Here is a 461,373-nt window from a genome sequence, read left to right on the forward strand (position 1 = left end):
GTCATCTGGGGGAGCACCACGAAGGAGGTACGGGATGAGCTGGCACCGGCATGCGCTGGTCGGCTTCGACCTGGAGACGACGGGGACGGAGCCACTGGAGGCCAGGATCGTGACGGCCGCGGTCGTCCGGGTCGAGGGCCCGGAGGGCGATCCGGCGAGCCGGCACACCTGGCTGGCCGATCCGGGGATCCGGATCCCCGCCCAGGCCTCGGCGATCCACGGCATCAGCAGCGAGCGGGCGGCGGCGGAGGGCCGGCCGGTGCGCGAGGTGGCCGACGAGATCGCCGACACCCTGACCGGCTACTGGCGGCGCGGCATCCCGGTCGTCGCGTACAACGCGGCCTTCGACCTCACGCTGCTGACGGCCGAGTTGCACCGACACGGCCTGCCCTCACTGGGCGACCGGCTCGGCGGCACGGGCATCGGGCCGGTGATCGACCCGTACACGATCGACCGGTCCGTCGACCGGTACCGCAAGGGCAAGCGCAACCTCGAAGCGGTCTGCGTCGAGTACGGCGTGGTCCACGGGGGAGCGCACGACGCGGCGGCGGACGCCCTGGCGGCGGTGCGCGTGGCGTACGCGATAGCCGCACGGCACGACTCGGTGGCCGCGCTGACGGCACCGGAACTGCATGAGCGTCAGATCGCCTGGTACGCGGAGTGGGCCGCCGACTTCCAGCGGTTCCTGCGCCGCAAGGGCACGGCGGACGCGGTCATCGACGGCCGCTGGCCGGTGCGGGACCTGGTGCCCGAAGCGACATCGAGCCCGTCCGGCGTCTGAGGGCTGTCCCGCAATTCCTGGTCGGCCGGCGCGCGGCGTCGGATGCGGTGGATCGCGAGGCGGAGAGGTGCCAGCATACCGGGCGTATGCGGGCGTTTCGACGACGCGGCGAGGTGCCGTAGCTGTCGTCGCGCGCCCGCCAGGATGACGGAACAGCCCTGAGGGCGGAACGGTCAGAACGGATACCACCGCACCGCCGCGTCCCCGTCCCGCAGGGACGCGATCCGGCGGCGGAACTCTGCGAGGGCCTTCGGGTTGGCCGGGGCGTGCTGGGCGACCCAGGCGCAGCTCGCCGTCTCCCGCGCCCCGCGCAGCACCGCGCAGCCGTCCCACTCCCGCACGTCCCACCCGTACGCGGAGGTGAAGGCGTCATAGGCCTCGGCCGCCAGCCCGTACCGGTCGCGGGCCAGGGCGAGCACCACCAGGTCGTGCTCGCGCAGATCCGATGAGAAGGTCTCCAGGTCCACCAGGACCGGTCCGTCCGGACCGACATGGACGTTGCGGGCGAGCGCGTCGCCGTGGATCGGGCCCGGGGGCAGATGAGGGACCAGACCGGCGGCCGCTGCCGCGAAGCCGTCGCGACGCTCGCGCAGATACGCGGCGTCGGCCGGATCGATCGCGTCACCGGCCAGGCTCAGCCACCGCTCCACGCCGCCCAGCAGCTCCCGGCGGGGCAGGCCGAAATCCTTCGGGGCGGGCAGCGCGTGCACCGCGCTCAGCAGCGGCGCCAGATCCCGCGGCTCGGCGGGCCGCACCGCGTCCGGCAGCCGGTGCCACAGGGTGACGGGGTGGCCGTCGACCAGTCGCGCGCCGGGCTCGGCCGCCCGCACGGCGGGGACACCGGCCGTGGCGAGCCACCGCGCCACGGCCACCTCGCGCTCCGCCCGGTCCCGCAGCTCCGGGTGCCGCAGGGCGTCCCGGCCGATCTTGACGACCAGGTCGCCCAGGGCGAACACCGCGTTCTCACCCAGCGCGATCAGCTCCGCTTCGCCGGTCAGTCCGGCAGCGGTCAGCACCTCGCGCGCTCGCATCTCGTTCATGGATCAGATTTTCGCATCCGTGCAGGCCACCTTGACGAACCGACGGACCGTCAGCACGATGGCGGAGGCCACCTGAGCGGCCAGAACGGTATCAAGCCGGTCGAATGACGCAAGGGGGTCACCCTTATGACATTGGCGAATGCAACCGTGCAGTCCGGACGGCATGGACCGCCGGGCGCCGAGCGCGACACGCGGCCCGAGGGGAAGAGCCGGAACGCCGGTACCTGGTTCCTGGTCCTCCCCGCCCTGATCCCCATCCTGGTCCTCAGCGTCGGACCCCTCCTCTACGGCGTCTCGCTGGCCTTCACGGACGCCCAGTCGGGCCGCACCCGGTCCACGCAGTGGATCGGCGTACTGAACTTCCAGGACCTGCTCCACGACGGACTGTTCTGGGAGTCCTTCCGGATCGGCCTGCTCTGGGCGGTCGGCGTCACCGCCCCGCAGTTCGTCCTCGCGCTGGGCCTCGCCCTGCTGCTCAACGAGAACCTCCGGATGCGCTGGCTGGCCCGCGCCCTGGCCATCATCCCGTGGGCGATGCCCGAGGTCGTCGTCGGCACCATGTGGCGCCTCGTCTACAACCCCGACGCCGGAATCCTCAACGAGACGATCCGCGACCTGGGGCTCGGCGACGGCCGCGACTGGCTGACCGGCCTCGCCACCGCCCTGCCCGCGGTGATCGTCGTGGGCATCTGGGCCGGGATGCCGCAGACCACGGTGGCGCTGCTGGCCGGGCTGCAGAACACCCCGCACGAACTCCACGAGGCCGCCGCGCTGGACGGCGCGGGCGCCTGGCACCGGTTCCGTACCGTCACCTGGCCCGCGCTGAAACCCGTCGCCCTCTCCATCACCGCCCTCAACTTCATCTGGAACTTCAACGCCTTCGCCCTGGTCTACGTGCTGACCAGCGGGGGCCCCGGCGGCCGCACCCGGCTGCCGATGCTCTTCGCCTACGAAGAGGCTTTCCGGTACGGACAGTTCGGCTACGCCGCCGCGATGGGCTGTGTGATGGTCGCGGTGATCTCCGTGATCCTCGCCGTGTACCTCGCCGGACGGCTGAGGGGAGGCGAGGACCGATGAGTCTGCGCACCAGCAGGTCCGCGCGCGCCGGACAGTACGCCGCGCTGCTCTGCTATCTGGTCTTCCTGGCCTTCCCGTTCCTGTGGCTGATCTCCACCGCCTTCAAGCCCGCGCCCGAACTGGGCTCCCTGCACCCGACCTGGATCCCCGAGCACCCGACGCTGGACAATTTCCGCCAGGCCTTCGACGAGCAGCCGCTGCTCCGGGCCGCCGCCAACTCGCTGACCGCCGCACTCGCCGCCGGGGTCATCGCCGTCGTCATCGCCACCCCGATGGCCTATGTGATGGCCCGCCACCGCACCCGGCTCTCCACGGCCGCCACCGGCTGGGTCGTCGTCAGCCAGGCGTTCCCCTTCGTCCTGCTGATCATCCCCCTCTTCCTGGTCCTCAAGCACCTCCGTCTGATCAACACGCTGTGGGGGCTGATCATGGTGTACGTGGTGTGGGCCCTGCCCTTCGCGCTGTGGATGCTGGTCGGCTACGTACGGGCGGTGCCGTCCGAGCTGGAGGAGGCCGCGGCGGTCGACGGGGCCGGCCGGCTGCGGACGCTGGTCTCGGTCACCGCCCCACTGCTGGCCCCCGGCATCGTCGCGACCGCGCTCTTCGCGTTCATCACCGCCTGGAACGAGTTCTTCTTCGCCCTCGTCCTGCTCAAGACACCGGAGAAACAGACACTGCCGGTGGTGCTGACCCACTTCCTCGGCGCGGAGGGCGCGAGCGACCTCGGCCCCCTGGCCGCCGCCGCGTTCCTGGCCACGCTCCCCTCGCTCGTCCTCTTCGCCGTCATCCAGCGGCGGATCACGGGCGGCATGCTCGCCGGGGCGGTGAAGAGCTGATGCGCGCGGTGATGCGTACGGCAGCGGCGGCGGCCACCGCACTCGCCCTGCTGCTCACCGGGTGCGGTGGCGGCGGCGACGGCCGGCCGGACGGGAGGATCCGGATCCGTTTCCAGTCGCTGGCCTGGCAGAAGGAGTCCGTCGACGTCAACAAGCGCCTGGTGAAGGAGTGGAACGCGAGCCACCCCGACGTCGAGGTCGAGTACGTCCAGGGCAGCTGGGACAGCGTCCATGACCAGCTGCTCACCTCCTTCGAGGGAGGCGAGGCCCCGGACGTCATCCACGACGCCTCCGACGACCTCGCGGACTTCGCGTACGGCGGCTATCTCGCCGATCTCCGGACGCTCCTCCCCGACCGGCTGACCGGCGACATCCCCGCACGGAGCTGGCAGACCGCCACCTTCGGCGACGGGGTCTACGGGGTGCCGTTCCTCCAGGAGCCGCGGGTCCTGATCGCCAACACCAAGATCCTCGAGGAATCCGGGGTCCGCGTCCCGACCCCGGAGAAGCCCTGGAGCTGGCCGGAGTTCCGGCAGGTCACCAAGAAACTGACGCGCAAGGGCCGTTACGGGATCGCGTGGCCGCTGAAGGAGCCGGTCTCCGTCACCCTCAACCTCGGCCTCTCGGCGGGCGGACGACTGTTCCACCGAGGCGCCGACGGCAAGGTGACCGTCGGGATGGACGAGAGCGACCAGGTGGTGCCGCGCACCATCCACGACCAGGTCGACACCGATCACAGCGCCGCCCGCACCGCCCTCGGCATGGGCGGCGGCGACACGCTGCCGGGCCTCTTCGGCGGGAAGTACGCCATGGTGCCGCTCGGCTTCTCCTACCGCCAGCAGGTGGTGGAACAGGCCCCGAAGGGCTTCGAGTGGACGGTGCTGCCCGCCCCGGCCGGCAGCGGAGGTCTGGCCCAGGGGGTGAGCCCGCAGACCCTGTCCGTCGCCGAGGACAGCCCCCACAAGAAGGAGGCCGTGGAGTTCATCGACTTCCTGCTGCGGCCGGCCAACATGGTGCGCCTGGCCAAAGGGGACTGGATGCTGCCCACCGGCACGGCCGCCCTGGCCGACCCCTCGCTGCACACCGCCGACAGGGGCTGGGCGACCGGCGCCGCCCTCGCGACCGCGCTCCGCTCCGCGCCGGCCCAGTCCGTGCGCGGCTACCCCGAGTGGAAGGACAAGGTCGCCACACCCGCGCTCCAGGAGTACTACAGCGGGGCGATCGGCACCGGCGAGCTGAGGCGACGTCTGGTGGAGGACGGGAACCGGGTCCTGGCCCGATATCAGCGATGACTTCGGGCGGGAACGGCCACGCATTACCGACCGGTACGTCTCCTTTTCTGTGCCGAGGCGTGGGCGAGCCGGCCTCGGGGTGGGGCGCGGAGTCACGGCAAGGTGTTCCTGAACGGTGGCGATTCAGACAATCGAAGAGATGAATTAGCCTCTTCACACTCTTGCCAGGACGTGCGGCGACGGATATGGACGGAGGCGGGAGGGCCGCTTCTCCTTGGCCCGCCGGGCAGCGGTTTAAACGGAACGCGCGCGTGCTTTTGACGCTAGGGAGATCATTGACAACGTCAATTGCTCTGCGCTCTACTCCTGTCGGCGGTCGGCGAGGGCACGGAATTCCTGCCGAGACGGGAATTCCGTATCGCAAGCGAGGCCGAGCCGTGCCCTGGAAAGTAAATTCAGAGTAAAAGGTGGAGGTGCTGTTATGAAGTTCCTTTTTCAGCTGAAGGAAAAGATGACGCCGGAGAAGAGCCTGAAGGCGTACGCCTGGTACCACTGGTACTAAACCGGCGAACCGGCATATGAGTCCAGCCGGCTGAGGGCCACGCGCTCTCGGCCGGAGCCCGTGCCCGGCGTGGCCGCACCCGGCCCGTCGGGCACGGACGCCTCCCGCTTCTTGGAGACCACGATGCACATATCCGGTACCGGCAGCCGCGCCCGGGACGTCGTCTTCGCGCCGCGACTCCAGGCGCTTCTGCGAGACCACCGGGGCGAGGAGGCCTTCCGGCTCGCCCCCGGCACCGTCGGCGTCGCCGGGGCCGGCCTGACCGACCGCATCCTCGCCGCCCGGCCGGCCACCGAGGAGGAACGTCCCACGTTCAAACCCCTCCACGGGCGGTCCATTCCCCGTGCCGAGGCCGCCACCGTCATGCAGGCCATCGGGCGCGACGTACGGACGGCCCTGAAGAAGCCCGTTCCGGTCGGCGTCGACCTCCGCGGCGAATGGCCGCACGTGGGCCACGTATATCTGCGGGATCTGATCCTCGGCGCCGATCCCTACCGGCTTCGCGTCCTCATGGACCGGGTCCTGGAGCTGACGCCCAAACTCACCTGGTCGGTCATCGTGGCGGGAGCGGCCCTGCCGGGGCGGCTCAGGCCGGGCGCCCCCGTCTCCGCCATCGCCGGTCTCACCGCGGAGGCCAAGGGCTACGGCAACCGCCGTTACGCCATGGGCCTGTACCGCAGGGGCGCCGCCCCGGTCTGCTTCACCGTCTCGACGCTCGTCGCCAACGCGCTCTGGCTCGGGGCCCCGTTCGATGACTCCACCTCGAACCGGAACATCCTGTACGAGTCCATGCGCCTGCTGCCGCCCTCCTGGAACATCCTGCGCAGGGCGTCACCGGAGTACCCCGCGCTCGACCCCCGGATCGGCGCCCGGGACGACATCCTGCTCCTGCCGCTGCTGAGCCATCGCGACCCCGCGCTCTTTGAGGACCCCGATGTGTTCCGGCCCGAGCGCTGGGACGGCCTCGACCCCGACGACCAGCCCGGCTATCTGCCCTTCGGCCACGAGTCCGAGCGCTGCTGGGGGCGGCACATGGTGATGCCGCTCGCCGAGATGCTGCTCGGCATGGTGCGGGACGGCGGCCTGACGGTCGACCCCGCGCAGACGGCCTCCGACGTGCCCCTCGCCGGGCTGATGGGTGTGACCGGAGTGCGTATCGTCCGGCGCTGAGTCCGCCCGGCGCGCCCGCCCCGTCCGTGAGGAAGTCTCATGGACGGGGCGGAGTGCTGTCCGCCCTCCGTCGCGGCCGGTGCCGGGCGGCCCGTAACGGGCGGCGGTTGTGGCGGACTTGAGGGTGGATGGTCGGTTCCTGTGACGAAAGCGTGACCGGCGGGCCGTGGGCGCCGGGGAGGTCTTGATCTGCGCGCGTCAATCGGTAAGGGTTTCGAGCCAGCCCCCGGAGATCTTCCGGCCGAGGGTCAATCCCCCCACAAAGAATGACGAGGAGACCCCTCTTCATGGCAATTCACAAGCGCGCGCGCCGGTTCAGGCTGACCGCCGCCCTCACCGCGGTGGCGGCCGCAGCCGGAGTCACCTTGATGACCGGCCCCTTCGCCGGAGCGGCACCCGCCCCCGCGACGGGAAAGATCTACGGCGCCGACGCGGCAACCGCCGTCTCCGGCAGCTACATCGTGATGCTGGACCACAAGGCCGACAAGGCCGAGCTCGCCGAGGAGTACGGCGGCAAGCTGAAGCGCTCCTACAGCTCCGCCCTCAACGGCTTCTCCGCGAGCGGCCTTTCGGAGACCGAGGCCCGGCGCCTCGCCGCCGACCCGGCCGTCTCCAAGGTCGTCCAGAACAAGAAGTTCCACGTCGACGCCACCCAGGACAACCCGCCGTCGTGGGGTCTGGACCGCATCGACCAGGCGGAGACCGCGGGCGACCACGCGTACACCTATCCGGACAGCGCGGGCGAGGGCGTCACCGCCTACGTCATCGACACCGGAGTCCGCACCACGCACCAGGAGTTCGAGGGCCGGGCGAGCTCAGGGTTCGACGCCGTGGACAACGACGACAGCGCCGACGACGGCAACGGCCACGGCACCCACGTGGCCGGCACCATAGCCGGGGCGACGTACGGCGTCGCCAAGAAGGCCAAGATCGTCGCCGTCCGCGTCCTCGACGACGCCGGCTCGGGCACCACCGAGCAGGTCGTCGCCGGAATCGACTGGGTCACCGCGAACCACCAGGGCCCGTCCGTCGCCAACATGAGCCTCGGCGGAGGTGCCGACGAGGCGCTCGACGCGGCCGTCAAGAAGGCCATCGCCTCCGGAGTCACCTTCGCGGTCGCCGCGGGCAACGAGTCGGGCGACGCGGGCGAGGGCTCCCCCTCCCGGGTCCCTGAGGCGATCACCGTCGCCTCGTCCACGGTGGACGACGAACAGTCCTCGTTCTCCAACTTCGGCTCCGTCGTGGACCTCTACGCCCCGGGCTCCGACATCACCTCGTCGTGGAACGACAGCGACGACGCGACCAACACCATCTCCGGAACGTCCATGGCGACCCCCCACGTCGTCGGCGCCGCCGCCGTCTACCTGGCAGGGCACCCGGACGCCACCCCGGCGCAGGTCACGACGGCGCTGACCGGGGGAGCCACCCCGGACGCCATCGGCAATGCCACCGAAGGGACGGCGAACAGGCTGCTGAAGATCGTCGAGTAGCACGGCGCGCCACCCGGCCGGGCGGCCACCGCGCCCTCCCCCACGGGGCGCGGCGGCCGCCCGGCTCGGAAGGATCGCCCTCAGGGCCGTCCCGCAATTCCTGCCGGGCGCGCGACGACAGCTACGGCACCTCGCCGCGTTGTCGAAACGCCCGAATGCATCCAGTATGCGGGCGTCTCTCCGCCTTGCGATGCACCGCATCCGACGCCGCGCGCTGACCCGCCAGGAATTGCGGGACAGCCCTTAGGGTGTGCCCATGATGATGTACGCGGCGCCGTCCTCCGCGGCGGCTCCCCACCGGAGGCCCGCCACGGCCGGAGGCGGCGCATGAGCGAGCGGACCCCGGGCGTGGCCGCGGCCGTCGAGGGCGAACTGCGCCTCCTCGACCCGGTGGTCCGGGCCTCCACCGAGCTCCTCGTCCAGGTCCTGCACCCCGACTTCCACGAGGTCGACACCACGGGCCGCCGCTGGGACCGTGCGATGGTCATCACCTCGCTGACCTCGGACGAGGCCCCCCGGCCCGGGCAGCTCACCGCCTCACGGATGCGCGGCATCCAGCTCGCCGACGAGCTCGTCCACGTCACCTTCGACACCGAGGCCAAGGGAGTGCGCGCCCACCGCAGTTCGCTGTGGCGGCTCACCGAGAGGGGATGGCTGCTGTACTACCACCAGGCCACCCCGTTCGTCACCGCGGTGGCCGCCGAGGGGTGAGGCGTCAGCGACGGGCCGCCCGCCGGGCCCGCGCCGTCCACCGTCCCTCCGTGCGGGAGATCCGTACCGGATGGCCGAAGCAGTCACTGACCAGCTCGCCGGTCAGGACGGAGTCGGCAGGCCCCCGGGCCATGCAGCGCCCGCCGCGCAGCAGCATCGCATGCGTCGTCGAGGCCGGCAGCTCCTCCAGATGGTGTGTGACCAGCACCGTCGCCAGCTCCGGGTGCTCTTCGCGCAACGCGTCCAGGCTGTCGAGCAACTGCTCCCGGGCCGCCAGGTCCAGCCCGGTGGCGGGCTCGTCGAGCAGCAGCAGCCGGGGCCGGGGCATCAGCGCGCGGGCGATGAGCGTACGACCGCGCTCACCCTGCGACAGGGCCGGCCAGCGTGACGCCGTCTTCTCGCCCATGCCCATCATCTTCAGCAGCCGATCCGCCCGCTCCCGCTGCTCCGCCCCCGGCGTCCAGCGCGGCAGCGGCTCGATGGAGTTGGTCAGGCCGGTCAGCACCACCTGGCCCACCGTCAGCGGGGAGCGCAGCGGATGGCGCGGATCGACATGACCCAGCAGGGTCCGCAGCTCCCGCAGGTCGACCCGGCCCAGGGTGCGCCCCAGCACCTCCACCGTGCCCCGGGTGGGATGGGTGAGCGCGCCCAGCAGTCCCAGCAGGGTGCTCTTGCCCGCGCCGTTGGCGCCGAGCAGGGCCCAGTGCTCCCCGCTCCGGACGGTCAGCGAGACCGAGTCGAGCAGGACGTTCCCCTCCCGTACGAGGCAGACGTCGTCGGCCCGGATCACCGGTGCCCCGGCGGGCGGGCCTGACTGGACGGGAACAGCGGTCCTGGTCACGTGCGGGTACTCCTTCTTGCGGGTGCGAGCGCCTCCAGACGGCTCATGTCCTCGGTCGTCAGCCGGATCTCACGTGCCCCCAGGTTCTCCGCGAGGTGGGCGGCCGAACCGGTGCCCGGGGTCGGGCACAGCACAGGGGAGCGGTGCAGGAGCCACGCGAGGGCGACCTGTCCGCGGGTGGCGCCGTGGCCGTCCGCGACGTCGTCGAGCGTGGTGCCCGTCTCGCCGGTGAGCGCGCCGTCGGCCAGCGGGAACCAGGGGAGGAAGGCCAGGCCATGGGCCTCGCACACCTTCAGTACCGCCTCCGACGCGCGGTCCAGCAGGTTGAAGCGGTTCTGCACCGAGGCGATCCCGGTTAGGGAGAGCGCCTGCTCCAGCTGGTCGGCGGTGAGGGTGTCCAGTCCGATGTGCCGGATCTTGCCTTCCTGCCGCAGGCCCTCCAGGGCGCCCAGCTGGTCGGCCATCGGCACCCGCGGGTCCAGCCGGTGCAGCTGGTACAGGTCGATCCGGTCGGTCCGCAGCCGGCGCAGACTGGCCTCGCACATCGCCCGCAGCTCCTCGGGCCGCCCAGCGATGTGCCAGGCGCTGTCACTGGTGCGTACGACACCGCCCTTGGTCGCGATGACGAGGTCGTCGCGGTACGGGTGCAGGGCTTCGGCCACCAGTTCCTCGGCCACTCCCGGGCCGTAGTTGTCGGCGGTGTCGATCAGGGTCACGCCCTGCTCGACCGCCGACCGGAGCACCGCCAGAGCGTCCCGGCGGTCCCCGCGCGGGCCCCAGTACCCGGGGCCGGTCAGCTGGGCGGTGCCGTAGCCGAGGCGGCGTACGGGCAGCTCGCCGCCGAGGAGGAACGAGCCGTCGGGGGAGGGAGGTGATGCGGTCATGAGGGAACAGTAGACCGGGCGCGCGGTGCCTCCCCGGGCCGGTGCCTGTCGCCTTTTTTCAAGACGGGGAGCCGTGGCCGTTCCTAAGGTGGCGTGCATGAAGACCGACCACGCACACATGACCGAATGCGCCGCCGAAGCCGCCCGCGTGGCCCGCGGCATCCGCCCCGATCAGCTCGACTCCCCCGTCACTCCCTGCGCCGGCTGGGACGTCCGGGGGCTCGTCAACCACTGGGTGCTCTACACCTCGCACGGCATGGAGCACCGCGCCCTGCGCACGGAGATCCCCGAGGAACTCACGGCCCGCGACTTCACGGCCGACGCCGACTGGGCCGAGCGGTACGCGGCCCAGCTGGACCGCGCCGTCGCCGCCTGGTCGGACCCCGCCGTCTGGGAGGGCACGATCGGCACCGGGGAGGCCGCCACGCCGGCCGCGGACACCGCCGCCATGCTCATCGAGGAGACCGCCCTGCACGGCTGGGACGTCGCCCGGGCCACGGGTCAGGACTTCCGGCTCTCCGACGAGGCGGCCGCCCACGTTCTGGGCATCGTCCAAAAGACGGCCGCGCTCTACCGGCAGTACGAGGGCTTCGCCGACGAGGTCGCCGTCGACGCGGGGGCCGACGACTTCACTCGCGCCCTCGCCCTGAGCGGCCGCGATCCGCAGTGGACCGCCGCATAGAAGTGGCCCAGTCCCACGGGTGCTGAATGGCCCGGGGGAGTGAGCCACCCGCTGGCTAGGCTCACTCCATGACCACTCACCGCAGCCCGGACACGGGCAGGGCCGTCGTCGACTTCTACTTCGACCCGGCCTGCCCGTTCGCCTGGATCACCTCCCGCTGGATGCTGGAGGTGGAACAGCAGCGCGACATCGAGCTCCGCTTCCATGTGATGAGCCTCTACCTGCACAACACCGGCAACGACCTCCCCGACTGGTACCGCACGCTGGTCGACAAGTCGATCGGCCCGGTACGCGTCGCCGCCGCCGCGGCGGAACTGCGCGGCGAGGGCGTGCTGCGCGAGCTGTACACGGCCTACGGAACGCGGATCCACCAGCAGAAGAACGAGGACTTCGACGAGGTGATCGCCCAGGCCCTCGACGAACTCGGCCTGCCCGCCCAACTGGCCGCGGCCGCACACGACCCGGCCTACGACGAGGCGGTGCGCCGCAGCCATGACGCGGGCAGGGACCCGGAGGCGGACGGATACGTCGGCACACCCACCCTCCACGTCGACGGGACCGTCTGGTTCGGCCCCGTGCTGCGGGCGGTGCCACGCGGCGAGGAGGCGGCGCGGCTGTTCGACAGCTTCCGGGTGCTCGCCGGCCACGAGGACTTCTTCGAGCTCAAGCGGACCCGCACGGGCGGCCTGGACCTGGGCTGAGCGAGGGTCGTGTCCCCTCAGGCGCTGGCCCGTGCGCCCCGGGCGGCCCGGACGCGAGCTTCGTCGTACCGGTCCAGCAGCAGGCGCGCCAGTTCCGGCGAGGGGCCGAGCACACCGGCCAGCACATCCGCCCCGGCCTCGGCCGCCCCCGCCGCGATGCGGTCCGGGAGGCGGCCGGGGGCGATCACGTACGGGGCGACCGCCACGCGGCGCACCCCGTCGGCCCGCAGGGCCCGTACCGCGTCCTCGGTACGGGGATGAGATGCGGAGGCGAACGCAGGCCGCACGGAACACCAACCGGTGTGCCGCAGCTCCCGCGCGATTTCAGCGATCACTGCGATCGCCTCCGGGTCCGTGGAGCCCGCCGAGGCCAGGACGAGCCCGGTCGAGCTTCGGTCGCCGGGGCGGACCCCGGCCTCGTACAACCGCCGTTCGAGAGCGGAGTTCAGCAGCGGCGAGGGACCGAGCACCTCGGCCTGCCGCACCCGCAGCCGCGGCAGCCGGGCGCGGGCCTCGCGCAGGACCGCCGGGATGTCGGACTTGGCGTGGAAGGCGCGGGTGAGCAGCAGCGGAAGCGCCACCACCTCACCCGCGCCCTGTGCGTCCAGCCGTTCCAGGACCCGCGGCACCGACGGTGCGTTGAAGTCCAGGAAACCGGTCTCCACCCGCAGCCCGGGCCGCAGCGCCCGAACCCGCGCGGTGAGCGCGTGCACGGTCGCCGCGTGCCGCGGATCGCGGCTGCCGTGGGCGATGACGAGAAGGACCGGAGAGGTCATCAGAGGCTCAGTTCTTGACGAGGAGACCGCGGCTGCGCAGCACCCACCGCTCCAGCGGACTGAAGATGAGCAGATCGATCGCGATGCCGACGAACAGGATCAGGAGGATGGCCAGGAAGATCCCCGGCATGTCCGCGTTGTTGCGGCCGTTCTCCAGCAACTGCCCGAGACCCAGGCCGAGATCCGGCGACGAGGCGATGATCTCGGCCGCCATCAGCGAGCGCCAGGAGAACGCCCAGCCCTGCTTCAGACCGGCCAGGTATCCGGGCAGCGCGGCCGGCATGACGATGAACCAGGTACCCCGCAGACCGGTCGCGCCGAGGGTCCGGCCCGCCCGGAGGAACAGCGGCGGCACCTGGTCGACACCGGACACCAGCCCGTTGGCGATCGACGGCACCGCGCCCAGCAGGATGACCGCGTACATCATCGAGTCGTTCAGGCCGAGCCAGATCACCGCCGGCGCCACCCAGGCCACGGACGGCAGGGACTGCAGCCCGGACAGGATCGGGCCGATCGCGGCCCGGACGAACTTCACCCGGGCCACCAGCAGACCGAGCGGCGTACCGATGGCGACCGAGAGCAGGAAGCCGAGCAGACCACGCGAGACGCTGGTCCACACCACGTCCAGCAGGGTCCCCTGCCGCCACATGTCGCCGGCGCTGTCCCAGACCGCGGCGGGCGCGGGCAGCTTGTAGTCCTCGGTCACCTTCGCCCAGACGAGCACCTGCCACAGCACCACGACCAGGGCCACGGCCAGCACGGGCGGCAGGACCTTGCGGAGCAGCACCTCGCGTACCGGCGTGCGGTGCACCTGCACGGCGTCCAGCGCGTCGAGCCCGGCCTCCAGGCCGGCCAGGTCGTCCCGCTTCCCCGCGCCGGGCCCGATCCCGCCGGACCCCGGTGCGTCCGACTTGATATCAGTGCTGGCCATGACGGCGGATCTCCCCACGCAGTTGTTCGGTGATCTCGACGGACAGTTCCGCCACCGCGGTGTCCTCGATGCGGCGCGGCTGCTCGATGTCGACCGTCCACTCACGGGCGATCCGGCCGGGGCGGGACGAGAGCAGCACCACGCGTTCGGCGAGCCGGACCGCCTCGCGCACGTTGTGTGTGACGAACAGGACGGAGACGTTCGTCTCGCGCCAGATCCGGGTCAGCTCGTCGTGCAGCACGTCGCGGGTGATGGCGTCGAGCGCGGCGAACGGCTCGTCCATCAGCAGCAGCTGACTGTCCTGGGCGAGCGCGCGGGCCATCGCGACCCGCTGCCGCATCCCGCCCGACAGCTCATGCACCCGCTTGCCGTACGCCCCGCCCAGGCGTACCAGCTCCAGCAGCCGCTCCGCCTCCGTGCGGCGTTCCGACTTCGGGACGCCGCGCAGACGCAGCGCCAGTTCGATGTTCTTGCCCGCGGTCAGCCACGGGAAGAGGGCGTGCTCCTGGAACATCAGGGCCGGCCGCCCGCCGGGGGTCTCGATGGTCCCCCCGGTCGGGCGGTCGAGTCCGGCCACCAGGTTGAGCAGCGTCGACTTTCCGCACCCGGAGGCTCCCAGGAGGGTGACGAACTCGCCCGGAGCGACATCGAGCGTGATGTCGTCCAGGACCAGCTGCGTTCCCGTGGGTCCGGCGAAGGACTTCGAGACGTGGGCCAGACGAGCGGCGTGCCCGACCTCGACACGGTCCTCGGCCTTGGTGAGGGTGTTCGCCATGGTCGTCACCTCCTGGGATCTTCGAGCGGCTGGGTTACTTGACGCCGAGACCGGCGTCGGCGACCTCGGGCTTGCCCGCGGCCTTGAGGACCTTGTTCAGCGGCTTCAGGTCGTAGATGCCCTTGAGGTCGGGCTGCTCCAGCAGACCGGCCTTCACCGCGTGCTCGGCCTGCGCGTCGAGCGTGGCGGCCAGCGGGTCATCGGTGATCTGGATCGACTTCCAGGCCGGGTCGATGATCTTGGCCGGCAGTTCCTTGCCGGTGAGCTTCTTCAGTGCGGCGTTCGCGGACGCCTTCGCCTTGTCGGGGTTGGCGTTGATCCACGCGTTCGTGCTCACCGAGCCGCGCAGCACCGCCTCGACGACGTCGGGGTGCTCCTTGAGGAACTTCTGCGACACGATGATGTTCGTGATCACGAACTTGTCGTCGGGCCACAGCGTCGACTCGTTCAGCAGCTCCTTGGCACCCTCGGCGACCAGCTTCGACGCGGTCGGCTCGGGGACCCAGGCGCCGTCGATGGAACCGGACTTGTACGCGTCCGGAGTCACCTTGTTGTCCGTGCGGACGACGGAGACGTCGCCCTTGCCGCTCTGGGCGTCGACCTTCCAGCCCTTCTCGGAGATCCAGTTGAGGAAGGCCACGTCCTGGGTGTTGCCGAGCTGCGGGGTCGCGATCTTCTTGCCCTTGAGGTCGTCGAGGGTCTTGACCTTGTCCGGGTTGACGACCAGCTTCACGCCGCCGGAGGCGGCGCCGCCGATGATCCGCAGGTTCTTGCCGTGGGACTTGGTGTAGCCGTTGATGGACGGCGAGGGGCCGATGAAGCCGATGTCGATCGAGTCGGCGTTCAGCGCCTCGATCTCGGACGGTCCGGCGTTGAACGTCGAGGTCTTGAGCCGGGTGCCGCCGAGCTCCTTCTGGAACAGACCCTCCTGGTCGCCCACGAGCGCGGTGGCGTGCGTGAGGTTCGGGAAGTACCCGATCCGCACGGTGTCGGCGGAGAGCTTCTTTCCGTCGGCGGAGACGTTCGCCTTCTCGGCGTCGTCGTCCTTCGCCTCGGAGCCGTATCCGCAGGCGGTGAGCACCACGGCGAGCAGCGGCAGAGCGGCGGCAGCGGCGATGCTGCGGCGGAGCGTGGGGCGGTGGGCAGGCACGGGAGGTCTTCCTCTCGGAGGCCCGGAGCTCACGCCCCTCGGAAGTACGGGGGCGCGGCCGGGAAGTCGGCAGGTCTTCGTCTGAACGGGCGGTGCGGTTGGTGCTGCCGGGCGCGCAGGCAGTGCGCGTACGTCAACGCGCACATCGCGCAACCCCGCCCTGGCCGCTGCCGAGGGCGCCGCTGCCGACCCGGCCGCCCTCCTTCGCGAAGGTCGAGAAGACGTCACTCATCAGAAGTCCCACTCCGCGTCGTCGTCCGCCGGGGCTTCCGCCTGCGCCACGGCGGCGAAGGAGGCGCCCGCCATGCCGGCGGTCAGCGTGGTGCCGTCCGCCGGGTCGATGAGCAGGAAGGAGCCGGTGCGGCGCGAGTCGGCGTACGCGTCGAGCGCCAGGGGCTCGGCGGTGCGGACGACGACGCGGCCGATGTCGTTGGCGACGAGCTGTCCGGGGGCCGGGTGCTGGGAGAGGTCGTCGAGGGTCAGCCGGGAGGGGATGTCCTTGACGATGGCCTTGACCGTGCGGGTGGTGTGCTTGAGCAGCACCCGCTGGCCCACGGTGAGCGGCTGGTCCGCGACGTGGCAGACGGTCGCCTCGACGTCCTGGGTGACGGCGGGGGAGTCGTTCGCCGGGGCGATCAGGTCGCCGCGCGAGACGTCGATGTCGTCGGCCAGGCGCAGGGTGACCGACTGGGGGGCCCAGGCGATGTCCACGCTGTCGCCGAGCAGGTCGATCCCGGCGATCGTCGACGTACGGCCGGAGGGCAGCACGGTGACGGGCTCGCCGACCCGGAACACACCGGCGGCGATCTGTCCGGCGTATCCGCGGTAGTCCGGGTGCTCGGCGGTCTGCGGCCGGATCACGTACTGGACCGGGAAGCGGGCGTGGCAGGCGGTGAGGTCATGGCTGACCGGGACCGTCTCCAGGTGTTCCAGGACGGTCGGGCCGCCGTACCAGTCCATGTTCGCCGAGGGTTCCACGACGTTGTCGCCGGCCAGGGCCGAGATCGGGATCGCCGTGATCTCAGGAACCCCGAGGGACGCCGCGTAGGCGGTGAACTCCTCGGCTATGGCGGCGAACACCGGCTCCGCGTAGTCCACCAGGTCCATCTTGTTCACGGCCAGCACCACGTGCGGGACGCGCAGCAGCGCCGCGACGGCCGCGTGCCGTCGGGTCTGCTCCACGACGCCGTTGCGGGCGTCGACCAGGACCACGGCCAGCTCGGCCGTGGAGGCGCCCGTCACCATGTTGCGGGTGTACTGCACATGGCCCGGGGTGTCGGCGAGGATGAACCGGCGCCGGGGGGTGGCGAAGTAGCGATAGGCGACATCGATGGTGATGCCCTGCTCACGCTCGGCCCGCAGGCCGTCGGTCAGCAGCGCCAGGTCCGGCGCCTCCTGGCCGCGCTTGCGGGACGCGTCCTCGACCGCCTCCAGCTGGTCGGTGAGAACCGACTTGGAGTCGTGCAGCAGCCGTCCCACGAGGGTGGACTTGCCGTCGTCGACGGACCCCGCGGTGGCGAACCGCAGCAGGGTGGTGGTCGACAACTGCTCGGCCAGCTGGGCAGGTGTGGTCATTTTAGAAGTACCCCTCGCGCTTACGGTCTTCCATCGCGGCCTCGGACATCTTGTCGTCGGCGCGGGTCGCGCCCCGCTCGGTGAGCCGGGAGGCGGCGATCTCGGTGATCACGGCGTCCAGCGTGGTGGCGTCGGAGTCGACGGCGCCGGTGCAGGACATGTCGCCGACCGTGCGGTAGCGCACCTGGCGCGTCTCGGTCTTCTCGTGCTCCTTGGGCCCGCCCCAGTCGCCCGCGGTCAGCCACATGCCGGAACGGTTGAAGACCTCGCGCTCATGGGCGAAGTAGATCTGCGGGAGCTCGATGCCCTCCCGCGCGATGTACTGCCATACGTCGAGCTCGGTCCAGTTGGAGATCGGGAACACCCGGACGTGCTCACCGGCGGCGTGCCGGCCGTTGTAGAGCTGCCACAGCTCGGGGCGCTGGCGGCGCGGGTCCCACTGGGAGAACTCGTCGCGCAGCGAGAAGACCCGCTCCTTGGCGCGCGCCTTCTCCTCGTCGCGGCGGCCGCCGCCGAAGACGGCGTCGAAGCGGTGCTGCTGGATCGCTTCGGTGAGCGGCACGGTCTGCAGCGGGTTGCGGGTGCCGTCGGGGCGCTCGCGGAGCTTCCCGGCGTCGATGTACTCCTGGACGGAGGCGACGTGCAGGCGCAGCCCGTGCTCGGCGACCGTGCGGTCGCGGTACTCCAGGACCTCGGGGAAGTTGTGCCCGGTGTCCACGTGCAGCAGCGTGAACGGCACCGGCGCCGGCGCGAACGCCTTGAGCGCCAGGTGCAGCATCAGGATCGAGTCCTTGCCGCCGGAGAACAGGATCACCGGCCGCTCGAACTCCCCCGCCACCTCACGGAAGATGTGCACCGCCTCGGACTCCAGTGAGTCCAGGTGGCTGAGTGCGTACGGGTTGGCGGTGCCTTCCGACACAGTCGCGACGGTCGTCACGCTGCACCCCTCTCGCTCAGCAGCGCGTACAGCTCCGCCGCGGACTCCTGCACGGTCTGCCGGTGCGACTCGATCCGCAGATCGGGCGACTCGGGCGCCTCGTAGGGGTCGTCCACCCCGGTCAGCCCGCTGATCTCGCCCGCCGCCTGCTTGGCGTAGAGCCCCTTCACATCGCGTACCGAGCACACCTCGACCGGAGTGGCGACGTGCACCTCCAGATACGGGGTGCCCTCGGCCTGGTGCCGCTTGCGGACCGCGTCCCGGCTGTCCGCGTACGGGGCGATGACCGGGACCAGCACCTTCACGCCGTTGGCCGCCAGCAGTTCGGCGACGAAGCCGATCCGCTGGACGTTGGTGTGGCGGTCCTCGCGGGTGAAGCCGAGGCCCGCGGAGAGGAACTCGCGGATCTCGTCACCGTCGAGCACCTCCACCCGGTGGCCTTCGCCGCGCAGCCGCCCGGCGAGTTCGTACGCGATGGTGGTCTTGCCCGCGCTCGGCAGACCGGTCAGCCAGACGGTGGCTCCCGTCTCCGTCACGCTCATCGAAGTCTCCTGATCAGTCGTCATCAGTCGTGCAGCCCGCATTCGGTCTTGCCGCGCCCGGCCCAGCGTCCGGCCCGTGCGTCCTCGCCCTCCAGCACCCGCCGGGTGCAGGGGGCGCAGCCCACGGAGGCGTAACCGTCCATCAGCAGCGGGTTGGTGAGCACCCCGTGCTCGGCGACGTAGGCGTCGACGTCGTCCTGGGTCCAGCGGGCGATCGGCGAGACCTTGACCTTCTGCCGCTTCTGGTCCCAGCCGACCACCGGGGTGTTCGCCCGGGTCGGGGACTCGTCGCGGCGCAGTCCGGTCGCCCAGGCCGCGTACGCGGTCAGGCCCTCCTCCAGCGGCTTGACCTTGCGCAGCTTGCAGCAGAGGTCCGGGTCGCGGTCGTGCAGCTTCGGTCCGTACTCGGCGTCCTGCTCGGCCACGGTCTGCCGCGGGGTCAGCGTGATGACGTTGACGTCCATCACCGCCTCCACCGCGTCCCGGGTGCCGATCGTCTCGGGGAAGTGGTAGCCCGTGTCGAGGAAGACGACGTCCACGCCGGGCAGGGCCCGGGAGGCGAGGTGCGCGACGACCGCGTCCTCCATCGACGAGGTCACACAGAACCGCTTGCCGAAGGTCTCGGTGGCCCACTGGAGGATCTCCAGTGCGGAGGCGTCCTCCAGCTGCCGGCCCGCGCGCTCGGCCAGCTCCTCGAGCTCGGCTGCGGAAAGCTCCCCGGCGTGCAGAGTGTCCGTCATATCCCGTCCCCTTCACCGTCGTTGCGCTGAAGCCCCCGGGTCAGCAGGCCCAGGAACTTCAGCTGGAACGCCCGGTTGCAGGAGGCGCATTCCCAGGCCCCGTGCCCTGCCTCGTGCGGGCGCAGGTCCTCGTCGCCGCAGTAGGGGCAGTGGAACGGCGCGGCGCGTTCGCTCATGACAGCGACTCCGCACTGGCCCTGGCGGCCCAGGTCGCGAAGCGCTCGTCGTCCTCGCGCTCCTTCCGGAAGTTCTGGAGGACCCGCTCGACGTAGTCGGGGAGTTCGGCCGAAGTGACCTTCAGGCCGCGGACCTTGCGGCCGAAGCCGGCCTCCAGGCCGAGCGCTCCGCCCAGGTGCACCTGGTAGCCCTCCACCTGGTTGCCCTCGTCGTCCAGCATCAGCTGGCCCTTGAGGCCGATGTCCGCGGTCTGGATACGGGCGCAGGCGTTGGGGCAGCCGTTGATGTTGATGGTGAGCGGCTCGTCGAACTCCGGGAGGCGGCGCTCCAGTTCGTCGATGAGCGCGGCGCCGCGCGCCTTGGTCTCGACGATCGCCAGCTTGCAGTACTCGATGCCGGTGCAGGCCATCGTGCCCCGGCGGAACGAGGACGGCTTCACCTGGAATCCGAGCGCTTCCAGACCTGCGGACAGGGACTCGACCCGGTCCTGCTCCACATCGAGGATGATCATCTTCTGCTCGACGGTGGTCCGCACCCGGCCGGAGCCGTGCGCCTCCGCGAGGTCGGCGATCTTGGCGAGGGTGGAGCCGTCGACCCGTCCGACGCGGGGCGCGAAGCCCACGTAGAACCGGCCGTCCTGCTGCGCGTGGACGCCGATGTGGTCCCGCCACCGGCTGCTGGGCTCCGCCGGAGCGGGGCCGTCCAGCAGCGGACGCTTGAGGTACTCGTCCTCCAGTACCTGGCGGAACTTGGCGACGCCCCAGTCGGCGACGAGGAACTTCAGCCGCGCGCGGTTGCGGAGCCGGCGGTAGCCGTAGTCGCGGAAGATCCCCACGACCCCGGCCCACACGTCCGCGACCTCGTCCAACGGCACCCATGCGCCCAGGCGTTCGGCCAGTCGCGGGTTGGTGGAGAGGCCGCCGCCGACCCAGAGGTCGAACCCGGGGCCGTGCTCGGGGTGCTCGACGCCGACGAAGGCGATGTCGTTGATCTCGTGCACGACGTCCTGCACCGGGGAGCCGGAGATCGCGGTCTTGAACTTGCGCGGCAGGTTGGAGAATTCGGGGCTGCCGATGTAGCGCTCGTGGATCTCGTCCAGCGCGGGGGTGCCGTCGATGATCTCGTCGGCGGCGATGCCCGCCACCGGGGAGCCGATCATCGTGCGGGGGCAGTCACCGCACGCCTCGGTCGTGGAGAGGCCGACGGCCTCCAGCTTCTCCCAGATCGCCGGGACGTCCTCGATGCGGATCCAGTGCATCTGGACGTTCTGACGGTCGGTGATGTCCGCGCTGCCGCGGGCGTACTCCTCGGAGATCTCGCCGATGACGCGGAGCTGAGCGGTGGTCAGCCTTCCGCCGTCGATGCGGACCCGCATCATGAAGTACTTGTCCTCGAGCTCCTCGGGCTCCAGGACGGCCGTCTTGCCGCCGTCGATGCCGGCCCGCCGCTGCGTGTACAGGCCCCACCAGCGCATGCGTCCGCGAAGGTCGTTGGGGTCGATCGAGTCGAAGCCGCGCTTGGAGTAGATCGTCTCAATGCGTGTCCGCACATTGAGACTGTCGTCGTCCTTCTTGAACTGCTCATTGCCGTTCAGCGGGGTGTAGTGCCCCAGGGCCCACTGACCTTCGCCACGGTGGCGTCCCGCCTTGCGGCGAGGTGCGGCGGGCGCAGGCTGTTCCGGGGTAGCGGCCATGACGGTACGTCCTTCGGGACTGCAGGAGGGCGGCTCTGAACTGCACACTCGCGTCGAGGCGCGGCGGTGCGCAGGGTTTGCAGAGAAAGGGTGAGCGCGGCGGTGCTGGGACTCTCAGCTCGCCGGACAGATGGCGCTGGACATGCGGCCGAGGTCGACGTGGCGTCGACTCACCAAGGCAATTCCAGTTCCAGACATGACGGAAGCGTGTCACGCGGGTCTCGGAGCAGTCCACCACTATCCATGATGTGGACGAGACTGTCCCGAAAGGTGAGACGATGTGGCGCCCGTCACGTGCGGGACGGGCGCGGGCCGACCGGAAAACCGGACAACCATGTGCATTTCTTACGCGGGGCGGCTGAGGGGGCGGCTAAGGGGGGGCGGCTAAGGAAGCAGCGTCCGGCCGGACTCCGGCCAAGGACCCGGGGTGGCGACGTCGGGCTCCAGCTCCGTCCGCGTGTCGAACAGCCGGAAGCCCCGGCGCAGATAGTTGCCCATGGCGTGGGGACCGTCCTTGGAGCAGGTGTGCACCCACACCCGCTTCGTCGCGGGCCGCTCCGGCCACCGCTCCGCCAGGTCCCACGCCCGGGCCACCCCGTACGCGAGCAGGTGCCCCCCGATCCGGCGTCCCCGGAAGGCCGGGAGGAGACCGAAGTACATGATCTCGACCACGCCGTCGTCCTGCGGGTCCAGCTCCACGTATCCGGCCGGCGTCCCGTTGACGTAGGCCACCCAGGTCTCCACGCCCGGCCGGTCCAGCACCTCCTGCCACTGCGCGTACGTCATCGACAGCCGGTCCGTCCACTGGATGTCGCCGCCGACCGCCGTGTAGAGGAACCGGCTGAACTCCGGCAGGGGCACCTCGGACCGGACGATCCGCACGTCCGGTCCCGGCGCCGCCGCGGGCTGCAGGTCGTCGGGGGAGGTCTGCTCCAGGGACCAGACGGTCACCTCGGCGAGGGCGGGATCGGAAGGACGCGCGGGGTTGCTCATGACTGCCAGGGAACCACGCCCCACGGCCCCGGCCCAAGCCGGTCCCGCGGAACGGACGCCCCGGACCTGCGGGAACAGTGCGCTCAGGAGGCGCCGCGGGCCGCCACCACCACCGGCGCCTTCGACCGCGGCAGCAGATCGCCCGGGTGCTCCGGGCCGATCACCTCCACCTCGACGCCCTCACCGAAGCGGTACGGGCGGTGCGCCAGCACCTCCGCGAGATGGCGCCGCAGCCGCGAGATCTCGGCCCGGACCGTCACCGTCCTGGTCGGATCACCGAAGATGTCCTCCGCCAGCTCGGACGCCGTACGCCCCTCGGGGTGCAGGGCCAGCGCGTACAACAGCTCGGCATGACGCGGGGAGAGCCGCTGCGTCCACGTGCCCACCGGGCTCACCACGTTCACCAGGAGACCGCTCTGCAGGCTCAGATCCAGCACGACCCGGCGCGGCGGACTGTCCATCGCGCCGTCCGCCACCTGCACCAGCCAGCCGCCCGGCAGCGGCTCCACCCGGCACATCCCGAGCGAGGGCAGCCACACCCGGCCCGGCTGCACGGACTTCGGCAGCGGCAGCCGCTCCACCGGCGGCATTCCGGTGACCGCGGCGAGCCAGCCGTTGCCGTCCACCGCCAGCGCGCGGCCCCCCAGCCGGCTCAGCATCGGCGCCGCCACCGAACGCAGCCGGTCGATCGACCGCAGGTGCTGGACCCTGATCTCGCTCTCGGCGAGCCGGGCCACCGAACCGACCAGGGCGAGCGTCGTGGGATGGAACGTGCTCGCCGGGCCGCTGATGTCGACGATCCCCATCAGCCGGCCGTCCCGCGGATCGCGTACCGGCGCGGCCGCGCACGTCCACCCGTGCAGACTGCGGACGAAGTGCTCCGCGGAGTGGACCTGCACCGGCGCGCGCGAGGCGAGCGCCGTACCGATCGCGTTGGTGCCGGTGATCTCCTCCGACCAGGCCGCACCCTCGGCCAGACAGATCTCGTCGGCCCGGCGCAGGATCGCGGTATGGCCCTGGCGCCACAGCACCCGGCCCTCCACATCGGTGACCACCATGATCTGCTGCGAGGCGTCCGCGATGCTCACCAGACCATCGCTGAGCAGCGGCATCACCTCGCCGAGCACGGAGCTCCGGCGCCGGTGCTCGATCTCCTCCTGCTCCAGCAGGACGCTCTGGGTGGTCTGCTCCGGGTCGATGCCACTGCGCAGCACCCGGTCCCACGAGGCCCCGATCTCCGCCCGCGGCCGGACCGGCGTCCGCTCACCCGCCATCCGCGCCTCCCGGGCACGGTGGAGCAGGCGCGTGGTGCGGTCGGACTCCTGCCCAGCCGGCCGGATCACATCGACAGGACTTGCCTCCACGTCGGACTCCCCCTCAGGCCTCTCGGTGCCAGTGCCACGGCCGGCGTGTACCAGGACCGTGCCAAGCGCCACAGGGCCATCCTGCCGCTCCCGAGGTCCCGGCGTCGCAACTCCACACAATGGTTGCAACCCTCTGCAACTCTGGCGACGGCCCCCCGGTCGTACAAGAGTGGCGGTACACCGAGCAGCGGGGTTCCGGCTCCGGAGTCCGGTGTGTACAGCATGGGGGGTGGTGCCGTGTCGGCGCAGCACCACCCCCTGTTGCTGGCCCGCCCCGCTCAGCGCTCCACGGGCCGGGCCCGTTCCACGACCGAGGCCAGGTCCAGGGTGTGCGGAAGCGTCCCGAACGCCGCACCCCACTCCCCGCCCAGACGTGACGCGCAGAACGCGTCGGCCACCTCCGGCGGGGCCCAGCGCACCAGCAGCGAACCCTGAAGCACCAGAGCCATCCGTTCCACGAGCCGGCGGGCGCGCGCCTCGACCCCCTGGAGATCGGCGAGCTCGGTCAGCAGGCCCTTGATCGCCCCGTCGAGCCGGTGGTCGGCGCCCCGCGCCCGCCCCACCTCCTGGAGGAACGCGTTCAGCGCCAGCGGCTCGCGCTGCAGGGCGCGCAGCACGTCCAGCGCCTGTACGTTCCCCGAGCCCTCCCAGATCGAGTTGAGCGGCGCCTCGCGCAGCAGCCGGGGCATGCCCGACTCCTCCACGTACCCGTTGCCGCCCAGGCATTCCAGCGCCTCGGCGACCAGCGGCGTGCAGCGCTTCGTCACCCAGTACTTCGCCGTGGGCACCGCGAGGCGCAGGAAGGCCGACTCGCTCGCGGTCCCGGCGTCGTAGGCGGCCGCGAGCCGCATCGCGAGGACCGTCGCGGCCTCCGACTCCAGCGCCAGATCGGCCAGCACGTTGCGCATCAGCGGCTTGTCGACCAGCACCCCGCCGAACGCGCTGCGGTACGTGGTGTGGTGGACGGCCTGCGCGACGGCCTGCCGCATCAGCGCCGCCGAGCCCGTCACACAGTCCAGCCTGGTCGCCGCCACCATGTCGATGATGGTGCGCACCCCGCGCCCCTCCTCACCGATCCGGCGCGCCCACGTCCCGTCGAACTCGACCTCCGCCGAGGCGTTGGACCGGTTGCCGAGCTTGTCCTTGAGCCGCTGGATCGCGAACACGTTGCGCGTGCCGTCCGGGAGCACCCGGGGCAGCAGGAAGCACGTCAGCCCTCCGGGGGCCTGCGCCAGCACCAGGAACCCGTCGGACATCGGAGCCGAGCAGAACCACTTGTGCCCGGTGAGCAGGTACTCGCCCTCGCCGGACAGCGGCTCGGCGCGCGTCGTGTTGGACCGCACGTCCGTGCCGCCCTGCTTCTCCGTCATGGCCATCCCGAGGAGCGCCCCGGCCTTCTGTCCGGCCGGCCGCAGCTCCTCCTCGTACACCCGCGAGGTCAGCAGCGGCTCCCACTCCGCCGCCACCGCCGGCTCGGTCCGCAGCGCGGGCACCGCCGCGTGCGTCATCGAGAGCGGGCAGCCGTGGCCCGCCTCGGCCTGCGTCCACACCAGGAAGCCCGCGGCCCGGCGCACATGCCCGCCGGGCCGGTCCCAGGCATCGGTGAGGCCCGCGGTGACGGCGTGGCCGAGGAGCCGGTGCCAGGCCGGATGGAACTCCACCTCGTCGACGCGGTGCCCGTAGCGGTCGTGGGTCCGCAGCTTCGGCGGGTTCTCGTTGGCCTGCGCTCCCCACTGCGCGGACTGGGCGGAACCGGCGGACCGGCCGAGCTCGGCGAGCCCGGTCCGCGCATCGTCGAGCACGTCCGCCGGAAGGTGCCGTTCGACGGCTTCGGCGAGGGCCAGGTCCGCGCCGAAGACGTCGTAGCCGAGGAGGGGAGGGGCCTGGTTGGACACTGTGTGGGTGGTGGCTGCCATGCCGATACGGTAAGGACGTGCAGGCAGCAAATGAAACACCCGAGCGGTCACCGGGCCGGCTCCACCGGGCCAGAGTGCTCTATCGCAACGTGTCCAAGCGCCAACTGGCCTGGCAGTTGCTGAAGGACACCGTCAATTCGTGCATGGAGTACCGCATTCTGGGACTCGCCGCCGAGGCGGCGTTCTTCACCCTGCTGTCCCTGCCCCCGCTGCTCCTCGGACTGATCGGCCTGCTCGGGTACGTCGACGAGTGGACCAGCACCGCGACGGTCGCCTCCATCGAGCGCAACATCCTGAGCGCCGCCCACACGGTGCTCTCCGAGCGCGGCGTCAAGGACTTCGCCGAGCCGCTCCTGGCGGACGTCACCACCGGGGCCCGGCCCGACGTCATCTCGATCGGCTTCGCGATCGCGCTCTGGTCCGGCTCGCGCGCGGTCAACGTCTTCATCGACACCATCACCGTGATGTACGGGCTCGACGGCCAGCGCGGCATCGTCAAGACGCGGATGCTCGCCTTCCTGCTGTACGTGGTGGCGCTGCTGCTCGGCGCGGTCGTGCTGCCGCTGCTGGTGGTCGGCCCCGACCGGGTCGTGGAGTTCATCCCCTGGGGGACCGAGGTCATAAGCGTCCTGTACTGGCCGCTGGTGATACTGCTGTCCATCGCCTTCCTGACGACGCTCTACCACGTGTCCGTCCCCGTCCGCTCGCCGTGGATCGAGGACATGCCGGGCGCCCTGATGGCGCTCGCGATGTGGGTGATCGGCAGCTTCCTGCTGCGGATCTACCTCACCAGTACGGTCGAGGGGCCGACGATCTACGGGTCCCTGGCAGCCCCCATCGCCGTCCTGCTGTGGATCGGCATCTCCGCGTTCGCGGTGCTGGTGGGCGCCGCGGTCAACGCGGCCATCGACCGGGTGTGGCCGTCGGTGGCGACCGCGGCGGCCCGCGCCGCCAACGACCGGGTGCGCGCGGTGCAGGCGGCCGAGATCGTGGCCCGCGCCCAGGCGGAGAGCCGCTACGGCAGCCAGTACGACGACGAAGGGGACGGCGACGACGGCGACAGCCCGTACATGCCGTCCGAGTTCCCGGAGCGGTGGTCGCGGTTCCTGCCGCCCGACGACGTGAAGTCCCGGCTCCAGCCGAGTCGCGAGAAGGACGCCGACAAGCCCCCGTCCCAGGACGAGTGAGCGCGGGCCGGCCCGTCAGACGGCGGGAGGGGCACCCGGGGCCGCGGGCGCCTCGGCGGACGAGTCCGGCGACCACGACAGCTTGACCGTCAGATGGCCCTCCAGCGCGCTCTTGGCGATGACCGCCCCGGCCTCGGCGGTGATCTTCACCCCGAATTCGAGCTCCACCCCGTCCGGCTTCAGGGACCCGTCCCGGAACACCGCGAGCGCGGACTGAGCCGCCGACCGGATGCCCTGGAGCGCCTCGTCGAAGGTCCGTTCCGCCCGGGCCAGCGCATGCCCGTCGCGCGCGACCAGCTGGGCGCCCGGAGCGTGCCGGTCGACCTCGACCGTCACCGTCTCGCCGCTGTCGGTGGTGAACTGCATCAGTGCCGCCATGACCGCCCCCGGGGTGCGATGGTGCCCGTTCTCCGTCGGGGAACGAGACTAGTGCCATGGGCGACAGGTACGAAGAGCGCGCGTCGCGCGTGGACGGTGCGAAGGTCTGGACGCTGACCGTGCCCACGGGAGCGGTCCATCCGGTGCTGCCCGACGGCTGCATGGACCTGCTCTGGATCGGCGGCAGGCTCCGCGTCGCCGGCCCGGACACCCACGCGGAAACCCCGTCCGGACCGGACGGCGGCAGCTACGCGGGCGTCCGCTTCGCACCCGGCACGGCGCCCGCCCTGCTGGGCGTACCCGCGCACGAACTGCGGGACCGCCGCGTCGCCCTGGCCGACCTGTGGCCCGGGGCCCTGGTCAGGGAGCTCACCGAGCGCGTCGCCGGCGCCGCCGATCCGGCGGCCGCGCTGGAGGACATCGCCGTCCGCCGGGCAGCGGACGCCGGGCCGCCGGACCCGGCGATGCGGTCCGTCGCCGCGCACCTGGACAGCGGCCGCACCGTCGCGCAGACGGCACGGACGGTCGGCCTCGGCGCCCGTCAGCTGCACCGCCGCTCGCTGACCGCCTTCGGGTACGGCCCCAAGACGCTCGCCCGGGTGCTGCGGCTGCAACGGGCGCTGGCGCTCGTACGGTCGGGGACGCCGTACGCCGAGGCCGCGCTCGCGGCGGGCTGCGCCGACCAGGCCCACCTCGCGCGGGAGATGCGAGAACTGGGCGGCACCACCCTGACCGCGTACTTCGCCCCCGAGCTGCCGTCGCTCGCCCGCCAGGAAGTGCGGGACAGCCCTCAGGCGTCGGCGGCGGCGAACAGCGACACCGCGCAGCCGTCCGGGTCGAGGACCACCGCGTAGCGCTGGCCCCACACCGCGTCCCACGGCTTCAGATGGCCCCCGTACCCGGCACCGGTCAGCTCGGCGAAGACGGAGTCGACCTCTGCCGGGCTGTCGCAGAGGAAGGCGAGGCCGAGCCGCTCCCCGCCGTTCGCCGCGGCCCACTCCGGGTCGAAGGAGCGGACCACGTCCTCGGTGTCCCACAGCAGCCGCTGCCCGCCCGGCAGCGTCACTTCGACATGGGGGGCGGATTCCGCGTCGGCGGGGATGTCGAGGCCGAGCCGGCGGTAGAAAGCGAGCGAGGCGCCCAGATCCGCGGTGGTGAGGGAGATCGCGTCGAGTCGTGGAGTCATGGGCCGACCGTAGGCCGGGGGGCGGCCCACGGTCTTGAACGAATCGGTCAGGTCACCCGGTCCCGCTCACACCGCGCCGGCCCCGTCGCCGCCCAGGCAGTCCGCCGGCGAGGTGCCCGGGTCCGTCAGCGCCAGGCCGAGGGCGGCCCGTTCGGTGACCCAGCGAGTCGGGCGATGGCGCGGGTCGCCCGTCGTGGCGTGCAGCGCCCGGTGCAGCTCCAGCATCCGGGCCGCGCCGATCCGGTCGCCCCAGGCCAGCGGGCCCACCGGGTAGCCGAGACCGGCCGCCACCGCCACGTCGATGTCGGCGGGCGTGGCCAGCGCGCGTTCCGCGATCGACGCCGAGACCGACACGATCGACGCCAGCAGCCGCTGCGCGACCGAGCCCGCCGTGTCCCGTACCACCGACACCGCGAACGGCTCGCCGCCGTCCGAGGCCCGCGCCAGCACCGCGCGGGCGTCCCTCGCCGCCGCCGGCTCCGCGGCCGGGGTCACGGCCAGCACCCGGCGGCGTCCGGCCGCGGGCAACGGGTCCACCCCGAAGGTGCGCCCCGCGGGCAGCCCGTGCCCGGCCACGGCCGAGGCGACCGTGGTACCCCATACCGGAACCAGCACCAGCGCCCCTTCGGACGGCCGAGGGCCGGACTCGACCGTGGCGCCGGCCGCCGTCAGCGCGTCGCGGAGCGCGGCGGCGTCCGCGTCCCCGGCCGGGGACGCGGCGACGACGTGCACCGGCCGGCCCGGGTCGCCGGTGACCGGCGCCTCCGGCGTGGGCGCGGCGGCCTCGGAGCCGTACGGGAACCAGCCCTGTCCCGTCTTGCGCCCGTGCAGCCCGGCCGTCACGCGGTTCGGGGTCAGATACGAGGGCCGGAGCCTGTCCTCGTGGCGGAAGCCCTCCCAGATGGAGTCGATGACGGCGGCGGTCACATCCAGGCCGGTGAGGTCCATCAGCTCGAACGGGCCCATCCGCAGCCCCAGCACGTCGCGCGCGACGCGGTCGATGCCCGCCGGGTCGCTGACCCTCTCCTCCAGCAGGGCGAGCGCCTCCGTCACCAGGCCGCGCCCGGCGTGGTTGACGAGGAAGCCGGGGGTGTCGGCGACCGTCACCGCCCGGTGTCCGCAGCTCTCCACGAGCGCGGTCAGCAACGGCGGGATCTCCGGGCGTGTGGCGGCGCCGGGCACGACCTCGACGATCCGCATCAACGGCACGGGGTTGAAGAAGTGCAGCCCGGCCAGCCGCGTCGGATCCTTCAGTCCGGCGGCGATCCGGGTCACCGACAGCGAGGAGGTGTTGGTCGCGAAGACGGCGGAGGCGGGCAGCGCCTGCTCCAGCCTGCCGAATACCTCCGCCTTGGTGTCCGGGTCCTCCCGTACGGCCTCGACGGCCAGCTCGACGTCCGGGCCGTCGGCCCACGGATCGTCCAGCGGAACCAGCCGGTCCAGGGCGCCGGCCGCGTCCTCGGCGGACATCCGGCCCTTCTGCACGGCCCGCTCCAGCATGGACCGCACGAAGCCGACGGCCTCCGTCACCGCCTCCGTCCGCACATCGCAGAGCTCGACGGTGTGGCCGGCCGTGGCCGCCCACTGGGCGATGCCCCGGCCCATGGCTCCGGCGCCGACGATCCTGATACGCATGGTGATCATGGTCCTTTCGATGGGAAGGATGGCGGGCGGGTGGCGGTCAGCGCAGGTACACACGGCCCGGGTCGACATCCTCGCGCAGCAGCCGCAGTTCGTCCTCGGTCGGGGGCGGCACCCTGCCGACCGTGTCGGCGACCCGCAGGTCCCAGCCGGTCGCGGCCCTGACCTGCTCCACGGTGACCCCGGGCTGGACGGCGACGAGCCGCAGCTCCCCGCCCACGCCCGCGCGGGCCATGATGCCCAGCTCGGTGATGACCCGGGTGACGCCGGCGCCCAGCGGGCGGATGCCCTCGGCGAGCGCGCGGTCGGGCCCCGGGGTGGTGCAGAAGTCCAGCTCGTCGGGGAAGGAGCGCGGGTGGTGACGGCGCATCACCACGAAGACCTCCCGGGCGTTGGCCATCACCTCGACGCCGCCGCCCGAACCGGGCAGCCGGACCGTCGGGCTGTCCCAGTCGCCGATGACCGAGGTGTTGAGGTTGCCCCGGCGGTCGATCTGCGCGGCGCCGAGAAAGCCGACGTCGATGCGGCCGCCCTGGAGCACGCAGCCGAAGAGCGTGGGCATCGGGATCACCGCCTCCGCGCCCGTGATCAGGACCGCGTCGGCGATGGTTTCCGGCAGGTGCGACGGGTGGGCGCCGCAGACTCCGGACTCGTACACCACCTCGATGTCCGGGGCGACGGTCAGCCGGGCCAGCTCGGCGGCGAGGGTCGGCAGACCGATCCCGGCGAATACGGCCCGGCGCGCGGCCAGTTCGCGGGAGGCGACGACGGAGAGCAGTTCGGACGCGGTGGCGGCGCCCGGTGCGGTGGTGGTCACGGCCCGTTCCTCCCGGTGTCCCCGTGCGGCGCTGCCTGCGGAGGCGTTCACAGCCGCCGCCCGTAGTTGACCGGCTCGCTCAGAGCCTCGCCGACCGCGAGCCCCGCCCAGAAGTCCTCGCCGAGCTTGTCGACGTACTCCGCGTGGTCCGCCGTGCCGTGCACCCACTCGTCCAGCCAGTCCCGGAGCCGCAGCGGGTCCTTGCTGATGTGGGACCAGGCCCGGTAGAAGGCGTTGTCCCGGTCGTAGTAGCCCTGTGCGAACGAGGGGTGCGCGCCGCGCGGGCAGTGGACCACCGCGTCGACCGCGTGGGCGGGGACCAGGGTGCGGTTGGGGTCCGCGCGGACCACCTCGTCGCCGACGATCTCCTCCACCACGACGATCGCCTTGTCGGCCGCGTACACCGCCTCGGCCTGGATGCCGGTCAGCCCCCATATCTGGGTGTTGCCCCGGCGGTCGGCGCGCTGTGCGTGGATGATCGTGACATCCGGGTTGACGGGCGGTACGACGTAGATCTGCTCGGGCTCGCCGTCCGGGCCGGGGTACGGGGAAGTGACCTTGCGCAGAGCGCTGTTGACGGTCGGCAGATCGCTGCCGCCGTACGAACGCAGCGGGTAGAACGGCAGCCGCTGCGACCCCGCGAGATAGCGGCAGACCATCCCGTAGTGGCTGTACTCCTCGAAGGCGAGGGGCGCCGGATCCGCGTGCTCCACCCGCCGGCGTAGCTCACCGAGCGAGCCCGCCGAGGAGTTGCCCACGAACGAGGAGACCAGCCGGGTCACACAGCCCGCGGCGAGCATCTGGTCCACGACGATGTCCGCCGTCATCCGTACGACGGTCAGGCCGCGGCGGCCCTGCCGGATGATCTCGTGCCCCGCCGCCGTCGGGACGAGATGGGTGAAGCCTTCGAGGCAGACAGTGGTGCCGTCGTGGACGAAGGCGGCGATCGCCGCCTTCATCGACATCGTCTTGTCGGATCGGTTCGGTCGGTCCGTCGGGGCCACGGTGCTCCTCTGCGGGTGCGGGCGCGCGCGTCGCCCCACGGTGCCAGCGGCCATTGATCGCTGTCCAATACCGAATTAAGCTCGGATCAAGACGTCTGATTAATCAATACCGCCTGAGGGGTCACGGGGCGCCGAGGAAGGGACGGGGATGGAGCTGCGTCATCTGTCGGCGTTCATCGCCGTGGCGGAGGAGCTGCACTTCGGCCGGGCCGCCAGGCGGCTCCAGATGGCCCAGCCGCCGCTGAGCCAGCAGATCCGGCAGCTGGAGAAGGAGCTGGGCGTCCAGCTCTTCGAACGCAACACCCGCTCGGTACGGCTGACCAGCGCGGGGGAGTCCTTCCTCCAGCCGGTGCGGACCGTGCTCGACGACCTGGACACCGCGGTACGGGCCGCGAGGGCGGCCGGCCGCGGCGAGTACGGACGGGTCCGCATCGGTTTCGCGGGCGCCTCCAGCCACGAGACGCTGCCCCGGCTGACCCGGGCGGTGCGCGCCGCCCACCCGGCCGTCGAACTCGTCATGACCGGCCAGACGTACGCCAACGTCGCACTCGCCCGGGTCGCGGACGGCTCGCTCGACCTGGGGTTCGTGCGCCTGCCGGTGACGCAGCCGGGCGTGGCCTTCCGGGTCATCGACGAGGAGGAGCTGGTGTGCGCGCTGCCCTCCGATCATCCGCTCGCCGCCCGGGACAGCGTTCCGCTGGAGGTCCTGGCGGGGGAGCCGTTCGTCTCGTTCCCCGCGAACACCGGCTCCACCGTGCGCGACGCGATGGTGGGGGCGTGCGAGGCCGCGGGATTCAACCCGCGGGTGGTGCAGGAGGCCCCCGACTCGTACACGATCCTCGCGCTCGTCGCCGCGGGCGTCGGGGTCACCCTGACCGTCACCTCCGTCCAGCACATCCAGCAGAGCGGCCTCGTCTACCGGCCCCTCGCCGGGCCGCCGATCAGACGGCAGGCGGCGCTGGCCTGGCGGTCCGACAACCCCTCGGCCGCCCTGCGCGCGGTACTCGCCGTCGCCGAGGACGCGCTGCCCACTCCGGAGCACTGACCCGCCCGTCGCCCCGAGCCCCCTCCCGCGCCGGCCCCTGAAGCGTCCGAGCGGAATCCCCGGTCCGGCGCCGGGCCGGGTCACGACGGACGGCGCTCGGGCGCGAGGGCGCCGGCACCCGCGCCCGCCCCGAGGAAGGTGAGCAGACCGACCGCCGCGGGGCGGGCGTCGCCCACGGCGGACCGGTGGAGGTCCCGTACGGTCCGCACGACCGCGCGGGTCACCAGGTCGACACCGGCCTTGTGCTCGAACCAGTGCCAGTCGCCGTGGGCGTTCATCTCGAGGAACACCGCCTCGCCCCGGTCGGAGAGGAAGTCGAACGCCCCGTAGGTGAGGCCGGCCGCCCCGGCGAGGGCGCGTACGGCCGCGGCCACGGCGGCCGGGGGCCGGACGTACCGCACGCGCACCCGGTCCGGGTGGGCCCAGATGTCCCGGGGGTGCGCCTTGGCCACGTCGAAGGCGTGGAGTTCGCCCCCGGCGAAGTAGACCCGGAACTCGGCGTCGTGCTCGACGTACTCCTGGAGCACGACCGGCGTGCCGCGGGGCAGGCCCGGGATGCCGGTGAGCCGAGAGCGGTCCAGCACCTGCGGCAGGTACCAGGCGAGCCGGCCCGGAGCCGGTTCGACGAAGTGCCGGTCGACGACCTTCAGTACGTACCGTCCGGCGGGGAGCAGGCGCGCGGCCTCCGCAGGGTCGGTGGTGACCACGCCCCGCGGGGTGCGCACGCCGAGTGCCCGGGCGTGGCCCCGCTGCACCAGCTGGCCGGGGTCAAAGGCGCCGATGGACGCCGGGGACGCGAGGGCCAGTTGGTGGGCCAGCACCGTCCACGCGTCGCGGTACACCATCCGGCCGCCGACGGGCCCGGCCTGCGGCCCGCCCGGTGCGGCCCGCAGGGAGAAGTGGCGCAGCCAGGTCACGGTGGGGGCGAAGCGGTGTCCGTCCAGGGTCAGCATGCCGTCGGGTTCGCAGGTGGCCTCGACGCCCGCCAGGCCGTCCGCATCGAGGCGGTGGACGGGCACGCCGATCCTGCGCAGCAGGGAGGCCACCTCGGTGGCCTCCCTGTCGCCGCGTCTGCTGAAGATCAGGACGCACCTTTCAGCCATGGGACTTGGCCAGCAGCGACTCCGCCAGTTCGAGGAGCTGGAGGGCTTTGTCGGAACGCCGGCTGGGCTCGGCGGCGCGCAGCCGGGTGAGCATCTCCAGGCCGATGGCGGCCTGGTCGGCCAGCAGGCCGAGGAGTTCGACGTCGGCCATCTCCCTGACGCCTTCGGCCCCGCGGTCCAGCACCTCCAGCACCCCGATGCACTCGTCCTCGCTGAACAGGGGCGCTGCCATGATGCTGTTGGGCACGTACCCGGTGGAGGCGGCCGCCTCGCCGGAGAAGTGCTTCGAGTCGCGCAGGTCGTCGACGAGCATCGACTGGCCGGAGGCGGCGACCCATCCGGCGATGCCCGTCCCCGCGGGGAAGCGGGTTCCGACGAGCTGGTCGTCCCCCTCGCCGGCCACGGCTTCGAAGACCAGGTCACCGGCCTCCGCGTCGACGAGGAAGATGGAGGAGGCCGCCGCGCCGAAGGCGTGGCGCGCGACTTCCACGACGGACTGCAGCAGGCGGCGCTCCGTGGGCGTCGCGGCATCATCAGGCTTTGTCATGCGCACCTCCAAGTCGACCGGTCATGTTCCCGGCGCAGAGGAACAGCACCGTCTTGAGCTGGAACGGGGTGAGCCAGGGATGCTTGCCGAGGATCAGCGCGCACAGGCCCGAGATGTGCGGTGCGGCGAAGCTGTTGCCGGTCGAGCGGATGGTGCCGCCGCCGGGCCACGCCACGGGCACGCGAACGCCGCGGGCGTGGAACTCCACGGGCGGCGAGGGGTTGTAGTAGTAGGTCATCGGGTCGTCCTCGTCGTGGCTCGCGACCGAGACCACCGAGGAGAACGACCAGGGATAGCTGGGCACGGGCCGGTTGTGCGCGGAGACGACGAGCGTGCACCGGCGGAAGTAGGCCCGGTCGACCAGTTCGTGGAGCTGCGCGGCCAGGTCCGGCCGGGTCGTCGCCAGGCTCAGGTTGATGACGTCGAAGTCCTGGTCGATGGCCCAGGACAGTCCGGCGATCAGGGCCGGGCCGCTGCCCGTCTTGCCGTCCGTCAGCACCTGGACGGACGAGACGGAGACCTGCGGGGCGACGGAGCGGATCACTCCCGCGCAGGCGGTTCCGTGCCCGGCTCGGTCGGTGGGGGCGCACGGTTCCATGTCCACCCCGCCCTCGTCGTTCTGGACGGCGGTCACCGAGCGGTCGACCGTGCCGACCAGCGGGTGGCCGCCTTCGACTCCGCTGTCCACGACACACACGCGGACGCCGGAACCGTCGGCGCCGCCCCAGGCCCACTCGGGGGAGACCGAGTCCATCGGTACGGTCGAGAACTCCCTCAGGGTGCGCGCACGGGTGGTGCCCCAGGCCGGCACTCCCGGCGTGCAGGCCCTCGACGTCTGCCTCCAGGGCGGATCGTTCATCGGTTCTCCTTCTCCTTCTCCAGCCCGGCCATCCAGGCGCGTACGGTCCGGGCGGGCAGGACCGCCTCCTTCGCCGTCAGGGCGGCCAGGGCCCGCTCGGCCGCGCGCCGGGCGTGCGCCGGATCACCGGCGGCGTCCAGGACCCGGGCCGCCTCGAACCAGACGTCGCCGATGAGACAGGGGTCGTCGGTGCCGTCCAGGGTGGCGGTGGCGCGCTCCGCGGCCGCGACCGCTTCCCCGAACGCGCCGGCCCGCGCCCGCACCCGTGCCCGCAGGGCCAGGCGGACGGCCTGGGTGCGGGTCTCCGACGGCGTGTCCGCAGGGGGCTCGGCGAGCACGGCCGCGTCGACGCCGTCGCCCGCGCAGAACCGCTCCCGGGCCGCGTACAGGCGCAGGGTCGCCGCGGTTCTGGTCTGGCCGAGTCCGGCGAGTCCGGCCGCCGCCGCCGCGTAGTGGCCGGCGGCCGACAGGTGCGCGCCGGACAGCGACTCGACGAGCCCCGCTGTCTGGTCGGCCGCGATGCCGCCGAGGGTCAGGGCGAGGTCGTCGGAGTGCCGGCGGGCCAGCGCGACGTCCTCGCGGGCGCCGTCGACCCGGCCCGACAGGGCCAGATGACGGGCCCGGGTCAGGAGGATCGGCACCAGCAGGCCGCGGTCGCCGTCGAAGCGCAGGACCAGTTCCTCGCAGAGCGCGATCGCCTGGGTGAGCGGGGTCGGCGACCACTGCGTCAGTTCGCAGATCGACGCGAGGATCCGGTTGCCCTCATAGGTGTCGCCGAGCCCGCGGGCCCGGATGAGCGCCTCGCGCATGGCACTTTCGGCGGCGCCGATCCGGCCCTCGGTGAAACTCCGCAGCGAGGACAGCTGGTGCAGCCTGCACCAGCTCAGGTCGTCCCCCGGCCCGGGCGGGGCGCACGCGGTACCGGGGAGGCGCCCGGTACCCGTGGCGTTCCGATCCCCCGGCGCGTACGGGCCGCCATGGCCGGCCGGGGGCTCCGGTTCGCCCGAGCGCAGCGCGATGAGCTCACGCAGGATGGCGCAGGTGTCGTGCGTCGGGAGGTCCCGTACGTTCCTGCGCTCGGCCTCGGCCACGGCCTGCCGGGCGCTGTCCCAGCGGCCCAGCGCCGCGTACGCGTCGGTGATGCGGGCGGCGAGTACCCGGTGCTGGGGATCGCCGTCCGGTGTCAGGTCGCGGCCGCGTTCCATCAGCGAGACGGCGGCGGGCAGGTCACGGCGGTGCAGCGCCCGGTAACCCGTGGCCACGAGGGCACGCGCCGCGCGGCCGCTCAGGGCGGGCAGCCTCGGGTCGCCCGGGTCCGCCTCGGAGAGGAGCCGGCACGCGGATTCCAGGTGGTGGGCGAGGTCGCCCTCCGCCGCCGGGCCCGGCACGGACGGGCCCAGCGACCGGTTTTCGAGCCGGTCCGCGAGCACGGTGTGCCAGGCCGCGCGCCGGGCCTTGGACGTCATCTCGTACAGCGTGTCCCGGGCGAGCATGCGGGTGAACCTGTACGCGCCGGGCGGCCCGTACAGGTGGATCACCCGGGACCCCCGCAGCCTGCCCAGCGCGTCGTCCAGGACTTCGCCGGACAGCGTGGGCGCGTCCTCGGCGAGCGCGCGCACATCCTCGGCGGTGAACGATCCGCCCACGCCCGCCGCGCGTTCCAGCACGGCGCGGTCGGCGGCCGGCAACCGGTCCAGCCAGGCGGTCAGCAGGACCCGGATCGTGGTGGGGACGCCCGGGGCCACGGACCGGCGGCCGGCCAGGTTCTCCAGCAGCAGCTCCGCGAACAGGGGGTTGCCGTCGCATTCCCGGACCACCCCGGCCAGCGCCTCGTCGGTGGGGACCGCCTCCTGCGCGGCGATCTCCAGCCGGTCCGCGAGGAGGCCGACGAGCCGTTCGGTCTGATCGAGGGGGAGGGGGTCGAGGCACACCATGAGGCCCTCGCCCGGCGTCCGCGCCGCAGCGGCGGACACGGCGCGCGGCACGTCAGGCAGTACGGGTGACGGCCCGCCCGGCGGTGCGGCCGTCTCGGCACGGGCCACGCAGACGACCAGCAGTGCGGCGTCGCAGGCCCCGCCGGACAGGTCGGCGATCATGTCGATGAGGGTCGGTTGCGCCCACTGGAAGTCCTCCAGGACCAGGACCACGTCGCTGCGCCGCCCCAGAGCCTCCAGCAGCCGCCGGACCGCCCACCCGATCTCGTCCACGCTCACCGGGAGCCCGCACTCGGTGCGGACGCCCAGGGCGACGGCGAGGGCGGTGACGGCACGGTCGGCGCTCGGGTGCAGCGTCTCCAGCGTGCTCTTCACCTGCTCCCAGCCGCCGGGCAGGGTCCAGACGGCCTCGGCCAGCGGGCGGTACGCGAGCCCGGCGCCGTACGCCTGGCAGCCGGCGCGCAGGACCACGGTGCCCTCGTCGCAGTGGCCGGCCAGGAACTCCCGGACGAGGCGCGACTTCCCGATGCCCGCGGGACCGGTGACCGTGATGAGACGGCTGCGGCGCTCGCGGCGCACCGTGCTGAACTCCTGTTTCAGACCGTTCAGTTCGGCTTGCCGGCCGACGAGCGGGACGAGGTCCTCCTGGCTCGCGCCGTCGAGGAGGCCGAGGACTCGGCAGGCGGGGACGGGGTCCCGCTTGCCCTTCACCCGCAGGGGCGTGACGGTCTCCAGGCGGACCCTGTTGCCCACCAGGCGGGCCGTTTCGCCGCCGATGAGGATCTCGTGCGGCTCGGCGTGGGACTGGAGGCGGGCGGCGGTGTGCACGACGTCGCCGACCACCCGGGCGGCGCCGCCGAGAGCCCCTGCCACCACGGCTTCTCCCGACGCGATCCCACAGTGGGTGTCGAGTCGCACCCCTCCGCCGGAGCCGGAGCCGGACGCGGGCCCGGTGCCGATGGCCGACACGGCCTCGCGTACGGCGCAGGCCGCCCGGACCGCGTGCAGGGCGTCGTCCTCATGGCTGACGAACGCCCCGAAGATGGCCATCACGGCGTCGCCGATGAACTTCTCGACGACTCCGCCGTGTTCGGTGACGGCCGTGGTGCACGCCGTGTAGTACTGGTCCATCGTGCGTCGCAGGGCCTCGGGGTCGAGGGTCTCGGCGAGCACGGTGGAACCGACGAGGTCGATGAAGACCGCCGTGACGATCCTGCGACTGTCCGAGGAGGGCGCCCCTCCGGTGAGCGGGGTGCCGCACTCCGGGCAGAACCGGGCTCCGGCCGGCACCGCGGTACGGCAACTGCCGCACCGCGCGGCACCGTTCACAGGAGCTTGAGGTCCTGACCCTCCACCTCTCCCGCCACCGCTTCGAGACGCTCCTTGACCGAGTTGAGTACCTGGACCTCGAGCTCGCTGAGCGCGGAAAGGACGGAGCGCTGCTCGACCGCCAGCAGGTCCACCGGGTGGCCGGCCTCACGTAGGGCGTGCAGGGCGTCGAAGGTCATGGCTACCGGTACCTCGTTCCCGTAGTTCGGCCAGTCGAGCGTGACGCCGGCCGGTCCGATGGAGTGCTCCGCGACTGCCGCCGCCGCGAGGACGCCGACGGCCTCCTGCTGCTTCCGCTCCTCCGCGGGCAGGGGCGGCCAGCTTCCCTGAACCAGAACTCCTTGCGCGTACAGTCGCGCGATCATTTCCGTCCGGTTCGACGCGCCCGTTCTCCGAAGCATGTTGCATAAATGGGCCGCCACCGTGTGCGGGCTGATGCAGAGAGCTTTCGCGATATTGCGGTTCGAAGATCCGGCGGCCACGAGCGAAGCGATCAGAATCTCACGCCTGGTCAAACCTCTTACCCCTGATTCGGTATGCGAAGCGTGGGCGTGCAAGCGGCATTCATCACTCACGGGGTCAGAATAGCGGCGGGTCATGTTCCGGACAAGAAGGCGATTTACGCGAACAGTCGATGACGGTTTCAAGTCACCGATCAAGCCACTCGGCCCCTTTGGCGCTTTCCCTATGGCCGGATTCCGCCGGCCGTCGGGGCCGGTCGAGACCGGGCGGTCCCGCCTCGCGCGAGCCGCCCCGGCCGCGGATCCACAGGGGAACGCCGCGGATCCATAGTCGATCGGGGGATAGGAAGCCGGGGGCCACCGGAGCAGCCTTGCCGTTGCACCAGCCAGTGCCCGTCTCCACGAAGGAGTGACACATGTCGCAAGCACCCCTCGAAGCGCTGCGCCGCGCCGGCACCCCGGTCGAGCTGCTGTCCGCGTCCGAGCGTGAGGTCTTCGCCGCCCTGAGCCCCGACGAGGTCGCGGTCCTGGGCTCGATCCAGGACCGGCTGAACGCCGTGTCCGCCGCGGTCGAGGGTCAGCAGTCGGACTCCAACACCAACGTCGTCTGCTGATCCCAGCGCGACGTATGCGGCCGGTCCGGCGGCTTCGGCCGCCGGGCCGGCCGCAGGGACGCGCTCCGCACCGCCGTATGCCCGGACACAGTGGAGGGCTGGGATGGACCAAGTCAGCAAGTACCTGGTGATGAGCGATCACGCATACGCCGACGCCGCGGGCGTGCGCGTGCGGCTCGCGTACAGCACCCGCACCGCGAGCACCATGGCGGTCGACCTCGCCACCGCCCGGGCGCTGGAGACCGGTGAGCCGGCCGCCCTCTCCCCGGCATGGGCCGGCGCACTGCGTGCGGCGGAGGTGCTCGTACCGGCCGGTGAGGACGAGCTGTCCGCCGTACTCGACCGCAACCGGAGTGCCTCGGCGGACCGCTCGGCGGTCCACATCGCCCTGCTGCCGACGTCCTACTGCAACATGGGGTGCGCCTACTGCGGGCAGCAGCACACCCGCGGCGGGCTGTCGCACACCCACCGCAGCCGGGTCCGCGACCGCGTCCTGCGCGCTGTGGCCGCCCCGGAGACCCGCCGGGTGCGCATCGACTGGTTCGGGGCCGAGCCGATGATGGGGTACGCGATCATCCGTGATCTGGCGCCCCGGTTCGTCCGGGCCGCGGCCGAGCGCGGAATCGACTACTCGTCGGTGATCGTCACGAACGGCTCACTGCTCACCCCCGGGAAAATCGACACCCTCATTCGCTCGTGCGGGGTCAGCCATTTCGAGATCACGGTCGACGGGCCACCGGAGATTCACGATGAACACCGGCCGCTGAAAAGTGGCCAGGGCTCCTTCTGGAAAATAGTGCGCACCGTGCGTTCCGTACTCGACGAACCGGATTTACAATCGGCCCATTTCACGTTCCGCACGAACGTGGACGCGCACAACCAGGATGATGTTCCCCGCTATATCGAGCTGATGGCGGAGCTGGGTTTCGCCCACCCCAATGTGTCCTTCTCGATCGTCCCGGTCCACTCGTGGGGGAACGACGTGTCGGCGATCGAGGTGTCTAAGCAGGCCTTCGCGGAGCAGGAGACGCACTGGTTCCGGCTGCTGTCGCAGCACGGCCTCCACGCGCAACTGCTCCCGAACGTGGCGAAGAAGGTCCTCTGCCCCGCCACGACCCTCTCGTCGGAGATCATCAGCAGTACGGGCAACATCTTCTCGTGCAGCGAGTACCCGCTCGTCCCCGAGGCCGAGCAGACCCTCGCGCTGACGCACATCGACCGGGCGGGGCCCGAGCCCGTGCGCCCCGTCGGCCCCTTCGACGGCTGGAACGACGAGATCGAGAAGGGCACGACCTGGTGCAAGGGGTGCGTGTTCATGCCGACCTGCGGCGGGTCCTGCCCGAAGGCGTGGCAGGAAGGCCATCCGCCCTGCCCCGGCTACAAGTTCAACTTCCAGGACCGGCTGGACCTCGTAGCTTCCCAGTGCGGTCTGAACCCCGTGCCCGGTGAGGCCTCCGGGGTCCGGTGATGACGGATTCCCCCGGGGCCGGCGCCCCGCGCCGCCTGCTCTTCGGGGTGTGCGGGTCCGGGAACGTGCTCGCGCTGCCGCAGTACCTCATGGCCCTGCGGACCGGCCTCGGCGTCGACGTCGACATCCGCATGGTCATGACGCGGTCCGCGGCCGCGCTCGTACCGGCCGCGACGATGCGGCTGCTGTGCCCGGAGGTGTACTGCGACGGCGAGGACGAACTGACGACCGGTCATGTCGCCCCGGCCGTATGGGCGGAGCGGTTCGTCGTGCTTCCCGCCACGGCCAACATGCTCGGTCAGGCAGCGCACGGACTCGCCTCCGGGCTGCTCAGCTCGGCGCTGCTGGCCCATGAGCGCCCGGTGCTGTTCTTCCCCAGCATGAACCGCCTGATGTGGGAGCGGCCGGCGGTGCGCCGCAATGTGGCCCAGCTGCGGGCGGACGGGCACGCCGTCGTGGACCCGGTGCCGGCCCCCGCCTGGCAGGTCGCCGCCCAGGACGTCCAGAAGAACCTCGGTCTGCCGCCGCCCGCCACCGTGACCGCGGTGATCAGCGAGTTCCTGCACATGCCCGTCGGGCCGCTCGGCGGCTGAGTGCCGGGAGGGGCGGCGCGGGCAGGGCGGGACAGGACGGGACGCCACCATCAGCGGATGCAGGAGGAGACGTGGCACCAGCCGGACAGAGGATGCGTGCGGTACTGGCGAGCGGACCGATGTCGGTGCGCGGCTTCCGGCTGCTGCTCGCCGGACAGCTCTCGTCGACGGTCGGCGACTACTGCTACGCGGTCGCGCTGCCCTGGCTGATCCTGTCCGGCGACGGCGGCCCGGTCCTGCTCGGCACGGTCCTGGCCTGCTACGGCATCCCCCGGGTCGTCACCATCCCGCTGGGCGGGGTGGTGGCCGACCGGATCGGCGGCCGGCGGGTGATGCTGATCGCCGACCTGGTGCGCGCCGTGGCCGTCGGCATCCTGGCGGTGGTGGCCTCCACGGGGACGCCGACGCTGGCCCAGCTGGCCCCCATCGCGGTGATCCTGGGCGCCTGTTCCGGCATGTTCATCCCCGCGTCCTACACTCTCCTGCCCGCCTTGCTGACCAAGGAGGACCTGGGCCGGGGCAACGCCCTCTCCACGATGGTCAACCAGGTCGGCGGTCTCGTCGGGCCGACCGCCGGCGGCGCCCTGGTGGCGGCCTTCGGGGCAGGTCCGGCGCTCACGGTCGACGCCATGTCCTTCCTGGTGTCGGCGGTGGTGCTCGCCCGGATGAGCACCCGCGCGGACACGGCGGACGAGGAATCGCAGGCGCGGGCCGGGACGACCGGGCAGGACGGCGACGACGGCGGAGACGGCACGGGCGGCACCGGAACGGACACGTCCCGCAAGCCGTCCTTCGTCGAACTCCTGCGTCACGGACGGCTGTTGCACGTCGTCCTCGTGGTGGCCCTGGTATGCAACCTGGCCTTCAGCGGCACGATCGAGGTGGCGCTGCCCGAACTGGCACACCAGGGCATGGGCGCCACCGGCTACGGAGTCCTGCTGACCTGTCTCAGCCTGGGCGGTCTGGCCGGCTCCGTGCTCGCCGCCCGCAGCCGGCCGGTGGACTCGCCCGCCTATCTGTTCGCCGCGCTCGCGGTGGTCATGGGCGTGGCCCTGGGAGCCGTCCCGTACGCCGGAGGCCTGGTCGGCGCCGCGGTGTGCGTCTGTGTCTACTCGATCGCCAGCGGCTGGCAGAACATCGTCGTGGTGACGATGCTTCAGGTGTGGGCCCCGCCGGCGCTGATCGGCCGGGTCATGAGCCTGGTGATGCTGGCCGTGATGGGCACCTTCCCGGTCTCCGTCGCCGTGGCCGGCTTCGGGGTCCGCCACCTCGGGGCGGCGCCGTTCTTCCCGGTGGCGGGCGCGGCCATCGCCCTCGCTGTACTGGGCGCGCTCACGCAGAAGGCGTTCCGCGACCACCGCTCGGGTACCGAGTACGCGCCGCAGGCCCGCCCCGCGTCGCCGGATCCGGCCGAGGGGTCGGTACCCGACGCGCCGGCCGTCCGTTCCACGTATCCACGGCAGGACAACAGTCAGGAGTCACAGCGATGAGCGTGTTCGTTCCGTTGGGCATGCCGTGGTCCGCGCAGGAGGCGGACCGCGCGCGGAAGCCGGGGCGGGGGCGGGAGCCGGGGCGGGCCGCCGGCAACACCGCGTACCTGCTGGTCAATCCACCGGTGACCGACCCGACGACCGCCTACCACTCGATCCCGTACCTCGTAGGCGCCGCCAGGGAGGCCGGCCACACCACGTACGGCTGCGTGGACGCCAACCTCGACGCCTTCGAATACCTCGCCGATCCCGGGCGCTTCGGCGCGTCGCTCGCATCCGCCCGCCGGACCCGCGCCGAGATCGAGGGGAGGTCCGGGGCTCCTCGCCGCCACGACGAGATCCGCTACCGGCAGGCCCTGGCCGCCGAGGGTCTGACCGACACGTCCGCGCGCGACGCGATCGGTGTTTTCAAGGATCCCGAGCTCTTCTACCACCCCCCGACCTACGCCCAGGCGGTGGCGGTGATGAGCCGGTGGTGGAACCTGCTCGCCCTGGAGATGCCGCCCGGCTCGGCGGACGGTTTCTCGATGCGGGTGAAGTCCACCGTCAACCTGTGCAGTACGGCGGACCTGTCGGACCCGGCGGCGGTAGCGGCCGTCGCCCGCCCCTTCGAAGGGTACTTCGCCGACGAGTTCGTCCCGAGGCTGCGGACGCGGCCCTGGGCGATGGTGGGACTCTCGGTCAACTACACCAGCCAACTGCCCGTTGCCCTGCGGATGGCACGCCTGATCAGGACCGTGCTGCCCGACACGGTGATCGTCTTCGGCGGCACCGAGGTCGGTGACGTGGTCAAGTACGCGACGGACCCGGCGGCGCCCTGGCAGGTCTTCCAGGACGCCGACCTGATCGTCCCCGGCGAGGGCGAGTCGGCGCTCGTCGGGATCCTCGACGCGATCGGGGACGGCGCGGTCAGGGGCGGCGCCGGCTTCGACGGCATCGGCGGGGTGATGACACGGTCCCGGCCGGCCCCCGACATCGCGTACGGCAGCGTGGCGGCGCTCGCGACTCCCGCGTACGACGTGTGGGACTGGGAGCGTTACTGGGCGCCCGAGCCGGTGATCCTCTACAGCCCCACCCGGGGCTGCTACTGGAACAAGTGCACCTTCTGCGACTACGGCCTGAACACCGACCGGCCGACCTCCCCCTCACGCGAACGTCCCGTGCCCGCCGTGCTGGAGGACCTCCGGGAAGCCGGCCGCTTCGGCAGGACCCTGTACTTCGCCGTGGACGCCATGTCCCCCCGCTACCTGCGCACACTCGCCGCAGCCCTCGCCGAATCGTCCCTGGACCTCCGGTGGTCCGCGGAGCTCCGTCTGGAGCGCACCTTCCCCGAGCGCGCCGTGGGTGAACTCCTCGCGGCCTCCGGCTGCGTCGCGGTCTCCTTCGGCTACGAGTCCGGCACCCAGCGGGTCCTCGACCTGATCGACAAGGGTGTCAAGATCGACCTGGTGCCGGACGTCCTGGCGGAGCTGGCGCGCAACGGCATCGCGGCGCAGATGATGGGATTCACCGGCTTCCCCACCGAGACCAGGGAGGAGGCGCTGGCGACGTACGAGTTCCTGCAGGACCACGAGAAGCTCTGGACCACCTCGGGCATCGGGGTGTTCTCCCTCACGCCCGGTTCGATCGTGGCCAAGGACCCCGGCAGGTTCGGCGTCGAGCTGATGCCGCCGTCCGCCTCCGACGACATCCGGCGTTACGTGCCCTGGCGGGACGTGTCCTCGGGGGAGGTGCACTGGCCGGTCCCGGAGGACCCCCGGATCCCGCGGGAGTACATCGTGAGCAACCGCAAGGTGAGCTTCGACCGGCCGTTCGTGGGAGGTATCGACTCCGCGCACAGCCTGCTGTACTTCGCGCGCTTCGGCCGGGGGCTGCTGCCGGAGGCGCCGCCGGAGGGGACCCGGCGCGAAGAGGAGCCGCGGGTCCGCCTGGTCCAGGAGCCGGTGGTGAGCATTCCGTTCGCCTCCGTCGACGAACTGACCGGCGTCGACGACCTGATGGCGGAGGTGGGACGCAGGAGCAGGGAGCACCTGGACACGACGTCCGCCGCGTACGGGGACTGGCTGGGCGGCGCCGGCACGGCCCGCCACGGTTCCTGCGGGGTCCTGGTCCTCGCCCACGGAGAGCTCGTCGAGGTGCCCGCCGGTGTGGACTTCGGCGCGGACAACGCCATGACCCGCGCCCTTCGCCTCATGCTCGCGACCCAGGCCCGTATCTGACGGCTTCCGCCCGGCCGAAGACAGCCGTGGGGCCGTTCCGGATTCGTCCGAAGCGGCCCCGAGGGCGCCGGCGCCCTCGGGGCGGGTCCCCCGTTACCTTTTTCGTGGCCCCGAATTGGGGCTTCCGGCCTCCGGGCCCGGCATGACTGTGTCCCCCTGTCGTACGCATGATCCGGGGGGTGGTGTCACCGGGCACCGGAGGCACCGGTAGACCGCTGATTAGGGGCACGACCGCCGACCCGGCGACGGGCACGGCAGGCCTTCGTCACGTGGATGCCGGCATCTGGTGCCGTAGGTGAGGCCGGGGACACGAGCGCGTTAGCGGAGGCTGTTGGTGATCGAGATCGGTGAGGTGGCCGTCTTCCTCGGCCTGTACGTCGGCAAGGGCGAACACCACGGGCGGGGCCTGACCCCGGCCGGCAAGACCGTCTTCGACAAGCGGCTACCCAACAGCGAACCCAAGCTGCGGGCCCTGTTCGACAAGCTGAGCGCGAAGTACGACACCGTGCTGGTGGTCGTCGACCAGCCCGCCAACATCGGCGCTCTGCCGCTGGCTGTCGCCCGCGACGCGGGCTGCCTGGTCGCCTACCTGCCCGGGCTGACCATGCGCCGCATCGCTGACCTCTACTCGGGCTAGGGCGTGTTTCGAAAGTCCCGCCTGCTCGGCGACGTCTGGCACTTCCCCGAGCTCTCGGCTTCGCTCGAGCAGGGGAGACCCCATTGCTCGCCGCGTTGTCGGGGTCGCCCTGATACAGCCAGTATCGGGGCGCCCCTCCTCCTTGCGATCGCACGCACCAGACGCCGCCGAGCCCGCCCTCCGGGCGGACGGCGCTACTTTCGAAACACGCCCTAGGCCAAGACCGACGCCCGCGACGCGTTCATCATCGCCGACGCCGCCCGCACCATGCCCCACACCCTGCGCGCCCTGGCCGCCACCGACGAGACCATCGCCGAGCTCGACATGCGCGCCGGATACGACGACGACCTCGGCGGCGAAGTCACCCGCACCGCCAACCGGCTGCGCGGCCTACTCACCCAGATCCACCCCTCGCTGGAACGGGTCCTGGGCCCGCGCATCCAGCACCCGGCGTACTCACCATCCTGGAGCGATACGGCTCCCCGGCCCTGATCCGCAAGGCCGGACGCCGCCTGATCACCCTGATCCGGCCCGAGGCACCGAGAATGGCCGAGCGGCTGATCGAGGACATCTTCACCGCCCTCGACGAGCAGACCGTCGTCGTCGCGGGCACCGGCGCGGCCGCCACCGCGGACCGGTGCGACCGAGATGTGGAGACGGATCGGTGACACCGCGGTACACGAGGCAGGGACTGTCGCCACCTCGGCCTGCCCGTTCTGTCAGCAGGCGACTTGCTCCGACGTCGCACCAGCGAAGCCTGACGCCGTCAGACTGCCCCCGAACCCTGCCTGCCGCTGCCCGCACCATGGCCGCCAGCAAGCGCTCGCATGCCCCCAGGAGCGCACCACCCCGGCCTCCGCATGGCCGCAGCCCGGGAGCCGGGCGTCCAGGAGCAGCGAGTGCTCCGCACACCATGCAACTTACCGCCTGAAGTTGCTTTAACAGCGCTACGGCAGCGACCGCGTGAGATCGAGTGGACCACCGCCGCATGCGAGAACAGGGCCCCTCCATATCGAGCAGCGCTACCCGTCACCAGCACTACGGCCACCACCGACGAATTTGCGCCGAGGACTGTCGCGGCTTCATTCGAACACCTATCATAGCGTTCGCATTTGCGAAGCTGATGTGGTTCACGGGCTTGGGGGCCGGAAGTGACGTTGGTTATGGCGTGCGCAGCCGTGTGGGGCGTACTGCAGCTGTTCCTCCTGTCGTGGCCGACCCGTTCGGTTCGGCTCTCAACAGTGCTGCTCGCGCTCATGGTCGGGGTGTACGCCTGCGGGGTGGCAACGGCGTTGCTCCAACTCGCGTACACGCGCGTCTACGCGCACCAATCCGGCCACCCGCTGGTGGAGGTGGTGAACTCCACCAGCTACACGGTTGCGCCCTGGGTCGAGGAACTCATCAAGATATCCCCGCTGTTGCTGGTCGGCCTCAGTTTCAAAGCGAGACAGCAATGGGGGCTGACGGACTTCGTGGTGCTGGGCGCAGCACTCGGTGGAGGATTCGGGCTGCTGGAGTCGGTTCTCCGCTTCGGCCTGGACGCGAACCGCGCGATCGCGGGCGCTGATGGCGGCTGGATCATCCCCGACAGCCTCAGCCCACCCTACGTACCTGGTCCGAGCCAGGTTTTCACAGCCTGGCTGCCCGCTCCGTTCGGCCAGTCAACCCTTGTCGGCCCCCCGGCGGCAGAGACCTTCTCACACTTGGTGTGGTCGGCCGTGGCCGGCCTGGGAGTTGGCCTGCTGTGGCGGACACGGGGTTGGGTGCGACTGCTGGCCTTGCTCCCCATCGCAGCCGCCTCGGCCCACCACGCGCTGAACAACTATGTTGCACAGGACTCCACCGGCCAAGCCGGGCAGTGGTTGGAGACACTGGACGCGCGGGTATGGGCTGCGCCCCTGGTATGTCTGGGCATCGCGATGGCCGTCGACCTGCACCACATACACCGCGGCAAACACGCCATGCCCGGCGTGCTGCTGGCCACCGAACGAGCCGACGGCGACGGCATGGCCGCACTGTTGCGCTACGCCGCCTGGAACTTCCCGTGGAGTCTGCTGATCGCGCTGCGCTACGTCAGGCTGCGCCGTTCCCTGCTCTACGCCGGCGCTCTCGCCCCGTCCTCCGAAACCGAACCGTTGCGCCGCGCCGTGGCCGGGATCACCGCGCAGATGGATGTCTCCGATCGTCAAGATGCCTGGCGAGCCGATGCGATACGTGCCCAGCTCGGGGCGGCACGGCGCAACACCGCCCGGCGCAAGTGGCTCATGCTGATCCCCTGGGTACTGATGCTCCCTGCGCTTCTCTTCCTCGGCATCGGTTCGTTCACCTCCACCGCCAAGGTTCAGCACTTCTTCGCCACAGGCCCCGGCCCGAAGATACTCATGAGCTTTGGAGTCGCGGCCCTCGCCTGGATCGCCTGGCAACTGATCGGCCTGATCCGCACCTGGGGGGCTGCGTCGGCTCAGATTCTCGGCGAGTTGCTGATCGTTCACCGTTTCCGTGTAGGCACCGCGCTGGGAACGGCCACCGCGGGCACATTGCTTCTCTCGCGCGGACTGGGCGACGCGGGCCCGGAGGGCAAGGCGATATCCACCTTCCACCTGCTCGACGCACTCGGCACTTTCGCTGTGTACCTGGGCTTCGCGCTCATACTGCTGTCGCTCCTCGCCCTGTTCCCGCCCGGTGGCCTGGCGTTCGCAGCCGGCGGGGCGGCGGCCGGAGTATCGGTCGGCGCGATCACGGCCGAAGCCGCCGTCAACGCCGCCCTTCTCGGCACCGCCGGGATCGCGCTGATGACGGCAGGTGCGGGATTCGAGGGTGGAGAGAGCACCTCCGGCCCCGAGCGGACGCTGCCTGATCGCGCCTCCGAGCCGAATGCCAAGCCGCAGGGGAATCCGGAAGGCATCCCCAAGAACGCGGACGGTGAGACCAGGCGTGCGATCACACGTCAGAACGAGGCGGCCGACAAGTTGGCTCAGAAGGGGTACGACGTCGAGCACGGGCCTCAGATCCCGGGCAGCAGGAACCCTGACTACAAGATCAACGGCAAGGTCTTTGACTGCTATGCACCCAGTGGAGGAAACGCCCGCAACATCGCATCCGAGATGGGGAAGAAGGTCAAAAATGATCAGGCGGACCGTATCGTACTGAACTTGAGCGACAGCGCCGTCGACCTGGCCAAGATGAGAGCCCAGTTGCACGACTGGCCAACCCCGGGGCTGAAGGAAGTCATCTCGATCGACAAGTACGGCAACATCCTGCATCTCTTCCCCTAGCGCTCCGAAAAGGGACCAGCAGCATGAGCATTTCCTACAACCTCGACATGGCGACCGAGCAGACTGCTTCGCAGGTCGCCCATGCACTCTGCGACGTCGCACGAACCGCTGGACTGTTCGACGAGTCCATTGCCCCTGATCTGGTCCTCAATGACGGTGCGTTGACAACGAAGGGCACGTGGATCCGCGTCGGCAAGGAGACACCGCAGCCGTGGAATCCCGTCATCACCGATCTCGGGTTCACCCCCACGGTCGGGGTGCGGTTCCAACTCGGCAGGTCCAGCGACTACCCGGACCAACAGGACGACATGGTCCGCCTGGTCTCCGGACTGCTGGACCGCACGCCGGGCGACGCTGTACTGAACTTCCAGTCCGAAACCATCTGGCTGCTGCGTCGGGGTTCTGATGTGAGCCTCAACGAGCGGGACGAACTGTGGCCACCTCGACGCCTGGCCGCAGTCTCCCAGCCCTACCGGCGCGCGACCTACGAATTCTCTCAGGAATGATCCGCGCGTCGCTGTCGTGTGAAGCCTTCGGCATTCCGCGGTCACCGGCCTGTGCTGCCCCTCCTCCGAAACTACCCACCGGCCTTCGGCACGAGGCGTGGCGGAAGCTCTCTTGGCGGGTTCCCGTACGCGGCATAATCGCGTTCCTGCTCCCGGCACCAGACCTTCAACAGCGCCTCATCGGTCTGCGGAACAGCAAGACCCGCCGCCATGAGGATGTCGCGGAAGAAGGACACCGGCCCCCCCATCCGCCCCCGTCACCAGCGCGGAAAGCAGCGGGACATCTGCCGTGACACCGCGATGAGCCAGTGGCGGGCACCGTGCCCCGTCCCACCCGTGTCCAGCACATGGATCGGAATCGTCCCGCCCCGTACGGCGACGCCCACGAGCTGCTGCGTGATCCGTTCCACAGCGTTCACCTCGACCGGTACGAGCTGCTCAGTCGGCGGATCCGCATGCGCGGCCTTCGTCTTCTGCCGGTCCTGCGCTTCCTTGAGCAGCCGCGCCTCTTCCTTCTTCGCAGCGCGACGCCGCTGTTCCACCTCCCTCATGTCGGCTTGTGCCACGTTCAGCGCGCCCCTGAGGGACCGAACGTGGTAGGCGGCACTCTCGCGCGCCACGTTCCGCCCTTGCGACGGGACACCCGCCGCATCGCGATGGGCGAGCCAGGACTGCGCGTCCCTCACTACCTTCCGGGCCTTCTTCCTGGCCGGGCCGTCCAGACCTGCGAGAACGTCCGTGACCTCTCGTGCGAGCTCACGCAGACGCTTCACGGTCAGGCTGTCGGCCGCGGTCGTCCTGACCACGTACTTGGCCACGGTCTCCGAACGATCGGACGGGCGCCGATCCGCTCCGCGCCACGCCTCGTCCGCCCTTGCCGAGCGGTGCACTACCGGTGCTTCCGGCTTCAACGAGTAGCGCGGAGGCATAGTCCGCGGCGGTGTTCCGTGGGCGGCGAACGCCCGCTGCGACTCGGCGGCGGCCCAGCGTTTGATCTGGGTGGAATCTGCCGCGTACCGCACCCCGAGCCGGGAAAGCACCTTGGACAGGTACGGGAGTGGAGCATCGGCCTCGCGGATGAGGGCGGAAAGAATCGGCACGTCCTCGCGCAGCGGAGCGTCCACCTGGACAAGCAGCTCGCACCTCTCGGCCTCCGAGTGCCGCCGCGGCCTCCGGCCGTACGGTCACCAAGTGCAAGGCAAACCGACCTCTACAAGGAGGAACCTTCCACATGCGGCAGGTGCACTGCGCCGCCCGTCGGATCCGCCTTGCCCAACTCCAACTCCCCGACCTTCTGATCCCCGCTCATCTCTCCGGTCAGCCGGAACCCCAGCCCCAGATAAAACCCCTCGGGGCCGTCCTCGCCCGGGTGCCAGGTGGTGGTCAGGCGGGTGCCGCCGCGGCGGCCAATTTCAGCGGCCACAGACTCGACCGCGAAGCGGCCATAGCCGCGGCCCTGTTCGCCGACCGCGATGTTAAGCCGCCACAGGCCCGAGCGGATGTCGGCGCCCCTGCCGTCGCCCGCGAAGTCGATGTCGAGGAAAGCCATGAGGAAACCGACTGGCCGCTCGCCGTCGAAGATGATGCGGGGCCAAGCGATGCCTGGGTACACGTACGCCTCAGCGAGGGACTTCACGACCGGCGCGACCAGGCGCTCCTGATCAGGGCGAACCTTCAGGCCGATCGCGACATCGAAGTTGGCGGCAGTGACCGTTTCCAGGCGGAGCGTGTTCGTCATGCGAGCACCGTAGGCCAGCGGATCAAGTGGTTTTCTTGGCGTCGCACACCTCCCGCAGACGACGACACCGCCAGCCTCCTCCCGGCTCCATGCCGTGGTCCACGAAGCACGACCACCACGGCGACCGACCCTTGACGAAAGAGATAGGGGCACCCCCCCCGCGACGGAAGCGAGGTCACGGCAGCGGACCGGGGCGCATTGAGACGCCATGCGTCTTGGATCAGGGGGAACTGGATATTGGACCTACTCAGTGGTCGGGTGCGAGGGTCGTGACACACCCTTGTCTCCCCCCGTCCACTCCCGGAAAGGTCCCGCTGTGACCGACCAGAACGACGTCGTGATCTGCGAACCGCTGCGCACCCCCATCGGCCGCTTCGGCGGGGCCTTCGCCGGGCAGACGCCGGCCTCCCTCGCCGCCCGTGTCATCGCCGAGGTCGTCGCCCGTACGGGAATCGACCCCGACCGGGTCGACGAGGTGATCCTCGGGCACGCCTACCCGTCCTCCGACGCCCCCGCCATCGGCCGGGTCGCCGCCCTGGACGCCGGACTCCCGCAGTCCGTCACCGGCCTCCAGACCGACCGCCGCTGCGGCTCCGGGCTCCAGGCCGTCCTCGACGCGGCGATGCAGGTCAGGGCCGGGTTCAGCGAGGTGGTGATCGCCGGAGGCGTCGACGTGATGAGCGCCGCCCCGTACTACACCCACGACGGCCGCTGGGGCATCAAGGGCCCCGGACTCCAGCTCCACGACTCGCTGGCCCGCGGCCGCGTCACCGCGGGCGGCGTCAACCACCCGGTGCCCGGCGGCATGATCGAGACGGCGGAGAACCTCCGCCGCGCGTACGCCATCAGCCGCGCCGACCAGGACGCCCTGGCCCTGCGCTCCCAGCAGCGCGCCGGCCGCGCCATGGCCGAGGGGCGGTACGCGGCGGAGACCGTCCCCGTCACCGTGAAGACCCTCCCCCACTCTCGGCTGCGCTCGAGCGGGGGGACCCCCATGGGCGAGACGGTGGTCACCGCCGACGAACACCCCCGCCCCGACACCACCGCCGAACAGCTCGCCGCGCTCCGCCCGATCCTGGGCAAGTCCGACCCCGAGGCCACGGTCACCGCGGGCAACGCCAGCGGCCAGAACGACGCGGCGGCCGCCTGCCTGGTGACCAGCGCCGCCACCGCGGAGCGCCTCGGGCTCACCCCGCTGGTGCGCCTGGTCTCCTTCGCCCGCGCGGGCGTGCCCGCCGCCACGATGGGCATCGGCCCCGTCCCCGCCACCCGCACCGCGCTCGCCCGCGCCGGGCTCACCCTCGCCGACCTCGACCTGATCGAGCTCAACGAGGCCTTCGCGGCCCAGGTGCTGGCCTGTACCCGCGAACTGGGCCTCGGCGAGCGGGACCACGAGGAGCGGATCAACGTCAACGGCTCCGGCGTCTCCCTCGGCCACCCCGTCGGCGCCACCGGCGCCCGCATCCTCGCCACCCTCACCCGCGAACTGCACCGCCGCGAGGCCCGCTACGGCCTGGAGACCATGTGCATCGGAGGCGGTCAGGGCCTCGCCGCGGTCTTCGAACGCATCGCTGTCTGAGACCCGAAGATGCCGTCGGCCACGGCGCGCCGGGCTCACCGTCCTTCGTGAGGAGCGTTGTGGATTTCCGGCCCGGCGCCGAGACCGGGCGGGCGTGCAACACGGCGCCGGAACCAGGCCGACCTGCTCTCCTGAGCGGCCGTGGATCCGTTACGGCCGGGCCGGTAGCCCCCTACGCGCGTGAGGACGAGGTGTGCGGGGTGACGCGGCACGAAGGCGTCCGTAGCTGTCAACCCTGACGATCGTCGAGGTCCGGTGTTGCCATTCGGCTCGGGTTCTCGGCTCTTCCCGCTTCTACGTTCGGGGTCATGGAACAAGAACCGCGAAGGAAAGTCCGAGCCGGTGGGCTGCTCGGCGCGTTAGCCGTCCTGGGCTCGGGAGCAGGGGTTGTCACTTGGCTGTCCCCCGGCGGGCTGGGTGAGATGAGTGCTGTCGAGGTCACGGGTGGAGCTTCGGCGTCCGCGTACCGGTCGGTGACCGGGGCGGTGGCGGACGCACCGTCATGGCTGGGCCCGCTCCTGGAAGCGGCCGGCGAGGGCACTCTTGTGATTCTCGGAATGTTGCTGGTCTGGATGGGGTGGACGGCAATCCGCCGCGAAGACGCACGGGGGATTGCCGGATCCCTGCTGATCGGCCTCGGCACTGTCGTGGCCTATGCGGTGAGCGAAGCGGTGAAGCTCGTGGTGGACGAGGAGCGTCCATGCCGTGCGTTACGCACAGCCGCCGAACCCGTCGCGGAATGCCCCGGAGTGGGGGACTGGTCGTTCCCGAGCAACCACGCCACCCTGGCCGCCGGGTTGGCCGTCGGTCTCGCCGTGCTGCGGCCCCGCCTCGCCGCGATCACGCTGCCGCTGGCCGGGGCCGCTGCACTGCTGCGCGTGCTGGTGGGGGTCCATTACCCGCACGACGTGCTCGCCGGCGCGACGCTCGGCGGCGCGGTCGTGGCTGCCGTGCTGCTCGCGTTCATGCCCGTTGCCCAGTTGGCTGCATCACGGCTGGGCACAAGGCGGAACGGTCCCGGCCTCGTGGGCTACGACCGCGGCAGCGGCCCGGTTGTCCACGCCCAGCCTCGCCAGGATGGAACTCACGTGGGCTTTGACCGTTCCCTCCACCACATGGAGCCGCCGGGCGATCTGCCCGTTGGACAGGCCGCCTCCGAGAAGGGCCAGGACCTCCCTCTCCCGGGCGGTGAGGGCGGCGACCCGGTCGCGGGCGGCGGAGCGCCGACCGGCCAGGGTGCCCGCGCCCGTCGCGGCGAGGTGGGCGATGACCCGGGCCGCGACTTTCGGTGACAGGTAGGCGGCGCCTTCGGCCACCGCACGGACTCCGGTGATCAGTTCCTCGGGCTCGCCCGACTTGATCAGGAAGCCCGCCGCACCACCGCCGAGCGCCTTGAGGATGTAATCGTCCTCCCCGAAGGTCGTCAGCATGATGATGCTCGTGGTCGGCACCGTGTTGCGGATCTCCGCGGCGGCGTCGATGCCGTTGATCCCCGGCATGCGGATATCGAGTACAGCCACCGCGGGACGATGGCGCCGGACCATCTCCACGGCGTCGTGCCCGTCGACGGCTTCGGCGACGACTTCGATGTCCGCATCCGTGGCGAGAACCGCGCGTACCCCTGCGCGGATCATCGGCTCGTCGTCTGCGATCAGCACCCGGATCATCGGACGCTCACGGCGTGATCGTGTCCAAGGACACCAAGATGTCCTTCCGGAAGCAGAGCCGGTAGGCGTCGCCGGACCGGTCGTCGAACCGGTCGGCCGTCATCGCGTAGTACTCGCACGTTATGCCGTCTCCCGTCGGCTCGGCGGTCAGCGGTCGAGGGTTCGCCTGCCGGTCCGGCAGATGACGCTCCACCTCGGAACGATCTTGCCCTACACGCAGGCGGGCATAGTCGCGTGGGTCCAAAACCGACTGTGACGCCGCCAGCATCTCCCCTCCGATGAGAGCTCCGCTCAGCAGAGCTCCCGTCACAAGGGGCAGCATGACGGCGGCGGCCAGGGTCCGGCCGACCCGGCGCCGAGCACGGCGATGTTCCTGCGGCAGCTCGTCACCGGAGGAGGCGGAGGGCGCGAGCGGCAGGGGTGGCGAGGGTGTGTGCGGGATACGCGCGACGACCGCGTAGCCTCCGTCGCGCGGGCCGTGGCCGAACGAACCGCCGGTCAACCGCATACGTTCTTCGAGACCGATCAGGCCACGTCCTCCACTCCCGGGCCGGGGCCGCTGGTTGGCCGCAGACGAGGGCGGACCGTTCTCCACCACGACCCTTGTCTCCGCTGCCGTATGCGTCACATGGACCGTCACGGCCGCACCGGACGCGTGCTTGGCAACGTTGGTCAGAGCTTCCTGTACGACCCGGTGAGCCGTCTGTCTGACCACGGGCGGCGGGTCGTCCGCCTCACCGTCGATGCGCAGCTCCACCTTGAGACCGGCCGCGGAAGCCTCGGAGCTCAGGGTCGCAAGGCTGGAGTCGTTGGCATCCATGGGCGTTGTACCGGTCTCCTCACGCAGAACACCGATCACCTCCCCGAGACGCTCCACCGCGGCTGCGGCTCTGGCTCGGATGTCTCCCGCGGCGTTTCGGTGGTGTTCTTCGAGGCCCGGTGCGAGTTTGAGCGCGCCGGCCGACAGGGCGATCAGGCTGAGGTCATGGCCGAGCACGTCATGCATGTCCTGGGCAATACGCGCCCTCTCGCGCAGCCGGGCTTGATCGGCGATCAGCTGCTGTTCGCGCTGCAGCTGATCGGCACGCTCCCACCCGGCCCGGACAAGCTGCTGATACTGGCACCAGAACCGACCCGCGAACCAGGGCAGCATCATGGCGGCAACGATCACAGTCACCAACCGGCCGGCGAGAGGGAGCCACGCAGGAACGACGGACAGCGCCACCACACCGACCGCGAGAGTCCCGGCCAGGGCCAGCGCCGTCGGCGTGGTCCGCCCAGGCCGTCGCCCTGTCAGGAACGCGGCTATGCCAGTCGGGACGACCCACCACAGGTTCATCACGCTCAGACCCGCAGCCACCGCCGTCGCCGCGGTGAAGATGATCCGAGGATCACATGCCCGCCGTAACACAGCGGTGCCCGTCGCAGGGTCACCGTCGATCATGTCCACGGAGGTGACGGTACGGACATCGGGCGCCCTCCGATACTGCCGAAAGTCCAACTTCTGGGCCAGTGAACGGCGAACGCCGACGCGTCCCCAGCCCTGTACCGTGCGTGCCGGCGCAAGGACCGCTCAGACGTGTGGATTCGGCGGACCGTGTGCGAGACCGTGCTCCCGCGCCGGCCCACGGTGGCTGTGCGCTACGAGGCGCCTGCACTGGTCGCCGCGATCAACGAGGCGCTGTGAGCCTGCGACGTCAGGCCAGGCTGCGGCGTGCCAGGGCGAGAAACTCCGCCTTGAACGGCTCGAGGCGCTCGGACAGGTTCCCCTCGTCACGCTCCTGCCAGACCGCTTGATTGAGGGCGCGGGCGTAGGCGGTCGTCGGTGAGTGAAGGCCAGGAGCACACAGCAACTCGATGCTCTTCTCCGCTATGCGAAGACCGTCCATCGCGGGCCGGGCCGTCAGATACCAGTCATCACCCACCTCCCACCGAGGCGGGCGGGCATGCGCCACGCCCTCGGCCTCCAGCGCGCACCGGATGAACTCCTGCACGGTCCTGATCTGCTCGGTACGACGCTCCTGCGCCCACGCCGCAGCCCGTCTTCGTTCTTCAGCCCGGTCGGCCGTCCGCTGCGTCGTGCGCTGCGTCAGATACGTCAACGCCCCGCCTACAACCACACCGGCCATCGAAATCACTGGGGTCCACAGGTCTCCTGCCACGGCCGACTAGTACCAGGACCTGCCCACCGACCGCTACCGATCTTGCGAGAGAGGCACGCCTGCCCAGGTACCGACCCGCTCCAGGACACGCTTCCGGTACACGCCCTGGCCCGATCACGATTTCGGCGGCAAGATCATGAACGGTGCCGGCATCCCGGGCGGCCTGGCGTTCGTCCGGGAAGACCGGAAGGCGCTGGAGCGCGGCTGCGACGTGTCGTCGTCTCCTGCGGCCCCCGCCGACCGCCTGACCGTCGCGGCCTGCCAAGGTGGGCCGCGAACCGCACGAAACGAACACGCACCGCACCGCACCGCACCGCGCAAAGGAACACCATGGGCAGACAACGCATCACCGTCTGTCTGCCGCCCGTCGGCCCCGATGGGCTGAAGCAGGCGATCGGGCAGGCCATGGCCCCCTTCTGGTACGACCGTGAGGACCGCCCCCACCCGGACTGGGTGGGGGAGTGGAGCTACTGGTTCGTCTCCGGGGCGGGCTGCCTCTTCGACGTGCTGCCCGGTCACGAGGGCGACCCCCGGTTGGTGCGGTACGACGACTGGACCGATACCCCCGAGGACCTGCCGCCCTCCCGATGCCACGGCGGCCCGCGCGCCCTCCTCGACCTGGACACGCCCCGCGCCGCCGAGGCCCGCCGGGCGGGCGCCACGTGGACGGCGTACCACGCCTTCGCCGACCGCTACCCACCCGCGCTGCCCTTCCACCACTTCGCCGAGCGGGCGAGGACCCTGGAGCCCGAACACGCCAGGGAGGCGGCCCTGGCGTCCTTCCGCGCACAGCCCCTGATCCAGGCGATCGAGGCGGACCCCGCCCTGGAGGAGAGGTTCGGCTCCGACCCGGTCCTCCACTTCGACGAGGACCGGGAGACCTACGTGGCCCGCCATGTGGCCGCCGTGCTCCCCACCCCCGCCCTGCTCACCCTGGACGGGCGCTGGGTGGAGGGCGGGGGCCCCGACCACTCACGGATGTTCCACGCCTGTCTGGACGGCCTGCCCGGGGACACCATGGTCGTGCGGGTCCTCTACCACGCGTGACGGACCGGCGCCGGGCCCGTCGCCTTCCGGGATCAGCGCTTCCTCAGGGCGAACACGCCCCATCCCAGGTACTCGCGCTGGTAACGGACGTGCAGCGCGGGTGCGGCGGCCAGCTCCGCGCGCATCTCACCGGCCAGCTCGTCGTCGGGGTTCGCGTCGAGCCAGCGGCGGATGCTGAGCCACTGCGCGGCGACGTACCGGTCCCAGCCCCGCTGGTCGGCGAGCACCATCTCCACCACGTCCCAGCCCAGCTCACCGAAGTGTTCGAGCAGCTCGGGCAGCGCGAAGAAGTCGTCCCGGGCCGTGGCGTGACACGCCTCGACGGCTTTCAGGTCCGGCGGCTCCCGGCGCCAGTACGGCTCACCGATCAGCAGCAGACCGCCCGGCCGCACCGAGCGCTCCAGCAGCCCGACCGTGCCGGCCACGCCGCCGCCGATCCAGGTGGCGCCGAGGCACGCGGCCAGGTCGACGGGTTCCGGCGCGATGTGCCCGGACGCGTCACCGTGCACGAAGGCGACCCGGTCCGCCACGCCCAGCTCCGCCGCCCGTTCACCGGCGGCGGCGAGGAAGACGGTGCTGATGTCGACCCCGGTCCCCGTCGCGCCGTGGTCGCGCGCCCAGGTGCAGAGCAACTCGCCGCTGCCGCAGGCGAGATCGAGAATCCGGGTCCCCGGAGCCAGGCGCAGGGCCCGGCCCAGGGCGGCCAGGTCCTCTTCGGTGAACGGGTTGTGTACGCGATGGCCGCTCTCGCGAATGGTGAAGGCACGGGGAAGGTCCACGCGGGGAAGCTAGGCCGCCCCGGCACCGCTGTCCACCGAATTACCTGCCCTTCCGGCGGGACGCACCGGCCGACCGGCCACGGCCCCTCTCGTCGTCACCGCTCCGCACCCCCGTACAGATAGCTCGCCGCGCCGTCCAGCGTGGCCCGGCTCCACTCCGCCACCTCGACGGGGCCCATAGCCGCCCAGTCCGGGGTCCGTTCGACCATCGCCTGCCCCAGTCTGCGGCCCAGGGCGACCAACCGGGCGCCCTCGTCCGACCGCTCGTCGGCGTACCGGCGCAGCGCCTCGGCCGCGGACGACGAGGCGCGCAGGGCCCGCTCCAGACAGAGCGCGTCCTGGAGCGCCTTGGTCGCGCCGCTCGCGGTGTGCGGGCGGGTGATGCTCGCCGCGTCGCCGGCCAGCAGGAAGGGCGGCTCCGCGACCCGGGGCACATGGAAGTCGGCGACGTCGTGGCACGCCAGGGAGGTGTGCACGCCCCGGCCGACGACGTCGGCCCAGTCCGCGGGGAAATGCTCCTCGGCGACGCGCCGCACGTACTCCTCGCGCCCGGCGGTCCACGACGGCGGCGGAGGCGGGCCGTAGAGGGCGTAGGCCAGCAGCCGGGACCCCTCGACGGCCCCCGGGATCAGGTAGAAGACGCCGTGCCCGCCCTGGAACCCCAGGGTGATCCAGGCAGTCCGCACCAGTTCCCCCAGGTGCGGGTGGGCCGCGAGCACGTCGAGCGGGAGAGTGCCGCGCCACACCACGTACCGTGCCGGAACCGGTCGCACCTGTGGCGCGACGGCCGCCCGGGTGACGGACCGCGGCCCGTCCGCCCCGACGACGATGTCGTACCGCGCCTCCGACTCCGCCGTCCGGATCACCGCGCCGCCCGACGGATGGCGCAGCACTTCCGTGACGGGGCGGCCCCGGTGGTACGTCACGCCGTCGGCGCGGGCACGCAGCGTGCGCCACAGCAGCCCCCAATGACAGGGCGTCACCGCGGCTGGCTGCCGTGCCAGTTCGCGTGCGGTGCGCTGCCCCGGCTCCCCGGTGAGCCAGACCCGTGACGGGACCGGCGCCGTCGGCATGCCGGCGTCCAGATAGCCGGCCCCGACCAGCTCCGCGTGGAGCGGAGGCGGGACGACGATGCCGAAGCCCCGGTCCTCCAGCGCCCCGTCGCTTCGTTCGTACACCGTGACGTCGGCCCCGGACCTGACCGCCGCGATCGCCAGGGCGCAGCCGGCGACGCTCCCGCCGACCACCCCGACGCGAAGTCCCGCTCCCGTCACGTCCGCCACCGCCTTCTCCGGTTGGTGCCCGGCAACCATCTTGACGTCCGGCACGGGCACCGGCCTGCGAAACCATGAAGGTCCGGCCGGACAGCTGCTCGCTGTCCGGCCGGACCTCATCGTGAACGGGGCTACATCACTTCTGCGAGGCGCGGCTGCGGCGCATCAGCAGACCGCCACCGAGCACCAGGGCGGCGCTGGCGCCACCCGCGATGCCCAGGTTGTCGTTGGTACCGGTGTGCGCCATCTGCGGCGGCTTGTGGTGCTTGGACGGCGTGTGGTGCCAGGTGTGCGTCGGCGGGTGGTGCGGGTGCCAGGTGTGGGTCGGCGGGTTGTGCGTGGGCGGGTTGTGGTGCGGGGGGTGCGTGGGCGGGTTGTGGTGCGGCGGGTGGTGCGGGGGGTGGGACGGCGGGTTGTGCGGGGGGTGGGTCGGCGGGTTGTGGTGGTGGCTGGGCGGGCAGTTGTGGTCGTGGTGGTGCTTCGGCGGCTTCGGCGGCTTGTGCGGCTTCGGCGGGTGGTGGGGGTGCCCGGGCTGGCAGGCGCAGTCGTGGTCGTGGTGGTGCTTCGGCGGCTTGTGGTGGTGCGGGGGCTTCGGGGGCTCGACCGCACCCGACTCGTTCTCGCACTCGTTGCCGGCCGCGGGGTTCAGCGCGCCGATCACGTTCACCGTGTTGCCGCAGACGTTGACCGGAACGTCGACCGGGACCTGGACCAGGTTGCCCGAGAGCACGCCGGGGGAGTTGGCGGCGACACCGTGGGCGTCCGCGCCCTGGGCGTGACCGGCCTCCGAGCCGCCGCCCTCGTTCTCGCACTCGTTGCCGAACGCGGGGTTCAGCGCGCCGACCACGTTCACCGTGTTGCCGCACACGTTGACCGGGACGTGCACAGGCACCTGCACGGCGTTGCCCGAACCGACACCGGGCGAGCCGATCGCGGCACCGTCGGCCGCGGCGTCGGCGAACGCGTAACCGCCGGAGGCGGTCAGGATGCCTGACGCCGCCGCCATGACGAGCACGCTTTTACTCAAGGCTTTTCGCATGGTTGCCCCTTCTTAGGACATTCGCGCGGGCGGTATGGACCCGCAATTCATTCATCAGCCGGTGCGGAACCGGCGGGCCTGCCGGTTCAGCTGGGTGGGCGTCCCGTCGGGCGAGCCTGACGACACCCCTAACGACGCCGAAGCGAGGGAGAAACGTGGAACCAGTGAAAATCCTGTGATCACTCGGACGGGCTACGCGTATGTGTTCGCCCGGATGCGGGCGATCGATATACGCGTATGCGTGCACCTACGGTTCTGTCCCCATGGTGCTCGACCGCCTTTCGTACGGGCGTCCGCACACTCCCGGCATTCGAGTGAATAGTGATAACCAAACGTCCGGAAGCCAGTTGGTCAGTGCGCTCCGGTACGGGGCATCCAGTACGAGAAGGGTTCATCGTGATCAAGAAGGTCCTGGCTACGGGAGCCGTCGCCGCCTCCATCCTCGGTCTCGGCGCTACGCAGGCGATGGCCATCGGCGACGCCGGCGGCACGACCTCCATCAACGGCAACGGTGCCTCTCAGTCCTTCGGCAACGCCGAGACGCACGGCGACGGCAGCCCGCAGTTCGGCCTGGTCCAGGGTTCGCTGAACAAGCCCTGCGTCGGCCTGCCGCTCAAGGCCAACGTCGGTTCGCTGATCGGCCTCATCCCGATCGCGGTCCAGGACGTCAACGTCCTGTCGTCGCCGCAGAACCAGCAGTGCACCGAGAACTCCACGCAGGCCAAGGGCGACGAGCCGCTGTCGCACATCCTGTCCGGCATCCCGGTTCTCTCCGGCAACGGCGCCGGCAACAGCTGATCGAGTTGCCCACAGGCCCGGGCCGTCGGCGTTTCCCGTCCGGCGGCCCGGGCCTGCTGCTGCCTTCCCCGGTTCTCCCGAGCGACAAGAAGCGACGGACGACCGCGACGGTGACAGTCCGTGACCGCGACTGCGTCATTCGGGCGGATTCCGAAGAATCTTCCTGATAAGGAGTTTCGCTTACCGTCTGAAATCGTTACGAATCACAGCGGCGGAGTTACGAGTGATCAGGACTGCGCTCGTGCGGCACGAAATTCGTGGCCGCTCCGGACTCCGTCGAAGAAAGGGATGAAAGTGAAGTACACCAAGATCGCCGCCGTCGCCGCCGGAACCCTCATGGCGATGGGTGCTGCCGCCCCGGCCTTCGCCGACTCCGGCGCCGAGGGTGCGGCCGTGCACTCCCCGGGCGTCCTGTCCGGCAACGTCGTCCAGGTCCCGATCCACATCCCGGTGAACCTCTGTGGCAACACCGTGAACGTCATCGGGCTGCTGAACCCGGCCTTCGGCAACACCTGCGCCAACGTCTGATCCACGTGCGCCGAATTCGTTCGGCGCCGGACGGCCCCGGATCGCATGCTCTGCGATCCGGGGCTTTCCTCTTTTCTGCGTCCGTCCCGGGAGTGCGCGGCCCTCCTCGATGCGGCGGAACGGCCGAAGCGATTCCACCGGCCCGGGGCGCGGTGCGCCGGCGGCTGGGGGCGGACATCCGGGCGGGCGCGCGGGACGGATTACCCACAGTGCATCACCGAATGGCGTCCGGTGTCCTCCCCCGTACCCGAATCAGTGATTAGTCATGCAATCTGCAGAGACCTCGGGGAGGGGGAAAGCGGTCCGGAGAAAAACGGGACCACCCAGTTGCCCGGCCGCAATCGGATCGTTACCCAGAGAGAAAGCGGCAGAAGTCACAGCTAAAGAAGGCTGGTGCGGCGCGGGGACGCGACCGAAACGGATGCCGCTGCAGAAGGGAACCCGAAAGTGAAGTACGCGAAGACAGCTGCGTTCGTCGCCGGTTCCGTGGTTGCTCTCGGAACGGCTGCTCCCGCCTTCGCCGTTACCAACGCCACGGCCCCCACCTTCAGCCTCGACGGCGGTGTCAACCAGGTGGTGGCCGCGGCCCCGCAGGCCGTCGACCCGGTCGTCGACACCGTGGGCGGCGCCGCCGAATCGCTGCAGAAGGACGGCACCGTCACCAAGGTCGCCGACCAGGCCACCGGCGCGGTGAAGGGCGCAGCCCCGCTCATGGGCGGCCTCCCGGTCGGCGGCTGATCCGTCCCCACGACGGCGGTTCCCGCCTCTCTCCGAGGCGCGCGCCTCGCTCCGGTGACGCGTACTTCGTGACCGCACGGACCGCGGAAACACCGTTCGAGTGAAGCGCCACAACCATTTCCGCCACCGCGAGTTGATCAGGTCGCTCCGGACAGGCGGGCAACAGAAAACCCCAGAAGGGCTATTTCATGATCAAGAAGATTATGGCCTCGGCGGCCGTCGCCGCTTCGATCGTCGGCGTCTCCGCCGCGGTCGCGCCGTCGGCGATGGCCATCGGCGACGCCGGCGGCACCACGTCGGTCAACGGCAACGGCGCGGTCCAGTCCTACGGCAACTCCGCCACCCACGGTGACTGGAGCCCGCAGTTCGCGCTCATCCAGGGCTCGCTCAACAAGCCCTGCATCGCCCTGCCGGCCAAGGCCAACGTCGGTTCGCTGATCGGTGCCATCCCGATCGCGGTCCAGGACATCAACGTCCTGTCGTCGCCGCAGAACCAGCAGTGCACCGAGAACTCCACCCAGGCCAAGGGTGACGAGGCGCTGTCGCACATCCTGTCCGGCATCCCCATCCTGTCCGGCAACGGCGTCGCCAACGACTAGTCGTTCCCGAGGCGCCTTCCGAGGCGCCGCGGTTCCTGGACCACGCGTGGGGCCGACCCGTCCTCGTGGCAGCCGGACTTCCGGCCGCCCGGACGAGTCGGCCCCACGTCGTGTGCCCGGCGTGCGGCCGGATGCTGCCCCGAAAGGACGGGGCGCTGGGCCGGTTGCCGTAGTGGTGGCGGACGCGCATCGCCGTACCGGGTAAGGGCCCTTCATGGACCAGTACGACAGTCAGCGACGGCGGGACCCGCACCGGTACCCGCAGGACGGCACACCGATCTACGACCGCCTCCTCGCCGAGTGGCAGGCGGCGGCGCGCCGCGAAGCCGCTCCGCCGGATGGTGCGGAGCCCGGAACGCCGTGCGTGGGCGGCCTCCTCCCCGGGGCGCGCGTCTCCGGTGAGGGTGCACGGGGTTGACGCCGGGACGTCGAACTTATTCCGGATGCAACCCATTTGAGTGGAACCGCGGAACCGAAGCCTCCGTAAGAGGTTGATCAGTACGTTCCAGAACGGAACGCTCCGAAAGGTGAAGCGTGATGAAGAAGATGATGGCCGGCGCGGCAGTGGCCGTGTCCCTGGTCGGCCTGTCGGCCGCCGCGGCCCCCACGGCCATGGCGATCGGTAACGAAGGGGGCACCACGTCGGTCAACGGCAACGGCGCCGTCGACTCGTTCGGCAACAGCGTGACCCGGGGTGACGGCAGCCCGCAGTTCCAGCTCGTGCAGGGCACGCTGAACAAGCTCTGCGTCGGAGCGCCGGTCAAGGCCAACGTGGGTTCCCTCGTGGGCCTCCTCGTGCCCGTGGCGGTCCAGGACATCAACGTCCTGTCCTCCCCGCAGAACCAGCAGTGCGCCGACAACTCCACCCAGGCGAAGGGCGACGAGGCCCTCTCGCACCTGGTGGACGGCATCCCGGTCCTCTCGGGGAACGGCGTCGCCAACCACTGAGTCCGGACACACACCGCGGGCGGCCCGGGAGATCCGGGCCGCCCGCGGCGTGTGGTGAGGCGCCTGAGCGCGTGGACGCCCACCGCCCCACGGGGAGCGGTGGGCGTCCGCGCGCGGGACGCGGACGGCGCGGTCCGCGCGCCGGGTGCGGTCAGCGCAGGCCGCGTACCGGAAGCACGCAGTGGGCGGAGGTCGCGATGACCTCCGGGTCGCCCGCGAACAGGCGCAGTTCCTCCTCGCCCACCGGGAGCCCCGGGGCGCCCTGCGGCCACGGGCGGGTCGCGAACATCGCGTGCACCTCGCCCTGTTCGGTGGCGGCGGCCAGCCACTGGGGCGGCACGGGGTACTGGGCCTTGAAGTGAGGCAGCGTCAGGACCGCCTGGCCCGCCTGGACGAGGAGCTTCACGGGGAGGCCCGGCGTCTCGTCGGCGCGCACCGGTCCGCCGCCGACCGGGAGTCCGCAGCGGTCCAGCGCGGCGCGCATCGCGGCCTCGCCGACGGCCGGCCCTTCCGATCCGTCGCCCAGCGAGTAGGCGAGCAGGAAGGCGACATCGTGCCCGGTGTGGTGGTGCTCGCCGCTCCAGCCGATCAGGGTGAGCGTGCCCAACTGGGCCTGGGTGAACGAGCCGGAGGCTGTCTGGGGGGAGGTCATGTCCGGCACCCTAACCGTCCGCGACCGGTCGATCTCCATGCGTATCACCCGATCGAGGGAGAGTGCGTCATATTCCGTCCGCAGCCGCAGCCGCAGCCGCGCCGGCCCTGCTTCGGCGCATCTGCCCGCCGGCCCACCCGAACGATGTGCCGCCGTAAATACGTTGGCGCCACCGGGCCGCGGCGGACTATCGTGTGCAGCGTTACGGACCGCGGGGAAGACCGCTGGTTCCGGGTCGTGCGTGAAACCGGAGGTGAGGACATTGATGACTGTCGCTGCGATGGGCGCTGCCCACAAGCCGAAGAGCATCGTTCCCACCCCCGTGGCCGCCGGCTGACCTGCACCGAGCACGTCCGCGCCGCAGTGCGCGTTGCCGGGGCCACCCTGTGAAGGGTTTCCCTTGTCTTTCCCGTCTTCTTCTCCTTCCTCCTCCCTCTCCACTCTTCAGAGCTCGTCTCCGTCGCACCCCCTGTCCGCCTACGGCTGGGACGACGGCTGGGAGGCCGAGTTCGCCCCGTACGCCGCACAGGGGCTGCTGCCCGGACGCGTGGTGCGCGTCGACCGCGGGCAGTGCGACATCGTCACCGCGCAGGGCGCGATCCGCGCGGACACCGCGTTCGTCGTGCCCCGTGACCCGATGCGGATCGTCTGCACGGGCGACTGGGCGGCCGTCGACCCCGACGGCGACCCGCAGTTCGTCCGTACGCTGCTGCCGCGGCGCACCGCCTTCGTGCGCTCGACCTCGTCCAAGCGTTCCGAGGGCCAGGTGCTCGCCACCAACGTCGACCACATCGCCATCTGCGTCTCGCTGGCGGTGGAGCTCGACCTGGGCCGGGTGGAGCGGTTCCTCGCCCTGGCCATGTCCAGTACCGACGGTGACGCGCTCCTGCGTGACGTCGCGCCGACGGGGGGCGGGGCGGCCGAACCCCTCGTCGTCCTGACCAAGGCCGACCTCGTACCGGACGCCGCGACCCTGGCCCATCTCGTCCAGGACGTCGAGCGCCTCGCGCCGGGCGTGCAGGTGCTGCCCGTCAGCTCTGCCACCGGCGAGGGCGTCGACGTGTTCTCCGCGATCGTCTCCGGCGGTACGAGCGTGCTGCTCGGCGTCTCCGGCGCGGGCAAGTCCACGCTCGCCAACACGCTGCTCGGGCACGACGCGATGGAGGTGCAGGCCATCCGTGACATCGACGGCAAGGGCCGGCACACCACCACGACCCGCAACCTGCTGGTCCTGCCCTCCGGCGGTGTCCTGATCGACACCCCCGGGCTGCGCGGGGTCGGGCTGTGGGACGCGGAGGCAGGCGTCGGCCAGGTCTTCTCCGAGATCGAGGAGCTGGCCACCCGGTGCCGGTTCCACGACTGCTCCCACGCGGCCGAGCCCGGCTGCGCGGTGCTGGCGGCGATCGAGGACGGGTCGCTGCCCGAACGGCGCTACGACAGCTACCGCAAGCTGCTGCGGGAGAACCAGCGCATCGTCGCCAAGACCGATGCCCGGGTCCGCGCGGAGATCCGGCGCGACTGGAAGCGCAAGGGGGCCGAGGGCCGCGCCGCCATGGAGGCCAAGCGCGGCGGCCGCGTGCGGTAGCCGGAGCCCCCTGGTCGACGTCCGAAAACCGCGAGTGCGACGGTCTCCGAGGCCGCACACTGGACGGTGTGATGGACGAAGAGACCAGGTACGAGGCGGTGAGCAGCCGCGACGCGCGTTTCGACGGGGAGTTCTTCTTCGCCGTCGAGACGACCGGCATCTACTGCCGGCCGAGCTGCCCCGCCGTCACCCCCAAGCGCAAGAACGTCCGCTTCTACCCGACCGCGGCCGCCGCCCAGGGCAACGGCTTCCGGGCGTGTCGGCGCTGCCGCCCGGACGCCGTCCCCGGCTCCGCGGACTGGAACGTCCGGGCGGACGTGGTCGGCCGCGCCATGCGGATGATCGGCGACGGTGTGGTGGACCGGGAAGGCGTCCCCGGTCTCGCCCACCGGCTCGGCTACAGCGCGCGGCAGGTCCAGCGGCAGCTCAACGCCGAGCTCGGCGCCGGGCCCGTCGCCCTCGCCCGTGCCCAGCGCGCGCACACCGCACGGGTCCTGCTCCAGACCACCGCGCTGCCCGTCACCGAGATCGCCTTCGCGGCCGGTTTCGCCAGCGTGCGCCAGTTCAACGACACCGTCCGGCAGATCTACGCCCGCACCCCGAGCGAACTGCGCTCCGAGGCCGGCACCGGGCTCGGAGCCGCGGTCCGCCAGGCGCGCACCACCGGCATCCCCCTCCGGCTCGCGCACCGCGGCCCGTACGCGGCCCGTGAGGTCTTCGATCTGCTGGCCGCCGAGACGGTCGCCCGGATCGAGGAGGTCAGCGGCGAGCCGGGTTCCCGCACCTATCGTCGTACCCTGCGCCTGCCGCACGGCACCGGCATCGCGGCCGTGGACGAGCGGTCCGCGGGCCCCTGGCTGGAGGCCCGCATCCACCTCACGGACCTGCGCGACCTGACCACCGCGGTGCAGCGGCTGCGCCGCCTGTTCGACCTGGACGCCGATCCGTACGCCGTGGACGAGCTGCTCGGCGCCGACCCGGTGCTCGCGACCGGGGTGGCCGCCCGCCCGGGGGTGCGCTCGCCGGGCACGGCGGACCCGGAGGAGTTCGCCGTGCGGGCGCTGCTGGGCCCGGCGGCCGCCGGGGAGCTGGTCGCGGTGTACGGAAAGGTCCTGGACGTGCCCTGCGGCGGGCTCACCCACGTCTTCCCCGAACCGGGCCTGCTGGCCGGTGCGTCCCACCCCGCCCTGCGGGCGCTCGCCGCCGCCCTCGCCGACGGTGAGGTGCGGCTCGACGCCGGCGCCGACCGGGACGAGGCCGAACGGGCGCTGCTGCGGCTGCCGGGCATCGAGCCGGCCACCGCCGCGCTGATCCGGATGCGCGGCCTGGGCGACCCGGACGTGGACCCGTACGGGACGCCGGGCGCGGACCGGTGGCGGCCCTGGCGCTCCTACGGCGTACGACGCGCGGGGGCCGGGGCCGTCCGCACGCGTGAGGAGGCTCGGGCCGGCAGCGGGCCTCAGCCCCAGATCACCGCGCCGAGCCACGCCCCCGCCACCAGCAGGCACGCGAACAGCTCCGCGAGCACGGAGTAGCCGGTCGCCCGCATCACCGAGCGGACCGACGCCCAGCCGGCCCCGCGGCTGCCCAGCCGCAGCCGTTCCGCCCCGTAGATCACGCCCACGTACCCGGCGACCGCTCCGACCACCGGGACGACGAAGAACCCGATGATCCCGCCGATCCCGCCGAGCATCAGCGTCCGGCGTGGCGCCCCGGACTCACGGGGGCGGCGCGGGGGCAGCAGGGGTTTGAGCGCCTGGTTCAGCAGCAGCAGCGCCGTGGCCCCGATCAGGACCCCCCAGGCGGCCGGCGTCCTGTCCGTCAGCGCCCACCACAGGACGGCGGCCCAGACGATCGCCTGACCGGGCACACCGGGCACCAGTACACCGATCAGGCCGAGCAGCATGACCAGGGCGACGGCGACGAGCTGCCACACACTCATCTGACCAGCCTGCCGGAGTCCGGCCGGTCCCGCCCGTCGTCGATCCCCGCCCCGGGCTCGTAGGCGCAGCTCAGAGGCGGGGCGACGGGAGCGCCGGCCCGCTCAGGGGCGCGGCTCGCGGGCCACCCAGCCCCGCTCGTACGCGTGCCAGCCCAGCTGCAGCCGGGTCGACACCCCGGTGAGCTCCATCAGGCCCTTGACCCGGCGCTGCACCGTCCGCAGCCCCAGGTCCAGCTGCTTCGCCACGCTGGCATCGGTCAGACCGGCCAGCAGCAGCGACAGGATCTCCAGATCCGTCGGATCGGGACCCGTCAGCTCCTCGCCGACCCGTCCGCTCTCGCCGAGCCGCAGCGGCATCGCCTCGCGCCACACCGCCTCGAAGAGCCCCGTCAGCGACTCCAGCAGCCCGGAGGCGTGCACCACCAGAGCGGCGGGTTCCGCCCCGCGGCCGGTCAGCGGCACCATCGCCAGCGCCCCGTCCGCGATGACGAGTTTCGTCGGAACCCGGTCCACGACGCGGCACTGCTCGTTGCGGCTCAGCGCCGCCGAGAGCTCCACGATGCCCGACGGGAGCCCGAGCACCTCACGTTCGACCACCACCCGGAACGACACCCCGCGCGTCGCGGCCTGCTCCTCGGACTCGTTGTCGAGCCCGCTGACCGCGATCGGGTTCCCGGTGACCAGGGCGCACACCTCGCTCGCCGCCCCCAGCTGCAGCTGATGGAAACGGTGCGCCACCGCGCTCGCCCCGGTGACCACCTCGACCAGGTCGTGCACGGCCGGCTCGTCGGCGTCCGCCCGGTACTCCTCGGCCAGGAGCGCCGCCGCCAGCTCCGCCTGCTCCAGCTCGTGACGCTGCTGCGTCAGCAGTGCTCCCAGCGCGACGCCGGGCGGCGCCGCCACCCACCGCCCCGTACGGGCCGAGGACTGGGCCGCCAGTCCGTGCTGCTCCAGCCGCCGCAGTGCCCGCTCGGTGTCCCGTTCGGGCAGCGCGAGCCGGTGCGAGAGATCCGAGACCTCCGCGGCCCCCACCGCCACGAGCGCGCGGTAGGCCGACTCCTGTGTCTCGTCGAGACCTATGGCTCCCAGCATCCCCGGACCCCTCCGACCGTGTCGCGTCCCGCTGTTCGGCGACCGGCCGTGGCGGAAAGCGGCCACGGCGTAAACCCGCCGGGGCACATCATCCCCGTACCGCCCGTCACTCTGCCAATGTGGCGCCACCGCAGCACCAACAACCTCCGGAATGGGGTCCTTTGGGTCTGTCCGTTCCGGTTTTACTTGGGGAGAGCGATGCGTCCGATATCGCGTACGGCACTGGGGGCGGCCACCGCCGCCGTCCTCGCCGTCACGGTGATCGCGCCGTCCGTGGCAGCGCCACAGGGCGACGCGGGCACGAAGAGACCGCTGACCGGCAGCGCGGCCGCCACGGCCCAGCGGGACAAGCCCGTCACGGTCACCCTGGTCACCGGCGACAAGGTGCTGGTGAGCACCGACGGCTCGGGCAACGCCTCGGCCGTGGCGCTGCCCCGCGAGGACGGCACCGTCCCCCTCGTCCAGACCCGCCGCTCGGGCAAGGACCTGTACGTCTACCCGGACACCGCGGTGAAGGCGCTCGCCGGGGGCACCGTCGACGAGGAGCTCTTCAACGTCACCGGGCTCATCCGCCAGGGGTACGACGACGCGCACGCGGACTCCGTACCGCTGATCGCGACCTACTCCCAGAGCCTCGCACGCACCGCGCCCGCCACCCCGCGCGGCGCCGAGCGCGGCCTCGCCCTTCCGGCCATCGACGGTGTGGCGCTCAAGGCAGACAAGAAGCGGACCGCCGGATTCTGGTCGGACATGACCGGAACCAGCCGGTCCCGCTCCGCCGCCGGGCTGAAGAAGCTGTGGCTCGATCGCAAGGTCGAGGCCAGCCTCGACCGCTCGACCAAGCAGATCGGCGCCGACCTCGCCTGGGCCGCCGGTTACGACGGCAAGGGCACCAAGGTCGCGGTCCTGGACACCGGCGCGGACGCCGAGCATCCGGACCTCAAGGGCCGGATCACCGCGTCGGAAAACTTCACCGACTCCGACACCACCGACGACCGCCAGGGCCACGGCACCCACACCCTCTCCACCGTGGGCGGGTCCGGCGCGGCCAGTGACGGGAAGAAGAAGGGCGTCGCCCCCGGCGCCGACCTGCTCGTCGGGAAGGTGCTCAACGACAGCGGCTCCGGCGACTCCTCCTGGATCATCGCGGGCATGCAGTGGGCCGTCGACCAGAAGGCCGACGTCGTCTCCATGAGTCTGGGCAGCCCGGTCCCCACCGACTGCACCGACCCGATGAGCCTGGCCGCCGAGGAACTCGGCAAGAGCAAGGACACCCTGTTCGTCATCGCGGCCGGCAACTCGGGGCCGTCGCTCAACACCGTCTCCTCACCCGGGTGCGCGCCCAGCGTGCTGACCGTCGGCGCGGTCGATCGCGACGACTCCACCGCCTCGTTCTCCAGCCGCGGACCCGCGATCGGCTCGCACACCCTCAAGCCCGAGATCGCCGCCCCGGGCGTCGCGATCTCCGCCGCCGCGGCGGGAGGCCGCGGGATCTACGCCTACCAGTCGATGTCCGGTACGTCGATGGCCACCCCGCATGTCGCGGGCGCCGCCGCCATCGTCGGGCAGCGCCACCCCGACTGGACGGCCCAGCAGGTCAAGGCGGCCCTGGTGTCGTCCGCGAAGAGCGACATCCCCGGTGACGTACGCGAGACCGGCGGTGGCCGGCTCGACGTCAAGGCCGCCATCGACACGACGCTGACCGGCGCGCCCGCAATCCAGGGCGGCACCTTCAACTGGCCGCAGGACAGGACGGACCGCACCACGGTGCAGGTCCCGTACACCAATACCGGCGCCGAGCCGGTGAAGCTGTCGCTCACCGTGCAGGGCGTGACGGGCAACGACGGCTCCGCCGTCCGCTCGTCCGTCGCCGCACTCGGCGCGAAGAGCGTCACCGTGCCCGCCGGAGCGACCGTCGAGGTCCCGCTGAGGCTCGACCCGACCGCGAAGCTCCTGGACCACCAGTACGGCGACGTCACCGGCCGGGTCCTGGCCACCGCCGCCGGCGGCGTCAAGGTCTCCACCCCGTTCTCGCTGTACGTGGGCGCCGAGACCGTCACCCTGCGCGTCAAGCTGATCGACCGCAACGGCAAGCCCGCCGCGGGCTCGTCCTCGCTCGACGTCATCGGCACCGACACCGCCACCGGCGAGCGCCGCTTCAACGACGGCTCCACGGACCAGGTCTACGAGGTGCGCCCCGGCGCCTACTTCGTCTCCAGCTTCATCATCTCGGCCGACCCGGACGACGCCACCGGAAGCCTGCCCCGCTCGGTCGGCTACCTCGCCCGCCCTCAGCTGAACGTCACCAAGGACTCCGTCCTGGTACTGGACGCCCGCAAGGCGCACCCGCTGAAGGTGAGGACCGAGGACCGGACCACCGAGACCCGCAGCGCGACCCTCGCCTTCGGCCGCAGCTGGGACGACGCCTGGCTGCACTCGGGCTCGATCTCCGGGAGCGGAGTCATCAAGGACTACCTGGTCGACATCCAGGGCAAGGCCCGGGACGGCGACTTCGAGTTCAACAGCTTCTGGCGTGCCTACGCCCCGCAGATCGAAAGGCTCGCGGTCGTCGGCGGCGCCACGCTGCACCCCACCCCCGCGTCCTCCGGATCCGTCAACCTCGACGGAACGGGCCAGGCCGCCCTCGTCGACGCCGGCACCGGCACCCCCGACGAGCTGAAGGCCGCCGGTGTCTCCGGCCGGATCGCCCTGGTCCGCGTCGCGGACGACGGCTTCGTGGCCGGCCAGGCACGCAACGCCAAGGCCGCCGGAGCGGTGGCGGTCATCGCCCACCGCCCGTCCCCCGGCCCGTGGAAGCCGTCCGTCGGATACGGCGCGGCGCCCCTGCCCACGCTCGGCATCCAGGCGGACGAGGCGGCCGGCCTGAGCGCCGCCCTGGCCGCCGGACCGGTGAAGCTGAGCTGGAAGGCCACCGCGGTCAGCCCGTTCGTCTACAACCTGGCCTTCCCCGAGACGGGAACCGTCACCTCCGACCGCACGTACAAGGTCAGGGACCGGTCCCTCGGCACGGTCGAGTCCGCATACGAGTCCATGGGCGTCGCCGCCGACTACGTGGACACCCTTCTCGCTACCCGTCCCCACGGCGCCACGTACGGCGTCGGCGGGTTCGACACCGTCGCCGCACCCGGGCGGCGTACCGAGTACTACTCGGCGGGCGACGGCTCCTGGCAGCGCTACCTCTCCTCCAGCTTCCCCTGGGGCGAGTCCATGGTCGACAGGACGCGTACGTACCAGGCAGGCTCGCACCGCTCCGAGCACTGGTACGGCGGCATCCTCGTCCCGTCCGCGCCCCGCGACGGCCAGGGCGAGGAGCAGCTCGCCGCCGAGCGCCAGGACAATCTCATCGGCGTCGCCCCGGGCTTCTGGAGCGACAGCGAACACGGAGGACTCCAGGGCTCCTTCGGGGACATGGGCAGCCTGCGCCTCAGCAGCGGCGGCACAGTGATCGATGAACTGGGCTGGCCGTCCGGGGTCTTCACCGTCCCGGCCGGGGACGCCGCGTACGAGCTCACCATGACGACCATGAAGGCGGGCCAGCCCGCCGCCGTGTGGAAGCGGTCGACCATGACCGCGACCACCTGGAAGTTCCGTTCGCACCGGGACGAGAACGCCTATTCGCAGGGCATCCCGCTGCTCTTCCCCGGCTACGGTCTGCCGTCGGACGGCATGAAGACCCTCGCGGCGAAGGACGGCCAGCGGATCGGCCTGAGCGTCACGGGGCACGCCGGCTACACGCCCGGCACGCTCACGGCCGCCAAGGTCTCGTACTCCTATGACGGCGGCGAGACCTGGACCGCGGCCACCACCGCCCGGAACGGCGGCCGTTGGACCGCGACGGTGAACCACGCGGGCGCGGCCGGCAAGGCCGTCACGCTGCGCACCGAACTGACGGACTCCCACGGCAACTCCGTCGTCCAGACCGTGACCAACGCGTACGCCGTGCGCTGACGCCCGGTCACCCGACCGGTCCGCCGGGCGTCCTTCCCGTGGGGGGTGGGGCCGCCCGGCGGACCTTTTCCGAGTGGCCCCTCGGCCAGTTTTTCCGGATGTCCCGTTTTCGCGCGGCCTCGGCGGTGGACAATAAGGGCATGAGTCAGCAGGGGGAGAGGCCCGCCGCCCAAGAGGACGACTGGTGGCGCAGGCTGTACGACGATGCGGCCCCGGACACCGGGGCGAGCCAGGCGGCCGACAGTCTCGACGACCGCTTCGACTCGGCGTCGGACGCGGTGGCACCCGACGGCGGCGATGCGTACGGGTCCGCAAGCGCTGTGCCGGAGAGCGGCGATGCGTACGGAGTCGCTGCCGGGGCGCCGGAGAGCGGCGAGTCGTATGGTTCCGCAGCCGCTGTGCCGGAGAGCGGCGACGCGTACGGGGCGGCCGGCGGGGTGCCGGAGAGCGGCGACGCGTACCGGACCACCGCTGGGGTGCCCGAACCGAGGGTGGCGCCGTCCGGCCTCACCCGGACGGCGGAGGAGTCGCCGGTGCGGCCGCCCGAGGCGCCCGTGCGCGCCCCGTGGGAGCCGCCCGCCGGCCCGCCCCGACCCCGCACCTTCGAGGGACCGCCACCAGCACCTCCCGCCCCCGCGGTTCCGCCCGCGCCGCCGACGCCCGAGCCGGTGCGGGGGCCTGAGCCGTCCTCGCGGGCCGTGGCAGCGGAACCGCCGACGCCCGCCGACCCCCGCATCGCCCAGGGCCTTCCGCCCACGAACGAGGCCGCACCCCCTCCGCCCGCCGCACCGCCGCCGCCCGCCGCACCGCCGCCCGTACCGCCCGCGCCGCCGGCCCCCGCGTGCCCGCCCGCCGAGGCGCCCCCCGTCGTCGCCCCCCGGCCCGAGGCGCAGGACACGGCCGCGCCGCCACTGCCCCGGCGTCCGGTGGTCGAGCGGCCCCACGACCCCGTTCCGCCCGAACCCGCCCCCGAACCGCCCCCCGCTCCCGAGGCGGCGCCACCGCGTCCCCCCGTCGCCCACGTCGGCGCGAGGCCGCCCACGTACGACGCCGAGCCCACCGCGCTGCCTCCGAGCGACCCGCGCACCCTGGACGGCCTCGTCGCCGACACCGTGCTCGATGGTGCCCGGTACGGCACGTACACCCTGCGGGCCGCCTCCGTGCGGGGCGACTCCGCGCGGTTCCGCGGCGAGCCCCGGCGCGACGCGCTGCTCACCGCGCGGTTCGGCGCCGGGGAGGCCGCGCTCGTCCTGGTCGCCGTCGCGGGCGGCGCCCGGTCGTCCGACAGCGCGCACCTGGCCGCGGCCGACGCCTGCCGCTGGATCGCCGAGGCCGTCGGACGCAGCCACGCCCGCCTCTCCGACGACATACGAGCGGGCCGCCGCGGCGACCTCAAGTCCGGGCTGCACCGGCTCACCGACCGCAGTTACGGCAAGCTGCGCGCCCGCGCCGCCGAACTCGGCCGCGAGCCGCACGAGTACACCGCGGGTCTGCGCTGCCTCCTGCTGTCCGCCGACCCCGAGTGCCGCACCCGGGTCTTCTTCGGCGTGGGCGGCGGCGGGCTGTTCCGGCTGCGGGACGGCAGCTGGCACGACCTCGAACCGCTCGTGCCGCCCACCGGCGCGCTCACCGGCGAGCCGGTCGTCGGCTTCGGTTCGGCCGCACCCGAGAGCGGGCCCGAAGGCGACCGGCTGACCATGGACCTGGGGGTCACCACCGCCCCGCCGCCCTACATCGAGGCCCCCGTGCCGCCGCCCGCCGAGCCGTTCCGCTTCCGGGCGTCGGTCGCCCGGCCGGGTGACACCCTGCTGCTGTGCAGCCCGGGCCTCGCCGAGCCGCTGCGCGGCGAACCGGCTCTGGCGGAGGAACTCGCCGAGCGGTGGACACCCGCCGAGGCGCCCGGCCTCGGCGGGTTCCTCGCCGACATCCAACTGCGGGTGAAGGGGTACGCCGACGACCGGACGGCGGTCGGCGTCTGGGAGGCGTAACCGCCCGGGTCATGGGTTGATGGACTCCGGAGAACCCGTCCGGCGGGGGTTTCGCGCCCCAAGATCCGGACAGCCGATCGTGCACGGAGCACAGGCAGAGGGAGTGCGCACCCATGGCCAAGCAGAACGTGTCGGAGCAGTTCGTCGACATCCTCGCCCGGGCGGGCGTCAAACGCCTGTACGGGGTGGTCGGCGACAGCCTCAACCCGGTCGTCGACGCGATCCGCCGCAACCCCGAGATCGACTGGATCCAGGTCAGGCACGAGGAGACGGCCGCCTTCGCCGCCGGCGCCGAAGCGCAGGTGACCGGCGAGCTGGCGGCCTGCGCCGGGTCGTGCGGCCCCGGCAACCTGCACCTCATCAACGGCCTCTACGACGCCCACCGGTCCATGGCCCCCGTGCTCGCCCTCGCCTCGCACATTCCGTCGAGCGAGATCGGACTCGGCTACTTCCAGGAGACCCATCCCGAGCTGCTCTTCCAGGAGTGCAGCCACTACAACGAGATGATCTCCAACCCGCAGCAGATGCCGCGGCTGCTCCAGACGGCCATCCAGCACGCGATCGGCCGGGGCGGTGTCGCCGTCGTCTCCATGCCCGGCGACGTGGCCTCGCAGCCGGCGCCCGAGAAGTCCGTCGAGCACGCCCTGGTGACCTCACGGCCCTCCGTGCGGCCGGGCGACGCGGAGATCGAGAAGCTCTGCCGGATGGTCGACGAGGCCAAGCGGGTGACGCTGTTCTGCGGGAGCGGCACAGCGGGCGCGCACGCCGAGGTCATGGAGTTCGCCGAGCGGGTGAAGGCCCCGGTGGGCCATGCGCTGCGCGGCAAGGAATGGATCCAGTACGACAATCCGTACGACGTCGGCATGAGCGGGCTGCTCGGCTACGGGGCCGCGTACGAGGCGACGAACGAGTGCGATCTGCTGATCCTGCTCGGCACGGACTTCCCGTACAACGCCTTCCTTCCCACCGATGTGAAGATCGTCCAGGTCGACGTGCGCCCCGAACACCTGGGCCGCCGCTCCAAGCTCGACCTGGCGGTCTGGGGCGACGTCCGCGAGACCCTGCGCTGTCTGACGCCGCGGGTGAAGGCCAAGAGCGACCGCAAGTTCCTCGACCGGATGCTCAAGAAGCACGCGGACGCCCTGGAGGGCGTGATCAGCGCGTACACCCGCAAGGTCGACAAGCACGTCCCGATCCACCCGGAGTACGTGGCCTCGGTCTTGGACGAACTGGCAGACGACGACGCCGTGTTCACCGTCGACACCGGCATGTGCAACGTGTGGGCCGCCCGCTATCTGACGCCGAACGGAAAGCGCCGGGTGATCGGTTCGTTCAGCCACGGCTCCATGGCCAACGCGCTGCCGCAGGCCATCGGCGCCCAGTTCACCGACCGGAACCGGCAGGTCGTCTCGATGTCCGGGGACGGCGGGTTCACGATGCTGATGGGGGACTTCCTGACCCTCGTCCAGTACGACCTGCCGGTGAAGGTCGTCCTCTTCAACAACTCCTCGCTGGGCATGGTCGAGCTGGAGATGCTCGTCGGGGGACTGCCGTCGTTCGGCACGACCAACAAGAACCCCGACTTCGCGGCCGTCGCCCGCGCCTCGGGGGCGTACGGCGTCCGTGTCGAGAAGCCCAAGCAGCTGGAGAGCGCGCTCAAGGACGCCTTCAAGCACAAGGGCCCTGCCCTGGTCGACGTCGTGACCGACCCGAACGCGCTCTCCATCCCGCCGAAGATCAGCGCGGACATGGTGACCGGCTTCGCGCTCTCCGCCAGCAAGATCGTGCTGGACGGCGGTGTGGGCCGGATGGTCCAGATGGCCCGGTCCAACCTGCGCAACGTGCCCCGCCCCTGAGGGCGGGGCACTGACTGCGACGTGCCGTCAGGAGCGCCCGCCGAACTGCCAGTTGTGGACCTCGATGCCGGCGTACCGGTCCGGGGTCAGGACGGCGCGGGCCGTGTCCGGGTCGGGCGCCCGGAGCAACGCGGCCGTGCCCAGCCAGGTGGCGCCGTCGTCGGACAGCAGCGGCCCGTAGGCGATCAGTTCGTCCCGGCCGGGCGGCACCGCCAGGTCGGCGGCCTGCCCGGCGCCGAGGCCGAGCACCAGGTACCGGTTGCCGCCGGTCCGGCCGCCGGGGAAGTCCCACATGGTGCGCCCCAGCAGGTTGCGCCACCGGCGCAGCAGCACGTCCCGGTAGGCGCCGGCCTGGTAGTTCGGCTCGTCGAAGGCGAACGCGCGTGCGGCGGCGGGATCCGGCAGGTCCACGATGTGCACGCTTCCCGTGGGCGTTTCGCCGTCGTCGGCGAGGGTCGGGCCCCGGGCGATCAACTCCTTGGCGTACCCGTCCATGAAGGACCAGTGATCCTCCAGTAGTTCGTCGCGCAGCGTGAGGGATCCGGGCCGGTCGCGGTGGTAGCAGAGGAACTCCATGGCCAGAGGATCTCTTCCGGAGGGGGACCGGGTCGAGTGGGTTTCACCGGTCTCAGAGCAGCCGGAGGGCTCCGGTCCCGGTCCGGTCGCGGATGATCTCCACCAGCCGGTCGAAGAGAGTGGGTCCGAGGCCCTGGGCCGCCCGCGCCGACTCGGCGAGCAGGCGTCGCTGGTTGCTCTCGTGGGCCCGGCCGGCCTGCCGGTGCAGGTACCGGGCGGTCTCCTCGTGTCCCAGCGCACGTGCGGACAGGGCGTGGTCCCGCCACTCGATGACGAAGTCGCCGTCGTCGGGCGTGCCCATCCCGCCGCTCAGGCAGTCCGCGAAGGCGTCGAGATTCCGGCCGAAGTAGCCGCCGGGCCCGTTCACCGCCTCGCCGATCACGTCCCAGAAGCGCTCCAGGCCGGTGACCCGGGAGCCGTCGATCACATAGGTCACGGTCATGGGGGGAGCGTACAAGCGCGTCGTTCCGTCGTTCCGTCGTTCCGGTGGTCCGCGCCGCAGGTGGGGGGCTGCGGCGCGGACCGGTCCGGGATGCTTCTCAGCAGCCGTGGTCGACGAGGTCGAAGGTCTCGTAGTGGTCGGCGGTGTAGTAGTCCTCCTGGACCTCCTCGCCCGTGACGATGCGTCGCGCGCCGCGGGTCGAGGAGCCCGGTGTGATCACGGTGTACTCGTGGTAGTAGCCGGTGCTGTGGGCGGGCAGGACGCCTTCACGGTTCTGGAAGACGCTCCCGTCCTGGTCGTACGGGAACGGGCCGCCCGCGTCGATGAGATCGAGGGTGTCGTGGGCCTGGGACGGCAGCGCCGAGTAACAGATGCTGCCGACCGAGGCGGTGGCGGCGGTCGCGGCCGACGTGACGGGTCCGCCGACGAAGAGGACGGACAGGAGGGCGGCGACGCCGCCGAGCGTGGTGATCCGTGGGGGGATTCGCATAGCCACCATGATGACGCGCGTAGACGCCCTCCCGTCAACGCCAACAAGAGTGAATTTTCTGGAAGTTAACCGTGAGGAAGCCGCTCCGCCGTTCTGTGTGCCGGAACGGCGCGTGCGGGGGAGGTTCCGCACGTATTGATGCCGCGGCAAGCGTGACAGCGCGTACGCGGGGCATGCATTGCGTGAGGAAGTCCGAGCGGAGGGGGACGATTCACAGTGTGGGCGGGGGAAACGATGGAGCGTCAGGAACAGGCCCGACTGCATCGCAGAGTCGGCCGTGCCGATGTGGCGGCCGTCGCGGAAGTGCGGGGCGCCGTAAGGGAGTTACTTCGATACCGGTGGAAGGAGGAGCCCGCGCAGGTGGCCGAGCTGCTGCTCAGTGAGCTCGTGACCAACGCGCTGGTCCACACGGATGACGGAGCGGTCGTCGCCGTGAGCGTGGCGCCGCAGGGGCTGCGCGTGGAAGTGCGGGACTTCGTCCCCGGGATGCCCGTGTCACACGTACCGGACGCCGACGACGGTACGCACGGCCGGGGACTGGTCCTGGTGGAGAGCCTCGCGGACTCCTGGGGGATCAGTCCGCACGCCCTGGGCAAGGTGGTCTGGTTCGAGCTCGACGGCGAACGGCCCTGACGTTCCGGGCGGATCGTCAGGGCCGTGTTCCCGCAGGCCGCGCGGGCCGGCGCCTCAGCCGAACTGCTGCTCCAGGTCCTTCAGTTTCTGCTCCAGCGAGTCGAGCCGGGGCAGGGCCTGGGTGTCGTCCTCGGCGGTGAGATCGACCGTTCTCGGATCAGTCGCGCTCAGCTCCGGGACGCCCCCGGAGTTCGGGCCGTTGACGGCTTGCAGGGATGGCCGGGGTCGCAGGGGCAGCTGACCCGGCTCGGATATGGCGGGCTCCGCGACGGACTGCGCGGAGCCCGTCGCGGGGGCGATGGCCTGGACGTCCACCGGGGAGCCGCCCCGGCCGCCCCGTCCCCAGGCCCGGTTCTGCCGGTTCAGGGCTTTGATCTGCGCCCGGTCCAGCTTCTCCTGGTCCCTCCTGCGCAGACGGTTCTGTTCCTTCTCCCGGCGGTCCTCGCGCACCTCGTCGACCGCTTCGTCCAGCGTGCGTACGCCTTCGAGCAGCATCAGCGACCAGGCGCCGAAGGTCTCACGGGGCGCGCGCAGCCACCGTACGATCCGGATCTGCGGCAGCGGACGCGGCACCAGGCCCTGTTCGCGCAGCGCGGCCACGCGGGTCTGCTTCAGCGCCCGGTCGAAGAGCACGGCCGCCGACAGCGACATCCCCGCGAAGAAGTGCGGAGCACCCGCGTGGTTCAGCCCGCGCGGCGCGTGCACCCAGTTGAACCAGGCGGCGGCGCCGGCGAACGTCCACACGAGCAGCCGTGAACCGAGCGCCGCGTCACCGTGGCTGGCCTCGCGCACGGCGAGCACGGAGCAGAACATCGCCGCTCCGTCGAGGCCGAACGGCACCAGGTACTCCCAGCCCCCGGACAGGCCGAGGTTCTGCGTGCCGAAGCCCACGAGCCCGTGGAAGGAGAGCGCGGCGGCGACCGCCGCGCAGCAGAACAGCAGCACGTAGGAAGCGGTGGCGTAGAGCGCTTCCTTGCGTCTGCGCCGTTCCTCGCTGCGTTCCCAGGAGTCCTCGGCCGCGGATGTGTCAGAGGCGCGCTTGCCGCGCGCGACCACCGCCACCGCCGCCATGACCCCCGCCAGCAGCACGGCGGCCGGAAGCAGCCAGTCAAGCGATATGTCGGTCAGTCTCATGCGCGGTCCCTTGTGTCGCGAGAGGGCGTTTCGGCCGCCATCGTGCCGGGGATTGCCGCGCGTTCAGGTGGTTTCGGGGCAAGAGAACGCCAATGGGGTGGCGGAGCCGACCGATATCCGCGTTCTGGTCGAATGTCCGTATGACGCAAAGGAGTTGTGTTCGATTCACGCCACCCTCGCGGGCGGTGTGGGTTGCGGGCCGTCCGCCGGGGCCGGCCGGTGTCAGGGAGCGGGTGTCAGCTTCCGGACCCGGTCCTCGTCACAGGTCCGGGGGCAGGTGACACACGTGTCCTCGGGCCGCACCGTGTAGAACATGCAGCAGCTCGCCCGGTCGCGGGTGGGCAGCGTCCGCCCGTCCGGCCCCGTCAGCTCCCGGAAACCCGCGGTGCCGACGTACGGCTTCGTGGTTCCCGGCAGGAGCGCCTCCAGCTCGGCCATCGCGCGGCGCTCCTCACCGAGGAGATGGGCGATGTACCAGAGGCCCTCGACGATCTCGTCCGTCGCCATGCCCCACAGGGCCCGCTTGCCGCGCCGCATCCGCGGGCCGAAGCCGGCGAGCACCGGGCCGAGGTGTTCGGCGACCGCAGCGAGCACCTCGGCGCGCAGCGCGCCCTCGTCCGCCACCACGCGCGCGCCCGGCAGCTCCGCGGCCGGATCGCCGGGAAGGCAGGCGAATTCCCTCACCCGTACGGTCAGATGGCCCAGCGCCCGCTGGAAGGCGACGTCCTCGACCGGGATCCGGGGCACCCGGCGGTCCAGGAACCACGGCACCGTCACCAGCAGGCAGGCCGGCCAGGCGTACCGGTGGAGTCCGAATCCGGCGACCACGTCGGGCCGGGCCCGTTGCCCGTAGTCCCGCAGTACCTGCGCGTCGTCCCAGGCCAGGAAGGCGTCAAGGCCGCCGCCCCCGGCCGCGAGCTCGTGGGCCCCCACCCAGCCGGCGCCGCCGGGGGCGGGCTCGCCTTCCGTGAGCGCCTCGGCGCGCAGCCCGGGAAAGACCTCGGCCAGACGCGTGTACGCGTCCGTCACCGCCGAGGCCGTCGTGCCCGGAAGCAGAGTGGAGAGGGTCATGCAGGGACCACCGAATCGCGATCGTTTGCAGGTTAGCCTTACCTTACCCGACCTGATCGATGTGTGAACCGCAGCCTCCTCCGCCTATCGTGCACACGAGGCGCCGCGCACGCGAGCCGCGCCCACGACCGGCCGAGGAGGTACCCGTGGAGCAGGGCAGAGCCCGCGAGGACGCGTGGGCACCCCATGCGCCCACCCCTCCCGTGACCGCCTCCTCGTCCCTCCGGGTGCCCGAGCAGGCCCGCGGCGAGCACACCCACGGCGAGTCGCCGGCCCCCCGGGCCACGATCCGGCGGCACTCCGTACGCGGTCAGATCCTGGACGCCCTGCGCGCCGCCCTCGTCGACGGCGAGCTGATCCCCGGGCAGGTCTACTCCGCCCCCGCGCTCGGCGCCCGCTTCGGGGTCTCCGCCACCCCCGTGCGCGAGGCGATGCAGCAGCTGGCGGTGGAAGGGGCCGTCGAGGTCGTGCCGAACCGGGGCTTCCGGGTCGCCGAGCGCGGGCCGGGCGAGCTGGCCGAGCTGGCCGAGGTGCGGGCGCTGCTCGAGGTCCCCGTCATGCTGCGGCTCGCCCGCACCGTGCCGGCGACGAGCTGGTGCGCCCTGCGCCCGCTGGCCGACGCGACCGTCGCGGCGGCGGCCGTCGGCGACCGGGCGGGCTACGCGGAGGCCGACCGGGCCTTCCACGGCGCGGTGCTCGCCCTGGCCGGCAACAGCCAGCTGGTGATGGTGGCCGACGAACTGCACCGCCGCTCCCAGTGGCCCCTGGAGGGCAACCCCGTCACCCGCCGCGCGGACCTGCTGGCGGACGCGTCCGAGCACACGGCCCTGCTGGACGCGCTGATCGCCCAGGACGTGACCGTGGTGCAGTCACTCGTACGAGAACACTTCGCCGGCTCGGGCGGCTGAGGACGGGAGCTCCCGGCCCGGCCCAGCACGGCCCGCCCGGCCCGGCCCGGCCCGGCCCAGCACGGCCCGGGCCGGGAGCGGCTCGGCCCGGGCCCGTCGCACCGGTCGCTCTCAGTTCGCCTCGGCCGTCCGCGGACCCGGCAGGTCCAGGTGCGGCGCCAGCCAGGTCGGCACGCCGCCGAGCAGCCGGAACAGCCGCCCCGCCTCGGCGCGCAGCCGCGTCGCCGCCTCCGGTTCGGGCTCGGCGTCCGCCATCGCGATGAGCGCCGGAGCCGTACCCACCAGATATCCCAGCTCCTCCCTGATCCGCAGGGACTCCGCGAAGCCGTGTCTGGCTTCCGCCAACTCGCCCTCGCGCAGGGCGATCAGGGCCAGATGGCGCCAGGTGGAGGAGAGCAGCAGCGCGTCCCCCTGGGCGGTGGCGCCCGCATGGGCCCTGCGGTACGCGGCGCGGGCGGCCTGCGGCGAGTCGGCGATGTTCTGCGCGATCAGGCCCCGCCGGAAGTCGAGCAGCGGGCGGCCCGGGGCGGCCGGGGCCAGGAGCGCCGCGGCGCGGCTGAGCGCCACCCGCGCCTCGTCGGCCCGGTCCCGTACGCCGAGCAGGGTGGAGGCGTAGGCGAGGTAGCCGCGCTCGCAGGCGGCGGCGCCCCGTTCGGCGTCGTCGTGGGCCATGGCCTCGGCGGTGCGCAGCGCGTCCTCCGCCTCGGTCCAGCCCTCTCCGGTGTAGAGGCAGCGCTCGGTCAGCAGCGCCGTGCGCTGGAGGGCCGCGGCCGGGTCGGTGGCGGCGTCGTGCTCGAGCAGTGCCGCGGCGTCCGTCCAGCAGGCGCGTGACCGCAGCCGCCATACCGCTGTCTGGAGCGGCGGATCGTCATCTGCTGTCGTTCCGGAACCAGACATGGCGGTATCCGCCACATTGCCCTCCCCGAGCGCGCCATCGAGCTTGGAGAACGTCCGGTCGTCGGGGGGCGTCACCCACCCCACGGCCGGACGCTCTGAGTCTGGCCGCATCACAGCACGGAATGGCACGCCGGGCCAAGAGGTCGAGGCAATGTCAGGTGAAACTTTTCACAATCGGCGGGATCCCGTGGGGGGCCGCCGTGTCCCGGGAAGTCAGCTCATGCGCAGGGCGAGGAAGAAATCGAGCTTGTCCTCGAGCCGCGAAAGGTCACGGCCCGTCAACTGCTCGATTCGCCCGACGCGGTAGCGCAACGTGTTGACGTGGAGGTGCAGCCGGGCCGCGCAGCGGGTCCAGGATCCGTCGCAGTCCAGGAACGCTTCCAAGGTCGGGATGAGTTCCGCGCGGTGGCGCCGGTCGTAGTCGCGCAGCGGGTCGAGCAGCCGTGCGGTGAACGCACGCCGGACGTCGTCGGGCACGAACGGCAGCAGCAGTACGTGCGAGGCCAGCTCGTGGTGGCCCGCCGCGCAGACCCGCCCCGGACGGGCCGCCGCCACCCGGCGGGCGTGCCGGGCCTCCTCCAGGGCCCCACGCAGCCCGTCGGGCGAGTGCACCGAGGCGCTGACACCCAGTGTCAGACGGCCGTCGTCCGCGAGGCCCGCGGAGAGCGGGGCGCGCACGGCGGCCAGCAGGGCGTCCGCGTGCAGCGCGGGGTCCTGCGCCGGGAGCTCCGCGCCCTCCCCGGCCGCGGTCCCGTCCGCTTCCGGCCGGACATCGCCGAGAGCGGGCAGCGGGACGAGCGCGATGGCCTCGTCACCCGTGTGGGCGACCGCGATCCGGTCGGCGGAATCCGGCCCGGTGACGGCCGGGTCGACCAGGATCTCCTCCAGCAGCGCCTGGGCGACCGGGCCGCCCGCGATGCCGGACCCGGAGCCGCCGGGCGCGTCCGCCTCGTCCCACTCGACCCGCGCCACCACCACCTGCCAGTGCGGTGCGCTGCCGAGGCCGGGCAGCAGGACCGGGGCGGCCACCCGCAGCCGGGCCGCGATCTCGGCGGGCGCGGCGCCGGCCTGGACCAGCTCCAGGACCTCCTGGGCGAGCCTGCGGCGCACCGTGCGGGCCGCGTCGCGGCGGTCCCGTTCCACCGCGATCAGCTGGGTGACGCCCTGGAGGAGGTCGAGCCGGGCGGCCGGCCAGTCACCGGCGTCGGCCTCGACGGCCAGGAGCCAGTCGGAGAGCACCGATTCCCGCACATCGCGGGAGGCGGGCACGGCGCCCCGGCCGTGGTTGCGGATCGGGAAGAGCGAATACGTCACCCCGTCGACGGTGGCCCGGTGCGGGGCCCGCCTGCCGGAGCGCACCGCGGCCAGGTGCAGCCCGGCGAGCTCCGCGCCGACGGGGCCGGACAGCGGAGCCCCGGCGCCCGCGATCTGCCGGCCGGTGGGGGAGAGCACCCAGGCGTGCAGGTCCAGGTCGGAGCCGAGCAGATCGAGGACCACCTCGGGACCGCCGCCCGTCGGGCCCGAGGTCATCAGCCGGCGGTGCCGGTCCACCACGGCGGCCAGGTCGCCCGCCCGCTCGCCGGACACCTGGCGGACCACGTGCTCGGTGATCGTTGCGAACGCGACGGTCTCATGGACGGCGAAGAGCGGCAGCCGGTGGTGACGGCACGCCTCGACCAGATCGTCCGGGATGGCGCCGAGCTCCGCCTCGCCCGCCGCGAGCCCGGCGACCCCGGCCCCCGACAGGATCCGTACGAACGGCTCCGAGTCCTTCGCGTCCCGGTGCCAGGCCAGACCCGTCAGCACCAGCTCGCCGCCCGTGAGGTAGCGGCTGGGGTCCCGCAGGTCGGTGGTCATCACGCCGCGGACCGACCGGTCCAGCTCCTCGTCGCCGCCGAGCAGCCGCAGGCCCAGCGCGTCGGTCTCCAGCAGTGCGCGCAGCCGCATCTCGTCGCCGCCGATCTCTTTCGTTGGTGCGGGTGAAAACTGGGTATTGCGGTGAGGTCACCGATTCCCGCCATTCGTTCGAATCTACAAGACGAGGGCGGAGACCAGCCAACTCCTTCATGGTTTCGGTGACTGCACCAGGTGGAGCAGGGCTTGTGTACTGAGTCACACACCGCGTGAACAAGACATGAACAAAGTCGAGGGCCGGCCGTCTCCAGCCCCCAGCGAACCACCCGATTGAGAAGAAGAGAGCCACTCATGGACTTCCTTCGCCCCGCCAGCTGGGAGGAGGCGCTCGCCGCCAAGGCCGAGCACCCGACGGCTGTGCCCATCGCGGGCGGCACCGATGTGATGGTCGAGATCAACTTCGACCACCGGCGGCCCGCACACCTCCTGGACCTGAACCGCATCGGTGAGCTGTCCGAGTGGGAGGTGGGCCAGGAGAGCGTACGGCTCGGCGCCTCGGTCCCGTACAGCCAGATCATGGACCACCTGCGGGCCGAGCTGCCCGGCCTCGCGCTCGCCTCGCACACCGTCGCCTCGCCGCAGATCCGCAACCGGGGCGGCGTCGGCGGCAACCTGGGCACCGCATCCCCGGCCGGTGACGCCCATCCCGCCCTGCTCGCCGCGGGCGCCGAGGTGGAGGCCGAATCCGTCCGCGGAACCCGGCTGATCCCCATCGACGAGTTCTACACCGGCGTCAAGCGCAACGCCCTGGAGCCGGACGAGCTGATCCGGGCCGTGCACATCAAGAAGGCCGACGGGCCGCAGCAGTACTCCAAGGTCGGCACCCGCAACGCGATGGTCATCGCCGTCTGCGCCTTCGGCCTGGCCCTGCACCCCGAGACCCGCACGGTCCGCACCGGCATCGGATCCGCCGCCCCGACACCCGTACGGGCGAAGGAGGCGGAGGACTTCCTGAACGCCGCGCTGGAGGAGGGCGGCTTCTGGGAGAGCCGGACCATCATCACCCCCTCCGTCGCCAAGCAGTTCGCCACGCTCGCCGCGGCGGCCTGCAACCCGATCGACGACGTCCGCGGGACCGCGAGCTACCGCCGGCACGCGGTCGGGATCATGGCCCGCCGGACCCTCGGCTGGACCTGGGAGTCGTACCGCGGCAACGGCCGCAGCACCGAAGGAGCCGCCTGATCATGCGTGTCAATTTCACGGTCAACGGCCGCCGTCACGAGGCCGACGACGTCTGGGAGGGCGAGTCCCTCCTGTACGTCCTGCGTGAGCGGATGGGGCTGCCCGGCTCCAAGAACGCCTGCGAGCAGGGTGAGTGCGGTTCCTGCACGGTCCGCCTCGACGGCGTGCCGGTCTGCTCCTGTCTGGTCGCCGCCGGCCAGGTCGAGGGACGCGACGTCGTCACCGTCGAAGGCCTCGCCGACTTCGCCGCCCACCGCGCCGAGGCCCACCCCGGCACCGGCTGCGCGTCCGGCGCCTGCGGCACCGCGCTCGACAAGGCGCGGAGCTGGGAGGCCAGGCCGGCCGGCGACGACACCCGCGACACCGGTGAACTCTCACCCGTCCAGCAGGCGTTCATCGACGCCGGAGCCGTCCAGTGCGGTTTCTGCACCCCCGGCCTGCTGGTCGCCGCCGACGAACTCCTGGAGCGCAACCCGGAGCCGTCCGACGCGGACATCCGCGAGGCGCTCTCCGGCAACCTCTGCCGCTGCACCGGCTACGAGAAGATCCTCGACGCGGTCCGCCTCGCGGCCGCCCGCGCGGAAGAAACGGTCTAGGTCCTGTCCAGAGTCCCACGTCTGCGCCCCGACGCCCGGCACGCACACTCGCCGCACGGGGTCGCAGGACAGGTGACTCCGCCACATGACCTACGACCCCGCACACCGATCGCACGCACCGACCGCCGCTGCGCCCGCGCTCCGCGCGGACGACGCGGGACTCCAGACAGGACCTCACGATGGGCGTTACCGGATCCCCCACCAACATCCACCAGGGCACCCGCACCAAGGGCGGCATCGGCGAGTCGACGCTGCGCCCCGACGGGATCCTGAAGGTCACCGGCGAGTTCGCGTACTCCTCGGACATGTGGCACGAGGACATGCTCTGGGGCCACACCCTGCGCTCCACCGTCGCGCACGCCGAGATCGTCTCGATCGACACCTCCGAGGCGCTCGCCACCTCCGGCGTCTACGCCGTGCTGACGTACGACGACCTGCCCGCCGCGATGAAGAACTACGGTCTGGAGATCCAGGACACCCCGGTCCTGGCCCACGGCAAGGTCCGCCACCACGGCGAGCCGGTGGCGATCGTCGCCGCCGACCACCCGGAGACCGCCCGTCGCGCCGCCGCGAAGATCAGGATCGACTACCGCGAACTGCCGGTCGTCACCGACGAGGCCTCCGCGACCGCCGAGGGCGCACCTCTCATCCACGAGGGCCGCGACGACCACCACATCGGGCACGTCCCGCACCCCAACATCGTGCACCGCCAGCCGATCGTCCGCGGCGACGCGGACGAGGCGGCCAAGAAGGCCGACGTCATCGTCCGGGGCGAGTACACCTTCGGCATGCAGGACCAGGCCTTCCTCGGCCCGGAGTCCGGTCTCGCCGTGCCCGCCGAGGACGGCGGCGTCGACCTGTACGTCGCGACCCAGTGGCTGCACTCGGACCTCAGGCAGATCGCCCCCGTCCTCGGCCTGCCCGAGGACAAGGTCCGTATGACGCTCTCCGGCGTCGGCGGCGCCTTCGGCGGCCGCGAGGACATCTCGATGCAGATCCACGCCTGCCTGCTGGCGCTGCGCACCGGCAAGCCGGTGAAGATCGTCTACAACCGCTTCGAGTCCTTCTTCGGACACGTCCACCGTCACCCCGCCAAGCTCTGGTACGAGCACGGCGCCACCCGTGACGGCAAGCTCACGCACATGAAGTGCCGCATCGTGCTCGACGGCGGCGCCTACGCCTCCGCCTCCCCGGCCGTCGTCGGCAACGCCTCCTCGCTCTCCGTCGGCCCGTACGTGATCGACGACGTCGACATCGAGGCGATCGCCCTCTACACCAACAACCCGCCGTGCGGCGCGATGCGCGGCTTCGGCGCGGTCCAGGCGTGCTTCGCCTACGAGGCGCAGATGGACAAGGTGGCCGCCCGGCTCGGCATGGACCCCGTCGAGTTCAGGCAGCTCAACGCCATGGAGCAGGGCACCCTGCTGCCCACCGGCCAGGTGGTCGACTCGCCCGCCCCGGTCGCCGAACTGCTGCGCCGGGTCAAGGCCAGGCCGCTGCCGCCCGAGCGTCAGTGGGAGAGCGCCGGCGAGCACGCGGACATCCGCGCACTGCCCGGCGGACTGTCCAACACCACGCACGGCGAAGGCGTCGTACGCGGGATCGGCTACGCGGTCGGCCTGAAGAACGTCGGTTTCTCCGAGGGCTTCGACGACTACTCCACCGCCCGGGTGCGGATGGAGGTCATCGGCGGCGAACCCGTCGCGACCGTGCACACCGCCATGGCGGAGGTCGGACAGGGCGGCGTCACCGTGCACGCCCAGATCGCCCGTACCGAACTGGGCGTCTCCCAGGTCACCATCCACCCGGCCGACACCCGTGTCGGCTCGGCCGGTTCCACGTCCGCGTCCCGCCAGACGTACGTCACCGGCGGTGCCGTGAAGAACTCCTGCGAGGCCGTCCGCGAGCAGGTCCTGGAGATCGGCCGCCGCAAGTTCGGTACGTACCACCCCGCCTGGGCCACCGCCGAACTCCTCCTGGAGGGCGGCAAGGTCGTCACGGACGGGGGAGAGGTGCTCGCCGACCTGGCCGACGTGCTGGAGGGCGAGGCCGTCGACGTCGAGCTGGAGTGGCGCCACCGGCCCACCGAGGCCTTCGACCTCCGCACCGGGCAGGGCAACGGGCACGTCCAGTACTCCTTCGCCGCGCACCGCGCGGTCGTCGAGGTCGACACCGAGCTCGGCCTGGTCAAGGTCATCGAACTGGCCTGCGCCCAGGACGTCGGCAAGGCGCTCAACCCGCTCTCCGTCCTCGGGCAGATCCAGGGCGGCACCCTCCAGGGCATGGGCGTCGCCGTCATGGAGGAGATCATCGTCGACCCGAAGACCGCGAAGGTGCGCAACCCCTCCTTCACGGACTACCTCCTGCCCACCATCCTCGACACCCCGACCATCCCGGTCGATGTGCTCGAACTCGCCGACGACCACGCCCCGTACGGGCTGCGCGGCATCGGCGAGGCCCCCACCCTGTCGTCGACCCCGGCCGTCCTCGCGGCGATCCGGAACGCGACCGGGCTGGAGCTGAACCGGACCCCGGTCCGCCCGGAGCACCTCACCGGCACCTGACCGGAAGCCCCAGCTCTCCGGGCGGTGCGCGCCCCAGGGAACGTCACACTTCCCGGCCCGCACCGCCCGGAGGAACCGAGTTCCGCGCCGCTCGCGGTCCTTGCCCCCACGCACCGCATCAGCGGTACCCCGTTCGTCTCGGGCCGTCCCCCGGGTCGTGCAGCCAGAGTATTCATCCCAAATCCCGCATTTCGATTCTTCATCGCGGGTGCCCCTGTGAACCTTGGGAGTCAGGCATCATGACCCAGCAGTCAGTAGAGCCGCAGACCAGTGCGGAGGACGCGGGCCCCGGCTCGCGCGTCCCCGCCGGAAGATCCTGGCTCGACCGGTACTTCCACATATCCGAGCGTGGCTCCACGGTCGCCCGTGAAGTGCGGGGCGGCGTCACGACCTTCATGGCCATGGCGTACATCCTGCTGCTCAACCCGCTGATCCTCGGCGGCAAGGACGTCGACGGGAACCTGCTCAGCCAGCCGGGACTGATCACCGCCACCGCGCTCGCGGCGGCGGCGACCACCCTGCTGATGGGCTTCGTCGGCAAGGTCCCCCTCGCGCTCGCCGCGGGGCTCAGCGTCTCCGGCGTCCTGTCCTCACAGGTCGCCCCGCACATGACCTGGCCGCAGGCGATGGCCATGTGCGTCATGTACGGGCTGGTGATCTGCCTGCTGGTGGTCACCGGTCTGCGCGAGCTGATCATGAACGCGATCCCGCTCCCGCTGAAGCACGGCATCACCATGGGCATCGGGCTGTTCATCGCCCTGATCGGCCTCTACAAGGCCGGCTTCGTGGGCAAGGGCACCGCGACCCCGGTGACCCTCGGCCCGACCGGCGAGCTCGCCGGCTGGCCCGTCCTCGTCTTCGCGGTGACCCTGCTGCTGATCTTCATGCTCCAGGCCCGCAACGTGCCCGGCGCCATCCTCATCGGCATCGTGGTCGGCACCGTCGTCGCCGTGGTGATCAACAAGGCCGCCGACGTCGACCCGAAGATCTGGAGCAGCGGCCCGCCCGAGCTCAAGGGGTCCGCCGTCTCCTCGCCGGACTTCTCGCTCTTCGGGCACGTCGAGTTCGGCGGCTGGGGCGACGTCGGCGCGATGACCGTCGGATTCATCGTCTTCACCCTGGTGCTGGCCGGCTTCTTCGACGCGATGGCGACCATCATCGGCGTCGGTACGGAGGCCGAGCTGGCCGACGACAAGGGCCGGATGCCGGGCCTGTCCAAGGCCCTGTTCATCGACGGCGCGGGCGGTGCGATCGGCGGTGTCGCGGGAGGCTCCGGCCAGACCGTGTTCGTCGAATCGGCGACCGGGGTCGGGGAGGGCGCCCGGACCGGGCTCGCCTCCGTCGTCACCGGCCTCTTCTTCGCCGCCTGCCTCTTCTTCACCCCGCTCACGGCGATCGTGCCGGCCGAGGTGGCGTCCGCCGCCCTGGTCGTCATCGGTGCCATGATGATGCAGAACGCCCGGCACGTGGACTGGAGCGACCGTTCCGTCGCCATCCCGGTCTTCCTGACCGTGGTCCTGATGCCGTTCACGTACACCATCACCACCGGTGTGGCCGCGGGCGTCATCAGCTACGTCGCCATCAAGGCGGCCCAGGGCCGGGCCCGCGAGATCGGGGCCTTCATGTGGGGGATGACGGTGATCTTCGTCGTCTACTTCGCCCTGCACCCCATCGAGAGCTGGCTCGGCGTCAGCTGAGCCGTCCTCCACACATCCGCCAAGGAGACCGAGATGCTGGACATCGCCGAGGAGCTCGACCGGTGGGCCGGGCAGGGACGCGACTTCGCCGTCGCCACCGTCGTGGCCGTCGGCGGCAGCGCGCCCCGGCAGCCGGGCGCCGCACTCGCCGTCGACCGTGACGGCACGGCGATCGGCTCGGTCTCCGGCGGGTGTGTGGAGGGCGCGGTGTACGAGCTGTGCCGGCAGGCCCTCGACGAGGGCACGACCGTCCGCGAGCGGTTCGGCTACAGCGACGAGGACGCCTTCGCGGTCGGTCTGACCTGCGGCGGCGTCATCGACATCCTGGTGACACCGGTCCGGGCGGACGACCCGGCCCGTCCGGTGTTCGCCGCCGCGCTCGCCGCGGCCTCGAGCGGGGAGCCGGCGGCCCTGGCCCGGATCACCGAAGGGCCCGCCGAACTCCTCGGCCGGCCGCTGCTGGTCCATCCCGACGGCGGTTACGAGGGCGGGCTCGGCGGACACCCGGAACTGGACCGCACCGCGGCCGCGGAGACCCGCGCGATGCTGGACGCGGGCCGCACCGGCCCCCTCACCATCGGCGCGGACGGCTCGCGGTGCGGGCAGCCGCTCACGCTGCTCGTCGAATCCAGCGTGCCGCCGCCCCGGATGATCGTGTTCGGGGCCATCGACTTCGCCTCGGCCCTCGTGCGGGCCGGGAAGTTCCTCGGCTACCACGTCACGGTGTGCGACGCCCGCCCCGTCTTCGCCACCCGGGCGCGCTTTCCGGACGCCGACGAACTGGTCGTCGACTGGCCGCACCGCTACCTGGCCGCCACCCCCGTCGACGGCCGTACCGTGCTGTGCGTCCTGACGCACGACGCCAAGTTCGACATCCCGCTCCTGGAGGCCGCGTTGAAGCTTCCGGTGGCCTACGTCGGCGCGATGGGCTCGCGCCGCACCCATCTGGAGCGCAACGAACGGCTGCGCGAGGCCGGTGTCACCGAACGGGAACTCGCCAGGCTGCACTCGCCGATCGGCCTCGACCTCGGAGCCCGCACCCCCGAGGAGACGGCCCTGTCGATCGCCGCCGAGATCGTCGCCGACCGGCGCGGCGGCAGCGGAGTCCCCCTCACCGGAGCCCACACCCCGATCCATCACGGCGGCCCGCTGCCCCCGGCCGGGCGCATCGGTTCCGTGGCCTGAAACCGGCCGCCGGCGCTGTCCGGGAAACGGCGGTTCTCCGCCGCGGCGGCTTTCCGCCAGCGGTAGTCGCTGACGAACCGGTACGACAACCGGTAGATCAGCTGCATGACATCTACGTCCTCCACCGCCGCCGGCCGGGCGAGACCCGCTCGCGCGCGGCGCCGCGCTCTTCTCATAGCGACCTCCGTCGCCCTGGTGAGCGGCGCGCTGCTCCCCGGCACGGCATCCGCGTCCCCCCAGGCCGGCCCCGCACCCACGGCCGGCCGGGCCGCCCCGGTCCACGCGTACGACATCACCCTGGTCACCGGCGACGTCGTCCACTACGCCGACGGCGCCGGCAAGCAGGACACCGTCACCGTGGACCGCCCCGACGGTGCGGTGGGCGGCGTCCACGTCCAGCAGGCCGGCGACGACGTCTACGTCCTGCCCGACGAGGCCGGCGGCCTGATCGCCGCCGGCAGGCTGGACCGCCGCCTCTTCAACGTCACCGCACTCGCCGAGATGGGCTACGACGACGCGCGGAGCGACGGCATCCCGCTGATCGCCACCTATCCGGCGGGCAAGGCCCGTTCGCTGCCCGCGGCCCCGCACGGCAGCAGGACCGTCCGAACGCTCGAGTCCGTCCACGGCGCGGCGCTGAAGGCCGGAAAGAACACCGCGCGGGCGTTCTGGGAGGACATCGCGCGCACCTCCACGGCCCGTTCGCTGGACAACGGCATCGCGAAACTGTGGCTCGACGGCCGCGTCGAGGCCGCGCTCAAGGACTCCGTGCCCCAGATCAACGCCCCGCAGGCGTGGGCCGAAGGGTACGACGGCAAGGGCGTCAAGGTCGCCGTCCTGGACACCGGCATCGACACCGACCACCCCGACGTCAAGGACCGCATCCTGGAGACCAGGAGCTTCGTCCCCGGCGAGGAGGTCGACGACAGGAACGGCCACGGCACGCACGTCGCCTCCACCATCGCCGGTTCGGGCGCCGCCTCCGACGGCGTCAACAAGGGTGTCGCCCCGGAGGCCGGACTGCTCGTCGGCAAGGTGCTGAGCGATGAGGGCTCGGGCGCCGACTCCGGCATCATCGAGGCGATGGAGTGGGCGAAGGCGGAGGGCGCCGACGTCGTCTCCATGAGCCTCGGCTCCAGCATCCCCGACGACGGCACCGACCCGATGTCCCAGGCCGTCAACGCCCTTTCGGTCGACGGCGGTCCGCTCTACGTCATCGCCGCGGGCAACGCCTACGGCGCCGGCACCATCGGTTCGCCCGGCTCGGCCGACAAGGCGCTCACCATCGCCGCCGTCGACAAGCAGGACAACCGCGCGGACTTCTCCTCCATGGGCCCGCTGACACGCTCCTACGGCCTCAAGCCGGACCTCTCCGCACCGGGCGTCGACATCAACGCGGCCGCTTCGCAGTCGGTCCCCGGCATCGAGGGCATGTACCAGTCGATGTCCGGCACGTCGATGGCGACCCCGCACGTCGCGGGAGCCGCCGCCATCGTGAAGGAGCGCCACCCCGACTGGTCCGGCCAGCGCATCAAGGAAGCGCTGATGGCCTCGTCGAAGCTGCTGCCCGCCTACACCCCGTACGAGCAGGGCACCGGCCGGCTCGACGTGAAGGCCGCGATCGACACGACGATCGAGGCCACCGGATCCGTCGAGGTCGCGTCCTACGACTGGCCGCACAGCCCGTCCGACCCGGTCGCCGAGCGGACGATCACGTACCGCAACGGCGGCACCGAGGACGTCACCCTCGACCTGGCGACGGACGGCGACGCGGACGCGTACACGCTGTCGGCGAAGCGGCTGACCGTCCCGGCCGGTTCGACCGCCGAGGCCGTCCTCTCGCTCGACCCGTCGAACGTCGCGGCCGGCACCACGTACTCCGGTCAGGTCCTCGCGAAGGACGCCTCCGGCGCGGTCGTCGCGCACACGGGCTTCGCGCTCAACAAGGAGCAGGAGCTCTACGACCTCACGCTGGAGCTGCGTGACCGCTCGGGCAGGCCGATGGACGGCATCGTCGTCCTCGCCGCCCTCGGCGATCCGAACCTCACCCCGGTGCAGGTGTCCGGCAGCACCACCCTGCGGCTGCCCCCGGACAACTACACCGCGTGGTCCGCGGCGGACGTCAAGGGTGACACCGCCGACTCGAAGGCCCTGGCCTTCCTGGCGGCCCCCGAGGTCGTCCTCGACAAGCCCGTCACCGTCACGCTCGACGCCTCCGAGGCCCACAAGGTCGCCGTGAAGACGCCGAAGGAGACGGAGACCCGTCAGCTGCGCTACGACATGGCACGCACCGCACCCGACGGCACCGTCCAGCGTGACGCGTACCAGATCCCGCTGACCTACGACCAGCTGTGGGCGAGCCCGACCAGGAAGGTCACCGAGGGCAGCTTCAGCTTCCTGACGCGCTGGCGCCGGGGCGAGAAGCAGATCGACCTGTCCGCCGACGGCCGGGACGTCCCGGTGGCCGTGCAGGGAGGTTCGTCCGTCGCCGAGGACAGCCGCAAGCAGCTGAGGAGCGTCTTCGCGGGCGACGGCGCCGCTGCCGACTACCAGGGCCTCGACGTCAAGGGCAAGGCGGTCGTGATCCGCAGCAGTGACGCGGTGGCGCCCGCCGACCGTGCCGCGGCCGCGATCGCCGCCGGCGCGAAGGCGCTCTTCGTCGTCAACAGCGGCGACGGCGTCCTGATGGAGTCCTACGCCGACTACGGCACCACACTGCCCCTCCCGGTCGCCTCCGCCCAGCGCCTCGCCGGCGAGAGCCTGGTGAAGGCAGCCCGGCGCGGCAAGCCGGTGACCGTCGACCAGCGGAAGTACGCGAGCTACGTGTACGACCTGGTCGACCGCCACGACGGCACGATCCCGGACCGCTCGCTCGCCTTCGCCCCGTCCACCCGGCAGCTCGCGAAGGTGGAGAACACCTTCTACGGCCACCGGGACGCCGTCGGCGCCGGCTACCGCTACGACATCCCCGACTACGGTTACGGCATCGGCTTCGCCGAGTACGAGAAGTACCCCGCCGTCCGCACCGAATGGGTCAACCCGCTGCCGGGCGCCTCGTTCTGGTACGAGGACCACTCGGTGCTCAATGAGACGGGCACGGACACCTCGCTGGAGGAGCGCAGCGCCGACCTGGACTACACGGCGGGCCGCACCTACCCCGCCGACTGGTTCGCACCGGTCACCCGGCCGCGCCTGGGCACCGGCTACTGGGGCCCGTTCCGCACCGCGTACGGCGACATCCAGTACAACATCACGCCGTGGACGGACGGGGGCGCCGGCCACGCGGGCGCCATGCCGGACAAGGAGTACGACACCGGGACCGTGGCCGTGTACCAGGGCGACAAGCTGCTCGACGAGTCCGCGGGCCGTGCCGGATACGTCGGCAACCTGGCCGCCGAGAAGCTGCCCTACCGGCTGGTGCTCGACGCCTTGCGCGACGCGGACACCTGGAAGACCTCCGTCCGCACACACTCCGAGTGGACCTTCGTCTCGGGCGCGCTCGACCCCGAGGGCCCGTACCAGGCGGACATCCCGATGCTTCAGCTGGACTACGACGTGGCGACCGACCTGGCCGGTGACGTGAAGGCCGGGACGTGGACGGAGGTCGGTCTGGCCTCCACGACGCAGGAGTGGCTGGAAGGCGCCGTGAAGGCGACGAAGGCCTCGATGTCCGTCAGCTACGACGACGGGAGGACCTGGAGCCCGGTGCAGCTGCGGAAGGAGGCGGCCGGTTCGTGGACCGCCCGGTTCATGACTCCGCACAGGGGCGCCACCGCCGTTTCGCTCAAGGCGCACGCCGAGGCCGGCAACGGTCTCGGCGTGGACCAGGAGGTCATCCGGGCCTTCGGCCTGAAGTGACCTGCTGAGCAACCCGGTTGAGGCGGCCGCGCACCCGTTCACAGGATGCGCGGCCGCCTCTTCTCACAGTCCCGGGCGGGCGACGGCAGGCTGCTGCGACGCCCGTTCACGGCCGGCGGCAACGCCGGAACGGGTCACCGCCGCCGCGCCCACCAGTGCCGGGGCCGCCGCCAGTGCGAAGCACAGGGCGAGCGGCAGCCGGTCCACGAGCACCCCGATCACGGCGCTGCCGCCCGACGCCCCCGCGTTGAACGCGGTGTTGACCCAGGCGCCCGCCTGGGTGCGCCGGGTGGCGTCGACCGACTCGTCGGCGATCAGATACGCGGTCGTGAGTGCCGGGGCGACGAAGAGCCCGGCGACCGCGACGACGGCGACCAGCACATACAGGTGGGGCGACACCCCCGCCACCATCAGCGCCGCACCCAGCGCGGCGGCCACCACCGGCAGCCGCACCCGGCCCGCCGACTTCCACCGGACCGCGCCGTAGGCCAGGCCGCCCACGGCGCTCCCGGCCGAGAGCGCCGCCAGCACCCAGGACACCGCCGCCGGTTGATGAAGCCGTTCGGTGAACGCCACCACCAGCAGATCGAGCGCACCGAGGCACAGCCCCACGGCGGCCGTCACCGCGACCGCGTGCCGCAGGGCGACGATGCCGTGCAGCCGCGGTCGGGGAGCGGCGGGCGTGCCGGCCGGAGGCCGCTCGGCACTCACCCGCTCCCGGGAGACCGCGGGCGACGACACCAGCGCCGCCGCCCCCGTGAGCACGAGCACCGCACCGGCGAGGACACCGGCGGCCGCCTCGGTGACCGTCACCACGATCCCCACCAGCAACGGGCCCGTCACGTACAGCAGTTCCTCGGCGACGCCGTCCAGGCTGTACGCGCGCTGCAGCAATTCCCGGTCGGACACGAGGCTGCTCCACAGCGTCCGCATGACCGGCCCCAGGGGAGGTGTGCAGGCGCCCGCCGCCACGGCGAGCGCACCCAGCACGAGCGGCGGGGCGCCCGGCCGCCAGGTGGCCAGGGCGAGTGCGGCGAGCAGTGCCGCGTACAGCCCGGCCATCGGCGGGAGGGCCCGGCGCGGCCCGTGGCGGTCGATCAGCGCCGCCCGGGCGGGGGAGAGCACGACACTCGCGGCGCCGAACAGAGCCAGGGCGCCACCGGCCACGGAGTACGAGCCGGTGGCGTACTTGATCGCGAGCAGGAGGGAGAGAGGGACGATTCCGTACGAGAGGCGCCCCAGCAGCGCGGCACCGAAGGTCCGTGCGGCATGGGGGGTGCGCAGCACGGTGGCGTACGAAGGCGCGCGCGAGGGCGCGGGAGAAGGCGTGAGCACGATGGCATTCCTCGTGGGGGCAGCGCGCAGACCCGGCGCTGCGGAGGGGCGGGGACACCGGAGTGCCGCACCCGTGATGACGGGTGCGGTCGGAGCGGAGCCCTACGCACGAGGAAGGAACATCCGGGCAAAGTAGCAGAGCGCACGCCGCGACGACAGAGGGTCCCGCCCTATCCGGTGATGTCCGGATGGGCCGCCAGAACGGCCTCCGCGGCCTCGTCCAGCCGGGGAAGGAACCCGAGGACCTTCTCCCGCCGGTCCAGCAGGCCGGCGGTCGAGGTGATCCCGGTGAGCTCCGCCACCGCCGCCCGGAACGCGGGCAGGCGCGCGGAGTGCAGCGCCGGAGCGTCCACGGCCAGCACCGCGTGGCAGCGTGCGAGCGTCGCCACGATCCAGAAGACCGCCTCACGGTGCTCGCCCCGGTCCAGGAGTTCCAGGCTGCCGTCGACGGCGACGGGGCGTGCCCGCGCGGTGAGGTCGCTGCTGAAGAAGAACGGGGTGCGCGCCACCGGGACCGTGGCGTCGAACGTCCGCGTCAGTTCGCCCACGTGACGCCGCACCACGCGCTCGGAGACGTCCGCACAGCCCAGGAGTTCCAGCAGTTCCGGGTAGAGCTCCGGCTGCCCGTACGCGGTGAGCACCTCGCGCACGGCCCGGTAGCGCAGCCGGACGGTGGGGTTGCGCAGGGCGGCGACCAGCAGGACGTGCGTGGTGACCCCGGTGGGGAACATCCAGGCGGGCACCTGCTCGTGGAAGGGGGCGGAGGGGTCGAACGCGGCCAGGCGGCCCTCGACGCGCTGCCGTGCGTCCAGGCACCGGCGGCGGACCCGGCCCCGCTCGGCGAAGCGGGACGACACGTAGGCGCTCAGGGCGCGCAGCTCGCCGGTGGGGTCGTCGATGACGCTGTCGCGGCGGAAGCCGGCCGCCAGATGGTACGAGGCGAGCACGGCCTCCGGGTCGCGCAGTTCGGCCCACGGCACGTAGGTGATCTCCAGCAGAGCCCCGTCGTGGAGGAGTTTGCCGAGCTTGGCGGTCGGCCCTCCGCCCTCCGTGACGACCATGACATCGACGTCGGAGGAGGGGGCGAGCTCCGCTTCGTCCGGCCGTCCGACCGTCGACCCGCTGAAGTACGCCCCGCGGTAACCGGGGGTGGTGTGGGCGTGGGCGGCCACCCAGCGGACCGCGGCGGCGCGTGCCGCTCCCACTCTCATGTACGGACTCCTCGGGATAGGTCCGGCCGGGTGACACAGCAGGAGGCCTCGGGTCCGGCGGAAGGCGCCCGGGACGTCCCGGTGCCGGTGACCGCGAAGGACGGAGGCCCGGCCTTCGTGCCTAGCACGACCACGCGCGCCGTCACGGGCCGGCCTTCCGGCGCCTGACGGCCCCACGGGGCCGGCCCGGGTGTCTCAGGACCGTTCCTGCTTGCGGAGACTGGCGGCGTCCTCCGCGTAGGTGACGAGCAGCCGGGCGAATCGGAGCCGTTCCTCCCCGGGCCAGTCGCGGGTGATGCGCTCGAACGAACGGCGCTGTTCGGTGGCGAAGCGGTCGCGCAGGGCGTCGCCGTCGGGGGTCAGTCTCAGTACGGTGCGCCGGCCGTCCTGCTGGGAGGCCTCCCGCAGCAGGTATCCCTGCTGGATGCAGTCGGACACCATCCGGCTGGCCACCGACTGGTCCGTGCCCAGCTCCTCGGCGACCGCGCCCACGGTCGTCTCGCCCGTGCGCTCGGCGACGACGTTGAGCACCAGGTTGCGGGAGAGGTCCTTGCCGGAGGACGGGGTGCGCCGCCGGAGCCTGGAGAACGCCGGGCCGACGGCGTTGAGCACCGCCTCGTCGTCACGCCCGTCCGCGTTGCCGTTTGTCATGGGGCAACTGTAACGCCACAGGAATATGCTTGGCAGCCAGCAAATGTATGTTTTACTGCATATAAAGCGGCGGGCGGCACCGCCCTGTACGGAAGTGAGCTGCAGCGATGACCACCACCGCCATCACCCATGCGCGCGTCTTCGACGGTGAACGGGTCCGCGAGGAGAGCACCGTCGTCCTCGAAGGCCCGGTCATCAGGTCCGTCGGGGGAGCGGTGCCGGAAGGGGCGGCCGTCGTCGACGCCCGGGGAGGCACCCTCCTGCCGGGGCTGTTCGACGCCCACACCCACACCTCGCAGGAGGCGTTGGCCTTCGCCCTGCGGTTCGGGGTGACCACCGAACTGGAGATGCAGGGTGCCCTGACCCGGACGCGCCGGGCCCACATCGAGCAGAACGACGCGGTCGCCGACGTCCGGTCCGCCGGTTTCGGCCTCACGCCTCCCGGAGGCCATCCCAGCGAGCTGTTCCCCAAGGGCAAGCGTCCGGGGGGCGAGGGCGAGCCGGCGCCCGAACACTCCGGTGGCCTGGTCATGCCCTTCGTCACGACGCCGGACGAGGCGAAGGGGTTCATCCCGAAGCTCGTGGAGTCCGGTTCGGACTACATCAAGTTCATGGTCGACGACGGCACGGTCGAAGGGCATCCCGGCCTGCCGTGCCTGGACCAGGAGACACTCAACGCCGGTGTCGCCGAGGCGCGCCGGCACGGGATGCTCACCGTCGCCCACGCCCTCACCCTCGACGCCGCGCGGATGGCGGTCGAGGCCGGGATCGACGGGCTGGTCCACGTCTTCATGGACCGGCCCCACACCGACGAGATCATCCGGCTCATCGCGGAGTCCGGCACGTTCGTGGTCCCCTGCGTCGTGCTGAACGCCTCCATGATGGGCATCACCGGCGCGGCCCACGCCGACGACGAACGCGTCGCCTCCCGCCTCGACGACCATTGGCTGACCACGCTGCGCGGCAGCTTCGACCGGTATCCGCAGGGGCGGATCGAGGACGTCCTCGCCACCGTCGGGGCACTGCACGAGGCGGGGGTCGACCTTCTGGTGGGCAGCGACGCCTCCGTGCCCGTGCCGTTCCTCGGCGGGGTCGCGCACGGCGCCAGCGTCCACCAGGAGATGGGGTATCTGGTCCGGGCGGGACTGACGCCCGCCGACGCGCTGCGTGCGGCGACGGCGACCCCGGCGCGCCGCTTCTCCCTGGACGACCGCGGGCGCATCGCCGCCGGGTTGCGGGCGGACCTGCTGCTGGTGGACGGAGACCCCACCGCCGACATCGGCCGCACCCTCGACATCCGCGCCGTCTGGCGCCGGGGTACCCGTCTCGCGGCGGGGTGACCCGCGCGACGGGCCCCGCCGCGACGGGCGCGCGGCAGATCCGGACCCCGCGAGCCCGGCGTGATCCAAACGAGAGGCCCTAGGTCCCGCGCCCCTCATCCGCGGCCGGGTAGGGTCGGTTCCGCTTCGCAGACCCGTCCCCGACGCTCCCGGTGAGGTTGCGCGATGAGGAAGATCATCTACTCCATGTCCATGTCCCTCGACGGCTTCATCGAGGGGCCGGGCCGGGACATCAGCTGGAACCGGGTCGACGAGGAACTGCACCGCTACTTCAACGAGCGCATCGCGGAGCTGGGCGGATTCCTCCACGGGCGGGTCGTCCACGAGCTGATGGCGGACTTCTGGCCCACCGCCGACGAGGACCCGGCCAACGCCGGGGCGATGGCCGAGTTCGCCCCCATCTGGCGGAACATGCCGAAGTACGTCTACTCCCGCACCCTGGAGAAGGTGGACTGGGCCACCGCCGTCTTCCACGACGTCGTCCCCGAAGAGGTCAGGGCACTGAAGGAGCAGCCGGGCGGCGACCTGTCCGTCGGCGGCGCCGGCCTCGCCGCGTCCTTCGCGGCGCTCGGCCTGATCGACGAGTACCGGGTCTACGTCCATCCGGTCCTCATCGGCCGCGGCACGCCCATGTTCCCGACGACGGACGCCCTCACCGCGCTGCGGCTCGCGGGGACCCGGACCTTCGGCAACGGGGTCGTGGAACTGCGGTACGAGCGGACCTGAACACACCCGCCGGTGCCGGACCGCGGGGCCGTACGGCCGCGGACCGGCACCGGCGCGGGGTCAGCGGCCCGCCTGGAGCGCCGTCCAGGTCTCCGGACCCGCGATCCCGTCGGCGGACAGCCCGCGACTCGTCTGGTAGCTCCGGACCGCGGTCGCCGTTCCCGGGCCGAAGGTCCCGTCGGCGCCCACCGTCGAGCCGAGCGCCGCGGTCAGCGCGCGCTGGAGCCGTTTCACGGCCTCGCCCGAGGCGCCCTCGGCGAGCGTGGGGGTGGCGCCGGCCGACAGCAGCGCCGTCCAGGTCCTGGCTCCGACGACGCCGTCCGCGTCCAGCCCGCGCGCCGACTGGAACGCCGTCACCGCGCTCTGCGTGGCCGCACCGAAGCTGCCGTCCGCCTCGCCGGCCGGGTAGCCCTGCGCGTTCAGCAGCGTCTGGAGGGCCCTGACCTGTTCGCCCGTCGAACCGTTGCGCTGGGTTCCGTACGACGTGAAGCTCAGACCGTCGGCGCTCGTGGCGGTGCTCCCCGCGACCAGTTCCATGTACCGGGTCCAGTTCCAGTACGGTCCGGGGTCGGTGTGGTCGTTGCCCGGCGCCTCACTGTGCCCGATGATGTGCGCCCGGTCCTTCGGGATGCCGTACCGGTCGCACAGGTACGCGGTCAGGGCCGCGGAGGACCGGTACATCGAGTCCGTGAACCACGACGGGTCGTCGATGAAGCCCTCGTGCTCGATGCCGAGCGCCGAGGCGTTGGCGCTCTTGGCGTGGTACGCGGTGTCCTTGTCGCGCACCATCTGGGTGATCTGGCCGTCCGAGGAGCGGATGACGTAGTGGGCGCTCACCTCGGACACCGGGTCCTGGAACCAGCTGATCGAGCCCGCGTACGAGCCCTGCGTGACATGGATGACCACCTTGTCGATCGCCGCCGAGCGGCCGGTGGCGTAGTTGTTCGGGTCGGCGGGCACCCACAGCGCGGACGGGTAGTCGGTGCTCCGGGTGTCCGGGCCGGGGGAGGCGAGCGGACCCTTCTGAGGGGACACCGGGCGGGCCGTCACCGAGATCCGCTCGCCGTCCGGGACGACGGTGTCGAGCCCGTCCGCGAGGAAGGTGTAGACGGCGTCGGCGTAGAGGGCGGCGGCCGGGCCGTCGGCGCCGCTGTACCGGGCGACGGCCGGGTACCAGGCGCCCAGGTCGTCGCGGTCCCGGGCGTCCAGCCCGAGCTTGTCGGCGTAGCGGCGCAGCACGGCCGCGCCGCCGAGGATGTTGGCCGCGGTGTCGGTGCGGAGCTCGGCCAGGGATTCTCCGGTGAGGCCGGCCGCCTGCTCCAGGGTCCGGTGCGTGGGGTTGCTGACCAGGTGCATCACGCCGAAGCCGTTCGCCTGGCTGGGGCGCCCGGAGTGCCCGTCGAGCCGGGTCTCGCCGTAACCGACGGCGGCGAGCAGATCGCGGGGTACGTCGAACCTCCGGGCTGCCTGCTCGAACGCCCGGTTCATCGGGTGCGCGGCGTCCGTCCCGGCGAGGGCCGGGGCGCCGGTCGCGGCCAGGACGGTGGCGGTGAGGGCCGCCAGCACGGAGGCGCGGGCCTTGGTGTGGGCGGCGGCGCGAGTGGGCATACCTGCTCCTGCTCTGGGGAGGGGGGAGAAGAACGGCCCCCGGCCCGGGTGGGGCGGGCGGAGGGCCGCGAAGCCCGCTCAGGGTATGCACCGCCCCGGGCATGACAAAGAACCGCCCGGTGTGTCGAACTCCCGTTCACCCCAATGGAGTTGACCGACGGCGGGTCGCCGCTCCGGACCGGGCCGTCCGGACCCCGCCGGGGCGGTGCGGGTCCGGACGGCGGGGGCTACCAGCGGTCGCGGTGGATGACGTCGGCCACCGGGCGGCGCCGGACCGGGCCGAAGTTGCCCTGCGGCCATCCGACGGGAATGGCCGCGAAGGTCTGCATGTCCTCGGGGATGCCGAGGGCCTCCTTCCACTCCTGCTCCAGCATCAGGTGCCAGATGGTGATGTTCGCCGCCAGCCCCAGGGCCCGGGCGGCGAGCAGCACGTTCTGGACGCCCGGATACACGCAGGAGCCCTCGGCGAGCGCCTGGAAACGGGTCTGGGTGCTCATCATGTGCTCGACGCCCGCCGGACCGAGCGCCTGCGCGTAGGCGGCCAGCCCCTCCTCCTCGATCCGGGGCTCCGGGAAGCGGTAGCAGGGCACGATCAGCGCCGGCGTGTCGGCGAAGTGGTCACGCTGGTACTCGATCGCGGCGACCATCCGGCCGTACGCGGCGTCGTCCATGCCCTTCGGCGCGTACTTCCCGGTCGTCGCCAGATACGCGTCCACGCACCGCTTCCACAGGGGCGCCAGACGCGCCATCACCTCGCGGTCGGTCACCACCACGTACTCGTAACACTGCATGTTCCCGCCGCTGGGACCCCAGACGGCGGCCTGTATGAGCTGCTCGAGCGTCTCGTCCGGCACCGGCTCCGGCTTGAGGCGGCGCATCGCGCGCATCGTGGACATGGTGGAGAACAGGGCCTCGGCCTCGGCCGTGCCCGCTGCCTGCGTCGTTTCGGTCGTCATGATCGCGGAGTTTACGGGCGAAGCCCGGCTGTGAGGAGGCCCGTTGACCGGCCCACGGCCGGCGTGGTCCCCCGCAGCCGGACCGCGGGGGCGCGTCAGCGGATTCGCACACCTGGACAACCCCCCACCGCACGGGGGAACGCGGACGGGACCCGCCGCCGGCAGGGCGTATAAAAGGTTCCTCCGGACCAGCCGGCGTCCCCCGAAGGCACGCAGACCCCACGCGGCAAGGCGTCACCGCGTACGACAGCGGAGGAGTGCCTCATGAGCACGGCAGACGAGATCAGCACCTTGCTGGTGGCGAACTTCGGAACCGACCCGGTGGCGATCAGCCCGCAGACGCCGCTCCGTCAGCTCAGCCTGGACTCCCTGGCCCTGGAGGAGCTGCGACTCCTCATCGAGGACCGGATGGGCGTCGACCTCGACGACGTCCAGCTGACCTCGCGCGACACCGTCGGCCAGCTGGTCGACGCCGTGCACCGCAAGGCCGCGGCATGACGGCCCCGTACCGCTACCGCCCCGAGCCGTTCGCCGCCGCCGTCACCGGCATCGGCCTGGTCACCGCGGCCGGCATCGGCGCCGCCGCCACCTGGCGCGGCGTGTCCGAGGCGGCCGACGCGCCCTCGGTCCTGCACCGGCCCGAACTCCAGGGCCTGCCCTGCGACTTCATGTACACCATCACCGGCCTCGACACGAGGGCCGTGCTCGGGGTCGCGACCCTGCGGCTCATGGACCGCTTCTCGCAGCTCGCCGTCATCGCCGCCCGCGAGGCCGTGGCCGACGCCGGACTCGACCCCTCGGTCTGGGACAGCGGCCGCGTCGCCGTCGTGATCGGCTCCGCCCATGGCGGACTGCCCTTCTACGACGAGCAGCACACCGCCCTCACCGAGCGCGGCGCCCGCCGCGTGTCGCCGAAACTCGCCCCCCTCACCGTCGTCAACGGCGCCGCCAGCAGCGTCGCCACCGACCTGGGCGCCCACGGCCCGAGCCAGGCCGTCTCCACCGCCTGCTCCTCCGGCACCGTCGCCCTCGGCACCGCCCACCAGATGCTGCGCACCGGCGCCTGTGACATCGTCGTCGCGGGCGGCGCCGAATCCGTCTGCTCCCGGCTGCTGATCTCCAGTGCCTGCCAGTTGAAGGCCGTCTCCACCCGGATCGACGACCCCGAGACGGCCTGCCGGCCCTTCGACACCCACCGCGACGGCTTCGTCGTCGGCGAGGGCGCCGGCCTCCTCGTCCTGGAACGCCCCGAACACGCGGCGGCCCGGGGCGCCACCGTCCGGGCCCGCATCGCCGGTTACGGGGCCTCCAGCGACGCGTACTCCGCCGTCGCACCGGACCCCGACGGGCTCGGCATCGAACGGGCCCTGCGCGCCGCACTCGCGGACGCCGGTGTGGGCGCAGCCGACATCGGCCACGTCAACGCGCACGGCACCTCGACCGTGGCGAACGACCTGATCGAGGCGACGATGCTGCGCCGGGTCCTCGGCGAGCACCCCCTCGTCACCTCGACCAAGGCGATGACCGGCCACACCCTCGGCGCCGCGGGCGGCATCGAGACCGCGCTCACCGTGCTCGCCCTCCAGCACCAGCTCGTGCCGCCCACCGTCAACCTCGACGCCCCCGACCCGGAGATCCCCGTCGACGTGGTGAGCAAGGAGGCCCGGCCGGGCGTGTTCGAGGCGGCGGTGAAGACCTCGCTCGGCTTCGGAGGACACAACGCCGCACTCGTCCTCACCCGGGCCTGAGCGCGCGGCGGACGTAAGGACGAAGGACCGATGACCATGCCCGACGAGATCATCCGGAACCTGTCGGTACACGGGCTGCGCTACAGCTACCGCGTGCTCGCGCAGCCCTCGCCCCGCACCGAACCGGTCGTCGTGATCGGCGGCGCGCTCCAGGGGATGTACGGCTGGCCGCAGATGGACGAGCACCTGGGCCCGCACGGCCCGGTCGTCACCGCCGACCTGCCCGGCATGGGCGGCGCCGATCCGCTGCCGCCCGGCACCGGCGACGAGCTCCTGTACGCCGCCGTCTCCGGCATCATCGACGACCTGGGCGTGGCCCGGGTCAACCTCTTCGGCTTCTCCTACGGCACGGCGCTCGCCTTCGGCTGCGCCCGGCAGGACCCCCGGCGGATCGCCCGGCTGGTCCTCGGCGGCGTACCGGCGCACATCAGCGACGCCCAGCGGAGCCAGTGGGGGCGGGCGGTCGACCGGCTGCGGGCCGGCGACATCGAGGGCCTCGCCACCCTGAGCGCCGAGGCGCTGATGTGCCTGGACCCGGGGCGCCGCGTCCACCGCAGGGAGCTCGCCCGGCGCTATGTCCGGCGCTCGTTCCTGCACGCGCTCACCCACTCCCCGCACGCGGCGCAGTCGCTGCGCCGGGCGCTGGGGCACCGGCCGGACTTCTCCGGCGGGCTGAGCGGGGTGCCCGCGCTCGTCTTCGCGGGCGAGCACGACACCGTGACCTCGCCGGAACGGCAGCGCGCCTTCGCGGCGACGATCGAGGGCAGTCGCTTCGTGACGATCGGCGACTCCGACCACTGGGTCGTCCTGGAACGGCCCGACGACGTGGCGGACCTGGCCGCCCGCTTCTTCACCGACCGCTCCCTGGAGGCGGCGCCCGCCCTGCGGCCGCTCGCGGCACTGCCGCGCCCGAGGACGGGCGCGGCGGGGGCGGCCCTGCCACGGCCGGGCCGCTGAGCGGCCCGGCCGGCGGGATCAGGGGCGGCCGTCGACCTTGATCCGCACGATCTGCGGGTCGTGGTCGCTGGCCTGGTCGGCGAACTCGGCGTTGATGTGCACGACGTCGTAGTCGAACCGCTGGATGCCGGGGCTCGTCAGGATGTGGTCCAGCGTCTGGGAGTTGCCCTCGTACACATAGCTGTACTGCTCGTCCGCGGGCAGCGTGGTGATGAGCGGCTTGAGCGCCTTGCCGGCGGTCAGCGCGGACATCGTCGGCGAGAACGCGAAGTCGTTGAGGTCGCCGAGCGTGACGACCCGCGCCGACTTGTCCGCGGCCAGCAGGGACTTCACGAAGGTGTTGACCTCCGCGGCCTGCTGGACCCGCTTCGTCTCCGAACTGCGCGACGGCTCCTGGTAGCGGCCGTGCAGTGGCTGGTCGCCGCCCTTGGAGGTGAAGTGGTTCCCGATGACGAACACCGGCTTGCCGTGGAAGCGGAATTCGCCGACCAGCGGCTTGCGGCTGTCGGCCCACGCCCCGCTCGCCGGGTCGATGCGGCCGGGGGACACCGACAGGGTGACGCCCTTCTTCGTCGGCACGGCGGCCACCGCCGTGGTCGCGTCGCCGCCCGGACGGTCCACGAAGGAGACCCGGTCCGGGTTGAAGAGGAAGACGTTGCGGATGTTGCCGCCGGGCTCCCCGCCGTCCCGGCCGTCCTGCGGGGCGACATAGCGCCAGTCGTACTGGGGGCCGCCCGCCGCGACGATCGCGTCGGTGAACCGCTTCAGCGTCGCCTCGGAGCCGACCGTGCCGTCGCTGACCGCGCCGTTGTCGTCCTGGATCTCCTCCAGCGAGACGACATCGGGGGAGGAGAGGTTCACCGCGACGCCCTCGGCGAGCGTGTCGAACTTGGTCTGGTCGTCGAGCGCGTCCAGGTTCTCCACGTTGTACGTGGCGACGGCCAGCTCGCTGCCCTTCTGCGGGCGCGTGACCTCGCGCTGCAGGTGGTGGTCGGTGAGGGTGCCGAGCTCCGTCGCCTGGAGGTTGTAGCCGCCGAACGAGGCGTAGTCGATGACACCGGTGGTCGCGCCGGACAGCACGTCGCCGACGTTCCCCACGGGGAACGGGCGCGTGGTGTCGAGCGACATCACCTTGATCCGGCCGGTGTTCTGGTCGGTGTACGAGGAGTACAGCGTGCCGCCGCGCCGGGTCGGGTTCTGCTCCGGGTCGACGGTCACCCAGATCTCGTCGTACGCGGTCGTGGCGCCCGTGACCCGGGTGTCGGAGATCTGGACGCGGGTGCCTTCGAGGGACTCGTAGAGGTCGAGGGCGTACGCCGACGGCTCCAGCGGCAGCGCGTCGATCGAGCCGCCGCCGGCCGAGGGGACGTAGGCGGCGGGCAGCGCGGCCGCGTCGAGCACCACCGGCGCCGGCAGGGCGTTGCCGGACGAGACGACCGTGGTCCGGGGGGCGGTGATCTCGGTGATGGACTGGGTGGTGGCCGACGGGTAGTACTCGTCGACCTTGCCGCTGACGAGCACGGAGTCGCCCACCGCGACCGCGGGGGCGGCGGAGCCCGTGTAGACGAAGACTCCCTCGCCGGTGCGCGCGTCCGCGTCGGGCGCGGTGTCCTGGATCCAGAAGCCGCGCGAACCCGTGGTGCGCACCGCGGTGACGATGCCGGGGACGCCGGTCACCGCCTTGCCGTCGAGCGGGGAGACCCGGGTGGCGCCCTGGATGTCGTGCACGCGCACGGTGCCGGGCTCGGTGGGGTTGCCGGGGTCGCCCGGGCCCGTGCCGCCGCCGGACGTCTGCCCGGCGGCGTTGACGGGGGTAGGGGCGGCGGCGGACAGGTCCGCGCCGTTGTCGTCGGTGTCGGCCAGGGAGGCCGCGCGCGCCACGGAGGCGGTGGCGGAGGCGCCCGTGGCCGGTCCGGCGCCTTCCCGGACGACCGCGGAGCCGTAGCCCACCAGGTCGACGATGCGGGTGTCGGCGGCGCAGTCGGCCGCCGTCTTGCAGGTCAGCGCGGTGGTGCCGGAGACCAGCGCGACGGTGCCGCTGGCGGCGGACATGGCGACGGTGCCGGTGGCGTCGGGGGCGGGCAGGGCGACGGTGCCGCCGGTGCCCGCCGCCTGGGCGACCAGATAGCGGCCGCCGGACGCGACGGAACCGGTCAGCGCCGAGACCTGCCACACGGAGCCCGCGGACGGGGTGCCGGGCAGGTACTGGACGCTGAAGCCGGACAGGTCGTACGCCGTGGAGCCGGCGTTGGCCAGCTCGACGAAGTCGCGGGTGAGCGTGGCTCCGGAGTTCCCGCCGCCGCCGTACACCTCGGAGATCACGGCGGTCGCGGACGGGGCCGCGAAGGCGGCGGGCAGCGCGGTCGCCGAGAGGGTCACGGCGACCGCGCCGGCCAGCAGGACGGAACGGGATCGGGATATGCGCACGGAGACTGCCCCTCAGAGTGTGATGTGGGGCATAAGCTATGCGCGTAGAACTGGCCATGACAAGGGATCAGAGGTTAATTCCAGAAATCGTCCCGGAGAGCTCCGGGCGCGCGGATCGGGACGCGTGCCCGAGGGGGCGGCCGGGGCGTGTGACGCGGAACGCGTGACCCCGGGGGTGGCGACGGGCCGTGTGGCCCGGGGGCGTGAGTCGGGGAAGCGGCCGCCCTTCTGCGGGGCTACCGCGGGTGCCTCGGCTCGCTGACCCTGAAGTCGCTGATCCTGAAGTGGCTCAGCACGGTGCGGAACGCGAAGTGCCCGCCGGTGTAGGGCTCGGGGTCGCGGTAGTCGAAGACCAGCCGTCCGTTGTCCCACCACTGGACTGTCGGCCCGTCGGAGACGATCCGTACGTGGTTGGGTTCGTTGGCGGTCAGGAGCGGTTCGGTGTAGTCGAGCAGCAGGGGGCGGATGCCCGCCTCGCCGACGTAGCGCCGCAGGCGGGTCGTGGTGTTGTAGTTCGCGCCGTAGCCCGAGTAGTACGTCGTGAGCTGGTCGTACTCGGGGAGCGCGCCGCCCCGCCGGGTGGCGAAGAGGTCGCCGGGGGAGCGGACGTCGGTCGCGTTCCAGAAGTTGTTGAGGTCGGAGACCCGGTCGTTGGCCCCGCCCTCGGAGACGGGGGTGGCGGTGTACTCCAGGATGTAGGGACCGCGCAGCGGCTGCCTGAACCAGACCGTGGCGCCGCCGGGCACGTCGATGTCCAGAACGCCGTGCGAGGCGGTGACGCTGCCCCCGCTCTCCAGCTCGGCCGACCACTGACCAAGGCCGTGCCGGAACGAGTCGGAGGCGATGAGCCGTCCCCGCCGGGGGTGGTGCGGGCCCGGTGCCGCGGCGGCGGTGGCCGGGAGCAGGGCCGACAGTGCGGCTGCGGTGGCCAGGGCCCCGAAACCGCGGCGGGTCGTGGGGGTCATGAGGTGAGGACTCCTTGGATGCGGCGGGGAGGGGGTGGACAGGGGAACTCTGACGGTTGAATCGTTTCGACGCCAGTGGTGGGGGAGATCCCGCAACGAAACCGCAATACGGCGACCACGTTTCAACCGGACCCCGCAGCCGCGTTTCTTCCAGGCGCCGCCGGGGAGGCGTCGTGCGACCGCAACACGAGGGCGGCTTGCGCCACTTGGGCGGCTGTCCATGATGCGGGCAGCGGTTTGACCCGGTTACGTCATTCCGGCTACCTTGCGCGACATGCAGCGATCCACGCACCTGACGACACGAGGTCACGTCGACCTCAAGCGTGTGTGCTCCGCCGCGTGTCCTCAGGACTGAGAGCACGGCGCCCACGCGTCCGGCCACCGGGGCATTCCCCGGGTGCGGTTCCCGGATCCCGCAGGGCGTTGCCCACGGGAGAAGCAGAGCGCTGAGCTGATATGCCGTCAGCATGCCTCTGTCACGCCTCCTTCGAGGAGCGCGCACCGCGTCACCCGCTGCCATCGAGGACCTGGAAGACACGTGAAGACCCTGTCCCCGGCCGTTCGCCGCCCCAGCCCGCTGCTTCGCTCCGGCATACCCTCCGCGGGACCCGCCCGCCGGGTCCCGGGCACCGGTTCCGTGCTCGGTGCGATCCTCGACCACGGCCCCGTCGCCCGCTCCACCGTCGCGCGCCTCACCGGCCTCTCGCCCGCCTCGGTCAGCGGGCACGTCGGTCAGCTGCTCGCCCGTGGTCTCGTCCGGGAGAGCGCGGAGACCGTCGGCCCCAAGGGGCTCGGCCGGCCGCACATCCCCGTCGAGATCGACACGGGCCGCTACCTGGTGGCCGGGGCACACGTCGCCGTCGCCCACTCCACCGTGTCCCTGATGGATCTGCGGGGCCGGATCGTGGCCGAGGACCGGCAGCCCCACCGCGCCACGGATCCCCGCCGCCTGCTCGGTGAACTCGCCTCCCGGCTGGCCCGGTTGGCCGAGGAGTGGAGCGACGGACGTACGGTGCTCGCCCTGGGCTTCGCCACCGGCCACTGGGTCGACCCCGTGGCCGGCGTGATCGTGGAGCATCCGCAACTCGGCTGGCGCGATGTGCCGGTCCGCGACATCCTCGGCGCCGCGACCGGCCTGCCGGTCCATGTGGACAGCCACTCCCGGGCGTTGGCACGGGCCGAGCAGCTGTTCGGCGAGACGTCGACCCGGACCAGCACGGTCCTGCTGTTCGTCGGCGCGGTGGTGGACGCGGCCTTCGCCGCCCAAGGGGCCATGCACCTGGGCCCGCGGTCCGGGGCCGGCAGCGTGGCGCATCTGCCGCTCGGCGCCGGCGGGACGGCCGGCGAGGCCCCCTGCTCGTGCGGGCGGACCGGCTGCCTCCAGTCGGAGGTCTCGGAGCATGCGATGGTGCGGCGTGCGGCCGCACGGGGCCCGGCCGTCGGATCGTTCCCGGAGCTGCTGGAACAAGCGCTGGCCGGTGAGCCGCGGGCCGTCGCGCTGTTCCGTCGCCGGGCGCGTCTGGTGGGCCGTGCCGCGGCGCTTCTGCTGGACATGTTCGACCCCGAGGTTCTCGTCGTGGTCGAGCCGGGGGCCGGCCGGATCCCGGAGTGTCTGGATGACCTGCGGGCGGAGGTGGCGGAGCGTTCCTGGGTCTGCGACGACCCGGACCGGGTCGTCGTGCCGAGCAGTTTCACCGGTTCGGTCCTGGCCACGGCAGGGGGCGCGGTGGCGCTCGGTGCGCTGTACGCGGACCCGCTCGGGCCCTGGCCGGCTCTGACGGCCGCGTCCTGACGGCCTTTCCCTTCCGTACGCGACTTAATTCAGGCAGTTGCATTGTTGACCGGGCCCCGGACCGAACGGGATGATGGATTCATGAGCAGCCGACAGCGGAATTCAGGGTACGCGTCCTCGGCGACGCGCATCTTCCGCTCGGCGGCGCCGGCGCCTCTTTCCGCCCGGCCGTCATGTCGCCGCCCCTGTCCGGGGCACCGGTAAACACCTGCTGACTTCCGGCTGAGGCCGTGCTCTGCCATGCGCCGCCCCGTGCTTCGGCCTGCCTTTTTGCGCCCTTCCGCGCATTTCCCGCATTCCCCGGCCTCCTTTCCGTATATCCACCTCGGGAGAGACGTTGACCGTCACCGTGTCCTCATACCTGGCGCCGCCGGCGTCCGCCGCACAAGGAATCGCCCCCGACCGGTTCAAGAAGGCGTTCCGCCGCTATCCCGCCGGAGTCGTCGTCATCACCGCCGACACGGGCCACGGTCCCGTCGGATTCACCGCGACCTCGCTCAGCTCCCTGTCGCTCGACCCGCCGCTGGTGTCGTTCGGCATCGGGACCGGCACCTCGTCCTGGCCGCACATCGAGCGGGCCGGCACCGCCGTCGTGAACTTCCTCGGCGCCGAACAGCAGTCCCTGGCCACCACCTTCGCGACCAGCGGCATCGACCGGTTCGCCGCCCCCACCCGCTGGCACCGCCTGCCCGAGGGGGAGCCGGTGCTCGACGGGGTGACCGGCTGGCTGCGGCTGGAGACCGAGCAGATCGTCCCGGCCGGCGACCACCGCATCGTCATCGCCCGGGTGGTGGACGCCCGGCTCGACGAGGGGCGCAGCCCGCTCCTCTTCCACGACGGCGCCTACCACTCCCTCTGACACCCGCCCGACCCGCAAAGAAAAAGATCGGAATTCACCATGACACACCACGACATACCCAGCGCCCTCGGCCGCAGGTCGTTTCTCGCCCTCGCCGGCGGCACGGTCATCGGCGCTCTCGCCGCGTGCTCACCCCAGGTCAAGACGGCGGCAGGCGCCGAACCTTCCGGGAAACTCCCCTCGGGGGCACCGCCGCCAGGCACGGAACTCTCCATAGCCGTCCACACCACGCAGCTTCAGCTCAAGCCGGCCGGGCTGGAAAAGGACCTCCACTTCACCGTCTCGCAATGGCCCAATCTGGCAGCGGGTCCCGATATCATCCAGGGATTCCGGGCCCGTTCCATCGATCTCGCGGTCAACGCCGGAATTCCGCCGATCCAGGCCCACGCCATCGGCGTCGGGGCGAAGATCGTCGCCGTGCAGGTGCGGAACCACCCCTCGTACGTCTTCGCGACCGCACCCGGATCCGACATCAGGTCCGTGGCCGACTTCCGCGGCAAGAAGATCGGATTCTCCCAGGGCCAGGCACAAGGCGTCGTCGTCCTGCGCGCCCTGAAGAAGGCGGGCATCGCCGACAAGGACGTCGAACTGGTCGCCCTGCCCAGCACCCAGTTCCTCACCGCCCTGCAGTCACGCCAGGTCGATGTGGCGCCGCTGGGCGAACCGACCCTCACCAAGTACCTCGACCAGTACGGGAAGGACGGGGCGCGCGGGGTGACGACCGACGTCGTGGACCTGCTCACGGTCCTCTGGGCGCCCAACGAGGTGCTGAACGATCCGGCCAAGGCCGCCGCCGTACGCGCCTTCATCCCGGTGTGGGCCCGCGGACTGGCCTGGGCCTGGGAGAACGACGACGAGTGGATCGACACGTACTACGTCAAGGACCAGGGCGTCTCCCACGAGGACGGCAAGCGCATCGTCGCCTCGCTCCGCAAGCCGCGGTTCCCGGTCAGCTGGGACAAGGCCATCGCGTGGGAGCAGGAGACCGCCGACCTGATGGCCGACGGCGGCTTCGTACCGAAGATGGACGTCGCCGCACTGTTCGACCGCCGCTTCGAGGGGATCGCGGCCCGGGCCGTGGCCGCACCGTACCGGGAGGCGTCATGACCGAGCTGCTGACGAACACCCGCGCCACACACCGCACGGCCACCGCCGCCGCGCCCGGAAGGGCCGGGACGCCGGACCGGCAGCGCCCGGCGGAGGCGAGGAGCGCCCCGCCCGCGTCGCGTACCACCCGCAGACGCCTCGGCCCCGGCCGCGCCGTCCCCTTCGGACGGCTGATCGGCCCGGTGCTGGTCATCGCCCTGTGGTGGTTCGCCTCGGCCGTCGGATACCTCGACCCCCGCATCCTGTCCGGACCGGGCACGGTCCTGTCCACCGCCTCCGACCTCCTCTCCAGCGGCCGGCTCCAGGACAACGTGCTCATCTCCCTCCAGCGCGCCGGGTCGGGTCTTCTCCTCGGCGTGAGCACCGGGGTCGTCCTCGCCGTCGCCGCCGGACTCAGCCGCACCGGCGAGTACCTCCTCGACGGGCCCCTCCAGATCAAGCGCGCGATCCCGTCGCTGGCCATGCTCCCGCTGCTGATCCTCTGGCTCGGCATCGGCGAACAGATGAAGGTCACCGTGATCGCGCTCGGCGTCGCGGTGAACATGTACATCAACACGTACGCCTCGCTGACCGGCATCGACAGCGCCTACGTGGAACTCGCCGAGAGCCTGGACCTGAGCCGGGCGCAGTTCGTCCGCAAGGTCGTCGTGCCCGGCTCGCTGCCCGGCTTCTTCGTCGGACTCCGCCTCGGTGTCACCGCGTCCTGGCTCGGGCTGATCGTCGTCGAGCAGGTCAACGCCACCAGCGGCATCGGTTACATGATGTTCCAGGCCCAGCAGTACGCCCAGTCCGACGTGATCATCGTGGGCCTGGTGGCCTACGGGATCTTCGGCTTCGCATCGGACGCGGCGGTACGCGCCGTCGAGAGGAAGGTCCTGTCATGGCGACGCACGCTGGCGGGCTGAACCCCGCCCACGGGACCGGCGGCGCCGCGCTCGCGGAGCGCCCCGCCATCCGCACGAGGAAGCTGGTCCGCAGGTTCGGCGATCGCGACATCCTCAAGGAGCTCGATCTCACCGTCGCACCCGGCGAGTTCACCGCACTGCTCGGCCGCAGCGGCTCCGGCAAGTCCACCCTGCTGCGGGCCGTCGCCCGGCTCGACCACGCCGTCGAGGGCTCCGGTGAACTCACCGTCCCCGACCGGGTCTCCCTCTCCTTCCAGGATTCCCGCCTGCTGCCCTGGCTCCGGGTGATCGACAACGTGACCCTCGGGCTGCGCGGGCCCAAGGCGCGCGAACGCGGGCTCACCGCCCTGGCCGAAGCCGGCCTGGACGGCCGCGACCGGTCCTGGCCGCACGAGCTGTCCGGCGGCGAGCAGCAGCGCGCCGCACTCGCCCGGGCCCTGGTCCGCGAACCCGAACTCCTGCTCGCCGACGAGCCGTTCGGCGCACTGGACGCCCTGACCCGGATCCAGATGCACGGCCTGCTGCGCGAACTCTACGAACGCCACCGTCCCGCGGTGCTCCTGGTCACGCACGACGTCGACGAGGCCGTCGAACTCGCCGACCGGGTCCTGGTCCTGGAGGACGGCCGGATCGCCGTCGACCTCGCGGTCGACCTGCCCGCCCCGCGCTCCCGCCGCGACCCCCGCTTCCAGGAGTACCGCGACACCCTGCTCACCGCCCTGGGGGTCGCCCCGCCCCCCACCCTCCCGGACAAGAAGGAAACCCATGCCCGGCACGCCTGACCGCAAGCAGCTGCACCTCAACGCCTTCCTCATGTCCACCGGCCACCACGAGGCGTCCTGGCGGCTCCCGGAGAGTCCCGCCGAGGCCAACGCCGACATCGAGCACTACAAGAACCTCGCCCGGATCGCCGAACGCGGCAGGCTGGACTCGCTGTTCCTCGCCGACAGCCCCGTCCTGATGGGCGACCCCGGGCGGCGGCCCTCCGCGAAGCTGGAGCCGACCGTCCTGCTCACCGCGCTCGCCGGGGCCACCCGCCACATCGGCCTGATCGCCACCGCGTCGACGAGCTACAACGAGCCGTACAACCTGGCCCGCCGCTTCGCCTCGCTCGACCACGTCTCCGCGGGCCGGGCCGGCTGGAACATCGTCACCACCGCGGGCGCCGACGCGGCCCGCAACTTCGGCCTGGACGACACCCCGCTGCACCGCGACCGCTACCGGCGGGCCGGCGAGTTCGTCGAGGTGTCCACCAAGCTGTGGGACAGCTGGGCCGACGACGCCGTGATCGCCGACAAGGAACGCGGTGTCCACGCCCTGGCCGAACGGGTCCGGAAGATCGGCCACCGCGGTGAGTTCTTCCGCGTCGACGGTCCGCTGAACGTGCAACGCCCCCCGCAGGGCTACCCGTTGCTCGTGCAGGCCGGATCGAGCGAGGACGGCAAGGACTTCGCGGCACGGTACGCCGAGGCGGTGTTCACGGCACAGCAGACCCTGGAGGAGGGCGTCGCCTTCTACAAGGACGTCAAGCAGCGCGCCGAGGCCCTCGGCCGTCACCCGGACGGCATCAAGATCCTGCCCGGCATCGTGCCCGTGATCGGTGACACCGAGGCGGAGGCCCTGGCGCTGGACGAGGAACTGGACCGCCTCATCGTCCCGGAGTACGCCAAGCGCCAGCTCGCCCAGGGCCTGAAGATCGCGCCCGACGACCTCGACCTGGACGCGGAACTCCCCGAGGACATCCCCACCGAGGACGAGATCGAGGGGGCCAAGAGCCGCTACACCCTCATCGTGGAACTCGCCAGACGCGAGAGGCTGACGGTCCGCCAGCTCATCGGGCGGCTCGGCGGCGGCCGGGGGCACCGTACCTTCGCCGGAACCGCCGAGCAGGTCGCCGACACCATCGAGCAGTGGTACGACAGCGGGGCCGCCGACGGATTCAACATCATGCCCGCCGTCCTGCCCTCCGGCCTGGAAGTCTTCGTCGACCGGGTGGTGCCGATCCTCCAGGAACGCGGCCTGTTCCGTACGGAGTACACGGCGAGCACCCTGCGCGGACACTACGGACTGCCGCGGCCCGCCAACCGGCTCTTCGAGACCGTCGACCGCAGTGAGGGCCACTTCGGGATCGGCCTGGCGGAGGTCCGCTGACGGACTGGGCGGACCGCTCGCACTGCGCGGACGGGGCGCACGGGGCGGCCGGGAGACACCGGCCGCCCCGTCCGAGGGCCCCGCGGCTCACGCCCCGGGCACGCGGTCCAGGAATCCGCTGACCGAGCTGATCCGCCCGTCGTCGGCCAGGGTGATCACGTCCGAACCGGCGACGGGCGCCGAACCGTCGGCCGCGGCGACCAGTTCCCAGCTGAAGCGGGCCAAAGTGTGGTGCCCGTCCACCGTCCCGGCCGGCCGGAAGGTGAATCCGGGGAACTGCTGCTGGGCGCCGCCGATCGCGGCGGCCAGCTCCTCGTGCCCGCGCACGTCGGCCAGGGGGTCGGTGTACGTGGCGTCCTCCGTGAACGCGGCGGCGACGGCCTTCTCCAGCTCCTCGGGGCCGGCGGCGTTCCAGGCGGCGAAGTAGCGCTGGACGGCCTCGTCGTATGCGGTCATCGTGCGGTCCTCTCCCTCGGCCCCGGCCGCTGGGCCGGGAGCGCTGTGCTGGTGAGGAACACGATGTCCGAGGGGGCCGGAGGCGTCGATTACCTCCGGGGTAAGGGCCGCGGGGACCACAGGGCCGTACGGCCGGATCGGCGAGGGCGCGCTACAGCCGGCCGTCCGGAATCACGTGCATGGCCGCCTCCTCGGCGGACGCCGCCGCGCCGTCGATCCCGACGTCCTCGCCGGCCATGGTGTCCGGTTCGTTGAGGTCCAGGTCACGGGTGAGCCGGCCGGCGCGCGCCTCACCGACCTCCCCGTCCCAGGGCTCCCCGTCCCCGTCGGCCAGGTCGCCCATGTCGTCGCCGGGAGGATCGGCGGGCTCGGGCAGCTCCCGTGCCAGCCGGCCGTCCAGCGGCTCCCCGGTGAGCTGCTCGGACGCGGTGGTCCCCCGGTCCTCCACGGCCCAGGGCCGCTCGGGAGGTGAGTACCCCTGGTCCAGGGCGTCGGCGAGCTGCCGGTTGTGGAGGGTCTCCTCCGTGTCGAGCTGCTCGACGGGGTCGGAGGCGTCCCGCTCCTGGGGCTGGTACACATCGTCGCCGCGAGGGTCGGCACCATCCATGACAATTCCCTTCCCGGTGTCGGGGATCCCGGGTCATGCCTGCCGTACGACGCGGGAGCAAGGGGGCCGTTCCAGCCCGATCGCCGATGAACTTCCCATACCTCTTTCAGGATAGGCAGCCGGGGCCGGGGCCCGCACCGTGCGGCGTGCGCGGGCGGGGACGGCGGGTCTGCGAGACCATGGAGAGTGCAGGCCGGACCGCGGACGCCGCGGAAGGGGAGCGGGGCCAACAGACCGGTCCGGAACAGGCTGCCCGAAGGCCGTCGTGGGAGAGGCCGTCATGGACTATCCGGAGAGTTACCAGCTGGTGTTTCAGTCGGCCGCCGTGGAGGACGACACAGTGATCGTCCGGCGGACCGCGCAGTCGGGGGCGGGCGGATATCCGGTCTACGAGGACGAGACCGGGATCATCCGCGCGGAGATCAGTGAACGCGGAGAGGTGCGCATGATCGCCAGCGGCGGGCACCAGATGCTCGGGACGCCGCTGGTGGTGCCGGAGCAGAACGCCTGATCGCGGCGGCCGTGCCCCCGGAGCCGGCCGGCCCCGGGGGTACCGTGCACCCTCGGGCCCTTTATCACGGGTGCACAGGCACCGACATCCTGCCGACGCAGGACAATTCGTGCCGAGCAGTCCAACACTTGGTCGAAATTTTGCCCCCGGGGGGCTCCGTCCGAGGGGCACCAGGCACACTCGACCTGTAGGAAACTCGCCACGAAGAGGATCACGCATGATCACGTTGAAGAAGGAAGACGGCCCGGCGGATCTGGACGGGGTGACCCACCTGTCCATCGGGGTGTCCTGGGACCCCACCGTCGGCGCCAGTGGCGGGCTGATGGGGAAGCTCCGTCAGAAGAAGGGCACCGACCTCGACCTGATCGCCATCGCGATGCAGGGCTCGGAGCCCGTGCGTCTGGCGGGCCTCGACTCCCTGGACCCGCTGGGCAACCGCTCGCTCGTGCACAGCGGCGACAACCAGACCGGGCACGGTGACGGCGACGACGAGACGGTGACCGTCGACTTCGCCGGCATTCCGGCCAACATCACGTCCATCGTCTTCATCGCCGCCGCGTACAAGAAGCACAGCTCCTTCCAGAGCGCGCGCAACATCAGCTTCAAGGTGTACGACGCGACGGGCGGCAGCACCCAGCAGGTCGCCGACATCTGGCCGAGCCTGCTCAGCAACGACAACGGCTGCGCCGTGGCCAAGGCCATGCGGGTCGGCGGGAGCTGGAAGCTCGAGGTGATCAACGAGACGGGGAAGATCAAGCAGGGCGACGAGCAGGCCCTGATGCGTTTCGCGGTCAGCAAGTAACACCGGCCACCGGCAGGCGGCTCGGCATGAGCCCGCGGCCCCGGTCCCTACGCGATGTTCAGTCGACCCGCCGCGTACGGGCCGGGGTCGCGGCGTTCCCGGCGGCCAGCGGCGAGCGTGCCAGTTCCACGCAGCCCGCCGTGATCAGGCCCAGCGCCAGCAGCTCCGGCAGCAGCCACCAGCCGGTGCGCAGCTCCTCGCCGAAGAGCGCCACCCCGTACAGGATGCTGATCAGGGCGTCGCCCAGGGTCAGACAGGGCTGGACCGCGACCAGTGTGCCCGCCTGGAGCGCGTTCTGCAGGAGGAACAGCGCCCCGACGCCCGCCACGGCGGTGGCGTAGAGCTGCCAGGAGGTGAAGAGCGCCGCCGCCCCGCCGCCGTCGTCGAGCCGGGCCATGGCGTCCTTCATCAGCGCTGCGGTGAGTGCGTACGCACAGGCGGCGGCCAGGCCCAGCAGCGCCGCCCGGGCGTTGCCGCGGGTGGCCAGGGCGCCCACGATCAGGGCCGCCTCGAACAGGGCCGTCAGGATCAGCGCCGGCACCCACGCCAGCCCCCGCACCGTGGCGCTGCCGCCCCCAGGAGCCGCCGACGCCATGCCGAGGGCCAGGCCGCACGTCACGGCGGCCACTCCGAACCACACCGGCCGGGGCACCCGCACCCGCATCACGAAGCCCGCCAGCAGGAGCGTCGCCGGGAGTTCGATCACGAAGATGGGCTGCACCACGGCGATGGGGCCGGTGGCCAGCGCCACCGCCTGGCAGACGGCCGCCACGACGACCAGGCCGATGCCGGCCAGCCACACCTTCTGTCGCAGCAGATGGCCGATCAGCGACAGCCGCATCGCGTCGCCGTCGGGGACGGTGAGGGCGGCGCGGCGCTGGAGGACGGAGGCCGCGCCGTTGCTGAGCGCGGTCAGGACGGCGAACAGGACGCTGATCACCGGTCCATGATGCGGGTGGCCCGGCGCACAGTCCGGTATCCCACCGGGCGGCGGCATGGCGGACGGCCGCCGGCCCGGGCACCCGCACCATCAGGACCGGACCTGACCGCATGGCCGCGTAGCGTGCCGTCCATGCCCGCGAAGAAGAAGCCCTCCGCCGCCCCGGCCGCCGTGCTCTCGCCGCGCGCCCTGGGGCGCGCGACCCTGGAACGCCAACTCCTGCTCCGCCGCACGGCCATGAGCGCACAGGACGCGGTCCGTCATCTCGTCGGACTCCAGGCGCAGAACACCAAGCCCCCGTACTACCAGCTGTTCGCCCGGCTGGAGGGTTTCCGGCCGGCCGAGCTGGCCGCGCTGATGGAGTCGCGTGAGGTCCTGCGTATCGTCACCCTGCGCTCCACCCTCCACACCCACACCGCCGACGACGCACTGACCCTGCGCCCCCTCGTCCAGGAGGCCCGCGACCGGGAGCTGAGGATCTTCCGCAAGGGGCTCGTGGGTGTGGACCTGGCCCGGCTGCGGGACCTTGCCAAGGCGTACGTCGAGGAGGCGCCGCGCACCCCCGGGGAGATCCGCGGGCACCTCCTCGCCGAGTGGCCCGACGCGGATCCGCAGGCGCTCGGCACGGCCGCCCGCTGTCTGCTGCCGCTCGTCCAGGTCACCCCGCGCGGGGTGTGGGGGAAGAGCGGCCAGGTCGCGCTGACCACAGCCGAGCACTGGCTCGGCAGGCCCTCCGCACCGGTCCCCGCGCCCGACGCCACCGTGCTGCGCTACCTCGCCGCCTTCGGGCCCGCTTCGGTCAAGGACATGCAGACGTGGGCCGGGCTGACCCGGCTGCGCGAGGTCTTCGAGCGGCTCCGCCCGCGGCTGGTCACCTTCCGGGACGAGGACGGCGTCGAACTCTTCGACCTCCCCGACGCCCCGCGCCCCGACGAGGACACCCCCGCCCCGCCGCGCTTCCTGCCCGAGTTCGACAACGTCCTGCTCGGCCACGCCGACCGGGCCCGCGTGATCCCGCCGCGGTTCAAGGGGCGCAACGGAGTGGGGAACCAGGCGTACGGCAGCGTGCTGGTCGACGGATTCCTCGCGGCGATCTGGCGGCTGGAGGCCACGCACCCCGACGTGCCGACGACGGTGACCGTGCAGGAGCTGCGCCCGTTCACCGCGGCCGAACGGGACGACGTCACCGACGAGGCAGCGGCGCTGCTCTCCGTGATGACGACGGCGACGACCGACGGCAGGGGGTACGACGTCCGGTTCGCCCCGTTCATCGACTTCGACCGCTGAACGGCCGTTCCCTGACGCGCCTCGGTCCGCGCGGGCCACGGCCTCGCCAGGTCGCGTCGTCAGACTGGCGTCCGCCGCGCGGCGTCCGGCACGCACGTCACGGACGACGGACCCGGTCGGGGACAGCGGCGGCTGTGCCGAGGCGGTGGGGGGTGTCGGCGAAGAGGGTCAAGTCGTTCGGTGTTGCTGCCTTCGAGCTGGTCGGGGACGCGGGAGGTCCGCAGTTCCTTGAGGTCGGGGATGTGGCTGTAGAGCGTGCCGACGGAGATGCCGAGCAGCGCCGCGATCGTCTCGATGCTGTGCTCGGGCAGCATGTCGCGGGCGGCGCGCTACGCGGCGTCCGACAGTTCCAGGCAGTAGAGGCGTTCGGCCTTCAAAGGGCCTCCGAGGGGAAACTCGCCGGTGATGATGAACAGGAGGTTCCCCAAACGGCTTGCTCGCAGAACCATCCGCTTCTCGTCGGGAGTGACGGTCCACCGAGCCTCGCCCGTGGTGAGGTCCAGTGCTCGGAGCGACCTGTTGGTCGGGTCGGTGACGAGCACCTTTCCGTAGGGCGTTCCGTCGAGGTTCTGGATGTTGCCCGAAGGTTTGCGCCAACGGACTGTGCCGTGGTCAAGCCCGATGCCGGCCAGCTCTTCCTCCGCACCCCTGCTGACGGGTGAGACGAGTATGTCTCCCACGAGCTGTGGGTCGTTCCTCGCGGAACGCGGAATGGCCTTCTCGTACAGCTTCTTCCCTGTGTCGAGCGACCGTGCGCGGAGGAGCTCGCCGTCCTTGCTCACGTACACCACCAGGTTGCGCGCCGCCAGGACGGCGTGAGGAGCGGAGGCGTCGGACCAGCGCTCGGCTCCGTCGTCGATGCTGATCGCCAGTGTGGCGGGCGCTGCCTCGCCGGCGCCGGTGTCGGGCGGCGTGACGAAGACGAGCCCGTTACCGATGTGCAGCTCCCCCTGCTCGGTGCGCTTCTGCCAGATGATTCTTTTTGCGTCCACGCTGACCGCGTACAGGTGCAGCATGGCGCGGACCAGCAGCACCCGGCCGACGAGCACCGTGGTGATGGTGGTGTCGTCGAGGGGTACGGTCCACAGTTCGCCGCCGTCGCCCGACGTGACCGCAGCCACTCTCCCTACGTCCGTGACGTAGACGACCCCTTCGGCGAAGGCCAGTGAGGGAGTGCCCGTTGTGACGCCGCCGCCTGGCTTGTAGATCCATTTGGTGCGCCCGGTCGTGGCGTCCCGGGCGACCACCTTGCCGGGCAGGGCGATGTACGCCGTGGTACCCCCCGGGTCGAGGTCGACGCCGAACGGCTCCGGGGCACCATCAGAGTTCCTCACGGAGTTGAAAGTCCACCGGACGTCTCCGCTCCGGACGTCCCGGACCTCGAATCCTACGGAGTCCTTGTCTCCGGCCAGCTCCACCACGACGACCGGCCCCTCGGCGGCCTCGGGCAAGTAGGCCGACGGAGCGAGGGGGATGTCCCAGAGGCGCCGGGGCGGCGAAGACTTCTCGCCTTTGCCGCCACCTCCGCCGCCTGAGCCGCCATCGGCACCCGCCTCGTTGTTGGAGTCCGAGTCCGGCAGCAGGTGCGGCACGACCACCGCCGTCGACGTGACCATCACACCCACGGCGATGACCAGGAAATGACGACGGCTGGGGCGGATCCGCTTGTCTCGTACCTCCGCCGGCGGAACCGGTGGCGATGCCGCGGACGAGACGTTCTCGGGCAGAGACGGCAGCGGCGGCACGGCCTCCGTGGACACCTCGCCGAGGCCCTCCCCTACTCCACCGAGCCGTGCGGCCACGAGGGACGCCGAAAAGGGTCTGTCGTCCGGGGACTTGGCGAGCAGATCGAGAACCAGGCGGTCGAGCTGGGGAGGGATGTGCGTTCGGCTAGGACTTTCGCGGTTGCCGCTCGGGGCGCGAGGTTCCTCCATCACATGGGCGACGAGCTGCGCCAGCGAATCACGGCCGCCGAACGGCGGTGCACCGGTGAGAAGTTCGAAAAGCAAGCAGCCCAGCGAATACAGGTCCGACCGGTGATCGACGGTCTTCCCCTGCGCCTGCTCAGGAGACATCCACGGTGCGCTTCCCATCACGGCATCGCTCCGGCTGAGCCTGCCGAGACCCAGCCCCGGATGAAACCAGGCCAGTCCGAAATCCAGGACCTGGATGACTCCGTCCCGGCCGAAGATGACGTTGGAGGGCTTGATGTCACGGTGCACGACACCGATCGCGTGCGCGGCTTCGAGAGCTACGCACACCTGCCGCGCCCACTCCACGGCACGCTCGGGGCCCGGAAGGCCGTCCTGCGCGAGGACTCTGTCGAGGGTGCGGCCGTCGACGAGTTCCATCACGACGTACGCGCAGTCGCCACCGTCACCCGCGACCTCGTGCCCGAAGTCGTGGACAGTGACGAGGTGCCGGTTCTGGGAGAGTGCCGCCGCCGCGCGCGCCTCTCGCTCCAAGCGGGATACGGACTCTGCGCTGACGCCGGGTCCGGCGATGACCTTGACGGCGACGGTGCGGTGCAGGGTGCGATCATGCGCGCGCCATACGACACCCATGCCGCCGGATCCTACGCGTTCCACCAACTCGTAACGTCGGCCCAGTACTTGGTTCACGTTCGGCTCCCCCTAGCCTTACCCGCACCTCGGCCACCCAGGCTACGACACGAAGGCTCCGACGATGCCTCCATCGGCCTGCATCGGAGCCCCCGGAGCATGGGCCCTACGCGTCAGAGCGGGGCTGCCACCACTGAGCGTTCTGACCGGCAACAACCAGGTTTTTCGTACGATCGCCCTGTGGTACCTGAACTGTGCCGCTGCTGACCGCGACCGCCCTCGCGACCTTCATGACCAACGGGCACTCACTGTTCTTCGTCATCTCCCTGCGGGAGGGCAGATTCTCCTGGCCGGTCCTGGCCGGTCCTGGCCACCGCAGCCACCGTCTTCTCGCTGGCCGCCATGGCCATCGGCCTCCTCGCGGCGCATTCCGCCCGCCGTGCCGCACCATTCCGGAGGCCGAACGCAGACTGAGTTGGCTGCTTGAGCTTCCCGGGTTTCGTAGAGACCGCTGATCTGTTTCAGGACGGTCTGCGAAGTGGGCAGTCGCCACCTTCCTCATGAGGGGGTGAGCCGGAGTGGCATCGTGTACGTGTTGCGCAAGGGTGTGAGCTGGCGGGACGTTCCCGCAGAGCTGGTGGGCTGCAGCGGGGTGACCGCCTGGCGGCGTCTGCGGGACTGCACGGAGGCCGGAGCGTGGCCCCGCCTGCATGAGGTTCTCCTGGCTGAACTGCGTAAAGAGGGCCTGTTGGAGATGGACGACGCCGCGATCGACGGCTCGCACGTCAGGGCTCTCAAAGGGGGCTCACACCGGACCTTCGCCGGTCGACCGGGCCCGCCCCGGCACTTGACTGTCGACCGGCAGGGAACGCCACCCGTCGTCTCCCTGACCAGCGGAAACCGTCACGACGTCACCCAGCTCATGCCTCTGCTGGACGCCATGCCCCGCATCCGCGGCCTGCGCGGCCGGCCACGCCACCGGCCCCGCCGACTGTTCGCCGACCGCGGGTACGACTACGACAAGTACCGGCGTCTCGTCCGCGCCCGTGGGATCACCCCCAAATGCGCCCGCCGAGGGATCCGCACGGATCGGGACTGGGTAAAACACGGTGGGTCGTCGAGCGGGCATTCGCCTGACTCCACCAATTCAAACGACTCCGCATCCGCTACGAGATTCGAGCCGACCTTCACCTCGGACTCCTCTAACTCGCCTGCAGCATCATCTGCTTGAGGCGGCTTGGAATCTCATTCTGAAACGGTCAGTTAGGGCAGCAGCCCCGCCCGCCGGGCCGCGACGACCGCCTCCAGCCGGGTGTGCGCGCCCAGCTTCCGCATCGCGGAGCGGAGATAGCCCTTCACCGTCTCCGGCCGGAGCCCGAGCCGGCCCGCCGTCACCGCGTTCGTGGCGCCCGCCGCGACACAGGCGAGGACGTCCACCTCGCGTGGCGCCAGCTGGAACCCGCGCCCCCTCGGCGCCCGGGCGCCCGCCGCGGTTGCGAGCCGCCCGCACACCGCGAGCAACTCGTCGCGCAGCGCCGGGTCGACGACCTTCGGCGCGAGGGCGCGCAGCTCGCGGTGCGCCTCCCGGACGTCCTCCCACGCCCCGGGAGCGGCCGGCGGGTCGGTGACCTCCTCCCGGGTCACGGCGAGCAGCTGCCGCACCTCGTCCCGGACGGCCAGCGCCTGTTCCACGTCACGGGCCGCCGCCACCGCGGCGTCGAACGTACGGTCCCCGAGCGTGAGCGGCTCACGCAGCGCCCCGTACAGCACTCCCCGCACCTTGCGGCGCACCACGACGGGCACGGCGACCACGGAGCGCAGGCCCTCCGCGGCCACGGCGGTGTCGTACTCGTGGCTGATGTGGCGCGATGAGGCGTAGTCGGTCACCGCGCACGGCCGCGACAGCGCGATCGCCTTCCCGCCGAGACCGCTCCCGGCCGAGATGACGAGCCCGCGCAGGGCCGTGGTCTGCGCCCCGTTCAGCTCCGCGATCCTGGCGTGGCGGGTGTCGGAGAGCAGGCCGCCGAAGGCCACGGGCAGCCCGCTCGTCCGGCGCAGCCGCAGCAGCGCCGCTTGCATCTCGACCGCATCGAACGATTCCGGCACGCTGACGCCTCTCCGCCCGGCCCCGGGGACCCCGCGTCCCCCACACCACCCCCGTTCGGGGGTGGTGAGACCCGGGTCACTGTTTACATGATGTTAAGTGACCGGTCCGGTCCGCAATGAGGAGGGCACATGTCGGCACCCAGTGCGACGGAGACGTTCCGGGCCGCCCGGGACTTTCTGCTGCGGCACCGCGAGGACTACACCGCGGCCTACGAGGGCTTCCGCTGGCCCCGGAGCGACCACTTCAACTGGGCGCTCGACTGGTTCGACGTCATCGCCCGGGACAACGACCGCACCGCCCTGCACATCGTGGAGGAGGACGGCGGACGCACCGAGATGTCCTTCGCCAGGATGTCCGCCCGCTCCAACCAGGCCGCGAACTGGCTGCGGGCCCAGGGCGTGCGGGAGGGCGACCGCATCCTCGTCATGCTCGGCAACCAGACGGAACTCTGGGAGACCGCGCTCGCCGCGATGAAGCTGCGCGCCGTCGTCATCCCCGCGACGCCGCTGCTGGGCCCCGTCGACCTGCGCGACCGGGTCGAGCGCGGCCGGGTCCGGCACGTCCTGGTGCGGGACGCCGACACCGCCAAGTTCGACGAGGTGCCCGGCGACTACACCCGCATCTCCGTCGGCGCCCCCACCGAGGGCTGGATCTCGTACACCGAGGCCGACGAGCAGCCGGAGACGTTCACGGCGGACCGCGAGACCGACGCCGACGAACCGCTGATGCTGTACTTCACCTCCGGCACCACCGCCAGCCCCAAGCTCGTCGAGCACACCCATGTCTCCTACCCCGTCGGCCACTTGTCGACGATGTACTGGATCGGTCTCAAGCCCGGCGACGTCCACCTCAACATCTCCTCGCCCGGGTGGGCGAAGCACGCCTGGTCCAACCTCTTCGCCCCGTGGAGCGCCGAGGCGACCGTCTTCATCTTCAACTACACCCGCTTCGACGCCGGCCGGCTGATGGCCGAGATGGACCGCTCGGGCGTCACCAGCTTCTGCGCCCCGCCCACCGTCTGGCGCATGCTCATCCAGGCCGACCTCTCCCAGCTGAGGACCCCTCCGCGGGAGGTCGTCGCGGCGGGCGAACCGCTGAACCCCGAGGTCATCGAGACGGTCCGGCGGGCGTGGGGCGTCACCATCCGGGACGGTTTCGGCCAGACGGAGACCGCCGTCCAGGTCGCCAACACCCCCGGGCAGGTCCTGAAGGCAGGTTCGATGGGCCGTCCCAGCCCGGGCTTCAAGGTCGTCCTCCTCGACCCGGTCAGCGGCGAGCCCGGGGCCGTCGAGGGCGAGATCTCCCTCGACCTGTCCGGCCACCCGGTCGGCCTGATGACCGGATACCACGGCGACCCCGACCGCACCGCCGAGGCCATGGCGGGCGGCTACTACCGCACCGGCGACATCGGCACCCGCGACGCCGACGGCTACATCACGTACGTGGGAAGGGCCGACGACGTCTTCAAGGCCTCCGACTACAAGATCTCCCCGTTCGAGCTGGAGAGCGCCCTGCTGGAGCACGAGGCCGTCGCCGAGGCCGCCGTCGTACCGGCCCCCGACCCGGTGCGGCTGTCCGTCCCGAAGGCGTACATCGTGCTCGCCGAGGGGTGGGAGCCCGGACCGGACACCGCCAAGGTGCTGTTCGCCCACTCCCGGGCCGTACTCGCCCCGTACAAGCGGATCCGCCGCCTGGAGTTCGCCGAGCTGCCCAAGACCGTCTCGGGGAAGATCCGCCGCATCGAGCTGCGCGAGCGGACCGCCCGGGGCACCGGCACGGAGTACGGCGAGGGGGACCTGACATGACGGAGCCGTCCTACGCCCACGGCACCGGCGCCACGGCCCTGCTCGGCGACACCGTCGGCCGCAACCTCGACCGGGCGATCGAGGCGTTCCCGGACCGCGAGGCGCTGGTCGACGTGCCGTCCGGCCGGCGCTGGACGTACGCCGCATTCGGTGCGGCCGTCGACGAACTGGCCCGGGCGCTGATGGCCTCGGGCGTGGCCCAGGGGGACCGGGTCGGCATCTGGGCGGTCAACTGCCCGGAGTGGGTGCTCGTCCAGTACGCGACCGCGCGCATCGGCGCCGTCATGGTCACCATCAACCCCGCCTACCGTGCGCACGAGCTGGAGTACGTGCTGCGGCAGGCCGGGATCTCCCTGCTGGTCGCCTCACTCGCCCACCGCACCAGCGACTACCGGGCCCTGGTCGACGAGGTCCGGGCCAACTGCCCCGCCCTGCACGCCGTGCACTACATCGGCGACCGCACCTGGGACGAACTGATCGCCTCCGCCGCATCCGTCTCCGCCGGGCAACTCGCCGTACGCGAGGCCGGGCTGTCGTGCGACGACCCGATCAACATCCAGTACACCTCCGGCACCACCGGCTTCCCTAAGGGCGCCACCCTCTCCCACCACAACATCCTGAACAACGGATACTTCGTAGGGGAGTTGGTCGCCTACACCGAACAGGACCGCATCTGTCTGCCGGTGCCGTTCTACCACTGCTTCGGCATGGTGATGGGGAACCTCGGCGCCACCTCGCACGGCGCCTGCATCGTGATCCCGGCCGCCGCGTTCGAGCCCGCCGCCGTCCTCGCCGCCGTGCAGCAGGAGCGCTGCACCTCGCTGTACGGCGTCCCGACGATGTTCATCGCGGAGCTGAACCTCCCCGGCTTCGCCGCGTACGACCTCTCCTCGCTGCGCACCGGCATCATGGCCGGATCACCCTGCCCGGTCGAGGTGATGAAGCGGGTCGTCGCCGAGATGCACATGGACGAGGTGTCCATCTGTTACGGCATGACGGAGACCTCCCCGGTCTCCACCCAGACCCGCCGGGACGACGATCTGGAGCGCCGCACCGGGACCGTCGGCCGGGTGATGCCGCACATCGAGGTCAAGGTCGTCGACCCGGTGACCGGGGTGACCCTGGAGCGCGGCGCCTCGGGCGAACTGTGCACCCGCGGCTACAGCGTGATGCTCGGCTACTGGGAGCAGCCCGAGCGGACCGCCGAGGTGATCGACGCGGGGCGCTGGATGCACACCGGGGACCTCGCGGTGATGCGCGAGGACGGATACGTGCAGATCATCGGCCGGATCAAGGACATGATCATCCGGGGCGGCGAGAACGTCTATCCGCGCGAGGTCGAGGAGTTCCTCTACCGGCACCCGAAGATCGCCGACGTCCAGGTGGTGGGCGTGGCGGACGAGCGCTACGGCGAGGAGATCCTGGCCTGCGTCATCCCCGCGGACCCGGCCGACCCGCCCACCCTGGAGGACGTCAGGACCTTCTGCCACGAGCAGCTGGCCCACTACAAGATCCCGCGGCTGCTCCAGGTCATGGAAGCCTTCCCGATGACGGTCAGCGGGAAGGTCCGGAAGATCGAACTACGGGACGACTACGCCCGGCGGGGGGCGTGACGGGGGGCCGGCGGATTGCGGCGGTCCGCCTCCGGGGCGCTGTCAGGCGGCTTCGATGATGTCGCCGGCGGTGCCCTGGGTCGCGGCCGCCCACTCGATCAGGAGTACCTCGTAGGCCGCGGACTCCATGGGGGACCAGTCCTGGCCGGCGCGCGCGTCCACGAGCGCACGGATCGCCTCGTTCGCCTCGACGGCGGCGGGGTGGGCCGGCTGCGCGGGGGAGGTGCTGTGCGACGGGGCCGCGGATATCGCGGGCGACACGGGAGTCGCGGGAGTCGCCGGTGGAGAATGCCGTGGAGTTAAGGCCATGCGTCCCACTGTAGGGCCCGGCACTGACAACAGACCGAACATCTGTGGCCCCTGGCTCGAACGTGACCGATCGCACTCACTGTGGTGGGACGGTTTCTGTGAGGTACGGCACGTCGCGCCGCGTGCAGACCCGGGGCCGGCGGTCGGGGCCGTGTTCCGCGTCCTCGGCGCGAATCCTGCGGAGCCCGTCGGTGAGGCCGGATTCCGGTTCGTCCGTTGCGCGCTCGATGTCCTGGACGGGCGGGAGATCCGGGCGGCGGGCGGGACGGATGGGCGTGCTCCCGATAGCGCGCGACGCCTGCCGGGCCGTGTCCCGCCGGGCTCAGGGCCCGGTGCTCAGCAGTTCGTCCGCCGGGCTGTTCACCGGCTGCGGAGTCCCCGTGAGGTCCATGACGAACAGCGGGATGCCGAGCCCGTCCGCCCGCTCCCGGGCGTCCGGCGCGTAGCCGGCGAGGGAGAAGAACACGCTCGACACCGAGGCGCTGAGCGCGTTGAGCCAGAGGCATTCGATGTCGCGCAGGGTGGCCGGCCGGGTGGTGGAGTCGACCTGCGCGACCAGACCGGCCGCCCGCAGGTCGATCCGTGAGGCCGGGCGCTCGGCGGCCCCCACGACGTCGCGGTAGCCCAGCCACTTCAGGTACAGCGCGGCGGAGGCGACCGCGTCGCGCGCGGTACGGATCGTCAGCGGCCGGAACGGGGGCCGTGGGGCCGGAGCCGTACGCGGAAGCGGGATGTGCGCCGGCCGCGCCCGCCGCGAGGAGGAGCCGGGCGCCGCCACGGGACGGACCGGGATCCGCAGCACCGCGCCGCACGGGCAGCACAGTTCCGGCTGCGGCCACTGGTCGTGCCGGCCGCAGCCGAGGCAGCGCACGGTCACCCAGTCGTCGTTCCAGGTGCGGTGGGTGATGCGGGTGACGGGGGCGCCGCGCAGCAGGGGCGGGACGGTCGGGGCGCCGCACGGGCACTGGTGGACGGGCCTCGTGTACGCGTGGTCGCGGCGGCAGGCCGGGCACCGTACCGGCACTGATTCCACCTCGGGACTCCTTACGGCAGGGGACCGTGCGGCCGGTGCCCGGACTCCGGGCCGGCTCCGCTCCGTACCTCCATGCTCCACCAAGAGCGAGGCCGCCGTGAGGGACTTGGGGCACTTCGCGGCACCGGTCCGCTTCTCAGGTCCTGTCCGGGGCTCCCGCGTCCGGGGGAGGGCGCCCGCCCTCCGCGCGGACCACGCGGAACCCCGGACAGGGCCCGGGGCCCAGGGCCGCCCTCCCTTGACGGCTGTCCGGACGCGCCTTAGATTTGCTTCCGTATAGCAGAATCAAACTTCCGTAATACGGAATTGGCGCTCTCAGGTGGCGCGACAGAGCCCGACTCCACCCAGGTCCGAGCAGGAGCACTCAATGCCTCGAATGACCGCTGCCCGAGCGGCAGTTGAGATCCTCAAGCGCGAAGGCGTCAGCAACGCGTTCGGTGTGCCGGGCGCGGCGATCAACCCCTTCTACGCGGCCCTCAAGGCCTCCGGCGGGGTTCATCACACGCTCGCCCGCCACGTCGAGGGCGCCTCCCACATGGCGGAGGGGTACACCCGGGCCCGCCCGGGGAACATCGGCGTCTGCATCGGCACGTCGGGACCGGCCGGCACCGACATGATCACCGGCCTCTACTCCGCCATCGCGGACTCGATCCCGATCCTGTGCATCACCGGCCAGGCGCCGACCGCGGTGCTGCACAAGGAGGACTTCCAGGCCGTCGACATCGCCTCGATCGCGAAGCCGGTCACGAAGGCCGCCACCACCGTCCTGGAGGCCGCACAGGTCCCGGGCGTCTTCCAGCAGGCCTTCCACCTGATGCGTACCGGCCGGCCCGGCCCGGTCCTCATCGACCTGCCGATCGACGTCCAGCTCACCGAGATCGAGTTCGACCCCGATCTGTACGAGCCGCTGCCGGTGCACAAGCCGGCCGCGACCCGCAAGCAGATCGAGCGCGCGGTGGAGATGCTGAACGCCTCCGAGCGGCCGCTCCTCGTCGCGGGCGGCGGCATCATCAACGCCGACGCCTCCGAACTCCTCGTGGAATTCGCCGAGCTGACCGGCGTTCCGGTCGTCCCGACCCTGATGGGCTGGGGCATCATCCCCGATGACCACGCGCTCAACGCCGGCATGGTCGGCCTCCAGACCTCGCACCGCTACGGCAACGCGAACTTCCTGGAGTCCGACTTCGTCCTCGGCATCGGCAACCGCTGGGCCAACCGCCACACCGGCAAGCTGGACGTGTACACCCAGGGCCGCACGTTCGTCCACGTCGACATCGAGCCCACCCAGCTGGGCAAGATCTTCGCCCCCGACCTCGGCATCGCCTCCGACGCCAGGGCCGCGCTGGAACTGTTCGTCGAGGTGGCGCGCGAGCTGAAGGCGGCCGGGCGGCTCAAGGACCGCACACAGTGGGCCGCCTCCACGCAGGAGCGCAGGGCGGCCCTCCAGCGGCGCACGCACTTCGACAACGTGCCGCTGAAGCCGCAGCGGGTGTACGAGGAGATGAACCGGGCGTTCGGCCCGGAGACCCGCTACGTCACCACGATCGGCCTCTCCCAGATCGCCGGCGCGCAGATGCTGCACGTCTACCGGCCGCGCCACTGGATCAACTGCGGCCAGGCAGGCCCGCTCGGCTGGACCATCCCGGCGGCGCTCGGCGTCGCGACGGCCGACCCCGAGGGCTCCGTCGTCGCGCTCTCCGGCGACTACGACTTCCAGTTCATGCTGGAGGAGCTCGCGGTCGGCGCGCAGCACCGCATCCCGTACGTGCACGTCCTGGTGAACAACTCCTACCTGGGGCTGATCCGTCAGGCGCAGCGCAACTTCGACATCGACTTCCAGGTCAACCTGGAATTCGAGAACCTCAACTCCCCGGAGCTGGGCGTCTACGGCGTGGACCACGTCAAGGTCGTCGAGGGCCTGGGCTGCAAGGCGATCCGCGTCACCGAGCCGGACCAGCTGCTGCCGGCCTTCGAGGAGGCGAAGAAGCTCGCGGCGGAGTTCCGGGTGCCGGTGGTCGTGGAGGCGATCCTGGAGCGGGTCACGAACATCGCGATGAGCGGTACGGATATCGCTTCGGTGAACGAGTTCGAGGACGTGGCGTCGGAGCCGGGTCACGCGCCGACGGCGATCCGCCCGTACGCATCCGCCTGACCGGTCGGGCCCGCGGCCCCCGCCTCTCCGCTGGACGGAGGGCGGGGGCCGCTTCGTCGTGCCCTCCCACGCCGCACGGGCCGAAGGCATCCCGCCCCACGTTGCGCCTTGCCCAAGCCCGTCCGGCCATCCGGCTCACCCAGCCCGTCCGGCCCACCCAGCCCGTCCGGCGTTTGAGGACGGAACCGTCGCTTTGGGGGCCCGGGGCTGTTCGGCGTGGGGGCCCGCGACGGAACCCCGGGGTCGGCCGGGCGCATCTCCCGGCCCGTGGGGTGGTTCCGGCGCACCTCCCAGCCGTCGGGCGATTCCGGTGCATCTCCCGGCCCGTGGGGTGGTTCCGGGTGCACCTCCCAGCCCGTCCGGCGTTTGAGGACGGAACCGTTCAGGGCAGGGGCCTGGCCCCGCGGAAGGCCCGGAACCGGCGGAACCTCGCGGAGGGGCGCCTCGCGCACGGCGGGCCCCCGGACTCGCGCATGCGAAAGGGCGTGGAGCACGGGACCGTAATCCGTACTCCACGCCCTGGCGCAAGGGAATGACAGGGGCCGCGGCGGGGCGCGAGTGGGCGTAGGGGCCGGCCCCTTCAGGTCAAGGGCCGGAACCACCACCCGCACCACCGCACTGGCATCGCACCGCCGCCGCGGCCCCGGGGGTATCCGCCGGACACCCCCGTCCCGCCCGCACCGCGCTCAACCCCTCATCCGGGTGGGCGCGACGGCGCGGGCAAGGCTGTGCCCGGGGCTCAGTCCTCGCGCAGGGCGCGGACGGCCTCCTCCACGCGCTTGCCGTACTCGGCGTCCGCGGCGTGGAAGTGGGCGAGGTTCTTCTCGATCACGTCGTCGCGCGTGACCTGCGAGAGGCCCCCCGCGATGTTGGCGATCAGCCGGCCCTTCTCGTCGTCCGACATCAGCCGGTACAGCTCACCCGCCTGGAAGAAGTCGTCGTCCTTGGCGTGGGCGGGCGCCTCGTGCGTGCCGGTCCAGCCCTGGACGGGCAGCGGGGCGGAGTACGCCGCGTCCGTCTGGGCGGGGCCCGCGTACGAGTTGGGCTCGTAGTTCTTGTCGTGCCGGGCGCCGTTGCGCGTGGCGTGCAGCCCGTCGCGGCCGTAGTTGTCGACGACGGCGGTGCGCGGCGCGTTCACCGGGAGCTGGGTGTGGTTGACGCCCAGCCGGTAGCGGTGCGCGTCCGCGTACGCGAACAGCCGGCCCTGGAGCATCTTGTCCGGCGACGGACCGATCCCGGGCACGAAGTTGTTCGGGGAGAACGCGGCCTGCTCCACCTCGGCGAAGACGTTGTCCGGGTTGCGGTCCAGCACCAGCCGGCCCACCCGCTGCAACGGGTAGTCCGCGTGCGGCCACACCTTGGTCACGTCGAACGGGTTGAAGCGGTAGTCCGCGGCCTCGGCCGCCGGCATCACCTGCACGTGCAGCGTCCAGGACGGGTTCACACCGCGCTCGATGGCCTGGAGCAGGTCCGTCTGGTGGGAGTTGGCGTCCTTGCCGACGATCTCCGCGGCCTGGTCGGCCGAGAGCGAGCGCACGCCCTGGTTCGTCTTGAAGTGGTACTTGACGAAGAACGCCTCGCCCGCGGCGTTCGTCCACTGGTAGGTGTGGGAACCGAAGCCGTGCATGTGGCGGTACGAGGCGGGGATGCCCCGGTCACCCATCAGCCAGGTGATCTGGTGCGTCGCCTCGGGCGAGTTCGCCCAGAAGTCCCAGACGTTGTCCGGCTCCTGACGGCCCGTGAACGGGTCGCGCTTCTGCGAGTGGATGAAGTCGGGGAACTTGATCGGGTCCTTGATGAAGAACACCGGGGTGTTGTTGCCGACGAGGTCGTAATTGCCCTCGTTCGTATAGAACTTGAGCGCGAAGCCGCGCGGGTCGCGCACCGCGTCGGCGCCGCCGAGCGAGTCGGCGACCGTCGAGAACCGGATGAACGTCTCGGTGCGGCGGCCCACCTCGGAGAGGAAGTCCGCACGGGTGAAGCCGGTGACGTCGTCGGTCACCTCGAAGTAGCCGTACGCGCCGGAGCCCCGGGCGTGCACCACGCGCTCCGGGATGCGCTCCCGGTTGAAGCGGGCGAGCTTCTCCAGGAGGTGACCGTCCTGGAGGAGGATCGGGCCGCCTGCGCCGGCGGTGGCGGAGTTCTGGTTGTCGGCGACCGGGGCGCCGGACTCGGTCGTAAGCACGCGCTGCGTCATGGTGTCGGGGCGACCTTCCGTACGGGCTGCTGAACTGCGACGGCCTGGGGGCTCCAGGAGCGTAAGTACGCTCCGAGCCCGACGTCAACAGTTTGTTGAAATTCGTGGTGGGAGGGGGTGCGAGAGGTGTTCCGGACGGCGCCGGCGCCTGGGCGCGACAGGACAGGTGTCAGCGCAGACGCCGTCCGGAAGTCTGGGGGCCGGGGGGTGCGCACCCGGCGGGGTGGTGCCGGCCGGGCCCGCGAGGGGCCCGGCCGCGTCGGTCAGCTCCGGACGGGCTGACCGGAAAGGCGCTCGACCGAGCGCAACAGCGCCGAGTGGTCCAGTCCGCCGTCGCCCTGCGCGCGCAGGGAGGCGACGAGCTGGGCGACGACGCCGCCGACCGGCAGCGCGGCGCCGACGTTGCGGGCGGCGTCGGTGACGATGCCCATGTCCTTGTGGTGCAGGTCGATCCGGAAGCCCGGAGCGAAGTCCCGGTTCAGGAAGTTGTCCTTCTTGCGGGTGAGCACGGTCGAGCCGGCCAGTCCGCCGTTCAGGACGTCGAGCGCGGCGGCGAGGTCGACCCCGGACTTCTCCAGGAAGACGACGGCCTCGGCGCAGGCCTGGATGTTGACGGCGACGATCAGCTGGTTGGCCGCCTTCACCGTCTGGCCTGAGCCGTGCGGACCGCAGAGCACGATGGTCTTGCCGAGCGCGTCGAGCAGCGGCTTCGCGGCGTCGAAGTCGGCCTGCTCCCCGCCGACCATGATGGAGAGCACGGCCTCGATGGCGCCGGCCTCGCCACCGGAGACGGGGGCGTCCAGGACCCGGATGCCCTTCTCGGCGGCGTTCTTGGCGAGATCCACGGAGGTCTGCGGAGTGATCGAGGACATGTCGATCAGCAGCGCTCCGCGCTTCGCTTTCTCCAGGATGCCCTCGGAGCCGTACGCGATCGCCTCGACCTGCGGGGAGGCGGGCACCATCGTGATGATCACGTCCGCGTCCTTGACCGCCTCGGCGATCGAGGACGCGCCGGTGCCGCCGGCCGCGGCCAGCCGGTCGACCTTGTCCTGCTCCAGGGTGTAACCGGTGACGTCGTAACCGGCCTTGATCAGGTTCTCGGACATGGGCGAGCCCATGATGCCGAGCCCGATCCACGCAACCTTGGGGAGGTTGTTGCTCATGAGGGTGCCTTCCGATCAGCGTGTGTACGAGGGGGAGTCAGCGGGCGGCCCGCGCGGTGGCCGGAAGCCACTCGAAGGACTCGGCGCTCGGCCGGTCGCCCGGCTTGTACTCCAGGCCGACCCAGCCGTCGTAGCCGGCCTTCGTCAGCTCGTCGAGGAGCTGTTCCAGCGGGAGCGAGCCGGTGCCGGGCGCGCCGCGCCCCGGATTGTCGGCGATCTGGACGTGACCGGTCCGGTCGGCGTACGCCGTGATGACCTGGCTGAGGTCCTCGCCGTTCATCGACAGGTGGTACAGGTCCAGCAGGAACTTGGCGTTGCCGAGGCCCGTCGCCGCGTTGATCCGGTCGACGACCTCGATCCCGGCCGGTGCGCTCACCAGCGGGTAGCGCGGCGACTCCGGCTCGTTCAGGGTCTCGATCAGCAGGACGGCCCCGATGCGGTCGGCCGCGCGGGCGGCCAGGACCAGGTTTTCCAGGGCGAGTTCGTCCTGCACGTCGGGGTCGACGCCGTCGACCCGGTTGCCGTAGAGCGCGTTCAGCGCCTTGCAGCCGACCGAGGCGGCGAAGTCCGCCGCCACCTCGATGTTGGCCCGGAAGCGGTCCGACTCCGTGCCGGGCACGGAGAGCGCGCCGCGGTCGGGGCCGGGAAGCTGTCCGGCGTAGAAGTTCAGCCCCACCAGCCGGGTGCCCGCCTCGTCGAGCGCCTTCTTCAGCGCGTCGAGCTCGGCTTGCGGAGGGGTGGGGGTCTCGATCCACGGCCACCACAGCTCGACCGCCGTGAAGCCCGCCCCGGCGGCTGCCGCGGGTCGCTCCAGGAGCGGGAGTTCCGTGAAGAGGATCGAAAGGTTCACATCGAAGCGCTGGTCCGGGTAGCCCATGAGGGTTTCGGCGCTCCTTCCGTATTGCGGAAGTTAGTTTCTGCTTAACGGAAGATTGCCTGGAGGGTGGGGGCGGTGTCAAGGGGGGCCCGGAAATTCGGGCGGTCATCGCGGGGCCAGGACGCACGAAAACGGGGCGGAGGCCCAACGGCCCTCCGCCCCGCCCTCGGCTTCCCTACCGGCTCACCCGGCCGGCACCGTGTCCTGGAAGGTCGTCCCCGCCGCGCGGTACGCGCTCACCCGGGCATTGACCTGCGCCGGCGTGAGCACCTGGTCCTTCACGTGCAGGACGTAGTCCACCTGCTGGTCGTACGAGCGGGGCGTCGTGCTCGTCTGCCCCGCCAGGTCGATCAGCCACTGGTTGAAGTTGATCGACATGCCCCGCTCCGGCAGGTACGCCGCACCGTGCGTGCCGAACAGCCGGCCGTCGATGTAGTACGTGATCGCGCTGTTGTCGATCGTCACGACCAGGTCGTGCCAGCCCGCGTAGCTCTGCCGGGACTCGGTGTGCGCGTTGACCGCCTCCCACGGGTCCGGGCGGTAGGTCTCCCACGAGGTCGTGTAGAGAATGTTGCCGCTCTCGCCCCAGCCGCCGTTCGGCAGGTACTCGAAGTCGTACTCCGCGTAGTCGTCCGCCATCGGCGCCTTGAGGTCGTTGATGGTGAAGAACGTCTGGACGAGATGGTCGCCGTCCGGACCGGACACGGGGGCGTCGTTGAACTTCACCCGGGCCGCATAGGTGCCGTTGCGGAACTTCATCGACTGGGTCAGGATCTCGGTCTGTTTCGTCGACTCACCGCTCCCCGCGGTCGACGTCGCCAGGTTCATCACCGAGTTGCCGCTCTGGGTGGCGAACGTGACGTTCTCCGGCGCCCACGTGGCGCCCGGCACGCCGGGACCGCCGGAGTTCGAGCGCACGCTCCAGCCGTGCGCGGCGATCGCCGGGTCGCTGTGGGAGCTGTAGTTGAAGTCGTCGAACAGCGTGGGCGCGCCCTCCGGCGGATCGGTCGGGTCCGTGGGATCGGTCGGGTCCGTCGGACCGTTCCCTCCCGGGGCCTCGCCCCAGACCGTGGCGCCGCCGAGCTGCGCGGTCACCTTCGACCAGTCGCCGTAGGCGGTCCGGCTCCCGTCGAAGGAGTAGTCGTCGCTCTGCAGCAGGGGCTGCCAGCTCGACCGGTAGAAGCGCAGCTGCATGTCGCCGGTGTCGGCGCCGGGGGCGAGCGAACCCGCACCGGCGGTGAAGCCGATCTCCAGATAGCGGTCGGCGGTGGCGGTCGGGGAGGCCGGCGTGCCGAACGTGCCGGTGATGTTCGCGCAGCCCTTCACCGCCCAGGAGCAGGCGAACCGGTAGGCGTCGCCCGCCGCCTCGCCCTTGAAGTAGTAGCGGACCTTGACGGTGCTGAGCTGCACGGCCGCGCTGCCGGTGTTGCGTACCTTCAGCCAGGGTTCGCTCTGGTCGGCCGTGCTGCCGGACGCACTGGTGCGGTACTGCACGGCCAGCGGACCGCCGGCCGCGCTCGCCGACGACGGGACGACGGCCAGGGCCGTACAGCCCAGGGCCACGGTGGCGGCGGCAGCCGCCGCCGCGCGGATCCGGCTCTTCGCGAGTGACTTCATGAAACCTGTTCCTCTCCGGAACGGTCGTGGGGGAGTGGTTCCTGCGGAGGTGGCGCTGTTCCTGGGGGAGTCCTATCGAGGTGGCGCTGCTCCCGGGGAAGTGGTCTGGAGCGACCGGGGGTTCAGGGGGCGGTAGCCGACGCCGAGGGCGTCGAGCCGTGCCGTGTGCCGGCCCAGCCGGGTCAGGAAGCCGGGCCAGTCGCTGCGCCCGCCCGCCCAGGCGCGGTCCGCGAGGGCGCACAGCCGCGGGTAGGTCAGATACTCGATCCGGTCCGGCGTGCGGACGAACTCGGTCCACAACTGGGCCTGGGTGCCCAGCACCCGGTCCGCGTCCGCGGCCTCCCAGCCCTCCGGCACCGGCCGGTTGCCGTGGACGGCCCGCAGGCCGACGGGCGGTCCCGGCTGCGCGGCCGGTTCGCCGGGGTCCGCGGACTGGGCGTAGTCGAGGTACGTCGTCCGGTGGTGCGCGGTGACCACCTGATGGCCGCGACGGGCGGCGGCCCGTGCGTGGGCCGGGTCGCGCCACGTCATCACCGTGAATTCGAGGGGGAGTTCGGTGCCCGTCTCGGCCCAGCCGACCGGTCGCCTGCCCTGCTCCGCCAGGAAGGACCCGATCCGTCCCATGAACCAGCCGTGCAGCGCCCGGGCGTCGGGCAGCCCCTCGGCGGCCGCTCGCGCCCGTGCCGCCGGGCTGGTCTCCCACTCGGTGGTCGGGCACTCCTCGCCGCCGATGTGGATGTACGGCGACGGGAAGACGTCCATGACCTCCTCCAGCACCGTCCGGCAGAAGTCGAACACCTCCTCGTGGACGCCGAACACCGTGTCGCAGACGCCCCAGCGGGTCCACACGTCCAGCCGCCTCGACGGATCGTTGCCCAGCTCGGGGTGGGCGGCGAGGGCCGCGCGCACATGGCCCGGCATCTCGATCTCGGGCACCACGCGCACCCCGCGCGCCGCCGCGTAACCGACCAGGTCCCGCAGCTCCTGCCGGGTGTACGCGCCCGAGTGCGGGATCCCGTCGTAGCTCTCGTCGCCGTGGCCCGGCGGGCCGGACATCGACTGTCTGCGGTGGCCGCCGATGCCGGTCAGCCGTGGGTAGGCGGGGACGGGCATCCGCCATCCCTGGTCGTCGGTGAGGTGGAGGTGCAGGGTGTTGAGCTTGTGCAGCGCCATCAGGTCCACGTACCGGCGCAGGTAGGACACCGGCTGGAAGTGCCGGGCCACGTCGAGCATCGACCCGCGCCACGGGTACGCGGGCACATCGCTGATCTCGACACAGGGCAGCATCCACGGCGCGTCCCGCTGCGGTGTGCCCGACAGGGCCTCGACGGGCAGCAGTTGACGGATCGTCTGGACGCCGCACAGCAGGCCCGGGAGTCGCGCGGCCCGCAGCAGCAGGGAGTCGGGGCCGATGGTCAGGCCGTATCCCTCCTCACCGAGTCCGCCCAGCTGCGGATCGAGGGCCAGCACGACGCGGCCGGTGGCGGAGGGTGCGAGGGGCAGGCCGGTGGCCGGGGCGAGGAGCGTGCGCAGCAGGTCCGCGGCACCCTCGGCGCCGGGGTAGGCGCGGACGCAGGTGTCCTGGTCGAGGGTGAAGCGGCCGGGGCGGGCCGAGACCTTGCGGGGGCGGGGCACGAGGGACTGTTCCGGGCGTGATGCGGGCACGGGGGCCTCCGGGTTCGGTTCTCGGGCCTCAGCCCTTGACGGCGCCGGCCGCGAAGCCGGAGGTGACATGGCGCTGGAGCAGCAGGAAGACGGCCAGCGCCGGGAGGGCGAAGAGGGTGGAGGCGGCCATGGTGGCGCCCCAGTCGGTGCCGAAGGTGTTCTGGAACGACGACAGCCAGACCGGCAGCGTGCGGCTGTCCTGGTGCTTGATGATCAGGAAGTTGGCGTACGCGAACTCGTTCCACGCGGTGATGAAGCCGAACAGCGAGGTCGCCATCAGCCCCGGTGCGAGCAGCGGCAGCGCCACCCGTCGGAACGCGCCGGTCCGGGTGCACCCGTCGACCTGCGCGGCCTCCTCCAGCTCCGGCGGAATGGTGGCGATGAAGCCGCGCAGCACCACGATCGAGAACGGCAGCGTGACCATGAAGTAGACGAGCGTGAGGGTCGGCAGCCGGTCGAGCATGGCCGTGTCGCGGGAGATGATGTAGACCGGGATGATCAGCGACTCCCAGGGCGCCATCTGGGCGATGAAGACCATGAGCATGAACTGCCGGCGCCCCTTCCATCGCATCCGGGCCACGGCGTACGCCGAGCCGATGGCCACGAGCAGCGCCAGCAGGATCGCACTGAGCGTCACCAGGACGCTGTTGCGCCAGAACAGCTCGAAGCCGTCGGCCTGCACGGCGGTGCGGAAGTGGTCGAGCGTCCAGGTGCGCGGGAAGAGCTTCGGATCAGCGGTCTGGATGTCCCTCGACGGTTTGAACGCGGTCGAGATCATCCAGTAGACGGGGAACAGACAGACCAGGACGGTCAGCACGGCGGCGGCGTTCAGCGGGATCCGCCGGGCTCTCGGGCGCAGCAGGGTCATCAGGACTCGTCCTCCTGTCGGAGCATCTGGCGGAAGTACAGGACGAGCACCCCGGACATCAGGACCACGGTGAGCATCGAGGCGGCCGAGCCCAGGTCGTAGCGCTGCCCCGCGAGTGCCGTCTGCACCGCGTACACGGGCAGGATCGTCGTGGCGTCGCCCGGGCCCCCGCGGGTCATCACCCAGATCTGGACGAACGCCTTGAACGTCCAGATCACTTCGAGCGAGAAGACCAGCAGGAAGATCGGGCGGAGCATCGGGAAGGTGACCGAGCGGAAGATCCGGGAGCCGGACGCCCCGTCCAGCCGGGCCGACTCGTACAGTTCCGCGGGGACCGTGGTGAGCGCCGAGTAGACGGTGATCGCCGCGAACGGCACGGACTGCCAGACGATCAGCAGGACCAGGATCGAGAAGGCGGCGCCGCCGTGCGCGAACCACGGGTACCGGTCGAAGGACGCGAAGCCCGCCTCGGTCAGCAGCCGGTTGACGATGCCGAACTCGGAGTGGAACAGCCACTGGAAGACCGTGGTCGCCGCCACCACGGGCATCGCCCACGCCAGCACCAGCGAACTGAGCACCACGGTCCGGCCGAACCGGCCCAGCCGCTCGGTCATCAGCGCGACCAGGGTCGCGATCACCATGATCAGGACCACGTTGACCGCCATGAACAGGAAGGTGCGCCGCACCACCTCCCAGAACCTCGGGTCGGACAGCAACGTCCGGTAGTTGCGCAGTCCGACGAACTCCGCGTCGCCCACGATGAGCTGGCGCAGCCGGAAGTCCTGGAGCGAGATCAGCACGGCCCGCAGCAGCGGGTAGAGCAGCAGATAGAGCATGCCCCCGACGGCGGGCGCGATCAGGACGTACGGCCACAGGCCGCGCGGCTCCCCGGACCGCCGCCCGCGCGGCGGCCCGGCCGTGCCGGTCGCCGGGCGGCGCAGGTGGCTGGGGGGTGCGGTCCGTTCCCGGATGACCGACACGGCACGCCTCCTCTCGGTGTTCTGGCGGACGGGCGGAAGGATCAGGAAGCGGTGTTCATGGCCCGGGTGATGTCGGCGGAGGCCTTGGCGGCCTCCTTCGCCGGGTCGCCGCCGGTCAGGACGGCGGCCATGTAGTCCTTGATCGGGTTCTCCGCCTCGACGGCCGCCCAGCCGGGGGTGTTGGGCGTCGCGTGCCCGTTCGCCGCGCCGGCCGCCATCGCGGCCGCCCCCGGATCGCCCGCCACCGCCGAGGCGAGGGTCGTCCGGTTCGGTACGTAGCTCATGGCCACGGCCAGCTTCTTCTGCCAGGCGTCACCGGTGAGCTCCTTGACGAAGGTCAGCGCGGCCTCCTGATACCCGGACGCCGTGGGGATCACCAGGTCGGAGCCCCCGGTGAAGACGGCGCCGGGGGTGCTCGCGCTCTTGCCCGGGATCGGGAAGAAGCCGAGCTTCCCCTTCAGCGCCGGGTTCTTCTCCATGACGACGTTGGCGCCGCCCGGGGTCGAGATGACCTGGGCCACCTTCCCCTGGGCCATCACATCGGCCTGCGGCGGGGAGTCCTCGTCGGAGTCCTTCGGACCCTTGCCGAGCGCCTGAAGCCGTTCGTAGAAGGCCATCCCCCGCAGCGCCTCGGGAGTGTCCAGCGTGCCCTTCCACCTGCCGCCGGACTCGGTGGCGAGGTCCCCGCCCTCGTCCCAGACGAAGCCCGCCAGCGCGTACCACATCTGCCCGGGCAGGTAGATGCCCTGCGTACCACCCGTGTTGAGCTTGCCGGTGGCCTTGATCCACTGCTCGCGCGTCCTGATCGCGGACGCGTCGACGCCCGCCTTCTCGAACAGGTCGGTGCGGTAGATGACGACCCGGTTGGCCGCGTAGTACGGGATGCCGTACTGCTTGCCCTCGTACGCCCCGGGTTCGGCGAGCCCCTTGAGCCAGTCCTTGCCGCCCAGCTCGTCGACCTTGTCGCTGAGGTCGAGCAGTCCGCCGCTCTGGGCGAACTGCGCGACCTGCGTGTTGCCGCTCTCGATCACGTCGGGGGCGTCGTTGCTCGCCAGCGCGGCGGTGATCTTCTCGCCGATGCCGTCCCATTCCTGGATCTGGACCTTGACCTTGATCGTGGGGTGCGCGGCCTCGAAGCCCTTCACGAACTCCTTCTGGAACTGTGCGGAAACGCTGTCGCGCATCAGCCACACGTCGATGTCCGTCGGCCCGCCACCGGACTTCCCGGAGGAGCCGGACGACGAGCAGGCACTGAGAACGGCGGCCATCACGAGCGCGGACCCACCGGCAAGCAAGCGGTACTTCACGGTTCACCTCTGGGAGACAGGACCTGACCACCTGACCAGTGAAGTCCACTGGACAGCTCACCTCTTGATGGTGGATGAAGGTGGCATAGACCAATGAGACCGTCAACCCCCTTGGTGCGTAGGGATTTTTGTGATCTCAGGAAAAGGCAAGCCCAGATGATCAACGGGGGACCGGCTACACTTCCCTTGACCAGTAGCCGAGTCGGCCCCACTGGTTGCACAACTGGTAAGTGAGGCACGGGTCAGAAGGGGGCATCGCATGGACGCCGACGCATCGGGGACGGTGCTCAAACGGGAGCGGGCCCGCGACGCCGTACTGGAGCTGATCGAGTCGCGCCGCCCGGGGGACGCCATCCCGTCGGAGCGCACCCTCTGCGCCACGCTCGGCGTCTCCAGGCCCACCCTGCGCGCCGCGATCGACGAGCTGGTGGCCGCCGGGCTCCTGGTGCGCGAGCACGGCCGGGGCATGTTCGTCGCACCCGCGAAGATCACCCAGGAGCTGATCTCGGCCGACCTCGCCCTGTCGGTCCCGCAGGCGGCGGGGACCTGGTCGAGCCGGCTGCTGGAGTTCACCACCCTCCAGGCCGGAGCCCGGGTCGGCCGCAAACTGCGCATGTCGCCCGCGGCCGAGATCGTGTACGTCGCCCGGCTGCGGCTGGTCGACGGCGCCCCCATGGCGATCGAGCACCTGCACATCAGGGCCGAACTGGTCCCGGGCCTGTCCGCCCAGGAGCTGGAGAGCGGCGACCTGTACGAGCACCTGCGCGAGCGCCACGACGTGCACGTCCACGAAGCGGTCCAGGCCATCGAGCCCACCGTGGTCACCCGGGCCGAGGCCCGGCTCCTGGACGTCCCGGAGCTGTCCCCGGCCCTGCTCTTCGAGCGGCTCACCTCGGACACCGCAGGCCGTCCCGTGGAGTACGTGCACTCGCTCTACCGCGGCGACCGCTACCGGATCGTCTCCCGCCTGGCCCTCGGCCCGGCGGCCGCCGTGGAGCCCGTGGAGGGCGGACACCACCCGGGGATCCCGCCGGGGGACTTCGCCCAGGGGGACCCGATCACGTCGTCCACCCGGGGCGACATCCAGTCCGGCGCCTGACCCGGAGGCCGCCCCCGTACCTCCGGCGCCCGCCGCGCGGGGGCGCTAGGGTCGTGCCCGAGCCGTGGGTCACCCCGGACGCGGTGCGACACATGTGGGAGGCACAGTGCGCTTGAGAGTGGAGTTCACCACCGAGCCGTTCGATCTCGACGAGGCGCCGGCCCACGCGGTCGTGGCCCGCGAGGTCATCCAGTCGGCCGAACTGGACGCGGTCGATGTCGGACCCTTCGGCAACACGGCGGAGGGCGGCGCGGACGAGGTGCTCACCGCGGTGGGCTCCCTGCTGCGCAAGGCCCTGGCATCCGGTGCCACCCGGGTCTCGCTCCAGGTCAACGTGATCGGGGAGGACCGGAAGTGACCGGCCCCTCGGAGCGGCCCGTCGCCGGCCCGGGGCCGGCCGCCCCCGCGGACCACCCCGTCGTCGCCGACGGCCATCCCCTCGTCGCCGCCGTCAAGCCGCTCGTCGACGCCATGGGCGCCGAGCTGCTCGGGCCCGAGCAGGCGCAGGCCGACGACGTGGTCCTGGCCTGGGAGGGCGAGGACGTCATAGCCGTCCGGCTGCCCCAGCTCTCCGACTCGCTGGACCACATCCTGGCCGCGATGGAGCGGCGGCACGGCATGCCGCTCGCCGAGCTGGACCGCAGGACCAAGCAGGAGGTCGTCCGGACTCTGGAGGCACGCGGTGCCTTCTCGGTGCGGCACGGCGTCGAGACCGTAGCGGGGGCCCTGGGGGTGTCCCGCTTCACCGTTTACAACTACCTGAACAGGGAAAACGCCGCCAAAGGCGACTAGTTGACCCGCCCAGCAGAGGTAAACGGCACGTGAACGCGCAGGCCGTCGTCCGGATCATCGGGCGACGGCTTTTTACATGAACGGAATTTCAACAAAGTGTTGACGTGGTGTTGTGGAGGGCGTTAGCTATCCGCAGCCCGACCAACGCACAGCGAAAAACAGCCACGGAGGCTCCCGTGACTTCGAGCTCCACGCCGGGCCTCGCCCGGTTCAACACCCTGGCGGACGACGAGGCGGCCACCGCGCTGCACGAGGTCTGTGCCAGTGCGGCCTGGGGAAGAGCGATCCTCTCCCGTCGCCCGTACGCCACCGCAGAAGCCCTGTACTCCGCGAGCGACACCGCAACGGCGGCACTCGGCGCGCAGGACCTGGCCGACGCCATGGCCGGTCACCCGCCGATCGGCCGCCCGAAGCCCGGGGACCCGACCTCCTCCCGCGAACAGCGGGGGATGGCCGGCGCCACCGAGGAGCTCAAGGCCGACATGCTCGCACTCAACCTGGCCTACCAGGAGAGGTTCGGGCATGTCTTCCTGATCTGCGCCACCGGGGCCACCGGTGAGCAGATGCGCGACGCGGTGAAGTCCCGGATCGGGAACTCGCCGGAGCAGGAGCGAGAGATCGTGCGCACCGAACTGGGCAAGATCAACCGCATCCGCCTCAGCCGTCTCGTGTCCGAGGACTCCCAGGAGTCCGCAGAAGAAGGAGAGTGAAGGTCTTGAGCACCTTCGCCACCGCATCGGTGTCCACCCACATCCTGGACACCAGCATCGGCCGCCCCGCCGCGGCCGTCCCCGTCTCGCTCGCCGCCCGCACGGGCGGCGACGCGCAGTGGGTGACGCTCGGCGGATCCGCGACCGATGCGGACGGGCGCTGCAAGGACCTGCCGGCCCTGCCGGAAGGCACCACCCACGTACGGCTCGACTTCGGGACAGAGTCGTACTTCACAGCCAAGAAGCAAGCCGAGGCGCAGCAGGACGCCCCCCGCGTAAGGGACAGCGGCGCGTTCTTCCCGGAGGTGGCGATCACGTTCGCCGTCACCGCGGGCGAGCACTATCACGTACCGCTGCTGCTCAACCCGTTCGGCTACTCCGTATACCGAGGGAGCTAGCAGACACATGCCCACGATTCTCGGCCAGAACCAGTACGGCAAAGCAGAGAACCGCGTCGTCAAGATCACGCGGGACGGCGACACCCACCACATCAAGGACCTGAACGTCTCGGTCGCCCTCTCCGGCGACATGGACGACGTCCACTACTCCGGCTCCAACGCGAACGTCCTGCCCACGGACACCACCAAGAACACGGTGTTCGCGTTCGCCAAGGAGCACGGCATCGAGTCGGCCGAGCAGTTCGGCATTCACCTCGCCCGTCACTTCGTGACGTCGCAGGAGCCGATCAGGACCGCGCGCATCCGGATCGAGGAGTACGCCTGGGAGCGCATCGCCACCTCCGACGGCAACTCGCAGTTCATCGGTTCCGACGAGGTCAAGCACTCCTTCGTCCGCAAGAACCAGGAGATCCGCACCTCCCAGATCACCTACGACGGTGAGAAGTGGCAGGTCGTCTCCGGTCTCAAGGACCTCACCGTGCTGAACTCGACCAGCTCCGAGTTCTGGGGCTACGTCAAGGACAAGTACACGACGCTCAAGGAGGCGTACGACCGCATTCTGGCCACCGACGTCTCCGCCCGCTGGCGCTACAACTGGACCGACGACGAGCAGCGGATGCCGAACTGGGAGAAGTCCTACGAGCAGGCGCGCAAGCACATGCTCCAGGCCTTCGCCGAGACGTACTCCCTCTCGCTCCAGCAGACGCTGTACCAGATGGGTTCGCGCATCATCAACAGCCGGAGCGAGATCGACGAGATCCGCTTCTCGCTGCCGAACAACCACCACTTCCTGGTGGACCTGGAGCCGTTCGGCCTCAAGAACGACAACGAGGTCTACTTCGCGGCCGACCGTCCCTACGGGCTCATCGAAGCCACCGTGCTGCGGGACGGAGTCGAGCCGCAGATCCCGGTCGACATGACCAACCTCTGACACGGCGCCGCGCCGGTTCCCGTCCGTCCACAGCGGACGGGGGCCGGCCGGGCCGGAGGGAATTCCCATGGCACAGCCTGCACTTGGGCCCGCAGAAGCAGAAGGCCCATGTCCCACCCCGCCGGAGCGGGCGGTCCATCCGGTCGACGAGAAGCCCGCCCCGTCGCGGCTCGTCCCCGCCGCACTCCAGCACATCGCCGCCATGTACGCGGGCGTCGTCACCCCACCGCTCATCATCGGCCAGGCCGTCGGCCTCGACCAGGCGGGCATGACCCGGCTGATCGCGGCAAGCCTCCTGATCGCCGGCTGCGCCACCCTCCTCCAGACGCTCGGCATCGGGGGCTTCGCCGGAAACCGGCTGCCGTTCGTCAACGCCGCCTCCTCCGCGGGCATCGCGCCGATGCTCGCCATCGCCGAGACCAGCGCTCCGGGCCGTCAACTGCCCGCCATCTACGGGGCGGTGCTCGTCGCGGGGGTGTTCTGTCTCGCCGTCGGCCCGTTCTTCGGCCGGCTCCTGAGGTTCTTCCCGCCGCTCGTCACCGGCGTCGTCATCACGCTCATCGGCGTCACCCTGATGCCGGTCCCGGTCTCCTGGGCCCAGGGAGGCGACAAGACGGCCGCCGACTTCGGCGCCATGAAGTACCTCGCCCTGGCCGCCTTCACCCTGGTCGTGATCCTGCTCGTCCAGCGCTTCGGACGCGGCTTCCTCCGGCAAGTGGCGCTGCTCATCGGTCTGGTGGCCGGCACGCTGGCCGCCGTGCCCTTCGGGCTCGCCGACTTCTCCGCCATCGGCTCCGCGCCGGTCGCCGCCCTGCCCACGCCCTTCGCCTTCGGCGCACCGGAGTTCCAGCCCGCCGCGATCCTCTCCCTCTGCATCGTGATGCTCGTCCTGATGACGGAGTCCTCCGCCGGCATGCTCGCGCTCGGCGAGATCTGCGACCGGCGCACCGACGGGCGGACCCTCACCCGCGGACTGCGCACCGACGGCATCGCCACCCTCGTCGGACCGGTCTTCGGCGGATTCCCCACCAGTGCCTTCGCGCAGAACGTGGGAGTGGTGTCGCTGACGAAGGTGCGCAGCCGCTATGTCGTCGCGGCCGCCGGCGGCGCCCTGCTGGTCCTCGGCTTCTTCCCCGTCCTCGGCGCGGTCGTCTCGCTCGTCCCCATGCCCGTGCTCGGCGGCGCCGGCATCGTCCTGTTCGGCTCGATCGCGGTCAGCGGCATCCGCACGCTCTCCGAGGCCGGACTCGACGACAGCTCCAACATCATCCTGGTCGCCGTGGCGCTCGGCGCGGGCATCGTCCCGCTCGCCGCGCCCGGCTTCTACGCGGGATTCCCGTCCTGGGCGCAGACCGTCCTCGGCTCCGGCATCAGCGCCGGAGCGCTCGTCGCGGTCCTGCTCAACCTGTTCTTCCACCATCTCGGCACCCACAGCCGCACGGCCGTGGCACTCAAATCCTCCTAGGGTCCTGCCGTGCCCGCATCGCAGATGAGAGAAGGAAGCACCATGGCAGCACCGGCAGCCCCCGACCGAGTGGAACGCATCGTCATCGAGAACTGCTCGATCGCGACCGTCGACGCCGACGACACCGAGTACGCCTCGGGCCATGTCGTCGTCGCGGGCAACCGCATCGAGTCCGTCGGCGCCGGCCGGGCACCGGACGGCCTGGAGAACGTCGTACGCCGCATCGACGGCACCGGGCACCTCGTCACGCCCGGGCTGATCAACACCCACCACCACTTCTACCAGTGGATCACCCGCGGCCTGGCCACCGACCACAACCTCTTCGACTGGCTGGTCGCCCTCTACCCGACCTGGGCGCGCATCGACGAGCCGATGGCCCGCGCCGCCGCGCAGGGCTCGCTCGCCATGATGGCCCGCGGCGGCGTCACGACCGCCATGGACCACCACTACGTGTACCCGAAGGGCTCTGGAGACCTGTCCGGGGCGATCATCGGCGCCGCCCGTGACATGGGCGTACGGTTCACGCTCGCCCGCGGGTCCATGGACCGCAGCGAGAAGGACGGCGGACTGCCGCCGGACTTCGCCGTGGAGAGCCTCGAAGGTGCGCTCGCCGGCACCGAGGCGGCCATCGACGCACACCATGACGCCTCCTTCGACGCGATGACACAGATCGCCGTCGCGCCCTGCTCCCCGTTCTCCGTGTCCACCGAACTGATGCGGGAAGGTGCCGAGTTGGCGCGCCGACGCGGAGTCCGGCTGCACACGCACGGCTCGGAGACCGTGGAGGAGGAGAAGTTCTGCCACGAGCTGTTCGGCATGGGCCCGACCGACTACTTCGAGTCGACCGGCTGGCTCGGCGCCGACGTGTGGATGGCCCACTGCGTCCACATGAACGACTCCGACATCGCCGCGTTCGCCCGCACCGGCACCGGCGTCGCGCACTGCCCGTCCTCCAACGCCCGCCTCGCCGCGGGCATCGCCCGGGTCCCCGACATGCTCGCCGCGGGCGTCCCGGTCGGCCTCGGCGTCGACGGCACCGCGTCCAACGAGTCCGGAGAACTCCACACCGAACTGCGCAACGCCCTCCTCATCAACCGCCTGGGCCCGCACCGCGAACGCGCCCTGAACGCCCGTCAGGCCCTGCGCCTGGGTACGTACGGCGGCGCCCAGGTCCTCGGCAGGGCCGACCAGATCGGCTCCCTGGAGCCCGGCAAGCTCGCCGACCTCGTGCTCTGGAAGCTGGACACCCTCGCCCATGCCTCCATCGCCGACCCGGTGACCGCCCTGGTGTTCGGCGCCGCCGCCCCCGTCACCCTCTCGCTCGTCAACGGCAGGCCCGTCGTCGAGGCGGACCACCTGATCACCGTGGACGAGGACGCCATCGCCCGCGCCACCCGCGACGAGGCCCGCCGCCTCGCGCAGATCGCCGCCGGAGGCTGACGGCCCGCCGTCCCCGGCACCCCCATACCGGCCGGCCGAGGGGGACGGCCCTCGGCCGGCCGCCGCGGACCCGAGCGGGGTCCACGGCAACGGTGCGGGAGGCGCGTGCCCAGACGCACGCGCCTCCCGTCCCGGTGAAACCAGCTGCCCGCACCAGCTGCACGACCTGCCCCACCTGCATCAACGCACCACACGGGGCCCGGTTCTCCCGACCGGCTCCGGCACCACCTCCCTGACACCCACGTCGCCGCAGACGTGTACCCGACCGGAGGAACCGCCGTGGCAGCTACGCCCAGGTTTCGCAACGACGCAAGTGCAGCCCCCGACCCGGAATCGCTTCGCTCCGACCGGAAGCATCCGGTCGACGAGACGCTTCCCCCGCTGAAGATGTTCACCAGCGGCCTCCAGCACGTGGCCGCGATGTACGCGGGCGTGGTGGCCCCGCCCATGATCGTGGGACCCGCAGTGGGCCTCACTCCCAAGGAGACCGCCTTCCTGATGGGGGCGAGCCTGTTCACCGCGGGCATAGCCACCCTGCTCCAGACGCTCGGCTTCTGGCGTATAGGCGCCCGGCTCCCGTTCGTCAACGGCGTCTCGTTCGCCGGCGTGACGCCGATGGTGGCGATCGGCAAGGACCGCGGGCACGACGGGATCGCCGTGATCTTCGGCGCGATCATCGTCGCCAGCCTGCTCGGCTTCGTCCTCGCCCCCTACTTCTGCAAACTGGTCCGCTTCTTCCCGCCCGTCGTCACCGGCACGGTCATCACCCTGATCGGCGTCTCCCTGCTGCCGGTCGCCTTCAACTGGTCCCAGGGCGGCAACGCCACGGCCGACGACTACGGCTCGACGACCAACATCACGATGGCGGCGGTCACCCTGGTGATCGTCCTGGCCCTGCGGAAGCTGCTGCGCGGCTTCCTCCAGCAGATCGCGATCCTGCTCGGACTCGTCGTCGGCACGCTCATCGCGATTCCGGTCGGCATCACGGACTTCGGCGCGATCAAGAACGCCGATGTCGTCGGCTTCCCCACGCCGTTCCACTTCGGGGCGCCGCAGTTCGAGATCGCCGCGATCGTCTCGATGTGCATCGTGATGCTGGTCTGCATGACCGAGTCGACCGCGGACATGCTGGCACTCGGCAAGATCGTCGACCGTCCCGCCGACGAGCGGACCATCGAGGGCGGCCTGCGCGCCGACACCCTGGGCAGCGCCATCAGCCCGCTGTTCAACGGGTTCATGTGCAGTGCCTTCGCCCAGAACATCGGCCTGGTCGCGATGACGAAGGTCCGCAGCCGCTTCGTCGTCGCCGCCGGCGGCGGCATCCTCATCCTGCTCGGCCTGTGTCCGGTGGCAGCCTCCGTCATCGCGCTCGTGCCGCTTCCGGTGCTGGGCGGCGCGGGCATCGTGCTCTTCGGCTCGGTCGCGGCGAGCGGCATCCAGACGCTGGCCGGCGCGGCGCTGGAGAAGGGCGAGAACGCGCTGATCGTGGCCGCCGCCGTGGGGGTCGGGCTGATCCCGATCGCGGCGCCGGAGTTCTACCACGCCTTCCCGAAGGACCTGCTCGTCGTCCTCGACTCGGGGATCTCGACCGGTTGCGTCGTGGCGATCGTGCTCAACCTCGCCTTCAACCACCTGGGCCGGAAGCCGGACGTCGAAACCGGGACCGTCCACGAGCCGGTCAAGGAGCCGCAGGCCGCCGTCCTCTGACGCCCCGCCATGAGCGCTGTGGCGCGTACGGCTCCGCCCCGGGGGCGGCGGTCGTACGCGCCACGGCTCTTCCCGTCCGGGGAGTGTCAGCCGATGTGGTAGCTGTCCCCGTAGACCTTCCAGTCGAGCGGCGGGTCCAGGTTCAGATTGCCCGCGTCCAGGAAGACGCGCTGGGCGGTGTCCACCCGGCTGGTGTCCGAGTGGGCCTCCTCCTGCTTCATGGCCCACACCCGCGCGTCCAGGAAGGCGTTGAGGTAGGTGACCTCGTCGCCGCCCTGGGCCGGCGGCCTCGCCTGCGCGAGGGCGCGCTCGCGGATCGAGCCGAAGCTCGTGCTGTCGCCGCCGTCGCCGTGCATCACGAGGGCGTCGTAGTACGCGAACTGACCCAGTGTGCCCAGCCCGTCGCTCTTGCCCCGGCCGACCGCCGGGTCGAAGTAGACCCGGTCGCGTTCGTCGTTCTGCGCCTGCTGGAACGCCGGATCCTCGGCCGCTGTCTCCCAGGCCTCGCTGAAGCCGGGATCGAGACCGTCGTGCGAATCGGTGCCGTCCACCTCGCGCAGGGCGGGCAGGTACCCGGCGAGCGGGTTGCCCGGCTCCCGCCGGGTGTAGAGCTCCACCAGGTCGAGCATGTCGCCGGTGCCGGAGCAGAATCCGATGATGCCCGCCGTGTAGCCGCGGCCGTCACCGATGTCCTCGATGTAGCCGTACTGCCCCTTCCAGTCCAGCGAGGAGTTCTCCGCGCTGGAGACCAGTTGCATGGCGATGTCCTTCTTCGCCGGATCGTCGAGCCCGTTCGCGGCTGCCTCCTGGTGGTGAACCGCCGTGGGGGCGGGTGCGGTGCCTGCGAAGGCGGTGGCGGGAATCGCCGTGAGGGTCAGACCGAGCGCGACGAGAGCGACGCGTACGGATCGGTTGTTGCGACGTGCGGTGCGCTTGTGGGGAGCGTGCACCAGTCCTCCAAGGGAGTTCGCCGTTCCGATTGTTCTGTTAGGAAGCTTTCCTATCAGGGTGGGGCGGCGGTCGTACACCCCTTCGACGCGGGCGAGTTCGTGCGGTCCGGGCATGCGAAAGCCCCGCACCGGGCGCACGGGCGGTCGGGGCGGGGCCGTGGAGTGCCGGGTCAGCAGTCCAGGGAAGCCACCTGGATCGAGACTCCTGTGGGGCGCCCCCCCGGGTCACCCCTCACCCAGCCGCCTTCGCCGACGCCTCGCGCGCCTGTCGATCACGGGTTCACGAAGCGTCCGGGCCCTTGATCAGATAGCTGTCGCCGTACACCGTCCACCGCAGCGGTGGCTCCAGGCCGAAATTCCCCTCGCGCAAGAAGACCCGCTGCGCCGTCTCGACCCGGCTGGTGTCGCTGTGCGAGGGCTCCTTGCCGATCGCCTCGACGCGCGCGTCGAGGAAGGCGCCGAGGTATGCGCCCTCGTCGCCGCCCTCCGCGGGGGGCCGGTCCTCGGCGCGTGCCTGGCGCCGCATCGTACGGAACCCGACCGTGCCCTCCGTGTCACCGGCCCCGTGCATCACGTAGGCGTCGTAGTAGACGAACTGGCCGAGCGTGCCCAGCCCGTCCTTCTTGGCCTGGGCGACCGCCGGCTCGAAGTACTCCCGGTCCCGCACGGTGTCCTGCGCCGCACGGAACGCCGCGTCACCCGCGGCCTTCGACCACGCCTGCGTGAACGGACGGCCGAGTCCCGTGTGCGCGTCGGTCCCCTTCACCGCGCGCAGCGCGGGCAGGAAACGCTCGAGCGCATTGCCCGGCCGGGCCTTCGCGTACCGCTCGACCACACCCAGCATGTCGCCGGTGGCGGAGCAGAACCCGATGATGCCGGCGGTGTAGCCGCGGCCGTCACCGATGTCCTCGATGTAGTCGTACTGGGCCTTCCAGTCCAGGGTCGAGTTCTCCGCGCTGGAGACCAGCTGCATCGCGATGTCCTTCTTCGCCGGATCGTCCAGCCCGGCGCCCGGGCCCCCCTTGCCTGCTGAACCGCCCGCCCCCGCACAGCCGGACAGCACGGTCAGGGCCAGAACGAGGGCGGCGAGGGAGGCGGCCGGGGAGCGTCGGGTGGGCTTCACCCCGCCCAGCCTGCCAGGTCGTGGGAGTGATCTTCGTTCATTCGGCTGTAGCGTCTGGGGTATGGATGATCAGTCTGTTGTGGATGTCGGCGATGTGCGTCTGGCGTACCGGACCTGGGGAGACCCGTTCGGCTCGCCCGTCGTGCTGCTGCACGGCCTCGGCGATTCCGCCGCGAGCTGGGAGGCGGCCGGGAGTCTGCTCGGTCAGGAATGGCGGGTGTACGCCCTCGACCTGCGGGGCCACGGCGAGAGCGACTGGCCCGACGAGTACGACTTCGAGCTGATGCGGGACGACGTCCTCGGCTTCCTGGACGCGTGCGAGCTCGACCGGGTCGGCCTGGTCGGCCACGACATGGGCGGCGTGGTCGCCCACCTCCTGGCGCAGGAGCACGCGGACCGGGTGGAGCGGCTGGTGCTGGTGGAGACCCCGCCGCCGTTCCCCGGCGCGGCCGGCCCCGCCGTACCGCCCGAAGGGCCGGTCGACTACGACGAGGCCGTGCTCGCGGCCGTACGCACCCAGCTGGACGACCCCGACCCGGCGTGGGCGGAGGGCCTCGGCGAGATCGTCGCGCCGACGCTGATGCTCACCGGCGGCCCGGCGAGCACCATGCCCCAGGGGCGGCTCCAGGACATGGCCTCCCTGATCCCGGACTGTCACCTCATGACGATCGGCGGTGGCCACCGGCCGCACGAGGTCCACGCCGACCAGGTCGCGCACCAGATCACGGAGTTCTTCACCAGCTGACCGCGGCAGCGGGCGGGCTCAGCCCTCCGGCTTCCAGTCCGGCCGCCGCCCGCTGCGGGCGACCGCCCGGTCCAGCAGCGGCGCGTCGTCCGGGACCGGGACGGGCGGTCCGAACGGGGAGGTCGGCGGCGGGTTGTCGCCCAGGTCGGCCAGCAGGGCCAGCGAGGAGCGCAGATGGGCGTCCTCGGCCCGGTACGGCTGGCCGGTCGCCCTCGCCAGGTCCCAGCCGTGCAGCACCAGCTCGTTGAGCGCGACCATGCCGGCCACCTCGCCCGGAAGGTCCACGCTCCCCGCCCGGGTCATGCCCTGCCAGGCCTCCGGGGAGCGCCAGGCGGCCACCATCTCGTCGAGCGCCGCGGGCAGCGTGCTGCGCCACCCGTCGGTCAGTACCCCCGACTCCACCGAGGGGGCCGTGTCGGTCGTGGCGCCCAGGTCCTTGCGCGCGGCGTCCCGGAAGGCCGTGGCAAGCCCCTCGACGTGGGCCAGCATCGCGGCCACCGTGACATCGGGGCACGGCGTCGGTCCGGCCAGCCGGGCGTCGTCGATGGCATCGAGCATTCCGGCGATCTGCCGGGCGGCGGGGCCGAGGTCGAGGAGGGGTGCGGAGTTCGTCTGCGTATCCATACCTGTGCAGACTGCCCGGGCCCCCGGAAGTCATCGCTCGGCGCACGACGTGTGCCCGAGGAGTGATCCGGCAGGGGTGAGCGGGTACCGCCGCATCGGTGGTGTACGCGACGACGCCGGCCGGAGACCGCTCCGCCCGTCCCGGCGCTCCTCGCGTTCCGGCCGCACCACTCCCCGTACGCACGGGATCCGCCGCCCGTACCGCGGGCGCCCGGCGCACACCGGCACATTGCGGAACGTTCCTCTCCGTCCCCTTGTCGAGGGCCCCCGCACCATGCGATACAGGTCTGGACCATTGCCCGTCGGACGGAAGGCACCACCGTGCAACGCCCCCACACAACCGCCGCGTTGGCCTGCTCCGCCGCCCTGCTCCTCGCCGCGTTCACCACCGCCTGCGGCTCGGAGGCCGAGGCGGACACCAGGAAGCCCACCGCGCCGCACGGGGTGACCGCTCAGGCGAGCAGCGCCACCTCCGCGCACGTCATGTGGGAAGCCGCCACCGACGACACGGCCGTCACCGGCTACGAGGTCTACCGGCAGGGCGAGAAGGTCAAGTCCGTCCCCGAGGCCAAGGTGATGACCGACATCGAGGGGCTGACCGCCTCGACCGCGTACACCTTCACCGTCCGCGCCAGGGACGCCGCCGGAAACGTCTCCGCGCCGAGCGCCACCGCGGCCGTCACCACTCCCGCGCCCACCCCCGCCGACCACGAGCCCCCCACCCGGCCGGTGGGACTGCGCGGCAAGGCCGACGGCGGCAGGGCCGCGACGCTGTCCTGGGGCGGCTCCACGGACGACGTCGGCGTCACCGCGTACGACATCTACCAGGAGGGCTCGCGCATCCACAGCGTGCCGGGAACGCGGACCACCGCGCGGCTGACCGGTCTGCGCCCCGGCACCGTCTACACCTTCACCGTCCGCGCCCGCGACGCGGCGGACACCTCGTCGGCGGACAGCAACGCCTTCGACCTCACCACCGCGAGCGCCCCGGGCGCACCCGCCGGCACCGCCCCCACGGACCTGCGGATCACGAGCAGCGCCGCGGGCAAGGAGTACGCCGTCGACCTGGACTGGGAGCAGCCGGAGACCGGCGGGAGGATACCGGCGTACCAGCTGTACGTGGACGGCCGGCTGACCACCACGATCGTCTGGGGCGGCGAGCCGCCCGTCGGCCGGGCGAGCTACCGGCTCACCATGAGCGAGCCGCGCGGCACCCGCCACTCGATGAAGGTCCGCGCGAAGCTGCCCGACGGGAAGTGGGGCGACTTCTCGGCGGCGCGCGGCGTGGTGCTAGGGGACTGACGGCCGTACGCCCCGTTCGGCCGGGGGTGACGCGTACCGTCCCGACGCGTGGAGGCGCGGCAGGGGCCTCCACGCCGATGAGCGCGGCGACGGTCCCGCACGACGGGGACTCGTCCGGCCGGGGGTGAATCCGTCGGTCAGATCTCGGAGGCACCGGGCTCCGGCGGCCGTTCGGGCGGCGTCACAGGATGATGCGGTCCCGTACCCATCGCAGGCAGTCCTCGTCCGAGGCGGGCAGCTCCTCGTCCGCCGGCCAGGGGTGCACGGTCAGGACCAGGTGGGTCAGATAGCCGTACGGGCCGCCGTCCTCGCGAGGGGCGAGCACGACGCCGTGTTCGCCCCGCCGCCATATCCGGCAGCGCAGATGAGGCCCCATGCCGAGCCAGTCGTTGGAGCGCAGGACGCGCAGCGGCGGACCGAGTTCGCCGGTGACGACCTCCGCCGCTCGGTCGAGCACGGCCTCGCACTCCGCTTCGTCCGGTTCCCGGAGAAGGTCCCAGCCCGGCAGTGCGGCCCACTTCCCGACGAGTGCGACGAGCGCGTCATGACCGTACTCCTCGGGATCCGGCGGGTTGACGGGGTACGCCTCGCCGAACGTCAGGATCAGCGTGGAACCGGGGTCGCCGAGCGGGTCGCCCTCGTACCACAGGACGTGGTGGTGCCGGGTGAGGACCGCGTCGCAGACGAGAGAGGTGTACGCCCAGCCCAGCTCCTTCTCGCTGTACTCGTCGAACTCCTCCTCCGGGACGGCCGGCAGGGCGGGCATGGCCAGCAACTCCCGGACCACGGTGGGGGAGAGCGGCGAGTGGGCGAGCGCGTGCACGGGCATGGAGCGCGGGTCTCCTCGGGTCGATGCGTGACGGTGATGGGTGACGGTGCCGGGGCCCCGAGGGCCGGCGCCGGGACGATTCCATCATGGGCGGCCGTGGCCCCCGGGTGGTCATGTGGGGCGGCCGCCCCCCGGACGGTCATGAGCGGCCGCGTCCCGGACGGTCCCTGGACGGCGTCCGCGGCGGCGCTCGCCGCGGACTTCGTCACACCCCGGCAGCCAGTTCGTGCACGGGCGGTAACAAAGCCGGACCGTGGGTGACCCGAGCGACGGGCCACGGTCAGAATCGCCAGTGACGCCGGCCGACAGGCCGGCCACGGGGGAAGAGGAACGCAGCATGAACGCGAAGACAGTCGGCTCCGGTTCCGTACGTAGGGCCCTGCGCGGCACCCTCCTCGGGGCGGCGGTGGCCGCGGCCCTGCTGGGGACCACCGCCTGCCAGCCGTCCGGGGAGGACGACAACGCCGCCGCCCCGACGGGCACCGCCTCGGCGGGGAAGAACCCGTCGAAGAAGAGCGCCTCGCCCTCCGGCGACACGGGCACCGGCGCGAGCAGCACGCCCGACGACGCGACCGGGGACAGCGGCGAAACCGGCGGCGGCAACGGCACCGACCACCCGGACTGCAGGCCGCCGACCTCACCACCGCGGTCGAGCTCCAGGACGCGTCCGGGGAGACGCCCCGGCACTTCCTGCTGACGGTCACCAACGGCAGCAAGTCGCCGTGCGTCCTGAACGACGCACCGCAGGTGCGGCTCGGAGCCGGTGACGACGCTCCGGTCGTCGAGCCGCTCGGAGAACCGGACACCGAGCCCGTCGTCGTCGAGGGAGGCGGCAAGGGGTACGCCGGCCTGTACGTCTTCGGCAACGACGAGGGAGGCGAGGCGGAGTACGACCAGGCCGACCGGTTCACCGCCACCCTGGTCGCCGGCGAGGGCACCGAGCTCAGCGGCACGCTCGTCTTCCACCTGCCGCGCGGTCTGCGCTCCGTCTCCTACGACGACGCGGCGCGGGTGAACGGCTGGGCGGGCACGGAGGGTCTGGCCATGCGCCCGGTCAGCCAGCTCTGACCGCTGGGTACGTCGGCTCGCGCCGGCCGAGCCACCGTCCCCCCGGTGCCAACGGCGCCGGGGGGACGGTCGCACCTGCGCAAGCCGCGTCAGCCGCTCGTACCCGGCGATGAGCGCTGACATTTGATGATGGTCTGCCATGCAAACCGGACGAACTGGGGTCGCTGATCATCACCGTGCCACTGACGACGCCGAGAAGGCGGACCGGCTCCGGGGCGGGGCCTTTGGGTGGGGCTCGGAGAATGCTGTGTCCTCTTCGGCTCGGACCAACTGGCGCAACTTCGCGCGCGTAGCGGGGTCAGTGGAGTACACCACTGTGCCGACCATGCCACGTGTCAACAACACTTTGTATGTGTTGCGAATGAGTCGGTCCACATCTGCGTCAGGCGTGGACTTCTTGAAAGCAGGGTCCTTGGAAGCAGTCCGGTCCGTCACCCAGCGATCCTCGCGCCATACGAGGTCGGGGCCCAGGATCACGCCGCTCCAGTCGTACTCAAACCCTTGAGCGGTGTATACGCATCCCACCTGGCCGAAGCCTGCGGGATCGGTTGCCCAGAGTGCAGCTGGAGGTGCACCCGCGACCGATCTGTCGCCGAAGACGTTCCACGGCCGTTCCCAGCCACCGATGACAACATCTGCAGGCAGAGCCTGCCCGGGCGGAACCTTCTTTGACCACTTCCAGCAGTAGCCCGCCGATATGCGCGCACCGAAACCTTGTTCTCGGCGGCTTTCCAGGAAATCTTCCATCTCCTCTGGGCTGTCCGCGACGATGATTTGCATCCTGTCGTCCGGATCCCACTGCACAGGGCCTCCCGGTTCCAGTCCCAGCAGGCGGACAGTCCATCGGAGGTAGGCATCACTGCCACCACACCTGAACTGTGCATCCAATGGGACCACTTGGCAGCGCAGACCCCGGGCTGCGGCGATGGCCCTGATCTCTGCGACGGTACCCATCTCTCCTGGCCGTACGACCTGGTGCTCATCGAGCAGGAAGACGGGCACCCTTGCCACGTCGATCAGTTCCTCGATCTGCGCCTTGCCGGTGCGTCCCGCTGCCGGGGTGTAGCGGTTCGCCGAGGTTTCCCTCATGCGATGCGCCTCGTCACAGATCAGCACGTCGAGACTGTTTCTCTCGGCGGTCATGAAGCTGTTGAAATACTTGAAGAGGTCCTGCACTTCGCGCTTCCGGGCCCCGGCGACCTTGCGCATGGTCGTGGTGAAGGAGTTCGACCCGGTCGCGTGCAGAGCTGTGGTTCCTTGGCGATACAATTCACCGAGCAAAGAGAGCGCGATGACGCTCTTTCCGGTTCCCGGACCACCGGTGACAACCACGACCTCTTTGTGGTCGGACTGCTTCGCCCGTCGCACCGCGTTGAGCACTGTCCGGTACGCCACCCGCTGCTCGTCCAGCAACACGAACTGTTCCCGTTCGCGCACCTCTTGAGCAGCCACGGCCATCAGTTGACGGGAAGGGCCGATCTTTCCGGTCAGGAACTCATCGGCTGCAGATGCTCCGGATTCCTTCCCCAGCTTCGTACGCAGATAGTCAACGAACTCGCCACGCCTCGCACCGATGAACAGCTGACCAAAAGCGTCCTGCTCGGCCTCGAACAGCCCTCTGACCCCGAATTCAGTCGCGTTGTGCAGATATGCGGCTCCGGAAATCCGGTGAGGGTGCTCCGAGACCGCCCCGTTGAACGAGACCAGATACTGGCAGTAGGCGCGAACCTGGTCGACAGGATTGAGTACGGGCCGGGCGTATGCATCGATGCGGCACAGAGACGGATCTTCGTCGTCCGGCTCGGCGCTGCTCCACTGTTTGAGTTCGACGACGACGTACGACGGCTCTCCTGTCTTGGGATGCACACCAGCCAGCACTGCGTCAGCGCGCTTGCTGTTGAGTGGCAATCCGTACTCCAGTAGCACCTCCACCTGGTCGAGACCGGCTTCGTTGAGTGCGTTGGCCAGCACGGGGATGCTGCGCTCCCAAGAGCGTGCCTCGGAAGGGCTGGGCCTGTAACCGTGCACGTGGACGAATTGCTCAGCCAGTCGGAGGAAGAGAGAGCCGGACAGGCACTCGGCGGCGACCGCGGCGGCGGACTCGCGGAACAGCAACGGATGCTCCCAGGCAGCACGAAGGAACTCGTGCGGGTGGGGGCATGTCCTTCGAGGCTCCGCCGGAGCGGAGCGGAAGCCCGTCGGGCCGCAATGACGATTAGTCGAACTCTATCGTGAGCTGCTGTGCCACGGCTTGTTCGACCTCCGTTACCAGGGGCGGGAGCTTCCGCTTCTTCGGTTTGGCCAAGGGGGAGTCGGCGACTGTGCCTGAGATCAGAGTGCGCAGGGCGTTGCGGGTGTCTTCGTCCTGTGAGTAGATGACGATCCCGGTCCGCGCTCGGGTCAGCAGGACGTGATAGGCGTGCCGAACCAAGCGGTCCACCTGCGCGTCACTCACAGTCTTCTGCTTGAGCTTGCCGTCATGGGTCTTGGCCCGGTCCACAGTGAAGCGTCCGTTCTGCCAGACCAGGTCAGGACCGATGATGACTCCGGTCCAGTCGAACTCGAAGTTCTGCGCTGTGTAGATGCAGCCGATCTGCCCGAAGCCTCGCGGATCCGTCGCCCATTGGCTCGACTCCGGCACACTGTCGAGCTGAACGCCGTCCTTGGCATTCCAGGGCCTGTGCCACCCATCGATCTGGACCTCCACCAGCAGCTGGCCATCGCTGGGTGTCTTCCACTCCCAACAGAAACCTGCCGTCATGCGCGCACGGGCTCCGTCCTTCTCCATGCGTTCCATGAGGAAGGCCTCCATGTCCTCCGGGCTGTCCGCCAACCGGACGTCGATGCGACCGTCCGGCACCCACGCAGGCGCTGTGGTGGCTTTGAGACTGAGAAGCTTCGTCACCCACTCGCGAAAGGCGATACTGCCTTCCGCGCGGAACATTCCGGGCAGCTCGACAACTTCGTAGTCACAGTCGCAAGCCATGGCTCGCTCGACGAGATAGTCGACGGTGCCGACTTCGTCCGGGCGAAGGGACTGCCAGTCATCGAGCAGGAAGACCGGCATCTCAGCGACGCGGATCAGCTCGTCCGCCTGCGGAAGACCTCGTTCCTTGACCCACTTCTTGACGTCCCGGCCGTCCGACTTCTCCCGCACCCGATGCGCCTCGTCGCAGATGAGTACTTCCAGCGAGTTCTCCTCCAGATGACCGAACTGCTGGAAGTACCTGTAGTCCTTGCGGGACTGCTTGTCGGCAGCCCCCCGCTTTCCGTAAGGCGCGGCGTCGACAGCGGCCTTACGCAGGTTCTTGGTGAAGGATCGGGAACCGCTGGCATGTACGACGTGGTGTCCCTCCTGCTTGAGGGAACGCAGGAGTTCGACGGCAACGGCGGTCTTCCCGCTGCCGGGGCCACCCTGGATGATGACGACCTTCTTGCGACCGCTCATCGATCCGCGGGTGCGCACCTTGTGCCGGACCTCCTGAAAGGCGATCTCCTGCTCCTTCTGGAGAGCGAACACAGGGTGCGGACTTCCCACCCGGCTGAAGGCTTCGCTCGACGACGGTGCTTCGTACTGCTGGGCCTGGCACAACACGTCGGCCGCGTGACTTCCTGACCCGCCGGGAGCCAGCCGTGAGGCGATGAAACCTCTGAACGCACCGAGCTGGTCCCTCGTGTACAGGCGGCCATGGTCGCTCTGCGGCAAGTCGAAGAGTGAAGCGACCTCGGCACTGGCGTTGTGGAGCAGGGCGACGCCGGCGATCCGCTGCTGTGAACCGCGCAGCGGTGCGAGGTGCTGCACGAGGTACTCGCAGTAGCGCTGCACCTGGCGCACGGGATGGAGCTTTGGCTTGTCGTAGCCGGCGTCCACAGCGATCGGGTTTGTCGGTGACACCACCGCCTTGTGCCACTGCTTCAGCTCGATGACGACGTAGGAAAGATCCTCGGACATCGGATGCTGCCCGGCGAGGATGACATCGGCGTCACCGGACATTCCGGGTGTGGAGTATTCGATGAGCACCTCGACCGAATCGAGTCCGAGGGCGATGAGTACGTTGATGACTTCCGGCAGGCTGTGATCCCAGGAAGCGATCAAACCTTTATTCGGCTGCTTCTTGTTGGGGTGAGACTGCACGTACTCGTTGATCAACCGCTCGGTGAGAGGAAGATGGTCTCTGCCGACGGGGACGATGAGCGGGCTCAGTTCAGCAGCCGACTTGCGAAGCAGCAAAGGGAGTTCCCCACAGGCACGATGGATCTCGTGCGGGTGGGGGCGTTTCCTGAACGGAAGCCCGTCGGGCCGCAATGACTTCGACGTACCCTAGCCGGGATCAGTCGATCTTGAGCAGCAATCGCGACCCGAAAGTGGCTCTCGCGGCTGCTCTGCGGCAGTACGGGTGATGGCGGGTCCCCGGACCCGCCGCCCCTCGGCTAGCCGAGAAGGTGCGCTGCTGCCTGCACGGCATTCCACACCAGGTCCGAGCCGAGGCCGGAGGCGACGCCGATGAGGATGTCGCGTACCCAGGTGCGGCGTGCGGGCGTGTACTTGGGGAGGGTCATGCGGAGAGCATCTCCTTCGGGAGGCGAGTGGAAGGGAAGGCTCCCAACCGGGAACTCTCCGTACTCACCGAAGTGAGGCCACCGGACCGCCGAAATCTTGTGCAACGCAGGACCGTACCCCGTACACCCTCCGGGGAGGGCGCGCGGCGCACAGCAAAACTATCGCACCGCCGGAGAGGCGAACCAATGCCCCGACAAGGTCTACGGTCGGCCGGACGCTCGCCCGACGGGGACGGGTCAGCAGGTCGGGCCCGAGGTAGGGTCGGGCGGGATTGTGTGTGCGTTCACAGAGCGCGATGGATACCGCGGAGGTCGGACCCGTGACGGCAGCAGGAACGCCTTCGGCCCCGAAGCCGGGCCCCCCGCGCAAGGAGCGTTGGTATCAGTCGCGCCGTTCCACCTTCTCGTGGGAACAGGAAGGGCTCGATCACGTCCGGCAGCTGATGCCGGCTGCCGAGCCGTACCGTGCCTGGGCCACGTTCTCTTTCACCGCTGCGTCCGGCCGCACCAACGAGTGTGACCTCTTCATCGCGGTTCCCGGTGGTCTGTATCTGCTGGAGCTCAAGGGGCATCCCGGCCGAGTCGTCAACCACGGGGACACCTGGCAGTTCCACGATGACCGTGTCCGCACGCTCAAGAACCCGCTGCACCTCACCGATCTGAAGTGCAAGGAGCTCAAGGGCCAGTTGGAGCGAGCCGCACGTTCCATGGGCGTCGATCCACGACGTGTTCCGTTCATCAAGCCTGCGGTGTTCCTCCATGCGCCCGGCCTGGTGAGCGGACTCGACGAGTTCCAGCGCATCAATGTGTACGGCCGCAACGACGGGGCCGGCGGACTGGACAGGATCTGGGACGACCTGCTCGGCAAGCCGCCGGAGCGCGAGAGCTGGCGTGTCACCCCGCAGTCGGCGCAGCTGCTGGAGCAGCTGATGCAGAAGATCGGCATCAGCGACTCCACCGCACACCTCCGGTACGGCGAGGACTGGAAATTGGAACCCGGCGTGCTGGACGCGGGCCCCGGCTGGGAGGACCGTCTGGCTGTCCGTGATGACGGGCTGGTCCAGGAAGGCGGACGCGTCCGGATATACCTCGTGGAGCAGTTGGCCGGGGAGGCGGCCAGGCGGGCCGCGGATCGCGCAGCCCGCCGGGAGTACCAGGTGCTCCAGGGGATCACGCACCGAGGCATCGCGCAGGCTGTGCAGATCCGCCAGCACCAGGGCGGCCCCGCGATTCTTTTCCGCCACCGCCATTCCGACCTGCGGCTCGACGCGTACTTGGATGCCTACGGCGGCCAACTGACCCCGGAGACCAGACTTGACCTGGTGCGTCAGCTCGCCGAGGCACTCCGCTACGCACATAACCGCTCCCTCTACCACCGCGCGCTCGCCGCACGGTCGGTGTATGTCTCGGCCGACGAGGACGGCTCCGATCCCGTGGTCAGGATCACGGACTGGCAGACGGCCGCACGGGATTTCGAGACCACGTCGATGCGCTCCATCGGCGATACCCCGCTCGACGGCACCCTGATCGAAGACGCCGCCCAGGTATTCCTGGCGCCGGAGACCGATCAGGAGTTCGCCGATCCGGTAGACCTGGACCTTTTCGGACTGGGATCGCTCGCGTATCTGCTGCTCACAGGGGAGCCTCCGGCTGACCGGCGCAGCTCGCTGATCGAGCGGCTGTCCACAGAGGGCGGGCTGCACCCCTACGCAGTGGCGGACGGGCTCTCCGACAGCCTCGACGACCTCGTCTATCGAGCCACGCGTGCGGAAGTCGTGGACCGGCTGCCGTCAGCGGAGCGCTTCCTGGACCTGCTGAACGAGGCCGAACAGCAGACCACCGTTCCCGACCAGTCCGCGTCCGTCGAGACCGACCCCCTGACGGCGGTGCCCGGGCAGCCGGTCGATGAGACCTGGACGGTCCGCCGGGTACTCGGAACGGGAGCCACGGCCCGCGCACTGCTGGTCGAGCGGGTGGTGGAAGAGGCCGAAGGACCGGATGGCAGAGCGGTCGTCGAGGAACGCGTCTTCAAGGTCGCGCTCGACCAGGACAAGAGCGCCCGGTTGTACGCGGAAGCCCAGGCACTCAAGGCGGTGGGCGGCGGCAGGATCATCAGGCTCCTCGAAGAACCCCGCGAGATCGCCGGACACACCGTCCTGGAACTCGAATACGCGGGCGAGTCCTCTCTCGGCGCACGGCTGCGCGGCGAGGGCCGTCTGACATACGACCAGTTGGAGCGGTACGGCAACGACCTCTTCATCGCGCTCGACCAACTCGCCGCCAAGGGCACCCGGCACCGCGACATCAAGCCGGACAACCTCGGCCTGCACAAGCGCAACGATGGATCGTGGGAGCTGCTGCTCTTCGACTTCTCCCTCGCGGACGCCTCCGAGCGCGACATCACAGCGGGCACGCGCGGCTACCTCGATCCGTTCCTCGGCAGCACCCGCCGCTCGCTGTACGACGATCATGCCGAGCGTTACGCGGCAGCGGTGACCTTGCACGAGATGGCGTCGGGAGAACGTCCCGTCTGGGGTGACGGCCAGACCGACCCTCGCATGAGTGAGGACGTCGAGCTGTTCGTCGCGGCCGAGCTGTTCGAGCCGGGACTCCGTGACGGTCTCACCGTCTTCTTCCAGCGTGCCCTGCACCGTGACGTCGACCACCGCTTCGACACCTTCAAGCAGATGGAGGACGCGTGGCGGCAGATCTTCCGTACCGCTGACTCGGCGAAGCCGGCGACCACCCCGGCGACCGTCGGGGCGGTGGCCGCCACCACGGAGGAGGCCCGGGAAACCGCTGCCGCCGCCGCTGAATCCGTCACCGCCCTGGAGGCGGCCGGGCTCTCCCCGCGCGCTGTCTCCGTCGCCAACGGCCTGGGTGCGGTGACCGTCGGCGAGCTGCTGGACGTCCCCCCGCACACGATCGCCCGTGCTCGTGGTGCGGGAACGCTCGTACGCAGAGAGCTCAACCGTCGCCACAAGCAGTGGACGGCAATGCTGCGACGGCCGCCCGCGGAGCCCGCCACCAGGGCAGCGACCCCCGTGACGCCGCCCCTGGCCACTGATGCCCAGGCACAGGCGCACCTCGTCGCCGCCGAAACCGTCGACTCGCTCGCCTCACGCCTCACACCGGGACCTGCCCGCAAGGGCAACCTGCGCCCCGATATCATCCGTCTCACTCTCGGCCTGCCGAGCTCGGCCGCCGACGGCGGCGGCCTCTCCCCGCTCGGGGCATGGCCACCGCAGACGGTCATCGCCAAGCACCTCGGCAGCAGTCAGGCCACCGTCTCACGCCATCACGTGGCCGCCATCGAGGAGTGGGCCGCCACCGACTGGATCCCGCAGATCCGAGACGAGCTGGTGCAGATCCTGGCTCAGTCGGGGCGCGTGATGACGGTCCAGGAAGCGGCTGCCGAACTCCGTGTGAGGCACGGCGCGGGGGACGACACCTCTGAGCGCACCCTGGCCAAGGCTCTGGCCGTCGTCCGCGCAGCCGCCGACGCCGAGGCACTTCAGCGCGGCACCGAACACGATCCGCGCCTCGAAGTGCTGCGCCGCGGCTCCCGAGTCCTCCTGGCGCTCGACTCGCTGCCGGGTACGGACGATCCCACCCCTCAGGAGCTGGCCGACTACGCGGCAGCCCTCGGCGCGGAGGCCGACCGGCTGGCCGATGAGGACCCGCTGCCGGGCCGGGCCACTGTCGTGCGCACCCTGCGCGAGGTCGCTGCGCCCAGCGGGATGACTCCGCTCGCCGACACCCGCCTGGTCAGCCTCGCCGCAGTGGTCGCCCGGCATGCCTCCGCGTCCCCACGGCTGGAGATCTACCCCAAGGCCCTCGGGCTGGCCCGTGCTCTGCGTATCTCGCAGGCCGCCGCCGGAGTACGCCGGGAGACAGGCATCTCGATCAGCGAACTCGTAGCCCGCGTGAAGGCACGGTTCCCGACGGTGCCGGTGCCCGACGCGCCCACGCACATCGAGATCGAGGACGCGCTCAAGGAAGCCGGCTTCCCGCTGGAATACGACACCGTTCGCCGGCGCTTCTTCCCTCCGGTGGTCGAGGGAGCACGCTGGTCGAGCTCCACCTTCACCCGGACCAGCGTGCTCGTCGCTGAGGCCCGGACAGCGGCGGCGGCCGGGCGGGACCCACAGGCCGTGCTGCGCACCAGGCTCACCACGTCCGTCGAGCGCGGGGGCTTCCTCGCACTGACCCTCAAGGGCGCCGACCTGCCGGGTGCCGCTGCTGCGGTGGCAGCCGGCTTCGAAGTCGTCCCGGTGGACTTCAACCAGGAGTTCCTGAACATCTTCCGTGCGCTGGCCGACGAGTTGAACACCGACTGGTCCAAGGTGCTGCGCGCGGACTCCGCCTTCACCGGCAGCGGAGAGCTGAAACCGGGCCTGCGCTCGTACGTCCAACGGGTCACCGGGCGGATGTCGGAGCGCCTCGTCGGCATGGCGGAGGAGGCGGGTTCCAAGACGGTGCTGTTCGTCCACAACGCGGGGCTCCTCGCCCGCTACTTCGACGGCGGTGGCCACGACCTGCTGGTGACGCTGCAGCAGGCGGCCCGCCGTCCCGCCCAGATCCCGCACGGACTGTGGTGGCTGTGCCCGATGGAGGACCCGAAGCAGACGCCGTCGCTGGACGGGCGCACGGTGGAGGTGGTGGACCGGGCCACGGAGTGGGCTGTGCTCGACTCGCTCTTCCTGAAGGAGCTCCGGGCGGGAGCCGGTGCAGAGTCAGGGAATGCCTCATCCTGAGCACCCTTTCGCCCCATTCCTTCCACCCTTCACAACAAATACATATCGTGTTGTCCATCCCTGGCGTGTCGGGCCATGTGGGCTGATAAGTAGATACCTCCAGGGGGGACCTGTGAGTGTGGATACCCCTGTGCGCCCTGCTCAGGAGGTACTCGCCACATGCCCCACAAGCCCCAGACGGTTTCTGCCACCACGAGCGATCCGGGTCTCGACCGGCTGAAGGCGGTGCTCGAGGGGTGGCGCAACTCCCTCTTGGACATGGGCGGACGCAACCGGCTGCTGAACTTCCGCCATACCAGGACGTCCACTCTGGAGATCACCTCGCCCGATGCGGGCTCCCTCGTGCCGGAACTCGTCAAGGGCTGGGCGTTCGCGCCAGTGGCGGAAGCCGCAGGGGCGGGCGATGACGAGTACGGCGGAGAGGCCGAACGGCAACCCACCCCCGGGCTGATCACTCAGAAAGCCACCCAGGCGACGCTGGACAGTGCCCTGTACCAACTGCGGCAGAAGTCCGGTCAGATGTTCAACGACTACGGCCTCTGGGTGCTGTGGTTGGGCATCGGCATGCTCGACTGGTGCGAAGACGGTGCACATGAGGGCAGCTCCGCCCCGCTGCTGCTGGTCCCGGTGGAGCTGCGGCGGGACAGCCATCGCCGGTACCGGCTCCACCTGGCCGACGGTCAGGACCGGGCCCACAATCCAGCACTCGCGGTGAAGCTGGATCGATTGGGTGTCGACTGGTCCACGGTCACCCGTACCGACGTCACCGATCTGCCGGCCCTGTTCTCGGCCGCCCGTGCGGTCGCGGCCGGACAGAAGGGCTGGTCCGTCGACGAGCGCGTCGTGCTCGGGCTGTTCGCCTCGCACCGCGAAGCGATGTACCAGGACCTCCAGCAGAACGAGGACCAGATCCTCGCGCATCCGCTGGTCCGTGCCGTCGCCCTCGGTCCGGACGCGGGCCTGCCCGACGACCTCATCGGGTTCGAACCCCCGGAGCTGGACCGCATCGACGACGTCCAGCTGCCCGAGAAGACCCCGCTGGTGCTGGACGCCGACGCCTCGCAGCGCCAGTGCATCGCCGCAGCGCTGGACAACCGGTCCTTCGTGATGAGTGGGCCGCCCGGCACCGGCAAGAGCCAGACCATCACCAACATGATCGCCGCCCTCATGCACGCCGGCCGCAGTGTGCTGTTCGTCAGTGAGAAGGCTGCCGCGCTCGACGTCGTGCGCAACAGGCTGCGCGGCGTGGGCCTCGGCGACTTCGTCATGGCCCTCCACAGCGGTGATACGAGCAAGAAGGCGGTCGCCACCGAGCTCGCCAGGGTGCTGACCACCGAAGCCAGAGTCACCGGAGCCGCCGAGCACGAACTGGAGCGCGCACGCCGTCTGCGCGAAGAGCTGTCCGCGTACGCCGCCGGTATGAACCAGAACCGGGAACCCCTCCAGCGGACGCTCCATGACGTCCTGGGGCGGCTGGTCCAACTGGAGCAGGCGGGTACGCCTCAGCTGGCACTGTCCGCACAGCATGCGAAAACCGTTCGCTCCCTGAGCGCCGGCGCTCTGCAGGAGCTTGCTGCCGCTACGCAGGCCATCAGCAGAGCCTGGCGCCCGGCTGCCGAAGGCGAGATGTTCCCCTGGCGCGGCCTGGTCGGTACCTCCGCGTATCAAGTCGCCACTGAGGCGTCGGATTCCCTGGACGCTCTGCGGACCGCGACGAGTCGCCGCCCCTTCGCCGCGACAGTGAACGATCCCCGATCGGTTCGCGAGCTGCAGCAGATGGTGCGTTCGGTGCGAGGCGGCCTTCCTGACGGCGTGGGTTCACCCGAAGCGTCCCTGCCCGACGACGTCGCCGACCAGCTTGCGCAGCTCGCCGACCTGTTCGGCCTGCCGAAGCCGGAACACATGGACGCGGCCTTCGCTCTGTGTGAGCTCGCGGATCTGACCACTGCCGAACACCGCCCGCCACGCGGATGGTTCGCAAGCCACACCCTGAGCCGCGCACACCAGGCCGCGCAGGAGCTGCGGCAGGCCCTGAACGCAGAGTCCGCTGCGCGCACGGCTGCCGAGGACGTCTTCGGCGAGCAGGTCGTCGATTCGGCGGACTTGCCGGCCCTGGTGGCCCGTTTCGCGGAGCAGCACCAAGGACTGAGGGCCCGGTTCTCGGCCCAGTACAAAGCCGACCGCGAGTCCGTCGCGGCACTCACCCACTCCGGAGCCTGGGCCAAGTCACTGGTCGGCCGCCTGGACCACGCCCTGGCCTGGCACTCGGCCGCCGCCGAGGTGGTACGCCTTGCGGCCGAGCACGCACCCCTCCTGGGCAGCTACACCCCGCGTGATCAGGGAGCGGTGGGCGCGCTCGACACAGCGCTGGCGACCGCCGACCGCATCGCCGAACTGAGTCGTGATGCCGACGGGCGTGACCTGCCGGCCGAGCAGCTGGCCGACGGTGCCGACACGGACCAGCTTCCCCGGCTGCTGGCCGACAACGTACGGCGGTCGCTGGGCGACTGGTGCGCGAGTGCCACCCGCCGGGCCGAACGCTGGAGCGCATCCGTGACCGCGCTCCTCGACCTCTTCGACCCCGCCCGACAAGGGCAGCTCTCCCCGCTCCTGCTGGGCACCTTCGACCAGGCACAGCAGGTCGTCGACGCGCTCCTGGCCGACCCGCACGGCCCCGAGGAGTGGCACGCGTACTGTGACGGGCTGCGCATACTGGCCCGGCACGGCGCCGACGGCCTGGTGGCGAGTGCGGCTGAGCGGGCCGTCGATCCGCAGCACCTTCCACACATCGTGGAGCAGGCGATGCTCCGGTCCTGGGCCGATGACATCCTCGCGACCGACACCCGCCTGCGCACGACCCGTTCGGACGACCTGGACGCACGCGTGGCGGACTACCAGGAAGCCGATCGCCGTCTCATCGCCGCCGCGGGTGGTGCGGTGATCGAGGCGTGCAACAAGCGTCGGCCTCGCAGCTACGGCAGCGGGGGTGGGGCCGTCATCGTCCGTGAGTCGGAGAAGAAGAGCCGGCACATGCCCGTACGTGACCTGCTCGGCCGGACGCGTGAGGTCGTGCAACCGATCAAGCCGTGCTTCATGATGAGCCCTTTGACGGTCAGTCAGTTTTTGCCCTCCGACTACCAATTCGATGTGGTCGTCTTCGACGAGGCCTCGCAGGTTCGGCCCAGCGACGCGATCAACTGCATTTACCGCGGACGCACACTCGTCGTCGCGGGTGACGACAAGCAGCTGCCCCCGACCTCGTTCTTCGACTCCGCGGGTGAGGACGAATCGGACGAGTACGAGGAGGATGTGCCCGACTCCTTCGAATCGCTGCTGCACGCCTGCAAGGCCGGCGCCATGCGGGAACTGGCCCTGCGCTGGCACTACCGCAGCCGCCACGAGAACCTGATCACCTTCAGCAACCACTCGTTCTACCGGAACTCGATGGTGACCTTCCCCGGCGCCCTCGATGAGGGCAATGACGTCGGCGTGGCCTTCCTCAAGGCCGACGGCACCTACGACCGGGGCGGCCGCCGCGACAACCAGGCCGAGGCGGGCTACGTAGCGGACCGCGTCATCCACCACTTCGACACCCGCCCCGACAAGACACTCGGCGTGGTCGCGCTCTCCCAGGCACAGGCATCAGCCATCGACCACGCCGTACAGCAGGCTCGCCTCCTGCGCCCCGACCTCGAGCACTGCTTCACCGAGGGCCGCCTCGACGGCTTCTTCGTCAAGAACCTCGAGTCGGTGCAGGGCGACGAGCGCGACGTGATGATCATGTCGGTCGGCTACGGCCCCGACGAGCACGGCAAGCTCGGGCTGAACTTCGGTCCCATCAACAAGGGAGGCGGCTGGCGGCGCCTCAACGTCGCGGTCACCCGTGCCCGCTACCGCATGGAGGTCGTCGCCTCCTTCCGCGGCGCGAGCCTCGCCGACAGTTCGAACGAGAGCGTCCAGCATCTGAAGCGCTACCTGGAGTACGCGGAGAACGGCCCCGCCATCCTCGCCCGCGACGTCGTCCAGTCCGATGCGGAACCCGACAGCCCCTTCGAGGAGTCCGTACTGGAGGTGCTGAGCGGCTGGGGGTACCGCGTCCAGCCTCAGGTCGGCGTGGCCGGATACCGCATCGACCTCGGACTTCGCCACCCGGAGCTGCCGGGCTCTTATGCCCTCGGCATCGAGTGCGACGGCGCGATGTACCACTCCTCGAAGACGGCCCGGGACCGCGACCGGCTGCGGGAGCAGGTGCTGAACGGCCTGGGGTGGCGGTTGTACCGGATCTGGGGGACCGACTGGTACCGGGGGAGGGCGGCCGCGGAGCTGCGGCTGCGGGAGGCGGTCGAGCAGGCCATCGCCCAGGGCCCGCTGACAGCGTCGGTCCAGGTGCCGCGGCCCCTGGAGCCGGCGGACGAGGCGTCCCAAGATGTGGCCTCCTCGGTCAGCCTGGCGGGCGAGTCCGGTGGACGGGTACTCACCGTTCCTGTCGCTCACCTGCCTGCGCAGGTGACGGCGCCGGTCGAGATCGAGTACGAACGCGTGCCCGTCGCCACCGAAGTGCAGCGTGAATGGAGTGCTCCGTACCGAACCTGTCACATCGCGGTCACCACCGGTCATGAGCTGCACACGCCGGAGGCCAGGCCGGCGCTGAAGAAGGCGCTGATGCAGATCATCGATTCCGAAGGTCCCATCCACGAGGATCTCCTCGTGCAGCGCGCCCGCGAAGCGTGGGGTGTGGGCCGGGCGGGGAGCCGCATTCGGGACAACGTGCGAGCCGTGGCGCAGCAGCTGGTCCGCTCGGGAAGTGTCGCGTCGCAGGGGGCCTTCTACGAAGTGGCCGGTCGAGGCAGTAGCAAGGCCCGGCGGCCCGAGGGCGGAGAGACGGCACGCAAGGTCACGTACATCGCCCCGGCCGAGCGGCAGCTGGCGCTGAGCGAGCTGGCGGCGGAGTGCCCCGGCATGACCCAGGACGAGTTGATCAAGCAGGCGTGCGAGTTCTTCGGATGGCGCAGGATGGGCGCGGACATCCGTACGCGGCTGGAGGCGGACATCGAGGAGCTGCACAGGCAGCGCAGGGTCGAGGGCGGGCCGGGGCGCATCAACGCCATGCGTTGACGGCCCCCCCCGGAGGACGGGCGGGGAGTGGAGGGACACGGCTCCCCGCTCCTGCTCGCTCGCTCCGGGTCGGCCGTCGAGCGCCGGGCGGAGCGAGCGGCGCACCACGTAGGAGTCAGCGGCTGCCGGGCTGCTCGGGATTCTTCCGCTGTCGGGGTGACGGAAGCCGTGCTGTCCGGCTCCGGATGAAGGGTCCGGAGATGGGCGGCGGGGCTGGCAGGATGGATGAGCCGCAGGCATGGGTTTGGGTTACGGAAAGAGGGGCGCCCCGGTGGACAAGGCCGCACTGCTGAAGGATCTGCGCAAGCAGGTCACCGCGCTGGAGGACGACCTCCGGGCTCGTACGGAGTCGGTGGACGAGTACCGAACGGAGCTTGAGCGCGAGTACGCGGCGGCCCGGGAGGCGAGCCGTACGGCGGCGACGTACGGGGCCTGGCGGGACGAGCGTGTGACGCAGGCGGCGGCGGCCTGGGTGCTGGCCACGGTGTTCGTACGCTTCTGTGAGGACAACGGCCTGGTCGACGACCCGTTCATCGCGGGCCCGGGGGAGCGGCTCGCGGACGCGGAGGACCGGCAGGCGGCGTTCTTCCGGGAGAAGCCGGAGCTGAACGACCGGGACTGGCTGGTGGCGGGTTTCGATCACCTCTCGGGCGCGCACAAGGCGGTCGCGGGGCTCTTCGACCGGGGTCACAACGCGCTGTGGGAGCTGAGCCCGTCGTACGAGGCGGCGACGCGGCTGCTGGGCTTCTGGCGCGAGCGGGGCGCGGACGGCGAGATCATCCACGACTTCACGGACGAGGAGCTGGACACCCGTTTCCTGGGCGACCTCTACCAGGACCTGAGCGAGCACGCGCGGAAGACGTACGCGCTCTTGCAGACGCCCGAGTTCGTGGAGGAGTTCATCCTCGACCTGACGCTGGAGCCTGCGGTCGAGGAGTTCGGCCTGGACCCGGCGTGGAAGCACAAGCCGGCGGGCTGGCCGGGCGACGAGCCGGTTGTGCGGGGCCTGCGGTGCATCGACCCGGCGTGCGGGTCCGGTCACTTCCTGCTCGGCATGTTCGAGCGGCTGCTGAAGAAGTGGCGCGAGGCGGAGCCGGGCACGGAGGACTGGGAGCTGGTGCGCCGGTCTCTGGAGTCGGTGCACGGGTGCGACAAGAACCCGTTCGCGGTGGCGATCGCCCGGTTCCGGATGCTGGTGGCGGTGCTGAAGGCGTGCGGGGAGCGGCGGCTGGCGGCGGCGCCGGAGTTCCCGATCAATGTGGCGGTGGGGGACTCGCTGCTGCATGGGCGGGGGGCGGAGACGGTTACGGAGACGCTGTTCTCGGGGATGGGCGAGGACGAGGATCGGGCTTTTGCGTTTCGGACGGAGGACGTGTGGGAGTTCGCGAATCGGGCGGATCTGCTGGGGCGGGGGAGTTACCACGTGGTGGTGGGGAATCCGCCTTATATCACGGTGAAAGACAAGCAAGAGAACGAGAACTACAAGAAGGCGTACGATGCTTGCTATCGGCAGTATGCGCTGTCGGTGCCGTTCGCTCAGAGGATTTTCGAGCTGGCGGTACGGGCTGGTGGTGAGCGGCGTGACGGTGGATTTACCGGGCAGATCACGGCGAACTCTTTCATGAAGCGAGAGTTCGGAAAGAAGCTGATCGAGGAGTTCTTCGGCAAGGTCGACCTGACCCATTTGATTGATACGTCGGGGGCTTATATTCCAGGGCATGGGACACCGACGGTGATTTTGGCTGGACGAAACCGGAACGGGTTGAAGTCGGATCAGGTTCGGGCAGTGCTGGGAGTTCAGGGTGAGCCGGATCAGCCGGAGGACCCAGCGAGAGGGCTGGTTTGGGGTGCTATTGCGGAACAGGTGGCGAATTCTGGGAGCGAGTCAAGGTGGGTGACGGTAGATGATCTTGATCGTTCGACTTTCGCGAGCCACCCATGGTCGCTGGCAGGGGGTGGAGCGTCGGGCGTTTTTGCTGCGTTGACGGCAAATCGAGGCACACTTAAGGATTCAGTCGCGCGGATCGGGTTCTACGGTGATAGTCATGCTGATGAAGCTTTCACGTTGCCCGCGAATGGCTGGCTGAGCAAGCGAGCGTGTGACCTGCTTGCGCGAGTGAGCCACCGGGGTGATCAAAGCCGCGATTGGGGTTTCTCCGCACATGATCTCGCGGTACATCCCTACGCCATTGACAAGTCTCTTCTACCTGTAGAGCAGTTGGGTGATGCGTTCGTTCGCCACTTCTGGTTCCTTCGAACCGAGTTGTGGTTGCGGGGTACCTTCGGTGGCCGCACATATCGGGCGGATGGGCGGGACTGGTGGGAGTGGCACCAGCTCCCTAAAGATGGTGGGACGCATTCATGGGCACTTCCGTTTGCTTTTGTTGCGACGCATAACCACTTTGTCCTTGATCGAAATGGGAAGGTGTTCAACCGTTCCGCTCCAGTGATTAAGTTGGCAGAAGGGGCTTCGGAGGAACGGCATCTGGAGTTGCTCGGCGTGCTCAACTCATCGACGGCCTGCTTCTGGCTAAAGCAGGTGAGTCATAACAAGGGGCGCCCCGGCGCTGAGGCAACGGGGGCTGATGAGCCATGGGAGCACCGATACGAGTTCACCGGCACAAAGCTGCAAGACTTCCCCCTTCCCGTCAACCTTCCCCTCGAACTGGGTCGCGGACTGGATTCGCTTGCTCAGAATCTGGCTGGACACGAGCCTTCTGCCATTGCTGAGCGTGGTGTTCTAACGCGAGCTCGTCTGGACGAGGCTCGCTCCGAGTACGTGCGGGTCAAGGCCCAGATGATTGCTCTCCAGGAGGAACTGGACTGGACTGTCTACGGGGCATACGGCCTTCTGAGTAGGGACGAGGTGGGGCGTACAACCCTCCCCAGGGGCGCTAGCAGCCCCGAAGTGAAGCCGAGCGAGAGAGCGTTCGCCATCGTGCTGGCGCGGGCGGTTGCTGCTGGCGAAACCAACACGTCGTGGTTCGCGCACCACAACCATCAGTTTCCTAAGATTGTTGACCTCCCCTCCCACTGGCCCGACTCGTACAAGGCTGTTGTTGAGGCGCGCATCGAAATCATCAATTCTCGCAAGGACGTGGCTCTCCTCGAGCGGCCCGAGTACAAGCGGCGTTGGGCATCCGAAACTTGGGAAAAGAAGGAGAAGACGGCCCTCCAAGCATGGTTGCTCGACAGATGTGAGGGTGCCAACGTCTGGTACGGCCTGCGCGATGGCATGCGTCAGCCTCGTACGCTCACCGTTTCCCAGCTTGCTGACGCGCTTCGCTCTGACGATGAGGCGAACGCTGTCGCCGAGCTTTACGCTGCTGATCACCTAGGTAAGCGTGACGCGCCCCTCGCGACTGTTCTCACAGACATCATCGTCACGGAGCACGTTCCGTACCTCGCGGCGATGCGTTACAGGGACTCTGGCTTGCGCAAGCGGGCTCAGTGGGAGCAGGTGTGGGACCTTCAGCGCGAAGAGGACAGGACGGGGAATCGGCTCGATATCCCTGTGCCTCCGAAGTACACCTCCACTCCGCCAGACTTCCTTAAAGCGTCCTACTGGATGCAGCGTGGCAAGCTGGACGTGCCCAAGGAGCGGTTCATCTCCTACCCTGACGCATCGCCCGACTCGGACCCGACGCTGTTGCTCGGCTGGGCCGGCTGGGATCAGAAGGATCAGGTGCAGGCTCTGATCAACGTGATCAATGACCGGACCGAGCAAGCTGGTTGGGAGACGCCGCGCCTGACGCCGCTCATCGCCGGTATTCAGGAGCTGATGCCCTGGGTTCACCAGTGGCACGGTGAGTACGACGAAGAGTGGGACGGCACACCCGCTGAGGAGTACCAGGCGTACCTGGACGAGCAGCGTGCCAAGCACGGGCTCTCGGCGGAGGACCTCAAGGCCTGGCGGCCGGAGAAGAAGACTCGCGGCCGGGCCAAGAAGGCTGACTGAGCCCGCGAACGAGTGTGTACAGGAGGATGCCCCGCCGCCGGAACGGCCGGTGGCGGGGCATCGCCGTCCGTCGGGTGATCAGCCCTGCGCGGCGAACTCCACGAAGGCGGCCCAACCGCCGGAGGCGACCGACAGGATGGGCCCCATCTTGTCCTTCGAGTCGCGGACATGGACGGCGCTGGGCGAGGTGGCCACCTCGATGCACTGCCCGCCCTCGCCGCTGCTGTAACTGCTCTTGTACCAAGCGGAATTGGGCAGACGGGGCGCAGGCTCTTCGACGTTCATGTCTCTCCCAGCAGTTTCTCTACGAGGTTCAGCGATTCACGCGGTGTGAGCGCCTGGGCTCTGAGGAGACCGTACTGTTCCTCGAACTCCCGGACCACCCTGCGCTCGGTGTAGAGGCGGCTGTCCTTGTGTACCTCCACGTAGGCGATCCTGCGCTCTTCCTTCGTTTCGATCAAGGTGAAAGGCCCGGACACTCCAGCGTGGTCCTCGCGGGCATTCGGCATCACCTGGATCTCGACGTTGCGCTGCTGTCCGCACAGGAGGAGGTGCTCGAGCTGGCCGCGCATCACGTTCGTCCCACCCAGGGGGCGGCGCAGTACCGACTCTTCGATGACGAAGCTGATGGTGGGCAGAGGCCGCCGCTCGAAGATCTCGTGTCGAGCCATCCGTGCGGTCACACGTTGCTCCACGGTCACTTCGTCCAGCAACGGCCTGCGCATAGTGAACACGGCCCGTGCGTACTCTTCTGTTTGCAGCAGGCCGTTGACCACATGAGTGTCGTACACGTGCAGCTCAACCGCCTCCGCCTCCAACCGCGCCGCATCCCGGAAGAACGCCGGGTACTGCGCCCGAGCGACCTCCTCCTTGCTCGCCTTCAGCACCCCACCCGCGTCCAGCAGGTCGTCCGCCTGGTCGATGAACTTCGGCGGCGGGATCCTCCGTCCCTGCTCGAACGAGGCGATGCTCGACGCCGAGTACCCCGCCATCGCCCCGAACTCCGCCCGCTCCAAGCCAGCCCGCACCCGGAACAGCTTCAAGTGCTGTCCGAAGACGTGCAAGATGCCGGACCCGACCTCGCGCTCATGATCCGCCTGCTGTCGCTGATCGTCCACGCCCTACGCCTCCCGTTACCGTCCCGCTTCGCCCGGCCTGCCCCGAACCGTCCCCACCCGTGAATCGGCCAACGCCGCCCACCCGGGCCGGTCACGCCACGCCCCGCGTACAACCCGCGTGCGGACGCGTACAACAGGGACTCGTCGGGACCTCTCGCCTGGTCAACGGTATGCACGCGTCGAGTTCGTTTACTGCCTGAACCGAGCGGTTCCCCCAGAAGTGCGTGCAGCGAAGAACGTGAGGTGCGCGCCGCTCCGATCCAGGCGGCGTGTTCGAGCTCGTCCCGGATCGCTCGGGAGGTCGTGGCGATGGTGTCCGTTCTAGCAGCCGCAGGCTGCCGATGGTCAGATTCCGCCAAGCGGCGTCGCCCCCTGCGCGACACCAAGTGACTGCGAGCGCGCCTACGCTCACACGGGTAGCGCAGGGAACACGACCACCGAGCCGTCCTTGTCACGGGCGATCTCAATCGCCACGTCCGTCGCGCGACTGTCGGTCATGGCGCCGTCGCTCAGCTGGTGAATCCGGTGTGTCGCGCGCATCAGGCGATCAACTTCACTGGTCGTGAAGACGGGCCGCAAACCGTTCGGGCGGGCCAGCTCCAGCGCTGACAGACGCATCAGGACACCGGCGACGCCCGACTCCAGTTCTTCAAGGCCCTGTTGGTCGCGTCTGAGTACGCGGGTGAAGTTCTCGAACAGGTTGTCGGGGTTCTTCTGGGCATGCTCGACGGCCTGCAGAACGTCGACTCTCCGCTTCAGCGCAGTTGCCAGGGCGGCAAGTTCGAGGTGAGCGCGGAACGTACCACCGTGATCGTCCACGCCCGGAAATGACTCGGTCAGCTTGCCGATCTCGACGGGCTTGCCCTCAGGAAGGGCGTCGAGTGCTCCCTGCCACCGCTGAAGGCGGCTGCGGGCCTTGGACAGCGCCGTATCGATGGCGTGCACTGCCGAGTCCAGTCCCAGTGAGGCGCCGATCTCGCCCTCGTCAAGCAGGATGGCAGTGGCTCTGTCGATGGCGTTGCGGCAGCCGTCAAGGTTGCTGCGCTCGTCATCGAGCTTCTCTTCGTGCAGTTGCTCCAACAGTTCCGTGATGTGCTCGATGGCCTGCTGGCGTTTTTGGTCGGCATGCGCGCTCACCCCCACCGCCACGGCCATGAGAACGAGCGGCGCGGCCACGGTGAGCGCCACGCTGCCGGTGGCCGCGACGCCGGCCGTTGCACCGGCTCCACCGACTGCGCCTGCTGTTGCCGCTCTGCCGACCGGAACAAACGTCGCCTGGGCGGCGATGCCTGTCGAGTCCACGAGTGCACCGTGGATGCCACCCGCCACCGCCTTCGACCGCATCGAGCAAACGAAGCCCTGACCGAACTGGGCGGCAACTTTCGCCGGAACCACCATGCGATACAGGCCTTCGCCGGCAGCGGTCGCCGTCGCCGCCACAGAGGAACTTCGCGCCGACTGCGTGATGAGCTGTGACAGGTGCTGCGCCAACGGGCTCACGGCATCGAGCCGGATACCTCGACTGCGGTCGATCTGGGCGGGCAGCGGATGCGCCTCAAGTGTGGCGATCGGCGCGTTGGCCAGACCGGCCAGCACACCGCGCAGTTCAGCCAAGCGCTCAGCCGTCAACGGCCCGTCGCCGGTCACCGCGGGCACCTGGACGTCACCGGTCGCCAGGGTCCACACCGGCACGGTCGCCTTACGGTAGTCAATCATCGTTTCTCCCCCTTGATTCCCCACAACAGACTACGGCTGACGCGAAACAAGAACGGCACGAATCTTGTGCACGTCCGCCTCATCGAGCCCATTCGTTGTCGGGCAACGGGCGCTGGATCAAAACGGTTGCAAGCTCGCGGAAGGCGTCAGCATTTCTCGGACGAACTCCGTTCCCGACGAGTGTCCGCCTCCCGTCGCCGCTCACGGCACAGCGGACACCGGCCCGACGTCAGATATACGCCAACGCCCCCTCCGCACCGGGCACGGAGCTGACTAGGGTGATCGTTCCTGGCGGACCGGAACGAGGGGGCGGGCCGTATGGCGGCGAGCAGCGAGCGGCGGCGCAGGGCGGACATCGTGCGCTACTGGCGGGCGGTGGAGATGTTCAGCCCGCAGAAGGTGGAGAAGGCCTCGCCGCCGAGAGGCGTGTACCCCGTGGAGTCCGGGCGCCCGCTGCCGTGGGAGGAGGGGCATCCCGTACGGCGGCGGAGTCCAGGCCGGAACATGGTCAGGCAGCACACCGTCTACTGCGGGGTGTACCCGGTTGCGTCCGTCCGGGATGTCCTGCTCGATGTCTTCGGCGGCAGCGAGGAGGACCACGACGGGCGGGTGGACGGCGACAGCGCCCTGTTGGCCTTCGAGGTCACGGACGAAGGGTTGCTGGTCCAGGACTCCATCACCTTCTCCGCGTGTGCCTGGGCGACGGGGCGCAGCCGTAGGCCAGGCCCAGGGGCCCAAGGCTGGCTCGACGGCTTTGAGACAGAAGCCGAGGCGTGCGAAGGCATCGTGCTGGGCGTCGGGGACGGCAAGGTGACGATCGCGGACACGACGCCGGGGCAGCGGCAGCGCCCCTTCGCAGGGTTGCTGTGCGAGATCACGGTCGGCGCGGTCGGCGGCGCCCTGAACGCCGCGCTCGGACCGGTACTCGGCGACCTGGCGGTCGGTGCTGTCAACGGCGTCGTCGATGCCGTGGCCAACCGCGGCGCCCGAGGTTCTGGCGGCAGCCAGGACGACGGTTCAGTGGACGACAGCCCGCTGGACGAAGGCGCAGCCGATACGGGGGGCGACGAGGACGGCCCACCCCGGCTCGGCGAGAAGCCATTGACCGTGCGTGACCTGTCGGCCGTCACCCGCTGGGTCGCTGAGCAGTTCGGCGTCACCGACGACCTGCGGCCGGAGACGATTCGGGTCCAGTGCAAGTCGGTGGCCCGGCGGAAGGCCGGCCGGTCGGGCGGGTCGGACTTCCTCAACAGCTTCATCGCGGCGGACCTCGACCTCGTCGCGGGCAGCCTCGGCAAGGATGAGCCGGGCCCCGCGCTGCGGGACTACCTGACGGCCTCGACCGCGCTGCGCGGCCGTACGCGCGTCGACCTCAAGCACGAACCCGGAGCGGTACTCGCCGGCGTGCGGCCGGCCGACTTCCCGCTCGGGCGCTGGCCCGCGAAGACGGAGCACCCGCTGGTCCTGAGCCAGCAGTTCGCGGTGAACCGCATCGTCGAGCAGCTCGCCGACACAGAAGGGCTGTACGCGGTGAACGGCCCGCCCGGCACCGGCAAGACCACACAGTTGAGGGACCTCATCGCCTCCGTGCTGGTCATGAGAGCGGAGAAGCTGTCCGAACTCCGGCGGCCCGAAGACGCCTTCACCGGTCAGCCGCACCGCTGGAGCACCGGCACCTATCAGCGGTCCGTCGCCTCGCTCAAACCGGAGCTGACGGGGTTCGAGATGGTGATCGCGTCGGCCAACAACGGTGCCGTCGAAAACGTCTCCAAGGAGATCCCGGCACTCGAATCCGTCGCGGCAGAGTGGCGGGAGGCAGCGTCCTTCTTCCCGGAACAGGGTCGCCTTCTCCTCGACGGCGCACCGTCGTGGGGGACTCTCGCCGCGAAGCTCGGCAACAAGGGGAACCGTTCGGATTTCCGTAACAAGTACTGGTTCGGCCCGCCGAAGGAAGAGCGGGCCGAGCGTGGCGAAGGCATGCGCGACGCACTGAGGACGGCCGCTTCGCGTGGCTTCGACCTGATGGAGTGGCGGGAGTACGTCAATCGTTTCCGGGCCGCGCGGCTGGCGGTGCAGGACCTGCGGGACGAGCGTCAGCGAGCGTACGAGGCACTCCTGGACTTCGCCGGCTCGGAGGCGGCCGTCACCACCGCGCAGGAGGCGGTTGTCAGCGCTCAGCGGGATGTCGACGCACTCCGGCAACCGGCTGCGGAGGCCCGTGCGGCTCGCGGCAGAGCACAGACGGACCTCGTCGGCCCTGCGGGCAGGAGGGCGGAGCACCGTCGGCACCGCCCGGGCGTGGCCGCGGGCATCTTCACCCTCGGCTCGGCGCAGCGCGACTGGCAGGTGGAGGACCAGCTGCTGGCCGTAGCGGAGCAGGCAGCCCGGGACGTGTTCGAGGAACGCACACAGACGGCCGCCGCGTACGATCGTGCCGAAGCTGCCCATCGAGGTGTCCTCGACGAAGCCGGGAGGGCGCTCCAATCGGCGGAAGCGCACCACGCGCAACTCCGGGCCACCTTGGAGGCGGCTCTCGATCGCTGGGACACCTTCATTCCGGGCCAGGAAGCGCGCGGTGAGCGGACGGAGGAGGACGCCAGAGAGCTCTCTTCACCCTGGTCCGATCCCGCGTTCACCCAGGCCCGCACCCGGCTCTTTCTCGCCGCGATGGATCTGCACCGTGCGTTCATCAATGGAGCGGCAGACCGGATGCGCAAGAACCTCGACGCCGCGATGGACGTCCTGTGCGGCGACGCTCCCAAGACGCTGAAGCCGGAGGTGGTGCTGGCGGCCTGGCAGAACCTCTTCCTCGCGCTGCCGGTCGTCTCCACCACCTTCGCCTCACTGGACCGGATGTTCGTGGGTCTGGGGCCCCGGTCGCTCGGCTGGATGCTGATCGACGAGGCCGGCCAGGCGACCGCCCAGATGCCGGTAGGTGCTCTGTGGCGGGCGCGCAGGAGCGTCATCGTGGGCGATCCTCTGCAACTGGAGCCGGTGATCACATTGCCGCACACGGGACAGCAGGCACTGCGTCGCACCTTCGGCGTGGCCGACGAGTGGGAGCCGTCCCGCACCTCGGCGCAGCGCGTGGCGGACCGGTTGAACAGCTACGGCACCTGGCTGCCCGCGCCGGACGGCTCGGAGGACGACCGGGTATGGGTGGGGTCGCCTCTGCGCGTGCACCGACGCTGCGACGACCCGATGTTCACGATCAGCAACGAGATCGCGTACGACGGACTCATGGTGCACGGGGTGCACCGGGACGACGACTACGCGGTGGCCCGGCGAGGCGTGTGGTGGCCGGTGAGCGGCGGGCGCGCGTCGCAGGGCAAGTGGTCGCCGGAGGAGGGGGACTGCGCCAACGTCATTGTGCACCGGCTGGTCGATCAGGGTCTCGACCCGGAGCGCGAGCTCTTCGTCATCAGCCCGTTCCGGGATGTCGTGGCCGGACTCCGCCGCAGCCTGTGTCAGGTCGTCCCCCGCGACAGAGTGGGCACTGTGCATACGACCCAGGGGAAGGAAGCCGATGTAGTGCTGCTGGTCCTCGGGGCGGGCGGCGACAAAGCAGGCCCGCGCGTCTGGGCGGCATCCGCCCCGAACCTGTTGAACGTCGCGGTGAGCCGCGCGCGCCGGCGGCTGTTCGTTGTGGGCGACCACGACGCATGGCGGGGGCACCAGCACTTCGACGTACTCGCACGTCAGCTGCCGTGCATGTCGGAGGCCGAGCAGGCGGCCATGCGGGAACTCGCTCCGCCGGTGCTCGCCGAAGGGTGCCGCTGCTGGTAGTCGAGGGAGTGGTCGACCGTGGTGGCGACCGAAGCGGGCAACCTACGCGCACGTCACGCTCTGTTGCGTGTACAGCACGCACTCGTCCGCGCGTCCGCCCTGGTCAGCGGCATGCCGTGGGCGAGAGGGTCGTCGTCATGAGTCGAGCGACCACCTCACAGATGCCGGGCCGGCAACCGGCTGCACGGGTAAGCGAATTCGTCATGCAGTTCACGTTCACTCCACGAGGTGCCCGGCTCGCTCGGCGTCTCGTCTCGCACCGGCTCGACGAGTAGGGCCACCCTACGACTCCACCGCCAACGAGACCTTGGCTCTGATCGCCGCGGAGCTGGCAGCGAACGCCATCCGTCACGGCCACGTACCCGGAAGGGACTTCCACGTGAGGCTCGTCCAACGCACAGTCGGGACAACGACGATGCTCCGCATCGAGGTTGCCGATACCCGTACCGAGCGGCGCCCTTCCCTTGAGACGCCGGCTCCGCCGGCCGCCGAAGAGGAATCGGGCCGAGGCCTGTTGCTCGTCTCGCGGGTCGCCGATCGCTGGGGCGTGGCACCTCGCGTCGGAGCGCCGGGGAAGAGCGTGTGGGCAGCTCTCGAACTCAATTCCCAATAGGCGATGTTGTGTTCGGCGGAAAAAAAAATCTGATTTCCAGCTGCCGCCGTCGCTAACATCATGATTGTCACAGTGGGCCCACCCGGCTCACCCGAACCACATTCCAGGACGACCGTGAAAATCAAGCGCGTGCGCGTTGAGAACTTCTGCTGTCTGCACAAGGTGGACATCGCCTTCGAGGACATTACCTGCTTCATCGGTCCGACCGGTGTCGGCAAGTCCACCGTGCTGCGCGCACTCGACTGGTTCTTCAACGGCGAACGTTCGGTCTCGCTGAGCACGGACGATGTCCATTCGGCGGCCGAGGGTGAGCGCATCTCCGTCGAGGTCGAGTTCGACGGGCTCACCGCTGACGACCGCGACGCTCTCGGCCGGTACGCACCCGAGGGAGCCGAGACCTTCAGTGTCTGGCGGACCTGGGAGGCGGGCGACGACAAGATCACCGGGAAGGCTTTGGCCTATGGCCCCTTCGAGGAGATCAGGCGACATGCCAAGGCGATGGACAAGCGCCGGGCGTACAACGATCTCCGCGAGAGCGACCCAGAGCTCGGACTGCCTTCGGCCGGCAAGGCGGAAGTCGTTGACGAGGCCATGAACCTCTGGGAGCTGGCGAACCGGGAGCGGCTCACCGAAACCGAGATCGAGGGAACACATTTCTTTGGGTTCGCGGGGCAGAGCAAGCTGGCCGAGCTGATCGACTTCGTCTTCATCTCGGCCGACCTCCGTGCCTACGAGGAGGCTGATGACTCCAAGGCGACGGCTCTCGCCCGCATCCTGAACTACTCGGTGGACCGCTCCCAGGCGAACGTGCAGCTGGGTGAGATCGAGGATGCCGCTCACCTTGCACGCCAGAAGGTGCACGCCGACGTCTATGGGGCTGTGCTCGAGGACCTGTCGGCCGCGCTGTCGAGGGAGGTGGCACAGTTCACGACCGGTCGGGACATCGTCGTCACCCCCACGGTGCAGGCGCCCAGGGCCTCCAAGACCGTGTTCGAGGCGAGTGTCATGGATGGGGCCGCCAAGACGTCCGTCTATCGCCAGGGGCACGGCTTCCAGCGCGCACTGATCATCGCGACCTTGAAGTACCTGGCCGAGCAGCGCCGTGCCGACGGAGGGACGCGCACTCTGTGCCTTGCTGTCGAGGAGCCTGAGCTGTACCAGCACCCGCCACAGGCAAGGGTGTTCGCGGAGGTGCTGCGCGGGCTGGTCTCGTCGTCGCCAGACGGTCGGACCCAGGTGATGTACGCGACTCATAGCCCTGTGTTCATCGACCCGGAGGGCTACCACCAGATTCGGCGGCTGAGCCGTGAGGCGGTGGGGGCGCATCCGGTTACCCGGGTCTGGCAGGCATCGGAGGCCGAGTTGTGCGCGTCGCTCACAGGGTTGGTGGGTGAGGACGCGATCAAGCGGCGGACGGGTCCCCGGCTGGCGGGCTCCCTGGCTGAGGGTTTCTTCGCCCATGGGGTGGTGCTTGCCGAGGGCACTACGGATGGAGCCGTGCTCGCCGGGTGTGCGGAGCGGGCCGGCGTGAGCCTTGGCGCTGAGGGGATCACCGTCATCGATGTGACGGGCAGGGACAACATTCTCCTCTGCCATGCGATTCTCAGCTCCCTCGGTGTGCCGTGTCATGTGATCTTCGATGGCGACGCCGGAATGCTGGAGCGTAAGACAGAGTCCGTACAGCACTTGGGGCCTGAGAAGCGGCAGGAGAAGGTACTGGACTTCGAGCGCCAGGCGCGGAAGATCGCAGATAACAATGCGAGCTTGCTCGGATATCTGGGTGCCTCGCGAACGCCCTGGCCCGCGACCGAGCCGTCCGCGACCTACACGGTGTTCGCAGACGTGCTCGAGACGTATCTCTCGGAGCATTGGCCGGCCTGGGATATTCGCCGGCAGGAGCTGATCGACGCGGGGGACGGGGTGCCGGACAAGAATGCGGCTACGTACCGCGAGGCGGCCCGAACAGCGAGGGCCGAGCCGCCGTACGTTCTGCAGGCGGCTCTGGAGAACGTACGGGCTTTGACCAGGTCCTTCTGACTCCCCGGCCTCGTGAGTTGCGTGGAGGGTCACGCACGCCGTGCCCTCCACGCCTGGTCCGGCACAGCCTCAGCCGCAGGCGCTCGTCCCGGCCTGCGTAACGACCACATCCTCAAGCCGGACGGACACCGACTCGTCGCGGCGGGGGTCCCACAGCCATACGCGGTCCCCGGATGTGCCGAAGGTGAGCAGGGGGTGCGTAGTGGCGAGCGGACCGTTGAATACCGGAATCCCCTTCGACACGGGCTTGACGCAGACGAGTCGGCCCTGGGCCCCGTAGTACGACGCAGGAGTCTTGCCGGACGCTGCAGCCGTGCGTGCTCGGTTTGCGGCCGCCTCCGCCCCGACGAGTCCGGCGGTCAGGGAGATTCCGATGACGAAGAAGCCCATGAGCGGGACACCGATCCGGACCATGCCCCGCGCGTACACCCATTGGTGGTAATGGCGCATCCAGCCGGCCATGGCCAGTACTACGGCCGAGAGGCCCAGCGCGATTCCGATGGGCTTGAGTGACGCCGCATAGGTCCAGTACACCGAGACCTGGACGGCGTCGGCGGGGACACCGAATCCGGCCTTGAGATACACCGTGTGCAACAGGCCCCCGAACCAGGGCAGGCTCAGGGCGAGGGCGGGGATGAGCGCGGGCAGGGCCCAGTTGGCGTTGCGGCTGAACCAGGAGTGAACCAGGGCGTATCCCAGCCCGTAGAGGATCAGGGCGCAGAGAACCACCCCGAGCACCGCGTACGCCGTCACAAGCGCCACTTGTGCCGGAGGGCCGGGCATGTAGAAGGTCAGCGCCAGGCCGGCCACCGTTATCGAGGCGACGGCCGCAGTACCCCAGGCCAGGGTGACGGCACGAGGCTGTTCTTCTCTGCGGTTGGTGAGCTCATGGCCTACGGGCCAGACCAGGGCGCATGCCACAACCAGCGGCACCAGGATGAACAGGCCCTCCGCGGCCGCGGCAGCAATTCCGCAAGCGAGCGCCAGGACCAGGCCCGCCAGCACAGGGCCTGCCAGGCGCCAGGTCGACACCGGAGCCGGCGGCGGGGCGTCGGGGTCTCGGCCCTCCATGCCCATAGGGACGCGTAGCTGGAGGTTCTGCGGGTCGTACGGGCGCCCGGTCAGTGTTCCGAGCTCCAGACGCCGTTCGAGCGCTTCGACGGGAGGACGGCCGTTCTGCTTGAGAATGCGGACCGTGGAGATCACGCCGAGCGACGTCCGTAGCGCTGCGATCCTGGCCCGGGGGCTTCGGGAACCCGAAGGGGCGGACGCCTCCGGGAGCCGACGGTGGGCGTGGAACACGGAGCGGTAGTCGTGAGCCAGGTCGTGCTCGATGAGGACCGCGTCCAGCACCCACATGCCCGCCTGGTGCCGGCGAGCCAGGTTCTCGATCTCCGAGACCGCGGCCTGCACCGCGCCGAAGCGCGCACCGTGCAGCCGGACTTCGACCAGCAGCCCCACGCGCCCGGGGCCGAGTGCCGAGGCGTCCGGACTGTCGTCGCGGGGGAGCCACGGACGCACCGACCACCCACGCCCCTCCAGGAGTTGCGCCGCGAGCCCCGTCTCGTCCGGGCTGTCGACGACAGCGACCAAAACCTCGATGCGGCGGTTGAAGGGCTCAACCGGCATGGGCCCCGCCTCCGCACGTTCGTCGGTACCGCCCTGGTCACCCGAGCCGGCGGACCCGGCTCGAGGGCCCGGTACCGTCCTCCCGCCCGATCGGCGGGTGACCGTGCGCACGATGCGTAACAAGCTGCCTTCTCCGTTTCCGCGCTGCTCGCGCATGACGTCAGTGCTCTTGGCCTCGATCGGGTGTAGTTGGCCGAGATAGCTCTCTCGTATCACGGCCGAGCCTGGAACCATGCCCATCACTGCCCCGGGGAGCACGAAGGGGCCAACGAGGGGAAGCACAGAGCACCATGGCGTTCAAGGACGATCCGGCGGAGAGCGGGACCGAGACCGATGCCGGAAGCGGGCCCGGACGAGGGATCTTCGACTGCGACGGAGCCCATCAGAGCCCGCGGAAGAACGACTACGAGCGGGTCTTCCAAAGCGGGATGGTGGTCCTCGACACCAATGTGCTGCTCAATCTCTACCGTTCCAACGCCCGCACCCGGCAGGACACCCTGGCTGTGCTCACCAAGCTCCGGGACCGGCTCTGGGTGCCGCACCAGGTGCTCACCGAGTTCTGGCGGAACCGTGAGCTGAAGTCCGTACGCCATCACCACAGCACCAAGGCCAAGGAGACTTCGGTGGCCTTGGCGCGGGTCCGGCGGTCCGCGAGTGACGCTGTCGACCGTTGGGTGAAGGACGTACGGCTCAAGCATGACGAAGGTGTCACCCAGCAGATCAACGAGCGCCTGTCAGCACTCACCCGGACCGTGGAGGAACTCCAGGGGATCATCGATGCTCAGGCCGAACGCGACGCGCTGGAGGGTACGGCCGAGACCCACAGCGACCCCGTGCTCGTGGAGCTGGAGCCTCTCCTGTCCGGCCGCGTCGGTGAGCCCCTGCCGACCGACGAGTACGACAAGGCCGTCCAGACAGCTCAGAAGCGGGCCGACGAGGAAATCCCTCCCGGGTACGAGGACTTCAAGGACAAGCCTGCCGAGCGGGCCGCCGGGGACTATCTGCTGTGGTTGCAGTTGCTGCAGGAGGCTCGGCGACGTGACTGCGATGTGTTGCTGGTGACGGGTGACGTCAAGAAGGACTGGTGGCAGCAGCGGGACGGTGACATCCCGGCGCGGCCCAGGGCCGAGCTGGTGGTGGAGCTGAAGGAGCAGGCCGGTGTGCGCCTCTACATGCTGACCCCGGCTGAGCTGCTCGTCTGGGCCGAGCAATTGCTGGAAGGTCTGCATGTCGACAAGGATTCGGTGGACGACCTGGAGCAGTTGCGTGGAGTGGACCGGGACGACGACGAGCTGGAAGAAGGCTGGAGTCAGCAGTCGCTGGACGCGTTCATCGGGCAGCTAGTCCTTCGCTACCCGGCACATGCCAAGGTGATCGTGGCCGCCGCCGCGAACGGAGGGTTCGTGGACCGGGAGACGGTGTACGACCTCGCGGGCTACCCGTCGGACCGGCAGCTCAAGGGGTTCACCCGGCCAGTCAGCACGGTGGCACGCGAGCTGGAGGACCTGGGGGTGCTGAGCGGCGAGGAGCCGTTTCTGCTGCACACCATTTACGGATCGCTGACGGAACCCTCCTGGGCCAGCGGATTCCGTATCCCGGACGAGACGGTCCCGCTCCTTCGTGCGTCCTTCGAGGGCGGTCAGCTCTGGCCCGCTGCCTCCAAGGGCGGTACGGAGCCCTCTGAGGAAGACAAGGCATCGGAGCGCGAGGAGCCGTAGGCAACCGGCGTTCTCCGGCCGATTCGCGCCCTTGCCCCTCCCTTCTGCCCATGTCACACAGGTGGGGGAGTGCCGGGAGACAGGGGAGACCATGAACAGTGGCGTGGCGTGGAACGGCAAGGGGACGAGCCCCTCCGCGTGGGCACAGCAGCGCTTCGGAGTGCAGGCGAGCGGTCTCGTCGCGGGCGTACCGAAACGACTGGCGCGTGCACACCAGCGGGCGAGGGCCGTGCATGCTGAGGCGAACCTCAAGAAGCGCGGACCGTACGGACACGTTCTTGCCGAAGCGGTGCGCGAGGAGCTGGCCGATGAAGCCGTTGCGCTCGGCGGCACGGTCCGTGAGCTGCGCGGCTACGCCTACGCGGTCATCAACGGCCACGCCCTGTTTCCGTTCCGGTACGCCGACCGTGCGGCCCCACTGGACCGTGCGCGGTTGCGGGCCGATGTCTCGCCCCAGCGCAGACGCATGTTGACCGCCCACGGGCCCGAGGCGCCGGAGGGCCTCTTTCCGCTGGACGACATTCTCACCACGGATGAGTACGACGAGCTTCACGAGGCTTTCGAGGAGCTCGGGCGCACGACGAAGCTCGTCTCCGTGTTCTTCACCTCGGCGTGGGCGGACGGAATCCACGCCATCCACTGGGGCGATGCGCACCTCGACGGAGACCGGACATTCGCCTGGTCGCACGTCGAGCGGCTGGCTCCGGGGAAGGAGTGACCTGAAGAGCCTCTGCCGATGTTTCCATCACCTGGCTGGTATGCCGTGTGAGCTGGCAAGATAGGGCCGTATGCGCGCAGCGCGGATGATGTGAACCGCCGAGTGAGGGAACGAGAGTCACCGATGCCCACGAATGAGCTCTTCCTGCGGGATGTCATCGACATCAAGGAAGACGTCCATGCCGGCGATTTCAAGGTGGAGCTCACCGGTGGCTTCACCGAGACCGAAGCCCGGGTCGACGAGTACGTGGTCACCGATCAGCTGAAGGCGGCTTTCGGCCAGGCACTCGGGATCGTGCGCGCCGCTACTCGGGGTGGCAACTCGCACGCCGCCTATCTTCACGGTTCGTTCGGTTCGGGTAAGAGCCACTTCCTGACCGTGCTGCACGCGGTGCTGAACAATGTACCGGCTGCCCGTGCCAAGCCGAAGCTCCAGGAAGTCATCGCTGAACACGACGACTGGCTGAAGGGCAAGCGGTTCCTGATGGTGCCGTACCACCTGGTCGGCTCGACCGACCTGGACTCGGCGCTGCTGGGCGGGTACGTCGCGGAGGTGCGGCGGCTGCATCCTGATGCGTCCGTCCCGCCCGTCTACCGGGCGGACTCGATGCTCGCCGATGCCGAGGGGCTTCGCCGGGCGATGGGTGACACGGCCTTCGCGGAGTTGCTGCCGGTGGCAGGTGGCGCGTCCGAAGCGGTTGAGGACGATCTGGACGTGATCGACGGGGCGACCACGCAGTGGACGCCGACCGAGCTTCACCGGGCGTTCTCCGCGCCCGCCGGTGATCCTCTGCGGGACCGGCTCGTCTCCGCACTCCTGACCGGGCCGATGTCCTCGTATGCCGAGGGCGCACGAGGCGACGCGCAGGCGTTCCTGCCGCTGGAGAACGGTCTCGCTGTGATCAGCCGACATGCCCAGTCGCTCGGCTATGACGGCATCATTCTCTTCCTCGATGAGCTGATTCTCTGGTTGCAGGCACACATGTCGAACCGCGAGAAGGTGAACTCCGAGGTCAGTAAGTTGGTCAAGCTGATCGAGTCGGGGGACAGCGCACGGCCGGTCCCGATCGTTTCGCTCATCTCACGGCAGCGCGATCTGTCCCAGCTCGTCGGCGCCGATGTGGTGGGTGCGGATGTGAAGAACCTGGAACAGCAGGTCGAGTATCTCGCCGGGCGTTTCGACGTGATCAGTCTTGAGGACCGCAATCTGCCGGAGATCATCAAGGAGCGCATTCTCAAGCCCAAGGATCAGCTCGCCCGGGCTTCTCTTGATGATGCGTTCGCGACCATCGAGTCGAGCAACTCGCAGGTCAAGGATGTTCTGCTCGATGCCTATGGTGCGACGCACGCAGATTGGGCAGATTTCCGGGCGGTGTACCCCCTGTCGCCGGCACTGCTGAATGTCCTTGTGGCGCTCTCCGGCGCTCTGCAGCGTGAGCGCACGGGTCTCAAGCTGTTGCAGGAGATGCTCCGGCGGCGGCGCGCGGACATCAGGCTGGGCGAACTGATCCCCCTCGGTGATCTGTGGGACGTGCTCTCGGACGGCACCGGGGAGGCGTTCACCGACCGGCTCAAGAGCGAGGCCGAGGCTGCCCACACCTTCCACGCCAAGGTCCGGGCTCACCTCCTGGAGAAGTACGGCTCCGAGCAGAGCGAGAAGTTCATCGCCGACGACCGGTTCGTCAAGACCCTGCTTCTCGCCGCGCTCGCCCCCGACGTCCCGGCGCTCAAGAGGCTCACCGGCGGGCGGATCGCCGCGCTGAACCATGGCTCGATCCGCTCCCGTACCGTTGCTCCCGGGTCGCTCGTGGTGACCCGACTGCGAGAACTGCAGGCCGAGTTCGGTGAAATCCGGGCCGACGGTGACCAGGACCCCGTGTTCACCCTCCACCTGTCCGACCTGGACATCGAGCCGCTGCTCGACATGGTCGTCGACGAGGATAGGACAGGAGCCCGGCGCATCTGGGTCAAGGACCAGCTGTGGAAGGCGCTCGGGCTCAAGGACTCCGGAGCCTTCGTGTGCGAACACGAAGTCGTGTGGCAGGGGACGAAGCGCACCGCAGAGTTCGTCTTCGAAAACGTTCGTGACACCGCACAGCTGTCCGCCGACCAGTTCCGACCGGGCGTGGACGGGCGGGTCCGGTTCATCCTGGATTACCCCTTCGACGACGGTCAGCACTACCCGAACGACGATGCCCAGCGCGTCGAGGCGCTGCGGTCCGAAGGGCTCATGGCTCCGACGCTGGTCTGGCTGCCCTCGTTCTTCTCCGAACAGAAGAGTGCCCAGCTCGGGCGGCTCATCAAGATCAACTATCTGCTGGAGCGGGAGCGTCTCGACGACTATGCGGGGCACCTCCCCTCCGACGACCGGGTGCGGGTGCGCCACCAGCTGGCTGCCCAGCGCGACACCCTCACCTCCCAGCTCACCGCGACGCTCGCCCAGCTGTACGGCATCGCGAAGGTGGACGAGAACAGCGTCTCTGCGGAGGTGAGCGAGGGAAAGCACATCCTGTCGCTGCTGCCCGAGTACGCAAGGCCGCAGTTGCAGGGTGGCAAGTCCTTCCAGGACAACCTGCAGTACCTCGCCGACGGTGTCTTTCGTGCCCTCTATCCCAGGCACCCCGACTTCAGCAGGACCGGCGACCGCAAGGCTGTCAGCCTTGGCGAGCTGAAGACGGCTCTGACGTGGATCACCCGTGCCATGGACGACGGCGGACGCCGCATCGAGGTCGACAGCCACCACCTCAAGACCGTCAAGAGGATCGTCGAACCGCTGGAGCTCGGCCAGGTCCACGACGGCCCTCTGGTTCTGCGTAACGACTGGCGTGCGCGTATCAACCAGGCCGCTCACCAGCACCGCCCCGGGGCTGAGGATCTGACGGCCGAGGAGGTCCGCACCTGGATTGCCGAGGATCTCGGCTGGACCGGCCTCGACAAGAACACCAGCAGCCTGATCATCGCGACCTACGCACTGCTCGACGACCGCGCCTGGACGTACCACGGCAGCCCGCTGCCCCAGCCGCCCGAGCTGGAACGTGTGGGAGCCGGCTTCGGGCTGCGAGCACAGCAGCTGCCGTCCGAGGAGGAGTACGCAGCCGCGAGGGTGCGGGCTGCGAAGCTCTTCGGGCTGTCCGTCCAGCCGGCTCTGTTCGCCCGGAACGTGAACAAGCTTTTCACCGGCGTCGGTGAGAAGGTCGCGGAATACGAGCAGTCGGTCAACGCCTTGCGTACCTCGCTGAACAGGCACGCCGAGGCACTCGGCATGGACCGGGAGACAAGCGAGCGGCTTTCCTCCGCAAAGGACGCGGCGGACTTCCTGGCCCGCCTCGGGCGCCACCGGGACGCGACCGCGCTCGTACGGGAGCTGGCAGGTGCCTCCTACGGCACCAGTGACACTGTCCTCGCCACCGCAATCACCTCGGCAGGCGATGTCCTCCAAGCGCTCGACGATGCGGACTGGGCGCTGTTGGACGGTGTGCGGGGATTTGCTGGACGTCAGGACAGCGTGGGGGAAAGGGCCGAACGGCTGATCACGGAGATCGCCGAGACTGCCGCGACCAGCGAATTCGAGCGCACGCTGGTCCCCGTGCTCGGATCCATCCGGACCAAGGCGGTAGTCCTGGTCCAGGACGCGGCCCGGCTGACGCAGGTGGAGACTCCCGTGGCGCCGCGCCCGGTAGCGATTCCCGAGCCGCCCGCCGCTGACGACGTATCCCTCACCCAGCACGGCACACCGTCCGTTCCCACCACCAGTACCGCTGCCCCCATGGGCACCGGGCCGAACGCAGGTAGCTCCCGTACGGTCAGGCTCCAGCCCAGTCACGTCGAGAACTCGCTGAACAAGGCCATCGACAACCTCTGGGACGAGATCCTGGCCTACTCGGCGGCAAACCCCGGAATGGCCGTAGAGATCACGTGGCAGGTGGTCCCTCCCGAGGGCAGCGCCGCCGGTCCCACCGACGATGAGGCGCAGTCCTGATGGCTCTGCGGCCTCTCATCGACCGGCGGATCGTCGAGGCACTTCTGGAGACCGAGCTGCGCCGTGCCGCGGACCGCAGACTGCTGCTCGTCAACGCGCGGTATGAGAGCACGGCTCCGACGGAGTTCACAGTCCGCATCGAGGGCAGGCAACGGCCGGTCAGGGTCACCGACCAGGACTCCGTTCTCGGGATCGTCGCCGCGTGGCAGGAGCTCCTGGCCGGCCCGGAAACGGATCGGCTGCTCGTCGTCACCAGCGATGTTCCGGCCACCGTTCTGGGCTGGGACGTACGTGCTCACGCGGTGGGGCGCCGTAGCCTCAATGTCGACCGGGCCGAGATCGTCAAGCAGCTCTTCGGCGCGGCCGACCTCGATCCCCGGATGATCAGGGAGACGTGGCTGCTCACGGCGCTGCTGGAGGCCGAACCGGTAAACGGATGGCCTCGCAGCGGCTCGGTTCTCACCCGGGACGTCGCAGTACGGGCGCTGATCGGTGAGCGGCTGGGTCTCGGCCACGGCTCCACGGGCCACCGACTCGAACTCGACACGAATGCCCTGCTCGCCTGGTCTCGGACGACGGCTGGTCCTGCCCGGTTCCAGGAGTTGAAGGAGGAGGAACGGGGCGGTCTGACCGACTGGCTCACCGATACCGTCGGAGCAGCCGCACCCACTCTGCTGTCTCTGGTCGCCGACGGTCGGGGGCAGGATGCGATGGCACTCGGTGTGCTGGGCTCCGTACTGAGTGCACCAGAAGCCCCTCCCGGGACAAGCTTCGCACTCGGGGGGCTCTTCGGCTCCAGCCTGCGCTCGGTGGAGGACCTGCCGAAGTTCACCGCCTCGGTGAGCGGCGCCCTCGCCCGCTGGATCGCCGAGGCCGAGGCCAGTACCCCTGCGGGCGCCGAGGCACACCAGCGCGTGTACGCCGTGCTGGACCGGGCCGACGCACTCGCCTCCGAAGCAGGGCTGGGCGAGGCGCTGCGCGTCGACCCGCTCCTGCCGTCGGGCTTGCGGGCGAGACTGCGGGATCTGGCCGCCGCTCTCCCGCATTCCCCCCAGGGGGCCGAGGCCGCTCTGGATCAGGTACTGGCCCACCAACTGGCGCGTCTGCACCCGGCGAGCTGCGAGGCCGCGCGGATGGCAGTGAGGGTGGTGCGGTGGCTCGACGGTCCGGTCGCGACCGCCGACTCCGTCGGCCAGGCCGTCGGGGAGCAGTTCGCCCAGTGGGGGTGGGCCGACCGGGCACTGCGTGTTCTGGCGGCCGGGGACCCCATGGGCGATCCTGTCGTGGGGCAGGCGTACCACGTGCTCATCGGAAAGGCGCGAGCACGGCGCAGCACCCTTGACGAGCAGTTCGCCGCCCGCCTGGCCGGTTGGACGCGTACCGCCTCCTCCCAGGCACCTGGGGGCGCCCTCCTGATCGAGGACGTACTCGAGACGCTGGCGGTGCCGTTGGCATCCGGAACGAGCCCGCTGGTGCTCGTGCTGGACGGAATGAGCGCCGCGATAGCGGCCCAACTGGGCGACGAGATCGACCGCAGAGTGTGGACCGAGATCGTTCCCGCATCGCCGACTGCCGTTTCTCCGCGACGTCATGCCGCCGTTTCCATGCTGCCCTCCGTCACCACCATCAGCCGCGCATCCCTGCTCTCGGGGGAACCGGTCAGCGGTAAACAAGCCGCGGAGATCAGTGGGTTCGAGGCGTTCTGGAAGCGGCATCGGCGCGTCGGCAGGCTCTTCCACAAGGGGCAGATCGGCGGCGCCGAGGGACACCGGCTCGCTCCCGAACTGCTGGATGCGCTTGCCGGGGAGGACATCGTCGCCATCGTGCTCAACACCATTGACGATGCCCTCGACCACGGGCAGGAAGGCGAGCGAACGAACTGGCGACTGAGGGACATCAGCCACCTGTTGGATCTGCTCAACGCTGCACGCCAATACGGTCGTCCCGTCATGCTCGTATCCGACCACGGACATGTCCTTGATCGTTCGCCGCAAGGGCAGGGGCCCCTGAAAGCGCCCGGGGCACAGAGCGCCCGCTGGCGCACGGGCGAGGCGGGCGAAGGCGAAGTCGAGCTCAGCGGCCCCCGGGTGAGGGAAGGCGGAGGCACCATCGTCGCACCGTGGCGCGAGGACATCCGCTACACGCCGCGCAAGGCCGGGTACCACGGAGGTGCCGCGCTCGCCGAGGTGACCGTGCCCGTGATCATGCTCGTACCGTCACAGGAGCTGCTGCCCTCCGGCTGGATCGTGCTGCCGCATGAGCAGACCGTGCCCACCTGGTGGTGGGCCGACAGCGACGCCGCCGCGACATCGGCTGCGGAGACCGAACAGTCGACGGCGCGCAAGCCCCGTCGCCGCGCGGAGACCCAGGCTGGCGAGGCGCTGTTCGCCGCCGATGAGGTGGCGCCGGTGACGCTCACCCTCGGTGGAAAGGTCGTTGGCTCGCAGCGCTACAAGACACAGCGGAAATTCGTACGGCGCCCGCCGGACGGCAAGGCGGTCGTCGCCGTCATCGACGCGCTGGCCGACGCCGGTGGCAAGCTCACCCCGGACGCCGTGGCCGCAGCGGCGGCCGAGGCCACCGGCCGTTCGCAGCGGAACGCGGAAGTGTTCGTCACCGTCGTGCAGCGGCTCCTGAACATCGAGGGATACGGCGTGATCAACCTGGTGGACGCCGGGCGGACCGTGGAACTCAACATCCCACTCCTTCGGGAGCAGTTCGGAACGGAGCAGCCATGACCGGTGTGACCGAGGTCAGCGCGGCACGCCGCCGCGAGGTGATCGACGCCCTGCGCCGCGGAACCGTTCCCCAGGCCGGGCTCGATCTCTTCGCGGTCGGCCTGGACCATTTCAGCGGGGCACTGGACGACGACATAGCGACCGTCGCACGCGGTGGCTCCGCCTTTCACGCCATCCGCGGTGAGTACGGCTCAGGCAAGACCTTCTTCGCCAGGTGGCTGGCCGAGCGTGCCAAGCGCGCGGGCCTCGCCACCACCGAAGTACAGATCTCCGAGACCGAGACACCGTTGCACCGGCTGGAGACCGTCTATCGACGGCTCACCGAGCGCCTCACCACCGCCACCCACCAGCCCAGTGCTCTACGGGCCGTGATCGACTCCTGGTTCTACACCCTTGAAGAGGAAATCCTCGACGCGGGCGAAGTGGCGGACGACGACGAGAAGGCCCTCGGGGCTGCCGTTGACGCACTCATGGAGCAGCGCCTCGCCGAGGTCGCACGCACCACTCCCGCGTTCGCCGCGGCCCTTCGCGGTTACCGCGCAGCGCGGGCCGCCGGGGATGCCGCTACGGCCGAAGCGCTCATCGCATGGTTGGGCGGTCAGAAATCGGTCGCATCCTCCGCGCGGCGTGCGGCCGGCGTGCGCGGCGATCTCGACCACTTCGGTGCGCTGGGTTTCCTCCAGGGTCTCCTGACCGTGCTGAGGGACTGCGGCCATCCCGGCCTGCTGGTGGTGCTCGACGAGATCGAGACCCTCCAGCGCGTGCGCGGCGACGTGCGCGAGAAGGGTCTCAACGCCTTGAGACAACTGCTCGACGAAATCGACACAGGTCGCTTTCCTGGCCTCTTCCTGGTGATCACGGGGACGCCTGCCTTCTACGACGGACAGCAGGGCGTGCAACGGCTGCCCCCGCTTGCCCAGAGGCTTGCCACCGACTTCACGACCGATCCGCGTTTCGACTCTCCGCGCGCCGTGCAACTGCGTCTGGCCGGATTCGATCTGCCTCGGCTCGGAGAACTGGGGCGGAATGTACGCGACTTGTACGTGGGGGCCGCCCGGAATCCCGAGCGGATCACTGCACGCGTCGATGACGCGTACATCGGTGAACTGGCTACAGCGGTGACGGGCGGGCTCGGTGGGAAGGTCGGCGTGGCACCGCGGCTCTTCCTGCGTAAGATCGTCGCTGATGTGCTCGACCGGGTCGACGAGTTCGACGAGTTCGATCCCCGGCAGCACTATGCGCTCACCGTGTCCAGCGCCGAACTGAACGAAGTGGAGCGCAACGCGGCAGCATCGAGTGCCGGCGACATCGAACTGGAACTTCCGTGAGCTCCCTCGATGACCTGGACCCGGTCGTGGTGCACCACATCGTCAACTCCCTCGGGTGGCGCGGACTGCGCCCCCTGCAGGAGGAGTCGATCGGGCCGGTCATGGCCGGCGAGGATGCCATTCTGCTGGCTCCCACAGCGGGGGGAAAGACCGAGGCGGCCAGCTTTCCTCTGCTGTCGAGAATGACGGCGGAACGATGGTCGGGGACATCGGTGCTGTACGTGTGTCCCCTCAAGGCCCTGCTCAACAACCTGCTGCCGCGGCTCGAGACGTACACCGGCTGGCTCGGGCGTACCGCGGCTCTCTGGCACGGGGACGTGACCGCCGGGCGGCGGAAGCGAATCCTGGCCGACCGGCCGGATGTGCTGCTCACCACACCGGAATCCCTTGAGGCCATGTTGGTCAGTGCCAACGTCGACCACAGAACGTTCTTCTCGGGCCTACGGGCGATCGTCGTGGACGAAGTCCACGCGTTCGCAGGAGACGACCGCGGGTGGCACCTCCTGGCAGTGCTGGAGAGGCTTCAGAAGACCGTGGGCCGCCCTGTGCAACGCCTCGGCCTGTCCGCGACCGTGGGCAATCCCGCCGAGCTGCTGCACTGGCTCCAGGGCTCGGCGGCGGGCCGCCGTCCGGCCTGTGTGGTCGCCCCGCATCTCGACGAGCCGCAGCAGCAGGGTGGGCATGCGGTGGCGGGCGACATCGAACTCGACTACGTCGGGTCGGTCGAGAACGCGGCGACGGTGATCGCGGCACTCCACCGAGGTGAGAAGCGCCTCGTGTTCTGCGAATCGCGCCGCCTGGTCGAGGAACTGGGGGAGAAACTCCGGTTGAGAGGCGTGACCACATTTCTTTCGCACGCCTCTCTGTCGGTTGACGAGCGACGCCGCGCTGAGCAGGCATTCGCCGAGGCGCGCGACTGCGTCATCGTTTCGACCAGCACACTGGAACTCGGCATCGACGTGGGCGACCTGGACCGAGTGATCCAGCTCGACGCCCCCCTGACGGTGGCATCCTTTCTACAGCGTCTGGGGCGCACCGGCCGCAGGGCGGGGACCAAGCGAAACTGCCTCTTTCTTGCGCTCTCCGAGGACGGACTTCTCGCCGCGGCGGCTCTGCTGATCCAGTGGAAGCGGGGGTGGGTCGAGCCGGTCGTCGCACCCGCGGAGCCCCGCCACATCGTGGCGCAACAGCTCCTTGCCCTGTGTCTCCAGGAACACCAGGTGGGCGACAAGCTCTGGCAGGAGTGGTGGAACGGCCTAGGCCTCTTCGCACAGCCTGCCGAGCCGATCGTGCGCCATCTCGTGGAAGAGGGATACCTGGACCAGGACGGCGGCATGCTCTTCATCGGCCCTGAGGCGGAACGACGCTTTGGGCACCGGCACTTCATGAATCTCACCGCCGTTTTCACGGCGCCGCCCCAGTTCACCGTGCTGCAGGGACGCAGTGAGATCGGCAGAACCGATCCAGATCTGCTCACCGAGGAGATCGAAGGGCCGCGCAAGCTGCTCCTCGCCGGTCGGAGCTGGCTTGTGACGTACATCGACTGGCATCGCAAGCGATGCTTCGTCGAGCCGACCGACAGCGGAGGGAAAGCCAAGTGGAGCGGACTCGGCTTCGAACGTGCCACCTCTTTCGAACTGATGCGAGCCATGCGTGATGTCCTGTTGGGAGCTGACCCGGACGTAGCCCTCTCGAAGCGTGCGGTCATGGCGCTGGCTGAGGCACGGGACCACTTCATGGATGTTGTGCACCCGGGCGGCACGCTCATCACTCGCACGTCCGGCGGGCAGGTCCGCTGGTGGACCTGGGCCGGGCACCGGGCCAACGCCACGCTCGCGGCGACGCTCGGCGCCGTTGTCACACCCGCCCAGCGCGTGAACGACTGCTGGATTCGGCTACGGGAGGATGTGGACCGGCAGCACTGGAAACAGGTGGTGGGCGATGTGTCGGACCAGCTCTGCCTCCCCGACGTCGACCAGCGGGCCGTCAAGGGGCTGAAGTTCGGCGAGGCGCTTCCGCCTCGCCTCGCACAGGCGACTCTGGCGACCAGGTTCGCCGACCTTGAGGGTGCGCGAGCTGTCCTGGATGAGCCGGTCAGGTTCGTCATGCTGACGCCTTCCTGATGGCTTCCACATCTCGGGTACATCGCGACACACCTCCGCCCCCGGCGCCGCACGGCGCCGGGGGCGGAGGCATACGTAAGGATGTCAGCGCAGCTGCTCGTACGCCGGCAGCGTCAGGAAGTCCGCGTAGTCCTGGTCGAGCGACACCTGGAGCAGGAGGTCGTGGGCCTGCTGCCACTTGCCTGCGGCGAAGGCCTCGTCGCCGATCTCGGCGCGGATCGCCGCCAGTTCCTCGGCCGCGACCTTGCGGGCCAGCTCGGCGGTGGCGTGCTCACCGTTCTCGAAGACCACGTCCGCGTTGATCCACTGCCAGATCTGCGAGCGCGAGATCTCGGCGGTGGCCGCGTCCTCCATCAGGTTGAAGATGGCGACCGCGCCCATGCCGCGCAGCCACGCCTCGATGTAGCGGATGCCGACCGCGACGGCGTTGCGCAGACCGTCGTACGTGGGCTTGGCGTGCAGGGTGTCGATGGCGATGAGGTCGCCCGGGGCCACCGCGACGTCCTCGCGCAGTCGTTCCTTCTGGTTCGGCTTCTCGCCGAGGACCGCGTCGAAGGATGCCATGGCGATCGGGACCAGGTCGGGGTGGGCGACCCAGGAGCCGTCGAAGCCGTCGTGCGCCTCGCGGTCCTTGTCCGCCTTGACCTTCTCGAAGGCGACCTTGTTGACCTCGGCATCCCGGCGGGACGGGATGAAGGCCGCCATGCCGCCGATCGCGTGGGCGCCGCGCTTGTGGCAGGTGCGCACCAGGAGTTCGGTGTACGCCCGCATGAACGGGGCGGTCATCGTGACCGCGTTGCGGTCCGGGAGGACGAACTTCGAGCCGCCGTCACGGAAGTTCTTGACGATGGAGAAGAGGTAGTCCCAGCGGCCGGCGTTGAGGCCGGAGGCGTGGTCGCGGAGCTCGTAGAGGATCTCCTCCATCTCGTACGCGGCGGTGATCGTCTCGATCAGGACCGTCGCGCGGACCGTGCCCTGCGGGATGCCGAGCTCGTCCTGGGCGAAGACGAAGATGTCGTTCCAGAGGCGGGCCTCCAGGTGCGACTCCGTCTTCGGCAGGTAGAAGTACGGGCCCTTGCCGAGGTCGATGAGGCGCTGCGCGTTGTGGAAGAAGTAGAGGCCGAAGTCGACCAGGGCGCCGGGCACAGGGGCGCCGTCGAGCTGGAGGTGGCGTTCGTCCAGGTGCCAGCCGCGGGGGCGGGTGACGACGGTCGCGAGCTCGTCGGCCGGCTTCAGGGCGTAGGACTTGCCGGACTTCGGGTCGGTGAAGTCGATGGCGCGGTTGTAGGCGTCCATCAGGTTGAGCTGGCCGGTGACGACGTTCTCCCACGTGGGGGCGGACGCGTCCTCGAAGTCGGCGAGCCAGACCTTCGCGCCCGAGTTCAGGGCGTTGATGGTCATCTTGCGGTCGGTCGGACCGGTGATCTCCACCCGGCGGTCGTTCAGCGCGGCGGGCGCCGGTGCGACCTTCCAGGAGTCGTCCGCACGGATAGCGGCGGTCTCCGGCAGGAAGTCCAGCGTGGAGGTGCGAGCGATCTCGGCGCGGCGCTCACCGCGCCGGGCCAGCAGCTCGTTGCGGCGCGGCGTGAACCGGCGGTGCAGCTCGGCCACGAACGCGAGGGCCGCGGGGGTGAGGACCTCGTCCTGCCGGGGCAGGGGCTCGGCATCGACGATGGCCAGCGAGGACGGCGCTGGTGCGGACATGAGCTGTCACTCCTTCAGCGGGCGGTGCGGGCGACGTCTCACGGCCGCCGGGTCGCCTGGAACGGCACGGCGTGCCAAGGCTCCGGGATACGTCCGTGGTCGCCGTCTGGGGTGCAGAGGGCTTCTGACCAGTGGATAGTAGTTTCCTCATGGTGGAAGTTCAATGGTTTGTTGATGTCGAGATTCTCCGGGTCGACAGAAGTGCGGCCGTGCTGGCGCCCCGTGCCAGTGTGTTCACTCCAGGTGCGAGAGGTCCTCCGCCGTGTCGATGTCGTACGCCTCGGCCACATCCGAACACTCGACGAGCGTGATCGCATCGCGATGCGCCCGCAGATAGGCCCGCGCCCCCTGATCGCCCACCGCGCCCGCCGCGATGTCTGCCCACAGGCCGGCCCCGAAGAGCACCGGATGGCCGCGCTCGCCGCCGTACGAGGCCGCCGCCAGGCTCGTCCGGGAGCGGTATGCCGCCCGCACCCGGGCCACGGCTTCGGGGCCGATGCCGGGCTGGTCGACCAGGAGTACGACGACCGCGTCCACGTCCGCACCGCTGCCGGTGAGGGCGGCGAGCCCGGCCCGCAGTGAGGAGCCCATCCCCTCGGTCCACTCCGGGTTGACGCTCACCGTGCAGCCGGAGAGCCGGGCGCGCGCCCGCACCTCGTCCGCGGCCGCGCCCAGCACCACATGGACCGGGTCGCAGCCGCCCGCCCGCAGGGTGCCCACCGCGTGGTCGGCCAGCAGGCCGCCGCGGTGCTCCAGCAGGGCCTTGGGGCGTCCGCCGAGCCTGCGCCCGCCGCCCGCCGCGAGCAGCAGCCCGGCGACGACGGGAGGGGTGGGCCGGGGAGGGGAGGAGGGGGCGTGCGGTGTGCTTGTCATTCCGCCTGGATACACCGGACGGGCCGTTCCCGCACGGACCGCGCCTCTCCCGCGGACCGCGTCCCTGTGCGGGACACCCCGGCTTCCCGCCGCGGAGTAGCGCCCGGCACCTGTCATGGCGTTAACTTGCCCGCGCCCCGGGACGCTTGACCACGATCCGGGGCTCGGTCGAAACACCGGCACGAGGTCGTGCGAGGGGGAGTGCTTTGTTGAAGAGCGTGGGGCAGGCGCGGGTGACCAGCAGCGGCGAGGACCCGAGAGTGACGGAGTTGCGTGCGGCCGTCTCCCGGCTCCGCAGGGAGCTGGCCGCCCATCCCGCCGAGTTCCCGGACCGCGCGATCGCCGAGGACGAACTGGCGGCCCTGGACGCGACAGCGTCCGGCGGAGCGCCCGGGATTCCCCGGCTCCGCCGGTCGCTGCTGGTGATCGCGGGGGCGGTCGGCTCGGTCAGCGCGCTCGCGTCGGCGCTCAGGGACGTCAGGATCGCGGTCGACCTGTTCGGCGAGCCGCCGCGGGGCTGAGCCCGCGCCAGGGGTTTCAGCGGCGGATGAGCCTGCGGGCCGTCGCCGCCGCCACGGCGGCGGTGCGCGAGTCCACGCCGAGCTTGGCGTAGATGTGCACCAGGTGGGACTTCACCGTGGCCTGGCTGAGGAACAGCTTCTTGCTGATCTGCAGGTTGGACAGTCCCTCTCCGACCAGCCGCAGGACCTCCAGCTCGCGCTTGGTGAGGGCCTGGGCCGGCATCCGCATGCGGTCCATCAGCCGGTGCGCCACGGCGGGCGCCAGGGCGGAGCGGCCCGCCGCCGCCGTGCGCACCGCGGCGGCCAGTTCCTCCGGCGGCGCGTCCTTGAGCAGATAGCCCGCCGCCCCGGCCTCCACCGCCGCGAGGATGTCGGCGTCGCTGTCGTACGTCGTGAGGATCAGCACCCGGGGCGCGCCCGGGGCCGCCGTGATCGCGGCGGTGGCCTCCGAGCCGTGCAGACCCGCACCGAACTGCAGGTCCATCAGGACGACGTCGAACGCGCCGGTCGCGGCCAGGGCGACCGCCCGTTCGGCGGTGTCGGCCTCGGCGACGACGGCGAAGTCCGGCTCGGTGTCCAGGACGGCCCGCAGGCCCGCCCGTACCACCGGGTGGTCGTCGGCGAGCAGCAGCCGGATGGGCGGGGTGCCCGCCGCAGCGGTCGTGCCGGTCGGAGTGGTCATGCGGCGTCCTGTCCGGTCCGGCCGTCGGCCAGGGGCAGCGGCAGGGTCAGGGCGACGGCCGTGCCCTGACCGGGCGCCGACTCGACGCTCAGGGTGCCGCCGAGCGAACGCGCCCGCGACCGCATGGCCGGCAGCCCGAAGCCGCCCGTCCCGGTGTCCGCGCTCGCGGTGCGGCCGCTGACGCCCGTGAAGCCGCAGCCGTCGTCGACCACGTCCAGCGCCACCGAGGTGCCCAGGAAGCTCAGGGTGATCTCCGCCCGGTGCGCGGACGCGTGCTGCACCGTGTTGGCCAGTGCGGACTGAGCGGTACGCAGCAGCGCCACCTCGTAGGGAGTGGGCAGCTCCACCGGCGTGCCGCTGACGGCGCACCGCACCGTGAGGGCGGGCGTGCTCGTGCGGGCCGTCAGCCGCTCCAGGGCGGCCGCCAGGGAGCCGTTCTCCAGATCGGGCGGGGTCAGGGCGCGTACGAAACGACGGGCCTCGGCGAGATTGTCCTGAGCGGCCTCGCGTGCCTGGCGGACGTGGGCCGCGGCGGGGGCGTCCACGGGGAGGGTGCGTTCGGCGGCGCGCAGCAGCAGCTGGATGCTGGACAGGCCCTGCGCGAGGGTGTCGTGGATCTCGCGGGCCAGCCGTTCGCGCTCGGCGAGGGTCCCGGCGGTGCGCTCCGCCACGGCCAGTTCCGCACGGGTCGAGACGAGCTCCTCGATGAGTTCGCGGCGCCGCTCGCTCTCGCGGGACAGGGCGTCGTATCCGAGGACCGTGGCGACCGCGACCGCCGCCCCGAGCAGCGGGCCGATGAACGTGCCCGGGGTGACCGGCTCGCCGTGCAGCAGGAACCCGGCGATCGCGGCAGCGGCCGTCACCCCCACGGCGGGCAGGCTCCAGCGGATCGGCAGCAGGTGCAGCTGGAGGAAGTAGAGCGGGAAGGCCAGCCACAGCGCGTCGGGCGACAGCGCCAGCAGCACCAGCCAGAGGGCGCCCAACGCCGCGAGCCAGAGCGCCCCCGCCCGGGTCCGGGGCTGGACGGACGGGGCCGCGGCCCCCGCCACGTACACCGCGGCCAGCAGACCGGCGACCACGAGGACGGCGCCCGCGTGCGGGGCGTCGTCGCTCACGGCCTGGACGGCGGCGAGTGCCAGCAGTCCCAGCAGCAGGGCGTGCAGACACAAACGCAGCGCGGCGGCGACCGGGGGATGGACACGCGTTTCCATGATGCGTCCAGCGTAGGCGCGGGGTGCCCGGGCCCGGTCAATCAAAAGGTTGATGTCGGCACCGGCCCGCGGGCGATGTCCCGGCGGCCGGGGAAGCCCAGGCTGGGGTCATGTTCGTCGCATGGAGAGATCTTCGCTTCGCCAAGGGCCGGTTCGCCCTCATGGGCACGGTCGTGGTCCTGATCACGCTGCTCGTGGGTCTGCTGTCCGGCCTCATGGCCGGGCTGGCCCGGGAGAACACCTCGGCCGTCACGGGGCTGAACGCCGACCACCTGGCGTTCGCCGCCCCGCCCGCCGGCCAGTCGGTGTCCTTCACCGGATCGGCCCTCCGGGAGAGCGCCTGGCGGAGTTGGGAGAAGCAGCCGGGGGTCACCTCGGCACAGCCGCTCGGCATCCGCACGCTGAACGCCGCCGCGGTGGCGGGGGAGCGCACGGCGGCCGTCTCGGCGTTCGGAGTCGAGCCCGGCAGCGGTCTGGCGCCCCCGGGCGCCCAGGCCGGCCCGGGCAGGGTCGTGCTCTCGGGGCAGGCCGCCGACGAGCTGTCCGTACGGGCCGGTGACCGGCTGCGGCTCGGCGGTGACGAGGTCACCGTGGCGGCGGTCGCCGGCGACGCCTCGTACAGTCATACGCCGGTCGTCTGGACCGCGCTCGCCGACTGGCAGCGGTTCGGGGCCAACGGAGAGGGCGGCGCGCAGCAGGCCACCGTGATCGCGCTGACGACCACCGAGGGGGCCGACCTGGCCGCGGGCGACCGGGCGGCGGGCACGAGCACGCGCACGCTCGACGGCTCCCTCGCCGCCATCGGCTCCTACCAGGCCGAGAACGGTTCCCTCCAGCTGATGCGCGGCTCCCTGTTCGCCATCTCCGCCCTGGTCGTCGGCGCGTTCTTCACCGTCTGGACCATCCAGCGCAGCGGCGACGTCGCCGTACTCAAGGCCCTGGGCGCCTCCACGCCGTACCTGCTGAGGGACGCCCTCGGACAGGCGGTGGTGATGCTCGCCATCGGTGCGGGAGTGGGCACCGGACTCGCCTCCGGCATCGGCGCACTGGTCAGCGGCGGCGCCGTTCCCTTCGTCCTCGACGCGGCGACCGTCCTGGTCCCGGCCGCCGTGATGATCGCCCTCGGCGCTGCCGGGGCGGCCCTGTCCATCCGGCGGATCACCGCCGTCGACCCGCTCACCGCCCTGGGGAGCGCACGGTGACCCCGCACGCCCACGCGCCCGAGCACCGCCCTGCCGCCGCTCACATCCTCCCGGAGCGGCCGATGACCACCCTGCTCCCGCTCACCCCGTCCCGGAGTGCCCGATGACCCTCACGCTCACCGATGTGACCCTCACCTACCCCGACGGCGACGGACGGATCACCGCCCTGGACCGGATCGCGCTCGACGTGCCCGCGGGCACGCTCACCGCCGTGGTCGGCCCCTCCGGTTCCGGCAAGTCGAGCCTGCTCGCCGTGGCGGCCACGCTCGTGACTCCGGACGAGGGAGCGGTCGTGGTCGCCGGTACGCACACCGGGGGGCTCGGCCGCGCGGACAAGGCGGCGCTGCGCCGCGAACGGATCGGCATCGTCTTCCAGCAGCCGAACCTGCTGCCGTCGCTGACAGCCGCCGAACAGCTCCAGCTCATGACGCACCTGAGGGGCCGGGCCGCGCGGGCGGCCGGTGTCCGTGCGCGGGAGCTTCTCGACGCCGTCGGCCTCGCCGACAAGGCGGACCGCAGGCCCCACCAGCTCTCGGGCGGCCAGCGTCAGCGGGTCAACATCGCGCGGGCCCTGATGAACGACCCGGCGGTCCTGCTCGTCGACGAGCCGACCAGCGCCCTGGACCACGAACGGGGGGCCGCGGTGCTCGATCTCCTCGTCTCGCTGACCCGGCAGCGCTCCACGGCGACCGTCATCGTCACCCACGACCGGGGGCATCTGGACCGGATGGACCGGACCGTCACGATGCGCGACGGCAGGCTGACCGCCCCCGCGCTGAACGCCTGACCGCCCTCGCGCTGACGCCCGGCCGTACCAGGAGCCCTGACCGCCCGGCCGTACCCGCCTGACCGCGCCGGCCTGACCGACCCCGGCCCGAACTGAGCCGCCCCACCGCCCCGCCCCGACCGCCCCCGCCCCGAGGCTCGGAGGGCGGGGGATACGGCGAAGGGGTGGTCCGGAGCATGACGCCCCGGACCACCCCTCCCTTCCTGTCTCAGCTCGCAGACCCGCTGCTGGCCAGCGCCTCGGACAGTTCCTTCGCGGCCTGCTGGAGGATCGGCACGATGCGCTCGGTGGCCGCCTCGGTCACCCGGCCCGCCGGTCCGGAGATCGAAATGGCCGCGGAGGTGGGGGAGTTGGGGACCGAGACCGCCAGGCAGCGAACCCCTATCTCCTGCTCGTTGTCGTCCACCGCGTAGCCCACCCGGCGGACCTGCTCCAGGGCGTCCAGGAAACCGTCCGGGGTGGTGATCGTCTTCTCGGTGGCGGCCGGCATGCCGGTGCGCGCGAGCAGGGCCCGTACCTCGTCCGCCGGGGTGTGCGCCAGCAGCGCCTTGCCGACGCCGGTGGAGTGCGGCAGCACCCGGCGGCCGACCTCGGTGAACATGCGCATCGAGTGCTTGGAGGGCACCTGGGCCACGTACACGATCTCGTCGCCGTCGAGGAGTGCCATGTTGGCCGTCTCGCCGGTCTCCTCGACCAGCCGGGCCAGATACGGGCGGGCCCAGGTGCCGAGCAGCCGCGCGGCGGATTCGCCGAGCCGGATCAGGCGCGGGCCCAGCGCGTAGCGCCGGTTGGGCTGCTGGCGTACGTAGCCGCACACCACGAGCGTGCGCATCAGCCGGTGGATGGTGGGCAGGGGAAGGCCGCTGCTCGCGGAGAGCTCGCTCAGGCCGACCTCGCCCCCCGCATCGGCCATCCGCTCCAGCAGATCGAAGGCACGCTCTAGGGACTGCACACCGCCGCTGGAACCGGCGGGCTTGGAGTCGGAAGTGCTGGCGTGGGACGGCGGCACGTCAACGGTCCTTTCGAAGCGGAAGGGCAAGGCAGCAGCCTACCGGGCACTTCCCGATCGGCCCACTGTCGCAGGGGCGCCGTCCTGGCCGGTCAGGGCTCGTTTGTCCGGCTCTCCGGGGGCGGTCCGGCGGTCCGTGCGGTGCCGCGTGGGCCTATTCTACATTCCGCCATCCGAAATAAGCCTTTTACTTTGTGGAAACCTACAGTCGGGGTCGCGACTGGTCGGCTGGACGGGCCGAGCGGAGGATGAGGTCTTGACGGGGCGCACTCCCGAGTGAAGACTCCTTCAACAGTTCGTTGAATTCATGAGGTGGGGAGCACGGGTGTCCGGTACGGACGTGAAGCTGGTACTGCGCTCGACGCGCGTCGTCACCCCGGAGGGCACACGGCCCGCCGCGGTCCACGTCGCCGGCGGGACGATCGACGCGGTCCTGCCCTATGACGCCGAGGCGCCGGAGGGCGCCCGGGTCGAGGACCTCGGTGACGACGTCCTGCTGCCCGGGCTCGTGGACACGCACGTCCATGTGAACGACCCAGGCCGCAGCGAGTGGGAGGGCTTCTACACGGCGACCCGCGCCGCCGCGGCCGGCGGGATCACCACGCTGCTCGACATGCCGCTCAACTCCCTCCCGCCGACCACCACCGTCGAGCACCTGCGCGTCAAGCAGCAGGTGGCGGCCCCCAAGGTGCACGTCGACACCGGCTTCTGGGGCGGCGCCGTCCCCTCGAACGTCAAGGATCTGCGCCCGCTGTACGAGGCCGGGGTCTTCGGCTTCAAGTGCTTCCTCTCGCCCTCCGGCGTGGAGGAGTTCCCCGAACTCGACCAGGAGCAGCTGGCCCGGTCGATGGCCGAGATCGCGGGCTTCGGCGGCCTCCTGATCGTGCACGCCGAGGACCCGCACCACCTGGCGGCCGCCCCGCAGCGCGGCGGCCCCGCCTACGCGGACTTCCTCGCCTCCCGGCCGCGCGACGCCGAGAACACCGCGATCGAAGGGCTCATCGGCCACGCCAAGCGGCTGAACGCCCGGGTCCACGTCCTCCACCTCTCGTCCAGTGACGCCCTGCCGCTGATCGCCGCCGCCAAGCGCGAGGGCGTCCGCGTCACCGTCGAGTCCTGCCCGCACTTCCTCACCCTCACCGCCGAGGAAGTCCCCGACGGGGCCACCGAGTTCAAGTGCTGCCCGCCCATCCGCGAGGCGGCCAACCAGGACGCGCTGTGGCAGGGGCTCGCCGACGGCACCATCGACTGCATCGTCTCCGACCACTCGCCCTGCACCACCGACCTCAAGACGCCGGACTTCGCCTCCGCCTGGGGCGGTATCTCCTCCCTCCAGCTCGGCCTGCCCGCCATCTGGACCGAGGCGCGCAGGCGCGGCCACTCCCTCGACGACGTCGCCCGCTGGATGTCGGCCGCCCCCGCCGCACTGGCCGGACTGCACCACAAGGGCGCGATCGAGCCCGGGCGCGACGCCGACTTCGCGGTCCTCGCGCCCGACGCGACCTTCACCGTCGACCCGGCCGAACTCTTCCACCGCAACCAGGTCACCGCCTACGCCGGACGGACCCTGCACGGCGTCGTGCGCTCCACCTGGCTGCGGGGCGTGCGCATCGCCGCCGAAGGCGTCCTCGCCGAGCCCACCGGCCGCCTCCAGACAAGGAACAACTGACCATGACGGCGATACCGCACTTCACCGGCGACGCGAACCCGTACGGCGGCGGCGACCCCTACGCCGACTACCGCACCGCCGACTTCCCCTTCACCCACCTCGTCGACCTCGCCGACCGTCGGCTCGGCGCGGGCGTGATCGCCGCCAACGACGAGTTCTTCGCGGAGCGCGAGAACCTGCTGAAGCCGGAGCCCGCCCACTTCGACCCCGAGCGCTTCGGGCACAAGGGCAAGATCATGGACGGCTGGGAGACGCGCCGCCGCCGGGGGGTGAGCGCCGCTCGGCCCCACCCGGCGGACGAGGACCACGACTGGGCGCTGGTCCGCCTCGGCGCACCCGGCATCGTGCGCGGGATCGTCGTCGACACCGCCCACTTCCGCGGCAACTACCCGCAGGCGGTCTCCGTCGAAGCCGTCTCCCTGCCCGGATCGCCGTCCCCCGAGGACCTCTGCGCGCCCGACGTGAAGTGGACGACCCTCGTACCCCGTACGGCGGTCGGCGGCCACGCCGCCAACGGCTTCACCGTCGACGCGGCGCAGCGCTTCACCCACCTCCGCGTCAGCCAGCACCCCGACGGGGGCCTCGCCCGGCTCCGGGTGTACGGCGAGGTGGCCCCGGACCCCGCCTGGCTGACGGCGCTCGGGACCTTCGACCTGGTCGCGCTGGAGAACGGCGGCCGGGTCGAGGACGCGTCCGACCGCTTCTACTCCCCGGCGACGAACACCATCCAGCCCGGCCGCTCCCACAAGATGGACGACGGCTGGGAGACCCGGCGCCGGCGCGACCGGGGCAACGACTGGATCCACTACCACCTGGTCGAAGAGGCGGAGATCCGTGCCGCCGAGATCGACACCGCGTACCTGAAGGGCAACTCGGCGGGCTGGGCGAGCCTTTCGGTCCGCGATACGGCGGGCGGCGCGTGGACCGAGATGCTGCCCAGGACCCGGCTGCAACCCGACACCAACCACCGCTTCGTCCTGCCGGAGGCCGTACGGGCCGCCGAGGTCCGCATCGACATCTACCCGGACGGCGGCATCTCGCGGCTGCGCCTCTTCGGCTCGCTGACCGGACAGGGCGCCGCGCGGCTGGCCGCCCGCCACGTCGAACTGGGCGGCTGAGCCGCACCCTGCCGAGGACTGTCCGTATTCGGGCGATACCGTAGGGATGCGGGAACTGTCCGGGTTCCCGCATCCCCCACAGGAGTCTTCATGATCTTCATCGCCGTCAGGTTCACCGTGCGCACCGCCGAGCGGGACAACTGGCTGCCGGCCGTCGAGGACTTCACCCTCGCCACCCGGCAGGAGCCCGGCAACGTGTTCTTCGACTGGTCCTACAGCGTCGAGAACCCGGACCAGTTCGTGCTGCTGGAGGCGTTCGCGTCCCCCGAGGCCGGTGAGGCCCACGTGCGGTCGGCGCACTTCGCCGCGGCGATGGACACGATGGCGGACCTGGTGGCGGAGGTGCCCGAGATCATCAACGTCGAGGTGCCGGGCGAGGGCTGGTCCCGCATGGCGGAGCTGCAGCCGCGGTCCAGCTGAGACGCGCGGGCGGTCCGCCGCCCCGCTCACCCCCTCCTCGTGCGCCTGGAGATCACCGCGCAGCACTGGCCGTGCGCCTGGCAAGGACCCGCAGCACCGCTCGGCGCCTGAAGACTCCCGCTCAACACGGCTCGTGCGCCTCGGAATCCCCGTTCAGAACTCCTCGTGCGACTCGGGGTCCCCGCCGAACCGCTCCTGCGGCCCGGCCGAGATGCGGGCCAGTTCCTGCGCGGTCAGTTCGAAGCCGAACAGGTCGAGGTTCTCCCGCTGCCGTCCCGGGTCGGCCGACTTCGGGATCGGGACGGCGCCCAGCTGCGTGTGCCAGCGCAGCACGGCCTGGCCCGGCGTCACCCCGTGGGCCCGGGCGACGGCGACCAGGTCCGGGTCGTCCAGCAGATCGCGGCCCCGCCCCAGCGGGCTCCAGCTCTCCGTGAGGATGCCCTTCGCGGTGTGCACGGCCCGCAACTCCTCCTGCGGCAGCCGCGGGTGCATCTCGATCTGGTTGACGGCCGGCAGCACCCCCGTCTCCTCCTCCAGCCGCGCCAGATGTGCGGCAGTGAAGTTGGAGACCCCGATCGACCGTACGAGCCCGTCCTCGCGCAGCCGGATCAGCGCCCGCCAGGTGTCCACGTACAGGCCGACCCGGGGCAGCGGCCAGTGGATGAGGTAGAGGTCCACGTAGTCCAGGCCGAGGTTGCGGCGGGATTCCTCGAACGACGCCAGGGTCTTGTCGTATCCGTGGTGCCGGCCCGGCACCTTGGTGGTGACGAAGACGTCCTCGCGCGGTACGCCGCTGCGGGCGATGCCGCGCCCGGTGCCGGTCTCGTTGCCGTAGTTCAGCGCGGTGTCGACGAGCCGGTGGCCGAGGCCGAGCGCCCCGGCCACCGCTTCCTCGGCCGCGTCGTCGTCCAGTGGCCAGGTGCCGAGCCCGACCGCGGGGATCGTGCGGCCGTCGTTGAGGGTGTGCGCCGGGGTCGCGGGCATGGCCGTCCCTTCTCGCTGGATCACTGCCCGCCAGCCTAAGGGGGTCCGTCCGGCCCCGCCTCGCGGCGCGGCCGGGCGATGATCCCGGCGCCCCTCCACCGGCTCGCCGTGCACCTGGCGAGGCCGGCCTCAGGCCGCGTGGCCGCCGTCCACGACCATCTCCGCACCGGTGATGTACGCCGCCTCGTCACTGGCCAAGTACGCGATCAGCGCGGCCACTTCACCCGTCGTACCGAACCGGTCCAACGCGTTCGCCGCCCGCTGCCCCGCGGCGTACGGGCCGTCGGCCGGGTTCATGTCGGTGTCGACCGCACCGGCCTGGACGAGGTTGACCGTGATGCCGCGCGGGCCCAGCTCGCGGGCGAGCGGCTTCGTCAGTCCGGACAGGGCCGACTTGCTCATCGCGTACAGAGTGCCGCCGGGCCCTCCCGCGTACCGGCTCAGGGCCGTGCCGACCGAGATGATGCGGCCTCCCTGTTCGAGGACGCCGGCCGCCGCCCGGCAGGCGAGGAAGACCGCCCGCACGTTCACGGCGAGCACCCGGTCGACGTCGGCGTCGGTGAGATCGCCGATCGGGCCGAGCACGCCGATGCCCGCGTTGTTGACCAGGATGTCGAGCCGGCCGAAGGTCTCCGCCGCCCGGTGCACCGCCGCGGGGACGGCCTGGGGATCGGCCGAGTCCGCGCGCAGGGCGACGGCGCGGCGGCCGCCCGCCTCGATCTTCCGTACGACCTCCTGCGCGGCCTCCTCGTCCTGCACGTAGGTCAGTGCCACGTCGGCGCCGTCCCGGGCGAGCCGCAGGGCGGTCGCGGCGCCGATGCCGCGGCTGCCGCCGGTGACGAGCGCGGTGCGGTTCATGCTGATGCTGCTGGTCATGAGGGGGTTCCTGTCCGTTGCCGGTTGTGCTGACAGGTCCCATCAAAGTTCTTCGGCGCACGGGGCACCGGCGGGAAACGGACGCCCACTCCGGCTGCGGCGGCGGTGCCGGGAGCGGCACACCGTCGGTACGTTGTCCCGGCCTCGCCCGCCCGGTAGCGTGACCGGTCCCCGTGCGAGCCAGTGAGGTCTCCGCATCATCCCTGTGGAGAACCAGGAGATCCCGGTGTCCTCTGTCGCCGTGCCCGTCCTCGCCCCGCCGCGCCGCGCCTGGCTGACCGATCTGCCCGTCCTGCTCGTCGCCGTGGTGTGGGGCTCCAGCTATCTGGCCGCCAAGGGCATCACGACGGCGCAGACCGTCATCGCCGTCCTCGTGCTGCGGTTCGCCGTCGTGCTGCCCGTCCTGGTGATCGCCGGACGGTCCCGGCTGCGGGCGCTGACCGCGGCCCAGTGGCGGGGCGCGGGGCTGCTGGGCCTGGTGCTCAGCGGGATCTTCCTGGTGGAGACGTACGGCGTCGTCCACACCTCGGCGACCAACGCGGGGCTCATCATCAGTCTCACCATGATCTTCACCCCGCTCGCCGAGGCCGCGGTGACCCGGACCCGCCCGACCGGAGCGTTCCTCGCGGCCGCCGGGCTGTCCGTCGCGGGCGTCGTGCTCCTCACCCAGGGCGGCGGATTCACCAGCCCCTCGGCGGGCGATCTCCTGATGCTGGCCGCCGCACTGGCCCGTACCCTCCACGTGCTCCTGATGGCGCGCATCAAGTCCGTCCAGTCGGCGGACTCGCTGTCGCTGACGACGGTTCAGCTCGGCAGCTCCGTCGCCGTCTTCGCCCTGCTGGCCGCCCTCCCCGGTACCGGGGAGCCGCCGTGGACGGTCGCCGCCGGGTTCGGCCTGCGCGCATGGGGCGGCCTGCTGTTCCTCTCGGTCTTCTGCACCCTCTTCGCGTTCTTCGTGCAGATGTGGTCCGTCCGCCGCACCTCGCCGTCCCGGGTCAGCCTGCTGCTCGGTACGGAACCGCTCTGGGCCGCCGCCGTCGGCATCGCGATCGGCGGCGAACGCCTGGGCGTCCTCGGAGTCGCGGGCGCGGTGCTGGTGCTGGCCGGAACCGCGTGGGGGCGGCGCAGCACGGACCCCGTCACTCCCTGACGCCGCTCACGTCCCGCCCGCTCTCACCTCGACTCCGCTCACGTCCCGGCCCCTCACTCCCTGACCGAGTCCGAGGCGATCATGACCGCGATGCCCGTCACCACCAGCACGATGCAGGCGAAGACCGTGTGGTCACCGATGAGCGGCAGCCGCCGCACCACGCTCAGGAACCGGAACCAGTCGAACCATGCGTGGAGCAGTCCGGCGGCCCCCTGGACGAAGAGCAGAAAGCCGGCCGTCTCGCAGAGTTTCTTCATGGCGGTCAGCCTGGCGGGCCGCGACCGGACGCCGCGTCGGCCGGTGGTCTGCCCGGCCGGTCCGAAAGTCTCCGCTTCCGCGACTTCGGTCGCTCCACCGCCCGGAAGGCCGGGAACCCCCGCCCCGGCTGCGTAGCTTTGCCGGTATGACGCGCACCGAATACCCCTGGCTGCTGCCCTCGGCGATGGCCGATCCCGAGCTGCCGGGCGACCGGGGCGGCCGGCAGCGCCGCACCGTGCGGGACTGGGCCGTCGACATCACGGCGTTCCTCTGCGCGGCGGGCATCGGGCTCGCGGTCCTCGCCGCGATCGGCGCGGACCGGACCACTCCCGACGCCTTCGTCTTCCTCGACTCGCTCGTCGGGGGCGCGGCCTGCTGCGCGCTGTGGGTGAGGCGGCGGTGGCCGGTCGGCCTCGCCGTGGCCCTCACCCTCCTGGCCACCGTGGAGCCGGTCGCTGCCGGGGCGCTGCTGGTGGCGTTGTTCAGCGTCGCGGTCCACCGGCCGTTCCGCCCCGTCGCCCTGGTCGGTGCGGGGGCCCTGATCGCCACCCCCGTCCAGCCGTACCTGCGCCCCGACCCGTCCACCTCGTTCCTCACGTCCACCGTCGTCGGGGTGCTGCTGGTCCTGCTCGTGCTGAGCTGGGGCATGGTCGTACGGTCCCGGCGCCAGCTCGTCGTCACCCTGCGCGAACGCGCCCGGCGGGCGGAGACCGAAGCGGGTCTGCGGGCCGAGCAGGCGCAGCGGCTGGCCCGCGAGGACATCGCCCGCGAGATGCACGACGTCCTCGCCCACCGGCTGACCCTGCTCAGCGTCCACGCCGGCGCCCTCGAATTCCGCCCCGACGCACCCCCCGCCGAGGTCGCCCGCGCCGCCGGGGTCATCCGGGACAGTGCGCACGAGGCGCTCCAGGACCTCCGCGAGATCATCGGAGTCCTGCGCAGCCCCCGCGACGGCGACGGCAACCGCCCGCAGCCCACCCTCGCCACCCTCGACGCGCTCGTCGCCGAATCCCGGGCGGCCGGTATGGAAGTCACCCTCGACAACGTGATCGACGACCCGGCCGCCGCCCCCGCAGCCATCGGCCGCACCGTCTACCGCATCGCCCAGGAGGGGCTGACCAACGCCCGCAAGCACGCGCCCGGCGCCGAGGTCGCCGTCACGGTCACCGGGGGACCCGGCCGGGGCATCACCGTCGAGGTGCGCAACCCGGCCCCCGCCGAACCCTTCGAGCAGGTACCGGGATCCGGCCAGGGCCTCATCGGCCTGACGGAGCGGGCCACCCTCGCCGGGGGCCGCCTCGACCACGGACCGGAGCCGGACGGGGGGTTCGGGGTACGGGCCTGGCTACCGTGGTCCTCATGACGCCCCCTCCCGCCTCCCCGCCCCGTCCCGTCCGGCTCCTCATCGTCGACGACGACCCGCTCGTCCGGGCCGGGCTCACCCTCATGCTCGGGGGCGCCGAGGACATCGACCTCGTGGGGGAGGGGGCCGACGGGAGCGAGGTGGCCGAACTCGTCGACAGGCTCCGGCCGGACGTCGTCCTGATGGACATCCGGATGCCCGTCATGGACGGGCTGGCCGCGACCGAAGCGCTCCGCAGCCGCCCGGACGCACCGGAGATCGTCGTCCTGACGACGTTCCACGCCGACGAGCAGGTGCTCCGCGCCATCCGTGCCGGGGCGGCCGGCTTCGTCCTCAAGGACAATCTGCCCGCGCAGATCGTCGACTCCGTGCGGCGCGTGGCGGCCGGCGACCCCGTCCTGTCACCCGCGGTCACCCGTCAGTTGATGGCCCGGGCCACGGGCTCGGGCCAGGAGGAGCGGGCCGGCCGGGCCGAACGCGCGCGGCAGCGGATCGCGTTGCTGGCCGACCGGGAGCGCGAGGTGGCGGTCGCCGTCGGCCACGGCCGCTCCAACGCGGAGATCGCCGCCGCCCTCTATCTGAGCGTGGCCACGGTGAAGGCCCAGGTGTCACGCATTCTCGCCAAGTTCGGCTTCAACAACCGCGTCCAGATCGCGCTGCTGGTCCACGACGCGGGTCTTCTCGACGACGACGGCGGCGCCGGCCTGTCCTGAACCCGTCGTCAGCCCGTCGTCCCCGCCGGACCGGTCGGCTTAGGCTGACCCGACCGATCCGACCGGGAGGGTGGGCCCATGTCCGATGTCGACGCCGATCTGCGCGGAGCAGCCGACTTCACCGCGCATCCGTACCCGTACTACGCCGAGCTGCGTGCCGAGGGCCCGGTGCACACCGTCCGTACGGACGAGTTCGACCGGCTCTGGCTCGTCGTCGGGTACGACGAGGGACGCGCCGTGCTCGCCGACCAGCGATTCGGCAAGGACTGGCGGAAGCTTCCCGGCCAGACGGGCGCCGGTGCCCCGATCAACGCCAACATGCTGGAGATGGACCCACCGGACCACACCCGCCTGCGCAAGCTGGTGTCCAGGGAGTTCACCCCGAGGCGCATCGAGGCGCTGCGCCCGCGCGTCCAGCAGATCACCGACGGACTGCTCGACGCGATGCTGCCCGCGGGGCGGGCGGACCTCCTCGACGCGTTCGCCTTTCCGCTGCCGATGACCGTCATCTGCGAACTCATCGGCGTGCCCGACATGGACCGGGCCGCCTTCCGCGTGATGTCCGGCGCCGTTGTCTCCCCGGTGGGGGCCCGGGAGGAGGGCGACGCCATCCGCGCGATGGGCGCCTATCTCACCGAACTCATCGAGGACAAGCGCTGCTCGCCCGGCGACGACCTGATGAGCGCACTGATCGCCGCCCGGTACGACGACGACGACACGCTGTCGCCCGACGAACTGGTGGGCATGGCCTTCCTGCTGCTCGTCGCCGGTCACGAGACGACGGTCAACCTGATTTCCAACGGGGTACGCGCACTGCTCACCCACCCCGACCAACTGGCGGCCTTACGAGCGGACTTCGGGCTCCTCGACGGGGCGGTGGAGGAGATGCTCCGCTACGAGGGACCGGTGGAGAACGCCACCTTCCGGCTCGCCCTCGAGGACGTCAGGATCGGCTCGCGGACCATACGGGCCGGTGACCTGGTCCTGGTCTCCCTGGCCGGCGCCGACCGCGACCCCGGCCGTTATCCCGCTCCCGACCGGTTCGACATCCGCCGCGAGACGCAGGGGCACCTGGCCTTCGGCCACGGGATCCACTTCTGCCTGGGTGCTCCGCTGGCCCGGATGGAGGGCCGCATCGCGATCCGTACGCTGCTGGAACGCTGCCCCGGGCTCGGGCCGGACCCGGATGCCGGGGAGCCGGACTGGCTGCCCGGCCTGCTGATCCGCGGGGTGCGCAGGCTCCCCGTGCGCTGGTGACGGAGAAGGAGACCCGCTCATGACCGGACTCGACCTGCGGATGGCACAGAAGGTGCTCGACAACCAGCCGTTCAGCGCCCTCGTCGGCGCGCGGATCACCGCCTTCGGCGACGGCGCGGCCACGCTGGAGATCGACAGCCGCGAGGAACTGCGGCAGCAGAACGGATTCCTGCACGGCGGAGTGCTCGCGTACGCCGCCGACAACGCCCTCACCTTCGCCGCCGGATCGACGCTCGGCCCGGCCGTGCTGACCGGCGGCTTCTCCATCCAGTACCTCCGCCCCGCCACCGGCGCCACGCTCGTCGCGCGCGCGGAGGTCGTCCACACCGGCCGCCGGCAGGCCGTGGCGCGCTGCGATCTGTCCGTCGTGGGCCAGGACGGCGCCGAGACGCTCTGCGCCGTCGCCCAGGGAACCGTGCTGAACGCCACCTCGTCCTGAAGGAGCCCCACGTGACCACCGAAGCGATATTCGACCTCGGGGCGCTCGGCGAGCGGTTCACCCGCGATCCGTTCCCCGTGTACGCCGACCTGCGGGCCCGGGGCCCCGTGCACCGGGTCCGCATCCCGGAGGGCACCCTCGCCTGGCTGGTCGTCGGGTACGAGGAGGGCAGGGCCGCCCTCGCGGACCAGCGGTTCTCCAAGCAGTGGAGCAGTGCCTCGCCCGCCCTGGGGGTCAGCCAGGTATCCGCCGGGACCTCCATGCTCAGCTCCGACGCACCGGCGCACACCCGGTTGCGCAAACTCGTGACCCGGGAGTTCACCGCCCGCCGGATGCAGCAACTCGTGCCGCGCGTCCAGCGGATGACGGACGAACTGCTCGACACCATGCTGGCGCTCCCGGAGCGCAGGACCGATCTCGTCGAGTCCCTTTCCTTCCCGCTCCCCATGTCCGTCATCTGTGAACTGCTCGGAGTGCCGTTCCTGGACCGCCGGGCCTTTCGCGACTGGTCCAACACCGCGGTGTCCTCCATCGACGGTGAGGCACGGCGCGCCGCGACCGCCGCGATGTCCGGCTATCTCGCCGGACTGCTCGACGACAAACGGAAACAGCCCGGCGACGACCTGATGAGCGCGCTCATCCACACCGCCGACGAGGACGGCGACCGGCTCTCCGCCAGTGAACTGATGGGCATGGCCTGGCTGCTGCTCGTCGCGGGCCACGAGACCACGGTCAACCTCATCACCGGCGGAGTGCTGGCCCTGCTCACGCACCCGGAACAACTGAACGCCCTGCGCGCGGACTCCGGTCTCATCGACAACGCGGTGGAGGAGATGCTCCGCTACGCGGGCCCGGTCGAGACGCCCACCTACCGCTTCACCACCGAAGCGGTCGACATCGGCGGCACGGTGATCCCCGGAGGCGGCGAGCTCGTCCTCGTCGCGATGTCCGACGCCAACCGCGACCCGGACCGCTACCCGGACGCGGACCGTTTCGACATCACCCGGGACGCCCGCGGACACCTGGCCTTCGGCCACGGGATCCACTACTGCCTGGGTGCGCCGCTGGCCCGCATCGAGGCGGCGGTGGCCGTGAGGTCGTTGCTGGAGCGCTGCCCGGGGCTGGCGCTGGACGCGGACCCGGCCGAGCTGACCTGGCGCACGGGCATGCTGATCCGGGGGCCGGAGGGGCTGCCGGTCAGGTGGTGAGCCGCAGGCGGCGGAGCGCCGCGGCTCACGGGGCAGGAGGGCCCGGCGTCACGCGGACGGGATCTCGGTCAGCTCCACCGGGCGCCCCTCCCGCCGCGAGACCTCGCACGCCTCCGCGATCCGGAGCGCGCGCAGGGCCTCCCGGCCGTCACACGGATTGGCCGCCTCGCCGCGCACGAGGCGGACGAACGCGTCGAGTTCGGCCTCGTACGCCGGGGCGAAACGCTCCAGGAAACCGGGCCAGGGCCTGTCGGGGGCGCCGGGGCCGGCCGGTTCGGCGGAGGTCAGCGGGGTGCGGTCGTCGAGCCCGGCCGTGATCTGGCCGAGCTCACCCGCCAGCTCCATCCGCACGTCGTACCCGGCGCCGTTGCAGCGGGTGGACGTCGCGGTGACCAGCGTGCCGTCGTCGAGGGTCAGCAGGGCGGCCGCCGTGTCCACGTCCCCGGCGGCGCGGAACATCGGGTGCCCGGCGTCCGACCCGGTGGCGTACACCCGTGTCACCTCACGGCCCGTCACCCAGCGCACCATGTCGAAGTCATGGATCAGGCAGTCCCGGAACAGTCCGCCGGACAGCGGCAGGTACGCGGCGGGCGGCGGCGCCGGATCGGAGGTCACCGTGCGCACGGTGTGCAGCCGGCCGAGCGCCCCGCCGCGCACCGCGGCGCGGGCCGCCGCGTACCCGGCGTCGAAGCGGCGCATGAAGCCGAGCTGGAGGACGCTGTGCGCGCGCTCCGCCTCCCGCAGCGCCCCGAGGGTGCCCGCCAGGTCCAGCGCGACGGGCTTCTCGCAGAACGCGGGCAGCCCGGCGCGGGCGGCCCGGCCGATCAGCTCGGCGTGGGAGGAGGTGGCGGACGCGATCACCACGGCGTCCACACCGGCATCGAACACCTCCGTCGCCGTGGCCACCGCGCGCGCCCCGGTCCGGGCGGCGACGGCGGCCGCGCGGGCGGGGTCGGCGTCCGCCACCACCAGCTCCCGGACGGCCGGGTGGCGGGCGAGGACGCCCGCGTGGAAGGAACCGATCCGGCCGGTGCCGAGGAGTCCGATGCGCATGCTCCCAACGTGCCGTCCCCCCGTGACGGTGTCAATCGAATGTCCTGACAAAGCACGCTCGTTTCGCCGGGCCGGAGCCAGGAATGACCGTGTCCGGACAACAGGACAAGAGGACAACAGGACGACCTGGCTACCGGCGATGCGGACGGCGGGGTTACGCTTCCGGCGTGCCGAAATCCGCCGCCGATGCCACGGCCCTCGACCTGCGCGTCGACCGCTCCAGCCCCGTCCCGCTGTACTACCAGCTCGCCCAGCAGCTGGAGGCGGCGATCGCGGACGGCAGGCTCGCCGCCGGTGGTCTCCTCGGCAACGAGATCGAGCTCGCCGCCCGGCTCGGCCTGTCCCGGCCCACCGTCCGCCAGGCCATCCAGTCACTCGTCGACAAGGGCCTGCTGGTCCGCCGCCGCGGCGTCGGCACCCAGGTCCTGCACACCAAGGTCAGGCGCCCCCTCGAACTCAGCAGCCTCTACGAGGACCTGGAGACCGCCGGCCGGAACCCCTCGACCCTCGTCCTGGCCAACGCTCCCCGGCCGGCGACGGCGGCCGTCGCCGAGGCGCTGGGCGTCCGGGAGGGCGAGGAGGTGCAGTACATCGAGCGCCTCCGCTCGGCGGACGGCGAGCCCCTCGCCCTCCTGCGCAACCACCTGCCCGCCGGACTCATCGACCTCTCCGGCGACCGGGCCGCCGGCACCGGCCTCTACCGGATGATGCGCGGCGCGGGCATCACCCTGCACAGCGCCCGCCAGACCGTCGGCGCCCGCCTCGCCACCGCCGAGGAGGCCGTCGCGCTCGGGGAGAGCGAGGGCGCCGCCCTGCTCACGATGGAGCGCCTCACCTTCGACGGGACCGGCCGGGCGGTCGAATTCGGCTCCCACCTCTACCGCGCCTCGCGGTACACCTTCGATTTCCAGCTCCTCGTACGGTGACAGGGCGTCCAGGCTCTCGTACGGTGTCACAGGCTTCTCGGCTACCCGTACGGTGACGACGGCCGCACCCGGCCGCCCGGTGCCGTACACCCCGCTCCGACACACGCGCCGCGCCCCTGCCGGGCGGCCGTGATCCGGGCTCGGGGATACTTGCCCAGCCGGGCCGGGACCGTAGGGCCCCGGCTCCACCAGCAGCACAGCGAGCAGCACAAGAAGGGCACGGCGTCGTGGCAAGGGTTCGGACAGGGGTACGTGCGATGGGCGCCGTGCTTGCGGCGGTGCTCGGGGTCTCCCTCATGGGATGCAGCAGCACCGGCGGCAAGCGGGCGGAGGAACGTGCGGAGCGGGCCGCGGCCGAGGGCCGGTCCGCGGTGAACACGCCCCGCTGGACCTTCGCCATGGTCACCCACTCGGGCGACGGCGACACCTTCTGGGACATCGTCCAGAAGGGCGCCGACATGGCGGCCAAGAAGGACAACATCAACTTCCTGTACTCGCACAACGACGAGGCGCAGCAGCAGGCGCAGCTCGTCCAGGCCGCCATCGACAAGAAGGTCGACGGGCTGATCGTCACCCTCGCCAAGCCCGACGCCATGAAGGCCGTCGTCGCCAAGGCGGTCAAGGCCGGCATCCCGGTGATCACGGTGAACTCGGGCTCCGCCGAGTCCAAGAGCTACGGCGCGCTCACCCACATCGGCCAGGACGAGTCCATCGCGGGCGAGGCGGTCGGCGACGAGCTCAACGCGCGCGGCCGCAAGAAGGCCCTGTGCATCCTGCACGAGCAGGGCAACGTCGGGCACGAGCAGCGCTGCGCCGGGGCGAAGAAGACCTTCGACGGCCAGATGCAGAACCTGTACGTCGAGGGCACCAACATGCCGGACGTCCAGGCGTCCATCGAGGCGAAGCTCCAGGCGGACAAGGACATCGACGCGGTCGTCACCCTCGGCGCACCGTTCGCGGACGCCGCCGTCAAGGCGAAGGAGACCGCGGGCAGCAAGGCCGAGATCGACACGTTCGACCTGAACGCCAAGGTCGCGGCCTCGCTCCAGGCCAAGACCCTCGGCTTCGCCGTCGACCAGCAGCCCTACCTTCAGGGCTACGAGGCCGTCGACCTGCTCTGGCTCTACCGCTACAACCGCAACGTGCTCGGCGGCGGACGCCCGGTCCTGACCGGCCCGCAGATCATCAGGCCCGACGACGCCGGCCGGCTCGCCGAGTACGCGGACCGGGGAACCCGATGACCGCGGGGTCCGGTACGTCGTCCGAGGTGGTGGACGAGAGGCTGCTGCGCACCTCACCGCTGCGCAAGCTGCTCGGCCGTCCCGAGCTGGGCTCGGTCGTGGGCGCCCTGGCCGTCTTCCTGTTCTTCGCGATCGTGGCCGACAGTTTCCTGCGCGCCACCAGCTTCGGCACGGTGCTGTACGCGGCCTCCACCATCGGGATCATGGCGGCGCCGGTGGCGCTGCTGATGATCGGCGGGGAGTTCGACCTGTCCGCCGGGGTGATGGTCACCAGTTCCGCGCTGATCTCGTCGATGTTCAGCTACCAGATGACGGCCAACGTCTGGGTCGGCGTCTTCGTGTCCCTGCTGGTCACGCTCGCCATCGGCGCGTTCAACGGCTTCATGCTGACCCGCACCAGACTGCCGAGCTTCATCATCACGCTCGGCACGTTCCTGATGCTGACCGGTCTCAACCTGGGCTTCACCAAGCTGATCAGCGGGACCGTCTCGACGAAGACCATCGGCAACATGGAGGGCTTCGACTCGGCCCGCGCGCTCTTCGCCTCGCACTGGACGGTCGGCGGCGTCGAGCTGAAGGTGACCATCCTGTGGTGGGCCGCCCTCGTCGCGGTCGCCACCTGGATCCTGCTCCGCACCCGCTTCGGCAACTGGATCTTCGCCGTCGGCGGCGGGGCCGACGCGGCCCGCGCGGTCGGCGTCCCGGTGATCCGGACCAAGATCGGCCTCTATCTCGGGGTCGCCTTCGCGGCCTGGGTCTCCGGACAGCACCTGCTGTTCAGCTACGACGTGGTGCAGTCCGGCGAGGGCGTCGGCAACGAACTCATCTACATCATCGCGGCCGTCATCGGCGGCTGCCTGATCACCGGCGGGTACGGCTCCGCGATCGGCTCGGCGGTCGGCGCCTTCATCTTCGGCATGACCAGCAAGGGCATCGTGTACGCGGAGTGGAACCCGGACTGGTTCAAGTTCTTCCTCGGAGCGATGCTGCTCCTGGCCACCCTGCTCAACGCATGGGTACGCAAGCGCGCGGAGGCGACGAAGTGACGGCTCCCAGGGAACCGGGCGGGCCGGCGGACACCGGCCGGCAGGCGCTGATCGTGCTGGACCACGTCAGCAAGTACTACGGCAACATCAAGGCTCTCCAGGACGTCTCGCTGGAGGTCCACGCGGGAGAGATCTCCTGCGTGCTCGGTGACAACGGGGCCGGCAAGTCCACCCTGATCAAGATCATCGCGGGGCTGCACCGGCACGACGCGGGGAGCTTCCTCGTCGACGGCGAGGAGACCACGCTCGCCAATCCGCGCGACGCCCTGGACCGGGGCATCGCCACGGTCTACCAGGACCTCGCCGTCGTCCCCCTGATGCCGGTCTGGCGCAACTTCTTCCTCGGCTCCGAGCCGACGACCGGAGCCGGGCCCTTCAAGCGGCTCGACGTCGGGGTGATGCGTGAGACGACCCGCTCCGCGCTGCTGCGGATGGGCATCGACCTGCGCGACGTCGACCAGCCCATCGGGACCCTGTCCGGCGGCGAGCGCCAGTGCGTCGCCATCGCGCGGGCCGTCCACTTCGGCGCCAGGGTCCTCGTCCTGGACGAGCCGACCGCGGCGCTCGGCGTGAAGCAGTCCGGGGTGGTGCTCAAGTACGTCGCCGCCGCCCGGGACGCTGGCCTCGGCGTGGTCCTCATCACGCACAACCCGCACCACGCCTACCTCGTCGGCGACCGCTTCGTGCTGCTCAAGCGGGGCGGCATGGCCGGCAGCCACACCAAGGCGGACGTGACGCTGGACGAGCTGACGCGCCAGATGGCCGGCGGCAGCGAGCTGGAGGAGCTGAGCCACGAGCTGGAGCGGGCCCCCGGCCCCGGCCCGCTGGGCGGCCGCCGGGACGAGGACGGCACCTCCGCGTGACCGGCTCGGCAGCAGTTCCCGTCGGCTGCGCGGGCCCGGTCACCGCGCCCGCGCAGCCGACGGCGGCAGGCCCGTTGCGGCCCGCGCTCCGGCAGGCAATGGCAGAATCGACACCGGTGGGCGCCGTCCGCCGCCGGAAGCACTTCGATCCGGCCCCCCAGACCCCGCAGGGACGATGAGCACGTACCGCGACTTCACCCACCGCGGCTCCGCCCGCGCCACCGTCCTGCGGACCGTCGGCACCAGGGAGCGGCGCTCGCACCTCACCGCGCCGCGGGTGCCCACGGTCGGCATCGACATCGGGGGGACGAAGGTGATGGCCGGCGTCGTCGACGCCGACGGCAACATCCTGGAGACCCTGCGCACCGAGACGCCCGACAAGTCCAAGAGCCCCAAGGTCGTCGAGGACACCATCGTCGAACTGGTGCTGGACCTCTCGGACCGCCACGACGTGCACGCGGTGGGCATCGGGGCGGCGGGCTGGGTCGACGCGGACCGGTCCAAGGTGCTGTTCGCCCCGCACCTGGCCTGGCGCGACGAGCCCCTGCGCGACGCCCTCGCCTCCCGGCTCGTCGTCCCGGTCATGGTGGACAACGACGCCAACACCGCCGCCTGGGCCGAATGGCGCTTCGGCGCCGGCCGCGGTGAGGACCACCTCGTCATGATCACGCTCGGCACCGGCATCGGCGGCGCGATCCTGGAGGACGGTCAGGTCAAGCGCGGCAAGTACGGCGTCGCCGGTGAGTTCGGCCACATGCAGGTGGTGCCCGGCGGGCACCGCTGCCCCTGCGGCAACCGAGGCTGCTGGGAGCAGTACAGCTCCGGCAACGCACTCGTCCGGGAGGCCAGGGAACTGGCCGCCGCCGACTCCCCGGTGGCCCACGGACTCATCGAGCGGGTCAAGGGCAGCATCCCCGACATCACCGGGCCCCTCATCACCGAACTGGCCCGCGAGGGCGATGCGATGTGCATCGAGCTCCTCCAGGACATCGGCCAGTGGCTCGGCGTGGGCATCGCCAATCTCGCCGCCGCGCTCGACCCCTCCTGCTTCGTCATCGGAGGCGGTGTCAGCGCCGCCGACGACCTGCTGATCGGACCGGCCAGGGACGCCTTCAAGCGGCAGCTCACCGGCCGCGGCTACCGCCCCGAGGCCCGGATCGCGAAAGCCCAGCTCGGCCCCGAGGCGGGTATGGTCGGCGCGGCCGACCTCGCCCGGCTGGTGGCCCGCCGCTTCCGGCGTGCCAACCGCCGGCGCGTCGAGCGGTACGAGCGGTACGCCCAGATCTACGACCAGGCCGCCAGCACCATTCGCAACACCCGCAACACCCGCACTTCCTAGGGACCCCACGCCCATGACCACAGCCGAGCACCCCGTCGTGCCGCGCCAGGCCCCGCCGCCCGGCGAGGGTCCGACGCCCGAGGAACGGCGCCGGACGATCCGCCGGCGCCTGATCACGGCGACCATCATCGTGCTGCTCATCGGTGTCCCGGCCGGCTATCTGCTGATCTCGGCGGGGCAGAGCCGCCGCTCCGGCCAGGACAAGGCCGCCGAGGCGGCGGCGCAGGGACTGCGCGAGGGCTGGCCGTCCCGGATGCTCCGCCGGATCTTCGAGGTGCCGATCCCCGGGGACGCCAAAGAGGTCCAGTACTACGAGACCAACAACTGGAAGGCCAGCCGGATGTACGTGCAGTTCCGCACGACGTCCAACGGCCTCGACCGGTTCCTGACCCAGGTGGGCACGGGCCGGGCCGCCCTGAAGACCGGCGAGGTCACCGTCGGCGAGCGCGACACGAAGATCGCCGGATGGTACTTCGGCGACGGCGTCTCCTGGGCGGGCACCACGCACACCAACGAGGACCCGCGCCCCACGCAGGACATCACCGTCGACATGACCGACCCGATGTCCCCGGTCGTGTACGTCGTCTCCGCCGCGACCCCCTGACCACGAGCCCGCTCGAGGGCGCCGGGCGGCCCTTCCGTACGGGGGTGGATCGCCCGGCGGTGACGCCTGCCGCCGTGTTTGCCGGAGGCTGCGAAGGGCACCCGGGACGGGTCAGGGAACGCGGCAGGGCCGGGGAGGGGCGGGGCGGCCCTTGATCGGACCCAAGGAGTGACATGCGCGCCGAAGAACTCACCGAGCTCGCCCAGCAGCTGCGGGTCGATTCCGTCCGGGCCACCGACGCGGCGGGGTCGGGCCACGCGACCTCGTCGATGTCCGCCGCCGACCTCGTCGCCGTCCTGTTCGCCCACCACCTGCGCTACGACTTCGACGAACCCGACCACCCGGGCAACGATCACCTCATCCTGTCCAAGGGACACGCCTCCCCGGTGCTGTACGCCGCCTATCTGGCCGCCGGCGCCCTCACGGACGAGGAACTGCTGACCTTCCGTGCGAAGGACAGCAGGCTGGAGGGCCACCCGACGCCCCGGCTTCCCTGGGTGGACTCCGCGACCGGCTCCCTGGGCCAGGGGCTGCCGGTGGGCGTGGGCATGGCCCTGGCCGGCAAACGGCTGGAACACGGGCCGTCCCGGGTCTGGGTGATCAGCGGGGACAGCGAGATGGCCGAGGGTTCCGTCTGGGAGGCCGCCGAGCACGCGGGCGCCGAGCACCTCGACAACCTCACCCTGATCGTCGACGTCAACCGGCTCGGCCAGCGCGGCCCCACCCGGCACGGCCGTGACCTGGCCGCCTACCGCCGCCGGCTGCGGGCCTTCGACTGGCACACCGTCGAGGTCGACGGCCACGACCCGCGTGCCATCGAGCTGGCCTACGACGAGGCCCGTTCCACCGTCGGCAAACCGACCGCGATCCTGGCGGCCACCGTCAAGGGCCGGGGAGTGGCCGCCGTCGCCGACAAGGAGGGCTTCCACGGCAAGCCCCTGAAGGACCCGGACGAGGCCGTCGAGGAGCTGGGCGGCCGGCGTTTCCTGCGCATCGACGTCCACAAGCCCGAGGCGGCCCCCGCGGCCCGGCCCCTGCGCGCGGAGCGACCGGAACTTCCGGTGTTCGACAAGGGCGACGAGGTCGCCACCCGTGACGCGTTCGGCAAGGCGCTCGTGGCCCTCGGCGACGCCCGCGGCGACATCGTGGCTCTCGACGGCGAGGTCGGCGACTCCACGCGGGCCGAGCTGTTCTCCGAGCACCATCCCGAACGCTACTTCGAGTGCTACATCGCCGAGCAGCAGCTCGTCGCGGGCGCGGTCGGCATGCAGGCACGCGGGTACGTCCCGTTCGCCACCACCTTCGCGGCGTTCCTGACCCGCGCACACGAATTCATCCGGATGGCCGCGATCAGCCGCGCCGACATCAACCTCGTCGGCTCCCACGCCGGCGTGGCCATCGGCCAGGACGGGCCGTCCCAGATGGGCGTCGAGGACTTCGCCATGATGCGCGCCATCCACGGCAGCACCGTGCTGTGCCCGTGCGACGCGAACCAGACCGCCAAGCTGGTCGCGGCCATGGCCGGACTCAAGGGCATCCGCTATCTGCGCACCAACCGTGGCGCGACCGAGGTGATCTACGGGCCGGACGAGGAGTTCCCGGTCGGCGGCAGCAAGACCCTGCGCGCCGGTGACGACGACCGGCTGACCCTCGTGGCGGCGGGAACCACCGTGCCCGAGGCGCTCAAGGCCGCTGATCTGCTCGCCGCCGAGGGCATCGGCGTGCGGGTGCTCGACCTGTACTCCCTGAAGCCGGTGGACGCCGGTACGCTCCGGCGGGCCGCCGAGGAGACCGGCTGCCTGGTGACCGTCGAGGACCACCACCCCGAGGGCGGACTGGGCGACGCGGTCGCCGAGGCGTTCGCCGACGGCCGCCCCGTTCCCCGCCTGGTGCGCCTCGCCGTCCGTGACATGCCGGGCTCCGCGAGCCCCGCGGAGCAGCTGCGGGCCTCCGGCATCGACGGGGAGACCGTCGCGGCCGCCGCGCGCCTGCTGGTCGAGGAAGGCGTGGTGCGGTGACGCGGCGGGGGGCCTGAGCCCATCCCTTACGGTCCCGTGACGTGCCGCCGCGCCGACACACGACTCGGCCGCCGGCGGCCTACCGTGGGGCCATGCGCGTACTCGTCACCGGCGGCGCCGGGTTCATCGGCTCGGAGATCGTACGGACCCTCGGGTCGGCCGGGCACGAAGCGGTGGTGTTCGACGCCCTGCTGCCCTCGGCGCACGGCGGTTCCCCGTCCCCGCCCGGCGGAAGCGACGGGCTCATCGTGGCGGACGTGCGCGACCGCGAGGCCGTGGACCGTGCGCTGCGGGGCATCGACGTGGTGTGCCATCAGGCGGCGATGGTCGGTCTCGGCAAGGACTTCGCGGACGCCCCGGACTACGTGGGCTGCAACGACCTGGGGACGGCCGTCCTGCTCGCCGCGATGGCCGGGGCGGGTGTGCGGAGTCTGGTGCTCGCCGGATCGATGGTCGTGTACGGGGAGGGCCGGTACGACTGCGTGCGGCACGGCCCGGTCCGGCCGGGCCCGCGCGCCGAGGCCGATCTGGCCGAAGGCCGTTTCGAGCCCCGCTGCCCCGCCTGCGGCTCGGATCTGGTCCCCGGCCTCGTCGGCGAGGACGCGCCGGTGGACCCGCGCAACGTGTACGCGACGACCAAGCTCGCCCAGGAACACCTCGCCGCCTCCTGGGCGCGGGCGACGGGCGGGCGCGCGGTGGCGCTGCGCTACCACAACGTGTACGGGCCGGGGATGCCCCGCGACACTCCGTACGCCGGTGTCGCCTCCTTCTTCCGTTCGTCCCTGGCCCGGGGCGAGTCCCCCCGTGTCTTCGAGGACGGCGGCCAGCGCCGCGACTTCATCCACGTACAGGACGTGGCCAACGCGAACGCCGTGGCGCTGGAGGCGGTGGCGGGGCGTGGACCGGGCAGCTTCGCCGCGTACAACACCGGGAGCGGGCAGCCGCACACGATCGGCGAGATGGCCGAGGCTCTGGCCTCCGCCCATGGGGGACCGGCCCCGGTGATCACCGGTGAGTACCGGCTCGGGGACGTACGCCATGTCACGGCGGACTCCCGGCGGCTGCGCGACGAACTGGGCTGGCAGCCGGAGGTGGGCTTCGCCGACGGTATGGCGCGGTTCGCGGCGGCACCGCTCCGGGCGGCGCCGGCCGGGCTCCCCGCCTGAGGTTCACGCCACCGGCAGGATGACCTCGAAGCAGCAGCCGCCGGTGACGTTGCGGACCTCCGCCCGCCCGGCGTGCGCCTCGACGATCCCGCGCACGATGGCGAGCCCGAGGCCCGCTCCGGCCGGGGGAGTACGGGCGTGGGTGCCCCGCCAGCCGGTGTCGAAGACCCTGGGCAGGTCCTCTTCCGGGATGCCGCCGCAGCCGTCGGTCACCGAGAGCACGACCCCGTCCTCCGCGCGGTGCGCGGCGACGGCGACGGTGCCGTCGGCGGGGGTGCGGCGGATGGCGTTGATCAGGAGGTTGCCCAGGACTCGGCTCATCTCCTTGCCGTCGACCTCGACGGGCACTGCCTCGATGCGGTCGCCGACCAGCCGCACCCCGTGCTCGCGGGCCAGCGGGTCCGCACCGGCGAGGGCGTCGCCCACCAAGTCGTAGACGGAGATCCGGGTCGGGGAGAGGGTGAGCGAGCCCGCGTGGATGCGGGAGAGCTCGAAGAGGTCGCCCACCATGTCGTTCATCCGCTCCACCTCGGTGCGTATCTGCCGCAGATAGCGCCGTGAGTCGACTGCCATGCCGTCCTCCAGCGCCTCGGACATGGCACGCAGTCCGGCGAGCGGGGTGCGCAGGTCGTGCGAGATCCAGGCCACGAGCTCGCGCCGGGAGGCCTCCAGGGCGCGCTCCCGCTGGCGCGAACTGTCGAGCTTGGCACTCGTGGCGGCCAGTTCGCGGGTGAGTGCGGCGAGTTCGGCGGTGGCCGGGGCCGCGGGGGCGGCGAAGGTCCCGCCGTCACCGAAGGACCGGGCGGCGAGGGTCAGGTCGCGGCTCCTGGCCGCCACCCAGCGGCCGAGCAGCATCGCGGTGGCGAGCGACACGACGGCGGCCATGGCGACGACGGTGGTGACCACGGTGAGGTCGTGCGGCGACAGGAACATCGCCCAGGCGACGGCGAGGGTGCCGGCCAGCATCGCGGTGACGGCCACGGCGGCCACGACCGTCAGCGAGACGACGAGGGAGCGGCGGCGCGAGAACCGCAGGACGAGTGCGCCGAGGAGTCCGGCCGCCGCGGCGCCGAGGAAGGCGAAGAGCGCGATGAGGAGGATGTCGGTCATGACGTCGGTCCGGAGCCGAAGGCGGCGGCGGGGGAGGCACCGTCCGGGGGCAGGTCCAGCCGGTAGCCGACGCCCCAGACCGTACGGATCAGCTCCGGGCGGGCCGGGTCGGTCTCCACCTTCCCCCGCAGGCGGCGGACGTGGACGGTGACGGTCGACAGATCGCCGAAGTCCCACCCCCAGACGCCGCGCATCAGCTCCTCCCGGGTGAAGACCCGGCCGGGGTGCCGCAGAAGGAAGGCGAGCAGGTCGAACTCCCGCAGGGTGAGGGCCAGGGCCCGCCCCTCACAGGTCGCGCTCCTGGCCGCGGGGTCGAGCACCAGGCCCGCGCCTTCGAGCAGGGCCGAGCGGGCGGAGGGCGTCGCGGCCGCTCGGGCGCGGCGCAGTACGGAGTCGACGCGCAGGACGAGCTCGCGCGGGCTGAACGGCTTGGTGACGTAGTCGTCCGCACCCGTCTCCAGGCCGAGGATGCGGTCCTCCTCGTCACCGCGCGCGGTGAGCATGATGACCGGCACCGGTCCCTGGGCCCGCATGCGGCGGCAGACCTCGAACCCGTCCATCCCCGGCAGCATCAGGTCCAGGACGGCCAGGTCCGGACGTCTCGCGGCGTACTGCTCCAGCGCCGCCGGGCCGTTCGCCGCGCGGGCCACCTCGTAGCCCGCCCCGGTCAGGTATCCGGTGACCACTTCCGCGACCGTGGGGTCGTCGTCCACGACGAGTACATGGCCGCGGGGGGTCGGCCCGCCTCCCCGCGCCGCCGGGGCTCCGTCCGCCGGGCGGGCGCGAGGCGCCCCGTCGGCGGGGCAGGGCGGTGACGGCTCGGGGATCGGCTGCATGCCACCACCTTGGCACCCGCCCCGGGGGAGTGCGGACGCCCCTGCGCCTCAGGCCGGCGACGTCCGGATTCCGTAAGACTCCGGAACCCGATTTGTCGCTTTCCGCTCCGTAAGGTGAGCCGCGTGATCCCTTCCCCCGGTATTTCCGGCCCCTGTGCCGACATCGTCCTGCCCTGTCTGGACGAGGCCGCCGCCCTGCCCGCCGTGCTGGCCTCGGTCCCTCGTGGCTGGCGGGCGATCGTCGTGGACAACGGTTCGGCCGACGGCTCGGCGGAGCTGGCCCGGTCCCTCGGCGCGACGGTGGTACGTGAACCGCGGCGCGGCTTCGGCGCGGCCTGTCACGCCGGGCTCCTCGCCTCAGAGGCGGAGTTCGTCTGCTTCTGCGACTGCGACGGCTCGCTGGATCCCGGCCTGCTGCCGGACTTCGTCCGCCGGGTCGCCGACGGCCAGAGCGATCTGGTGCTGGGCCGTCGGCGTCCCGAGGGGCGCGGAGCCTGGCCACTGCACGCGCGGGCGGGCAACGTGGCCCTCGCCCGGATGCTGCGCCGCCGCACGGGGCTGCGCCTGCACGACCTCGGGCCGATGCGGGCCGCCCGCCGCGCCGATCTGCTCGGACTCGGCCTCACCGACCGGCGCAGCGGATACCCGCTCGAGATGGTGGTGCGCGCGTCCGACGCGGGATTGCGCGTCACCGAGACGGACGTCCCCTACCTCGCCCGGACCGGGAAGTCGAAGGTCACCGGCACCTGGCTGGGCACCTGGCACGCGGTGCGCGACATGCGCGCCGTGCTGGGCGAGCCTCCGGTCCGGGCCGGGGCCGGGGTCTCCCGATGAGCGGGGCGGCCCCCGGCCCCGTCCGCACGGCTCCGACCGGGGCGACGACCCTGCTGGTCATCGCGAAGGAGCCGCTGCCCGGCCGGGTCAAGACCCGGCTCACCCCGCCCTTCTCCGCCATCGAGGCCGCGCGCCTCGCCGAAGCGGCGCTCGCCGACACCCTGGACACCGTCAGCGCGCTGCCCGCCGCGCGGCGGGTGGTCGTCCTGGAGGGGAGGCCCGGACCGTGGCTGCCGCCCGGCGTCGAGGTGGTGGAGCAGTGCGCGGGAGGGCTCGACGAACGGCTCGCCGCAGCGTTCGGGGCGTGTACCGGCCCCGCCCTGCTGATCGGAATGGACACACCCCAGGTCGCGGCGGCCGATCTGGCCGCCGCTCTCTCACCCACCGCGTGGGACGGCTGCGACGCCTGGTTCGGCCCGGCGCTGGACGGCGGATTCTGGGCGCTGGGCCTGGCCGAACCCGACCCCGCCCTCCTGCGCGGCGTACCGATGTCCGTCCCCGAGACCGGTGCCGTGCAGCGACGCCGACTGGTCGACGCCGGACTGTCCGTCCGCGATCTTCCCCGGCTGCGGGACGTGGACACGGCAGCCGACGCCGCGCACGTCGCCGCGCTCGCACCGCACGGGCGGTTCGCCGCCGTATTCGCCGGGCTGACCCGGGCGGCGGCCCGATGAGCCCCGCAGGCCGGGACCGCGACGTGCTGAGCTCGCACCCGGACCGCCGCGACGGGCTGAGCTCACGCCCGGACCACGACGTGCTCAGCCCTCCGCACCATGACCGCGACACGCTGAGTCCTCCGCACCCGGACGCCCCGCCGTGGGGCGCCGACTCCTGGAGCGCCGATCCCTACGCCGTCGCGCTGCGCAACGGCCACGGCCCGCTCTTCCTCCGCCGTACGGACGGCTGGCTGCTGCCGCTGGACGTCGAGCGCTGGTGCGCCGGGGCGGACGCCGCCGACCTGTCGGCGCTGCACCGCTGCGAGGGGCCCGTCCTGGACGTCGGATGCGGGCCCGGCAGGCTGGTCGCCGAGCTGGCGGCCCGCGGCCACCGCGCACTCGGGATCGACGTCAGCGACGCCGCGGTCGACCGCACCCTGCGGCTGGGCGGATCCGCGCTGCGCCGCTCCGTCTTCGAAACGCTGCCGGGGGAGGGGCGCTGGGGCACCGTCCTCCTCGTCGACGGCAACATCGGCATCGGAGGCGACCCCTCCCGCCTTCTGCGGCGCACCGCGGACCTGCTCGCCCCGGGCGGACTCCTCGTCGTCGAGACCGCACCGCAGGACATCGACGAGCGGGTCCATGTGCGACTGGACGACGGACACGCCCCCACCGGACCGGCGCCCGCCGACCCCTTTCCGTGGGCCCGGCTCGGCACACCGGCGCTGCTGGGACACGCCCGCCCCCACGGCCTGCACCCCGTCGATCAGTGGGACGCGGACGGGCGCCCCTTCGTCGCCCTGCGGCGCAGCCGGGCCGTCCGGACCACGAGCCACCCGCCCGACACCAGGAACAGCGCGGCCGTGATCAGCAGCCAGTTCCCCAGGAACACATCGGGAGACAGCCCGCTCGCCGGCTCGTAGCGCCGGGTCTGCCGGGTGATCAGCGGGAACCACACGAGGAGCAGCAGCCCGGAGAGGAACGCCGGCACCCGGACGAAGTTCACCAGGCCGGAGCGCGGACCGGCCGAGCGGCACAGCAGCCGGTCCGCGGCCGCGTAGACCGGCACCAGCACCAGGTCGTGCACGAGGGCGGCCCCCACGAACCACACGGCCACACCCCAGGCGTCCCCCGCCAGCAGCCGGACCCCCGCATAGCCCGCCAGGGCGAAGGAGGCGGCCATCAGCAGAAGGTGCAACGGCCCCTCCCCGTACAGACGGCGCACGACGGTCCGCGGACTCACCCTGTTCACAGCTCTCCGAAGGTCAGCCGGGACACCCATTTGGTGTTGAGCACGCCGGGGGCGGCCGGCACGATGACCCGTGCCGGAGAGCCGTGATCGGGTGTCAGGTACTCGCCGTTGACCGACAGGGCCAGGAGGGAGCGCGGATCGCGCACCTGGTTGTCGCGCAGCGCGGCCCTGCGGAACGGCCCGCTGCGCTGGAGGGACTCCACCAGCACCCCCGGAGGGCTGTGCGGATATCCGGCGAGTGCTGCCAGGTCCTTCAGCCGCACCCCGCGCCACCACTGGTCCGAGGTCGACCAGCCCTCCACGCACGCGATCGGCAGCGCCGCGCTGTACTGGGCCATGGCCAGCAACTGCTCCCGCGTGAAGCGGAGATCTCCGGCGGGCCCGCTGACGGTGAGCCACCAGCCCTCTCCCGTATCGGCCGGGGTGACCCCCACCGAGGCGGCCGTCTTGTTGATCTGGAAGCCGTTGGGCCCGGAGCCCGGCTCGGCGACGCCGTGCGGAGTGAGCACGGCCAGACGCCGCAGCGGTCCGTCGAAGCTCCGCCCGGCCGAGGTGATCAGCAGGACCAGGGAGCCGGCGCCCACCATGACCAGCGCCCCGCGGCGGGACAGCGTCGGCGGGGACGGTGCGGGTGACTCCAGCGGGTCGTCCCGCACGCTCCCGCGCAGCCCTCCCGACCGCAGCACCCGTACGGCCTGCGGCACCCGGAGCCCCGCGTGCGCGAGGAACGCGGCGAAGAACACCCAGGCGCCGTAGAAGTGCAACGGATAGAAGGAGCCCGGGAACAGGTACTCCAGCTGGATGTTGAGGATCCCCGTGACGAACTCGAACAGCGCCCCGCCGACCAGGAGGAGCAGCGAGATCCGCTCCAGCGCGTGCCCCACGGAGCGGGCCGGGGGCAGCGCGAACAGCCGGGGTACGACCGACCAGAGCTTGGCCAGCAGGACCGGGACGAGCACGATTCCCAGGGTGACGTGGAGCCCCTGGGTCAGCCGGTACAGCCAGTGCGGACCGGTCGGCCAGGCGAAGAGGTAGAAGCCCAGCAGCCCTTTGTCCGGCGTCTTGTCGTTGACCGGGTTCAGATCCGGGTTGTAGGCGGCGTACGACAGCAGACCGGTCACGAACAGCGCGGTGATCCCGACGAGCAGGACGAGGCCGAGGACTGCGGTGAACCGCACGCCGCGCACCGGGCTGCGCCAGAACCCCGGCGCCGAGGGAAGGCGTCCGAGGATCGTCGTCGCACGTCCGCCGAGGAGACGGGAGAGGAACACGGGTGGGGTCGGACTCTGCCGACGGCTGTCGCCCATGGGCCCGACGTTATGCCGGGAGCCGAGGGAGGGGGCGGTTGCGACTCCTGACGAAACCATGACGTCACCCTCGCCCGACGCTTACGGCCCAACGTCTTCCGGCCGCGGGCGCTCCCGAATCTGACGGTTCGGTGACGCGCCCCGCCGCTGGGCGTCTCCAGCACCCCGCCGTGCGTACGGTGCCTGGGTGAAGACCGTGGACCGCACAGAACAGGCCGCCGAACCGATCTCCGCGCAGCGTTCGGGCCACCTCCGCGACCTGGCCGCCGCCGGCGCCGGCGTGGTGCTGGTCGCCGCCGCCGTGCTCGTCGGCCGGGCCTTCGACGACGCCGCCCGCATCCTCGTGGTCCACTGGCCGCCGCTGCTCGCGTCCTGGTACCCGCATACCGGGCCCGGCACATGGGCGGCGCCCGTCGTCGTCGCCGCCGTCATCGCCTACGGCCCGTCCCTCGCCGTCCGGCTGCGCTGGCGGGCCCTCCTCCTCAGCTGCTACCTCACCGTGCTCGCCTGGGTCCTCTCGCTCGCGCTGATCGACGGCTGGGACCGGGGGATCGCCGAGCGGCTCACCACCAAACACGAGTACCTGAGGGTCATCGGGCGCTTCGACGATATCGGCGCCGCCCTGCGCGGCTTCAACGAACACATCCTGATCGGCCCGCCCGGCAACTGGCCCGCTCACGTCGCCGGACACCCGCCGGGCTCCACGCTCACCTTCGTCCTGCTCGACCGCATCGGACTCGGCGGCGGAGCCTGGGCCGGAGTGTGGTGCATCCTGACCGGGGCCCTCGCCTCGGTGGCCGTCCTGATCGCCGTCCGGGCCCTGGCCGACGAGCACACCGCCCGCCGCGCGGCGCCCTTCGTCGTCCTCGCCCCGGTCGCGGTCTGGGCCGGCACCTCGGCCGACGGCTACTTCACCGCGGTCGCCGCCTGGTCCGTGGCCCTGCTGGCCCTGGCCGCGACCCGCACGGCCCGCAGCCCCGCGGCCGCCGCACTGGGCGCCGGCCTCCTCTACGGGCTGACCTGCTACCTCAGTTACGGCCTGACGCTCATCGCCCTCCCACTCCTGGCCGTTCTCCTGCTCACCCGGACCTCGCGGCCGCTCCCGCTCTTCGTCCTGGGAGCCCTGGTGGTGCCGACGGCCTTCACCGTCGCGGGCTTCGACTGGTGGGAGGCGTACCGCCTGCTCGTCGACCGCTACTACCAGGGGGCCGGCGGGGTCCGCCCCTACTCCTACTGGGTCTGGGCCAACCTCGCCTGCACCGCGATCGCCGTCGGACCGGCCGTGCTCGCGGGCCTGCGCAGGACGCTGGCAGGCGCCCCGGGAGCGGCACGCACCCTGCGGACCGGGACCACCGCTCCGTCGCAGCGCCTGATCCTGCTCGTGGCGGCGGCGCTCCTGGCGCTGGTGGCGGCCGACCTGTCGGGGATGAGCAAGTCGGAGACGGAACGCATCTGGCAGCCCTTCATGCTCTGGCTGCTGCCCGCGGCCGCACTCCTGCCACCGCGGGGCCGACGCGGCTGGCTGGCCGCTCAGGCGGTCGTGGCTCTGGCGGTCAACCACCTTCTATGGACCGGGTGGTAGCCGCGGACCGGCGGAACGGCCCCGCGCCGGCGGTGCCGGTGCGGGGCCGTTCCAGGGTCTGACCGGCGGCTCAGAAACCGAGCGCCAGCCGGTGGTAGGCCTGGTTCCACCGGAGGTCGCGCCGGAACTGCCGCGGCGTGGTGCTCTGCTCGATGAGCGCCAGCTCCATCTGCAGCATCTCCGCCAGGTCGTCCAAGTGCTCCGAGGTGAGCGCGGTGCTCAGGACGGTGTGGTGCGGTCCTCCGGCGGTGAGCCAGGATTCCGTGGACGTACGCAGGTCGGGGTGCGGACGCCACACCGCGCGGGCGACCGGCAGGGCGGGCAGGGGCTCCACCGGGGGCACCACGTCGATGTCGTTGGCCACGAGGCGGAAGCGGTCGCCGAGGTCGGCGAGGCCGACCACGACCGCGGGGCCCGCGGCGGCGTCGAACACGAGGCGCACCGGGTCTTCGCGGTTGCCGATGCCCAGCGGGTGGATCTGGCAGCTCGGCGTTTCGGACGCGATGGTCGGGCAGACCTCCAGCATGTGCGCGCCGAGGATGAGTTCGCCGCCCGGCGTGAGGTCGTAGGTGTAGTCCTCCATGAAGGAGGTGCCCCCGGGCAGGCCGTCGGCGGCGACCTTGAGGGCGCGGAGCAGGACCGAGGTCTTCCAGTCGCCCTCGCCGCCGAATCCGTACCCCTGCGACATCAGGCGCTGGACGGCGAGGCCCGGCAGCTGGCGCAGACCGCCCAGGTCCTCGAAGTTGGTGGTGAAGGCGCCGAAGCCGCCCTCCGTGAGGAAGGTGCGCAGTCCGGCCTCGATGCGGGCCGCATAGCGCAGGGATGCGTGCCGGTCGCCGCCGTTCCTGAGCTCCGGTGCGAGCCGGTAGACGTCCTCGTACTCCTTGACGAGGGTGCTCACCTCGGTCTCGTCGGCCGCGTCGACGTACGCGACCAGGTCGTTGACGCCGTACGTGTTGACGGAGGCGCCCAGGCGGAGCTGGGCCTCGACCTTGTCGCCCTCGGTGACGGCCACATCGCGCATGTTGTCGCCGAAGCGGGCGACCTTGAGCGTGGCGAGCTCGGCGCGAGCCGCCGCGGCACGGGCCCAGGTCGCCACGCGCCCGACCGTCACCGGGTCGGTGACATGGCCGGCGACCGTCTTGCGGGCCACCCCGAGGCGCGACTGGATGTGCCCGAACTCGCGGTCGCCGTGGGCGGCCTGGTTCAGGTTCATGAAGTCCATGTCGATGGTGGCCCAGGGCAGTGCCACGTTCGCCTGGGTGTGCAGGTGCAGCAGGGGCTTGCGCAGGGCGTCCAGGCCCGCGATCCACATCTTCGCGGGGGAGAAGGTGTGCATCCACGCGATGAGACCGACGCATCGGTCGTCGCTGTTGGCTTCGAGGCAGACGCGCCGGATGGCGGAGGCGTCGGTCAGCACCGGCTTCCAGACGACGCGCGCTGGAAGGCCGGGGGTGCCCGCGAGGACGGAGGCGATCTCCCCCGACTGTTCGGCGACCTGGCGCAGGGTGTCCTCGCCGTACAGGCCCTGGCTTCCGGTGAGGAACCAGATCTCGCGGTCGGAGGAATTCAAGCTGGACACATGGGCTCCTGGGATGACGTGATGACTTCGGTGGAGACGCGCGGGGCGACGGAGGGGCTGGGGCGTGTTCCGAAGGTCCCGCCTGCCGGCGGCCCGCCCTTCGGGGGGACGGCGCTCCTCTCGGAACGCGCCCCAGCGGTCAGCCGGCGGTGACGGCCCGGTTGCGGATGTCACGCAGCCGGTGCAGCAGTTCCCCGCCGCCGAACTGGTCGTGCAGCGACCGGTACGCGGCGAACAGCTCGTCGTAGGCGTCCGCCCGCGCGGTGTCCGGGGTGTACACGTCGCGCTGCAGGCGTCCCATCGCGGCGGTCGCCGTGCGCACGTCCGGGTGGGCTCCGGCCGCGACCGCGGCGTGGATGGCCGAACCGAGAGCGGGGCCCTGCTGCGAAGCAGCCAGGGAGACCGGGCGGCGCAGCACGTCGGAGTAGATCTGCATGAGCAGTTCGTTCTTGGCCAGACCGCCGGCGACGATGAACTCGTGCACCGGGACGCCGCCGCGCTCCAGGGCCTCGACGATGATCCTCGTACCGAAGGCCGTCGCTTCGAGCAGTGCCCGGTAGACGTCCTCGGGACGGGTGGCGAGGGTGAGGCCGACCAGGACTCCGGAGAGGTGGTGGTCCACCAGCACGGAGCGGTTGCCGTTCAGCCAGTCCAGCGCCACCAGTCCGTGCCCGCCCACCGGCTGGCCGGCGGCCTTGCGGGTCAGCAGGGCGTGCAGGTCCTCCCCGCGCTCGGCCGCCTCGTCGGCGTACTCCTGCGGGACGCCCTGGCTCAGGACCCAGGCGAAGATGTCGCCCACGGCGCTCTGACCGGCCTCGTAGCCGTAGGTTCCCTCGACGATGCCGCCGTCGACGACCCCGCAGATGCCCGGGATGTCCGCCAGGACGGGGGAGTTGACGACGTGGCAGGTGGAGGTGCCCATGATGGCGAGCAGGCGGCCGTCCTCCACGGCCTGGGCGGCCGCGGCGGTGACGTGGGCGTCGACGTTGCCCGCCGCGACGGCTGTGCCCGCGGTCAGCCCCGTCCAGCGGGCGGCCGTCTCGGTCAGCGACCCGACCCGTGAACCGAGGTCGGCCAGCGGGAATTCGAGCCGGGTCCGGGCGAAGTCGGTGAACCCCGGGTGTAGCGCCGTCAGGTAGTCGTCACTGGGGTAGGCCCCGTCCTGGTGGATGCCCTTGTAGCCGGCCGTACAGGCGTTGCGGGACTCCGTGCCGGTGAGCTGCCACACGATCCAGTCGGCCGCCTCGATCCAGCGCGCGCAGGCGTCGTAGACCTCGGGGTCCTCCTCCAGGACCTGAAGGGCCTTCGCGAACTGCCACTCGGCGGAGATCTTGCCGCCGTACCGCTTGATCCACTTCTCGCCGCGGGCGTGGGCCAGTTCGTTGATCCGGTCGGCCTGTCCCTGGGCCGCGTGGTGCTTCCACAGCTTCGGCCAGGCGTGGGGCCGGTCGGCGAGCGACGTCTCCACGAGGGACGTCCCGTCCGCCAGCGTGGGCAGGACCGTGCAGGCGGTGAAGTCGGTGGCGATGCCGATGACCGACGCCGGGTCGACGCCCGCGGCGGCGACGGCCTCCGGCACGGCGTGGCGCAGGACGTCCAGCCAGTCCTGGGGATGCTGGAGGGCCCAGTCCGGCGGCAGCGCGGCGCCCGTGCCGGGGAGGTGCCGGTCGATCACGCCGTGCGTGTAGGCGTGCACCGCCGATGCCAGCTCCTCTCCGTCCCGTACGCGTACGACGACGGCGCGGCCCGACAGAGTGCCGAAGTCCACGCCTACGGTGTACCGCTCGGAGTCGTCCGCGCGTTGAGGGGCTGAAGGGGTGTAGGGGTGGGCTGATGTCACCGGGTCGGCCTTTCGGGAAGTGGTGTCGGAGAGGTGACCGGGGGCGGGCGCGGAGATGCGGCGCTGGTGAGCGGGCCGGTCGACCCTCAGCAGTGTGAGCGCTAACAAACGGGGAATCAAGAGGTGCGGGCACTTGAGGTGAGGTGCGCGGTCGCGCCCCGTCCGGGCGGAAGGCCGCTCGTTCCCTTCCGGTTTCGTGCTCATGTGCCTCCGGTTTCGTCGCCCGGTGCGGCCGGGTGGACCACCGAGCGTGCGGCGGTGCGCCTGCCGCCCGCGGGCGGGGCGGTGGTCGCGGCGGGGTCTCCCGTGACCGTACCGAGCGGATAACGGAAAAATAACGCACACCTGGGGATTGAGAACCGGTGGTGTTAGCGCTCACAATGCAGCGGCGCCCTTCTTCGGAAGGCCGTTCGCTCCTGTCGGTCCCCGGCGCCGGTTCCCCCGGCCGTCGCGGGTCCTGTGTGCAGGAAGAGCCTCACCCCGCCGGCCGGACGCTCGCTCATCGCGCCGGGGGCACCCTCCGCGTACTCCGAAAGGACATCCACCATGGCCCGCATGGCCCGTAGAGCTGTCGTCTTCGCCGGCATCGCCCTCCTCGCGTCCACCACGCTGACCGCCTGCTCCACCGAGAACCCCAACGCCGGCAGCGACGGGGGTTCGAAGCCCAAGGGCAAGATCGTGCTCGGCTTCGCCCAGGTCGGCGCGGAGAGCGGATGGCGAACCGCCAACACCAAGTCCGTCCAGGAAGCGGCGAAGAAGGCCGGCATCACCCTGAAGTTCTCCGACGCCCAGCAGAAGCAGGAGAACCAGATCAAGGCGATCCGCACCTTCATCCAGCAGAAGGTGGACGTCATCGCCTTCTCGCCGGTGGTGGAGTCCGGCTGGGACACGGTCCTCAAGGAGGCCAAGGACGCGGGCATCCCCGTGATCCTCACCGACCGTGCCGTGGACACCAAGGACAAGTCGCTCTACAAGACCTTCCTCGGCTCGGACTTCGTCAAGGAGGGCACGTCCGCCGGTCAGTGGCTGACCGACGAGTACGCGAACTCCAAGGACACCGTCAACATCGTCGAGCTCCAGGGCACCACCGGCTCCGCCCCCGCCAACGACCGCAAGGCCGGCTTCGCCGAAGTCATCAAGGGCGACCACAAGTTCAAGATCATCGCCTCCCAGACGGGTGACTTCACCCGCGCCAAGGGCAAGGAGGTCATGCAGGCGTTCCTGAAGTCCCACAAGGACATCGACGTCCTGTACGCCCACAACGACGACATGGCCCTCGGTGCGATCCAGGCGATCGAGGAAGCCGGCAAGCAGCCGGGCAAGGACATCAAGGTCATCTCGGTCGACGGGATCAAGGACGCCTTCGTCGCGATGACCCAGGGCAAGATCAACGTCGTGGTGGAGTGCAACCCGCTGCTCGGTGACCAGCTGATGGAGCTGACCAAGAGCGTCGCCGCCGGCGAGGTCGTCCCGGAGCGCGTCGAGACCGAGGAAGGCGTCTTCCCGCAGGACAAGGCGAAGGCCGCACTGCCGAGCCGCAAGTACTGACGCCGGCCGCTCGACGCGGGAGGAGGCACTCCGAGGTGCCTCCTCCGCCCACTCAGGAAGGAGGGCGGATGACAGCCCCGTCCACCCCCCAGAACCGGACCGCCGACGAGCGGCAGCCGGTGCTGGAAGCGCAGGACATTCGCAAGGAGTTCCCGGGCGTACTCGCCCTGGACGGAGTCGGCCTCCGGCTCTTTCCCGGTGAGGTGCACGCCCTCATGGGCGAGAACGGCGCGGGAAAGTCCACCCTGATCAAGGTGCTCACCGGCGCTCACCCCGCCGACGGCGGCACCATCCTGGTCGACGGCCGGCCGCACGCGTTCGGCGATCCCCTCCAGGCTCAGCAGGCGGGCATCAGCACCGTCTACCAGGAGGTCAACCTCTGCCAGAACATCTCGGTCGCCGAGAACATCCTCATCGGGCGTGAGCCCCGGCGGTTCGGCCTCATCCACTGGTCCGCGCTCCGCAAGCGGGCCGCGGACCTGCTGAAGGAACTGGATCTCGGCCTGGACGTGACCAGCCCGCTCGGCGCGCACTCCCTGGCCGTGCAGCAGCTGATCGCCATCGTCCGCGCCGTGGACGTGTCGGCCAAGGTCCTCGTCCTGGACGAGCCCACCTCCAGTCTGGACCGCGACGAGGTCGCCGAACTGTTCACCCTGGTGCGCAGGCTCCGCGACCGCGGTGTGGCCATCCTGTTCGTCACCCACTTCCTGGACCAGGTCTTCGAGATCTGCGACCGCGTCACGATCCTCCGCAACGGCCGCCTGGAGGGTGAGTACGCGATCGGGGAACTCACCCCCGTCTCCCTGGTGCAGCGCATGATCGGCGGAGAGCTGGCCACCCTCGACCAGCTCTCGGACCGCGCCCAGCGCGAGGCGAGCGAACGCTCCGAGGGGGAACCCTTCCTCAGCGCCCGTCAGCTGACCCGGACGGGATTCATCGAGCCGTACGACCTGGACATCCACCCCGGAGAGGTCATCGGACTGGCCGGCCTCCTGGGATCGGGCCGCACCGAAGCCGCACGTCTGCTGTTCGGCGCGGACGGAGCGGACTCCGGCGAGGTGCGGGTGGCGGGCGAGGCGGTGTCCCTGCGCACCCCCCGGCACGCCATCGCCCACCGCATCGCCTTCTGCTCGGAGAACCGCAAGGCCGAAGGCCTCGTGGGCGAGCTGACCATCCGCGAGAACATCGTGCTCGCCCTCCAGGCCTCGCGCGGCTGGACACGGCCGCTCCCGCGCACCAAGCAGGACGAGCTGACCCGCCACTGGATCGAAGCGCTGGACATCCGTCCGGCGAACCCCGAGGCCCAGGTGCGTCACCTCAGCGGCGGCAACCAGCAGAAGGTCCTGCTGGCACGCTGGCTGCTCACGGACCCCCGCCTCCTGATCCTCGACGAACCCACCCGGGGCATCGACATCGGGGCCAAGGCCGAGATCCAGAAGCTCGTCGCACGACTCGCGGCGGACGGCACCTCGGTGCTGTTCATCTCCGCGGAGCTCGAAGAGGTCCTGCGGCTGAGCCATCGCATCGGCGTGCTCAGGGACCACCGGATGGTGGCCACCCTGACCAACGACGACACCGTCACCCCCGAACGCATACTCGCCACCATCGCCACCGGAGCGAACTCATGAACTCCCAGCCTGCCCGGGCCACCCCGGTGGGCGGCCTCGGGAAGCGTCTGGCCCGCCACCGGCTGCTGTGGCCGTCGCTCATCCTGCTCGCCCTGCTGCTCGGCAACCTGGCCTTCACCCACGACTTCTTCTCGGTGCGGGTCCGCAACGGCCATCTGTACGGCAGCCTCATCGACATCATGCAGTTCGGCGCCCCGCTCATCCTCGTGGCGCTCGGCATGACGCTCGTCATCGCCACCCGAGGCATCGACCTGTCGGTGGGTTCGACCGTCGCGATCGCGGGCGCGCTGGCCTGCCAGCACATCGCGAGCTCGTCGAGTCCGGGCAGCGTCGGCACCATGCTCACGGCCGTCGCCATCGCGCTGTGCGTGGCCCTCGTCCTCGGCCTCGCCAACGGTCTGCTGGTCTCCCGGGTGGGCGTCCAGCCCATCGTCGCGACCCTGATCCTCATGGTCGCGGGCCGCGGCGTCGCCCAGTTGATCACCGACGGCCAGATCATCACCGTCACCAGCGCCCCCTACAAGATGGTCGGCGGCGGCTACTGGCTGATGTTCCCCTTCGCCGTGATCCTGGCGGCCGTCGTGGTGGCGCTGACCTCCCTCGTCACCCGGCGCAGCGCGCTGGGCATGCTGATCGAGGCCGTCGGCGGCAACCCGACGGCCAGCCGCCTGGTCGGCATCCGCGCGGCCGGCCTGCTGACCCTCGTCTACGTGTTCAGCGCCGTGTGCGCCGCCGTCGCCGGACTGATGATCAGCTCCAACGTCTCCAGCGCCGACGGCAACAACGCCGGACTGTGGATCGAGCTCGACGCGATCCTCGCGGTCGTCATCGGAGGCACCGCCCTGACCGGCGGGCGCTTCTCCCTGGGCGGGACCGTCCTGGGCGCGCTCATCATCCAGACGCTCTCGACGACCGTCTACACCCTCGGGGTTCCGCCGGAGACGACGCTGGTCTTCAAGGCCGTGGTCGTCATCGTGGTCTGCCTCGTGCAGTCCCCGGTCTTCCGGGCCAAGGCGCTGAAGCGGCGCAGGACCACACCACCCCGTCCCACCACCACGGCGGGCGAGGCTCCGCTGAAGCAGGAGGCCCGCGCATGAGCACCGGCATCGCGAACACCGCCGCGATCCTCGCCCGGCCCTTCCGGGCGGCGTCGCCGCACAGCCGCACCCGTATCCCCCTGATGGTCACCGCCGTCCTGCTGGTGGCGATGTTCACCGTCGGATCGGTGCGCTACGAGGGCTTCTTCTCGACCCAGGTGCTGCTGAACCTCCTCATCGACAACGGCTTCCTGCTCGTCGTCGCCGTCGGCGTCACCTTCGTCATCCTCACGGGCGGCATCGACCTGTCCGTCGGCTCCATGGTCGCCCTGTCCACCATGCTCACCGCATGGCTGGTGGAACAGCACAACTGGCCGCTCGCCACCGTCATCCCGCTGGTCCTGGTCGTCGGGGGCGCCGGCGGAGCGCTGATGGGCTGGATCATCCACACCTTCGAGATCCAGCCGTTCATCGTGACCCTGGCCGGCATGTTCCTGGCCCGGGGGCTCTGCTACACGATCAGCACCGAGTCCATCTCCATCAACGACCCGGCCACGGTCAAGATGGCGCAGACGCGGCTGTACGGCCCCGAGGGCCTCTTCGTCTCCATCTCCGTGGTGATCGCCCTGGTCACCGTCGCGATCGCCTTCGTCGTCCTGCACCACACCCGGTTCGGCCGGAACGTGTACGCCCTCGGCGGCAACGAGACCTCGGCCCGGCTGATGGGCCTCCCGGTGGGAAGGACGAAGGTCGCCGTCTACGCGATCAGCGGCCTGTGCTCGGCCCTGGGCGGGGTGCTGCTCACCTTCTACATGCTCTCCGGGTACGCGCTGCACGCCATGGGCATGGAACTCGACGCGATCGCGGCCACCGTCATCGGCGGCACCCTGCTGACCGGCGGATCCGGCTTCGTGCTCGGCACCGCTCTGGGCGTCCTGGTGCTCGGCATGATCCAGACCGTCATCAACTTCCAGGGAACGCTGAGTTCCTGGTGGACCCGCATCGTCATCGGGGCCCTCCTGCTGGTCTTCATCGTCCTGCAGCGCGTGATGGGCGGTCGTCGGCCCGTCGGCGAATGACCACGGCCACACGACCGGCATCCGGCACGGACACCGGACGCGTCCGGGCCCCCTCCGCCCGGAGCGGTTTCCGGGCGGCGCTACAGCCAAGGAACACAGAACATGGGACACACACAGAATCCGGCCGCTGATCCGGCCGGGCCCGGGCCCGCCCCGCACCCCTCGACCAGCCCCCCGGTGTGTCTGCCGGACACGGGGACGGGGGAGCGTTGGGTGTTCGGCTTCGCCGGCCAGGCGCGCGCGGAGGTGCACACCCTCGGCGCCCGCCTGCACTCCCTGCTCGTGCCCGACCGGCGGGGCCACTTCGCCGACGTCGTCCTCGGAGCGCGGGACGCGGCCCAGGTCCGGGGACCGGCGGCCTACTTCGGCGCGACGGTGGGCCGCTACGCGAACCGGATCGCCGGCGGCCGGATCGCGGTGGACGGCGCGGTGCACCAGCTGCGCACCCAGCCGGGCGGGCACACCCTCCACGGCGGGCCCGACGGGTTCGACCAGCGGCTCTGGAGGTGCGAACCGTTCCATTCCGCCGACCGCACCGGTGTCCACCTCCATCTCCGCAGTCCCGACGGCGACCAGGGCTTCCCCGGGGCGCTGAACGTGCGCGTCACCTACACGCTCGACCGCGACGGCGATCTCACTCTGGCGTACCACGCCGTGTCCGACGCTCCCACCGTCGTCAACCTCACCAACCACGCGTACTGGAACCTGGAGGGGGAGGGGCGCGGCAATGTGCTCGCCCATCAGCTCCAGGTCGACGCATCGCAGTACACGCCGGTCGACGCCGAACTCATCCCGCGGGGCGAACACCGGTCCGTCGGCGATTCCCCGTTCGATCTGCGCACGCCGCGGCGACTGTCGGACGTCCTGACCCACCCGGACCCCCAACTCGCCGTAGCCGGGGGAGGGTTCGACCACAACTGGGTGCTGGACGGCGGCCGGACCGCGCTGCCGCGACGAGCGGCCGTTCTCTACGCCCCCGATTCGGGCCGGCGCCTCGAAGTGCACACCACCGAGCCGGGCATCCAGGTCTACACGGGGAACGGCTTCTCCGGCGAGGTCACCGGCAAGAGCGGGCGTGCCTACGGCGCCTACGCCGGAGTGGCCCTGGAGACGCAGCACTTCCCCGACTCCCCGAACCGCGCGGACTTTCCCTCCGTCCGCCTGCGTCCGGGCGCGGCGTACCGATCCACCACCATCCTGAGGTTCAGCACCGACTGAGCCCTCGTTCTCCCCGAAGCCGACCGGTCCCGCTGTCGCGGGGCCGGCCCTTCGGCATGGCCGGGGAGCGGGGGCCGTGGGGAGTCCGCAAGATGAAGACCAAGAGGCCCCGCAACGACCACGCCGACCGGGGCCCGGCGGCCGGGGGTTCCCGCGAACGGGGCGGGGGCCGCCGATGAGCACCGCGGTGCTGGTCACCCGGCCGGGAGTGCACGGCCTCGTCGTGCTGCGGCCCGTGGGCCCGGGCCCTGAGGAGGCGCTGATCCGCGTCCACAGCAACGGCCTCTGCGGCAGTGACGTGGACGTCCTGAGCGGCGGACGGCCGGACGGTCACGTGCGGTACCCGCTCACGCCGGGCCACGAGTGGTCGGGCGTCGTGGAGCGGGTCGGCGCGGGGGTGGACGACGGGCTCGTGGGCCGGAAGGTGGTCGGCGAGGGCGTCCCGGGGTGCGACGTCTGCGAGCGGTGCCGTGAGGGCGACAGGACCCTCTGCCTCTCGGGGTACGAGGAGACCGGCTTCACCCGGCCGGGAGGCATGGCCCAGACGGTGGTGGTTCCGGCGCGGTCCCTGTACGTGCTCCCGGACGGGACCGACCTGGCGGCTGCCGCCCTGCTGGAGCCCGCGGCCTGCGCGATGGCCGCCGTGCTCGCGGCCCGGGCGCGCCCCGGGGAGAGCGTGGCCGTGCTCGGGGACGGGGTTCCCGGCCTGCTGGTCGCCCAGCTCCTGGCCGCATCGGGCGCGCGCGGCGTGGTGGTGGGGTCGGGCGGCGGTGGCCGTGAGGAGCTGGCCCTGGCGCAGGGAGCGGCCGGCTATGTCGCCCCCGGCGAGGCGCTGCCCGGCCGGTGCGACGTCGTCATCCACACCGCCGGCGCCCCTGGTTCCACCGCCCGCCCGGTCGGCCTGCTCGGCAGCGGAGGCCGGCTGGTCTGCACGAACGCCGCGCTGGACCCGCTGGACCCCCTGGAGGTCGTGAAGCGGCAACTGACCGTCCGGTCCGTGTGCGGAGCGCCCTCGAGGGCGTGGGCGCTCGCCGTGGGCGCCTTCGTGTCCGGCCGGCTCACGCCCGGCCGCCTGATCACGCACTCCTTCGGTCTGGAGGAATACGGCCGGGCGGTCGCGCTGGTGGAGTCGGGGCAACCGGCCGTGGGCAAGGTGCTGTTGCGGCCGGCGCGTGACTGAGAGCCGGTCGGCGGGAGTGAGGCCGGGAAGGCGGAGCCCCGGCTCCTCAGGCCGGGCGCCGGCGCGCCGTGCTCGCGCGGACGATGAGTTCGGGGGCGACCGTCAGCTGCCGCGGCTCGTCGGCGCGGCCCTCGATGTGGTCCAGGAGCAGCGCGATGCTGGTCTGGCCGAGCTTGGTGAAGTCCTGGCGGATCGTGGTGAGGGGCGGGGGGAAGAACTCCGCCTCCGGAATGTCGTCGAAGCCGGCGACCGCCACGTCCTCCGGCGTCCGCACGCCGACCTCGCGAAAGGCCCGCAGCACCCCGAGCGCCATCTGGTCGTTGGCGACGAACACGGCCGTGAGGCCGGGGCCCTGGCCCGAGGACGCCAGGACGCGGCCCGCCAGCTGCTGCCCGGCCTGGTACCCGGACAGCGGGCTCCAGTCGCCCCGCACCGGGGGAGGCACCACGGCCCCCGCCTCGCGGAGAGCACGTTCCCACCCGGCGACGCGGGCCTCGCTCTCCAGCCAGTTCTCGGGTCCGGCCACGTGCCAGACGGTGGAGTGCCCGGCGGCGAGGAGGTGCTCCGTGATCATGCGGGCCCCGAGATTCTGGTCCAGTGAGACCCCGGGGAGGTCGAGCGTGTCACCGCCCTCGACGGTGACGATCGGGCACGGGGCGTCCAGGGCCGCGAGCGCCCTGACCGTGTCGCGTTGCGAGGTGACGACGATGACGCCTTCGACGCCCCAGGTGCCGAGGTGCTGCATCGCTTCGGAGAGCGCCGCCTGGGTGGGCGTCCGCAGGGTGACGGCCGACACCAGGTAGCCGCGGTCCCGTGCCGCCTCCTGGACGCCGGTGAGGGTGCTCGCAGGTCCGTGGAGGGTGGTGTTCGCCGCGATGACGCCGAGGGTGTGGGTGCGCCGGGTGGCGAGAGCGCGCGCGGCCGAGTTGCGCCGGTAGCCGAGCCGCTCGACGACCTCCATCACGGCGGCCCGGGTCGCGGGACTCACATTGGGGTGCTGACTGAGGACGCGCGAGACGGTCTGGTGCGAGACGCCTGCCACGCGCGCCACGTCCGTCATGGTGGGAGCTCTCACGGCATCGGGGACCTGGGACAACCCTTTTCCTTCCTGGAAGCAGCGGTTCCCCCAAGGTACCGCTCCGCCCCGGGCCCGCCGGAGGGCAACCATGAGGTGGGGCTTTTGGGGTAGCTCGGGCGCGGTTGCGCTCACATTTTTCCTGGGCACCCCTGCGTGATCGTCGACAAAAAGCTTGCCAGGGGCTTGAGCGTGAGCCATGTTAGCGCTCACAATTCGAGGAGCGATAGCCGTGTCGCGTGAGTTCCTCGCGTCGGGTCCGGGCCGGTGATTCCCGCCCCGTACCTGAATAGTCCCTCGCATCCATGAGTGGGTGCCTTGTACCGAAAACTGGTGAGAACGTAGTGAGCGATACGAGCCTGAAGCGCCTCCGGCGAGAAGTGCTGGCCGCCAATGTGCGCATCCCGGAGGCCGGTCTGGCCACGCTCACCTGGGGAAACGTGAGCGGTGTGGACCGGGAGGCGGGCGTCTTCGTCATCAAGCCCTCCGGAGTCTCCTACGCCGATCTCACGGAGGACGACCTGGTGGTGGTAGCCCTCGACGACGGGCGCGTGGTCGAGGGGGAACTGCGGCCGTCCACCGACACCGAGACCCACCGCTGCCTCTACCGGGCCTTCCCCTCGGTGGGAGGCGTGACCCACACGCACTCGGCGCACGCCGTCGCCTTCGCCCAGGCCCGTTGCTCCATCCCGGTGCTGGGCACGACGCACGCGGACACCTTCAACGGCGCCATTCCCGTGACGGAGGACCTCACCGCCGAGCAGTGCGCACGGGACTACGAATACAACACGGGCCAGGTGATCGTGGCCATGCTCGAAGGCGACGCGGCGCGTGCCGAGAGCGTGCCCGGAGCGCTCGTCTCCCGGCACGGGCCCTTCACCTGGGGAGCCACCGCGACGGCCTCCCTGGAGAACGCCGTCATCTGCGAGGCGGTCGCCGAGATGGCGCTGCACACCCTGGCCCTCCGGTCGGCTGCCCTCGGGGACGCCTCGGCGCCTCCGCAGCACCTGCTGGACAGGCACTTCACCCGGAAGCACGGTCCGGACGCCTACTACGGCAACGGACCGGTCGCCGGGGCCCACTGACCGGGAAGCAGCCGCACCCCCACTCCCTCCCACCGGCGCTCCATGGCGCCACGACCCTCGGAGCACCCATGTACCGCAGAAGCGGCACCCGCCTGCGACTGGTCCTGACGGCCACCGCGGTCCTGGCGGCCACCGCCGTCGTGCCCACTCCGGCGCTTGCTGAGACACCCGTCACCGACTACGCCGTCACCGTGGACCCCGCCGGCCAGGGTCCCGCCATCGACGACACGATGTACGGGATCTTCCTGGAGGACATCAACCGCGCCGCGGACGGCGGCCTGTACGCCGAACTCGTGCAGAACAGGTCCTTCGAGTACTCCACCACGGACAACCGGTCCTACACGCCGCTGACCTCGTGGGCCGTCGAAGGCTCCGCCGAGGTGGTGAACGACGGCGGCCGGCTGAACGGGAACAACCGCAACTACGCCAGGCTGACGCCCGGTTCGGTCCTCACCAACTCCGGTTACAACACCGGCCTGTCGCTGCGGGCGGGCGAGACGTACGACTTCTCGGTGTGGGCCAGGGCGGACGCCCGTACCGATCTCACCGTCACGCTGAAGGACGCGGCCGGCGCGCTGGCCACGGCCCGGCAGAAGGCCGTGAAGGGAGGGTGGAAGCAGTACCGCGTCAGCTTCACCGCGACCCGCACCACCACCGGCGGCCGGCTCGCCGTCGCCTCGTCCGGTGCGGTCGCGCTGGACATGGTCTCGCTGTTCCCGCGCGACACGTACAAGCACCAGAGCAACGGCCTGCGGAAGGACCTCGCCGAGAAGATCGCCGCCCTGCGCCCCGGCTTCCTGCGCTTCCCCGGCGGCTGCCTGGTCAACACCGGGTCGATGGAGGACTACAGCGAGAAGTCCGGCTATCAGCGCGCCCGCTCCTACCAGTGGAAGGACACCATCGGGCCGGTCGAGCAGCGCCCCACCAACGCCAACTTCTGGGGGTACAACCAGAGTTACGGCCTCGGCTACTACGAGTACTTCCGCTACGCGGAGGACGTCGGCGCGATGCCCCTGCCGGTCGTCCCCGCCCTGGTCACCGGCTGCGGGCAGAACCGGGCCGTCGTCGACGACGCCCTGCTGAAGCGGCACATCCAGGACACCCTGGACCTCATCGAGTTCGCCAACGGCGCCGTGACGTCCCCGTGGGGCAGCAAGCGGGCCGCGATGGGCCACCCCAAGCCGTTCCACCTCACCCACATCGAGGTCGGCAACGAGGAGAACCTGCCCCGGGAGTTCTTCGAGCGCTTCACGCAGTTCCGTACGGCCATCGAGGCCGAGTACCCCGGCGTGACGGTGATCTCCAACTCGGGCCCGGACGCCGCCGGCGCCACCTTCGACACCGCGTGGAAGCTCAACCGGGACGCCGGTGTGGCGATGGTCGACGAGCACTACTACAACAGCCCGCGGTGGTTCCTGGAGAACAACAACCGCTACGACACGTACGACCGTTCAGGTCCCGACGTCTTCCTCGGCGAGTACGCCTCCCGGGGCAACACCTTCGGCAACGGTCTCGCCGAGGCCGCCTTCATGACCGGCCTGGAACGCAACGCGGACGTGGTCAAGCTCGCTTCCTACGCACCCCTCCTCGCCAACGAGGACTACGTGCAGTGGCAGCCGAACATGATCTGGTTCAACAACCACTCCGCCTGGGGATCGGCCAACTACGAGGTCCAGAAGCTGTTCATGAACAACGTCGGTGACCGGGTCGTCCCCTCCCGGGCCACCGCCACCCCCTCCCTCGCCGGCCCGATCTCCGGCGCCGTGGGCCTGTCCACCTGGGCGACGACCGCCGCCTACGACGACGTACGCGTCACCGCGGCGGACGGCACGCCCCTCCTGAACGACGACTTCTCCGGCGAGCCCTCGGCGTGGAAGCACACCGGCGGCGGCAGCTGGACCGTTCAGGACGGTCAGTACACGCAGACCGACATCGCCGCCGAGAACACCACGGTCTCCGCCGGCGACCCCGGCTGGCACGACTACGACCTGCACGTGAAGGCCACCAAGAAGGAGGGCAGGGAAGGGTTCCTGGTCGCCTTCGGCGTCAAGGACACCGGCAACTACTACTGGTGGAACCTCGGGGGCTGGGGCAACACCGCCCACGCCGTCGAACGGGCGGACAACGGGGTGAAGACGACCCTGCTCACCAAGCCCGGCACCATCGAGTCCGGGCGCGCCTACGACATCGACGTCAAGGTCCGCGGCCGCCAGGTGACCCTCTACCTGGACGGCAAGGAATGGGACTCCTTCACCGACGACAAGGTGGCCGAGCCCTTCCGCCAGGTCGTCACCCGGGACCAGAAGACCGGCGACCTGATCGTCAAGGTGGTCAACGCCCAGGCGGCCGAGGCACGCACCCGCGTCGACCTCGGCGGGGCCCGGGTCGCGTCCCGGGCGCGGGTCACCACCCTGGCGGCGGCCCCGGAGGCGGTGAACAGTGAGACCGCCACCCCCGTCACTCCGGTGACGACGACCCTGACCGGGGTCTCGGACACCTTCACGTACACCTTCCCGGCGAACTCCGTCACGTTCCTGAGGATCCGGGAGAGGTGACGGCTAGGGCGTGTTTCGAAAGTAGCGCCGTCCGCCCGGCGGGACTTCAGGAGGGCGTGGAACCGCGCCCGCCTGTCCGTACCGCCGGCGAAGGCACCCGCCTGCCCCCGCTGGGAAACGCTCCCGGCACCCCCGGCACCCGGTACGGAAGACCCGTCACCGGACCGCTCCGCGCGGCGAACGGGACGTGCCGGCGGAGCCGGTGCGCGCGCTGCGTGCACCGCGCCCCGAACGGGTGCGGGGCGGTCGGCCGGGAGAACTGCCGACGCCGCTCAGCCCCTTCGGAATCTCCTCATAACGTTCCGGAAACAGTCTCCCCAAAAGACGACACGCGCGCGCACAATCCAACACACCTGTTTCTCGGTCGTACCGCCCTCAACTTCTTGGGCGTGCCCACAGCACCGGACCGAGCCCTGACCCACCTCAAGGATGATGACCATGCGTAACCGCAGAGCCGCACTCGCCGCCATCGCCTCGGCCGCCTCCCTCGCCCTCGCTCTCACCGCTTGTGGCCAGAGCAGTGAGGGCGGGAGCGAGGAGAAGAAGGGAGGTGCGGACGGTGGCACGATCGGGATCGCGATGCCGACCAAGTCCTCCGAACGCTGGATCTCCGACGGCGCCAACGTCGTGAAGGAACTGAAGGCCAAGGGTTACAAGACCAAGCTGGCCTACGGTGAGGACGACCCGGACCAGCAGGTCTCGCAGATCGAGAACATGATCACGCAGGGCGTGGACGCCCTGATCATCGCCGCGATCGACAACAAGTCCCTCAACAACGTGCTGCAGCAGGCCAAGGACGCCGACATCCCGGTGATCTCCTACGACCGGCTGATCCTCGGCACACCGAACGTCGACTACTACGCCTCGTTCGACAACGAGAAGGTCGGCGAGCTGCAGGGCACGTACATCGCGGACAAGCTCGGCCTGACGGACGGCAAGAAGGGCCCCTTCAGCATCGAGCTGTTCGCCGGCTCCAACGACGACAACAACACGAAGTACTTCTTCCAGGGCGCGATGAACGTCCTCAAGCCCTACATGGACAAGGGCCAACTGGTCGTCAAGTCCAAGCAGACCGCCCTCAACCAGGTCACCACCCTGCGCTGGGACGGCGGCACCGCACAGAAGCGCATGGACGACCTGCTGACGTCCAGCTACCGCAGCTCCCGCGTCGACGCCGTGCTCTCCCCGTACGACGGCATCTCCATCGGCATCCTCTCCGCGCTCAAGTCGGACGGCTACGGCACCGCCGCCAAGCCGATGCCGGTCATCACGGGCCAGGACGCCGAGGCCGCCTCGGTGAAGTCGATCATCGCGGGCGAGCAGACGCAGACCGTCTACAAGGACCTGCGCCAGCTCGCCAAGGTCGCCTCGAACATGGTCGACGCGTCCCTGAACGACAAGAAGCCCGAGATCAACGACGCCAAGTCCTACGACAACGGCTCCAAGGTCGTCCCCGCCTTCCTGCTGCAGCCGGTCAGCGTCGACAAGGCCAACTACGAGAAGGTCCTCATCGGCGGCGGCTACTACACCGAGAACGACCTCAAGTAACCGGGACCCCTCAAGGATTGGAAGGCACAGCCATGGCGGGACCCGTCCTGGAAATGCGCTCGATCGTCAAAACCTTTCCCGGCGTCAAAGCGCTGTCGGACGTCACACTGACCGTCCGTCAGGGCGAGGTCCACGCCATCTGCGGCGAGAACGGCGCCGGCAAGTCGACCCTGATGAAGGTGCTCTCGGGCGTCCATCCGCACGGCAGTTACGAAGGGGAGATCCTCTTCGCGGGCGAGACCTGCCGGTTCAAGGACATCCGGGCGAGCGAACAGCACGGCATCGTGATCATCCACCAGGAGCTCGCGCTGGTGCCGTACCTCTCCATCGCGGAGAACATCTTCCTCGGCAACGAGCACGCCAAGCGCGGGCTGATCAACTGGAACGACACGCTCCGGCACGCCGGCGAACTCCTGCGCCAGGTGGGCCTCGACGAGCACCCGGAGACCCGGGTCGCCGACATCGGCGTGGGCAAGCAGCAACTGGTGGAGATCGCCAAGGCGCTCTCCAAGAAGGTGAAGCTGCTCATCCTCGACGAGCCGACGGCGGCGCTCAACGACGAGGACAGCGGCAAACTCCTCGACCTGATCCTTTCGTTGAAGGACCAGGGCATGACCTCGATCATCATTTCCCACAAACTGAACGAGATCCGCCGGGTCGCCGACTCGGTCACGATCCTCCGCGACGGGCGCTCCATCGAGACGCTCGACGTGAAGGCGGAGGGGACGACCGAGGACCGGATCATCAGCGGGATGGTCGGCCGCGACCTGGAGCACCGCTTCCCGGAGCGGACCGCGCACCCTCGCGAGGAGGGGGCGGCACCCGCTCTGGAGATCCGCAACTGGACCGTGCACCACCCCATCGACCAGCAGCGCAAGGTCGTCGACGACGTCTCGATCGAGGTGCGGCGCGGCGAGATCGTCGGAATCGCCGGGCTCATGGGCGCCGGCCGCACCGAGCTGGCGATGAGCGTCTTCGGCCGCTCCTACGGCCGGTACGCGGGCGGCACCGTCCTCAGGGACGGCACCGAGATCCGTACCAAGTCCGTCCCTGAGGCGGTCGGGCACGGCATCGCCTACGCCACCGAGGACCGCAAGCACTACGGCCTCAATCTCATCGACACCATCAACCGGAACATCTCGCTGACCGCGCTCGGCAAGGTCGCCAAGCGCGGGGTGGTCGACGAGCACGGTGAACGGCAGGTCGCCGAGGGGTTCCGTAAATCCATGAACATCAAGGCGCCGACCGTCTTCGAGCCGGTGGGCAAACTCTCCGGTGGCAACCAGCAGAAGGTCGTCCTCAGCAAGTGGATCTTCGCGGGTCCCGAGGTGCTGATCCTGGACGAGCCCACCCGGGGAATCGATGTGGGCGCCAAGTACGAGATCTACACGGTCATCGACCAACTGGCCGCTGAGGGCAAGGCGGTCGTCTTCATTTCCTCCGAACTGCCGGAGCTGCTCGGCATGTGCGACCGGATCTACACGATGGCCGCGGGGCGGCTGACGGGTGAGTTCTCGCGGGCGGAGGCCTCGCAGGAAGCGCTGATGCGTCAGATGACGAAGGACAAAGAGGTAAAGCGATGAGCACGGACGTGACCGCCAAGACTCCGGCCCCCATGCCGCCCGGCAAGAGCAGGCCGTCCTCCGGCGAAGGCATGCTGCAGCTGATGCTCGGCGGCATGCGCCGCAACATGCGCCAGTACGGCATGCTGATGGCCCTCGGCCTGATCGTGGTGCTGTTCGCGGTGTGGTCCGGCGGTGACCTGCTGCTGCCGCGCAACGTCTCCAACCTGGTGCTCCAGAACAGCTACATCCTGATCCTCGCGATCGGCATGATGCTGGTGATCATCGCCGGCCACATCGACCTCTCGGTCGGCTCGCTGACCGCGTTCATCGGCGCGATGGCCGCCGTGCTGATGGTCGAGCACCATGTGTCCTGGCCCCTCGCGGTGGTGCTGTGCCTGGCCATCGGCGCCGCCGCGGGCGCGGTGCAGGGCTTCTTCATCGCCTATCTCGGCATACCGTCGTTCATCGTGACCCTCGCGGGCATGCTGCTCTTCCGCGGTCTGACGGAGATCTTCCTGAAGGGCCAGACCCTCGGCCCCTTCCCGAAGGACCTGCAGAAGATCGCCAACGGCTTCCTGCCCGAGGTCGGCCCGAACACCAACTACCACAACCTCACCCTCCTGCTGGGCTTCGCTCTGATCGCCTTCGTGGTGCTCCAGGAGCTCCGTGACCGCAAGCGGCAGCAGGAGTTCGCCCTCGACGTCCTGCCGGGCAGGATGTTCGCGCTCAAGCTGATCGCCCTGATCTCGGCCGTCCTCGTCGTCACGCTGCTGCTCGCCAGCTACAAGGGCGCCCCGGTCGTGCTCCTGATCCTCGGCGTGCTGGTCGTCGGGTTCGGCTACCTGATGCGCAACGCGATCATCGGCCGCCACATCTACGCCATCGGCGGCAACCTGCCCGCGGCCAAGCTGTCGGGTGTGAAGGACAAGAAGGTCACCTTCCTGGTCTTCCTGAACATGGGCATGCTGGCGGCCCTGGCGGGCCTGGTCTTCGCCGCCCGCTTCAACGCCGCGTCGCCCAAGGCGGGCCTCAACTTCGAACTGGAGGCCATCGCGGCGTCGTTCATCGGCGGCGCGTCGATGAGCGGCGGCGTCGGCACGGTCCTCGGCGCGATCATCGGTGGTCTCGTCCTCGGTGTGCTGAACAACGGCATGAACCTCGTCGGCATCGGAACCGACTACCAGCAGGTCATCAAGGGCGCGGTACTGCTGGCCGCGGTCGGCTTCGACGTCTGGAACAAGCGCAAGGTCGGCTCGTAGGAGCCGTGCACGCCGGCTCGACGGGCTGAAGCCCGCCCGTCCATCCGTATGGCGCCCTCCCCGCCGGGGAGGGCGCCATACGTCACGCCAGGGGGGAACGCTCCCGCCCGCGCCGTCAGGACGACCGGGTACAGTGCCCGCCGGCAGTCCCGTTACTCCAGGAGGGCAAGCGTGACCGACACCAGCGAGGCCCGGTCCGCGGACGGTGCGGCTCCGGCCGATGGGCAGAGCCGACTGCGCCGCCTGATGCGCTACATCCCGTTGATCGCCCCCGTCCTGCTGTGGGCCGTGCCCTGCTGGGTGCTGCTGTACGCGGGCCAGCACTGGCCGCTCCCCGCGGCGCTGGGCGGCACCGCCCTGTCCGTCCTCGGCCTCGTCGTCATGCCGCTCGCGATGACGCGCGGCCACGGGCGGCGGCAACAGGACCGGGCGGCGATCGTCGGCGACACCCTCCTCGGTGTCGGCTGGGTGCTGTTCACCTGGTCCGTCCTGCTCGGGGTCCTGTTGCGCCTCGCCCTGACCGTGGCCGGCGTCGGCGACGGTCAGGACCGGGCCCGGATCGTCACGTGGGCGGTCCTCGCCGTGTCCGCCGTGCTGCTCGTCCACGGATATGCCGAGGCCCGGCGGGTGCCACGCGTGCGCCGGCTGGAGGTACCCCTGCCCCGGCTGGGAGCGGGACTGGACGGCACCCGCGTCGTGCTCATCACCGACACCCACTACGGCCCGCTCGACCGCGCCCGCTGGTCGGCACGGGTCTGCGCCGAGGTCAACGCCCTGGAGGCCGACCTGGTCTGCCACACCGGTGACATCGCGGACGGCACGGCGGAACGCCGCCGCGCCCAAGCGGCTCCGCTCGGCACCGTGCAGGCCACCCGGGCCCGGGTCTACGTCACCGGAAACCACGAGTACTACAGCGAGGCCCAGGGCTGGGTCGACCTGATGGACGAGCTGGGCTGGAAGCCGCTGCGCAACCGCCATCTGCTGCTCGAACGCGGCGGCGACACCCTGGTGGTCGCCGGCGTGGACGACGTCACCGCCGAGTCCTCGGGCCTCGCCGGCCACCGCGCCCACCTCGCCGGAGCCCTGGAGGGCGCGGACCCCGGCCTGCCCGTCCTGCTCCTGGCCCACCAGCCCAAGTTCGTCGACCGGGCCGCCGCGGACGGTGTGGACCTCCAGCTCTCGGGCCACACCCACGGCGGCCAGATCTGGCCCTTCCACCATCTCGTCCGCCTGGACCAGCCCGCCCTCGCCGGCCTCAGCCGCCACGGCGAACGCACCCTCCTCTACACCAGCCGCGGCACCGGCTTCTGGGGGCCGCCCTTCCGCGTCTTCGCTCCCAGCGAGATCACCCTGCTCGTGCTCCGCTCCCCGCAGGGATCGTCCGCCCAACCCCGCTGAGCTGCTGTTCCGCAGGAGGGAGGGCCCGCGCGCGGGCCCAGCGCGTCAGCCGAGCGAGTGCGTGCGCCGCTCGGTGATGTTCCGGGAGGAGCGTGCCGTCGCGACCGGCCGCCGCGGCCCCGCGCGACGGTCCGGGGCCGGTCCGGGGCCCCGGACCCGGGCCGCGGCCGGTCACTCGGATCAGCGCAGTCCGGCGAAGAGGTCGTTCTCGGGGACGGGGGCGCCGGTGGTGTCCTTGACGCGGAGGAAGGTCTCCATGCCCATCAACTCGCCGAACCTCTCCTTGCCCATCTTGAGGAAGAAGATGTTGTCGCCCTGACTGGCGTGCGCCGCCAGGGCGTCGAACTTCTGGCCGCTGAACGCCTTGGCGTCCACCCACGTGGTGATCTCGTCGTCGGGGAGACCGATCTCGGCCAGCGCGGCGGCCTCGGCAGGGTCCGGCTCGGGCATGTCCTCACTGAATTCGTGCATGGTCTCCCCGAACCGCTGCATCAGCGAGCGCGGCATGGTCGTCCAGTACACCTTCGGCGTCAGCTCGGTCATCTCGAGCGCCGCCATGGTGATGCGGTGGGCCTGGATGTGGTCGGGGTGGCCGTAGAAACCGTTCTCGTCGTACGTGACGACCACATCGGGCCGGTACTGCCGCATGAGTTCCGCGAGCCGGGCGGCGCCTTCCGCCACGGGGGTCTGCCAGAAGGACGCGGGGGCGTCATTGCTCGGCCAGCCCATCATTCCGGAGTCGGCGTAGTCCAGCATCTCCAGGTCGCTGATGTTCAGCGCTTCGCAGCTCGCCTTGAGTTCCTGACGGCGCATCGAGGCGACGGCCGCGGGATCGTGTCCGGGGTCGCCCGGCTTGGCGCCTCCCGGTCCGTCACCGCAGCCGCCGTCGGTACAGGTCACGAGGACGGTGCGGATGCCTTCCGCCGCGTACCGCGCGAGCACGCCTCCCGTTCCCGTGGCCTCGTCGTCGGGGTGGGCGTGCACTGCCATGAGCGTCAAAGGCCGGTCAGTCATGAAAAGTCCTCTGCAGTCAGAAACGTCTTGGTCGGGTGCCGGTGCCGGTTCCCCGGTCGCTACAACCGTGCGGGACGGACCGGCTGTTCCCCGGCGGCCGACCGGTCTTCGGCGGTCGGCGTCCCGAACCGCCCTCCGCCCCGGTCCGGGAGCCTGAAACCGGTCTCAACTGTGCGCGCTAACAGGCCGCTCTCCGGAAGTGCTGCGCGAAGCCTTGACGGGTCTTTTGGGCTGGCCCATAGTCATAGCCATCGCTCACCACCCACCCTCCCACCCATGGAGGGTGACTCCGCATGGGTGATCGACCTCTGAATTGTTAGCGCTCACAACAATCATGGGGTGGTCACCGGAGCTCGTGCCGCGCCCCCGCACGCGCTCTTCAGGCCGCGACGCGATCCTCCCGGCGCCTCCGGGCGAAGCGTGCGGGCGCCGTCCGCCCGTGTCTTCTCCCGGCCGGCGACAGCGCACATGAGGAAACGCGTCCCCCGTCCCGGCCGTATCGCTTCTTCCCCACTCAAGGAGTACATGGTGCTGTCCGCGCATCGGCAAGGCACGGCGGGACGGGCCCTTCTGCTCGTCCTCGCCCTGATCACCGCCATGGGCATGAACCTGTTCGGACCCGAGGAGGCCCAGGCCGCGCCCGGGCCCTCCTTCACCAACCCCGTGGTCAGGGAGCCCGACAGCGCCGACCCGACGCTGGTGTACGACAACGGGTTCTACTACTACGTCGCCACCACGTGGTCCTCGGATGTCGTGATGCGCAAGTCGTCGACCATCGCGGGCCTGCGGAGCGCCCCTGAGCATCTGGTCCACCGGGGCACGGGGACGCAGATGTGGGCGCCGCACCTGGAGAAGGTCGGCACCCGCTGGTATCTGTACTACTCCGTCGAGCAGTGCTGCGCCGCCCGTCGCACGCATGTCCTGGAGAGCACCGGGCCGGACCCGATGGGCTCGTACACCGACCGCGGCATCATCAACCTGCTGCCGGACGACGGATGGGCGATCGACGCGAGCCTGCTGAAGCTCAACGGCGCCCTGTACATGACGTTCTCCGCGATCAACCCCGGGGACGGACTTCAGTCGCTCTACATCGCACCCCTGTCCAACCCGTACACCGCCAGTGCGTTCGGGACGCGGATCTCCGCCCCGACGCTGGCGTGGGAACGCCAGGACGGGGCGGTCAACGAGGGGCCGTTCGCTCTGCAGCGGGGCGGCCGCACCTTCCTCACCTATTCGGCCAGCCACTGCAACGGCCCGAACTACAAGCTGGGCATGCTGGAGTACCGCGGCGGCAGTCCCCTCGCGGCCGCGTCGTGGACGAAGTTCTCGGACCCGGTCTTCCAGCGCAACGACGCGGCCGGCGTCTTCGGCCCCGGCCACCACTCGTTCTTCTCCTCCCCCGACGGGACCGAGACCTGGATCGCGTACCACGCGAACTCCTCGGCGTCCGACGGGTGCGGGACCACACGTACCACCCGGGTGCAGAAGATCTCCTGGAAGGCGGACGGCACCCCCGACCTCGGTGTCCCGGTCTCGACCTCGACCGTTCTGCAAGGCCCCTCCGGGGAGACGGGCGGTCCGGGCTCGCCGGTGGCCATCCGCAACCGCCACAGCGGTCTGTGCCTCGACGACTACGACTGGGCGACCGCGCCGGGCTCGGACGCGCGGCAGTGGACGTGCAACGGCGTCGCCGCCCAGCAGTGGGACCTGACACCGACCGGGGACGGCTACTACCGCATCAGCAACCGGCACAGCGGCCTCTGCCTCGACGACAAGGACTGGGCGACCGCGCCCGGTTCGGCCGTCCAGCAGTGGACCTGCAACGAGCTGGCGGTCCAGCAGTGGAAGAGGAACGACGCGGGCGGCGGCTACTTCACCCTGGTCAACCGCCACAGCGGTCTGTGCCTCGACGACTACGGGTGGGCGACCGCGCCCGGGGCCGAGGTCCGGCAGTGGACCTGCAACAACCTCAACGCCCAGCAATGGGCCATCGCCTAGGGCCTTCGTTCGGATCAGGCCGGATCAGTGCCGGGCCCCGTGAGCCCTGCACGATCCCGACGAAAGGCCCTGGATCCAGGGGCTGGGCCGGCCGGGAGCCCCGGCCCACTCGCTTCTCCACACCGTCGAACCAGAAAGGGAGCGGTCCGTGAGACCTGCACTCAACCGTCGGACAGTCCTCGGCATGATCGCCGGATCGGCCACCGCCGGCCTCAGCGGCGCCTGGGCCGGCACCGCCCGCGCCGCCGTGCCCGCATCACCCGGAGTGACGTACATGAACACCCTCGCCGAGCAGCGGGCCGATCCTCACATCTGGAAGCACACCGACGGCTTCTACTACTTCACCGCGACCGTTCCCTCGTACGACCGGATCGTGCTGCGCCGCGCCACCACGATCCAGGGTCTTTCCTCGGCTGCCGAGACGACCATCTGGACCAAGCACGCCGCCGGGACGATGGGCGCGCACATCTGGGCCCCCGAAATCCACCACATCGACGGGAAGTGGTACGTCTACTTCGCCGCAGGTGACGTCGGCGACATATGGAAGATCCGGCCCTACGTGCTGGAGTGCACCGCCGGGAATCCGCTCACCGGCGCCTGGACGGAGAAGGGCCGCATCGCGCTGCCGCTCGACACCTTCTCGCTGGACGCGACGACCTTCGTCGTCAACGGCACCCGTTACCTCGCCTGGGCGCAGAACGACCCGGCCGTGGGCCCCGGCACCAACATCTACCTCGCGCGGATGTCCAGCCCCTGGACCGTCACGGGCAGCCCCGTCATGCTCAGCCGGCCGACCGCCTCGTGGGAGACCGCCGGAGGCCAGACGGTCAACGAGGGCCCCGCCGTCATCCAGCGGAACGGGAAGGTGTTCATGACCTTCTCGGCCAGTGCCACCGACTCCCATTACTGCATGGGCATGCTGACCGCGCCGGCTTCCGCCAACCTGCTGAACGCGTCGTCATGGACGAAGAGCGCCGGCCCGGTCTTCGCGAGCAACGCCGCCACCGGCCAGTACGGTCCGGGGCACAACCAGTTCACCGTGTCCGAGGACGGACGGTCGGACATCCTCGTCTACCACGACCGCAGTTACGAGAACATCGCCGGGGACCCTCTCGCCGATCCCAACCGGCGCACCCGCGTCCAGAAGATCTACTGGAAGGCCGACGGCACACCCGACTTCGGCATCCCGGTCGCCGACGGACCGACCCCGGTCAGGCTCTCGTCGTACAACTATCCCGACCGCTTCGTCCGGCACCGGGATTTCCGGGGCCGGATCGATCCGGACGTGGCTCCGCTGGCCGACTCGCAGTTCCGGGTCGTCGCCGGCCTCGCCGGCGGGGGGACCGTCTCCCTGGAGTCGGCCGACTTCCCCGGCTACTTCCTGCGCCACAAGAACTATGAGGTGTGGGTGGAGAAGAACGACGGGACGGCGCTGTTCCGCGGCGACGCCTCCTGGAACGCGCGCGGCGGCCTCGCCGACTCCGCCGGTGTCTCGTACGAGTCGTCCAACGCGCCGGGCCGCTACATCCGTCATTACGACTACCTGCTGCGGGTGGAGGCGCTCGCCACGGCGACCGACCGGGCGGACGCCACCTTCTCCACCCAGTGAGCCCCCGCGGCTGCGGTCATGGGCCCGCAGCCGCGAGCCGGCAGACCCGGGGCGTCTGCTGAAGGTCTCGCCTGCCGGGCATCGCCGGGCGGGCGGGACTTCCACACCCGTCCGAGGGGCCGGCGGCGTCCGGCGCTCCGGCCTCCTGGCGGTCGGCGGCGTCCGGCGCTGCGCGGGAATGAGGTCGCGATGCTTCGCCACGGACGGGGGCGGGGCCTGGCCGGCCCTTCCCGCGACCCCGTCCCTGACTCGGCGCCGCGCGGACGCCGGCTCCGGGAAGCGGGACGGCAGCCGGAAGGGGACGGGGGAGGTGAGGCGTCGCCACCTGCGGAAGGCCGCCCTCGCGGTGCGAGGGCGGCCTTCCGCAGGTGCGCAACGGGGTGGGTCTCCGGTCAGCTGCCGGTGGCCGTCCGGTGGGCGCGGACGATGTCCGCGTATCGCCGGCCGCTGGTCTTCACGGTCCGGCGCTGCGTGGCGTAGTCGACGTGGACGAGACCGAAGCGCTTGTCGTAGCCGTAGGCCCACTCGAAGTTGTCGAGCAGGGACCACGCGTAGTACCCGGCGAGCGGGGCGCCCTTGCGGACGGCGCGGGCGCAGGCCGCGATGTGCTGTTCCAGGTAACGGGTGCGGTCCGGGTCGTGGACCTCGCCGCCGGGGCCGACGGTGTCGGGGAAGGCCGAGCCGTTCTCGGTGACGTACAGCTTCCGTACGCCGTAGTCCTCGGTGAGCCGGAGCAGGAAGGACTCCAGGCCGTCGGCGTCGATCTGCCAGTCCATGCCGGTGCGGGGGACGTCGGCGAGGCGTACCTCGCGGGTGTACGGGACCGGTCCCGTCGGGTCGTCGGCGACGGTGACCGGGAAGTAGTAGTTGAGCCCGTGCCAGTCCAGCGGGGCGGCCATGGTGTCCAGGTCGCCGGGGCGCTCGGGCAGTTCGACCCCGTACAGCTCGCGCATGTCGGCGGGGAAGCCGCGGCCGTGGACCGGGTCCAGCCACCAGCGGTTGGTGTGGCCGTCCGCCCGGCGTGCCGCGGCGACGTCCTCGGGCCGGGTGGAGGCGGCCGCGACGGTGGAGTGGTTGGTGACCAGGCCGATCCGGGCCCCCGGGGCGGCCGCGCGTATGGCCTGGGTGGCGAGCCCGTGTCCGAGGAGCAGATGGTACGAGGCGCGCACGGCGGCCGTGATGTCGGTCAGGCCCGGGGCCATGCGCCCTTCGAGGTGGCCGATCCAGCCGGAGCAGAGCGGCTCGTTGAGCGTGGCCCACTGGGTGACACGGTCGCCGAGGCGCTCCGCGACGACGGAGGCGTACACGGCGAGGTGTTCGGCCGTCGCCCGCTCGGTCCAGCCGCCGTGGCTGTCCTGGACGCGGTCCTGGAGGGCCTGGGGCAGGTCCCAGTGGTACAGGGTGACGGACGGGGTGATGCCGGCGTCGAGCAGTCCGTCGACGAGTCGGTCGTAGAAGTCGAGACCGGCGGCGTTGACGGGACCGTCGCCGCCGGGGACGACGCGCGGCCAGGCGACGGAGAGCCGGTAGGCGTCGGTCCCGAAGGACTTCATGAGGGCGATGTCCTCGGGCCAGCGGTGGTAGTGGTCGCAGGCCGTGTCGCCGTGGTCGCCGTTGTCGATCGCGCCGGGGACCCGGGAGAAGGTGTCCCAGATGGAGGGAGCCCGGCCGTCCTCGGTGACTGCGCCTTCGATCTGGTAGGCGGAGGTCGCCGTGCCCCAGGTGAAGTCGGAGGGGAATGCCTCCAGGTCGAGCGGGATGTGGGAGCCGTTGGACTCGGACACGGGAAACCTCTTCGTGTGCGGTGCGGAGAAGGGCGTCATTTGACGGCGCCGGCGGTGAGGCCGGTGACGAGGTAGCGCTGGAGGAGGAGGAAGCCGATGACCACCGGGACGCTCACCACGAGGGAGGCGGCCATCACCTGGTTCCAGTAGACGTCGTTCTGGGTGGCGTACCCCTGGAGTCCGACGGCGAGGGTGCGGGTGGTGTCGTTGGTCATGACCGAGGCGAAGAGGACTTCGCCCCAGGCGGTCATGAAGGAGTAGACGGCGACGGCGATGATGCCCGGTGACGCCGCGGGGACGATGACGCGGATCAGTGCGCTGACCGGCCCGCAGCCGTCGACTTTGGCGGCTTCGTCGAGCTCGCGCGGGATCGAGTCGAAGTAGCCGGTGAGCATCCAGATGGAGAACGGCAGGGAGAAGGTCAGATAGGTGAGGATCAGTCCTTCCCGGGAGCCGAACAGGGCGATGCCCGTGGCGTTGCCGATGTTGACGTAGATGAGGAACAACGGCAGCAGGAAGAGGATGCCGGGGAACATCTGCGTCGACAGGACCGTCACGGTGAAGACGCGTTTGCCGCGGAAGGAGTAGCGGCTGACGGCGTACGCGGCGGCGATCGCGACGATCACCGACAGCACGGTGGCCGCGCCGGCGACGACGATCGAGTTCATGAAGTAGTGGGCGAGGGGGACGGTCTCCCAGATGTCGAAGTACGGGCGGACGGTGATCCGGGAGGGGATCCACTCGAACGTGCCCGAGACGTCCTCGAGCGGTTTGAGGGAGCTGGAGATCATGACGTACACCGGCAGCAGCACGAACACGGTGAGCACGGTGAGGAAGATCCGGCGGGTCCACAGGAAGGAGCCGGGCGCGGTCATCGGGGAGCGGGCGGTCCCGCGCCCGCGTACGTGGCTAGGCATCGGTGGCCTTCCTTCCGCGGCTGGTGAGCAGCAGGTAGACGCCCGTGACGACGAGGAGGAAGAGCAGGAGCAGCACGGACATGGCCGAGCCGGTGCCGAAGTTCCACGTCTGGAAGGACGACTGGTAGATGTGGAGGGAGATCAGGTCGGCCGCCTCGGGCGCCGCCTTGCCGAAGAGCACGAACGGCGTGTTGAAGTCGTTGAACGTCCACAGGAACAGGACGAGCACGAGGACCTGGTTGACGGCGCGCAGCGAGGGCAGCGTGATGTGCCGGATCTGCTTCCACACGCCGGCGCCGTCCAGCGCGGCCGCTTCGTACATGTCCCGGGGGATGTTCTGCAGTCCTGCCATGACGGTGAGGAAGGCGAAGGGCCATCCCTTCCACACGGAGACGATCAGCAGGGCCCAGAAGCTGTTGTCGCCGATGAGCCAGAAGGCGGGGCTGTCGCCGATGCCGAGCTGGTCGTGGAGGACGTGGTTGATGATGCCGTTGTCGCGCTGGAACATGAACGCCCAGGTGATGACGGCGGCGTAGACGGGCAGCGCGTAGGGCACGAGGAAGAGGGTCCTGAGGATGCCGCGGCCCCGGAAGTTCTCCTGGAGGAAGATCGCGGCGGCCGTCCCGATGAGCCAGCACAGCCCTACCGACAGGACGGTGAACAGACAGGTCGTCACGAACGACGTGAGGAGCGCCTGGCCCACGGGGGCGTCGAAGTCGACGACGAGGGAGTAGTTGTCGAGCCCGGACCAGGGCGCTCCGGCCCAGTTGCTGATGTAGAACTGCGTGAGTTCCCGGAAGCTCATGGTGATGCCCATGAGCATGGGGATGAGATGGACGAGGAGTTCCAGGATGAGAGCGGGCACGAGCAGGAGGTAGGGCAGTGCGATACGGCGGCGCCCGGAGCGGCGCGGTCCGCGCGCCGCTCCGGGGGTGCTCCTGCGCACCGTCTGCTCCCGCGGAGGAGTAACGACGGTAGGTGTCATGGAAGTGCGGCCTACTTCTTGGGCATCTGCTGCTGGGCCTTTTCGAGCTTGGCCCGCACGGAGTCCGTGGTGACCGCCCGGCCCGCGGCGGCGTCGGCGAACAGCTCCTTCACCGCGGTTCCGACGACCGTCTCGAACTGGGATTCCTCGGGGACCTGCGGCAGAGCGGTGGCGCTGGTGGCGAGGGTGTCACGCAGCACGGTCAGGGCGGGGGCGCTGAACGCGGCGTCCTGCTGCGCGGTCTTGACCGGCGGGATGGAGCCGTAGGTCTTGTTGAGGAGGATCTGCTCCTTGTCGCTGGTCATGAACTTCACGAACTTCAGCGCGCCGTCACGGTTCTTGGTGTTCTTGAAGACGGCCATGTTGATGCCGGCGACCATGGAGTTGGTCTGGGCGTCCGTACCGGGCTTGCCAGAGGGGACCGGGGCGGGCGCCACCCCCCATTCGTCGTCGTCCATGCCCTGGGCCTTGAAGGTGGCGGAGGCGGTCTGCCACAGGACCATCGCCGTCTTGTCCTTGGCGAAGTCGCTGAGGGACTGGTTCTGGGCGTACTCGGCGTTGCCGGGGGCGACGATCTTCTGCGTGGCCATGAGGTCGACGTACTGCTTGACGGCGGCGACGGCCCCGTCGGAAGTGAAGTCCGCCTTCCCGTCGGCGGTGAAGAAGTCGGCGCCGTGCTGCTTGGCGAGGACGAAGACCTGATGGATGTTGTTGGAGAGGTTGGAGCCCTCCACGCCGATGGCCGACTTGCCGCCCCGCGTCAGCTTCTTGCCGGTGGCGGTCAGCTCGTCCCAGGTGGCCGGCGGCTTGGCGATGCCGGCGTCCTTGAACATCCGCTTGTTGTAGTAGAGCGCGTAAGCCATGGAGTAGAGCGGGACGGCGGCCGGGTCCTGGGCCTGCGCCCCCGTGGAGCCGAGTGCGGAGTCGACGAAGCGGTCCTTGCCGCCGATCGCGTCGAAGGTCTTCCCGTCGAAGGGCAGGAGTGCGCCCGTGGACTGGAGGGAGGCGCTCCAGGTGTTGCCGATGTTCAGGACGTCGGGGCCCTGGCCGGACGTGGTCGCGGTGAGGATCCGGTTCAGCAGGTCGGCCCAGGGCACGACCTCGAGCTTCACCTTGATGCCCGTCTCCTTCTCGAACTTGTCGAGCTCGGGCCGCAGCACCTTCTTGTCGACCTCGATGCTGGCGCCCTGGTTGGAGGCCCAGTACGTGAGGGACTTGGGCCGCTCGTTCGAACCGGATCCGGAACCGCCGGCGGTGCCGCCGCCGCAGGCAGCCGCGGTGAGGACGAGGGAGAGCGTGAGGGCGCCAGCGGCCGCGACTCTGATTCTGCGCATGGTCCGGGAGTCCTTTTCAGGGGTGTCGGTAGCGGAGAGGGGCAGGGGCCACTGTCCCGCGGGGCCCCATTCGCCTTGCCTCTCGACTTAATTTATGCCGTGAGTTAAACGCCCGAAGAAGGTCGCGTCAAGGGGCGTCGCAGCGGTATGTTGCGCTGAGGGCCAACGGAGAGGGTGTGTGGTGAGAGAGCGCAACGGTCGTACCGTGCATGACCTGCGGAGGGAGAGCCGCACGGCGGTATTGCAACGGTTGTATTTCGACGGGCCGATGAGCCGCTTCTCGCTGGGCCCCGTCACCGGTCTGAGCTCCGGATCCGTCAGCAACGTGGTGGCGGAACTGGTGGCCGAGGGACTCGTGGAGGAGGCCGGCAGCGTGGACTCCGCGGGTGGCCGCCCCCGCACCCTCCTGCGTGTCCGCCAGGACAGTGCCTGCATGATCGGTGTCGACGTCGGGGAGACCCGGATCCGGATCGAGCTCTTCGACCTGGGCCTGACCGAACTCGCGCGCGTGGAGAAACCGCTGACCGCCGGCGGACCGCGCCGAGAGGACCGTTACGACGTCAACGTCGTGATCGGGCACGTGCGCGACGGCATCGAGGAGGTCATCCGCACCGCGGGGGTCGATCCCGGCCAGCTCCTCGGCGTGGGCGTGGGTGTTCCCGGCATCGTGGCCAGGACTCCCGAGGACGGCGCGGTGGTGCACGGACAGACGATCAGCTGGGACGCGGTCCCCCTGGAACGCCTGCTGCGGGAGTCGGTGCCACTGCCGCAGTCCGTGCCCTACTTCATCGACAACGGGGCGAAGACGCTCGGCCAGGCCGAGATGTGGTTCGGCGCCGGGCGCGGGGCGGGCAACGCCGTCGTCGTCCTCTTCGGCTCCGGGGTCGGAGCGTGCGTCGTCAGCGACGACCTGCGCTCCGGGCGGGCCATCGAGTGGGGTCACCTGAAGGTGCAGGTTCGAGGGCGCCGCTGCCGCTGCGGCGCACAGGGCTGTCTGGAGGCCTACGCGGGAGCGGAGGCCCTCCTGGAACGCTGGCGGGAAGCGGGCGGCTGCCCGGTGGCCGGAGCCGACGAGGAGTCGGCGTTGACCGCGATACTCGCCGCCGCCTACCCGCCCGACCCCGGGGCCCGGGCCGATGCGACGGCGCTCGCCGTCCTGGAGGAGACCGCCGAGTACCTGGGGGCCGGATTCGCCGACCTGATCAACCTCTTCCAGCCCGAGCGGATCCTCGTCGGAGGCTGGGCCGGCCTCCAGCTCGGCGCCCGGTTCCTCGAGAGCGTACGCGCCCACGCCACTGCCAATGCCCTGGCCTACCCGTCCTCGCTCGTACGCATCGAGCTCGGCACCCTGGGACCGGACGCCGTCACGGTGGGCGCGGCGATCCTGCCGCTGGCCGACTTCTTCGCCCAGGGGGGCCGCCGGACACCTGAGAAGGCCGAGGAGAATTCGCCGGCCTGGAAGGCCTCGCTCCGTGAGAGGGCGGCGCAGTGAGCGTTCGGCGCCACCCGGAGCGTCCCGCGGCGCCCTGAGCGCCGCGCGGTATCCCGCGCCTGCGGGGAGGACCGGGCAGACCGACGGCCCGGCCGCCCCCGCGGTGGGCGCGGGCGACCGGGCTGCGCGCGGGGGCTCCGGCGACGATCAGGGCAGGAGGTAGTCCGCGTTCAGGACCGCGCCGCGGCCCGGGTTGTTCTGGTCGTAGCCGCGCGGATCGCACTGGAGGCCGCCGACGATGCAGTGGTCGACCATGGCCTTCAGGGTGCGTTCCTCCCACGCGTTGAAGAAGTCGTAGTGGAAGGAGTAGCCGCGGCCGCTGGCCAGCCTCACCTGGCTCATGTCGCCGTTGACCGGCCATGCCATCTTGAACTCGATCATCGGCAGGGCGACCGGGTGGGAGGCCGGGCACATGTTGTCGTTGGTGCCGGGCTTCACCACCGGGTAGGCCATGTGGCTCTTGTGGTCGGGCGTGTCCAGGTGGAGACCGTCCCAGCAACTGGGAGCCTGCATGCGCAGGTTGAGCTGTACGTCCGGCCGGCTCGGGCAGCTTGCCGGGAAGTCGGTGTTGAAGAAGCTGTCACCGCACTCCCAGCCCTCGACGAACCCCTTGTGTGCGCGGAACTCCTGGGCGGTCTGCATCGGGTTGCCGACGACGAACCGCAGCCCCTTGGGGAAGGGACGGACACTCCGGTAGTCCGTCACGCCCGCCTTGTAGTAGATGACCTGCGGTCCCACCGGCAGGATCTTCTGTTCGCCCTTGTACAGCGAGGGCATCCAGTAGGCGGAGGCGTCCGCCGGCGCCTTGCAGGCGGTGCTCCCGCCGTAGAGCGAACCGGTCGTGCTGGCCGCGTTCGTGGACCGGTTGCCCAGGAAGGTGTGGTCGTGGGACTTGCCGAACTGGCCCGGGTAGACGATCGGGTCGTCCGGGGCGGTGTGCGTGACGGAGCAGTTGGCCTGGAACTCGTGGAAGTAGGCCTGCGGCGGGGTGGCGTCGGACGGGACGACACCGGTGACCGGCGGCACGGCGGGGATGTAACCGTCGCCGTCGGCGTCGTCGCCCGACGCCTGGGTGGAGGCGGCCATCCGGTGCCCGGTGTGGTTGACGGCGGCGGCGACGGCGGGCGGGATGCCGTCCGCGGGGTCCGTGGCCGAGGCCATGGTGCCGATGCCGAGGACACCGGCGATGAGAGCTGTGCCGACGAGGAGTACGGAGAGCCGCTTCGGACTCGATCTCATGGGGATCTCCTGCCCATGGGGGGTGGGTTCGCGCGTACGCGGAGACGACGCGCGGGTGGTGAGGTGGATCTGTGCGGTGGTGCCGGGGCGGCGGAGCCCGGCGGCGGGCCCCGCCACCCCCTCACGCGATTCGGCGTCGTCAGCTGTAGATGCCGAACTCGTGGAGGGAATAGCCCCACCCGGTGCCCCGTGCCGTCAGTTGCAGACGGACGTGACGGGCGGTGACGGACAGGGCGATCGTGTCGATGTCCCCGTTACCCGTGGTGGTGGAGTAGACGGATCGCCACGTGGTGCCGTCGTCGGAGACCTGTACCTCGTAGGACTTGGCGTAGGCGGGGTCCCAGACCAGCTGCAGCGTGCGGACGGGCTTGGCCGCGCCGAGGTCCACCTGGATCCACTGCGGGTCGCTCCAGTCGCTGGCCCAGCGCGTCGTGGCGTTGCCGTCCGTGGCCAGCCCCGGGGCGCAGGGGCAGTCACCGTACTGGGCCTGGTAGGAGGAGGCGGTGGTGGGCCGGTTCAGGGCGATGTCGGTCCCGGCCACGGGCGGGGCGACGACCTTGACGGACCTGGTCTCGATGCCGGCGTTGCCGTGCCCGTCCTCGGCCTGGATGTAGACCTTCCAGACCCCGAGCTTCTCCGGGGCGGTGACGGCGAAGGTGCCGTCACCGGTGGAGCGCCACTGGGCCTCGACGAGCCGTTTGTCGCCGTTGGCGTAGTTCCCGCTGAGGAAGATCTTGGGCGTGACCTTGTCGCCTTCGGGGTCGCGGATGTCGGCGCGCACCGTGAATTCACGGCCCGCCGGGGCCGCGGAGGCCGGGTTGACGGCCATGTTCGTGATGACGGGCGGGGTGTTGTCGCCCGCGGTGGAGCCCGTGTACGCCTTCTTCACGGCGTAGTAGGACAGGCGCTTCAGCCCGTCGGGCACCAGGTTGAACCAGACACCGCCGAAGTCGTGTTCGAGGCCGTAGTGGAAGAGGGTGGCGCCGAGTGCGACACCCTGGTGTCCGGTGATGCAGCCCCAGGCCTTGGTGTAGCCGTCGGCCTTCTGCACGTCGGTGGGCTCGTCCGGGATGCCGTTGGCGTCGTCGGGGACCTCCCACTCGCCGGCGGGTCCGCCCTCGGTGATGATGTAGGGCTTGTTGTAGTTGCCGTCGATCCAGTCCTGGCGCACCTTGCAGAGGTTGCCGTAGGAGTTCATGGAGTAGAGGTCGAGGTCGGGGGCGTTGCGCTTGTAGTACGGCCAGGCACCGGTCCAGGCGTCGGTCGACGTGACGGGGTGGTCCGGATCGATGGTGTGGATCTTCTTGGCGACGTCGTTGACGAATGAGGTGTAGGCGTTGCGCTGGGCCTCCAGCTCGGTGCCGCCGTAGCAGTTCTGCAGGCCGAGGACGGACTCGTTGCCCACGTTCCACATGAGGGTCGCCGGGTGCGACTTGTAGGTGTCGACCCACTTGGCGAACTCGGTGAGCATGTTGTTCTTGTATGTCGTGTCGGTGAGGTAGTCGACGCACCCTCCGGCACCGGGGCCGCCGCCGGGCTGGAGCCAGAAACCGTTGATGACCTTGAGTCCCTGGGCGGCGGCGGCGTCGAGGAGCGGCTTCGTCGAACCGTCAGTGCCCCAGGTGCGGATGGTGTTGGCGCCCATGGACTTGATGTCGGGCAGGTATCGGGGGGCGTCGGCGACGGACGGGCCCCAGGTGAGGCCCTTGACCGTGTACGGCTGGCCTCCGACGGTCAACTGCCAGGTGCCCTGGGAGCCGGTCACCCTGACCGCGCCACCGGGAGAGGGATTGGTTCCGCCGCCGTCACCGCCGTAGACCTGGAACTCCCACAGGGAGTACCCGTAGCCGTTCGCCCGTGTGACGCCCTGCATGCGGACGTAGCGGCCCGAGCCGGAGAGGGCGAGGTCGTCGGTGCCGCCGTCGCTGCCGGTGACGGTCTTCAGGGTGCGCCAGTCCGTGCCGTTGTCGGACGCCTGGATCTCGTAGTTCTTGCCGTAGGCGGCTTCCCAGGTCAGGACGGCTCGGCTCAGGGTCCTGCTCGCCCCGAGGTCGACCTGGATCCACTCGGTGTCCCGCCGGTCGCTCGACCAGCGGGTGCCGGTCAGGTTGCCGTCGACGGCGGCGCCGGGGGCGTACGCCTCTCCTTCCTGGGAGGAGGCCGTGGCCGGCCTGCCCTGGGACAGGAGCGCGTCGGCGGCCTGCGCGTGCGGGGCCAGGCTCAGGGTCAGGGATGACGTCAGGAGGGCGCCGAGCGCGGTGAGGGACATGCCGCGGTGACGGTGCCGGCGCGAGGCGGCCGGCAGGGTGGGGGGTCTGGACACGAGTGCTCCTGGCTGATCGAGGCCGCCTGGCGCGGGGGACCGCCTCGTGGGGTTCCCGGCGTGCGGCGTTCTTCGTGGAGGGGTGCACGGTGCTGTGGGGCGGGGCCCTTCCGGGCCGGGCGGCGGGGCCGTCGGAGCCCGGCCCGGAAGGGAGGCGGAGTCGTCAACGCCCGACGGCGTCGGACGGGGGACGGCTCAGGGGTAGGAGACGACCGTCGAGGGGACGGTGGAGGTGCCGGCCGGCACCGTCGAGGCCCCCGTGTTGTTGATGACGTGCTCGTAGTGACCGTTGCCGCCCAAGGAGACGGTGAGCAGGCTGTGGAACTTCACACCGGGCTTCACCGGCGCCTTGAAGCCGTGGTCCTGGCGGATGTTCGGATCCACGTTGTAGTTGCAGTAGCTGCCCAGACCCCATGCCTCGTGGGTGGTGACGGAGTCGTCGACGCGGTAGGCCGCGTACCCCTTGGTGTCGCCGTTCTGGATGGCGGCCTGGTTGGGCGCGTCGTACGCCTTCTCGTTCTGGTAGAAGATCGTCCGGCCGCGATCGCCGTACCACTCGACGTCGTACTTGTTGAAGTGTTCGACGAACAGACCGGTGGCCAGAACGTCGTCGCCGTTCACCCGGATCCCGTAGTCCGCGCGGTTGGTCTCCCAGCCGACGCCCGCGCCGTGGTCCGCGCGCCAGACCCAGGTGTGGTCGATGATGACGTCGTCGCTGTTGACGACGATCGACGTGGTGGCCTTGCCCGCTCCCGCGCCGCCGACGCGGACGTAGACGTCCTGGACCGTGGTGGGGTCGCCGCCGTGGTCCGCGGAGGCGTTCTGCGGGCCGAGTTCCAGCAGGGTCGGGGAGTTGACGGGGCCGGCGTCGATGAGGAAGCCGGCCAGCCTGACACCGTCGACGTCCGCGACCTTCATCGCGGTGACGCCGTTGTCCGGCACGATCGTGGCGAGGCCGAGGCCGAGCACGATCGTACGGGCACGGTTGACGTTGATGGTCTGATCGACGTGGTAGACGCCCGGGGTGAACAGCAGGTTCAGGCCCTGGGTGAGGGCCTGGTTGATCGTGGCGGCCGTCGTGCCCGGCTTGACCACGTAGAACTTGCTCAGCGGAATCGACTCACCCTGCGGGGTGCCGCTCGCCCACGTGGTACCCCTGGCATTGGTCCGCTTGGCCGGCGCGAACACCTTGTACTCGGTGCCGTCCAGGTACAGGAAGGGCTTCTCACGCGAGGTGGGGGTGGTGTCGAGCGTGGTGTAGCGGGGCTCGGGGAAACCGGTGGCGGGAGCACCCTCGACACCGGAGAACGTCTGGTTCCAGACGGAGTTGGACCAGCCGCCGATCGAGCTGTCGCGGGTGTACCACTGCTGCTGCGAGTAGTTGCCGACCTGACCGTCGATCTTGGAGTCGGCGATGTAGCCGCCGGAGGCCCAGCCGTAACCGTTCGGCGCGAGGTTGAGGCCGCCCTTGACGTGCATGCGGCGGAAGGACGAGGCCTGCGAAACGGCCCAGCGGTCGGTGCCGTTGACCGGGGCGACCGCCAGGTTCTCCGCGCCGCGCCAGAAGTTCTGCGTGGCGTTGCCGTTGAACCAGCCGGCGTCGACGGTCACGTCGCCGTTGATGGTCGTGTCGTCGGGCTTGAGCCCGAGGCCGGCGATCTGGGTGTAGAAGCCGATCTGGGCGTTCAGGTTGTTGTAGGTGCCCGGCTTGAAGAGGAAGGCGTGCCGGCCGCTGCCGAACTGGGCCGACTCCTGCTCCTTGAAGACCTGGTCCAGCTTGTCCTGGATACCGGGCGTGGAGGGGTCGACGATGTGGACGTTCGGCCCGAGGTCGCCGCCGCCCGGCAGCGCCGGGCCGGCGTCGCCGCCCCCGTACACCTGGAACTCCCAGAGCGAGTAGCCGTAGCCGGTCGCCCGCGTCACGCCCTGCATGCGCACATACCGGGCCGTGCCGGAAACGGCGACGGTCTCGGTTCCGCCCGCCCCGGTGGTGGTCGAGTAGGCCGTCGACCAGTTCGTGCCGTCCGTCGACAGTTCGATCCGGTACGCCTTGGCGTACGCCGCCTCCCATCGCAGCACCACCTGGCTGAGCGCGACGGAACTGCCCAGGTCGACCTGGAGCCACTGGGCGTCGGACGCCGCGCTCGACCAGCGGGTACCGAGATCCCCGTCGACCGCTCCCACCGCCGGGGTCCCGTAGTGCTCCTGGCTCGACGCCGTGACCGGCTTGCCCTGGGACAGAAGCAGAGGAGCGGCCTGCGCCGCGGTGGTCGGGACGACCGCCAGAAGCGTGGCGGCCAGCGCGGTGACGACAGCGCCCGCGAGACCACGCCGCACCCGCCCGCGAGCGGGCGGCGAGGCAGCCGGAGGCATGCCAAATAGGGACATAGGGAATTCTCCTTGGGGGGAAACACGCGCATCGGAGAGCGCTCTGCAAAACCATGCCGCCCCTCCAGCACCCGGTCAACAACTCTGACAGGACTTTTCTTCTGTCTTGAGTTAACCCTTGGTTTATGCATTGCACACCCGCAGGTCCCTTAGCCCCGCTGCGAGTTGAGGCCCTGAGGCACAGAACGCCCCGGTGAGACGGCCGGCCGCGCGACGCGTTCGTCGCGCGGCCGGCCCCTGTGACTCAGCCTGATCCGGATCCGCCCGGCCCGAACACCCGGGCTCCCGCGTGCGCAGGTGCTGCCGGTATCGCACGGGTGAGGGTCCCGCCTCCTCGGTCGCAGGCCGAACGGCCCCTCAGACGCGGACCAGGGGGGTGTCGACCAGATGCTCGGCGAGGAACCACGTCTGCTGCTCCCCGGTCCTGATCACCTGTGAGACCAGCAGGTCGTTCGTGCCGTCGTCACCCAGCTCGATGGTCCGGGCGGCGGCGTCGTGGGCGTCGATCAGGATGGCCTCGTGAGCCTCCAGCAGCCGTGCCAGCATGGCGGGCACTTCCTCAACCCCGTCCGGCGGCCGCGGGATCGAGGTGATCTCCGCGACGTGCCTGGCATCGCCCACCGCGACTCCGCCCAGGGACTGGACGCGTTCGGCGAGGGCGTCGACGAGTTCGAGCTGCTCCTCCGCGTGCTTGTCCAGGACCAGGTGCAGCTGGTAGAAGGTCGCACCGCGCATCAGCCAGTGATGCTTCTTGTAGAGCCCGTAGAGGATCTGCGTATCCGCCAGGGCCTTGTTCAGGCGCTGGCAGGAGTACATCCGCGCCTCGTAGGACAGGCCGATCGGGAACTGCTTGACCGTGCCGAACTCCTGGATCACCTCGCCCTTCTGGTGCAACCGGGGCTGGCTGCTGCTCACGGGCCCGGAACTGGTGGTCATGGTCTTCCTCCTGCGATGCCGTGCTGTGCGTACTCGGGTGACGCTAGGCACCCGGGCGGAGGGCGCCTTGCCGGACAGCGCACGCAGGGGCGTCCGTCAGCGCACCGCGTGCAGCGGCCCGTACGCGTCGTTCGCTCTCGGGCAAGCCGCCGTGCGCCGGCGGACAGGGGCTCCCGGCCGGCCCGCTCTAGCCTCGGGACGGCCCACGCACGCGTGGCGCACACATACCCATGAGAGGCACGCATGAGCGCGAACGAGCAGGCGGACGTGGTGGTGGTCGGGCTGGGGCCCGGGGGCGAGTACGTCGCGGGCACCCTGGCCGAGGCCGGCCTGGACGTGGTGGGAGTCGAGGCGGAACTCGTCGGCGGTGAGTGTCCCTACTGGGCGTGCGTGCCCAGCAAGATGATGACTCGGGCCGGGAACGTGCTTGCCGAGGCGGGCAGGGTCTCCGCCCTCGCCGGTGACGCGGTCGTGACTCCGGACTGGGGCAGGGTCGCCGCCCGTATACGTGACGAGGCGACCGACGACTGGGACGACCGGGTGGCCGCCGACCGTCTCGTGGCCAAGGGCGGACGGCTGGTCCGGGGACGGGGCCGCCTCTCCGGGCCCCGCCGGGTGACGGTCGGCGACCGTACGTGGGAAGCCCGGCGCGGAGTCGTGCTGGCCACCGGCACCCGCCCCAGGATCCCCCCGGTACCGGGGCTCGGGGCGACGCCGTACTGGACCAACAGGGACGCCATGGCCGCCAAGGAGCTGCCCGGCTCGATGGTCGTCCTCGGCGGGGGAGCCATCGGTGTCGAACTCGCCCAGGTATTCGCCCGGTTCGGGTGTGCGGTCACCGTGGTCGAGGGACAGGACCGGCTGCTGTCGCAGGAGGAACCGGAGGCCGGGGCGCTGGCCGCGGAGGTGCTGCGGGCGGACGGGGTCACCGTCCTCACGGGCGCCCGGGCCCAGCAGGCCGGCCATGACGGCACCGCGTTCACCCTCGGCCTGGGTGACGGGGCGGAGCCGCTGCGTGCCGAGCGGCTTCTGGTCGCCGCCGGGCGCCACGCCGACCTGACCGCGCTGGGCGTCGACACGGTGGGGCTGGACCCCGCGGCGGGGGCCGTCCCGACGGACGGGCAGATGCGGGCCGGGGAGGGGCTGTGGGCGGTGGGAGACATCACCGGCCGTGGCGCCTTCACCCATGTGTCGATGTACCAGGCGCAGATCGCCGTGAGGGACATCCTCGGGGAAGCAGGTCCCGATGCCGACTACCGGGCACTGCCCCGCGTCACGTTCACCGATCCGGAGATCGGGGCCGTCGGGCTGACGGAGCGGCAGGCGCGGGCGCGGGGACTGCGCGTGCGCACGAGCGTGCTGCCCCTCGCCTCCTCCACCCGCGGATGGATCCACGGGCCGGGCAACGAAGGGTTCATCAAGCTCGTCGAGGACGCCGACCGCGGCGTACTGGTCGGCGCGACCTCGGCGGGTCCGGCGGGGGGCGAGGTGCTCTACGGGCTGAACGTGGCCGTCCACGCCGCCGTACCCGTCGACCGGCTCCGGCACATGATCTACACGTACCCGACCTTCCACCGGACGGTCGAGGCCGCGCTCGGAGCCCTGCGCTGAATCACGGCCGATCGCCCGGGCGACGGCGTCCCACGGCCCCACCGAGGAACCCCGGCCGAACGGACTCCGTCGCCCGGCGCGCGCGGTCGGGGTCCGGCCGGCCGCGTCCTCGCGGGACCGCCCCCGCCGCCGGCGCGCTGACGGCGGTCGTGGGTCGTGGTGGTCACGGCGGGACGCAGACGCGACAAGACGCAGCGGGATCTCGTTCCCGCCAGGAGCCGCCGGTCCTTCCGGCGGGGCGGGACGAATCCGGGCAGACACAGGTATCTGCGGGACCCTCGCTCACCACGTCAGGACGGCGGACACGGCGGAGACTGACCACCAGCGCACCGGTGCTGAACCGACAGCGCACGGAGAGCAGGGCAGTGCGCTCGAGGAGCGAATCCAGGGCACTGCCGGACACGCGGACGCCCGCGCTCGGCATAGCGTGAGGGCGAGGAAGCCGCGGGCCGCCGGGGCCCCGTCGGCCGGCGCCGGCACCGACGCCCCACCCGCCCCGGTGAGAGGACCCCGCATGTACAAGCTGTTGACCGACGCCGCCCGCACGCTGGTCCCGCCGAAGGGGGACCGGCACGGCCCGCTGCCGCCGCTGATGCTGACGCTGACCGTGGTGACGGGCCTGGTCGACGCCGTGAGCTATCTGTCGCTCGGGCACGTCTTCGTCGCCAACATGACCGGCAACGTGGTCTTCCTGGGGTTCGCCCTGGCGGGTGCCCGGACACTGTCCGCGTCGGCGTCCGTCGTATCGATGACCGCCTTCCTCGCCGGCGCGCTGGCGGGGGGCCGGTTCGGCACCCGGTTCGCGGCCCATCGGGGACGGCTCCTGGCCACGGCCACGGCACTGCAGGCGGTGCTCGTGGCGGCGGCCGTCATCACGGCTGCCGCCTCCGACGGCAGGATCACCACGACGGTCCAGTACACACTGATCGTGCTCCTCGGCCTCGCCATGGGGATGCAGAACGCGGTCGCCCGGCGGCTCGGCGTCCCGGACCTCACCACGACCGTGCTGACGCTGACCCTCACGGGGCTGGCCGCGGACTCCACCCCGGCCGGGGGGCCGGCGCCCCGGCCCGGCCGACGGATCCTGTCCGTGCTGGCCATGTTCCTGGGCGCGCTCGGCGGTGGCCTGCTCCTGCTGCACGCCGAGTTCACTCTCACCCTGGGTCTGGTGCTCCTGCTGCTCGTCGTGACCTCCGCGGCCGCCCATCGCCTCTCGGCCTCCGATGCCGACTGGACCCGGCCGCCGGCGTGAGCGCGGCGCCGGCCCGTCACCCGCATCGCGGGCGAGCAGCCGGCGTACGTCTCGGCGAAGCGCTTCGAGCTCCCTGCGCCCAGGGGCCACAGACGGTGCGTTCTCAGTCAACCGGCTCACACCGGCCGCTCCTACGTTGGCCATCGGCTACGCCCGTACGGCGCCTGGGACACTGCCGGATGCCCGGCGCCGCGTCCCGATCCCGGCTGGACCAGCATGAGCGCCATACCGTCAGCGAGAGACCGCCGTCCGGCTTCGGCCTGGGCCCCGTTCGCGGCGCGCGTCTTCCGCGCGCTGTGGATCGCGCAGCTGGTCTCCAACATCGGCAGCTGGATGCAGACAGTGGGCGCGCAGTGGCTGCTGGTCGGGCACAGCGCCGCACTCGTGACCCTCGTGCAGACGGCTTCCAGTCTCCCCGTCGTGCTGCTGGCCCTGCCCTCGGGCGTCCTGGCCGACCGCTACGACCGCCGAAGACTGCTGTTGGCCGCGCAGTTCGCCATGCTCACCGTCTCCACAGCGCTCGCCGTGCTGGCCTTCGCGGGCGAGCTCACTCCCGAGCTGCTGCTCGGCCTCACCTTCCTGCTGGGGTGCGGCACCGCTCTGATGGGCCCGGCCTGGCAGGCGATCCAGCCGGAGCTCGTGGACCGGGGTGAGCTGGGACAGGCGGCCGCGCTCGGCGCCGTCAACATGAACCTCGCCCGCGCCCTCGGCCCGGCATTCGGGGGAGCGGTGGTCGCGGCAGCGGGCGCGGGCTGGGTCTTCGCCTTCAACGCCGCGTCCTACCTCGGCATCGCGGCCGTTCTCACCTTCTGGCGGCGCCCCCAGGTGCAGGAGCCCCTGGCCCGGAGCGAGCGGCTCTGGACGGCCCTCGACGCCGGCCGCCGCTACGTCCGGTACGCGCCCGGCGTCCGTCGGGTCCTGTGGCGGACCGTGCTGTTCATCCCCGGCGGCGCCGCGCTGTGGTCGCTGCTTCCCCTGGTAGCCAGCCGTTCTCTGGGCCTGGGCTCGGGAGGGTACGGGCTGCTGCTCGGCGCGGTAGGCGCCGGCGCCGTGGGCGGGGCCTTCGTCCTGCCCGCCGTGCGGCGCGCTCTGGGCGCCAACGGCACGCTCGCCGCGGGCGCCGTCGTCTTCGCCGGAGTCCTGGCGCTCCTGGCGACGGTGCGGACCCCCTGGGTCGCGGTGGTCGCACTGCTGCCGGCCGGCGTGGCCTGGATCGGTGTGCTGTCGACCCTCAACGCGGCGCTCCAGACGAGGCTGCCGGGGTGGGTCAGGGCCCGGGGACTCGCCGTCTACCTCCTGGTGTTCCAGGGCGGTCAGGCGCTGGCGGCACCCGTGTGGGGCGCGCTGGCCGACGGGCCCGGGCTGACCGTCTCCCTCCTGGCGGGCAGCGGGCTGCTCCTGGCTGGCGCGGTGGGTGCGCGGCGCTGGCCGCTGCACGGCATGGAGGGCATCGACCCGACGCCGTCCGATCACTGGCCCGTTCCGCCCTTGGTGTTCGAGCCCGGACCGTCCGACGGCCCCGTGCTGGTCTCCGTGGTGTACCGGGTCGACGCATCGAACAGCGCCGCCTTCACCGCTCGCATGGAGCGCGTGGCCCGTTCGCGTCGGCGCACGGGAGCCCTCACGTGGGGGCTCTTCCAGGACGGCGCCGATCCGGAGCGATTCGTCGAGAACTACCTGGTCGGCTCGTGGTCGGGGCATCTCGCCCAGCACCGCAGCCGACTCACGGCCACCGATCACCGTGACGAGGAGCGGGCGCGCCGCCTCCTGGTGGAGGGCACCGCACCGGAGGTGACCCATGCCTTCGACGCTGCCGCGGGGCCCGTGGTGCCCGGGGCGGAGAAGCCGGTGGGGTGGGCGACGCCCACCCGGCCGGGGAAGGGCGGGGCGCCGGCCCTCGGCACCGGTCTCGATGGCTGACCGGCCGGGGCCCGGCCGTCGGTCGCGCAGGTGACCCGGCCTCCAACTCCTGCTGCCTGCGGCGGGCACGGGCTCGGCCTACTCGGTTCCGGTCGTACGGCAGTCCGCCGAGCCGCCCGCCGGCGGCGGGGCCCGGTGGGCGCGGAGGCCGTCGAGGCGAGCGCGGGCGTCGGCGAGGCTGCTGGGGTCGGCCGCCTTGCCGAGGGAGACAGCACGGGTGAAGGCGGTGCGGGCCTCGTCGTGGCGGCCGGCGGCCAGCAGGGCGTCGCCGAGCCGGACCAGGGCACGGCTCTCCAGACCGTGGTTGGCGCTGTCCCGCCAGAGGTCCGCGGCGGCGCGCAGGTGGGCGGCGCCCTCGGACCAGTTTCCGAGGGCGGTGTGGGCGAGGCCGAGGTTCATCTGCAGCGTCGTACGGGTGAACGCGGCGATATGCGGTTCGATGCGGTCGCCGGCCTGATCGAGGAAGGCCAGGGTGCGCAGGATCTCCGCGATGGCTTCCTCCTGCCGGCCTCCCAGGGAAAGATTCTGGGCGGTGTTGCTCATGGCCTGGAGGGTGCCGTGGAGGTCACCGACGGTTTCGAAGAGCCCGGCCGCCTCACGGTTGTGCCGCGCCGCCCCGGCATGGTCGCCCAGCAGACCGAGGGCCCAGGCACGGTAGTAATGGGCCCATCCCTGCTGCGGGAGGTCTCCGGCGCGCCGGGCGGCGGCGAGGGCCTGGGCGGTGCGCTCGACGCTGTCGCGGGTGCGGCCCTCGCAGATCAGCAGGGCCCAGGCGTGGTAGTTCAGTTGGGTGGCTTCGACGAGCGGGTCCCGCAGTGCCTGGGCGCTGCGGACGGCGGTTCGGAAGACCTCGGGCCAGTGCCCCCAGAAGATCCACTGGTCGGAGAACCAGTGCAGGGCCTCGGCGACCTCCACGACGGTGGCGTGCTGCCCTGCCGCGGCGGCCGCGCGCAGGGCGGCGAGCCAGTTGTCGCCTTCGGCCTGGAGCCACTGGCGGGCGCGCTCGGCGGTGGACAGGTCGACGTCACCCTGCCAGGTGGGGGGTGGGGCGCCGTGGTCGGGTTCGTACCAGCGCCCGGCCACGACCGCGGTTTCGAGCAGCCAGCGGTGCAGTGCCGACCGGGCCGCCTCGGCGCTCCCGTCGGGCTCCTCGGCCCGCAGCCGGCCTCGGGCGTACAGGCACAACAGGTCATGGAAGCGGTAGCGGTCCCGGTCGGTTCCCAGCAGTCCGCTCTCGACCAGTTCTTCCAGGGTGTCCTCCGTGTCGAACAGCGGCCGGCCGGTCAGCCGGGCGGCGCCGGCGGCGTCGACATCGGGGCCGTCGACCAGGGACAGCAGCCGGAAGAGGCGGGCTGCCCTGGGGGTGAGCTGGCGGTAGGACAGGTCGAAGGCTGCCGAGAGATGCAGGTCACCGGCGGTCAGCGTGTCCAGGCGGCGCTCTTCGAGCGCGAGACGGTCGGCGAGGCGGCGCACGGTCCAGCCGCTGCGGGTGGCCAGCCAGTTTCCCGCAACACGCAGGGCGAGCGGCAGATGCGCACACCGCTGGGCGACCTCGGCGAGCGCGTCCGGGTCGGCGTCCGCGCGCTCCTGTCCGACCAAGGGGGTCAGGAAGGCGGCGGATTCCGCGGGGGAGAGCTCGCCGAGGGGCAGCCGGTGAACGCTCTCCAGGCCGGTGAGCATCCTCCGGCTGGTGATCATCACCATGCCCGTACCGGCGCCCGGCAGGAGCGGGCGGACCTGTGCTTCGTCGCGGGCGTTGTCCAGCACCAGCAGACAGCATCGTTCGGCCAGTGCCTGCCGGTACAGCTCCGGGTGGCCCTGCGGACCGGCCTTGGCCAGGTCCCGGTCCGGCACCCCCAGGGCCTTCAGGACACGGAGGATCAGCTCGGCCGGGCCGGGCGGGGTCTCGTCCATGCCGCGCAGGTCGACCATGAGCTGCGCGTCGGGAAAGCGGTCGGCCAGCATGCGGGCGGCGTGCAGTGCCAGAGTGGTCTTGCCCGTCCCCGGGGGCCCCGGCAGCGCCACGACCACCGGCAGCCCGGAGGCCGCCTCCTCTGCCAGTGCCGTCAGCCGTGCCAGCTCGGCCTCTCGGCCGACGAAGTGGTGGATGCCGCGCGGGAAAGCGCGCACACCGACCGTGGTGTGGCGGGGGTCGCGGCCGGCCCGGGCGGCGGCCAGCAGACGCTCGCGCTCCGCCTCGCCCAGCCCCAGCCCGTCCGCCAGCGCGGCGACCGTTCCCCGCTGCGGAGTCGCCCGCCGCCCCCGCTCGAGATCCCCGATCCCGCGGACGCTCACCCCCGACGCCTCCGCCAGCGCCTCGATCGTGAGAGACGCCGCCAACCGCGACTGCCGCAACAGCGGCCCGAATCCCTCACCACCCACGTCGGCCACCCGGCCCCACCTGCTCCCTCACGTCACCCAGGCCCGAACCACCGGTATCCGAGCAAACCGGGGCGTCCTGCCGCAAGGGAGACTCTACGGCGGCCGGCCAGGGGCCTCCGCCCGGCTGCCCCGCTGCCGGAACCCCGGGAGCGGGGCAGCCGGTCCGCGGTCCCGCGGGCGCAGGCGAACCGAGGGTGGAGGAGAGGGTGGAGGTGCGGCGGTCAGTGCCGCAGCTCGGCCTCCAGCCACTGCACGGCTTCGGGAGTCACGGGATCGGTGATGTCGGCGAACTCCTCGTGCTTCTTGAGGAACTTCGCGACGTAGGGGCAGACCGGCACGATGCGCTTCCCGGAGGCGCGTACGTCGGTCAGGGCCTGCTGCACGAGTACCGCGGCCAAGCCCTGTCCGGCGAAGGCGTCGTCGATTTCGGTGTGGTAGAAAACACGCTGGTCATCGCGGTCCCGGTAGGCGGTGAGGCCTGCGGCTGCGCCGTCGACCAGGATCTCGTAACGGTGCTTGTCGTGCACTCGCCGGACAGTGGGAGCGGCGGCGGGCTGGGTCATGATGTGCCTTTCAGTGTCGGGTCGGGTTGGTGCGCGGTGCGAGGGTGGCGTTCGGCAGGGCGGGCGCGGGCAGACGGTCGCCGTCGTACGCTTCGACGCTGCCGAAGCGGTCGGACTCGTTCTGCCATGCCGTCCTGGCTTCCGCGATGTCTTCGTGGCTGCGGCCGATGAAGTTCCACCACATGACGATCTCTTCTTCGAACGGTGTCCCGCCGAGCAGGACCGCCCGAGCGGGGGTGTCCGTCTCGTTCGTCAGCGTCAGCGTGTCGTTTCCCGTGCGCAGGTATCCGAGTTCCGTCGGCCGGAGGGGCGTTCCGGAGAATCGGACGTTCCCCCGGTCGACCAGCAGCCCGAACTCGAAGGAGGGATTCACCGGCAGGGTGGTCGTCGAGCGTGGCTCGAGGAGGAGTTCGGCGCCGAGCAGGGGAGTGAACGTCCGCACCGGAGAGGTGTCGCCGGCCAGAGACCCCAGGAACACTCTGATCTCCGCCCCGCCCACCCGGACCGGGCTCGGGACGTGATGCCGGAAGTCCCGGCCGGTGTGCCGGTGCTCTTCGGGCAGAGCCACCCACAGCTGCACGCCGTGCAGGACCGTGGTGCGGGTGGTGGAGACCTCCGTATGACTGATGCCGTACCCACCGGTCATGAGGTTCAGCTCACCGGGCCGCACCAGGGCGTGGGTGCCCATGCTGTCGCGGTGTTCGATCTCTCCGCTGAACAGCCAGCTCACGGTCTGCAGGCCGGTGTGGGGATGGGGAGCGACGTCCATGCCGCCGGTGTCGGCCACGTCGTCGGGGCCGTAGTGGTCGGCGAAACACCAGGCCCCGATCAGTGTGCGGGCCCGCTGCGGCAGCGTCCGGCGGACCGTCATCGCCCTCGGGCCGCCCAGCGGGACGTCCCGCGCGGTCAGCACGTCGACCTGTGAGGCGCTCGCGCCGTGCTCCGAGGCACCCCCGGGCAGGCCGGTGGGATCCGTGTCGACGTTGCTCATCGCTCTCCCTCTCACGCGCTTTCACGCGAAGGTAATTTCGTATTCAACAATAATGCCTGATACTAAGTCCCTGTCCCGGCTCTCGCTCGGCAGACCGAGCGAGAGCGCAAGCGGCCCCGAAGGAGCCCACGTTGAGCAACACCGCAGCAGCCCCCGCGAGCCGCCGGGTCTTCATCGACAAGCAGAGCCCCAAGGCCTACCGCGCGCTGGTAGGGGCCGCCGACGCGGTCCGCGCCGTCGCCGACGAGGCGGGCCTCGACCGCCGCCTGGTGGAGCTGATCAACCTCCGCGTCTCGCAGCTCAACGGCTGCGCCTTCTGCCTCGACGTGCACACGAGGGCCGCGCTGCGCGCCGGCGAGACCACCCAGCGGCTGGGCGTGCTGGCCGCGTGGCGCGACACCGGACTCTTCACGGAGCGGGAACGCGTGGCACTCGCCCTGGCGGAGGCGACCACCGACCCGGCGAACGCGACCGCACAGGACAGCGCATACGAGTCGGCCCGCCAGGTCCTCGACGACGATGAGATCTCCGCGGTGATCTGGGTGGCGATCACCATCAACGCCTTCAACCGGGTCTCCGTCCTGAGCAAGCACCATGTCCGCAGGACCCCCTCGATACCCGGATCCTCAGCTGAGTGATCACCACCTCGTGCGCGGGTGACCCCCGTCCGGACGCCTGGGCCCCTCCGTACGGATCAACGCCGCGCACAGCACACTAGGGCGACCGGGGACGGCGCCTTGCCCGTGGGTGCACCACATGTGGCCTCTCCGCGCCTCGGAGTGGTGGCGGGGAACGCTCCCGCCGCGCGTGCCGGGGCGCCTGCCGACGTGCCGACGGCATCCGCCCCCTCAGGGCGCGGGGACCTCGGCAGCGCGGCCCTGAGGCCGTGACCTGGAGAAACACGCCGTATTCTGCCGTCGGGGGAGAACGAGGGGCGGTCATGTCGGAGAAGTCGTTCGCGGTGGTGCTACGGGGTCTGCGGCAGCGGAGCCGTTTGACGATGGAGGGGCTGGCCGAGGTCTCGGGCGTGAGCGTCCGGGCGATCGGCGACATGGAGCGGGGGCGCAGCCGGGTACCGCAGCGGCGCACGGTGGTGGCGCTGGCGGAAGGGCTGGGCCTGGCGGATGCGGAGCGGGAGGCGCTGCTGGTCGCGGCGCGTGCGGCCCGTGCGGCGCGTGCGGCACGTGCGGTGGCGGGGACCGTGGTGCCACGGCCCGTGGGGGACTTCACGGGACGTGATCGTGAGCTGGCGCGGCTGACCGAGGCCGCAGCACGCTCGGGCGCCGGCGTGGGGGCGTCGGTCTCGGTCGTCTCGGGCCCTCCGGGGTGCGGGAAGACGACGCTGGCGCTCAAGGCGGCAGCAGACCTGGCGGGAGACTTCCCCGACGGGTGCTTCGTGGTCGATCTGCACGGAGTGGAAGGCCCTCTGGACCCGGGCGAGGCTCTGCTGAAGCTGCTGAGGGCTCTCGGGGTGCCGGACCGCTGGCTGGCGCAGGAGGATCCGCAGGGTCGTGCGGGGCTGCTGAGGTCGCTGTTGGCCGAGCGCAGGTGCCTGGTGGTCCTGGACAACGCCCGCGACGAGGGCCAGGTCCGTCCGCTGCTGCCCGGAGGAGGGCGGAGCCTGGTGCTCGTCACCAGCCGGCGGCCCTTGACCGGCTTGGAGGATGTGGACCGGGTGGCGCTGTCGGAGATGGCGCAGCCGGAGGCGGTCGAGTTGCTGCGCCGGATCCTGGGCGAGGCGCGCGCCGATGCGGAGGCGGACGCTGTGGCGCGGGTCGCGGAACTGTGCGGGCGTCTGCCCCTGGCCTTGCGGGTGGCGGGAAACTGGCTGACGGTCAGGTCCGGGTGGAGCGTCGGGCATCTGGTCCGCCGCCTCTCCGACGAGGAGCGCCGGCTGGGCGCCCTGGCCGAGGGCGAGGTGCGGGTGGAGGCGGCGTTCGAACTCTCCTACCGGCAGCTGACCCGCCAGGCCGCCCGAATGCTGCGGCTCCTGAGCCTGGTCCCGGGGCCGGACATGACGGCCGCCTACGGAGCGGCGCTGACCGCGACCGGCGTCTTCGAGTCCGAGGACGTGATGGAGGAACTGGTCGAGGCCGGCCTGCTGCAGGCCACCCACACCGGCCGCTACCAACTGCACGACCTCCTGAGGCTCTTCGCCCGCGCCCACCTCGCCCGCGAGGAGGACCCCGGCGAGCGGGAAGCGGCCGAGGACCGGCTGCGGACCTGGCTGCTGGAGACGGCCGTGGTCGCCGGCCGCTGGTACAAGCCCGGGTACGGCGCGCCGCCGTCCTCCTGGCAGGGCCTGGTCCCGCTGGAGAGTGCCGAACAGGCCCGGGCCTGGCTCCAGAGCGAGTCTCCCGCCTGGCTCGCCGCGCTGCGCGGCGCCGCCCACAGGGGTGAGCACACCCTGGTCGTGGAGACCGCCGACGCCATGGGATGGTTCTGCGGCGTGTGGGTGTGGGGGCACTGGACCGAGGTCTTCCGTCTGTCCGGCGAAGCCGCCGCCGCACTCGACGACCCGTACCTGCGGGCTGTCCACCTCAACTACTGCGCCTGGGCCCTGAGCATCTGCGAGCACAGGGACCGGGAAGCCATCGAACGGGCCGACGAAGCACTGGAATTCGCCCGCCGTGCCCAGGACGCCACGCAGCAGGCCTGGGCACTGATGTACGCGGTGACTCCGCACCGGCGGTTCGGCGAGCTCCAGGAGGCCTTCGAGAAGGTCAGCGCCGCTGCCGACCTGTTCGAAACAGCCGGTGACCACGATGGCTGGATCGGAGCCGTGGGCGTCTACGGAGGCTGCCTGCGCGACCTCGACCGTGCCGAGGAAGCCCTGGTCCAGCACGAGCGCGTCGTCGCTTTCCTCGACGCGCCCGAATGCCCGGTGACCGGGCACGCCGCCGACACCTACCGCGCCATTGCGACCGGCGCTCTCGGTCACGACTACGCCGCTCTGGGCCGGTGGCGCGAGGCCGCCGACTTCTACCGCGAAACGGTGGACCAGGCCCACCGGACCGGCCAGACCATCCTGGAGGGCCTGACACTCCTGGGTCTGGGTGAGGTCCTGCTCGAACTGGGCGAAGCCGAGGAAGCCCGCTCCTGCTTCCGTCGGGTCGTGTCCCTCGGAGACGCGGCCGACAGCAGCCACCGGAAGACAGCACAGGAGCGCCTGGACGCGCACCCCGCCGAGTGAGCGACGCCCTGGCGTGTGCCACACGGCTCGTACGGATCCCTTCTCCGTCCCCGGGCCGGGTAGGGGCGCGGGCCCGCTCGCGTACCCGGAGGACCCTCCGCGCGCACCCGCGTACACCTGGCCCCGCGCGGACGGGATCAGCCGCGGTGCCGGTGCAGGGCGACGTGCACGGTGTCGAGGGCCTGGGCGAGAGCCGCACGGGCGGCGTCGGTGTCGCGCAGCGGATCCAGCAGCATGAAGCCGTGGACCGTCCCGTGGTAGCGCATGGAGACGACCGCGACTCCGGCCGCCCGGAGCTTCGCCGCATAGGCCTCACCCTCGTCGCGCAGCACGTCCGCCTCGCTGGTGACCACCAGCGCCGGAGGGAGCCCGGTGAGCTGCTCCAGGGTCGCCCTCAGCGGGGACGCGGTGGCCTCGCCGCGCTGCTGCGCATCGGGGAGGTACTGGTCCCAGAACCAGCGCATGGTGTCGCGGCCGAGGAAGTAGCCCCTGGCGAACCGCTGGTACGACGGGGTGTCGAAGTCGGCGTCGGTGATGGGGCAGAGCAGCACCTGATGCAGCAGCCGCACCCCGCCGCGCTCCTTGGCGAGGAGGGTCAGCGCCGCCACCAGGTTGCCGCCCGCCGAGTCGCCCACGGCGGCCATCCGGCTCCCGTCCAGACCGATCTCGCCGCCCTGCCGGCAGATCCATTCCGCGACCGCGTAGCACTGCTCGACGGCGACCGGATACTGCGCCTCGGGGGCGCGTTCGTATTCGACGAAGACCACGGCCGCGTCCGTCCCGAGGGCGAACGCGCGCACCAGACGCTCATGGGTGCGGGCATCGCCCTGGACCCAGCCCAGCCCGTGCAGGAAGAGCACCACCGGGATTCTGCCGACGCTGTCGGCGGGCTTGACCACCTGCACCCGTACGTGACCGGTCGGGCCGCCCGGCAGCGCGAACCACTCCGTGGAGGTGTCCTGCTCCGGGGACGGACCCTCCTCGCCCTGCAATCGGACCAGGTCCAGCCGGACCTGTTCCAGGTCCGGGTCGTGCCCCGGCGGAGGGCAGGTGTGGCTGTCCACGAACGCTCGCGTGGGCTGGTCCAGGACCGGGTGCCGAAGGGGCGAGCGGGGGAAGTCGGTCACACGGTCTCCTGCCGAGAGGGCCAAGGGATGAACTTCGAGGGAGGGGCGGTCCGGCGCACCGCATCACGGTCGCCGGGCGGCGGAGCGACGCTGCGGACGCCGGCCGGGACAGTGCCCGCCGCGGGGCAGCCCGCACGGCTCCGAGCGGGCACCCTACCCCCTGGAAGGCGCACGGCCGGCCCCCGGTCGGCCGACTGCCGCGGACCTTGGCGTCGGCGCGCCTGCGGGGGCCGGCGCGAGGCCGTCCTGGGGAGTGCGCAGGTCCCGCCACTCACGGGGGGAGACGCCGTAGACGGTGCGGAAGACCCGGCTGAAGTGGGCGGGGTTGACGAAGCCCCACCGCTGGGCGACGGCGGACACGGTGGGGGCCGTCCTGCCCCGGCGGGCCAGTTCGCGGCCGCATTCCTCCAGGCGCCGTTTCTGGATGAGCCGCCCGACGGTGGTCCCCTCGCCTTCGAACAGCCGGTGGAGGTACCGGGTGGAGATCCGGTGCGCCCGGGCGATGCTCTCGGGCGACAGGTCCGGGTCACCCAGGTTCCGGTTGATGTGGTCGCGGACGCGGAGGAGCAGATGGCTGCGCGCGGTGTCCTCGGCCTCCGTGCCGCTCGGATGGGCCCGCTCGGTGATCAGAGTGGCGAACAGGTCGACGACATGGCCGGCCAGCCGGTCCGCGACGGCCGGCGGGTAGGCGTCCGGCGAGGCGGCCAGGGATGCCAGAAACGGGAGCAGTACCGCACCGAAGCCGTTCCTGGTGCCGATGGCGTGGCCGGTGGCCTGCCGGATGTCGCTGTCCGGCACGCCCAGCATGCGGCGGGGCAGTTGGAAGACGTGGGTGGCGAACCGCTGCGGATAGTCGAAGGAGTACGGTCGGCTCCTGTCGCACACCACGAGGTCTCCCTCACCCACCTCGGCCCGTCGGCCGTCCTGGATGAAGGTGGCCGTGCCCGATATCTGCACACCGACGGCCACCAGCGCCTCGGACGAGCGGGCGATCAGTGCGGGAGTGCGGCTGAGGTGCTCCGCGTCGGCCTCCATGCTGGAGACCTGGAGGTATCCGAGTCGGCTGGTGACGATCCGGGCGTCGAAGAGGCCGTCGCCGTGCGGGGTGACGGCCACGGGCACGAGCGTCCTGTTCACCGCGTCGTTCCAGTAGGCGACCCTGTCCTGGTCCGGCACCGAGGTGGTCGTCAACACCGAGCTCAATGTGCTCCTCTTTCAGAAGTGGCTCAAGGGCCGCAACGGACGGCTGGACCTGCCCGGCAGGACCGGGCGGCCCGCTGTACGGGCAGCGCCCTCGCCGGAGAGCGCGACCGGGCTGTTTCCGTCCGGTCCGGGTTCCCGCCCGCAAACACAGCCAATCAGGGGAGGGCTTCGGTCTCCAGGCAGAACCACAGGCAGAAAGGGCGGGAGCGGACAGCCGCATGCGGTGCTGTGCGGACCGGCGCGGTGCGCAGGGGCGCCATGAGGCAGGAATCGGCTCCGCCTCGCCCGTCAGGTGCTCCGGGTACGGCCGGGGCGCCGCCGTCACCGCCGGAACGGCGGCTCGATGGCCGCAGCAGAAACCCGGTGGGACACCGACGCCGGGGGGCGGCGCCGTCACGCCGGAAGGGTGGTGCGATGGCCGCGACAGGAACCCCATGGGGCACCGGCACCCCGGGGCGCAGCGGGGCGCGCACACCGGTGCGCTCGCCCCGCGCGCTCGGGCACCGGCGGCACCGGCGAGAGGGAGCGGGGCACAACGGCGGCCCCCTGCCGGTTCTGTCGGGGGTGCTCACTCGCGGAGCAGGAGGGTGCGGCGGCTCGCCGGGCACGGTCTCCGGATGCCCGGCGGAGGCGGCCCTGCGGTGGGCCGCCCCTGCTGCCCTCACCGGCCAGGAGCGATCCGGGCGGCGAGGAGGTTGGGGTCGTGGTTCGTGGAGTAGGCGCCGCTGGCGATGGAGGCCGTGGTGCCCCGTACGGCAAGGGACGTCGGGTTCTCCAGCCCGTCGGCAGCCGTCAGCACCACGACGTGAGTGCCGTCGGGCCTCACCAGGACAACCTCGTTGTCCGCGTTGATCGCGGCCAGCAGGGTGTCGCCCGGACCGGTGAACGCGAAGTCGTCGATGTTCACGAGGCCGGTGGCACGGGTCTCGACTCGGCCGGCGACGCCCTGACGGGTCAGCGGGATGCGCAGCACCGTGCCCTTGTCCAGGTTGGACACCCAGGCCGCGCCATGGTGGATCTTGATGCCGTTGGCTCCCAGGAAGCCGGAGGCTTCCAGTTCGGGTGCGGTGGCCCAGATCCGGGGCGTGCCTCCGGCGGTGGGCACCCGCCAGACCGTGCCCAGGACCGAGTCGGCCACGTAGAGCAGGCCGCTGTGCCGGTCGAGCGCCAGGCCGTTGGGCAGGCTGTCGGCCGGGAGCGCGGCGATGCGCTCCGCCGTGCCACCGGGACGCAGACGCCACACGCCGGTCAGGTCGCTGCTGCCGGTGGCGTACGAGAAGTACAGCGTTCCGTCATCGGTCCGGACGACACCGCCGAGGAAGGGCGAGGCCAGGACGGGAGTGGCGGTGCCGGCCGACGGCGCCGGCAGCGTCGCGAGGACGTGCACCCGGCCTGCGGGGGTGATGCGGGCGACCTGGCGACTGAACGCGAAGGTGACGTCGGCGCTGCCGCCGGGTTCCAGGGTGATGTTCTCCGGCCGCTGCCCGTCGGCCATGTTCAGATGCGACACGAAGCGCACGTCGGAGACGGGGGCGGTGGCGGCGGTCGCCACCCCGGCGGTGGTCGCGGCGAGGACCGCCGCCGCAACCGCGGCCAGAAGGGCGGTCCGCCTGACCTGCATGGTTCTTGCCATTGCCTCTTGCTTTCTGTTGGTTCTGCTTCTCTGCGGATCGTGCGTGGGGTGGGTTGCGCGCGCCCGGGCGTCGGAACACCTGTGCGGCTCGAAGCCGGCTGCGGCACTGACCGGTCCGTCGCCGGAGTGAGCCGGTGCCGCGGCCGGAGGACCGGTGAAGAGGACACCCGCCCCCGGCGGCAGGGGAGTACTCCGGACGGCCTGGTGGCGAAGACCGATGGGGATCAGGCCTCGCCGGGTGCGGCCGCGCGGTACCTACCTGGTGACTCCTTCGGAGGTCTGCCGTCAGGACCCGCGCGGGACCCCGTCGAGCGGGACGTGCCGGGGATGTCCCGCGCGGGGGCCGCGTCGAGCGGGACAACCCCGGCACGTGAGGAACACTAGGAACCGCCGGGCGGCGTATTTGTCTCTCCGCGCCCTGCCTATGGCCTGGGCGTGCCCCTGTACGCGGGCGAGGGGGGAAGAAGCGTCGCCGAGGGCATCGACGCTGCGTGCGAACGGCGACGCGGACCAGGTCGCCGCGGCCGTGGGCCGGGAGACGGCGACCGGGGGGAAACGCCTTCCAGTTCTACGGGCTGAGCGGACCGCCTCCGGGGCGAGGGCGCCCTCGGCGTCGGTCTTCCCCCGTCGTCCGTACAGCGCCGGCCCGCCACGTGACGGGTCGGTGAAGCGCAGCCGGAGGGGTTTGCCCGGACGAGCCGCTCGAGCTCCTCGGCGGTGACCTCGTCGATGTGCAACACCGCAATGCTGTCCGCAAGTTCGTCACCCTTCTCCAGGTACCGGGTGTCGGCGTTCGGACATCCGACTTGACCGACAGCCGGTCGATGGCATGTCCTACGGTTTTCCGGAAGGGGTCCGGAGAATCTTCGGAAGCACTGTCGACGGAGGTGGAACACGTGGCCCTGGATGGCACCCGGCCCAAGGCAACCACGGAGGGCCCGGGCGGGCCGGCCAAGGTGACGATCACCGAGATCGCGCGTGAGGCCGGAGTGTCCGTGCCGACCGTCTCGCGGGTCGTCAACGGGCGCTCCGATGTCTCACCCGCCACCCGGGCCCGTGTCGAGGACCTGCTGAACCGGCACGGCTACCAGCGCCGGCCGGCCGCACCCGGGACCCGGGCGGCCCTGCTCGACCTGGTCTTCAACGATCTCGACAGCCCATGGGCCGTGGAGATCATCCGAGGCGTCGAGGAGGTCGCGCACGAGGCGAGTGTGGGAACGGTGGTCTCCGCGATTCACGACCGGGCGGGCGCCGCGCGGCAGTGGATGACCAACCTGCGCGCCCGGGCGTCGGACGGCGTGATCCTGGTGACGTCTGTGCTCGAACCCGGGCTGCACGGCGAACTGCGCCGCCTGGGCGTGCCGTTGGTGGTCGTGGACCCCGCCGGTTCGCCGGCGACGGAGGCCCCCACGGTCGGCGCCACCAACTGGGCGGGCGGGATGGCGGCGACCGAGTACCTCCTGCGCCTCGGGCACCGTCGGATCGGGTTCATCGAGGGCCCGCCGCGGCTGCTGTGCTCCCGGGCCCGGCTCGACGGCTACCGGGCCGCACTGGACGGGGCGGGTGTGGCCGCCGATGACGCGCTCGTGGTGTCCGGCGACTTCTACCACGCGTCCGGATTCACCGGCGCGGGGCGGCTGTTGGAGCTGCCCGAACCGCCGACCGCGATCTTCGCAGCGAGCGATCAGATGGCGCTCGGTGCGATCGAGGCGCTGCGTCGGCGCGGCCTTCGGGTGCCGGAGGACATGAGCGTCGTCGGCTTCGACGATCTGCCGGAGGTGCGCTGGTCGGCACCGCCCCTGACCACGATCCGTCAGCCTCTCTCCGATATGGGCAAGCTGGCGGCTCGGATACTCCTCGACCTCGCACGGGACGTCGAACCGGCCTCCCCGCGGATGGAACTCGCCACTGAGCTGGTGGTCCGGGAGAGCACCGCGCCGCCGCGCTCCGCATAGCGAACACTGCACACAGTGGGTGTCAACGCCCTTTCTTGTCAGGGCCGTTGACACCCACGACGCATGCCCGTAACTTCCATGGCCGCCCCCGAGAATTATCGGCAGCCTTCCGGAAGGTGCACGATGCCACCCTTCGACCGAGCCGACACGTCCGCGTCCGGCACCGCGTTCCCCGCCTTCTCCCGTCCCCGGTTCTGGGGGACGGCGTCGGCCGTGGAACCGGGCGCGGCGATCCTCTCCGCTTGCTCGGAAATCCGGGTCCGCGACCACCGGCAGCATGCGCCGGACCGTCGTGGCCTGGTGGAACATCCGGACCACGGAGCCGGTCGGGCCCGGGCGGGCCTGGCATGCGAGGCCGCGCACCTCGACGCGCACATCACGCTCGTCACGCTGGAGAACGACGCCGACAAGGCGAAGACGACAGCGCTGACCACTTCCGGAAAGCCGCCGGACATTCGCCCCACGCGGGGCGGCGGCGCCCTCAGGCAGCAGACCCGGGCGGACCTCGTGGAGGACCTCACGTCGTCCGTCAGCTCCTTGAGCGACACCTTCGTGCCGGCGTCGGCCGAGCCGTACCAGTTCGACGGGCAGACGTACGCCCTGCCCGTCGAACTGCGCGCTTCCATCCATCCGTGATTACTCTCCTGGAGGCTCAGTCATGGGCTTGAACGCCATTCGTCCCCCCACCGTCCGCCGGAAGATCGGCGGTCTGTGTATGGCGCTGATCGTGGGCGTCCTCGGTTCGGCCGCCGCGCTGGCGGCGCCGCCGTCCGCGCAGGCCGCCGAGAGCACGCTCGGAGCCGCGGCGGCGCAGAGCGGCCGCTACTTCGGCACCGCCATCGCCTCGGGCAGGCTCAACGACTCGACGTACACCACGATCGCGGGCCGCGAGTTCAACATGGTGACGGCCGAGAACGAGATGAAGATCGACGCCACCGAACCGCAGCGGGGCCAGTTCAACTTCACCGCCGGTGACCGCGTATACAACTGGGCCGTGCAGAACGGCAAGCAGGTGCGAGGTCACACCCTGGCCTGGCACTCCCAGCAGCCCGGCTGGATGCAGAGCCTCAGCGGCAGCACGCTGCGCCAGGCGATGACCGACCACATCAACGGCGTGATGGGCCACTACAAGGGCAAGATCGCTCAGTGGGACGTCGTGAACGAGGCCTTCGCCGACGGCAGTTCGGGAGCCCGGCGCGACTCCAACCTCCAGCGCAGCGGCAACGACTGGATCGAGGTCGCCTTCCGTACCGCGCGCGCCGCCGATCCGGCCGCCAAACTCTGCTACAACGACTACAACGTCGAGGACTGGACCTGGGCCAAGACCCAGGCCATGTACGCCATGGTCCGGGACTTCAAGCAGCGCGGCGTGCCGATCGACTGCGTCGGCTTCCAGTCGCACTTCAACAGCGGCAGCCCGTACAACAGCAACTTCCGCACCACCCTGCAGAGTTTCGCCGCCCTCGGCGTCGACGTGGCCATCACGGAACTCGACATCCAGGGCGCCTCGGCCACGACCTACGCCAACGTGACCAATGACTGCCTGGCCGTCTCGCGCTGTCTCGGCATCACGGTCTGGGGCGTGCGCGACACCGACTCCTGGCGGTCGCAGGACACGCCGCTGCTGTTCAACGGCGACGGCAGCAAGAAGGCCGCCTACACCTCCGTCCTCAACGCACTCAACGGCGGCACCACCACCACGCCCCCGACCGGTTCCGGACAGACCAAGGGTGTCGGTTCAGGCCGCTGCCTGGACGTGCCCGGCGCCGCCACCACCGACGGCACCCAGGTCCAACTGTGGGACTGCAACAACCGCACCAACCAGCAGTGGGCCTACACCGCCGCAGGTGAGCTCAGGGTCTACGACAACAAGTGCCTGGACGCCGCAGGCACCGGCAACGGTGCCAAAGTCCAGATCTACAGCTGCTGGGGCGGCGACAACCAGAAATGGCGCCTCAACTCCGACGGCTCCATCGTCGGCGTCCAGTCCGGCCTCTGCCTTGACGCGACCGGCAACGGCACCGCCAACGGCACCCTGATCCAGCTCTACTCCTGCTCGGGCGGCAGCAACCAACGCTGGACCCGCACCTGATCCGGCGCGGCGAAAGGGTGAACCGATGAAGACCGATGGTGCGGGTTCCCCCGCCCCTCCCCAACGACATCGCTGGTGGTCCCGGCTCGCCGCCGTCGTGGCGGCGACCCTCGCGATCGGCATGCTCGTCGCGGTGAACCCGTCGCCCGCCGAGGCGGCGACGGTGGACACCCAAGCCTGGTACGTCCTGGTCAATCGCAACAGCGGGAAGGCACTGGACGTCTCCGGCGTGTCCACCGCCGACGGCGCGCGGATCAACCAGTGGACGCGCCACGACGGAACCAACCAGCAGTGGCAGTTCGTGGACTCCGGCGGCGGGTTCTACCGGCTCAAGGCCCGGCATTCGGGCAAGGTTCTCGACGTGGCCGGCTCCTCTGCCGCCGACGGTGCCGCGATCGCGCAGTGGGCCGACGGCAACGGGGTCAACCAGCAGTTCCGCCTGGCCGACTCCGACGCGGGCCACGTCCGGCTGATCAACCGCAACAGCGGCAAGGCCGTGGAGGTCCAGGGCGGCTCGACGGCCGACGGCGGCAACGTCGTCCAGTACACCGACTGGGGCGGCGCCAACCAGCAGTGGCAGATGATCAAGCTGTCGTCCGGCAGCGGCGGCGGATGCGGTAGCGCGCCGACCCTGGCGAGCGGTACGCACACGATTCAGAGCAGCGGCAAGAGCCGCAGCTTCATCCTCAGGGTTCCCGCCAACTACGACAACAGCCACCGCTACCGGCTGATCTTCGCGTTCCACTGGCGGGGCGGGACCGCCGGCGAGATCTCCTCGGGCGGAACGAGCGGGAGCGCCTGGTCCTACTACGGCCAGCAGGAACAGTCGAACGACAGCGCGATCCTCGTCGCCCCCCAGGGCATCGACAACGGCTGGGCCAATGCGGGCGGCGAGGACATCACCTTCGTCGACGACATGATCCAGCGAATCGAGGGCGGCCTCTGCGTCAACACGGCCCAGCGCTTCGCCACCGGGTTCAGCTGGGGCGGGGGGATGAGTTACGCCCTCGCGTGCGCCCGGGCGAACGTCTTCAGGGCCGTGGCGGTGATCTCCGGCGCCCAGATCAGCGGGTGCAGTGGCGGCACTCAGCCCATCGCCTACTTCGGAATCCACGGCATCGGCGACTCCGTCCTCAACATCGCCCAAGGGCGGTCGCTGCGCGACAAGTTCGTCAGCAACAACGGCTGCACCCCCCAGAGCCCGCGCGAGCCCGCCCCGGGCAGCCGGACGCACATCACCACTTCGTACGCGGGCTGCCGGGCCGGGTATCCGGTCCAGTGGGCGGCGTTCGACGGAGACCACATTCCCGGTCCGGTCGACGGCTCTCCCAACGAGAGCGGCGTCACCACCTGGACCAAGGGTGAGATATGGAGGTTCTTCGCTCAGTTCCAGTGACACGCCCGCGCCATGGGGTGGAGCCAGGTGATCCTGGCTCCACCCCGTCGTCGTGGGCGCGGCGTGCTGCCACCCCGTCGTCGTGGGGGCGGCGTGCTGCCCCCGTCGTCCGAGCCGCGCGCTGCCCCGCACGCGGCCTGAACGTAGTTCTGCAGGAGGGCTGGTTCATGACGGGCCGGCCTTTGACGCTCCTGGCAGTGCACGCCCAGACCCCCGGGGCGAGAGGTGCCGTCCTGAAGGTCAGCGGTCTGGAGAGGACGCACCACGCCGGCACGAGTACGGCTTCTCCGTCCGCTCCGGCCACATCGGGGCTCATCGCCTCACGAGGGCGGCACCGGACGGGCCGGGAGAGGTCCGGCGCGTTGAGGCGCGGGGAGATTCGCGTACGCCGAGGACGCCCCCGGCGCGACCGCACCCGGGACGCCCTCTTCGCCGGACCGCGCTGATGCCGCTGATCCCCACGCCCCGTCAGGGCGTGGGGATCAGCGGCACTCTCGTCCCCCTACGGGCCCGTAACCGTTGCGACGGTCACGCCCGCCTCCCTTTCACACGCGGTTCCACTTCTGCCCGGCCTGACCGTTGCAGGTCCACAGGACCAGAGGGGTCCCGTTGGCGGTGCGTGCTCCGTCGGCGTCGAGGCACAGTCCGGCGTGGACGTTGCGGATCGAACCGTCGGAGCCGAGGGTCCACTTCTGGTTGTTCTGGCCGTTGCAGGACCAGGTGATGACACGGGTGCCGTTGGTGGCGCCCTGGTTGTAGGCGTCCAGGCACTTGTCGCCGTAGACCCGGATCTCACCGCCCGACCAGGTGGTCCACAGCTGGTTGGCGGCCGTGTGGCAGTCCCAGAGCAGTGCGGTGGCCCCGGCGGTGGTGGAGGCGTTGTCCACATCCACGCACCGGCCGGACGCGCTGCCTCGCAGGCGCGAGGTGGTGGCGGCCAGCGGCGTGCCACCGGTCACCCGGAACACGGCCACGCCATGCGCGGGGACGCTCGCGGAGATCTGCCCGGACGTGGTGGAGGTGCCGCCGGACCACTGGTCCGTGAGCGTGAACGATCCACCGGACAAGCCGGCTTCGGCGGCCGACGTGGTGACCGTCGCGGTGCCGCCGCCCCGGTTGAAGAGGCCCACAGCGACCGACCCGTCCGACAGGGGCTTGGCGAACACCTCGGTGGCGCCGTCATCGCGCACCCTGCGTCCGCCCGCCCCCAGCGCATCCTGGTTCACCGCCAGCAGGCGGGGGTTGCGCAGGATCGCGCTCACATCGGCGGACATGGTGCGGATGTCGTTGCCGGCCATGAGCGGGGCGCTCAGCAGCGCCCACAGCGCGAAGTGCGAACGGGACTCGGTCAGCGACAGGCCGGGGCGGCCGACGACCAGCATGTCGGGGTCGTTCCAGTGTCCCGGGCCGGACTGCGCCGCGAGGGGCGCGGTGACGTCCAGGACGTTGCCGACGCCCATCGGATAGCTGTTGGTGTTGCCGTTCTGCCAGATGTCCAGCAGATCCTCGGTCGTCCGCCAGAGGTCGGCGACCTCGCCCCAGTTGTAGGCGGCACCGGTGATGGCGTGCAGACTGTTGGGGTTGATGCTGTAGACGATCGGCCGCCCCGTGGCACGCAGGGCGTCGCGCATGAGCGTGAACCGCGCGACCTGCTCGTCACGGGTCCCGCTGGACGAACACCAGTCGTACTTGAGGTAGTCGACGCCCCATGAGGCGAACATGCCGGCGTCCTGGGCCTCGTGGCCCCTGCTGCCGGTGGACCCCGGGTAGCCGCCCGTGGCCTGCGCGCAGGTGCGCTCCCCGGGTACCTGGTAGATGCCGAACTTCAGCCCCTTGCCGTGGATGTAGTCACCGAGCGCCTTCATTCCGCTGGGGAACTTGGCCGGATCGGCCCGCAGGTTGCCCGCCGTGTCGCGCTGGGGGTCGAACCAGCAGTCGTCGACCACGACGTACCGGTAGCCGGCGTCCCGCATGCCCGAGGACACCATCGCGTCGGCGGCCTGGCGCACCTTGTCCTCGGTGATCCCGCACCCGAAGCTGTTCCAGCTGTTCCACCCCAGGGGAGGGGTGAGTGCCGGACTGCCCGGCGCGGCCGTGGCGGTGGAGTGGGAGGAGGCGGTCATGGACGCGGTGACCGTCAGCAGGGCGGTCACGAGAAGGCGGAGCAGTCGTGCACCTGATCGTCTGGGCACCTGGAGTTCCTTCTCTCGGGGACGATCCGAAGAGGTTCGAAATTTCGGACGCCATTCGGAAAGTATGGATACCCGGATGATAGAGATGTGGTCGGCCCTGTCAACACCCCTTACGGAAGCGGCCCGTTCGGGGGTCGTAAAAGGGTTCCCATCCCGAGAGGACCGCTACCCGCTGGGCTCGACCTGCGGTGTTTGGGCCTTTGGACGAGGCGAAACTTTCGGTGTTTTCCGCGACTTGTGCGAGAAGTATTGACGTCATTCACTGAGTACCTATCATCAGGTTGCTCGACACTCCGACCCCTGTTCGATATGACGAACACGTCGGATCTGCTCCACGTCCGACGGGGGCCGCCGGGTCACGCTCACCGCAACGCCGAGTCGCAAGAAGAGGGCGCCGTGCATGTCTATGTCATGGCCGCATCAAGTCTTCGCACCGTGGCAAGGGACCGGCCCGGCGCCCGCGGATCCGATCCGCTGCGAACCGCACTGACAACGACAGTCCGGACCGCCTCTGACGGGGGTCGTCCGGAACCGCTCACTCAAGGTTTGGGAAGTCCCCATGCGCAGAGAAAGTTCTAGCCGCAGGCATCTGTCTGCGGTGCTCGCCGCCGCGGTCGCGGTCCTCGTCGCGCTGGCGGCGATGCTTGTCGCCGGCCCGGCCCAGGCAGCCACCAGTGGCGCCGTGCGCGGTGTCGGTTCGGGCCGGTGTCTCGATGTGCCCAACGCCGACCAGACCGACGGCACGTACCTGCAGATCTACGACTGCTGGGGTGGAACCAACCAGCAGTGGACGTTGACGGACAGCAACCAGCTGACCGTGTACGGCAACAAGTGCCTGGACGTCCCGGGCCACGCCACCACGGCGGGCACCCGGGTGCAGATCTGGACCTGTTCCGGCGGTGCGAACCAGCAGTGGCGGGTCAACTCGGACGGCACGATCGTCGGTGTGGAGTCCGGACTCTGCCTGGAGGTCACGGGCACCGGTACGGCCAACGGCACGGCGGTGGAGATCTGGACGTGCAACGGCGGCAGCAACCAGAAGTGGTCCGGCCCGTCCGGGACGACGACCCCGCCGGGCGACTCGTGTGCCCTGCCGTCGACGTACCGCTGGTCGTCGACGGGTGTCCTGGCTCAGCCGGCGAACGGGTGGGCCGCGCTGAAGGACTTCACCAGTGTGATGTACAACGGCAAGCACCTGGTCTACGCGTCGAACGTGTCGGGATCGTCGTACGGCTCGATGAGGTTCGCTCCCTTCACGAACTGGTCGGACATGGCGTCGGCCGGCCAGGCCGGGATGAGCCAGGCCGCAGTGGCGCCCACGCTGTTCTACTTCGCGCCCAAGAACATCTGGGTGCTGGCGTACCAGTGGGGTGCCTCGCCCTTCGTCTACCGCACGTCGAGCGACCCCACCAACCCCAACGGATGGTCCTCGCCGCAGACGCTGTTCACCGGCAGCATCTCCGGTTCCGGCACCGGCCCGATCGACCAGACCCTGATCGCCGACGGCCAGAACATGTACCTGTTCTTCGCCGGTGACAACGGCAAGATCTACCGGGCGAGCATGCCGATCGGGAACTTCCCGGGCAGCTTCGGCTCGTCGTACACGACGATCATGAGCGACACGACGGCCAACCTGTTCGAAGCACCTCAGGTGTACAAGGTCCAGGGCCAGAACCAGTACCTCATGATCGTCGAGGCGATGGGTGCGAACGGGCGCTACTTCCGCTCGTTCACGGCCTCCAGCCTGAACGGTTCCTGGACCCCGCAGGCCGCGTCCGAGAGCAACCCCTTCGCGGGCAAGGCCAACAGCGGCGCCACCTGGACCAACGACATCAGCCACGGTGACCTGGTCCGCAGCAACCCCGACCAGACCATGACCATCGACCCCTGCAACCTGCAGTTCCTCTACCAGGGCAAGTCGCCCACCGCGAGCGGGCCCTACGACCAGCTCCCGTGGCGGCCGGGTGTCCTCACCCTGCAGCGCTGACCTTCCTGATGCACGGTGACCGCGATGTGGTGCGGCCTGCCGAGGCGCGGATGAGCGGTCGGCGGGTGGACGACTCCACCGGCTGACCGGCACTCATCCTCGCGTGGAACCCCCAGCCGTGCGTCGGCTGGGGGTTTCCTCGTCACGGGGTGAAGGGCGGCCTTTCCCGGGGCGGACAGAAGACCGGAGCCGGAATGGCGCGCGGAGGGACGGGTCGGTACGCCCTGCCGGCTCGCCCTTCCCGACCTGGCCGGTGAGGCCCGTCGCCGCTTTCGAGCCACGGAGCACCGAGACGCTCGGCGCGGGGGAGAAGCACGAGCGACGCGGGTGCGTCCTCGTGGTCACGCTCGGCAGGGAACCCAACGGCGGCAGTCGCGTGAGCGCGCCCCCGGGTCATAGCCGGGGAACGCCCTGCGCCGGGTCGTCGGTACGAGGCTCCCGCGAGCTACGGGCGTGGCCGAGCGCGCCGCACGGCAAGGGGTGGTCGGGCGATCCCGTCCACCCGGCACCGTGTCCTGCGCGTGGCGCCGCCGGACAGCGACGGATGCTCCAACCGGGCGAAGTGCGGCGAGGTTCGGGGCGACCCGCCGTACGTCCTCGTTCAGACCGGGAAACCTCGCCCACGATCGATTCCTCCACGGATGCCCATCCGCAGGCCCCAGACACGACGGAGAACGATGACCGCCGACGGCGCCACCTCCGACACCCGCCCCCAGGCACGAGCCGGCGCTCTCCTGCGCCACCCCAGGCTGTGGCTGGTGCCCACCGTCCTCACCGGGCTGCTCGCCCTGCTGCTGTCCCTGCTCTACATGGGCGGCATCGTCAGCCCGCAGAGGGACCTGCACGACCTGCCGATCGCGCTCGTCAACGCCGACCGGGGCAAGCCGCTGCCCGGCCAGAAGGAGAACCTGGGCACGCAGATCGCCCGGGCCGTCGTCGCCGACGGGGCTTCCGGCCAGGCCGAGTGGCGCGCACTCACGCTCCGGCAGGCCCAGGACGCGCTGGGCTCCGACAAGGTCTACGGGGCCCTGGTCGTCCCCGCCGGCTTCACCGACTCCGTCGCCGCGCTCACCACCACGACCGCCACCACCCGTCCGACGCTCACCGTGCTGACCAACCCCGCCAAGGGAAGCCTCGGTTCCTCCCTGGCGAGCCGGATCACCACGGCGGCCGCGAGCCGGGCTTCCCTGACGATCGGCAAGCAACTGGCGGGAGCGGCCACCCACGCGGACTCCACACGGAAACTCCTGCTCACCGATCCCGTCTCCGTCAGCACACAGGTGGGCCACCCGATCGGCAACCACAGCGGTCTCGGGCTGAGCGCCTTCTACTACACCCTGCTGCTGGTACTGGCCGGATTCATGGGGGGCAACGTGCTCAGCAACGGCGTCGACACCGCGCTCGGTTACGCAGACAACGAGATCGGCCCCTGGCACACCCGCCGGCCGACCGTGCCGATCAACCGCACCCAGACGCTGCTCCTCAAGATGGCCATGACGGCGGGCGTCACCGTCATCAGTGCCTCCCTCGTGATGCTCGCCTGCGTCGGCATCCTCGGCATGGACGCCACCCATCTCCCGCTGCTGTGGATCTACTCCTACTGCGCGGTCCTCGCGGTCGGCCTCGGCGTACAGGCCATCAACGCCGCCTTCGGAGGGATCGGCCAGCTCGTGTCCATGTTCGTGTTCATCGTTCTCGGGCTCCCGTCCTCGGGCGCCACCGTGCCGCTGCAGGCGGTGCCCGGCTTCTACCGCTTCCTCTCCCACTTCGAACCCATGCGGCAGCTCAGCGACGGGGTCCGCGCGATCCTCTACTTCGACGCGCGCGGCGACGCCGGGCTCACCCGGGCCTGGACCATGATCGCGATCGGTGCCCTGATCGCCCTGGTCTTCGGCTTCGCGATGACCACGTACTACGACCGGAAGGGCCACAAGCGTCTGACGCCGCAACCTGCTTGATCCGGCCGCCGGAAAGGGCGGCGCGCGGCAGGCCCTGGAGGACGCCGGTTTCGCGGTTCGCCGTGGTGGCCTGCTCCTTCGTCGGCCTGCGCGGCCCGGGGGCTGACGAACTGACCGCACCCCGGTCGCACTTGACCCGGAGATCGAGACGCGCGTCTTCTCCGGGACATGCGGTCTCGCCGCGACCGCGCTTCACGGCACCGAGGCCCCCGCGGGTATCCCGCCGTCAGTCAGCTTTCCTGAACACCGCCGACATCGCGTCCCCGGTGTCATGAGCCAGCAGGCCGGGCGCCTCCGGCGGTATCAGGCCGACCCGGGTGGCCAGTTCGCGGCCGTGTACGTCGACGGCGGCCTCGATGAGGCCCGCAAGCGCGTCCACGGCGGTGCGGGCGCGAAACCGGACGACGGCCGCGCAGCCGAGGGTGACCAGTGCGGCCGGCCACCACCAGAAGGCGAGCAGAGCGTAGGCCACGGCCCAGGCGGCGAGGCGCGCCGCGGCGGTGAAGGAGTCGTGGGCCGACTGGATCTGGCGTACGGCGGGTTCGGGGAGAGTCAGCCACAGCCTGGGCCAGAGGGCGGCGAGGTCGACTCCGTAGGCCGCCTCGACACGGTCGGCCGCCGCCTGCATGCGGTCGCCGTACCAGGTGGGGCGGGCCGGCTCGCGCAGCGCGACACGGTCACGGGCCTCGGTGAGGGCCTGGATCCGTGCCAGTGCGCTGCTCGGGATCAGCACCGCACCGTCGGGCCCGGTGCCTGTCCGGTGCACATGGCCGACGGCCTCGTCGAGCGTGGCGTCCCTCTCCTTCCACCTGCGGGCGCGGCGGGCGGTGAGGGCGCGCGACAGCGGGTCCCGGCCGAAGCGCAGCCAGTAACGCTCGATCGCGCCGCCGAGGAACTGCGCGCAGAGCGAGGCCGCTGTCGCGGTGAGCAGGGCGAGGGCGACCAGGAGCGCGGCGGTGCCGGTGCGGTCGAGGGCGGCGTGGGCGGCGAGGTCGTCCAGGCCGGTGCGCAGCCGGTCGACGTCATGCCAGTGGCGGTGGCCCAGAGCGGTGCCGACGGACGTGGCAGCGAGGAAGAGGGCGCCCGGCAGCACCAGCAGGTTCAGCCAGCGTTCGGTGAGCTTGCTGCCGAGGGTGGCGAGGAGTGAGTTCATGGGTCGGTGGCCCGGGCGGTCACTCGCCGGGGCGCAGGCGCCGTTTGTGCATGCGGGTGTCGTGGACGGCGCAGTGCGGGGCGGGCAGCAGGTCGCGGGCCCGCTCCAGTCGGCTGCAGCGGGCCGGCGCCGGGCACACGGCCACCTTGATGTGCGTCGTGACGCCGGGAGCGGTGGCGCCGCGGGATCCGCTGACCAGCCCGCCCGCGATCCCGGCCTGCCGCAACACGTGGTCGAGATGGCCGTAACAGGCCGTGAGTGCGTCGGCGTCCGAGCCCGACCGCAACAGCGCGAGCGCGCGGCCTGCCGCCGCCTGCACCTCGGGCCGCCGCCGCACGGTGTCCGATGAGCTGAGGAGGACGCACAACGCCGCTGCCCTCTGGGCGAGTCCGGCGGGATCGAGCGGTACGGTCATGCGCCGAGTATGCCGCAGAATGGCGGCAGTTGAGGATGGTCACCGCGGTGGCGAAGTCGACACGGGGAGCTCGGCAACGTGCGGAACGATCGAGGCCGGCTGGTCCGGGCGGTCCGTGATCGCCTCAGGCGATCCGAGACCGGGGACGGGCGTGTGAACAGGGACGCCGTGTTCGGAGACGAGGCGGATGCCGAACTTCGGGCCCTGCTGAGGAACATCGATCCGGCGACCGACATGGAGGCCCGGCACGTGGCCGGCGGGCTCTGCGCCGCCCGCGCGGCGGGCGACCCGGGAGCTCACGGCCGCGTCCACGGGTGCATGGCCGGAGCGCTGCTCTTTCCGGTGTGGGTGGCGGATCCACGACGGGTGCCTTCGGAGCTCGCGGCGGGCTACGCGCGTATCGACCCTGCTGTGCGCCCCGATCCGGCGCATGCCGACGGTCCTGCGGAGTGGGCGGGCGAGTGCGCCGCGTTCGTGCTCTCTGCGGAGGAGCAGCAGCACGATCCGCCGCCGGACGCCTCCGAAGACGTCCGACGGATCTACGAGTCGGCCGCGCGGTACCGCGTCATGACGCCCTCGCGCGAGATACGGCTCGCCACCGCGGTCGGATACGGCAGCCTCTCCGTCCTCGCCACACGGGAAGACGACTCCTCGTACGCGGCCCGGCTCGAAGGACTGTCCTTCGCGGTGGACCTCGCCGGGATGACGTGGCCGTTCGGGGACCTGGGCGCCGAGCGGGCCCGGCTCGCCCACCGTGTCCTCAAGGACCTCCCGTCCGGCTCTCCGGACCGGCTCCTCGCCCTCAGCGATCTCGGCACCCGGCTCCTGGAGAACTACCGGCAGTCGTACGACCCCGAGGAACTGCACGAGGCGGTCGGCATCGCGCGTGATGTGCTGGCCCAACTGCCGCCGGACAGCCCGCATCTGCCTCACTGCCTCAGCGCTCTGGGGAGCGCGCTGCTGATGCTCCTGGAGCACGAAGGCAGCACCCCCGAGGAATGCGACGAGGTGGTGGACCTGTTCCGCCGGGCCGCTCCCGACGACCCGAAGGGTCCGGCGGCCGCAGGGCTCAACCTGGGCCTCGCGCTCGTACTGAGGACCCAGCGCACCGGGCGGGTGGACGACCTGCACGAGGCGGTCCACGTGCTGACCGAGGCCCTCCGCGCGTCCCGGAACTCCGAGCAGAGCGGCGCCCTGCGCAGAGTCCTGGGCAACGCGCAGCGCGCCCGCTTCGCCCTGACCGGCGGCGATCCGGCCGAGCTGGAGACGGCGGTCACGCACCTGTCCGACACGGGCGCCGCAGCCGCGGAGACGACGCCGTCCTCCGCGACACGGCTTCTCGCTCCCGCCATGGCCCGGCACGCCCGGTACGAGCGCGACCCAGAAGGCAACAGCACGGATCTGGTCGAGGCTCTGCGGCTCCTGCGGCAGGCCGTGGCGCTCCTGCCGCCGGGCCACCCGGCCCGGCCCGTGGCGCTCAATGACCTCGGCCAGGTGCTGAAGAGCAGCTATGACCGCGCAGGCGACCCGGAGGAGTTGCACGAGGCGGTGCGCGCTCAGCGGGAGGCGGTGGCACTCACCCCCGAAGGGCACGAGATGCTCGGAGTGCGGCTGATCAACTTGGGCATGACGCTGGTTCTGCGGCACCTGCTGACCGAAGACAGCGAGGACCTGCGGGAATCACAGGAGTGCCGGCGCCGGGCGGCGGCCCTGCCCGGCCTGGGCCGCGCGCACCACGCGACGCTGCTGGGCGCCGCGGGGATCGCCCTGATGACGAACTTCACGCGGTCCCCCGATTCGGTCGCCCCGCTCGAAGAGGCCGTACGGCTCTTGAGGGAGGCGCTCGACCTCACCCCGGAGGACTCCCCGCTGCTGCCCCGCCGTCGCCATAACCTCGCCGCCGCCCTGCTGTCCCGCTGCGTGCACACGCAACGGCTCGGCGACGCCCGCGAGGCGGGCAAGCTGGCCGACATGGTGATCGCGGCTCTGCCGGGGGACTCCTCCGCCCTGCCGGAGGCCCTGGCGGTGGCAGCGGGCTCGCGCCTCGCGAGCCCGCGCATGCTGTGGTCCTCGGCCGCCCGGGACGAGGCGGTCTCGTTGTTCCGCCGTCAGGTCGAGGCCACCCCGCCGGGCCACCCTCGGCGTGCTCTGCGACTGACGAATCTCGGCCACGCCCTCCTCGCCCGCGCGGGTCGCCGTCGCCGTCCGGCCGATCTGACGAAGGCGGCCGAGGTGTTCCGGGAAGCGGCCCTGCAACAGCAATGCGCCCCTACCCAGCGCCTGGACGCCGCACGGGCCTGGGGTGACGTCCGAGCGGAGCTGGGGGACTGGGCCGGCGCGTTGGACGGCTATGCGGCTGCGGTCGACCTGTTGCACGCCGTCACGCCCCGCCATCTCGTCCGCGACGACCAGGAGTTCCTGCTGCGGCGGACCGTCGGACTGGGCGCCGCCGCCGCGGCATGCGCGGTGCGCTGCGGCCGGCCGGGGCTCGCCGTCGGTCTGCTCGAACAAGCCAGGGGCGTGCTCCTCTCCCACGCCTTCGACGCCGACAGCGATCTGACCCGGCTCAGGGAGACCGCCCCGGACCTCGCCCGCCGCTTCGAGGAACTCCGGGATGCCCTCGACGCGGCAACCGGCAGCCAGGATCAGGAGTTCCTCGAAGACGTGCCCCTGGGTGCCGTGCACGGCACCGGCGCCCGCGCCGATCTGCGGCAGCGGCTGGCCGCCGAGTGGCGGGAGCTGACCGGACGAATCCGTTCCGAGCACCCGGAACTCGGCCTGCTGCGGCCGGTGAGGGAGTGGGACGAGCACGAGCTGCGCGCCACGGCCGCAGCGGGGCCGGTGGTGCTGGTCAACGTCTCCCCCTACGGCAGCGACGCACTCATCGTCACCGACCGCTCCATCGACGCCGTGCCGCTTCCCGGGCTGGACCCCCGCACGACAGCAGCCCGCCGGCAGGCCCTCCAGGACGCACTGCTGCGCATCGAGGGGCCCGGAACCTCCCGCGCGGAGTCCCTGCGCGCCCAGCGACTCGTCCGCGACACGCTCGCCTGGCTGTGGCGGGTGGTCACCGGACCCGTCCTCGGCCACCTACGCATCCAGCCCGCCCCCGCCGGACCGTTGCCCCGCGTGTGGTGGTCGCCCGGTGGCGTCCTCGGCACCCTCCCGCTGCACGCCGCGGCCGAGGAGGGCGCGCCCGGCGCGCTGGACCGGGTCGTCTCCTCGTATACGCCGACACTGCGGGCGCTGCACCATGCCAGACAGCGCCTCGCCCGCCCGGCTGGCTCCGGTGCACTCGTCGTCGCCGTGGACGAAACCGAAGGCATCGCACCGCTGCCTGCCGCGCGCGGTGAGGCCGAACACCTCGCCCGGCTGCTGCCCGGCGCCCGGGTGCTGACCGGCTCGTCCGCCACCCACTCCGCGGTGGTCTCCGCCCTGCCCCGGTACGCGTACGCGCACTTCGCCTGCCACGCCCTGGGAGATCTCGCGCGCCCGTCCGGCAGCCGGCTCGTCCTGCACGATCACGCCGAACATCCCCTCACCGTCCGCGACCTCGCCCGGCTCCGGCTGCCCTCGGTCCGGCTCGCCTACCTCTCCGCCTGCGACACCCTGCGGACCAGCCCCGAACTCGCCGACGAGGCCGTCCACATCGTCAGCGCCCTCCAGATCGCCGGCTTCCCCCACGTCGTCGGCTCGCTGTGGCACGTCGACGACACGATCGGAGCCGCTGTCGCCCAGGGTGTGTACGAGGCCCTGGCCACGGGCGACGGCGCGCTGGAAGTCGACCGGACAGCAGAGGCCCTGCACTCCGCCGTGTGCGCGCTGCGCGACACCTATCCCCAGACCCCGAGTCTCTGGGCCTGCCAAGTGCACGCGGGCCCGTGAGGGGGCCCGCGCAGCGTGACCCGGGAATGGGCGCATGACTGCTTCCGGCTCACCCGGGAGAACAGGACCGGCCGGCTCGACGCCCGCCTCCTCCGGGGTGCGGGCGACGATCCTCCCGCGCCCCTGCGGCCCGGCCCGCCCTCCGGCAGCCGGGCCGCAGGCGGTGGATCAGGAGGTGCGGCAGATTGTTCCGTTGAGGGTGAAGGCCGTCGGGGCGGGGTTGGCGCCGTCGTTGGCTCCGACGAAGCCGAAGGTGGCGGTGGACCCGCCGCGCGGGGCCAGCTCGGCGTTGCTGCCGTTGTCGGTCACATGGACGCGCGTGCCCGACCCCGTGACGTTCGCGTTCCACGAGCTCTGCACGGACTGGCCGGTGGACGGCCAGGCGAAGTCCAGGGTCCAGCCGTTGACCGGGTCGTTCCCGACGTTGGAGAGGGTGACGGTGGCGACGAATCCGTTGCCCCAGCCGCTGTCGACCCGGTAGTTGACCAGGCAGCTGCTGTCGCGCGGAGCCGTGGTGGCGAAGGTCAGCGGCTCGGAGGGGCGCGAGAGGCGGCCGTCCGCGTCCCGGGCCAGGACGTTGACCGTGTGCTCGGAGCCCGGCGGCAGGTTGTGCAGCGTTGCCGAGGTGGAGGTCGAGGTGGCGAGCAACTGGGCGTTGGTGGCCAGCTGTTCGTACACCTCGTAGCGCACCGCCTTGCCGGTCGCGGGGGCGGTCCAGCTCATCGTGGCGGTCGAGCTGTCCACCGCGGTGGTCCTCGGTGCGCCGGGAGCGCCGACCGAGGCCGCGGCGGCGTGCGGGGCGACGGTGATCGTGGTGATCGAGTACGGCGGCAGCACCTGGCCTCCCCCGGGGGTGGCATCCACCCGGGTGACATCGGTGTCGCCGCGGCCGTACCGGTGCACGATCGGTGCCTGGGTGGTGGGGGAGTATCCGGCGTAACCAATGTCTGCGGTACGCGAGTTCAGCGGGTCCTTGTTGATCAGCATGACGCTCAGCGTGCCGTCGGCCCGGTGCACGGCGTGCGCGGACACCTGGTCGCTGTCGGTGGAGGAAGCGACCATCGTGTCGCCGGGACGGCCCAGCTGAGTCAGCGACTTGAGGCCGTAGTAGGGGTGGAACGGCGTGTTCACGGCCGGCTGGCAGACGTCGCCGACGCAGCCGCCGCTGGAGAGGAGGCCGAAGTCGTTGAAGTCGGTGTCGCCGTCCACCGTCTCCACCGTGGTGGGCCCGTTGTGGACGTTCCACCAGTCGACGTTGAAGACGCCGTTCTCCAGCGCCGTCATGTAGGTGTCGGCTGCGAACAGGCCGTTGGGGCGGCTGTTCATCTGGACGTTGGAGTTGACCTCGGTGAGCGCGATGCCGATCCTCGACGAGCGTTCCCCGGCGTACCGGTCGATCTGCCTGCGGACCTCGCGGAGTTGTCCGGGCAGCCGGGCGGTCCGTTCCAGGGCGTCGTCGGCGGTGGCACCGCCCGGGTAGGAGTGCACGATGGCGAAGTCGATCGTCCCGGCGACCGCGGACAGCACGGTGTGGTTCCAGTCGGCCGAGTCGCCCGGGCCGGTGAGGCCGTCCGGCCAGTCGCCCGGCGTGGTCAGCACGGCGCCGATCTTGATCGTCGGGTCGACGGCCTTCATCGCACCGGCGTAGGCGAGGACGTTGCGGACGTACTCGCGCGGGCTCTTGTCCGGGTGGTCGTCGGCCTCCCAGCCGTTGCCGTAGTGGCCGTTGCCGTAGATCTCGTTGCCGATCTCCCAGTACTTGGCCCCGTAGCCGCGGGTGACGTTGGCGTACCGGACCCAGTCGGCGGCCTCCTGCGGCGTGCCGGTGCCGTAGTTGGCGATGATCATCGGCTGGGAGCCGGAGGCGCGGACGCTGCCCATGAACTCGTCGAAGGTGGTCCCGGGGGCCACGTAGCCACCTGGGGCGGTGTGGTCCTTCCAGTGGTAGATGTCGCCGTAGGAGCCGCCCGGGTAGCGCATCATGCCGACACCCGCCTCGCTCAGCAGGCCGGTCACCGCGGGGTCGTTCATGTGCGAGTCCCAGAGCGCGTGGTTGACCCCGAACGCCGCCTTGTCGATCGTGCCGAGCCCCACCCCCGCGTTGACGGAGACCGCTACGGGCGGCGCCTCGTCGGCGGCCGTCGCTGTTGCGGCCGGGGCCGCGGTGGCCCGGCCGGCCGCGGCGGGTGCCGGGGGAGCGGCGGCGAGGGCGGCGACCGTGGCCAAGGCGCAGACGAGCGCCGCGGCGGGGCCTCTGCCCACGGTTCGTCCGGCCCTGCGGGCCGGCCGGCCCAACCGGCCGGTGGCGGGGAGGTAGGCGAGCGGCATGACGTGTCCTCCTCGGACGAGCGCCGCGTCGGTCGGCAGGGCGCTCGGAGTGAGTGGTCGATGGATGCCATGAGTGCGGCAGTCGTGGGAGCGCTCCCATGATGATGCAGGGGAGGCATGACCGCGTCAATGGTGTGGACGAGGACCTCGCGATCTCCCGTCACGGCGGCGTTCTGGCGGATCGACGCCCGCCGGGCCGCGTGGTGCGAGCCGAACGCGGCCGGCGCGACGTCGTCACCGAAACCGGACCCCTTTCGCGCGGTGGTCATGCCCCCCTCGGGCACCGGTGACCGGCAGGCGCCGTGCACCGGTGACCGGGCGGCCGCCCAGTCACGGATGGAGGGCCCTCGGACGGCGCGTTGCATGGAGATCCTGTCGGTCATCGGCGACCTGGGGAGGCCGGCGATCCGATGACGCTGCGGGTCCCGGAGATGCGCTTCGGCGACCCGCGGCGCGTGATCCCGAAGGCCAACGCGGTCACCCTCGCCATCTGCCTGCGCAGGCTCGAAGAAGCCGGCGGCGTGAGCCGGGTCGCCGCGTCCAGGCAAACAGCTCGGTGACAGGGCGTCGTGAGCGATCCGGCCGGTCGGCGGACCCGGTACACACTCCAGGCGAAGCCAGGCCGCCCTCGCGCAGGGGCGGTCTGGTGGGGAGGATCCGGGCGACGTACGCGACGCAACATGCCGACAGAGGCGTCGGTAACATCCGGTAAGATACTGACGCTCGCGTCGTCAAGTTTAGGTAAAGAGGCGGCGTGGTCGGCCCGTCGTGCCCTCGTTTCCCTTCCCACTCGGAGAATTCCGTGTTCCTTGCTCTACGCGATCTGCGCTTCGCCCGCGGTCGCTTCGCCCTGATGGGCGCGGTGGTCGCGCTCATCGCCGTACTCGGTGTCCTGCTGTCCGGGCTTGCCTCCGGTCTCGCGGACGCCGGTGTATCCGGGCTGCGCGCGCTGCCCGTGACCCATATGGCCTTCGACGAGGAGGCCACCAGCGAACAGTTCTCCCGCTCGACCGTGGAGCAGGAGGACTGGCAGGCATGGTCCAAGACCCCGGGCGTGGAGCGCGCGGAGCCGTTCGGGAACACTCTGGCCAATGCCCAGGTGACCCAGGGTGCCAAGAAGGGAGAGCAGGTCAACCTCGCCGTCTTCGGCATGGCACCGGACTCCCCCTTGGCGCCCGGCTCCAGCAAGGGGGAGGGTCTGAAGGAGGGCAGTGCGGGCATCGTGATCACCCGGGAGATCGCCGACCTGGGCGTGGAGATCGGCGATGTGCTGACCGCGGACAAGAGCGGGGTGCGGCTGAAGGTCGCGGGACTGGTCGACGGGACCGTCTCCTACGGCCACATCGGCGTCGTGTACGCAGACCTCGACACGTGGCGGCATCTGCACTACGGCCTGCCCGGCGATCTGCCCGAAGCCGCGAGCCGGCAGGCCACCGCCGTTGCCCTGACCCTGAAGCCGGGCGCCGACGTCGGCGCGGCGGAAAAGGCAACCGGGACCCTCTCCGAGACCAAGGAGTCCATGTTCGACGCGTCCCCCGGCTACGCGGCCGAGTCGAGCACCATGGCCCTGATCAAGGGATTCCTGTACGTCATCTCCGCCCTGGTCGTCGGCGCGTTCTTCACCGTCTGGACCGTCCAGCGCAAGCCCGAGATCGCCCTCATGAAGGCACTGGGCGCCCCCACCGGGTACATCCTGCGCGACGCGCTCGCCCAGGTCGTCGCCGTGCTCGTTGGAGCCACGGCCCTCGGCACCGCCGTCGGCCTGGCCCTGGGCAGCGCGATGATCGGTAAGGCCCCCTTCTCCCTGTCCGCCCCGGCCATCGCCACCTCCTCCGGCCTCCTCATCGTCCTGGGGACCGTGGGCGCCGTCGTCGCCGTCCGCCGTATCACCGCCGTCGACCCCCTGACCGCGCTGGGAGCCACCCGATGACCACACCCGCCACCGACCACGAGGCCGCCGCGGACGCCGACCGCTCCGGTGGGCTGCGCCTGGACGGCGTCACCCTCACCCTCGGCGACGGCGACGCCGCTGTCACCGCCCTCGACCACGTCGGCCTGACCGTCACCCCCGGTGAGTTCGTCGCCGTTGTCGGCCCCTCCGGGTCCGGCAAGTCCAGCCTCCTCGCCGTCGCCGGCGGCCTCCGGCGTCCCAGCTCGGGCACCGTGCACATCGCCGGCACCGAGCTGACCGCCCTTTCGGACAAGGAACGCACCGCCGCCCGCCTTCGCCACATCGGCTTCGTCTTCCAGCAGTCGAACCTGCTGGCCTCCCTCACCGTCAGGGAGCAACTCCTGCTGCCCTTGCACTTCGGCGGACGCCTCGACACCGCTGCCCGGGCCCGCGCCGACGAACTCATCGAAGCCGTCGGACTGACCCACCGCGCGGGCTCCCGTCCGCACCAACTGTCGGGCGGCGAGCGCCAGCGCGCGGGCCTGGCCCGCGCGCTGATGACCTCCCCCGCCGTCCTGCTGGTGGACGAACCCACCTCGGCGCTGGACCGGGTACGGTCCGCCGAGGCGGTGGGACTGATCGCCGAACAGACCCGTGAGCGCGGCACGGCCACGGTCATGGTCACCCACGACACAGCGATAATGGACGCTGCCGACCGGGTGTACGAGATGGTCGACGGCCGCCTGGCCTGACGGAGGCCGCCGGCCGGGACCACATTCCCGGCCCTGTCCACCCCTCCAGGAGCCCGCCCCTCATGCCGAAGATCAACGCCTCCACCGTCGCCGAACACCGTGCCCAGCAACGCGAGGCGCTGATCGGGGCGGCGATCGACCTCCTGGTCAACGAGGGCGCCACCGCCGTCACGCCGGCGGCGGTCGGCGCCCGCACGGGCCTGGCCCGCTCCAGCGTCTACCAGTACTTCGACTCCTCGGCAGCTCTCCTGGCCACCATCACGGAGGAGGCCTTCCGTCGCTCCAACGAGGCACTCACCCACGCCGCAGCCACCGCGAACGGCCCGCTGGAACGCGTCGAGGCATTCTTCAGGGAAAGCCTCCGCCTGGGCGCCGAAGGCGCACACCGGCCCGCCGTCGCCCTCATGAACGCCGGCCTTCCCCCGGCCTGTCAGCAGCGGCTGATGGAACTGCACCTGGAACAGGTCGAACCGTTCCGCGCCGCCGTCCGGGAGCTCGGCGCTCCCGAGCCCGCGCTCACGGCCGACCTGATCGCCGGAATGCTCCACACCGCCTTGGCCGCCGTCGAGAACGGCACCCCTCTCAGTACGGTCACACGGCGCACCCTCGCACTCGTACGCCGCTGCCTCACCCCGGCCGGCAGCACCGTCCGCGCACCGGAGGAAGGGGGCTGAAGCCCCTACGAGCGCCAGCGGACTTGGTCTGCCGACGGAACCTGAGAACGGTTGCTGCAGCAGGTCCAGGCCGCGGCCGACGCGGCAGGGGAGAGCGACGGGGACATCTCGGTGGACTTCACCATCGTGCACGCGCACCAGCACGCGGCCTGCGCCCGAACCCTGCTGTCGCTCGCAGAGAGGCACCTGCGGTAGGCCGATGCCTCCGCTTCCGCACCGTGCCGCGCTCCTCGTCATCGACATGCAGGGCAAGGCAAGGCCCGGCATTCATCGCCCCGACCCGGAGTTGGGTCACCGTCAGCCGACTCCTCGTCGCGGGCCGGCTGCGCCTCCGGCCCCTCGAGAGGCTCCCGCTTCGAGTGGTGCGGCCGAGACGTACCGCCGGATGGAACAGGGGAAGGGCATGGCGGGAGCGTGCTGGTGCGCGGGCTTCCGTGGCGCCGTCCCGGACGTGGACGCGGCGTCCTTGCGGACAGTCTTCGCGAAGCGGTAGTGCCAGCGAATCTAGAGGTGTAGCGTCCTGGTTATGCGCATGAGTGAGGGAGTCGAGTGGGGGCTGCACTGCTGCCTGACGCTGGCGTGGGTCGGGGATGAGGAACCCGTGCCCACTGCCAAGCTGGCGGCCTGGTTCGATCTTCCCCAGGCGTATCTCAATAAGAGGCTGCAGGCACTGGTGAGGGCCGGCATCCTGAGTTCGACGCCGGGGGCCCGGGGTGGGTTCCAGCTGGCCAGGAGCCCCGAGCGCATCACGCTCATGGACGTCGTCACCGCCATCGAGGGCCCCGATGACGCCTTCCGCTGCACCGAGATCCGTCGGCGGGGCGAAGGGGCGGGCGCGCGCGCCGGGGAGTTCCGGCGGGCCTGCGGCATCGCCACCGCCATGCGCCGGGCCGAGCTGGCGTGGCGCCGCGAACTCGCCGCCCAGACCCTGGCGGACATGATGGCCGCCGCGCCGCCCGCTGCCATGGAGCGTGCCAGGCGCCACTACGGGCGCACTGCACGCTGATTGTTCCGAGCCCCGCGACCCGGGTGGGGCCCATCCGTGAGGAGAACCTGGATGTCGAGTGTCTCGATTCCATCTGGTCGTCCGACGATCGACGGCAAGCACCCGCCCGAACCCGGCCCACTGTCGTCGACCTCGGTCCTGGCCCTGGGCACCTTCGCCGTGGGCACGGACGCCTTCGTCGTCGCCGGATTCCTGCCCTCCATGGCCGACTCGCTGCACGTGTCGCAGGCGGCCGCCGGGCAGTCGGTCACGGTGTTCGCAGCCGCATACGCCGTACTGTCGCCGGTCCTCGCCACCCTGACCGCCCGCGTGCCCCGGCGCATCCTGCTGATCTCCGCACTGCTCACCCTCGGCGCGGCCAACCTCCTGTCGGCGCTGGCACCCAGCCTCGCCGTGCTGATCGTCAGCCGGATCATCGCCGCCGCCGGCGCTGCCGCCTACACCCCCAACGCCGCAGCGGTCGGCGCCGCCCTGGTCCGCCCCGAACTGCGGGCCCGTGCCCTGGCCATGGTCGTCGGGGGCCTGACCGTCGCTACCGCCCTGGGCGTCCCCCTCGGCAACGTGATCAGCCACTGGCTCGGCTGGCGCAGCACCCTCGGCGTCGTGGCCGCCCTGTGCCTGGTCATCGCGGTCGGCGTACGTCTGAACATGCCGGAGGTGCCCGGCAACCCCCGGGTGGCACTGCGCACCCGGCTCGCGGCACTGCGCCGGCCGACCGTCCTGGCCGTCCTGCCCCTCACCGTGCTGGGCATGGGAGCCTGCTACACCGCCTACGCCTACAGCGTCCCGGTGCTCGAAGGGGTGCGCGTCCCCGAGGGTGCCATGCTGTGGATGCTCATCCTGTACGGCCTGGGCGCCGTGCTCGGCAACGTCGCGGCCGGCTACGCCACCGACCGCTGGGGCTCGGTCCGGGTCCTGACCGCCGGATACCTCGTCATGGCGCTCGCTCTCGGAGCCCTGGCCTGGATCGCCGCCGCGCACGGTTCCGTGCAGCCCGTCGTGGGCCTGCTGGTCCTGCTGTGGGGGGCGAGCAGCTGGTGTCAGACGCCGCCGCAGCAGCACCGGCTGATCCAGGTCGCCCCGCAGGAAGCGCCCCTTCTCGTCTCTCTGAACTCCTCCGGTATCTACCTGGGCATCGGCCTGGGCACCGTACTCGGCGGCGTCACCCTGCCCGCGGGAACGACGGCGGTCTACGCCCTCGGAGCCGCCCTGGCGGCCGCCGCCCTGCTGTTCCTCCGGATCACGGCACGCACCACGAAGACCCACGCCGGTTGAGGAACCGCCCTTCACATCCCGGCGTCCGGACGGTCAGAGGCCCGGCCGCCGTCTGACCGCGGTGACGCACCGCCCGCTGAGCCGTCCTCGGCACGGCACCGGTGACCGGCGCGGGAGACAGACACTGCTTCCGGTTCCACGACAACGGTCCGGCGGCTCGAGCCGGCGCACACCAGCGCGCGGCGGGGTCCTGGCCCACATCCCGCTTGGCCGGGCGGGGGACCGGCTCGTCGACGAAACCGAGAGGTCGCTGGATGACCACCTACCCACCGCAACCCGCCTACCGTTCGGCCGCCCCCCGCCCCCGGAGACGGCACGTGGGCCGCCCTCCCGGAGACCGGGGCGACGGGAGGCGGCGTCACCAGGCCACGGCACCGCAGTCCACCCCGATAGCAGAGTCGACGCTAAGGCCCCGCAGTTCCTGGCGGGCGCCCGATGACAGCTACGGCAGCTCGCCGCGTTGGTGGAACGCCCGAATACCTCCCGTATGCGGACGCCCCTCCGCCTTGCGATGCATGGCATCTGACGCCGCGCGCTGATCCACCGGGAATTGCGGGACGGCCCTGAGTGGCGCCATGAGGCCGATTCGCCCGGATGGAAACTCCCCGACATCACCAACGGCAATGCACTACCGGAAGGACGATAAAAGTGTGGATCACGGGCTTTCTTGCGATGGCGCTGTTAGTGGCACTAACTCCCGGAGCCAACAACCTGTTGGCTCTGCGGCACGCCATGGTGCGAGGCTTCGGCGGTTCGATGGTGGGGGTATGCGGACGGCTCATCGCGTTCGCCATCCTCGTGGTCGCGGTCGTGGCTGGGTTGGGACCGCTGCTGTCGGCGTCGGTGTGGACACTGACGCTGATCAAGTGGGCCGGCGTCGTCTACCTCACCTACTTGGGAACCACCATCCTGTGGGCTAGCTTCCGGCGGGGCGGCGCACCGGACGAAGCCATCGTGAAGACCTCAGGGCAGAGGAGGCCGACCCTGACCGCGTTGGCGCGTAAGGAGTTCCTCGTCGCGATCAGCAACCCAAAGGCCGTGCTGGTCTTCACCGCCTTCGTGCCGCAGTTCGTCGGTACCGGTCGAGGCTCCGTCACAGCCCAACTCGCCATCCTCGGTGCCTTGTACCTCATCGCGGAAGCAGTGGCGGCCGGAGTGTTCGCCGCTGCGGGCAGCGTGATCAGGGCGGCGCGAATGAGCCGTCAGGCCCACCGCCGACTGGACCGTGCCACCGGCGTTGCGTTGCTCGGGATGGCCGGCCTGATCGCGGCAGAGTCCGCCACAGCGTGATGCGGGGGTAGCGGAAGCGAGCATCGAACTCTCCTGGGCCGTCTGCACGATCACCGGATGCGGACCGGCGCTGCGGTGCCATGGGTCGTGACCTTGCCCGCATGAGGCGGCCGGGCCGTGAGTACACGGTGGTGAGTGCCCACCCGACGCCCGCCCCCGTAGACGACGCGGGCCGCTCCCAGTCAGACAGGGCATGAGGCAGTGTGGCGGGCCGGCGACCTGCTCGCGGGGCATTCCCGCGCAGACGCCGAGCCTTGGGAGCGCGGCGGCGCTGGGGTGGGTGACCGCGGATCGATGCCGTGCCGCCGCGCGGTCTTCTGGCTTTCGAGCCCGTTCTGCGCCAAGTTGCGTCTGATTGTTGCGTGAGCTCTCGTTTGCGGAACCAGGCGTGTCGGCCGCCTGGGTAGACTGCCCCGTCGTCCTGGGCGTCGTACACCGCACCCTGAAACACCCTCGCCCCCACCACCCGGCACTTTGACGACGAGGGGGGCCCGCACGGCACTGCACCTGTACGACACCGGCACCCGCACCGTCCGCGCTTTACTCAGGGACGCCAGAGGCGGCCGCAGCCGCCCCGACCACCCCCCGGCGAACCACTGAGGCCAGAGCGCCAGGCCAGCCACAGAGAGGCCCGGGTATCTGTCGGCACCTGGGGGCTCTGCGGCCGGGGTCATGCTCCGGGACATCAAGCCGTGCAACATCCTCATCTCGTCGTCCGTCGTGGTGAAGGTCCTCGACTTCGGCGGGGGAGAGCGGTCGGCTCCCAGGCGGCGGCGCCCAGGGTACGCAGAGCGGGTTCTCGTGGGTGGCCCCGTTACAGGGCCCCGCGCATGCCCGCCCCACGGTCATCCGTGTGTCGCCGGGCCGTCGTGCAGTCGCCCCTCACGCGGCTGAAGGAGGCCCTCAACCGGGCCGTGACACGGGGCCTGGTCGCGGTGAATGTCGCCCAGGAAGTGACGATCCCCCGGAAGGTGCGCAAGGCCGAGCGCCGGGCCAAGGCGGAGGTGCCGCCCTGGAGTGTCGCGGAGGTCCGTGCCTTTGTGCTTGCCGTGAAGGACCACCGGCTGTACGCCCCCTTCCTCCTCTCGCTGAGGGGTCTGCGGCTGGCGGAGGTGTGCGGCATGCGCTGGGCAGATCTGGATCTGGACCGAGCCACCCTGGCCGTTGCCAACACTCGAACGTTGATGGGGAACACGACCGTGGTGGAGAAGGACACGAAGTCGCTGGCCGGCGAGCGGAGCCTTCCACTTCCCGCTCCAGCCGGAGAAGCCCTCAGGAGCTTCAAGGACCGGCAAGCAGCCGAGAGGCTGGCGGCGGGGCAGGCGTACAAGGCCAGCGGGTATGTGCTGGTGGGCGACCTCGGGGCGCCGCTCGAGGTGCGGCGGTTGCGCGAGGAGGCGTACAAGGTGATGGCCGGTAACGCGCTGCGGCGGGTGCGTTTGTACGATGCCCGCGCGCGTTGCTTCACCTACCTGGCGAACCATGGAGTTCCTGCTCACCTTCTCGCCCGCTGGGCGGGGCACGCCGATGCCAGGACGACGAAGCACTGGTACGTGAAGCCGAACGTTGAGGATCTTCGTTCTGCGGCGGATGTCTGGAGTGGTCTGACCGGTCTTCCGACCCCTGTCGCGAGAGAAATGTGAGACGTGGGAGCGTGGTCGGGTGAGTGAGACGACTACGAACACCCTGCAATACCGCTTTGACGGGCCCGAAGACGCACCAGTCCTGGTGATCGGCCCCTCCCTCGGTACCACCTGGCACAGGTTGTAGAGACTGTCCAGGCACGTCCATGCCAGTCCAGAACGGGCATGGAATTGCAGGTCGGAGTCTCTTGGTCCGCGAGGGTCTGCCCAGTTGGTGATGGCTGTGTGGTACGCCGGTGACACGGCGGGGCCCCATCGCGGTCTGCCCTGACAGGATCTATGCGCGGATCCGGGAGACGGCGAAGCCACCCCGGAGCACTGCGGTGTGGCTCCGCCGAGGTCGAACGCGCTGGCGCGTCTGCCGCCGTCGGTGACTCTCTCGGGTGCTGGAACGGCGATCGCACCCGTTTATCCGTCCGCACTAGTAGTGCTTCGTTACCTTGAGTGATCTTGCCTGGTGGTGGGCATCTTCGAGGTGTGGAACTGGGGGATGTCGAGCGACTCCGCAGCGATTTGGCGGAGTTCGTGGGTGAGGACGCCGGCCGCGTCGGTCCCATGCCGCCTTGTGACCGCCCCGTCATTGCTGTGTCCGGGCGCGCAGAGCCTGGACGGACCAGTCGAACAATGGAGCCAGACTCTCCGGGGCCGGCCAGCCGTTGACCACTGCGAGCAGCTGGAGGTATCGCTCCCTGCGGGGGTCGTTCACGCTCTCAAGCCGAGTCGCCAGCCGGCGGCGAAGCTCGATGTCGTCGGGGCGGCCGAGGAGGTGCGCGTAGTACGCCGTGAACTGCGCGACGATCGGATCGGCCTGGGGTGAGGCCGGGTCGATGCCGACGGCCAGGGCCGTACCGGCCTGGTCACGGACGGCTGCGGCAATGTCGCGGCGCGGGGCCGTCACGTCGCTTCGGGTCTGCTCGGCCGCCTGGTCCTCGACCATCCGCCGCACGACGGCGCGGAAACCCGGTTCCAGGGACATTTCGGCCAGCTCCACCCACGCCTGGACCTGCTCCGCCTCCGGGTTGTCGGGCAACTCGGGGGTCATCGAGCGCATGACCCCCGCGAATGCGGGGGCGGCGTCAAGACCGCTGAAGACGGCGTCGAGGAACTCGCCGATCAGACGGCTGCGTTCGTCCTCGGAAAGCCGGGCCAGCTGGTGCATGCGTTCTGTCTCCTCAGGTGTGGACCCGCGCTCGGCCACCGCCGTCAGCACCGCGCGCCGCAGGCGCAGGACGCGGATCTGCACCCCCAGTGCTTCGGCGTGCGCCGCGGCGACCGCGGGAAGCGAGAGCTCGCGGTCCACGACCTTCCGGATCGTGGGAAGGTCCAGTCCCAGCTCGCGCAGGGTACGCACGAGGTCCAGGCGTGCGACGGCGTCGATGCCGTAGAGGCGGTAGCCGGCCGGGCTGCGGTCGGTCGGCGCCACGATTCCGCGATCGGAGTAGAACCGAATGGTCTTGACCGTGAGACCGGTCCGTCGAGCCAGCTCGCCGATCGAGTAGAGCGTGTCGCCGTTCATGTCCCTACCTTCGTGTCTCCCCCTACGGGAGACTCAAGTCCCTTCGCCTGCCGGCAGGCAACCACTCCTCATCCACAAGTCTTGACAATTCCTCTTGCCGGACCAGGGCGGGCGGCTCGCCGCCGGTGTGCTGCCCGGGCCGGAACAGGAAGTCTGGTCGGTCAGCTGCGCTAGCCGAGTTCCTTGGGGCCGTAGAGGGCCGCGGCCTTTCCTGTGAGCAGGGCCCAGTAGCGGTCCCCGAAGGACCAGTGCCACCACTCCGGGGGGTAGTTCACCAGTCCCGCGGCCGTGAGGACGGTGCCCAGCAGCTTCCGGTTGGCGCGGGCTTCCTCGCTGATGTTCGGGGCGTGGGTGTAGCAGGCGCCGGCGCTCTCCTCCGGGTCCGCGTTCATGCGCGTGCCCAGGTTCAGCTCGTGCCCGTCGGCATCGGCGAGGGTGAGGTCGACGGCCGCGCCGGCGCTGTGCGGAGCGATGTCGGGCGGTGACACGTACCTGCTCGCCGCCGAGTGGAGCTCACAGGAGGACCAGCCAGGGGCGCGGCCCGCAGTCGGCCAGCGTACTCCTCGAAGTATTCCCGCTGGCGGGAGGGCGGCCGGTAGCCCTCGACGAACAGCAGCCGCAAGCCTGCCGGAAGCATCGTCTGTGCAGTGAGCAGCCGTTCCAGCGCGCCTTCCCTCAGGTGGGCGAAGGCGTCCGCGGGGGTCCTGCTTGCGGGTGTCGACGAGCAGACGGCCGCCGACACGGACGTCCACGAGGCGTTCGCCGGACTCGACCACGGGTATGGCGACGACCTTCGGATCCGACATCAGCGCGATCCCTGTCATGGCGGCTCCCCTCATCCGGCCGGCGTGGCCGGGGGCCGCACGCCGAACCACTGCTCGGCGCCGTACTCCTCGAACCACTCGACCTCGGTGAAGCCCAGCTTCGCCGCGAGGCGCATCGCCCGGTCGTTTGCGCTCTGGGTGGAGAGCACCACGGGTTCGCCAGGGCACGTGCTGGTGAACCAGTCGAGTGCCGCCGCGCACGCCTCGAAGGCGTAACCATGTCCCCACGCCTCGGGCAGGAACAGGTAACCGAGCTCGGCCTCTCCGGCCTCGGGGCGGACGTGCCCCCGGCGCTCGGCACCGCGGGGATCGAGTGTGATCATGCCGATCATCGTTCCGTCGCGTGCGACCACGAAACAGCCGGGACGTCGGCCCGGCACTTCGGGCAGTGCGCGCTCGAGTTCGTCGCGGGGCCGGGTGTCGCCGATGTAGGTGCCCACCTCGGGCGAGGCGAACAACTCGACGAACGCCGCGCGGTCCCGGGCCTCGGACGCGCGGAGCATGAGCCGTTCGGTCGGTATCGGGACGGGCGGCCAGACGAAGGTTCCGGATTCGGTCATGACTGGGGAACCTATCGCACGCCCCGTGAAAGCGATCGGCGCAGCAGCCTGGCTGCTGCCCGGCGATCTTTTTTTCCTGCGGTCTGCAACCGGCACCGCTTCGACAGGCGTGTCGATGATCTGAGAAGTGCGCGCGGAGCGGAACCGGCGGGACGGCGAAGCGAGCATGGGACAGCGAACGGACGGAAGGCGACACGGCGTGGGTCACGACCAGGTTCTCGAAGCGTTTCAGCTGGAATGCGGAGCTCTCGGCGACGCCGTGGCCGGACTGTCCGAGGCCGAGTGGGACCTCTCGACGCGCTGCATTCCCTGGACCGTACGCGACCTGCTCGGGCACGTATGCGTGGTGATCGACTGGCTTCCGGCCATGCTGGACGCGCCGGAACCAGGCGAGGCGAAGATCTCCGCAGTGGAGTACTACCGCCCCGACGACCGCTTCTCGGCGCAGACCAACGGCAAGCGGATCGCCTTGGCTCAGGACCGTGCGGCACGGCCAGCAGACGGTGCCGCCCTCGCCGAGAACTTCGCCGCGACCTGGCGGCGGGTCGACCGGTTGTGCCGGGCCCAACCAGACGGCCGGACCGTGCGGACCCGCCACGGCGACGCCATGCTCCTGTCGGAGTTCCTCCTCACCCGCGTCGTGGAAGTCGCCGTCCACGGCCTCGATTTGGCCGACGCACTCGGACGCGAAGCCTGGCTCACCCCCGCGGCCGGTGACGCCGTGACGGAGCTGCTCCTGGGCGCGGAGCACGTCGCGGCGGCCGACAAGCTGGAGTGGAGCCGTCCCCACTTCCTGCGCAAGGCCACCGGCCGGGAGCCGCTGGACGCAGCGGAGGCCGCACAGGTCGAACGGCTCGGCATCCGCTGGCTCGCCCTGGGCTGATCTCCGACAGCCCTTATGTGCCCCAGCGACCTCAAGCCTCCGAGATCGCGCGAGACAGATGATGTGTTCACCCCGCAGGGGTTCCCCGTCGGGGTGAGGGACTCGAAAGGCCAGGCTCTCTTTAACCGGTCTCACATCATTGGAGACAGATTCCACGGGGCAAACATCCCGGAAAACATCTTCACGGGTTACCGACGCTTCAACGTAAGCGGAATGAAAGTGTGTGAGAGCAGAATGGCGGACGCCCTCGCCACGGAACCCGTCACATACGGCGCAGTCCTCGAGTATGGCAATCCGAACGTGGACCGGCCGACTGCGATCACCATGGCGGCATCGACCCCAACGCGTAATCTGTTCAGAGTACGGATAGAAAACAAGAACGTTAATGGAGGCGGCTGTTGAGTATCGAACTCCTAGAGGCTGCGCTGCCGGGACTGGTCGCGCGGCGTCTCGAGGTACCGAGGCGCATCGATTGGCAGGTGGTCTTCGACGGGTTGGGCACTCGGCTGCCAGACGAGTACATCACTTTGGCGGAGTCGTACCCTCGCCTGGAGATCGGGCACTGGCTCACAGTGACGTCGCCGGCCCCAGGTGACGAAGCGGGATTCGTCGAGGAGGCCAGAGAGGATATCGCCGTTGCCGAGGGTATGGCGCAGAAGGAAATGTTCGGGGGTTACCCTGTCTTCCCGGAATCGGGAGGGTTGCTGGCGTGGGGCGCCTCGATAGACGGAGACGAATTCTTCTGGCACACGCAAGGGCAGCCCGACGAATGGACAGTCGTTGTGGCCGGGAGGAATGACGACTGGTTCCACTACGAGGGCAGCCTGTCGAGCTATCTCGCCTGGCTGTGCTCTGGAACGGCCACACCGCATGGGATCCCTCCGAACTTTCCGGGGCCTGAACCCGTAGTTTCGGTCGGCTAAAGGGCTCAAGATTCGGGCCAGTAGCCGATGATGGCGTCGGGGCCTGCTTCCATCAGGGAGCGGGCCCCGACTGCGTCAGGCTGGTCCGGCCCAACTTAGTGAACGCGTCGTCCGGCTGATCGACCAACGCATGTGCACGGCAATCTCGTGGCACACGAGATCGACCACCTCGACGGGCTGCTCTACACCGCCCGTATGCGGCCCGGCGTCGAGCCGATCCGCGTCGAGGAATACCGGGAATCCGGCCGCAGCGGGGCTGCGACTCCCGACCGGTCCCCCTGATCTTTGGAGGCCCCCCTCGCAGGAGGGGTGGCCGCCCCGGGGCTGCTCCTGGACTGCCGGGCCCCTTCGGTGTCTGCCGGCCCGATGAGGCGGACATGGACGAGCCGCCGCAGGACGCGTACGCCCGCCACCGGCCTCCCCGCCCGCGAGGGGCGCGGGCGGTGAACGGGTGGTGTCGGTGGAGTCCGCCGACACAGTCCAGCCGATGTCATCTGCTCCCTCAGCAGCTGCCGGCCCCGAGCCAAGGATGTGCTCCCAGGAACCATCCATGGCCCATCTGATCAGCCGTCCTTAGGCGGTCTGGAACGAGCTGGGAACGACGCGGTGACGGGAGAGTGGGCTGCCCTGGGTTTCGTAGCGGCCGGATTCTGTCATTTCAGGCGGTGTTCGTGGTCGCTGGGGTCGCGGGTACGGGGCCCTGAATTCTTCGGGTGCGAGGTAGTCGGGGGCGGAGTGCAGCGTCCGGTGGTGACCAGCCGCCCCGCTGAACGACGGCTCGTTCGACCTGGTAAGCGTCTCGCCAGGGACCGTGGGGCTCGATCGGTCAGGCTGCCGTGCGCGCATGAAGGGTTGCTTTTGCGGTTACCCGCTCGCGTATGGAAAAGCTGACGAGTTGGGGACACAGGCGCGGGGATGGCCGTCACGTCCGTGGCGGCCCTGCTGTTCTGCACAGCGAGGAGCAGGAGCAGGAGCACGGCGACGATGCCAGCGGCCGCTCGGAGGAGCAGGAGCCGTATGGCCCGGGTGCGGAGGTGGAGCGCAGGGCGCCGGATGGTCCCACCGAGATGCCGAAGAAGTCGTGGTGGGCGGTGCTGCGCGGCACGTTGAGGGAGTTCAAGGACGACGAGCTGACCGACCGCGCGGCATCCCTGACCTACTACGGCATCCTGTCGCTCTTCCCGGCGCTGCTGGTCCTGGTCTCCCTGCTGGGAATCGCCGGGCAGTCGGCCACTCATGCAATCCTGGACAACGTCGAGAAACTCGCTCCGGGAGCCGCGAGCGATGTGATCCGAAGCGCGGTGCAGCAGTTGCAGGGCAACGCCGGCATCGGCTCGCTCATGGCGATCGTCGGCCTGGTCGTGGCGACCTGGTCGGCGTCCGGCTACGTGGCGGCGTTCATCCGGTCCTCCAATGCCGTCTACGATCTGCCCGAGGGCCGCCCCGTGTGGAAGGTGCTGCCGCTGCGCCTGCTCCTGACAGTCGTGCTGATGGTCCTCGCGGTGGTCAGCGCGTTGATCGTGGTGTTCACCGGCCCCCTGGCGCGCCGGGCCGCAGACGTGATCGGGCTGGGTGACACCGTGGTGAGCGTGTGGTCGCTCGCGAAGTGGCCGGTCCTGGTCGTCCTGGTCACCCTCATGATCGCGATCCTGTACTGGGCCAGTCCCAACGCGAAGGTCCGCGGCTTCAAGTGGGTCACCCCGGGCAGTTTCCTCGCCCTGGTCATCTGGATGATCACCTCCGCGGGGTTCGCGTTCTACGTGGCGAACTTCGCCTCCTACAACAAGACCTACGGCACCTTCGCGGGTGTCGTCATCTTCCTGGTGTGGTTGTGGATCACCAACATCGCGATCCTGCTGGGCTTGGAGTTCGACGCGGAGACCGCCCGTCAGCGGGCTGTCGCCGGCGGTCACCCGCCCGAGGAGGAGCCGTACGTCGAGCCGCGTGACACCCGCAAGTGGGACGAGGAGGACCGGCGTCGACTGGAGTGAGGCCTGGCAAGCGGCATGCATGCCCGGGCGGTTTGCGAGTGACGCCCGCGCGAGCGGTTCGTGGCCGATGTGGGGTGTGGACTGCGGATGCGGGGATATGAGCGGCTCATGAAGTTGCTGGCAGAGGTGCAGAGGGCAGACCGGCTGGTGGCGCAGGCAGCCGGTTGGCGTATTCCGGCCCGCGTCGGCCGGGTGCTGTCGGTGGCGGAGGAGGCCGCGGAGAGTTCGAAGCTGTGGTGCGGCGCGGCCGTAGCGATGGCCGTGGGCGGCGGGTGGCGGGGCCGCAAGGCCGCGGCTGCAGGGCTGGCGGCTCTCGTGGTGGGGCAATTGGTCTCCAACGGTCTGGGGAAACAACTCGCCGACCGGCCCAGGCCGCCGAAGGAGTGGTATCCGCACGACGAGACCGACGACCGGCCCGACTCCTCCTCGTTTCCTTCCGGTCATACCGCCGCCGCCATCGCGTTCACCGCCGCCGTCGCGCCCACCTGGCCGGCCGCAGGTCTGGCGTGTGCGGTGCCGGCGGCCTTGGTGGCCGTCGAGCGGGTGCAGTCGGGCGCCCACTACCTCAGCGACGTCGCCGCCGGCGCGGCCATCGGCCTGCTCAGCGCCCGGCTCACCCGAACACGGTGCCCCGTGCTGCTACGGCGCACACTGGAGCCCGCGCACCTCGTGCCGTAAGGCCGAACTCGCCGGCGAGGAGCTGATGGCCCAGTCCCCCATGGCGGATGGCATTCCTGGCCTGGTCCGTGCCGTTGAGTTGGCCAGCGAAAGGGATCTCTGCGCCGCGCTGGTCATCTGTACGAAGGCCTCGCTGCCTTGCACACGCTGTTCGAACGTGGGGCGAATGGGCCTGCGTTCGAGGATTCACACCGACCGGCGTGGCCGGAGAAGCAGCGGTCACCATCAACACGGTCCACTACTTGATCAATCCCGGCTGGGCCGAGGACCTGAACCGCTACCTCTAAGACATGGAAACGTTGCTGACCGACTAGGCGGCTGGGCCGTCAGCACACGGTGGTGGGTGCCTACCTGGACACTTGAGGGTTCCGGCGGTGCCGGGCCTGCCGTCACGGAGGGAGCAGTAACCGCGAGGTCCACCCCGGCGATGTGACATCTCATGACAGATGAGAGGGTCTTCCGGGTGACCGAGACACCACCGAACACCCTGCAATACCGCTTTGACGGGCCCGAAGACGCACCAGTCCTGGTGATCGGCCCCTCCCTCGGTACCACCTGGCACATGTGGGACCGGCAGATACCCGAGCTCACCCAGCACTGGAGAGTCTTCCGCTACGACCTTCCCGGGCACGGCGGCGCCCCCGCGCACGCCGCCTCCGCCGTCGGGGAGCTCGCCGACCGGCTGGTGGCCACCCTCGACGGGCTCGGGGTGCGGCGGTTCGGGTACGCCGGCTGCTCCATCGGCGGAGCGATCGGCGCCGACCTCGCCCTGCGCCACCCGCAGCGGGTCGCCTCGCTGGCTCTGGTGGCCTCGTCCGCCCGGTTCGGCAGCGCCGACGAGTTCCGGCGGCGCGGGGTGATCGTCCGGACGAACGGGCTGGAGCCGATGGCCCGCACCGCGCCGGAACGCTGGTTCACGCCCGGGTTCGCCGCCGCGCAGCCGGCCATCGTGGAATGGTCCGTCCAGATGGTCCGCACCACGGATCCCGGCTGCTACATCGCCGCCTGCGAGGCCCTCGCCGCCTTCGACATCCGCGGCGAGCTCGGCAGGATCGGCGTCCCCACGCTCGTCCTGGTCGGGGCCGAGGACCAGGTGACCGGGCCCGGTGACGCCCGGACGCTGGTGGCGGGCATCCCGGACGCACGGCTCGCCCTCGTCCCGGGCGCCTCCCACCTGGCCCCGGTCGAACAGCCGGGAGCCGTCACCGATCTCCTGCTCACGCACTTCTCCGCGGCCTGGCAGGACACCCTCGCGGCCATTCCCGCGCCCTCGTTCGCACCCAGGCTGTCCGCCCCCGTGCTGCCCGTCGCGGAGCTCACCGCCGCTCCCGCGCAGCCCGAGGCGGAGACCGGTGGGCGTGCCGATCCGTACGGGCCGGGCATGAAGATCCGCCGTGAGGTGCTCGGCGACGCCCATGTCGACGGTGTCATGGCCGCCGCCGACGACTTCACCGGCGATTTCCAGGAACTCCTCACCCGCTACGCCTGGGGCGAGGTCTGGAGCCGGGAAGGGCTGGACCGGCGCACCCGCAGCACGGTCACGCTCACCGCCCTGATCGCCTCCGGGCGGCTGGAGGACCTGGCCGCGCATGTCAGCGCCGCCCTGCGCAACGGCCTCACCCCGGCGGAGATCAGGGAAGTGCTGCTCCAGACCGCCGTGTACTGCGGGATTCCCGCCGCGAGCGCCGCCTTCACGATCGCCCAGTCGGTGATTCACGTCGAAACGACTCCGCCGGCGTAGCAGGATGGGCGGTATGAACGATCAGAACTCCGGGCCGACCGCGCTCACGCTGACCAAGCAGTCCCACTCCTGCATCCGGCTGGAGAAGGGCGGCCGCACGCTCGTCATCGACCCGGGAGGGTTCTCCGAGCAGGACGCCGCGATCGGTGCCGAGGCGATCCTGGTGACGCACGAGCACCCCGACCACTTCAACGAGGAGCGGCTGCGGGCCGGTCTGGAGGCCGACCCGGCCGCCGAGATCTGGACGCTGCGCAGCGTGGCCGGGAAGCTCGCCGCGGCCTTTCCGGGGCGCGTGCACACCGTCGGACACGGCGACACGTTCTCGGCCGCCGGGTTCGACGTCCAGGTGCACGGCGAACTCCACGCCGTGATCCACCCGGACATCCCCCGGATCACGAACATCGGCTTCCTGGTCGACGGGTCCGTCTTCCACCCGGGCGACGCCCTCACCGTGCCCGAGCAGCCGGTCGACACGCTGTTGCTCCCGGTGATGGCCCCCTGGAACAAGATCTCCGAGGTCATCGACTACGTCCGTGAGGTCGGGCCGCGCCGCGCCATCGACATCCACGACGCGCTGCTGACCGATCTGGCCCGCCCGATCTACGACAGCCAGATCGGAAGTCTGGGCGGCGCCGACCATGCCCGGATGACCCCGGGGGAGTCGACCGGTCTGTGACGGGCGCCGGACCCGCCGCTGTCAGTGGGAGCCGCTAGGTTTACGTACATGCGCATCGCCACCTACAACGTCAATTCGATCACCGCCCGCCTGCCCCGGCTGCTGGCCTGGCTGGAGAGCAGCGGCACGGACGTGCTGTGCGTCCAGGAGACCAAGTGCACGCCCGAGCAGTTCCCGACCGAAGCGCTGCGTGAACTCGGCTACGAGTCCGCGGTCCACGCCACGGGCCGGTGGAACGGGGTGGCGCTCATCTCCCGCGTCGGCCTGGCCGACGTCGTGACCGGGCTGCCCGGCGGCCCGGACTTCGAGGGCGTCCAGGAGCCCCGGGCCATCAGCGCGACCTGCGGGCCCGTCCGTCTCTGGTCGGTGTACGTGCCGAACGGCCGAGAGGTGGCGCACGAGCACTACGCGTACAAGCTCCGCTGGTTCGAGGCGCTGCAGAAGGCGGTGGCGGCGGACGCGGCGGGGACGCTGCCGTTCGCCGTCCTCGGTGACTTCAACGTGGCCCCGACCGACGAGGACGTCTGGGACCCGGCCCTCTTCGAGGGCTCCACCCATGTCACCCCCGCCGAGCGGGCCGCCCTCGCCGCCCTGCGCGAGGAGGGCCTTGCCGAGGTGATGCCCCGCGCGCTGAAGTACGACCGCCCGTACACCTTCTGGGACTACCGCCAGCTGCGCTTCCCGAAGAACAAGGGCATGCGCATCGACCTCGTCTACGGCAACGCCGCGTTCACCGCCGCAGTCGAGGACAGCTATGTGGACCGCGAGGAGCGCAAGGGCAAGGGCGCCTCCGACCATGCCCCCGTGGTCGTCGACCTCGACCTCTGAGCAGCGCGCCCGCACTCCGCGCAGGGGCCGGGCTCAGGAGTCCGCTTGCGGCGCCTGAGCCCGTACGGCCTCGCGCAGCTGCCGCATCGACGGGTTCACCATGGCCTTACCGCCGACGGTGACCGTCGGCACGGTCTCGTTCCCGTCCGCCACCGAGCGGACGAACGCGGCGGCTTCGGGGTCCCGCCAGATGTTGATCTCGGTTCGGCGCAGTCTCGCGAGCCGCAGCCGGAGCCGGAGCTTCATGCAGTACGGGCAGCCGGGGCGCCAGTAGACGACCACCCCGGCCCGGTCCTCGGCCATCCGAACTCCCCTGTCCGTACGTGCGACGTGCGTACGGGTGCACCCGCGTACCGGGGAGTCTAGAACGCACGGTGTACGGGGGGTGTGGGGCGCGCGAACGACAGGCCGCGCGCCCTGTGGTGCGGATCCGGGCAGGGATGGGACCCTGAGCGGTATGAACATCCCTTTCTTGGACAACTGGCGTAAGCGTCACGACGGAACGCGGGAGGCGGGGCTCGCAGCCGCCGTCGAGGCCGATCCGGAAGGCGTGGCAGAAATGCTCGCCGAATGTGAGCTGCTCCGCGTCCGGGTGGGGGAGCGCGGGCTCGAACTCGACGACACCCCGGCCTCGTTGGCCGCGCTGGATCAACTGCCGCCGCGCTGGCGCGACGATCCGGAGGAGCTGCCCTGGCTGGGCAACGACGCGGGGCTCTATCTCGGCACCGTCCTGGTGCGCAACGTCGAAGGCGCGCTCTGGCACATCCGGCCGAGCGGTCAGCCCGTGGTGCGCCTGGCCTCGGGGCGTGAGATCGATGTGGTCGAGGCCGGACTGGACTGGGCGATGACGGGCAGCCCCGAGCTGTCGCAGGTGTACTCGGAGTCGGCCGAGGGGTGACGGCCGGCCGCGCACATCACGCGGCGAGATAAAACGCCTTATGACCCATTTACGCGTGTCGGGTGTGAAGTCCCTTGCCAGGGCGGATAGTTTGCGCTGACCTCGACAAAGCGATAAGTGGGTAGGGCAGCGTATGGCCGTCGATCCGTTGATCGAGCTGCATGACGTCAATAAGTTCTACGGAAAGTTGCACGTACTGCAGGACATCAATCTCACCGTCGGCCGCGGGGAGGTGGTGGTGGTCATCGGCCCCTCCGGCTCCGGTAAGTCGACGCTCTGCCGGACCATCAACCGCCTTGAGACGATCGAGTCCGGCCGCATCTCCATCGACGGCAGACCCCTCCCCGAGGAGGGCAAGGGCCTGGCGCGGCTGAGGGCCGAAGTCGGCATGGTCTTCCAGTCGTTCAACCTGTTCGCGCACAAGACCGTGCTCGCGAACGTCTCGCTGGCGCAGCTCAAGGTCCGTAAGCGGAACAAGGGCGAGGCCGACCGGCGGTCCCGCGAACTGCTGGAGCGAGTGGGACTCGTCGGTCAGGCCGACAAGTTCCCGGCCCAGCTCTCCGGCGGCCAGCAGCAGCGCGTGGCCATCGCCCGCGCCCTCGCCATGGACCCCAAGGCGCTCCTCTTCGACGAGCCCACCTCGGCTCTCGACCCGGAGATGATCAACGAGGTGCTGGAGGTGATGCAGCAGCTCGCACGGGAGGGCATGACCATGGTCGTCGTCACGCATGAGATGGGCTTCGCCCGCTCGGCGGCAAACCGTGTGGTGTTCATGGCCGACGGCCGCATCGTCGAGGACCGGACTCCGGAGGACTTCTTCACCGCCCCGGAGAGCGACCGCGCCAAGGACTTCCTGTCCAAGATCCTCAAGCACTGACGGGAGGCCCTGTGTTGCGTACGAGGAAAGTACTGGCCGCCTGTGCCGGCCTCCTGCTGGCCGTGCTCGCCGCGGGCTGCGGCAAGGACGGCAGCCCGCCGGTGAAGGGGCCGCAGGCCGGGGCGCTGCCGGTGTACAAGGTCGACACCGCCTTCCGGCTGCCGGATTCCAGGACCTGGACCCAGGCGAAGAAGCGCGGCTATCTGCGGGTGGGGGCCAAGGAGGACCAGCCCTACCTCGGTGAGAAGGACCCGGCCACGGGCATCTACTCGGGCTTCGACATCGAGATCGCCCGGATGATGGCGGCCTCGCTGGGCTTCGATCCGAAGACGATCAGGTTCAAGACCATCGCCTCCGCCAACCGCGAGACCGCCCTGCAGAACGGGCAGATCGACTACTACGTCGGCACCTACACCATCAACGACATGCGCAAGAAGCTCGTCGGGTTCGCCGGTCCCTACTACATGGCGGGTCAGGGGCTGCTGGTCCGGACGGACGAGGACGACATCCACGGACCGCAGGACCTGGCCGGCAAGACGGTCTGCTCGGCGGCCGGTTCGACCCCGTACCAGCGGATCGCCGCCGACTACCCGGAGGCGAAGCTGGTCGCCTACGACACGTACTCGATCTGTGTCGACAACCTGCTGACGTTCCAGGTCGACGTCGTCACCACCGACGACGCGATCCTGCTGGGCTTCGCCGCGAAGGCGCCCGACGAGATGAAGGTCGTCGGCAAGCCGTTCTCCGAGGAGCCGTACGGCATCGGCGTCCCGCGCAGCGACAACGCACTGCGGTTCGCCCTCAACGACGCACTGGAGACCAACGAGAAGAACGGCAACTGGAAGAAGGCGTTCGAGGCGACGCTCGGCCTCTCCGGGGCGCCCGCTCCGCAGCCGCCGCCCATCGACCGCTACCCGGCGAACTGAGAGGACGGCCACGACACATGGACGTACTCACCGAAAACTTCTCGCTCTACGCCAAGGGCTTCGTCGGCACCGTCGAGCTGACCTTCTACGCCTCCCTCCTGGCGCTGGCGGTCGGCTTCCTGATGGCCTCCTTCCGGGTGGCGCCCGTCGGCTCGCTGCGGGTGATCGGCACGGTCTGGGTGACCGTGCTGCGCAACACCCCGCTGACGCTGCTCTTCTTCGCCGTCCTGCTCGGGCTGCCGCGCTTCGGCCTGGTGCTCCCGTTCAACGTCTTCGCGATCCTTGCGCTCGGCTGCTACACCTCCGCGTTCATCTGCGAGGTGCTGCGCTCCGGCATCAACACCGTGCCCACCGGGCAGGGAGAGGCGGCGAGGAGCCTCGGCATGACGTTCGGCCAGACGCTCGGCAACGTGGTGCTTCCCCAGGCGTTCCGCTCGGTGATCCCGCCGATCGGCTCGACGCTCATCGCCCTCGCCAAGAACTCGGCGATCGCCGGGGCGTTCAGCGTCACCGAACTCCTCGGCACGTACAAAACCCTCAACGAGCTGGGCTACAGCATCATCTGGACCTTCGTCTGGATCGCCGTCGGCTACCTGATCATCACTCTGACCATCAGCGCGATCTTCAATGTGCTGGAAAAGCGCTGGGGAGTCGCCCGATGACCGCCCACTCCGCCCCCGCCCCCACCGTGCTGTACGACATCCCCGGACCGCAGACCCGCAAGCGGCACCGCGTGTACGGAATCGTGTCGACGGTCCTGATCCTCGCCCTGGTCGGCTGGGTCATCTATCTGCTCTTCGACACCGACCAGTTCACCAGTGCCAAGTGGACGCCCTTCGAGTACAAGGGGATCCAGGAGCTGCTGCTGCGCGGGCTCGGCAACACGCTCAAGGCGTTCGCGTACGCCGCGGTGCTCTCGCTGGCGTTCGGCGCCGTGCTCGCGGTGGGCAGACTCTCCGACCACCGGCCGGTGCGCTGGGTGGCGACGGTCCTCGTCGAGTTCTTCCGCGCCATGCCGGTCCTGGTGATGATCTTCTTCATCTTCGTCGCGCTGAAGGTGCAGCCGCTGCCGGCCCTGGTCGCCGGACTGACGCTGTACAACGGCTCGGTGCTCGCCGAGGTGTTCCGCACCGGCATCAAGTCGGTGGAGCGCGGCCAGGGCGAGGCGGCGTTCGCCCTGGGCATGCGCAAGACGCAGGTCACCACCTTCGTCCTGGCTCCGCAGGCGGTGCGTGCGATGCTGCCCACCATCATCAGCCAGTTGGTGGTGGCGCTGAAGGACACCTCGCTGGGTTACTTGATCACGTACGAGGAATTCCTTCACGCCGGGAAGCTCATCGCGTCCAACCTCGACTACGATCTGCCCTTCATCCCCGTGGTGATGGTGATCTCGCCGATCTACATCGGGATGTGCATGCTGCTCTCCTGGTTCGCCACGTGGGTGGCGAGGCGTCAGCGCCGCAACCCGAAGACGGAGGCGACGGGCGTGGGTCCGGCTCAGCCGGCGACGCTGATGCCGCGAGCGCGGTAGCCCGGGTCCGCCGAGCGGCGGTCCTGGGGAGCGGTGCCCGTCCGGCAGCAGCCGGTGATCACTTCTCGCCCGCGGCACGGGTGCCTGTGAAGGCCCGTGCCGGGCGGGGAGAAGGTCAGCTGCGTGCCGGCCGTGCCGTTCGTACCGGGGGTGCGGGCCGTGTCCGCCGTACCGTCAGCCGAGAGCGCTTCTGGTCCGCCAGTCGGCCCAGGAGACGTTCCATGCCCCGTAACCGTTGCCCTCCGCGACCGTGCCCTTGGCGTCCGCGCCGGTGATCTCGAAGGGGTCGCCGACGCGGACCCGGCGGTAGAGGGACGCGGCGTCGGCGTCGCTCATCCCGACGCAGCCCGAACTGTGGTTGGCCACACCGAAGTACGCCGCGTTCCACGGCGCGGCATGGGCGTACATGCCCGACCAGGTCAGCCGCATCGAGAAGTCGACCATCTTGTCGTAGGCGTCCCCGAGGCCCACCGTCTCGGAGTTCATGTTGATCGTTCCCTCCTTCGCCATCAGGACGGCCGTGCCCCGCCACGACGCCCTGTCGCCGCCCGGCGTGCCGCCGGAGATGGGCACGTCCATGACCGTCCTGCCGTCCCGCTTCAGAGCCAGCCGGTGGCGGTCCAGGTCCACCTTGACCACCTGACTGCTGCCGACGGTGAACGTCGTCGCGTAGTCGCGTACGAACCAGCCGCCAGAGGGGCCCGAGTCGACGCCGTTGAGATCGGCGGCGAGGGTGATGCGGGTGCCGGACTTCCAGTAGTCCTTGGGCCGCCAGTCGACGCGGTCCCGGCCCGAGTAGTCGGCCAGCCAGCCCCAGGAGCCCTCGGTGCCGTTCGAGGTGGAGACCTTGAGCGCCCTCTCGACCGCCGCCCTGTTCTTCACCGGATGGTCGAACACGATCGACAGCGGCTGGGCGACACCGACCGTGGTGTTCTTGCCGGGGGCCAGGGTCAGCTTGTTCACCTTGCCGGCGGCCGCCGTCGTGAACCCGGCCGTGTCGCCGCCCCCGCCGGTGTCCTTCGCCTCGACGCGATACGTGGTGCCGGGCGCGGCCGGCCGGTCCGACGTCCAGCTCCTGCCGTCGGGGGAGAGCCGGCCGGTGAGGGCGTCGCCGCCGTCCGCCGAGACCGTGACGGTACGCAGCTTCCCGGTGGCCAGCGTCACCCTCACCGGCCGGCCCGCGGCGGCCGTGGCGCCGCGCAGGTTCACCGAGATCCGGGTCTCCGCGGCCTTCGACGGGCCGGCGCCCGGCCCCTGGCCGTCCTGACCGGAGGCGGCCGCGCCGCCGGAGCAGGCCGTGAGAGCGGTGCCGAGCACCACGGCGCCGACGGCGAGGGCGAGCCGGGCGGGACGGACGGGATGGGTGCGACGGGCGGTGCGCCGAACGGCGGTTGTCAGAGAGGCGGATATCAAAGGCAGCAATGGGAAAACCTCCTGGGCCATGCGCCGTCATCGAACGAGCGGCATTCCCCGGAGCCTAGGTTCCGGCAATCCGCGGATATACGGGAATGCGGTGTGTGACGAGAAGCGCAGCGCAACGGTCACCGTCCGGTCACATCCGGCGCGCAGCCCCGTCATGACCCGCTGTGAACATCCTGTGCAGCCCCGCAGAGACGCCGCGGGGCCCACGAGGGAGGGCCACGGACATGTCAGCGCTGCTCGCGACCGGAGACCGCAGCCGTCACCAGGACCTACGGATGCGCGGCCTGACGGCCGCCGAGCACCGGGCCCACGTGGCCGCACGGGCGGATGCGAGCTTTCTCCAGTACCCGTCCTGGGCCGGTGTGAAGGACCAGTGGTCGTCGGAAATGGTGGGCTGGCTCGGCGACGACGGGGAATTGGCCGGCAGTGCCCTGATTCTCTACCGGCAATTCCCGGGCACCCGGAAATACTTCGCCTATCTGCCGGAGGGGCCGGTGGCCGACTGGGCCGATCCCGGAATCGACCGCTGGCTGAGGCCGCTCATGACCCATCTGCGCGGCGCGGGCGCGTTCGCCGTCCGCATAGGACCGTCTCCGGCCTACCGCCGCTGGGACACCGCCCGCCTCAAGGCCGCGACGGGCCCCGGGCGCACCGTCGGCGACGTCCTGGCGCGCGAGGTCGACCCGCTCGGCGCGGCCGTGGCCGACCGGCTCCGCGCCCGCGGCTGGCGGCGCTGCGGCGGGGACGGTGACGACGCGGACGCCCAGCCCCGGTACGTCTTCCGGGTGCCGCTCGCCGGCCGGACCACCGACGCCCTGTGGGCGGGCCTCAACCAGGAGTGGCGCCGCAACGTCCGCAAGGCCGGCAGGGCCGGGGTGCGCATCGTGACCGGGAGCGCGGCCGAACTCCCCGAGTTCCACCGGCTGCTGCGGATCACCGAGGAACGCGACGGCTTCCGGCTCGGCCGCTCCCTCGCCTACTACCAGCGCCAGTACGCCGTACTCAACGCCGAACAGCCCGGCCGTATGAAGCTCTGCCTCGCCGTGCACCAGGGCGAGATACTCGCCGCCCACACGATGATCAGCACCGGACGCCGGGTCTGGTACCAGACCGGCGCGTCCGCCGACCACCGCCGCGAGGTCCGCCCCAGCAACGCCCTGCAGTGGCAGATGCTCCTCGACGCCCACGCCCAGGGCGCACAGGTGTACGACATGCGCGGGGTATCCTCCACCCTCGATCCCGACGACCGCCCCTTCGGATTGCTGCGCTGGAAGTTCGGCACCGGCGGGCAGGTCGTGGAGACCCTCGGAGAGTGGGAGACATCAGTGGGCGGCGCCACCAACAACACGCTGTACCGCGCCTTCCAGGCCTATCTGGCACGCCGGTGAGGGCCGCGGACGCGGCCACCGGCGCGGTCGCCCCCGAGGAGCACGAGCGCCGGGGCTCCGCCTCGGTGCTGCGCAGCGGCGCCGTGATGGCCGCCGGATCCGTCGTCTCGCGCGCGACGGGGTTCATACGCTCGGCGGTCGTCGTCGCCGCGCTCGGCACGGGACTGCGGGCCGACGGCTACACGGTCGCCAACACCGTCCCCAACATCCTCTACATGCTGCTGATCGGCGGGGCCCTCAACGCCGTCTTCATCCCCGAACTCGTCCGGGCCGCCCGGGAGCACGCCGACGGCGGGACCGCCTACACCGATCGCCTCCTCACCCTCTGCACGGCGGGGCTCCTCGCCCTCACCGCGCTCGCCGTCGCGGGCGCCCCGCTGATCATCTCGGTGTACGCGCCCACCTACGACGGCGACCAGGCCGAACTCACCATCGCCCTGGCCCGCTACTGCCTGCCCCAGATCCTCTTCTACGGGCTCTTCACCCTCCTCGGACAAGTGCTCAACTCCCGCAACCGGTTCGGGGCCATGATGTGGACCCCCGTCCTCAACAACCTCGTGATCATCGCGGTGTTCGGGCTGTATCTCTGGACGGCGGCGGGCTCGGACGGCGAACTGACCTCCGCCCGGGCGCAGTGGCTCGGCTGGGGGACCACCGCCGGGATCGCCGTACAGACCCTCGCCCTGGTGCCCGCCCTGCGCGCCGCGAAGTTCCGCTGGCGGCCGCGGTTCGACTGGCGCGGCAGCGGACTCACCCGTCCGCTGCGGGCGGCCGGCTGGCTCGTCATGCTCGTGCTCACCAACCAGGCCGCCTACTGGGTGGTGACCCGGCTCTCCACCGCCACCGGCCAGCACGCGGCGGACCAGGGCCTGGCGGGAGGCGCGGGCTACACCGCGTACAGCTACGCCTACCAGCTCTGGGTGGTGCCCCAGGGCATCGTGACCGTCAGCCTCGTCACCGCGCTGATGCCGCGGATGAGCCGGTCCGCCGCCGACGGCGATCTGGCCGGGGTGCGGCGCGACGTCTCGTACGCGCTCCGGACCTCCGCCGCCGCCGTGGTCCCGGCCGCCGCCGTCCTGCTCGCACTCGCCCCGTGGGTGATGGGGTCCGTCTTCGGGTACGGACGGACCGGCCCGGCGGACATCACCGTGATGGCGGGCATGATGGCCGCCTTCGCGCCGGGCCTCATCGCCTTCTCCGGGCAGTACGTGCTCTCCCGCGGCTTCTACGCCCTGGGCGACACCCGCACCCCCTTCCTCCTCAACCTGGTCATCGCCGCGCTCAACGCGGGGCTCTCGGCAGCCGCCTATCTGATGCTGCCCGCGCGCTGGGCGGTGACGGGAATGGCGGGGGCCTACTCCGTGGCGCTGTTCGCGGGATTCGCCGTCACCGGGTACGTACTGCACCGCAGGGTCTGCGCATCCGGCGCGCGGCGGCCTTCGCTCCTGCGCTCGCCGGGAGTATGGGCGCACGCCCGGCTGGTGGCCGCGTGCGTGCCCGCGGGCCTGCTGGCGTACGCGGCGGCCCGCGCCGTCGACACGGACGGGCCGGGGACCGGGGACTTCGCCGCGGCCGGGACCGGAGTGCTGGTCCTCTTCCTCGTGGTCGCCCTGCTCGCCCGCCCGCTGCGGCTGACCGAGGTCGGCACCGCGCTGAGCGCCGTACGCGGCCGGCTGCGCCGCACCTGAGGCGGCACCGGCCGGACGCACACCCTTCCGAATCCACTCCTTGATCACTGGGATACTGACGCCATGCCTCGCGTGCTGCTGATCGAAGACGACCCCTCCGTGCGAGAAGGGGTGGAGCTGGGGCTGCGCAGGCGCGGTCACGAGCTGCGGACCGTCGGCACGGGCGAGGCGGGACTGGCCGCACTGGACGAGTTCCGGCCCGAACTCGTCCTGCTCGACCTCATGCTGCCCGGAATGAACGGCGTCCAGGTCTGCCGCCGCATCCGGGAGACCAGCCAGCTGCCGATCATCATGCTCACCGCACGCGGCGACGACTTCGACGTGGTCGTCGGACTGGAGGCCGGCGCCGACGACTACATCGTCAAGCCGGCCCGTACCGAGGTCATCGAGGCCAGGATCCGCGCGGTGCTGCGGCGGCTCGCCGAACCCGCCGGGCGCAGCGGCGTCGAGACCCACGGCGTGCTGACGGTCGACCGGGTCGGCCTCACCGTCGCCAAGGCGGGGGAGCGGCTGCTCCTCGCCCCCTCCGAACTGAGGCTGCTGCTGCACCTCTCGGCCGCGCCGGAGCAGGTCTTCAGCCGCCAGCAGCTCCTCGAATACGTGTGGGAGCACAGCTACCACGGCGACGCCCGGCTGGTCGACGCCTGTGTGCGCAGGCTGCGGCAGAAGATCGAGGACGTGCCGGGAAACCCGCGCTACATCCAGACCGTCCGCGGCTTCGGCTACCGCTTCGGACCCCTCGGATGAGGCTGCCGTCCGCCCGGTTCGGGCTGCGCACCCGGCTCATAGCCGCGTTCCTGTTCGTCGCGGCGGTCAGCGCCGCCACCACCGCGGCCCTGACCTACCGCGAGGCCCGCTCGGCGATCCTCCAGCAGGCGCAGGACACCGCCGTCGCCCAGTTCCGGGACCGGATCAGCCAACGCGGCGTCGATCTCCCGCCCGACCGGCTCGGGCTGCGGGACATGTGCCTCGCCCTGGCCCGCGACGGGAAGTCGCATACCTGGACCGTCTTCGCCGAGTACGGCGACCTGAGGGTCTCCTCCTCCGACCGGCCGGTCTCCAGCGTGATCACGGCATCCCTGCGAGCGGCGGCCCGGAACAACGCCCACGGATCGTTCCAGCGCGTCGTCAAGGACGGCAAGCCCTGGCTGACCGTCGGCATGCCGACCCTCTTCGACCGCGGCGACGGCCGGCAGCCCACCGGCCTCGTGCTCTACGCGGTGATGCCGCTCGCCACCGAGGAGGCGAACGTCGCCGCCATGGTCACCGCGGCCCGCGACGGCGCCCTGCCCGCCCTGCTGATCGCCCTGGTCCCCGCGCTGCTCGCCGCGCGCAGCGTCCTGCGTCCGGTACGCGATCTGCGCCGCGCCGCCGCAGGCATCGGCCGGGGCGAGCTGCACACCCGGATCGCGGTCCGCGGATCGGACGAACTCTCCGAACTCGCCTGGACGTTCAACGAGTCGTCGACCAAACTCCAGGAATCCGTCGAGGGGCTCCGCCAGGCCGAGGAACGGGCCCGGCGCTTCGCCTCGGACGTCTCGCACGAACTGCGCACCCCGCTCGCCGGCATGCTCGCCGTGACGGAGGTGCTCGACGAGGACGCCGCCGGGCTGCGCCCCGACACCGCGGCGGCCGTCCGGCTGATCAGCACGGAGACCGGAAAGCTCGCCACGCTGGTCGAGGACCTGATGGAGATCTCCCGGTTCGATGCCGGGGCCGTCGATCTCCACAGCGACGAGGTCGATGTGGCCGAGACGATCCGCAAGACCCTCCAGGCCCGTCACTGGGACGACCGGGTCCGCACCGAACTCCCGGACGGCGTACGGGCGGTGCTCGACCCGCGCCGCTTCGACGTGATCGTCGCCAACCTGGTCGGCAACGCCCTGCGGCACGGGGCCGAACCCGTCACCGTACGCCTGCGGACCGAGCGGCGGGACGGGGCGGCGCGGCTGGTGACGGAGGTCGAGGACAGTGGCCCGGGCATCGACGCCGCCGTGCTCCCGCACATCTTCGACCGGTTCTACAAGGCCGACGCGGCGCGCACCCGGTCGACGGGAAGCGGACTGGGACTGGCGATCACGCGGGAGAACGTCCGGTTGCACGGCGGTACGGTCCATGCCGGGAACGGGCCCGACGGCGGAGCGGTGTTCACCGTCGAACTGCCGCTGGAGGGGCCATGAGGAGCGTGCGCACGCCCGGCGCGCTGCTGGTGCCCCTGGTGCTGCTGGCCGGGGGGTGCGGCATCCGGGCGACGGAGGTGGTCGAGGCAGGCGAACCGGCGACCGTGCAGGTGGCGCCGGCCGGAGAGCTGAGCACGGTCCTCTACTTCACCTCCTCGTCGGCGGCGACCCGGCTGATGCCGGTCGTCCGCTACACCGCACCGTCGGGCGAAGGGTCCGGGGCGGGCACCTACGGGGAGGAGCCGCCCGCCGGTGCGGTCAGGGCCCTCGACATGCTCTTCGCCGGCCCCACCCGAGCGGAGCGAGACGCCGGCCTCCGCTCCGAACTCCCCACGCACCGGGTGAAGAGGAGCATCGAGCTGAGCGCGCAGGGCGTGCGGGTCACCCTGGACATCCCGGTCACCCAGCTCTCCGAACCCGCACGCCAGCAACTCTTCTGCACCGCCGCCCAGGCCCGCACCGCCGACCGGGCCGAGGTGGTGACGGTGACCGGCACGGACGGCGTCATCGGTCCGGCGCGCTGCTCGGTCTGACCGCGGGACCCTGTGCCTTCTCGGTGGCGACGGCGGAAGCGGAGAGCAGCGTACCGGCGGCGAGACTGCCCCACAGGGCGGTCGGGCCGTAGGGTGCGAGCGCGGTGATGGCGGCCGGGGAGACGGCGAGACCGAAGCCCGTGGAGAGCTGGAAACGGGCGAGGGCCCGGCCGAGGACATGCGCCGGGGCCAGGGCGGTGACGAGCGCGATGGCGCTCCCGGCGTAGACGATCTCGCCCAGGGTGCAGACCACGGACACCGCGGCGACTGCCGGGGCGCCCCAGCCGTGCCCCAGCGAGGTCGCCACCAGGAACCCGAGGTAGGACGCGGTGAGGACCACGCCGGCGAGAGCCAGCACGGTACGCCGGGAGAAGCGGGACATCAGGGCGGTCACCGGAACCTGCAGCGTGACCACCAGCACCGTGTTGGCCACGAAGATGGCCGCCGACCACACCGGGGACGCGTGCACCTGCGTCACCAGGACCAGGGGGAGCGCGATCTCGGGGACGTTGAGGCAGAAGGCGTAGACCACGTTGGCGCCCAGCAGTGCGCCCATGCGGGGCGGCGGTCCCTCGTTCCTGTCATCCGCCGGGGCGGCCGCCGGACGGGCGCGCAGGCGGACCGACCACGCCAAGACCGCGGCAGCGAGACAGGCGAGCCCGGTGACGGCCGCCAGCACCCGCAATGCGGTGGCGCCGCCCGCCAGGCATGCGGTGGCGAGGAGTGCGCCCGCGCCCAGACCCGCGTTCCGCAGGGCGCGGCCGGCCGCGAGAGCGGTGTCGCGTTCCCGGCCGTGGGCGACCGTGGCCACGAGAGCCGCATGGGCGACCGGCCATGCCTGGTTGCCGATGCCGAGGAAGAGCACCGCCGTGGTGAACAGCGGGACATGCCCCGCCGGGGCGGCCAGCAGCAGAGCCACGCCCAGCACCCGCACCAGCATCGACGCCGCCACGACCGTGCTGCGTGCGCCCCGGTCCAGCCATCGGCCGACCGCGGGCAGGCACCCCAGACCCACGACGACGCCGACCGTCATGGCGAGGCCGGTGGCCGGCGCGGACAGCCTCAGCACCGTCACGCCGTAGAGCAGCAGAAAGGGCCGCAGCAGGCCGGTGCCGAGCGCGTCCACGGCCAGGGCGACGGCGTAGCGGGGGCCTCCGGAGGCACGGACGAGGGCGCGCGGCCGGATCGTGGTGGTGGTTGCCATGGCGACCACGGTGGGGTCGGCCGCCGGGCCGGCCCCGTCGGTTGACGGACACCGTCAACCGACGCCGCCGCCGGTCGTACGGTCAGTGATGATGAGGGGGTGACCCTGAGGATCGACATCAGCGGCCTGCCGTCCGAGCGACTGCGGTTCGCCGCCTCCCCGCTGGCCGAACTGACCGCGATGCTGCACGTGCTGGCCGAACCCGCGCACCATCCGCGACTCGGTGGCTGGGCCGGGGACGTCTGGGCCGGGCTGCGGCCGGAGTTGGCCGAGCGGCTCAGGGAGGCCGAGTTCCTCTGGCGTTCCTCCCGAGCCGACTTCCTGGTTCCCGCCCGTCCCCGGCCGACCCTCGCCGAGGAGCTGGACGACGTGGACCGGATCGACGACGAAACGTATGTGACCGCCGCGCTCGTCACCACCTGCGGCAGCAACCGGGTCCACTTTCCCGCGCCGTCGCCGCTCACCGACACGACCGCCCGTGAGCGTGCCCTGGACCTGGCCCAGGCCCGCGGCCCGCTGCAGGAGGCCTTCGCGGAACGGCTGCTCGCGGACCCGGCCGCCGTGCGGGCGAGGGTGCGCCGCACCCTCGAACAGTGCGCCGACGCCTTCTTCGAGGCCGCCTGGGCCGGCATCGCCGTGGAGATCGCCACCGATCTCCGCCTGAAGAACGACCTGCTGAAGCGCCAGGGGAAAGGGGCGGCCCTCGCCTCGGTGTCCGACGCGGTCACCCTGGCGCCGGAAGGCGACAGCATCATCCTGGACAAGCTGCAGGACAAGTCGACGTCCGCCCAGGGCACCGGGGTCACCTTCATCCCCAGTGTCTTCGGCGATCCGCACCTGGTGGTGGTCCACGCGCGCGGGTGGCAGCCGGTGGTGCAGTACCCCGTGGCCGAGCCGGGTTCGGCGGAGATCGTATCGATGGAGACGATCACGCTCCGGCTGGAGGCACTCGCGCATCCGGTACGGCAGCGGCTGCTGCGCACCCTGGCCCGCGGCCCGCACACCACCGGCGAGCTGGCCCACGCCTGGGAACTCTCACCCCCGGAGGTCTCCCGTCACCTCGCCGTCCTGCGCCGCGCGGGCCTGCTCACGGCCCAGCGGCACGGCCGCTACGTCCACTACACGCTCAAGGTGCCCGATCTGACGGCGCTGGGCGCCGACCTGCTGGCGGCCGTACTGCGCTGAGTGGCTCTGCGGCGGGACAGGCAACGGCGCGGTGTCCGAGGGGGCTCCGCGCCGGAGCCTGCGGCCGGGCGTCCGCCGCGGTCAGCCCACGCCGCAGCTGCCGACCGACGGGGCCGGGCTGCTGGGCCCGTTGACGGTGAAGCCGAACGACGTCGACTGCCCCGCGCCCAGCGTGCGGTTGTAACCGGCCGGGGTCACGGTCAGAACGTTCCCGCTCCGGCTCGAGGTGCCGTTCCAGAGCGAGGTGACCGTCTGGCCGCTGGCCAGGTTCACCGGCACCTTCCAGCCTGTGAGGCCGCCGCTGCCCGCCGTGATGGTCACCTCACCGTTGAAGCCGCCGTTCCACGAGCTGGTGGTGCGGTACGTGGCGGTGCAGGCGCCCGTCCCCGGAGGAGGAGTGGTTTCCCCGCCCGGAGGGGGAGTGGTGGGCGTGGTGGTCCCGCCGCCCAGGCTGACGCTGGAGCTTCCGGTGCTCTGGTAGCCCTCCGTGGCCATGATCATGTAGTAGTTGAACGCGCCCATCGGCATCCCGGCCGCCTGCCAGGCGTCGAAGTGCTTGCCCGTGTTGATGGTGCCGCTGCTGCGCTTGCTCTGCCGGATGCTCCAGTACTGCTGGAAGGTCTTGGTGCCCTCCACCGAGGGCTGGTTGGTGCGGGTGGACTCGTAGATGTCGTACGTTCCGCCGTCGTCGGTGACCGTGCCGCGCCTCGTACCGGCGGAACCGGGGTTGTACGGGCCGAAGTTCTCCACGATGTAGTACTCGACCAGCGGGTTGGCGGTCCATCCGTACAGCGCCAGGTAGCCGTTGCTGCCCGGGTTGAACGAGCCGGAGTAGGTGACGGCCCGCCGGCTGCCGTTGCTCCAGCCGAGGCCGCCGACCCAGTTGTTGGTGCCGCTCCACTGGCTGCTGTACGAGCCGGCCGTGTCCGACAGCGACATGCTGACGGTGCCCGGGGTGTCGGTCCAGAAGGAGTAGTAGTACCCGTTGTGCGTACCGGTCGCGTTGCTGGTGAGGACCGTTGCGGCGCGGGCCGTGCCGGGCAGCAGCAGTCCTGCTGTCCCTGCCGCCACCAGCGCCCCGGCACTGCCGAGCACCAGTTTCCTGCGGCTGATCTGACGTGGGTCGGAGTGGTGGGAGGTGTCGCTCATGCGGTGTTTCCTCCTCGCGACTAGCGCGGTCTGTGACCAGAAGACACGCCGAACACACGTCGGCGTTCATCGATGGGGTGACACAGCCCTGCCGTGCGCGTCCACGCACGGCCCGGGAGCGACACAACAGTCGGGCCTGCCAAGGGAGTTGTCAACGGTTTACGTAACGTTTCCGAAACTCGGAGGACACCTGAAATGACTGCTGCGCTGGTCAACGCGGGTTCAGGTGGGACAGCGGGAGCGAGGGGCCGCGATGATGCCCATCCGGCGACGCTGCGCCTTGTCGAGTTTCGAAAACTTTCGAAGCGTCGTTCGGTGGGATGCGAGGGAGCGGTAAGCGCGGCGGACGGCGTCGTCCCTCACCAGGAGGGCGTATGGGGCGAGCCCGCCTGGATGCCGGACGCCCGCTGACACGGCCCGGCCGTGCCAGGGGCGGTACGGCGTCTCCAGGGGGCAAGGGCGACGAACTCCTCCAGCTCTCCCGGGGCGTTCACCGGACGGGTTCGGCTGCGGTCACTGCGTGGTCCACCGACGCCGGAGAACGACCGGGCGTGGCGGTCTCGTTGAGATCACCGGCCCTCGGATTCGTGACTGCCGTCGGTGGGCGAGCCGAACGTGAGGCCTGTGGGGGCGGTGTCGGCCTCGGCCGCGTCGGCGAGAGCCTGCGCGGCGGCCTCGGCCGCCTGCGCGGCGTCGTCGGCTGCGTCCGCTGCCCTGTGGTCCGGGGACTTCCCGCGGGTGGCCGGTGACGGGGGCAGCTTCTCGTCGAAGGCCCGGGAGACGCCTTCGAGTGCCGAGGTGACCTCGCTGGGGATGACCCAGAACGTGCTGCCCGCCCCCTGGGCGAGCTGGGGCAGCATCTGCATGTACTGATAGGCCAGCAGCTTGGGGTCGGGATCGTTGCGGTGCACGGCCTGGAAGACCTCGTCGACGGCCCGGGCCTGGCCCTCCGCCTTGAGGATTTCGGCGGTGCGGTTCCCCTCCGCACGCAGGACGGCGGACTGCTTGTCGCCTTCGGCCGTGAGGATCTGCGACTGGCGTTGCCCTTCCGCCCCGAGAATGGCGGCTCGCTTGTCCCGCTCGGCCCGCATCTGCTTCTCCATCGCGTCCTTGATGGACTGCGGGGGGTCGATGGCCTTGATTTCGACCCGGTTGACCCTCAGCCCCCACTTTCCGGTGGCTTCGTCCAGAACACCCCGGAGCTGGTTGTTGATGGTGTCGCGAGAGGTGAGCGTCTTTTCCAGGTCCATGGAGCCCACCACGTTGCGCAGCGTGGTCACTGTGAGTTGTTCGACGCCGTGGAGGAAGTCGTCGATCTCGTAAGCGGCGGCTCGTGGATCGGTGACCTGGAAGTACAGAACGGTGTCGATCTCGACGACCAGGTTGTCCTCGGTGATGACCGGCTGCGGTTTGAACGAAACGACCCGTTCGCGCAGGTCGATCAGTGGATAGACCCGGTCCACGTACGGGATGACGAGGTTGAGGCCGGGCTTGAGGGTGCGGCGGTAGCGGCCCAGCCGCTCGACGTTGCGAGCGCGGGCCTGCGGCACGATGCGAACAGCCCGCACCACCGTGAAGACGGCTATCAGAGCGACGATCACGCCGGCTATGAGCAACGCCGAGACTTCCATGGCTCACTCCCGGGGGTAGACATACGCGGTGGCGCCACTGATCTTCATGACGTCGACGGCTGTACCGGGTGGAATGGTCTGCGTCTCGTCGTAGGAGCGGGCGGTCCACTCCTCGCCGCCGATGCGCACCCTGCCGTCCAGTGCTGTCACCTCCGAGACGGTGCGAGCGATCTGGCCCACCAGCGCCTCGACGCCGAACCGTTCGGCAGCGGGAGGGGCCAGCACATGCCGCACCACGAAAGGGCGCACGAACAGCAGGCTGGCGGTCGCGGTGGCGGTGAACACCACGAACTGCAGGGGGACCGGCAAGCCGAGGGCCGCGGCCCCTGCGGTCACCAGTGCCGCCAGCCCGAGGATTCCCAGCGCGGCGGTCAGAGTGAAGATCTCCACGACCCCCAGAACGCCCGCGGTGACCAGCCAGTACAGCCAAGGATCCACGGAACCTCCTCTCGCTGCGCACGGTTGCTCGGACGTGGTCCATGCTCCGTTTCGTTCGAAAGCCGCAGGTTCATATGCGGTATCCCTTTTGGTGCATATTCCCCCCTTCGTTATAGGGAAACCGATATATCGTTCCGATGCGCCGGGGAGAGCCTGGTGCGTCGTGCGTGAAGTCCTCGCCCCGAGGCGGGACGCAGATACGCTCCGCGAGTTGCCGCACGCGCTCGGTCACCCCCACCATGGAGGTCTCGTCCGGATGCCGGTCCGTCTGGCCGGCCGCGGACAGAAGGGTTCGGCATATGGTCAGGTACTTCGAGAACGAAACCGGTGAACTCGTCCCCGATGCGCTGTCCGGCTTCGCCCGCGCGCACGCGGACCTCGTGGCATACGACCCCAGCGACGGCTTCTTCACCGCCCGCCACTCCTCACCGGCCCGCCGGGTGGGGCTCTTGTCGGGTGGCGGCTCCGGGCACGAACCCCTGCACGTCGGCTACGTCGGCGCGGGCATGCTCGACGGGGCGTGCCCCGGGAGGGTCTTCGCCTCTCCGCACAACCGGCAGATCTTCCGGGCGTCCCGCGCCGTGGCGGGGCCGGAGGGTGTGCTGCACATCGTCAAGAACTACACCGGCGACCGGATCAACTTCGGTATCGCGGCCGAACGGCTTGCCGACGCGGGCATCGCCTGCGCGCGGGTCCTCGTCGACGACGACCTGGCGTCCGACTCCGAGGAGATCTCCGCGGGGCGCCGTGGCACGGGTGCCGCGATGCTGGTCGAGAAGGTCCTGGGCGGCGCCGCGGACACCGGAATGGGGCTCGAAGGGCTGACGGAACTGGGCGCCGCCCTCGCGGGCCGGTGCCGGACGCTCGCCGCCGCCTCCGCCGCCCACCACTCACCGGCCACCGGCGAACCTGCGTTCGGGCTCCCGCCCGGGGATCTGGAGTACGGCGTCGGGATCCACGGTGAGCGCGCCGACCGCACCAGGAGACAGGGCAGCGTGGGTCCTCTGGTGGAGGACATGGCCGACGCCCTGCTGGACGCTCTGCGCCCGGGGCCCGACGAGCCGGTCGTGGCCCTGGTCAACGGTCTGGGATCGGTCACCTCGCTCGAGCTGTACGGCATATTCGGCGAACTGGGCCGAGTCCTCGACGCCCGGCATGTGCGGCTTGCCCGGCACCTCGTCGGCGACTACGTGACCGCGCTCGACATGCGGGGCTTCTCCCTGACCCTCATGGTCGCCGACCGCGACACGCTGGGCTTCTACGATGCGCCGGTCCGCACCCCGGCGCTGCGCTGGTAGGCGGTCCGCAGGCCGCCGCTCGGGCGGCCCGGGACAGGAGCAGGAGGACACCCCCATGACCACTGCCGCTTTCGACGCGACACGGACTCGTGAATGGATGCGTCGCTTCGCCGACTCGGTGTACGCCACCGAGGCCGAGCTGACCGAGCTCGATCAGCGGGCGGGGGACGGCGACTTCGGGACCAACCTCGCGACCGGGGTCCGGACCGCCGGGCTGCGGCTCGACCGTACGGACGAGTCGGCCGGCCCCGCGGAGATCCTCGGCGCCATGGGCACCGCCTTCCTCGATGAGATCGGCGGGACCAGTGGCCCCCTGTTCGGTCTGCTCTTCCAGGCACTGAGCAGGGCGGCCGCGGACTCCGGTCCGCATCTGACGACGGCCGCACTCGCCGAGGGCGCCGCTCAGGGCCTTGCCGCCATCCGCCGGGTGGGCGATGCGTCTCCCGGCGACAAGACGCTGATCGACGCCCTGCATCCGGCCGCGGCCGCACTCCGTGCGGCAGGGAACGCGCCGCCTGCGACCGCCCTGGCCGCGGCGGCGGACGGCGCCTGGCGGGGAGTACGGGACACCGCGTCCCTGTCGGCGCGCATGGGCCGGGCCAGCTATCTCGGCGAACGGGCGACGGGCATACCCGATCCCGGAGCGGTGGGCATCGCCCTGCTCTTCGCCTCCGCGGCCGGCGTCGTACCGGCCCTGGGGCCTGATCTGCGCCCCACCGGCTGACCGCCCCCGCTCCGGGGGGCACCGGGACGCTCTACTCCCCGATGCGGCTGCGGGCCCAGCCCATCAGCTCCCGGTCGGCGAGGCTCTCGATCCACAGGTCGGCCTGCTCCGCCTCGGGACCCGGCGGACAGGGCCCGAGGCCGATGACGCGCAGACCCGCCCGGCGGGCTGATTCCATGCCCGTGAGCGAGTCCTCCACGGCCAGAGCCTCCTCGGGCGGTACGCCGCACAGACGGACGGCCTCGGAGTAGAGATCGGGCTCCGGCTTCGGCCGTACTCCCTCGCCGGCGACCACGACGTGGCTGAAGGAGGAGAGGAGTCCGGCCCGTCCGAGGCACGCTTCCACCGTCTCCCGAGGACAGTTGCTCGCCACCGCGAGGGGGAGGTGCCGAGCGGCCAGCCGGACCAGCGCGGCAGCCCCCGGCATGGTGACGGGGTCCTCGTCGACCAGTGCGGTGAAGGTGGTGAGGAGTGTGGCCGCCAGGTCCTCCGCGAGGTCCGGCTTTCCGGTCTCCTCGGCCATGAGCGCGCCGCACTCGGTGTAGTGCACGCCCTTGGCGCGGTCGGCGAATCCCGCAGGCGGCTTGAGACCGAAGACCCCGAAGGTGACGTTCCTGGCCTCCTGCCAATGCCGTTCCGTGTCCATCAGGGTCCCGTCGCAGTCGAAGACGATGGCTGACGGGGACCAGGCAAGGATGTGACGAGCTGACATGTAACTGCCCTTCTCGAACTCGAAGACCGCGCCGACCGTTTCGGGTGCACGGCGCACGGTGCGCGGGTGAAAGAGACCTGCCGGGGCGTGGAAGAGGAATGTGCGGCAGTGAGAGAACCGCACGCCCCGGCACGGCCCGCGGCGATCGCGCGCACTTCGCTGAGCGCGTCACGGCGGACGTGTATCGGCGTTTTCGGTGTGAGCCAAAAACATCGTAGCCGTTACGTTATTTTGCTCTCCGCGCGTTCCGCAATCACCAATTCGAGTGCAAGGAAATGCCCCCGGCCCCCGCCTGTCAGGGCATTGGGACAGGCCGGAGGCCGCTGTCGCCGCGCCCGCGTTCCGGTCAACGTGCCTGGTGAAGGTGCTTCCAGCGGCCCGTCATGTCGCGCGGAGCGCAGCCGCGACACTCGCGCGGAACGTTTCCCCTGGCCGGGTGGCAGATTGCGTGAACACGCGTCCATCCGCGACCGAAGAATAATAAGATCTTCGCGCGATGCGACTGCGCCCCCTTATGGAGGGCGACATTCTCTTGCCGCGCGGTGCTAGAACATGAGAGCGAAGGTGGAACGTGCATGCAGGACAGGGCCCGAGAAACCCGCAAGGCATTGCTGGAATCAGCCGCACATCTATTTTTCGAACGGGGATATGCGGGCACGAGTGTCAATGACATAAGTGATCACTCTGGAAAAACCAGCGGCGCGATCTACTTTCACTACTCGAGCAAGGAGAAGCTGGCCCTGGCGGTGGCCCGGGAACAGTTCGCCACCTGGCCGCAACTCGCCGCCCCCTACGCTGCGCCCGGAATTCCGCCGCTGGAGAAGCTGGTCGCGCTCAGCCTGAGCGTCGCGCGCTCTCTCAGCGAGGACACCGTGGCGCGCGCCGGCGCCCGGCTGTGGGCGGAGCGCCGCGGCATCGAGGCGGCCGTGCCCACACCGTTCGGCGCCTGGGCCCAGGTGGCCACCCGGCTTCTCGCCGAGGCCCGCACCCGGGGTGAACTCGCGGCCGACGTGAAGCCGTCGGCCGCGGCTGTGACGCTCGTGTGCGCGTTCTTCGGGCTCTGCACGCTGACCGACGACCTGCCGGGCGGGCGGACCCGGGGGGAGCAGCTCGACCAGTGGTGGCTGCTGACACTCAAGTCCCTGCAGGCGAAACCGGACCCGGCCGGTCTGCTCGCCCGCGCCCGGGTGCGGATCCCCGCACGGCCGTAGGGCAGCACGCAGAGCAAGGCCGGACCGGGCTCCTGACCGAAGGGGAGTGGGGCTCGTGTGCCGTTCCAGGGGCGCGCTCTCCTCCACGTTTTCCTCCGGCCGCTCCCGGCGCGGTGGTGAGGGGAACGGCGAGTCCGCGCGCCAGGGCGATGACGGGCGGGGCCGCACCGCGCATGCGCTCACCGGACTCCTCGCCGTGTTCATGCGGGAGCACCCGGTCGGCCGAGAGCCCGGCCGGTGCGTGACGCGAGCCGGCCGGAGGCGGCGGTGATGCCGGCGGCCATCACGTCGCGCACGATGCCGCGGACGCCGTCAGTCATGGGCGGGCACGTCGGCGGGCATTCGGCCTCAAGTTCGAGGCGCTCCTGACGAGGCGGCCGGAGCGGCGTTACCCTGCGCGGACGATCCTTCACTGGAGGTGCCCATGAGGCGTTCCGTCGCGCGGAATGTGTCGTTGTCAGCTGTTCTCGCCGCCGTGGTGACGCTCGGAGCAGCCGCCCCGTCCTCCTCCGCGCCACCGGTCCCGCCGCCGCGGAAGTCGCCTGTGGCGGCCGGTTACGGGGGCGCGGTCTCCAGCGTCGACGCCGATGCCACGGCCGCGGGCATCGAGGTGCTCCGCAAGGGCGGCAACGCGGTGGACGCTGCCGTCGCCACCGCGGCGGCCCTCGGAGTGACCGAACCGTACTCGGCCGGGCTGGGCGGGGGCGGCTACTTCGTGCACTACGACGCCCGCACCCGCACCGTGGAGACGATCGACGGCCGGGAGACCGCGCCGCGCAGCGCCGACTCCTCGCTCTTCCTGGAGAACGGCAAGCCCCTCCCCTTCGAGGCCGCCGTCACCAGCGGCCTCGGCGTCGGCACCCCGGGCACGCCCGCCACCTGGGACGCGGCGCTCGACGCCTGGGGGAGCAAGTCGCTCCGGCAGGTCCTGAAGCCGGCGGAGCGCCTGGCCCGCGACGGCTTCGTCGTCGACGGAACGTTTCGCTCGCAGACGGAGGGCAACCAGGCCCGGTTCGCCGACTTCCCCGCCACCCGGAGGCTCTTCCTGCCGGGCGGCGCGCTCCCGGTGGTCGGCTCGGTCTTCAAGAACCCCGACCTGGCGCGTACCTACGAGGAGGTCGGCCGCAAGGGGGTCGACGCGCTCTACCGGGGCGAGCTGGCGGACGACATCGTGCGGACCGTGCGGAATCCGCCCGTCGACCCCGCGTCGGCCCGGGTGGTGCGTCCGGGCGATCTCACGGTGAAGGACCTGCGCTCCTACCGGGCCCTGCGGCAGGCGCCCACGAAGACCGGCTACCGCGGGCTCGACGTCTACGGCATGGCGCCCTCCTCGTCGGGTGGCACGACGGTGGGCGAAGCTCTCAACATCCTGGAGTCCACCGACCTTTCGCGGGCGAGCCAGACGCAGTACCTGCACCGCTACATCGAGGCGAGCCGCATCGCCTTCGCCGACCGGGGGCGCTGGGTCGGCGACCCCGCCTTCGAGGACGTGCCGACGAAGGAGCTCCTCAGCCAGCGGTTCGCCGACTCACGCGCGTGCCTGATCAAGGACGACGCGGTGCTCACCAGCCCGCTCGCCCCGGGCGACCCGCGTCACCCCGGTGACTGCGCGGGCACCGGGACGGCCGCCCCGACGACGTACGAGGGCGAGAACACCACGCACCTCACGACCGCCGACAAGTGGGGCAACGTCGTGGCGTACACCCTGACGATCGAGCAGACCGGGGGCAGCGGCATCACGGTGCCGGGGCGCGGCTTCCTGCTCAACAACGAGCTGACGGACTTCTCGTTCGCACCGGCCAACCCGGCCGTCCACGACCCGAACCTGCCGGGTCCGGGGAAGCGGCCGCGGTCGTCGATCTCCCCGACCATCGTGCTGAAGGACGGGAAGCCGGTGCTGGCCCTCGGTTCTCCGGGTGGCTCCACGATCATCACGACCGTGCTCCAGTCCTTGATCGGCACGGTCGACCGCGGGCTTCCCCTGGTGGACGCCATCGCGGCGCCCCGGGCCAGCCAGCGCAACGCGGCGACGACCGAGATCGAACCGGGGCTGTGGAACAGTCCGGTGCGGGCACGGCTGGAGGCTCTGGGGCACGTCTTCAAGCTCAACCCGGAGATCGGGGCGGCGACCGGCGTGCAGCGACTTCCCGACGGGCGGTGGCTCGCGGCCGCGGAGAGGGAGCGGCGGGGCGGCGGTTCGGCCATGGTGGTGAGGCCGGCCGGACAGCAGTGATGCCGCGTCAGTAGCCCTATGGGCGGGACCGGTCGGGCATCGGTGGATACGCGCCGGGCCGGCCCCGTGGCCTCGACGGCGGCATGTGGGGGGCGTCGTGGCCGATGCCGGTGCAAGGGAAGACTCCTCACACAGAAGGGCACCCCCCACGGTGCGTATGCGAACGTTCGCCCTCGTCACGGTCTCCGGAGCCGCCCTGCTAGGGGCCGGGTCCCTGACGCCCTCCGCCCGGAACGGCTCCGCCTTTCCGCCGGACGCCTCGACTCCCGTCATGCAGGCGCGTCCCGCCCCCGTCCACCTCTCTCCCGCCGCCCACGCCCGCCCGGTGCCCGGCCCCGCCCCGACCGTCGGCCGCGCGTTCGCCGATGCCGGCGAAGGCGCCGTCGGTGCGGCCGAGTTGCTGGACAAGGTCTCGGGCTGCGAGCGGATCTCGAACGGCTTCTACCGTACGGACGCGGGGTCCCCTGCCGCCGTTCCGGTGTGCGGCATGAACGGAGCCGTGTTCTGGAAGGCCGACATGGACGTCGACTGCGACGGCCGGGTGACGAAGGAATGCAACGCGGACACCGACCCCGGGTTCCAGGGCGACACCGCGTTCCACACCTCCGACGACCGGCCGTTGGACGCGCGGAACCTCGCGTACGTGGTCGTGCCGAGCCGCAGCACCCTGTGGGACTTCGGCAGCGCGGGGATCAAGGGCGGCGGTGTCGTCGCCGTCGTCCACGCGGGCCGGGTGGAGTACGCCGTCGTCGGTGACACCGGGCCTGCCGGGATCATCGGTGAGGCCTCGTACGCCACCGCCGAGGCGCTCGGCGTCGACCCGGACCCGAAGGCCGGCGGGGCGGGACCCGGCGTCACGTACATCCTGTTCAAGGACTCCGTCGTCTCGCCGATCGAGAGCCACGGTGCGGCGGTGACCGCGGGAGAAGCCCTCGCCCGGGAGTTCCTGCGCACCAACTGACCGGGCCCGTACGGCCCTTCGGGCTGATCGGCCGGCGAGGGCGGCCGGAGGGCGGTCAGAGAGCGGTCAGGATTCTGGGGCCGTCGTTCGTGATGGCCACCGTGTGCTCGGCGTGCGCGGCCCTGCTCCCGTCGTTCGTCCGCAGGGTCCAGCCGTCCAGGTCCGGGTGGTAGTCGTCCCCGCCGCCCCCGATCAGCATCGGCTCGATGGCCAGCACCATGCCGTGCCGCAGCGGCATCCCGCGGCCCGGCCGCCCCTCGTTGGGCACGCCGGGGTCCTCGTGCATGGCCCGGCCGATGCCGTGGCCGCCGAAGCCCTCCGGGATGCCGTAGCCCGCTGTGCGGCAGACCGTGCCGATCGCGTGAGCGATGTCGCCGATCCGGTTGCCGACGACGGCGGCGGCGATGCCCGCGGCCAGCGCCTCGAACGCGGTGTCGATCAGCCGGGTGTCCGCCGGGCGGGCGTGGCCCACGGTGAAGCTGATCGCCGAGTCCCCGGCCCAGCCGCCGAGCGTCGCGCCCGCGTCGATGCTGACCAGATCGCCGTCCCTCAGCGGCACGTCGTTCGGGATGCCGTGGACGATCGCGTCGTTGACGGACGCGCAGATCACCCCGGGGAAGGGGGTGGGCGCGAAGTGCGGCCGGTAGTTCAGGAAGGGCGATCCGGCGCCGGCCTCGCGCAGGACCTCGCGGGCGACCTCGTCGAGCTCGCGCGGCGTGACGCCGACCGCCGCCGCTTCGCGGGTGGCTGCCAGCAGTCGTGCGACGACCCGCCCGGTCTCGCGCATGGCTTCGATGGATGTGTCTGTCTTGAGCTGCACCATGCCAATTACTATACCGGTCGGAGCGGTATTAGAATGACGGCATGGTACGAACGCCCCTCACCCCCGAAGAGCGCCTGCGAGGCGAACGGCTCGGCCGACTGCTCCGCGAGGTGCGCGGCCGCCGCAGCATGTCCGACGTCGCCGCCTGTGCCGGAATCTCGGCCGAGACGCTGCGCAAGATCGAGACCGGTCGCGCTCCGACCCCCGCCTTCTTCACCGTGGCGGCGCTCGCCGGGGCGCTCGGCCTCTCCATGGATGACGTGCTCCTGCGGTGCGCCCGGGAGCCGGACATCGTCCCGCTCGCCGGGTAGCGGGGTGAACGGCGTTCTCCCTGAGTAGGGTTGGACCATGAGCCTTCAGGACTTCGCCCGCAGTGAATACATCAGCCTCACTACCTACCGGAAGGACGGCACCCCCGTCGCCACGCCGGTGTGGGCCGCGGCCGAGGGGGACGAACTGTTCGTCTGGACCAAGAGCGATTCGTGGAAGGTCAAGCGGCTGCGCAACGACAGCCGGGTCCTCGTCACCGTCTGCGATGTGCGCGGGCGGATCGCGGAGGGCGCCCCCAGCGCCGAGGGGACCGGCCGGCTGCTCGACGAGAAGGGCACCAACGGTGCGCGGCGGGCCATCGCCCGCAAGTACACCTGGAAGTACTGGCTGCTCGACTACCCGGCGATGATCGTCCGGCTCGGCAAGCGGCCCCAGACCGGGATCGCCATCACCTTCTGATCCACGCGCCAGGCGCCGAGGGGCGCGCGCCGGCTGGTGCGCGCCGCTCGGACCCGGGTCGAAAAGTGCGTGTAGTCGTCCCGTAACACGACTGCGGTCGAATGCCTGCGGACTGGAAGGCTCCAGTCGGCAGCGGCCGAAGGCGGCGATGGCGGTGACGGTGACGGAGCATCAGCGTTCTGATTCCCTGGGGGAGTTCGCGCACCATCTGCGAGAGGTGGCCGCGCTGCTCGATCCCGGACGGGGTTGGTACGGAGTGTTCTGCCGCCGTGATCCCGAGGGGATGCGGGCCTGTCTGGCGGGCTCGGAGATTCCGCCCTGGGACGTCATGGAGTCGCTCTTCGCCGACCTCGCGTCCGTGCGCGGCGCGGTCTTCGCGGAGCGCGCTGCGGTACGTGCGGCCGGGCTCTACGCCGCCTCCGCCGCCGCCCACGACCGGCGCCCCGGCGGGCGTCGGCAGCTTGCGGAGCGGCTGGAGCTGATGCTGCGGGAGCAGGCGAACGCGGCGCAGCGGCTGAGCGCTGCCCTGACCGGCGGCGAGGCGGGCACCCTGGACGCGGAAGCGGTCGCCTGGGCCCGCGACGACCACGCCCGGGCCTCGGCGCGCTGTGAGGAACTGCGCAGGAGACTGGCCGCGGCGGCGGTGCCCGCGGGCTGGTCCCGCGCCGAAGCGGAAGGGGACGTCGCGCCGGGCCCGGGGCCGGGGTTGGCGAACGCACCGGAGCCCGCCCGCCCCGCGCCCACCGAGCCCGCCCGCCCCGCGCCCGCCGAGCCTGCCCGCCCCGATCCCGCCGAACCCGCCCGTCAGTCGCCCGCGCCCCCCGCGCGCAAGAGGTCGCGGGGGGCGCGCTTCGCCGGGCTGGACGTCGAGGCGGAGGCCTCCGCGCCCGTTCTTCCCCTTCCGCCGGCGGGGGCCGCCCAGCCCCGGGGAGCACGCTTCGGAGCCGCCCCCCGTGGGGAGGGCGCCCCGGCCGGGGACGCCGCGGCGGCTCAGGACCCGGCCGTGCTGCACGCCGCACGGGACACCGTCGCGACCCTGCTCCGGCTCCGGGCGGAGGGCCGCAGCGGTGAGGCCCACGGCGTGCTCTGCGAGGCGGCGGGCCGGCCCGCCGAACTGCTGCCGGTCCTCGCCGTCGAACTCCACCGGGCGGGGCTCGGCGCGGACTGGGCGACCCTGCTGTGGGAGGTCTCCTCGCTGCCCCCGGCCGAGCTCGCGGCCGCCGCGGACGCGCTGGCCGGCGCCGGGCGCCCGGAGGACTGCGGGCACCTGTTGCGCCAGGGCGTGGCACGGCCGGCCGCCGAGATCGCCGACGCGGTGACGGCCCTGGACCGGGCCGGCCGCGGAGCCCAGGCACAGGCGCTGCTCGGTGCGTTCGTCCGTGTACGGACACCGCAGGACGTGGCCGGCATCGCGGAGAGCGATCCGCACCACCTCGTACCGCACCTGCTCGCTGCGGCCCGGACGGTGTCCGCGGACCGGGAGCGGGACGTGGAGCGCGCCCTGCGTCTGGCGGGCTTCCGGCCGTGAGGCCCGTCGCCCGGATCGGCCGGGCCCGCAGGGCCCCGGGCGGCCCACCGCCATCCGGCCCACCCCGGGCACTGGACCGCACGGGTGTGAAACATGATCGACTCCGCTGGTTCACGGCGATGGTCTTGCCCCGCTGTGTGACGGGGCTTACGTTCTCCCGTACGCACGTGTCTACGGGCGTAGAAACGCGAAGAGGCTCTCTGACGCCGCGTCGAAGGAGCAGCTCATGTCCCACGTCGTACGCGCCGCACTCGTCCAGGCGACCTGGACCGGCGACACCGAATCCATGATCGCCAAGCACGAGGAACACGCTCGGGAGGCCGCCCGGCAGGGGGCGAAGATCATCGGGTTCCAGGAGGTGTTCAACGCCCCCTACTTCTGCCAGGTGCAGGAACCCGAGCACTACCGCTGGGCGGAGGCCGTGCCCGACGGGCCGACCGTGCAGCGGATGCGGGAACTGGCCCGCGAGACCGGCATGGTGATCGTCGTCCCGGTCTTCGAGGTCGAGCAGTCCGGCTTCTACTACAACACCGCTGCCGTGATCGACGCCGACGGCTCGTACCTCGGCAAGTACCGCAAGCACCACATCCCGCAGGTCAAGGGGTTCTGGGAGAAGTACTACTTCAAGCCGGGAAACGTCGGCTGGCCGGTGTTCGACACGGCGGTCGGCAAGGTCGGCGTGTACATCTGCTACGACCGGCACTTCCCCGAGGGGTGGCGGCAACTCGGTCTCAACGGAGCCCAGCTGGTGTACAACCCGTCCGCGACCTCGCGCGGTCTCTCCGGCTACCTCTGGCAGCTGGAGCAGCCCGCCTCGGCCGTCGCCAACGAGTACTTCATCGCCGCGATCAACCGCGTCGGCCAGGAGGAGTACGGCGACAACGACTTCTACGGAACGAGCTACTTCGTCGACCCGCGCGGCCAGTTCGTCGGTGACGTAGCCAGCGACAAGGAGGAGGAACTCCTCGTCCGGGACCTGGACTTCGGGCTCATCGAGGCGGTCCGTCAGCAGTGGGCGTTCTACCGGGACCGCCGCCCCGACGCGTACGAGGGACTGGTGGAGCCGTGAGCAGCCTGCACCACCGCCACCTCGCCGTCAGCCCCGACTGGCTGGCGCTCTACTACCGGCACCCGCTGGAGATCACGCACGGCGAGGGCCGCCACGTCTGGGACGCCGACGGCAACCGCTACCTCGACTTCTTCGGCGGCATCCTCACCACGATGACCGCCCACGCACTGCCCGAGGTCACCAAGGCGGTCAGCGAGCAGGCCGGGCGGATCATCCACTCCTCCACGCTCTATCTGAACCGGCCCATGGTCGAACTCGCCGAGCGGGTCGCCACCCTCTCCGGCATCCCGGAGGCCAGGGTCTTCTTCACCACCTCCGGCACCGAGGCGAACGACACGGCCCTGCTGCTCGCCACCACGTACCGCAGGTCGAACCAGATCCTCGCGATGCGCAACAGCTACCACGGCCGGTCGTTCTCGGCGGTCTCCATCACCGGCAACCACGCCTGGTCGCCCACCAGTCTGTCGCCGCTCCAGACGCTGTACGTGCACGGGGGCGTCCGCAACCGCGGCCCGTACGCGCACCTGGGCGACGGGGAGTTCATCGCCGCCTGCGTCGCCGACCTGGAGGACCTGCTCGGCCACACCCGCTCGCCCGCCGCACTGATCGCGGAACCCATCCAGGGCGTCGGCGGGTTCACCTCCCCGCCCGACGGCCTGTACGCCGCGTTCCGCGAAGTCCTGGACCGCCACGGCATCCTGTGGATCTCCGACGAGGTGCAGACCGGCTGGGGACGCACCGGTGAGCACTTCTGGGGCTGGCAGGCGCACGGGCGCAACGGCCCGCCGGAGATCCTCACCTTCGCCAAGGGCATCGGCAACGGCATGTCGATCGGCGGTGTCGTCGCCCGTGCCGACGTCATGAACTGCCTGGACGCCAACTCCATCTCGACGTTCGGCGGTTCGCCGGTCACGATGGCCGCCGGCCTGGCCAACCTCTCGTACCTCCTCGAACACGACCTCCAGGGCAACGCGCGCCGCGTCGGCGGGCTGCTGATCGAGCGCCTGCGGGCGATCGGCGCGGCCTCGGAATGCGTACGGGAGGTGCGCGGGCGCGGCCTGATGATCGGCATCGAGCTGGTGAAGCCGGGCACCGACGAGGCGAACCCGGAAGCCGCCGCGACCGTGCTCGAAGCGGCCCGGGAGGGCGGCCTGCTCATCGGGAAGGGCGGGGGCCACGACACCAGCGTGCTGCGCATCGCCCCGCCGCTCTCGCTCTCCATCCCGGAGGCGGAGGAGGGCGCGGCGATCCTCGCCGAGGCGCTGCGGTCGGTGGGGTGAGGACCCGGGGTGCGACGGCCCGCAGGTCCGCCGCACCCCGCCCGGCACCCCGGTATTGCCCCCGTGGGCCACCCGCTTCTACGTTCTTCATCACGCACGGCGTCCACGTGCGTGGACCCATTCCGCCACAGTGAGGAGGGGTACATGACCCGCACCGTCATCCACGGCGGCCTCGTCATCACCGCGTCCGACGAGATCCACGCCGACGTACTCGTCGAGGGCGGCCGCGTCGCCGCGCTCGCCGCGCCCGGCACCGACGCCGCAGCAGCCTGGACCGCCGACCGGACCATCGACGCCACGGGTAAGTACGTCATCCCGGGCGGTGTCGACGCGCACACGCACATGGAGATGCCGTTCGGCGGCACCTTCGCGGCGGACACCTTCGAGACCGGCACCCGGGCCGCCGCCTGGGGCGGCACCACCACGATCGTCGACTTCGCGATCCAGTCCGTGGGGCGCTCGCTGCGCGAGGGGCTCGACGCCTGGTACGCCAAGGCGGACGGCAACTGCGCGATCGACTACGCGTTCCACATGATCCTCGCCGATGTGAACGAGTCCTCGCTCAAGGAGATGGACCTGCTGGTCGCGGAGGGCGTCACGTCCTTCAAGCTGTTCATGGCCTACCCGGGCGTCTTCTACAGCGACGACGGCCAGATCCTGCGCGCCATGCAGCGGGCCGGGTCCAACGGCGGCCTGATCATGATGCACGCGGAGAACGGCATCGCCATCGACGTCCTGGTCGAACAGGCCCTCGCCGCCGGCCGCACGGATCCCCGCTTCCACGGGGACGTACGGAAGGTGGCACTGGAGGCCGAGGCCACCCATCGCGCGATCCAGCTGGCCCGCGTCGCCGGGGCCCCGCTGTACGTCGTGCACGTCTCCGCCGACGAGGCCGTCGCCGAGATCGCGGCCGCCCGGCACAAGGGGCTGCCCGTCTTCGGCGAGACCTGCCCGCAGTACCTCTTCCTCTCCACCGACAACCTGGCCGAGCCGGACTTCGAGGGAGCCAAGTACGTCTGCTCCACACCACTGCGGCCGAAGGAGCACCAGGAAGCCCTGTGGCGGGGCCTGCGGAACAACGAACTCCAGGTCGTCTCCACCGACCACTGCCCCTTCTGCTTCTCCGGGCAGAAGGAGAGGGGCCGCGGCGACTTCTCGAAGATCCCCAACGGCATGCCGGGCGTCGAGCACCGGATGGACCTGCTGCACCAGGCGGTCGTCGACGGCCACATCTCGCGCCGCCGCTGGATCGAGATCGCCTGCGCCTCACCGGCCCGGATGTTCGGCCTCTACCCGAAGAAGGGCACCATCGCCCCGGGCTCGGACGCCGACATCGTCGTCTACGACCCGCACGCCGAGCACACCCTCTCCGCCGAGACGCACCACATGAACGTCGACTACTCGGCGTACGAGGGCAAGCGCGTCAGAGGGCGGGTGGAGACCGTTCTGTCACGCGGGGTTCCCGTGATCGACAACCGTGCGTACGCGGGGAAGGCGGGGCACGGAACGTACGTGCCGCGAGGCATCAGCCAGTACGCGCACTGAACCCTCACGGGTGACCGGAAGTGGGGCCCGGGTTGCCGGCGCACAGTCGCGCCCGGCCCCCTGCCGCCGGCGCCGCGGGCCCGGCCGGCGGGTCGCGGTCAGCACCGGACGCAGGAGACGACCACGACGAGAGGCCAGAACGACTGACCGAACGTGAGCACCCGCTCGGCCGCTCCTGCGGTGCCGAGCACGAAGAGGGCGAGCAGGAACCAGGCGCCGCCCGCCCACATCAGGGCTGAAGCGCCGACGGAGGGACCCGGCCGCAGGCCCCACGGTGCTCTGCGGTCCGCAGACGCGGCGCCCGGCGCCGGCAGAGGCCGCCTGGCCGGGACGCCGCGGCGCACGGCCAGGACCGGCCACACCGCCAGCAACGAGAAGCCCACGGTCACTACGACACCGTGCGGGAAGGAGCCGCCGCTCAGCGGGGCCGGGAACAGCGCGAGCAGCATCGCCGAGAGCCCGCCGCCCGCCAGCGCCACCCGGCCGAGGGGCGCGGCGGGGCGCAGCCCGCAGGCGGTCACCACGTGACAGGCGCCGAGGGCCAGCAGGGCTGAGGTCATCACCCAGTAGCTGCCCGCCCCGTCGGCGGCGAGGACGCTGATCGTGGTCGAGGCGGGATCGTAGGCGGGCCCCTGGAGCGCCGCCGATGCCGTCCAGCCGCCGACGAGAAGGACGGGAGCGGACACCGAGGAGAACAGGACCCACAACGGGACAGAGCGCATCGCAGCACGCTAGAGCGCCCGGGCCCGCAACTCCCGGCGCACACGCCCGCCGGCGCCGAGGAGGAGTGTGCCGCCGGTCCGGACGCGGCCCTATCCGCTGTGGTCCGCCGCAGCGGTCTTCGCGCGCCCGTCGCCCCGCACGTGGTAGACGTTGAACGCCTTGCGGATGACGGGCTGGGCGACGTTGCGTACGGGGACGCCGCCACTGGTCATCCCGTGCTCGGTGCCCGCGTGCGCATGGCCGTGGACGGCCAGGTCCGCGCCGGCCGCGTCCACCGCTTCCGCGAGCAGGTAGCTCCCGAGGAACGGGTAGATCTCCAGGGGTTCCCCCGCCAGCGTGTCCGGTACCGGCGCGAAGTGCGTGAGCGCGACGCGTGTATCGCATCCCTGCTCGGCCAGATCCGTCAGAGAGGCCCGCAGTCCGTCGGCGCAGCGGCGGGTGTACCGGATGAACTCCTTCATCAGGGGTTCGCCGAACTCGCTGCCGCTGCGGCCCGCGAATCCGCCGCCGAAGCCCTTGGTGCCCGCGATCCCCACCCGCCTGCCCTCGACCTCCACCACGGTGCTCTGGCCCTCCAGCACCCGCACGCCCCCTTCGCGGAGGATGGCGGTGACCTCTTCCGGCCGCTCGTCGTGGTGGTCGTGGTTGCCGAGCACGGCGACGACCGGCACCGGGAGGCCGGCCATCTCCCGGGCGACCACCCTGGCCTCGTCCGGCGTGCCGTGGCGCGTCAGGTCTCCGGCCAGGAGCAGCAGGTCCGCGCAGTCGGCAAGCGTCTCGAAGGCGGGCCGGAGCACACCCTCGCTGTCGAGACCCATGTGAATGTCCCCCACGGCCGCCACGCGGATCATGCGACCTCCTCCGGGTGGTCCGGGGCCGCTGGATCAGCCACCACGACGTCGAAGTGAACGGTCTCGCCCACGAGTTCGTCGTTCACCGTGCGCAGCAGCTCGCTGCGGCAGTGTGCCGTGGGAACGGTTCCCATGACGCTCACGGACGATCCGCGGTTCTCGATGCGGATGCCGAGCTCACCCAGCTCCTCCGCGGCGAGACGTTCCTTCAGATGGGCGATGCGGTATTCGGCGTTGGCGGGGTCGTTCATCGTTCTCCTCCTCGCGGCGCGATGACTTCCAGGCGTTCCAGCAGAAAGAGGAAGGCCGCCGGCATCGGTGCGTCTCCGTACTCGCCGCGGATCGCCTGCCAGTCGACCCTCTCGCGCAGTTGCCGGGCGATGGGCAGCACGGCGCCGAAGTCGCAGTGGTGCTCCGAGAAGGCGGCGAGCAGGGCCCGCATCAGATCGGTCGGCGCCAGCACCGGCATGTGGACGGAGTCCACCGGCAGCTCCGTGGCCCGCTCCAGCAACTCCGTCGTCACGGGCCGGCTCGCCAGCTCGAAGATGAGGTCGATGTCCTGGCCGAGGCACTTGGCCTTGACCAGCCAGTCCTCCGGAGGGGTGAAGACCGGCAGACCGGCCTCCTCCAAGGTGGCCACGACCGCGTCGGCGTCCTCCGGCCGGATACAGAAGTCGGCGTCGTGCTGGAGGTTGCCGGTACCGCCGTGCGCGTAGACGGCGACGCTGCCGGCGAGGGCGAAGGCGTGCCCGTGTTTCTTCAGGATGGAGGCGACCTGCTTGGCCGCCTCCAGAATCGCCTGGTTGAGGTCGGGCGGAAGCTCCTCGGCGGGGAGCTCGTGGTCCGGGGACGCTCCCGCGGGCCCGTCGGCGCCGCCCGCCGGACGGAACTCGGTGACGGGCTCGCGTCCGCCGGGAGGGTTGCCTTCCGCGTTCGGTGTCACCTGCTGCTCCGTTTCCGGACGCCTGCCGCCGCACCGGGTGTGCGGCTCGGGAGGCGTCGACGATTCCTGCCCAGGTACCACCGGTACCCCGACCGCCGTCGTCGACACGGGCCGGTCTTCCGCCCGCCACCGGCGCCCCTCGCGAGCGGGGCCGGATTTCCCTTGTGCCGGATTTCCCTTATCCCGCAGGGACACGTCCGCCACCTTCCCGGCGGGGCGGACACCGCCGGGGCTCGCCGTCAGGGGGCCGATGCGGCGACAACCGCCGGTCCGACCGGATGTTCGGCCGGTCCGAAGCCGCATATCTCGCATATCATGAAAAACTGGTCATAGGGAACGAAACGGGTCGAAGGAGTCGACGAACGTGACGGACGTATCGAGCAAGGGCCCCGCCTCCGGTGACGACCGGAAGACGCTGACCAACCGGCAGGGCCATCCGGTCTACGACAACCAGAACCAGCGCACCGTCGGCGCCCGCGGCCCGGCCACGCTGGAGAACTACCAGTTCCTCGAGAAGATCAGCCACTTCGACCGCGAGCGCATCCCCGAACGCGTCGTGCACGCCCGGGGTGTGACCGCGTACGGCTACTTCGAGGCGTACGGGACCTTCGGTGACGAGCCCATCGGCCGCTTCACCCGCGCCAAGCTCTTCCAGGAGCGCGGCAAGCGCACGGATGTCGCCGTGCGCTTCTCGACCGTCATCGGCGGCCGCGACTCCTCCGAAGCGGCCCGCGACCCCCGCGGCTTCGCGGTGAAGTTCTACACCGAGGACGGCAACTGGGACCTCGTCGGCAACAACCTGGGCGTCTTCTTCATCCGGGACGCCATCAAGTTCCCCGACGTCATCCACGCCCTCAAGCCGGACCCGGTGACCTTCGAGCAGCAGCCGCGGCGGATCTTCGACTTCATGTCCCAGACGCCCGAGTCCATGCACATGCTGGTCAACCTGTTCAGCCCGCGGGGCATCCCGTCGGACTACCGGCACATGCAGGGTTTCGGCGTCAACACGTACAAGTGGGTCAACGAGGAGGGCGAGACCCTTCTGGTGAAGTACCACTGGATGCCCAAGCAGGGCGTCCGCAGCATGACCGAGGAGGACGCGGCCCACGTGCAGGCCGAGGGCCTGGGCCACGCCACCAAGGACCTGTACGAGTCGGTCGCGCGCGGCGACCACCCGGAGTGGGAACTGCTCGTCCAGGTGATGGAGGACCACGACCACCCCGAGCTGGACTTCGACCCCCTCGACGACACGAAGACGTGGCCCGAACAGGACTTCCCGCCGAAGGCGGTCGGCCGGATGGTGCTGAACCGGATGCCGGAGAACTACTTCGCGGAGAACGAGCAGATCTCCTTCGGCACCGGTGTGCTCGTCGACGGGCTCGACTTCTCCGACGACAAGATGCTCGTCGGCCGCACCTTCTCGTACAGCGACACCCAGCGCTACCGGGTCGGTCCCAACTACCTCCAGCTGCCCGTCAACCAGGCCAAGAACGCCGACGTGCGGACCAACCAGCGCGACGGGCTGATGGCCTATCACGTCGACGGGGGCGGCGAGAACCCCCTCGTCAACTACGAGCCGTCCCTCACCGGCGGACTGCGGGAGGCCCGGTATCCGACCCACGACGAGGTGGGGCCGGAGATCCGCGGCAGGCTGACGCGCAAGCGCATCCCGCGGACCAACGACTACCTGCAGGCCGGCCAGCGTTATCTCCTGATGGAGCAGTGGGAGCGGGACGATCTGGTGCAGAACCTCGTCGGCCTGCTCGCCCAGTGCGACCGGGTGGTCCAGGAGAGGATGGTCTGGCACTTCCTCCTCGTGGAGAACGAGCTGGGCCTCAAGATCGGCGACGGCCTCGGCATCCGCGCGCAGGACGTCGCGGGACTCGAGCCGCTGGCCGGGCAGGAACTCGGCGACGAGGACCGTAAGCGGCTCACCCGCCTGGGGAAGAACCCGCCGCGCGACGTCAGCGGGCTGACCATGACGCACTGCGTCCCGAACGAGCGGCACGTCGTCACCCGCTGAGGCGGAACGCGGGCCCCGGGGCCGGACACGCGCCGGCTCCGGGGCCACCGAGACCCGGCCGGGCCCGGCGGCGTCCGGTCGGCCCGCCGTTCAAGGGGGCAGCACGTCAGCCCTCGGGATCGGGGGCCGGCGGCAGGTCCTCCTCGCGGACGGTGTGGACCGCGGCCTCCTCGGCGCCCGCCGCGCCGCCGTCCACGCCCGCGTCGAAGGCCACGGCTTCCTTGGTGCTGTCGGGGCGCACGCCCTCGTCCGGGGCCACCAGACGGCCCGCCCGGTCCTCCCCGGCCTCCGGGTCGAGGGGCTCGCCCTCACCGTCCGGCAGGTCGCCGACGCCGTCGCCGTCGGGCTGCCCCGTGTCCGGTACCTCCTGAGCCAGGCGCTCGTCCAGGGACTCGCCCTCGTGCTGCTCCGCGGCCGTGGTGCCGGTCTTCGTGACGCCCAGCGGCTTCTCCGGCGGCGAGTAGCCCTCGTCGAGCACGTCGTCGTACGTGCGTTCGTCCACCGCGTCCTGCATGTCCAGGGGCGCCGCGTCCTCCTGCTCCTCGTTGCCGCCGGTCGGCTGGTAGGCGTCGTCCGCCATGTTCTGGTCGCTCATCACTGCCCTCGCGCTTCGTGATCCGTCGGGTCGCGCTCCGTCATCGATGGTCGCGCCTCGATTCCTCGCAGTGCCCGCGACACACCCCGCCAAACGACCGGCGGTACGCACGGATGGCCGCGGCGGGCCACGGACGGCCCCGGCGTGCCGCGGAGGGCCTCTTCCCAAAGCCCCGGAACCGGTCCAGAATCATCCCCCCGCGACTCGCGCTCGGGGCGGCGTCGTGCACCGTCCGGTGCGACCCCGTGTGGAAGGATCTGCCCGAACGCGGCACTCGAGGGCGGCACTGACCTGCACATTCCGACCGGCCGCGCAGGCCACGGCATGCACACCCGCGCTCCACCTGTCAGCACCCGGACCAGGAGCACATGTATGGACTTCGGACTCGTCCTGCAGACGGACCCTCCCGCCTCGGCCGTCGTCGGCCTGATGCGCCGCGCCGAACGCAACGGCTTCCGCTACGGCTGGACCTTCGACTCGGCGGTGCTCTGGCAGGAGCCCTTCGTCATCTACAGCCGCATCCTCGAACACACCGAACGCCTCGTGGTCGGCCCCATGGTGACCAACCCGGGAACCCGCACCTGGGAGGTGACCGCCTCCACCTTCGCCACCCTCAACGACATGTACGGCAACCGCACGGTGTGCGGCATCGGCCGCGGCGACTCGGCGATGCGCGTCGCCGGACGCAGCCCCAACACCCTGGCCCGGCTCGGGGAGGCCATCGACGCCATCCGCGACCTCGCCGAGGGGCGCGAGGCGCTCGTCGACGGACAGCCGGTGCAGATCCCCTGGATCAAGGACGGCCGGCTGCCCGTATGGATGGCCGCGTACGGCCCCAAGGCGCTCGCGCTCGCCGGGCAGAAGGCCGACGGCTTCATCCTCCAGCTCGCCGACCCCTTCCTCACCGAATGGATGATCAAGGCCGTACGGGACGCGGCAGCCGAGGCGGGACGCGACCCGGACTCCGTGACCATCTGCGTGGCCGCGCCCGCCTACGTGGGGGACGACCTCGACCACGCCCGCGAGCAGTGCCGCTGGTTCGGCGGCATGGTCGGCAACCACGTCGCCGACCTGGTCTCCCGCTACGGCGAGCACTCCGGACTCGTCCCCGAGGCCCTGACCGCGTACATCGCCGGACGCTCGGGATACGACTACAGCCACCACGGCCGTGCCGGGAACCCCGACACCACCTTCGTCCCTGACGAGATCGTCGACCGCTTCTGCCTCCTGGGCCCGCCCGAGGCGCACATCGAGAAGCTGCGCGCGCTGCGCGACCTGGGCGTCGACCAGTTCGCCGTGTACAACATGCACGACGCCCGCGAGGCGACGATCGACGCCTACGGATCCGAGATCATCCCCGCGCTCACCGACTGACCGCGCCGCCCCCTCTTCTCGTACGCACCTCGTCCCTCGACCGCGCGTTCCCTCCCCTCGTACGCAACCCCCCGCGCCCCGCCCCGCACGGCACCGTTCCCGAGCGAAGGGTCAAGCCGCCATGACATCGACCGCCCCACCACCCCCGCCCGGGGACCGGATAACCGCGGCCCCCGACCGCGTCGAGCTCCCCGCCGGGGCCGCACCCGACGACAGCCGCTTCGTCAACGACGACCTCCTGCCGGTCCCCCTGGAGCGGCGCGACTGGACCACCTACAACTTCGCCGCCCTCTGGGTCGGCATGGCCCACAACATCCCGTCCTGGCTCCTCGCCTCCGGCCTCGTCGCCCTCGGCATGGACTGGAAGCAGGCGGTCTTCACCATCGCGCTGGCCAACCTGATCGTCCTCGGACCCATGCTGCTCACCGGGCACGCCGGGCCCAAGTACGGCATCCCCTTCCCGGTGCTGGCCCGGGCCTCGTTCGGGCTGCGCGGCGCCAATCTGCCCGCTCTGATCCGGGCCGCGGTGGCGTGTGCCTGGTTCGGCATCCAGACCTGGATCGGCGGCGTCGGCATCTTCACCCTGCTCGGAAAGATCTTCGGGGGCTGGGCGGAGGCCGGCGAGATCGGCGGGCAGCCGTGGACGCTCTGGCTCTGCTTCGTGCTGTTCTGGGCGCTCGAACTCGCCATCATCCACCGGGGGATGGACACCCTGCGCCGGTTCGAGAACTGGGCGGCGCCCTTCGTCATCGCCGGCGCGCTGGTGCTGCTGGTCTGGGTCGCCGTCAAGGCGGGCGGCTTGGGCCCGTTGCTGGACCAGCCGTCGAAGCTCGGCTGGGGCAAGGATTTCTGGCCGGTCTTCTTCCCCTCGCTGATGGGCATGATCGCCTTCTGGGCCACGCTGTCCCTGAACATCCCCGACTTCACCCGCTTCGGCGCCGGACAACGCGCCCAGATCCGCGGCCAGTCGCTGGGTCTGCCCACCACGATGACGCTCTTCGCGCTGCTCTCCGTCCTGGTGACGTCCGGCTCCCAGGCGGTGTACGGGGAGGCGATCTGGGATCCGGTGCAACTGGTCGCCCGGACCGACAACGTCTTCGGGCTGCTGTACGCGCTCGTGACGGTGCTGGTGGCGACGGTCTCCGTGAACATCGCGGCGAACGTGGTGTCGCCGGCGTACGACCTGGCGAACCTCGCGCCGAAGTTCGTCAACTTCCGTACGGGCGCGCTGATCACGGGCGTCGTGGGCGTCGTGATCATGCCGTGGAAGCTCACCGGGACACCCGAGCTGTACATCTTCACGTGGCTCGGACTCGTCGGCGGGCTACTCGGCACCGTCGCGGGCATCCTCATCGCCGACTACTGGATCGTCCGGCGCACCGTGCTCGACCTCGCCGACCTCTACCGGCCCGGCGGCCGCTACTGGTACACGAACGGCTGGAACTGGCGGGCCGTCGCCGCCTTCGCCGTCGGCGGTGTCCTGGCGATCGGCGGCTCGCACTCGGAGCCCGGCAAGGGGCCCTTCCCGGCGGACGGCCTGGTCCCGTTCCTGAAACCCCTCGCCGACTACGGCTGGGCGGTCGGACTGGCGTCCTCGCTGCTGCTGTACGTGCTGCTCACCGGCCGTGAGCGCGTCACACCGGGCTCGTCGTCCGCCCCAGCAGTGCGCTGACGTCGAACGAGTCGGCTGGCGAGGGCGTGGTCCGGGGAACCGGCTCGTCGAAGGCGGAGAAGCCCACGACCGCGTCCGCGCCGTTGCCCTCGATGGTGAGCCGCAGCGGATACGGCTTGCCGGTGGCCGCCACGTCCACCGTCAGCGTCGTACCGTCCCGCATCCTCGTCACCGGCACGACGGACGCCTTGCCGAGCATCGTCTTCGCGCCCTTGTTGAGCGTGCCGGTGTCGTCGTTCGCGTTGTCGCTGACCAGCTTCTGGAAGGTGTTGAGGTCACAGGTCCTGGTCAGGGCGCTCAGCCGGGGGTCGTCCGCCGACCCCTTCATGTAGCGGCCGCCCACGATCGCGGCGAAGGCGGAACCGCCGTTGGGGACCTGGTTCTCCCAGAAGTCCGCGTCGGGCTTGATCCAGACGTCGTCGCCCCGCTTCACGATCAGCGCCGAGCCCTGGCCGGCGCCGAGGTTCACCGAACCGTTGCAGTTGCCGTCCCGGTCCAGGGTGAGCTCCAGCGACATGGGGGTACGTCCGCTGCCGAGGTCCCCACGCGTGCTCAGGTGCAGGGACTCGGCGCCGAGCAGTGCGTCGCGGGAGCGGTCGGCGATCTGCTGCGCGGTGAGGTGGTCGATGTCCTCCGCGTGGGCCGTGCCGCCGGCGAGGCCGCCGGCGGTGACGGAGAGCACGATCGCCGCAGTCCATGCTGCGGGGCGTGTGCCGAGGTGTGGACCGGTCACGTCGCCTCCTCGAAGGGTCGTGGCGGGACTGTCCGGGTCTGCGGTCTGAATCATTCGAGCGTACGCCGGAGGAGTGGCGGCTGCGCGACGGCGCACGTCCGGTACACCTCGGTGTGTACACAGCGTGACGTCGTGCGCCCTTTTCCGGTTAAGGGGGCGGAGGCGGTTGTCAGGGACCGCTCGCACGGCCGAAGGGAAGACATGAAGAAGTCCATGGGGAATCTGTTCAGGGGCGTCGTGTGCGGTGCCGCCGTCACCGGGGTGGCCGTGGCGCTCGCGGTGCCGGCCGGTCCGGCCACGGCGGCCTCCCTCGCGGTTCCGGCTTCGGCGAAGACGCCGCCGGGGCTCTCCTGCGATACGGGCAAGCACGCCGTCGACGACTACACCGGCTACGCCCTGTGCCGGAACAACGGCGGCACGACGCAGACCTTCTGGGTACACCTGGTCTGCGGCTGGTCCCCGGACGTCGACGGGGAGCACGTCACGCTGAACCCGGGCCAGTCCGGTCAGTCGACCGCGCACTGCGCCGGGCTCGGGACCGGGATCGGCGAGATCACCGTTCAGCCGTAGGGACACGGGCCGGTGGCCGCATGGTGCCGCTTTCGCGGGCGGCGCCACGCGGCCCCGGGCGCGGTTGAGGGATCGGCCGCGGCTGGTTACCCTCCAGTAAATCGTTCGGGCAGGCGACACGCGCGTGACGGTACGAGGAAGGCGGGCAGCCCATGTCCTCAGCGGAGACCACGGGAACGGAGACCGGGGCGCCGCCCGGGCTGGCCGACTGCGCACGGGCTCTCGCGGAGGGCCGCACGACCTCCACCCGGCTGGTCACGGACGCACTCGCCAGGATCGAGGCGAGCCAGGGCACGCTCAACGCCTTCCGGCACCTGCGCGCGACCGCCGCACTCGCCGAGGCCGCCGAGGCCGACCGCCGGCTCGACGCGGGGGAGCGGCTGCCGTTGCTCGGGGTGCCCGTCGCGGTCAAGGACGACACCGACGTCGCCGGACTCCCCACCCATTTCGGCTGCTCGGGGGAACGGCCCGTCGCGACCGCCGACAGCGAGTCCGTACGCAGACTGCGCGCGGCCGGGGCCGTCATCGTGGGGAAGACCAACTCGTGCGAACTCGGCCAGTGGCCGTTCACCGAGGGCCCGGCCTTCGGTGTCACCCGCAACCCGTGGAACACCGGCCACACCCCGGGCGGCTCGTCCGGCGGTTCGGCCGCCGCCGTCGCCGCCGGACTGGTGCCCGCCGCGCTCGGCTCCGACGGCGCCGGGTCCGTCCGCATCCCCGCCGCCTGGACCCACCTCGTCGGCATCAAGCCCCAGCGCGGCCGGATCTCCGTGCACCCCCACCGCGACGCGTTCCAGGGGCTCACGGTCAACGGCCCCCTCGCCAGGACCGTCGCGGACGCCGCCCTGCTGCTGGACGCCGTCGCGGGAGCCCATCCCGACGACCACCACCGCCCGCCGGCCGTGCAGGCCTCGGCCGCCGCCCGCCGGGACCCGGGCCGGCTGCGCATCGCCCTCGCCTGGCGCCCCCCGCTCACCCTCACCGGCACGGCGCCCCACCCGCACGTCCGCCGGGCCGTCACCGAGATCGCCGAGGCGCTGGCCCGCCTCGGCCACCACGTCGAGGAGGCCAGACCCCGCTACGGGCTGATCGGCCTCGCCTTCGTACCCCGTGCCACCGCCGGAATCGCCGAGCTCGCCGCCCTGCACCCCCAGCCCGCCCTCCTGGACCCCCGCACCCGCAGCGCCCTGCGGACGGGAACCCGGCTCGGCGGCAGGATCGTGCGGGCGGCACGGGAGCGGGAGCTGCGCCAGCACCGGCGGATCGGGGCCCTGTTCCACCCCGCCCGCGGATCGGGAGACCCGGGTTTCGATGTGCTGCTCACCCCGACGACCGCCCTGCCGCCTCCCCCGATCGGCAGGTTCGACGGGCTGAGCGCCTGGCGCACCGATGTCGCGATCACCGAGGCCTGCCCGTACGCCTGGCCGTGGAACGTGCTGGGCTGGCCCGGAATCAACGTGCCCGCCGGTTTCACCCCCGGTGGCCTCCCCGTCGGCGCCCAACTGCTCGGCCCCTCCCGCAGTGAGGAACGGCTGATCTCGCTGGCGGCCCAGCTGGAGGCCGACCGGCGGTGGTTCGAGCACCGCCCGCCGGCCGCACCCCGAGCGGCGGCGCGCCCCTGACCAGGCCTACGGCACCCGGGCGGTCCACTCGGCCGTGCCGAACTTGGTGCGGACGAGTTCCTCGGCCCGGGCCAGTTCCCCGGGGGTCACGTCGCCGCGGGTGAGCCCGTGGCGGTTGCGGAACGACTCGATCATCCGCTCGATGACGGCCTGACGGGCCAGACCCGTCTGCCGGCGCAGGGGGTCCACGCGCTTCTTGGCGCTCTTCGTGCCCTTGTCGGACATCTTCTCCTTGCCGATGCGCAGGACGTCGAGCATCTTGTCGGCATCGATGTCGTACGACATCGTCACGTGGTGCAGCACGGCGCCGGGCCCGCCGTCCGGCCCCAGCACGCGCTTCTGCGCCGCCCCCGCGATCTTGCCGACCTCGGTCGCGATGTCGTTGAGCGGCTGGTACCACGCCTTGATGCCCATGTCGCCGAGCGCTTCGAGCACCCAGTCGTCCAGGTAGGCGTAACTGTCGGCGAAGGAGAGGCCCGAGACGAGGGAGTGGGGCACCGCGAGCGAGTACGTGATGGTGCTGCTCGGCTCCGCGAACATGGCCCCGCCCCCGGAGACCCGGCGCACCACCGTGACACCGTGGCGGTCCACCCCCGCCGGGTCCACCTCGTTGCGCAGCGACTGGAAGCTGCCGATGATCACCGCGGGGGAGTCCCACTCCCACACCCGCAGCGTCGGCGGGCGCCGGCCCGCGGCGACCTCCGCGGTGATGACCTCGTCGAGGGCCATGTGGAGCGCGGGGGACTGGGGCGCGTCGTGGATGAGCTGCCAGTCGAAGTCGCTCCACTCGGTGGCGTGCGCCAGCGCCCGGCGTACGGCGACGGCTACGCCCTCCGACGTGAGCCCGAGCATCACCGTGGACGGGGGAAGGGCCGCGTCGATCCGGGCGGCCAGGCCCGCCGTGTCCGTGGTGGCCGGGGCGCCCTCCAGCGCCGCGTCGATCGCGAGGATCGCCTCGTCCGGCTCCAGGAAGAAGTCGCCCGCCACCCGTACGTCGCGCAGCGCCCCGCCCCGGACGTCCAGGTCCACCACGACCAGCTTGCCGCCGGGGACCTTGTACTCACCGTGCACAGCCATGCCTCCAGTTCCACCGGGCCTCATGCCTAGGCATCGGCGAATCGGCTCCGACGGGGGCATAACGTCCCTCCCGGAGGGTTTAATCCGCCGTTGAGGCCTGAGGGGGCGACCGGGGGCGCGGGGCGGTATCGCTTCGACTCTTGGCCGCAGTCCCCGGAAGCCGTGGCCTCGTCGGCGCAGGGGTGGGGATGTTCGCGCACCCGGGGGTGCATCTCGGCCGCTCCGGCCGGTGGTACGTACCAAAGTATTGACACCCGTTTGGTTCACTTCTTAAATCACACAGTGAACCAAGTCGGTTCACGGACTCACCGCACGTGTTGCCCCACGCTCCACCCCCACATCGGTCGGCGCAGCTCTCGCACATCCCCGCGCCCTGCATCTGTCATGCGCATGACTGTCATATGCATGACAGATTCCCCTTCCTCCCCCTCACGCACCGGAAGGGAGAGTCATGGACTCCCCACGCCCACGCCGTAAGCGGCGCCTGCTGCATTCCGTACTCCCGGTCCTCGCTCTCGCCCTGGCCACGACGACCCTGGCGGGCGGCGGACCCGCTTCCGCGTCCACCGTCCCGAGCGCGGACACCGCGGCGGCCGCCGCGGTCACGACGTTCGCCGACGAGTTCGACGGGGCCGCCGGCTCGGCGGTGAACGGCAGCAAGTGGCAGATCGAGACCGGCGACAACGTCAACAACCATGAGCGGCAGTACTACACGGCGGGCAACAGCAACGCCGCGCTGGACGGCCAGGGCCATCTGGTCATCACCGCACGCAAGGAGAATCCGGCCAACTACCAGTGCTGGTACGGGGCCTGCCAGTACACCTCGGCCCGGCTCAACACCTCGGGGAAGTTCACTCAGGCGTACGGGCACGTCGAGGCGCGGATGAAGATCCCGCGCGGGCAGGGCATGTGGCCCGCCTTCTGGATGCTCGGCGCCGACATCGGGCAGGTCGGCTGGCCCAACTCCGGCGAGATCGACGTCATGGAGAACGTCGGCTTCGAGCCCTCCACCGTGCACGGCACCCTGCACGGTCCGGGCTACTCCGGCTCCGCGGGCATCGGCGCCGGATACACCCTCCCGAACGGCCAGGCCTTCGCCGACGCCTTTCACACCTTCGCCGTCGACTGGGCCCCCGATTCCGTGACCTGGTCCGTCGACGGGAACGTCTACCAGCACCGCACGCCCGCCGACACGGGCGGCAACACCTGGGCCTTCAACAAGCCCTTCTTCCTCATCCTCAACCTCGCCGTCGGCGGCTACTGGCCGGGCGACCCCGACGGCAACACCGCCTTCCCGCAACAGCTCGTCGTCGACCATGTGCGCGTCACCACCGGCGCGACGCAGCCGGAGGCGGGCGGGCCGATCACCGGTCTCGCCGGCAAGTGCGTGGACGTCGCCGCGGCGGGCACCGCCAACGGCACCCCGGTGCAGCTCTACGACTGCAACGGCACCAGCGCGCAGCGCTGGAGCGTGAACGCGGACGGCACGATCCGCGCGCTCGGCAAGTGCCTCGACGTGGCGTCGGGCGGAACCGCCGACGGCACCCCCGTCCAGCTGTGGGACTGCAACGGCACGGCGGCCCAGCGCTGGACCGTGAGCGGGGCGCGCGACATCGTCAATCCGCAGGCGAACAAGTGCCTGGACGTCACCGGAAACAACTCGGCCAACGGCACCCGGCTCCAGATCTGGACGTGCGGCGGGACCGCCAACCAGAAGTGGACGGTGACCCGTTGATGCGCGGTCGCTTCCCGGGTGAGCGCGTGCCGGCGGTCCGGAGCCTGCTCGGCGCGGGGGTTGCCGCCGTCTTGACGGCCGGCCTCACCGGATCCCCCGCCCTGGGCGCCGCCGCGGCGACCGGGCAGATCACGGGTCTCGCCGGCAAGTGCGTCGACGTCGCCGGGGCGAACACCGCCAACGGCACGCCGGTGCAGCTCTACGACTGCAACGGCACCAACGCCCAGCAGTGGGACGTCGGTTCGGACGGAAGCGTCAAGGCCCTCGGGAAGTGCCTGGACGTGACCTCGGCCGGCACGGCGAACGGCACCGCCGTCCAGTTGTGGGAGTGCAATGGCTCCGCGGCCCAGCGCTGGACCGTCACCGCCGCGCACGACATCGTCAATCCGCAGGCGGACAAGTGCCTGGACGTCACCGGCAACAGTTCGGCCAACGGCACCCGGCTCCAGATCTGGACCTGCACGGGCGCCGCCAACCAGAAGTGGACGGCGCCCACCGGCGGGGGAGACCCGACGCCGCCCGCCGGTGCGATGGCCGTCGCCCCGTACCTCTACAACGGCTGGGGCAGCCCGCCCAGCCCGACCACGGTCATGAACGCCACCGGCGTCAAGTGGTTCACCCTCGCCTTCGTCCTCAGCAACGGCTACTGCAACCCCCAGTGGGACGGCAGCAGACCACTGGCCGGAGGGGTGGACCAGCAGACCGTGAACACCGTCCGGGCCGCGGGCGGCGACGTGATCCCCTCCTTCGGCGGCTGGAGCGGCAACAAGCTGGAGAGCTCCTGCTCCAGCGCCGGTGAGCTGGCCGGCGCGTACCAGAAGGTGATCAACGCCTACGGGCTCAAGGCGATCGACATCGACATCGAGGCCGATGCGTACGCCAGCGCCACCGTCCAGCAGCGCACGGTCGACGCGCTGAAGACGGTCAAGGCCAACAATCCCGGGCTCAAGGTCTACGTCACCTTCGGCACCGGCCAGAACGGCCCCGACGGCAGCCTGATCGGCAAGGCCGCCGCGTCGGGCCTGACCGTCGACAGCTGGACGATCATGCCGTTCGACTTCGGCGGGGCGGGCCAGAACATGGGGGCCCTCACCGTCAGTGCGGCCGAAGGGCTGAAGAACACGGTCAAGAGCGCCTACGGCTACTCGGACGACCAGGCCTACCGGCACACCGGCATCTCGTCGATGAACGGCATCACCGACAACGGCGAGACCGTGACGGTCGCGGACTTCCGCACCATCCTCGGGTACGCGCAGCAGCGGCACCTCGCCCGGCTGACCTTCTGGTCGGTCAACCGGGACCGCCCGTGCACGGGCGGCGGCGCCGACACCTGTTCGGGCGTCTCCCAGCAGCCCTGGGACTACACGAAGGTGTTCGCCCAGTACGCCGGCTGACCGGCCACTCCGGCGGTCCTCCGAAGGGCCCCTCGGTGCTTCCGCGCCGGGGGGCCCTTCGGCGCACATCCCCGTCGGGACCCCTCATGCGGCCATCCGGGGCCGGCGCGGGCCGGTACCGGTACGCGCCGCCTTCGCCGTTCCTGAGCGGACCGATGGGTCGTTCGTCGGTCGGCAGGGGTCGGTGACAGTGCTCCTGGCGCTGTGGCCCTTACCTACGGGGTGGTGGTCCGCCCGCACGCGGAGTCCGCGCGGTCGCAGGGATGACAGGGCGAACCTCGTCCGGCGCGGCGCAGACGCACGAGAAGGCGGCGCCACCGTACGAGCCGGTGGTGCCGCCTTCTCCGTGGGGTCGCCGCGGCGACCGTCACGCCATCGGTCAGCCGGTGCGCAGGGCGGTGCGGAGAGTGGCGACGGCGAGGGTGATGGCGGCCTGGGCGGCGTGGGTCTCGCGCAGGGCGTTGAGCATCACGAAGTCGTGGATGATGCCCTGGAAGCGGGCGGCGGTGACGGCGACGCCGGCCTCGCGGAGCTTGTTGGCGTAGGCCTCGCCCTCGTCGCGCAGGACGTCGGCCTCACCGGTGATGACCAGGGCCGGGGGCAGGCCGGTGAGCTGCTCGGTGGTGGCCCGCAGGGGGGAGGCGGTGATCTGGGCCCGCTCGGCCTCGTCGGTCGTGTACTGGTCCCAGAACCACTGCATGCCGTCGCGGCGCAGGAAGTAGCCCTCGGCGAACTGGTGGTAGGAGCCGGTGTCGAAGCTCGCGTCGGTGACCGGGTAGAACAGCACCTGCTGGACCAGGGGCACGCCGCCGCGCTCCTTGGCCATCAGGGTGAGGGCGGCCGCCATGTTGCCGCCGACCGAGTCGCCGACCACGGCGAGGCGCGTGGCGTCCAGGCCCTTGGTGGCGCCCTGCTCGACGATCCACTGGGCGACGGTGTAGTTCTGCTCGATGGCGACGGGGTAGCGGGCCTCGGGCGACAGGTCGTACTCGGGGAAGACGACCGCGGCGTTCGCGCCGACGGCGAGCTCGCGCACGAGACGGTCGTGGGTGTGGGCGTTGCCGAACACCCAGCCGGCGCCGTGGATGTAGAGGATCACCGGCAGGGTTCCCCCGGCGCCGGCCGGCTTGACGATCCGGGCCCGGACGCTGCCGGTGGGGCCGCCCGAGACGGTGATCCACTCCTCGTCGACGTTCGGCTTGGCGATGTCCCCGGACTGGACCTCGTCGACGGCCTTGCGTCCCTCGACGGGGCCGAGGTCGAAGAGGTAAGGGGGGTTGGCGGTAGCCTCGACGAACGCCTGGGCGGCGGGTTCCAGCACCGGCGGAACCGGGTCGATGATGTCGGACATGAATTTCTCCTGAAGCTGTCGGTGCGTTGTGCTGTCCCTCCACGCTAAAACCATGAACGGCCGTAGGTGTTCTGTACGCGCACCCGCTCTGTCCGGAAAGCGCACAGAAAGACGCGCGGCCACGGCATGCGCACGGAGTGCGGGCTTTCTGTCCGAAGCCGGCCGTGGCATGAAATACCCCCGCTCTGTCTCCGCGCCACGCTCGGTTTCACCGGACGACTCGGCCGGCGGGGAATCGCTTCTGAGCCGCGCAGTGCCCTCTTCCGGAGTCTTCCGGAGGAGACACCGGCCCTTGCGGGGGATTCATTCGTTGCGGCCGCCTCGATATTCGCTCGTCGGCTGATCTGCGGACCTCCCATGGTTTTCCGGAGAGCGAAACTCGCGTGGTTTCCCGGAGAGCAGAAGGGTGTACGCGACGCGACGGGGCTACCCGTGCCCCGGCCGCGTGACCTGATCTGCGGGGGATGGGGAGCACGTGCGTGCGGAGGTGTTCCGGGGGCGAGGGGCGGGACCTCTTCGCGGCGATACGGGGCGGCGGCGGACCGGTTGACCGGGAGCGCACGGCTCCTTGTCGCGGAGCGTACTGATCGGGCTGGGACTCCGTCCGGTGACCGGTGAGGCGATTACGCGCCTCGACGTCTTTGATGCGGCCGAAGAAGCGGATCCCCTCCCGTCCGACGGCGAGCGGAGGGCGGAAGCCGCCGCGCCGGATCCGTGAGCCTCCGGGCCCGCCGCCGTCGGAGACCGCAGGGTTACCGGGTGTCCCGGCGCCGGCGCTGACGATCCTCGGCGGACGCCGCGCGATGGCGTCCCCGAGCGGTACGGCCGCACCGCCGGTCCTGCGTCAGGGCTCCGTGCCGGCCCCGGGCGGACGCGTACCCGGCCGATCGGGCCGACCGTCCAAACGGCTGCCCCCCCCTTCCTCGCCGACACCGGTGCGGCGGGGACCGACGCCCTCCCGCGCGCGGCAGGACCCGGTCACGCGTGCTGCTCCGTCGCACCCATCATCATGCCGCTCTCCAGACGCTGAATGCGCCACTCGCGGGGTGAGAGGCCGTAGGCCCCACGGAACACCCGGCTGAAGTGCGCGGGGTTGACGAAGCCCCAGCGTTGGGCGATGGCCGACACGGTGGGGGTGGTCCGGCTGCGGCGGGCGAGTTCGCGCGCGCACCTCTCCAGCCGGCGTCGCTGGATCAGCCGGCCGACGGTGACGCCTTCGTCCTCGAAGAGCCGGTGCAGATAGCGCACCGAGATCTGGTGCGCCAGCGCCACGGAATCCGGTGACAGGGACGGGTCGCCCAGATGCTGGTCGATATAGGCGTGGATGCGCACCACGAGATGGTCCTGCGCCGTCCCGGCACCCTCGACCAGCCCCTCGTACCGCTCGGTGACCAGGGTGGAGAAGAGATCGACGAGACCGTTGACGAGCCCGCCTGTCGCGGTGGCCGAGTACTCGTGTGCGGAGGAGACCACCGTCATCAGTACGGGCTTCAGGACGGCGGCGCACCCTTGCGCGGTGCCGAACGCGGTGCCGCTGATGCTGTCGAGCGCCTCGTCCGACAGGTCCAGCGCACGGCGTGGGATGAGGACCACGTGGACGGAGGAGCGTTCCGGGCGTTCGAGGAAGTAGGGGCGCGACGTGTCGTAGACGAAGAGGTCGCCCCGGCCGGCCGTGACCTGCCGCCCTGCCTGAACCAGTACGGTCCGCCCCGTCACCTGGACACCGACGGCGACCAGAGGTTCCGGTGAGCGCGCGATGTGCGTCTTCGTCCGCTTGATGCGATGGGCGTCGGCTTCGACGGTGGTGACGCGCAGGACCCCCACGCGACCGGTGACGAGCCGCCCGGTGAACGGCCCCGCGTCGTGCGGCACGACTGTCACGGGCACCAGCTCCCGGTCCACCGTTCTGTGCCAGGAGACGAGTCTCTGTTCCTCGGGAATCTGGGAAGTCAACAGCACCGGGCTCACCCGGCCTCCTCTCGAATCGCTGCCATGGGCGGAAACCGCCCGGCCGTCCTGCGCACGGACCGGGCGGATGCCCGCCGCGTGGTAAGAGCGGGGAACCGGGGCCACCCCCGCACAGGGGGCATGTGGCCGGTTCTCCGCCTTGACCAGCAAAGCCGCTGGTGGCGTCCGACTCCAGGCAGCTAGCAGGCAGAAAGGCGTCATCCGGTCGTGAGTGGAGCGGGAGAGCGGGTCGATGGGGTGCCCCGGACCTGCTGGCGGGCTCCTTCCCCCACGCGGGCCGAGTGCGCGTGCCTGGCGGCCGCCGCGGGGGTCCGCAAGCAGGGTGCCGGACCCTCGCTCGTCGGACGCGTGGCCGAACCCCGTACTCCCAGAAGCAATGGCGGATGCGTTGAGCGACAACGAGTGACGTGCACATGTTTCTAGGGTGAGGCGCAGACAACCGCTCAGTTGCTTCCCGGGAGACCCCATGCGTCAGCCGCTCACATCCGTCACCTGCGATGTCATGGCCTTCGTCAGTGTCTCCGAGGACCGGCGGGTTCCCCTGCCCGGCAGGCTTCGCTACGACGCGACGGATCCCTATGCCGTGCACCTCTCCTTGGGGGTGCCCGCGGCCGAGGCGGTCGTCTGGGTGTTCGCGCGTGAACTCCTGGCCGAGGGGCTGCGCCGGCCGGCCGGCTTCGGAGACGTACTGGTCTTCCCCCGGCACCGCTGTCTTCCGGACACCATGCGCATAGTCCTGCGGACCCCCGCCGGCGCCGCTCTCGTCGAGCTCCCGGCGTCCGAGGTCGCGCGTTTCCGGCGCGACGCCGACGCGTTGGTGCCTCCGGGGACGGAAAGCGCGTACGTGGACATCGACAGCGAACTCGCCCTGCTCACGGGCCGCAGCGACTGACCTTCCCCGGTCAGGGACCGGGCACGCGCACCGCGCCGGCGGGCCGCTTGTGAAGGCTGTCTCTCGTGCCGGGTCCGGACGCCGGGGTGGCCTGTGCCGCGCAGCTCATCGGACAGGACCTCCCGTCGGCGGAGGACACCCTCGAAGAGCTGGTCGAGGCTGGTCTGCTCGGCCCTCAGGGCGACTGGTTCTCGGACCGGTGGAACTTCTGGGGCCACTGGACCGAGGTGTTCGACATGGCCGCCCGGAGCGCCGGTCTGCTCGGCGACGAAGCCCTGCGAGCCACTCATCTGTGTGACGCTCCGGGCAGCCTCCCCCTGCGCAGCGCCCACCTCCTCCACCTGGGAGAGGCCCTCCTGGCCCAGGGACGTGACGAGGAGGCACACGAGGCCTTCCGGGCCTGTGTGGCTCTCGGCCCCGACGCGGATCAGGTACGTCTCTGTGAGGCGCGTGCGCGGCTCGCACGTCTCGACGCCGTGCCATGACGGCGGTCCTTCTCCCCTGACCGCACGTGTGGGCTCCTCCACCCCCGGGAAGCGAACGGCGGTGCGGCGCGGGCGCGCAGAGACCAGGGCGCATGCACACCCGGGCAAGCCGGACCCCGGATCGCGTACAGAGTCGGGTCAGTGTGCTCGACGCGCCGCCGAGGAGGCGGCGGAGCCGTACCGCCGGCCCTCCCCGCGAAGCCGGCTGACGGACGCCGCCCTCTCGCCCGGAACGAGCCGCATCCCGCTTCCGAGCCACTACCGAAGGGTTGGCATGTCGCGTCCCGAGAAGCCGGCCGTTGTTCCGGTGCACGCCGCGTTTGCCGACGCGTCGGGCCATTCCCTCCACGCCCTCGAAGCCTGAGGCGTGTCAGCCTCCCCTCCTCCTCCAGAACGTGAGAGACGCATGACTGTTCCGACGGGAATCACCCACCACACCGCGGTGCTCAACGGAATCAACCAGCACTGGGTCAGTGCGGGTGAGGGACCGCCGGTCTACCTGCTGCACGGATTTCCGCAGACCTGGTACGGCTGGCGGAAGCAGATTCCGGTTCTGGCGGAGAAGTACACCGTGATCGCGCCCGACCTCCGCGGCTACGGGGACACCGAGAAGCCGGCGTCCGGCTACGACAAGCGCACCATGGCCCGGGACACCATCGCGCTGATGGATCACCTCGGCCACGAGAAGATCGCGTTGGTGGGCCATGACCGGGGAGCCCGTGTGGGTACGCGGCTTTCGAAGGACCATCGCGGCCGGGTCGACCGCTTCGTCGCCATGGACAACATTCCGACGCGCGTCATCGCGGACACCTATGACGTCGCCATGGCTCGTGCCGGCTACTGGTTCTTCACCTTTCTCCAAGTCCCTGATCTGCCCGAGGCCTTGATCGCGGGCAAGGAGGAAGCCTGGCTCACGCACTTCTACCGGAGTTGGTCGTACGACCCGGACATGCTGTCGGCCGAGGAGATCGACGTCTACGTACGTGCCTACCGGCAGCCGGGCGCGGTCCGCGGTTCGTGCATGGACTACCGCGCGGCCGCCGAGGACGTCGCGCAGGATCGTGAGGACGAGGAACAGCTCATCGACTGCCCGGTGCTGACGATGTGGGGGGAGGACTTCAGCGCGGTCGGCAAGGCCTACGACGTCCTGGACGTATGGAAGGGCATCGCCCGTGATGTCCGGGGTCTGGCGATCCCCGAGTGCGGACACCTCTGCCAGGAGGAGAAGCCCGAGGTCGTGAACGCGGAAGTCCTGTCTTTCCTGGACGGCTGGAACGGCTGAACCCCCCTCACGGCTGATCCGCCGTTACGCCTCCTTGCCCGGCGCGACGGTTCGGCAGTCGTGGAAACGCCTGCGCGCGGCAGCGGTGCGTCACCGGCCGCTGCCGCTTTCGCATGCCCCCGGCCTGCCCCTCGGCCCTCTCCCGTGAACCGTGGGCGTTGCGGCGCTCAGGGATAACGTCCGGGGCACACAGAGGCAAGTTCCCCTCCCGTGCGAACAGTACGTTTACTTCCATACCCGCGGGATTCACCCCGGGCGGCCCCGTTGCCGGATCCGGCTACGGGAGCCGAGGACCCACCCGGGCACGCATTCCCGGTCACCGGACCGGGCCCGCTTCCGGCCGCGCCGACGCGAGATCCGGAAGTCGTCGGACTCACCGGCCCGCCCGGGTCCCCCTGCCCACCCCTCTCACCGACCAGCAAGAGAAAAGAGCCCCGTCATGTCGCGTTCCGAGAAGCCGACCGTTGTTCTGGTGCATGGCGCGTTTGCCGACGCGTCGAGTTATTCCGCTGTGATTCCCGAGTTGCTGCGGCGTGGGCTGAAGGTGGTGGCTCCGGCCGTTCCCAATCGGAGCCTGATCGGGGACGCGGCGTACGTGGCGTCGGTGGTCCGTCAGATCGACGGGCCCGTGGTGCTGGTGGGCCACTCCTACGGTGGTGCCGTGATCACGGTGGCGGGTGTCGAGGAGAACGTCGAGGCGCTGGTCTACCTGTCGGGCTATGCCCTCGAGGTGGGCGAGAGTCTGGGTGAGCTGCAGGGCCGGTTCCCGGACTCGGATCTGGCGGAGGCGCTGGTGTACACGCCGTTCCCGGTGGAGGGGTCGGACACTCCGGGTACGGATGTGTCGGTGCGGGTCGACAGCTTCCCGGCGATCTTCGCGGCGGACGTCGATCCGGAGCTGGCGCGCGTGCTGGCGGTCTCGCAGCGTCCGCTGGCGGCGCAGGCGTTCGCGGATGCCGCTCCGGCGGCCGCGTGGAAGACGAAGCCGTCCTTCGGTCTGGTGTCGTCCTCGGACCACACGATCAACCCCGATGTCGAGCGCTTCGGTTACCAGCGGGCCGGCATGACCACCATCGAGGTCGACTCCTCGCACCTCGTCATGCTCGCCCACCCCAAGAAGGTCGTCGCCTTCATCGAACAGGCCATCAACGCCACCTCCGTGTAGCCCCTTCCACGACTCCTCCCGGCTCCCTCCCGGCATGGCCCACACGCTGGGCCCCCGGGCCCGCCTCGCTCGCGGGCGAGCCGTCCCGATCAGAAAGACAACGATGAGCACATCGATCTCGCGTCGCACCGTGACCCGGTCCGTGGTGGCCGGCGCCACCGCCCTCGGAGTCACGGGCATCGCCCGCTCGGCCTCCGCCGAGACCTCGGCCGCCGAGGCGGTCACGCACAAGAAGCGGCTCCCCACCATCGTGCTGGTGCACGGCGCCTTCGTCGACGCCTCCAGCTGGGCTCCCGTGGTCCAGCGACTCCTGCGCCAGGGCCACCGCGTCGTGGTTCCGCCGAACCCGCTCCGCGGCGTGGCAGGCGACGCCGCCTACGTACGCAGCGTCCTGGACGGCATCGAGGGCCCGGTCGTGCTGGCGGGCCACTCCTACGGCGGCTCCGTCATCAGCCGAGCCGCGGTCGGTTCCGCCCAGGTCAAGGGGCTGGTGTACATCGCGGCCTTCGTCCCGGACATCGGCGAGAGCGCTGCCGAGCTGAGCGGCAAGTACCCGGGCAGTTCGCTCGCCGACACCACCGTCGTCCAGAAGTACCCGCTGCCCGGCGGCGGGCAGGGAGACGAACTGGTCATCCGGCAGGACCTGTTCCCCCAGCAGTTCGCGGCCGGCGTCGAGAAGACGACCGCCCGGACGATGGCCGCCGGACAGCGCCCGATCACCGTGGCGGCGCTGAACGAACCGGCCACCGCGGCGGCCTGGAAGAACCTGCCCAGCTGGTACCTCATCGCCACCGAGGACCGGAACATCCCTCCGAAGGCGCAGCGCTGGATGGCCGCGCGCGCCAAGGCGCACACGGTCACCATCCACGCACCGCACGCGGCCACGGTGAGCGACCCGCGCGCCGTCGCCGACCTGCTCGACAAGGCCGCGCACGCCGTCTCCGCCGGTCACTGACCACCCGCCGGACGGACCGGAGCGGCACGTGCCCTCCGCGGCGACACCCGCGCCCGCACCGTCCGTCCCGAGCCGCGCCGCGTCCGTGGTGTCCGAAGGAGTCCGCTTCGGGCACCCGGGCGGCGCCGCGCGGGCCGGCCGCCCCGCCCCGGGCCGCGACCGGCCCGGGGCCGGAGCACCAGCCAACGACCCGGGAGGAAGAGAACATCCATGCCGCTGCTCGAACCCAAGCCTGGGATGCTGCGCCCCCACACCCTGGAGGGACCGTCCGTCGACCGGGTGGCCGACGACCGGGCGTCCGGCACGCCGGACGGGCTGCGGGACGCACTGCTCGCGGAACTGGGACCGGACAAGGTTCTGCACAGGATCTCCGACCTGGTGCGTTATGCGTCCGACGCCAGCCCTTACCGCCTGGTGCCCCGCGTCGTGGTCGTCGCCGCGAACGTCGACGATGTCTCCACCGTGCTGCGCTACGCCCGGGAGAACCGTCGGCACGTGGTCTTCCGCGCGGCCGGCACGTCCCTGAACGGACAGGCTCAGGGCGACGACATCCTGGTGGACGTCCGCCGTCACTGGACCGGAGTGGAAGTCCTCGACGGCGGTGCCAGGGCGCGGATCAGACCGGGCACCACCGTGGGCCGGGCCAACATCGCGCTCTCCCGGCACGGCCGGCTCATGGGCCCCGACCCCGCCAGTTCCCTCGCGGCCTCCGTCGGCGGCGTCGTGGCCAACAACGCCTCCGGCATGACCGCCGGCACCACCCGCAACTCCTACCGCCTGCTGTCCTCGCTGACCGTGGTCCTGCCGTCCGGAACGGTCGTCGACACGGCCGGCCCGGACGCCGAGACGCGCCTGCGGGCCGCCGAACCGGACCTGCACGCGACTCTGCTCGCGCTCAAGGAGGAGATCGAGGCCGACGCCGGGCTGGTCGCCCGCATACGTGCCAAGTACGAGCTGAAGAACACCAGTGGCTACCGGCTGGACGCCTTCCTCGACGGCGCCACCGCCGTGGACATCCTCCGCGGTCTCATGGTCGGTTCCGAGGGAACTCTGGGCTTCATCGCCGAGACCGTCTTCGACACCGTCCCGCTGGACCGGAAGACCTGTACGGCGCTGCTGTTCTTCCCCGACCTGCCTGCTGCCGCCGCCGCCGTGCAGCAGTTCAACGGGGCCGGGGCGCGCGCCGTCGAGCTGATGGACGGCAACACCCTGCGTGCCTGCGCAGAGGTGGACGGCGTACCCGGGGACTGGCGGGACATTCCGCAGGAGAACACCGCGCTCCTGGTCGAGTTCCGTGCCGCGACCGAAGAGGACCACCTCGCCCAACGGCGGGCCGCCGCCGAAGTGGCCGAGGGGCTGTCCCTCGTGACCCCGGTACCGTCGGTTTCGAACGACTTCGTCACCGACCCCCGTACTGTGCGCACCTACTGGCACGCCCGAGAGGCGTTCATGACAGCCGTGGGCAAGGCCCGGCCCACGGGGACGACGCTGATCACCGAGGACTTCGCCGTTCCTCCCGCTCATCTGGCCGAGGCGTGCGAGGCGCTGCTGGAGATGCAGCGGCGCTACGGCTACGACGCGGCGGTGGCCGGACACGCGGCCCACGGCAATCTGCACTTCCTGCTCGCCTTCGACGCGGCCCGGCCCGAAGACGTCGAGCGGTACGCGGCCTTCATGGACGAGTTCTGCGCCATGGTCATCGACCGGTTCGACGGCTCCCTCAAGGCGGAGCACGCCACCGGCCGGAACATGACGCCCTTCCTGGAGGCGGAGTGGGGCTCGCGGGCCACCGAGATCATGTGGCGCGTCAAGCAGGCCCTCGACCCGCACGGAGTGCTCGCGCCGGGGGTGGTGCTGAACCGGGACCCCCGGGCCCACCTGAAGCACCTGAAGACGATCCCGACCATCGAAGCCGTCGCCGATCCCTGTATCGAGTGCGGCTTCTGCGAACCGGTGTGCCCCAGCCGTGATCTGACGACGACGCCCCGGCAGCGCATCGTGCTCCGGCGCGAGATGATGCGCCAGCCCGCCGGCTCACCCGTCACCGACGGCCTGCTGGAGTCGTACGGCTACGACGCCGTCGACACCTGCGCAGGCGACTCGACGTGCAAGATCGCCTGCCCGGTCGGCATCGACACCGGCGCCATGATGAAGCAGTTCCGGCACGAGCGGCACGGTGGCGTCGCCGAACGGAACGCCGAGCGGGCCGCCGAGCACTTCGCGACCGTGGAGAAGGCCGTCCGCGCCGCGCTCGGCGTCGCCGGACACGTCAAGGACGGCGTGCTCACCCGTGCTACCGGCGTGGCCCGCAAGGCGGTCACCCCCGACCTGGTGCCGGAGTGGATCAGCGCGATCCCCGGGCCCGCCTCCTCCGGTCTGCCTCCGACCCGGCGTCAGGGGGCGGTCGCCGTCTACTTCGTAGCCTGCGTCAACCGGATCTTCGCCGGACCGGAGGGCGGGGAGGAACTCTCCCTGCCGGACGCCGTGGTGAGGCTCTCCGACCGGGCCGGCCGCCCCGTCTGGGTCCCCTCCGACATCGTCGGCTCCTGCTGCGCCACGATCTGGCACTCCAAGGGATACGACGACGGCAACAGGCTCATGGCCAACCGGACCGTCGAACGGGCGTGGGAGTGGACGGACGGCGGCAGGCTGCCCCTCGTGGTCGACGCCTCGTCCTGCACTCTCGGCATCGGACGGGAGATCATCCCATACCTGACGCCGGAGAACAGGCGCAGGCACGAGAAGCTCGACGTGATCGACTCCCTGGTCTGGGCTGCCGGTGAACTCCTGCCCCGTCTCACCGCCGCCCGCAAGGTCGACCGTGCGGTCATCCACCCGACGTGCTCCATGCGGCACCTGGGCGACGTGGAGCAACTCGAGGAGCTGGCCCGGTTCGTGGCCCACGAGGTGACCGTCCCGGTCTACGCGGAGTGCTGCGGCTTCGCCGGTGACCGCGGCATGCTCCACAAGGAGCTGGCGGAGTCGGCCACGGCGCATGAGGCCGAAGAGGTCCTGGCGGGCCACCACGACGCCTACCTCTCGGCGAACCGTACGTGCGAGATCGGCATGGAGCACGTCACGGGCCGTCCCTACGAGTCGGTGCTGCTGCTCCTCGAAAGGGTCACCCGGCCCGACTGACCACGGCGCCGCACCGCCTTCCACACGAAGCCAGCACAGGAGAAACTCATGCGAATCGCCAATCTGTCCGGACGGCTGACACTGATCCTGGGCGAGCGGGCCGTGGATGTCCACGACGCCAGCGGTCACCGCTTCCCGGCCGACCCGCAGGCGATCTACGAGCAGTGGGACGAGTTCAGGGCCTGGGCCACGGAGGCCGACCTCGGCGACGCCGGCCATCCCTACGACGCGGCCGACCTCGGCGCCCCGGCCCCGGCTCCGCGCCAGCTGCTCGCCATCGGACTCAACTACCGCGAGCACGTGGAGGAGGCGGGGTTCACCCAGCCCGAGGGCATGCCGCCGGTCTTCACCAAGTTCGTCAGCAGCATCACCGGCCCCCTCTCCGACGTGGTGCTGCCCGAGGGCGGCCACACCGACTGGGAGGTGGAGCTGGTCGCCGTCATCGGCAGGACGGCCCGCCGCGTGCGGGAGGCGGACGCCTGGGGCCATGTCGCCGGCCTGACCGTCGGGCAGGATCTGTCGGAGCGCGTCCTTCAGATGAGGGGCCCGGCCCCCCAGTTCGGTCTCGCCAAGTCCTACCCGGGCTTCTCGCCCATGGGGCCGGTCCTGGTCACCCCGGACGACTTCGAGGACCCCGACGCGCTCGAACTCACCTGCAGCGTCAACGGCGAACAGGTCCAGCGGGGCTCCACGCGGCAGCTCATCCTCTCCGTCCCGGCGCTCATAGCGCGGTTGTCGGAGGTGTTGACGCTCCTGCCCGGCGACGTCGTCTACACGGGTACGCCCGCAGGTGTCGGCCTCGGCCGTACGCCTCAGCGCTGGCTGCGGCCCGGTGACGAACTCGTCAGCTCGATCCAGGGCATCGGCGAACTGCGACAGCGGATGCTTCCGGCCTGAGCGCGGACCGGGCGGGGGCGGCGCGCGACCCTCGCGCCGCGCCCGCTTCACACGCTCAGCCCCGCGCGGGCACCACGTGAACGAGGCGACCGGCCCGCGGCCTCCGGGACATCCGGTCCGCCGTCCTCTCCGACGTCCGTCCCTGCGCCTCTCCGGTCGCCCTCGCCCCGCGTGTCCGCTCATCTGCCATCGGGATAACTGACATCTCGCACCATCGCACTGGGTGAGGAAGGGGCGGCCCGGGATGCTGGTTGCAGAGGTGTGACGAAAGAAGGTGCACATGTCCCGCACAAGCAAGACCACCACCTCCACGACGGCGAGCCCCGCGCAGGACGTACCCGGCCGGCTCGTCGCGCTGCTGGCCGTGGCCAGCGGCCTGACGGTCGCCAACCTGTACTACGCCCAGCCCCTGCTGTCCTCGCTGAGTGACGTGTTCCGCGTCAGCACGGCGACGACCGGCTCCCTGATCACGCTCACCCAGGTCGGCTACGTCGTCGGCATGCTCTTCCTGGTGCCGCTCGGCGACCGGCTGGAGAAACGGAAGCTCGTCACCGTCCTGCTGGCTATCACCAGCGCCGCGCTCGTGGTGGCCGGACTCGCCCCGAACTTCCCCGTCCTCGTCGCCGCCTCCATGATCAGCGGAGCGACCTCGGTGGTCGCCCAGATACTGGTGCCGTTCGCCGCGAGCCTCGCTCCCGACCACGCCCGGGGGCGCGTCGTGGGCCGCGTCATGAGCGGTCTGCTCACCGGCATCCTCCTCTCCCGCACCCTGAGCAGCCTGCTCTCCGACGTGACGGGCTGGCGGGTGGTCTTCCTCGGCTCCGCCGTCCTCATGGCCCTCCTCGCGGTGGCCCTGCACGCCGCCCTGCCGCAGCACGCCCCCACCACGTCCGTCCCGTACCACCACGTACTGCGCTCCACCTTCCAGCTCCTTCGCACCCATCCGAAGCTGCGGCGCCGAGGCCTGTACCAGGCGGCCATGTTCGCTGTCTTCAGCGCCTTCTGGACCACGGTCTCCTTCGTCCTGACCGGACCCCGCTTCCACTACTCCGCAGTCGGAGTGGGCGTCTTCGCCCTCGTCGGCGCCGCGGGCGCAGCAGTGGCCCCGCTGGCAGGGCACTGGGCCGACCGCGGACTCGCCCGCCCCGCCACCGGTATCGCCCTCGTGGCCGCCGCCGTGGCCTTCGCCCTCGCGGGCTTCGGCGGACACAGCATCGTGCTGCTCGCCCTCGCCGCGATCCTCGTCGACGTGGCGGTCCAGACCACGCTGATCCTCGGTCAGCACACCGTCTACGCCCTCGATCCCGCCGCCCGCTCCCGGCTCAACAGCGTCTTCATCGCGATGTTCTTCGCCGGTGGCGCGATCGGATCCCAGCTCGGGACGGTCGTCTACGAAGCGGCCGGCTGGAGCGGAGTGACCGTGCTGGGTGGGGCCCTCCCGCTGATCGCGCTCGTCTACTGGGCCTTCGAACACCGGCCGCGGCCGGGCGCTGCCGTCTGACCCGACCGGACGCGCCAGACGTCGGGCGCCGGCGGCGCGGGAGCGAACCTGTGCGCCTTACGACAACCTGGTGCCACGACCCGGCCTCACCCCGGGGGCAGCCGCCCCCCAGGAGGCGGACCATGAACACCCGCACAGAACACGTGCTCAGCGGCCGGCCGAGGCCGCCCCGGAAGGGCACCGGGATCCGGGAGTCCGGAACGGTCAGGCGGTGGCGGACTCCCGGAGTGGTTCCTCGCCGGGCGTCTCGTCGACACCCCGCTGGTACGCGTCCGAGCGGACGCCGGACCGCCACGGCCCCCTACGATGTCGCCCGGCCCGACAACGGCCCCCGCCCGGCGGGGAGTCCCCGATCAGGAGCGCATGATGGATCTGCGACAGATGGAGGTCGTCGTCGCGGTGGCCGAGGCGGGTACCTTCACGGCCGCGGCCCGGCGACTGCACGTCGTGCAGTCGGCCGTGTCCGGGACGGTCAAGTCCCTGGAGCGAGAACTCGGGACCCCGTTGTTCGACCGCACCACGCACAGAGTCGCCCTGACCCCGGCCGGCGAAGCGTTCGTCACCGCGGCCAGAACCGCCCTGCACGCGGCGGAGGCGGTCGGGGAAGCAGTCAGCGCGGTCCAGGGACAGCTGCGGGGCCGGGTGACGGTCGGCACCATGCAGGGGGTGTGGGCAGGACTCCACCACGCGCTCGCAGGTCTGCGCGGTGAGCACCCGGGCGTGGTGGTCCAGCTGCGCCAGGCCGCGGTCGCCGACATCCGGCAGGCGCTGCGGGACGGATCGGTCGACCTGGCGGTCGTGGCTCTCGACCGCAGGCAGCAGCGTGGTCTGACCACCCGACTGCTGTCCGAGGAGGAGATGGTGGTGCTCGCTGCGCCCAGCCGCACCGTCTCCGGGGCGACGCCTGACAGCGGAGTGGACCTGGACGACATCGCCCGTCTGCCGCTGGTGGACTTCTCGCCCGGCTGGGCCATCCGCTACGCGGTCGACCGTTCCTTCCGGGCCGCGGGCGTCGACCGCGCCACCACCTTCGAGGTGAACGACATCGTCGCGGCAGCCGAACTGGTCCGCAACGACCTGGGTGTCTGCATCATGCCCCTGTCGATCGCCGACCGCTTCCCCGACCTGCGCCAGTACCCCATCAGCCGGCACGCGCCCCGGTGGAAGGTCATGGTGGTACGCCCGCCCGGGGAGCCGTCCCCCGCCGTCGCCGCTCTGCTGCGGCACCTCGCCTGACCGGCGGCGGCGAGAGGACCGGCGTGTACGGAGGGACGGAGCGGGGAGGCGCACCGCCGGTCGCGTGCCGCACCGCCGACCGGGAGACCGTGGCCGGCTGTCGGCGCCCCGGAGGGTGCGAACGGCACCGCCCCACCCGGCGGGTAGCCGCACGCGCACCCCGGCTCCTGCCGGTTCCCCCGTGCGTGGGGGAAGCCGACGTCGAAGGCGTGGGTCACGGGTCGCCCGTATTCGCACACGCGTACGTCTCGTCGTCGAGGTGAGACTCTTCCCCGACTAGGATGCGGCCATGGGCAAACCACTGCGGGCGGTGCTGGGAGAAGACCAGCCGATCATGCGCGAAGGCATCGCGGCCATCCTGCGCAAGGCGGGCATCGACGTGGTCGCGGCCGTCGACAACGCGGTGGACCTCGTGCACGCCGCGCAGGAGCACCTCCCCGATGTCGTGATCACCGACATCCGGATGCCGCCGAACCTGGAAGCGGACGGCCTGGAGGCCGCCCGGAAGATCCGGGCCGAGCGGCCGGAGACCGCTGTCATCGTCCTGTCCCAGTTCCTGGACGCCTCCTACGCGCTCGACCTGGTCGGGGACGATCCGAGCGGAGTGGGCTACCTCCTGAAGGAGAAGGTGGCCAGCCCGCAGATCCTCATCGATGCCGTCGAGCGGGTGGTGGCCCGGGACTCCGCGCTGGACCCGGACGTGATCTCGGCGCTTCTGGGGCGCAAACGGCCGCAGGATCCGCTCGCCGCGCTGACCCCCAAGGAGCGGCAGGTTCTGGGGCTGATGGCCGAAGGTCACTCGAACACGGGGATATCCCAGCAGCTCTTCGTCAGCATCGCGGCCGTGGAGCGGCATGTGACCGGCATCTTCCTGAAGCTGGGGCTGAGCCAGGCAGGGTCCGGGGACGGCCGGCACCGGCGCGTGCTGGCCGTGCTGCGCTACCTCGGGCAGTAGCCGAACGGAAGGTGGCGGTGACGCCGCCGGCCGCCCCGCGACCCCTGCAGGTCGTCGGTGGAGGTGCGTACCACCCCGGGCCGATCGTCCTCAGCGGACGTCAGGGCGCGGAGGGCGCGAACAGACCCCGCAGATCAGCATCGAACAGCTTGTCCTTGGCGACGAAGGACTCGATTCCCGCGCTCTCCAGTTCCTCCCGCGACCACTGCAGGTCGTCGGTGGAGGTGAGGACCACCCGGGGCCGCTCGTCCTCCTCCGCCAGCTGCCGGGCCACACTGAGACCGTCCACGTCAGGCAGGTGGAGGTCGAGCAGCAGGCCGTGGGGGCGATGCGCCCGCACCGTGGTCAGGGCCGAGGCTCCGTCGCCGGACACCGCCACGACACGCAGGCCCCGTGCCGTCAGCAGTGTGGTGGCGATGCGCCGGAACCCGGGGTCGTCGTCGACGACGACGATGTTGATGCACATCGACCCAGCATGCACAGCGTTCGGGCGGCCCGACCATAGGGGGATCCCTACGGTTTGTGTACCACCGCGCACAACCCCGTTCCCGCTGCTCACGAGCGGCGGACGGCCGCCGCCGATTCCCCCGGGGGCCGTGTGCGTCAAGCGTCGGGGGCAGGTGAGATACGACGGCAAACCGATCACTTCCTGGAGCGGCGTGACGCGAAGGGCGGCAGCCGGAGGGTTCGTGCCAGGCCGGTCTCCGGCCCCCTGGACCTGTGCGGGAGGCATGTCTCTTCCACCGGGGGGTCCTTCGGCGCCCCACCACGCCCCAGGGCCCCGGCCTGGCGGGGTGTGCCGGGGTCAGGCTGCCGCGGTGCCGAGGCCGACGCGGTGCTCCGCCGGGCGACGGTCCCCGCCCGGTGAGAACGCCCCGGGAGCGGTCTCGTACCCCGCGGCCGTGCGGGTCGCCGCCTGCGCGGGTGAGTCCTGACGTGCCAGGCGCCGCCACTCGGCCGGGGACATGCCGTACGTCATCCGGAACACCCGGCTGAAGTGGGCGGCGCTCGTGAATCCCCACCGGCGGGCCACCGCGGAGATGGTCCGGCTCGACGTTGTCCTGCGGGCCAGTTCTCGGCGGCATTCATGGAGACGCCGGCGCTGGACCCACCGGCTGACGGTGGTGGCCTCGTGCTCGAAGAGCTTGTGCAGGTAACGGACGGAGATGTGGTGGGCCTGGGCGATGGATTCGGGAGTCAGGTCCGGATCCGCGAGGTGCAGGTCGATGTGCTCCTGGATCCGGGGCAGCAAATGCCGCGTGGCCTCCGGTATTCCGTCCGCTGCCGGGTGGAGCCGTTCGCCCGCCAGGACGGAGACGAGGTCGACGACATTGCGGACCAGCATCTCACCGGTGCCCCGGGGAAGCGTGGGAGCCGTGTTCACCAATTGCGTCAGCAGCAGCGACAGGAGCGACCCCGACGGTGTGTCCGCCTGGACGGGGGTGGCCGTCAGCCGTCGCAGTTCGTCCTCCGTCAGACCCAGGAGCCATCGGGGGACGATGAGGAACTTCACGTGATGGGCGCGGGAGAGGTCGAGGCACAGCGGGCGGGCCAGGTCACAGAACGCGGTCGTCCCCGGACGCACGTGGATGCCTCCGTCACCTTGGTCGACGACAGCGTGCCCCTCGGCCGGTGCCACGACCAGAACGGACCCGTCGCGGTGGGAAGCGGCCGGCCGCGCGGGCCGGCGGATGCGCATGGCGTCGCCCTGCAGGGTGACGGCCTGCACCGGACCGAGCGGGGACAGCCGGAGGGTCCCCCGGCATTCGGCGGCGCGGATCGAGAGGTCGGCGGAGGGGAGCATGCGCGACACGGCATCGTGCCAGTAGGCCGGTCGCTGGTGACCGGGCACCCCTTCCGTCGTGTACAGGGCGTCCACCCGCTCCTTCCTCCCGTCCGGTGCCGCGCCCTCGGCTCCTTCGCCGGACTGTCTTCGGGCGCCGCGCCGGGCCGAGGCAGAAGCATGGCCGTCATGAGTGCCCGGCCTCGGAGCATCGTGCGTCGCCGGCGGGAAGTCAGTCGCGCGGATCATGGCAGCCTCCAGTGATACGTGGGCCGTTGGGGCCGAGGCAGCACGGAGCGTCGTAGGCCGCTGTCGCGAGCTGCGCCGGCCAGGGAGGGAGCGAGATGCCGCCCTCGTCCCTGGTCATCGGCTTTCGCAGGTGTGGTGTCTTCGGTCCTGACAGGATCTGCCCTCACCGGTACCGATGGCTGTAAAGGACACCTGAGATGCCGCTGAGGGTGGGCCTTACGGAGACTGTGGGGGAAACCCCAGGTTCGCAGGCGGCGCCGACCTCCGGACGGGGCCGCCGCCCCTTCCGCCGGCCCGACGGTTCCGCGGCGCTCGCGTACGGCCCGGCCACCCGGCCCGTGACGGCGCGGATCAGGGGGGCGCGCACTCGGGTACGTCCTCGGCCTGCCGCACCCCGGACTGCTGGGGGTGGGCTCCCCCATGGCCACTGCCGGAGCGCTGCTGCGTCCGCGTGCCCGACGGTTCTCGCACAGGGCAGGCGGAAGGATCAGTCCGGAACCGGGATCCGGATCCGGATCGTACTGCCGCCGCCGGGCGGGGAGTCGATGGCCAGCGAGCCGTCGAAGGCCGCCACGCGGTCCGCCAGACCGGTCATCCCGCTGCCCGCGTGGGCCATGTCCATGCCGCCGATCCCGTCGTCGGAGACGGTGATCCTCAGCATGTCGCCGAACTCGACGAGGACGTCGATCCTGGACGCCCGGGCGTGCTTGACCGCGTTGGTGACGGCCTCGGCCACCACGAAGTACGCGTTCGACTCGACCGTCGTCGAGATCCTGCGCTCGTCCCTGCTCTCGACGACCGTGGCCACGGGGCATCGGGACGCCAGGTCCTTCACCGCCGGGACCAGGCCCTTCACCGTCAGCACGAGCGGGTAGATCCCCGAGGCGAGCTCCCTCAGTTCGTTGATCGCCGTCTGAGCGTTGTCGATCGACTGGTCCAGCAGGTCGACCGCGGAGGTCTCCGTGCCGGGAATCAGCTCCCGCGCCAGCCGCAGCCCGATCATCAGGCTCACCAGACGCTGCTGCGCCCCGTCGTGCAGGTCCCGGGCGGTACGGCGGTGCACCGCCTCGGTGCTCTCCATGATGCGGCGGCGGCTGTTCTGGAGGGAGGACGCCATGTTGTTGAAGGACGCGCCCAGCGTGCCGATCTCCGCCACCCTGCTGGGGGGAACCCGCACGGACAGGTCACCGCCGGCCAGTTTCCGTGCCGCCGCCGCGGCCCCGCGCACGGGCCGTACCACCGCTCGGTGCTGGAGCACCGTGAAGACGGCCACGAGCGCCGTCGACGCCGCGAGCCCCAGGGCAGCGGCGAGTACGGCCTGCCGGCTGTTGGCTTCCGCGGCGTCCTCACGCTCCGCCAGCTGAATGCGTTCGTCCTTCATGTAACGGTCGAATTCTTCCCGCAGCGCATCGACGCGGTCCTTCCCCTCGGACGTCTCCTTCAGATCGGAGGCGGCCGGGTCGCCACGCCGGACCATCTCGACCACCGGGGTGGAGTTGACGTCGAGGAAGGACCGCACCCCCCGTGCGATCCGCTGGGCGGCACGCTGTTGCGCCCGGGACGTGGTGCTCTCGGTGAACCGCCGGGTCTCCTCCGGAAGTGCGTCGCGCGCCGCCACCCAGGGGGCGAGGAACTCCTCGTTCTTGGTGATGACGTAACCACGCTGCCCCGTCTCCAGGTCGACGAGCAGTTGCTCCATGGCTCCGGCTTCGACGAGGGCGGACCGGGAGGCACGTCTGGCCGAAGTGGCGTCGTTCGAGTCGGCGATAGCCCATATGAGGACCGCGAAGCCCAGGCCTATGAGCAAGGCGAGCAGGCCGCTTGCCGCGATCGTGAGGCTCGTCAGCCCCAGCAGTCGACCCCTGCGTTCCCGCCCTGCGTTCATGCTCCGCCTGCCGATGGAAAGGATTGAGACACCAGAGTGTGCAACGCGTCTGCGGACGGAAGAAAACATGTCCATATAGTGTCCGTACGAGTCGTACTACAGGTAAGAATCAACCTCTTTCACAGCACATATCACCTTCTCCCGAAGTGTGGGGGTCGCGCTCCGACGCATCCGCGGGGGAGCGTCGCCGTGCGCTGGAGCGTGCGGCCCCTGACCGGTTCGGGTCCGTGGCCGGGCAAAGTGCCGGGGAGCGCCGGTTGCTCATCCGCCGTCACGCCGGCACCGGGAACTCGTCCACCACCGGGGCCGCTTGCTCGCACCGGCGCCGCTGACCGTTCCGCCACGAGCGACCTGTCAACGGCGTCGTTCGCCGACGTGCCGGCGCGAACGGCGGCACCACCACGTCGACCCCGTCCCGGGCTCACGGGCGAGGAACGTTCCGGAGGTTGGTGCGGGCGAGGTGAGCCATGCGACCGACTCCACCGGTGAGGACGGTGCGGCCTGCGGACAGGGCGAAGCCACTGATCTGTCCGGCGGTCGTCCGGGGCGGGACGGCGAGTGCGTCCGGATCGGTGACCACGTCGACAAGGGCCGGTCCGTCATGGGCGAACGCCTCGCGCAGAGCGCCGCGCACCTCCCCCGGAGTCTCCACCCGGATGCCGTGCGCGCCGGCCGCGGTGGCGATGGCGGCGTAGTTCGTGTGGGGGTAGCCGGTGCCGTGCGGGGGCAGCCCGTCCACCATCATCTCCAGGTCGACCATGCCCAGGGAGGAGTTGTTGAAGACGACGACCTTCACGGGGAGGTCGTATTGGACCGCGGTGAGGAAGTCACCCATCAGCATGGAGAAGCCGCCGTCGCCCGAGAGGGACACCACCTGCCGTCCACGGTCGAGGAACTGGGCGCCGATCGCCTGGGGCAGGGCGTTCGCCATCGAGCCGTGAACGAACGAGCCGAGTATGCGACGACGACCGTTCGGGGTGAGGTAGCGGGCCGCCCAGACACAGCACATGCCGGTGTCCACCGTGAAGACCGCGTCGTCGGCGGCCTCCTCGTCCAGGACGGACGCCACGTACTCGGGGTGGATGGGGGTGAGTGACTCCACGTCGTGCGTGTAGGCGCCGATCGCCTTCTCCAGGGCGTGCGCATGCTTGTGCAGCATCCGGTCGAGGAAGCGCCGCGACGTCTTCTCCCGCACGGCCGGAGTCAGAGACCTCAGCGTCTCGCGTACGTCTCCCCAGACACCGAGCTCCAACTGGGTACGCCGGCCCAGCCGTTCAGGCTGGATGTCGATCTGCACCGTCTTCACGTCCCGCGGAAGGAAGTGGGAGTAGGGGAAGTCGGTGCCGAGAAGGATCAGCAGGTCGCATGCGTGCATCGCGTCGTAGGCGGCCCCGTAACCGAGCAAGCCGGACATGCCGACGTCGAACGGGTTGTCGTACTGGATGTGCTCCTTGCCACGGAGTGCGTGGCCCACCGGGGCCTTGATCTTCTCCGCGAAGGCCATGACCTCGGCGTGTGCGCCGGCCACACCGCGGCCGCAGAACAGCGTGACCTTGCCTGCGGCGTCCACCAGCTCCCGCAGCCGCGCCAGTTCGTGGTCGGCCGGCCGGACGGAGGGCCGGTCCGTCCCTGCCGACAGCTCGGCTCCGCCGTGAGGGGCGGCTTCCTCCGCGACGTCCCCGGACAGGGCCACCACCGACACGCCGCGCCGCCCCACCGCGTGCTGGATCGCCGTCTGCACCACGCGAGGCATCTGCCGGGGTGAGGAGATCAGTTCCGAGTAGTGACTGCACTCCGCGAACAGCCGGTCCGGGTGAGTCTCCTGGAAGTAACCCGTGCCGATCTCACCGCTGGGTATCTGCGCGGCCAGGGCGAGGACGGGTGCCATCGAGCGGTGGGCGTCGTACAGGCCGTTGATGAGGTGCAGGTTGCCCGGCCCGCACGAGCCGGCGCAGGCCGCAAGCCGTCCGGTGAGCTGCGCCTCGGCGCCGGCGGCGAATGCCGCGACCTCCTCGTGGCGCACCTGTACCCACTCCAGGGACCGATGCCGCCGGACGGCGTCCACCACGGGGTTCAGGCTGTCGCCCACCACGCCGTACATGCGCTGTACGCCTGCACGGGCCAGGAGATCGACATACTGCTCGGCGATATTCTGCTTGGTCACTGTCCGTCTCCAGCTGATTGTCATGGAGCCGGTCAGCTTAATGAGCGGGCTGAGGTCGGCCTTTCCTGTCAGCGCACTTCCATGGTTCTCAGAGCGCACCGATGACCGAGATCCGGAAATCGACGGACGCGTGGCCCCGCCGGGCACGCCGGCCCGCACGCCTCGGCTCCGCGCCTGATTCTTGCCTCCGCGTGCCGGGAAATGTCCCGACGCTGCACAGAGGGGATATGCGGCTCGGAAAAGGTTCTGCCGGGCCTTTTACTGGGCTCGGAATCCACGCTCCGGAAAGGGAAAGACATGGCCACGTTGACGGTCTGGAAGTTCGATGCGCCGGAAAGCGCACAACAGGTGGAACGGGAACTGCTCGACCTGCAGAAGCAGGAACTGATCAAGGTGGTGGACGCCGCTACCGTCAGGTGGCCGGCAGAGGCCCGGAAGCCCAGGACGAAGCAGCTCACCGACCTGACGGGTGCGGGTGCGCTGTCGGGCTCCTTCTGGGGTCTGCTCTTCGGCCTGATCTTCCTCATGCCGCTCCTGGGCGCCGCCGTCGGAGCCGCCGCAGGCGCCCTGGGGGGCAAGTTGGCGGATGTGGGCATCGACGACGACTTCATCAAGGCGGTCACCTCCGAGGTCACGCCCGGCACCTCGGCGCTCTTCCTGCTGTCCGAGGGCGAGGTGGTGGACCGGGTGAAGGAGGCCATTCCCAAGGAGCACGCGGAGCTGATCCGGTCGAATCTCGACAGGGAGCAGGAGGCCGCCCTGCGGGAGGTTTTCGAAGGATGAACCGCCGGCTGATCAGCCGGCCGGACGGATGGCGTCGCTTCGGACGTCGACGCGCACATCGTTACGGGCGTAGGCGGCATCGTGTCGCGTATGGCGCGTGTTCAGCACTCTGATACCGGCTCCGGCGGACAAGGAGCAGCACCGGACGGGAGAATCATGAAAGCAGAAACCGAACCGCTTCTCCGCGCCTGGGAATGGCAGGGAGAAGCGGCTTGTCGAGGCATGAAGAGTTCAGTCTTCTTCTCTCCACCGCGAGAACGAGGAAGCGCACGCAGGCGAAGGGAAGACGGTGCCCGCGCTGTTTGTGTGGCCTGCCCGGTGAAGTCGGACTGCCAGTCCTTCGCCGAGACGTTCCGCCAGCAGTACGGGGTTTGGGGCGGCACCACCGAGCGGGAGCGCCGGAACCGGAAGTAGGGCAACCGGCGGGCTGCGGGAGCACGCCGCATGCGCGGGAGGCACTGTGCTGCGGTCCCGGCTGTTCGCAGCGCCCGCCGCCCGCCGCCCGCCGCCCGCCGCCCGCCGCCCGCCGCCCGCCGCCTGCCGCCTGCCGCCTGCCGCCTGCCGGGCTTCGCCTCTGCGCCCCACCGGTCGCCCGCTCCTGGGAGCCCTGCCGAGGCGCACCGGGTGGCAGGCCTGCCGCCTTATCGTCATGACCACGTCGTCGGCGCTCCGCGCGCCCGTGCTTAGCTGGGGGACATGATCGATGACTTCCTTGCCGGGGACCTGACCGAGGTCGAGGCGGCGGTCCGCGCAGCGGCCGCCGCCGAGATCATGCCGCGTTACCGGCAGCTCGCCGCCCACGAGATCGTCGAGAAGAACGGTCCGCACGACCTCGTGACCACCGCGGACCGGCTCGCCGAGGAGCACCTCACCCGGTCCCTGCGGCGGCTCCTGCCCGGTTCCGTGGTCGTCGGCGAGGAGGCGGTCCACGCCGACCCGAAGGTGTACGAGGAGCTGGGCGGCGAGGCCCCCGTGTGGATCGTCGACCCGGTCGACGGCACCCGCCAGTTCGTCCGCGGAGAAACGGGGTTCTGCACCCTGGTCGCCCTGGCGCACCGGGGCGAACTGCTGGCCTCCTGGACGTACGCCGCCGCCCTGGACGAGATGGCCGTCGCCGTCCGCGGCCGGGGAGCCACGCTGAACGGCACCGCGATACGCTCCGGCTCGCCCGCCCCCGATGCCGTGCTGCGGGTGGCGATGTCGCACCCCGACTACACCACCGACGCACAGAAGCGGGCCCTGCTCGGCCTGCGGACCGAAGGCATCGACGCCCGCCCCTGCGGTTCGGCCGGCCTCGAATACCTCGCCGTCGCCCGCGGTGAACTCGACGCGCTGGCCTTCAACTGGGAGTTCGCGTGGGACCACGCGGCGGGGCTCCTGCTCGTCACCGAGGCGGGCGGTGCCCAGTCCACGCTGTCCGGGGCGCCGTTCCGGATCACCGGCGGCAACGCTCTGCCCTTCACGGCTGCCAGGGACCGCGCGACGGCCGAGCGCATTCTGGCCGCGCTGCGCACCGGGGCCTGAGTGCCAGGGCCGCACACGGCCCGAGCGCGCCGCGCACCGGGCCCCGAGCGGGGCAGGGCCCGGCGGGTTGCTCAGGCCAGCAGGGCGCGGGTGAGCGCGGCGAGGCGCTCGCGCGCCCGCGGGTCGTACGCCTGCTCATGGGCGGACGCCTCCGTGAACCGGTCGAAGCAGCGGCCACTGACCTCCGCCAGGGCAGGGTCGGTGATCAGTCGCACGGTCGGACGGACGCCCTCCTCCACGGGACCGCGGGAGTCGGTCCGTACGCCCGCACCCCCTCCGTGTCCATCAGGTGGGCCGGGTGCACGGCGTTGAACGTGACCCCGCTGCCGGGCGTCCGGGCGGCGGCCAGGTCGAACGTCGACATGATCATCGCGAGCTTGCTCCGGCAGTACGCCTCAAGGCCCTCGTAGCCGCGTTCCATCATGACGTCGTCGAAGTCGAGTGCGCCTGCTGGAGACGCGGCTCACGGAGACCGGGGCCGAGACGCTGCGGCTCGCGGACGAGCGGGCGGTGCGGATCGAGCGCCGCATCGCGGACGAGTTCACTCCGGGGGAACGCAACACCCTGCGCGAGCTGCTCGCCCGCTGCGTCACGGCCATTCAGCGGGACCGAGCCCGCACCGAGCCCGTGTCAGGAAGGGCTGGGACCGTGCTTGACCAGGCAGAACGGATGCCCGGCCGGATCGGCGTACACGCGCCACGGGCGGTCCGTCCCGGCCCCGTCGTCCAGGACGGTCGCGCCGGCCGCCACCACCTCCCGTTCGGCGGCGTCCAGGTCGGGCACGCCGAAATCCAGGTGGAACTGCTGGGGGCGCTCGGGGTCGGGCCACCGCGGCGGCCGGTGGTCCACCACGCGCTGGAACGCGACCACCGAACCGGCCGGGGTGTGCAGCGTGGCCCAGTCGTCGCCGACCGCCCACCGCCGGTCCACCTTGTTCACCCGGCCGCCGAGCAGGGAGCGGTAGAACTCGGCGAGTCGCGACGGGTCGGGGCAGTCGAGCACCACACACTGCAATTCGGCGATCATGGCGGCATCCTACGGTCTCCGTTCTCGCGCCGGCTCAGCCTGAGCGCAGCACCTCGCGTACGTCCCGCACGAGCGCCGCGGCCGTCTCCACCGCCGCGGCGTCCAGCCCCCCCAGCGCTTCACCCACCCGCTCCGCGAAGTCCGCAGGCGTGTCCGGCAGGGCCGCGGCGGCGGCCAGCGCCCCCTTCTCGTTGAGGCACCAGGTGCGGTGGTGGGCGTGCAGCGACTGGGCGAGGACGCCGAACGCCCGGGACAGACACAGTGAGACATGGAGCCGGTCCCCGGCCGGTGCCGACTTGCGCGCCGCCGCCACAGAGAACTCCGCCTCCCAGGCCGCCTCGGCGAGCGCCGCGCGCAGTGGTTCCGGGTAGCCGGCCGTCTCCTGCTGAAGGGACGTCAGCTCGCCGTGCGGATCGGTGAGTACGCGACCGAGCGCCACCTCGCCCGGGTAGGCGGGGGACCAGAAGCCGAGCGGATGGCCGGGCTGGATTCCCACCTCGAACCGGCCCTCCCGGCACGCGGACCAGACCGCCTCGACCCGGTCCAGGTCGCGCAGGATCCAGTCGACCGGAACCCCGTCCACCCGCAGCCACGCCCCGCCGTTCACCCACGGCCCCCAGCCGCCCGGCCCGGCCACCTCGACCGGGGAGCCCTGGAGTGCGGAGGCCAGTGCGGTGAGGGCGGCGAGACCGGGGGCGCCACGGTAGTACAGGCCCAGATCCCAGTCGGAGTCCGGCCGGTGGGCGCCCCGGGCCCGGCTGCCGCCGAGGACGACGGCGCGGATGCCGGGTACGCCGGTCAACCGGTCCGCCATGTCCTCGATCCGCCGGCGGAACCCGGATTCCGCGGCGCCCCGGGCGCCGGCCGACAGCGGGTGCGGGGGCGGCGTCCGGGGCGGCTTCTCGGTACTCATCGGGCGGCGACGCTACCCCCGCCCGCGCCTCCGGCGCCTGCGAATATCCTGTGGGCTCATACCGTCGGCTGACAAAGGAGTCCGAAGGTGCCGTCGATGCTCGATGCCGTCGTCGTGGGAGCAGGCCCCAACGGACTGACCGCCGCAGCCGAACTCGCCCGCCGTGGTTTCGCCGTGGAGGTCTTCGAGGCCGGGGAGACCGTCGGCGGCGGAGCCCGTACCGAAGAACTCACGCTTCCGGGCTTCCGGCACGACCCCTGCTCGGCGGTCCACCCGCTGGGCATCGGCTCGCCCGCCTTCGGCGCGATGCCGCTGGCCCGGCACGGCCTGGAGTGGTTGCAGCCGCAGCTCGCCCTGGCCCACCCCTTCCCGGACGGGACCGCCGCCGTGCTGGCCACCTCGGTGGGGGAGACGGCGATGGCGCTCGGTCCGCAGGACGCGGGCGCCTACCGGAGACTCCTCGCCCCCTTCCTCGGCCACTGGGACAGCCTCGCGCAGGACTTCCTGCGGACCCCGTGGGACGGACTGCCCCGTGATCCGTATCGCTGGGCGCGCTTCGGGCTCGACGCGATCCAGCCCGCCACGCTCCTGTCCCGCCGCTTCCGCGGTGAGAAGGCCCGGGGCCTGTTCGCCGGGCTCGCCGCCCACGCCATCGCTCCCACCAGTGGACTCGCGACCGGCGGCATCGCCCTGCTCTTCGCGCTCGCCGCGCACGAGAACGGCTGGCCGGTGCCGCGCGGCGGCTCTCAGGCCATCTCCGACGCCCTCGCCTCGTACCTGCGCGAGCAGGGCGGCGTCATCCGGACGGGTACGGAGGTCAGGCGGCTGGACGAGCTGCCGCCCGCCCGCGCCTACGTCTTCGACACCTCCCCGACCGCGCTGGCCCGGATCGCCGGACTCGGCAACGCCTACCGGGACTTCCGCTACGGCGCCTCCTGTTTCAAGATCGACTATGCGCTGTCGGGCCCCGTTCCCTGGACCGCCGAGGAAGCCCGCCGGGCCGGCACGGTGCACATCGGCCCCACGGCCGGTGAGATCGATTCCGCCCTGCGCGCCGCCGTGACCGGCCGCGACCCGAGCGTGCCGTTCCTCATCACCGCACAGCCCACCCTCACCGACCCGTCCCGTGCACCCGAGGGCAAGCACGTCTTCTGGGTGTACGGACATGTCCCGGCGGGCTGGGAGGGCGACGCCACCGACGTCATCGAACGCCAACTGGAGCGATTCGCCCCCGGCTTCCGCGACCTCGTGCTCGCCCGCGCGGTGGCGGGCCCGCCCCGGCTCGCGGTGCGCAACGCGAACTACGTCGACGGCGACATCGCCTGCGGCGCCTTCTCCGGGCTGCAGACCGTGATCCGCCCCCGGCTCGCCCGGGTGCCGTACACGACCGCTCACCCTTCGGTCTACATCTGCTCCTCGGCGACCCCGCCCGGGCCGGGCGTGCACGGCATGTCCGGACACCACGCGGCGAAGGCGGTATGGCGGCGGCTGAGGGAAACGGGCCCGTCCGGCCGTCGTTGACGGCCGCCCCGCGCGGCCGGCCACCACGGACCCGCGCACCACGGCATGATGGCCGTATGCGCACCTCTTCCGCCGTCACCGTCACCCTCGTACGGGGCGACATCACCCAGCAGTCCGTCGACGCCGTCGTCAACGCCGCCAACTCCTCCCTGCTCGGCGGCGGCGGGGTCGACGGCGCGATCCACCGGCAGGGCGGCCCCGAAATCCTGGCCGCCTGCCGGGAGTTGCGGGCATCGACGTACGGCAAGGGGTTGCGCCCGGGCCGGGCGGTCGCCACCACCGCCGGAAAACTCGACGCCCGCTGGGTCGTGCACACGGTCGGCCCGGTCTGGAGCAGTGCCGAGGACCGCTCGGCGCTGTTGGCGTCCTGCTACCGCGAATCCCTGCGCCTCGCCGGTGAGTTGGGGGCGCGCACGATCGCCTTCCCCGCCATCTCCACCGGCATCTACGGCTGGCCGATGGACGACGGTGCCCGCATCGCCGTCCGCACCGTGCTCGAGGAGGCCGCCGCACCCATCGAGGAGGTGCGGTTCGTGCTCTTCGACGCGCACGCGTACGTGGAATTCGAGGAGGCACTGGAGGCGGCGCGGGCATGAGGCCGGGTGCGGCGCGGGACCGCTCAGCGGTCGGTGAAGCCGCTGCGCCGCGTGAACGCTCCGGGGCGCCGTCTCAGGCCGGCCGGGCGGGGCCGACGCCGTCGACGTCGAACGTCACCTGGTCCTCGTAACACCACCACCACGTCTCGCCGGGTTCGTACGAGCGGATCAGGGGATGGCCCGTGGCCTCGCGGTGCGCGGTGGCGTGCTTGTTGCGGGAGGAGTCGCAGCAGCCGACGTGCCCGCAGCTCTGGCACTCGCGCAGATGCACCCACGAGTCACCCTGCGCGACGCACTGCGGACAGGAGTCCGGACTGTCGGGGGTGACGCGCCGGACCTGGTCCAGGTGCGAGCAGACCGTCGCGGGCGTACCGGCCATGGCGGCTCTCCCTTGCGTTCCGCGCCGCGCGGCCCGCGCGGCGCGCCTCATGGGGACGTCGGACCCGGGCCCGTCCGGGGGCGCCGGAGCTGTCTCCAGCCTCTCACCGCGACCCCGGCTGTCAACTCAGGAACCCGTCGGCGGCGACGCGGCCGGAGGTCGAAGAAGTCCAGGCAGCTCAAGGCTGATGTCGGATTCTCGCCAGCCACGCCCCTGCCGGTGGCCCATGCTTGAACCATGCACACCGACATCGAGCGCTGCGTGCGGGCCGTCCGGTCGAAGGACGCCCGGTTCGACGGCTGGTTCTTCACCGCGGTCCTGACCACACGGATCTACTGCCGCCCCAGCTGCCCCGTCGTGCCGCCCAAGGTCGAGAACATGACCTTCTACCCGAGCGCCGCCGCCTGCCAGCAGGCCGGGTTCCGGGCCTGCAAGCGGTGCCGCCCCGACACCAGCCCCGGATCGCCCGAGTGGAACGCCCGCGCCGACTCCGTGGCCCGCGCGATGCGCCTCATCGGGGACGGGGTCGTCGACCGGGAGGGCGTCCCGGGGCTGGCCGCCCGGCTCGGCTACTCGGCCCGGCAGATCGAACGGCAGCTGCTCGCCGAGCTGGGCGCCGGACCCCTCGCACTGGCCCGGGCCCAGCGGGCGCAGACCGCGCGGGTGCTCATCGAGACGACCGTGCTGCCCATGGCCGAGGTGGCCTTCGCGGCCGGCTTCGCCTCGATCCGTACGTTCAACGACACCGTCCGGGAGGTCTTCGCCCTCGCCCCGGGGGAGCTGCGCACCCGCGCTTCCCGGTCGGCACGGCCACCGGCCACGCCCGGCGTGATAGCGCTGCGGCTGCCGTACCGCGCCCCGCTCAACCCCGGTAACCTCTTCGGGCACCTCGCCGCGACGGCCGTCCCCGGCGTCGAGGAGTGGCGCGACGGGGCCTACCGCCGCACGCTCGACCTGCCGCACGGGCACGGCATCGTCGCCCTCACCCCGCATCCCGACCACATCGCCTGCCGGCTCTCGCTCACCGACCCGCGCGATCTCACCCTGGCGATCAGCCGGTGCCGCTGGCTGCTGGACCTGGACGCCGACCCGGTCGCCGTGGACGAGCAGCTGCGTGCGGATCCGCTGCTGGCCCCGCTGGTCGACGAGGCGCCGGGCCGCCGGGTGCCGAGGACCGTGGACGGGGCGGAGTTCGCCGTCCGGGCCGTGCTCGGCCAGCAGGTGTCCACCGCGGCCGCCCGGACCCACGCCGCCCGGCTGGTCACCGCCCACGGCACCCCGGTCGACGACGCGGAGGGCGGCCTCACCCACCTCTTCCCGGCGCCGGAGGCCCTGGCCGGACTCGACCCCGAACGGCTCGCCCTGCCCCTCAGCCGCCGCCGCACCCTCACCACGCTCGTGGGTGCGCTGGCGGACGGCTCACTGCGGCTGGGCACCGACACCGACTGGGACAAGGCGCGCACCGAACTGAACGCGCTGCCCGGATTCGGCCCCTGGACCGTCGAGGTCATCGCCATGCGGGCGCTCGGCGACCCGGACGCCTTCCTGCCGACGGACCTCGGGATCCGGCGGGCGGCCCAGCAGCTCGGCCTGCCCTCGACACCGGCAGCGCTCACCGCTCGCGCCGCGGGCTGGCGGCCCTGGCGCGCCTACGCCGTCCAGTACCTGTGGACCGTCGACGACCACCCCATCAACCACCTTCCCGTACAAGGAAGTCCCTCGTGACCACGATGCGAACCGCCACCGCCGCCGGGACCCGGCAGCACACCGTGATCGACAGCCCCTACGGCCTGCTGACCCTCGTCGCCACCGACGGGGTCCTCGCCGGCCTCTACATGACCGGTCAGCGGCACCGCCCGCCCGAGGAGACCTTCGGGGTGCCCGAGGCGAGCCCCTTCGGCGAGGCCGTCGAGCAGCTGGACGCCTACTTCGCCGGCGCACTGCGGGAGTTCGACCTCCCGCTGCACCTCGCCGGCACCCCGTTCCAGCGCTCCGTCTGGGCCGAACTGCGGCGGATTCCCTACGGCGAGACGCGCACGTACGGAGAACTGGCCCAGAACCTCGGGAAGCCCGGCGCCTCCCGCGCGGTGGGGCTGGCCAACGGCAAGAACCCGGTCGGCATCATCGTGCCCTGCCACCGGGTGATCGGAGCCTCGGGCGGCCTCACCGGATACGGCGGCGGGCTCGACCGCAAGCAACGCCTGCTGGCCTTCGAGAACGGGACGGGGGACAGCGCCCCGGGGCTCTTCTAGGGCGGGTACGGCGAAGGGCTCCGCGCGGACACGCGGAGCCCTTCGCCGTACCCGCCCGGTCAGCCGGTGAAGATCTCGACGACCGTCCAGACCGCCAGCCCCAGCATGCACACCCCGCCGATGCGCTGCACCGTCTTGAGGGGCACGCGCTTCGCGATGAACCGTCCGGCGAGCAGGGCCAGCGCCGACACGGACATCAGGGCGGCGGCGGATCCGATCGCGGTGGACCAGGCGCCGTTGCTCGCGGCCAGATTGGCCGTCGTGATCTGGGTGAGGTCGCCCCACTCGCTGATGAACACGGCCATGAAGGCGGTGGAGTACACCGGCCAGAAGCCGGTGACCGTCTTCGGGCCGCCCTCCTCGTCGTCGTCGCCCGCGTCGGCCCGCAGCAGCATGAACGCGCCGAAGGCGAAGAGGCAGGCGGAGACGAGCTTGACGATCCAGTCGGGCAGCAGGCCGAGCAGACCGCCCGCTCCGACCGCGATGGCCACGTGGACGATGAACGCCGACGACGTACCGAACCAGACGTAGAGCGGACGCATGCGCGTGCCCATGGCCAGGGACGCGAACATCGTCTTGTCGGGGAGTTCGGCGAGGAAGATCAGCCCGAAAGCGGTGAGGATCGCCAGGGGGTCGAGATGCATTCCGGGTGGCTTTCTGTTGGAGCCGGGCCCCGGGTCTTCCGCGAAGTGCCGCTCGGGCTTTTCGGAGGACCACTCGGCCCGGCATGACGGCGCCGCCCACAGGGCGTGGGCGTGTCATACCTGACCGAAGGTCTCGCCCGCCCGCAATGATCCACGAGCCCGGCCACCGGGAACCCGGAGGTTCCAGTGTGTCGACGACCGGTTTGCAGGGCTACTCCCCTTCGCAGCCGTCCACGTTACCGTACGGCGCCCTTCGCCGTTACGGCCGGTCCGCCGCCCAGGTGCGGTCCAGGAAGCCGGCGATCAGCGGCGCGATCTGCGGGAGGTGGTCCTCCAGGGCGAAGTGCCCGGTGTCGAAGAGGTGCAGTTCGGCGTCCGGGAGATCGCGCAGATAGGCGCGGGCGCCGGGCTCGGTGAAGAACATGTCGCCCGTGCCCCAGACCACGAGCGCCGGCGGGGTGTGCTTGCGCAGCCAGTCCTGCCACTGCGGGTAGAGCGCCACATTGGAGTGGTAGTCGAAGGCGAGGTCCACCTGCGGTCGAGTGCGCCCCGGCAGGTCCAGGAAGTGCTGGTCCAGGGTCCAGCCGTCCGGCGCGACCAGCTCGGGATCGGCCGTTCCGCCCTCGTACTGGCCCCGGGTCGCGGGCAGGGTCAGCAGCGACCGTACGGTCTCGGCGGCGCCGGGGTCCTCCGGGCGCAGCGCGATGAAGTCGCGGGCCTGCCGCGACAGCCCCTCCTCGTACGCGTTGCCGTTCTGGACCACCAGACCGGCGATCCACTCCGGGTGGCGGGCGGCGAGCCGGAACCCGACGGGGGCCCCGAAGTCGAACACGTACATCGCGAAGCGCGACAGCCCGAGCCGCTGCACGAAACCCTCGGTGATGTCCGCGAGCCGGTCGAAGGTGTACGTGAACGGGCCGCCGGTGGCGGAGGACGCCGGGGCCTCACTGTGGCCGAAGCCCGGGTAGTCCGGGGCGATGAGGCGGTAACGGGCGCCGAGCGCGTCCATCAGCCGGCGGAACTGGTGCGAGGCCGACGGGAAGCCGTGCAGGAGCAGCATCACCGGGGTGTCGTCGGTGGCGTCGACGGGGAGCGACTCGCGGTAGAAGACACGGACGCCGTCGACCTCGATGTGGCGGTGACGGATGTGCGGAACGATCGGAATCGCCATGTTCACATGCCTCCTTGGTGACCTGATGCATTAGTTTTATCCCGGTGGCTTCTAATGCGTCAAGGGGGTGAGTTAGCGTTAGCATCATGAATGGTCTCGAGCCCATGACCGGCGAGCCGCTCGCCCTGGACCTGCTCAACACGCTTCCGTACGCGGCCGAGGGCCCCCCGGTCGATCATCTGGCCGACGCGGCCGGCCTGCTGAGGTGGCTGGCGCTGGAGGAGGAGCGGCTGCCCGGGGCCGCCGGGGTGCGGGAGGCGACCGCGGACGATCTGGCGGCGGTGCGCGCGGTCCGGGCCGATGCGACGCTCGCCGTCGCGGCGGCCCGTCGCGGTGAGCGCCCCCCGGAATCCGCCCTGCGGGGGCTCAACGACGCCCAGCTCGCCGCCCCCTCGATCCGGTACGCACAGTGGGACGGCGACGCCGTCGTGGTGACCGCCCGCCGCAGCGGTCCGCCCGGTCAGCGGGTGGCCGCGGCCCTGGCCGAAGAGGTGGCGGCCCTGCTGGCGGATCCGGCGCTCGCCCGGATCCGGGAGTGCGAGGCCGAGGACTGCACGATGCTCTTCGTCCCCGCCCACCCGCGCCGCCGCTGGTGCTCGGCCGCGCGCTGCGGCAACCGTGCGCGGGTGGCCCGTTACTACCGGCGGCACAAGGGGGAGGGGCCGCAGGCTGCAGGAGCGCCCCGCCCGGTCAGGCCCCCGGACCCGCCTCGCCCGCCAGCCGTCTGAGCAGGGCGGGCAGCGCGGTGCCGATCGGCTCGCGGATCGTCTCCTGCGCCCGTGCGTCGTACGGCGTCGGCTCCGCGTTCATCACGATCAGCCGCGCCCCGTGCTCCGCCGCGATCCCGGCCAGCGAGGCGGCGGGCTGCACCTGGAGGGTCGTACCGACCGCGATGAACACCTCGCAGCCCTTCGCGACCGCCATCGCCCGGCCGAGCACCACGGGGTCGAGCCGTTCCCCGAACATGACCGTGGCCGGCTTGAGGACGCCGCCGCACGCGCGGCACGGCGGATCGGGCTCACCCGCCTCGACCCGGGACAGGGCCTCGGCCATCGCCGAGCGGGCATGACAGCGGGTGCACACGACCTGGCGTGCGGTGCCGTGCAGTTCGAGGACCTTGCGCGGGGAGAGCCCGGCAGCCTGGTGCAGACCGTCGACGTTCTGCGTGAGCACCCGGACGGCGACGCCGGACCGCTCCAGGGCGGCCACCGCACGATGGGCCGTGTTCGGCTCGGCGTTCCTGGCCGCAGTGGTGCGCCGCATCAGCCACGAGCGGCGGCGGATGTCCGGATCGGCCATGTACGCGTCGTACTGGACGAGCTTCTCGGCCTCCGGATCCTTGCGCCAGAGGCCGTCCGGCCCGCGGTAGTCGGGGATGCCGGAGTCCGTGGAGATGCCCGCGCCGCTGAGGATCGCCACGAGTGTCATGCCGCGAGCGTACGCACCGCCCACCGCCCCTCGCGAGGCGATATCGCGTGCTGCTACCGTCCCCGCCATGGCGAAGGTGACGGTCAGTCTGGATGCGGAACTCGTGGTCGAGGCGATGGTGCTGGCCGGCGTCGGCAGCCCCCAGGACGCCGTCGAACTCGTCGTACGCGACTACATCGCGCGCGGCCACCGCACGGAGGCGCGCACGGCGGCGCGCGAGGAGACCGTGCGCGAGGACGGGATCAGGCCGCAGGACCAGCAGGGCTGACGCGGGCCGGCGGGCGGCGCCTGTCCGCCGGGCGTCGGGGCGCCGCCGTCAGCCGACGGGACGCCCGTCCTCCAGTTCCACGGCACCGGTGCCGGATTCGAGCACGTCCAGCGCCGCCCGCACGCGCGCGCGGAGCGCCCCGAGCAGGTACCGGTCGATCTCGGCGGGCTCGACGAGCTTCCACGACAGCAGCTCCTCCTCCTGGAGCCTGACGGCCTTCAGCCGCTCCTCGTCCAGCACCCCGCCGTCGTACACATAGGCCACGATCGGCGGCCGTGCGGCCCCACGCGTCCAGTCCACCGCGAGCAGCCGGCCCGGTTCCAGGTCGAGGCCGATCTCCTCGGCCGACTCGCGCCGCGCGGCCTGCCGCGGGGACTCGCCGTCCGCCGACTCGATCGTGCCGCCGGGCAGCGTCCAGCCCTCGCGGTAGTTCGGTTCGACGAGCAGGACCCGCCCCCGCGCGTCACGGAAGAGGCAGGCCGCACCGGCCAGGACCTTGGGGAGACCGGCGATGTACGTGGCGTAGTCATGGGTGGTCACAGCGGCAGCGTAGTGCCCGGGTCCAGGGCCCGGACACCCATGGGCAGGGAGGGGGTGCTGCGGATAGGGTCGGGGCGGCGCGACTGCCTGTTCGAAAGCAAAGGGAATCAAGGTGACGGACGGAGCAGTGATGGAGACCGCACGCGTGCTCGTCGCGGCGGACAAGTTCAAGGGCTCGCTCACGGCCGTGCAGGTCGCTGAGCGGGTGACGGCCGGGCTGCGGCGCGTCGCCCCCGGGGTACGGGTCGAGACCCTGCCCGTGGCGGACGGCGGCGACGGGACGGTGGCGGCCGCGGTGGCCGCCGGATTCGAGCGCCGCGAGGCGCGTGTGACCGGCCCGCTGGGCGATCCCGTGACGGCCGCGTACGCGGTGCGCGACACCACCGCGGTGGTCGAGATGGCCGAGGCCTCGGGCCTCCAGCACCTGCCGGCGGGCGTGTTCGCCCCGCTCACCGCCACCACGTACGGCTCCGGTGAGCTGCTGCTCGCCGCGCTCGAAGCGGGCGCGCGGACCCTCGTGTTCGGCGTCGGCGGCAGTGCCACGACGGACGGCGGGGCGGGCATGCTGACCGCGCTCGGCGCACGGTTCCTGGACGCGGACGGCAAGCCCGTCGGCCCCGGCGGCGGCGGGCTCGCCGATCTCGCCACCGCCGATCTCTCCGGGCTCGACCCGCGACTCGGCGAGGTCGACCTGATCCTCGCGAGCGACGTCGACAACCCGCTCACCGGGCCGAAGGGCGCGCCCGAGGTGTACGGCCGCCAGAAGGGCGCCACCGAGGACGACGTCGCGGCGCTCGACGCGGCGCTCGCCCACTACGCCTCCGTGCTGGGCCCCGAGCAGGCAGACCTGCCCGGGGCCGGTGCGGCGGGCGGTATCGGCTACGGGGCGCTCGTCGCGCTCGGTGCGCGGTTCCGGCCCGGGATCGAGGTGATGCTCGACGTCCTCGGCTTCGCGCCCGCGCTGGCCCGGGCGACGCTCGTCATCACCGGCGAGGGCTCACTCGACGAACAGACCCTGCACGGCAAGGCCCCGGCCGGCGTCGCCGCGGCGGCGCGCGCGGCGGGCATCGAGGTGGTCGCGGTCTGCGGGCGCCTGGCCCTGCCGCCGGAGGCCCTGGGGCGCGCGGGGATCCGCCGCGCGTACGCGCTCACGGAGCTGGAGCCGGACCCCGCGGTGTGCATGGCCGAGGCGGGACCGCTGCTGGAGCGGGTGGCGGAGTCGATCGCGCGGGACTTCCTGCGATGAGCTGACGTCGCCCGGCGGGCGGGGAGGGGGCGGCGCTGCTCCTGCGGTGCGCGGTGCGCGTGGGGCGGCGCTGTGCCGCACCTGCGGGCAGGCGTACCCCTGCCCGCCCCCCTCCGTGCCCGGGGCACCCGCGCCTCCCCCTAACTCCCTCCGGGGGACCCCCAGGGGGCTGGATCGCCGCCTCGGCGGACGCTCACGCGCGCCTCGGCTCGGTGGGACGGTCCTCAGGGCGTCCCCCGCCCCAGCCGTACCGCGTCCAGCGCCAGCAGCAGTTCCACCAGCTCGCGCGGGCGCGACAACGACCGTGACGTCAGTTCCTCCAGCCGCCGCAACCGGTTGAGCACCGTGTTCCGGTGGCAGCACAGCCGTACCGCCGTCCGCCCCGCCGACCCTCCGCACTCCACCCACGCGTCCAGCGTGGACACCAGCAGGGCGCGGTCCGCCGGGTCGCGGGCCAGGAGGGCGCCGAAGATGTCAGTCGCCAGGTAGGACGCGAGGGCCGGCTGGCCCGCGACCAGGGCCGCGGTGACCCGGCCTTCCAGGCAGACGACCCGCTCCCCTCCCGGGCCGCACGTCAGCAGGGCGGCATCGGCCAGTCTGCGGGCGGTGCCCAGCGCGGACAGGCCGTCCACCACCGGGCTGACCCCTCCGGGCCCGGGGCCCCCACCGGTCAACAGCGCGGCCACGGCCTGCGGATCCGCCTCGCCCAGCGCCACCACCGCGATGTCCCGGTCCGGCCGCGACCGCCACACCAGCCGCATCCCCTGCGCACCGGCCGGGCGGTCGCCGGCGCAGCCCCCCACCGGGACCACCGCCACCGCGTACCGCCCCCGCTCCGGCAGCCCCAGCACCGTCCCGGCGAGCGCCGCGAGGTCCGGTCCGGTCTCGTCCTCCAGCAGCGCGTCGAGCAGCGCCCACCCCGGCTCTTCCCCCCGCTGCCGCATGCCTGCTCCGTTCTCCGCACGCCCCTGGGGGCCGTTGCCGTGCTCAGGCCGCCGGCCCCGTCGCGCCGGACCGCCGTCGTGAGGATGGCACCCGCCGGGGCCGGGGGCGACAGCACGCGCCACGCCTCTGTGCGCGTGCACAACGGGCGGCCTTCCGCGCGGGGCACCCGCAGCGTTTCGGCCGGTGACCGTGGACGCGCGGCCCGCCCGCTGCTGGTCTGTGGCCCCACAGAGACACGGGGCAGGCACAGGAAGGCGCCACCGGCCACGACCGGCCGCCGGACCCCTGCACCTCACGAACCGGCGTGCGCGACGCGTCGGTTCCACACCAGGCGGAAGGAGGAGGACGCATGGCAACGCTCGAGATCCGCGCACTGTCCGTGGGCTACGGCCCGGTACGGTCCCTGCGCGACGTCTCCCTCGATGTGCCGGCCGGCGCGATCACCGCCGTACTCGGCGGCAACGGAGCCGGGAAGACCACGCTGCTGCGGGCCATCTCGCGGACCCTCGGCTTCCACCGCGGGACGGGCACGGGCACCATCCGCTTCGACGGGCGTCCCCTGGAGGGGCTGCGCGCCGCCCAGGTGGTGGCCGCCGGAGTGGTCCAAGTACCGGAAGGCCGCCAGGTCTTCGCCCGCATGACGGTGGCCGACAACCTGCGGGCGGGCGCCCTCGGCGCTCGCGGGGGCCGCAAGGCGTCGGCGGCCGCGCTGACCCGCGTACACGAACTGTTCCCCGTACTGGCCCAGCGCGCGCACCAGCGAGCCGGGCTGCTGTCGGGCGGCGAGCAGCAGATGCTCGCCATGGGGCGGGCGCTGATGGCGGCGCCCCGTCTGCTGCTGCTCGACGAACCCTCGCTCGGGCTCGCCCCCTTGATGGCGCAGCGCATCGCCGAGACGGTGCAGGAGATCAACGCGGCGGGGACGTCCGTCCTGCTCGTCGAGCAGAACGCGGCGATCGCCCTGCGGCTCGCCTCCACGGCCTACGTCCTGGAGGTCGGCGAGGTCACCCTTCAGGGGCCGGCCGACGAACTCGCCGCCTCCGACGAGGTGCGCCGCCGCTACCTGGGCGTCGTCGACGAGACGGCGGCCGAGGACGCGGACCGGGCCTCCGGGGCCGTCCGCACCCTGAGCAGGTGGTCCGCGTGACCGCCGTTCAGGAAACGGCTCCCGCCGCCCTCGCCGTCCGCGACGTCACCGTCCGCTTCGCCGGGCTCACCGCGCTCGACGGGGTCTCGTTCACCGTGGAGCCGGGCAGCGTGCACGCCGTCATCGGCCCCAACGGGGCGGGGAAGTCGACGTGCTTCAACGTGCTGTCCGGGGTGTACCGGGCGGCGTCCGGCACCGTCCACCTCGGGACGACGGAACTCACCGGGCTCGCCCCGCACGAGATCGCCCGGCTCGGCGTCGCCCGCACCTTCCAGAACATCGCGCTCCCGCCGCACGCCACCGTCGCCGACAGCCTGCTGCTCGGACGGCACCGGCTCACCCGCGCCGGGTTCCTCGCCAGCGGACTGCGCCTGCCGTCCGCCGCCCGGGAGGCCCGCCGCCATCTCGACCGGGTGCGCGAGATCGCCGAGTTCATCGGACTGGAGAAGGAGCTGGACCGGCCCGCCGGGGCGCTCCCGTACGGGCAGCAGAAGCTCGTCGAGCTCGGCCGCGCGCTGTGCATGGAGCCGCAGGTCCTCCTCCTGGACGAACCCGTCGCCGGGATGACCGCCGACGAACGGCGGCGCACCGCGGCGGTCGTGGCAGGGGTGCGCGACAGCCTCGGCATCTCGATCGTGCTCGTCGAACACGACATGGGAGTGGTGATGCGGCTCGCGGACGCCGTGACCGTACTCGACTTCGGACGCAGGATCTCCGGCGGCGCCCCCGCCGAGGTCCAGAACGATCCGGCCGTCGTCCAGGCCTACTTGGGGGCACAGGAATGACCACCTTCATCGAACTCCTCCTCGGCGGACTCTCCATCGGCTCGGTCTACGCACTGATCGCGCTCGGCTTCGTCGTCATCTTCAAGGCCACCGAGGTCGTCAACTTCGCCCACGCCTCCCTGCTGCTCGCGGGCGGCTACGTGACCGCCGTCCTCCACGACGACATCGGCTTCTGGCCGGCGCTCGCCGTCGGCATCGCGGGCGCGGCCGTCGTCGGAGCGGCCGTCGAGTTCCTGGTGATGCGGCGCTACCGGGGCAGCGACCACAGCGTCCTCGCCATCGTCACCATCGGCGTCGACATCCTCCTGACCACCGAACTCACCCGGCGCATGGGCACGGACGTCCTCGCGCTCGGCGACCCGTGGGGCGACGGCGTCGTCACCATCGGCGGCGTCACCCTCGCCGAGACCCGGATCGCCGCGTTCCTCGCCGCCGGCCTGCTCATCACGGCCTTCCTGCTCGCCTTCCGCTTCACCTCCTGGGGCGTGTCGATGCGGGCCGCCGCCGAGAACCCCCAGACGGCGGCCCTGATGGGGATCAAGCTCGGCCGGGTCTCGCTCTCCGCCTGGGCGGTGGCCGGAGCACTCGCCGCGGTGGCCGCCCTGTTCCTCACCGTCTTCCCCACACCCGGACTGGAGCGGGCCACCTCACTGGCCGCGCTCAAGGCCTTCCCCGCCGCCATCCTCGGCGGACTCGACTCGACGACCGGCGCCCTCGCCGGAGGGCTGATCGTCGGCGTCACGGAATCGCTCGCCACCGGCTACCAGAGCGATCTGTCCTTCCTTGGCCGCGGCATCGGCGACCTCGCCCCCTACCTGGTGATGGTGCTCGTGCTGCTCCTGCGGCCCGCGGGACTCTTCGGTACGAAGGAGCTCGCCCGTGTCTGACACCACGACAGCCGAGACCGCCGCGGGCGCCCGCCCGGCCGCCCCGGGTTCCGCCCTCGCCGCCCGGCTGCGCCACCCGCGCACCTACCTGTGGGCCGTCGGCTCGGTACTGCTCCTCGCGTTCCCGTTCTACCTGGACCGCTTCTGGCTGCAGGCCGGACTGTTCGCGATGGCCGCGGCCATCGGCGCCATCGGGCTCAACCTCCTCACCGGCGCCACCGGCCAGCTCTCCATGGGGCACGCGTTCTTCCTCGCGGTCGGCGCGTACGGCTACTGCGTCCTGGCGGGAGAGAGCAGTACGGAGAACGGGCACGAACTCTCCGGGCTCGGCCTGCCCAGCTGGCTCGCCGCGGTCCTCGCGGTGCTCCTCGCGGGAGCTGCGGGCGGACTGTTCAGCCCCATCGCGAGCCGGCTGCGCGGCGCCTACCTCGGCATCGCCACACTGGCGCTGATCTTCATCGGCCAGCACGTGCTGTTCAACGCGGGCTCCCTCACCGGAGGCTTCAACGGCCGGGCCGTACCGCCCCTTTCGCTGTTCGGCTTCGGCTTCGACGACACCGAGGTCATCGTGGCCGGGGTGCCGTTCCAGTCCTCCGAGAAGCTCTGGTACGCGGCGCTGGCCGCCCTGCTCCTGAGCGGGCTCTTCGCCCGCGGAGTGCTGCGCGGCCGGCCCGGCCGGGCGCTCAACGCCATCCGTGACCACCGCATCGCCGCAGGCGTGATGGGCGTCCCGGTGGCCCGCTACCGGGCAGGCGTCTTCGTCCTGTCCTCCATGTACGCGGGGCTGGCGGGCGTCCTGCTCGCGCTGGTCTTCCAGCGGACCGTGCCCGAGTACTTCGGCATGGTCCTGTCCCTCGAATACCTCGCCATGATCGTCATCGGCGGGCTCGGCACCGTGGCGGGAGCGGTCGTCGGGGCCGCGTTCGTCTCGCTGCTGCCGCAGCTGCTCACCCACTACAGCGATTCCCTGCCCCTGGTCTCCGCCCCCGGCACGGGCGGTCTGGCTCCGGGCGAGGCATCGCGCTACCTGTACGGCGCCGCGGTGGTCGCGGCTGTTCTGTTCCTGCCCGGCGGCCTGACACGTCTGATGAAGAATTCAGGGGAGAAGAAATGAAACTGCGTGTGCTCGGGGCCGTGTGCGCGGCCCTCACCCTCACCCTCGTGGGCTGCAGCGAGAAGGCCAAGTCCTCCGACGAGGGAGCCAAGGACAAGGCCGGCGTGAAGACCGGCGAGGGCGTCACCGACAAGGTGATCTCGCTGGGCGCGCTCACCGACATGACCGGGGTCTACGCCTCGCTCGGCAAGAGCGTCACCCAGGCCCAGCAGCTCTGGGCCAAGCAGACGAACGCCGCGGGCGGCATCTGCGAGCGCAAGGTCGAACTGACCGTGCGCGACCACGGTTACGACCCTCAGAAGGCCATCGCCGGCTACACCGAGCTGGAGCCGAAGGTGCTGGGCTTCGTCCAGTTCATCGGTTCGCCGTTCGTGGCGGCCGTCAAGCAGCGCATCGACGGCCAGGACAAGGGACTCGTCCTGCCGCAGGCATGGTCGGCGAGTCTTCTCGGCAGCAAGTACGTACGCGTCATCGGCTCCACGTACGACGTCGAGACGATCAACGCGATCGACTACCTGCTCGCCGAGAAGCGCATCGCCAAGGGCGACAAGATCGGTCACGTCTACTTCGAGGGCGACTACGGCGAGAACGCCCTGGCCGGGTCGAAGTACGCGGCGAAGGAGGCCGGCCTCACCGTCGTCGAGCAGAAGATCAAGCCGACCGACAACGACATGACCGCACAGGTCGCCGCGCTCAAGCAGGCCGGCGTCAAGGCCGTCGTCATCAGCGCGGGCCCGCGTCAGGCGGCCTCGCTGGTCGGTGTCGCGGCCGCGACCGGCTTCAGGGTTCCGGTCGTCGGCAACAACTCGGCGTTCGCCCCCCAGCTGCTGAAGACGCAGGCGGGACCGGCCCTGGAACACGACTACTACGTCGCCGCGTCCACCCTGCCGATCGGCGACCCGGGCGCCGGACCGGCGAAGCTCGCCAAGGAGTACGGCGCCGAGTACCCGAAGGACGGCCTCGACAACGGCGTCATCGCCGGATACAACGCGGCGAGCCTGTTCGGCGAGGCGCTGAAGAAGGCCTGCGCCTCCAAGGACCTGACGCGTGAGGGCATCGACAAGGCCCTGCTGACCATCACGGACTTCGGCAGCGACTTCGGGATGCCGCACGACTTCTCCGACCCGGCGGCGCCCTCCACCCGGGAGAGCGTGATCATGAAGCCCGACGCCAAGATCCCCGGCGGTCTCAAGGTCGTCAGGCCCGCCCAGGCGGCAGCGGCGGCGAAGTCCTACACGCTGAAGTAGACGGCAGCGGCTCAAGGCCCCCGGGGCGGCTCGCGTGATGCGGGCCGCCCCGGGGGTGTGTCCGGATCAGCTGGAGTACGCCTCCAGTTCCGAGAGCTGCGCGGCCGGCCATCCCGTGTTGCCGGTGAACGTCAGCCGCAGATAGCGCGACGCCGTGCCCGGCAGGGTGACCGTCGCCTGATTACCGCTCGACGGATCGAAGGTGTAACCCGCCGAGCCCTTGAGCGAGTTGAAGGTGCTGTCGTCGGTGCTGCCCGACACGCTCAGTGTCTGCGTACGGGTGGACCAGGCCGCAGCGGGGGGAAGTCTGAGGACCAGGCGCTTGACGCTCTTGGCTGCGCCCAGGTCCACGGTGATGGTCTGCGGGAAGGCGTGGTTGGTGCTCTCCCAGTAGGTGTTCGCGTTGCCGTCCACGGCGTTGGACGCGCCGTACACGTCCGCGTGGCCGGACTCGGTGACGCTGCGTCCCCGGGCGAGGTTGCCCGTCTCGGCGGGCGGGTCCGTGGGCGGGTCGGTCGGGTCGGTCGGCGGGTCGGTGGGATCCGTCGGGCCACTGCCGCCACCACCGGGCACTCCGCCGTTGGTCCACACCGGGGCGGGCCAGGTGCCGGTGCAGGCCGGCGGATCGGCGTACCAGCCGGAGTTCCCGGAGCCCCGGGTGATCTGGAAGCCGCTGCCCACGCAGTTGTGGACCGGGTTGGACTGGGCGATGTGCGTGGCCACGACATCGGTGAAGGTGGCCGTGCCCGGCGCCTGGATCTGGAGGGCGTAGGTGCCGGCGCCGTCAATCCTGACGCGGTCGAAGTGCAGACCGTTCGTCGCACCCTCGATGAGGTGGATCGCCGCGTACGAACTGTCCAGGATCTCGGTGTCGGAGATGTTGATCGTGGCGTTGATCGGCTCGTTGAGCCCGCTGAACCAGACGGCGCCGACACCGAACTGCCAGTTGTAGTCGTTGTTGCCGGTGCGGATCAGCGTGTTGCGGGCGGCCGTCGTCGTACCGGAGACGGCCGTGCCCTGTCCCGAGTTGACGCCCGGGTAGCGGTTGGCGATGTGCAGCCCGCCGCCGTTGGTGATGGTGTCGGACATGACGTTGTCGGAGATGGTGATGTCCCTGCCGCCGTACGTGACGATGTTGTTGGCCAGGATCGGCAGGATCACGGTGTTGAAGGTGAACTTGTTCTTCACGTTCGGGACGTTCTCCGCCCACATGGCCAGACCGTCGTCACCGGTGTTGCGGACGAAGGTGTTGGTGACCGTGGAGTTCGTGACCCCGTAGTGGAAGTTCACGCCGTCCGCGGTCTGGTCCAGGATGCGGCTGTTCCTGATGGTGAAGTTGTCCATCGGGCCGTCCATCCAGGCGCCGCACTTGGTGTGCTGCATCCAGACGTTGTCGACGGTCGAGTTCGACAGGGCCCCGCCGATGGCGTTGACCTGGTCGTTGTCGACCCGCTCGCGGATGTCGCCGATGATGGCGAAGTCCTTGAGCGTGACGCCGCTGCTGCCTCCCTCCCCGGCGTACTTGCCGTAGACGCCTACGCCCTTGCTGCGGTCCGAGGGGTCGCGCCCGGTCAGGACGGAGTACCAGGGGCCGGCGCCGCGCAGCGTGACCTTGTCCACGACGATGTGGTCGCGGACCTGGAAGGTGCCCCGGGGGATGTACACCTCCTTGCCCTGCGTCCTGCCCGCGTTCACGGCCGCCTGGATCCTGGCGGTCGAGTCGGCGGCCCCGGTCGGGTCCGCGCCGAAGTCGGCGACGACGTCGAGCGCGCCCGAGGGCCTGGCGGTCGGCGCGGACACCTGCTCGAAGTCCGCCAGGTCGATGGTGAACGACGGTGAGGCGGCGGTGGAGGAGACCTGCAACCGGACCTTCGTGCCGGCCGGGAGGGTCGACCCGAACATGGTGCGGGCCTCGTCGTAGAAGTGGTGCGGGTGGGTGTCGCCCGGGTTGTTGTTGAACGGGTAGCCGCCGTAGTACCAGCCGTACTTCGAGGTGACCGGCACCGCCGAAGCGGAGGCGCCGTTCACCCGCACGTCGATCGAGGCGTCCCGGCCCGATCCGGCGGCGCTGTCCGGCAGGGAGTACCGGAAGGACATGGCGTTGGCGGGTGCGGTGAGCGTGAACTCCACGTACTCGCCGACCGCGTCAAGCGTCACGGCCTGCCGGCCCGAGGCTTCGGAGGGCAGGGTGCCGTACAGGCGGTTCGGGCCGATCAGCGTGCCGTTGGTGGCGGCGTACTCGGCTTCCTGCTCCTTGAACGGAACGGTCGCACCGCGGCCGGGGACCGCCACGGGGGAGGGGGCGGGGACCCCCGCCGCCTGGGCGGGAGGGGCGCTGGACAGGACCACGGCGGCGGCGGTGCCGAACGCGGCGAGTGCCAGCGAGAGGGAGGCGGACACGGATCGTCTGAGCAACTGGCGTCTGGGTGGTGGGGTCACGTGACAGTCGTCCTTGCGGCTCGTGGGGGCTCTTCGGACGCCCACAGGCTAGGAGCATGTCCGCAAGGAAGTCCACGCTGCTGCGCAAAATTCTGTTCACAGTGCTCAAAATGTCGACGGACCGCTGTGAGAATCGGGTGTTCTGGGAGGGTTGGCCGGGCAGTCGTAGGCGGCGGCTGCGCGAGCCCTGGCGCGGCCCCGGCCGGGGGAGCGCCGGCGAGGAGGCACCGCGGCCCGAAAGGCCGGGCTCTCCCGCCCGTGGGCGCGGGGGACATCACGGCGCCCCACGGGCAGCTCTCGGGTGGGAGGGATTCCGGCGCCGGAGCACTCCCGTGCTTCTCCCGCTTTTCACTCGGCAGATGAAACGCACGAGGCCTCTCGGATACGGGCGAAAGGCGACCGTGTCGGTGGCCGCTACCGCCCCGCCCCTCGTGTCGGGCAGGGCTGCCGCCCGTCCGCTGCGCCCTGCCCCCGGGGTCGCGGTACACCCGGAGCGGGGCTCAAACGGAATCCCTGCCGGAATGCCGTGCCGAAGCTTTGACCGGTGCGGACGGCTTCACCCCGGTGGTAATCGGATCGCCGAGATGAGCGGCTGTGAAGTCCGGTGACCGGCGGGGAAAGGTGAGGCCGCAATGCCGCCGAGCGGGGACGTCCATGACCCCGTGACCGGGCAGTCCGGAAATCCTCGGGCACCTTTGCGCGACCGATGGCGGAACGGGGCGGCGGATATCGCCCGGGCTCGGATTTCCGCCGGGCTCGACCTGGAACCGAGGAAAGGAAAGAACTCCCGGCCCGCACCGCATACGACGAGGGCCCGGATGCTGGGGAGCATCCGGGCCCTCGTCGTATGCGGTGCGGGTTACGGCAGCTGTGCCGCTCGTGCCTCGCGCCTGTTGTCACGGAAGGTGTTCACCCGGCGGGCGGTCGCGAAGAGCGGGATGACCGCACCCAGGACCACCTGGAGCGCACAGCCGGTCTGGAGCAGGAGCTGACCGCCCGGGGCGTCGAACGCCCACGCGGCCAGCAGCCCCATCGCGGCCACGATCCAGCCGAGCATCGCCACCGCGAGCACACCCCGCGGCTTCGGGTACTCGACCCGGCTGACCATCAGCCACGCCACTCCGATGATCGCGAGCAGCGTCGGCACGAAGGGCAGCTCCAGGAGCACGATCGAGATGACCGTGAGCGCTCCGAAGGGGCTCGGCATGCCCTGGAACATGCCGTCCTTCAGAGTCACGCAGGAGAATCTCGCGAGCCTGAGCACCACCGCCAGCAGCACCACGATCGCCGCGAGCGCCGAGACCCGCTGGTGTGCGTCGTCCGCCACCATCCCGTACACGAGGACGAAGTACGCCGGGGCGAGCCCGAAGCTGACCAGGTCCGAGAGGTTGTCCAGCTCGGCGCCCATCGGCGAGGAACGCAGCTTGCGGGCCACGAGCCCGTCGAACAGGTCGAAGATCGCCGCCATGAGCATGAGGATCACGGCGGTGGCGGCGGAGTGCCGGGCCATGCCGCTCTCGTCGCTGCCCGTGAGGTGCGGAATGAGGATTCCGGTGGTGGTGAAGTACACCGCCATGAATCCACACGTGGCGTTACCGAGTGTGAGGGTGTCCGCTATCGACAGCCGCATCGAGAGCGGCATGTCCTCGACGTCGTCCTCCGCGTCGGCCTCCGGCACCCAGCCGGCCTGTGTGTCCGGATCAATCACGGTCAATGCGAGTCACCCCCGCGGTGGTGGCCTGGCCGACCTCGACCGCGACATCGATACCTTCCGGAAGGTAGATGTCGACCCGCGAGCCGAAGCGGATCAGGCCGATGCGCTCGCCCTGCTCCACCTTCGTGCCCTGTGGGACGTACGGGACGATGCGGCGGGCGACCGCACCCGCGATCTGCACCATCTCGATGTCGCCGAGCTCGGTGTCGAAGTGCCAGACAACGCGCTCGTTGTTCTCGCTCTCCTTGTTGAACGCCGGGACGAACCCGCCGGGGATGTGCTCGACGGATGTCACGGTGCCGGCCAGCGGTGCCCGGTTGACGTGAACATTCAGCGGGCTCATGAAGATCGCGACGCGGGTGCGCCCGTCCTTCCACGGCATGATGCTCTGCACCACGCCGTCGGCCGGTGAGATGACGCGCCCCTGGGTGATCTCGCGCTCGGGGTCGCGGAAGAACCACAGCATGCCCGCCGCGAGCGCGGTGGTGGGCACGGCCACGGCCGCCCAGCGCCCGGACTTGCGGGCCCGGGTCAGGCTGAGTGCGGCGGTGGCGACGGTCGGCAGGAGCCACGGCGAAGCTCCGCGTGCGAGGCGGACCCCGCCGCGTGGTGCAGAGGTATGGCTGTCGGGCATGGATGACCTTCGTAGCGGATGATGCCGCGCAGGCAACGGGGGACGGCGGCTTTTCCGGCGATGTTATCGGTTGCGGACCGCAACTGGGCAAGCCAGCAGCCGAGTCGGACGTCTGGAAGGCACCGGATGAGGATGACAGGGTGTGATCTTCTTCGCGGTAAAATCACCCCGAAAGGGACAATCACCCCTGGAAACGGTACTCCTCGAGGAGTCGGCGCCCGATGATCATTTTCTGGATCTCGGCGGTACCTTCACCGATCAGCAGCATCGGGGCCTCACGGTAGAGGCGCTCGATCTCGTACTCCTTGGAGAAGCCGTAACCGCCGTGGATACGGAAGGCGTCCTCGACGACTTCCTTGCAGTACTCGGAGGCGAGGTACTTCGCCATCCCTGCCTCCAGGTCGTTACGCTCCCCGGAGTCCTTTTTGCGCGCTGCATTTACCATCATCGCATGCGCGGCCTCGACCTTGGTGGCCATTTCGGCCAGCTTGAACTGGATCGCCTGGTGCTCCGCGATCGGTTTTCCGAAGGTGTGGCGCTGCTGTGCGTAGGAAACGCCCAGTTCGAACGCACGCTGTGCGACGCCGCAACCACGGGCGGCCACATTGACGCGGCCGACCTCCACTCCGTCCATCATTTGGTAAAACCCTCGGCCCGTGGTGCCGCCCAGGACGCGATTGGCTGGAATCCGCAGTCCGTCCATGATGAGCTCGGTGGTGTCGACGCCCTTGTAGCCCATCTTGTCGATCTTCCCGGGGATGGTGAGACCGGGCCGGACCTCGCCGAATCCGGGTTCCTTCTCCACCAGGAAGGTCGTCATCGACTTGTGCGGCGGCGTGCCCTCGGGGTGGCCTTCGTCACTCCGGCACAGAACGGCGACGAGCGAGGACGTGCCGCCGTTCGTCAGCCACATCTTCTGGCCGTTGAGGACGTACTCCTCGCCGTCCTTGACGCCCTTCGAGCTGATCGCCGCGACGTCGGAGCCCAGGGCCGGCTCGGACATCGAGAAGGCGCCGCGGACCTCGCCCAGCGCCATGCGGGGCAGGAAGGTGTCCTTCTGCTCCTGGGTGCCGTGCTGCTTGAGCATGTACGCCACGATGAAGTGCGTGTTGATGATCCCCGACACGCTCATCCAGCCGCGTGCGATCTCCTCCACACACAGCGCGTACGTGAGAAGCGACTCACCCAGGCCCCCGTACTCCTCGGGGATCATCAGCCCGAACAGGCCGAGTTCCTTCAGGCCCTCGACGATCTCGGCGGGGTACTCGTCGCGGTGCTCCAGCTGGGTCGCGACCGGAATGATCTCCTTGTCGACGAAATCCCGGACCGTGGAGAGGATTTCCTGCTGGACGTCGTTGAGACCGGCCGTCTGGGCGAGTCGCGTCATGGTTACTTCTCCACGTTCTTCTGCGAAGGCGAAGGCTGCTTCAGCTCCGGGCGGCCCGGCTGCTCGCCGCCCCGCTCCTTGATGTACGTCTCGGTCGGGACCATGACCTTGCGGCGGAACACGCAGACCAGCGTTCCGTCCTGCTTGTAGCCCTTGGTCTCCACGTAGACGATTCCGCGGTCGCTCTTGGACTTCGACGGGGTCTTGTCCAGAACGGTGGTCTCGCCGTAGATCGTGTCGCCGTGGAAGGTCGGCGCCACGTGCTTCAGCGACTCGACCTCCAGGTTGGCGATCGCCTTTCCGGAGACGTCCGGGACCGACATGCCGAGCAGCAACGAGTAGATGTAGTTGCCGACGACAACGTTCTTGCCGAAGTCGGTCGTCTTACCGGCGTAGTTGCTGTCCATGTGCAGCGGGTGGTGATTCATGGTCAGCAGACAGAAGAGGTGGTCGTCGTATTCGGTGACGGTCTTTCCGGGCCAGTGCTTGTAAACCGCACCGACCTCGAATTCCTCGTACGTGCGTCCGAACTGCATGATCAGGCCTCCGGGGCTTCGAACTTGGAGGTGCGCTGCATGCCGGCCGCGCGGCCCTTGCCCGCGATGACCAGGGCCATCTTGCGGCTGGCCTCGTCGATCATCTCGTCGCCGAGCATCGCGGAGCCCTTCTTGCCGCCCTCCTCGGAGGTGCACCAGTCGTAGGCGTCCAGGATCAGCTCGGCGTGGTCGTAGTCCTCCTGGGAGGGCGAGAACACCTCGTTGGCCGCGTCCACCTGGCCGGGGTGCAGCACCCACTTGCCGTCGAAGCCGAGCGCGGCCGCACGGCCGGCGACCTCGCGGTAGGCGTCCACGTCGCGGATCTGGAGGAACGGGCCGTCGATCGCCTGGAGGTCGTGCGTGCGGGCCGCCATCAGGATGCGCATCAGGATGTAGTGGTACGCGTCCGCCGGGTAGCCGGGCGGCTGCTGGCCGACGACCAGGGTCTTCATGTTGATCGACGCCATGAAGTCGGCCGGGCCGAAGATCAGGGTCTCCAGGCGGGGTGACGCCGCGGCGATGTCGTCGATGTTGACGAGGCCCTTGGCGTTCTCGATCTGCGCCTCGATGCCGATCCTGCCGGCCTCGAAGCCCATGGTCTTCTCGATCTGGGTGAGCAGCAGGTCGAGCGCGACGACCTGCTGGGCGTCCTGGACCTTCGGCAGCATGATGCAGTCGAGGTTCGGGCCCGCGCCCTCGACGACCGTGATGACGTCGCGGTACGTCCAGTGGGTCGTCCAGTCGTTGACCCGCACCACCCGGGTCTTGCCCGTCCAGTCGCCGTTGTTGAGCGCGTCGACGATGTGGTGCCGGGCGCCCTCCTTGGCGAGCGGGGCGCAGGCGTCCTCCAGGTCCAGGAACACCTGGTCCGCGGGCAGGCCCTGGGCCTTCTCCAGGAAGCGCGGGTTCGAGCCCGGGACGGCCAGGCAGGAGCGGCGGGGGCGCAGCCGGTTCACGGCGGGCGACGGGCTGGGCGTGGTCATGCGGGGACCTCCAGAGGGTCGAGCTTGTTCGCTTTCCGGATCTCGTCGACGATACGGCCGATGATCTCCGTGATGCCGAAGTCCTTCGGGGTGAATACGGCGGCGACCCCGGCCTTGATCAGGGTCGCGGCGTCGGCGGGGGGAATGATCCCGCCCGCGATCACCGGAATGTCGCCGGCTCCGGCGCGGCGCAGCCGGTTCAGCACGTCCGGTACCAGCTCGGCGTGCGAGCCGGACAGGATCGACACGCCGACGCAGTGCACGTCCTCGGCGACGGCGGCCGAGACGATCTGTTCCGGCGTGAGGCGGATGCCCTGGTAGACGACCTCGAAGCCGGCGTCCCGGGCGCGCACGGCGATCTGCTCGGCGCCGTTGGAGTGCCCGTCGAGGCCGGGCTTGCCCACCAGCAGGCGCAGCCGGCCAGCCCCCAGCTCCTCGGCGGTCCGGGCCACCTTCTCGCGTACGAGAGCGAGCGGGGTGCCCGCCTCTGCGGCCACGGCGACCGGGGCGGACGACACCCCGGTCGGGGCGCGGAACTCGCCGAACACGTCGCGCAGGGCCCAGGCCCACTCGCCGGTGGTGACGCCCGCGCGGGCGCACTCGACGGTGGCCTCCATCATGTTCTCCGTGCCCGCGGCCGCCTTCTTCAGCGCGGCCAGCGCCTCGGTGGCGCGCGGCTCGTCGCGGTTGTCGCGCCACTCGTGGAGCGCGGCGACGACCCTGGCCTCGTTCGCCGGGTCGACCGTCATGATCGCTCCGTCGAGGTCGGCGGTGAGCGGACTGGGCTCGGTCGTCCCGTAGATGTTGACGCCGACGATCTTCTCCTCGCCGCCCTCGATGCGGGCCCGGCGGGCGGCGTGCGAGGAGACCAGCTCGGACTTGAGGTAGCCGGACTCGACGGCCGCCATGGCGCCGCCCATCTGCTCGATGCGGTCCATCTCGGCGAGCGACTCGGTGACGAGCTCGTCCACCTTGGCCTCGATGACGTGCGAACCGGCGAAGATGTCCTCGTACTCCAGCAGATCGCTCTCGTGGGCGAGGACCTGCTGGATGCGCAGCGACCACTGCTGGTCCCAGGGCCGGGGGAGCCCCAGCGCCTCGTTCCAGGCGGGCAGTTGCACGGCGCGGGCGCGGGCGTCCTTGGAGAGGGTGACGGCCAGCATCTCCAGCACGATGCGCTGGACGTTGTTCTCCGGCTGCGCCTCGGTCAGGCCGAGCGAGTTGACCTGGACGCCGTAGCGGAAGCGGCGCTGCTTGGCGTCCGTGATGCCGTAGCGCTCGCGGGTGACCCGGTCCCAGATGCGGCCGAAGGCGCGCATCTTGCACATCTCCTCGATGAAGCGGACGCCCGCGTTCACGAAGAAGGAGATCCGGGCGACCACGTCGCCGAACTTCTCCTCGGGCACCTGGCCGGAGTCGCGCACCGCGTCGAGCACGGCGATCGCCGTCGACATGGCGTACGCGATCTCCTGGACCGGGGTGGCCCCGGCCTCCTGCAGGTGGTAGCTGCAGATGTTGATCGGGTTCCACTTCGGGATGCGGTTGACCGTGTACGTGATCATGTCCGTGGTCAGCCGCAGCGAGGGGCCCGGCGGGAAGACGTGCGTCCCGCGCGAGAGGTACTCCTTGACGATGTCGTTCTGCGTGGTGCCCTGGAGCCGGCCGGGGTCGGCGCCCTGCTCCTCCGCGACGACCTGGTAGAGCGCCAGCAGCCACATGGCGGTGGCGTTGATCGTCATGGAGGTGTTCATCTGCTCCAGGGGGATGTCCTGGAACAGCCGGCGCATGTCGCCGAGGTGCGAGACCGGCACGCCGACCCGGCCGACCTCGCCGCGGGCGAGGACGTGGTCGGGGTCGTATCCGGTCTGGGTCGGCAGGTCGAACGCGACGGACAGACCGGTCTGGCCCTTGGCGAGGTTGCGCCGGTAGAGCTCGTTGGACGCCTCGGCGGTCGAGTGACCGGCGTAGGTCCGCATGAGCCAGGGGCGGTCCTTCTGGCGGCCGCTCATGTCAGATGTTCCGGAATCGGTTGATGGCGTCGATGTGCTGCTCACGCAGCTCTCCGTCGCGCACGCCGAGTCCTTCGCGCGGGGCGAGCGCCAGGACGCCGACCTTGCCCTGGTGGAGGTTGCGGTGCACGTCGTACGCGGCCTGGCCGGTCTCCTCCAGGGAGTACACCTTCGACAGCGTCGGGTGGATCTTGCCCTTGGCGACCAGGCGGTTGGCCTCCCACGCCTCGCGGTAGTTGGCGAAGTGGGAGCCGATGATCCTCTTGAGCGACATCCACAGGTAGCGGTTGTCGTACTCGTGGTTGTAGCCCGAGGTCGAGGCGCAGGTGACGATCGTGCCGCCCTTGCGGGTCACGTAGACGCTGGCGCCGAAGGTCTCGCGGCCCGGGTGCTCGAAGACGATGTCGACGTCCTCGCCGCCGGTCAGTTCACGGATGCGCTTGCCGAAGCGCTTCCACTCGCGCGGGTCCTGGTTGTGCTCGTCCTTCCAGAACCGGTAGCCCTCGGCGTTGCGGTCGATGATCGCCTCGGCGCCCATCTTCCGGCAGATCTCCGCCTTCTGGTCGCTGGAGACGACGCAGATCGGGTTGGCGCCGCCGGCCAGCGCGAACTGGGTGGCGTAGGAGCCGAGTCCGCCGCTCGCGCCCCAGATGAGGACGTTGTCGCCCTGCTTCATCCCGGCGCCGTTGCGCGAGACGAGCTGGCGGTAGGCGGTGGAGTTGACCAGCCCCGGTGCGGCGGCCTCCTCCCAGCTGAGGTGGTCCGGCTTCGGCATCAGCTGGTTGGACTTGACGAGGGCGATCTCCGCCAGGCCGCCGAAGTTGGTCTCGAAGCCCCAGATGCGCTGCTCGGGGTCGAGCATCGTGTCGTTGTGGCCGTCCGAGGACTCCAGCTCGACCGAGAGGCAGTGCGCGACGACCTCGTCGCCGGGCTTCCAGGCGTTGACGCCGGGGCCGGTGCGCAGGACGACGCCCGCCAGGTCGGAACCGATGACGTGGTACGGCAGGTCGTGGCGCTTGCTGAGGTCGCTGAGCCTGCCGTACCGCTCCAGGAAGCCGAAGGTCGAGACGGGCTCGAAGATCGACGTCCACACGGAGTTGTAGTTGACCGAGCTGGCCATGACCGCCACCAGCGCCTCGCCCGGGCCGAGCTCGGGCACCGGCACGTCCTCGACGTGGAGGGACTTGCGGGGGTCCTTGTCGCGGCTGGCGACGCCGGAGAACATCTCGGCCTCGTCCTTGTGCACGGTCACCGCGCGGTACGACTCGGGAACGGACAGGGCCGCGAAGTCTGCGGCGGTGCTGTCCTCGGACTGGATCGCGTCCAGGATTTCCTTCACGGTGTGCCTCCGGGCGGTGCGGCGTTTGAGGGAACGCTTGAGGGTCCTGCGAAGCAGGGGGAGCGGTAGTGCGTGGAGGTGTGCCGTCGGTTCGGCGGGTGGTGCTCGGCTGTGTGCTCTGTGGAGCAGAAGGGTTTGCCTGTGACGCAGGCGCCCGGGCGCGCAAACACGTGGTTTGCGGGGACAGCCGGCGTACGTGAGGTCTCAGCACGCCGGCCGCCCGGACGACTTCAACGTATGGCACTCCGTGACAGCTGGCAAGGCACTGGGTGCCAGCAATTTCCCTCAATTGTCATCCGGGTGCCACGCATGAGCAACAGGACGGGCGTTTTGCCGCCTTGTGCCCCGGCATGGGAGGTCAGGCCCTGTGTCCCGGCCTGGGCGGTCGGGAAGCGGGCCGGTAGACGTACGGAGTCGTCGTGCCCAGCGCCGTGAACCCGAGGCGCTGGAGGATCGGGCGGCTGTCCTCCGTGGCGTCGACCTGGAGGTACCGGTAGCCGCGCTCGGCGGCGATCTGCGCCCGGAAGGCGACCAGGGCCCGGTAGACGCCCCTGCCGCGCCACGCCCCGACCGTGCCGCCGCCCCACAGGCCGGCGAAGCCGGTGCCCCGGTACAGCTCCATCCGGGCCGAGCTCACCGGCTCGTCGCCCGCCATGGCCACCACCCCGACGAAGTGGTCCGGGTCGTCCCTCAGCCGGGCCAGCACCTGGTGGCGCAGCCGGGACGAGTCCGAGCCGAAGGCCTGCTCGTGGGCCCGGGCCATCAGCTCCACATCGGCCTCGTCACGCACCCCGCGCAGCCGGACACCCTCCGGGAGCCGCACGGTCCGGGGCTGGTCCGCGACCGGTGCGACCAGCAGCGTCTCCGGCTCCCCCGCCACGAAGCCGGCCGCCCTCAGCCGCGCCCCGAGGTCGGCCGGCCTGTCGTGGGCGTACAGCTTCCACTCGAACTCCCCGGACCCGAGCGCCGTGCAGTGGGCCACCTGCGCGGCGATCGCCGCGTCGGCCCGTGCGGCGTCCAGGTCGGGCGAGGACCACACGACGCCGTTCCAGTCGTGGTCCGTGCCCACCAGCCGTACGACGTCGGCGGTGCGCTCGACGCGGACGCCGGGGCCGTCCGGCCGGGCCTGCTCCCGCATCTCACGGTCGAAGACGGCCAGGAGCTCTTCACGGTGTGCGGTCGTTTGATCGTTCATCGGCACACCACAGCACCGGGGCACGGCCCGGGCAACCGCATTTCCCGGCCGTTGAATCCCGCGGGCCCGGGCACACGGCAGAGATGAATGATCTTGGAAGACTCATATCGGGACAGGCGGGGCGGCGCGGATGACGGCACCGGTATGCGAGGGGGGCCCGGAGGAGGCCAGGAAGGCCTTCAGCGTGCGCAGGACCGCATTCGGCTTCGGCGCCGTCGCCCTGCTGATCTGCGGCGGATGGTGGGCGGTGCGCACCGTGTGGGAGGGGGTGTGCAGGCATCCGGCAGCCGTGGTGCCGGTCATGGCCCTCGGAGCGGCAGGCGTCCTGCTCCTGTACCTCCGCAGGCCGCGCCCCGGACCGCGCGGGGGCCCCGGGCCGCTCACCGAAGCCGTGCACGAGCTCTTCGACCCGCCCCAGGAGCTGTACGACCCTCCTCACGGACCCGTCGCCCCGGCCCCCGAGCCGTCCGGTCTCTCCTACGACGACGGCACCGCCCGCACGGCCGTCCTGGCCGAACCGGAGCCGGCGGAGCCCGAGGAGGAAGCACCGGACTACGCGGCCCTGGACCCCGACGGGTTCGAGGAGGCGATCGCCGCGCTCTGCGAGCGGGACGGCTGCTTCGACGTGCAGGTGGTGGGCGGAGCGGGCGATCTGGGGGCGGACGTGATCGCGACCGCCCCCGACGGTCGGCGCCTGGTCGTCCAGTGCAAGTGCTACGGCCCCACCACCAAGGTCGGTTCCCAGGACCTTCAGCGCTTCGGCGGCACCTGCTACGCCGTTCACGAGGCGGACATCGCCGTCTGCGTCACCACCAGCGAGTACACCGCCCCCGCCCTGGAGTACGCGGAGCAGTGCGCGATCCTGTGCCTGGACGGCGAGGCGCTCGCGGCCTGGAGCGAGGGCTCCGCACCGCCGCCGTGGCAGACCGGTGAGGGCCTCTGAGGCCTCCGGGAAGAGGCGGCCGGGAGCGGGACGGCCGCCTCAGCGCTCCTTGAGCGCCTGCTGGATCGTGCGCATCACTTCGTCCAGCGGCGCGTCGGTGCGGGCCACGGCCACCAGGACCTCGCCCTCCGTGCTCACCGAGGCGGCCGGCGGCTTCGCCGGTTCGCTGCCGGCGGTCCGGCCCGCGCCGATCCCCGTCCCGAACGTGTCGCGGACGATCGCGAACGCCTGGTCCAGCTGCGCCTCCACGTCGCCCTGGCCGTCGGCGCGCAGCCAGCGGCGCAGCACGTGGTTGTGCGCGGTGACCACGGCGGACGCCGCGACCTCCGCCAGCAGTGGGTCGTCGTTGCCGGCGTGGTGGTCGCGCTCATCGAAGTGGCCCAGCAGATAGCGCGTGAACAGCCGCTCGTAGCGGGCCACCGAGGCGATCTCCGCCTGCCTGAGGGTGGGCACCTCCCGGGTCAGCTTGTACCGGGCCACGGAGACCGCGGGCTTCGCCGCGTACATCCGCATGACTTCCTTGATGCCGCGGCAGACCGTGTCGAGCGGGTGCTCGTGCGCGGGAGCCGCGTTCAGGACCGCCTCGGCCCGTACGAGGGTGTCGTCGTGGTCCGGGAAGATGGCCTCTTCCTTGGACCGGAAGTGCCGGAAGAAGGTCCGCCGGGCGACGCCCGCCGCGCCCGCGATCTCGTCGACGGTGGTCGCCTCGTACCCCTTCGTGGCGAAGAGCTCCATCGCCGCCGCGGCCAGTTCACGGCGCATTTTGAGCCGTTGGGCGGCGGCGCGGGTGCCCGCGGCGCTTTCCGGGACGTCGGGCGCGGCGGACACACGGGGGGACCTGGCGGGCTGGGACATGGTGTGAACGTACTGCATCGGTGCAGGAGAGCGCGCCTGTGGGGGCGGCCCGCCCGGGGGGCCGAGCAGCCCGCCCCAGCCGGCTCCCGGCCCGGAGCGCCCCGCGGGGGGTCCTCCGGGCCGGGACCCCTCAGCGGCGGGCATATTCGCGGAAGCCGCGCCCCGTCTTGCGGCCGAGGCAGCCCGCGGCCACCAGGTGCTCCAGGAGCGGCGCCGGGGCGAGGCCCGGGTCGCGGAACTCGCTGTGCAGCACCTTCTCGATGGCCAGCGAGACATCGAGCCCGACGACGTCCAGGAGCTCGAAGGGCCCCATCGGGTAGCCGCCGCCCAGCTTCATCGCGGCGTCGATGTCGTCGAGGCTCGCGTAGTGCTCCTCGACCATCTTGATGGCGTTGTTGAGGTACGGGAACAGCAGCGCGTTCACGATGAACCCGGCCCGGTCCCCGCAGTCCACCGGGTGCTTGCGCACCTTCCCGCAGACCTCGCGGACCGTGGCGTGCACGTCGTCGGCGGTGAGCACCGTACGGACGACCTCGACCAGCTTCATGGCCGGCGCCGGGTTGAAGAAGTGCATCCCGATGACGTCCTCGGGCCGCGAGGTGGCCCGGGCGATGGAGACGACGGGCAGCGAGGAGGTGGTGGTGGCGAGCACCGCGCCCGGTCGGCACACCTTGTCCAGCGTGGCGAACAGCTGCTGCTTGACCAGCAGGTCCTCGGCGACGGCCTCGACGGCGAGGTCGACCCGGTCGAAGGAGTCCAGCGACCCCGCCGCGGTGATCCGGGCGAGCGTCTCGTCCCGGGCGCCGGCCGTCAGCCGCCCCTTGGCGACGGAGCGCTCCAGCGACTTGGCGATCCGGGCCTTGGCGATGTCCGCCTTCTCCTGGCTGCGCGCGGCGAGCACCACGTCGTACCCGGCCTTCGCGAAGACCTCGGCGATTCCCGACGCCATCGTTCCCGACCCCGCGACGCCGACCGAACGCACGGTGCGTCCGGCGCCCGCCCCGGCGTCCCCGGCCGGAGTCAGCGCGTCCGGCACCACCGTCTGGCTGCCGGGCTCCGTGTACGTGTAGAAGCCGCGACCCGCCTTGCGGCCGGTCAGCCCGGCCGCGCTGAGCTGGCCCAGGACGGGCGCCGGGGCGTGCAGCCGGTCGTGCGAGGCGGAGTACATCGCCTCCAGGACGGTACGGGCGGTGTCGATCCCGATCAGGTCCAGCAGTGCGAGCGGGCCCATCGGCAGACCGCAGCCCAGCTTCATCGCCGCGTCGATGTCCTCGCGGGAGGCGTAGTTCGCCTCGTACATGGCGGCTGCCTGGTTGAGGTAGCCGAACAGCAGGCCGTCGGCGACGAACCCCGGCCGGTCCCCGACCGCGACCGGCTCCTTGCCCAGCTCCCGGGCGAGTGCGGTGACGGCCTCGACGGCCGGCGGCGCGGTCAGCACCGAGGAGACCACCTCGACCAGCTTCATGGCCGGCGCCGGGTTGAAGAAGTGCAGCCCGAGGACCCGCTCCGGGTGCTGCGACTCCGCGGCGAGGCGGGTCACCGACAGCGCGTTGGTGCCCGTGGCGAGGATGGCGGTGGGCGAGACGACCGCGTCGAGCTCGCGGAAGAGCTGCTGCTTGATCTCGTACGTCTCCGGCACGACCTCGATGACGAGCTCCGCGTCCGCGGCTGCCGCGAGGTCGGAGAAGGTCCGGAACCGGGCGAGGGCGTCGCGCCGTTCCTCCTCCGTGATCCGCTCGCGCTGCACGGCGCGGGCGGTGGAGGCCTCCAGGGAGGCGACGGCCTGGCGGGCGGCCGCTTCGCTGACGTCGATACCGATGACCTCGCGGCCGGCGCAGGCCAGGACCTCGGCGATGCCGGTGCCCATGGTGCCGAGGCCGACGACGGCAATGGTGCTGAACGGGGTGTCCATCACGGGACTCCAGGGATGAGTGACGGCTGAGGGACGCACGGGGCGCGGCCGATGAGAGGGGCCGAGGGGCCCGACCGGCGCGTGGCGTGCGGGAATTGCCTGTCGTGGTGCTCGGGTTCCGGGCGTGCGGTACACGCCGGAACCGGGAAAGGGCGACGGACTCTGTCCCGGAGTCCGTCTCGCACAGTGCCGAACCGACAAACACTCAGGTGGCTGCGTCACCAGGCCACCGGAGCCGGCGGGGGAGTGTCCCGCTCACATGAGGTTAACCGGCGAGTAACGAGCGCGCCAGTCCCGGGTTGTTGTGGTCCCCCTCACATCTTTCGTCCTCGCCGCCACGCTGTGTGCCCACCGATACGCTGACGGTCATGGATGAGGAGTTCCGGTCGCTGACGCACCGGCTGGCGGACGAGGCGGGGGAGTCGGCGGCCTACCGCGGGCTGCTGGCCACCGAGGACCACGAGGAACTGGCCCGGGTGCTCATCGAGCGCGAACGGCCGCTCTGGGCGCGCGAGATCGCCGCGTTCCGGCTGGGCTGCGGCGGTGACCGCCGCGCCTTCGAGACCCTGGTCCTGCTGCTCAACCACCGCGACCCGGAGCGCTGCGTCACCGCCGCCCACGCCCTGTACCGCCTCGGCGACCCCCGCACCCCCCGGGCTGCCGCGGCGCTCGCCACCAACACCCTGCGCACCGCGTACGCTCTGCACCCGGTCCGCCTGCTCACCGCACTGCGGGCCCCCGAGTCCGTGCCCGCCCTCATCAGCACGCTGTCCCGGCTGCTGGGCCCCGACGAACCCCACTGGCGGGTGGCCCTGGCCTGCGTCGAGGGCCTGGGCCGGCTCGGCGACGCCCGGGCCCGCCCGGTCCTGGAGGCGGCCCTTCCGCACCCCCGCCTCGGCCCGGCGGCCGAGGCCGCCCTCGGCAGCCTGCCGACGGGCTGAGGGCCGGGACGCACCGCATCTCGGGCACCGCGACACCGGGCACCCCGATGGACTCCGTCGCGCCGACGGCACGAAAACCCGCTCTTTCGGGAAGCGGCGGGCCCGCGCGTTCGGGAGGAGCGGCGGGCCCGCGCGTCCGTAGAGGAGCGGCGGGCCGTGCGTGCGTACAGGAGCGGCGGGCCACGCGCGTCAGAGAGAAGCGGCGGGCCCGTGCGTTCTCCTCCACCACCCGGAGCGCGAGGCAGGAGCGACCGGCCGGCGTGGGGCGCGAGCACCGCCGCCCTCAGGGGCCGGCACGGCCCCGGTCCCGGTCTGCTCCTGTGCTCAGCCCCGGAAGCCGAGCAGCCCGTGCAGCGTGCTGCCGCGGTCGTTCCCGTCCGTGCGGGAGGCCGGGCGGGCGGACTTGGCGGCCTTCGGCTCGGGATCGGGTGTCTTCGCGCAGACCGCGTCCGCGTCGCCGCTCCTGCCGCGGGGCACGGTGCCCTTGGCCAGGTAGTCGGCCAGGTACCGGTCCAGGCAGTCGTTGCCGCTCAGCGTGACGCCGTGGTTGCCGCCGCCCTGCTCGACCACCAGGCTCGAACCCTTGAGCTTCCGGTGCAGGGTGACGCCGCCCTCGTACGGAGTCGCCGCGTCGTCCGTCGCCTGGAAGAGCAGCGCCGGCGGCAGTGCGCGGTTGGAGACCCGGACCGGGTTCAGCGGCTCCACCGGCCAGTCGGCGCACGGGGCGTTGTACCAGGTGTTGCCCCAGGTCATGAACGGCGCCTTGGCGTGGACCCGCCGGCTGTCGCTGCGCCAGACGTTCCAGTCGCCGGGCCACTGGGCGTCCCGGCACTGCACGGCCGAGTAGACCGAGTACCCGTTGTCGCCCTCCGCGTCGACCGCGCCGAAGCGCTCGTACGCCTTGACCAGGGCCTTGTCGTCCTTGTCGTTCACATAGGCCGCGAACGCCCCGGCCAGCGTGGGCCAGTAGCCGTTGTAGTAGCCGCCCGGCAGGAACGTGTCGTCCAGCTCTCCCGCGCCGACCTTCCCGCCCGCGGGATGCTTCTTCACCGCCTCCCGCATCCGGTACCAGGCCGCCTCGACCTTCGCCGGGTCGCTGCCGAGCCCGTACGCGGCGTCGTGCCCGGCCACCCACGCGGCGAACGCCTTGTGGCGGGTGTCGAACGCGTAGTCCTGGCTGATGTTGTCGTCGTACCAGACCCCGCCCGGGTCCACGTTCGAGTCGAGGACCAGGCGCCGGACGCGGTCCGGGAACAGCTTGGCGTACACCGCGCCCAGATAGGTGCCGTAGGAGTAGCCGAGGTAGTTGAGCTGCCGTGAGCCCGTCGCGCGGCGGATCACGTCGAGATCCTTGGCCGTGCTGACCGTGTCCATGTAGGGCAGCAGGTCCGGGTACTTCTCGCCGCAGGAGGCCGCGAAGGCGCGGGCGCGGTTCCGGTTGGTCCGCTCGTCCCCGAGGGAGTGCGGCACCGGATCGGGCCGTACCGGGTCGAAGTACTTCGGTACGCAGTCCAGGGCCGGCCGGCTGCGGCCCACGCCGCGCGGGTCGAACCCGATCACGTCGTACTGGGCGGCCACCTTCTGCGGCAGCGAGGCGGCGACGAAACCGGCCATGGACCGGCCGCTGCCGCCGGGACCGCCCGGGTTGACCAGCAGCGGCCCCTGGAAGGTCTTCGCCGTGTGCGGGACCCGGGTGAGGGCGAGGGTGATCTCCCGGCCCGACGGGTCGTCGTGGTCGAGCGGGGCGTGCACCGACGCGCACTGGAGCGTCGGGTACGACGGGGTGCCGCAGTCGGTCCACTTGAGCGACGCTGCACGCTGCGCGCCGCCGTCGGCGCTCGCCGGTGACGGCGCGGCGGTCACCAGACCGGCGACCGTCGCCCCGACGGCGAACAGAATTCCTGAACGGTTCGTCATATGGCCTCCCGTGGTGGGGGAACACGGCTGCGCGCGGCGCAGCCCCCGCCGCATGCTCCCCGTATTCGGGACCGGAAGGACCTGTTCTGACGAGAGATGACCCGTTTGCCGTCGGTGCCGTCCCTCAGAGCAGCGTCAGCTGGGTGGGCTCGGAACCGGGCGGCGGGGTCTGCGGCGCGCCGCTCTCGCGGAAGCCGCGCGCGGGGGCGCGGTGCGAGGGCCCGATGCCGTACTCCGTGGCCAGCTCGTGCACGTGCCGGGTGATGCGGCGCTGGTACCAGGTGGGCGCGTAGGCGCCGTCCGCGTACAGCCGCTCGTACCGCCGCACCAGGTGCGGGTGGTGGTGGCCGAGCCACTCCATGAACCACTCCCGGGCCCCCGGGCGCAGATGGAGGACGAGCGGGGTCACCGAGGTCGCGCCGGCGGCGGCGATCGCACGGACCGTCGCCCTCAGCTGGTCGGGCCGGTCGCCGAGGTACGGGATGACGGGCGCCATCAGCACCCCGCACCCGATGCCGTGCTCGCTGAGCGTGCGTACGACGTCGAGCCGCCGCTCCGGGGAAGGGGTGCCGGGTTCCACGGTGCGCCAGAGTCCGGCGTCGGTGAAGCCCACGGAGACCGAGACGCCGACCTCGGTGACCTCGGCGGACTGCCGCAGCAGCTCCAGGTCGCGGAGGATCAGCGTGCCCTTGGTGAGGATGGAGAAGGGGTTCGCGTGGTCGCGCAGGGCCGTGAGGATGCCGGGCATCAGCCGGTAGCGGCCCTCGGCCCGCTGGTAGCAGTCGACGTTGGTGCCCATCGCGATGTGCGCGCCGTGCCAGCGCGGTGAGGCGAGCTCGCGGCGCACCAGATCCGGGGCGTTGATCTTGACCACGATCTGCGAGTCGAAGCCGAGCCCGGTGTCGAGGTCCAGGTAGCTGTGCGTCTTGCGTGCGAAGCAGTAGACGCAGGCGTGGGAGCAGCCCCGGTAGGGATTGACGGTCCATTCGAACGGCATGCGGGACGCGCCCGGCACCCGGTTCACGATCGAGCGGGCCCGGACCTCGTGAAAGGTGATGCCTTTGAATTCCGGCGTGTCGAAGGTGCGGGTCGTCACCGCGTCCGCGGCGAAGAGCGCGCCGGTGGCCGGTGTGGTGGTGTTGGCGGGGTTATCTGCCAGATTGTCCCAGCGCATGGACGCCTCCTCGGTAGTACTGGCCCGAGAATAGAACATTTGTTCCCTTGATCGTTTTCTCCCCTTCGTCCCGGGCCGGATTTTGAGCCGGGCTGCTGAGGTGGTTGGCTCAGCACGCCCCCGAACAACCGAGTGCTGGAGGAACAGCCATGGCGCAGGTCGAGGCCACGACAGAGCGGATCATCGCGGCGGACGCGGAGACGGTGTTCGACGCGCTGGCCGACTACAAGGACGTCCGCGGCAAGGTGCTGCCGGGTCACTTCAGCGAGTACGAGGTCCGGGAGGGCGGCGACGGGGAGGGCACCCTCGTCCACTGGAAGCTCCAGGCGACGAGCAAGCGGGTGCGCGACTGCCTGCTGGAGGTCACCGAGCCGACCGGGGATCCCTCCCATGCCGCAGGCTTTGGGGGAGGTCAGCTCGTCGAGAAGGACCGCAACTCCTCGATGGTCACGACCTGGACCGTCACCCCGGCCGGCGAGGGGAAGTCCAGGGCCGTCGTCACCACCGTGTGGAACGGCGCCGGCGGCATCGGCGGATTCTTCGAGAAGACCTTCGCCCCCAAGGGACTTGGCCGCATCTACGACGAGCTGCTGCAGAACCTCGCCGCCGAGGTGGAGAAGTAGGTTTCGTCCGCATGTCCCGGCCTCACCGGTTCGGGTGGTTTTTGCGCCCCGCAGGTGGTGCGCCGTAGTGGCTCCCACCGGGGGATACGCCCCCTGAGTGCGCCGCCGGCGCCCCCTCGTCGCGTTTGCCCTCGCTTGTCGCGCAATGCGAGAAATGGGCGGCGGCAGTGCGACGAGGGGAGCGGCACGTGGTGGGTGGGATCACTCTGGTGAAGGACGAGCCGGACGGGACGGGCGACACCCAGGTGGTGCCCGTGGTCGCCCCGCCCCCTCCGCCGCCCGCCGCGACGGAGTCCCCCGCCCCGGCCGACGACGGGGCCGCGGACCGCCGCCGCATCCGACTCGTCTTCGTCGGCCTGATGCTCACGCTGCTGCTCGCGGCGCTCGACCAGATGATCGTCGCCACCGCCCTCCCCAAGATCGTCGGGGAGCTGCACGGCCTGGAGAAGATGTCCTGGGCGGTCACCGCCTATCTGCTCGCCTCGACCATCGGTCTCCCGATCTACGGCAAGCTCGGCGACCTCTTCGGACGCAAGAGCGTCTTCCAGTTCGCGATCGTCGTGTTCGTCGTCGGTTCCGCCCTCGCCGGCTGGTCGCGCACCATGGACGAACTCATCGCCTTCCGCGCCCTCCAGGGCATCGGTGGCGGCGGACTGATGATCGGCGTCCAGGCGATCATCGCGGACGTCGTGCCGCCCCGGGAGCGCGGCCGGTTCATGGGGCTCATCGGCGCGGCCTTCGGACTCGCGTCCGTGGCGGGCCCGCTGCTCGGCGGCTTCTTCACCGACCACGCCTCGTGGCGCTGGTGCTTCTACATCAACGTGCCGTTCGGCCTGGTCACCCTGGTCGTCATCACCGTCGTGCTGAAGCTCCCCAAGCCGAGCGTCCGGCCCCGGCTCGACATCCTCGGCGCCGTGCTGCTGGCCGCCGCCTCCACCTGCCTCGTGCTGCTGACCAGTTGGGGCGGGACGGAGTACGCGTGGGGGTCGCCCACCATTCTCGGGCTGGCCGCCGGAGCGGCCGGAACGACCCTGCTCTTCCTGGCCGTCGAGCACCGCGCCGCCGAACCGATCATCCCGCTGAGGCTGTTCCGGGACTCGATCTTCAACGTCACCGCCCTGGTCGGGGCGGTCGTCGGGGTCGCGCTGTTCGGCGCCGCCAGCTATCTGCCGACCTTTCTTCAGATGGTCGACGGGGCCACCGCCACCGAGTCCGGGCTGCTCATGCTCCCGATGATGGGCGGCATCGTCGGCGCCTCCGTCGTCTCCGGCCAGCTCATCTCCCGGACCGGCCGCTACCGCGTCTACCCGATCGCGGGCAGCGCGGTCTCGGCGGTGGGCATGTGGCTGCTGTCCCGGCTCGAGACCGACACCCCGAGGTTCGAGTACAGCATCGCGCAGGCGGTCCTCGGCCTCGGGATCGGGCTGATCATGCCCGTGCTCGTGCTGGCCGTGCAGAACTCCGTACGCCCCGCCGACCTCGGCACCGCCACCAGCGCCAACAACTACTTCCGGCAGATCGGCGGCAGCGTGGGAGCCGCCGTGTTCGGCACGCTCTTCGCCGGCCGGCTGGCCGACGCGCTCGCCGTACGGCTGCCCTCCGGGGCCGGTCTGCCCGACCCGGAGTCGATCACGCCGCAGCTGGTCCACGCGATGGAGCCCGCCCTGCGCGACGCCTACATCCAGGCGTACGCCGACGCGATGCCCCGGATCTTCCTCTACCTCGTGCCGGTCCTCGTGCTCGGCCTGTTCTTCGCCTTCTTCCTCAAGGAGAAACCGCTGGTGTCCCACCACAGCCCCGAAACCGCGGCCGACCCCGCGACGATCCCCTCCGCCCGCACCGACTCCGCCGCCCCCTCCGCCGGCTTCCTCTCCGGGGTGCCGGTCTGCGGCAGCGTCCAGCACTCCGACGGCACGAAGGTCCCGCGCGCCGCCCTCACCCTCATCGACGTCCAGGGCCAGCAGGTCGGCAGGGGCGCCAGCGGGGACGAGGGACGGTACGCGCTGAGCGTGCCCGGCGCCGGTTCGTACGTCCTCATCGCCGCAGCCGGGGGCCACCAGCCGCAGGCCGTCAGCGTCACGGTGGGGGAGCGGCCCGTCGAGCTCGACGTGGTGCTCGGCGGGGCCGGCCGGCTGGCCGGGACCGTCGTGACCGCGGACGGCCTCCCCGTACGGGACGCTGCCGTCACCCTGACCGACGTACGCGGCGAAGTGGTCGCCTCCACCCGCAGCGGGCGCGAGGGCGGGTACGTGATCACGGAGCTGGTCGCGGGGGAGTACACCCTCGCCGCCTCCGCACCCGCCTTCCGGCCCGCCGCGCTGCCCGTCAGCGTGCAGGCGGCCAGGGAGACCCGGCAGGACATCGAGCTGGCCGGCGGCGCCGTGCTGCGCGGGGTCGTCCGGGCCACCGGCGGGCGGCCCGTCGAGGACGCCCGGGTGACGCTCCTGGACGCGGCGGGCAACGTGGTCGACACGCTGACCACCGGCCCCGACGGCTCGTTCCGCTTCGTCGATCTGTCCACGGGCGAGTACACCGTGATCGCCGCCGGCTATCCGCCGGTCGCCACCGTGCTCCAGGTCGCCGGCGGCGGGCGCACCGAACGGGACCTCCAGCTGGGCCACGAGGACTGATTCCGGTCGGTGGCCGCCCCGGGACGGCCACCGACGCGGTCCGCTCGCGCCCGGCGCACCACTCCCTCGGGGGCGATTCCGCCGATGACCGGCGACGCCGGACGCGGGGCCGTACCGTGGACGCACGCACCGCAGAGACTTGTGGTGAGGAAGGAGCCTTCCGCCCATGGACCTCGGGCTGCCGCCACAGAGGACACCACCACCGCGTGACGCCGCGGCGGGCCGCGTGCCGCTCGCCGTGGTCGTCGTCGACGGGGACGGACTCGTGTCGCACTGGTCGACCGGTGCGAGAAAACTCTTCGGGGTCTCCCGGGAGGAGGCCGTCGGCTGCCCCGCAGGTGATCTCCTGCCGGTGAGCGGGGCGTTACGGCGGCGCGGTGATCCGCTTCCGGAAGGGGCGTTCACCGAGTTCGGTCCCGAACTCGACAGTTCCCTCAGCGGCGGCGTCGCCTACCCGGCGGCGGGCCGGGCGCGCGTGGACGAACCGGACCGCGGGCGGATCGACGTGTTGTGGTGGGCCTATCCGCTGGTCGGCCCGGGCCCCGAGCGGCTCCTCGTGCTCGCCGCGGACTCGGGGCCGCTGCGCGGCGCCGGGGAGGGCGGGAGCCGGGACAACGAGACGATCGCCCCCGGGTTCGCCCTGCACACCGACTTCCCCGGCTACCAGGAGCTCTCCTCGCGGCTGCCCGAGATCCTGCCCAGCATGAGCGTCCAGGAGGCCACCAGGATCGTCTCCCAGGTACTCGAACTGGGCTACCCCGTCATCGAGTTCAGCCACCACGACCGGATCCCGGTCACCCCCGACTGGGGTGTGCCGCGACGCACCGGGCACCGCACCACCGACGGGCCGCACGACAGTGCCGGGGACTCGCCCGTCGTGCACACCGCGCCCCGCCCCGAGCTGGACCTCGAATACGCGGCGGTCCGCGAACGGCTGGAATTCCTCAACGAGGTCAGCGGCCGCATCGGCACCTCCCTCGACCTGGAACGGACCATCCGCGAGGTCACCAGTGCCGCCGTGCCCCGCTTCACCGACTTCGCCGGTACGCATCTGCGCGCCGCGGTCCTGGCCGGTGAGGGCTTCCCGGACGGGCCACCCGACGTCACGACCATCTGGCACCGCGTCTGGGTCGAGCACAACGACGAACCGGGCCGCTGGGACGACACCGTGCCCGTCGGCGAATCCATCGCCTTCCCGGAACACACCCCGTTCTTCCAGTGCATGGTCACCGGCGAGCCCGTCATCGTCCCGTACGTCAGCGAGGAGTTGAGCAACCGCATCTCGGGCGAGTTCGAGAAGCGCGACCTGCGCCCCCTGATCACGCACCGCTCCCTGCTCATCGTCCCGCTCAAGGCCCGTGACGTGGTGCTCGGTTTCATGGTGCTGATGCGCCGCCCCGGCCGGGAGCCCTTCGACGACATGGACCGCACCACCGGCGCCGAACTCGCCGCCCGGGCCGGGCTCGTCCTCGACAACGCCCGCATGTACACGTACCAGGAGAACGTCGCCGAGACCCTCCAGGACAGCATGCTCCCGCAGATCGAACCGCGCATGGCGGGCTGCGACATCGCGACCCGCTACCTGCCCGGCGCCCGGCTCGGCAGGGTCGGCGGCGACTGGTTCGACTCCGTGAAGCTGCCCGGCTCCCGGACCGCGCTCGTCGTCGGGGACGTCATGGGGCACGGCCTCAACTCGGCAGCGATGATGGGCCAGTTGCGGACCGCCGTGCTGACCATGGCCACCATGGAGATGCCGCCCGCCCAACTGCTGCGCAACCTCGACGACCTGGCCCAGCGGCTCGGCGAGCAGTACCTCGCGACCTGCCTCTACGCGGTCTACGACCCGATCCGCTCCGAGCTGCAGATCGCCAACGCCGGGCACATCCCGCCCGTGCTGGTCCGCGCCGAGGACGGCCGGGCCGAGCTGCTCGACCTCCCGACGGGTGCGCCGATCGGCGTCGGCCAGGTCGCCTTCGAGACAGCCACGGTGCGGGTACGCCCGGGCGACCGGCTGGTGCTCTGCACCGACGGCCTGGTCGAGGTGCGGGGCCAGGACATCGGCGCGGGCCTGGCCGCGCTGTGCGCCTCCGCGGCCCATCCCGCGGCGTCGATGGACGACGCCTGCGACACGATCATCCGGGCCCTGAACCCCCGTGGCGGCCGCAAGGACGACGTGGCCCTGCTGATGGCCCGGCTGAACGGGATCCCGGAGGGCGACGTCGCCGAGTGGCAACTGGCCCTGGACCCGCGCGAGGTGGCCCGGGCCCGCCGTCTGGTCCATGGCCGGCTCCTGGACTGGGACCTGCCGGAGGCGGTGGAGGCGGCCGAACTGATGGTCAGCGAGCTCGTCACCAACGCGGTGAAGCACGGGCGCTCGCATCACATCGGGCTCCGGCTCGTGCGCACCGGCGCCCTGTTGTGCGAGGTCAGCGATGACGAACCCGCCCCGGCCACGCTGCTGGGCGCCACCGCGGACGACGAGTCCGGCCGCGGGCTCGTCCTGGTGAGCAGCCTCGCCCGGGAGTGGGGTACGAGCACCACGGCGCGCGGCAAGACCGTCTGGTTCGAGCTGGCCCTCTCCCGCTTCCCGCACCCCCGGCCCGTCGCCTGGTGAGGAAGGCGGTCCACCAGGCGGTCGATGTGGTGCGCACCCTTGCCCCGAAGGGCGGAGGAAGGTAGTCCGGTGCTGAGCGAAAAGCCTCGCGACGGCCGGACTTGGGAGTACGCATGGATGTGTCACAGCGATACCGCGAGGCGTGGGAAGGGTTCTGGTCGGCGACCTCGGACTCGCCCGGGGAGGCGATCTGGGACGCCGCCCCCTCGCTGAGCGCCGTACCGCACAGCGAGCTGCTCCTGCCGTACGCCGACGCCTCACTGCCCGTCGTCGACCTGGGCTGCGGGAACGGCACCCAGACCCGCTACCTCGCCACCCGGTTCGCCCGCGCGATCGGCGTGGACCTCTCGCACGCGGCGATAGCGCACGCCCGCCGGGCGGACCCCGAAGGCGTCGCCGAGTTCGCCCAGCTGGACCTCGTCGACGACGACGCGGTGCGCGCCCTGCACGAGCGGACCGGCGACACGAACGTCTACATGCGGGCGGTCATCCACCAGAGCGAGCCCGAGGCCAGGCCGGCGGTCGCCGCAGCCGTGGCGACCCTGCTGGGGAAGCGGGGCCGGGCCTTCGTCGCCGAGCTGACCCCGGCCTCCAAGGCCGTGCTCCAGCAGGCGTCGGAGGTGCCGGGCGGGCCGCCCGAGAAGCTGCGGCGGGTCTTCGAGCACGGACTGAAACCGGCGGGCGCCACCGAGGAGGAGGTGCCGGAACTGCTGCGGGCGGCCGGACTGACCGTTCTGGACAGCGGTGACACGGCACTGCCGCAGACCGAGTACCTGCCGGACGGAACCCGGATCGACCTGCCGGCGCGGTGGTTCGTCCTGGCCGCCGCCCTCTGACGAGGCCGCGCACCGGCCCCGGGCGGGCCCTTCGTCCGGGGCCCGCCGGTGGTGCCGTCTCGGCGCAACAGGCGCGGCCGCCGCGCGACCGGCCGCGCACCGACGAGGGCGCCACGGAGGCCGGCGACACGCGCAGCGGCGGTCGCGCAGGCGGACGGGGCGTGCGCCGGGGCGCTGAGCGGCCGACCCCGTGCCTCAGTGACCGGTTCCCTCCCGCACGAGCGTCATCAGCGCCCGCGCTCCCGGGCTCATCGCCCGAGCGGCCGGCAGAACCACGACGCTCTCGTAATGCGGCTGGTCGATCCCGTCGAGGACCACCGCCACCAGCCCCGTCGCCTCGGGCTTGCGGGAGAAGTGGTGCGGGACCACCGCGATGCCGAGCCCTTCGTGCACCAGCTCCAGCAGGCTGTGCACGTCGTTGACCTCCAGCGCCACCGTGCGGCGCACCCGCGCGGCCGCGAACGCCTCGTCCGCGGCGCGGCGGGGACCGAAGTCCGGATGGAAGTCGATGAACGCCTCACCGGCCAGCTCGTCCCACGCGACCCGGTCCGTCGCGGCCAGGCGGTGGCCGGGCGAGCACAGCAGGACCATGGGCTCACGGGCCAGCGGGACCAGCTCGCCGCGCCACTCCACGGGGGAGACCGTGGCGGCGAAGGCGATGTCGAGCCGCCCGGCGGCCACGCCGTCCACCAGGTTCGTCGTCCCCTCCTGGCGGAGCCGGATCTCCATGTGCGGGTGTGCCCGGTGGAAGGCGGCGAGCAGCCGCGGCAGACTCACCCCGGCCACGCACTGCTCCACGCCCACCGAGAGGGTGCCGCGCAGCAGCCCCCGTACGGCGTCGACGGCGTCCTTCGCCGCCCGCGCCCCGGCCAGGGTGCGCTCGGCCTCGACCAGCAGGGCGCGTCCGGCCTCCGTCAGCCGGACGCTGCGGGTGGTCCGGCTGAACAGCGGGGTCCGCAGCTCCTGCTCCAGGGCCCGGACGGAGGCGGACAGGCCGGACTGCGACACGGCGACACGCTCGGCGGCCCGGGTGAAATGCTGCTCCTGGGCGACGGCGACGAAATGTTCCAGCTGGCGCAACTCCATGATTGAGAAATATAGGCGCTGAATCCCAGCGGAATCTCCTGTTGGACTGCTGGATCATTGTGAGCGAGCCTGGACCCCGCACGTCGTACTCCGCACAGAACCCGAACGATCACTCCCCCTGGAGCCCCGCATGTACATCCCGTCCGCCGACCGCTACCAGGACATGCCGTACCGGCGCACCGGGCGCAGCGGTCTCAAGCTGCCCGCCCTCTCGCTCGGGCTGTGGCACAACTTCGGCGGTGACCGGACGCCGGAGTCCCAGGGGCAGATCCTCCGCCGGGCGTTCGACCTGGGCATCACCCACTTCGACCTGGCGAACAACTACGGCCCGCCGCCCGGCTCCGCCGAGACGGCGATGGGCCGCGCGCTGGCGACCGACTTCGCCCGGCACCGGGACGAGATCATCGTGTCCACCAAGGCGGGCTACCTGATGTGGGACGGTCCGTACGGGGAGTGGGGCTCGCGCAAGAACCTCCTCTCCTCGCTGGACCAGAGCCTCACCCGCCTGGGCCTCGACTACGTCGACATCTTCTACTCCCACCGGCCCGACCCGGAGACGCCGCTCGAGGAGACGATGGGCGCACTCCACTCGGCGGTGCAGCAGGGCAAGGCGCTGTATGTGGGCGTCTCCAACTACTCGGCCGAGCAGACGAGGGAGGCCGCCCGGATCCTGAAGGACCTCGGCACCCCGCTGCTCATCCACCAGCCGCGCTACTCGATGCTGGACCGCTGGGTCGAGGACGGTCTGCTCACGGCCCTGGACGAGCTGGGCGTCGGCTCCATCGCCTACTCGCCGCTGGAACAGGGCATCCTCTCGGACCGCTACCTGCGCGGCATTCCCGAGGGCTCGCGCGCCGCGGGCAGCAGCCCGTTCCTGTCGGCCGAGGCGGTCACGCCCGAGCTGGTCGGCCGCCTTGTCGAGCTGAACGAGCTGGCCTCCGAACGCGGTCAGTCGCTGGCGCAGATGGCGCTGGCCTGGGTGCTGCGCGGCGGCCGGGTGACGTCGGCGGTGGTCGGCGCGAGCAGCGTGGCGCAGCTGGAGAACAGCGTCGAGGCGATCCGCAACCTCGACTTCGGCGACAAGGAACTCGCCAGGATCGAGAAGCTCCTGAAGGGCGCGAAGCGCCGCTGAACCACGACCGGCCGGCGCCCCGGACAGGGGCGCCGGCCGGACGCGTGCGGGAAGGGGGCGGGCGAGTTCGCGTCGTTCGAGGTCGACGCGGCCGATCCGGCGGGGGCGTTCCGGATGCGGCACGAGGAGTGCGCGCGCTCCCGGGCCGCCGTGGAGGCGGCCGAGTCCCTCGATCTGACCGGGAGCCCTGGCGGCGAGGTGCAGGCGCTGCGCCGCGTCCCCACGCACATGATCGAGGGGTACGCCCGCTACGACGGGCGGGCCGATCTGCCCGGGGAGTCCATCGACGGGAGCACCCCCGGCGCGTCGGCGGCCTCAGGCGTCGTCCGCTCGCAGCAGCAGGTGCAGCAGGCCGGGGAACCGGGCCTCGAACTCCTCGCGGCGCAGCCGGTTGACCCGCTTGGCGCCGAGGTCGCGCTGCTCCACCAGGCCCGCCCCGCGCAGCACCGAGAAGTGATGGCTGAGGGCGGCCTTGCCGACCGGCACGTCGAAACTGCCGCAGCTGCGCGTCCAGTCCTCGGAGTCCGCCAGTTCGCGGACCAGCTGGAGGCGGACCGGGTCCGCGAGTGCGGACAGGGCCCCGAGGACGGAGACCTCCGCCGGGTCGGTGTGCACGGGGGCGGCGCGGTGTCCGCTGCCTGCCGGCTGGTTGGGCATGTCCGCTCCCCGTGTTCGTGGCGGTGCTCGTGGCCGTGACGCTTGCCGAGTGTTCGATGAATATCTTACACTCCAAGTGTTCGCTTTTCGTTGAACACCATTCCAGGGGGCGGTCTGTCATGCGTGTGATCGAGTTCAAGGAGTACGGCGGCCCCGAGGTGCTGACCCTCGTCGAGACGGCCGTCCCGGAGCCCGGCCCCGGCCAGGTCACCATCGACGTCGCCTACGCCGGCGTCAACTTCGCTGATCTGAAGGCCCGTTCGGACGGATACCGGGTGCCGGAGCTGCCCTTCGTCCCGGGCCTGGAGGTCTCCGGCCGGGTACGAGCCCTCGGCGAGGGGGTCACGGGGCTGCACCCCGGCCAGGAGGTCGCCGCGTTCCTCGACGGCGGCGGATACGCGGACGTGGTGGCCGCGCCGGCCGCCACCGTCTTCCCGCTCCCCGACGGCGTCGGCCTGCGCACCGGGGCCACCCTGCCCACCGTGCTGCCGACCGCACACGCCCTGCTGCACGAGGTCGGGCGGCTGCGGGCCGGCGAGAGCGTGCTGGTGCAGGGCGCGGCCGGCGGAGTCGGCACGGTGGCCGGCCAGCTGGCCCGGGCCGCCGGCGCCGGAGCCGTGTACGGCGTGGTGTCCTCGGCCGCGAAGGCCGCGTACGCCCTCGACCACGGCTACGACGAGGTGTTCACCGGCGACACCTTCCCGGACGAGGTCCGCCGCACCACCGGCGGCCGGGGCGTCGACCTGGTCCTCGACCCCGTCGGCGGAGACACCCTGCGACGGGGAGTCGAGGCGCTCTCCGTCTTCGGGCGCCTGGTCTCCTTCGGCAACGCGAGCGGAGCACCGCCCTGGAGCGTCGGGCAGTCCGACCTCTACCCGGGCAGCAGGTCCGTGGCCGGCTTCTCGATCCTGGAGCTGGCCGCGAGTGACCCCGCCACCCTGCGTGCCGTCGCGGAGCGGTCCTTCCGCGCCGTGACCGACGGGCACGTCGACCTTCCGGTGACGGCCGAGTTCGCGCTGGCGGACGCGGCCGACGCGCACCTCCTGATGGAGGGGCGCACGTCGACCGGCAAGCTGGTCCTGCGCATCGGCGGCTGAGCGATCCGGGCCCGGGACGGCTGAGCGCTCCCGGGCCCGGCAGGGCCCGCCGCCACGCCGAGGCCCGGTCCTCGCCGCGTCGGCGCGCCTGCGCCCGGCACCATCGCCCGGAGCACGCGCCCTCGGGCCCGGGCCTTCAGTGGAATGGACCTATGGAGGTCCGGACAGCCCTGGCCTGCGCGTTCGGCGGCGCGTACCGTGTGGCCGCATGAAGATCCTCGTCAGCGCCGACATGGAAGGCGCCACCGGCGTGACCTGGCCGGCCGATGTGCTGCCCGGCACGCCCCAGTGGGAGCGGTGCCGCTCCCTGTTCACCTCGGACGTCAACGCGGCCGCCCTCGGTTTCTACGACGGGGGCGCCGACGAGGTGCTCATCAACGAGGCCCACTGGACCATGCGCAACCTCCTGCTGGAGCGGCTCGACGACCGGGTCCAGATGCTCACCGGCAAGCACAAGTCGCTCAGCATGGTGGAGGGCATCCAGCACGGCGACGTCGATGCCGTCGCCTTCGTCGGCTACCACACGGGCGCCGGCACGGAGGGCGTGCTGGCCCACACCTACCTGGCCAACTCCCTCACCGGGGTGTGGCTGAACGGAACCAGGGCCAGCGAAGGGCTGCTCAACGCCCACGTGGCCGCGGAGTACGGCGTGCCCGTCGTCCTCGTCACCGGCGACGACCTGACCTGTGTGGACGCGAAGGGCTACGCCCCCGACGCACGGACGGTCGCGGTCAAGGACTACGTGTCGCGCTACGCCGCGGTCTGCCGTACCCCCGCGCGTACCGCCGCCGACATCCGTGCGGCGGCCAAGGAGGCGGTCGCACTCGCCGGGCGGCACACACCGGTGGACGGCGGCCCCTTCACCGTGGAGCTGGAGTTCGACGCCGAACACCTGGCCGCGGCGGCCACCGTCGTACCCGGCGTGGCGCCCGCCGGCGAGAGGCGGGTCGCCTACACGAGCGCGACGATGTACGAAGGAATCCGCACGTTCAAGGCGGTGACGACGATCGCGTCGTCCGCCGTGGAGGAACAGTATGGCTGAGGCGAGCACACCCCAGGACGGCGTCGACGCGCTCGCGCTCGGCGAATCGGTGACGTTCACCTCCGAACTGATCCGGATCGACACCACCAACCGGGGCGGCGGCGACTGCCGCGAACGCCCGGCCGCCGAGTACGTCGCCGAGCGGCTCGCCGCCGCCGGACTCGAACCGGCGATGCTGGAGCGCACGCCCGGCCGCACCAACGTGGTCGCCCGCATCGCGGGCACCGACCCGTCCGCGGACGCCCTCCTGGTCCACGGCCACCTGGACGTCGTGCCCGCCGAGGCCGGCGACTGGAGCGTGCACCCCTTCTCCGGCGAGGTGCGCGACGGAGTCGTCTGGGGCCGCGGCGCCATCGACATGAAGAACATGGACGCGATGGTCCTCGCCGTCGTCCGCTACTGGGCCAGGGCCGGCATCCGCCCCCGCCGCGACATCGTGATCGCGTACACCGCCGACGAGGAGGCCAGCGCCGATGACGGCTCCGGCTTCCTCGCCGACCGGCACGCCGCACTGTTCGAAGGGTGTACCGAAGGCATCAGCGAGTCCGGCGCCTTCACCTTCCACGCCGGGCCGAACATGCCGCTCTACCCGATCGCCGCGGGCGAACGCGGCACCGGATGGCTCAAGCTCACCGCCCACGGCAAGGCGGGGCACGGCTCCAAGGTCAACCACGCGAACGCGGTCAGCGCACTGGCCGCGGCCGTCGCCCGCATCGGCGACCACGAATGGCCGGTGCGCCTCACGCCCACGGTCCGCGCCGCCCTCACCGAGATCGCCGCGCTGCACGGCATCCACCCCGACCTCGACGCCCCCGGCTTCGACGTGGACGAACTCCTCGGCAAGATCGGGCCGGCCGCCGACCTCGTCGCGCCCACCGTCCGCAACAGCTCCAACCCGACGATGCTGGAGGCCGGTTACAAGGTCAACGTGATCCCGGGCCACGCCACCGCGTACATCGACGGCCGGATGGTCCCCGGCGGCGAGGACGAGTTCCACGCCACGATGGACCGGCTGACGGGACCCTCGGTCGACTGGGAGTTCCACCACCGTGAGGTGCCCCTCCAGGCGCCGGTCGACTCGCCCACGTTCGCCAAGCTCCGAGCGGCCGTCGAGCGGTTCGACCCCGACGGCCACGTCGTGCCGTACTCCATGTCCGGCGGCACCGACGCCAAGCAGTTCTCCCGGCTCGGCATCACCGGCTACGGCTTCTCGCCGCTCAAGCTGCCCGTCGGTTTCGACTACCAGGCCCTCTTCCACGGTGTGGACGAGCGCGTGCCCGTCGAGGCGCTGCACTTCGGTGTCCGGGTCCTGGACCACTATCTGCGTACCGCCTGAACCACTCGGGGGAAACGATCATGAAAACCGCAGCGGCCTACGGAAGCTGGCCGTCTCCGATCGACGCCGCGCTCGCCGCCTCCCGCGACGGCCGCCCCGAGTACGTGGGGGCGGTCGGGGACGAGCTCTGGTGGACGGAGCCGCGCCCGGCCCAGGCCGGCCGGCGCGCCCTGGTCCGCAGGTCGCCGGACGGCGCCACCGCGGAGCTGCCCGCGCCGTGGAACGTGCGCAGCCGCGTCATCGAGTACGGCGGAAGGCCCTGGGCCGGCACCGAACGCGCCGAGGGCGGACCGCTCATCGTCTTCGTCCACTTCGACGACCAGCGGCTGTACGCCTACGCCCCCGACGAGCCGGGCGCACCATGGCCCCTGACCCCCGTCTCCACGATCGGCGGCGGGCTGCGCTGGGCCGACCCACGGCTGCATCCCGAGCGGGGCGCGGCGGGCGAAGTGTGGTGCGTCCTGGAGGAGTTCACCGGCGATGCCCCCACCGAACTGCGCCGGGTGATCGCCGCCGTCCCGCTGGACGGCTCGGCGGCCGACGACCGGTCGGCGGTACGCGAACTCTCCGACGGCCGGCACCGGTTCGTCACCGGCCCCGAGGTCTCGCCCGACGGGCGGCAGGCGGCCTGGATCGCCTGGGACCATCCGCGGATGCCGTGGGACGGCACCGAGGTGATCCTCGCCGACATCGGCGAGGACGGCACGTTCCGCGACGCCCGCACCTTCGCGGGCGGCCCGGACGAATCCGTGCCGCAGGTCCGGTGGAGCGCCGACGGCCAGCTGCTGTTCGCCGGCGACCGCAGCGGGTGGTGGAACCTGTACCGCGGCGTTCCGGACGGCAGCGCCGTCGATGAACTCTGCCCCCGCGAGGAGGAGTTCGCGGGACCTTTGTGGAAGATCGGGCTCAACTGGTTCTGTCCGCTGGACAACGGCCTCATCGCGGCCCTCCACGGCGTCGGATCCACCACACTCGGCATCCTCGACCCGGAGACGGGCGACCTCGTCGACATCGCCGGGGGCTGGACCGAATGGGCCGAGACCCTTGCCGTGCAGGGGAGCCGCGTCATCGGCATCGCGGCGAGCCCGCGCAGCGCGTACGAGATCGTGGAACTGGACACCGCGACCGGGCACACCCGGATCATCGGCGCACCGCACGAGGACGCGGTCGACCCGGCGTACTACCCCGAGCCGTCCGTCCGCACCTTCACCGGCCCCGGCGGCCGCGAGATCCACGCCCAGGTCTACCCGCCGCACAGCCCCGACCGCACCGGCCCGGCCGGCGAACTGCCGCCGTACGTGGTGTGGGCCCACGGCGGCCCCACCGGCCACGCCGCACTCGTACTCGACCTGGAGATCGCGTACTTCACCTCGCGCGGCATCGGCGTCGCCGAGGTGAACTACGGCGGCTCCACCGGCTACGGCCGGGCCTACCGCAACCGCCTGCGCGAACAGTGGGGCGTCGTCGACGTGGAGGACTGCGCCGCCGTCGCCGGTGCGCTCGCCGCCGAGGGAACCGCCGATCCCCGCCGGCTCGCCGTCCGCGGCGGCAGCGCCGGGGGGTGGACCGCCGCCGCCTCGCTGACCGGGACCGACGTCTACGCCTGCGGCACGATCATCTACCCCATCCTGGATCTGACCGGCTGGGGCACCGACGAGACCCACGACTTCGAATCGCAGTACCTGGAGTCCCTGGTCGGCCCGCTCGCCGAGGTCCCCGACCGCTACCGCGACCGATCACCGGTCAGCCGCACCGCCGGGCTCACGACCCCCTTCCTGATCCTCCAGGGGGAGGACGACCCGATCTGCCCGCCCGTGCAGTGCGAACGGTTCCTGGAGGCGGTCCGGGGGCGCGGCATCCCGCACGCCTATCTCACCTACCCGGGCGAAGGACACGGATTCCGGCGCGCCGAGACCATGATCAGCGCGCTGGAGGCCGAACTCTCTCTGTACGCGCAGACCTTCGGGATCGACCGGAGCGACGTGCCGCGGCTGGAGCTGGGGACGTGACCCTCGCGCCCCCGGCCCTCGCCCCTCTGACCAGGCCCGCCCGGCTGCGCGCGGGCGCCAGGGTCGCCGTCGTCTCCCCGAGCGGACCGGTGCCCGCCGACCGGCTGGAGCCGGGCCTCGACCTGCTGCGCGGCTGGGGGCTCGACCCGGTCGTGATGCCGCACGTGCTGGACGTGCACCGGGAGTTGGAGTACCTCGGCGGCAGCGACGAGGCGCGGGCCCGGGACCTCCAGGACGCCTGGTGCGATCCGTCCGTCGACGCGGTGATCTGCGCCCGCGGGGGATACGGGGCGCACCGCATGGTCGATCTGGTGGACTGGGCGGCGATGCGGGCCGCCGGGCCCAAGGTGTTCGTCGGCTACAGCGACATCACCGTCCTCCACGAGGCGTTCGCCCTGCGGACGGGGCTCGTCACCCTGCACGGCCCCATGGTGGGGACGGAGGTCTTCCTGAAGGACCCGCCGACCCAGGAGTCACTGCGGGCCACCCTGTTCGAGCCGGAGACGGTGATGACGCTGGGGCTCGACGACGCGAGAGCGCTGGTGCCGGGCCGGGCCCGGGGCATCACGTACGGCGGCTGTGTGAGCCTGCTCGCCGCCGACCTCGCCACCCCGCACGCCCGCACCTCGGCCCGGGGCGGTCTGCTGGTCATCGAGGACACCACCGAGGATCCGTACGGCATCGACCGTATCCTCACCCAGCTGCTGCGGGCCGGGGCGCTCGACGGCATAGCCGGGGTGGCCTGCGGTTCGTGGGTGGGCTGCGGGCCGTACGAGCGCGTCCGGGCGGTGCTCGCCGACCGGCTCGGCCCCCTGGGCGTGCCCGTCGTCGAGGAGCTCGGCTTCGGCCACGGCCCCACCGCGCTGACGATTCCCCTCGGGGTGCCGGCCGTGCTGGACGCTCCGGCGGACGGCGGCCCGGCGACGCTCACGGTCGAGGTCCCGGCACTGGTCTGAGCGAACCGAACCCGGCCCCGCCCCCCCGGATCCGCACGCGCACCCCGTCCCGGATGCGTACGCGTGCCGGAACCCGGATCTGCACGCGCACGGAACCCGACCCGCGACGGCCCAGGTGTGATGCCCGGGCCGTCGCGGGTCTCCGGCGTGCACCGGGGCATGGTCCGGACGGGGCCGCGACGCCCGGAAGCTGAGCGGCCCTCAGGAAAACGCCGTCCTGGGCGTTGACACCGCTATGACCTGTGTCACAGCATGAGCGCGACCCAATACTTACCGGTCGGTAAGGTGTCCTCGGTGTGGAGGTCCTCGTGTCGCGTGCTGTCTCCGGTTCCCTCTTCCGGTCGCGGTCGAAGTCGTCGAAGTCGTCGAAGCCGCTGTCCCGCAAACCACTGGCCCTCGTCGCCGGGGCCGCGCTCGCCGCACCCCTCGTGCTCGCCGGCACCGCACAGGCGGGCACGGCGGCCCTGTCCGCGTACACCGTCACCCCGCTGAAGTTCACCGTGTCCGCAGGCGGCCGCTCCTGCACCGTGGACGCCGACCTCTACCGGCCCGCCGGAGCCGACGCCCTGCACAGGGTGCCCGCCGTGCTCGCCACCAACGGCTTCGGCGGCAGCAAGTCGGACGGGTCGACCGACGGCATCGGCAAGGCGTTCGCCTCCCGCGGCTACGCCGGACTCGTCTACTCCGGCCTGGGCTTCGGCAAGTCCGGCTGCCTCATCACCCTCGACGACCCGGAGACGGACGGCAGGGCGGCGGCCGCCCTCGTGGACTTCCTCGGCGGGACACGCGCCGCCGACGACGGCACCAGGGCCGACTTCGTCACCCAGGACGGCCCTGGAGACCCCACGGTCGGCATGATCGGCGGTTCCTACGGCGGTGCGATCCAGATGGCCACCGCGGCCGTGGACCCCCGCGTCGACGCGCTCGTCCCGCTCATCACCTGGAACGACCTCGGCTACGCGCTCGCCCCGAACAACACCGGAGCGGCCCGCGGCGTCTCGTCCGACACCGCCGGCGTCTTCAAATGGCAGTGGACCAACGGCTTCTACCTGATGGGGGAGGGCCAGACGATCCTCAGTCCCAGCCTCGACCCGTCGCGCTTCGGCAGCCTCGACTGCCTCCACTTCGCCGCGCAGGCGTGCGACACCATCCGGCTGCTCAACTCCGGCCGCTACCCCGCGGGCCGGACCGCCGCCATGCTCGACTACGCGCGGAGCGTCTCGCCCGTCTCGTACCTGAAGCGCGTCAAGGCGCCTACCCTGCTGATCCAGGGCCAGGCCGACAGCCTGTTCAACCTGAACGAGGCCACCGCCACGTACCGGACGCTCAAGGCGCAGGGCACCACGGCCAAGATGATCTGGCAGGCATGGGGACACAGCGGCGGCCAGGCGCCGGGCGAACTCGACCTGGGCCAGGGCAATCTGGAGAGCAGCTACGTCGGCGGCCGCATCCTCGCCTGGTTCGACCGCTACCTCCGTCACACGTCCACGACGGACACCGGACCCGAGTTCGCCTATTACCGTGACTGGCAGAGCGGCTACGGAACCGCGGACGCCGTCCCCGGTCCGACCCGGACGATGTACCTCTCCGGTGACGGCAAGCTCGTCGACGACCGCGCCGGGGTCACGCGCGGCAGCCGCCAGTACGCCAACTGGCTGATCCCCACCAGTCACTCGGAGAGTTCGCTCGCCGGCCTCATCGGACTGCCCGACCCGAAGCCGTACGACACCAAGGGCACCTACCTCGGCTGGACGAGCGCCCCGCTCGCCTCGGCCGTCGATGTGGTCGGGGCCCCGAAGGCCACGCTGAAGGTCGTCTCCCCGCAGACGGAGCGTGTCCAGAACAGCGGTGACGCCGCCGACAAGCTCGTCCTGTTCGCCAAGATGTACGACGTGGCGCCGGACGGGAGCAGGACCCTGGTGAACCGGCTCGTCTCGCCGGTCCGGGTGCCGGACGTGACCCGCTCCTTCACCGTCCAGCTGCCCGGCATCGTGCACCGGTACGAGGCGGGGCACCGGCTGGAATTCGCGATCGCGGCCAGCGACGACGCGTACTTCGGCAACCGCGGCATCAAGCCCGTCACCGTCGTCAGCGCCCCCGGGGACACGGGAGTGCTGGAACTGCCGGTGGTCGGCGCGCCGGTGAAGTGACGCGGCAGCGCCGGAGCGCGGCCGTCACCCGAACGGCCGCGCTCCACCGCCCCGGGCGCCTGGAAGGAGTCATGGTGGTGCCCGGGGGCTGTGGCGTACCGCAACCAGGGAAGGGGCCGCTTCATGAGCCCGAAGGACGTGTCGAGCGGCAGCAAGCACAGCGCGGGCGCGTTCTCGCCGGCCCGCATCCTGGTCCTCGTCATCGCGGTCCTGTCGATCGTGTTCATCGTGGAGAACACCAAAGAGGTCGAGGTCCGCCTCATCATTCCGCTGGTGACCATGCCGATGTACGTGTGGCTGATCGTGATGTTCCTGGCCGGAATGGCCTGCGGGGCGTACGTCTTCCGCAGGCGCACCGCCAAGTAGGGGCTGTCCCCCGGCCCCGCCCGCGCGACCCTTAGGCTGGTCCGATGTCCGACCGCACCTACCTCGCCGAGGGCCCGCGCACGGCGATCCGCCCGTTCACGTACACCGATGCGGACGAGTTCACCGCCCGCGCCCGGGAGAGCCGCGCGCTGCACCGTCCCTGGCTGTTCCCGCCCGCCGACCCCGACGCGTACGCCGCCTACGCGAGCGTGCTCATCGAGGACCCGGCGCGAGCGGGATTCCTGGTGTGCGAGAGGAACGGAGCGGCAGGGGGTGCCACCGACGGGGCGATCGCCGGATTCATCAACATCAACAACATCGTCATGGGCGGATTCCGCTGCGGCGCGCTCGGCTACGGTGCCTTCGCGCACGCGGCCGGGCGCGGCCTGATGAGCGAGGGGCTCGGTCTCGTCCTCGGGTACGCCTTCGGTCCCCTCGGCCTGCACCGGCTCGAAGCCAACATCCAGCCCGGGAACTCCGGCTCGATCGCCCTGGTGCGCGGGGCGGGATTCCGGCTGGAGGGCCTCTCGCCGGACTTCCTGTTCATCGACGGGGCCTGGCGCGACCACGAGCGGTGGGCCCTCACGGAGGAGATGCGCTGAGACCCGCGGGCCGTCACCCCGAGGGCGCGCCGGCGCCGGGGTGGCGTCGCGCCGGTGCGCAGCCGGCCGCCGGGGAGAGGAGCCGGGCCGCGGTGCGGCCGGCCACCGCGCGGATGCGCTCGGCCGCGGCGTCGCCGGCCGGTGCTCAGCCCGCCGCAGTCTGCGCGTCCAGCGCGGCGAACAGCCAGTCGTGCGCGGACCCGGGGGTCGGCTCCGGCGGGCCGCCCGGAGCGGTGATCACGTCGGCCGTCAGCTCCCAGTACCGGTCGATCCGCGGGTCCGCGGCGAGCTGACCGGCGAGCCGCCTGCGGAAAGCCGGGGTGTCCCGGCTGCCGTACGCGCGCGCGTAGGCGTCCACGAAACTGTCCAGCTCCTCACCCGGGCGGGGTGCGCCGCCCTCGCGCAGCCGGGCGCCCGCCAGCTCGTACGCCTGGGCGAGACCCGCGTACAGAACCGCTGACGCGCGGGCTCCGGAGCCCTTGTGCGCCTCGGGCTGGGGCTGCTCGCCGCCCGTGC

At 71.1% G+C, this 461,373-nt stretch carries 377 protein-coding genes and 9 pseudogenes (1 of these 386 running past the window's edge); 224 read left to right on the forward strand and 162 right to left on the reverse strand.

The window, feature by feature from the left end; genetic code table 11:
- Nucleotides 1-34 precede the first annotated feature (34 nt).
- Nucleotides 35-781, forward strand: a complete 747-nt coding sequence (locus E6R60_RS00465) for a 3'-5' exonuclease (RefSeq protein WP_136324321.1) — start codon at nt 35-37, stop codon at nt 779-781.
- Nucleotides 782-954: 173 nt separating this feature from the next.
- On the opposite strand, the gene E6R60_RS00470 is transcribed toward E6R60_RS00465, so the two are convergent.
- Entirely contained in the window at nt 955-1,821 is an 867-nt protein-coding gene (locus tag E6R60_RS00470) for an aminoglycoside phosphotransferase family protein (protein ID WP_136324322.1), read from the reverse strand.
- A 126-nt stretch (nt 1,822-1,947) separates the two neighbouring features.
- On the opposite strand from E6R60_RS00470, the gene E6R60_RS00475 reads away from it, so the two are divergent.
- The 6 genes from E6R60_RS00475 to E6R60_RS00500 all read left to right on the forward strand — a co-directional run bounded on the left by E6R60_RS00475 (nt 1,948) and on the right by E6R60_RS00500 (nt 8,899).
- The gene (locus E6R60_RS00475; RefSeq protein WP_240802329.1) at nt 1,948-2,898 is read left to right on the forward strand and encodes a sugar ABC transporter permease; all 951 of its coding nucleotides are present in this window, start codon (nt 1,948-1,950) and stop codon (nt 2,896-2,898) included.
- Nucleotides 2,895-3,734, forward strand: a complete 840-nt coding sequence (locus E6R60_RS00480) for a carbohydrate ABC transporter permease (RefSeq protein ID WP_136324323.1) — start codon at nt 2,895-2,897, stop codon at nt 3,732-3,734. The genes E6R60_RS00475 and E6R60_RS00480 overlap by 4 nt, the downstream gene beginning before the upstream one ends.
- Entirely contained in the window at nt 3,734-5,026 is a 1,293-nt protein-coding gene (locus E6R60_RS00485) for a sugar ABC transporter substrate-binding protein (protein WP_136324324.1), read from the forward strand. Before E6R60_RS00480 ends, E6R60_RS00485 begins: the two co-directional genes overlap by 1 nt.
- A 625-nt stretch (nt 5,027-5,651) precedes the next feature.
- Complete coding sequence (locus E6R60_RS00490; protein ID WP_136324325.1) at nt 5,652-6,698, forward strand: cytochrome P450; 1,047 nt, start codon at nt 5,652-5,654, stop codon at nt 6,696-6,698.
- A gap of 287 nt (nt 6,699-6,985) precedes the next feature.
- Complete coding sequence (locus E6R60_RS00495) at nt 6,986-8,188, forward strand: S8 family peptidase (RefSeq protein WP_136324326.1); 1,203 nt, start codon at nt 6,986-6,988, stop codon at nt 8,186-8,188.
- Nucleotides 8,189-8,515: 327 nt separating this feature from the next.
- Nucleotides 8,516-8,899: a nuclear transport factor 2 family protein gene (locus E6R60_RS00500; RefSeq protein WP_136324327.1), complete on the forward strand. Its 384-nt coding sequence runs from the start codon at nt 8,516-8,518 to the stop codon at nt 8,897-8,899.
- Nucleotides 8,900-8,903: 4 nt separating this feature from the next.
- Here E6R60_RS00500 and E6R60_RS00505 read toward each other — a convergent pair whose 3' ends face one another.
- Together E6R60_RS00505 and E6R60_RS00510 are read right to left on the reverse strand one after the other, a co-directional pair.
- Entirely contained in the window at nt 8,904-9,740 is an 837-nt protein-coding gene (locus tag E6R60_RS00505) for an ATP-binding cassette domain-containing protein (RefSeq protein WP_136324328.1), read from the reverse strand.
- Nucleotides 9,737-10,624 (reverse strand): aldo/keto reductase, encoded by an 888-nt coding sequence (locus E6R60_RS00510; protein ID WP_136324329.1) that lies wholly within the window; start codon nt 10,622-10,624, stop codon nt 9,737-9,739. Before E6R60_RS00510 ends, E6R60_RS00505 begins: the two co-directional genes overlap by 4 nt.
- Nucleotides 10,625-10,721: 97 nt before the next feature.
- Here E6R60_RS00510 and E6R60_RS00515 point away from each other — a divergent pair, with 97 nt between their 5' ends.
- Together E6R60_RS00515 and E6R60_RS00520 are read left to right on the forward strand one after the other, a co-directional pair.
- A complete protein-coding gene (locus tag E6R60_RS00515) occupies nt 10,722-11,306 on the forward strand; it encodes a TIGR03086 family metal-binding protein (RefSeq protein WP_136324330.1) in 585 nt (194 codons plus the stop codon).
- A 68-nt stretch (nt 11,307-11,374) separates the two neighbouring features.
- Nucleotides 11,375-12,007 carry a DsbA family protein gene (locus E6R60_RS00520; protein WP_136324331.1) on the forward strand — a complete coding sequence of 211 codons (633 nt, stop codon included), beginning with the start codon at nt 11,375-11,377 and terminating at the stop codon, nt 12,005-12,007.
- A gap of 17 nt (nt 12,008-12,024) precedes the next feature.
- On the opposite strand, the gene E6R60_RS00525 is transcribed toward E6R60_RS00520, so the two are convergent.
- The 14 genes from E6R60_RS00525 to E6R60_RS00585 form a co-directional block, all read right to left on the reverse strand.
- On the reverse strand, nt 12,025-12,783 hold the full coding sequence (locus E6R60_RS00525; RefSeq protein ID WP_136324332.1) for a sirohydrochlorin chelatase: 759 nt from the start codon (nt 12,781-12,783) through the stop codon (nt 12,025-12,027).
- 7 nt (nt 12,784-12,790) lie between these two features.
- Nucleotides 12,791-13,714, reverse strand: coding sequence for an ABC transporter permease (locus E6R60_RS00530; RefSeq protein ID WP_136324333.1), 924 nt, complete (start codon nt 13,712-13,714; stop codon nt 12,791-12,793).
- Complete coding sequence (locus E6R60_RS00535; RefSeq protein WP_136324334.1) at nt 13,701-14,489, reverse strand: ABC transporter ATP-binding protein; 789 nt, start codon at nt 14,487-14,489, stop codon at nt 13,701-13,703. Before E6R60_RS00535 ends, E6R60_RS00530 begins: the two co-directional genes overlap by 14 nt.
- Before the next feature lie 34 nt (nt 14,490-14,523).
- Nucleotides 14,524-15,639, reverse strand: a complete 1,116-nt coding sequence (locus E6R60_RS00540; RefSeq protein ID WP_136324335.1) for an aliphatic sulfonate ABC transporter substrate-binding protein — start codon at nt 15,637-15,639, stop codon at nt 14,524-14,526.
- Nucleotides 15,640-15,870: 231 nt separating this feature from the next.
- Nucleotides 15,871-17,214, reverse strand: coding sequence for a GTP-binding protein (locus tag E6R60_RS00545; protein WP_136324336.1), 1,344 nt, complete (start codon nt 17,212-17,214; stop codon nt 15,871-15,873).
- Nucleotide 17,215: 1 nt separating this feature from the next.
- Nucleotides 17,216-18,151 carry a sulfate adenylyltransferase subunit CysD gene (gene cysD / locus E6R60_RS00550; protein ID WP_136324337.1) on the reverse strand — a complete coding sequence of 312 codons (936 nt, stop codon included), beginning with the start codon at nt 18,149-18,151 and terminating at the stop codon, nt 17,216-17,218.
- Nucleotides 18,148-18,717 carry an adenylyl-sulfate kinase gene (gene cysC / locus E6R60_RS00555; RefSeq protein WP_136324338.1) on the reverse strand — a complete coding sequence of 190 codons (570 nt, stop codon included), beginning with the start codon at nt 18,715-18,717 and terminating at the stop codon, nt 18,148-18,150. The genes cysD and cysC overlap by 4 nt, the downstream gene beginning before the upstream one ends.
- Complete coding sequence (locus E6R60_RS00560) at nt 18,717-19,433, reverse strand: phosphoadenylyl-sulfate reductase (protein WP_136324339.1); 717 nt, start codon at nt 19,431-19,433, stop codon at nt 18,717-18,719. Before E6R60_RS00560 ends, cysC begins: the two co-directional genes overlap by 1 nt.
- On the reverse strand, nt 19,430-19,609 hold the full coding sequence (locus tag E6R60_RS00565; RefSeq protein ID WP_136324340.1) for an IS1 family transposase: 180 nt from the start codon (nt 19,607-19,609) through the stop codon (nt 19,430-19,432). The genes E6R60_RS00560 and E6R60_RS00565 overlap by 4 nt, the downstream gene beginning before the upstream one ends.
- Nucleotides 19,606-21,303, reverse strand: a complete 1,698-nt coding sequence (locus E6R60_RS00570; protein WP_136324341.1) for a nitrite/sulfite reductase — start codon at nt 21,301-21,303, stop codon at nt 19,606-19,608. Before E6R60_RS00570 ends, E6R60_RS00565 begins: the two co-directional genes overlap by 4 nt.
- Nucleotides 21,304-21,417: 114 nt before the next feature.
- Nucleotides 21,418-21,501, reverse strand: a complete 84-nt coding sequence (locus E6R60_RS37910) for a putative leader peptide (RefSeq protein ID WP_309486338.1) — start codon at nt 21,499-21,501, stop codon at nt 21,418-21,420.
- 186 nt (nt 21,502-21,687) lie between these two features.
- On the reverse strand, nt 21,688-22,296 hold the full coding sequence (locus tag E6R60_RS00575; RefSeq protein WP_136324342.1) for a GNAT family N-acetyltransferase: 609 nt from the start codon (nt 22,294-22,296) through the stop codon (nt 21,688-21,690).
- 83 nt (nt 22,297-22,379) lie between these two features.
- Nucleotides 22,380-23,570 (reverse strand): helix-turn-helix domain-containing protein, encoded by a 1,191-nt coding sequence (locus E6R60_RS00580; protein ID WP_136324869.1) that lies wholly within the window; start codon nt 23,568-23,570, stop codon nt 22,380-22,382.
- A gap of 368 nt (nt 23,571-23,938) precedes the next feature.
- Nucleotides 23,939-25,576, reverse strand: coding sequence for an acyl-CoA dehydrogenase family protein (locus E6R60_RS00585; protein ID WP_136324343.1), 1,638 nt, complete (start codon nt 25,574-25,576; stop codon nt 23,939-23,941).
- A gap of 74 nt (nt 25,577-25,650) precedes the next feature.
- Between E6R60_RS00585 and E6R60_RS00590 the strand changes: the two genes are divergently transcribed.
- Nucleotides 25,651-26,763, forward strand: coding sequence for a YihY/virulence factor BrkB family protein (locus tag E6R60_RS00590; protein ID WP_136324870.1), 1,113 nt, complete (start codon nt 25,651-25,653; stop codon nt 26,761-26,763).
- A 15-nt stretch (nt 26,764-26,778) separates the two neighbouring features.
- Here E6R60_RS00590 and E6R60_RS00595 read toward each other — a convergent pair whose 3' ends face one another.
- A complete protein-coding gene (locus E6R60_RS00595) occupies nt 26,779-27,141 on the reverse strand; it encodes a CU044_2847 family protein (protein ID WP_136324344.1) in 363 nt (120 codons plus the stop codon).
- Between the two features lie 56 nt (nt 27,142-27,197).
- On the opposite strand from E6R60_RS00595, the gene E6R60_RS00600 reads away from it, so the two are divergent.
- Nucleotides 27,198-27,995 (forward strand): DUF6597 domain-containing transcriptional factor, encoded by a 798-nt coding sequence (locus E6R60_RS00600; RefSeq protein ID WP_136324345.1) that lies wholly within the window; start codon nt 27,198-27,200, stop codon nt 27,993-27,995.
- On the opposite strand, the gene E6R60_RS00605 is transcribed toward E6R60_RS00600, so the two are convergent.
- The 4 genes from E6R60_RS00605 to E6R60_RS00620 all read right to left on the reverse strand — a co-directional run bounded on the left by E6R60_RS00605 (nt 27,932) and on the right by E6R60_RS00620 (nt 31,750).
- Complete coding sequence (locus E6R60_RS00605) at nt 27,932-28,327, reverse strand: VOC family protein (RefSeq protein WP_136324346.1); 396 nt, start codon at nt 28,325-28,327, stop codon at nt 27,932-27,934. The genes E6R60_RS00600 and E6R60_RS00605 overlap by 64 nt on opposite strands.
- 66 nt (nt 28,328-28,393) lie before the next feature.
- Nucleotides 28,394-29,962 carry a 3-hydroxyacyl-CoA dehydrogenase gene (locus E6R60_RS00610; RefSeq protein ID WP_136324347.1) on the reverse strand — a complete coding sequence of 523 codons (1,569 nt, stop codon included), beginning with the start codon at nt 29,960-29,962 and terminating at the stop codon, nt 28,394-28,396.
- A 46-nt stretch (nt 29,963-30,008) separates the two neighbouring features.
- Nucleotides 30,009-30,785 carry a CoA-transferase gene (locus E6R60_RS00615; protein ID WP_136324348.1) on the reverse strand — a complete coding sequence of 259 codons (777 nt, stop codon included), beginning with the start codon at nt 30,783-30,785 and terminating at the stop codon, nt 30,009-30,011.
- A gap of 47 nt (nt 30,786-30,832) precedes the next feature.
- A complete protein-coding gene (locus E6R60_RS00620; RefSeq protein ID WP_136324871.1) occupies nt 30,833-31,750 on the reverse strand; it encodes a CoA-transferase in 918 nt (305 codons plus the stop codon).
- Nucleotides 31,751-31,937: 187 nt separating this feature from the next.
- Between E6R60_RS00620 and E6R60_RS00625 the strand changes: the two genes are divergently transcribed.
- Entirely contained in the window at nt 31,938-32,834 is an 897-nt protein-coding gene (locus E6R60_RS00625; RefSeq protein WP_136324349.1) for a LysR family transcriptional regulator, read from the forward strand.
- 80 nt (nt 32,835-32,914) lie between these two features.
- On the opposite strand, the gene E6R60_RS00630 is transcribed toward E6R60_RS00625, so the two are convergent.
- The 6 genes and pseudogenes from E6R60_RS00630 to E6R60_RS37740 form a co-directional block, all read right to left on the reverse strand.
- Entirely contained in the window at nt 32,915-33,937 is a 1,023-nt protein-coding gene (locus E6R60_RS00630; RefSeq protein WP_136324350.1) for a hypothetical protein, read from the reverse strand.
- Nucleotides 33,930-34,484, reverse strand: coding sequence for a GAF domain-containing protein (locus E6R60_RS00635; protein ID WP_136324351.1), 555 nt, complete (start codon nt 34,482-34,484; stop codon nt 33,930-33,932). Before E6R60_RS00635 ends, E6R60_RS00630 begins: the two co-directional genes overlap by 8 nt.
- Complete coding sequence (locus tag E6R60_RS00640; protein WP_136324352.1) at nt 34,471-35,343, reverse strand: S8 family serine peptidase; 873 nt, start codon at nt 35,341-35,343, stop codon at nt 34,471-34,473. The genes E6R60_RS00635 and E6R60_RS00640 overlap by 14 nt, the downstream gene beginning before the upstream one ends.
- A complete protein-coding gene (locus E6R60_RS00645) occupies nt 35,340-38,606 on the reverse strand; it encodes an adenylate/guanylate cyclase domain-containing protein (RefSeq protein ID WP_136324353.1) in 3,267 nt (1,088 codons plus the stop codon). The genes E6R60_RS00640 and E6R60_RS00645 overlap by 4 nt, the downstream gene beginning before the upstream one ends.
- Nucleotides 38,603-38,971 carry an aroma-sacti cluster domain-containing protein gene (locus E6R60_RS37115; RefSeq protein WP_240802332.1) on the reverse strand — a complete coding sequence of 123 codons (369 nt, stop codon included), beginning with the start codon at nt 38,969-38,971 and terminating at the stop codon, nt 38,603-38,605. Before E6R60_RS37115 ends, E6R60_RS00645 begins: the two co-directional genes overlap by 4 nt.
- A gap of 3 nt (nt 38,972-38,974) precedes the next feature.
- Nucleotides 38,975-39,205 (reverse strand): annotated as a pseudogene (locus tag E6R60_RS37740) (LuxR C-terminal-related transcriptional regulator); the annotation flags it as partial.
- Nucleotides 39,206-39,483: 278 nt separating this feature from the next.
- On the opposite strand from E6R60_RS37740, the gene E6R60_RS00655 reads away from it, so the two are divergent.
- The 9 genes and pseudogenes from E6R60_RS00655 (at nt 39,484) to E6R60_RS00695 (ending at nt 49,869) form a co-directional block, all read left to right on the forward strand.
- Nucleotides 39,484-39,681 carry an aroma-sacti cluster domain-containing protein gene (locus tag E6R60_RS00655; RefSeq protein WP_136324354.1) on the forward strand — a complete coding sequence of 66 codons (198 nt, stop codon included), beginning with the start codon at nt 39,484-39,486 and terminating at the stop codon, nt 39,679-39,681.
- 103 nt (nt 39,682-39,784) lie between these two features.
- A complete protein-coding gene (locus E6R60_RS00660; protein WP_136324355.1) occupies nt 39,785-41,149 on the forward strand; it encodes a radical SAM protein in 1,365 nt (454 codons plus the stop codon).
- Nucleotides 41,149-41,742, forward strand: a complete 594-nt coding sequence (locus tag E6R60_RS00665) for a flavoprotein (RefSeq protein ID WP_136324356.1) — start codon at nt 41,149-41,151, stop codon at nt 41,740-41,742. Before E6R60_RS00660 ends, E6R60_RS00665 begins: the two co-directional genes overlap by 1 nt.
- A 71-nt stretch (nt 41,743-41,813) precedes the next feature.
- Nucleotides 41,814-43,232, forward strand: coding sequence for an MFS transporter (locus E6R60_RS00670; RefSeq protein ID WP_240802333.1), 1,419 nt, complete (start codon nt 41,814-41,816; stop codon nt 43,230-43,232).
- Entirely contained in the window at nt 43,229-45,451 is a 2,223-nt protein-coding gene (locus E6R60_RS00675) for a radical SAM protein (RefSeq protein WP_136324357.1), read from the forward strand. Before E6R60_RS00670 ends, E6R60_RS00675 begins: the two co-directional genes overlap by 4 nt.
- Before the next feature lie 334 nt (nt 45,452-45,785).
- Nucleotides 45,786-46,079 (forward strand): annotated as a pseudogene (locus tag E6R60_RS00680) (transposase); the annotation flags it as partial.
- A gap of 225 nt (nt 46,080-46,304) precedes the next feature.
- Nucleotides 46,305-46,705 (forward strand): annotated as a pseudogene (locus E6R60_RS00685) (transposase); the annotation flags it as partial.
- Nucleotides 46,706-47,329: 624 nt separating this feature from the next.
- A complete protein-coding gene (locus tag E6R60_RS00690; RefSeq protein WP_240802334.1) occupies nt 47,330-49,363 on the forward strand; it encodes a PrsW family glutamic-type intramembrane protease in 2,034 nt (677 codons plus the stop codon).
- Nucleotides 49,364-49,386: 23 nt separating this feature from the next.
- Nucleotides 49,387-49,869, forward strand: coding sequence for a SitI3 family protein (locus E6R60_RS00695; protein WP_136324359.1), 483 nt, complete (start codon nt 49,387-49,389; stop codon nt 49,867-49,869).
- Between the two features lie 257 nt (nt 49,870-50,126).
- On the opposite strand, the gene E6R60_RS36515 is transcribed toward E6R60_RS00695, so the two are convergent.
- Together E6R60_RS36515 and E6R60_RS00705 are read right to left on the reverse strand one after the other, a co-directional pair.
- On the reverse strand, nt 50,127-50,687 hold the full coding sequence (locus E6R60_RS36515; RefSeq protein WP_168713517.1) for a hypothetical protein: 561 nt from the start codon (nt 50,685-50,687) through the stop codon (nt 50,127-50,129).
- A 392-nt stretch (nt 50,688-51,079) separates the two neighbouring features.
- Nucleotides 51,080-51,607 (reverse strand): GNAT family N-acetyltransferase, encoded by a 528-nt coding sequence (locus E6R60_RS00705; protein ID WP_136324361.1) that lies wholly within the window; start codon nt 51,605-51,607, stop codon nt 51,080-51,082.
- Nucleotides 51,608-51,923: 316 nt separating this feature from the next.
- Here E6R60_RS00705 and E6R60_RS00710 point away from each other — a divergent pair, with 316 nt between their 5' ends.
- Together E6R60_RS00710 and E6R60_RS37120 are read left to right on the forward strand one after the other, a co-directional pair.
- On the forward strand, nt 51,924-53,186 hold the full coding sequence (locus E6R60_RS00710) for an acetyl-CoA C-acetyltransferase (protein ID WP_136324362.1): 1,263 nt from the start codon (nt 51,924-51,926) through the stop codon (nt 53,184-53,186).
- Between the two features lie 572 nt (nt 53,187-53,758).
- Nucleotides 53,759-54,133, forward strand: a pseudogene (locus E6R60_RS37120) (phosphatase PAP2 family protein); the annotation flags it as partial.
- 42 nt (nt 54,134-54,175) lie between these two features.
- On the opposite strand, the gene E6R60_RS00720 reads toward E6R60_RS37120, so the two are convergent.
- The 3 genes from E6R60_RS00720 to E6R60_RS00730 form a co-directional block, all read right to left on the reverse strand.
- Nucleotides 54,176-54,853 carry a response regulator transcription factor gene (locus E6R60_RS00720; RefSeq protein ID WP_136324363.1) on the reverse strand — a complete coding sequence of 226 codons (678 nt, stop codon included), beginning with the start codon at nt 54,851-54,853 and terminating at the stop codon, nt 54,176-54,178.
- Nucleotides 54,854-54,860: 7 nt separating this feature from the next.
- A complete protein-coding gene (locus E6R60_RS00725) occupies nt 54,861-56,192 on the reverse strand; it encodes a sensor histidine kinase (protein ID WP_240802370.1) in 1,332 nt (443 codons plus the stop codon).
- 358 nt (nt 56,193-56,550) lie between these two features.
- A complete protein-coding gene (locus E6R60_RS00730; RefSeq protein WP_136324364.1) occupies nt 56,551-57,015 on the reverse strand; it encodes a hypothetical protein in 465 nt (154 codons plus the stop codon).
- A 330-nt stretch (nt 57,016-57,345) separates the two neighbouring features.
- On the opposite strand from E6R60_RS00730, the gene E6R60_RS00735 reads away from it, so the two are divergent.
- Nucleotides 57,346-58,062: a hypothetical protein gene (locus E6R60_RS00735; RefSeq protein ID WP_136324365.1), complete on the forward strand. Its 717-nt coding sequence runs from the start codon at nt 57,346-57,348 to the stop codon at nt 58,060-58,062.
- 32 nt (nt 58,063-58,094) lie between these two features.
- On the opposite strand, the gene E6R60_RS00740 is transcribed toward E6R60_RS00735, so the two are convergent.
- The 3 genes from E6R60_RS00740 to E6R60_RS00750 form a co-directional block, all read right to left on the reverse strand.
- Nucleotides 58,095-58,841, reverse strand: a complete 747-nt coding sequence (locus tag E6R60_RS00740) for a methyltransferase domain-containing protein (protein ID WP_136324366.1) — start codon at nt 58,839-58,841, stop codon at nt 58,095-58,097.
- 95 nt (nt 58,842-58,936) lie between these two features.
- The gene (locus E6R60_RS00745) at nt 58,937-60,169 is read right to left on the reverse strand and encodes an FAD-dependent monooxygenase (protein WP_240802335.1); all 1,233 of its coding nucleotides are present in this window, start codon (nt 60,167-60,169) and stop codon (nt 58,937-58,939) included.
- Between the two features lie 82 nt (nt 60,170-60,251).
- A complete protein-coding gene (locus E6R60_RS00750) occupies nt 60,252-61,154 on the reverse strand; it encodes a chaplin (protein ID WP_240802336.1) in 903 nt (300 codons plus the stop codon).
- Between the two features lie 396 nt (nt 61,155-61,550).
- Between E6R60_RS00750 and E6R60_RS00755 the strand changes: the two genes are divergently transcribed.
- From E6R60_RS00755 to E6R60_RS00780, 6 genes are all read left to right on the forward strand, one after another.
- Nucleotides 61,551-61,952, forward strand: a complete 402-nt coding sequence (locus E6R60_RS00755; RefSeq protein ID WP_136324367.1) for a rodlin — start codon at nt 61,551-61,553, stop codon at nt 61,950-61,952.
- A 336-nt stretch (nt 61,953-62,288) separates the two neighbouring features.
- The gene (locus E6R60_RS00760) at nt 62,289-62,480 is read left to right on the forward strand and encodes a chaplin (protein ID WP_276613937.1); all 192 of its coding nucleotides are present in this window, start codon (nt 62,289-62,291) and stop codon (nt 62,478-62,480) included.
- Nucleotides 62,481-62,927: 447 nt separating this feature from the next.
- Nucleotides 62,928-63,218, forward strand: coding sequence for a hypothetical protein (locus E6R60_RS00765; RefSeq protein ID WP_136324369.1), 291 nt, complete (start codon nt 62,928-62,930; stop codon nt 63,216-63,218).
- Between the two features lie 188 nt (nt 63,219-63,406).
- Entirely contained in the window at nt 63,407-63,817 is a 411-nt protein-coding gene (locus tag E6R60_RS00770; protein WP_136324370.1) for a rodlin, read from the forward strand.
- Between the two features lie 214 nt (nt 63,818-64,031).
- The gene (locus tag E6R60_RS00775; RefSeq protein WP_136324371.1) at nt 64,032-64,235 is read left to right on the forward strand and encodes a hypothetical protein; all 204 of its coding nucleotides are present in this window, start codon (nt 64,032-64,034) and stop codon (nt 64,233-64,235) included.
- 119 nt (nt 64,236-64,354) lie between these two features.
- On the forward strand, nt 64,355-64,765 hold the full coding sequence (locus tag E6R60_RS00780) for a rodlin (RefSeq protein ID WP_136324372.1): 411 nt from the start codon (nt 64,355-64,357) through the stop codon (nt 64,763-64,765).
- A 151-nt stretch (nt 64,766-64,916) separates the two neighbouring features.
- Here E6R60_RS00780 and E6R60_RS00785 read toward each other — a convergent pair whose 3' ends face one another.
- Nucleotides 64,917-65,417, reverse strand: a complete 501-nt coding sequence (locus tag E6R60_RS00785; protein WP_136324373.1) for a DUF5949 family protein — start codon at nt 65,415-65,417, stop codon at nt 64,917-64,919.
- Nucleotides 65,418-65,817: 400 nt separating this feature from the next.
- Here E6R60_RS00785 and rsgA point away from each other — a divergent pair, with 400 nt between their 5' ends.
- Together rsgA and E6R60_RS00795 are read left to right on the forward strand one after the other, a co-directional pair.
- Nucleotides 65,818-67,002, forward strand: a complete 1,185-nt coding sequence (gene rsgA / locus E6R60_RS00790; RefSeq protein WP_136324374.1) for a ribosome small subunit-dependent GTPase A — start codon at nt 65,818-65,820, stop codon at nt 67,000-67,002.
- Between the two features lie 71 nt (nt 67,003-67,073).
- The gene (locus E6R60_RS00795; RefSeq protein WP_136324878.1) at nt 67,074-68,537 is read left to right on the forward strand and encodes a DNA-3-methyladenine glycosylase 2 family protein; all 1,464 of its coding nucleotides are present in this window, start codon (nt 67,074-67,076) and stop codon (nt 68,535-68,537) included.
- Here the strand turns inward: E6R60_RS00795 and E6R60_RS00800 are convergent.
- A complete protein-coding gene (locus E6R60_RS00800; protein WP_168713518.1) occupies nt 68,462-68,944 on the reverse strand; it encodes a DUF456 domain-containing protein in 483 nt (160 codons plus the stop codon). The genes E6R60_RS00795 and E6R60_RS00800 overlap by 76 nt on opposite strands.
- 102 nt (nt 68,945-69,046) lie before the next feature.
- Entirely contained in the window at nt 69,047-70,036 is a 990-nt protein-coding gene (locus tag E6R60_RS00805; RefSeq protein WP_136324375.1) for a helix-turn-helix domain-containing protein, read from the reverse strand.
- A 198-nt stretch (nt 70,037-70,234) separates the two neighbouring features.
- Between E6R60_RS00805 and E6R60_RS00810 the strand changes: the two genes are divergently transcribed.
- The 3 genes from E6R60_RS00810 to E6R60_RS00820 all read left to right on the forward strand — a co-directional run bounded on the left by E6R60_RS00810 (nt 70,235) and on the right by E6R60_RS00820 (nt 77,849).
- Nucleotides 70,235-74,005, forward strand: a complete 3,771-nt coding sequence (locus E6R60_RS00810) for a S8 family serine peptidase (RefSeq protein WP_136324376.1) — start codon at nt 70,235-70,237, stop codon at nt 74,003-74,005.
- A 140-nt stretch (nt 74,006-74,145) separates the two neighbouring features.
- Complete coding sequence (locus E6R60_RS00815) at nt 74,146-75,993, forward strand: protein phosphatase 2C domain-containing protein (protein ID WP_136324377.1); 1,848 nt, start codon at nt 74,146-74,148, stop codon at nt 75,991-75,993.
- Between the two features lie 113 nt (nt 75,994-76,106).
- The gene (locus E6R60_RS00820; RefSeq protein WP_136324378.1) at nt 76,107-77,849 is read left to right on the forward strand and encodes a pyruvate dehydrogenase; all 1,743 of its coding nucleotides are present in this window, start codon (nt 76,107-76,109) and stop codon (nt 77,847-77,849) included.
- Between the two features lie 27 nt (nt 77,850-77,876).
- On the opposite strand, the gene E6R60_RS00825 is transcribed toward E6R60_RS00820, so the two are convergent.
- From E6R60_RS00825 to E6R60_RS00835, 3 genes are all read right to left on the reverse strand, one after another.
- The gene (locus E6R60_RS00825; protein ID WP_136324379.1) at nt 77,877-78,425 is read right to left on the reverse strand and encodes a YciI family protein; all 549 of its coding nucleotides are present in this window, start codon (nt 78,423-78,425) and stop codon (nt 77,877-77,879) included.
- A 52-nt stretch (nt 78,426-78,477) separates the two neighbouring features.
- Nucleotides 78,478-78,867 carry a barstar family protein gene (locus E6R60_RS00830; protein ID WP_136324380.1) on the reverse strand — a complete coding sequence of 130 codons (390 nt, stop codon included), beginning with the start codon at nt 78,865-78,867 and terminating at the stop codon, nt 78,478-78,480.
- 97 nt (nt 78,868-78,964) lie between these two features.
- A complete protein-coding gene (locus E6R60_RS00835; protein WP_136324381.1) occupies nt 78,965-79,357 on the reverse strand; it encodes a ribonuclease domain-containing protein in 393 nt (130 codons plus the stop codon).
- Between the two features lie 234 nt (nt 79,358-79,591).
- On the opposite strand from E6R60_RS00835, the gene E6R60_RS00840 reads away from it, so the two are divergent.
- A complete protein-coding gene (locus E6R60_RS00840) occupies nt 79,592-79,990 on the forward strand; it encodes an ATP-binding protein (RefSeq protein ID WP_136324382.1) in 399 nt (132 codons plus the stop codon).
- 54 nt (nt 79,991-80,044) lie between these two features.
- On the opposite strand, the gene E6R60_RS00845 is transcribed toward E6R60_RS00840, so the two are convergent.
- The gene (locus E6R60_RS00845; protein WP_136324383.1) at nt 80,045-81,124 is read right to left on the reverse strand and encodes a DUF2637 domain-containing protein; all 1,080 of its coding nucleotides are present in this window, start codon (nt 81,122-81,124) and stop codon (nt 80,045-80,047) included.
- Between the two features lie 222 nt (nt 81,125-81,346).
- Nucleotides 81,347-82,195, reverse strand: coding sequence for a (2Fe-2S)-binding protein (locus tag E6R60_RS00850; protein ID WP_136324384.1), 849 nt, complete (start codon nt 82,193-82,195; stop codon nt 81,347-81,349).
- A 146-nt stretch (nt 82,196-82,341) separates the two neighbouring features.
- Here E6R60_RS00850 and E6R60_RS00855 point away from each other — a divergent pair, with 146 nt between their 5' ends.
- Nucleotides 82,342-83,103 carry a GntR family transcriptional regulator gene (locus tag E6R60_RS00855; protein WP_136324385.1) on the forward strand — a complete coding sequence of 254 codons (762 nt, stop codon included), beginning with the start codon at nt 82,342-82,344 and terminating at the stop codon, nt 83,101-83,103.
- 111 nt (nt 83,104-83,214) lie between these two features.
- On the opposite strand, the gene E6R60_RS00860 is transcribed toward E6R60_RS00855, so the two are convergent.
- Together E6R60_RS00860 and E6R60_RS00865 are read right to left on the reverse strand one after the other, a co-directional pair.
- Complete coding sequence (locus E6R60_RS00860) at nt 83,215-84,000, reverse strand: hypothetical protein (RefSeq protein WP_136324386.1); 786 nt, start codon at nt 83,998-84,000, stop codon at nt 83,215-83,217.
- Nucleotides 84,001-84,213: 213 nt separating this feature from the next.
- A complete protein-coding gene (locus E6R60_RS00865) occupies nt 84,214-85,947 on the reverse strand; it encodes a PucR family transcriptional regulator ligand-binding domain-containing protein (RefSeq protein WP_136324387.1) in 1,734 nt (577 codons plus the stop codon).
- Between the two features lie 258 nt (nt 85,948-86,205).
- Here E6R60_RS00865 and E6R60_RS00875 point away from each other — a divergent pair, with 258 nt between their 5' ends.
- From E6R60_RS00875 to E6R60_RS00900, 6 genes are all read left to right on the forward strand, one after another.
- The gene (locus E6R60_RS00875; protein ID WP_136324389.1) at nt 86,206-87,096 is read left to right on the forward strand and encodes a xanthine dehydrogenase family protein subunit M; all 891 of its coding nucleotides are present in this window, start codon (nt 86,206-86,208) and stop codon (nt 87,094-87,096) included.
- Between the two features lie 2 nt (nt 87,097-87,098).
- Nucleotides 87,099-87,692 (forward strand): (2Fe-2S)-binding protein, encoded by a 594-nt coding sequence (locus E6R60_RS00880; RefSeq protein ID WP_136324390.1) that lies wholly within the window; start codon nt 87,099-87,101, stop codon nt 87,690-87,692.
- A gap of 179 nt (nt 87,693-87,871) precedes the next feature.
- A complete protein-coding gene (locus E6R60_RS00885; RefSeq protein WP_136324391.1) occupies nt 87,872-90,256 on the forward strand; it encodes a molybdopterin cofactor-binding domain-containing protein in 2,385 nt (794 codons plus the stop codon).
- A gap of 239 nt (nt 90,257-90,495) precedes the next feature.
- On the forward strand, nt 90,496-91,953 hold the full coding sequence (locus E6R60_RS00890; protein ID WP_136324392.1) for an NCS2 family permease: 1,458 nt from the start codon (nt 90,496-90,498) through the stop codon (nt 91,951-91,953).
- Nucleotides 91,954-91,986: 33 nt separating this feature from the next.
- Entirely contained in the window at nt 91,987-93,138 is a 1,152-nt protein-coding gene (locus tag E6R60_RS00895) for an XdhC/CoxI family protein (RefSeq protein WP_136324393.1), read from the forward strand.
- 105 nt (nt 93,139-93,243) lie between these two features.
- Entirely contained in the window at nt 93,244-96,996 is a 3,753-nt protein-coding gene (locus tag E6R60_RS00900; protein WP_136324394.1) for a S8 family serine peptidase, read from the forward strand.
- Between the two features lie 63 nt (nt 96,997-97,059).
- On the opposite strand, the gene E6R60_RS00905 is transcribed toward E6R60_RS00900, so the two are convergent.
- The 3 genes from E6R60_RS00905 to E6R60_RS00915 form a co-directional block, all read right to left on the reverse strand.
- Nucleotides 97,060-98,331 (reverse strand): MFS transporter, encoded by a 1,272-nt coding sequence (locus tag E6R60_RS00905; protein ID WP_240802337.1) that lies wholly within the window; start codon nt 98,329-98,331, stop codon nt 97,060-97,062.
- Nucleotides 98,332-98,501: 170 nt separating this feature from the next.
- Complete coding sequence (locus E6R60_RS00910) at nt 98,502-99,542, reverse strand: hypothetical protein (RefSeq protein WP_136324395.1); 1,041 nt, start codon at nt 99,540-99,542, stop codon at nt 98,502-98,504.
- Between the two features lie 195 nt (nt 99,543-99,737).
- Nucleotides 99,738-100,193 carry a MarR family winged helix-turn-helix transcriptional regulator gene (locus E6R60_RS00915; protein WP_136324396.1) on the reverse strand — a complete coding sequence of 152 codons (456 nt, stop codon included), beginning with the start codon at nt 100,191-100,193 and terminating at the stop codon, nt 99,738-99,740.
- Nucleotides 100,194-100,300: 107 nt separating this feature from the next.
- Here E6R60_RS00915 and E6R60_RS00920 point away from each other — a divergent pair, with 107 nt between their 5' ends.
- The gene (locus tag E6R60_RS00920; protein WP_136324397.1) at nt 100,301-101,533 is read left to right on the forward strand and encodes an amidohydrolase family protein; all 1,233 of its coding nucleotides are present in this window, start codon (nt 100,301-100,303) and stop codon (nt 101,531-101,533) included.
- 165 nt (nt 101,534-101,698) lie between these two features.
- The gene (locus tag E6R60_RS00925) at nt 101,699-102,259 is read left to right on the forward strand and encodes a dihydrofolate reductase family protein (RefSeq protein ID WP_136324398.1); all 561 of its coding nucleotides are present in this window, start codon (nt 101,699-101,701) and stop codon (nt 102,257-102,259) included.
- Between the two features lie 60 nt (nt 102,260-102,319).
- Here the strand turns inward: E6R60_RS00925 and E6R60_RS00930 are convergent, their stop codons facing one another.
- On the reverse strand, nt 102,320-103,867 hold the full coding sequence (locus tag E6R60_RS00930) for a peptidoglycan-binding protein (protein WP_136324399.1): 1,548 nt from the start codon (nt 103,865-103,867) through the stop codon (nt 102,320-102,322).
- A 227-nt stretch (nt 103,868-104,094) separates the two neighbouring features.
- Nucleotides 104,095-104,823 carry a nitroreductase family protein gene (locus E6R60_RS00935; protein ID WP_136324400.1) on the reverse strand — a complete coding sequence of 243 codons (729 nt, stop codon included), beginning with the start codon at nt 104,821-104,823 and terminating at the stop codon, nt 104,095-104,097.
- Between the two features lie 264 nt (nt 104,824-105,087).
- Here E6R60_RS00935 and E6R60_RS00940 point away from each other — a divergent pair, with 264 nt between their 5' ends.
- From E6R60_RS00940 to E6R60_RS00950, 3 genes are read left to right on the forward strand one after another with little or no spacing between them, the layout of a single operon-like run.
- A complete protein-coding gene (locus tag E6R60_RS00940) occupies nt 105,088-105,321 on the forward strand; it encodes an acyl carrier protein (protein ID WP_136324401.1) in 234 nt (77 codons plus the stop codon).
- Nucleotides 105,318-106,571 carry a beta-ketoacyl-[acyl-carrier-protein] synthase family protein gene (locus tag E6R60_RS00945; RefSeq protein WP_136324402.1) on the forward strand — a complete coding sequence of 418 codons (1,254 nt, stop codon included), beginning with the start codon at nt 105,318-105,320 and terminating at the stop codon, nt 106,569-106,571. The genes E6R60_RS00940 and E6R60_RS00945 overlap by 4 nt, the downstream gene beginning before the upstream one ends.
- A 36-nt stretch (nt 106,572-106,607) precedes the next feature.
- Nucleotides 106,608-107,528, forward strand: coding sequence for an alpha/beta fold hydrolase (locus E6R60_RS00950; RefSeq protein ID WP_136324880.1), 921 nt, complete (start codon nt 106,608-106,610; stop codon nt 107,526-107,528).
- Between the two features lie 18 nt (nt 107,529-107,546).
- Here E6R60_RS00950 and E6R60_RS00955 read toward each other — a convergent pair whose 3' ends face one another.
- The gene (locus E6R60_RS00955) at nt 107,547-109,955 is read right to left on the reverse strand and encodes an endonuclease/exonuclease/phosphatase family protein (protein WP_136324403.1); all 2,409 of its coding nucleotides are present in this window, start codon (nt 109,953-109,955) and stop codon (nt 107,547-107,549) included.
- A 236-nt stretch (nt 109,956-110,191) separates the two neighbouring features.
- A complete protein-coding gene (locus E6R60_RS00960; protein WP_136324404.1) occupies nt 110,192-110,920 on the reverse strand; it encodes a DUF6250 domain-containing protein in 729 nt (242 codons plus the stop codon).
- Nucleotides 110,921-111,458: 538 nt separating this feature from the next.
- Here E6R60_RS00960 and E6R60_RS00965 point away from each other — a divergent pair.
- From E6R60_RS00965 to E6R60_RS00990, 6 genes are all read left to right on the forward strand, one after another.
- The gene (locus tag E6R60_RS00965; protein ID WP_136324405.1) at nt 111,459-112,712 is read left to right on the forward strand and encodes an ROK family transcriptional regulator; all 1,254 of its coding nucleotides are present in this window, start codon (nt 111,459-111,461) and stop codon (nt 112,710-112,712) included.
- Nucleotides 112,713-113,049: 337 nt separating this feature from the next.
- Entirely contained in the window at nt 113,050-113,571 is a 522-nt protein-coding gene (locus E6R60_RS00970) for a flavin reductase family protein (protein ID WP_136324406.1), read from the forward strand.
- Nucleotides 113,572-113,610: 39 nt separating this feature from the next.
- Nucleotides 113,611-114,678 carry an ABC transporter substrate-binding protein gene (locus tag E6R60_RS00975; protein WP_136324407.1) on the forward strand — a complete coding sequence of 356 codons (1,068 nt, stop codon included), beginning with the start codon at nt 113,611-113,613 and terminating at the stop codon, nt 114,676-114,678.
- Entirely contained in the window at nt 114,675-115,583 is a 909-nt protein-coding gene (locus E6R60_RS00980) for an ABC transporter permease (protein ID WP_136324408.1), read from the forward strand. Before E6R60_RS00975 ends, E6R60_RS00980 begins: the two co-directional genes overlap by 4 nt.
- Entirely contained in the window at nt 115,559-116,365 is an 807-nt protein-coding gene (locus tag E6R60_RS00985; protein ID WP_136324409.1) for an ABC transporter ATP-binding protein, read from the forward strand. Before E6R60_RS00980 ends, E6R60_RS00985 begins: the two co-directional genes overlap by 25 nt.
- Complete coding sequence (locus E6R60_RS00990; RefSeq protein ID WP_136324410.1) at nt 116,349-117,734, forward strand: LLM class flavin-dependent oxidoreductase; 1,386 nt, start codon at nt 116,349-116,351, stop codon at nt 117,732-117,734. Before E6R60_RS00985 ends, E6R60_RS00990 begins: the two co-directional genes overlap by 17 nt.
- 87 nt (nt 117,735-117,821) lie before the next feature.
- Here the strand turns inward: E6R60_RS00990 and E6R60_RS00995 are convergent, their stop codons facing one another.
- Complete coding sequence (locus tag E6R60_RS00995) at nt 117,822-118,190, reverse strand: nuclear transport factor 2 family protein (RefSeq protein WP_136324411.1); 369 nt, start codon at nt 118,188-118,190, stop codon at nt 117,822-117,824.
- Between the two features lie 151 nt (nt 118,191-118,341).
- Nucleotides 118,342-118,797 carry a DUF5709 domain-containing protein gene (locus E6R60_RS01000; protein ID WP_136324412.1) on the reverse strand — a complete coding sequence of 152 codons (456 nt, stop codon included), beginning with the start codon at nt 118,795-118,797 and terminating at the stop codon, nt 118,342-118,344.
- 280 nt (nt 118,798-119,077) lie between these two features.
- On the opposite strand from E6R60_RS01000, the gene E6R60_RS01005 reads away from it, so the two are divergent.
- Together E6R60_RS01005 and E6R60_RS01010 are read left to right on the forward strand one after the other, a co-directional pair.
- On the forward strand, nt 119,078-119,308 hold the full coding sequence (locus tag E6R60_RS01005; RefSeq protein ID WP_136324413.1) for a DUF6296 family protein: 231 nt from the start codon (nt 119,078-119,080) through the stop codon (nt 119,306-119,308).
- Nucleotides 119,309-119,525: 217 nt separating this feature from the next.
- Nucleotides 119,526-120,110: a TerD family protein gene (locus tag E6R60_RS01010; RefSeq protein WP_136324414.1), complete on the forward strand. Its 585-nt coding sequence runs from the start codon at nt 119,526-119,528 to the stop codon at nt 120,108-120,110.
- A gap of 58 nt (nt 120,111-120,168) precedes the next feature.
- Here E6R60_RS01010 and E6R60_RS01015 read toward each other — a convergent pair whose 3' ends face one another.
- Nucleotides 120,169-121,050 carry a DMT family transporter gene (locus E6R60_RS01015; RefSeq protein WP_136324415.1) on the reverse strand — a complete coding sequence of 294 codons (882 nt, stop codon included), beginning with the start codon at nt 121,048-121,050 and terminating at the stop codon, nt 120,169-120,171.
- Between the two features lie 132 nt (nt 121,051-121,182).
- Here E6R60_RS01015 and E6R60_RS01020 point away from each other — a divergent pair, with 132 nt between their 5' ends.
- Nucleotides 121,183-122,337, forward strand: coding sequence for a winged helix DNA-binding domain-containing protein (locus tag E6R60_RS01020; protein WP_136324416.1), 1,155 nt, complete (start codon nt 121,183-121,185; stop codon nt 122,335-122,337).
- A 329-nt stretch (nt 122,338-122,666) separates the two neighbouring features.
- Here the strand turns inward: E6R60_RS01020 and E6R60_RS01030 are convergent, their stop codons facing one another.
- On the reverse strand, nt 122,667-124,958 hold the full coding sequence (locus E6R60_RS01030; protein WP_346766053.1) for a serine/threonine-protein kinase: 2,292 nt from the start codon (nt 124,956-124,958) through the stop codon (nt 122,667-122,669).
- A 511-nt stretch (nt 124,959-125,469) separates the two neighbouring features.
- Between E6R60_RS01030 and E6R60_RS01035 the strand changes: the two are divergent.
- Nucleotides 125,470-126,104: pseudogene (locus tag E6R60_RS01035) on the forward strand (IS5 family transposase); the annotation flags it as partial.
- Nucleotides 126,105-126,161: 57 nt separating this feature from the next.
- On the opposite strand, the gene E6R60_RS01040 reads toward E6R60_RS01035, so the two are convergent.
- On the reverse strand, nt 126,162-127,004 hold the full coding sequence (locus E6R60_RS01040; protein ID WP_206309287.1) for a helix-turn-helix transcriptional regulator: 843 nt from the start codon (nt 127,002-127,004) through the stop codon (nt 126,162-126,164).
- A gap of 129 nt (nt 127,005-127,133) precedes the next feature.
- Here E6R60_RS01040 and E6R60_RS01045 point away from each other — a divergent pair, with 129 nt between their 5' ends.
- Both E6R60_RS01045 and E6R60_RS01050 read left to right on the forward strand, forming a co-directional pair.
- Nucleotides 127,134-128,810, forward strand: a complete 1,677-nt coding sequence (locus E6R60_RS01045; RefSeq protein ID WP_136324418.1) for an AMP-binding protein — start codon at nt 127,134-127,136, stop codon at nt 128,808-128,810.
- On the forward strand, nt 128,807-130,423 hold the full coding sequence (locus E6R60_RS01050; protein ID WP_136324419.1) for an AMP-binding protein: 1,617 nt from the start codon (nt 128,807-128,809) through the stop codon (nt 130,421-130,423). Before E6R60_RS01045 ends, E6R60_RS01050 begins: the two co-directional genes overlap by 4 nt.
- Nucleotides 130,424-130,465: 42 nt before the next feature.
- Here E6R60_RS01050 and E6R60_RS01055 read toward each other — a convergent pair whose 3' ends face one another.
- Together E6R60_RS01055 and E6R60_RS01060 are read right to left on the reverse strand one after the other, a co-directional pair.
- Nucleotides 130,466-130,732: a hypothetical protein gene (locus E6R60_RS01055; RefSeq protein ID WP_240802338.1), complete on the reverse strand. Its 267-nt coding sequence runs from the start codon at nt 130,730-130,732 to the stop codon at nt 130,466-130,468.
- A 322-nt stretch (nt 130,733-131,054) separates the two neighbouring features.
- Nucleotides 131,055-131,765: a hypothetical protein gene (locus E6R60_RS01060; RefSeq protein ID WP_136324420.1), complete on the reverse strand. Its 711-nt coding sequence runs from the start codon at nt 131,763-131,765 to the stop codon at nt 131,055-131,057.
- Nucleotides 131,766-132,141: 376 nt separating this feature from the next.
- Between E6R60_RS01060 and gcl the strand changes: the two genes are divergently transcribed.
- Complete coding sequence (gene gcl, locus E6R60_RS01065; RefSeq protein WP_136324421.1) at nt 132,142-133,917, forward strand: glyoxylate carboligase; 1,776 nt, start codon at nt 132,142-132,144, stop codon at nt 133,915-133,917.
- Nucleotides 133,918-134,656: 739 nt separating this feature from the next.
- On the opposite strand, the gene E6R60_RS01070 is transcribed toward gcl, so the two are convergent.
- From E6R60_RS01070 to E6R60_RS01105, 8 genes are all read right to left on the reverse strand, one after another.
- Nucleotides 134,657-136,114 carry a catalase gene (locus E6R60_RS01070; RefSeq protein ID WP_136324422.1) on the reverse strand — a complete coding sequence of 486 codons (1,458 nt, stop codon included), beginning with the start codon at nt 136,112-136,114 and terminating at the stop codon, nt 134,657-134,659.
- A 263-nt stretch (nt 136,115-136,377) separates the two neighbouring features.
- Nucleotides 136,378-137,277, reverse strand: a complete 900-nt coding sequence (locus E6R60_RS01075) for a 2-hydroxy-3-oxopropionate reductase (RefSeq protein WP_136324423.1) — start codon at nt 137,275-137,277, stop codon at nt 136,378-136,380.
- Nucleotides 137,278-137,314: 37 nt separating this feature from the next.
- Complete coding sequence (locus tag E6R60_RS01080) at nt 137,315-138,154, reverse strand: TIM barrel protein (protein WP_136324424.1); 840 nt, start codon at nt 138,152-138,154, stop codon at nt 137,315-137,317.
- Nucleotides 138,155-138,337: 183 nt separating this feature from the next.
- Nucleotides 138,338-139,771, reverse strand: a complete 1,434-nt coding sequence (locus tag E6R60_RS01085) for a cellulose binding domain-containing protein (RefSeq protein WP_136324425.1) — start codon at nt 139,769-139,771, stop codon at nt 138,338-138,340.
- A gap of 72 nt (nt 139,772-139,843) precedes the next feature.
- Nucleotides 139,844-141,436, reverse strand: coding sequence for a beta-N-acetylhexosaminidase (locus E6R60_RS01090; RefSeq protein WP_136324426.1), 1,593 nt, complete (start codon nt 141,434-141,436; stop codon nt 139,844-139,846).
- A gap of 28 nt (nt 141,437-141,464) precedes the next feature.
- Nucleotides 141,465-142,304, reverse strand: a complete 840-nt coding sequence (locus tag E6R60_RS01095; RefSeq protein WP_136324427.1) for a carbohydrate ABC transporter permease — start codon at nt 142,302-142,304, stop codon at nt 141,465-141,467.
- Nucleotides 142,304-143,284 (reverse strand): sugar ABC transporter permease, encoded by a 981-nt coding sequence (locus E6R60_RS01100; protein ID WP_136324428.1) that lies wholly within the window; start codon nt 143,282-143,284, stop codon nt 142,304-142,306. Before E6R60_RS01100 ends, E6R60_RS01095 begins: the two co-directional genes overlap by 1 nt.
- A 41-nt stretch (nt 143,285-143,325) precedes the next feature.
- Entirely contained in the window at nt 143,326-144,591 is a 1,266-nt protein-coding gene (locus E6R60_RS01105) for an extracellular solute-binding protein (RefSeq protein ID WP_136324429.1), read from the reverse strand.
- A 259-nt stretch (nt 144,592-144,850) separates the two neighbouring features.
- Between E6R60_RS01105 and E6R60_RS01110 the strand changes: the two genes are divergently transcribed.
- The 9 genes from E6R60_RS01110 to E6R60_RS01150 all read left to right on the forward strand — a co-directional run bounded on the left by E6R60_RS01110 (nt 144,851) and on the right by E6R60_RS01150 (nt 153,133).
- Complete coding sequence (locus tag E6R60_RS01110) at nt 144,851-145,690, forward strand: GntR family transcriptional regulator (RefSeq protein ID WP_136324430.1); 840 nt, start codon at nt 144,851-144,853, stop codon at nt 145,688-145,690.
- 106 nt (nt 145,691-145,796) lie between these two features.
- The gene (locus E6R60_RS01115) at nt 145,797-146,048 is read left to right on the forward strand and encodes a thiamine-binding protein (protein ID WP_240802339.1); all 252 of its coding nucleotides are present in this window, start codon (nt 145,797-145,799) and stop codon (nt 146,046-146,048) included.
- Nucleotides 146,049-146,161: 113 nt separating this feature from the next.
- Nucleotides 146,162-146,482, forward strand: a complete 321-nt coding sequence (locus E6R60_RS01120) for a helix-turn-helix domain-containing protein (RefSeq protein ID WP_136324884.1) — start codon at nt 146,162-146,164, stop codon at nt 146,480-146,482.
- A 176-nt stretch (nt 146,483-146,658) separates the two neighbouring features.
- The gene (gene uraD, locus E6R60_RS01125; protein ID WP_136324431.1) at nt 146,659-147,192 is read left to right on the forward strand and encodes a 2-oxo-4-hydroxy-4-carboxy-5-ureidoimidazoline decarboxylase; all 534 of its coding nucleotides are present in this window, start codon (nt 146,659-146,661) and stop codon (nt 147,190-147,192) included.
- A 5-nt stretch (nt 147,193-147,197) separates the two neighbouring features.
- Nucleotides 147,198-147,590 (forward strand): hydroxyisourate hydrolase, encoded by a 393-nt coding sequence (gene uraH, locus E6R60_RS01130; RefSeq protein WP_136324432.1) that lies wholly within the window; start codon nt 147,198-147,200, stop codon nt 147,588-147,590.
- 7 nt (nt 147,591-147,597) lie between these two features.
- Nucleotides 147,598-148,521: a factor-independent urate hydroxylase gene (gene pucL / locus E6R60_RS01135; RefSeq protein ID WP_136324433.1), complete on the forward strand. Its 924-nt coding sequence runs from the start codon at nt 147,598-147,600 to the stop codon at nt 148,519-148,521.
- A 67-nt stretch (nt 148,522-148,588) separates the two neighbouring features.
- Nucleotides 148,589-149,986: a nucleobase:cation symporter-2 family protein gene (locus E6R60_RS01140; RefSeq protein WP_136324434.1), complete on the forward strand. Its 1,398-nt coding sequence runs from the start codon at nt 148,589-148,591 to the stop codon at nt 149,984-149,986.
- A 42-nt stretch (nt 149,987-150,028) separates the two neighbouring features.
- A complete protein-coding gene (locus E6R60_RS01145; RefSeq protein ID WP_136324435.1) occupies nt 150,029-151,426 on the forward strand; it encodes an 8-oxoguanine deaminase in 1,398 nt (465 codons plus the stop codon).
- 279 nt (nt 151,427-151,705) lie between these two features.
- Nucleotides 151,706-153,133 (forward strand): nucleobase:cation symporter-2 family protein, encoded by a 1,428-nt coding sequence (locus E6R60_RS01150; RefSeq protein WP_136324436.1) that lies wholly within the window; start codon nt 151,706-151,708, stop codon nt 153,131-153,133.
- A gap of 86 nt (nt 153,134-153,219) precedes the next feature.
- On the opposite strand, the gene E6R60_RS01155 is transcribed toward E6R60_RS01150, so the two are convergent.
- Entirely contained in the window at nt 153,220-154,083 is an 864-nt protein-coding gene (locus E6R60_RS01155; protein WP_136324437.1) for a chitosanase, read from the reverse strand.
- 280 nt (nt 154,084-154,363) lie between these two features.
- Complete coding sequence (locus E6R60_RS01160) at nt 154,364-155,146, reverse strand: chitosanase (RefSeq protein WP_240802371.1); 783 nt, start codon at nt 155,144-155,146, stop codon at nt 154,364-154,366.
- A 121-nt stretch (nt 155,147-155,267) separates the two neighbouring features.
- Here E6R60_RS01160 and E6R60_RS01165 point away from each other — a divergent pair, with 121 nt between their 5' ends.
- Nucleotides 155,268-155,951 carry an alpha/beta hydrolase gene (locus E6R60_RS01165; RefSeq protein WP_136324438.1) on the forward strand — a complete coding sequence of 228 codons (684 nt, stop codon included), beginning with the start codon at nt 155,268-155,270 and terminating at the stop codon, nt 155,949-155,951.
- Nucleotides 155,952-155,969: 18 nt separating this feature from the next.
- Here E6R60_RS01165 and E6R60_RS01170 read toward each other — a convergent pair whose 3' ends face one another.
- Entirely contained in the window at nt 155,970-156,575 is a 606-nt protein-coding gene (locus E6R60_RS01170; protein ID WP_136324439.1) for a TIGR03086 family metal-binding protein, read from the reverse strand.
- 321 nt (nt 156,576-156,896) lie between these two features.
- On the opposite strand from E6R60_RS01170, the gene E6R60_RS01175 reads away from it, so the two are divergent.
- A complete protein-coding gene (locus E6R60_RS01175) occupies nt 156,897-157,877 on the forward strand; it encodes a fibronectin type III domain-containing protein (protein ID WP_136324440.1) in 981 nt (326 codons plus the stop codon).
- Nucleotides 157,878-158,058: 181 nt separating this feature from the next.
- Here E6R60_RS01175 and E6R60_RS01180 read toward each other — a convergent pair whose 3' ends face one another.
- On the reverse strand, nt 158,059-158,706 hold the full coding sequence (locus tag E6R60_RS01180) for a hypothetical protein (protein ID WP_136324441.1): 648 nt from the start codon (nt 158,704-158,706) through the stop codon (nt 158,059-158,061).
- A 337-nt stretch (nt 158,707-159,043) separates the two neighbouring features.
- On the opposite strand from E6R60_RS01180, the gene E6R60_RS37125 reads away from it, so the two are divergent.
- Both E6R60_RS37125 and E6R60_RS01185 read left to right on the forward strand, forming a co-directional pair.
- Nucleotides 159,044-159,403 carry a hypothetical protein gene (locus E6R60_RS37125; RefSeq protein ID WP_240802340.1) on the forward strand — a complete coding sequence of 120 codons (360 nt, stop codon included), beginning with the start codon at nt 159,044-159,046 and terminating at the stop codon, nt 159,401-159,403.
- Entirely contained in the window at nt 159,328-159,774 is a 447-nt protein-coding gene (locus E6R60_RS01185; RefSeq protein ID WP_240802372.1) for a DUF4232 domain-containing protein, read from the forward strand. Before E6R60_RS37125 ends, E6R60_RS01185 begins: the two co-directional genes overlap by 76 nt.
- A 171-nt stretch (nt 159,775-159,945) precedes the next feature.
- On the opposite strand, the gene E6R60_RS01190 is transcribed toward E6R60_RS01185, so the two are convergent.
- From E6R60_RS01190 to E6R60_RS37130, 3 genes are all read right to left on the reverse strand, one after another.
- On the reverse strand, nt 159,946-161,889 hold the full coding sequence (locus tag E6R60_RS01190; RefSeq protein WP_136324443.1) for a DUF2075 domain-containing protein: 1,944 nt from the start codon (nt 161,887-161,889) through the stop codon (nt 159,946-159,948).
- 100 nt (nt 161,890-161,989) lie between these two features.
- Complete coding sequence (locus E6R60_RS01195; protein ID WP_136324444.1) at nt 161,990-164,005, reverse strand: DUF2075 domain-containing protein; 2,016 nt, start codon at nt 164,003-164,005, stop codon at nt 161,990-161,992.
- A gap of 200 nt (nt 164,006-164,205) precedes the next feature.
- Nucleotides 164,206-164,334 carry a DUF6408 family protein gene (locus tag E6R60_RS37130; RefSeq protein WP_240802341.1) on the reverse strand — a complete coding sequence of 43 codons (129 nt, stop codon included), beginning with the start codon at nt 164,332-164,334 and terminating at the stop codon, nt 164,206-164,208.
- A 320-nt stretch (nt 164,335-164,654) separates the two neighbouring features.
- On the opposite strand from E6R60_RS37130, the gene pglW reads away from it, so the two are divergent.
- From pglW to pglX, 3 genes are all read left to right on the forward strand, one after another.
- A complete protein-coding gene (pglW, locus tag E6R60_RS01200) occupies nt 164,655-169,091 on the forward strand; it encodes a BREX system serine/threonine kinase PglW (protein ID WP_240802342.1) in 4,437 nt (1,478 codons plus the stop codon).
- A gap of 159 nt (nt 169,092-169,250) precedes the next feature.
- Nucleotides 169,251-174,206 carry a DUF3320 domain-containing protein gene (locus tag E6R60_RS01205; RefSeq protein WP_136324446.1) on the forward strand — a complete coding sequence of 1,652 codons (4,956 nt, stop codon included), beginning with the start codon at nt 169,251-169,253 and terminating at the stop codon, nt 174,204-174,206.
- A 271-nt stretch (nt 174,207-174,477) separates the two neighbouring features.
- The gene (pglX, locus tag E6R60_RS01210) at nt 174,478-178,164 is read left to right on the forward strand and encodes a BREX-2 system adenine-specific DNA-methyltransferase PglX (protein WP_346766054.1); all 3,687 of its coding nucleotides are present in this window, start codon (nt 174,478-174,480) and stop codon (nt 178,162-178,164) included.
- A 78-nt stretch (nt 178,165-178,242) separates the two neighbouring features.
- On the opposite strand, the gene E6R60_RS01215 is transcribed toward pglX, so the two are convergent.
- The 3 genes from E6R60_RS01215 to E6R60_RS01225 form a co-directional block, all read right to left on the reverse strand.
- Nucleotides 178,243-178,449 (reverse strand): DUF397 domain-containing protein, encoded by a 207-nt coding sequence (locus E6R60_RS01215; protein WP_136324448.1) that lies wholly within the window; start codon nt 178,447-178,449, stop codon nt 178,243-178,245.
- Entirely contained in the window at nt 178,446-179,282 is an 837-nt protein-coding gene (locus E6R60_RS01220; RefSeq protein WP_136324449.1) for a helix-turn-helix transcriptional regulator, read from the reverse strand. The genes E6R60_RS01215 and E6R60_RS01220 overlap by 4 nt, the downstream gene beginning before the upstream one ends.
- Before the next feature lie 408 nt (nt 179,283-179,690).
- On the reverse strand, nt 179,691-180,998 hold the full coding sequence (locus E6R60_RS01225) for a hypothetical protein (RefSeq protein ID WP_136324450.1): 1,308 nt from the start codon (nt 180,996-180,998) through the stop codon (nt 179,691-179,693).
- A gap of 318 nt (nt 180,999-181,316) precedes the next feature.
- On the opposite strand from E6R60_RS01225, the gene E6R60_RS01230 reads away from it, so the two are divergent.
- From E6R60_RS01230 to E6R60_RS01240, 3 genes are all read left to right on the forward strand, one after another.
- On the forward strand, nt 181,317-184,784 hold the full coding sequence (locus E6R60_RS01230; RefSeq protein WP_136324451.1) for a DEAD/DEAH box helicase: 3,468 nt from the start codon (nt 181,317-181,319) through the stop codon (nt 184,782-184,784).
- 67 nt (nt 184,785-184,851) lie between these two features.
- A complete protein-coding gene (locus E6R60_RS01235; protein WP_346766055.1) occupies nt 184,852-185,397 on the forward strand; it encodes an ATP-binding protein in 546 nt (181 codons plus the stop codon).
- A gap of 114 nt (nt 185,398-185,511) precedes the next feature.
- A complete protein-coding gene (locus E6R60_RS01240) occupies nt 185,512-187,434 on the forward strand; it encodes an ATP-dependent endonuclease (RefSeq protein WP_136324452.1) in 1,923 nt (640 codons plus the stop codon).
- A 69-nt stretch (nt 187,435-187,503) separates the two neighbouring features.
- Here E6R60_RS01240 and E6R60_RS01245 read toward each other — a convergent pair whose 3' ends face one another.
- Nucleotides 187,504-189,063: a hypothetical protein gene (locus E6R60_RS01245; protein ID WP_136324453.1), complete on the reverse strand. Its 1,560-nt coding sequence runs from the start codon at nt 189,061-189,063 to the stop codon at nt 187,504-187,506.
- A gap of 290 nt (nt 189,064-189,353) precedes the next feature.
- Here E6R60_RS01245 and E6R60_RS01250 point away from each other — a divergent pair, with 290 nt between their 5' ends.
- The 6 genes from E6R60_RS01250 (at nt 189,354) to E6R60_RS01275 (ending at nt 201,666) form a co-directional block, all read left to right on the forward strand.
- The gene (locus E6R60_RS01250) at nt 189,354-190,781 is read left to right on the forward strand and encodes a PIN-like domain-containing protein (protein WP_136324454.1); all 1,428 of its coding nucleotides are present in this window, start codon (nt 189,354-189,356) and stop codon (nt 190,779-190,781) included.
- A gap of 91 nt (nt 190,782-190,872) precedes the next feature.
- Complete coding sequence (locus E6R60_RS01255; RefSeq protein WP_136324455.1) at nt 190,873-191,499, forward strand: hypothetical protein; 627 nt, start codon at nt 190,873-190,875, stop codon at nt 191,497-191,499.
- A gap of 123 nt (nt 191,500-191,622) precedes the next feature.
- The gene (locus E6R60_RS01260) at nt 191,623-195,477 is read left to right on the forward strand and encodes a PglY protein (RefSeq protein WP_136324456.1); all 3,855 of its coding nucleotides are present in this window, start codon (nt 191,623-191,625) and stop codon (nt 195,475-195,477) included.
- Entirely contained in the window at nt 195,477-198,215 is a 2,739-nt protein-coding gene (pglZ, locus tag E6R60_RS01265; protein WP_136324457.1) for a BREX-2 system phosphatase PglZ, read from the forward strand. Before E6R60_RS01260 ends, pglZ begins: the two co-directional genes overlap by 1 nt.
- Nucleotides 198,212-199,543, forward strand: a complete 1,332-nt coding sequence (brxD, locus tag E6R60_RS01270) for a BREX system ATP-binding protein BrxD (protein WP_136324458.1) — start codon at nt 198,212-198,214, stop codon at nt 199,541-199,543. Before pglZ ends, brxD begins: the two co-directional genes overlap by 4 nt.
- Entirely contained in the window at nt 199,540-201,666 is a 2,127-nt protein-coding gene (locus tag E6R60_RS01275) for a DEAD/DEAH box helicase (protein ID WP_136324459.1), read from the forward strand. The genes brxD and E6R60_RS01275 overlap by 4 nt, the downstream gene beginning before the upstream one ends.
- Nucleotides 201,667-201,750: 84 nt before the next feature.
- On the opposite strand, the gene aceB is transcribed toward E6R60_RS01275, so the two are convergent.
- Nucleotides 201,751-203,370, reverse strand: a complete 1,620-nt coding sequence (aceB, locus tag E6R60_RS01280) for a malate synthase A (RefSeq protein WP_136324460.1) — start codon at nt 203,368-203,370, stop codon at nt 201,751-201,753.
- A gap of 234 nt (nt 203,371-203,604) precedes the next feature.
- Nucleotides 203,605-204,243, reverse strand: coding sequence for a nucleotidyltransferase family protein (locus tag E6R60_RS01285; protein ID WP_136324461.1), 639 nt, complete (start codon nt 204,241-204,243; stop codon nt 203,605-203,607).
- A gap of 206 nt (nt 204,244-204,449) precedes the next feature.
- Here E6R60_RS01285 and E6R60_RS01290 point away from each other — a divergent pair, with 206 nt between their 5' ends.
- Nucleotides 204,450-204,764, forward strand: coding sequence for a DUF5955 family protein (locus E6R60_RS01290; RefSeq protein WP_168713519.1), 315 nt, complete (start codon nt 204,450-204,452; stop codon nt 204,762-204,764).
- 16 nt (nt 204,765-204,780) lie between these two features.
- Here the strand turns inward: E6R60_RS01290 and E6R60_RS01295 are convergent, their stop codons facing one another.
- Nucleotides 204,781-205,446 (reverse strand): response regulator transcription factor, encoded by a 666-nt coding sequence (locus E6R60_RS01295; RefSeq protein ID WP_136324462.1) that lies wholly within the window; start codon nt 205,444-205,446, stop codon nt 204,781-204,783.
- On the reverse strand, nt 205,443-206,657 hold the full coding sequence (locus E6R60_RS01300; RefSeq protein ID WP_136324463.1) for a sensor histidine kinase: 1,215 nt from the start codon (nt 206,655-206,657) through the stop codon (nt 205,443-205,445). Before E6R60_RS01300 ends, E6R60_RS01295 begins: the two co-directional genes overlap by 4 nt.
- Before the next feature lie 110 nt (nt 206,658-206,767).
- On the opposite strand from E6R60_RS01300, the gene E6R60_RS01305 reads away from it, so the two are divergent.
- A complete protein-coding gene (locus E6R60_RS01305; protein ID WP_136324464.1) occupies nt 206,768-207,859 on the forward strand; it encodes an ABC transporter permease in 1,092 nt (363 codons plus the stop codon).
- A gap of 103 nt (nt 207,860-207,962) precedes the next feature.
- Nucleotides 207,963-208,646 carry an ABC transporter ATP-binding protein gene (locus tag E6R60_RS01310; RefSeq protein ID WP_136324465.1) on the forward strand — a complete coding sequence of 228 codons (684 nt, stop codon included), beginning with the start codon at nt 207,963-207,965 and terminating at the stop codon, nt 208,644-208,646.
- Nucleotides 208,647-208,854: 208 nt separating this feature from the next.
- Here E6R60_RS01310 and E6R60_RS01315 read toward each other — a convergent pair whose 3' ends face one another.
- Nucleotides 208,855-209,655 carry an IclR family transcriptional regulator gene (locus E6R60_RS01315; protein ID WP_136324466.1) on the reverse strand — a complete coding sequence of 267 codons (801 nt, stop codon included), beginning with the start codon at nt 209,653-209,655 and terminating at the stop codon, nt 208,855-208,857.
- Between the two features lie 325 nt (nt 209,656-209,980).
- Here E6R60_RS01315 and allB point away from each other — a divergent pair, with 325 nt between their 5' ends.
- The 3 genes from allB to E6R60_RS01330 all read left to right on the forward strand — a co-directional run bounded on the left by allB (nt 209,981) and on the right by E6R60_RS01330 (nt 212,862).
- Nucleotides 209,981-211,324: an allantoinase AllB gene (gene allB, locus E6R60_RS01320; RefSeq protein ID WP_136324467.1), complete on the forward strand. Its 1,344-nt coding sequence runs from the start codon at nt 209,981-209,983 to the stop codon at nt 211,322-211,324.
- Between the two features lie 2 nt (nt 211,325-211,326).
- Nucleotides 211,327-212,442: an allantoicase gene (alc, locus tag E6R60_RS01325; protein WP_136324468.1), complete on the forward strand. Its 1,116-nt coding sequence runs from the start codon at nt 211,327-211,329 to the stop codon at nt 212,440-212,442.
- Nucleotides 212,443-212,532: 90 nt separating this feature from the next.
- A complete protein-coding gene (locus tag E6R60_RS01330) occupies nt 212,533-212,862 on the forward strand; it encodes a putative quinol monooxygenase (protein WP_136324469.1) in 330 nt (109 codons plus the stop codon).
- Between the two features lie 153 nt (nt 212,863-213,015).
- Here the strand turns inward: E6R60_RS01330 and E6R60_RS01335 are convergent, their stop codons facing one another.
- Nucleotides 213,016-213,846 (reverse strand): aldo/keto reductase, encoded by an 831-nt coding sequence (locus tag E6R60_RS01335; protein WP_136324470.1) that lies wholly within the window; start codon nt 213,844-213,846, stop codon nt 213,016-213,018.
- A 129-nt stretch (nt 213,847-213,975) separates the two neighbouring features.
- Nucleotides 213,976-214,722: an SDR family oxidoreductase gene (locus E6R60_RS01340; protein ID WP_136324471.1), complete on the reverse strand. Its 747-nt coding sequence runs from the start codon at nt 214,720-214,722 to the stop codon at nt 213,976-213,978.
- A 226-nt stretch (nt 214,723-214,948) separates the two neighbouring features.
- Here E6R60_RS01340 and E6R60_RS01345 point away from each other — a divergent pair, with 226 nt between their 5' ends.
- On the forward strand, nt 214,949-215,872 hold the full coding sequence (locus tag E6R60_RS01345) for a DMT family transporter (protein WP_136324472.1): 924 nt from the start codon (nt 214,949-214,951) through the stop codon (nt 215,870-215,872).
- Between the two features lie 53 nt (nt 215,873-215,925).
- Here the strand turns inward: E6R60_RS01345 and E6R60_RS01350 are convergent, their stop codons facing one another.
- Nucleotides 215,926-216,129 (reverse strand): hypothetical protein, encoded by a 204-nt coding sequence (locus tag E6R60_RS01350; RefSeq protein ID WP_136324473.1) that lies wholly within the window; start codon nt 216,127-216,129, stop codon nt 215,926-215,928.
- 146 nt (nt 216,130-216,275) lie between these two features.
- On the opposite strand from E6R60_RS01350, the gene E6R60_RS01355 reads away from it, so the two are divergent.
- From E6R60_RS01355 to E6R60_RS01375, 5 genes are all read left to right on the forward strand, one after another.
- Nucleotides 216,276-217,493, forward strand: a complete 1,218-nt coding sequence (locus tag E6R60_RS01355; protein WP_136324474.1) for a histidine kinase — start codon at nt 216,276-216,278, stop codon at nt 217,491-217,493.
- Nucleotides 217,490-218,206 (forward strand): response regulator transcription factor, encoded by a 717-nt coding sequence (locus E6R60_RS01360; protein WP_136324475.1) that lies wholly within the window; start codon nt 217,490-217,492, stop codon nt 218,204-218,206. Before E6R60_RS01355 ends, E6R60_RS01360 begins: the two co-directional genes overlap by 4 nt.
- Nucleotides 218,207-218,284: 78 nt before the next feature.
- Nucleotides 218,285-219,463 carry a cytochrome P450 gene (locus E6R60_RS01365; RefSeq protein WP_136324476.1) on the forward strand — a complete coding sequence of 393 codons (1,179 nt, stop codon included), beginning with the start codon at nt 218,285-218,287 and terminating at the stop codon, nt 219,461-219,463.
- A gap of 19 nt (nt 219,464-219,482) precedes the next feature.
- Nucleotides 219,483-219,902 (forward strand): PaaI family thioesterase, encoded by a 420-nt coding sequence (locus E6R60_RS01370; RefSeq protein ID WP_136324477.1) that lies wholly within the window; start codon nt 219,483-219,485, stop codon nt 219,900-219,902.
- Nucleotides 219,903-219,913: 11 nt separating this feature from the next.
- Complete coding sequence (locus tag E6R60_RS01375) at nt 219,914-221,110, forward strand: cytochrome P450 (RefSeq protein WP_136324478.1); 1,197 nt, start codon at nt 219,914-219,916, stop codon at nt 221,108-221,110.
- A 48-nt stretch (nt 221,111-221,158) separates the two neighbouring features.
- On the opposite strand, the gene E6R60_RS01380 is transcribed toward E6R60_RS01375, so the two are convergent.
- On the reverse strand, nt 221,159-222,163 hold the full coding sequence (locus E6R60_RS01380) for a Gfo/Idh/MocA family oxidoreductase (protein WP_136324479.1): 1,005 nt from the start codon (nt 222,161-222,163) through the stop codon (nt 221,159-221,161).
- A 167-nt stretch (nt 222,164-222,330) separates the two neighbouring features.
- Here E6R60_RS01380 and E6R60_RS01385 point away from each other — a divergent pair, with 167 nt between their 5' ends.
- The 8 genes from E6R60_RS01385 (at nt 222,331) to E6R60_RS01420 (ending at nt 231,366) form a co-directional block, all read left to right on the forward strand.
- Nucleotides 222,331-223,089 (forward strand): GntR family transcriptional regulator, encoded by a 759-nt coding sequence (locus E6R60_RS01385; protein WP_240802343.1) that lies wholly within the window; start codon nt 222,331-222,333, stop codon nt 223,087-223,089.
- Between the two features lie 257 nt (nt 223,090-223,346).
- A complete protein-coding gene (locus E6R60_RS01390) occupies nt 223,347-224,330 on the forward strand; it encodes a substrate-binding domain-containing protein (RefSeq protein WP_136324481.1) in 984 nt (327 codons plus the stop codon).
- On the forward strand, nt 224,327-225,376 hold the full coding sequence (locus E6R60_RS01395; RefSeq protein ID WP_136324482.1) for an ABC transporter permease: 1,050 nt from the start codon (nt 224,327-224,329) through the stop codon (nt 225,374-225,376). The genes E6R60_RS01390 and E6R60_RS01395 overlap by 4 nt, the downstream gene beginning before the upstream one ends.
- Complete coding sequence (locus E6R60_RS01400) at nt 225,373-226,239, forward strand: ATP-binding cassette domain-containing protein (RefSeq protein WP_136324483.1); 867 nt, start codon at nt 225,373-225,375, stop codon at nt 226,237-226,239. The genes E6R60_RS01395 and E6R60_RS01400 overlap by 4 nt, the downstream gene beginning before the upstream one ends.
- 175 nt (nt 226,240-226,414) lie before the next feature.
- Nucleotides 226,415-227,578 carry an ROK family glucokinase gene (locus tag E6R60_RS01405; protein ID WP_136324484.1) on the forward strand — a complete coding sequence of 388 codons (1,164 nt, stop codon included), beginning with the start codon at nt 226,415-226,417 and terminating at the stop codon, nt 227,576-227,578.
- A gap of 13 nt (nt 227,579-227,591) precedes the next feature.
- A complete protein-coding gene (locus E6R60_RS01410) occupies nt 227,592-228,182 on the forward strand; it encodes a hypothetical protein (RefSeq protein WP_136324485.1) in 591 nt (196 codons plus the stop codon).
- A 173-nt stretch (nt 228,183-228,355) separates the two neighbouring features.
- Nucleotides 228,356-230,200, forward strand: a complete 1,845-nt coding sequence (locus E6R60_RS01415) for a transketolase (RefSeq protein ID WP_136324486.1) — start codon at nt 228,356-228,358, stop codon at nt 230,198-230,200.
- A 92-nt stretch (nt 230,201-230,292) separates the two neighbouring features.
- Nucleotides 230,293-231,366: an NAD-dependent epimerase/dehydratase family protein gene (locus tag E6R60_RS01420; RefSeq protein ID WP_136324487.1), complete on the forward strand. Its 1,074-nt coding sequence runs from the start codon at nt 230,293-230,295 to the stop codon at nt 231,364-231,366.
- A 3-nt stretch (nt 231,367-231,369) separates the two neighbouring features.
- On the opposite strand, the gene E6R60_RS01425 is transcribed toward E6R60_RS01420, so the two are convergent.
- Both E6R60_RS01425 and E6R60_RS01430 read right to left on the reverse strand, forming a co-directional pair.
- Entirely contained in the window at nt 231,370-232,476 is a 1,107-nt protein-coding gene (locus E6R60_RS01425; protein WP_136324488.1) for a HAMP domain-containing sensor histidine kinase, read from the reverse strand.
- Nucleotides 232,473-233,312 carry a response regulator transcription factor gene (locus E6R60_RS01430; RefSeq protein ID WP_136324489.1) on the reverse strand — a complete coding sequence of 280 codons (840 nt, stop codon included), beginning with the start codon at nt 233,310-233,312 and terminating at the stop codon, nt 232,473-232,475. The genes E6R60_RS01425 and E6R60_RS01430 overlap by 4 nt, the downstream gene beginning before the upstream one ends.
- Before the next feature lie 123 nt (nt 233,313-233,435).
- Between E6R60_RS01430 and E6R60_RS01435 the strand changes: the two genes are divergently transcribed.
- From E6R60_RS01435 to E6R60_RS01445, 3 genes are read left to right on the forward strand one after another with little or no spacing between them, the layout of a single operon-like run.
- Nucleotides 233,436-234,146, forward strand: a complete 711-nt coding sequence (locus E6R60_RS01435; protein WP_240802344.1) for a glycosyltransferase family 2 protein — start codon at nt 233,436-233,438, stop codon at nt 234,144-234,146.
- Nucleotides 234,143-234,820: a DUF2064 domain-containing protein gene (locus E6R60_RS01440; RefSeq protein ID WP_136324491.1), complete on the forward strand. Its 678-nt coding sequence runs from the start codon at nt 234,143-234,145 to the stop codon at nt 234,818-234,820. Before E6R60_RS01435 ends, E6R60_RS01440 begins: the two co-directional genes overlap by 4 nt.
- Nucleotides 234,817-235,725 carry a methyltransferase domain-containing protein gene (locus tag E6R60_RS01445; protein WP_136324492.1) on the forward strand — a complete coding sequence of 303 codons (909 nt, stop codon included), beginning with the start codon at nt 234,817-234,819 and terminating at the stop codon, nt 235,723-235,725. The genes E6R60_RS01440 and E6R60_RS01445 overlap by 4 nt, the downstream gene beginning before the upstream one ends.
- Before the next feature lie 325 nt (nt 235,726-236,050).
- Here E6R60_RS01445 and E6R60_RS01455 read toward each other — a convergent pair whose 3' ends face one another.
- Entirely contained in the window at nt 236,051-237,361 is a 1,311-nt protein-coding gene (locus tag E6R60_RS01455) for a molybdopterin-dependent oxidoreductase (RefSeq protein WP_240802345.1), read from the reverse strand.
- Nucleotides 237,362-237,548: 187 nt separating this feature from the next.
- On the opposite strand from E6R60_RS01455, the gene E6R60_RS01460 reads away from it, so the two are divergent.
- Complete coding sequence (locus E6R60_RS01460) at nt 237,549-238,943, forward strand: hypothetical protein (RefSeq protein ID WP_136324493.1); 1,395 nt, start codon at nt 237,549-237,551, stop codon at nt 238,941-238,943.
- A gap of 70 nt (nt 238,944-239,013) precedes the next feature.
- On the opposite strand, the gene araA is transcribed toward E6R60_RS01460, so the two are convergent.
- Both araA and araB read right to left on the reverse strand, forming a co-directional pair.
- Nucleotides 239,014-240,525: an L-arabinose isomerase gene (gene araA, locus E6R60_RS01465; protein ID WP_240802346.1), complete on the reverse strand. Its 1,512-nt coding sequence runs from the start codon at nt 240,523-240,525 to the stop codon at nt 239,014-239,016.
- A 139-nt stretch (nt 240,526-240,664) separates the two neighbouring features.
- Entirely contained in the window at nt 240,665-242,293 is a 1,629-nt protein-coding gene (gene araB, locus E6R60_RS01470) for a ribulokinase (RefSeq protein ID WP_240802347.1), read from the reverse strand.
- A 627-nt stretch (nt 242,294-242,920) separates the two neighbouring features.
- Between araB and E6R60_RS01475 the strand changes: the two genes are divergently transcribed.
- The 6 genes from E6R60_RS01475 (at nt 242,921) to E6R60_RS01500 (ending at nt 250,055) form a co-directional block, all read left to right on the forward strand.
- Nucleotides 242,921-243,913, forward strand: coding sequence for an ABC transporter substrate-binding protein (locus tag E6R60_RS01475; RefSeq protein WP_136324495.1), 993 nt, complete (start codon nt 242,921-242,923; stop codon nt 243,911-243,913).
- 68 nt (nt 243,914-243,981) lie between these two features.
- Nucleotides 243,982-245,541 carry a sugar ABC transporter ATP-binding protein gene (locus E6R60_RS01480; RefSeq protein WP_136324496.1) on the forward strand — a complete coding sequence of 520 codons (1,560 nt, stop codon included), beginning with the start codon at nt 243,982-243,984 and terminating at the stop codon, nt 245,539-245,541.
- Nucleotides 245,538-246,638 (forward strand): ABC transporter permease, encoded by a 1,101-nt coding sequence (locus E6R60_RS01485; RefSeq protein ID WP_136324497.1) that lies wholly within the window; start codon nt 245,538-245,540, stop codon nt 246,636-246,638. Before E6R60_RS01480 ends, E6R60_RS01485 begins: the two co-directional genes overlap by 4 nt.
- Complete coding sequence (yjfF, locus tag E6R60_RS01490) at nt 246,635-247,657, forward strand: galactofuranose ABC transporter, permease protein YjfF (RefSeq protein WP_136324498.1); 1,023 nt, start codon at nt 246,635-246,637, stop codon at nt 247,655-247,657. Before E6R60_RS01485 ends, yjfF begins: the two co-directional genes overlap by 4 nt.
- 102 nt (nt 247,658-247,759) lie before the next feature.
- Complete coding sequence (locus E6R60_RS01495; protein ID WP_136324499.1) at nt 247,760-248,875, forward strand: aldose epimerase family protein; 1,116 nt, start codon at nt 247,760-247,762, stop codon at nt 248,873-248,875.
- Nucleotides 248,876-249,050: 175 nt separating this feature from the next.
- Nucleotides 249,051-250,055 carry an alcohol dehydrogenase catalytic domain-containing protein gene (locus tag E6R60_RS01500; protein ID WP_136324500.1) on the forward strand — a complete coding sequence of 335 codons (1,005 nt, stop codon included), beginning with the start codon at nt 249,051-249,053 and terminating at the stop codon, nt 250,053-250,055.
- Nucleotides 250,056-250,101: 46 nt separating this feature from the next.
- Here the strand turns inward: E6R60_RS01500 and E6R60_RS01505 are convergent, their stop codons facing one another.
- Nucleotides 250,102-251,151, reverse strand: a complete 1,050-nt coding sequence (locus tag E6R60_RS01505) for a LacI family DNA-binding transcriptional regulator (protein WP_136324501.1) — start codon at nt 251,149-251,151, stop codon at nt 250,102-250,104.
- A gap of 323 nt (nt 251,152-251,474) precedes the next feature.
- Here E6R60_RS01505 and araD point away from each other — a divergent pair, with 323 nt between their 5' ends.
- The 6 genes from araD (at nt 251,475) to E6R60_RS01535 (ending at nt 260,540) form a co-directional block, all read left to right on the forward strand.
- On the forward strand, nt 251,475-252,215 hold the full coding sequence (araD, locus tag E6R60_RS01510; RefSeq protein ID WP_276613934.1) for an L-ribulose-5-phosphate 4-epimerase AraD: 741 nt from the start codon (nt 251,475-251,477) through the stop codon (nt 252,213-252,215).
- Nucleotides 252,216-252,283: 68 nt separating this feature from the next.
- Nucleotides 252,284-254,770, forward strand: a complete 2,487-nt coding sequence (locus E6R60_RS01515) for an alpha-L-arabinofuranosidase C-terminal domain-containing protein (protein ID WP_136324503.1) — start codon at nt 252,284-252,286, stop codon at nt 254,768-254,770.
- Between the two features lie 438 nt (nt 254,771-255,208).
- The gene (chvE, locus tag E6R60_RS01520; RefSeq protein WP_136324504.1) at nt 255,209-256,318 is read left to right on the forward strand and encodes a multiple monosaccharide ABC transporter substrate-binding protein; all 1,110 of its coding nucleotides are present in this window, start codon (nt 255,209-255,211) and stop codon (nt 256,316-256,318) included.
- A 32-nt stretch (nt 256,319-256,350) separates the two neighbouring features.
- On the forward strand, nt 256,351-257,901 hold the full coding sequence (gene mmsA, locus E6R60_RS01525; RefSeq protein WP_136324505.1) for a multiple monosaccharide ABC transporter ATP-binding protein: 1,551 nt from the start codon (nt 256,351-256,353) through the stop codon (nt 257,899-257,901).
- Nucleotides 257,898-259,142, forward strand: a complete 1,245-nt coding sequence (gene mmsB, locus E6R60_RS01530; protein ID WP_136324506.1) for a multiple monosaccharide ABC transporter permease — start codon at nt 257,898-257,900, stop codon at nt 259,140-259,142. The genes mmsA and mmsB overlap by 4 nt, the downstream gene beginning before the upstream one ends.
- A gap of 171 nt (nt 259,143-259,313) precedes the next feature.
- A complete protein-coding gene (locus E6R60_RS01535) occupies nt 259,314-260,540 on the forward strand; it encodes a metallophosphoesterase (protein ID WP_136324507.1) in 1,227 nt (408 codons plus the stop codon).
- Nucleotides 260,541-260,720: 180 nt separating this feature from the next.
- On the opposite strand, the gene E6R60_RS01540 is transcribed toward E6R60_RS01535, so the two are convergent.
- Nucleotides 260,721-261,554, reverse strand: coding sequence for a PIG-L family deacetylase (locus E6R60_RS01540; protein WP_136324508.1), 834 nt, complete (start codon nt 261,552-261,554; stop codon nt 260,721-260,723).
- A 525-nt stretch (nt 261,555-262,079) separates the two neighbouring features.
- On the opposite strand from E6R60_RS01540, the gene E6R60_RS01545 reads away from it, so the two are divergent.
- Nucleotides 262,080-263,552, forward strand: coding sequence for a family 43 glycosylhydrolase (locus tag E6R60_RS01545; RefSeq protein ID WP_136324509.1), 1,473 nt, complete (start codon nt 262,080-262,082; stop codon nt 263,550-263,552).
- Nucleotides 263,553-263,736: 184 nt separating this feature from the next.
- Entirely contained in the window at nt 263,737-265,161 is a 1,425-nt protein-coding gene (locus E6R60_RS01550; RefSeq protein ID WP_136324510.1) for a family 43 glycosylhydrolase, read from the forward strand.
- A gap of 392 nt (nt 265,162-265,553) precedes the next feature.
- On the opposite strand, the gene E6R60_RS01555 is transcribed toward E6R60_RS01550, so the two are convergent.
- From E6R60_RS01555 to E6R60_RS01570, 4 genes are read right to left on the reverse strand one after another with little or no spacing between them, the layout of a single operon-like run.
- Nucleotides 265,554-266,921, reverse strand: a complete 1,368-nt coding sequence (locus tag E6R60_RS01555; protein ID WP_168713531.1) for a GH1 family beta-glucosidase — start codon at nt 266,919-266,921, stop codon at nt 265,554-265,556.
- A 59-nt stretch (nt 266,922-266,980) separates the two neighbouring features.
- Complete coding sequence (locus tag E6R60_RS01560) at nt 266,981-267,820, reverse strand: carbohydrate ABC transporter permease (RefSeq protein WP_136324889.1); 840 nt, start codon at nt 267,818-267,820, stop codon at nt 266,981-266,983.
- 34 nt (nt 267,821-267,854) lie between these two features.
- The gene (locus E6R60_RS01565) at nt 267,855-268,847 is read right to left on the reverse strand and encodes a sugar ABC transporter permease (protein WP_136324512.1); all 993 of its coding nucleotides are present in this window, start codon (nt 268,845-268,847) and stop codon (nt 267,855-267,857) included.
- Between the two features lie 11 nt (nt 268,848-268,858).
- A complete protein-coding gene (locus E6R60_RS01570; protein WP_136324513.1) occupies nt 268,859-270,181 on the reverse strand; it encodes an extracellular solute-binding protein in 1,323 nt (440 codons plus the stop codon).
- A gap of 181 nt (nt 270,182-270,362) precedes the next feature.
- Between E6R60_RS01570 and E6R60_RS01575 the strand changes: the two genes are divergently transcribed.
- Nucleotides 270,363-271,673: an ROK family protein gene (locus E6R60_RS01575; RefSeq protein ID WP_136324514.1), complete on the forward strand. Its 1,311-nt coding sequence runs from the start codon at nt 270,363-270,365 to the stop codon at nt 271,671-271,673.
- Between the two features lie 147 nt (nt 271,674-271,820).
- Here E6R60_RS01575 and E6R60_RS01580 read toward each other — a convergent pair whose 3' ends face one another.
- From E6R60_RS01580 to E6R60_RS01595, 4 genes are all read right to left on the reverse strand, one after another.
- Nucleotides 271,821-272,912, reverse strand: a complete 1,092-nt coding sequence (locus E6R60_RS01580) for a DUF1996 domain-containing protein (protein ID WP_136324515.1) — start codon at nt 272,910-272,912, stop codon at nt 271,821-271,823.
- Nucleotides 272,913-273,051: 139 nt separating this feature from the next.
- Complete coding sequence (locus E6R60_RS01585; RefSeq protein ID WP_136324890.1) at nt 273,052-275,181, reverse strand: discoidin domain-containing protein; 2,130 nt, start codon at nt 275,179-275,181, stop codon at nt 273,052-273,054.
- A gap of 249 nt (nt 275,182-275,430) precedes the next feature.
- The gene (locus E6R60_RS01590) at nt 275,431-277,608 is read right to left on the reverse strand and encodes a discoidin domain-containing protein (protein WP_240802349.1); all 2,178 of its coding nucleotides are present in this window, start codon (nt 277,606-277,608) and stop codon (nt 275,431-275,433) included.
- 372 nt (nt 277,609-277,980) lie between these two features.
- A complete protein-coding gene (locus E6R60_RS01595; protein WP_136324517.1) occupies nt 277,981-278,559 on the reverse strand; it encodes a DNA starvation/stationary phase protection protein in 579 nt (192 codons plus the stop codon).
- 243 nt (nt 278,560-278,802) lie between these two features.
- Between E6R60_RS01595 and E6R60_RS01600 the strand changes: the two genes are divergently transcribed.
- From E6R60_RS01600 to E6R60_RS01610, 3 genes are all read left to right on the forward strand, one after another.
- The gene (locus E6R60_RS01600; protein WP_136324518.1) at nt 278,803-280,170 is read left to right on the forward strand and encodes an NAD(P)/FAD-dependent oxidoreductase; all 1,368 of its coding nucleotides are present in this window, start codon (nt 278,803-278,805) and stop codon (nt 280,168-280,170) included.
- Nucleotides 280,171-280,684: 514 nt separating this feature from the next.
- Complete coding sequence (locus E6R60_RS01605) at nt 280,685-281,422, forward strand: YoaK family protein (RefSeq protein WP_136324519.1); 738 nt, start codon at nt 280,685-280,687, stop codon at nt 281,420-281,422.
- A 216-nt stretch (nt 281,423-281,638) separates the two neighbouring features.
- Entirely contained in the window at nt 281,639-283,342 is a 1,704-nt protein-coding gene (locus E6R60_RS01610) for an MFS transporter (protein ID WP_136324520.1), read from the forward strand.
- A 78-nt stretch (nt 283,343-283,420) separates the two neighbouring features.
- Here the strand turns inward: E6R60_RS01610 and E6R60_RS01615 are convergent, their stop codons facing one another.
- The 3 genes from E6R60_RS01615 to E6R60_RS01625 all read right to left on the reverse strand — a co-directional run bounded on the left by E6R60_RS01615 (nt 283,421) and on the right by E6R60_RS01625 (nt 287,278).
- Nucleotides 283,421-285,733 carry an XRE family transcriptional regulator gene (locus tag E6R60_RS01615; RefSeq protein WP_240802350.1) on the reverse strand — a complete coding sequence of 771 codons (2,313 nt, stop codon included), beginning with the start codon at nt 285,731-285,733 and terminating at the stop codon, nt 283,421-283,423.
- A 212-nt stretch (nt 285,734-285,945) separates the two neighbouring features.
- A complete protein-coding gene (locus E6R60_RS01620; RefSeq protein WP_136324521.1) occupies nt 285,946-286,287 on the reverse strand; it encodes a GNAT family N-acetyltransferase in 342 nt (113 codons plus the stop codon).
- Nucleotides 286,288-286,297: 10 nt separating this feature from the next.
- Nucleotides 286,298-287,278, reverse strand: a complete 981-nt coding sequence (locus tag E6R60_RS01625; protein ID WP_136324522.1) for a pirin family protein — start codon at nt 287,276-287,278, stop codon at nt 286,298-286,300.
- A gap of 131 nt (nt 287,279-287,409) precedes the next feature.
- Between E6R60_RS01625 and E6R60_RS01630 the strand changes: the two genes are divergently transcribed.
- Both E6R60_RS01630 and E6R60_RS01635 read left to right on the forward strand, forming a co-directional pair.
- Nucleotides 287,410-287,916 (forward strand): carboxymuconolactone decarboxylase family protein, encoded by a 507-nt coding sequence (locus tag E6R60_RS01630; RefSeq protein ID WP_136324523.1) that lies wholly within the window; start codon nt 287,410-287,412, stop codon nt 287,914-287,916.
- Nucleotides 287,917-288,218: 302 nt separating this feature from the next.
- A complete protein-coding gene (locus E6R60_RS01635) occupies nt 288,219-290,471 on the forward strand; it encodes an XRE family transcriptional regulator (protein ID WP_136324524.1) in 2,253 nt (750 codons plus the stop codon).
- Between the two features lie 137 nt (nt 290,472-290,608).
- Here E6R60_RS01635 and E6R60_RS01640 read toward each other — a convergent pair whose 3' ends face one another.
- From E6R60_RS01640 to E6R60_RS01650, 3 genes are all read right to left on the reverse strand, one after another.
- Nucleotides 290,609-291,598: an alpha/beta hydrolase gene (locus tag E6R60_RS01640; RefSeq protein WP_136324525.1), complete on the reverse strand. Its 990-nt coding sequence runs from the start codon at nt 291,596-291,598 to the stop codon at nt 290,609-290,611.
- A gap of 153 nt (nt 291,599-291,751) precedes the next feature.
- The gene (locus E6R60_RS01645) at nt 291,752-292,792 is read right to left on the reverse strand and encodes a helix-turn-helix domain-containing protein (RefSeq protein WP_240802351.1); all 1,041 of its coding nucleotides are present in this window, start codon (nt 292,790-292,792) and stop codon (nt 291,752-291,754) included.
- Between the two features lie 670 nt (nt 292,793-293,462).
- Nucleotides 293,463-294,434, reverse strand: a complete 972-nt coding sequence (locus tag E6R60_RS01650; RefSeq protein WP_136324527.1) for a hypothetical protein — start codon at nt 294,432-294,434, stop codon at nt 293,463-293,465.
- Nucleotides 294,435-295,330: 896 nt separating this feature from the next.
- Here E6R60_RS01650 and E6R60_RS01655 point away from each other — a divergent pair.
- The 4 genes from E6R60_RS01655 to E6R60_RS01670 all read left to right on the forward strand — a co-directional run bounded on the left by E6R60_RS01655 (nt 295,331) and on the right by E6R60_RS01670 (nt 299,877).
- Nucleotides 295,331-296,389: a LacI family DNA-binding transcriptional regulator gene (locus E6R60_RS01655; protein ID WP_240802352.1), complete on the forward strand. Its 1,059-nt coding sequence runs from the start codon at nt 295,331-295,333 to the stop codon at nt 296,387-296,389.
- 123 nt (nt 296,390-296,512) lie between these two features.
- On the forward strand, nt 296,513-297,025 hold the full coding sequence (locus E6R60_RS01660) for a hypothetical protein (protein WP_136324529.1): 513 nt from the start codon (nt 296,513-296,515) through the stop codon (nt 297,023-297,025).
- Between the two features lie 22 nt (nt 297,026-297,047).
- On the forward strand, nt 297,048-298,481 hold the full coding sequence (locus tag E6R60_RS01665; RefSeq protein ID WP_136324530.1) for an endo-1,4-beta-xylanase: 1,434 nt from the start codon (nt 297,048-297,050) through the stop codon (nt 298,479-298,481).
- Nucleotides 298,482-298,506: 25 nt separating this feature from the next.
- Nucleotides 298,507-299,877: an RICIN domain-containing protein gene (locus E6R60_RS01670; protein WP_136324531.1), complete on the forward strand. Its 1,371-nt coding sequence runs from the start codon at nt 298,507-298,509 to the stop codon at nt 299,875-299,877.
- A 545-nt stretch (nt 299,878-300,422) separates the two neighbouring features.
- Here E6R60_RS01670 and E6R60_RS01675 read toward each other — a convergent pair.
- Nucleotides 300,423-302,069, reverse strand: coding sequence for a ricin-type beta-trefoil lectin domain protein (locus tag E6R60_RS01675; protein ID WP_136324532.1), 1,647 nt, complete (start codon nt 302,067-302,069; stop codon nt 300,423-300,425).
- Between the two features lie 559 nt (nt 302,070-302,628).
- On the opposite strand from E6R60_RS01675, the gene E6R60_RS01680 reads away from it, so the two are divergent.
- Both E6R60_RS01680 and E6R60_RS01685 read left to right on the forward strand, forming a co-directional pair.
- Nucleotides 302,629-304,056, forward strand: coding sequence for a non-reducing end alpha-L-arabinofuranosidase family hydrolase (locus tag E6R60_RS01680; RefSeq protein WP_136324533.1), 1,428 nt, complete (start codon nt 302,629-302,631; stop codon nt 304,054-304,056).
- A 677-nt stretch (nt 304,057-304,733) separates the two neighbouring features.
- Nucleotides 304,734-306,014, forward strand: a complete 1,281-nt coding sequence (locus E6R60_RS01685; protein ID WP_136324534.1) for a DUF3533 domain-containing protein — start codon at nt 304,734-304,736, stop codon at nt 306,012-306,014.
- Between the two features lie 226 nt (nt 306,015-306,240).
- On the opposite strand, the gene E6R60_RS01690 is transcribed toward E6R60_RS01685, so the two are convergent.
- Both E6R60_RS01690 and E6R60_RS01695 read right to left on the reverse strand, forming a co-directional pair.
- Nucleotides 306,241-307,167, reverse strand: coding sequence for a hypothetical protein (locus E6R60_RS01690; RefSeq protein WP_136324535.1), 927 nt, complete (start codon nt 307,165-307,167; stop codon nt 306,241-306,243).
- Between the two features lie 19 nt (nt 307,168-307,186).
- The gene (locus E6R60_RS01695; RefSeq protein ID WP_136324536.1) at nt 307,187-307,582 is read right to left on the reverse strand and encodes a hypothetical protein; all 396 of its coding nucleotides are present in this window, start codon (nt 307,580-307,582) and stop codon (nt 307,187-307,189) included.
- 153 nt (nt 307,583-307,735) lie between these two features.
- Here E6R60_RS01695 and E6R60_RS01700 point away from each other — a divergent pair, with 153 nt between their 5' ends.
- Nucleotides 307,736-311,467 carry a CHAT domain-containing protein gene (locus E6R60_RS01700; protein ID WP_240802353.1) on the forward strand — a complete coding sequence of 1,244 codons (3,732 nt, stop codon included), beginning with the start codon at nt 307,736-307,738 and terminating at the stop codon, nt 311,465-311,467.
- A gap of 168 nt (nt 311,468-311,635) precedes the next feature.
- Here E6R60_RS01700 and E6R60_RS01705 read toward each other — a convergent pair whose 3' ends face one another.
- Nucleotides 311,636-313,795, reverse strand: a complete 2,160-nt coding sequence (locus E6R60_RS01705) for a cellulose binding domain-containing protein (protein ID WP_136324538.1) — start codon at nt 313,793-313,795, stop codon at nt 311,636-311,638.
- 410 nt (nt 313,796-314,205) lie between these two features.
- On the opposite strand from E6R60_RS01705, the gene E6R60_RS01715 reads away from it, so the two are divergent.
- From E6R60_RS01715 to E6R60_RS01750, 9 genes and pseudogenes are all read left to right on the forward strand, one after another.
- Complete coding sequence (locus E6R60_RS01715) at nt 314,206-314,355, forward strand: winged helix-turn-helix transcriptional regulator (RefSeq protein ID WP_136324539.1); 150 nt, start codon at nt 314,206-314,208, stop codon at nt 314,353-314,355.
- Nucleotides 314,356-314,597: 242 nt separating this feature from the next.
- Nucleotides 314,598-315,725 (forward strand): FtsX-like permease family protein, encoded by a 1,128-nt coding sequence (locus E6R60_RS01720; RefSeq protein WP_136324540.1) that lies wholly within the window; start codon nt 314,598-314,600, stop codon nt 315,723-315,725.
- On the forward strand, nt 315,722-316,438 hold the full coding sequence (locus E6R60_RS01725) for an ABC transporter ATP-binding protein (RefSeq protein WP_136324541.1): 717 nt from the start codon (nt 315,722-315,724) through the stop codon (nt 316,436-316,438). Before E6R60_RS01720 ends, E6R60_RS01725 begins: the two co-directional genes overlap by 4 nt.
- Before the next feature lie 62 nt (nt 316,439-316,500).
- Nucleotides 316,501-317,112, forward strand: a complete 612-nt coding sequence (locus E6R60_RS01730; RefSeq protein WP_136324542.1) for a TetR/AcrR family transcriptional regulator — start codon at nt 316,501-316,503, stop codon at nt 317,110-317,112.
- A 45-nt stretch (nt 317,113-317,157) separates the two neighbouring features.
- A pseudogene (locus tag E6R60_RS36520) lies at nt 317,158-317,271 on the forward strand (IS5/IS1182 family transposase); the annotation flags it as partial.
- 367 nt (nt 317,272-317,638) lie between these two features.
- Nucleotides 317,639-318,118: an Rrf2 family transcriptional regulator gene (locus E6R60_RS01735; protein ID WP_136324543.1), complete on the forward strand. Its 480-nt coding sequence runs from the start codon at nt 317,639-317,641 to the stop codon at nt 318,116-318,118.
- A gap of 51 nt (nt 318,119-318,169) precedes the next feature.
- Entirely contained in the window at nt 318,170-319,393 is a 1,224-nt protein-coding gene (locus E6R60_RS01740; RefSeq protein WP_136324544.1) for an MFS transporter, read from the forward strand.
- Nucleotides 319,394-320,041: 648 nt separating this feature from the next.
- On the forward strand, nt 320,042-320,683 hold the full coding sequence (locus tag E6R60_RS01745) for a LysE family translocator (protein ID WP_206309288.1): 642 nt from the start codon (nt 320,042-320,044) through the stop codon (nt 320,681-320,683).
- An 869-nt stretch (nt 320,684-321,552) separates the two neighbouring features.
- The gene (locus tag E6R60_RS01750; RefSeq protein WP_240802354.1) at nt 321,553-322,326 is read left to right on the forward strand and encodes a site-specific integrase; all 774 of its coding nucleotides are present in this window, start codon (nt 321,553-321,555) and stop codon (nt 322,324-322,326) included.
- Nucleotides 322,327-322,903: 577 nt separating this feature from the next.
- Here the strand turns inward: E6R60_RS01750 and E6R60_RS01755 are convergent.
- The 3 genes and pseudogenes from E6R60_RS01755 to E6R60_RS01765 all read right to left on the reverse strand — a co-directional run bounded on the left by E6R60_RS01755 (nt 322,904) and on the right by E6R60_RS01765 (nt 325,226).
- The gene (locus tag E6R60_RS01755) at nt 322,904-323,842 is read right to left on the reverse strand and encodes a MerR family transcriptional regulator (RefSeq protein WP_136324546.1); all 939 of its coding nucleotides are present in this window, start codon (nt 323,840-323,842) and stop codon (nt 322,904-322,906) included.
- Nucleotides 323,843-324,012: 170 nt separating this feature from the next.
- Nucleotides 324,013-324,666, reverse strand: a pseudogene (locus E6R60_RS01760) (M15 family metallopeptidase).
- Nucleotides 324,667-324,677: 11 nt separating this feature from the next.
- Nucleotides 324,678-325,226 (reverse strand): GNAT family N-acetyltransferase, encoded by a 549-nt coding sequence (locus E6R60_RS01765; RefSeq protein WP_136324547.1) that lies wholly within the window; start codon nt 325,224-325,226, stop codon nt 324,678-324,680.
- A 199-nt stretch (nt 325,227-325,425) separates the two neighbouring features.
- Here E6R60_RS01765 and E6R60_RS01770 point away from each other — a divergent pair, with 199 nt between their 5' ends.
- The 8 genes from E6R60_RS01770 (at nt 325,426) to E6R60_RS01810 (ending at nt 332,946) form a co-directional block, all read left to right on the forward strand.
- Nucleotides 325,426-326,109, forward strand: a complete 684-nt coding sequence (locus E6R60_RS01770) for a maleylpyruvate isomerase family mycothiol-dependent enzyme (protein ID WP_240802355.1) — start codon at nt 325,426-325,428, stop codon at nt 326,107-326,109.
- Between the two features lie 398 nt (nt 326,110-326,507).
- Nucleotides 326,508-327,032: an SMI1/KNR4 family protein gene (locus E6R60_RS01780; protein WP_136324550.1), complete on the forward strand. Its 525-nt coding sequence runs from the start codon at nt 326,508-326,510 to the stop codon at nt 327,030-327,032.
- A gap of 147 nt (nt 327,033-327,179) precedes the next feature.
- On the forward strand, nt 327,180-327,314 hold the full coding sequence (locus E6R60_RS37745) for a hypothetical protein (RefSeq protein ID WP_276613935.1): 135 nt from the start codon (nt 327,180-327,182) through the stop codon (nt 327,312-327,314).
- Between the two features lie 596 nt (nt 327,315-327,910).
- Nucleotides 327,911-329,023 carry a YihY/virulence factor BrkB family protein gene (locus E6R60_RS01790; protein ID WP_136324551.1) on the forward strand — a complete coding sequence of 371 codons (1,113 nt, stop codon included), beginning with the start codon at nt 327,911-327,913 and terminating at the stop codon, nt 329,021-329,023.
- 108 nt (nt 329,024-329,131) lie between these two features.
- A complete protein-coding gene (locus tag E6R60_RS01795; protein ID WP_136324552.1) occupies nt 329,132-329,701 on the forward strand; it encodes a phosphatase PAP2 family protein in 570 nt (189 codons plus the stop codon).
- Nucleotides 329,702-330,140: 439 nt separating this feature from the next.
- Nucleotides 330,141-331,442: an alpha/beta fold hydrolase gene (locus E6R60_RS01800; protein WP_240802356.1), complete on the forward strand. Its 1,302-nt coding sequence runs from the start codon at nt 330,141-330,143 to the stop codon at nt 331,440-331,442.
- 13 nt (nt 331,443-331,455) lie between these two features.
- On the forward strand, nt 331,456-332,118 hold the full coding sequence (locus E6R60_RS01805) for an MBL fold metallo-hydrolase (protein ID WP_136324553.1): 663 nt from the start codon (nt 331,456-331,458) through the stop codon (nt 332,116-332,118).
- Between the two features lie 48 nt (nt 332,119-332,166).
- Nucleotides 332,167-332,946 carry an exodeoxyribonuclease III gene (locus E6R60_RS01810; RefSeq protein ID WP_136324554.1) on the forward strand — a complete coding sequence of 260 codons (780 nt, stop codon included), beginning with the start codon at nt 332,167-332,169 and terminating at the stop codon, nt 332,944-332,946.
- 33 nt (nt 332,947-332,979) lie between these two features.
- Here E6R60_RS01810 and E6R60_RS01815 read toward each other — a convergent pair whose 3' ends face one another.
- A complete protein-coding gene (locus E6R60_RS01815; RefSeq protein ID WP_136324555.1) occupies nt 332,980-333,249 on the reverse strand; it encodes a glutaredoxin domain-containing protein in 270 nt (89 codons plus the stop codon).
- 154 nt (nt 333,250-333,403) lie between these two features.
- Here E6R60_RS01815 and E6R60_RS01820 point away from each other — a divergent pair, with 154 nt between their 5' ends.
- From E6R60_RS01820 to E6R60_RS01840, 5 genes are all read left to right on the forward strand, one after another.
- Complete coding sequence (locus E6R60_RS01820; protein ID WP_136324556.1) at nt 333,404-333,844, forward strand: DUF6278 family protein; 441 nt, start codon at nt 333,404-333,406, stop codon at nt 333,842-333,844.
- Between the two features lie 133 nt (nt 333,845-333,977).
- Nucleotides 333,978-334,721, forward strand: coding sequence for an amino acid ABC transporter ATP-binding protein (locus tag E6R60_RS01825; RefSeq protein WP_136324557.1), 744 nt, complete (start codon nt 333,978-333,980; stop codon nt 334,719-334,721).
- A gap of 14 nt (nt 334,722-334,735) precedes the next feature.
- Complete coding sequence (locus E6R60_RS01830) at nt 334,736-335,647, forward strand: glutamate ABC transporter substrate-binding protein (protein WP_136324558.1); 912 nt, start codon at nt 334,736-334,738, stop codon at nt 335,645-335,647.
- A 17-nt stretch (nt 335,648-335,664) separates the two neighbouring features.
- Nucleotides 335,665-336,309: an amino acid ABC transporter permease gene (locus E6R60_RS01835; RefSeq protein ID WP_136324559.1), complete on the forward strand. Its 645-nt coding sequence runs from the start codon at nt 335,665-335,667 to the stop codon at nt 336,307-336,309.
- Nucleotides 336,306-337,178 (forward strand): amino acid ABC transporter permease, encoded by an 873-nt coding sequence (locus E6R60_RS01840; protein WP_136324560.1) that lies wholly within the window; start codon nt 336,306-336,308, stop codon nt 337,176-337,178. The genes E6R60_RS01835 and E6R60_RS01840 overlap by 4 nt, the downstream gene beginning before the upstream one ends.
- A 174-nt stretch (nt 337,179-337,352) precedes the next feature.
- Here E6R60_RS01840 and E6R60_RS01845 read toward each other — a convergent pair whose 3' ends face one another.
- Complete coding sequence (locus tag E6R60_RS01845; protein WP_240802375.1) at nt 337,353-338,576, reverse strand: Ig-like domain-containing protein; 1,224 nt, start codon at nt 338,574-338,576, stop codon at nt 337,353-337,355.
- A 248-nt stretch (nt 338,577-338,824) separates the two neighbouring features.
- Between E6R60_RS01845 and E6R60_RS01850 the strand changes: the two genes are divergently transcribed.
- From E6R60_RS01850 to E6R60_RS01870, 5 genes are all read left to right on the forward strand, one after another.
- Entirely contained in the window at nt 338,825-339,988 is a 1,164-nt protein-coding gene (locus tag E6R60_RS01850; RefSeq protein WP_136324562.1) for a peptidoglycan bridge formation glycyltransferase FemA/FemB family protein, read from the forward strand.
- Complete coding sequence (murJ, locus tag E6R60_RS01855) at nt 339,985-341,676, forward strand: murein biosynthesis integral membrane protein MurJ (RefSeq protein WP_136324563.1); 1,692 nt, start codon at nt 339,985-339,987, stop codon at nt 341,674-341,676. The genes E6R60_RS01850 and murJ overlap by 4 nt, the downstream gene beginning before the upstream one ends.
- Nucleotides 341,677-341,739: 63 nt before the next feature.
- Nucleotides 341,740-342,423 carry a response regulator transcription factor gene (locus E6R60_RS01860; protein WP_136324564.1) on the forward strand — a complete coding sequence of 228 codons (684 nt, stop codon included), beginning with the start codon at nt 341,740-341,742 and terminating at the stop codon, nt 342,421-342,423.
- Entirely contained in the window at nt 342,420-343,856 is a 1,437-nt protein-coding gene (locus E6R60_RS01865; RefSeq protein WP_136324565.1) for a HAMP domain-containing sensor histidine kinase, read from the forward strand. Before E6R60_RS01860 ends, E6R60_RS01865 begins: the two co-directional genes overlap by 4 nt.
- Nucleotides 343,853-344,389, forward strand: coding sequence for a hypothetical protein (locus E6R60_RS01870; RefSeq protein ID WP_136324566.1), 537 nt, complete (start codon nt 343,853-343,855; stop codon nt 344,387-344,389). Before E6R60_RS01865 ends, E6R60_RS01870 begins: the two co-directional genes overlap by 4 nt.
- Here the strand turns inward: E6R60_RS01870 and E6R60_RS01875 are convergent.
- Nucleotides 344,361-345,593: an MFS transporter gene (locus E6R60_RS01875; RefSeq protein ID WP_136324567.1), complete on the reverse strand. Its 1,233-nt coding sequence runs from the start codon at nt 345,591-345,593 to the stop codon at nt 344,361-344,363. The two genes, E6R60_RS01870 and E6R60_RS01875, sit on opposite strands and share 29 nt — an antisense overlap.
- A 99-nt stretch (nt 345,594-345,692) precedes the next feature.
- On the opposite strand from E6R60_RS01875, the gene E6R60_RS01880 reads away from it, so the two are divergent.
- On the forward strand, nt 345,693-346,778 hold the full coding sequence (locus tag E6R60_RS01880) for a DUF5937 family protein (RefSeq protein ID WP_136324568.1): 1,086 nt from the start codon (nt 345,693-345,695) through the stop codon (nt 346,776-346,778).
- 81 nt (nt 346,779-346,859) lie between these two features.
- On the opposite strand, the gene E6R60_RS01885 is transcribed toward E6R60_RS01880, so the two are convergent.
- From E6R60_RS01885 to E6R60_RS01895, 3 genes are all read right to left on the reverse strand, one after another.
- The gene (locus E6R60_RS01885) at nt 346,860-347,927 is read right to left on the reverse strand and encodes a glycoside hydrolase family 11 protein (protein WP_136324569.1); all 1,068 of its coding nucleotides are present in this window, start codon (nt 347,925-347,927) and stop codon (nt 346,860-346,862) included.
- A 569-nt stretch (nt 347,928-348,496) separates the two neighbouring features.
- Nucleotides 348,497-349,558 carry an SPFH domain-containing protein gene (locus tag E6R60_RS01890; protein ID WP_136324570.1) on the reverse strand — a complete coding sequence of 354 codons (1,062 nt, stop codon included), beginning with the start codon at nt 349,556-349,558 and terminating at the stop codon, nt 348,497-348,499.
- Nucleotides 349,559-349,561: 3 nt separating this feature from the next.
- The gene (locus E6R60_RS01895) at nt 349,562-349,996 is read right to left on the reverse strand and encodes an NfeD family protein (RefSeq protein ID WP_136324571.1); all 435 of its coding nucleotides are present in this window, start codon (nt 349,994-349,996) and stop codon (nt 349,562-349,564) included.
- Nucleotides 349,997-350,295: 299 nt separating this feature from the next.
- Here E6R60_RS01895 and E6R60_RS01900 point away from each other — a divergent pair, with 299 nt between their 5' ends.
- Nucleotides 350,296-351,294, forward strand: coding sequence for a dihydroxyacetone kinase subunit DhaK (locus tag E6R60_RS01900; protein WP_136324572.1), 999 nt, complete (start codon nt 350,296-350,298; stop codon nt 351,292-351,294).
- A 55-nt stretch (nt 351,295-351,349) separates the two neighbouring features.
- Nucleotides 351,350-352,018 carry a dihydroxyacetone kinase subunit DhaL gene (dhaL, locus tag E6R60_RS01905; protein WP_136324573.1) on the forward strand — a complete coding sequence of 223 codons (669 nt, stop codon included), beginning with the start codon at nt 351,350-351,352 and terminating at the stop codon, nt 352,016-352,018.
- 31 nt (nt 352,019-352,049) lie between these two features.
- On the opposite strand, the gene E6R60_RS01910 is transcribed toward dhaL, so the two are convergent.
- Entirely contained in the window at nt 352,050-352,730 is a 681-nt protein-coding gene (locus tag E6R60_RS01910; protein ID WP_136324894.1) for an HAD family phosphatase, read from the reverse strand.
- A gap of 575 nt (nt 352,731-353,305) precedes the next feature.
- Between E6R60_RS01910 and E6R60_RS01915 the strand changes: the two genes are divergently transcribed.
- The 3 genes from E6R60_RS01915 (at nt 353,306) to E6R60_RS01925 (ending at nt 357,135) form a co-directional block, all read left to right on the forward strand.
- On the forward strand, nt 353,306-353,941 hold the full coding sequence (locus E6R60_RS01915; RefSeq protein ID WP_136324574.1) for a ScbR family autoregulator-binding transcription factor: 636 nt from the start codon (nt 353,306-353,308) through the stop codon (nt 353,939-353,941).
- A gap of 424 nt (nt 353,942-354,365) precedes the next feature.
- Nucleotides 354,366-356,174 (forward strand): gamma-glutamyltransferase, encoded by a 1,809-nt coding sequence (gene ggt / locus E6R60_RS01920; RefSeq protein WP_136324575.1) that lies wholly within the window; start codon nt 354,366-354,368, stop codon nt 356,172-356,174.
- A 157-nt stretch (nt 356,175-356,331) separates the two neighbouring features.
- Nucleotides 356,332-357,135, forward strand: a complete 804-nt coding sequence (locus tag E6R60_RS01925; protein ID WP_136324576.1) for a glycoside hydrolase family 75 protein — start codon at nt 356,332-356,334, stop codon at nt 357,133-357,135.
- Nucleotides 357,136-357,190: 55 nt separating this feature from the next.
- On the opposite strand, the gene map is transcribed toward E6R60_RS01925, so the two are convergent.
- The gene (gene map / locus E6R60_RS01930; protein WP_136324577.1) at nt 357,191-357,958 is read right to left on the reverse strand and encodes a type I methionyl aminopeptidase; all 768 of its coding nucleotides are present in this window, start codon (nt 357,956-357,958) and stop codon (nt 357,191-357,193) included.
- Between the two features lie 41 nt (nt 357,959-357,999).
- Here map and E6R60_RS01935 point away from each other — a divergent pair, with 41 nt between their 5' ends.
- From E6R60_RS01935 to hydA, 6 genes are all read left to right on the forward strand, one after another.
- Nucleotides 358,000-358,269 (forward strand): helix-turn-helix transcriptional regulator, encoded by a 270-nt coding sequence (locus tag E6R60_RS01935; protein WP_136324578.1) that lies wholly within the window; start codon nt 358,000-358,002, stop codon nt 358,267-358,269.
- A gap of 37 nt (nt 358,270-358,306) precedes the next feature.
- Nucleotides 358,307-358,687, forward strand: coding sequence for a PPOX class F420-dependent oxidoreductase (locus E6R60_RS01940; protein WP_136324579.1), 381 nt, complete (start codon nt 358,307-358,309; stop codon nt 358,685-358,687).
- A gap of 160 nt (nt 358,688-358,847) precedes the next feature.
- Nucleotides 358,848-360,215, forward strand: a complete 1,368-nt coding sequence (locus tag E6R60_RS01945; protein WP_206309289.1) for a hypothetical protein — start codon at nt 358,848-358,850, stop codon at nt 360,213-360,215.
- A gap of 226 nt (nt 360,216-360,441) precedes the next feature.
- Entirely contained in the window at nt 360,442-361,284 is an 843-nt protein-coding gene (locus E6R60_RS01950) for a nitrilase-related carbon-nitrogen hydrolase (protein WP_136324580.1), read from the forward strand.
- Nucleotides 361,281-362,564: an aspartate aminotransferase family protein gene (locus E6R60_RS01955; RefSeq protein WP_136324581.1), complete on the forward strand. Its 1,284-nt coding sequence runs from the start codon at nt 361,281-361,283 to the stop codon at nt 362,562-362,564. The genes E6R60_RS01950 and E6R60_RS01955 overlap by 4 nt, the downstream gene beginning before the upstream one ends.
- Before the next feature lie 144 nt (nt 362,565-362,708).
- Nucleotides 362,709-364,109: a dihydropyrimidinase gene (gene hydA / locus E6R60_RS01960; protein ID WP_136324582.1), complete on the forward strand. Its 1,401-nt coding sequence runs from the start codon at nt 362,709-362,711 to the stop codon at nt 364,107-364,109.
- A 98-nt stretch (nt 364,110-364,207) separates the two neighbouring features.
- On the opposite strand, the gene E6R60_RS01965 is transcribed toward hydA, so the two are convergent.
- From E6R60_RS01965 to E6R60_RS01980, 4 genes are all read right to left on the reverse strand, one after another.
- Nucleotides 364,208-364,831, reverse strand: coding sequence for a DUF998 domain-containing protein (locus E6R60_RS01965; RefSeq protein WP_136324583.1), 624 nt, complete (start codon nt 364,829-364,831; stop codon nt 364,208-364,210).
- 90 nt (nt 364,832-364,921) lie between these two features.
- Nucleotides 364,922-365,683, reverse strand: coding sequence for a metallophosphoesterase (locus E6R60_RS01970; protein WP_136324584.1), 762 nt, complete (start codon nt 365,681-365,683; stop codon nt 364,922-364,924).
- Nucleotides 365,680-365,934, reverse strand: coding sequence for a hypothetical protein (locus E6R60_RS01975; protein WP_136324585.1), 255 nt, complete (start codon nt 365,932-365,934; stop codon nt 365,680-365,682). Before E6R60_RS01975 ends, E6R60_RS01970 begins: the two co-directional genes overlap by 4 nt.
- On the reverse strand, nt 365,931-366,626 hold the full coding sequence (locus E6R60_RS01980) for a hypothetical protein (RefSeq protein ID WP_136324586.1): 696 nt from the start codon (nt 366,624-366,626) through the stop codon (nt 365,931-365,933). The genes E6R60_RS01975 and E6R60_RS01980 overlap by 4 nt, the downstream gene beginning before the upstream one ends.
- Nucleotides 366,627-366,990: 364 nt before the next feature.
- Here E6R60_RS01980 and E6R60_RS01985 point away from each other — a divergent pair, with 364 nt between their 5' ends.
- Nucleotides 366,991-368,649, forward strand: a complete 1,659-nt coding sequence (locus tag E6R60_RS01985) for a catalase (protein WP_136324587.1) — start codon at nt 366,991-366,993, stop codon at nt 368,647-368,649.
- A gap of 106 nt (nt 368,650-368,755) precedes the next feature.
- On the opposite strand, the gene E6R60_RS01990 is transcribed toward E6R60_RS01985, so the two are convergent.
- A complete protein-coding gene (locus tag E6R60_RS01990) occupies nt 368,756-369,244 on the reverse strand; it encodes a DUF5709 domain-containing protein (protein WP_136324588.1) in 489 nt (162 codons plus the stop codon).
- A 372-nt stretch (nt 369,245-369,616) separates the two neighbouring features.
- On the opposite strand from E6R60_RS01990, the gene E6R60_RS01995 reads away from it, so the two are divergent.
- Entirely contained in the window at nt 369,617-370,618 is a 1,002-nt protein-coding gene (locus E6R60_RS01995; protein WP_136324589.1) for a TIGR03842 family LLM class F420-dependent oxidoreductase, read from the forward strand.
- A 121-nt stretch (nt 370,619-370,739) separates the two neighbouring features.
- The gene (locus E6R60_RS02000) at nt 370,740-372,290 is read left to right on the forward strand and encodes an NCS1 family nucleobase:cation symporter-1 (RefSeq protein WP_136324590.1); all 1,551 of its coding nucleotides are present in this window, start codon (nt 370,740-370,742) and stop codon (nt 372,288-372,290) included.
- On the opposite strand, the gene E6R60_RS02005 is transcribed toward E6R60_RS02000, so the two are convergent.
- A complete protein-coding gene (locus tag E6R60_RS02005; RefSeq protein WP_136324591.1) occupies nt 372,253-373,023 on the reverse strand; it encodes a hypothetical protein in 771 nt (256 codons plus the stop codon). The genes E6R60_RS02000 and E6R60_RS02005 overlap by 38 nt on opposite strands.
- Before the next feature lie 201 nt (nt 373,024-373,224).
- Between E6R60_RS02005 and E6R60_RS02010 the strand changes: the two genes are divergently transcribed.
- Nucleotides 373,225-373,593, forward strand: coding sequence for a hypothetical protein (locus E6R60_RS02010; protein ID WP_136324592.1), 369 nt, complete (start codon nt 373,225-373,227; stop codon nt 373,591-373,593).
- Between the two features lie 152 nt (nt 373,594-373,745).
- The gene (locus tag E6R60_RS02015; RefSeq protein ID WP_136324593.1) at nt 373,746-375,215 is read left to right on the forward strand and encodes an amidase; all 1,470 of its coding nucleotides are present in this window, start codon (nt 373,746-373,748) and stop codon (nt 375,213-375,215) included.
- A 6-nt stretch (nt 375,216-375,221) separates the two neighbouring features.
- Here E6R60_RS02015 and E6R60_RS02020 read toward each other — a convergent pair whose 3' ends face one another.
- A complete protein-coding gene (locus tag E6R60_RS02020) occupies nt 375,222-376,286 on the reverse strand; it encodes a biotin/lipoate A/B protein ligase family protein (RefSeq protein WP_136324896.1) in 1,065 nt (354 codons plus the stop codon).
- A gap of 457 nt (nt 376,287-376,743) precedes the next feature.
- On the opposite strand from E6R60_RS02020, the gene E6R60_RS02025 reads away from it, so the two are divergent.
- Nucleotides 376,744-378,027: a glycoside hydrolase family 16 protein gene (locus E6R60_RS02025; RefSeq protein ID WP_136324594.1), complete on the forward strand. Its 1,284-nt coding sequence runs from the start codon at nt 376,744-376,746 to the stop codon at nt 378,025-378,027.
- Nucleotides 378,027-379,421 (forward strand): chitinase, encoded by a 1,395-nt coding sequence (locus tag E6R60_RS02030; RefSeq protein WP_136324595.1) that lies wholly within the window; start codon nt 378,027-378,029, stop codon nt 379,419-379,421. Before E6R60_RS02025 ends, E6R60_RS02030 begins: the two co-directional genes overlap by 1 nt.
- Nucleotides 379,422-379,800: 379 nt before the next feature.
- Here the strand turns inward: E6R60_RS02030 and E6R60_RS02035 are convergent, their stop codons facing one another.
- Together E6R60_RS02035 and E6R60_RS02040 are read right to left on the reverse strand one after the other, a co-directional pair.
- Nucleotides 379,801-380,772 (reverse strand): alpha/beta hydrolase, encoded by a 972-nt coding sequence (locus tag E6R60_RS02035; protein WP_136324596.1) that lies wholly within the window; start codon nt 380,770-380,772, stop codon nt 379,801-379,803.
- 978 nt (nt 380,773-381,750) lie between these two features.
- Nucleotides 381,751-382,731 (reverse strand): helix-turn-helix domain-containing protein, encoded by a 981-nt coding sequence (locus tag E6R60_RS02040; RefSeq protein WP_240802357.1) that lies wholly within the window; start codon nt 382,729-382,731, stop codon nt 381,751-381,753.
- A 475-nt stretch (nt 382,732-383,206) separates the two neighbouring features.
- On the opposite strand from E6R60_RS02040, the gene E6R60_RS02045 reads away from it, so the two are divergent.
- The 10 genes from E6R60_RS02045 to E6R60_RS02090 all read left to right on the forward strand — a co-directional run bounded on the left by E6R60_RS02045 (nt 383,207) and on the right by E6R60_RS02090 (nt 395,246).
- On the forward strand, nt 383,207-383,632 hold the full coding sequence (locus E6R60_RS02045) for an SsgA family sporulation/cell division regulator (protein WP_240802358.1): 426 nt from the start codon (nt 383,207-383,209) through the stop codon (nt 383,630-383,632).
- Nucleotides 383,633-383,697: 65 nt separating this feature from the next.
- Nucleotides 383,698-384,117 (forward strand): tetratricopeptide repeat protein, encoded by a 420-nt coding sequence (locus E6R60_RS02050; RefSeq protein WP_136324598.1) that lies wholly within the window; start codon nt 383,698-383,700, stop codon nt 384,115-384,117.
- A gap of 406 nt (nt 384,118-384,523) precedes the next feature.
- Nucleotides 384,524-385,399, forward strand: a complete 876-nt coding sequence (locus tag E6R60_RS02055) for an alpha/beta hydrolase (RefSeq protein WP_136324599.1) — start codon at nt 384,524-384,526, stop codon at nt 385,397-385,399.
- A 439-nt stretch (nt 385,400-385,838) separates the two neighbouring features.
- Nucleotides 385,839-386,564, forward strand: a complete 726-nt coding sequence (locus E6R60_RS02060; RefSeq protein WP_136324600.1) for an alpha/beta hydrolase — start codon at nt 385,839-385,841, stop codon at nt 386,562-386,564.
- Nucleotides 386,565-386,667: 103 nt separating this feature from the next.
- Complete coding sequence (locus E6R60_RS02065; RefSeq protein WP_136324601.1) at nt 386,668-387,519, forward strand: alpha/beta hydrolase; 852 nt, start codon at nt 386,668-386,670, stop codon at nt 387,517-387,519.
- 210 nt (nt 387,520-387,729) lie between these two features.
- Nucleotides 387,730-390,657, forward strand: coding sequence for an FAD-binding and (Fe-S)-binding domain-containing protein (locus E6R60_RS02070; RefSeq protein ID WP_136324602.1), 2,928 nt, complete (start codon nt 387,730-387,732; stop codon nt 390,655-390,657).
- 48 nt (nt 390,658-390,705) lie between these two features.
- On the forward strand, nt 390,706-391,554 hold the full coding sequence (locus tag E6R60_RS02075; RefSeq protein ID WP_136324603.1) for a fumarylacetoacetate hydrolase family protein: 849 nt from the start codon (nt 390,706-390,708) through the stop codon (nt 391,552-391,554).
- Between the two features lie 280 nt (nt 391,555-391,834).
- Nucleotides 391,835-393,055: an MFS transporter gene (locus E6R60_RS02080; RefSeq protein WP_136324604.1), complete on the forward strand. Its 1,221-nt coding sequence runs from the start codon at nt 391,835-391,837 to the stop codon at nt 393,053-393,055.
- Between the two features lie 363 nt (nt 393,056-393,418).
- Nucleotides 393,419-394,291, forward strand: coding sequence for a LysR family transcriptional regulator (locus E6R60_RS02085; protein WP_240802359.1), 873 nt, complete (start codon nt 393,419-393,421; stop codon nt 394,289-394,291).
- A 289-nt stretch (nt 394,292-394,580) separates the two neighbouring features.
- On the forward strand, nt 394,581-395,246 hold the full coding sequence (locus E6R60_RS02090) for a response regulator transcription factor (protein ID WP_136324605.1): 666 nt from the start codon (nt 394,581-394,583) through the stop codon (nt 395,244-395,246).
- A gap of 100 nt (nt 395,247-395,346) precedes the next feature.
- Here E6R60_RS02090 and E6R60_RS02095 read toward each other — a convergent pair whose 3' ends face one another.
- From E6R60_RS02095 to E6R60_RS02110, 4 genes are all read right to left on the reverse strand, one after another.
- The gene (locus E6R60_RS02095; protein WP_136324606.1) at nt 395,347-395,712 is read right to left on the reverse strand and encodes a response regulator; all 366 of its coding nucleotides are present in this window, start codon (nt 395,710-395,712) and stop codon (nt 395,347-395,349) included.
- A 339-nt stretch (nt 395,713-396,051) separates the two neighbouring features.
- Nucleotides 396,052-397,125 carry a helix-turn-helix domain-containing protein gene (locus tag E6R60_RS02100; RefSeq protein ID WP_168713522.1) on the reverse strand — a complete coding sequence of 358 codons (1,074 nt, stop codon included), beginning with the start codon at nt 397,123-397,125 and terminating at the stop codon, nt 396,052-396,054.
- Between the two features lie 640 nt (nt 397,126-397,765).
- Complete coding sequence (locus E6R60_RS02105) at nt 397,766-399,163, reverse strand: CHASE3 domain-containing protein (protein ID WP_136324608.1); 1,398 nt, start codon at nt 399,161-399,163, stop codon at nt 397,766-397,768.
- Nucleotides 399,164-399,584: 421 nt separating this feature from the next.
- Nucleotides 399,585-401,327 (reverse strand): pyruvate dehydrogenase, encoded by a 1,743-nt coding sequence (locus E6R60_RS02110; RefSeq protein WP_136324609.1) that lies wholly within the window; start codon nt 401,325-401,327, stop codon nt 399,585-399,587.
- A 297-nt stretch (nt 401,328-401,624) separates the two neighbouring features.
- Here E6R60_RS02110 and E6R60_RS02115 point away from each other — a divergent pair, with 297 nt between their 5' ends.
- The 3 genes from E6R60_RS02115 to E6R60_RS02130 all read left to right on the forward strand — a co-directional run bounded on the left by E6R60_RS02115 (nt 401,625) and on the right by E6R60_RS02130 (nt 403,634).
- The gene (locus E6R60_RS02115) at nt 401,625-402,110 is read left to right on the forward strand and encodes a DUF1269 domain-containing protein (protein WP_136324610.1); all 486 of its coding nucleotides are present in this window, start codon (nt 401,625-401,627) and stop codon (nt 402,108-402,110) included.
- 156 nt (nt 402,111-402,266) lie between these two features.
- Nucleotides 402,267-402,524: a WhiB family transcriptional regulator gene (locus E6R60_RS02120; protein ID WP_136324611.1), complete on the forward strand. Its 258-nt coding sequence runs from the start codon at nt 402,267-402,269 to the stop codon at nt 402,522-402,524.
- 282 nt (nt 402,525-402,806) lie between these two features.
- Nucleotides 402,807-403,634: an inositol monophosphatase family protein gene (locus E6R60_RS02130; protein WP_136324612.1), complete on the forward strand. Its 828-nt coding sequence runs from the start codon at nt 402,807-402,809 to the stop codon at nt 403,632-403,634.
- Between the two features lie 71 nt (nt 403,635-403,705).
- Here E6R60_RS02130 and E6R60_RS37135 read toward each other — a convergent pair.
- The 3 genes and pseudogenes from E6R60_RS37135 to E6R60_RS02145 form a co-directional block, all read right to left on the reverse strand.
- Nucleotides 403,706-404,079 (reverse strand): annotated as a pseudogene (locus tag E6R60_RS37135) (3-oxoacyl-ACP reductase); the annotation flags it as partial.
- A 185-nt stretch (nt 404,080-404,264) separates the two neighbouring features.
- Nucleotides 404,265-404,660, reverse strand: a complete 396-nt coding sequence (locus E6R60_RS02140; protein WP_136324613.1) for a VOC family protein — start codon at nt 404,658-404,660, stop codon at nt 404,265-404,267.
- A gap of 34 nt (nt 404,661-404,694) precedes the next feature.
- The gene (locus E6R60_RS02145) at nt 404,695-405,474 is read right to left on the reverse strand and encodes a nucleotidyltransferase domain-containing protein (RefSeq protein WP_136324899.1); all 780 of its coding nucleotides are present in this window, start codon (nt 405,472-405,474) and stop codon (nt 404,695-404,697) included.
- Nucleotides 405,475-405,660: 186 nt separating this feature from the next.
- Between E6R60_RS02145 and E6R60_RS02150 the strand changes: the two genes are divergently transcribed.
- Nucleotides 405,661-407,094 carry an NAD(P)/FAD-dependent oxidoreductase gene (locus E6R60_RS02150; RefSeq protein WP_136324614.1) on the forward strand — a complete coding sequence of 478 codons (1,434 nt, stop codon included), beginning with the start codon at nt 405,661-405,663 and terminating at the stop codon, nt 407,092-407,094.
- A 56-nt stretch (nt 407,095-407,150) separates the two neighbouring features.
- Nucleotides 407,151-407,690: an O-acetyl-ADP-ribose deacetylase gene (locus tag E6R60_RS02155; RefSeq protein ID WP_136324615.1), complete on the forward strand. Its 540-nt coding sequence runs from the start codon at nt 407,151-407,153 to the stop codon at nt 407,688-407,690.
- 73 nt (nt 407,691-407,763) lie between these two features.
- On the opposite strand, the gene E6R60_RS02160 is transcribed toward E6R60_RS02155, so the two are convergent.
- A complete protein-coding gene (locus E6R60_RS02160; RefSeq protein ID WP_136324616.1) occupies nt 407,764-408,069 on the reverse strand; it encodes a UBP-type zinc finger domain-containing protein in 306 nt (101 codons plus the stop codon).
- 237 nt (nt 408,070-408,306) lie between these two features.
- On the opposite strand from E6R60_RS02160, the gene E6R60_RS02165 reads away from it, so the two are divergent.
- The gene (locus E6R60_RS02165) at nt 408,307-409,794 is read left to right on the forward strand and encodes an AlkA N-terminal domain-containing protein (RefSeq protein WP_136324617.1); all 1,488 of its coding nucleotides are present in this window, start codon (nt 408,307-408,309) and stop codon (nt 409,792-409,794) included.
- A gap of 5 nt (nt 409,795-409,799) precedes the next feature.
- Nucleotides 409,800-410,321, forward strand: a complete 522-nt coding sequence (locus E6R60_RS02170) for a methylated-DNA--[protein]-cysteine S-methyltransferase (protein WP_136324900.1) — start codon at nt 409,800-409,802, stop codon at nt 410,319-410,321.
- Between the two features lie 59 nt (nt 410,322-410,380).
- Here the strand turns inward: E6R60_RS02170 and E6R60_RS02175 are convergent, their stop codons facing one another.
- Both E6R60_RS02175 and E6R60_RS02180 read right to left on the reverse strand, forming a co-directional pair.
- A complete protein-coding gene (locus E6R60_RS02175) occupies nt 410,381-410,965 on the reverse strand; it encodes a TMEM165/GDT1 family protein (protein WP_136324618.1) in 585 nt (194 codons plus the stop codon).
- 259 nt (nt 410,966-411,224) lie between these two features.
- Nucleotides 411,225-412,136 (reverse strand): alpha/beta hydrolase, encoded by a 912-nt coding sequence (locus E6R60_RS02180; RefSeq protein WP_136324619.1) that lies wholly within the window; start codon nt 412,134-412,136, stop codon nt 411,225-411,227.
- Nucleotides 412,137-412,222: 86 nt separating this feature from the next.
- On the opposite strand from E6R60_RS02180, the gene E6R60_RS02185 reads away from it, so the two are divergent.
- The gene (locus E6R60_RS02185; RefSeq protein WP_240802360.1) at nt 412,223-412,864 is read left to right on the forward strand and encodes a CGNR zinc finger domain-containing protein; all 642 of its coding nucleotides are present in this window, start codon (nt 412,223-412,225) and stop codon (nt 412,862-412,864) included.
- Here E6R60_RS02185 and E6R60_RS02190 read toward each other — a convergent pair.
- A complete protein-coding gene (locus E6R60_RS02190) occupies nt 412,827-413,564 on the reverse strand; it encodes a Sir2 family NAD-dependent protein deacetylase (protein ID WP_136324620.1) in 738 nt (245 codons plus the stop codon). The two genes, E6R60_RS02185 and E6R60_RS02190, sit on opposite strands and share 38 nt — an antisense overlap.
- A 67-nt stretch (nt 413,565-413,631) precedes the next feature.
- On the opposite strand from E6R60_RS02190, the gene E6R60_RS02195 reads away from it, so the two are divergent.
- The gene (locus E6R60_RS02195; protein WP_136324621.1) at nt 413,632-413,832 is read left to right on the forward strand and encodes a type II toxin-antitoxin system VapB family antitoxin; all 201 of its coding nucleotides are present in this window, start codon (nt 413,632-413,634) and stop codon (nt 413,830-413,832) included.
- Between the two features lie 48 nt (nt 413,833-413,880).
- Here the strand turns inward: E6R60_RS02195 and E6R60_RS02200 are convergent, their stop codons facing one another.
- Nucleotides 413,881-414,372 (reverse strand): NUDIX hydrolase, encoded by a 492-nt coding sequence (locus tag E6R60_RS02200; protein ID WP_136324622.1) that lies wholly within the window; start codon nt 414,370-414,372, stop codon nt 413,881-413,883.
- A 130-nt stretch (nt 414,373-414,502) separates the two neighbouring features.
- Here E6R60_RS02200 and E6R60_RS02205 point away from each other — a divergent pair, with 130 nt between their 5' ends.
- Complete coding sequence (locus E6R60_RS02205) at nt 414,503-415,618, forward strand: glycerate kinase (RefSeq protein ID WP_136324902.1); 1,116 nt, start codon at nt 414,503-414,505, stop codon at nt 415,616-415,618.
- Between the two features lie 224 nt (nt 415,619-415,842).
- On the opposite strand, the gene E6R60_RS02210 is transcribed toward E6R60_RS02205, so the two are convergent.
- The gene (locus tag E6R60_RS02210; RefSeq protein WP_136324623.1) at nt 415,843-416,562 is read right to left on the reverse strand and encodes a helix-turn-helix domain-containing protein; all 720 of its coding nucleotides are present in this window, start codon (nt 416,560-416,562) and stop codon (nt 415,843-415,845) included.
- Between the two features lie 350 nt (nt 416,563-416,912).
- Here E6R60_RS02210 and E6R60_RS02215 point away from each other — a divergent pair, with 350 nt between their 5' ends.
- The 5 genes from E6R60_RS02215 to E6R60_RS02235 all read left to right on the forward strand — a co-directional run bounded on the left by E6R60_RS02215 (nt 416,913) and on the right by E6R60_RS02235 (nt 421,743).
- Nucleotides 416,913-417,710: an ABC transporter ATP-binding protein gene (locus tag E6R60_RS02215; RefSeq protein WP_136324624.1), complete on the forward strand. Its 798-nt coding sequence runs from the start codon at nt 416,913-416,915 to the stop codon at nt 417,708-417,710.
- Entirely contained in the window at nt 417,698-418,495 is a 798-nt protein-coding gene (locus E6R60_RS02220) for an ABC transporter ATP-binding protein (protein ID WP_136324625.1), read from the forward strand. The genes E6R60_RS02215 and E6R60_RS02220 overlap by 13 nt, the downstream gene beginning before the upstream one ends.
- Nucleotides 418,492-419,382 carry a branched-chain amino acid ABC transporter permease gene (locus tag E6R60_RS02225; protein WP_136324626.1) on the forward strand — a complete coding sequence of 297 codons (891 nt, stop codon included), beginning with the start codon at nt 418,492-418,494 and terminating at the stop codon, nt 419,380-419,382. Before E6R60_RS02220 ends, E6R60_RS02225 begins: the two co-directional genes overlap by 4 nt.
- A gap of 67 nt (nt 419,383-419,449) precedes the next feature.
- Nucleotides 419,450-420,496 (forward strand): branched-chain amino acid ABC transporter permease, encoded by a 1,047-nt coding sequence (locus E6R60_RS02230; protein ID WP_240802376.1) that lies wholly within the window; start codon nt 419,450-419,452, stop codon nt 420,494-420,496.
- Complete coding sequence (locus E6R60_RS02235; RefSeq protein WP_136324628.1) at nt 420,493-421,743, forward strand: ABC transporter substrate-binding protein; 1,251 nt, start codon at nt 420,493-420,495, stop codon at nt 421,741-421,743. The genes E6R60_RS02230 and E6R60_RS02235 overlap by 4 nt, the downstream gene beginning before the upstream one ends.
- 66 nt (nt 421,744-421,809) lie before the next feature.
- Here E6R60_RS02235 and E6R60_RS02240 read toward each other — a convergent pair whose 3' ends face one another.
- The 9 genes from E6R60_RS02240 to E6R60_RS02280 form a co-directional block, all read right to left on the reverse strand.
- Nucleotides 421,810-424,182, reverse strand: a complete 2,373-nt coding sequence (locus E6R60_RS02240; RefSeq protein ID WP_136324629.1) for a discoidin domain-containing protein — start codon at nt 424,180-424,182, stop codon at nt 421,810-421,812.
- 859 nt (nt 424,183-425,041) lie between these two features.
- Nucleotides 425,042-425,860, reverse strand: coding sequence for a CDP-diacylglycerol--serine O-phosphatidyltransferase (pssA, locus tag E6R60_RS02245; protein ID WP_206309305.1), 819 nt, complete (start codon nt 425,858-425,860; stop codon nt 425,042-425,044).
- A gap of 22 nt (nt 425,861-425,882) precedes the next feature.
- Nucleotides 425,883-426,530, reverse strand: a complete 648-nt coding sequence (locus E6R60_RS02250; RefSeq protein WP_136324630.1) for a phosphatidylserine decarboxylase — start codon at nt 426,528-426,530, stop codon at nt 425,883-425,885.
- A gap of 181 nt (nt 426,531-426,711) precedes the next feature.
- Nucleotides 426,712-427,917 (reverse strand): acyl-CoA dehydrogenase family protein, encoded by a 1,206-nt coding sequence (locus E6R60_RS02255; RefSeq protein WP_136324631.1) that lies wholly within the window; start codon nt 427,915-427,917, stop codon nt 426,712-426,714.
- Between the two features lie 2 nt (nt 427,918-427,919).
- Nucleotides 427,920-428,453 carry a MaoC family dehydratase gene (locus tag E6R60_RS02260; protein ID WP_136324632.1) on the reverse strand — a complete coding sequence of 178 codons (534 nt, stop codon included), beginning with the start codon at nt 428,451-428,453 and terminating at the stop codon, nt 427,920-427,922.
- 2 nt (nt 428,454-428,455) lie between these two features.
- On the reverse strand, nt 428,456-429,436 hold the full coding sequence (locus E6R60_RS02265; protein WP_136324633.1) for a CoA ester lyase: 981 nt from the start codon (nt 429,434-429,436) through the stop codon (nt 428,456-428,458).
- Nucleotides 429,433-431,445: a protein meaA gene (locus E6R60_RS02270; RefSeq protein WP_136324634.1), complete on the reverse strand. Its 2,013-nt coding sequence runs from the start codon at nt 431,443-431,445 to the stop codon at nt 429,433-429,435. Before E6R60_RS02270 ends, E6R60_RS02265 begins: the two co-directional genes overlap by 4 nt.
- Nucleotide 431,446: 1 nt before the next feature.
- Nucleotides 431,447-432,784, reverse strand: a complete 1,338-nt coding sequence (gene ccrA / locus E6R60_RS02275) for a crotonyl-CoA carboxylase/reductase (RefSeq protein WP_136324635.1) — start codon at nt 432,782-432,784, stop codon at nt 431,447-431,449.
- A gap of 358 nt (nt 432,785-433,142) precedes the next feature.
- The gene (locus E6R60_RS02280; protein WP_136324636.1) at nt 433,143-433,979 is read right to left on the reverse strand and encodes a GNAT family N-acetyltransferase; all 837 of its coding nucleotides are present in this window, start codon (nt 433,977-433,979) and stop codon (nt 433,143-433,145) included.
- Nucleotides 433,980-434,109: 130 nt separating this feature from the next.
- On the opposite strand from E6R60_RS02280, the gene E6R60_RS02285 reads away from it, so the two are divergent.
- Nucleotides 434,110-434,922, forward strand: a complete 813-nt coding sequence (locus E6R60_RS02285; protein WP_136324637.1) for a restriction endonuclease — start codon at nt 434,110-434,112, stop codon at nt 434,920-434,922.
- A gap of 39 nt (nt 434,923-434,961) precedes the next feature.
- Here the strand turns inward: E6R60_RS02285 and E6R60_RS02290 are convergent, their stop codons facing one another.
- Nucleotides 434,962-435,777: a TetR family transcriptional regulator gene (locus E6R60_RS02290; RefSeq protein ID WP_136324638.1), complete on the reverse strand. Its 816-nt coding sequence runs from the start codon at nt 435,775-435,777 to the stop codon at nt 434,962-434,964.
- A gap of 130 nt (nt 435,778-435,907) precedes the next feature.
- Nucleotides 435,908-437,689, reverse strand: a complete 1,782-nt coding sequence (locus E6R60_RS02295; protein ID WP_136324639.1) for a 3-hydroxyacyl-CoA dehydrogenase — start codon at nt 437,687-437,689, stop codon at nt 435,908-435,910.
- Nucleotides 437,690-438,057: 368 nt separating this feature from the next.
- Between E6R60_RS02295 and E6R60_RS02300 the strand changes: the two genes are divergently transcribed.
- A complete protein-coding gene (locus tag E6R60_RS02300) occupies nt 438,058-438,630 on the forward strand; it encodes an adenylosuccinate lyase (RefSeq protein WP_136324640.1) in 573 nt (190 codons plus the stop codon).
- A 324-nt stretch (nt 438,631-438,954) separates the two neighbouring features.
- On the opposite strand, the gene E6R60_RS02305 is transcribed toward E6R60_RS02300, so the two are convergent.
- Both E6R60_RS02305 and E6R60_RS02310 read right to left on the reverse strand, forming a co-directional pair.
- On the reverse strand, nt 438,955-440,547 hold the full coding sequence (locus E6R60_RS02305; RefSeq protein WP_136324641.1) for an alpha/beta hydrolase: 1,593 nt from the start codon (nt 440,545-440,547) through the stop codon (nt 438,955-438,957).
- 124 nt (nt 440,548-440,671) lie between these two features.
- Entirely contained in the window at nt 440,672-441,721 is a 1,050-nt protein-coding gene (locus E6R60_RS02310) for an Rv2578c family radical SAM protein (protein WP_136324642.1), read from the reverse strand.
- Between the two features lie 149 nt (nt 441,722-441,870).
- Between E6R60_RS02310 and E6R60_RS02315 the strand changes: the two genes are divergently transcribed.
- From E6R60_RS02315 to E6R60_RS02330, 4 genes are all read left to right on the forward strand, one after another.
- Nucleotides 441,871-442,344, forward strand: a complete 474-nt coding sequence (locus E6R60_RS02315) for an SRPBCC family protein (RefSeq protein ID WP_136324643.1) — start codon at nt 441,871-441,873, stop codon at nt 442,342-442,344.
- A gap of 188 nt (nt 442,345-442,532) precedes the next feature.
- Nucleotides 442,533-444,974, forward strand: a complete 2,442-nt coding sequence (locus tag E6R60_RS02320; RefSeq protein ID WP_136324644.1) for an MFS transporter — start codon at nt 442,533-442,535, stop codon at nt 444,972-444,974.
- A gap of 166 nt (nt 444,975-445,140) precedes the next feature.
- Nucleotides 445,141-447,588 carry a SpoIIE family protein phosphatase gene (locus tag E6R60_RS02325; protein ID WP_136324645.1) on the forward strand — a complete coding sequence of 816 codons (2,448 nt, stop codon included), beginning with the start codon at nt 445,141-445,143 and terminating at the stop codon, nt 447,586-447,588.
- A 113-nt stretch (nt 447,589-447,701) separates the two neighbouring features.
- Nucleotides 447,702-448,424 carry a class I SAM-dependent methyltransferase gene (locus tag E6R60_RS02330; protein WP_136324646.1) on the forward strand — a complete coding sequence of 241 codons (723 nt, stop codon included), beginning with the start codon at nt 447,702-447,704 and terminating at the stop codon, nt 448,422-448,424.
- Between the two features lie 195 nt (nt 448,425-448,619).
- On the opposite strand, the gene E6R60_RS02335 is transcribed toward E6R60_RS02330, so the two are convergent.
- Nucleotides 448,620-449,510, reverse strand: a complete 891-nt coding sequence (locus tag E6R60_RS02335) for a LysR family transcriptional regulator (protein ID WP_136324647.1) — start codon at nt 449,508-449,510, stop codon at nt 448,620-448,622.
- A 130-nt stretch (nt 449,511-449,640) separates the two neighbouring features.
- Between E6R60_RS02335 and E6R60_RS02340 the strand changes: the two genes are divergently transcribed.
- Both E6R60_RS02340 and E6R60_RS37750 read left to right on the forward strand, forming a co-directional pair.
- Nucleotides 449,641-450,642, forward strand: a complete 1,002-nt coding sequence (locus E6R60_RS02340; protein ID WP_136324648.1) for an aldo/keto reductase — start codon at nt 449,641-449,643, stop codon at nt 450,640-450,642.
- 87 nt (nt 450,643-450,729) lie between these two features.
- A pseudogene (locus E6R60_RS37750) lies at nt 450,730-450,921 on the forward strand (DUF664 domain-containing protein); the annotation flags it as partial.
- A gap of 36 nt (nt 450,922-450,957) precedes the next feature.
- Here E6R60_RS37750 and E6R60_RS02350 read toward each other — a convergent pair.
- A complete protein-coding gene (locus tag E6R60_RS02350; RefSeq protein ID WP_136324649.1) occupies nt 450,958-451,299 on the reverse strand; it encodes a helix-turn-helix transcriptional regulator in 342 nt (113 codons plus the stop codon).
- Between the two features lie 119 nt (nt 451,300-451,418).
- Here E6R60_RS02350 and E6R60_RS02355 point away from each other — a divergent pair, with 119 nt between their 5' ends.
- From E6R60_RS02355 to E6R60_RS02390, 8 genes are all read left to right on the forward strand, one after another.
- Nucleotides 451,419-452,396, forward strand: coding sequence for a zinc-binding dehydrogenase (locus E6R60_RS02355; protein WP_136324650.1), 978 nt, complete (start codon nt 451,419-451,421; stop codon nt 452,394-452,396).
- 208 nt (nt 452,397-452,604) lie between these two features.
- On the forward strand, nt 452,605-453,438 hold the full coding sequence (locus E6R60_RS02360) for a M55 family metallopeptidase (protein ID WP_136324651.1): 834 nt from the start codon (nt 452,605-452,607) through the stop codon (nt 453,436-453,438).
- The gene (locus tag E6R60_RS02365; protein WP_136324652.1) at nt 453,431-454,774 is read left to right on the forward strand and encodes a M20/M25/M40 family metallo-hydrolase; all 1,344 of its coding nucleotides are present in this window, start codon (nt 453,431-453,433) and stop codon (nt 454,772-454,774) included. The genes E6R60_RS02360 and E6R60_RS02365 overlap by 8 nt, the downstream gene beginning before the upstream one ends.
- Nucleotides 454,775-454,794: 20 nt before the next feature.
- The gene (locus tag E6R60_RS02370; protein WP_136324653.1) at nt 454,795-456,783 is read left to right on the forward strand and encodes a prolyl oligopeptidase family serine peptidase; all 1,989 of its coding nucleotides are present in this window, start codon (nt 454,795-454,797) and stop codon (nt 456,781-456,783) included.
- Nucleotides 456,780-457,739 carry an LD-carboxypeptidase gene (locus tag E6R60_RS02375; RefSeq protein ID WP_136324654.1) on the forward strand — a complete coding sequence of 320 codons (960 nt, stop codon included), beginning with the start codon at nt 456,780-456,782 and terminating at the stop codon, nt 457,737-457,739. Before E6R60_RS02370 ends, E6R60_RS02375 begins: the two co-directional genes overlap by 4 nt.
- A gap of 374 nt (nt 457,740-458,113) precedes the next feature.
- Nucleotides 458,114-459,889: a CocE/NonD family hydrolase gene (locus E6R60_RS02380; RefSeq protein ID WP_136324904.1), complete on the forward strand. Its 1,776-nt coding sequence runs from the start codon at nt 458,114-458,116 to the stop codon at nt 459,887-459,889.
- 123 nt (nt 459,890-460,012) lie between these two features.
- A complete protein-coding gene (locus tag E6R60_RS02385; RefSeq protein WP_136324655.1) occupies nt 460,013-460,255 on the forward strand; it encodes a DUF1049 domain-containing protein in 243 nt (80 codons plus the stop codon).
- Nucleotides 460,256-460,299: 44 nt separating this feature from the next.
- Nucleotides 460,300-460,857, forward strand: a complete 558-nt coding sequence (locus tag E6R60_RS02390; protein WP_136324656.1) for a GNAT family protein — start codon at nt 460,300-460,302, stop codon at nt 460,855-460,857.
- A gap of 145 nt (nt 460,858-461,002) precedes the next feature.
- Here the strand turns inward: E6R60_RS02390 and E6R60_RS02395 are convergent, their stop codons facing one another.
- Nucleotides 461,003-461,373, reverse strand: partial view of a MerR family transcriptional regulator gene (locus E6R60_RS02395; protein WP_136324657.1) — the end only. The gene runs 574 nt beyond the window's last position; 371 of the gene's 945 nt are visible here — the last part of the coding sequence; the start codon falls outside the window, past its right edge; its stop codon occupies nt 461,003-461,005.

Origin of the sequence: Streptomyces sp. A0642 (assembly GCF_004795105.1) — a bacterium.
Taxonomy (GTDB): Bacteria; Actinomycetota; Actinomycetes; order Streptomycetales; family Streptomycetaceae; genus Streptomyces.

Excerpts from the sequence above, each read along its gene's own strand:
- E6R60_RS00465 (WP_136324321.1), top strand. The coding sequence starts at position 35 with ATGAGCTGGCACCGGCATGCGCTGGTCGGCTTCGACCTGGAGACGACG.
- E6R60_RS00470 (WP_136324322.1), bottom strand. The coding sequence starts at position 1,821 with ATGAACGAGATGCGAGCGCGCGAGGTGCTGACCGCTGCCGGACTGACC.
- E6R60_RS00475 (WP_240802329.1), top strand. The coding sequence starts at position 1,948 with ATGACATTGGCGAATGCAACCGTGCAGTCCGGACGGCATGGACCGCCG.
- E6R60_RS00480 (WP_136324323.1), top strand. The coding sequence starts at position 2,895 with ATGAGTCTGCGCACCAGCAGGTCCGCGCGCGCCGGACAGTACGCCGCG.
- E6R60_RS00485 (WP_136324324.1), top strand. The coding sequence starts at position 3,734 with ATGCGCGCGGTGATGCGTACGGCAGCGGCGGCGGCCACCGCACTCGCC.
- E6R60_RS00490 (WP_136324325.1), top strand. The coding sequence starts at position 5,652 with ATGCACATATCCGGTACCGGCAGCCGCGCCCGGGACGTCGTCTTCGCG.
- E6R60_RS00495 (WP_136324326.1), top strand. The coding sequence starts at position 6,986 with ATGGCAATTCACAAGCGCGCGCGCCGGTTCAGGCTGACCGCCGCCCTC.
- E6R60_RS00500 (WP_136324327.1), top strand. The coding sequence starts at position 8,516 with ATGAGCGAGCGGACCCCGGGCGTGGCCGCGGCCGTCGAGGGCGAACTG.
- E6R60_RS00510 (WP_136324329.1), bottom strand. The coding sequence starts at position 10,624 with ATGACCGCATCACCTCCCTCCCCCGACGGCTCGTTCCTCCTCGGCGGC.
- E6R60_RS00515 (WP_136324330.1), top strand. The coding sequence starts at position 10,722 with ATGAAGACCGACCACGCACACATGACCGAATGCGCCGCCGAAGCCGCC.
- E6R60_RS00520 (WP_136324331.1), top strand. The coding sequence starts at position 11,375 with ATGACCACTCACCGCAGCCCGGACACGGGCAGGGCCGTCGTCGACTTC.
- E6R60_RS00525 (WP_136324332.1), bottom strand. The coding sequence starts at position 12,783 with ATGACCTCTCCGGTCCTTCTCGTCATCGCCCACGGCAGCCGCGATCCG.
- E6R60_RS00530 (WP_136324333.1), bottom strand. The coding sequence starts at position 13,714 with ATGGCCAGCACTGATATCAAGTCGGACGCACCGGGGTCCGGCGGGATC.
- E6R60_RS00535 (WP_136324334.1), bottom strand. The coding sequence starts at position 14,489 with ATGGCGAACACCCTCACCAAGGCCGAGGACCGTGTCGAGGTCGGGCAC.
- E6R60_RS00545 (WP_136324336.1), bottom strand. The coding sequence starts at position 17,214 with ATGACCACACCTGCCCAGCTGGCCGAGCAGTTGTCGACCACCACCCTG.
- cysC (WP_136324338.1), bottom strand. The coding sequence starts at position 18,717 with ATGACGACTGATCAGGAGACTTCGATGAGCGTGACGGAGACGGGAGCC.
- E6R60_RS00560 (WP_136324339.1), bottom strand. The coding sequence starts at position 19,433 with ATGACGGACACTCTGCACGCCGGGGAGCTTTCCGCAGCCGAGCTCGAG.
- E6R60_RS00565 (WP_136324340.1), bottom strand. The coding sequence starts at position 19,609 with ATGAGCGAACGCGCCGCGCCGTTCCACTGCCCCTACTGCGGCGACGAG.
- E6R60_RS00570 (WP_136324341.1), bottom strand. The coding sequence starts at position 21,303 with ATGGCCGCTACCCCGGAACAGCCTGCGCCCGCCGCACCTCGCCGCAAG.
- E6R60_RS37910 (WP_309486338.1), bottom strand. The coding sequence starts at position 21,501 with ATGTCTGGAACTGGAATTGCCTTGGTGAGTCGACGCCACGTCGACCTC.
- E6R60_RS00575 (WP_136324342.1), bottom strand. The coding sequence starts at position 22,296 with ATGAGCAACCCCGCGCGTCCTTCCGATCCCGCCCTCGCCGAGGTGACC.
- E6R60_RS00580 (WP_136324869.1), bottom strand. The coding sequence starts at position 23,570 with ATGGCGGGTGAGCGGACGCCGGTCCGGCCGCGGGCGGAGATCGGGGCC.
- E6R60_RS00585 (WP_136324343.1), bottom strand. The coding sequence starts at position 25,576 with ATGGCAGCCACCACCCACACAGTGTCCAACCAGGCCCCTCCCCTCCTC.
- E6R60_RS00595 (WP_136324344.1), bottom strand. The coding sequence starts at position 27,141 with ATGGCGGCACTGATGCAGTTCACCACCGACAGCGGCGAGACGGTGACG.
- E6R60_RS00600 (WP_136324345.1), top strand. The coding sequence starts at position 27,198 with ATGGGCGACAGGTACGAAGAGCGCGCGTCGCGCGTGGACGGTGCGAAG.
- E6R60_RS00605 (WP_136324346.1), bottom strand. The coding sequence starts at position 28,327 with ATGACTCCACGACTCGACGCGATCTCCCTCACCACCGCGGATCTGGGC.
- E6R60_RS00610 (WP_136324347.1), bottom strand. The coding sequence starts at position 29,962 with ATGCGTATCAGGATCGTCGGCGCCGGAGCCATGGGCCGGGGCATCGCC.
- E6R60_RS00620 (WP_136324871.1), bottom strand. The coding sequence starts at position 31,750 with ATGTCGATGAAGGCGGCGATCGCCGCCTTCGTCCACGACGGCACCACT.
- E6R60_RS00625 (WP_136324349.1), top strand. The coding sequence starts at position 31,938 with ATGGAGCTGCGTCATCTGTCGGCGTTCATCGCCGTGGCGGAGGAGCTG.
- E6R60_RS00630 (WP_136324350.1), bottom strand. The coding sequence starts at position 33,937 with ATGGCTGAAAGGTGCGTCCTGATCTTCAGCAGACGCGGCGACAGGGAG.
- E6R60_RS00635 (WP_136324351.1), bottom strand. The coding sequence starts at position 34,484 with ATGACAAAGCCTGATGATGCCGCGACGCCCACGGAGCGCCGCCTGCTG.
- E6R60_RS00640 (WP_136324352.1), bottom strand. The coding sequence starts at position 35,343 with ATGAACGATCCGCCCTGGAGGCAGACGTCGAGGGCCTGCACGCCGGGA.
- E6R60_RS37115 (WP_240802332.1), bottom strand. The coding sequence starts at position 38,971 with ATGATCGCGCGACTGTACGCGCAAGGAGTTCTGGTTCAGGGAAGCTGG.
- E6R60_RS00655 (WP_136324354.1), top strand. The coding sequence starts at position 39,484 with ATGTCGCAAGCACCCCTCGAAGCGCTGCGCCGCGCCGGCACCCCGGTC.
- E6R60_RS00660 (WP_136324355.1), top strand. The coding sequence starts at position 39,785 with ATGGACCAAGTCAGCAAGTACCTGGTGATGAGCGATCACGCATACGCC.
- E6R60_RS00665 (WP_136324356.1), top strand. The coding sequence starts at position 41,149 with ATGACGGATTCCCCCGGGGCCGGCGCCCCGCGCCGCCTGCTCTTCGGG.
- E6R60_RS00675 (WP_136324357.1), top strand. The coding sequence starts at position 43,229 with ATGAGCGTGTTCGTTCCGTTGGGCATGCCGTGGTCCGCGCAGGAGGCG.
- E6R60_RS00695 (WP_136324359.1), top strand. The coding sequence starts at position 49,387 with ATGAGCATTTCCTACAACCTCGACATGGCGACCGAGCAGACTGCTTCG.
- E6R60_RS00705 (WP_136324361.1), bottom strand. The coding sequence starts at position 51,607 with ATGACGAACACGCTCCGCCTGGAAACGGTCACTGCCGCCAACTTCGAT.
- E6R60_RS00720 (WP_136324363.1), bottom strand. The coding sequence starts at position 54,853 with ATGATCCGGGTGCTGATCGCAGACGACGAGCCGATGATCCGCGCAGGG.
- E6R60_RS00725 (WP_240802370.1), bottom strand. The coding sequence starts at position 56,192 with ATGAACCTGTGGTGGGTCGTCCCGACTGGCATAGCCGCGTTCCTGACA.
- E6R60_RS00735 (WP_136324365.1), top strand. The coding sequence starts at position 57,346 with ATGGGCAGACAACGCATCACCGTCTGTCTGCCGCCCGTCGGCCCCGAT.
- E6R60_RS00750 (WP_240802336.1), bottom strand. The coding sequence starts at position 61,154 with ATGCGAAAAGCCTTGAGTAAAAGCGTGCTCGTCATGGCGGCGGCGTCA.
- E6R60_RS00760 (WP_276613937.1), top strand. The coding sequence starts at position 62,289 with ATGGCGATGGGTGCTGCCGCCCCGGCCTTCGCCGACTCCGGCGCCGAG.
- E6R60_RS00770 (WP_136324370.1), top strand. The coding sequence starts at position 63,407 with ATGATCAAGAAGATTATGGCCTCGGCGGCCGTCGCCGCTTCGATCGTC.
- E6R60_RS00775 (WP_136324371.1), top strand. The coding sequence starts at position 64,032 with ATGGACCAGTACGACAGTCAGCGACGGCGGGACCCGCACCGGTACCCG.
- E6R60_RS00780 (WP_136324372.1), top strand. The coding sequence starts at position 64,355 with ATGAAGAAGATGATGGCCGGCGCGGCAGTGGCCGTGTCCCTGGTCGGC.
- E6R60_RS00785 (WP_136324373.1), bottom strand. The coding sequence starts at position 65,417 with ATGACCTCCCCCCAGACAGCCTCCGGCTCGTTCACCCAGGCCCAGTTG.
- E6R60_RS00795 (WP_136324878.1), top strand. The coding sequence starts at position 67,074 with ATGGACGAAGAGACCAGGTACGAGGCGGTGAGCAGCCGCGACGCGCGT.
- E6R60_RS00800 (WP_168713518.1), bottom strand. The coding sequence starts at position 68,944 with ATGAGTGTGTGGCAGCTCGTCGCCGTCGCCCTGGTCATGCTGCTCGGC.
- E6R60_RS00805 (WP_136324375.1), bottom strand. The coding sequence starts at position 70,036 with ATGCTGGGAGCCATAGGTCTCGACGAGACACAGGAGTCGGCCTACCGC.
- E6R60_RS00810 (WP_136324376.1), top strand. The coding sequence starts at position 70,235 with ATGCGTCCGATATCGCGTACGGCACTGGGGGCGGCCACCGCCGCCGTC.
- E6R60_RS00815 (WP_136324377.1), top strand. The coding sequence starts at position 74,146 with ATGAGTCAGCAGGGGGAGAGGCCCGCCGCCCAAGAGGACGACTGGTGG.
- E6R60_RS00820 (WP_136324378.1), top strand. The coding sequence starts at position 76,107 with ATGGCCAAGCAGAACGTGTCGGAGCAGTTCGTCGACATCCTCGCCCGG.
- E6R60_RS00825 (WP_136324379.1), bottom strand. The coding sequence starts at position 78,425 with ATGGAGTTCCTCTGCTACCACCGCGACCGGCCCGGATCCCTCACGCTG.
- E6R60_RS00830 (WP_136324380.1), bottom strand. The coding sequence starts at position 78,867 with ATGACCGTGACCTATGTGATCGACGGCTCCCGGGTCACCGGCCTGGAG.
- E6R60_RS00835 (WP_136324381.1), bottom strand. The coding sequence starts at position 79,357 with ATGCGAATCCCCCCACGGATCACCACGCTCGGCGGCGTCGCCGCCCTC.
- E6R60_RS00840 (WP_136324382.1), top strand. The coding sequence starts at position 79,592 with ATGGAGCGTCAGGAACAGGCCCGACTGCATCGCAGAGTCGGCCGTGCC.
- E6R60_RS00845 (WP_136324383.1), bottom strand. The coding sequence starts at position 81,124 with ATGAGACTGACCGACATATCGCTTGACTGGCTGCTTCCGGCCGCCGTG.
- E6R60_RS00850 (WP_136324384.1), bottom strand. The coding sequence starts at position 82,195 with ATGACCCTCTCCACTCTGCTTCCGGGCACGACGGCCTCGGCGGTGACG.
- E6R60_RS00860 (WP_136324386.1), bottom strand. The coding sequence starts at position 84,000 with ATGTCTGGTTCCGGAACGACAGCAGATGACGATCCGCCGCTCCAGACA.
- E6R60_RS00865 (WP_136324387.1), bottom strand. The coding sequence starts at position 85,947 with ATGCGGCTGCGCGCACTGCTGGAGACCGACGCGCTGGGCCTGCGGCTG.
- E6R60_RS00875 (WP_136324389.1), top strand. The coding sequence starts at position 86,206 with ATGGACTTCCTTCGCCCCGCCAGCTGGGAGGAGGCGCTCGCCGCCAAG.
- E6R60_RS00880 (WP_136324390.1), top strand. The coding sequence starts at position 87,099 with ATGCGTGTCAATTTCACGGTCAACGGCCGCCGTCACGAGGCCGACGAC.
- E6R60_RS00885 (WP_136324391.1), top strand. The coding sequence starts at position 87,872 with ATGGGCGTTACCGGATCCCCCACCAACATCCACCAGGGCACCCGCACC.
- E6R60_RS00890 (WP_136324392.1), top strand. The coding sequence starts at position 90,496 with ATGACCCAGCAGTCAGTAGAGCCGCAGACCAGTGCGGAGGACGCGGGC.
- E6R60_RS00895 (WP_136324393.1), top strand. The coding sequence starts at position 91,987 with ATGCTGGACATCGCCGAGGAGCTCGACCGGTGGGCCGGGCAGGGACGC.
- E6R60_RS00900 (WP_136324394.1), top strand. The coding sequence starts at position 93,244 with ATGACATCTACGTCCTCCACCGCCGCCGGCCGGGCGAGACCCGCTCGC.
- E6R60_RS00910 (WP_136324395.1), bottom strand. The coding sequence starts at position 99,542 with ATGAGAGTGGGAGCGGCACGCGCCGCCGCGGTCCGCTGGGTGGCCGCC.
- E6R60_RS00915 (WP_136324396.1), bottom strand. The coding sequence starts at position 100,193 with ATGACAAACGGCAACGCGGACGGGCGTGACGACGAGGCGGTGCTCAAC.
- E6R60_RS00920 (WP_136324397.1), top strand. The coding sequence starts at position 100,301 with ATGACCACCACCGCCATCACCCATGCGCGCGTCTTCGACGGTGAACGG.
- E6R60_RS00925 (WP_136324398.1), top strand. The coding sequence starts at position 101,699 with ATGAGGAAGATCATCTACTCCATGTCCATGTCCCTCGACGGCTTCATC.
- E6R60_RS00930 (WP_136324399.1), bottom strand. The coding sequence starts at position 103,867 with ATGCCCACTCGCGCCGCCGCCCACACCAAGGCCCGCGCCTCCGTGCTG.
- E6R60_RS00935 (WP_136324400.1), bottom strand. The coding sequence starts at position 104,823 with ATGACGACCGAAACGACGCAGGCAGCGGGCACGGCCGAGGCCGAGGCC.
- E6R60_RS00940 (WP_136324401.1), top strand. The coding sequence starts at position 105,088 with ATGAGCACGGCAGACGAGATCAGCACCTTGCTGGTGGCGAACTTCGGA.
- E6R60_RS00945 (WP_136324402.1), top strand. The coding sequence starts at position 105,318 with ATGACGGCCCCGTACCGCTACCGCCCCGAGCCGTTCGCCGCCGCCGTC.
- E6R60_RS00950 (WP_136324880.1), top strand. The coding sequence starts at position 106,608 with ATGCCCGACGAGATCATCCGGAACCTGTCGGTACACGGGCTGCGCTAC.
- E6R60_RS00960 (WP_136324404.1), bottom strand. The coding sequence starts at position 110,920 with ATGACCCCCACGACCCGCCGCGGTTTCGGGGCCCTGGCCACCGCAGCC.
- E6R60_RS00975 (WP_136324407.1), top strand. The coding sequence starts at position 113,611 with ATGACACACCACGACATACCCAGCGCCCTCGGCCGCAGGTCGTTTCTC.
- E6R60_RS00980 (WP_136324408.1), top strand. The coding sequence starts at position 114,675 with ATGACCGAGCTGCTGACGAACACCCGCGCCACACACCGCACGGCCACC.
- E6R60_RS00985 (WP_136324409.1), top strand. The coding sequence starts at position 115,559 with ATGGCGACGCACGCTGGCGGGCTGAACCCCGCCCACGGGACCGGCGGC.
- E6R60_RS00990 (WP_136324410.1), top strand. The coding sequence starts at position 116,349 with ATGCCCGGCACGCCTGACCGCAAGCAGCTGCACCTCAACGCCTTCCTC.
- E6R60_RS00995 (WP_136324411.1), bottom strand. The coding sequence starts at position 118,190 with ATGACCGCATACGACGAGGCCGTCCAGCGCTACTTCGCCGCCTGGAAC.
- E6R60_RS01000 (WP_136324412.1), bottom strand. The coding sequence starts at position 118,797 with ATGGATGGTGCCGACCCTCGCGGCGACGATGTGTACCAGCCCCAGGAG.
- E6R60_RS01005 (WP_136324413.1), top strand. The coding sequence starts at position 119,078 with ATGGACTATCCGGAGAGTTACCAGCTGGTGTTTCAGTCGGCCGCCGTG.
- E6R60_RS01010 (WP_136324414.1), top strand. The coding sequence starts at position 119,526 with ATGATCACGTTGAAGAAGGAAGACGGCCCGGCGGATCTGGACGGGGTG.
- E6R60_RS01020 (WP_136324416.1), top strand. The coding sequence starts at position 121,183 with ATGCCCGCGAAGAAGAAGCCCTCCGCCGCCCCGGCCGCCGTGCTCTCG.
- E6R60_RS01045 (WP_136324418.1), top strand. The coding sequence starts at position 127,134 with ATGTCGGCACCCAGTGCGACGGAGACGTTCCGGGCCGCCCGGGACTTT.
- E6R60_RS01050 (WP_136324419.1), top strand. The coding sequence starts at position 128,807 with ATGACGGAGCCGTCCTACGCCCACGGCACCGGCGCCACGGCCCTGCTC.
- E6R60_RS01055 (WP_240802338.1), bottom strand. The coding sequence starts at position 130,732 with ATGGCCTTAACTCCACGGCATTCTCCACCGGCGACTCCCGCGACTCCC.
- gcl (WP_136324421.1), top strand. The coding sequence starts at position 132,142 with ATGACCGCTGCCCGAGCGGCAGTTGAGATCCTCAAGCGCGAAGGCGTC.
- E6R60_RS01070 (WP_136324422.1), bottom strand. The coding sequence starts at position 136,114 with ATGACGCAGCGCGTGCTTACGACCGAGTCCGGCGCCCCGGTCGCCGAC.
- E6R60_RS01075 (WP_136324423.1), bottom strand. The coding sequence starts at position 137,277 with ATGAGCAACAACCTCCCCAAGGTTGCGTGGATCGGGCTCGGCATCATG.
- E6R60_RS01080 (WP_136324424.1), bottom strand. The coding sequence starts at position 138,154 with ATGGGCTACCCGGACCAGCGCTTCGATGTGAACCTTTCGATCCTCTTC.
- E6R60_RS01085 (WP_136324425.1), bottom strand. The coding sequence starts at position 139,771 with ATGAAGTCACTCGCGAAGAGCCGGATCCGCGCGGCGGCGGCTGCCGCC.
- E6R60_RS01095 (WP_136324427.1), bottom strand. The coding sequence starts at position 142,304 with ATGACCCTGCTGCGCCCGAGAGCCCGGCGGATCCCGCTGAACGCCGCC.
- E6R60_RS01110 (WP_136324430.1), top strand. The coding sequence starts at position 144,851 with ATGGACGCCGACGCATCGGGGACGGTGCTCAAACGGGAGCGGGCCCGC.
- E6R60_RS01120 (WP_136324884.1), top strand. The coding sequence starts at position 146,162 with ATGGGCGCCGAGCTGCTCGGGCCCGAGCAGGCGCAGGCCGACGACGTG.
- pucL (WP_136324433.1), top strand. The coding sequence starts at position 147,598 with ATGCCCACGATTCTCGGCCAGAACCAGTACGGCAAAGCAGAGAACCGC.
- E6R60_RS01140 (WP_136324434.1), top strand. The coding sequence starts at position 148,589 with ATGGCACAGCCTGCACTTGGGCCCGCAGAAGCAGAAGGCCCATGTCCC.
- E6R60_RS01145 (WP_136324435.1), top strand. The coding sequence starts at position 150,029 with ATGGCAGCACCGGCAGCCCCCGACCGAGTGGAACGCATCGTCATCGAG.
- E6R60_RS01165 (WP_136324438.1), top strand. The coding sequence starts at position 155,268 with ATGGATGATCAGTCTGTTGTGGATGTCGGCGATGTGCGTCTGGCGTAC.
- E6R60_RS01170 (WP_136324439.1), bottom strand. The coding sequence starts at position 156,575 with ATGGATACGCAGACGAACTCCGCACCCCTCCTCGACCTCGGCCCCGCC.
- E6R60_RS01180 (WP_136324441.1), bottom strand. The coding sequence starts at position 158,706 with ATGCCCGTGCACGCGCTCGCCCACTCGCCGCTCTCCCCCACCGTGGTC.
- E6R60_RS37125 (WP_240802340.1), top strand. The coding sequence starts at position 159,044 with ATGAACGCGAAGACAGTCGGCTCCGGTTCCGTACGTAGGGCCCTGCGC.
- E6R60_RS37130 (WP_240802341.1), bottom strand. The coding sequence starts at position 164,334 with ATGACCCTCCCCAAGTACACGCCCGCACGCCGCACCTGGGTACGCGAC.
- E6R60_RS01205 (WP_136324446.1), top strand. The coding sequence starts at position 169,251 with ATGCCCCACAAGCCCCAGACGGTTTCTGCCACCACGAGCGATCCGGGT.
- E6R60_RS01215 (WP_136324448.1), bottom strand. The coding sequence starts at position 178,449 with ATGAACGTCGAAGAGCCTGCGCCCCGTCTGCCCAATTCCGCTTGGTAC.
- E6R60_RS01225 (WP_136324450.1), bottom strand. The coding sequence starts at position 180,998 with ATGATTGACTACCGTAAGGCGACCGTGCCGGTGTGGACCCTGGCGACC.
- E6R60_RS01230 (WP_136324451.1), top strand. The coding sequence starts at position 181,317 with ATGGCGGCGAGCAGCGAGCGGCGGCGCAGGGCGGACATCGTGCGCTAC.
- E6R60_RS01245 (WP_136324453.1), bottom strand. The coding sequence starts at position 189,063 with ATGCCGGTTGAGCCCTTCAACCGCCGCATCGAGGTTTTGGTCGCTGTC.
- E6R60_RS01250 (WP_136324454.1), top strand. The coding sequence starts at position 189,354 with ATGGCGTTCAAGGACGATCCGGCGGAGAGCGGGACCGAGACCGATGCC.
- E6R60_RS01255 (WP_136324455.1), top strand. The coding sequence starts at position 190,873 with ATGAACAGTGGCGTGGCGTGGAACGGCAAGGGGACGAGCCCCTCCGCG.
- E6R60_RS01260 (WP_136324456.1), top strand. The coding sequence starts at position 191,623 with ATGCCCACGAATGAGCTCTTCCTGCGGGATGTCATCGACATCAAGGAA.
- pglZ (WP_136324457.1), top strand. The coding sequence starts at position 195,477 with ATGGCTCTGCGGCCTCTCATCGACCGGCGGATCGTCGAGGCACTTCTG.
- brxD (WP_136324458.1), top strand. The coding sequence starts at position 198,212 with ATGACCGGTGTGACCGAGGTCAGCGCGGCACGCCGCCGCGAGGTGATC.
- aceB (WP_136324460.1), bottom strand. The coding sequence starts at position 203,370 with ATGTCCGCACCAGCGCCGTCCTCGCTGGCCATCGTCGATGCCGAGCCC.
- E6R60_RS01285 (WP_136324461.1), bottom strand. The coding sequence starts at position 204,243 with ATGACAAGCACACCGCACGCCCCCTCCTCCCCTCCCCGGCCCACCCCT.
- E6R60_RS01295 (WP_136324462.1), bottom strand. The coding sequence starts at position 205,446 with ATGACCACTCCGACCGGCACGACCGCTGCGGCGGGCACCCCGCCCATC.
- E6R60_RS01300 (WP_136324463.1), bottom strand. The coding sequence starts at position 206,657 with ATGGAAACGCGTGTCCATCCCCCGGTCGCCGCCGCGCTGCGTTTGTGT.
- E6R60_RS01305 (WP_136324464.1), top strand. The coding sequence starts at position 206,768 with ATGTTCGTCGCATGGAGAGATCTTCGCTTCGCCAAGGGCCGGTTCGCC.
- E6R60_RS01310 (WP_136324465.1), top strand. The coding sequence starts at position 207,963 with ATGACCCTCACGCTCACCGATGTGACCCTCACCTACCCCGACGGCGAC.
- alc (WP_136324468.1), top strand. The coding sequence starts at position 211,327 with ATGACGGCGATACCGCACTTCACCGGCGACGCGAACCCGTACGGCGGC.
- E6R60_RS01330 (WP_136324469.1), top strand. The coding sequence starts at position 212,533 with ATGATCTTCATCGCCGTCAGGTTCACCGTGCGCACCGCCGAGCGGGAC.
- E6R60_RS01335 (WP_136324470.1), bottom strand. The coding sequence starts at position 213,846 with ATGCCCGCGACCCCGGCGCACACCCTCAACGACGGCCGCACGATCCCC.
- E6R60_RS01340 (WP_136324471.1), bottom strand. The coding sequence starts at position 214,722 with ATGACCAGCAGCATCAGCATGAACCGCACCGCGCTCGTCACCGGCGGC.
- E6R60_RS01350 (WP_136324473.1), bottom strand. The coding sequence starts at position 216,129 with ATGAAGAAACTCTGCGAGACGGCCGGCTTTCTGCTCTTCGTCCAGGGG.
- E6R60_RS01355 (WP_136324474.1), top strand. The coding sequence starts at position 216,276 with ATGACGCGCACCGAATACCCCTGGCTGCTGCCCTCGGCGATGGCCGAT.
- E6R60_RS01360 (WP_136324475.1), top strand. The coding sequence starts at position 217,490 with ATGACGCCCCCTCCCGCCTCCCCGCCCCGTCCCGTCCGGCTCCTCATC.
- E6R60_RS01365 (WP_136324476.1), top strand. The coding sequence starts at position 218,285 with ATGTCCGATGTCGACGCCGATCTGCGCGGAGCAGCCGACTTCACCGCG.
- E6R60_RS01370 (WP_136324477.1), top strand. The coding sequence starts at position 219,483 with ATGACCGGACTCGACCTGCGGATGGCACAGAAGGTGCTCGACAACCAG.
- E6R60_RS01380 (WP_136324479.1), bottom strand. The coding sequence starts at position 222,163 with ATGCGCATCGGACTCCTCGGCACCGGCCGGATCGGTTCCTTCCACGCG.
- E6R60_RS01390 (WP_136324481.1), top strand. The coding sequence starts at position 223,347 with ATGGGCGCCGTGCTTGCGGCGGTGCTCGGGGTCTCCCTCATGGGATGC.
- E6R60_RS01395 (WP_136324482.1), top strand. The coding sequence starts at position 224,327 with ATGACCGCGGGGTCCGGTACGTCGTCCGAGGTGGTGGACGAGAGGCTG.
- E6R60_RS01405 (WP_136324484.1), top strand. The coding sequence starts at position 226,415 with ATGAGCACGTACCGCGACTTCACCCACCGCGGCTCCGCCCGCGCCACC.
- E6R60_RS01410 (WP_136324485.1), top strand. The coding sequence starts at position 227,592 with ATGACCACAGCCGAGCACCCCGTCGTGCCGCGCCAGGCCCCGCCGCCC.
- E6R60_RS01415 (WP_136324486.1), top strand. The coding sequence starts at position 228,356 with ATGCGCGCCGAAGAACTCACCGAGCTCGCCCAGCAGCTGCGGGTCGAT.
- E6R60_RS01420 (WP_136324487.1), top strand. The coding sequence starts at position 230,293 with ATGCGCGTACTCGTCACCGGCGGCGCCGGGTTCATCGGCTCGGAGATC.
- E6R60_RS01425 (WP_136324488.1), bottom strand. The coding sequence starts at position 232,476 with ATGACCGACATCCTCCTCATCGCGCTCTTCGCCTTCCTCGGCGCCGCG.
- E6R60_RS01430 (WP_136324489.1), bottom strand. The coding sequence starts at position 233,312 with ATGCAGCCGATCCCCGAGCCGTCACCGCCCTGCCCCGCCGACGGGGCG.
- E6R60_RS01440 (WP_136324491.1), top strand. The coding sequence starts at position 234,143 with ATGAGCGGGGCGGCCCCCGGCCCCGTCCGCACGGCTCCGACCGGGGCG.
- E6R60_RS01445 (WP_136324492.1), top strand. The coding sequence starts at position 234,817 with ATGAGCCCCGCAGGCCGGGACCGCGACGTGCTGAGCTCGCACCCGGAC.
- E6R60_RS01455 (WP_240802345.1), bottom strand. The coding sequence starts at position 237,361 with ATGGGCGACAGCCGTCGGCAGAGTCCGACCCCACCCGTGTTCCTCTCC.
- E6R60_RS01475 (WP_136324495.1), top strand. The coding sequence starts at position 242,921 with ATGGCCCGTAGAGCTGTCGTCTTCGCCGGCATCGCCCTCCTCGCGTCC.
- E6R60_RS01480 (WP_136324496.1), top strand. The coding sequence starts at position 243,982 with ATGACAGCCCCGTCCACCCCCCAGAACCGGACCGCCGACGAGCGGCAG.
- E6R60_RS01485 (WP_136324497.1), top strand. The coding sequence starts at position 245,538 with ATGAACTCCCAGCCTGCCCGGGCCACCCCGGTGGGCGGCCTCGGGAAG.
- yjfF (WP_136324498.1), top strand. The coding sequence starts at position 246,635 with ATGAGCACCGGCATCGCGAACACCGCCGCGATCCTCGCCCGGCCCTTC.
- E6R60_RS01495 (WP_136324499.1), top strand. The coding sequence starts at position 247,760 with ATGGGACACACACAGAATCCGGCCGCTGATCCGGCCGGGCCCGGGCCC.
- E6R60_RS01500 (WP_136324500.1), top strand. The coding sequence starts at position 249,051 with ATGAGCACCGCGGTGCTGGTCACCCGGCCGGGAGTGCACGGCCTCGTC.
- E6R60_RS01515 (WP_136324503.1), top strand. The coding sequence starts at position 252,284 with ATGTACCGCAGAAGCGGCACCCGCCTGCGACTGGTCCTGACGGCCACC.
- chvE (WP_136324504.1), top strand. The coding sequence starts at position 255,209 with ATGCGTAACCGCAGAGCCGCACTCGCCGCCATCGCCTCGGCCGCCTCC.
- mmsA (WP_136324505.1), top strand. The coding sequence starts at position 256,351 with ATGGCGGGACCCGTCCTGGAAATGCGCTCGATCGTCAAAACCTTTCCC.
- mmsB (WP_136324506.1), top strand. The coding sequence starts at position 257,898 with ATGAGCACGGACGTGACCGCCAAGACTCCGGCCCCCATGCCGCCCGGC.
- E6R60_RS01540 (WP_136324508.1), bottom strand. The coding sequence starts at position 261,554 with ATGACTGACCGGCCTTTGACGCTCATGGCAGTGCACGCCCACCCCGAC.
- E6R60_RS01545 (WP_136324509.1), top strand. The coding sequence starts at position 262,080 with ATGGTGCTGTCCGCGCATCGGCAAGGCACGGCGGGACGGGCCCTTCTG.
- E6R60_RS01550 (WP_136324510.1), top strand. The coding sequence starts at position 263,737 with ATGATCGCCGGATCGGCCACCGCCGGCCTCAGCGGCGCCTGGGCCGGC.
- E6R60_RS01560 (WP_136324889.1), bottom strand. The coding sequence starts at position 267,820 with ATGACCGCGCCCGGCTCCTTCCTGTGGACCCGCCGGATCTTCCTCACC.
- E6R60_RS01565 (WP_136324512.1), bottom strand. The coding sequence starts at position 268,847 with ATGACACCTACCGTCGTTACTCCTCCGCGGGAGCAGACGGTGCGCAGG.
- E6R60_RS01570 (WP_136324513.1), bottom strand. The coding sequence starts at position 270,181 with ATGCGCAGAATCAGAGTCGCGGCCGCTGGCGCCCTCACGCTCTCCCTC.
- E6R60_RS01580 (WP_136324515.1), bottom strand. The coding sequence starts at position 272,912 with ATGAGATCGAGTCCGAAGCGGCTCTCCGTACTCCTCGTCGGCACAGCT.
- E6R60_RS01585 (WP_136324890.1), bottom strand. The coding sequence starts at position 275,181 with ATGTCCCTCACCGCGCTCGGCGCCCTCCTGACGTCATCCCTGACCCTG.
- E6R60_RS01590 (WP_240802349.1), bottom strand. The coding sequence starts at position 277,608 with ATGCCTCCGGCTGCCTCGCCGCCCGCTCGCGGGCGGGTGCGGCGTGGT.
- E6R60_RS01595 (WP_136324517.1), bottom strand. The coding sequence starts at position 278,559 with ATGACCACCAGTTCCGGGCCCGTGAGCAGCAGCCAGCCCCGGTTGCAC.
- E6R60_RS01600 (WP_136324518.1), top strand. The coding sequence starts at position 278,803 with ATGAGCGCGAACGAGCAGGCGGACGTGGTGGTGGTCGGGCTGGGGCCC.
- E6R60_RS01605 (WP_136324519.1), top strand. The coding sequence starts at position 280,685 with ATGTACAAGCTGTTGACCGACGCCGCCCGCACGCTGGTCCCGCCGAAG.
- E6R60_RS01610 (WP_136324520.1), top strand. The coding sequence starts at position 281,639 with ATGAGCGCCATACCGTCAGCGAGAGACCGCCGTCCGGCTTCGGCCTGG.
- E6R60_RS01620 (WP_136324521.1), bottom strand. The coding sequence starts at position 286,287 with ATGACCCAGCCCGCCGCCGCTCCCACTGTCCGGCGAGTGCACGACAAG.
- E6R60_RS01625 (WP_136324522.1), bottom strand. The coding sequence starts at position 287,278 with ATGAGCAACGTCGACACGGATCCCACCGGCCTGCCCGGGGGTGCCTCG.
- E6R60_RS01635 (WP_136324524.1), top strand. The coding sequence starts at position 288,219 with ATGTCGGAGAAGTCGTTCGCGGTGGTGCTACGGGGTCTGCGGCAGCGG.
- E6R60_RS01650 (WP_136324527.1), bottom strand. The coding sequence starts at position 294,434 with ATGGCAAGAACCATGCAGGTCAGGCGGACCGCCCTTCTGGCCGCGGTT.
- E6R60_RS01660 (WP_136324529.1), top strand. The coding sequence starts at position 296,513 with ATGCCACCCTTCGACCGAGCCGACACGTCCGCGTCCGGCACCGCGTTC.
- E6R60_RS01665 (WP_136324530.1), top strand. The coding sequence starts at position 297,048 with ATGGGCTTGAACGCCATTCGTCCCCCCACCGTCCGCCGGAAGATCGGC.
- E6R60_RS01670 (WP_136324531.1), top strand. The coding sequence starts at position 298,507 with ATGAAGACCGATGGTGCGGGTTCCCCCGCCCCTCCCCAACGACATCGC.
- E6R60_RS01680 (WP_136324533.1), top strand. The coding sequence starts at position 302,629 with ATGCGCAGAGAAAGTTCTAGCCGCAGGCATCTGTCTGCGGTGCTCGCC.
- E6R60_RS01685 (WP_136324534.1), top strand. The coding sequence starts at position 304,734 with ATGACCGCCGACGGCGCCACCTCCGACACCCGCCCCCAGGCACGAGCC.
- E6R60_RS01690 (WP_136324535.1), bottom strand. The coding sequence starts at position 307,167 with ATGAACTCACTCCTCGCCACCCTCGGCAGCAAGCTCACCGAACGCTGG.
- E6R60_RS01695 (WP_136324536.1), bottom strand. The coding sequence starts at position 307,582 with ATGACCGTACCGCTCGATCCCGCCGGACTCGCCCAGAGGGCAGCGGCG.
- E6R60_RS01705 (WP_136324538.1), bottom strand. The coding sequence starts at position 313,795 with ATGCCGCTCGCCTACCTCCCCGCCACCGGCCGGTTGGGCCGGCCGGCC.
- E6R60_RS01715 (WP_136324539.1), top strand. The coding sequence starts at position 314,206 with ATGACGCTGCGGGTCCCGGAGATGCGCTTCGGCGACCCGCGGCGCGTG.
- E6R60_RS01725 (WP_136324541.1), top strand. The coding sequence starts at position 315,722 with ATGACCACACCCGCCACCGACCACGAGGCCGCCGCGGACGCCGACCGC.
- E6R60_RS01730 (WP_136324542.1), top strand. The coding sequence starts at position 316,501 with ATGCCGAAGATCAACGCCTCCACCGTCGCCGAACACCGTGCCCAGCAA.
- E6R60_RS01735 (WP_136324543.1), top strand. The coding sequence starts at position 317,639 with ATGCGCATGAGTGAGGGAGTCGAGTGGGGGCTGCACTGCTGCCTGACG.
- E6R60_RS01740 (WP_136324544.1), top strand. The coding sequence starts at position 318,170 with ATGTCGAGTGTCTCGATTCCATCTGGTCGTCCGACGATCGACGGCAAG.
- E6R60_RS01755 (WP_136324546.1), bottom strand. The coding sequence starts at position 323,842 with ATGAACGGCGACACGCTCTACTCGATCGGCGAGCTGGCTCGACGGACC.
- E6R60_RS01765 (WP_136324547.1), bottom strand. The coding sequence starts at position 325,226 with ATGACCGAATCCGGAACCTTCGTCTGGCCGCCCGTCCCGATACCGACC.
- E6R60_RS01790 (WP_136324551.1), top strand. The coding sequence starts at position 327,911 with ATGGAAAAGCTGACGAGTTGGGGACACAGGCGCGGGGATGGCCGTCAC.
- E6R60_RS01795 (WP_136324552.1), top strand. The coding sequence starts at position 329,132 with ATGAAGTTGCTGGCAGAGGTGCAGAGGGCAGACCGGCTGGTGGCGCAG.
- E6R60_RS01800 (WP_240802356.1), top strand. The coding sequence starts at position 330,141 with ATGACAGATGAGAGGGTCTTCCGGGTGACCGAGACACCACCGAACACC.
- E6R60_RS01805 (WP_136324553.1), top strand. The coding sequence starts at position 331,456 with ATGAACGATCAGAACTCCGGGCCGACCGCGCTCACGCTGACCAAGCAG.
- E6R60_RS01810 (WP_136324554.1), top strand. The coding sequence starts at position 332,167 with ATGCGCATCGCCACCTACAACGTCAATTCGATCACCGCCCGCCTGCCC.
- E6R60_RS01815 (WP_136324555.1), bottom strand. The coding sequence starts at position 333,249 with ATGGCCGAGGACCGGGCCGGGGTGGTCGTCTACTGGCGCCCCGGCTGC.
- E6R60_RS01820 (WP_136324556.1), top strand. The coding sequence starts at position 333,404 with ATGAACATCCCTTTCTTGGACAACTGGCGTAAGCGTCACGACGGAACG.
- E6R60_RS01825 (WP_136324557.1), top strand. The coding sequence starts at position 333,978 with ATGGCCGTCGATCCGTTGATCGAGCTGCATGACGTCAATAAGTTCTAC.
- E6R60_RS01835 (WP_136324559.1), top strand. The coding sequence starts at position 335,665 with ATGGACGTACTCACCGAAAACTTCTCGCTCTACGCCAAGGGCTTCGTC.
- E6R60_RS01840 (WP_136324560.1), top strand. The coding sequence starts at position 336,306 with ATGACCGCCCACTCCGCCCCCGCCCCCACCGTGCTGTACGACATCCCC.
- E6R60_RS01850 (WP_136324562.1), top strand. The coding sequence starts at position 338,825 with ATGTCAGCGCTGCTCGCGACCGGAGACCGCAGCCGTCACCAGGACCTA.
- E6R60_RS01860 (WP_136324564.1), top strand. The coding sequence starts at position 341,740 with ATGCCTCGCGTGCTGCTGATCGAAGACGACCCCTCCGTGCGAGAAGGG.
- E6R60_RS01865 (WP_136324565.1), top strand. The coding sequence starts at position 342,420 with ATGAGGCTGCCGTCCGCCCGGTTCGGGCTGCGCACCCGGCTCATAGCC.
- E6R60_RS01870 (WP_136324566.1), top strand. The coding sequence starts at position 343,853 with ATGAGGAGCGTGCGCACGCCCGGCGCGCTGCTGGTGCCCCTGGTGCTG.
- E6R60_RS01875 (WP_136324567.1), bottom strand. The coding sequence starts at position 345,593 with ATGGCAACCACCACCACGATCCGGCCGCGCGCCCTCGTCCGTGCCTCC.
- E6R60_RS01885 (WP_136324569.1), bottom strand. The coding sequence starts at position 347,927 with ATGAGCGACACCTCCCACCACTCCGACCCACGTCAGATCAGCCGCAGG.
- E6R60_RS01890 (WP_136324570.1), bottom strand. The coding sequence starts at position 349,558 with ATGGAAGTCTCGGCGTTGCTCATAGCCGGCGTGATCGTCGCTCTGATA.
- E6R60_RS01900 (WP_136324572.1), top strand. The coding sequence starts at position 350,296 with ATGGTCAGGTACTTCGAGAACGAAACCGGTGAACTCGTCCCCGATGCG.
- dhaL (WP_136324573.1), top strand. The coding sequence starts at position 351,350 with ATGACCACTGCCGCTTTCGACGCGACACGGACTCGTGAATGGATGCGT.
- E6R60_RS01910 (WP_136324894.1), bottom strand. The coding sequence starts at position 352,730 with ATGTCAGCTCGTCACATCCTTGCCTGGTCCCCGTCAGCCATCGTCTTC.
- E6R60_RS01915 (WP_136324574.1), top strand. The coding sequence starts at position 353,306 with ATGCAGGACAGGGCCCGAGAAACCCGCAAGGCATTGCTGGAATCAGCC.
- ggt (WP_136324575.1), top strand. The coding sequence starts at position 354,366 with ATGAGGCGTTCCGTCGCGCGGAATGTGTCGTTGTCAGCTGTTCTCGCC.
- E6R60_RS01925 (WP_136324576.1), top strand. The coding sequence starts at position 356,332 with ATGCGAACGTTCGCCCTCGTCACGGTCTCCGGAGCCGCCCTGCTAGGG.
- map (WP_136324577.1), bottom strand. The coding sequence starts at position 357,958 with ATGGTGCAGCTCAAGACAGACACATCCATCGAAGCCATGCGCGAGACC.
- E6R60_RS01935 (WP_136324578.1), top strand. The coding sequence starts at position 358,000 with ATGGTACGAACGCCCCTCACCCCCGAAGAGCGCCTGCGAGGCGAACGG.
- E6R60_RS01940 (WP_136324579.1), top strand. The coding sequence starts at position 358,307 with ATGAGCCTTCAGGACTTCGCCCGCAGTGAATACATCAGCCTCACTACC.
- E6R60_RS01950 (WP_136324580.1), top strand. The coding sequence starts at position 360,442 with ATGTCCCACGTCGTACGCGCCGCACTCGTCCAGGCGACCTGGACCGGC.
- hydA (WP_136324582.1), top strand. The coding sequence starts at position 362,709 with ATGACCCGCACCGTCATCCACGGCGGCCTCGTCATCACCGCGTCCGAC.
- E6R60_RS01965 (WP_136324583.1), bottom strand. The coding sequence starts at position 364,831 with ATGCGCTCTGTCCCGTTGTGGGTCCTGTTCTCCTCGGTGTCCGCTCCC.
- E6R60_RS01970 (WP_136324584.1), bottom strand. The coding sequence starts at position 365,683 with ATGATCCGCGTGGCGGCCGTGGGGGACATTCACATGGGTCTCGACAGC.
- E6R60_RS01975 (WP_136324585.1), bottom strand. The coding sequence starts at position 365,934 with ATGAACGACCCCGCCAACGCCGAATACCGCATCGCCCATCTGAAGGAA.
- E6R60_RS01990 (WP_136324588.1), bottom strand. The coding sequence starts at position 369,244 with ATGAGCGACCAGAACATGGCGGACGACGCCTACCAGCCGACCGGCGGC.
- E6R60_RS01995 (WP_136324589.1), top strand. The coding sequence starts at position 369,617 with ATGGACTTCGGACTCGTCCTGCAGACGGACCCTCCCGCCTCGGCCGTC.
- E6R60_RS02000 (WP_136324590.1), top strand. The coding sequence starts at position 370,740 with ATGACATCGACCGCCCCACCACCCCCGCCCGGGGACCGGATAACCGCG.
- E6R60_RS02010 (WP_136324592.1), top strand. The coding sequence starts at position 373,225 with ATGAAGAAGTCCATGGGGAATCTGTTCAGGGGCGTCGTGTGCGGTGCC.
- E6R60_RS02015 (WP_136324593.1), top strand. The coding sequence starts at position 373,746 with ATGTCCTCAGCGGAGACCACGGGAACGGAGACCGGGGCGCCGCCCGGG.
- E6R60_RS02025 (WP_136324594.1), top strand. The coding sequence starts at position 376,744 with ATGGACTCCCCACGCCCACGCCGTAAGCGGCGCCTGCTGCATTCCGTA.
- E6R60_RS02030 (WP_136324595.1), top strand. The coding sequence starts at position 378,027 with ATGCGCGGTCGCTTCCCGGGTGAGCGCGTGCCGGCGGTCCGGAGCCTG.
- E6R60_RS02035 (WP_136324596.1), bottom strand. The coding sequence starts at position 380,772 with ATGTCCGACATCATCGACCCGGTTCCGCCGGTGCTGGAACCCGCCGCC.
- E6R60_RS02045 (WP_240802358.1), top strand. The coding sequence starts at position 383,207 with ATGCGTCAGCCGCTCACATCCGTCACCTGCGATGTCATGGCCTTCGTC.
- E6R60_RS02055 (WP_136324599.1), top strand. The coding sequence starts at position 384,524 with ATGACTGTTCCGACGGGAATCACCCACCACACCGCGGTGCTCAACGGA.
- E6R60_RS02060 (WP_136324600.1), top strand. The coding sequence starts at position 385,839 with ATGTCGCGTTCCGAGAAGCCGACCGTTGTTCTGGTGCATGGCGCGTTT.
- E6R60_RS02065 (WP_136324601.1), top strand. The coding sequence starts at position 386,668 with ATGAGCACATCGATCTCGCGTCGCACCGTGACCCGGTCCGTGGTGGCC.
- E6R60_RS02070 (WP_136324602.1), top strand. The coding sequence starts at position 387,730 with ATGCCGCTGCTCGAACCCAAGCCTGGGATGCTGCGCCCCCACACCCTG.
- E6R60_RS02075 (WP_136324603.1), top strand. The coding sequence starts at position 390,706 with ATGCGAATCGCCAATCTGTCCGGACGGCTGACACTGATCCTGGGCGAG.
- E6R60_RS02080 (WP_136324604.1), top strand. The coding sequence starts at position 391,835 with ATGTCCCGCACAAGCAAGACCACCACCTCCACGACGGCGAGCCCCGCG.
- E6R60_RS02085 (WP_240802359.1), top strand. The coding sequence starts at position 393,419 with ATGATGGATCTGCGACAGATGGAGGTCGTCGTCGCGGTGGCCGAGGCG.
- E6R60_RS02090 (WP_136324605.1), top strand. The coding sequence starts at position 394,581 with ATGGGCAAACCACTGCGGGCGGTGCTGGGAGAAGACCAGCCGATCATG.
- E6R60_RS02095 (WP_136324606.1), bottom strand. The coding sequence starts at position 395,712 with ATGTGCATCAACATCGTCGTCGTCGACGACGACCCCGGGTTCCGGCGC.
- E6R60_RS02105 (WP_136324608.1), bottom strand. The coding sequence starts at position 399,163 with ATGAACGCAGGGCGGGAACGCAGGGGTCGACTGCTGGGGCTGACGAGC.
- E6R60_RS02115 (WP_136324610.1), top strand. The coding sequence starts at position 401,625 with ATGGCCACGTTGACGGTCTGGAAGTTCGATGCGCCGGAAAGCGCACAA.
- E6R60_RS02120 (WP_136324611.1), top strand. The coding sequence starts at position 402,267 with ATGAAAGCAGAAACCGAACCGCTTCTCCGCGCCTGGGAATGGCAGGGA.
- E6R60_RS02130 (WP_136324612.1), top strand. The coding sequence starts at position 402,807 with ATGATCGATGACTTCCTTGCCGGGGACCTGACCGAGGTCGAGGCGGCG.
- E6R60_RS02140 (WP_136324613.1), bottom strand. The coding sequence starts at position 404,660 with ATGATCGCCGAATTGCAGTGTGTGGTGCTCGACTGCCCCGACCCGTCG.
- E6R60_RS02145 (WP_136324899.1), bottom strand. The coding sequence starts at position 405,474 with ATGGCGGACCGGTTGACCGGCGTACCCGGCATCCGCGCCGTCGTCCTC.
- E6R60_RS02155 (WP_136324615.1), top strand. The coding sequence starts at position 407,151 with ATGCGCACCTCTTCCGCCGTCACCGTCACCCTCGTACGGGGCGACATC.
- E6R60_RS02160 (WP_136324616.1), bottom strand. The coding sequence starts at position 408,069 with ATGGCCGGTACGCCCGCGACGGTCTGCTCGCACCTGGACCAGGTCCGG.
- E6R60_RS02165 (WP_136324617.1), top strand. The coding sequence starts at position 408,307 with ATGCACACCGACATCGAGCGCTGCGTGCGGGCCGTCCGGTCGAAGGAC.
- E6R60_RS02170 (WP_136324900.1), top strand. The coding sequence starts at position 409,800 with ATGCGAACCGCCACCGCCGCCGGGACCCGGCAGCACACCGTGATCGAC.
- E6R60_RS02175 (WP_136324618.1), bottom strand. The coding sequence starts at position 410,965 with ATGCATCTCGACCCCCTGGCGATCCTCACCGCTTTCGGGCTGATCTTC.
- E6R60_RS02180 (WP_136324619.1), bottom strand. The coding sequence starts at position 412,136 with ATGGCGATTCCGATCGTTCCGCACATCCGTCACCGCCACATCGAGGTC.
- E6R60_RS02185 (WP_240802360.1), top strand. The coding sequence starts at position 412,223 with ATGAATGGTCTCGAGCCCATGACCGGCGAGCCGCTCGCCCTGGACCTG.
- E6R60_RS02190 (WP_136324620.1), bottom strand. The coding sequence starts at position 413,564 with ATGACACTCGTGGCGATCCTCAGCGGCGCGGGCATCTCCACGGACTCC.
- E6R60_RS02195 (WP_136324621.1), top strand. The coding sequence starts at position 413,632 with ATGGCGAAGGTGACGGTCAGTCTGGATGCGGAACTCGTGGTCGAGGCG.
- E6R60_RS02205 (WP_136324902.1), top strand. The coding sequence starts at position 414,503 with ATGGAGACCGCACGCGTGCTCGTCGCGGCGGACAAGTTCAAGGGCTCG.
- E6R60_RS02210 (WP_136324623.1), bottom strand. The coding sequence starts at position 416,562 with ATGCGGCAGCGGGGGGAAGAGCCGGGGTGGGCGCTGCTCGACGCGCTG.
- E6R60_RS02215 (WP_136324624.1), top strand. The coding sequence starts at position 416,913 with ATGGCAACGCTCGAGATCCGCGCACTGTCCGTGGGCTACGGCCCGGTA.
- E6R60_RS02225 (WP_136324626.1), top strand. The coding sequence starts at position 418,492 with ATGACCACCTTCATCGAACTCCTCCTCGGCGGACTCTCCATCGGCTCG.
- E6R60_RS02235 (WP_136324628.1), top strand. The coding sequence starts at position 420,493 with ATGAAACTGCGTGTGCTCGGGGCCGTGTGCGCGGCCCTCACCCTCACC.
- E6R60_RS02250 (WP_136324630.1), bottom strand. The coding sequence starts at position 426,530 with ATGCCCGACAGCCATACCTCTGCACCACGCGGCGGGGTCCGCCTCGCA.
- E6R60_RS02255 (WP_136324631.1), bottom strand. The coding sequence starts at position 427,917 with ATGACGCGACTCGCCCAGACGGCCGGTCTCAACGACGTCCAGCAGGAA.
- E6R60_RS02260 (WP_136324632.1), bottom strand. The coding sequence starts at position 428,453 with ATGCAGTTCGGACGCACGTACGAGGAATTCGAGGTCGGTGCGGTTTAC.
- E6R60_RS02265 (WP_136324633.1), bottom strand. The coding sequence starts at position 429,436 with ATGACCACGCCCAGCCCGTCGCCCGCCGTGAACCGGCTGCGCCCCCGC.
- E6R60_RS02270 (WP_136324634.1), bottom strand. The coding sequence starts at position 431,445 with ATGAGCGGCCGCCAGAAGGACCGCCCCTGGCTCATGCGGACCTACGCC.
- E6R60_RS02280 (WP_136324636.1), bottom strand. The coding sequence starts at position 433,979 with ATGAACGATCAAACGACCGCACACCGTGAAGAGCTCCTGGCCGTCTTC.
- E6R60_RS02285 (WP_136324637.1), top strand. The coding sequence starts at position 434,110 with ATGACGGCACCGGTATGCGAGGGGGGCCCGGAGGAGGCCAGGAAGGCC.
- E6R60_RS02290 (WP_136324638.1), bottom strand. The coding sequence starts at position 435,777 with ATGTCCCAGCCCGCCAGGTCCCCCCGTGTGTCCGCCGCGCCCGACGTC.
- E6R60_RS02295 (WP_136324639.1), bottom strand. The coding sequence starts at position 437,689 with ATGGACACCCCGTTCAGCACCATTGCCGTCGTCGGCCTCGGCACCATG.
- E6R60_RS02300 (WP_136324640.1), top strand. The coding sequence starts at position 438,058 with ATGGATGAGGAGTTCCGGTCGCTGACGCACCGGCTGGCGGACGAGGCG.
- E6R60_RS02305 (WP_136324641.1), bottom strand. The coding sequence starts at position 440,547 with ATGACGAACCGTTCAGGAATTCTGTTCGCCGTCGGGGCGACGGTCGCC.
- E6R60_RS02310 (WP_136324642.1), bottom strand. The coding sequence starts at position 441,721 with ATGCGCTGGGACAATCTGGCAGATAACCCCGCCAACACCACCACACCG.
- E6R60_RS02315 (WP_136324643.1), top strand. The coding sequence starts at position 441,871 with ATGGCGCAGGTCGAGGCCACGACAGAGCGGATCATCGCGGCGGACGCG.
- E6R60_RS02325 (WP_136324645.1), top strand. The coding sequence starts at position 445,141 with ATGGACCTCGGGCTGCCGCCACAGAGGACACCACCACCGCGTGACGCC.
- E6R60_RS02330 (WP_136324646.1), top strand. The coding sequence starts at position 447,702 with ATGGATGTGTCACAGCGATACCGCGAGGCGTGGGAAGGGTTCTGGTCG.
- E6R60_RS02335 (WP_136324647.1), bottom strand. The coding sequence starts at position 449,510 with ATGGAGTTGCGCCAGCTGGAACATTTCGTCGCCGTCGCCCAGGAGCAG.
- E6R60_RS02340 (WP_136324648.1), top strand. The coding sequence starts at position 449,641 with ATGTACATCCCGTCCGCCGACCGCTACCAGGACATGCCGTACCGGCGC.
- E6R60_RS02350 (WP_136324649.1), bottom strand. The coding sequence starts at position 451,299 with ATGCCCAACCAGCCGGCAGGCAGCGGACACCGCGCCGCCCCCGTGCAC.
- E6R60_RS02355 (WP_136324650.1), top strand. The coding sequence starts at position 451,419 with ATGCGTGTGATCGAGTTCAAGGAGTACGGCGGCCCCGAGGTGCTGACC.
- E6R60_RS02360 (WP_136324651.1), top strand. The coding sequence starts at position 452,605 with ATGAAGATCCTCGTCAGCGCCGACATGGAAGGCGCCACCGGCGTGACC.
- E6R60_RS02365 (WP_136324652.1), top strand. The coding sequence starts at position 453,431 with ATGGCTGAGGCGAGCACACCCCAGGACGGCGTCGACGCGCTCGCGCTC.
- E6R60_RS02370 (WP_136324653.1), top strand. The coding sequence starts at position 454,795 with ATGAAAACCGCAGCGGCCTACGGAAGCTGGCCGTCTCCGATCGACGCC.
- E6R60_RS02385 (WP_136324655.1), top strand. The coding sequence starts at position 460,013 with ATGAGCCCGAAGGACGTGTCGAGCGGCAGCAAGCACAGCGCGGGCGCG.
- E6R60_RS02390 (WP_136324656.1), top strand. The coding sequence starts at position 460,300 with ATGTCCGACCGCACCTACCTCGCCGAGGGCCCGCGCACGGCGATCCGC.